This window comes from Schnuerera sp. xch1 (assembly GCF_019931165.1).
GTDB lineage: Bacteria > Bacillota > Clostridia > Tissierellales > Tepidimicrobiaceae > JAIOUP01.
The window spans coordinates 1-452,024 of record NZ_JAIOUP010000001.1 but is presented as its reverse complement, the minus strand read 5'-3'; the positions used below and the strand labels follow the sequence as shown (position 1 = coordinate 452,024).

Below are 452,024 nucleotides of genomic sequence, written 5' to 3'. Positions count from 1 at the left end.
GGCCTTAGGTGTAAGAGTAGTAATACTTTAAGCTGAAAGGTACTAATAGGTCGAGGGCTTGACCAGAGATATAATTTACTGTGAAGTTTACAAAATAAAAGATAAAAAGCAGTTGACAAAAGAGGAAAAATAATGTAAAATGTTTTTTGTCGCTAAAAAATTAAAAAGATTAGAGACAAACTTAAAATTTGCGCAAGCAAGTTCATTTGGTGACAATAGCGAGAGGGATACACCTGTATCCATACCGAACACAGAAGTTAAGCCTCTCAGCGCCGATGGTACTTGGGTGGAGACGCCCTGGGAGAGTAGGACGCTGCCAAGTAAAACATTCCTAGGTAGCTCAACGGTGGAGCACCCGGCTGTTAACCGGTAGGCTGTGGGTTCGAATCCCACCCTGGGAGCCAGCTATAGATTGCCGGAGTGGCGGAACTGGCAGACGCACAGGACTTAAAATCCTGCGGTCTTTGTAAGACTGTACCGGTTCGATTCCGGTCTCCGGCACCATTATGACATATAAATACAAATAACTCATCGCGGGATGGAGCAGTCTGGTAGCTCGTCGGGCTCATAACCCGGAGGTCGCTGGTTCAAATCCGGCTCCCGCAACCACTAACAAATATTATTTTATGGCGGCGTAGCTCAGTTGGCTAGAGCATGCGGTTCATACCCGCAGTGTCAGCGGTTCAAATCCGTTCGCCGCTACCATTAATTATGGCCCTATGGTCAAGCGGTTAAGACATCGCCCTTTCACGGCGGTATCCCGGGTTCGAATCCCGGTAGGGTCACCATAGTAACATTAGTTGGGCGCATAGCTCAGTTGGGAGAGCATCTGCCTTACAAGCAGGGGGTCATAGGTTCGAGCCCTATTGCGCCCACCAATTCAAAATTTTGCGAAGCAATTTGGCCTGGTAGTTCAGTTGGTTAGAATGCTAGCCTGTCACGCTAGAGGTCGAGGGTTCGAGTCCCTTCCAGGTCGCCAAATGCTGGCGTAGCTCAATTGGTAGAGCAACTGACTTGTAATCAGTAGGTTGGGGGTTCAAGTCCTCTCGCCAGCTCCAATCAAAAAATATGGAGGAGTTCCCGAGTTGGCCAAAGGGGACGGACTGTAAATCCGTTGGCTTAGCCTTCACTGGTTCAAATCCAGTCTCCTCCACCAAATAAATGTGCGGAAGTGGCTCAGTGGTAGAGCATCGCCTTGCCAAGGCGAGGGTCGCGGGTTCGAATCCCGTCTTCCGCTCCATTTTGATTTTATTAATGCGGGTGTAGCTCAGTGGTAGAGCCCCAGCCTTCCAAGCTGGTTGCGAGGGTTCGATTCCCTTCACCCGCTCCATTTATATATGGCGGCATAGCCAAGTGGTAAGGCAGAGGTCTGCAAAACCTTTATTCCCCAGTTCGAATCTGGGTGCCGCCTCCATACATGTACCTATAGCTCAACTGGATAGAGTGCTTGACTACGAATCAAGAGGTTGGGGGTTCGAGTCCTCCTAGGTACACCATCCAAATCCACAATGAAGTATATTTCTACTTCATTGTCATGAAGGATTACCTTTTGAACATAAGTCTGGATGATTTTCTTCTGATCATCTAGACTTTTTTCTTTTATATTAGAATTTTTCTTTAGGTATTCCTTAATCATATCAATAGTAGGAGAATTAATTTCTGCTTGAAGTTTAGCTTCATTTAAATAGAATGTTAACTCATTTTTTCTTTTTTCAAGTTCATCCATTTTTTCTTTCATTGATGGATGGAACATTCCATTGGCAATTGCATTTACTATATTATCTATTTGATTTTGTACTACTTTTAATTCTTTTTCAAAAGCTTTAATATCAGATTGTATTTCAGCTTGTTGGGAATTTGCATATTCAAATATTCTTTTAGACAATTTATCAATTGCATCAGAAGAGAACATTTTCTTTTCTAATTCATCTATAACCATAGTTTCAAGATAATCCTTATTGATAGATTTTAAGTCACAATTTTTGCTATTTGAACAACAATAACTTACATAAAGTTTTTTATTTTTTCCTGCAGTACGACGATTACCTACAATTCTGTGCTCACATTTACCACAGTAAATTATTCCGCTTAAAATGATCTGAGGTATTCCTCTAGGAATTCTTATTATTTCATCATCAGATTTCATCTTTCTATGATTCCTTTTTCCATTTATCATTTTGATAGTTTTATTGTAAGTGTAGATTCCTTTATATTTTTCATTGACTAAAATATCATGTAAGCTACTTTTTTTAAACTTTTTACCTTCTTTTGTTGTGTATCCACGTTTATTTAATTCATCGATTATTGTTCCGTATCCATAGCCATCAGCATACATAGAGAAAATTAATCTTACAATTTCAGCTTCTTTTTCATTTATTACATAGTCTTTATCTTTTATAACATCATAACCAAGAGGAACTGTACCACCACAATGTTTACATTGCAAAGCTTTTTCTTTTAGACCTTTCATTACTTCTCTTGCAAGATTTGCACTATAGTATTCTGCCATTCCTTCTAATACGGATTCCAATATAATAGATTCTGGACTGTCATCCAAGTTTTCTAATACAGATATAAGTTTAACTCCATTTAATTTTAATTCTCTCTTATAAAAAGCACTATCATATCTATTTCTAGCAAATCTGTCTAATTTATGAACTATTACAGTATCGAATATTCCAAGTTTACTATCTTTTATCATTTGCAAAAAAGATGGTCTATTAGCAGTAGTAGCAGTATAAGCTTCATCAGTATATATTTTTACAATTTGAATATTATTTCTTTGACAATATTCTCTTATGGCTCTTATTTGTGCATCTATGGATTCTTCGTTTTGATTATCACTAGAATATCTAGCATATACAGCTGCTTTTTTCATAGGTAACACCTCTCTTCGAATACATTATTTAAAATGGAATGTCATCAATAGAGAATTCAAAACTTGGAGCTGCTTCAGTCTCATATTCTTTTGTTTCAAGCTCTTGCTTTTCTACTTGCCAAGGTTTAAGTAATTTATTTACAAAAAAAGTAGACATGTACCCACAATATGTACAATATCTTGCATTTCCAGGGGGATGAGCTCCCAAATTATCATATTCATATTCATTTCTTCCAGGGCAATTTGGGTTAATACATCTATTAACTAAATGTGTTCCACATTTTGTGAGAAGAAAATACTCTGCTTGTAAAAAAATGAAGCAAAAGTACTCTGTTTATAAGCAATAAATAAAAATTTTTTGGGGAGCTTTTGAAGTTCCTGATTTAACATTTCAAAGCTTAATAGTAATAACTAAGCTTATATTTGAGGTATAGGGTAATTTATCTTAGTTGCGATATTTTAAATTGTAGTTTGCTAAATAAAATGTTAAAAGCTAATCCCAAAATATATATATTAATTGAGTTTTGCGAAAAATTTGTGAAGCAAAAATACTACGTTTGAGGAATAAATTTGTAAATTCAATCAAAGAGAGTATTGATATGTAACCAAACAGAGCATTTGTTTCTTTATTAATATGATTTTTGATATAAATATTAATTTTTCATGTGTATTTTTGCTTAGAAATTGGATATTAATAGATGGCTAAATTAAGCCATCATATTATGGTTTTTCAAAACGATATTAATAAAATTATTAATATTTTTATAAGCATTAGAAGTAATTGATTTAGTGTCGTTATAGTTTTAATGAATTAATGTGTTTATTATTTTGTTTTCAATATAAATAACTTACTAATAATTTTATTTTTACAATCAATATTACAGTGCATCTATGCTCCAATCTCAATGTTATGCATTGTTTAAAATGCCATACAATTTAAATGAAATTATTAGAAGGGTTGAAAAAATAGCTAGTAGATCTTACAATAGGCAATTAAAAAAGAAAGAATCCTGATCTTAATTTGATTATATTTTAGGGTGGCAAAATATAAATTGCTACCCATTTGCCATATATTATTTTATTATTGTGGTTTTGAATTGGTACGCTCTAGGTACACCAATACAAACCCTGTAATCATAACGGTTCCAGGGTTTGTTATTTTTTGGAATAATATTAAAATATGTGATATGACTACTACAGGTATAATGGCTTTAAATCACCTTTGAAATTCATTGTAAAATAATTGTAGAAAGAATTGTAGTTCTTATTGATTTATGTCAAATAATATGTTAAATTAAATTAGTCGATTACCGAACGAATAAAAGGATGTGATTAAAATAAACTTGATAAAGGATAGTAAGTTTTTCATCCCAACTCCACAGCTTAAGGAATTAGTTATATTAGAATATATAGAAAATAATTCAGACGTAACACAGAAAGAACTAGCTAAAGTAGCAAATGCAGCACCATCTATGATAAATGCATATATAGAAGAGTTTGAACAAAAAGGATACATGAAAAGACAATATTTATCAGCGAAAACTGTAAATTATTTAATTACATCAAAAGGAATTCAGAGGAAGAATTATTTAAGTATCTGTTATATACAAGAATTGATGAAACTCTATAAACTAGCAAAAGAAAATGTAGAGAGATTTATTGAAAGTATAATAAATAAAGGTTATAAAAACATACTGCTATATGGAGCAGGAGAAGTAGCAGAAACTATATTAAGTGTAATAAGAGATAAAAAATCTTCATTAAGTGTACAAGCTATAATAGATGATGATAAAGATAAGCAAGGAAAAAAAATGTTAGGATATAAGATAATATCTAGAAAAGAAATAGAATCATATAATCATGATGCTATAGTCATTACAAGTTATACTTTTGAATATGATATTATGAATAGATTGAAAGAGATCGAGTATCCAGTGGAAAGGGTTGGAAGGTTTTTTGGAATGTAAAATTATATTAATCTGTTGGATTGATAAACAAAGTGATATTTAAATATATTATATGAGATTAGAAAAAGGCTGTGTAATTGTATGAGAAATTTAAATTTACTTATAAAAAGAATAATTGATTTCTTCGGAAGTCTAATAGGCATTATTGTTATTTCACCAATATTAATAATAATTTGTATTGCGATAAAACTGAATTCAAAAGGACCAGTAATTTTCAAACAAGAACGTTTAGGAAAGAATGGCAAGGTTTTTAAAATACTTAAATTTAGAACTATGGTAGTTAATGCCGAAAAAATCGGGGATGGACTTAAAGTAAAAAATGAAAATGATAATAGAATTACTAAAGTTGGTAAATTTCTTAGAGCCACTAGTTTAGATGAATTACCACAGCTATGGAATGTTATAGTAGGGGATATGAGCTTGGTAGGACCAAGACCACCTGTTTCATATCATCCATATAAGTACGAAGAATATGATGCTATTCAACGAAGAAGATTTGATATGAAGCCAGGCATTACTGGTTTAACACAGGTTACTGTAAGGAACTCTGTATCCTGGGACGATAGAATTATAATTGACATCAAATATATAGAGAAATTTAATGTATTGTTAGACATTAAAATTTTATTTAAAACTTTCAAAAAGATATTTAAAAAAGAAAGTATATATACAAAATCAGATAAAGAACCAGCAGCTAGTTCAAATACGAAATAAATAGAATAATAGAAGGTAAGAATAGGGTGATATAGTTGGATATTAAGCTTCGCAAATTTGAAGAAAAAGATATACCTTATAAAGTAAAGTGGATTAATGATGAAAAAAACAATAAATATCTTCATTATGATTTGCCTCTTGAAGAAGATAAAACATTAAGATGGTTTAGGAATATAAAGGATAGGGGAGACAGGGTAGATTATACTATAACTTATAATGAAGAACCTATTGGATTAATAGGATTACTGAATATTGATCAAAAAAATAAAAAAGCAGAGTATTATATTTGCCTTGGCGAAGACAAATACAAAGGGAAAGGTATAGCTTATATTTCATCAAGATTATTAATAGATATTGCTTATAGAGAATTAAAACTAAATAAGATCTATCTCTATACTGAAACAAATAATATAGCAGCACAAAAATTATTTCAAAAGGTTGGATTTAAAAAAGAAGGATTATTGAAAGAAGATTTAATTTATAATGGTCGTAAGGTTGATAGATATACTTATGGGCTCATACTAAAGGATTATTTTAAATCAAATTAATATGAGAGGTTATATATGAAAAAGAGGTTATATATGAAAAAAATGAATGCTACACCAATTCAAAAATTAAATCAAAAGTTAAATAATAATAATTTTTATATAAAAAGAGATGATCTTATACCAATTTCTTTTGGAGGTAATAAAGCAAGAAAGGCAATATTATTTTTTGATGATATAAAGCTAAAAGGTTCTGATTGCGTTGTCACTTATGGTAGTAGTAGTTCCAATCATTGTCGGATCATAGCAAACATAGCAGCGTCCAAAGGAATGGCATGTTATATTATATCTCCAACTGAATCAAGTAAGGATACTGCAAATAGTAAAATGATTAATCTATTTGGTGCAAAAATAATAAAATGTCCTGTATCTGAAGTGAGTGATACGATTAATAAAAAGATTAAAGAATTAATAGATAAAGGATATAATCCTTACTTTATACAAGGTGGTGGGCATGGGAATCTTGGAACTCAGGCCTATGTAGATGTTTATAAGGAAATTAGAGATTACGAAAGTAATGAAGGAATACATTTTGATTATATATTTCATACTTCAGGTACTGGTACTACTCAAGCAGGACTTATTTGTGGGCACCTATTACATGGCGATGATAAAAAGATTATTGGTATAAGTAATGCTAGGAAAAATCCATATGGAGGACAAGTTGTTTTAAATAGTGTTAATAGTTACTTATCTAGTATAGAAAAAGAACAAGTAACTAATAAAGAAGTTGTTTTTATAGATGATTATGTGCTTGATGGGTATGGTTCTTATAATGATGATATATTGAATACTATCAAGGAAATCTTGATAATCGATGGAATACCTTTAGATACTACTTATACTGGAAAAGCATTTTGGGGAATGAAAGAATATATTAAGAAACATAAAATTACAAATAAAAATATTTTATTTATACATACTGGTGGAACACCACTGTTTTTTGACGATTTGGAGGAGGTTTACGAATGAAATTTAAATATCATAAACTTTCAATATTACCTAAATTATCCTGGTGTGCTGTAACTACACATAAATCATCAGAGATTCATATATATCATGGAAATGGAGTAGAAACCTTTGAAGATTTTTTTGTTGAAGGAGCTTGGGATGGAGATTTTTGCTCTGGAGACTTTGATGAATCAGAATTTTTTATGGGCTCAGGTGGAAAAATGTCAGAAAATGGATCGGGGGGGGTAATACTTGCTACTTCTAATCACACACTTGAGAGATTATATAGTATTTCAGAAGAGAGTGTAATTTATATATCAAATTCATTACCTTTTATTTTATATATGTCAGATTCGGAATTAGAATCTAAGTATTTAAGTTATGAAACAGTTTTTAATTCCATATTAAAAGGAATTAATAAATATACAAAGATGATTCCTTTAAATGAAGGGAAAAAGATCAACCTACATTATTATTGTAATATTTTATTGAATGATAAATACGAATTATTAGAGCTTCAAAAGAATGAAATAAAATCTTTTAAGGATTACGAAGATTATGAGAATCGGTTAGTTAAAGCACTCAAAACCTTTGTTAACAACGCACAAGATCCTGAAAGGAAAATTAAATATGAATTAACAACAACTATCTCTAAAGGTTATGATGCAGCAGCATGTGCAGCCATGGCTTATGAAGTTGGTTGTGAAAAGGTAGTATCATTTGATAAGCCACAAAAATATGCGGATGATTGTGGAGATGATATAGCAAAAAAATTAGGTTATAAAAGTATTATTACAAAAAATGCTAATGAATATCTAAATAATAAATCACTTGTAGAAGCAGAATTTGTATCTTCTGGAGAATTAGGAACTGGAATTGTTTTTACAGCTTTTGAAAAAGAGTTTAAGAACAGCGTAGTTTTTATAGGAGAGAGAGGAGACAAAATTTGGGATAAAAACAGGACTGATTATAATAATTATTTTCGATTTGAGAATGAAGTGTTTACAAGTACTTCTATGGTAGAAAATAGACTTAGGATTGGATATATAATAATTCCTATGCCTTTATTTGGAGCATCACAATGGCCATCTATTCATAAAATAAGCAATTCAGATGAAATGAAATCTTATTCCATTGGAGGCAATTATGATCGTCCAATTCCTAGAAGAATATTGGAGACTAGAGGAATTGACAGAAATATGTTTGGAGTAGAGAAAAAAGGTGCTGGTTTTAATTATAGATTTGATAACTTAGGTAGAATTAAAAAGAGAATGTCAAAGAAATCATATGATTCATTTTATAATTTTTATATAAATAATAAAAGAAACAAATTAAAGGCTATAAAGGCTTGGATTAGATTTTTACGGAATACTAAATCACTATATATAAGTTACTTTTTAAGAAAAGTGGGTTTTCATGTAAAAAACAGTAAGCTTACAGCAGATGCTACTTCAAATCCAGGAGCACCATCATATTTATTTAATTGGGGTGTATATGAAATGATTAATAAATATAAAAAATCTAAGATTGATAGATGGTGGATTTAAACTACTTAATATTTATAAGTTAAAGGTGGGCTAACCGTTGAATAATGAACTAAACATTTTAATATTAAGCTGTGGTACAAGGAATAAAATAATACAATACTTTAAAAAAGAATTAAATGGTCGAGGACTGGTCATGGCGACAGATTGTAGTGAACTTGCTCCAGCTCTTTATGATGCAGATAAACATTTTATTGTTCCAAGAGTGAATGAGGAAGGCTACATAGATATAATTTTAAATATATGCAAAGAAAATAATGTTAAAGCAGTTCTATCTCTTATTGATCCAGAACTAAACTTGCTTGCTAAACATAAACAAGATTTTTTAGATATAGGAACAATTCCAATTGTTTCTGAATTCGGAACAGTTGAAATGTGCTTTGATAAATACAATATGTATGAATTCCTTATACAGAATGAGTTCAAAACTGTTAAAAGTTATATAGACAAAGAAGTATTTTTTGGAGATGTAGATAAAGGAAATATAAACTATCCTGTATTCATAAAACCAGTTAGAGGTAGTGCCAGTATCAATATCAATAAAGTAACCTCTAAAGAAGAAGTAGAATTATTATTTAGTCGCTTTGACAACTTGATGATTCAAGAATTTATGAATGGAATAGAATATGGAGCAGATGTCTATATAGATATGATTTCAGGTGAACCAGTATCGATTTTTATAAAAGAAAAAATAAAAATGAGAGCTGGTGAGACAGATAAATCTGTATCGATAAAAGATGATAATCTATTTGAACTGATTAAGCAATTTGTTAAAAAAGCAGGTTTAAAAGGAATTATCGATATTGATATATTTAAAATTAATGGAGAGTATTATATTTCTGAAGTAAATCCACGTTTTGGAGGTGGATATCCACATGCATATGAATGTGGAGTAGATATTCCAAAGATGATTATAAATAACATAAAAGGCTATTCAAACGATGAAATATTAGGTAAGTATGAAGAAGGAATTTATATGATGAAATATAATGAAATAAAGATTATGAGAAGTAATACTATACATAAGTGATTTAATGAATATTTTAAATAAAGCAGGTGATTTCATGACCAACAACAAACAAATACCTCTATCAGTCCCAAACCTTTCACTAGACATCCTAGAAAACATAAAGGAGTGTATAGAAACAGGCTGGGTATCTACAGGAGGAAGATTTATAACTGAATTTGAAGAAAAAATAGCAAAATATGTAGGAGTAGAAAGAGCAGTATCTTGTCAATCAGGTACATCAGGTCTGCATCTTGCATTAAGAGTATTAGGCATAGAATCTGGAGATGAAGTAATAGTTCCTACAGTTACCTTCATAGCAGCAGTAAATCCAGTTAAATACATGAGTGCAGAACCTATATTCATGGACTGTGATGATACATTAAATATTGATATGGATAGGTTAGAGGATTTTTTAGAAAATGAATGTAACTATATAGATGGGAAAGTGATCAATAAAAAGACCAGTAAACAAATAAAAGCCATAGTAGTAGTTCATGTATTCGGTAATCCAGTTGATATGGAAAGACTTATGAAAATTAGAGAAAAATATAATTTAAAAGTAATAGAGGACTCCACAGAAGCATTAGGATCCTATTATTTAGAAGGAGAATACAAAGGCAAATATTGTGGTACCATTGGAGACATAGGAGTATACTCATTTAATGCCAATAAGATAATAACCACAGGTGGTGGAGGAATGGTCGTATCCAATGATCAAGAATTGTTAGATGAAGTAGCATTCCTAGGTGTACAAGCTAAAACTAATTCTCTATACTTTGTTCATGATGAAATAGGATATAACTATCGCATGACAAACATACAAGCAGCCTTTGGAATCGATCAAATAGATAGATTAGAAGAATTTATAGAAACAAAGATTAAAAATTATAACATATACAAAAAAGCTTTACAAAATATAGATGGATTAACTCTATTACCATTTAGACAGGATACAAGATCTAATCATTGGTTTTATTCGATATTGGTAGATAAGAATAAGTATGGTATAGATAGAGATGAATTATTGAGAAAATTAAATGAAGAAAATATTCAAGCAAGACCATTGTGGAGATTGATACATAAACAGAAACCTTATGTAGGTAGTCAAAGTTATAGGATTGAAAAGGCAGAGTTTTATGAAAAAAATTTAATAAATGTGTCTTGTAGTAGTAATTTGAGTGAGGATGAGGTTGAAGTGGTGGTAGGGAAGTTGATGGAATATAAATTACCTTCAGTATAAAGGAGTATGTAATACAAAGAAGACTAGATTTAAAGGGATTATTGATATCTTTTGGTGGTGGCATTCTCATGGATATGAAAGTGGAGGAATAGAATGTTAAATCATTTAGGAGAAGTCAAAAGAGCTGATTTAGATTTGCGAACTGAATATTTGGGCTTACAGACAATGATATATCGCATTGAAGGAGAAAGATATTTGATATTATGCGAGAATTATAAGGGCGACTTTGAAAAGTTAAAAAAACATTTTGATTATAGTATTCGTCCAATATGTTGTCCCATAGAATTAGTTAATGAAGAACCTAAAGAATTCAAAGAAATTGTAGAAAATATCCCTTTAGATAATATAATAAATGATTTTCAAGGCGTTTGTTTAACACAGCCCGAAATAGATAATATGATTAGTAGCAAGTTTCATCACATTGATTTTATTGATATATCTAGTATACCTGGGGCACATGCTCAATTGATAATTACTATTTCAGATGATACAGGAGTAGAGGATATATCAATGCTAAAAGATTTTCTATATAAAATGGAATTAAGTTTTGAGAAAGTTATTGTAAGAAAGGAATCAGACAAATGTATTGAACTTGAGAATTCTGAAGGAAAATGGCAAAAAGGAGAAAGCTTATATCATAATGATTCTATGTATTGTTTCACAGACAAAAATTTACCTTTTTCAGTAAATGATGCTGATTATTGGTTTTCCAATGTTGAAGATATATATCAGGGGAAGATAGATAGAGCTGAGCTTCCATTTTTCAGCTCGGGAGAGACTAAATGTTATTTAGACTTTTCATGTTTTAAAAATATCAACCTTAGAAATAACATTTTGCTTTACGACAAAGTTTATCTTGCATTACCTATTGAAAATAATCTTGATATATTTCTTGAACATCAAAATATTACCAAAGACGAATTGATAGAACTGGTGGAGAGAGAAAAGTTAATATTTTTACTACCTAATACTGAATCTCGTTATGATAAGGAACTTATTATGGAAGCATATAAATATAAGAATAGTTCAGTAATCAGCAAAAGAGGGATAAATGCCCTTATGGCATGCTATATGTCAGAAGTAGAGAAATCTTATTTTACAAACTATCCAGAATATAGAGAAATGATATTAGATATATATCCCTACTTAATAAATTCTGAAGATAAAAATGTGCTCCAGATGGCTAAAATTATAGCTTGGCCCCTTATAGCCAAATTAGAAAGTTTTAGAGTATTGAATCAATACAGTCCAATGGCAATAAGCAATTTTGGAGTCAATAGGATAATAGAAGATAAAATTCAATCTTTAGAAAAGACCAATGAACTTTCTTTTGAATTTACGGTTAATTCTAGCAATATACACATAGCTACTGCTCTGCAAGCAACATATTTTCCATTCAGAGAAGAAAAAGATGGAAGCAAATATTCTGATAGTGGGGTATCCTTGATTCTCGCAGGTTTGCTCAATAGCTATTACTATTCTTCACTAAAGGAAATAGATCAGATAAAAAAGGTAACGGAAATAAATAAAAGGGAAAACAACTATATTAATTTTCTTAACATCGACAATACAATAAGCATTATCAAATTTGCAGAAAAAGCAGAGAAATACAATACAGAAACTGGACTTGTAAACATACTAAACAGACTTGAATATATGGATGAAAAGGAACGTAGGGAGAAAATTTCTGATTACAATACATTTATATGTGACATTGCAGAAATACCAGACAAAGAAAGGTGGAAATGTTTAAAATATTTTTTAGGTGCCGCAGGTCTTATACCCATATTACCACCACCAATTTCAATAGGAGTTGCTTTAGTTGACTTTGGAGTCTCTAAAATAGATAAGATTTTATCGAAGAAAAGAGAAGCTGAATTAAAACAAATTGAATATAAGATAAATAAAATTATGAAACAAAAGCCAGAAGATGAAATTATAGAAGATGTTTATATACTCGATAAAATTTCGAGGATTGCCAAACTACAGTAGATTGTATCTTTAAATTGCTTTATAAACAAGAAACAGAAAACATCAGAAATAAAAAGAGAATTAGGTAGAAGATTAATAATGTTATAAATAAAGCAAGTAGGTGATATATTGAAAAATATTTGGATATTAAATCATTATGCAAAGTTAGGGTCAGGTAGACATTATAAGTTTGCACACAATTTATATAAGAGAGGATATAATGTAAAATTATTTGCTGCAAGTACTGCACATAATGGCAATAAAAATAGAATCAATGATTCAAGTAAATATATTGAAGAAGTAGAAGATGGTATTTCTTGTATATATATTAAAGCTAGAAATTATACAGGAAATGGAAAGCAAAGAATATTAAATATGTTAGATTATGCATATGGATTGTTATCAGTATCAAAAAAATTTGATGAAGAAAAACCTGATGTTATATATGCATCATCTGTGCATCCCCTCACATGGCTAGCAGGATACAGACTTGCAAAACGTTATAATACAAAATTTATAGCAGAAACAAGAGATCTTTGGCCTGAAACATTAGTAGCTATGGATAGAATAGATAAAAATAGTATATCTGGAAAGATATTATATAAGTTGGAGAAATTTATATATAAAAAAGCAGATAAGTTAATCTTTACTTTCCCTGGTGGAAAAGATTATGTTGAAAGCTTAGGAATTGATATATCAAAGGTTAGATATATAAATAATGGAGTGGATTTAGAAGAGTTTGATAAGAATAAATCAGCATGTATTTTAAAAGATTCTGATTTAGATGATGATAATACATTTAAAGTAGTATATACAGGTTCAATCGGAAAATATAATGGTGTAAATTATTTAGTAGAAGCTGCAAATATTATAAAGAAAAGCGGGTATACAAACATCAAAATATTAATTTGGGGTAATGGAACAGAAAAAAATAAATTGGAAGCATATATTAAAAAAAATAAGATTGATAACGTAACTTTTAAGAACAGTGTAAATAAGAAATATATACCATATATTTTATCTAAGTCAGATTTAAACCTTTTATTAGGATTAAAATTAGATATAAATAAATATGGTTTAAGTCCTAATAAATTATTTGATTATTTTGCATCAGGAAAACCTGTAATTTCAAATAGAAAGTTAAAAGTTAAATATGACTTAATAAAAAAATATGATTGTGGAATTACTGTAGAAGATGAGTCGCCAGATGCGTTAGCTAATGGAATAATAGAATTGTATAGTATGACAAAAGAAAAGAAGCATGAACTTGGTAAAAATTCATTAATAGCTGCAGAAGATTTTGATTTTAAGATACTGACTGATAAATTAGAAAATATTATTTTAGAAAATTAATTTGGATTCAAATTTTAATAAACTATAATAGTTTTAATAAGGAGGATTAATAGAATATGTATAATATTGCTATAATAGGTACTGGGTATGTTGGTCTTGTTACAGGGACCTCTTTGGCAGATTTTGGTATGAATGTTACTTGTGTAGATAATAATGCAGAAAAAATAGATATGTTAAATAGTGGGAAAATACCTATATATGAACCAGCATTAGATGATTTAGTAGAAAGAAATGTGTATTATAAAAGATTAACGTTTACTACAAATATTAAAAAGGCTGTAGAAGAAAGTGAAGTAATTTTTATAGCAGTAGGTACACCACCTCAAGAAGACGGGAGTGCAGATTTACATTATGTTATGGATGTGGCAAAAGACATAGCTACTTATATGAATGGATATAAGGTTATAGTGGACAAGTCCACTGTACCTGTAGGAACAGGACAAAAAGTAAAAAAAACAGTGCAAAATATATTAGTAGGTAGGGGAGTAGATTATGAATTTGATGTAGTATCAAACCCTGAATTTTTAAGGGAAGGTTCAGCAATTTATGATTTTACGCATCCTGATAGAATAGTTTTAGGAGTGGAATCAGAAAAAGCGGAAGACATTATGAAAGATGTATATAGAGTATTGAATTTAAACGAAGTTCCGTTTGTTGTGACTAATATAGAAACAGCAGAAATGATAAAATATGCTTCAAATGCATTTTTGGCTATGAAAATTTCATATATAAATGAATTAGCAAATTTATGTGAGAAGGTAGGAGCAGATGTTCATCATGTTGCTAAAGCGATGGGGATGGATGGACGAATAAGTCCAAAGTTTCTACATCCTGGACCAGGATACGGTGGAAGTTGCTTTCCAAAAGATACTGAAGCTTTGGTAAAAATAGGTCAACAGTTTAAATCACCAGTGACATTAATAGAACAGACAATTAAGACTAATGAAAATCAAAAACAATTAATGGTAGAAAAAGTTCGAGAAGCTATGGGAGAGCTAAAAGATAAAACATTAGGAATATTAGGCATAACATTTAAGCCTAATACTGATGATATGAGAGAAGCACCATCATTAATCATATTAAATGAATTGGTAAAAGATGGAGCAAAGTTACAGATATATGACCCACAAGGACAAAAAGAAGGTCAATGGAGATTTAAAGATATTAGTAATCATATGACTTTTTGTGAAGATGAATATGAAGCAATAGGTAACACCGATGCGTTAATCATATTAACTGAATGGAATCAATTCAGAAATTTAAATTTAGATAGAATAAAAGATAGTATGAATGGAAATTATTTTTTTGATCTAAGAAATATATATCAAAGAGAAATGATTGAGAAGAAAGGTTTTAAATATTATTGTGTAGGAAGATAATAATAGGAGGATGAGTTAATGGCGATATCAGAAACATCTATTATATATCCAAATGTAGATATAGGTGAGAATGTTATAATTGAAGATTATGTTATCATTGGTAAACCTGTTAAAGATGGGACTAAAAACAAAAAGGTCACTATAGGAGATAATTGTATTATTAGGTCACATACAGTAATATATGAAGGAAATAATATTGGAGATAATTTTCAAACTGGACATCATGTAAATATTAGAGAGGATAATTGTATTGGAGATGATGTAAGTATTGGTACAAGCTCTTGTATTGAGCATCATACAGTAATAAAAGATAATGTAAGAATACATTCACAAGTATTTATACCAGAATATACAACTTTAGAAGAAAGTTGCTGGATTGGACCTAATGTTGTTATAACTAATGCAAAATATCCTTTATCTAACGATGTTAAAAAAAATTTAAAAGGTGCATTTGTTTGTACTAATGCTATAATAGGAGCTAACAGCACAATCTTGCCTGGAATTGTCATTGAAAAGAATGCATTAGTTGGTGCGGGAAGTGTTGTAACACATGACATAAAATCTGGACAAGTAGTTGTAGGGAATCCAGCGAGGGAAATTAATACGATTGATAATATTGAAAATTATAAATAGGAGGAAAGTTTAGTATGAATATACCGTTTATGGATTTGTCAGGTTGTTATAATGAAATTTATCAAGAAGTTAGTAATAAAATTAAATATTTAATTGACAATACTAGATTTATTGGAGGAAATGAAGTTGAGCAGTTTGAGCTTGAATTTGCTAAGTATTGTAATACTGAATACGCTATTGCTTGTGGCAATGGAACTGATGCTTTGACGTTGGCTTTAAAAGCCTTAGACATTAAAACCGGTGATACTGTTGTTACTGTTTCAAACACATTTATTGCAACATCTGAAGCAATATCATCTGTTGGAGCTTCTGTAGATTTCGTTGATATAGATGAAAAAACATATACAATGGATCCAATTAAACTTAAAGAATATCTAAGAAAATATAAAGTTATTAAAAATGTTAAAGCAGTTATTCCTGTTCACCTTTATGGCCAGATGGCTGATATGGAATCAATTATGGCAATTGCAAAAGAGTTCGATTTAAAAGTAATAGAGGATTCTGCCCAAGCACATGGAGCTAAATTTAATGGCAAAGGTCCTGGTGAATATGGTGATATAGCTACTTTTTCTTTTTATCCAGGTAAAAATTTAGGAGCGTTTGGTGATGGGGGAGCACTTGTAACCAATAATGAATATTTAGCTAATAAGATAAAAATGTTATCAAATCATGGTAGGATAAAGAAGTATGAGCATGAAATGGAAGGATATAATAGTAGACTTGATTCAATACAGGCCGCTATTTTAAGGGTGAAATTAAGACATCTAAACAAATGGAATTCCATGAGAATAAATAATGCAAACATATATAAACAATTATTAAATAAAAATAACAATATTATTACTCCTTTTATTAGGAATGAAAGTAGACATGTATTTCATTTATTTACTGTGAGATTAACAAATAGAGATAATGTGAGAGAATCACTTAAAAAAGATGGTATAGCAACAGGAATACATTATCCTATTCCTTTACATTTACAACCAGCATATAGGTATTTAGGATATAAAAAAGGTGATTTTCCGATATCTGAAAAAATAAGTAATGAAATACTAAGTCTTCCAATGTGGCCTGAGTTAAAAGAGGAAGATATTAATTATGTATGTAAGAAGTTGAATGATTTAGTATAGTTGTAGTTTAGTATTATATAAATATCAAATATAAAAACCAGGAGTGAGATATTAATGAAAGAACTAAAATTCGCAATTATAGGCTGCGGAAGAATATCGCATAAGCATATTGAAGCTTTAGCAGATAATGTTGAAAAATCTAGGCTTGTTGCAGTTTGTGATATAGTGCCTGAAAAGATGGATAAGGTTGTAGAGGAATATCATGAATTAATTGATAAACAAGCAAATAATATGAACGAAGATGTAAAAGAAGTTAAAAAATATACAGAATATAATGAAATGCTAAAGAAAGAGGATATAGATGTAGTAGCCATAGCAACAGAAAGTGGATATCATGCTAAACATACCATTGATTGCTTAAATTGCGGTAAACATGTATTAGTAGAAAAACCTATGGCATTATCAATAGAAGATGTAGATGAAATGATAAAAATAGCTAAAGAAAAAGGATTAAAACTAGGAGTATGTCATCAAAATAGATTTAATCCACCAATACAAAAATTAAGACGAGCTATAGATGAAGGAAGATTTGGTAAAATTGTAAATGGAACAGCCAGAATACTTTGGAACAGAAATGATGATTATTATAAACAAGCATCATGGAGAGGTACAAAAGCATTAGATGGTGGAACTTTAATGAACCAATGTATACACAATATAGATCTTCTCCAATGGATGATGGGATCAGAAGTGGAAAGAATTCATGCAGAAAGAGATACTTTCTTAAGAAATATTGAAATGGAAGACTTTGGAGCTATATTAATTAGATTTAAGAATGGATCAATTGGAATTGTAGAAGGTAGTGCATGTGTATATCCAAAAAACTTAGAAGAAACATTAAGCATTTTTGGAGAAAAAGGAACAGTAGTAATAGGTGGACTAGCAGTAAATGAAATAGAAACTTGGAAGTTCGCAGATGAAAAAGAATACGATAAAGAGGATGTAAGCTCACAGGTTGATAGTGTATATGGGAAAGGGCATAAGCCACTATATAAGGATTTTATTGATGCTATAAATAATGATAGGGATCCGTATATTAGTGGTGAAGAAGGTAAGAAACCTGTTGAGATAATACTTAGGGCTTACGAATTTTAAATTTTAATATAAATGGTGGTATAATAATGAAAAAAGTAAAGATGATTCTTACAAATAGATTTGATCCAGATGTTAGAGTCTATAAAGAGGCTAAATATTTAGTTAATGAAGGCTTTGATGTTGAAATATTGTGCTGGGATCGAGAAAATGAATATAAAGATAAAGAAATTGAAGTAATAGACGGCATAAAAATAAAAAGATTTTTCCCATATGCTAAATATGGAACAGGATTTAAACAACTAAAATCATTTAAAAGATTTATTAGTGAATGTAAAGAATATTTAAAAGATAAAGATTATCAATTTTTACATTGCCATGATTTAGATGGCATTATTACTGGTTATCTTGCAAAAAAAAACAATTCTAAACTTATATTTGACATGCATGAGTTTTATGAAGTTAATGGGAAAAAGCAAAAAATCAGATACATAGTGAGAGGAATAGTCAATTTCTTTCAAAATAAATCTGATTATATAATTCATGTAAATGAGATGCAAAAGAACCCAATAAGTGAAAAAAACAAAAAGAAGCTGGTATATTTACCAAATTATCCAGAAAATGGAAATTATATTAGTTCTGAAAGAACTAAATCAGATAAGTTAAGAATTTCTTATATAGGTGCAGTTAGACAATATAATGAATTAAAAAACTTGATGGATGTATGTAATGAAATGAACGATGTAGAAGTATTTATTCATGGTGCAGGAGTAGCATATAAAAAATTAAAAGATATTGAAGATAATTATAACAATGTTTATGTTACTGGAAGATATGATTTTACCCAAAGTGCGAAACTTTATAGTGAGACTGATGTTCTATATGCATTATATCCTACATCTTCCATACAATACCGTACATCTTACCCTGTAAAGTTTTTTGAAGCAATAATTACTAAAACTCCAATTATAGTAAACAAGGAAACTGTGTTGGAAGATTTTATTAATAAACATAATATTGGATTTGCAGTAGATGGAAGTAATATTGAGGAGATTAAAAAAACAATTGATTATATTAACAATAATAGACATATATTAGATGAGAAAATGAATAATTTAGAAAATATACAATATGATTATAGTTGGGAAGAAGTAGTTAAGAATTTAGATGAGGTATATGATAGATAACGATTTTATTAGTGAGTGTCCATTTATTAAATATATATCATATTGTCAAAAAGAATTAGTAAATCACTATAGAGATCCAGATATATTTGTAATGTCATCAAAATACGGAACCTTTGGACTTGTATATGCAGAGGCAATGTCTCAAGGGTTACCAGTAATCTATATAAGAGGACAAGGTTTTGATGGACAGGTTAATGAAGGAGAAGTTGGATATTCTGTACAATATGATTCAGCTGAAGAAATTGCAAAAAGAATTGAAGATATTTTAGATAATTATGAAAATATTTCTAACTAATTGTGTAGAAAAAGTTGACAGGTTCGATTGGGATAAGATAGCTGAATATTATTTAGAGATATATGGAAAAGCAACATATTTAAGGGCGAACAATTAAGTAAGATTTATTTTATAATATTTTATATTATAATGTTATTTTAGGTTTAATAAATATACTATAGTTGTTAGCTGAAAAGTAATTATATGATAAATATTTTTAAGATTAGTATTGGCTTTTTATTGATAAATTTAATATAGGATAATTAAGAAACTATAATTTTCTAAATAAAAATTAACTGTTATAATGACAATTAAAATACTATTATCATAGAGGTGAAGAAATGTATATATTAGTTGTAGCGAGGGGTTATCCAACTGAAAAGTATAAAATGAATGGTATATTTGAATTTGATCAAGCTAAAGCATTGGTTGAAGCTGGGCATAAAGTAATATATGCAGCTATAGATGTTAGATCAATTCGCAGGTGGAGAAAATGGGGAATTGAAAAAAAGAAGATTGAAGGTGTGGAAATATATGCAATAAATATTCCACTTGGGAGAATACCTAAATCAATAAGACAAAAGATTAGTATATTAGGATTAAAAATTTTGTATAGAAAAATTTTAAAGGAACAAGGAAAACCAGATATTATGCATGCCCATTTTGCTGGAGTAGGTTATACAGCTTCAAAATTAAAGCAAAAGACCAATATTCCTTTTGTAATGACGGAACATCTCTCATCTATGATGAAGCCAACAATAGATAACAGACTTTTTCATATTGCAAGTCGAGCTTATGAAAATACAGATGCTTTAATAACGGTGAGTCATGGATTGAAAGATATAATTAAGAAAAGGTTTAATAAAGATGCAATATATATACCGAATATTGTAGACACTAAATTATTTACTTACTCACCGAATAAAGAAAATGAATGTTTTAATTTTATCTCTATTGGAGGACTAATAGAAAGGAAAAGAATGGATTTAACAATCGAAGCTTTTGCAAGTGCTTTTAAAAATAATGAAAAAGTTACACTTACAATATTTGGTGATGGTCCAGAAAGAAAAAAATTAGAAGAGTTAATTCGAAGACATAATATTGATAATAAAGTAAAATTAATGGGTTTACAATCTAGAAAGATTATCTCTGAGTATTTAAAGAAAAGTAATTATTTTGTGTTAGCATCACAAGCTGAGACTTTTGGTGTAGTTTATATTGAAGCCTTAGCTTCAGGTATTCCAGTGATAGCTACTAAATGTGGTGGTCCTGAAAGTTTTGTTAATGAAAATAACGGTTTAATGATTGATGTTAATGATAAGAAACAGCTAACAGAAGCTATGAAACATATGTACAACAATATGGATAAATATGACAGAAAGAGTATCGCAATAGAAACAAAAGAAAAATTTTCAACAGAAACTATAGCAGATAAAATAATTGATGTATATGAAAAGATATTAAATACTAGAGATTAATATAGTTAATTAAATCTTATAGATAGAGGGATAGAATGAAGATAATTTTATATTTAATGATAGCATCATCTTTTTTAGCAGCAGATTTATTTTCTATAAATATAAGAATAATGGAATTATCAGTATTTAGAATAAGTTTGTTTATTACTACATTCTTGATGATACTTGAATATTTAAAAACAAATAAAAAGATTAGTCTTAAATTTAAGAGCAACCAAGATGTAATAATAAAATTTTATTTTTTCTGGTTCATTTATGCACTTTTTTCTATCAGTTGGGTAAAAGATTATCATTCATGGCTGAGAGCTATTTTTTTCATAGGTAGTGGATTTCTTTGTATCTGGATATTATCTACATATTTAAAGAAAGAGAAAAATTTTAGAGTACTCTTTATTATAATTTGTGCTATGATTTTTATACATAATATAATCGGATGGAGCGAATTATTAACAGGTAATTATATATTTGCAGATTTAGATAAGATAGATAAATATAATCAATTTAGTTATAATCCTATAGCAAGAGTACCTGTTTCAATGTTTGGAAATGTCAATGATTATGCTACTTTACTAGTATTTGGAGTTTTTATATCTTATATTATATTTTCAACATCAAAATTTAAAGTTGCTAGAATACTAGGTATAATTAACATTGTGTCTTCAATATATCTTATATCAAGGACAGGTTCAAGAGCAAATATGCTTGGATTAATAATTGGAATAATTGTATTCTTATTTCTAAAGTATTTCAAAAGGATAAATATAAAAGCATTGTTAATAACAATTGCTATACCTATATTATTGTTAATTATGCCAGGATTTATAGATAATATTATTGCAATTATATCAAATCAATTACATTTTGATTTTAGTACTGGATCAGATTTTACTAGATTAAATTTAATAAAAAATGGATTACATTTTTTAAAAGAAACAATAGGATTTGGAACTGGTGCTGGGAACATAGAATATTGGATGGAAACTGAACGTATATATTATGTTGGCAGTATACGTAATATGCATAACTGGTGGGTCGAAATACTTGTAGGATATGGTATAGTTGTTTTTACTGGATACATTTGGGTTTACTTTAAGATGGCAAAGGCATTGTACTATTCTCATATAAATACAAAAGATAGATTTATTAAAAATACATCACTTGTATTATTATCAATAATGACAGCATTTATAATAACTTCAGTATCATCAAGTTCTAATATAAGTACAGAATGGTTATGGTTATTTTGGGGTGTAGTTATAGCATATATAGGTTATGTTGAGAAAATTTAATTATATTGTTGAAAGATGTTCGTTATCACAAAAAAGTTATACCTAAAATTGTAGTATAATTATTTGTATTTTATGCAGTAAGTATGAATTAGTTTTAGCTTAAAATAATTTTAGGTTATATAATAATAGTTTTCATAAAAGGCTTATTAATAAAAGCAGTTTATTTGATGATTTATTATTAAAGATTATATCAGTGATTATATTGCTTATAGAAGATTTTTTAATTTTAATGAAATTCCAAAGGAAATAGCAAAAATATACAATATGAAGTTAATAAATATTTAGAATACTAATTATATAAATATTTCTATGGCAATAAAAAGTCTATTTAAGAAAAATAACTTTGCAAAAAAATTCACAAATCTGGATATTAATATGTTGTGATAAAGTATACTGTATATGAAATGAAAGAAAGAAAATTAAATTTTATTTTTCATGTATATAATATTATCTAATATTATATACATGAAAAACCGTGGATATTATTTAAAATGTATAATAGTATCAGAAACAATAATTGAATGGAGCAGGATTTATAAATGAAAAAAACAGCTATATTACTAATGTTAATAACAATAATTTCAAAAATACTTGGATTTGGTAGAGAAATTACTTTATCATACTTTTATGGAGCATCAAATATATCTGATGCTTATTTAATATCCTTAACAATCCCTACTGTTATATTTGCTTTTATTGGAACTGGTATATCAACAGGCTATATTCCTATGTATAGCAATATACAACAAAAAATTGGAGAAAATGAAGGTAATAGATTTACTAATAATCTTTCAAATGTAACAATAATCATATGTACTATTATAATTATATTTGGACTTGCATTTACAGAACCAATAGTTAAGTTATTTGCATCAGGATTTGAAGGAAAAACATTGGCTTTAGCAGTTAGATTTACAAAGATAAGTTTATTTGGAATATATTTTACAGGACTTATGCATATATTTAAAGGATTCCTACAGATAAAAGGAAACTATATTATACCAGCATTAGTAGGATTTCCATTAAATTTTATAACTATAGCTGCTATTTTCTTAAGTTCTAAAACAAATATACTAGTGCTTGCTATAGGAAGTGTTATAGCTACAGCATCTCAGTTATTGTTATTAACACCTTTTATATATAAAAAAGGCTATAGACATAGATTAGGAATAGATATAAAAGATGAACATATTAAAGAAATGTTATATTTAGCATTACCAGTTATTATTGGGGTATCTGTAAATGAAATAAATGTTCTTGTTGACAGAACTTTAGCTTCGAGCATTGCTGTTGGTGGTATATCAGCTCTTAATTATGCTAATAAGCTTAATGGATTTGTACAAGGACTGTGTGTTACTCCAATATTAACAGTCATGTATCCTACCATATCTAAAATGGCAGCAGAGGATAATATTAAAGGATTAAAAAAGACACTATCAGAATCTATAAGTTCTGTTAGCTTATTAGTAATACCAGCCATTATAGGTGCTATGATTTTTGCAGAACCTGTAGTTAAACTCCTATTTGGAAGAGGAGCATTTGATAATCAGGCTATATCCATGACTTCTAATGCATTGTTTTTCTATTCTATTGGTATGTTAGGATTTGGACTAAAAAATATATTGTCAAGAGCATTTTATTCTCAACAAGATACTAAGACTCCGATGATAAATTCAGCCATAGCAGTGTTGTTGAATATCATATTAAACATTATCTTATCTAAGTATTTAGGTATAGGCGGACTAGCCTTAGCTACTAGTATATCAGCTTTGTTTTCTACAGTATTATTATTTATAAGCTTTAGAAAGAAAGTAGGATCCTTTGGTATGAAAAACATTACTATTTCCATTATAAAAGTTTTATTTGCATCATTGATAATGGGATTAGTAGCCAAAATAGCCTATAATATTTTATTTAGATATATGGGAGCTAATTTAACCTTAATAGCAGCAATTATTATTGGTGCAGCGGTATATTTTGTTATAATCTACTTCATGAAGATTGATGAAGTAGATAGTATGGTGAAAGCAGTAAAGAGGAAATTGGGAAGAGGTTAGATTAGGATACAAATGCAAGTAAGAAAAGCAGTCATACCAGCAGCAAGATTAGGTACTAGATTTTTACCAGCTATAAAGGTACAACCAAAGGAAATGTTGCCTATAATAGACAAGCCTACACTTCAATATAAGCTATGGGAGTATTAATATTATTAAAACTTGATTTTATCAAAACATATGGTATATTATAAATATTAGATGTTAACTATAATAATTTTATTCTTGTTATTACTCTTGTATATTTATAGACTTTATTTTAAATTTTTTATGCTTAAGATAGTTTCCAAAATACAAAAAGCACATAATTAGTAATCATTATTTACTGGGGGAATGATTATGTTTATTGAAGGAACTAGAAAAGGTTTAGATTTAGAAAAAAGAGAGAATAAGAATATTTATGATTGGGGTATAAAGCATAAAGAGGATTCACAATATAAATCTAATTATGAAGAAACTAATAGAACAGATTTTAGAAGACAAAGGGATAGAATTCTTTATACTGGAGGATTTCGAAGATTAGCAAATAAAACACAAGTTATTGCATCTACAAAAAATGGAGATCATAGAACTCGATTAACACATACTTTAGAGGTTGAACAGATTGCTGTTAGTATAGCAGATGCATTAGGACTAAACAGAGACTTAGTATCAGCAATTTCATTAGGGCATGATATAGGACATACTCCTTTTGGACATGCAGTTGAAAAAATTCTTAATAATAAATTAAAAGATATAGGAGGATTTTCACATGCAGTTCAAAGCATAAGATATTTAGAGACTCAAGCTTATGAAAGAAAAGGGGCAAATCTCTCAGATGAAATACTTGAAGGTATACTAAAACATGATTCTGATGTCTATGCTGGCGGGTATAATGAAGAACAATTTAATTGTGAGAAATTTTCGCCATTAAAACCAGGTAGTTTGGAGTCTCAAACGGTTTTTTGGGCGGATAAATTAGCATATATAACTCATGACTTTGAGGATTTTTTTAAAAATGACATCTATAAGCATGCTATTGATTATGATGAAACATTAGAAAATAGATTGAAAGATATTTTATGTAGTATTATTAATGTTGAAGATAAATGTAATGCTATCAAGAAAGATATTAGTAATTTTGAAAACAGAGATTTGATAAGAAACTTGCTAACCAATTTAATAAATAAGAGTTGGAATAATCTCAAAAATTTAAAGAATACTAAATCAAAGATTAATCCTATTATCATTAGAAACGAGACTGAAAAAAGAATTAAAGATAATGAAAGAGATTTAGTATTGGATAGGTGGAAAACTGAAAAAGAAACTAAAGATAAAGACATAAAAAAGGAAGCTTATCAACGAGGTTTGTTGATAAATTTCAGTGATGATTATTATGAATATTATAAAAATCTGAGAGATGTACTTGATGAATATTACATTAGAAGTCCTGAAGTAGCTAGATCTGATGATAAAGCTAAAAAAATAGTCGAATCGTTGTTTAAGGATTTCAACAGGGAGACAAAATTACTTCCATTGAATATCCAAAAAGAAATTGATAAAAATAAATTACCTAAAGAAAGAATAATAGCAGATTATATATCTAGTATGACTGATAAATATGCTGAAGAGATATGTTCTAATTTAAACTCAATAGGTAGCTATTATGAATATTAAAAAAGAAAAAAGTAAAAGTAAGGAGTAATGGTGAATATATGGAATATAAAATAGATATGAAAGATGAAAAGCTTAATTCAATTATAGAGTTTGGTTTAGGGAATATTGCTCAGTTTATTAGCTATGCTCCTGGAAATGAACGCGAACCAAGATTTATACATATTAATGAATATAATGATAAAGAATACCTCTCAGAAAGAGAATTAATTATTAAACTTATAAATTCTGCACCTTCTAAAGCAATTAATATAAGAAGCTATAGCTTAGAAACAATGAAAGGAAATAAGCTTATTTATAATAAAAATATAAATGATATAAATGAAATTTTAACGATAATAGAAAATAATAGAAAGAATAATAAGTATTCAATAATTAATGAGAATATTGATGTTAATGATGGTGGAGTTTCTGGAGTAGCATTAGGTGAAATAATTGAGTTTTCTCCAGGAGATACGCCAAAATGTGTAGATAAGGATGGAGTTTGTTTATTACCTAGATATATTGGTATAGATATTTTAGAAAAGATATATGGATTTAGACCAGAAATAAATTTTGAACCAGATTATAGAGTAGAATTTAGTATTCATCCTAAAAGACAAGGATTAAGAAAAGAACATACGATTATATGGGAATATGAAAAATATGAAAATATTAATTATGAACCTATGATTTCTTGGCCAAATAATTTTTCTAAATTTATAGGAGATAAAGCCTTTGGTTTACTGGTTGCTGATTCTTTAGGCTTGAGGGTTCCAAAAACAACTGTAATTTCAAGAAATGTATCTCCATTTGTATTTGGAAAGAAAACAGGACTATTCGAAAAATGGATAAGAACATGCCCTGTATCAAAAACCCCAGGTAAGTATTATACTGGGGATAGCTGGATAGATCCTTTTGAACTTATGAATGTTGAGGAATCTAAGAGTAATAAAAAAATAAATATAGCATCTATATTATCTCAGAATGCTGTAGAAGCCAAGTTCTCAGGTGCGTCAATTATAGAGGAAGATATCGATAATGATATTATAGAAGGTGTAACTGGTAAAGGTGATGCCTTTATGATTGGAGAAGAAGACTATAACAACTTGCCTAAAGAAGTAATAGAAGAAATAAAAAGGACTCATAATAAAATTAGAAGCTACTATAAATATCTTGGTAAAGTTTCAATAGAATGGGTTTATGATGGAAAATATGTATGGATAGTCCAGTTGAATCAGTTAAAGAGTAGTGGAAGAAAGAATGTAATTGTTAAAGGTAATCCTGAAAAATATATTAAATTTGATGTAAAAAATGGTCTAGATGCTTTACGTAAGATTATATGGGATATAAAAGGTAAAAATATTGGGATTGAATTAATAGGTAATATAGGGATTACAAGCCACTTTGGTGATTTATTAAGATTAGCGAATATACCTTCTAAGTTAAAACGAAATAATAAATAAAATATTTAAATATACCTATTGAATATTCTAAAACTACATGCGAATAGTCAAAGATATAGTAATAAAAATATTTTTTAAATGCTATATCTTTTTTAATTATAGCGACTCAAAATTACTATTTTGTGATAGAAATTGTAAAAATGAAATATATTATTTTATTTATTAAATTTATTAAGAACACTCAACATTGACAATCCAAGCTACTTAACTTAACAATTTATTAAATTTTTTGATGAGTATATTAAATTCAGTATAGATGATGTTAAGTTTGCTCTTATTTAGTATGAGATAAATCAATTTAAATATAAAAAGAAGGAAATTAATATGTTTTGTCGAAGTATTGAAGTATTATAGAAAGTGCCTGTATATATAAATACATTTTCGCAAGGTGCTAATATGGCATTACCAATAATAGAACTTAGAGGAGTTATTCCTGTAGGCATGACCATGAGAATGGTGTCTATACATGCTACTATAATTAGTTTCATAGATAGCATGTTACTTGTACCAATTCTTTTATTTGGTATTAGACCAGTGTTTAATTATTTAAGGAGGACAAAATTATTTAGAAATATAGTAGACAAGCTAACCAACAGATCTATGGAAAAAGGTCATAATGTAAAGAAATATGGTTTTTAGGGACTTATACTGATAGTTGCTATTCCTTTGCCTGGTATAGGAATATGGAGTGGGACATTAATAGCGGCAATTGCTATTATGACTTTAAGTGATGGAGTAGTTAAGGTGTTTTCATAGTATATAAAAGTAATATAGATTTATTTAGAAAATGAAGTCATAGTTACATATCTACATATTATCTTTGCCTACTATTTGACTACTAAAGCAATAAATAGTAGTCAAAAATTATTAAACCATAACAAAGGTATATTCCCCATAATCAAGCAAAATCAATACCTCTATAAGATTATATAAATACACAAAAAGTAAAAAACAAGACTACGAATCAAGAGGTTGGGGGTTCGAGTCCTCCCATTTATGGATTGTTAAATACTTTAATTTGTAAAAGGTTATATAATACAAAATTATATATAAACAAATATATACTAACCACAAAACTTTTAAAATTGTAAAATAACTTATTTCACTAAAAAGTAATCTGTATTTTTTGATAATATTTTCTAAACTGTAAAGGTGTGAGTTTTTCTTTCTTTGAAAAGCTTCTGATAAAATTACTTTGACTGTTAAATCCGCATTCCATGGCTATGTCAGTAATACTTCTATCCGTATGATAAAGTAGACTTTTTGCATAAGAAATTCTTTTAAGTAATATGTATTGTTTTATTGTAAATCCTGTAATTTCCTTATAGGAATGAGAAAGATAATATTTACTTATGTAAAAATTAGATGCCAAGTTATCTAACGTAATATCTTTTCTAAAATTCTCATCTATATATGATTGGACTTCCAGTATCTTTTGCTTTCTCTTGCTAATATGACTAAGTGGAAATAAATCTTTATATTCTCTGTATAAAAAAACAACTAAAGTGATTAATTTTGAAGTAAATTCAATTTCCCAAAATTCATTTTTTTTATCAAATATTGAGTTTAATTCTTGAAATGTTCTAACTATAAAGTCAACATGTTCATTATTAATTGTAAGCTTATCTTTAATTTTATCACTACTACTTTTAAAAATAGAAAGTAATATGGGGTCTTTAATTATACTGTCTAAATAAATTGAATCAATTATTAACATATGTCTAGAATAAGGGGTTTCAATTAAATCCATTTTATGTCTTTCTAAATTATTTAAGAATACTAAACTATTTTTGTCAAATATATGTTTTTTATCATTTATTGTAAAACTTGACTTCCCTTTAGTAATAAAGATTATTTCATAGCCATTATGATAATGCTCTTTCAAACTACCTGTCTTGTGTTCTAATGTTTCGAAATCAATATCTATTTTTTTGTTTATCAATTTACTACCTCCAATAAAGCAATATTTATCAATTTTTAGACAATTTGTTAATATTATTGAAAGTTTATCTATATTATAATGATAACGTATTCACAATTCAATAGATTCGCTTAATTTTAAATTTAATATAGATGTAGGAGGAAAAAGATGTCTAATACATATAAAAGTACAGGAAGTTTTAATTATGGAGATCTTAGTGAAATAGAAAAAGATATTGAAGATTCAGGTTTAGATATTAAATTATCACATAATTTAGATTTATTTAAGACAAAGAGAAAAATTGATGATTTCATAATTCCTAATTCTATTGCTAGTTTGCCTATGGAAGGTGGAGATGCATCTGAAGATGGAAAACCTACAGAGCTTACCTTTAGAAAGTATGAAAGAATTGCTAGAGGTGGAGTAGGGTTGATTTGGTTAGAGGCTGTAAGTGTTTCAAAAGAAGGCAAGTCTAATGACAAACAACTATGGATAACAGAAGAAAATTGGACTGATTTTAAAAAATTAAATGATTTAATTAAATCATCAGCTAAACAAGAATTTGGCGAAGATCATAATCCATTGACCATACTTCAATTAAACCATTCTGGTAGATATTGTAAAGTTAAAGGTAAGAGAAAACCTATAATTGCCACTCACAAGAAACTATTAGATGATAAATTAGGAATTTCTAAAGATTATCACTTAGTCACTGATGAATATTTAAGAGAAGTTGAAGAGGACTTTTTACAAGCAGCGAGGTTGGCTAAAAAGGCAGGATTTAATAGTGTAGATATAAAATCTTGTCATGGATATTTACTGGCAGAACTACTATCTGCCTATGAAAGAGGAGGAAAGTATGGTGGCAAGTTTGAAAATAGAATAAAGCTTCTTGTAGATATAATTGATAGAATTAGAGAAGATGAATATTGTAAGGGCTTAATATTAAGTTCAAGACTTAATATATATGATGCTGTACCATATCCACAGGGGTGGGGTGTAAATAAATCATCTTTAAATCCAGACTTAAATGAGCCTAAGGAATTGATAAAAATATTGGAGGATAAAGGTGTAAAGTTAATTAGTTTAACTATGGGAAATCCATATTTTATTCCTCATATTAATAAGCCATATGATATAGGAACTTATACACCAGATGAAAGTGCCCTAGAAAGTTGTAATAGGCTCATTAAAGGTATTGGAGAGATACAGAAAAGTTTTCCAAAGATTCATATAGTAGGAGTAGGGTATAGCTGGTTTAGGCATATGGCACCTTATGTAGGGGCTGGAAGCTTAGAAAACGGTTTATGCAATATTATAGGATTTGGAAGGGAAGGATTAGCATATCCAGATTTTGCAAAGGATATATTGAATGACGGAAAAATGAAGAAAAACAGGGTTTGTATATCCTGCAGTAAATGTAGTGAAATGAAATCTAAAATAGGAACATGTGGATGTGTTATTAGAGATAGTGAAGTATATTTACCTATTTATAATGATATGAAGAAAGGGGAAATAGTAAAAGATGCATAGAGTAGCTGTTGTAACAGGTGGAGCAAAGGGCATTGGTTTTGGAGTAGTTCAACAACTTTACGAAGATAGATTTTCGATAGCCTGCCTCGGAAGAACTAAGACTTCCGGTATAAAAAATTTAATTGAACAATCCAATGGAAAAGTTCAATTTATTCCAACTGATATCAGTAATGTTGAAAAAATTAAAGAAAGTATAGATAATGTTATATCAAAATTTGGAAGAATAGATATCTTAGTTAACAATGCAGGTGTAGCACCAAAGGAAAGAAATGATATTTTAAGCACTACACCAGAAAGCTTTGATTTCGTTGTAAATACAAATCTAAAGGGCACATATTTCATGACACAGACGGTGGCAAATGTAATGCTAAAACAAGATAAGACTGATTTCCCATCTAAAATCATCAATGTATCATCCATGTCAGCCTATACATCATCTATAAATAGAGGTGAATATTGTATATCTAAAGCAGGGATAAGCATGGTGACAACTCTCTTTGCTGATAGATTAGCAGAATATGGAATATTCGTTTATGAAATAAGACCAGGTATAATAAAGACGGATATGACATCAACAGTTGAAGAAAAATATAATCAATTGATCGAAGAAGAAGGGATATTACCAATTAAGAGATGGGGGACACCGAAGGATATAGCAGGAGTTGTATCTGTATTATCTTCACCAAAGATGTGTTATTCAACAGGAGATATTATAAATGTTGATGGTGGATTCCACATAAGGAGGCTATAATCTATGTTAAAAGGCCAGATAATAATTGAAAATATACCTATAAATGTATATGAGTACAATACAGTAGTGGTAGGCTCAGGGGCGGCAAGCCTTAATGCTGCTGATTCTCTATATAAATTAGGACAAAAAAATATAGCCTTAATAACTGAAGGAATGAATAGAGGAACTTCAAGGAATACTGGTTCTGATAAACAAACTTATTATAAACAATCTACTTCTATCAAAGATTTAGATAGCCCTTTGAAGATGTCTCAAACATTATTCAATGGTGGCGCAATGCACGGAGATATAGCTTTAGTGGAAGCAGCACTTTCGCTGAAGAGTTTTTACAAGTTAATCGATATAGGGGTGCCATTTCCTCATGATTCCTTCGGCCAATACGTAGGATACATGACAGACCATGATGAAAACAGTAGAGCAAGTTCTGTAGGCCCTTTAACATCTAAATGCATGACCCAAAGATTAGAGGAACAAGTTAGAAAAAACGGCACAGATATATATGATAGATTTTTAGTTATTTCCATTTTAAAGGATGAAGATAAGGAAGAAGCTTTAGGGGTTTTAGCATTAGATATTAGAAATATTAATGAAGAAAATTATGGATTAAGTCTATTTAATTGTAGAAATATAGTTTATGGTACAGGTGGACCAGCATCTATATATTACAGATCGGTTTTTCCTAAGAGTCAATCAGGTGCTACAGGGATTGCTTTGGAAGCAGGAGCTAAAGCTAACAATTTGACAGAATGGCAATACGGTATAGCATCTACAAAATTTAGATGGAATCTATCTGGAACATATCAGCAAGTTATCCCTAGATATATATCCACTGATGAAAATATGGAAGATGAAAGGGAATTCTTAGAAGATTATTTTGATAATCCGACGGATTTGTTAAATGCTATTTTCCTAAAGGGATATCAGTGGCCTTTCGATGCTAGAAAATTAAGCAACAATGGTTCATCGATAATTGATTTACTTATATATATGGAAACACAGATTAAGGAAAGAAGGGTATTTTTAGACTTCACAAAGAATCCGAACTGTGCAACTGTTGATGGTGGATTAGATTTTTCACTTTTACGTAAGGAAGCATATGATTATCTAAATAATTCCAATGCACTTTTAAAAACTCCTATAGAAAGACTAGAAAAGATGAATCCTTTATCTATAGAATTATATTTAAATAACAATATAGATATAAGAACGGAATATTTAGAAATAGATGTATGTGCTCAACATCAAAATGGAGGCTTGGATGGAAACATTTGGTGGGAAAGCAATCTAAAGCATTTCTTTCCAGTAGGTGAAGTAAATGGAACATTAGGTATCTATAGACCAGGTGGAAGTGCCCTAAACTCTACTCAAGTAGGAAGCTATAGAGCTGCAGAATATATAGCTAATAAATATGATGATAATCCTATAGACTTAGATAGTTTCACTAAGCTAGTAGATAGACAAGTCATAGATAGGATACATTTGATAAATAATATAAAGATAGAAAAAGATAAAAAATCAAATATATTTGATGTACAAAAGGACTTACAGAAAGATATGTCCAAAGTAGGTGCCTTTATTAGGGACAAGGATAGTATAGAAAGAATATTAGCTAAATTCAAGAAAATATTTGATGAGTTTACAGATATTATCTATATACATGATTTAAAAGAGTTACCTTCTGTATTTAGAGCATACGATATGCTGATAACTCAAATAGCACTTTTGAGTGAAATTTTAGAATATATTTATAAAGGTGGAGACAGTAGAGGCTCATATTTAATAAACGATGAAAATGGTAGCCATGCAGTAAAAATTGGGGATAAGGTATTTAAGTTTTCATTAGAAAATGATATAAAGGATAAGATCTGTGAAACTATAGTCAGTAAAGACGACGAGATTAGCGTTTTCCATAATTGGGTAGATGTACGACCTATTCCTGAATATGATTCTTGGTTTGAAAATGTTTGGGAAGGGTATCGCCAGAAGGAAATCTATAATGTATTAGATTTTACTTATCCACCAGATGAAAAGATTGTAGAGTATTTGAATAGTACAAAGTAATTTAATGTATAGTTTTGTAGTAAATGAAGGATTATAGGTTGCCTTTATTAACCTAAATATATTCTGGAAGGTGAGTAAATATGGATAAACCAAATATTAAAATGGTAAGGATCGATGAAAGGCTGATTCATGGTCAAGGTCAATTATGGCTTAAATCTTTAGGTGTAAATCTTGTAATAGTTGCTAACGATGAATGTTCAACAAATAAAATTCAACAGACATTAATGAAGACAGTTGTTCCGCCTAAGGTAGGGGTTAGATTTTTTACCATAGATAAGACTAATGAAGTAATATACAAAGCAAGTAAATCTCAAGTTATCTTTGTAATAGTTAAATCGCCAAAGGATGCTTTAAGACTTGTAGAAGGCGGCTTCCCAGTAACAGAAATAAATATAGGGAATATACATTCTGCTGAAGGAAAGGACAAGGTTTCTCAATTTATTTACTTAGGTGATGAGGACAAGGAGTCATTAAGAAAATTGAGAGATGAACATAATATTAAATTTAATACTAAAATATCCCCAGTTTCTAATGATGGGGAATCAACTATAAATGTATTAAATGAGTTTCTTTAATATGAAAAATTTAAAGGGGGAAAGATAATGGATATATCAATGTTTCAAGCGTTATTAATTGGCGTAATAACTGCTATTTGTTTTTCAGGAATGCTACTAGGAATATATACTAATAGGGTTATTGTTTTATCATTTTTTGTAGGTTTAGTATTGGGAGATGTTAAAACAGGTTTGGCAATGGGAGCAATAGGTGAGCTTGCATTTATGGGCTTTGGAGTTGGAGCAGGTGGAACCGTACCTCCTAATCCAATGGGACCAGGAGTTGTAGGTACTATAATGGCCATTACATTAAAATCAAGTGGAATGACAGTGGAAACTGCTTTAGCTTTATCTTATCCATTTGCTGTTTTATTCCAATTAGCTACAACAGCAATATACACTGTGTTTTCAGGTACTCCTGCCAGTGCTAAAAAAGCATTGGAACAAGGAAAATATGTAAAATTTAAGTTATTGACAAATTCAACTTTTATAGGATTCTTAGTAGTAGGATTTGCTGTAGGATTTATATCATCAGTAAGTATGGGAGCTCTTGAGGCATTTGTAGAAGCGTTCCCAGTTTGGTTATTAGATGGATTAACTGTTGCTGGTAAATTATTACCTGCTATAGGATTTGCTATGATAATGACAGTTATGGCGAAAAAGGAACATATTCCTTATGTATTATTGGGATATGCTTTAGTAGCATACCTAGAATTACCAGTTATGGGAGTTGCTATTATAGCTGCTGTATTTGCACTAATAGTTTATTTCAGAGCAGATCAAGAGTCAGCTACATTCAGAAATGATGATGAAAGTGAGGTAACTACTGATGGAATCTAGATTGAAATTAAAAAAGAGTGATTATATAAAAACTTCTTTAAGATCATATTTCTTACAGAATGGCTTTAATTATAATAGTTATCAGGGAACTGGTTATGCCTATTCAATTTATCCAGCACTAAAGAAAATATACAAAGGTAAGCCAAAGGAATTAAAGGAAGCATTACTAGGTAATATAGAATTTTACAATACCAGTCCACACATGGTACCCTTTATTTCAAGTTTACAACTTGCGATGTTAGATAATGGCGAAGATGTAAAGGATGCACGAGGTATGAAACTTGCCCTTATGGGTCCAATGGCAGGTATTGGTGATTCAATTTCTCAATTTGGTTTGGCTCCACTATTCTCAACAATAGCAGCCAGTCTCGCTATTGATGGTTTGATTGCAGGACCTATATTATTTTTAGTAGCTATGATAGGTATAATATTAGCTATAAAGTTAACAATGGGACTTTTAGGATATAAACTTGGTACAAAAGTAATAGATGTTTTAAGTCAAAAAATATCTATTATTTCAGAAGCTGCGAATATAATAGGGGTTACAGTAATATCTGGTCTTGCAGTTAGTTTTGTTAAAGCAGATATAGCATTGAAATATACTACAACCCTTGATTCTGGTGAAGAGCAGGTAGTAGCTCTTCAAACTATATTTGATCAAATACTACCTAGATTATTACCGGCTTTAGTTACTATAGGAGTATATTATTTAATTAAAAAACATAATTGGTCAACATATAAATTAATAGGACTATTATTATCTTTAGGTATAATTTTATCTGCTTTAGGTGTTTTAAGTTAGGAGGAAATCAAAGTGTATAAAGTAGTTGTAGTAGGTCATGGAGACTTTCCCTCAGGTGTAGTTTCGGCATTAGAATTGTTGGTAGGGAAAAATGAAAATATATTATCGTTGAATTTAAATGAACAAAGAACCCATGAGGATTTAGAAAATGAAATGAATGAAATTTTCAAAAATAATTCTAGAGTTATAGTATTTGCAGATTTAACTGGTGGTGCTCCCCACCAAATTTCATCTAGAATTATGTTAGAAAATCAATATTCAGATAATCATTATGTGGTTTCAGGAATATCGGTGGGTCTAGCCTTAGAGATAGTAATGGGAACTGTATTATCTGAGCCTAAAGATGAAGATGTGGAAAACATCATAAAAGATGCTATAGGTCAGAATAGTGATATGGTTAACTATATGTCTACGGGGATGTTATAAAAATGGAAAAACTAATGTGGGTTTTATCAATATCAATAGCAGTTATTGCCTTTATAATAATCCCATATCTACAGTATAGAAGAAATAAAAAAGAAAGTGAATCCTTCCTTCAGTTCTCTTTGGAACTGAAGGAAGGAGATTATATAATACTTTCCTCTGGGATTTTTGGGAAAATAGTTTCAATTAATGAGGATAGATATTTAGTAGAAATAGCTAAAGGGGTAGAAATAAATGTCTTACCTCAAGCAATAGTTGGAAGGGATTTGAAGGCAACTAAGGATAAGGTGAAATAGGATGGATAGTTTAAGGGTTTTTAAAGATTGTTATAAAAAAATGAATGACATTGATTGGATTAATAATATAAACAGACAATTAAATACAAAACATATAATTTATAAAGCAGATTTATTATTAAATAATATTTTCTTGTTTGATGATCCATTAGATATGGAAGCATGTTATATTCCTTATCATTTAAAGGAGGTAAATTGGAATGAAAAGCCAAATGGAGATGGTGAATGGACATACATGCTCAATAGACATGGATTTTTATTAGAGCTTTCATGGGCATATCAGATAACACATGAAAATAAATATTTAGAAAAAATAAAGGAATTTATCCTTGGATGGATAAATAAAAATAGTATTTCAACTAAAGAAAATAAAGGTGCTTGGAGGACTATAGATACAGGCATACGTTTAACAAATTGGATGAGAGCATTAGCTTTGGTATCCGAAGATATAAAATTGTCTTCAAATGAAATAAAAGATATAAAAGAGTCTTTAAAAACACAGACTAATTATTTAAAAAATAATTATATAGATAAGCACACCTTAAGCAATTGGGGAGTTTTACAATTAACAGGTTATCTTATGGTCAATATATTTTTTGAAGATACATTATCAAAGGATGATGAGATATGGGCATATGAGACTTTAGAAAAACAATTAAATTTACAATTCTATAATGACGGTTATCACTGGGAACAAAGTCCTTTATATCATTTTGAAGTAATCATGTCGTGTTCATACCTATTGATGTATATTGAACTTTCAAATAAAAAATGTCCAATAAATATGAGGGAACTGTTGAAAAAACCCTCTCATGTAACTCACTATATGCAATCATTAAATGAAAAATTAGTTCCATTACATGATAGTGATAATGTAAATGTTACAAATGCAATATTTATATTAAAATTGCTTGACTTGATTGATGATAATATTTATCCTAAATTTTTTGAGGGCAAGTCAAGTGGCAATTATATATATAAAGATCTGTCTGCTAAAACATACTTTAGTATATTTAATGGTAGACATGGAAGTGGCCATGGACATTCCAGTTTAGGTCATTTTAACTATAGTGCATATGAGCATGATTATATAGTTGATTCAGGTAGATTTACTTACATGGATAATTCTCCTATAAGATCATTTTTAAAATCTAGTTATGCACATAATAATATAATTATAGATGATAATCCCGAAATGATTGTTGATAAGTCGTGGAAGTATTCAAGGGTTGGAGAACCAATAGCTACAAAAGTTTATGATGATGAAAAATATAATGTAGTAAAGGTTATATACGGTGGTAAGGATAAAGATAATTTAAATTATACAATAAAAAGATTATTTTTATATTCAAAGGAACAAGATATTTTATCTATAATTGATGTGGTTGATAATATGGGAAATCATGAAATTCAAATAAGGTTCCAATTACATCCACAGGTAGAAACTACTGAGGTTAATAATGGATTCTTACTTGAAGTTGATAACAAACCTGTATATTTTACGAGCTTTACAAATAAAAATGTAAATATTAGATCAACCTTTATTTCACAAGTATATAATCAACTGTCAAATGCAGATAAAATAATATATAAAGATAATTTTACCGATTTTGAAATATATGTTAATGTGATATCTAAAGAAAAGTTATATCTTAAAAAGAGAAAAATAATTCAAGATAATAGCAGAACTGAGATTTTAGACAGGTATTATTTTGGATTTGATATATATGATAATAATGATAAAAAAATAATGGATGTATTTTATTCAGATAAAGATACTTATGAAGGAAGTAAATTGTATATATCTGAAAATACATTTTTATATGGAGAATTAACTGTAAATGGAGATAAAATCTTTTAAATAATTTTTTCTATACATATATAGTGATATACTCTGAAGTTGCAGTTTAATTTGGTTTAAGGTTAGTATTAATTGATTTTGAAATGAAAGTGGGGTTTTAAATATTGGTTAAAGGACTATTTATAATGGATGAAGATGTTATGGACAAGGTATATCCTGATAATATAAAAAAGGAGATAGAGAGTTTAGTAGATATAAAACAAAAACCCATGACGAGTAAAGAAGTGGAAGAAAATCTTGATGTTTTAAAAGATATAGATGTTATATTTTCTAGCTGGGGTGGACCTAATCTAAATGAAAATTTTCTAAATTATGCTCCAAATTTAAAGATTATGTTTTATGGAGCTGGAACTATAAAAAAAATAGTAACAGATGAATCGTGGAAAAGGGGAATAAGGGTTACAACGGCCAATGCTGCAAATGCTATTCCTGTAGCTGAATTTACAATTGCAAGTATAATATTTGGCCTTAAAAATGTGGTACAAATGAAGAATTTAATAAAGAATACTAGGGAATATCCATCGATACCCCATCAGAATATAAAGGGGGTATTTGATAGCACTGTAGGTATAATATCCTTGGGAGCTATAGGAAGTGAAGTATTAAAAAGGCTTAAAAACTTCGATGTAAATATCACGGTTTATCACCCTTCACTCACAAAAGAAGAAGCGAAGGAACTAGGGGTTGAATTTGTATCATTAGATGAAATGTTTAAAACCTGTGATGTTGTAACTCTTCATGCTCCTCTATTAGATTCTACCCGTGGTATGATCACAGGAGATCACATTAAACTTATGAAGGAAAATGGAGTATTTATAAATACAGCTCGTGGAGCAATTGTTAAAGAAAATGAACTCATAGAGGTTCTAAAGGAAAGGAAAGATATAACTGCATTTTTAGATGTAGTCTATCCTGAACCTCCAGCTGAAGATTCTCCACTGTATGATATGGATAATGTATTTTTAACTCCTCATATTGCTGGTAGTGAGGGCAAAGAGATAGGTAGAATGGGCAAGTTCATGTTAGAGGAACTTAAAAGATATCTAAATGGTGAAAGCTTAAAATGGGAAGTTACAAAGGAAAAATATGAAAAGATGGCTTAGGAGGGTTAACTTTGAATAAATCAGGACTATGTTCCATTACTTTTAGAGATTTAACTCCAACACAGGTTATAGAAATTGTAAAAAAAGCAGGTTTAGATGCAATTGAATGGGGTTCAGATGTACATGTAAAGCCAGGGGATAATGAAAATGCTAAAAAGGTGAGGAATTTAACCATAGAGAATGGATTAGAGGTTTCTTCCTATGGTTCATATTATAGAGTTGGTATTGAAAATGAATATTCATTTGAAGATGTATTAGAAACGGCAGTAAATTTAGGAGCTGAAGATATAAGGGTATGGGCAGGTAGAAAGGGCTCCTCAGATGCAGATGAGGACTATCGTAAAGGGGTAGTAGAAGATGCTATTAGAATAGCAAAATTAGCCTCTAATAGGGGAATAAATATTAATTTTGAATACCATAAAAAGACATTAACTGATACTGCAGAAAGTGCTAAGAGGTTTATGGAAGAAATAGATCAAGAAAATGTGTATCTTTATTGGCAACCTGCTATAGACATTAGTGTACAAAATAGATTAAACAACATAGATACTATAAAAGAATGGATAAGTAATATTCATGTATTTCAATGGAAGGTAATAGAACGACTGGATCTATATAGTGGATTAGATGAGTGGAAAGAATATGTATCAAAATTAAATAAGTCCACCAACAATCTTGAAAATAGATTTTTCTTACTTGAATTTGTAAAAGATGACAGTATTGAACAGTTCTATAAAGATGCTAAAGCACTAAAAGAGATAATAAAAGGTAAGGACGTATCATAATCCTTTATTTCTATAAACCAGCTACTAATAACTCCTGCATTTATAATATATTTAGCAGTTAAATCTGATTGTGAATATTTCCCTGAAGTATATTCTTCTATAACTGACAGCTTAAACTCTTTACTATACTTTGGTTTTTTGCTCATAAAAAATACCTCCAAATAGATAGTCTATTTTTAATTAATTAGACTGTCTACTTTGGAAGTATCATGTCAATCTGTCTCTTTTAAAATGGAAAATAAAATGAAATTAACATTACTTATCTTTGAACTCTACCTGAAGCATCTCCTTTTAATAGATTTTCTACTTCAGGTATTGTTACCATATTAAAATCACCATGGATAGTGTGTTTTAATGCAGATGCAGCTACTCCAAACTCTAAGGCATCTTTAAAGTTTTTATCTTCTAATAATCCATAAATAACACCAGATGCAAAAGAATCTCCACCGCCAACTCTATCCACAATTCTTATATCATATTTTCTTGAATGATAGAATTCATTACCATCCCAAGCACATGCAGACCAACCATTATCTGATGCTGAATATGATTCTCTTAATGAGCTCATCACATATTTAAATCCAAATCTATCTATCATTTGTTTAAATATACTTTCATAGCCAGCTAGCTCTAATTCTCCAGATGTTACATTGGTTTCACCTGGTTTAAATCCAAGAGTTAAGTGAGCATCTTCTTCATTACCAATACATACATCAACATATTGCATTAAATTTGTCATTATTTTTTGTGCTTCATCAGGAGTCCATAGTTTTTTTCTATAATTCAAATCTACAGAAGTAGTTACACCATGTTTCTTAGCAGCTCTTAAAACTTCTTCAGTAAGTATAGCGGCTTTATCACTTAAAGCAGGTGTAATTCCGGAGAAATGGAACCAGTCAGCATCTTTAAATATTTCGTCAAAATCAAAATCAGAAACATCAGCTTCGGCTATTGCAGAATGAGCTCTATCGTAAATAACTTTAGATGGTCTCATTGAAGCACCTGATTCTAAATAATAAATACCAACTCTATCCCCACCTCTTGCTATATAATCATCATTAACACCATATCTTCTAAGATGATTAATTGCAGCTTGACCTATTTCATTTTTAGGTAGTTTAGTAATGAAATATGCATCATAACCATAATTAGCAAGGGACACAGCTACATTAGCTTCTCCTCCACCATAAACTACATCAAAGGAATCAGCTTGTACAAATCTTTCATATCTTGGAGTTGAAAGCCTAAGCATTATTTCTCCTAAAGTTACAACTTTTTTCATTAAAATGCCTCCTCTATAATTTTAGTTTCTATTTCTAGCTTCTTTTATTTTTTTTACAAATTCTTTTGCAGCACTAGTCATATTTTCGCTGCTACCTTTTGTAAGATTACCACCTACACCAACAGCTATACAGCCATTCTCAATCCATTGTCCCACATTGTCAATACTAACCCCACCTGTAGGCATCAATACAGCTTGAGGTAAAGGACCTTTAACAGCTTTAACAAATGAAGGACCTAATGCACTTCCCGGGAACACCTTAATAACATCAGCTCCTGCTTCCATAGCAGTAATCATTTCAGTAATTGTCATACATCCAGGCATATAAGGGACTTGATATCTATTGCATAATTTTGCAGTTTCTAAATCGAATGCTGGGCTTACAATATATTTAGCGCCAGCTATTATAGCTATTCTAGCTGTTTCGCTGTCAAGCACTGTTCCAGCTCCGACTAGCAATCTATCACCAAATTCTTTTGTAAGATTCTTTATTACATCATCAGCACCTGGTACTGTAAAAGTAATTTCAATGGAATCAATGCCACCTTCCATACATGCTAAAGCAATTGTTTTAGCTTTTTTACTATTTTCTGCTCTTACTACTGCTACTACACCAATCTCTTCGATACGTTGTAGTACTTCATATTTTCTCATTAAGAAATCCCCCTTAAAATTTTTTTCATAATATGAAACGATATATTGTATTGCAAAACTTATTATGTTATATTATAATAAATAATGAAAATATTTACAATAATAATTCTTGATATTTTAAATATATAAATAATTTGTGACTATAAAAAGACGTTAATATTTATTACTTAAGGAGAGATAAACAAATGGGAGAAGTAGTACAATCTGTTGATAGGACATTATCTATTTTGGAATTGATGTCATATTTTGAAGATGGATTAGGAATTACGGAAATAAGTGAAAGGATAGGACTTCATAAGAGTACAGTTCATAGATTGTTAAGGACTTTGATTTATAAAGGATATGTAATACAAGATAAACGAACAAATAAATATAGACTTACCATAAAACTCTTTGAATTAGGAAATAGGGTAATCGCTGATATGGATATCTTAAAGGCTTCTAAAATCTATACAGAAGACTTAATGAAAACATTTAATGAAGTTGTCCATCTAGTAGTACGTGATGATAATGATATCGTATATATCGACAAAGTTGAGGCTAAAAATACTATACAAATGGTATCACATATTGGTAGAAGATCACCTCTATATTGCACTTCTGTTGGGAAGGCTATACTAGCATATTTAGATGAGGAGGAAGTCAACGAGATATGGAATAATAGTGATATCAAAAAATATACAGAAAATACTATTACAGATTATGATGTATTTCGCAATGAATTAGATAAGATTAGATTACAAGGTTATGCAGTTGACAATGAAGAGAATGAGCAAGGGGTTAGGTGTGTAGGTGTTCCAGTTTTTAACTTTCATGGTGAAGTAGAAGGAGCAATCAGTGTATCTGGACCTACAATAAGAGTGACTGAAGAAAAGGTTGAAGAAATTGCCAATGAGGTTAAAAAATGCGCTAATCTAATCTCAAAAGAGCTCGGTTATAGGGGGTGATAAGATGCAATTAAATAAATCTGTGTATAGGGATTATAAAAGGTATCCTGAAAGAATATTGCAATTTGGAGAGGGGAATTTTTTAAGGGCTTTCGTTGATTGGATAGTAGACAAGATGAATAAAAAATTAGACTTTAATACAGGAGTATTTGTAGTAGGTCCTAGAAAGAATGATAAAGTATACGAATTAAATGAACAGGATGGACTATATACTCTACTAATGAAGGGTATTGACAAGGGAAAGCTTGTCGATAAAAAAGTTGTTATCAATTCTATCACTCACGGTATCAATACCTACAGAGATTATGATGAATATTTAAAGTCTGCAGAGAACCCAGATATAAGATTTATAATATCAAATACTACAGAGGCGGGTATTGTATATGATGAAAATGATAGATTAGAGGATAGACCTCAAAGTTCTTTCCCAGGTAAAGTGACTTCGTTTTTATACCACAGGTACAAATTTTTCAATGGTGACATGGATAAAGGATTGTTATTTTTGCCATGTGAATTAATTGATAAAAATGGCCAAAAACTTAAAGAGATCATATTAAAACTTTCTAAAGATTGGGACCTGGAAGATGGGTTTACCCATTGGATTGATGAAGCCAATATATTTTACAATACCTTAGTAGATCGAATAGTACCTGGATATCCAAAGGAAAGCGCAGATATGATACAGAAAGAACTTGGATATGAAGACGAATTTTTAGTAGAGGGTGAGTACTTTCATCTATGGGTTATAGAAGGACCAAAGGGAATTAGAGATGAATTTCCTGCAGATGAGATAGGATTAAATGTACTTTTTGTTGATGATTTAACTCCATATAGGACCAGAAAGGTTAGGATACTCAATGGTGCTCATACTACTATGGTTCCAGTTGCATATCTATATGGTCTTGATACTGTGAAGGATTCTGTGGATGATAAAGTAGTAGGAGAGTTCATCAGATCAACTATTTTTGATGAGATTGTCCCTGCCATGAATTATCCAAAGGAAGAGTCTGAAGGTTTTGCATTTGATGTATTGGATAGATTTAGAAACCCATTTATAAAACATTATTTGATGAGTATTTCTTTAAACTCTATGAGTAAATTTGAGACGAGAGTTCTACCATCCATCTTGGACTATATAGAAGGAAAGGATAAGTTACCTGAAAAGCTATTATTCTCACTTGCTGCATTGATTAAGTTTTATAAGGGAGAAAGAAATGGTGAAAAAATCAATTTATCTGACAATCCGGAATATCTTGAATTGTTTTCAAGACTATGGAGTGAATATGATGGCTCTGATAAGTATTTAGAATATATTGCAGAGACTGTTTTACATCTAGAAGCACTATGGAAGATGAATTTAAATGAAGTTGAAGGGTTAAAAGATTTAGTAACTAAATATCTAATCAGTATTGAGAGAAAGGGTATACAAAAGGCATTGAAGGAGATATTATAATGAAAAAATTTTTAAAGATAAATGAAATTGACAACACCATAGTATCATTGAAGGATTTAAAAAAAGGCATGGTTCTTCAAGATGGAGATCAATCCATACAATTACTAGAAGATATTAAGCCTGGTCATAAAATAGCAATACAAGATATTAAAGCTGGTGAAGATATAATAAAATATGGCTTTCCAATAGGACAAGCAAAAGAGAACATTTTGAAGGGACAGTGGGTACATACTCACAATACTAGGACAAATTTGGGAGGAACAATTGACTATAAATATAATCCTAAATTTGTTGACATACCTAAAAGAAATGGACCTACTACGTTTATGGGATATAGAAGAAAAAATGGAGATGTAGGTATAAGAAATGAATTATTGATTGTTCCTACAGTTGGATGTATCAATGGTATAGCTGAGATGATTGCTGATACATTTATAAAAGAGTTAAATCCTAAGGATATAAATGATATTCGTGTTTACAAGCACAATTATGGTTGTTCTCAGCTTGGAGATGATTTTGAAAATACTAGAAGGATTCTCATTGATATAGTGAAGCATCCTAATGTAGGAGGGGTATTGGTTATAGGGCTGGGATGTGAGAACAATATAATTGAAGAATTTATAGAACGAATGGGAGAATATGATAAAGAAAGGATCAAGTTTTTAAAAACTCAAACTGTAAAAGATGAAGTTGAAGATGGTGTTATACTTCTAAAGGAAATTTATGAAACTATGAAAGATGATAAGAGAGAAGAGGTCCCAATATCTGAATTAAAGGTTGGATTAAAATGTGGAGGGTCAGATGGTTTCTCTGGTATAACTGCCAATCCCTTATTAGGTGAATTTTCAGATTATCTTATAAATCATGGTGGGACTACAATATTGACAGAAGTTCCAGAGATGTTTGGTGCAGAGACAATTCTCATGGATAGAGCAGAGTCGAAGGAAGTATTTAAAAAAATAGTAAGTTTGATAAATAATTTTAAAGAATACTTCATAAGTCACAATCAACCAATATATGAGAACCCATCTCCAGGTAATAAAGAAGGTGGAATAACAACATTAGAAGATAAATCCCTTGGATGTACTCAAAAAGGTGGAAAATCAATTGTAGTGGACGTCTTAGAATATGGTGATTTTGTTACAAAGAATGGTCTGAATCTTCTAAATTCACCTGGTAATGACTTAGTTTCTACTACAGCACTAGCTGCATCAGGATGTCAGATGGTACTTTTTACAACAGGTAGAGGGACTCCATATGGTAGCTTTGTACCTACAGTTAAGGTATCCACAAACACTGTTCTTTATAAACTTAAGCCACATTGGATAGATTTTAATGCAGGGGTGCTTTTAGAAGATATGTCAATGGATGATTTATTGGATGATTTTATTAAGTATATTATTGATGTTGCTAATGGTAAATATACTAATAATGAAAAGAAGGGGTTCAAAGAAATTGCTATTTTAAAAACAGGTGTTACGCTTTAATTACATGAAAACGTTTGGAGGGAATTGTTTTGAGAAAATTTATGGACGAAAACTTTTTATTAAAAAATAAAACTGCAGAGAAACTATACCATGACTATGCAAAGGATATGACAATATTTGATTATCACTGCCATTTGAGTTCGAAAGAAATAGCGGAGAACAAGAGTTTTAAAAATATTACCGAGATATGGCTACGTGGAGATCATTATAAATGGAGAGCAATGCGTAGCAATGGAATTAGCGAAGAATATATAACTGGAGATGCTTCAGATTATGAAAAATTCAAAGCTTGGGCAAAGACAGTACCTTATTGTATAGGCAATCCATTGTATCATTGGTCTCACTTGGAGCTCAAAAGATACTTTGATATAGACATTATAATCAATGAAAATACTGCTGATGAAATATGGGAAAAAACAAATGCACTGCTAAACCGAAAAAATTTTACAGCAAAGGGAATAATTAAAAAATTCAATGTAAAAGTTATTTGTACTACAGATGATGCAATAGATAGCTTAGAATATCATAAAAAAATTAAAGAAGATAAGGATTTTTATACTACAGTTGTGCCAACATTGAGACCTGATAAAGGAATAAATATTCAAAATGATGGATTTGTCCAATGGGTAAATAAATTATCAGAAGTGAGTAATATTGACATTAAGTCCTATGATGATTTAATAAAGGCATTATATAATCGTATCAACTTCTTCCATGAAGAGGGATGTAGATCATCTGACCATGGATTAGATAAGATGTTTTTCAGAAAAGGAACAGATGAAGAAATAAATGAAATTTTCCAAAAAGCTATGAATGGTCAAAAACTAAATGACTTAGAAATAGATAAATATAAGACTATGACTATGGTCAGGTTAGCAGAGAAATTTAATGAGCTAGATTGGACTATGCAGTTTCACATTGGTGCTTTAAGAAATAACAATACTAAAATGTTTGAAAAACTAGGACCAGATACAGGATTTGACTCTATAGGAGATGAAAATATAGCAGCGTCATTATCCAAATTGCTTGATACAATATCGATTCAATCAGGGTTACCAAAGACTATATTATATTCTTTAAATGCAAAGGATAATGACGTACTGGCAGCCATGATAGGGAATTTCCAAGATGGGAGGATACCAGGGAAAATACAATTTGGTACTGCATGGTGGTTTAATGACCAGAAAGATGGAATGGAGAAACAGATGATATCCTTAGCTAATCTTGGATTATTAAGTAGATTTGTAGGTATGGTTACTGATTCGCGTAGTTTCTTGTCTTATACAAGGCATGAGTACTTTAGAAGAGTGCTATGTAATTTAGTAGGTACTTGGGTTGAGGAAGGCGAAGTGCCTTATGATATGGAATTACTAGGCAATATGGTACAGGATATTTGCTATAATAATGCATTTAATTATTTTGGTATTGAATAAATATCCATTATTTTCGGTTGACAATACATAATTGCCTGGAATTTTCTATAACGTAAATATTATGTAAAAAATAGGAGGAGATAAAATGAAAAAACGTTTTAGAGTATTATCATTAAGTCTAGTTTTAGTTTTGTTAGTTGCAGTATTAACAGCGTGTGGATTGCAAGAACCAGACCAATTAGCACATCAATCTAGTGGACAACCTCTAGATGATGAGCAAGATGATACTACAGATGCAATGCCAGAGGTCACTCTTGTATATGCGGAAGTTAATCCATTAGACAGTATCGTTGGACAAATGGCTACTTTTTATAAGGAAAAAGTTGAAGAGCTTTCAGATGGGAAGATTAAGATTGATATTCAGGCAAGTGGAGTTTTAGGATCGGAAAATGACGTACTTGATACAATGCTTGGAGGTGGTGGAACAATTGATATGTCTCGTATTTCAGCGTTTGCACTTACAAGTTATGGTGGAGAAAAATCAAAATTGCTTTCCATTCCATTTACATTTGTAGACCGTGATCATTATTGGAATTTTGCAACATCTGATTTAGCTTCTGAATTCCTATTAGAACCACATGAAAATGGTAGTGGTGTTAGAGGCTTGTTCTATGGTGAAGAAGGTTTCCGACATTTCTTCACAGTTGATCCAATTAGTGGAATAGAAGATTTAGCTGGTATGAAACTTAGGGTATCAAATGATCCTATTATGAATGGTATGGTAGAAGGATTTGGTGCTAATCCTACAGTTGTATCTTTCGGGGAACTTTATTCTGCACTTCAAACAGGTGTAGTTGATGGTGCTGAACAACCTATAGTTAACTATAAATCTAATGCATTTCATGAAGTTGCACCATATCTGATTCTTGATGGTCATACACTTGGAGCTATTCAAGTGATAATTACAGATGAAGCTTGGGATAGCCTTACAGAAGAGCAACAAAATGTTCTTGTTGAGGCTGGTGAGCTTGCATCAGAGTTTAATAGACAGGTTTCTGAAGAAATTGAAAATGAAGTGTTAGAAGAGTTAAAAGCAGAAGGTGTAACTGTGATAGAAGTTGATGATGTTACACCTTGGCAGGAAGCTGTAAAGAATGTTATTGAATCCGAAACAGAAGATAATGGTGAACTTTATCAAAGAATTATTGATATGCAATAGAATTAAATAGTTTCACAATATTATTTTAGGGCGCAGAAGCCAATGTAGCGATGTAGCCTTTGTGCCCAATTTAATAAGGGGGAGTAGAACATGGCTAGATTCTTTGACACTATTAATAGGGTTAAACCTGTATATGATATCGTATATAAGATTACTCTTTTCATATGCAAGATATTATTAATAATGGATATTCTTATAACATCAATGGCAGTAGCTGGTCGATTCATTTCTTTTATACCAGATCCAGCATGGAGTGAAGAAATAGTTCTGACTTTGATGGCATATATGGCGGTACTTTCTGCAGCTCTAGCTATCAGAAGAAGAGCACATATTCGTATGCAAGCTTTTGATAAATATTTGCCTAAAAAAGTAATACTATTTTTGGATATTATTGCAGACATTGCTGTTTTTGCACTAGGCATTGTAATGATAGTGGTAGGTTGGAAATACGCTGTACTAATTGGATCAAAAGGTAAATATGTAAGTATGTCAAATCTCTCTAGGTTTTGGATGTACTTTCCTATTCCACTAGCAGGTGTAGCCATGGTTATTTTTGAAATAGAAATATTATTTAATCACCTAGAGACTATATTTTTAAAGGAGGAAAGTAGATGAGTGCTGAAAGTATTGCAATTTTGATTTTAATTGGTAGTTTTCTTTTTATGATACTTTTAAGATTTCCTATAGCATATGCAGTAGGGCTTTCATCCTTGTTCACGCTCTTGTACCAAGGATTGCCACTTAATATAATTGCTCAACAGATGGTTAAGGGTATTAGTTCCTTTAGTCTTATGGCAGTTCCATTCTTTATCACGATGGGTGTACTTATGGGCTCTGGAGGTATTTCAGAAAAGCTAATTAAACTAGCAAATACTCTTGTTGGTTGGATGAGAGGTGGTTTGGCAATGGTTAATATCGTAGCATCATACTTCTTTGGAGGTATTTCTGGTTCTGCAGCTGCAGATACTGCATCTATTGGTAGCATAATGATTCCAATGATGGTAGAACAAGGATATGATGATGATTTTTCTACAGCAGTTACTATTTCTTCTTCATGTGAAGGCCTATTAGTTCCGCCAAGTCACAATATGGTTATTTATGCTACTACTGCAGGTGGCATTTCAGTAGGAAGTTTGTTTCTTGCTGGTTATTTACCAGGTGCATTACTTGCAATATCATTGATGATAGGTTCGTATATTTTTTCTGTTAAACGTAACTATCCAAAAGGTGAAAAATTCAGCATAAAGAATATGATTAAAGCATTAGTTACTTCCTTTTGGGCTTTAGCAGCAGTTTTGATAGTCGTAATAGGTGTTGTTGGTGGTGTCTTTACTGCGACAGAGTCTGCAGCTATTGCAGTTATTTATAGTTTGATTGTTAGTGTATTTATGTATAAAGGTCTTGATTGGAAAGGTGTTTGGAAAGTTCTAGGGAAATGTGTGGATACATTATCTATTGTGCTAATTTTGATATCAACTTCTAGTATCTTTGGATACTTGTTGACACGATTACATGTGCCGACATTAGCAGCAAATGCTATTATCAATGTTACAGATAATCCAATTATGATAGCATTACTTTTGAATCTTATACTTTTGTTACTTGGAATGATTATGGATATGGCTCCAATTATTTTGATTGCTGCCCCAATATTACTCCCTGTTGCGACTTCAATTGGAATTACTCCAATTCAGTTTGGTGTTATGATGATTTTAAACACTGGGATAGGATTATTGACGCCTCCCGTTGGTTCCGTTTTATTTATTGGTTCTGCAGTTGGCAAATTATCTATTGAGCGTCTTGTAAAAGCAATGATTCCATTTTACTTACTAATGATTGTTGCTCTTTTATTTGTTACATTTGTTCCTTCGGTAAGCTTATGGCTTCCATCCTTATTTATGTAAAATCAGTTATGAAATATGGATTTAATTATAAACCATTAGTTATTGAACTTTTATCTGTATTTGAGATTGAAGTCGTATTTATAGAATATGTATTTACGACTTTATTTCATAATTTTTCTATAAAAACATAGGGGGTGATTTTACGAATGAAAATGACGTTAAGATGGTACGGGAGCGAATATGATACTGTAACCTTAAGACAAATAAGACAGATACCAGGTTGTGTAGGAGTTATTACAACTCTTTATAGTACTAAACCTGGAGAAGTATGGAGTAGAGAATCAATTAGAACAATGAAGGAAGAAGTTGAATCAGAAGGGCTTGAAATAAGTGGCATAGAGAGTGTAAATGTACATGATGATATAAAAATTGGTCTTTCTACAAGAGAGCTATATATTTCAAATTATATAAAAACTCTAGAAAATTTGGGAAAGGAAGGAATTGATTTAGTTTGTTATAATTTTATGCCAGTATTTGATTGGACTAGAACTGACCTTGCAAAGGAAAGGTCAGATGGTTCTACAGTCCTTTCTTATGATCAGGATATTATCGATAAAATTAATCCTACTAAGATGTTTGAGGAGATGGACGCCGATTCTAGTGGATTTATTTTGCCTGGTTGGGAACCAGATAGACTTACTAGGATAAAAGAGCTATTTGAAATGTATAAAAATGTAGATGAAGAAAGATTATTTCAAAACCTTGTATATTTCTTAAAATCTATTATGCCAACTTGTGAAAAATATGGAATAAAGATGGCAATTCATATGGATGATCCTGCATGGTCTATATTTAATTTACCGAGAATTATAAATAGTAAGGAAAATATTCAAAGATTATTAGATGCAGTACCAGTAATAAATAATGGTCTTACAATTTGTTCAGGTTCTTTAGGTTCGAACCCTGATAATGATATCCCAGATATGATAAGAAGTTTCAAGGGAAGAATTCACTTTGCCCATGTTAGAAACGTTAAACATGTTGCGCCAGGTAAATTTGAGGAGACTGCTCATCTATCTTCAGATGGGTCTCTAGATATGTATGAAATTATGAAAGCACTTTATGATATTAATATGACTGGACCTATTAGGCCTGATCATGGAAGGATGATCTGGGGAGAAAAGGCGATGCCTGGTTATGGTTTATATGATAGAGCTTTAGGTGTAGCCTACTTGAATGGATTATGGGAGGCAATTGAAAAGTCCAATAAGTAGCACGGGAGGTGTTTGCATTGAAATTAAACTTAGATGCTTTAAAGGATAATCATGATTGGGAAAGAGCTGGATTTAAGCTTCCCAAATATAATATTGAACAGATAAGAGAAGATACTAAAAAAAGCCCTAATTGGATTCATTTTGGTGCTGGTAATATTTTTAGGGCATTCATGGCAAATGTTCAACAAAGAATTTTAAACGAAGGTAAAAGTGACAAAGGTATTGTTGTGGTAGGAGGAGATAGTATAGAAACAATATATCAATCCCATGACAATCTCACAGTACTTATTACATTAAAGGTAGATGGTAGCATAGAAAAAACTGTTATTGCAAGCATTGCTGAATCCTTAGAATTAGATGTACAAAATGAAACAAATTGGAGACGATTAAAAGAGATTTTTGTAAACCCTAGTCTGCAAATGGTTAGTTTTACTATAACTGAAAAGGGATATAAATTGAAGGATAGTAAGGGAGAATATTTATCTGTAGTGGTTGAGGATTTTGAGAATGGTCCTCAAAGTCCAATTAGTTATATTGGACAAGTAACATCTCTTGTATATGAAAGATATCTATATGGTAAACAGTCAATAGCTCTTGTTAGTATGGATAATATGTCTCATAATGGAACAAAGCTTTATGAGTCTGTAAATACTTATGTTGAAAAATGGGTGGAAAAGGGTTTAGTGAAAGAAGGTTTTAAAAATTATATTGATGATCCGAGGTTTGTATCTTTTCCTTGGTCTATGATTGATAAGATTACACCTCGACCTGATTCAAGTGTGAGAAATATGCTGAAGGATAGTGGTTTTAAAGATGTAGAGGATTTAATCACATCAAAAAAAAGTCATGTAGCTCCCTTCGTAAATGCAGAGGAATCAGAGTACTTGATAATAGAGGACGTTTTTCCTAATGATAGACCGAATCTTGAAGAAGGTGGCGTTATCTTTACAGATAGGGAGACTGTTGAGAAGGTAGAGAGAATGAAGGTTTGTACTTGTCTTAATCCTCTTCACACAACCCTTGCAATATTTGGTTGTTTGTTAGGATATGATTTGATTTCAAAGGAGATGGAAGATCCTGAGTTAAAAACTTTAGTCGAGAAGATTGGGTATGAGGAAGGTTTTCCTGTAGTTGTGAATCCTGGAATAATTGATCCAAAGGAGTTTATTGATGAAGTTCTTCAAGTAAGATTTCCAAATCCATTTATGCCAGATACACCTCAGCGAATAGCCACTGATACTTCTCAGAAGCTAGGAATTCGTTTTGGAGAGACCATAAGAGCATATCAAGCAAGAGAGGATTTAAATGTTACAGATTTAAAGCTTATTCCTCTTGTATTAGCTGGATGGTGCAGGTACTTAATGGGTATTAATGATAATGGTGATAAGATGGAATTAAGCCCAGATCCACTCCTTAAAGAGGTAGTACCCCATGTGGCAAATATTAATCTTGGAGATAAGGGACCATTCCATGATCAACTTAAACCTATTTTATCAAATGCAAATATTTTCGGAGTAAATCTTTATGATGTAGACTTAGGACAAAAAGTTGAAGACTATTTTGAAGAATTGGTATTAGGAAAGGGTGTGATCAGAAAAACTTTGAAAAAATATGTTTACTAATAATGGATGTAAATGTACTAAAAAGGGATTCTTTTAGATATATTTATTCCATAGCTCTAGTGTAAATAATGACATTAGAGTATCTAAAGAATATAATGAGGAGGAATATAAATGGAAGTTAGATATGCTGTTAGTCCAGATGAAGCAAAGGGTCTTGATACAAAGGAACTAAGAGATAATTTTTTAATCGATGATTTGTTTAAAAAAGGAGAATTAAAGCTAGTTTATAGTCATATCGATAGAATAATTGTTGGAAGTGCAATACCAGTTGCTCCACTAGAATTACCTGTTGGGAAAGAATTGGGAACGAATTACTTCTTAGAAAGAAGAGAGCTTGGAATTATAAACATTGGTCCCAAAGGATATGTAGCATTAGATGGAATAAAATATGAAATGAATAATAAGGATGGGCTATATGTAGGTAAAGGAGTTAAGGAAGTAGTTTTTGAGAGTGCTGATAGCAATAATCCTGCAAGATTTTATTTAAATAGTGCTCCAGCTCATAAGGAGTATCCTACAGTAAAAATTGATATGAAGGATATTAAGCCTCAACATTTAGGTAGTTTGTCTACGTCAAATGAAAGAAAGTTATATCAATATATTCATCCAAACATTTGTGAAAGCTGTCAATTAGTGATGGGACTTACAATGTTAGCTCCAAACAATGTATGGAATACTTTCCCTGTCCATACTCATGATAGAAGGATGGAAGTATATTTGTATTTTGATATGGATGAAGATGGAGTAGTTTTTCATTTAATGGGAGAAGCAGGTGAAACAAGACATATTGTTATGAGAAATGAACAAGCGGTTATCTCACCAAGCTGGTCTATACATTCAGGCGTTGGTAATCAAAACTACACATTTATTTGGGGTATGGTAGGAGAAAATATAGAGTTTACAGATATGGACCATATAGATAATTCTAAAATAAGATAAAGGAGAATCTAAATTATGGATGAGATATTCAGTGGATTAGATAAGTTTAATATGGAGATATTTTCTTTAAAAGACAATGTTGCAATTATTACAGGAGGTAATAAAGGATTAGGCTTAGCCTATGCAGTTGCTCTAGCAAAGGCAGGTGCAGACATTTTTTTACCATGTCATTCCAAAAAAAATTGGGAAGAAATAAAGGCTTTAATTAAGAAAGAAAATAGAAGAGTAGAATTCATGCAAGTGGATTTATGTAATAAGGATATGGCAAAAGGTGTTATTAATAAATGCATTGAAGTATATGGAAGAGTTGATATACTTGTAAATAATGCAGGTACCATACGGAGATCTCCTATTACAGAATTTAAAGATAAGGATTGGGAGGATGTTATAGATATTAATCTTAATTCAATATATTATTTATCTCAGGCAGCAGTTAAATATATGATTAAGCAGGGTAGAGGAAAAATAATTAACATAGCATCCATGCTATCATTTCAAGGTGGAAAATTTATACCATCATATACGGCTAGTAAACATGGAGTAGCCGGGCTAACCAAGGCATTTGCAAATGAATTAGCTGATAAGAATATTCAAATAAATGCAATAGCACCAGGATATATAAAAACTGATAATACAGCTCCAATAAGACAAGACGAAAATAGAAATGCTGAAATATTGTCAAGAATCCCTGCTGGTAGGTGGGGAGAAACCTCTGATTTAATGGGAACTATTGTATTTTTAGCTAGTCCAGCTTCTGATTATTTAAATGGGCATGTATTGGCTGTTGATGGTGGATGGCTTGTTAGATAGATAACTACTTGTAGGAATTAATGAATAAAAAATTGTAGTTACTTCTACAAACTCAAAGATACATGAATTTGCAAGAAAAAATATTCGAGTTCTCGTAGGTAGACCATAATGAAAAACTGTAATCATCACGATTACAGTTTTTTGATTTTTGATAAATTTTTAGAAATTCATAAATCAAGAAATATCATTGGTTGAAAATGCATTATACTTTCAAATATATCCATAAAATATATCTATAAAACAATGAAAACCTATTAAAAAATACTATTTGTAAAAGCAATCATCCTACTATAATATTAGTAGTGAATAAAAATAGATAAATTATAGCAGATATGAAAGGAGAATATATATGACAAAGGAACAGTTAATAGAAGAAGTAAGAAAAGAAGCAGAAGGATATTTTGAAAGAGGCGAATTTTTTTGTTCAGAATCAGTAGTTCAAACTATAAATAACTTGTTAGGGAAACCCTATGATGAGAATATTGTAAAAATGGCTTCTGGATTTCCTATTGGTATGGGGAAAAGTGGATGTCTATGTGGAGCAGTAAGTGGTGGTCAAATGGCTCTCGGAATGATTTATGGAAGAGTACATGGAGAATCAATGAATGATAAGATGTTTCCAGCTGCATCATCCTTACATGATTATATTAAAGATGAATATGGTTCAACTTGTTGTAGAGTAATTACTAAACAATGGGCTGGAGATAATTTTCAAAGTCCTGGAAGAAAAAAACATTGTATCAAAATAACAGGAGAAGTAGCTGCGTGGATTGCAGATAAGCTTATTTCAGAAGGAAAGGTAGTAGTAGAATAAAAGGAATGGAGTGATTTAATGGGAAAGACAATAAAAAGATTACCAATTCCTATTACAGGGTTAATGCTGGCTTTAGCATCTTTAGGAAATCTTGTTTTATCTTATGGAAATATTTATAGAAATATTTTTGGTATATTATCAGCAACTCTTTTAGTTTTAATAATACTGAAAATTACAAAGCATCCAGAGGTAGTAGCTGAAGAACTAGAAAATCCAGTTGTAGCTAGTACTTTCCCAACCTTATCCATGGGAATCATGCTAATATCCACATATATTGTTCAATTTAGTTCCAGTATAGCCTGTGGAGTATGGGTTATTGGGCTAGTATTACATGTTATATTAGCAATTATTTTTACAATAAAATATGTATTTAATTTTAATATAAAAAAAGTATTCCCTAGTTGGTTTATTGTTTATGTTGGGATAGTTGTAGGAAGTGTAACAGCACCTACATTTCAGTTAGAGAATATTGGGAAGGGTTTATTTTGGTTCGGACTAATAACATATACTATATTGATACCAATTGTTATCAAAAGAGTTTTAATAGTTAAAGAAATACCAGAACCAGCTTTGCCTACCCTTATAATCTTCGCTGCACCTGCTAGTCTCTGTTTAGCTGGATATTTGAGTTCATTCCAAGAGAAAAATATGATATTATTTACAATACTATTAGTTGTCTCGCAGTTCACATACTTATTGACATTGGTACAATTAACAAAGTTATTGAAACTAAAGTTTTATCCTAGCTATGCAGCCTTTACATTTCCTTTGGTTATTAGTGCAATATCTATTAAATTAGCTAATGGATTTTTGACTAGTTCAGGAATTTCTATTCTATTTTTAAATTATGTTGTAAAGTTTGAAGAAATATTAGCGATAGTGATTGTATTATATGTATTGGTAAGATACGTGCAGGGAAATGGACGAAAAGTACTTTTACACATCTGAGCCATTATTAAACTAAATATAATATAGTGCAATTTTCATTTTAGAAAACCTAAGTTAAAAAATGATTTTACTTGGGTTTTTTTATTTATCAAAATTTACCTGTTTACTATCAATAGGTATTATTAACTAAATTACCACAAATGTAATAATGTAACAGAATTGTAATTGAAATATAGATTTATAAATGTTAAAATCAAGTAAATAAGTAAAGAAAATTGAAAATAAGGTGATCGGAATAAGCAGGGTGTGGTTGCACCTCGTTTCATTAAAGAAAGGAGGTGGTTGCGATATGAATACATACGAATCTTTATCTTTAATGATAATGTTTTCTATGTTCGTAGTATCGCTAATCTCCTTTATTGTCTATCTAATTGATGATAGCAAAAAAGGAAAAAAATAGTCACCCTGTGAGCCAGCAGGGTGATTATTTAGATTAATTGCCTTGGTGGAATCGCATTTTTGCGATTCCGATTGCCTTATATATTATATCATTTAAAGAATACAAGTAAAACTAAATTTCGTATTTTCATTATAACGTTTTTTTAACATTTCCTTTATTATTATATGAGTATTCTATTCTTTTGTTCATCTCTATAACATATCCATTCTTTTGTAGAAAATCAAAATCATAAATTTATGAAATATCCAATTAATGGATAAGTACTTGCAAAGACCAAAATAAGTGGTATAATATTTTTGTTGTTTTGATTTATAAAAACAAGGGAGATGAACAATGGAAGATAAAAGTGTAAATAAGGAAGAACAAAAGAATCAAAATCAGATAGAAACAGATGATTTAAGCGACTTAAGAAAAAGCATAGAAAAAGTTAGACGTCGATTACACCAAAACATTTCAGATAATAGTAAAGAAAAAATGTTGAAAACAAGCCAAGAGTTAGATGAAGTTATAACAAAATATTTAAAAATGCAATCAAAATATACTAATAACCCAATAGAGATTAAATAGATTATATTATTACCTATGTCAAGATAAATAATAAACTAGTTGTATCAAGAGATACAGCTAGTTTATTATTTATTAGCGTATCTTTCTAGTAATCTGGCTGTCTTTGTTAGCCCTTAACTTTTTCCTCTTTTAATTCTTTACCTATTGTAAGTATCATGGTAGTAAAACAGGCAACACCACCTATAAATTCAGATAGCGGTTCAGATAAAAATACTCCTATATACCCAAAAGATAAAATTCTAGGAAGTATCAAAGCTAAGGGAATTACAAGAATTACTTTTCTTAATATAGAAAAGAATATGGCAAACTTTGATTTTCCTAGTGCTACAAAGATAGCTTGGCCTGAGTGTTGTAAACTCATTATAAAAAACCCTGAATAGAATATTCTTATCATAGGTATTCCTGCTTTTATTACCTCTGGGTCATTATTAAAGATGCTTATGAAGAATCCAGGGAAGCTTTGAATCACTAACCACATTAAAGTGTTTATTGTAAGGGAACATAAAGTGATAAATTTGATGCTTTTCTTTACTCTACTGTATTCACCTGCTCCATAGTTAAAACCCATAACTGGTTGTGAACCACGGGTTAATCCTGAAATTGGCATCATAACAAATTCTCTAATTGAACTAATAACAGTCATAATTCCCACATATAGATCTCCTCCAAATTGTTGGAGGGTAGTATTTAATATAATCTGAACTAGAGAGTTTGTAAACTGCATTACAAATCCTGAAGTACCCAATTCCAATATGTTTTTAACTCTATTCCATTTTAATATAAAGCTTTCTTTATTTAATCGGAATATAGCATTTTCTCCTGTTAAAAATTTAAGTACCCATGTTGCTGATAAAAATTGGGATATAATTGTTGCTATGGCTGCACCTCTAATTCCCATGTCAAATAGGAATATAAATATAGGATCAAGAATTATGTTGGCTATAGCACCTAATATTACTGTTATCATTCCAACACGTCCGAAACCTTGGGAATTTATAAAATGGTTCATACCCAAACTAAGCATTACGAATATATTTCCAATTAAGTATATGGTTATATACTGGCTAGCGTATTTGTAAGTTATATCACTGGCGCCAAATAAATATAGCATAGGTTTTTTAAATATTAATCCTAAAATAGTTAGTATAATTCCAGTAGATATGAGCATTATAAAAGAATTTCCCATTATTTTCTCTGCTTCATCGTAATTTCCTCGACCTCTCTCTATGGAACATAAAGGGGCACCACCCATTCCGTATAGATTGGCAAAAGCCATAACTATAGAGATAACTGGTAGACAAATTCCTACTCCAGTTAATGCGGAGAATGAATCTCCAGGCATTTGTGAAATATATAATCGATCTACAATATTGTAAAGAACATTAACTATTTGAGCTGAAATCATTGGTATAGCCATACTCATTATGTTGTTTATGACACTTCCCTTAGAAAAATCATTTTTGTCCCTCAAAATCTCATCTCCAATCCATAACTACATATTGTATTTTAATGATTATCACATTTAAAGTCAACAAATATCTATACCAGATACTTACCTATTAGTTCACTATACAATGTCTTAAATAGAGATGTATAATATGATGGAATATAGTTGATATATGATTTAAGCACTTATCTAGATGATAGGTGCTTTTACAATAATATATAGATTGAGTTTGGATATAATAATGATGAAAATATAATAAATTTAATATCAATATAGGATTGGAGGGATAGGATGGCAGTCGTTAAAGTTATAGAACTTCTTTCAGAATCAGTCAATGGTTGGGAAGCTGCAGCTCAAGAAGCAGTTACAGAAGCATCAAAGACAATAGACAATATTCAAAGTGTCTATGTAAGCAATATGCAGGCTGTTGTTGAGAACAATAAAATAGTTAATTATAGGTTAAATGTCAAGATTTCATTTGTCGTTAAGTAGCAAAGCATATTATTAATAATATGCTTTTTCAAAGCTTAGAATAGGCATTAGTACAGGAAAGTAACAATAATAGTATAATGTGATAAAAGGCATTGCCAAAATAATGTCAGTTGGAAAGGATTTTATTTGATGAAGGTTGATCCCTCACTTTAAAAAGCGACGGATCAACTTTAATTTCTTTTTTGTAAAAGGTGGGAAGAGCATGGGTATATTTATTTTAGTGGTGGTTTTAAGAAGGCTTTTTTTATGTGAAAAAGTAGCAAAGCTATAATATCCATGATAGGCACCTATTCCAGAGGTACCTACTCCACCAAAGGGTAGTTCAGGATTTGCTAGATGCATTATAGTATTATTGATACTTACACCACCCGAAGGTATTTGGCTGAGTATCTTTTCTTCAATTTCCTTTTCAGATGTAAATATATATAAGGCCAATGGCATAGGAAGTTTTTTAATGGATTTAATGACTTGATCTAAATTCCCATAGGTCAAAATAGGAAGCAAAGGTCCAAATAGTTCATCTCTCATTGATGCTGAGTCCCAGTTAGCTTCTATTAAGGTAGGTTCAACAAAAAGGGTATCAGCATTGGTTTTTCCTCCATATATAATTTGATTTTTATCCTTTTCCAGTATATTCTTTAAATGATTAAACTGTTTAATATTTACTATACGGCCAAAATCCTTATTTTTTTCAATGTCTGTTCCATAAAAGGCTATAAGGGATTTTTTCATTTCAACGATGAGTTTTTCTTTAATATCTTTATGTACTATTACATAATCAGGAGCAACACAGGTTTGTCCTGCATTTACGGTTTTGCCCCATATAATCCTTCTAGCAGCTATTTTTATATTGGTGTTTTTGTCCACAATAACAGGGCTTTTACCTCCAAGTTCAAGAGTAATAGGTACAAGGTTTTTAGAAGCTGCTTCCATTACAATTTTTCCTACTGAAACACTCCCAGTGAAGAATATATAATCAAAGGCTGAGTTAATTAAAGAGGTACTTGTCTCCACTCCCCCATGTAAAGCTCTTACATAGGATTTATGAAAAGTATTTTCAATCATTTCTACAGTTATATTTGATATATTTGGAACCATTTCTGAGGTTTTGAGAACAACACAGTTTCCTGCTGCAATAGCGCCTATAAGAGGTTCTATTACCAGCTGAAAGGGATAATTAAATGGAGCAATTACTAATGCTGTACCATAAGGTTCATGTACAATACGACTTTTTGATGGAAATAAAGTTAATGGTGTTTTTACTTTTTTAGGTTTTGCCCATTTTTTTAAATTTTTCATAGTGTAAGAGATACTGTTTAATGTGAATCCGATTTCTGTAGTGTAGGATTCAAAAGGATGTTTTCCTAAGTCTTCCTGAAGCGCTTTTATTATTTTTGATTCATATTTTATAATATTTTCTTTCAATTTACTTAATTGTTCCAATCGAAAATCTATGCTTTTTGTTTGGTTAGTATTGAAGAAATTGTTATGTTCTTCAAGAATATTTTTCACATCTTCTGGTTTTAATTCCACATTAATCATTGAAATTCATATCCTCCTTGTACCAATATAGGTACTGTTTTATATATTATATAAAATTGAAGGCCATACAGTAAAGATTATTTATAATGAAGAAATGTAAAAGTAATGCGGTAAAAGGCTCTTCTATTTTCATATACTTATTTTGACATAATCAAAAGATAATAACAAGGACCTTTTGTTAAGTTATTGATAAAGACTTTATTCGGGACTATAATAATAACTGAAGGTTTGATTTTATAGTGCTGTTTCCGTACTCATGAGCGTGGGAAAATTTAATGAGAAAAGGAGTGGAATTATCACAATGAAAATTGTTGTTTTAAATCAGAATGATATGAAAAGAGTATTTTCTATGGAGGAAGCTATTCAAGCAGATAAGGATGCATTAGAACTGTACTCATTGGGGAAAAGTGTAATACCATTACGTGTAAATATTGATGTACCAAAGCATGAAGGGCAGAGTCTCTATATGCCTGGTTATGTTGCTAATGCTAATGCATTAGGTGTAAAAATTATCTCTGTTTATCCTAAAAATATTGAAAAGGGCTTGGTTGGTGTACCGGCAACCATGGTTTTGAAGAATAGTGAGACAGGCGAAGTTTGCAGTTTAATGGATGGTACTTGCTTGACACAAATTCGTACTGGGGCAGTATCCGGAGCTGCTATGGATCTTCTTGCTCGTAAAGATAGTAAGGTGTTTGCATTGTTTGGTACAGGAGGACAAGCTAAGACTCAGCTTGAAGCAATCCTTACTGTCCGTCCAATAGAGATAGTAAAAGTTTTCGATATAAACATGGAACGAGCTGAAAACTTTGCATCACGTATGACAGAAGCATTTGGAGAGAAGTTTGATGTAAAGATTATTACCGCTAAATCGTCTGCTGAAGCTATTGAGGATGCAGATATTATTACCAGCGTTACAACTACTAAAACTCCTGCTTTCGATGGTAGACTAGTAAAAAGAGGATGTCATATAAACGGCGTCGGATCGTATACTCCGGAAATGCATGAACTTGATGAATATATCATAACGCATGCAGATAAAGTTTATGTAGACACCCGCGATGGTGTTTTAAATGAATCTGGGGACTTAATTATACCTATAAATAAAGGAATTTACAGTGGAGACAAGATAACTGGAGAGCTAGGAGAGGTTATTGCAGGCAAGGCACCTGGACGTGCTAATGACGATGAAATTACTATATTTAAAACTACCGGAAGCGCTGTTTTAGATTTAGTAACTGCGCAACGTATATATGAGAGTGCAATAGAAAAAGGGATAGGAAGCATTATTGAGTTTTAGATAAGAGGAGTTTTTACTTTATAAAATTATTTAAATTAATCAATTTAAAATTATTTTTTTGTTGTTAATTGGGTATAATATTAATGATAAAATTTTATGTATAGTATTAATAATGGACTTAAAATAGTGCTTTACAAATTTCTTTTGTATGGTATAATAAAAGTACAAAAGAAAATACCAGTAAGCGAATCAAGTTATCGAATTAAAAACCCTCAGAAGGCAAGTTCTGAGGGTTTTGCCATTATTGTTTCTTAAAAATGTTTAAAATCAAGTTTATTATTAACAAGATTTTATGCAAAATGTCAATAATGGACTTAATAGTTGTTTCTTTAATTTTTTGTTTTACTTTTCCCAGCAAGCTCCTCAAATTATCACCTCCTTCGCTTTAACGAGAAGGCTTATTAAAGAAACAACTTTAGATTATTATACCATATAGAAATAGATAGAGAATAGTAATCAAATATAATATATTCTTTTTATTTGGGTACATAGAATATATAATGGGGGAGGTGAAAGTATGGACAATTATTTAGTTTCATTAGATAAGCTTAAAAAGAAATGTGATTGTGAGGTATTTGAATCTAAGACTACAGAAGATCTATCAACATCTAGAGAGCTAATAGGACAGGATAGAGCAATGGAAGCATTAAAATATGGATTGTCCATTAGTAGAAAGGGATACAATATTTATGTCTCAGGATTCACAGGAACAGGAAGAAATAGCTATTCTCATTTAGTAACCAAGAAATTTGCAGATAAGAAAGATGCACCTAAAGATTGGTGCTATGTGTACAATTTTAAGAAACCAAGTTCTCCTAAAGCTATAAGTTTAAAAACTGGGCAGGGGAAATTATTTAAAAAAGATGTGGATACTGTTATAAAAAAGCTGGTATTAGAAATTCCAAAGGCATTAGATTCAAAGGAGTATGAAAACAGTAGGAATTTAACCTATACAGTTTATCAAAAGAAAGCCAAAAATATACTAGCTGAATTAAATGATTTAGCCAATGAATATAATTTTGTATTTAGACAGACTGAAAATGGTATATTAAGCATTCCTTTAAAAGATGGCAAACCTATTACTGATGAAGAATTAAACAATATGTCAAAAGAAGAGATAGAAGCTTTAACCAATACATCAAATGAATTAAATCATAAAGCTTATGATTATGTTAGAAGAATAAAGAAAGTTGAAAATGATTTTAATACAGAAATGAAAAAGTTAAAGGAAAGTAAGGTAATAGAAGTACTAGATCAATATGTAACTCCACTAATAGAGAAATATGATGAAAACCAAAAGATACGTGAATATTTAAATGATATGAAAGATGATATAGTTAAAAACTATGAAGGATTTTTAGGAAAAGATAATGAAAGACAAGTACAAGGGTTTCCTTTTATGATAAATTCAGAAGAAGATACTATGAAAAGATATGAGATCAATTTATTCATGGATAATAGCTATAAGAAAAAGGCTCCTGTTGTTAAAGAGATGAATCCAACTTATTATAATCTATTTGGAAAGATTGACTATATAAATCAATTTGGCGGATATAAAACAGATCATACACAGATAAAACCAGGTTCATTACATGAGGCAAATGGAGGATATATTATATTACAGGTTAAAGATATATTACAGAGCGGCAAAACATGGGAAAGTTTAAAGAGAGCCTTAATCACTGAACAATTAAAGGTAGAAAATATTACTGGTTTAAACATTATATCAGAAACACTAAGCCCAGAGCCTATCCCATTAGATATAAAGGTAATATTAATAGGTGATTTTAAAATATATCAATTACTATATAATTATGATGATGATTTTAAGAAATTATTTAAAATTAGAACAGATTTTGATATTGAAATGGATAGAAACTTAGAAAATATTAGAAAGATTGGTTCTTTTGTTGCATATCAGTGTAAAGAACAAAACCTAAAACCTTTTGATAATACTGGCTTAGCTACAATTATTGAATATAGCAGTCGTTTAGCTGCTCATCAGGATAAACTTACGGCAAGATTTAATGATCTTGTAGAAATAATATATGAGGCTGATCAATGGGCAAACATAAGAGACAAATCCATAGTGACTAAGGATGAAGTAAATATAGCAATAGAGAAGAGGGACTTTAGAAATAATATTCATGAAGAGAAGATGACTGAAGCAATTGAATCCGGTATTATAATAATAGATACAAAAGGAGAAAAAATTGGTGAAATCAATGGTTTATCAGTAGTGAATATAGGCCAATATATGTTTGGAAGACCTAATAAGATAACAGTAAATACATTTGCAGGAAAAGAAGGAATTATAAATATAGAAAGAGAAGTTAAACAGTCTGGTAGTATTCATGATAAAGGGGTTTTAATACTAGGTGGTTATTTAGGAGAAAAATATGCTAAAGATTTTCCATTAACATTAACTGCAAGTATAACTTTTGAACAGTCCTATGGCGGAATAGATGGAGATAGTGCTTCAAGTACTGAATTATATGCACTATTATCCAGTTTATCAGGTAAGCCTATAAAACAATCCATTGCAGTAACTGGTTCAGTGAATCAAAAAGGATTTATACAGCCAATAGGTGGAGTAAATGAGAAAATAGAAGGTTACTATAAGATTTGCAAGTTAAAAGGATTAACAGGAGAAAAGGGAATAATTATTCCACACCAAAATATTCAAAACTTAATGCTTAAAGATGAAGTAATAGAAGCAGTGAGGAATAATAAGTTCAGGATATATGCTGTAAGAACTATAGATGAAGGTATTGAAATATTAACACGAATTAAAGCGGGCAAATTAAATAACAATAACCAATATGAAAAAGGAACTATAAACTATCTTGTACAAGAAAAATTAAGAAATTATGCTGAATTAAGCAAATCATATAAATAATAGAGGGAGGAACTTAAGAGACTACTGAAATGTGAAGGAAGCATTAAAATTAGCAATAAGACTTGCTTAAGTATTTGCCCTTTAAAGGAGTGATCCTTTAAAGGGTTTTTTAGATGAATTTAATTTATAGAGTAAATGATATAAATGGATTAATAAAAAAATTAAGATTTGAGTGGCCAAATATATCTATATGTATGATATTATGTTTATCAACTAGGGAGTGAAAACATGATTGTGAAGGATTTATTTAAATTAAATAATGATTTTAAACAATTTAAATTGTTGGCTGGTGAAGGTGGGCTAGAGAATGAAATAAAATGTATAGATGTTATGGAAGTTCCTGATGGGATGTATTGGATTAATCCTGGACATTTTATTATTACAACTAGATATTCCATTAAGAAGGCGGATACTACATTAGAATATATTATAGAAAATATGATAAAGAAGAATACAGGAATTATAAAATTTTTGTCGAAGTGATACATAGTCTTATGATTTTTTTACTCATATGGGTTTAACTATAAAGGAAATTTGCATAGTAATAGTATTTATTGCATTTAGGTACATTGTTTTGACAATATTAGTAGCTTCAATTAAGTAATATTTAAAATGTTTATTATCAGTTCTAGTCAGGTCATAAGGAGGGTGGTTATGGAAATATCAAAATTAAGTCTTAAAACTAAGATAATGCTTTTCACCAGTTTTATCATTATAGCATCAGTAGTTTTCATTTCTATATTTTTTTCAATTTGGACTGTAAACAATTTAAAAGAAAAGATTAGAGTAAATAACATGAATACAGCTCTAAGTATATCTAACTATCCTTATTTTGGGGATATATTAGGACAAGGAGATCCTAGCGGATTTATACAAAATTATACATATGAACAATTGAAGGCTTTAAAGGATATAGATATGATTGTAGTAGCTAATATGGAGGGAAGGAGATTTGCTCATCCTAAAGCCGATAGATTGGGCCGTTGTTTTGTGGGGGGAGATGAAGAAAAAGTTACAAAAACGGGAGCATCTTATATTTCAGAGGCAGTAGGTACATTAGGCCCATCTCTTAGAGCCTTTGCACCAATATGTAATTCAAAAGGAAAACAAGTAGGCTTTATTATGGTGGGTACATTAGTTGAAGAGATAATTGCATTACAAAAAGATGCCTTAAAAACCATTATTTTATATTCAACAGGAGGGCTTATATTAGGTTTAATAGGTGCGATATTTTTTAGCAGTAACATTAAAAAAACTCTCTTGGGACTGGAACCTCATCAAATAAGTAGACTATATATTGAAAAAAATGGTATGCTACAGGCTATTCAAGAGGGGATTATATCCATTGATCAACATAAAAGAATTACAATGATAAATGATTCAGCCAAATCTATACTTGGGATAGAAGGAAAAAACCCTATAGGAGAAAAAATTTTTGATATGTTTCCCAATAGTGGATTAGAAGAAGTCCTTGAAACAGGAATTCCACTTAAAGAAAAGGAAAAAGATCTATATGGAATTAATATAGTTATGAATATAGTACCCATTATTAATAAAGGTGAAACTATTGGTGTTATTGCATCCTTTAGAGACAAGACAGAGTTAACAAGATTAGCTGAGGAAATTACCGGATTTAATGAAGTGGTTCAGACCTTAAGGGCTAATTCCCATGAGTTTTTAAATAAGCTCCATGTTATTTTAGGTTTGGTCAGAATTGGGGATATAGAGGAGATAAAAAGATATATATTAAATATTAAAGATACTCGTGAACAGCTTTTGGTTTCAGTAATGAAAAAAATAAATGATCCAGTATTAGCAGGCATTGTACTAGGAAAAATTAGTCGAGCTAAGGAGTTAGGAATAAACTTTCATATAAATAGCACTTCTCCAATCCAGGCTATTGATGACAAGGACAAGGCTACAGCATTAGTAATAATAATAGGGAATTTAATAGAAAATGCTTTTGAAGCTACCGTAAAGGAAAACAAAGATAATAAAAGAGTATCTCTGTCTATTGATGAATTAGAAGATAAAATTGAAATAACTATAAATGATAATGGTTTAGGTATTGAGAAAGAATACATAGAAAAGATATTTGAAAGAGGATATAGTACTAAATCTGAGAACAGAGGAATTGGACTAGCTTTAGTCAAGGAAAAGGTAGAAAAGCTCTATGGTGTAATAAAAGTTAGCTCATCGATTGGGGAAGGTACTACTTTTAAGGTGATAATACCTAAGGAGGAGAGAAGGAATGTCCAGAGTGCTAATAGTTGAAGATGATCCCATGGTTGCCAAGATAAATAAAGGCTATGTGGAAAGTGTTGAAGGGTTTCAGGTTGTAGGAATAGTAAAAGATTATAAGGAAGCAATATCTTTTTTAAAAAAGAAGAAAATTGATTTAGTTATTTTAGATATTTATTTACCAGATGAGGATGGAATATATATTCTGGAACAGATAAGAAAAAATCAGGTAGATTGTGATGTCATAATGGTTACTGCTTCTGCAGAGGTTGATAAAATAGATAAGGCTCTAAAATTAGGCGTTGTTGATTATCTGATTAAACCCTTTGAATACGAAAGGCTAAAAATGGCATTAGAAAATTATCAATCAAGATATAATACACTTAGCATGAAAAATACCATTAGACAAGAGGAACTGGATAAAATATTGATTAGTAAAATGCTTTCAACAGACAATGTAATTCCTAAGGGATTAAACAGGCTGACATTAAATAGAGTTATGACATTTGTAGATACTAATGGGGACAATCCCTTAAGTGCAGATGAGATTGCGGAAGGATTAAAGGTTACAACTGTTACAGTAAGAAGATATATGAAGTATCTTGAAAAAATTGGATTTATTGTTCGTATCCTTGAATATGGTTCTGTTGGACGACCAAATTACCTTTATAAAAAAGTCAATTGATTATTTTGTTGTTATATAATTTTTTTATTAATTAAATTATTAGAATATTTTTTAAAGTTAAAATAATAAAATAATATTATATAATTTTAAATATAAACAACTTAATTAACAATACCACTTAATCAGATTAATTTACGACTACGGAAAATAAATAGGCTGTGGTAAGTGATGAATATGATTTAATATTTGCCTTAGGTGACTTTTATCACTTAAGGTTTTTTATTTATTAACGGTTATGAAAGGAGGGGTTGAATGGTAATAAATAAGCCTGCTAGGGCAGGAACATTAGAATCAAGTGATATATATATTATGGTACAGCCTAACCAGGGTCAGGGTATAGAAATTCAACTGGATAGTATTGTGTTAAAGCAGTTTGGCAAGCAAATCCAAAATGTTATGAGACAGACTTTAAAAGATTTGGAAATAGAAGATATAAAAATTATTGCAAACGATCGTGGGGCACTTGATTATACAATCAGGGCACGATTAGAAACGGCAATCAATAGAGCTAATTAGGAAAGGAGGATAGTGATGAATAGATTGAGAAGAACTATACTTTTCATGCCTGGGAACAATCCAAATATGATACAGAATGCTGGAGTCCTAGGAGCAGATAGTATTATATTGGATTTAGAAGATTCCGTCAGCATAGAAGAAAAAGACGCAGCTAGAGATTTAGTACATAACGCTTTAAAACATGTGGATTTTTATGGCTGTGAAATAGTAGTAAGAATTAACTCCCCTTCAAGTCCATTTGGAATCAAAGATATTCAGGTGATTACAAAAGCAAAACCAGATGCATTTATGATTCCCATGGCAACCGAAGAAGATATGGAGGAGATTTGTAAATTAGTTGGAAAAATAGAAAGGAAGGAAGGTATTTTAGAAAATACTATAAAGCTTATTCCTATTGCTGAGACTGCCTATTCTATTGAAAACATTGCGGATATTATCAGTGCTTCAAACAGGACAATAGCTGTACTATTAGGAGCAGAAGATTTGACTGCTGACCTTGAAGTAACTAGAACAAAAGAAGGACAAGAGATACTTTATGCTAGATCTAGAATAGCCCATATATGTAAAACATATAAAATTGATGCAATAGATACACCTTTTGCAGATGTAGATGATTTTGAAGGATTAAGAAAAGATACTATTCGTGGAAAGGGTTTGGGTATGACAGGTAAAGCAGCTATAAATCCTAGGCAAATAGAGATTATAAATCAGGTATTTACACCAACAATTGATGAGATAGAATATGCTCAAAATGTGATTAAGGCAATGGAAGAAGCAAAGGGAAAAGGGAAAGGAGTATTTTCATATCAAGGTAAAATGGTCGATGCACCTATAATTGATAGGGCTGAAACAATACTTGAGAAAGCAAAAACTGCAGGAGTTATTTAGAGGGGGGTGAATTTGATGAAGAATTCTTTAGGAAGAGAAATACCAGAGACTATTAAAGGCTATTACAAGGAAGTGAAGCCCTTTACTGGGGCTTATGACAATATGGCAGATATAATTAAAACTCAGGTAAGAGCTAAGAGTATAATGCCTGATGAAAAGAAGGTATTAGATAATTTAGAGGAAGTTATTAAAAAATCTGGCCTAAAAGATGGAATGACAATTTCTTTTCACCATCATTTACGTAATGGAGATTATGTAGTTAATATGGTAATGAATCAGATAGCTAGTATGGGCATAAAGGATATTAAAATAGCAGCTAGCTCAATATTTCCTATCCATTCACCATTAATAGACCATATGAAATCAGGCGTAGTAACTGGACTATATACATCCTATATGTCTGGTCCGGTGGCAGATGCTATTTCAGAAGGGATACTTGAAAATCCAATAATAATGCACACCCATGGGGGAAGGTCAAGGGCCATAGAAAGTGGAGATATAAAAATAGATGTGGCATTTATAGCATCTTCTACCTGTGATAGTTATGGGAATATAAATGGAGTCTATGGAAAATCTGCTTGCGGTGTATTAGGATATGCCATATCCGATGCCTATTATGCAGAAAAGGTTGTTGCAATAACTGATAATCTTGTATCCTACCCAGTATGTCCCATTGAAATTAGCCAAGACTATGTAGATTATATTGTAGTTGTAGATAAGATAGGGGATCCAGAGGGTATAGTGTCAGGTACCACAAGAATAACAAAGGATCCTATAGGCTTAAAAATTGCCACGCTTGCAGCCAAGGTAATAGAAGCCTCTGGACTATTAAAGGATGGCTTTTCATTCCAAACAGGGGCAGGAGGAATATCTTTAGCAGTAGCTGCCAGCATTAGAGAAATAATGAAAGATAAAAATATAAAAGGTAGTTTTATGTCTGGTGGAATTACAGGATATATGGTTGATATGCTTGAGGAAGGTTTGTTTGATTCGATTTTAGATGTTCAATGCTTCGATTTGCGTGCCATTGAATCCCTTAAAAATAATAAAAGTCATCAACCAATGACAGCAACTATGTATGGAAATCCCCACAATAAAGGAGCAGTTGTAAACAATCTAGATCTTATGATACTAGGTGCAACTGAAATTGATACAGACTTTAATGTAAATGTAACTACTGGTTCAAATGGAATTATAATGGGAGGTTCAGGAGGACATAGTGATACTGCTGCAGGATCTAAATTGGCTATAGTTGTTTCCCAACTGTTTAAGGGTAGACTTCCAGTTATAGTTGATAAGGTTACTACAGTTAGTACTCCAGGTGAAACTGTAGATGTTTTAGTAACAGAAAGAGGAATTGCTGTAAATCCAAAAAGACAGGATTTAATTGCAAAGTTAGAAAAATCCAAAATAAAGGTTATGAGTATAGAGAAATTAAAGAAAATAGCAGAGGGGATTACAGGAAAGCCTATGGAGATAGAAACAGATGAAAGAATAGTTGCAGCTGTAGAATATAGGGATGGAACTATCATAGATATAGTAAAAAAGATAAAAAGGTGAGAATATGTCTTTGATAATAGAGACAATAGATTTAGAAAGTACAGAAAGACTCCAAGTTGAGAAATTTTTATCAGAATTTAATCTTTCTCTAGACAAGGATGTGGAGCAAACAATAGTAGCTAAAATAGATGGAAATATTATAGGTACATGTTCCTGTGGGGGTAAAGTAGTAAAGAGTTTTGCAGTAAAAAAGGAGTTGCAAGGAGAAGGAATTGCAGCAAAACTAATTAGTCGAATAACTAATATTATGTTTGATAAGGGTATATTTCACACATTTATATTTACAAAACCTGTAAATAAGCATATATTTAGTGAATTAGGCTATCATGAGATATTTTCAACAAAGGATGTTACATTACTTGAATCTAGCTCAGACAATATAAGAAGGTATATAAAAACTATAAAAAGCCAAACTTCATTTGGACGTGAAGATAAAGCGGCTATAGTAATGAATTGCAACCCTTTTACATTAGGCCATAGATATCTCATAGAAAGAGCAGCTTGTGAAAATGAAACAGTAATAGTTTTTATAGTCCAAGAAGACAAATCTTCTTTTCCTTTTGATGTGAGGTACAAATTGGTTAAGGAGGGCATCAAGGATTTAAATAATGTTCATGTTGTTTCTGGAGGAGACTACATCATAAGCTCTAATACTTTTCCTTCCTATTTTATAAAAGAAGAAGAGCATAAGGATAGGGCATACAAACAGTTAGATGCAGGTATTTTTGGTGAATATATTGCAACAGCTTTTAATATAAAAAGGAGATATTTAGGAACAGAGCCATATTGTAGTGTAACCTATGGATATAACAAGGTTCTTGCTGAAATACTTCCTGGGTATGGGGTGGAGGTAAAGATTATAGATAGGGTTACTGTTGATAGTAAGGAAGTAAGTGCATCCTCAGTACGAAAATATATTAAAGAAGATAATTGGAAAGAAATCAAAAAGCTAGTTCCAGAAACCACCTACTCATTTTTGCTATCATCTGAAGCAAGAAAGATAATAGACAAAATAAAGGGAAGTGAATTGAGACATTGATTGATAACATATTTAAAGCCAGAGAAGAAAGATATAAATATATATTAAAATTAATTGAAAGGTATAGATTACCAATAATTTGTGGCAAGATCAATTATCCAGGAGCAAATAAAAACACATCTGCAGCCGATAAGATTTTCAACATGCTTTTAGATAAATTATATGGGGAATTTAGGGAATCCATTATATTTTCAAGATTATTAGAAGGATATGACGGCAAAAGCTTAATCATAATAGTAAATGTAGACCAATTAACTGCTAAAAAAAGAGTAGTAAAAATAGAAGAGGAGAATAGAATAGGCAGATTATATGATATTGATGTGTATTCATTACGAGGTATTTCTCTGAGCAGAAAAGAATTAGGACTACAGCCGAGAAAATGTATCATCTGTAATGAAAATCCCTGGATATGTAGAAAATTAAATAAGCATAAATTATCTGAACTCCTTACAGAGATTGATAATATACTAAAGGATAAATAAAGGAGGCAAAATGGACAAGAATAATCTTTCTAATATTAGTTTAAAAGCTCTAAAAATTAGTCAAGCTGCAAATTTAGGAATGTTATACGATATATGTACAAGTCCATCTCCAGGATTAGTTTCACCCTTTTCAACTGGAGCCCATAAGGATATGGATATATTTACATTTTTAAAAAGTATTGCAGCTATCCTACCTACAATGACTATCTGTGCCGAATTAGGGCTTCAGGAAAAATATGATCTATTACCTAAACTTCGTAGAGTAGGAGTTAAAGCTGAAAAGGAAATGTTTGCAGCAACAAAAGGAGTTAATACCCAAAAAGGCTTTCTGTTCTTAGGAGGTGTGGTTTCAGCAGCAGGAAGTTGCATAAGGCTTGGAAAACCTGTGAACAGATACAATATTTCCAATCAGTGTAAATATATCTGTAAGGATATAGTTGAAAAAGAATTATTAAACATATCAAAGGACAAAGTAAGAACTAATGGAGAAAGAATATTCTTAGAATATGGAATAACTGGAATTAGGGGAGAAATAGAAAATGGATTACCAAGTGTATTAAAAGTAGGCCTTCTTTTATATGAAGAGGCCTTAACATCGGGACTATCTATAAATGAAGCCTTAAGTCATACTTTAGTAGGATTGATGACGGTAGTGGAAGATTCCACAGTAATTAATAGATACGGAATGGAAGGACTTATAATAGTAAAGAAACATGCTAATAAATTTTTGAATTATGGAGGCATGTATACAGAGAAAGGAAGAGAATATATAAAATATATGGAATTAGAATTCATTGACAAGAATATCAGTCCTGGTGGTTGTGCGGACATTTTAGCTATTACTGTTATGATAAAAAAACTAGAGGAAGATTTTAAATAGATATTAGTTAAGTTATTGACAATGTATTTTTAATTATTTTAATTATTTGAATATTAACACAATATTTATTTCCTAAAAATATCCATATATAATTAGTATAACAGAAAATATATTATGAAATGGGGGTTAATATGAATTATTCAGAGCTTAGTTTAAAGTTACATGAAGAGAACAAGGGCAAAATAGAAATAAGATCTAAAGTCAGAGTTGAAACTAAAAATGATTTAAGCTTGGCTTATACACCTGGTGTTGCAGAACCTTGCCGTAAAATTTGCAAGGACAAGGATGAGGTTTATAAGTATACGGCTAAGGGTAATTTAGTTGCGGTTGTTACAGATGGGTCAGCAGTACTAGGTTTGGGAGACATTGGAGCTGAAGCAGCAATGCCTGTTATGGAAGGAAAATCAATACTTTTTAAAGAATTTGCCAATATTGATGCTTTTCCTATCTGCCTTAACACCAATGATGTAAATGGAATAGTTGAAACAGTTAAGAGAATTTCACCTACTTTTGGAGGCATAAATTTAGAAGATATATCAGCTCCAAAATGCGTTGAAATTGAAAGGAGACTAAAGGAAGAATTAGACATACCAGTATTTCATGATGATCAGCATGGTACTGCTGTTGTTGTAGCTGCAGGATTAATTAATGCATTGAAGATTGTAGACAAGAAGTTTGAAGATATTCGAGTAGTAATAAATGGTGCAGGTGCAGCAGGAACTGCTGTAGTAAAAATGCTAACCACTTTGGGGGTGAAGGACATGCTCCTATGTGATAGCAAAGGAATAATACATAGGGGAAATCCTGCAAACAATTGGTTAAAAGAAGAAATAGCACAGTCAATCAATAAAGACAATATGAAAGGAACATTAAAGGATGCTATAGATGGCGCAGATGTTTTTATAGGGGTTTCAGTAAGAGATGTTGTAGATGCTGACATGATTAAATCTATGAAGGAAGATGCTATTGTATTTGCTATGGCAAATCCAATACCAGAAATATTTCCAGACGAAGCTAAAAAAGCAGGAGCAAGAGTAGTAGGTTCAGGTAGATCTGATTTTCCTAATCAAATAAACAATGTAGTTGCTTTTCCAGGGATTTTCAGAGGGGCTTTAGATGCAAGAGCAAAAGACATAAACGATGAAATGAATATTGCTGCAGCATATGCGATTGCCAATATGGTTAAAGATGAGGAATTAAATGAAGACTATATAATACCAAGTGCATTAGATAAAAGTATTACGTCTGAAGTTGCAAAGGCAGTAGAAAAAGCAGCAAGGGAATCAGGTGTTGCAAGGGTTTAATTGGCTTTAATTAAATTAAAATAAAGGAGGTTTTAAAATGGGGGAAAATACTGTTAACTTACAGGACAAGGACGGATATAAGATTATGGGTATATCCATCCAAATGTTTCTTCTCATTACAGCTATTGTTCTAGTAGCTACCTATATGGAAGTGCTACCTGCAGGTATGATAGGAGCTTTTCCATTGATGATGGTAATTGGAGCAATATTTAATGAGCTAGGCGACAGGTTACCAATAGTAAAGGACTATTTAGGTGGAGGACCTATCATTATTATTTTCGGGTCAGCTGCACTAATGACTTTCAATCTTATACCAGAATCCGCAGGGACTATTATGACTAATTTTATGAAGGGTGAAGGCTTCTTAGACTTTTATATTGCAGCATTAATAACAGGTAGTATTTTAGGGATGGATAGAAAATTATTAATCAAGGCAGCAGTTCGATATTTGCCAGTAATCTTAGGTGGAGTTATTGTATCCTTTGGACTAGTGAGCTCAGTAGGAGCCATAATGGGATATGGAGCTAAAGATGCATTATTCTATGTTGGGCTTCCAATTATGGGAGGCGGAATGGGAGCAGGTGCTGTTCCACTATCTCAAATATTTGGAGATGGCCTCAATGTTGATCCGACAGCAGTACTATCAAAGATGGTACCAGCTCTTGCACTAGGCAATGCTTTGTCAATAGTTGCTGCAGGTTTACTCGATAGAATAGGAAAAGGTAAGCCTAATCTATCAGGGGAAGGTAAACTTCTAGTTGGGCAAGAGGAGCCAGATAGAGAAAAAGAGAATAAGATAGCAGTAGAGTATAAATTTTTAGGAATGGGATTATTGTTATCTACAACATTCTTTGCTTGGGGAAGAATATTAGCTAAATTTATACCAATTCATTCTTATGCCCTTATGATAATAACAGTAGCAGTAGTGAAAGCATTTGGTATAATGCCTAAAAAATATGAAATTGGAGCTTTCCAATGGTTTAGGTTTATTATGGCTAACCTTACCCCGACTTTACTAGTTGGTATCGGAGTTGCTTACACAGATTTGGCTGAGGTAGCAAGTGCATTCTCATTAACATACTTAATACTAGTAACTGTTACAGTACTAGGAGCAATACTTGGTGCGGGATTTGTAGGGAAAATATTAGGGTTCTATCCAGTAGAAGCAGCAATAACTGGAGGGTTATGTATGGCTAACATGGGAGGTACTGGTGACGTTGCAGTATTATCAGCATCAAACAGAATGTTATTAATGCCGTTTGCCCAAATCTCATCCAGATTAGGTGGTGCATTCATGCTCATTGTAGCGACTGCCCTATTAAGTATTTTTGGTGGATAATGTTTAAATATAACAATTGCAAATCCTTTGATACATTGTATCAAAGGATTTGCAATTACTTATTAATTATGAAAGGCTGTGATCTATGTGCATGCGATTGAAAAAATACTAGCCAATAATGCTGGCTTAGATAAGGTAGAAATAGGTCAAATAGTTACATGTAATATTGACTTTGCTGAAATAAACGATTTATATCTGCAAACCATATATTCATTTTGGGAAATGGGAGGCAAAAAGGTTTTTGATAAGAATAAAGTTGCTTTTGTATTTGACCATTATTCCCCTGCTCCTACTATAAAAACAGCACAAATTCATAAAGAAATGAGGGAATTTGTAAAAGATCAAGGTTTAACTCACCATTTTGATATAAACAAAGGTATATGCCATCAAGTAATGCCAGAATCGGGACTAATATACCCAGGGATGATAATAGTTGCTACAGATTCTCATACTACAACTCATGGTGCTTTTGGTGCCTTTGGAACAGGGGTAGGAGCCACAGATATGGCTACTATATTAATAAGCGGAAAGCTTTGGTTTAGAGTTCCAGAAATTATAAATATAGAGATAAATGGAATACCTTCAAAGAATACTTATGCTAAGGATGTTATTTTATATATTGTAGGAAAAGTAAAGGCTAATGGAGCAGTATATAAAGCAATAGAATTTAGTGGAGATTATGTAGAAAAGATAGACGTTTCTGAAAGGATGACTATATGCAATATGGCTGTTGAAATGGGAGCTAAAACAGCTTATATGGCACCCAACAAAGCAGTAATTGATTATGTGAATTCTAGGGCAACAAAGGATTATACCATATATGAAATAGATGAGGGCTATGAGTATTCTGAGCATTTGGTTTTCAATATAGATGGACTTGAACCACAATTAGCTGTACCTCATAGTGTAGATAATAATGTAAGTGTAAAAGATGGAGTAGGAACTAAGATTCATCAAGCATTTATTGGTTCTTGCACAGGTGGTAGGTTTGAGGATATTGAGACAGCATGGAAGATTTTAAAAGGGAAAAAGATTCATCCTGATGTAAGATTGGTTATTATTCCAGCTTCAGATGAAATACAGTTATCTATTATTGAAAAGAGATACATGAGGGATTTAATAAAAGCTGGGGTTACATTTAGTGCACCAGGATGTGGACCATGTCTAGGAACCCATGCAGGGATTATTGCAGATGATGAAGTGTGTATTACATCCACTAATAGAAATTTTCCGGGAAGAATGGGAAGCAATAAGGCATCTATATACTTGGCATCTCCAGCTACAGTAGCAGCATCAGCTTTAAATGGTTATATTACGGAGCCAATAGTTTAGGGAGGGAATAAAGGATGAAAAATATAATTACAGGTCGAGCTTTTGTCTATGGGAACAACATAGATACAGATCAGATTTATCCAGGTAGGTATTTAGAGTCAGTAGATCCTCAAGATATTAAAAACCATTGTTTGGAAGGAGTAGATGAAAAATTTGCGGAGGAAGTAAGAGAAGGAGATATAGTAGTGGCAGGTACAAACTTTGGATGTGGATCTAGTAGGGAACATGCGGCTATTAGTCTTAAAGCTAGCGGTGTAAGTGTTATTTTAGCAGAATCCTTTGCGAGGATTTTTTATAGAAATGCTACTAATCTAGCATTACCTCTAATGATATGTAAGGATATTAGTAAAAAGGTCAAAACTAGAGATATACTTGAGGTGCATGTGAGAGAAGGATATGTTATTAATAAAACATCAGATGTGAAAATCAATGGAGGGAAGATACCTGATTATATTTTTAATATTATTGAAAATGGAGGAATAAAGAAACTATTTCAGGACATGAGATAACTCAGTATACATTAAAAGTATAGGTGTGGTAATATATAGTATGTAGGGAAATAGACTCTAGGAGGTACAGAATTGTTTCTAAAATCAGTAGAAAGTATCTTTATTTTAATAATACTTATTTGTGTAGGCTGGGTCATGTCAAAAATTGGATGGATTAATGACGATGTTAAGAGTTTCTTAAACAAAGTAACTGTAAAAGTAGGAGTGCCTGCTTTAACTGTAACTAATTTTTTTAAAAACTTTTCTAATCAAATGTTAATTTCATCATTTAAGTTTGTAGGTATTGCCCTATTATCTATAATAATTCTTATTATAATATCTAAAGTCATATCAAAGATCATGAAGATAGAGTTGATGAAGTCAGGTAGTTTTGTTTCTATGTCATCTGTGTCAAATAGCATGTTTTTTGGATTACCAATATGTTTAAGTTTATTTGGAGAAATAAGTATACCTTATGTTTTATTTTATTATATAGCGAATACTATTATATTTTGGGGTATATTAAGTCCTATGATAGCCAGAGATGGTAATAAAAAGGTTAATAATATTTCACAAAATCTGCAAAATATATTTAACATTCCCTTGATTACTGTTATTGTATCTGGAATATTACTTTACTTTAACTTTGAACCACCTTCCATAGTATTAAAGACAACAAAATATTTTAGTAGTTTAGTAACACCATTAGCTTCAATAATTGTAGGTAAAATTATATATGATATCGATTTCAGTAAATATAAACTAGACAAATCTATTTTTACAGTAGTATTTATGAGGCTCATTGTTTCACCATCTATTATGTATATCATCACAAGATTTTTTAATTTGCCGGTATTAGCTATACAGGTGTTTATTATACAATCAGCAATGCCAGTTATGATGCAAACTACAATAGTATCTGAATTATATAAAACAGATTCTAAATATGTTGCCACATCCTTATCAATTACAACTCTGCTAAGCTTATTTACTATACCATTTTATATTTTAATAATGGACAAAGTATTTATATAGCTTATAATAATGCCTTATTATTTTCTAAGGGCTTTTAAATACATTAAATATTGTGGAGGTGGTAAATAATCTAATAAAACAATCGAAAAAGTACATCCAGACCAAAAAGAGTATTCGCCAATTAAAAAATTAGACAACGTTAAAAGCTTTAAGTCTCAAGAGGATGCATTCAAGATAGTAATACAATTGTTTGAAATAAAACTATTATTTATACTGTTGTAAATGTTGGAATAAAGTAGTAATATCTAAATATACAGATAAAAATCAAAAACTATATAATTAGAAATAAGGGGGTTAAAGTGTGGATAAACAATTTTTTATAAAAAACAGAAAGAAACTAGAGGAAAGGTTAGAAGATAATAGTATTTTATTATTATTTGCAGGTAGAGCACCATATAAATCTGCTGATGAAGTATATCCATTTACACCGAACAGAAATTTCTATTATATGACTGGTATTGATGAAGATGAAATTATACTTTTAATTACCAATATTAAAGGAAAAGTTTCACAAAAATTATTTATACAAAGACCAGATCCAATTATGGCAAAATGGGTGGGAGCTACAATTTCTGATGAGGCAGCAAAGGAAAACTCAGGAATAGAGGATATTGAATACCTAGATAAATTTGAAGATGTTATTGGATCTGTATTGAATAAAAATAGAATAGAAAAAGTATATTTGGATTTAGAAAGACAAGAGATTAAAACTTCAATGACTGATTCTCAGCTTTTTTCTAAAATGATAGCTGAAAAATATCCATATATTCAAATAAAAAATATTTATCATGACATAGCAGATTTAAGAGTTATTAAATCTAAGGAAGAAATTGATTTGATTAAAAAAGCAATAGAGATAACTAATGAAGGTATATTGGCTTTGATGAAAAATGCTAAACCGGGAATGATGGAATATGAGATAGAAGCATATTTTGATTATGTATTGACTAAACATGGAGTAACTGATAAAGCTTTTGCAACAATAGCTGGTAGTGGTATAAATGGCACTATACTTCATTACTCAGAAAACAACTGTCAAACTAAAGATGGAGATTTAATACTATTTGATTTAGGTGCTCAATATAAATATTACAATGCAGATATAACTCGTACTTTCCCTGTAAATGGTAAGTTTACTGAAAGACAAAAAGAAGTATACAATGTAGTATTAGAAGCAATGAATGCTGTTGAAGAAGCAGCAAAACCAGGAGTTCCTTATGGAGAATTAAATGAAATTACTAAAAAGATATTAGCTGAAGGATGTAAAAAATTAGGCTTAATAAAAGAAGATAGTGAACTTTCCAAGTATTATTTCCATTCAGTATCTCATTATTTAGGTACAGATACTCATGATGTAGGAGATCGTACTGCTATTCTTAAGCCAGGAATGGTTATAACTAACGAGCCAGGTCTTTATATTGAAGAAGAGAAAATAGGTATAAGAATAGAAGATGATTTGTTAATAACAGAGGATGGATGTAAAAATCTATCTAAAGATGTTATTAAGACTATTGAAGAAATAGAGGATTTCATGAATAAATAAGGCATAGTGGACATCCCGCAGGTAGAAATACCTGTGGGATGTTTTTTTATTTTCACAACGCAATATGAGATAAAAATATAAAATATGTTTACAAAAATTAAAGTTGGTTTAGGTCTCATTTTTGTATCGTTGTAAAAAAATTTCTACAGTACCTTGCAATGAACAATACTTTGTGTTATATTATTTATAGAACGGTACTTTAAATAAATCAGTACTGTATTATAAACGGTAGTAAAGGTGGAGGTGTACCTCAATAATGAATATTCAATTTAAAAAAGGAGCATTGGAGCTATGTATTCTTGCATTATTAAACAAACAAGATCGGTATGGGTATGAATTGGTACAACAAGTATCGAAACATATTGAAATTTCAGAGGGTTCCGTATACCCGTTGTTAAGAAGGTTGACAAAAGAAGAATATTTTACAACTTATTTGCAGGAATCAACTGAAGGGCCACCACGAAAATATTATAGGTTGACAGATAAAGGTAGAGAAAATTTGCACCAGTTGATTAAGGAGTGGGAAGAATTTACGGAAGGTGTCAATCAAATTATCAAAGGAGGTGTTTCGGATGAATAAAGAACAATTTTTAAAAACATTGAATTCAGATTTAAAGAGATTACCTTCTAATGAACGAGAAGATATAATCAGGGATTTTGAAGAACATTTCCTGATTGGTTTTAAAGAAGGAAATTCGGAGGAAGAAATTTCAGAAGCTTTAGGTTCACCTAAGCAAGTTGCTAAAGAATTGCTGGCAACATATCATTTAGAAAAGGCAAATGAATCAGGGAAAACAAGGGAAGTTTTGCATGCAACTTGGGCAATCCTAGGGTTAGGTCTATTAAATTTAATTTTGGTTCTTGGACCATTCATATTGTTAACGGGAATAATGGTTGCAAGTTGGACATTAGGAATCGCATTCATTATTTCTCCATTATTAGTTGTGATCAACGAGATGGTAAACCCAGGAACATTACAATCGTTTTTCTTGTTTTTTTCTATTATGCTTTCTGGAGTGGGTTTCTTTATAGTTGTTGGAATGAAATTAACAACAAGTATAGTAATAAGAGGTTTTATAAAATATTTGAAATTTAATATGAATATTGTGAAAGGTGGATATAAAAATGAGTAATATGAAAAAAATAATTATGTTAGCGCTTGGACTTTTAATAGTAGGTGCAATAGGAAGTATTTTTACTTTTTCTTCATTGAATAGGGAAACAACTGTATCTGAAGAAAAATATATTGATGAAAATATTACAAGTATCGAAATAAGTACTAGAAATGTAGAAGTAGAAGTTTTGTCGACTAATGAAAACAATGTAAAAGTAGAGCTGACTGGGAATGTATTACCAAATATAGATTACAGTCTTTCAACAAGTGTAGAAGATTCAACATTATTGATTGAACCAGAGATGAGTGAGCATTCATGGTTTAATTTGATGCCTATTGCTTTAAGGTTGAAAGTATATTTACCAAGTGAACAATATGATTCTCTGTATGTGGAAAATGATAATGGTTTAGTTCATGTTAAAGATTCAACTATAAATAACGTTATAATCAATACAACCAATGGAATGGTCGATGTACAGTCGATTACAAGTACTAATATAGATGTACAAACTGCAAGTGGAAAAATTACAATGAAACATGTTAATGGAGAAATTACAGGAAAATCAGGAAGTGGTCCAATCAAGGTTCAAACTAAAAGTTTAGACCATCCGGTTCAATTAGAAACGAAATCCGGTGGAATTCTACTTCAAACGGAACAACCTCCAACTAATGTAACATTTGAAGCTGAAACAGGTACAGGTAGAATAGATATTCTCGATCAGTATACAGGAAAGAATATTGTTATAGGCAATGGAGAGAACTTGATCAAACTCAAAACGGGTACTGGTAGTATTACTGTAGAGTAGTATACTAATTAAATTCTTAATTTGGCATTGAGTGAAAAAAGTTGGAGGAGGTTTATAATGATTAATTTTGCAAATGTATATAAAAAATATAAAGATCAAGTAGTAATTGATGACATTACAATAGATATTAATAAAAATGGAATCTACTGTCTATTAGGCAGAAATGGTGCTGGGAAAACAACATTTATGAAGCTATTGGCTGGACATATTGGGGTAAGTGAAGGTGAGATTAAAGTAGATAAACAAAAAGTTTCACCTGCCAATATGCCTTCAAATGTAAGCTTTATTGAAAGTCGAGCATCTCAGTTTAATATGAGTATTGCTGATTTATTAGATACAACTAGACATTTGCAAGATGAATTTGACATTGAGTTTGCATACAAAATGCTTCAAAAATTTAAGCTTAATAAAAAACAAAAATTTAAACAGCTTTCATTTGGAATGCAAACGATGGTTGCAACGATTGCAGGTCTAGCAAGCAACTCCAAAGTTGTCATGTTAGATGAGCCAGTACTTGGATTTGATGCAATTATGCGTAATCAATTTAATAAATTGCTTCTTGAAAGCTATGAGAGACATCCTCGGATCATTATTGTATCTACACACCTAATAGATGAAATTGCCAAAGTAGCGCAATATTTGATAATGATTGACAATGGAAAGATAATCTTAAACTCAACAATGAATGAAATCAATGATCTTTTTTATGCTTTAACTGGTCAGGATGACGCACTAAAAGAAGCTATTAAAAACCTCAATGTTATTGGTAAAGAAACAGTACATGGTAGAACAGTAGCTTACATTTATGACAAGAAAATAAATTTAACTAACAATATTATCAATCAGCCTGCTTCGCTGAATGATTTCTTTATAAATATGGTAGGAGGTAATGAGAATGAATAACAGAGTATGGATAGTATCAAAAGTTAATATTAGAAATCAAAAAGTTGCTTATATGATTACTTTAGTTGCATTTTTGCTAATGACAATTCCTAGCATTATTCAAGTCCTACAAGCAGGTCCTAATGAGTATTTCGAAAAAAGTTATTTACTAAGTAGTGGTAATATGTTGTACGTATTACTTTTGGTAAGTCCTATATTTATTTGTAAAACCAATTTTACTAGGTTTATGCATTTAAATGGAAGAAAAGTAGATTATATTAGAGGGACTTTTCTAACTTATGTAATTCTTGCAGTTGTGGTTTCAATTGCCAATCATATATTCTACTTTACACTAGATCAGTCTTGGAAAGAAACATTTCAAGTTATTAATTTGATAGAAGTATTTGGGTGGATAAATAATGGTGTTTTTTTCTCGTTTTTACAGGAATCTGCATTTTTACTTTTATTAGCGATATTTATACACACACTTACTACAATGCACGATTCTTGGATAGGGTGGATTATCGATCTATTATTAATTGTTTTATTCGGTCTATCTTTAACAATATCGCCATTTATAGAAATACGGACATGGTTTTTTAACCTAATAATCTTTGCATCAAATGCGTGGATTCAAATAATTGTATGCCTTATGTTGATTTTACCAATTTATAAGATAAATAAGTATTATTTAGGCAAAAAAAATATTTAATCATTATATAAAGGAGCGTTCGTTCATGAATCACATGCCAAAAGAATTACATTTTTGGATGGGTTAAGAGGTATAGCTATTTTACTAGTGTAGTTTCGAATTTTTAGGGGATTTAACACTGCAACTTGGTTTTCCTTTTTTAGCGTGGTTTAGTATTGGCGCTTTGGCGTATCTATATTATACGGAGAAAAAGTCGAAATACTTGGTGTTTATTATTAGCCTATTAGTCATAGGCCAGTTAGTAATGGGCAGCACTGATATTATGGAAATAGTTTGTTTAATTGTTATCATGATGCTTTTTATGTTACCGATTTGTTTTGAAAAGATTAGGTTTTTATTTAGCAATAAGTTTTTATTGCTTATTGGGTTTGTTAGTTATCCACTATATCTAATCCATTCAAACGCTATAATTGCTTTAACTGTGAAACTGAATAATAATTCCAGTGTAATACCCCCAAAATATTATTACCTATTATTCCTATGGGCATTATGATTCTGATAGCGTATATAATAGCTAAATTTATTGAATCTAATTTGCGAAAGTTCATACGAGGAATAATAATATTTAGAAGCTTAAAAACGGAAAAGGTAGAGTAGCAAGGATGATTACACAGAAAATTGTAGAGAGCGAATTAACCTATTCATTCTAGAAATAAAGTTGTTTAATAAGTACACGCCTTTGAGTACGATAAAGGTATAAATATAATTTTTCAAAAGGGTAATCGAACTTATATATCAGAATCACTAGTCAGTAAAGAATTTATTTTTCAATTTTTATTGGATCTACATGTTCAAATGTATGCAATATATTTCCCGGACTAGAACCATCCATAATTACAATATCAATATCTCTAAGCTCTTCTGGATTAGTACTACCTGTTCAACACAATTATCCGTCCATTATTTAGAATTCTTGATCATTTTAATTATCGTAAGTTAACTTATCATATTGCATAGGACTTTGTGAGCGTTTAATGAAGAGATATAATTAAGTTATTAATTATATCTTTTTATTTTTTAATAAATAAATACAAAATGATTATTTATGATTGACTTTGCGTTTATATTTTAGTATATTTTAAGTAAAGGAACATAAACAAACAAATACATTCAATAAAATACACGTAAAGGTGTGTGAAAAATGTTATCTTCAGTAAGAGTGGATAAGATATTAGAGTATATAGATGAAAAAGGATATGTAGAGGTAAAGGCTTTATCGGAACATTTTGGCGTAAGTGAAATTACAATAAGGAGAGATTTGACTAAGCTAGAAGAAAACGGTTACATTTCTAGGACTTATGGTGGTGCTAGAAAGAGAAAGCCTTTAGCTCAAGAAACCATATATGACGAAAAAAAATTAAAGAATCACGACATAAAGGTGAAGATTGCAGAGAAAGCAATCAAGCTAATTGATGATAAAATGACCATTTTTTTGGATGCTGGAACTACAACTTTTGAATTGGCAAATCAAATTTTTCATTCTAACCTAAAGGACTTAACTGTTTTAACTAATGATATCAATATTGCTTATTATCTCTATAATTTAAACGATATACAGGTATTGATGATAGGAGGAACCATTAAAAAACGTATTGGAAATACACAAGGATTTTTAACTAAACAATCTCTAAGTGCACTCTATTATGATATGGCTTTTGTTGGCACATCAGCAATTAGTAAGAATTTGATGTTATTTACTCCATCAGAGGAAAAGGTTGAATTGAAGAGATTGATGGTTAAAAACTGTGATGCATCTGTATTGTTGGTTGATAAATCTAAATTAGGACAAGCTGGATTATATTATGTTAATCATGTAAAGGATTTTGACTATGTAGTTACGGATATCCAGTTAGATGATGATCAATCCAATTTAATAGAGAAATATAATACTGAAATTATTAGCATATGATAAGAAAGTGGTGATACAATGAATAGATTTGTAATTGTTGCAGACGATTTAACTGGAGCTAATGCTACATGTTCCATGATTAAAAAAACTGGATTACAAACTGCTAGTTTAATGGTTTTAGATAAGAAAAAAATTCCAAAGGACATTGATGTGTTGGCGGCAAGTACAGGAAGTCGTGCCATGGAGCCAGAGGAAACTTATGATAGAGTGAGACAGACCATAAGAACATTAAAATCTAAAGATGTTCTTGTATACAATAAGAGAACAGATTCTACCTTAAGAGGGAACCTTGGACCTGAAATAAACGCAGTTCTTGATGAATTGGGAGATGATAGGATGGCAATAGCAGTACCTGCATATCCTGATACTGGTAGGATTGTATTCAATGGTGAAATGTTGGTAAATGGTGTTTTGCTTGAAAATTCGGATGCTGGAAGAGATGCAAAGGCTCCTGTGGATTCATCAAATGTAGAATATTTATTTAGCAAAAACTTTAAGGGAAAAATGAGGTCTGTTTTTTTAAAGGATATCTCCAAAGGACCAAAGCATATTGAGAAGATTATAAAGGAAGAAAAGAAAAAGGGGACAAGACTTTTAATCTTTGATAGTGTTACCAATAATGATATTTCCATAATTACGAAGGCAGTTTTTTCTAGTAAAGTGGATTGTATTTTAGTGGATCCAGGCCCATTTACTTTAAGCATGATTAGAGAAAGCCTAGATAAAGGGAATCAAATGAACAAGGTGCTTATGACAGTAGGTTCAGTTACAGATGCTACCATTGAACAATTAGAGGAATTCATAAGGAGTTATGATCCATATATTGTAAATGTCAGTCCTATGAAACTGATTGAATCCAATACCAGAAAAGAAGAAATAGAAAGAGCAGTTCAAGATGCAAAATGGGGAATAGCTGACGCACATAATGGAATTATTCTTCTTACTACTACTCCTCTTCATAATGAAGGGAAACTAGATTTAAAGACAGTTGCACAAAGGAATGATATGGATATAGATGATGCATCTCTATTTATATCAACTGGTTTAGCTGAGATTTCTAAAGAGGTATTATTGAATGGAGAATCTTTTGCTGGTATTTTTGTTAGTGGAGGAGATATTACTGTTGCTCTTTGTGAACAATTAGAGGCTATTGGAGTGGAAATTAAGGAAGAAATCATACCATTAGCTGCTTATGGAAGATTAATAGGTGGAGAAATGGATAACCTTAGAATCATTAGCAAAGGCGGCATGGTAGGAGATAAGGATGCTATGGAAATTTGTGTGGAAAGACTAAGAGGAGAAATGACAGATTAAAACTTTGAGGAGGAAAATATAATGACAAAACCTATTATTGGAATTTCTTTAGGAGACCCATCTGGTATTGGTCCAGAAATAGTTGCAAAAGCTTTATCTGAAAAGGAGATTTATGATATTTGCAATCCATTTTTAGTAGGAGATAAAAATGTAATTGAAAAAGCCATTGGAATTACTGAATCGAACTTAAAGGTGAATGTGGTAGAAAAAGTTCAGGATTCTAACTTTACATTTGGGACTATTGATATGATTAATTTAAACAATGTAGATATGAGTAAATTTCATTTTGGTCAAGTTAGTGCGATGTGTGGTAGAGCAGCATTTGAATATATCAAAAGAGTAGTGGAATTAGCCATGGATGGGGAAGTGGATGCTATTGCTACTACGCCAATAAACAAGGAATCTTTAAGGGTTGCTAAAGTACCGTACATTGGGCATACGGAGATTCTAGCTGATCTATCAGGTGTAGAGGATCCTTTGACTATGTTTGAAGTGAGAAATCTAAGAGTTTTTTTCTTAACTAGACATATGCCTTTAAGGGAAGCTTGTGAAGCAGTTACCTATGATAGGGTACTGGATTATATTATAAGATCTATTGGAGCTATGAAACAACTAAATGTAGAGGGAACATTGGCTGTAGCAGGATTAAATCCACATTCTGGAGAGCATGGTTTATTTGGAAATGAAGAGGTAGAACATGTAGCTCCAGCAATAGAAGAAGCAAAAAGACGAGGGTATGATGTAGCAGGTCCTATTGGAGCAGATTCTGTATTTCATCAAGCACTAAATGGAAAATATGCAGCAGTTTTATCTTTATATCATGATCAAGGGCATATCGCTACTAAGACATTAGATTTTGAAAGAACTATCTCTATTACTAATTCCATGCCATTTTTGAGAACTTCTGTGGATCATGGAACAGCTTTTGATATTGCAGGTAAAAATATAGCTAATGCTATTAGTATGATAGAGGCGATAAAACTAGCAGCAAAATATGCACCTTTTTTTACTAAAAATACATCATTATAATTAGGAGGGGATTTTTTTGGCAGGACAAACTCAAATACTTATCGGATTGATTGTAGGCTTGATTGTTCTGATATTTATGATTATGAGGACAAAAATTCACACCTTTCTAGCTTTAATTGTTGCAACTGTTATAATTGGTATTGTTGGAGGTGTGCCTTATAATGAGATTATTACAAGTATTACCAATGGATTTGGAGGTACTTTAGGAAGTATAGGAATAATTATTGGTCTTGGTGTAATGATGGGAGCTATATTTGAAGCTTCTGGAGCTGCTAAGACTATGGCTAGAACTTTTTTGAGGATTTTAGGAAAGGATAAAGAGGAAATTGCTCTTTCAGTGACAGGATATTTGGTGTCTATTCCTATATTTTGTGATTCAGGTTTTATTATTTTATTTCCACTAGCAAAGGAGTTATCTAGACAAACAAAAAAATCAGTGATTTCTTTAGGAGTAGCGTTAGCAGCCGGTTTGGTTATTACTCACTCTTTAGTACCACCTACACCGGGACCAGTAGGAGTGGCAGGAATTTTTGGTATTAGTGTAGGAGCACTTTTGTTATGGGGAATTGTTGTGGCGATTCCTATGGTAATAGCAGCAATTATTTATGCAAAATACGTAGGGAAAAGGGTTTATCAATTACCAGATGAATCAGGAGAAGGTTGGATAAGACCTGAAAGGCAAATGGATAGCATTGAATCTGAAGATGTACTTGCAGATGAGAAACTTCCAGGATTAGCAATTTCTTTTGCTCCTATAATTGTACCTATTATATTGATACTGTTAAATAATATTGTTGCAGTGATGAAAATTCAAGGTGGATTTGCTGGTTTTATTTCATTTATTGGAGAACCAATTATAGCGGTAGCTATTGGCACTATTATTGCAATCATTGGATTAACAAGAGGATTTACTAGAAAAGAAACTTTAAATGAAATGGAAAAAGGAATTCGCTCTGCAGGAATAATTATATTGGTAACTGGTGGAGGCGGTGCTTTAGGACAGATTATCAAGGATAGTGGAGTAGGCGATTATATAGCTCAAGTTATTGTACAGACAGGATTGCCTGCAATCTTACTTCCATTTTTGATTGCTACACTATTGAGATTCATTCAAGGTAGTGGTACTGTTGCAATGTTAACTTCTGCATCAATTACCGCACCTATTCTTACAGGTATAAATGCAAACCTCGTATTTGGTGCATTAGCAGCTTGTATTGGTTCTTTGTTCTTCTCATATTTCAATGATAGCTTTTTCCACGTAGTTACTAGAAGCATGGGATTAACTGAGGCAAAGGAACAAATGAAAGTATGGTCTGTTACTACAACCCTTACATGGGCAGTCGGGTTTATAATTTTATTGATTTTAAATGTTTTCTTTGGCTAATTTGAATTAATTTTTAGAAATAAAGGAAAAAAGCTTGACAAATTAGCAAATTGCAATTATCATAAGATACAATGAAGTGAATAACTAGAATGTTTAAGAGGCAGAAGAGTAATTTTGATGAGTACATCATACAGAGAACTGGAAAAGGTGAGAACCAGGAGATGGAAAGCTTAATGAAAAGAGCTGCTGAAATGGATAGGACAAAACAAAATGCGAGTATCTTATCCCGCATTCAAAGCGTTATTTGAGTTGAGTTGGGTTTTACTAGTTAAAATACAATTAGAGTGGTACCGCGGGCATATACTCGTCTCTTAAATTAGAGACGAGTTTTTTTATTATAGTGAATCAATTTACAATTAAATATGAACAGTCTATGATACAGAGAGTAATTATATTAGTAGATTCTTACAGAGAACTGGGGAAGGTGAGAGCCAGATGATTGAAAATATAATGAAAAGAGCTGTGGAGATAAATAGGGCAAAGCCAAAAGGTGAGTATCTTATTTCGCATTCAAAGCGTTATTTGAGTTGAGCTGGGTTTTTTAAATAAAATCAATTAGAGTGGCAACGCGGGCATATACTCGTCTCTTATATTATAAATATTATAATATAGAGATGAGCTTTTTTATTATAAAATATTAATAGTGAGGTGTATAAAATGAAAAAGAAAGTTAGTTTATTAATGGTAATCATACTTGTATTATCAAGCTTACTTGTAGCTTGTGTAGAGAGTAAAGAAACAGATTCAGGAAGTGAGAATTCAGAATTTGAAAGTTATTCATTGGAAGGTATTAAGAACAAAGGTAAATTAGTAATGGGAACAAGTGCAGATTATCCACCTTTTGAAACTCATATAATGGCAGAAGGAAAGGATCAAATTGTTGGATTTGATATTGAAATTGCAAAGCATATAGCGGATGAGTTAGGTGTAGAGCTAGAGATAAAAGATATGGATTTTGATAAACTTCTAGGTGGACTATCAACTGGAATGTTGGATATAGTAATTGCTGGTATGAATCCAAATTCTGAAAGGGAAAAGGAGGCAAACTTTACTGATATTTATTATGAAGCTAATCATTCTGTTTTAATTAATAAAGAAGATGCATCTAAAATTACTACACTAGAAGACTTAAATGGTAAAAGTATAGGAGTACAAATTGGAACGACTCAGGAAAAATTTGCTCAAGAAAAAATAGAAGATGCAGATGTAAAAAGTCTAGATGCAAATACAAATATAGTGATGAATTTAAAGACTAAAAAAATAGATTGTGCAATTATGGAATTAGCTGTTGCTGAATCCTTTGCAAATGAAAATGATGAGTTAATGGTTGTGGAAGATATAACTATTGATATAGGTTCTGAAGGTGTAGCAATAGCTGTGAAGAAAGGAAATGATGAATTAACAGAGAAATTAAATGAAATATTAGCTGATGCACAGTCCAAAGGACTGTTAGATGAATGGTTTGTTGAAGCAAATGAGCTTACTGATTAGGAGGAAAGGATTTGAACGTTGTAGAGTTATTTGTAGAATATAAGGATTATTATTTAATAGGGATTAAAACAACTTTATCAATATCTTTTTTAGCACTTATTATAGGAACTACATTAGGAGCTTTATTTAGTATTTTAAAACTATCAAAATTTAAGCTTTTAAAGCTTATTTCAACTGTATATATTGAAATAGTTCGTGGAACACCGATGATGGTACAGATTGCTCTAGTTTATTTTGGAAGTTATGTGGCTATGGGGATAAATATAGATGGATTTCTAGCTGCATTAATAGCTGTTTCATTAAATAGTGCTGCATATGTGGCAGAGATTATACGTTCTGGTATACAGTCCATAGATAAAGGACAGACAGAAGCTAGTAAAAGTTTAGGGTTATCTGATAGACAAACTATGAGATATATAATATTGCCACAGGCCGTAAAAAACATATTACCGGCTCTAGGAAATGAATTTGTTACCTTAATAAAGGAGACAGCTGTAGCTTCAACAATAGGAGTAGCGGATTTGATGTATACATCACAGATAGTGCAAAGTAGTAGCTTTCAGCCTTTCAATCCATTGATAATAGTAGCAGTAATATATTTTATATTTACATTTACATTATCTCAGTTAATAGGAGTATTTGAAAGGAGATTAGCACATAATGATTAAAATAGAAAATCTAAATAAATATTTTGGAGATAAACATGTATTAAAAGATATAAACTTAGAGATAGAAGATGGTGAGGTTGTTAGCCTTATAGGACCGTCTGGTTCTGGTAAGAGTACACTTATAAGGTGTATAGATTATTTAGAGGAGCCAACGTCTGGAGATATATATATTAACGGTAAAAATATAGCTAAATTAGGAAATGGAATAGATGAAATAAGACAACATATAGGGATGGTGTTTCAACATTTTCATCTGTTTCCCCACAAAACAGTTCTTGAAAATATAACTTTAGCTCCAATTTTAACAGGAAGATTAGCAAAGAAGAAGGCGAAGGAAAAAGCTATTGAACTTCTTAAAACCATGGATTTATTGGATAAGAAGGATGTATATCCAGACTCCCTATCAGGAGGGCAGAAACAAAGGATAGCAATTGCTAGGTCTCTTGCTATGGATCCAGAAGTGATGCTTTTTGATGAAGTTACATCAGCTCTTGATCCAGAAATGGTTGGAGAAGTTTTAAATGTAATGAAGGGGTTGGCTAAAACAGGTATGACAATGGTAGTAGTAACTCATGAGATGGCTTTTGCAAAACAGGTGGCAGATAGAGTAATATTTATGGCTGATGGTAAAATTGTAGAAGAGAATAATGCAGTAGATCTATTTGAGAACCCACAAAATTCTAGAACAAAAGAATTTTTATCAAAAGTACTAGAATATTAGATAGGGAACAATCTTTGTATTATTCAAGCTGTCCCTATTGACTTATATTATTTGATGTGATATATTAATTAAAATTAATGACCTTTAAATTGAACCAGAGAGTTCAGAAAGGGAAGCGTAAAAAATACGGACTATTTATGTCTTCCTTTATGTTGAGTTGAGGAAGACTTTTTTTACGCAAACCTTTAACTAGGTCTAAATAGACTAGGAGGAGGTAACATAATGAAACATCTGATTGATCCAATGGATTTTTCCTTGAAAGAGCTAGAAGATCTATTTGAACTAGCAGAAGATATTATTGAAAATGAAGATGATTTTAGGCATGCATGTGATCACAAAATATTGTCAACTCTATTTTATGAACCAAGCACTAGAACAAGGTTTAGTTTTGAGGCTGCAATGTTAAGGCTGGGTGGTCAGGTAATTGGATTTTCTGAGGCAAGCTCTAGCTCTGTAATGAAAGGAGAAAGTATACTTGATACTATTCGTACTGTAGGTTCATATGTAGATATTATTGCTTTAAGACATTCTAAAGAAGGAGGACCCAAATTCGCTTCTCAATATTCACCAGTTCCTCTAATCAATGCAGGAGATGGAGGACATCAGCATCCTACTCAAACTTTAACAGATCTGTTAACGATAAGGCAAGCAAAAGGCCAAATCTCTGATCTTACCGTTGGACTTTGTGGAGATTTAAAATTTGGTCGTACAGTTCATTCACTTATAAAAGCAATGTCAAGATATGAAAACATAAACTTCGTTTTAATTTCACCTCAAGAATTACAAATTCCCGAATATATAAAGATGGAAATATTTAATAAGAAAAGCATTCCTTTTGCAGAAGTAGAAAGATTAGAAGATGCAGTAGAAAGACTTGATATCCTCTACATGACAAGAGTACAAAAAGAGAGGTTCTTTAATGAAGAGGATTATATAAGGCTAAAGGATAGCTATATCTTAAATAAAGATAAATTAAAATTAGCAAAGAAGGACCTATCAATCCTTCATCCATTACCAAGAGTCAGTGAAATAAGCTATGAAGTAGACGATGACTCAAGAGCATGGTATTTTAGACAAGTTAAATATGGAATGTATATTAGAATGGCACTTATTATGAAGTTATTGGGGGTGATGTAATTGCTAAATATAGATAGTATTAGCAAAGGTATAGTAATTGATCACATAAATGCTGGATATGGTTATAGCATATTTAAATATTTAGGACTGGATAAGGCAGATTTTGCAGTTGCATTGATTATGAATGTTCCAAGCAAGAAGTTTGGTAAAAAGGATTTAATAAAGATTGAGAATGTTATAGATGTTGACTTGACCATGCTAGGATTTATAGACCCAAATATAACAATAAATATTATTGAAGATGAGAAGATCGTTAAAAAGATAAATTTATCATTACCAGAAAGAGTAGAAGGCATAATTGAATGTAAAAATCCTAGATGTATTACATCTGAAGAGAGGAATATAGTCCACAAATTTATTCTAATAGATAAGGAAAATGGGATATATAAATGTGAATACTGCGATCAAATCTATGCATGGGAGTGTTAAAATGGATATATTGATTAAAAATTGTAGGATTGTAGATGAAACAAAAGATCTAAACGGAGATATATATGTAAAGGATGGTAGAATAGAGGATTATGGGAGTAATATTAGCCTTGATTGTAAGACTATAGATGGCACAAATTTAGTAGTCATGCCTTCTTTTATAGATCTACATGCTCATTTTAGAGAGCCAGGTTACATCTATAAGGAGGATATAAGTAGTGGAAGCAAAGCTGCATTAAAGGGTGGGTATACTTGTGTAAATTTAATGGCAAATACTAATCCTATATGTAGCAGTATGGAAATTGTAGAATATGTGCTTAAGAAGGCTCGTGAACTGGATTTGATAGATATCCACCAGACTGTTTCTATAACAGAGGATTTTGATGGTAAGACTATTGAGCATTTAGAAAGTATAGATGATGGAGTCAAATTCATATCTGATGATGGTAGAGGAATTAAATCTAATCTGACCATGTATAGGGCATTGCTCTTGGCAAAAGAGAGAAATCTGACTGTAATAGTTCATGAAGAGGACGAAGAATTGATTGAATTAAATAATAGGTTATCTGAAAATATTATGACATTTAGAGATATATATTTATCAAAATTAACAGGTGGAAAATTGCACCTAGCTCATGTAAGTACCAAAGAAGCTATAGAAGTTGTAAGAAAAGCAAAGGATAAAGGGGTAAATATTACATGCGAGGTAACCCCACATCATATAGCACTATCTAACAGTGAGTATAGAGTAAATCCACCAATAAGAGAACAAGAGGATACCGAAACTATTGTTAAAGGGATTAGAGATGGAACGGTTGATGTGATAGCTACAGATCATGCACCTCATTCAAAAGTAGACAAAGAAAATGGTGCTCCTGGAATTTCAGGTTTAGAAACCTCATTTTCTGTATGTTATACAAGTTTAGTAAAATCAAATTTTATTTCACTAAACAGATTATCCCAGCTGATGTCAGCAATGCCAGGAAGGCTAATGGCAGTAAATAAGGGTAAAATAAAGCATGGATATGATGGGGATATAGTATTAGTTGATTTAAATGATAACTTTACAGTCAAAGCAGATGAGTTCAAATCAAAGGGGAAGAACACTCCCTTTGATGGGAGGGAGCTTTATGGAAAGGTAATAGCTACCATTAGAAAAGGCAAGGTTAAATACAATGGAGGTGTAGCTGTTGATAATAGATAGATTATATGATGAGGTTCAAAGGAAGGGCAATGTTTGTGTTGGATTGGATATAAGTATGGATTATATACCTGCTAATATAAGGGTAAAGTATCAAGATGTTGATGAAACAATATTTCAATTCAACAAGAGAATTATAGATAGCACTGTGGACATAGTTCCTATATATAAGCTACAAATAGCTTATTATGAGGCTCAAGGTATTAAGGGGTTAATAGCTTATAAAAAAACATTGGAATATATAAAGCATATAGGTTCTCTGTCCATAGGAGATATCAAGAGAGGCGATATATCATCTACCGCTAAAATGTATGGAAAGGCTCACTTTAAAGGTGATTTTGAGGCTGATTTTATAACCTTAAATCCTTACATGGGTTTTGACAGTATAACCCCATATTTAAGCTATATAGAAAAAGGAAACAAAGGAATATTTGTGTTGTTAAGGACTTCGAATCCTGGAGCAAGGGATATCCAATATTTAGATGTAGGAGATTCTTCTCTATATTACCATATAGGAGATAGATTAAGCCAGTTATCCTACAAACATATAGGTACTAGCGGGTATAGTCCTATAGGAGCTGTAGTTGGAGGCACTCATATAGATGAAGCTAAATCTATTAGAGATAGATATAAAAACATGTTTTTCTTAATTCCTGGTTATGGGCATCAAGGGGCAAAAGGCGAGGATGTAGCTCTTTATTTAAGAAAAGGAAATGGAGGGGTTGTGAATTCCTCAAGAGGTATTCTGTTAGCTTACAGGAAATATGAAGATGGTGAAGAATCCTTTGACAGATATGCAAGAGCTCAGGTGCTAGCCATGAAGGAGGATATTGAAAGTGAAAGAAGGTTATAGAGAAGTCATTGTTTATTCCAACAAACAAATAGCCTCTAATATATATGAAATGAAGGTTGTTTCAGATAAAGATGAGTTAAGGTTTGAAGGAAAGTCTGGACAATTCTATATGGTTAGAGGATGGGAGAGTTTGGATCCTTATCTTTCAAGACCTATTAGTATATGTAATATTGAAGAAGATAGATTAACTTTTTTATATGAAGTAAGGGGCAAGGGAACTCACCTTATCTCCACATTAGAATCTGGACATAGTCTAGAGATACTGGGTCCTTTGGGAAACGGATTTAATATTAATATAAAAGGAAACATTGCCCTAGTATCTGGAGGTATTGGTATAGCACCTATGATTTATTTGGCCAAATCTCTACATGCTAATGTAGATTTCTACTGTGGGTTTAGAAACGAAATCTACTATATAGATGAAATAGAGGAAAATGTAGAGAATATCTTTATATCTACAGAGGATGACTCAAAGGGTTACAATGGTTTTATAACAGAGATATTAAAACCAGAACAATATGATGTAATATTTACGTGTGGTCCTTTGCCAATGATGAAAAGAGTAGTAGAAATGTGCAAGGGGAAAGTACGAGTATATGCTTCTATGGAGAGTAGGATAGCCTGTGGGATAGGTGCTTGTTTAGGTTGCACCATAGAAACAAAATCCGGAATAAAAAGAATATGTAAGGAAGGGCCAGTTTTCTATGGAGAGGAGGTTTTGTTCAATGACTGATCTAACAGTAAATATATGTGGAACAGACCTAAAAAATCCTGTGATTGCGGCATCGGGAACCTTTGGATTTGGAAGGGAGTTTTCTGAATATTTTTCTCTATCAAGGTTAGGAGGTATTAGTTCAAAAGGATTGACATTGAATAGGAGAGAAGGAAATACTGGCATAAGAATATATGAAACTACAGGAGGACTTTTAAACAGTATTGGATTACAAAATCCCGGCATAGATGAGTTTATTGAAAATGAGCTTCCATTTATGGAACAGCAGGGAACTGTTATTATGGCCAACGTAGGAGGTAATACCATTGATGAATATATTAAAGCAGTTGACAAATTGAATGAGACCAATATAGACATTATAGAGTTAAACATATCCTGCCCTAATGTAAAGAAAGGTGGGATGGCATTTGGGATAAAAGCAGAAACTGCGTATAAGGTAGTATCAGAAGTAAGACAGATTTGTAAGAAGCCTTTAATAGTAAAGTTATCCCCCAATGCAGAAGATATAGTCCATATGGCTGAAAGCTGTGTAAAGGCTGGTGCAGATGGTCTTTCTCTTGTAAACACCTTTAGTGGTATGGCAATTGACATAAAGAGCAGGAAACCAATATTTGATAATATAATTGCAGGGTTATCAGGACCAGGTATAAAGCCTATCGCTCTTAGGATGGTATATCAGGTCTCAAAGGCTGTTGATGTTCCTATATTAGGTATTGGAGGCATAATGGATTATAAGGATGTGGTAGAATTTATTATGGTGGGGGCTTGGGCTATCCAAGTTGGCAGTGGAAATTTTAAAAATCCTAAAGTGACTTTGGACATAATAGAAGGTTTAAAAGAGTTCATGATTGAAGAAGGAATAAAATCATTGGAGGAGATAAGGGGGATTATTTAAATGTTGATTGATTTGTTGAAGGAAACGGAAGCATTATTAGAAGGACATTTTTTACTTTCATCAGGGAAACACAGTAACCGATATATTCAATGTGCTAAGCTTTTGATGCATCCAAATAAGGCTGAAAGTGCAATAAAACCAATAGTGGAAAAGCTAAAGGATCTTGATTTTGATATAGTAGTTGGTCCTGCAATGGGAGGAATAATAGTTAGCTATGAACTAGGCAAACAAACTGGAAAGCCTTCCATATTTGTAGAAAGAGAAGATGGAGAGATGAGATTAAGGCGAGGTTTTACTATAGAAAAAGGGCAGAAGGTTTTAGTAACTGATGATGTGATAACTACCGGCAAATCCTCTTTTGAAGCAATACAGGTAGTAGAGAAATTGGGAGGAAAAGTGGTTGGCATAGCCTGTATTGTAGATAGAAGTAGTGTAGATATGGGTTTCCCCATATATAGTGGGATAAAGCTTGATATAAAAACCTATGAAAAAGAAGAATGTCCTTTGTGTAAGGACAATATATCAGTGACAAAGCCGGGTAGCAGAAAAATAACTCAATAATAGCCTAAAAAGTAGTACTTAAATCCTGTAATCTAATGATTACAGGATTATTTGTTTCAATAGGTATTACTAACCAATTTATGGGTATAGATAACATTGTAATATTATTGTAATTGAAATAAAGTGTCATACATGGTAAAATCAAGAAAAGATAGTAGTATAAAGGTATCGGAATTAGCTAGAGTGGGATTACACCTCGTTTCAATAAAGGAAAGGGGGTGGTGCGATATGAATACATACGAATCCTTGTCTTTAATGATAAAATTTTCTATGTTTATAATATCGCTAATCTCCTTTATTGTCTATCTAATTGGAGATAGCAAAAAAGGAAATAAATGATCACCCTCTGAGCCAGTAAGGGTGATCATTTAGATTAATTGCCTTGGTGGAATCACACTTGTGCGATTCCGCTTACCTTATATATTATATCATTTAAAAAATATAAGTAAACCTAAATTTCATATTTTTTCTAAAATTTTTCTTACTAATTTCTTTTAGCTTAGAGCCAATATCTATATTTATATATTTCACTCCTTACATAATATGCTTAAATTATATTTATTGTTCATTAATAATAAATATTTTAGTGTTATAATATTTTATCTAAATATATATTATAATTTGATAGGTGTTCCTGCATTTATACCTCTTATAATAAATCAAGCATCGTTATTATGACTTGAAGAGAAGCAAAGATATAAAAGATGTAATAAAGAATATATATTTGGATAGGTTTAAAGAATGAAGGATTTTTCAAAAATATGTCGAATAGTTAATAGATAGTTGTTTTTATAAAAATAAAGAATAGTAAGGAGTAATTTTATGTCAATAAGATTATATTATCTTGCTTCACCTGTACATGACGAAAATAGAGTTAAACACAATAAGATGGAATTTTTAAGTGATGTTGAAAATTTAGTAGGAGAAAATTTTGAAGACTGTTCATTTGATGAAATTCAAAACAATAACCTTAATTTAATATTTGTTGCTACAGGTGGAGTAGAAGGACAATTTAAAGAAATTTATAGAGAGTTTAAGGAACCATATTTTCTACTTACCAATGGAGAGGATAATTCATTTGCAGCTTCATTGGAGATACTTACATTTCTAAAGCAACAAGGATTAAGAGGAGAGATACTACATGGCAGCATAGAATATGTTTCAAAAAGGATAAAAAGAATAAATAAGATAAATGAAGTAAAAGAAAAAATAAGGGGAATCAATATAGGAGTAATAGGTAAACCTTCTGATTGGCTTATAGCATCTAATGTTAATTATAAAGATTTAAATGAAAAGTTTGGAATAAATTCCATAGAGATAGGTACTGATGAATTATTAGAAGAAATAAGTAAAATAGATGAGAAGGACTTGGATTCCTTAAATGAAGATGAAAAAATAATGGTATTAAGGGAAAAAGCCTTTAATTCAGAGAGTTTTAAAGAAGCATTAAAAATATATGTTGCATTAGAACATATAGTCGATAAGTATGATTTAAAAGGTCTAACAATTAGATGTTTCGATCTATTATCTACAGTACACAATACAGCTTGTATAGGACTGTCACTATTAAATGATGAAGGGATAATTTTTTCTTGTGAAGGCGATGTGCCATCGTTGATTTCAATGTTGATATTAAATGCTTTAGCAGAAAAACCAGTATTCATGGCAAATCCATCTAGTATAGATATAGAAAGAAATGAATTAATTCTTGCTCATTGTACCATTCCACTGAATATGGTTGAAGATTATGTACTTGATACACATTTTGAATCTGGCATAGGGGTAGGTATTCATGGAGAAATCAAAGATGGACAGGCTACTCTATTTAAATTGAATAGTAATCTACAAGATTATTTTGTTAGCAGTATAGATATTAAGGAAAATCTATATCATAAAAATCTTTGCAGAACCCAGATTAGAGTATACATGGATAAGAACGTAGATTATTTTCTAACAAATCCAATGGGAAATCACCATCTGATATGTAAAGGCGATTATAGTGATATTTTAGATGAGTTTATGAAATATAGCCGTACAGGAGTGATACTATGATATTAATTAAGAATATAGAAGTATATTCTCCAAAGAATATTGGAATAAAAGATGTACTGATAACTAATGGAAGGATAACTTTAATTGATAAAGAAATTGAACAATTCAACAGAAATATAAAGATAATCGATGGGACAGGCAAAAAACTTATACCTGGTTTGATTGATAATCATGTTCATATAACAGGAGGCGGAGGAGAAGGGAGTTTTAAAACCCGTGTTCCAGAAATTACGTTATCTAAACTTATACAAGGTGGAATAACAACAGTAGTTGGGCTTTTAGGTACTGATTCAACTACTAGAAGTATTGAAAATTTAGTGGCTAAAGCAAAAGCGTTAAAAGAGGAAGGTATATCAGTATACGTTCATACTGGAGCATATGGATATCCAACCACTACGTTAACAGATTCTGTTAAAAAAGACATAGTATTTATTGAAGAAGTCATAGGGGTAAAAATTGCACTATCAGATCACAGATCTCCAAGTTTATCTCATGATGAATTAGCTAGATTAGCTTCAGATGCACGAGTAGCTGGTATGTTATCAGGAAAAGCTGGAATTGTAGTAGTTCATATGGGTGATGGCAGGAAAGGATTAAGTTTAATAAATGAAGTGCTAGAAGAGACAGAAATTCCTATTAGAACCTTTAGGCCAACGCATGTTAATAGAAAACAGGAATTATTGGTCGAAGCTTTTGACTATGCGAAAAATGGTGGAATAATAGATTTAACGTGTGGAATTTCTACAGATATGACACCAGCAAAGGTAATTCTTAAAGCACAAACAGAGGGAGTACCTTTAGAAAATATAACTATTAGTTCAGATGGATATGGAAGCTGGTCTAAATATGATGAATATGGAAACATAATAAAAATAGGGGCTTCATCTGTAAGCAGTTTATATAATGAACTTAAATACATGGTATTGGATCTAAATTTTGATATTGAAAATGCGTTAAAATTCTATACAACCAATGTATCCAAATCTCTTGGAATATATCCTAAGAAGGGAACCATTCAAGAAAGTTCAGACGCAGATTTAATAATTATAGATGAAAACATAGAAATTAATACAGTCATATCAAACGGAAAGATTATGTTCAATGATGGTCAAATAATAGTAAAAGGAACCTACGAATAGTAGACGAATGAACAGGTAATTTGTCCACTACATCAAATAAATATAAAAGAATATTCATACAGAAAAGTTACCATAAGCTAACACCTCGCAAATATTTGTGAGGTGTTTTTATATTAGGAAAAATTGATGATGATTATGTTGTTTATTGATCTGATATCCATATATTTAGGTATTATTTCCTATTTATGCTAATATAAATATGGTATAAGGGAACAAAATGATTTACCGGTGTTGTTGGGAGGTGATGTGAAGGGATTTGCGGATTACTAAATAAATGGATTGGGGGAATTAGGATGAAATTTTTAGCAATATGCGGGTTTGGTGTTGGTTCGTCAATGATATTAAAAATGACGTTGTTGAAGGTTACTAAAAGTTTAGATTTAGATGTTGAGGTTGAGACAGCAGATTTGAGCTCAGCAAAAGGAATGAAATGTGATGCTGTTTTTACCAGCAAGGAATTAGCTAAGGATTTAAAGGATTCTTTTACTTGTCCAATTTATGAAATTGATAAATATATGAATAAGGAAGAAGTAAAAACAGCGGTAGAAGATTTTTTAAATAGATAGGAAATAAGTTGATAATGAAAGGTTGTGATTTTATGGTAGTTCTTCAATTCATTACGGATAATATACTTAGAAATCCACCTCTATTACTTGCTTTAGTGGCAGCAATAGGATTGATTTTACAAAGAAAATCAGTTGCTGAAATAATTAAAGGTGCATTATTGACCGCCATAGGAATGATTATTCTCAATACAGGTGTTAACTTGTTAACAGGATCAATAAGTCCAATTAATGCGGCTTTTCAAGCTACAATATCAGGAGATGTAGTAGCATCAGAAGGGTTAAATGATGTGACATTTACGGGTTCATATGGTGGAGATATCGGTTTAGCTATGTTTTTTGGATTGATCTTTCATCTACTACTTGCAAGATTTACACGTGCTAAAATAATTTTTTTAACTGGACATATGATTTGGTGGTTTCCATTTATATTCGTAGCAGCTGGAGTAGAAGGAGGGTTATCGGGAGCTCCTCTTATAATATTTGGGGCAATTTGTTCAGCTTTATATTGGTCATTCATGCCTTGGGTATTAAGAAAATATGTGTGGGCTGTTACAGATGATGAATCTTTTACAATAGGACATCCTACTGGGATATTGTCGCTAATTTCTGGATTTGTAGCTAAAAAAGTAGGTAACAAAGAAAAATCTACGGAAGACTTTGAAGTATCAAAGAACCTATCCTTCTTCAGAGAAACATCAATAACGGGTGGAATTACAATCTTTGTCATGTTTATTATAGTAGGTCTGATAATACCTTCTTTAGTTCCGGAGGGGAGCAATTTAATGATTACATCCATAAATCAGGGATTACAATTTGGAGCAGGGTTGGTTATTTTGCTACAAGGAGTTAGGATGTTGATAAATCAGATAATACCAGCATTCCAGGGTATTTCAGAAAAGCTTATACCAAATGCTATTCCTGCATTTGACTGTCCTATATTATTTAATTATAAACCAAATGCAGCATTGATTGGATTCGTTGTTGCAATGATAACATCTACAATTTGTATTATAATTGCTAATGTTACAAATATGTTTGGATTGATATTAATTCCTTTAGTAATAACATCATTCTTTGAATGTGGAGCTGCTGCAGTAATAGGAGAAGGACAAGGAGGGCTGAGGGGTTCAGTAATAGGAACTGTTATTGCAGCTATAGTTATGGTAATTGTAATGGGAATTTCAGTAAACATATATTCAGGGACTATTCAAAATTGGATGTTGATTTTTGGAGGAAATGATTTCTCCATATTTGGGACAATAGCCGCTTGGATAGCAGGTTTATTTACTTAAAATAGTAGGTGATAATCTAAAAATGAGGGTACATAAGGGAAGAGGTAGTTAAAGACTACCTCTTCCCTATATTTATTGTTATAAGGCTAAAACTCATATTTGAATACCTGAACTCATATGGTATAATTATTGAAAATCAGATAACCATAAAATGAGGATAAATAACATACACTAGGGAATAGTAAGTGTTCCCATTTTTAGTAATATATTAAGAAAATGGAGGTATTAATATTGGAAACAATGGCTTTAATTATATCAATAGTATTATTCATCTTAGGCATCATTGGTACTATTTTTCCTGTTCTGCCAGGATCTATTCTTGTTTACGGCGGAATGTTAGTATACGGCTTTATGACTAATTTTGAATCTTTAACCCTATATTTTTTTATGGTAGAAGCATTGATCTTGCTATCTACTTTTCTCGCTGATTTTGTAGCAACTGCTGCAAGCACCAGACGGTTTGGTGGGGGCAAACGGGCTGCATGGGGAGCGGCAATAGGTACGATACTTGGTATGATTATTCTTGGCCCTATAGGATTTGTATTAGGACCATTTATTGGTGCTACTGCAGCTGAGCTATCACGTGGAATAGGAATGAAACAAGCAATACGTTCTGGATTTGGTTCTGTTGTTGGAGCTCTTGGAGGAACTGTGTTTAAATTGTTTGCTGAAGTAATAATGATAGTGTATTTTTTTATGAGTATATAATGTCATAGATACTTTTGCTATTTTAACAAAAAATATATTTGTCTCATTTTGTTTTTCTAGTTGACAAAATTATACAATGAATGTATGATGTAAGTAGTCGCAAACATATGAAAATGCGAGGTGGATTTATGAAAGAAGATAAAACAAAGGAAAAAATACTTAGTGCAGCAAAGGATGTTTTTTCAAGTAAAGGATATACAAGAGCAACTACGAAAGAAATTTCAAATGTTGCAGGTGTAGCAGAAATAACTATTTTTAGACGTTTTGAAAGCAAAAGCAATCTGTTTCGTGAAACCATAATCAATTATCTTGTTGATCCTATGTTAGATTACTCAATATCGTATGAGCAAAGTAGTGTAAAGGAAAAAATTTTAAACATCATTGAGGAAAGAATAAATACTCTAAGAAATAATAAGGATTTATTTATGTCTGCCATATGTGAAGCTCGTCACAATAATGAAGTTAAAAATATGATTCAGGAAATTTATTTAAAAGTATTTGAAATATTGAGTTTATCTATAAAATATGAACAAAAGAAACCCAATGATAAGGAAACGAATAATATAGCGCAAACACTTTTATTAACTATAGTAGGGGGTATAATATTTGAATCTTTAGGTGCAAATAAAGAGTTTAGGGATTCAAATGAATTACTAGAAACGATTAAATTTTTAATTTACAAGAATGATTCAATTTAAAATAGCTCAACTAGTTGTGCAAAGACATAAAGACTACGAATTTTGTGAGGGGGTAAATATATGAGAAAAATTAAGTGGATATTAGTGTTAGCTATCATATTAATAGCGGTACCAACTTATGCTCATCAGGTAAAGAGTGGAAAAAAGATACATAAATTGCAATTTGAAGATATTGAAACACTGATAATGGAACGAAATCCTACAATTCAGATCAATAAGAATATGAGGAAAAATCTTAATGATAATAAAAATGACATTGAAGACGCCATTGAAGATGCTGAAGATGATAAAGAGGATTTGGAGGATGCTATTGATCAAATGGATGAGACTATCGGTGAATTGAATCAAAAGATTAAGGAATTGGAGGTGTTGAAGAATTCCTTAGATTATGAAAATGATAAACCTGAGGGAAATTCAACAAATGGAGATGTGAATAGTATGGATGACGGTTCGGATACAGATCTAGGATCTAAATATAATAATCTTTATAAAGCACTAGAGGGTACTATTATAAAGGTACAGGAACTTTATCAATCCAATATTATGACATTAACACAGAATAAAAGAGCTATGAGAGATCAACTTGAGGATTTTGATAAAGAAATAGATAAGTTACCCAATCAAAAGATAGAGTTAGATAAGACAATTTTACAGCTAGAGATGGTAAATGAAAGTACTGTATGGGGAGCTCAGAATCTATATTTAGGTTATACCAATTTGCAAAGACAGAGGGATGAACTCGCTCAAAATTTAGAACTATTAGATGACCAAATTGACATCATGAATATACAACAGGAATTAGGAATGGTTACTCCTTTGGAAGTCAGTGGTATAGAGAATCAAAGGGAACAGATGGTGATAAGTTTGGAAACCTTAGAGACACAGATGGATAATATCAAGGGAGAGCTTAATTTGATGTTAGGTCAGGATTTTGATACGCCTTTAAAATTGGAAGATGAGTTGGATATAGATGAAGAAATTGTATCTGATATGGATTATGAAGATGATTTGGAGTTAGCTAAGAAGAATAGTTATTCCCTTGAACTTAAGACCTATGATTATAGGATACAAGATAACAACGAGGAATGGGCAGATGATTATGGAAATTATGGTGATTATAGAGTGGCAGAAAGGAATTCGGAGAATGCTACTATTGAATTAGATCAGGAGCGTAAAAATGTGGAATTAGCATTCCATAAAGCATATGAGGAAGTTCATAATAAGATTACAGCTCTTGAGAATGAAAAAAGGAATCTTGAATATCAACAGCAAAAATACGATGCTTTAAAGCTCCGATATGAATTGGAGATGATTTCTAAAATTGAATGGAAACAGGGCAAAGCAGAATATGATAGTCAAAAGAATAAAGTTGAAACAGCACAGCAGGATTTGCTTCAAGCATGGCTTCAATACGAAGCGTTCGTAGAAGGGATGAACTTTCAACAGCAACAATAAACTAAAATCCTCCTTAATGTAGAAAGGAGGATTTTCTATGTTCAAAAAAAAGTAGTTATTTTAACATCAATTGAATAGAATTTATTTTAGTAGCTTCTAGTTCTACATTAATCTTGATTTTTTTGATGGGGAGTCTTATAATAGTTTTATGCTTTGACTGACTGGTAGGTCGGCGAGAAATTTAGTTATGAAATGAGGGGGAATTGAGTTTGAAAAAGCGAATTGTTGGTATTATGCTTATATTATCTATTGTTACTACGCTTTTTACTGGATGCAAAGGTGACGATGGTGTGGAAGCGAAATCTAGTGAACATGAAAAACAAGAAGCATATACACCTGTAGAGGTAAGTAAGGTGGCTCGTAAAACCTTGGCTAATATCACTACCATAAATGGCAAGGTTTCTGGGGATAAGAATGTGATGGTGGTACCTACTGTTCCTGGCACAGTTGAAACCATCGCTGTTAAAGACGGAGATAGAGTCAAAAAGGGGGATGTGCTTTTTACTTTAGATGAGAAAGATATCCGTAAACAAGTAGATCAGGCTAAGGCTGCATATGATATGGCTAAGGCAAACTACGATATGAGTCAAGAACAGTCAGATATTGCTCAGGAGTCTCTAGAGAGAACTGAGGCATTGACAGAATCTGTATTACAAAATGCTCGAGAAAATCTGGAAAACACCAAAAAACTCTATGAAGCTGGGGCAGTTTCCAAATCTGAGCTAGATCAGGCGGAGCTTGCTTTGGAGCAACAGGAATCTCAGATGCAAGCTCAATTAGATCAAGCCAAGATGGGTGCTTCTGATCAAGTCATGGAGGTAGCTAAATCTCAGTTAGAGCAAGCAGAGGTAGCCTATCAACAGGCTCAGGATGCTCTCAATAATGCTACGATTACTTCTCCTATTGATGGAGTTGTTACAGGAATTAGTATTGAAGTAGGAAGTATGGCGTCTAATGCTCAGCCTGCTATGAATGTAGTGGATATGGATAGAGTTTATGTGAAGATAGATGTGGTCGAAGGACTAATAAATCAGTTAACCGAAGGACAGGAAGTGAATGTTGCTATTCCTGCTGTTTCTTCTGAACCTTTTAATGTAGTTATAGATAATATTATTCCTTCAACTGATGCAAGAACTCAGCTGTATCCGGTGAAAATATATTTGGATAACAGCGACGGTACTATCAAGCCTGGAATGTTTGCTGATGTGGAAATTGCATTAAATGTCAAAGATGATGTACTTTCAGTGGCTAGTGAAGCTGTTATTGTAAAGGATCAGAAAAACATAGTATACATAATAGAAGATGACAAAGCAATAGAGAAAGAAGTTAAGATTGGATTGGATACTGGTACAGAAGTGGAAATTTTGGAAGGGCTTAAGGAGAACGATACTATTATCATAAGTGGTCATAATTATGTAGAAGATGGTGGAGCTGTAAAAGTAGTAGGAGGGACTGAATAATGAACTTATCAGGATTGTCTGTAAAACGACCCGTAACTACGCTGATGATCATATTGATTGTCGTTATTTTTGGTATTGTATCTTTGTTTAGATTACCAATTGACCTTCTACCAAGCATTGAAATTCCAGTAGCCATTATATCTACTAGTTATCAAGGGGTAGGACCTCAGGAGATGGAAAATCTGGTAACGAGACCTTTGGAGGAATCTATTGCAACGGTAGGAAATATTGAAAATATAAGTTCTACTACATCAGAAGGGCAATCCGTTATTATAGCCCAGTTTGTGTTTGGAACCGATATGGACTTTGCGGCTTTAGAGATGCGTGAAAAGATAGATTTAATCAAAGGATTGTTACCAGATGGGGCTAGTAATCCAATGGTTCTTAAGATTGATCCTAATGCACAACCTATAGTTCAGATATCATTGTCTAATTCAGGAGATCTGGCAGATAGTCAGAGTATTGCAGAAGATATGATTAAACCTCGACTTGAACGATTGGAAGGAGTAGCTTCTGTAGAAATCACAGGTGGATATGAAAATCAGATAGAAGTCAATGTAAAAAATGAACAGATGCATGGATATGGATTGACGACGGATTATCTAGCTGGAATTGTCGGAGGGGAAAATCTAAACCTTCCCGGAGGTGAAGTCCAAAGAGGGAATCAGAAATTAACCATTCGTACAGTAGGGGAATTTCAATCTGTGGATGAAATTGAAAATCTACTCATTCCTTTACCAACTGGAGGAGTAATACATCTTAATGATATTGCCGATGTAGAGATGAAAAACAAAGAACTGACTACTTTGGCTAAGACCAACGGACAGAATGCTATTAACATATCCGTCCAAAAGCAGTCAGGAACCAATACCGTACGGGTAGCCAATGTTGTGAGCCAGGAAATAGAGAAAATTCAAGACGAAAATAAAGATCTGGATATACAGATTTTATTTGACCAATCAGACTATATTCAAACGGCAATTAATTCAGTGGCTAGTAGTGCTGTGCTAGGAGCTGTGTTGGCAGTAATAGTGCTTCTAATATTTTTGAAAAACTTCAGATCCACTTTTATTATTGCTACTGCTATTCCAGTATCAGTTATAGCGGCTTTTACTCTATTATATTTTAGCGATGTTACATTAAATCTTATGACGTTAGGTGGACTAGCTTTAGGAGTAGGAATGTTGGTAGACAATTCTATTGTGGTTTTGGAAAATATATATCGTTTCCGTCAGCAAGGTTATTCTCAAATGGAAGCTGCGTATCTTGGAGCTAAAGAGGTAGGAATGGCAGTAACGGCTTCTACGCTAACAACTGTAGCCGTATTCCTTCCAATTGTATTCATGGAGGGTATTACATCTACCATATTTAAGGAAATGGCTCTAACTGTTACTGTTGCTCTATTTGCATCCTTGTTGATAGCGCTCACTTTGGTGCCTATGCTTTCTTCTAAACTCCTTAAGTTAGAAAGTGCTAAGCAGAGAAAGTATAAGGTAATAGATAAAATTATCAAAGTGCTGGATAATGGCTATGAAAAGATAGAATCTAGATATAGAAAGATACTTCATACTGCTCTCAATCATAGGGGCTGGACAGTATTGATTGCTGTTATAATATTTGTGGGAACATTGGCATCTATTCCTTTAGTAGGAACAGAGTTCCTTCCTGAGACCGATGAAGGACAGTTTTCAATTAATGTATCTGTTCCTGTTGGGGCAGAGCTAGAAGAGATAGAAGCTGTTATGACAGAAGTTGAAGGAAAGTTGGAAGACATTCCAGAGATCAAAACAGTATTTTCTACAGTAGGAAGTGAAGGCAACAGTGGAAATATTAACTGTGTTTTAAAGGATCTAGACGAACGACAGCGTAGTACTCAGGAGGTTGCAGATGAGGCACGTAATATGATTCATGATATTCCAGGAGCTGAGAAGACAGTATCTGCATTTAGTAGTGTCTCCATGGGATCGCTAGGAGGAGGAGCTGTCAGCATAAAGATTAAAGGAGATGATATCGACACCCTTAAAACAATAGGGGATGATATTAGCAAGATTATAGGTTCGGTAGATGGAGTTGAGGAAGTTGAATCCAGTATGGAAGAAGGAATTCCTGAAGTCCAAATTCGAGTTGACCGAAAAAGGGCATCTCAATATGGATTGACAGCAGCTCAGATTGCTAGTTCTGTTAGAGATACTGTATCTGGAATTACGGCTACTCAATTCAAACATGAGGACGATGAAATTGATGTAGTGATCAGTGGCGATGACACCCTTACTCAGAGTATTTCAAATTTAGAGCAGATGATGATTTCCACTACTGCTGGGTTCAATGTGCCTTTAGGTCAGGTAGCAGAAGTAGTTGTTGATCGTGGACCGATTACAATCAATAGAGAAGGACAGGTTCGTGTGGCAACTGTATCAGCTCAGATATTGGATAGAGATTTAGGTAGTATTTCCAGTGATATTGAAAAGAAGCTTCAAGATTATAATATGCCCGCAGGATATACCTATGAGATGGGCGGAGAAAACCAGGAAATGATAGAGGCTTTCCAAGAATTAGCACTGGTTTTGATACTAGCTATTATATTGGTATATATGATCCTTGCAGCTCAATTTGAATCATTGATTAATCCCTTTATAATTATGATATCGGTTCCGCTAGGACTCTCGGGAGGAATTCTGGCGTTGGTTATTACCGGAACCACGTTGAGTGTTCCTGCATATATTGGTCTTATCATGTTGGCAGGGATAGTAGTAAACAATGCAATTGTTCTAATTGATTATATTTTGACTCTTCGTAAAGATGAGGAGGAACGAGATAAGGCCATTTTAAAAGCTGGACCGGTTAGGCTCAGACCTATACTTATGACTGCCTTAACAACTATATTAGGCTTGATTCCTCTAGCATTTGGAGGAGGAGAAGGTTCTGAAATGGAAGCTCCTCTTGCTATAGCAGTAATTGGAGGACTTGCAGTATCAACTGTTCTTACATTGGTATTTATTCCGGTTATATATTCTCTAATAGATGATGCTAAGAATCGTTTCCGTAAAAGAGTTTTTAAAAAGACAGATTAGATTTGTATATAAGGAGGCATAATACATGGATTTAAAAGAAAAACGCCGAGAAGAGATTATTCAGGCTGCTATGAATGTATTTTCAAAAAATGGATTTGAGCGTTCGAAGATGGAAGCTATTGCTACTGAAGCTGGTATCGGCAAAGGCACTATATATGGATATTTTTCTAGTAAAAAAGAGCTCTTTGAGGAAATGATTTACTATAATCTTGATAAATATAAGAAGGAGTTGTCCAAAATTATAGTAGGACAGCAGAATTTTTCTGAAAAACTAGAAGGTTTATTTCGATATCATGCGAGTTTTTTAAATCAGAACCTGGATATCTTTCAGGTTATAAATAATGGAGAATTGTTGTCCCACAATATGAAAAAGAGACTCATAGATGAACAAAATAGTTTTTTTGAATTATTGGAGAAGATGATTGAAAAAGGGATATCTAGTGGAGAAATAAGTAAAAATATAGATCGTGAAGTAGCAGTTTTATGTATTATAGGATCAATAAATCAGTTTGCTGGTAAAAAGGTTTTTATTGATAGGGTTAGCGCAGATAATATAAATTCTGCGCCCTTAATTGATATACTTATGAGAGGATTAAGTGGACTCGGGGACAGGTGATTTGTCCATAAAAGTCATAATGAAATTAAAATTGATCATTAGTTGATAGAAATAGATGGTATAATTAGCTTATAAGGGAATTTTTTCAAAAGGTGTGATAGTTTGAAATTACAAAGCAAAAAGAAAGTAATAGTAAAGAATAAAGTATTTGGTGGAAGCAAAATGTTGATTTGCTTACCATTGATATCAAAGAACAAAGAGATGTTAATAAAAGATGCTAAAGAAATCTGCCTACTGGCCCCAGATATTATCGAATGGCGGGTAGACTTTTTTGAAACAATCCATGATATAAATAATATTAAAGATGCTTTAATAGAATTATCAAAATCAATTGATAATATTCCTCTGATATTTACATTAAGACATTCTGATGAAGGTGGATGCATATATTTAACACAGGATAAGAGAATTGAAATAATTGAAAAGTCTATAAATACGGGATGTGTGGATTTATTAGATATTGAAATAGCTAATGATATGGAATTTTTAAATAAAATAAAAAATATAATAAAGAGAAACGATATAAAGTTGATATTGTCCTATCATAATTTTAAGCAAACCCCTAGTGAAGAATTCATGTTGAATAAGATTATTGAAGGTGAGAAGATTGGTGCAGATATATCTAAGATAGCTGTAATGCCAAAAGATTATGGAGATGTATTAAAATTATTGAATGCAACATATAAGGCGAGAAATATTGTGGATATTCCTTTAATAACAATTGCTATGGGTAAAACTGGTGCAATAACGAGAATGATTGGTGGTCTATTTGGTTCAGATATGACATTTGCAGTGGGAAAGGAATCATCTGCAGCAGGACAAATGCCAATAAGTGACATTAAAATGGTCTTAAATATACTTTCGAATTCACGAACAGCAAGTAATAATAGGCAGAGAAAGGAAGATTTAGATGAATAATAGAATTCAGGGAACCACATCTCTAGTCGCATTATTAGGTTATCCTATTGAGCATAGTAAATCTCCAGCTATGCATAATACTGCATTTGAAGCTTTAGGATTAGATTATGTATATTTGGCTTTCGGAATAAAAAAGGATTTGCTTAAACAAGGATTAGATGCAATGAGAGCTCTTAATGCTATAGGTTTTAATATAACCATGCCTCATAAGGAGGAAGTTGTAGGGTTATTAGATGAAATAACTGAAGAAGCAAGAATCATTGGCTCAGTTAATTCAGTAAAGAATAAAGACGGCAAATTAATTGGGTATAATACAGATGGAAAAGGATTTGTTAAAGCTTTACAAGAAGCTGAAATAGATTTTCAAGGTAAAAAGATTGTAATACTTGGTGCAGGAGGAGCTGCGCGGGCAGTTGCTATTCAATTGGCTTATGACGGAGCCAGTGAAATTGTGATATTTAATAGAACATTGAGCAAAGCTCAAGAGATAACAAATACTATAAATAATAATATATCTACTACCAAAGCTATAGCTATTGGTTTAGATGAACAAATGCTGAAAGAGGAACTAAAGGATTCAGCAGTACTTGTTAACTGTACATCATTAGGTATGAAGAGCAATATAGACCAAAGTATAGTTACAACTTCTGATACATTACATGAAGATTTGTTCGTAGCAGATATAGTATATGATCCACCTAAAACCAGATTGCTATCAATTGCTGAAGGAGTTGGATGTAAAACTATGAATGGTTTAAGAATGCTAATATGGCAAGGAGCCATAGCATTTAAAATTTGGACTGGAAAAGATATGCCTATAGATTTAATATTTTAATCAAATTTTAATGTTTCTTAAACTGTATTTAAAGCTTCCGTTGTTATAATGTTTGTAATAAATAACAGGAGGTTATGTTTATGGTTACTTTAGAACAAGTAGAAGAATTACGTAAGAAAGCAAATATTTCTTATGATGAAGCAAAGAAGGCTCTTGAAGAAACCAATGGAGATATTTTAGAGGCTATTATTAATCTTGAAAAACAGAATCGAATTGAACCGCCTAAAGGAGGGGGATATTACAGTACAAAGAATATACAAAAAAACAATGATGATTGTGATGAAGGAAATTCTAAAGGAGAATCCAAACAAAATGATGGTGCATCTTTTGGTGAGCTATTGGGCAGATTCTTAAAATGGTGCAGAAAAATTATAGCTAAAGGGAATATAAACAATCTTGAAGTAAGAAAAGATGACAACAAGGTAATGGCAATTCCAGTGACCATATTAGCATTACTTTTAATATTCATGTTTTGGATTACTATTCCAATTATGATTGTAGGACTATTCTTCGGATATAAATACATGTTTAGTGGTCCTGATTTAGGAAAAGAGAATGTGAATCGAGCCATGGATTCGGTTGCAGATATGGCTGAGAACTTAAAAAAAGAAGTTAAAGGTGAGAAATCAAATGGAAAGAATTCTGATAATTGAGGATGAGGAGAAAATAGCACGTTTTATAGAACTAGAGCTTAAACATGAAGGTTATGAAGTAAAAAAGGCTTATAATGGAAGGGATGGGTTAGAGGCTTTTGAAACCCACCCCTTTGACCTCGTTTTACTTGATATTATGTTACCAGGTTTAAATGGGATAGAGGTTCTTAGAAGAATTCGACAGTTTTCCAATTTACCTATTATACTTCTTACTGCCAGAGATACTGTTGTGGATAAGGTTACAGGACTTGATGGTGGCGCAGATGATTATATTACAAAGCCCTTTGCAATTGAGGAGTTGCTTGCTCGAATTAGGGCAGCACTTAGAAAAAAGGATATCAGCAATCAAACAGAAATATCGTCTGAACTTGTTGTAGGGGGTCTTCGTCTTGATCCTCAAAGAAGAGAGGTTCATGTAAATGATAATTTAGTACACTTAACAAAACGTGAATTCGATCTGTTATACTATCTTTTAGAAAACAAAAATATAGTAATAAATCGTGAGACCATGCTTGAACATATTTGGGGATATGATTTTTCAGGTGATACTAATGCAGTAGATGTGTATGTCAGATATCTTCGTTCAAAGATTGAGGAACCTTTTGGAATAAAGCTAATATATACTGTTCGTGGAGTGGGGTATGTAATAAAAGATGAACAATAAAAAGAATACACCTTCAAATAATATAACTAAAAAGATTGGCTCATCTCTTGTAATAAAACTTAATGTACGAATGATGGGGAGATTATTTTCAGGATTTTTGTCAATTAATATCCTTATTATTCTAATGAGTTTTTTTATTATATTCTGGCAAGCAGAAGAAGACGCTCAAAATATAATTGAAATAATGAAACAATCTCCTAAAAATTTTCAGACAATATATTATCCAGATAGGAACTACCAAATACTGACGTTGGAAGAACCTTCTAAAGGAATTATACTTCCAAACAATATACAGAAAAGATTACCTATAGAAATCGATGACGTTAAAAGAAATGTTGTTGTATCTCAGCCCGATGAGGGAATAGGATTACTTGAGAAGATAGATTTGATCAGGTATACCATTGAATTCTCTTTAGATGATTCAACTTATCAAATAATATATGATGTAGGCCATGATTTAAAATTATTTTTATACCTATTTTTTATCATACTAATGTTTGAGTTATTGATTTTGATTGGAAATATCAAAAAAGGTTTAAAATTGATTAGGAAAACTTTAAAACCATTATCTGATTTAACGGAAACAGCTAAGAATCTTAATGCTGAAGTATCTTCTATAGGTTCAAAATCAGATGATGCGTATATTAAGGATTTAGCTGGTGCTATTAGTAGTATTGATGCTAAAAAACTTGATAAACGCATATCTGTTGACAGTTCACAAAATGAGCTTAAGGAGTTAGCATTAGCTATTAATAATATGCTAAATCGTATCAATGATTCCTATCAAGCCCAGGTTAGATTTGTTTCGGATGCATCCCATGAATTGAGAACTCCTATATCTGTTATACAGGGATATGTAAATCTATTGGATCGTTGGGGAAAAGAGGATCAAGAGATTATGCAAGAATCTATAGATGCAATTAAAAGTGAGTCAGAAAACATGAAGGAGTTGATTGAACAGCTTTTATTTCTTGCTCGTGGTGATAATGAAACCATTCAACTTCACAAAGAAGATTTTGATGCCTGTGAAATAGTTGATGAAATAATCTATGAAACACAAATGATTGATTCAGATCATAATTTTGAAATTGATTTAAATAGTCCAGCCTATATTAATGCTGATAAACAGCTTTTTAAGCAAGCTATTCGAATATTAGTAGACAACAGTATAAAATATACACCTATCGGAAAGAAAATTATTTTAAAAGTTATTAATGAAGAAGATTGTGTTAATATTATAGTACAGGATAGTGGTATAGGAATAGAGCCTGAAGAATTGTCTCATATCTTTGATCGCTTTTATCGTTCAGATGAATCTAGAGCAAAAGAAACAGGGGGTTCTGGTTTAGGTCTCTCAATTGCAAAATGGATAATTGAACGTCATGGAGCTTATTTTGAAATATTGAGTAGAGTAGATATAGGTACCCGTATAACCATTGTTTTTCCGATCGATGAAACGTCGAAAATGGATAAAAAAAATATCACTTTTAGTTCTTAATATCTTTTTTATTCATGCATAGAATACCCATCTAGTCTAATACAATATAATAAGAGCTAAATTTTAGAACGATATATTGTTGAGAGGTGGTATAGATGTTTGATGATTTTATGACTTCTGAGACCCTGACTACTTTTATCGGTTTAGTAGCAGCTACATCTCTTATTGTTCAATTTACTAAACCATTGATAAAAAAACGGTTTCCTGATGTATTCATTCGGTTCTATACATTTATCATTGCATTGATTTTAACTTTTATATTTAGTAAAAATGGTATAGGCTTGCAGGGTATAATTGTTAAGGTTATAAATGCAATGATAATTACTATGTCTTCTATGGGTGGCTATGAAGCACTTTCAGATCCATTATCACAAAAAGTTAGGAATTAGTAGATGTTTAAAAGGCTGAGTTTTTCTCAGCCTTTTATTTTATAATAATAATCATAAATGATTTACTCATAAATGATAATAAAATAATAAAATTAAAACAAAATCCTATTTAGGAGTGAACTTTAATATGTTATAATTGAGATAACAAGCAATTTGCAAGATAAATTAAATAATTTTATACTATAGTTATGGACAAGCTTGATATTAGTACAAAGCCACTTATGTTTGAAGAAAAGGTTTTGAAACTGAGGATATATGGTTATATAATATATTTTCTTAGGAGAGGTGTATGATGTATAAATACAATGATGTTAGAATTAATATTGTTGAGGGAGATATTACAGAAATGGATGTAGACGTCATAGTTAACGCTGCTAATAACACTCTGCTAGGTGGAGGAGGAGTAGATGGTGCTATTCACAGAGCAGGGGGTCCTATTATATTAGAACAATGTAAAAAGATCGGAGGTTGTCCAACAGGAGAAGCAAGAATTACTACTGCTGGTAATATGCCTAGTAAATATGTAATACACACTGTTGGGCCTATATACAGTAGCGAAAATAAGAACAAAGAGAAATTATTGTATAATGCTTATTATAATTCACTTGAATTAGCTAAGGAGTACAATCTAAGAACAATAGCTTTTCCATCTATTTCTACTGGTGTATATGGTTATCCTAAGGAAGAAGCGTGCGAAATAGCTACTAATGCTGTGTTAGATTTTTTAGACAAAGAAGATGGATTAGATGAAGTCTATTTTGTGTTATTTAGCAAGAAGGATTATTTGATATATGAAGATGAGTTAAATAGTAAGCTTGGTTAGAATTAACGAAAGGGAATATAATATCTAATAGTAATAATAGATATAGCTTACATAATTTGACATTGACTTTTCCTATTAAGTGTTGTAATATTCGGGGTGTATTGTAAAAAAATAAAGGATGTGTTGGATATTTTTAAAGATACTCATAAGATAATCGCAAATAATATTTATCAAAATATCTATGATATCTATAATATAGAATTGGATAAAAACAAACTTTTATGGGGTTCTGTATCTCCTGATATTTTACCTCAATATAGAATTCATAGGCATTATAAAGAGAAAAGTTTAAACTATGTGGTAAATGAAATAGTGAAATTGATATTTATAAGTAGGTTTGTAGAATTTAATTCGAGAATTGATCCGTTGTCTAAAAAAATTTTAAGTAATAAAATAGGAGTTATTTCTCACTATTTAAGTGATTTTGTTTGTCTTCCTCATGCTGAAAGATGGACTTTTGGGAAACATATAGTAAAACATGTGAATTATGAATCTAAATTAAATGATTATTCAATTTATCATGATTTTAAGAAAAATATAATAACTGTGGACGATGTAGATATATTTCAACAAAAAGTAATCAAACTTAGGACAATTGTTAAAAGATATATTGAGGATGTTATAAATGAATATTCATTTACGACTGGATTTGAAAATGATTTAAACTTTGCTTTATCTTTAAGTTTAAAGGTAAGTTGTTTTATAATTGATACCGCTGAGGCTTATAGCCAAGAAGCTTATAGAGATTTTGCTTTCGAATTTTAATTCTTTTTATCTCTTTTATAGAATATTAAAGGCATGGTTTCCCATGCCTTTAATATTATCTTTCTAGTTCTTCTGTCAATGCAATTATTTCATCAATCATATTACCTATATATTCGATTGTGTTTACCAAGGGTTTATCAGTAGTTATATCTACTCCAGCCATTTTAGCTAATTCAATAGGAGGTTTTGTCCCTCCTGATGTCAATACATTTTTCCAATCTTCTAAGGCAGTCTGTCCTTCATTTAATATCCTTTTGCCTACTTCTGTGGCAATAGTTAGACCTGCACTATAAGTATAAGGATACAATCCCATATAATAGTGAGGTTGTCTCATCCAAGTGAGTTCTGCACCTTCATTTATTTCCACTGCATCTCCCCAAAACTCTTGTAATACATTTCTTTTTATTGTGTTTAGTTTTTCAGCATGAACACTTCCACCATTGTCTATTATTTTATATACTTCTCGCTGATAAGCAGCTTCTAGCAAGTGAGTTACAAAATTATGATAGTAGGTTCTAGATATAATTGAGGAAAGAACCCATCTTTTCATTCTAGGTTCGTTGCTGTTTTTCATCAGATAATTGGCCATGAGAATTTCATTCATTGTAGATGGTGCTTCTATAAAATATGCTGATGGTCTGGAGTTATATATATTTTGGTTTTGATGAGCAAGATAAAAATGTCCTGCATGACCTAGTTCATGAGCTAATACAAACACCTCTCTCATCTTTTCGGTCCAAGAAATCAATATATAAGGATGATTTCCATAAGGACTTGAAGTAAATGCTCCAGTTGATTTCCCCTTATTTTCTATGAAATCTATCCATCTTTCATCATACGCTTTTTCAATCATTTCTACATATTCTGATCCAAGAACAGATAATGCTTCTACCATATATTTTTTAGATTCTTTAATGGTTATGGTTGGTTCAAATTCAGGATCCACTGTTAGCTTTAGATCTGCAAAGGTCATATCATCTAGACGATGGATTTTTTGTAGCAATTTTGCATATTTTCTCATATGTGGTGCTAAGTGTTTCATTATCAAATCGATCTGTCTGTTATATAACTCTCTATCCACTTTTTGGTGAAATAACAAATTATCAAATATAGAATCAAATCCTCGTAAATTAGCAATGCTTTTTTCAGTTTGTACTTGAGTTTGATATGTTGCACCTATAGTATGTTGATACTCTCTTAATTTTTTAGAAAAAGCTTTAAATGCAGCTCTACGAATTTTTGTATTAGTTTCATATTCCCATTTACCTTCAAATAATATGAAACTTAATGGGTATTCCTTTCCATCTACTGTAAAAGAATCAAAATTCATATCTGCTAGTTTGGCCTTGTTATAGATATTATAGGGAGAGTTTAACAATCCAGATAATGAAGCTATTACTTTTTCAGCATCTTGTGATAGTGAATGCGGTTTTTTTCTTAGTATTTCCTTTAGAAAGTGTCTATTTTCAATGGATTCATCAATTGCTTTTTTAATTATTTCTTCGTCTTTTTCAATTATTTCACTTTCGATAAATTGTAATTTACTTTGAACATCTGATGAAATAATTCTTACTTGCATTTCCCTTTCTTGATTTTTTGTGTTTGTTTGATCTACTGATAATGATAGATAAGCATATGTACTTACTAATACCAGCTTTTCTTTTATCGTTCTTAACTTATCCAGGCAGTTATTGATATTATTAGAAGTGTTGAGCTTTTTTTTAAACTCTTGCTCTAATTCTTCTGTAAGCCTTTGTACTTTATTTAAAGCGTTTTTAAATTCAACTTCTGTTTTAAATAAGGCTGTTAAATCCCATGTCAATTCCTTATTTACATCTTTTCTTTCCATTAATTTTTCACCCATAAAGATCACTCCCAATACTAGATTTTGAACCACTAAGAAAATTATAGCTAAAATCATAAAACATTACAAATGTTTTAATATTTCATTGACAATTTGGGAAAAATAGAATATAATTTTAAACTAATAATATAGAACAAAAAGCAAAGATGGGAAGAGTAGCTATCACGAAGGTTACAGAGAATCGGCGGTTGGTGAAAGTTCGATACTGAACTGATGGTGAAGAACATCCCTGAGCAGCTAACTGAAATTTGATGTAAATCAAGGAGTAGGCTTAGCCGGATATAGTCCGTTATTTTACTATACAGTATCGATATTTTCTGTACTGATTAGAGCTGAGCACTTTGCTTATTAAGGTGGCACCGCGGAAGATAACCTTTCGTCCTTTGGATGAAAGGATTTTTTAATTTTTTGAGGAGGTAATAAAATGGAAAGATTGAGTATTAAAGAAACTCAAATTGCAATAAAAACTATAAAAGACTATTTTGAAAGGGAGTTAGCAAATAAATTAAATTTAATAAGGGTGTCTGCACCCCTGTTTGTAAGACCAGAAACAGGCTTAAATGATAATTTAAGTGGAGTGGAGAAGGCAGTATCATTTAATATGAGAAAATATAATGAAAAAATAGAAATAGTTCAATCATTAGCTAAGTGGAAGAGGATGGCATTAAAAACTTATAACTTTGAAATAGGCGAGGGAATATATGCAGACATGGATGCAATAAGACCGGATGAAGTATTAGATCAGACTCATTCAATTTATGTTGATCAATGGGATTGGGAAAAAATAATATCTAAAGAGGATAGAAATGAAGAGTACTTAAAGCAAACTGTTAAAATCATATTTAAGGTATTCAAAGAGACGGAGAAAATGATAAACGATATCTATCCCATTTTTCAAGATAAATTACCTGAAAATATAACCTTTATTACTGCTCAGGAGCTGGAAGACATGTATTCAAATAAGAGTCCAGAGGAAAGAGAGAATTTAGTTTGTAAGAAATTAGGAGCAGTTTTCTTGATGAAAATTGGAAAAAGATTAAAATCCGGTAAACCTCATGATAATAGATCCCCTGATTATGATGATTGGGAATTGAACGGCGACATATTATTCTGGAATCCTGTATTACAAGAAGCTTTTGAACTGTCGAGCATGGGCATTAGAGTGGATTCAGAATCATTAATGAGACAATTAAAAATTGCGGATGCAGAAGATAGGACGAAATTACCATATCATAGGATGCTTTTAGATGAAAAACTGCCTTTTACCATAGGTGGAGGGATAGGTCAATCCAGGATATGCATGTATTTTCTAGAAAAAAGCCATATAGGGGAGGTTCAAGCTTCTATATGGACTGATTCCATAATTAATGAATGTAAATCCAAGAATATATTTTTACTTTAGTCGAAAAATGTTGTAAAATATAATAAAAAGGGTAAGGGGCATATTGATGTTCAATAAACATAGATTTCCATTTATATTGTTAGGTGTAGGAATAGGTATTGTGTTAACAAATATAATTTATGCTTTACATCCTAATGTAAAGCATATAGAATATACAGAGGAAGAGATAATAGCAGAGGCTACAAATTTGGGTATGGTTTTTGTAAAAGATGTTATTGATATTGATAAAGAAAAGGAAGTTGAAGAAGTAGAAGGCCCCATTATTGATGAGGTTAAAGAAATAGAATTTACTGTCGAAAATGGAGATTCATTGTATAATATATCCAAAAGGCTTTATGAGTTTGGAATAATTGAAGACCCTGAAGAATTCCAGAACTATGGATGGAAAAAGGGTGTTGATAAGAGAATTAGAGTTGGAACATATACACTTTCTACTGATTTAGATTATGATGCGATCATTGATATATTGACTAAGAAGCAACAGTGATTAAAAATAGTATAATAGGACTATTGCTTAGGAAAAGCATTGAAGTTACTTTAATGCTTTTCTTTTTCGCTTGTATTATTAAAGGCTTATAAGACTATATTGTACATTATCAATAGTGGGGACGATTAATATAGTATAATAAATACATTAACAGATAAAAAAGAAAATTAATGGTTTAATTCTCCAAAATTATGGAAACAATTGCTAAGGGGAGGGATTAGTTTTGGTTTTAGCAAAAGTTGATCTTTGGAAATTGCATGATGGGTTATTATATAATTTTTTGTATAATAACGATATTGATTCAATACATATCCTCCTAAATCTTTATGATATTGAAACAAACATGACAAATATATATCCTAAATATAGATGTACTACTAAAATAAGAAAGAGATTAAAAAGGTTATTAATCCCCAGAAAAGATAGGCAATTGGTTTCCTATAATGTTGGAATGTTGATTCATGAAGATATTGATAGACTCGAATTAGCTTTATATTTGCAAGGGTATAAAAATGGCTATTATAATAACAGATGGGTGAATATATTAGAGGATGAGACTATAAAACATTTTAAGTTTGAAGAGATCTATGACAAAAACTTTTTATTCCATTATGATACATCGTTAGTGGGGATTAAGAGAATAAAAAAAGATTTATGGAATGAAATAGACGTAGAAGAAAAGGAATCAAAATATGTACATGATTTTATAATTTCATATTGTGATAAGGTTATAAAAAAGAAAATATATAATTTGAATTCATTTATAGATAAGCAGTTGACTATAGATTATAGCTTAAAGGAGCCTAATATACAAGAAGAAGAATCATTATTATCTACTAAAGAATTGAACAAAATATATACAGCTGTTAAAAAAACTATTATAAAGAATGTAATTAATATGTACAAGGATGCTAGTTGGTTTGGAATAAATGATAGGGTTCTAAATAGATATTTGTAGAAAAAGTGTATAAAATTCTTTAATATGGAAAAAATATTCCTTTAGATAGTACTGGAGGGATATTTTTTGAAAAGATATAATGGAATTGCAATATTTCTATTTTGTGTGGCATTGTTCTTAGGTAGCTTTATATTAGGATATAAAATGATGGGTAATGATGTTGATAAAGATCCTATGATAAGCGATGAAGATGCTGGAGATTTAGAAATATTACAAGAAGAAGAGAGAATATCACCAAATACTTTTATTGAGATAAGAGTACATTATAAGGAATGTAATCATAATATAACAAAATTGAATGAACAAGATGAAAATATTATAAATATGACAGAGGAAGAATATAAAGAATACATGAAAGAGAATTATCCTAATGTGAAGATTGTTTCTTTTTCAGCTGAGGAGATAGTTTTAAGTGAAGAAAGGGATCATCTATGCCCTAATCACTTTATAATTGGAGAATCTGATGGAAAGATTGCCATATATAGAATTGATGAGAATGGAGAAAGGTATTTGGATAAAATTTTTAATGATTATTCTATATCTCTTTTAAAAGAAATAGATCAGGAGAAATTAATAGAAGGTATAGTTGTCGATGATGAAGAAGAATTATCGAATGTACTGGAGAATTTTATATCTTAGAGACTAAGTTAGATATCTAGCTTAGTCTTTTGTATTAAAATATGATAGAATAATATATATTACATTTTGAAAGGTGGACTTTATGATTATACTTGGTATTGATCCAGGATTGGCAATAATGGGATATGGAATTGTTGAAGTTAAGGGAAATAAATATAAAGCTATAGATTATGGATGTATAACGACAGATGCAAATACTGATTTTCCTGAAAGATTAAAGATAATATATGATGAGATGATTATGCTAATTGATAAATATAATCCTGAAGATGTTGCAATAGAAGAATTGTTTTTTAATAAAAATGTTAAAACAGCTATAAGAGTAGGACAAGCTAGAGGAGTGGAAGTTCTTGCTGCTAAAAATAAAGGATTAGAAATATATGAATATACACCATTACAGATAAAACAAGCAGTTGTCGGCTATGGACGAGCTGAGAAGAAACAGGTACAGGAAATGGTTAAATTATTATTGAATTTAAAGAAGATACCGAAGCCAGATGATGCTGCAGATGCTTTAGCTGTGGCTGTTTGTCATAGCAGTTGTTTGAATTACAAAGATATGTTTAAAATGAAATGATAAAGGGTGATAGTTTTGTATGAATACATAATTGGCAAATTAGTGAGTATTGACGAAGACCATATCGTTTTAGATAATAATGGTATAGGCTATAAAATATTTACTTCTCAAAATACACTTATGGATTTAAAAGTTAATGAAACAATAACCATGCATATTTATTTCAATTTAAGAGAAGATGGTATATTCTTGTATGGCTTTAAGACAAAAGATGAACTGAATATGTTTAATTTGCTCAGGTTGGTATCAAAAATAGGGCCTAAGGTAGCCTTGAGCGTATTATCAACCCTTACTCCAAATCAAGTAAAAAAAGCTATACTTAATAATGATTCTAATATTCTTTGTAATGTACCAGGAATAGGTAAGAAAACCTCAGAAAGATTAATTTTAGAATTAAAGGATAGGATAAAAGCTGAAGATATTGTGGATGGCACAGATTTTATAGAGAAAGATAATAATGTTGAGATTGCAATGCAAGGGATTATGTCTTTAGGGTATACTAAAGGGGAAGTAGCAAAGGTAATTAAAAAAATGGATACCAGTGACATGGATACTGAGGATATAATAAGGGAAGCTTTAAAAAGATTTTCAAAACGATAAGAAAGGTATTGATTTGAATGGATAAAATAAACGAGAGGATAGTTACTGGCTCAATTCAAGAAGAAGATATTAGCAATGAAGTCACATTAAGACCAAAGTGGATTGATGAATATATTGGGCAGGATAAGGTTAAGGAAAAGCTGAGGATATTTATTACGGCAGCTAAAGAGCGAAAGGAACCTTTGGATCATGTATTGCTTTTTGGACCACCTGGATTAGGAAAGACTACTTTAGCCCATATTATTGCTAATGAAATGGGCGTTAATGCTAGAATAACCTCTGGACCTGCTATTGAAAAACCAGGGGACTTAGCTAGCATATTGACGAATTTGGGTGAAGAGGATGTATTATTTATTGATGAGATACACAGATTAAATAGAAGTGTAGAAGAGATACTTTATCCTGCAATGGAGGACTATGCCTTAGATATTATAATAGGCAAAGGACCTAGTGCTAGGTCAGTTAGATTGGATTTGTCTAAATTCACATTAATAGGGGCAACTACAAGAGCAGGTTTACTTACCTCACCTTTGAGGGATAGATTTGGAGTCATGTTGAATTTGGAATTATACGATAATGATAATCTACAAAAAATAATTAAGAGGTCTGCTAGTATATTGAATATAAAAATAGATGATGAAGGAGCCATGGAAATTGCTAAAAGATCTAGAGGTACTCCAAGAATAGCAAACAGACTTCTAAAGAGAGTTAGAGATTATGCGCAGGTTAAAGAAGATGGAATAATTACTTATGATGTAGCAAAAAAAGGACTTAGAATATTGGATATTGATAATTTAGGTTTAGATGATGTAGATAGGAAGCTTATTTTAACAATGATAGAAAATTTCAATGGAGGTCCTGTAGGGATTGATACGCTTTCTGCAGCTACTGGAGAGGAAAGAAATACAATTGAAGATGTATATGAACCCTATCTATTGCAGATTAGTTTCTTAAATAGGACTCCAAGAGGAAGAGTAGTTACAAAAAAAGCATATGATCATTTTAAAATACCTTATAATGAAGGATAGAGGTGAGAGAGTTGAACTCTTTAGGTAAGGTTATATTAACTATAGGTGGAGTATTAGTTGTATTAGGATTGATTGTAATGGTTGGTGAAAGGTTCGGATTGGGTAAATTGCCTGGAGATATCTTTATAAAAAAGGGTAATTTTACTTTTTTCTTTCCTATCGTATCTAGTGTTATACTTAGTTTGATACTTACTTTACTTTTAAATCTTTTCAAAAGATAAGGGGGACAATAATATGAAGAGAGTTTTTTCTGTAGCAATTTCTTTAGCGATAATTGTTGGAATGTTGTTTATTAACCAAGATGTATTAGCAGATTCATATGAAGAAGATTTTGTAAGTATAAGGTTGACAAGCCCTATAAAGGATAAGGACACTATAAGGCTATATAGTGAAGATGGATTTAAAATCTATGAAAAGGATGATATCTCAGATGAAATAGAGATTTTAAAGATTGAACAAATTGAAGTAACGATTGGAGAAGAAGATGATGAAATAGATATACTGGATATGGAAGGTGAAATATTATTGACCTTCAACAATGATGAAGATTTACTTATTTCATCTAATGATAAAGATGATAATGATAAGAAGGTAAGAGTTGAAGATAAGTATTATAGAGATTATGTTACTTTCAAAATGGTAGAAGATGAGCTTATGACTATTAATTATGTTAAACTAGAACACTACTTATATGGAGTAGTTCCTAAGGAAATGGGATATTCTTTTGAATTGGAGGCATTGAAATCACAATCTATAGCCGCAAGGACTTATACCGTCAAGAATATAAACAAACATGATAACCATGGGTATGATCTTTGCGATACCACCTGCTGCCAGGTTTATGGAGGGATGGATGTAGAGAATATTAAAACCAACAGAGCTGTAGATGAGACAAGTGGTATGATTATAACATATAATGGGAATCCTATAGATGCAGTATATCATTCTAGTAGTGGAGGATATACAGATAATGTGGGTGAAGTTTGGGGAAGTAATCTTCCGTATCTGGTTGCGGTTAGAGATGAATTTTCTGATGGATATCCTAATGCAAATTGGAATTTAACAATGACTAATGATGAAATTAGTGCTAGACTACATAGTCGTGGCATGGATATAGGAGAAGTTGTTAATATAGAGATACTGGATACAACAACAAATGGACGAGTATCTCAACTTAAAATCGAAGGAACTGAAGGAGAAGAGATCTTAAGTGGCAATGAATTTAGAGAAATACTTGGCACTACTGAGCTTAAAAGTACTCTATTCACTATAAAGAAAGATAATGTTTATGAAGATGAAGAAAAGGTATATGCAATAGATGGTAGTAGTTCTACTGCTAAGTCTGTCGATTTAAATGATGTTCATATAATAGATGGTAATTTAAACAGAGGATCTTCTAGAGGATTTACTAGTAGATTCATAAATCGCAATGGAATTGTTGAATTCAATTCCGATATTAAACCTATTGAAAGTAATTTTGTAATAGAAGGGAAGGGCTATGGTCATGGACTTGGAATGAGCCAATGGGGAGCTCAAGGTATGGCTGTAGAAGGATATTCGTATAAAGACATATTGAATCATTATTATAAAAATGTAAAAATTGACACTATAAATTAATAGAGGATGATCAAATGAAGACCAAAGATTTTTATTATGATTTGCCAGAAGGACTTATAGCACAACATCCAGTTTTAAATAGAGAAGAATCTAGATTACTTATATTAGATAATGAAACAGGTAATATAGAGCACAAGAAATTTAAAAATATAATTGATTATCTTGATGAAGGGGATTGCTTAGTATTAAATGACACTAGGGTAATTCCTGCTAGATTGTTTGGTAATAGAGAAGGTAAGGATGAAAAAATTGAATTTTTACTGTTGAACAATATAGAAGGAGATAGATGGGAAACCCTTGTTAAGCCAGGGAAAAAGGTGAAACCTCCCAGAAAAATATATTTTGGTGATGGACTATTAATTGCTGAAGTATTAAGTATTGAAGAAGGTGGAACTAGAATAGTGGAGTTCCATTATGATGGAATATTTCAGGAAATATTGGATAAGTTGGGAGAAATGCCTTTACCACCATATATAAAAGAAAAATTGAAAGACAAGGAAAGATATCAGACAGTTTATTCAAGATGTGAAGGCTCTGCTGCAGCACCAACTGCAGGGCTTCACTTCACGAAGGATTTACTGAATAGAATTAGAGACAAAGGAATAAAGACAGCCTTTTTGACTCTTCATGTAGGATTAGGAACATTTAGACCTGTTAAAGTTGACAACATAGAAGAACACCATATGCATTCAGAATACTATGAAGTTTCTAAAGAGGCAGCAGATATTATAAATAAAGCTAAAATGGAAAGTGGAAGAATTATTTCAGTAGGAACTACTTCTACTAGAACATTGGAGACAATAGCTACTTCAGATGGTAAGGTACTTCCGCAGAAAGGATGGACTGATATTTTTATTTATCCTGGATATGATTTTAAAATTGTAGATGGATTGATAACCAATTTTCATCTGCCAGAATCTACACTTTTAATGTTGGTGAGTGCATTGGCAGGGAAGGATAATATAATGAATGCATATAAGATTGCTGTAGAGAAAAAGTATAGATTTTTTAGTTTTGGAGATGCGATGTTTATTAAGTAAGAGGAGGATAATATGGCAATAGAATATAGACTATTAAAGGAATCAACAGATTGTTCAGCTAGATTAGGGGAAATAAAAACTCCTCATGGAATTATTGAAACTCCCATATTTATGCCCGTTGGAACTAAGGCAACTGTGAAAACCATGACACCAGAAGAGGTCAAACGTTTAGGAGCACAGATAATTTTAAGTAATACCTATCATCTATATTTAAAGCCTGGACACAGGCTTATAAAAGATGCTGGAGGGTTGCATAAGTTTATGAATTGGGATAAGCCAATATTGACCGATAGTGGAGGATTTCAGGTATTTAGTTTAGGAGATTTGAGAAAGATTACTGAAGAAGGGGTAGAATTTAGATCACATATTGATGGTTCTTCTCATTTTATAAGTCCAGAAAAGTCAATAGAAATACAGAATTTTCTAGGATCTGATATTATGATGGCTTTTGATGAATGTACCCCTTATCCATCAAGCTATGAATATGCAAAGAAATCAATGGAAAGAACTACTAGATGGGCAAAAAGATGTAAGGATTACCATCAAGACTGGAAAAGACAAGGTTTATTTGGTATAATACAAGGTGGTATGTACAAAGACTTAAGAGAAAAAAGCGCTCAAGGCATTATAGATATTGGATTTCCAGGTTATGCTATAGGTGGACTAAGTGTAGGAGAATCAAAAGAATTGATGTGTGAAATGCTAGATTTTACTACTCCATTATTACCAAAGGATAAACCCAGATATTTAATGGGAGTAGGAACTCCTGATTACCTATTTGAATCGGTCATTAGAGGAATTGATATGGCGGACTGTGTATATCCAACTAGGATTGCCAGAAATGGTGCAGTAATGACAAGCAGAGGTAGATTGACTATTAGAAATGCTAAATATTCAAGGGATTTTTCACAATTGGATCCTGAATGTGATTGTTATACTTGCAGAAATTATTCAAGAGCTTACATAAGACATTTACTTAATGTAAATGAAGTACTAGGTGCAAGGTTGACTACTATTCACAATCTATATTTTCTTATAAAGTTGATGGAGAATATAAGAAAAGCTATTAAAGAGGATAGATTGATGGAATATAGAGAGGAATTTTATAAAAAATATGGGTATATTAATTAAATAAAAGAAGGATTTTTAAATTTTTTATTGAATATAAATAAAGATAAAAAGAAAGGGAGGATTTACTTATGGCAAGTGCAAATGCTGGAGGAGGAGTTGCTGGTTTGGGTAGTCTTATAATACCTATAGCGTTTTTAGCTATCTTTTATTTCCTAGCTATTAGGCCTCAAAGAAAAAGAGAAAAGCAAATTAGAGAGATGAGGGGAAATCTTAAAGTTGGTGATGAAGTAATTACAATTGGAGGTATTCATGGTAAGATAACCAAGATTAAAGATGAGATACTGACAATAGAAGTTGGTTCCGATAAGACCAAAATGGATATAACAAAATGGGCTGTTGGTTCATTAGCAACTAATGGAAAACCAGCAGACCAAGATAAATAAACTTCCTATAGTAGGAAGTTTATTATTGTTTAAAAAAGAAAAATTTCTATAAACTCACGTAATTTGTAATAAACTCCACTAAATATTAATAAGTTTAAAGTAGGAATAGGAGGTGGAGTTTATGAAAACTAATATTTTGAACAGAGGCATTAATATCTTGAAGAGCTTAGCCTTAGCCTTTATATTAACTTTTATTTTTGTATTAATAGTGTCCATTTTACTCACATTTACATCTTTAAAGGAAACAACAATACCCTTATTGAATACAACAATCATGATTGTCAGTATAACTTTTGGTGGTATACATATGGCAATAAAATCGCGCGAAAGAGGATGGCTAAATGGGGGAATTATTGGAGCTCTATATTTTTTGATATTATTGTTAATTAACTTTTTATTTATCAAACCTTTTATTTTTGATATATATACGATAAGTAAATTTTTCATATCCTTAGCAGCTGGCATCATAGGAGGTATAATTGGAATAAATGTGAGATAAAAAACTTTAACTAATAATATATTTATGATATAATCATAAGGTATTATAGAGGATTAAGGAGGGTTTCATTTGAAATTCATAAAAACTATATCAGGAAGAAATTTAAAAAACACTGTAATAAATGGTGGATGTGGAGAATGTCAAACTTCATGTCAATCTGCTTGTAAAACTTCTTGTACAGTAGGTAACCAAAAGTGTGAAAATAAGTAAGTATTAAAGGCAGTGGTTAAAACCACTCCTTTTTAATTTAATAAAAATTATACTTGGGAGGATAATGATGGCAGTAGGTGAGAGAATTCATAAATATCTTTTAAATGATAAATATATTGTATTGGATGTAAATAGTGGAGCAGTCCATATAGTAGATGAAATTGTATATGACATTTTAGATTACTATAAGAAGAATAGTTTGGATGAAATTGTTGAATTGTTCAATGCTAAATATGATAAAAATAATATTGTACAAGCATATAAAGAGATAAGTAAATTAGAAGAAGAGGAATTACTCTATTCAAAAGAAACAAATGTCGAAAACATAAGGTATAATAAAGACAATGTAGTAAAGGCTCTATGCCTCCATGTGGCTCATGACTGTAACTTAAGATGTAAATATTGCTTTGCATCACAAGGTGATTTTAAAGGGGACAGGTCATTGATGCGATTGAATGTAGGCAAAAGAGCATTGGAATTTTTAATAGAGAATTCTGGCAATAGGAAAAATTTAGAAGTGGATTTCTTTGGTGGAGAACCCTTAATGAATTTTGATGTTGTTAAGGAATTGGTTTATTATGGTAGGGAATTGGAGAAAAAAAATAATAACAAAAAACATTTCAGATTTACAATAACTACGAATGGCGTTCTTTTAGATGATGAAAAGATAGATTTCATCAATGAGCATATGGATAATGTAGTATTGAGTTTGGATGGCAGAAAAGATATAAATGATAATATGAGAAAGACTGTAAGTGGAAAAGGAAGTTATGATACAATAATCAATAACTTCAAGAATTTTGTTAATAAAAGAGGAGATAAGGATTATTATATTAGAGGAACATTTACAAGCTATAATTTAGATTTTTCTAAAGATATACTACACTTCTATGATGAAGGGTTTAAAAAGATATCTATAGAACCGGTTGTTGCTTCTTTGGATATGGATTATGTTTTAAAAGAAGAACATATAGATACTATACTTGATGAATATGAGAAATTTTCTAAGGATTATATTGAAATAAAGAAAAAAGATAAGGACTTTCTATTCTTTCACTTTATGATTGATTTAAAACAAGGTCCTTGCCTAGCAAAGAGGTCAATAGGTTGTGGAGCAGGTTCTGAGTATATGGCAGTAACACCACAAGGTGAATTATATCCATGTCATCAGTTTGTTGGTAATAAGAAATTTAAAATGGGTGATGTATTTACTGGGGTTAATAATTCACAAATAAGGGAACAATTTAAAAAAGCAAATGTTTTTACAAAAGAAGAATGCAGCACTTGTTGGGCGAAATTTTATTGTAGTGGCGGGTGTCATGCTAATGCATATAATGTCAATGGTGATTTTATGAAACCTTATAAGACAGGCTGCGAAATGGAAAAGAAAAGGTTAGAATGTGCGATTTCCATACTGGCAAATTTAGAGGAATAATATAAATTTTTATCTAATAGGCGGAATTTATGGGAGTGAGTAATTTTTGGAGAAATGGTTGATTAGAAATGTAAAGGCTAATTTAGACATAATGTCCAAAAAACTAAGAATTAGTAAGTTGCTATGTAGAATCCTTATAAATAGAGACATTAAAGAATTCAATCTTTTGGATAGTTTTATCAATCCTAATTTAGATAAACTTCATGATCCTAGACTTATGAAAGATATGGAAATTGGAGTAAATATAATGAAGGAAAGTATAATAAATAAAGAAAAGATAAGAATTTCTGGTGATTATGATCAAGATGGTAATTCAGCTATATTGACTTTATATAATGCTATAAAGAGATGTGGGGGCAATGTAGATTATGTGATTCCTCATAGAATTAAAGATGGTTATGGAATCAATGAAAGAATAGTTAAAGAAGCTAAAGAAGATGGGGTTTCTCTTATTATAACTTGTGACAATGGTATATCTGCATTTGATGCTATAGATCTAGCTAAAGAACTGGATATAAAAGTTATTGTAACAGATCATCATGATGTGAGTTTTATTAAAGATAATAATGATGAAAAAAAATATGTTCTACCAAAAGCTGATGCAGTCATAAATCCAAAGAGACCTGATTGTGATTATCCATTTAAACAACTATGTGGAGCAGGAGTTGCTTTTAAATTTATTCAAGTTTTATATGATGAGATGGATATAGATGTACAGGAGTCGTACGAACTATTAGAATTTGTTGCTATGGGTACAGTTTGTGATGTGGTAGATTTAGTAGATGAGAATAGAATAATAGTGAAAGAGGGGATAAAGAGGATTAATAGTACAAAGAATCTAGGACTAAAAGCCCTTATAAAGGCAACTGGATTAGAAGGCAAGAAGATTACTCCTTATTCTTTAGGTTTTGTATTAGGCCCTTGTATAAACGCTTCTGGGAGATTAGATAGGGCAGATATAGCAGCAGAAATGTTTTTAACAGATAGACCAGATTTGGCGGAAGAATATGCTGATAGGTTATATTCATTAAACGAGGAAAGAAAATCAATGACTGAAGAAGGAATAGAAAAAGTTATTGATCAAATAGAAACAGGAAAATTCAAGAATCAAAATATATTCGTAATATATGAACCAAATATTCATGAAAGTGTAGCAGGAATAATTGCTGGTAGGATAAAGGATAGATACTATAGGCCAACTATTATTTTGACACAATCAAAACAAAAAAACAAAATCAAGGGATCAGGAAGGTCCATCAAGGAATATAATATGTTTGAAGAAGTTTCTAAGTGCAAGGACTTGCTATCATCATTTGGTGGGCATCCTATGGCTGCTGGATTAGCTTTAGACATATCCAACCTAGAAAAATTTAGGGAGAGACTAAATGGACAAGCAACCTTAACAGGACAAGACCTTTTACCTAAAGTATATATTGATATGCGTCTTCCGTTAGAATATATCAGTTTTAAGTTAGTTAAGGAATTAAAACTTTTGGAACCATTCGGGAAAGGCAATCCAAAGCCTTTATTTGGAGAAAAAGATGTTCGTATCAAAAGAGCTTTTGTTTTAGGGAAAAACAAAAATGTTCTTAAGCTATTGTTATTGATGAAGAATGGAAAGACTATAGATGGACTTTATTTTGGAAATATTAACGAATTTGAATTGAAATTGATTGATAAATTTGGGCAATTTGAAGTAAATAAGATGTACAAGGGTATAAACAATAAAATAAATATGGATATTGTATATACTCCTACAATAAATGAATATATGGGTAATAAAAATTTGCAAGTTATAATAGAAAATTATAGATAAAATAAATTATTTATAAAGTTTTTGCTGAAAAATATTTTAAATTAAGTTATAATTGCAATAAAATACTGATTATAAAAATAATCGAATTTAAACAGAATTAACTGAAAATTTTTATGCTTTAGTCAGATAGAAAGTGAAACAGGTGAATCTCATGATAGAAAATTTATTGTTAAAAATTCAAGAATATAATCGTAATGCGAATATAGAACAAATAATTAAGGCTTATAATTTCGCTAATGATTCTCATGAAGGTCAACACAGAAATTCGGGAGAAGATTTCTTTACTCATCCTTATAATGTTGCCATAATATTGGCGGAACTTAATATGGATGATGATACGATTATTGCTGCGTTACTTCATGATGTATTAGAGGATACTGATGTAACTTATGAGACTATAATAGAGGAATTTGGTGAGGAAGTAGCTAATTTAGTTGATGGTGTTACAAAATTGAAGAAGTTAAAATATAAAACTAAGCAAGAAAGTCAAGCTGAAAATTTGAGAAAAATGGTACTGGCGATGGCTAAGGATATAAGAGTTATTATCATTAAATTAGCTGATAGATTGCATAATATGAGGACTTTAGAATATATGAGTGAAGCGAAAAAAAAGGAAAAGGCTTTAGAAACTTTAGAAATATATGCCCCATTAGCTCACAGGTTGGGGATGTCAAAAATCAAATGGGAACTAGAAGATCTATCTTTAAGGTATATAGATCCAGCTGGTTATTATGATCTTGTCGATAGAGTATCAAAGAGAAGAAGAGAAAGAGAAGAATATATACAAAGAATTATAGACGAATTAGACGAAGATTTAGAAGAAATGGACATTCCAAGGGATATCAGTGGTCGACCAAAAAATTTTTATAGCATATATAAGAAAATGGTTTATCAAAACAAGAGTTTTGAGCAGATATTCGATTTAACAGCTATTAGAGTAATTGTTAATACTATAAAGGATTGTTATGCTGTTTTAGGCTTAGTTCATACAATGTGGAAACCTATCCCTGGAAGATTTAAAGATTATATTGCAATGCCTAAACCCAACATGTATCAATCGTTGCACACTACTGTTATTGGGTCTGAAGGAGAAATATTCGAAGTTCAAATAAGAACTTGGGATATGCATAGAACAGCAGAATATGGAATCGCGGCTCATTGGAAATACAAAGAGGGAACAGTAAAAAGCGATAATTTTGATGAGAAGTTAACTTGGCTTAGACAATTGTTGGAATGGCAAAAGGACTTAAATGATCCTAAGGAATTTATGGAAACATTAAAGATTGATTTCTTTACAGACGAGGTATTTGTATTTACACCAAAGGGAGATGTTATAAATCTTCCTGATGGTTCTACTCCTATAGATTTTGCATATAGGGTTCATACAGCAGTGGGTAATAATTGTGTTGGAGCAAAGGTAGATGGTAGAATTGTACCTTTGGATTATAAACTTAAAAATGGTAATATAGTTCAGGTATTGACTTCGTCAAACAGTAATGGCCCAAGTAGAGATTGGTTAAAAATAGTAAAGAGCAGTCAAGCTAAAAATAAGATTCGTCAGTGGTTTAAACGAGAAGAAAGAGACCAGAATATCATAAAAGGAAAAGATATACTTGATAAAGAGGTAAAAAGACAAGGCTATAAATTCAATGAATTATCTAAAGATGAATGGTTAAAAAGTATTGCCAGCAAATTAAGTTTAAATAGCGTTGATGATCTATATGCAGGTTTAGGATATGGAAGTATATCTATATCACAAGTAATGTCAAGGTTGAGAGAATACTTTAAGGAACATATCAAAGTTGATGAAAAGACACTTGCTGAAAGTAAAGTAAAGGAAAAATCTTCTAACAAGAAGAGAAAAAAATTCAACCAGGGAATAAGCGTAAAAGGTGTAGACAATATCAAAGTAAGGTTTGCTAAATGTTGTAACCCAGTACCTGGAGATGAAGTGGTTGGATATATTACAAGAGGTAGAGGTGTATCTGTTCATAGACAGGATTGTCCTAATATAGGTTCTATAGAAAGTAAAGAAAGGTTTTTAGAGGTTAGTTGGGATACAGATGAAAGAGCTGAATATCAGGCTGAAATGCAAGTGAAGGCTACGGACAAAAAAGGATTGCTTACTGAAATTACTCAAAGCATTACCGATTCTGGACTTTCTCTGGCATCTTTGAGTGCTAGGATTAATAAGGAGAAACTAGCTATAATAAACATGACTTTAGAAATAAAGGATATTGATCAATTGACGACTTTGATGAAAAAGATCAAAAAGTTCAAAGGTGTAATAGATGTGTATAGAGTAACGAATTAAAGAAAGGAAGATATTGATGAGAGCAGTGGTGCAAAGAGTATCGAGGGCAAATGTTGAGGTAAAAGAAGATACAGTTGGAAAAATCAATAGAGGCTTATTGGTTTTTCTTGGTGTGGGTGAAGGAGATGATGATAAAGATCTAGAATATATGGTCAATAAGATTCTAGGTTTAAGAATATTTGAAGATGATAAAGATAAGATGAATTTGTCTGTAATGGATATAAAAGGGGAGATGTTAGTAATATCTCAATTTACATTATATGGTGATGTTAGGAAGGGTAAGAGACCAAGTTTTATTAAATCTGCAGATCCTAAGATTGCTGATAATATTTATAATAGGTTTATTGAAAAATGTAAAGAAAGAGGTATTAAGACCGAAAAAGGTGTATTTGGAGCTCATATGTATGTGGATTTAATAAATGATGGACCTGTAACTATACTAATAGATAGTAAGAAAACTTTTTAGGAGGGATACATTTGAACGTTGTAAGGATACCAGCAGGAGTCTACGCTGCTAACTGTTACTTAATCTATCCAGAGAATAGTACAGAAGGAATTGTAGTTGATCCAGGTGGAGATGCAGATGACATTATTGCTAAAATCAAAGAATTAAAGTTAAATATAAAATATATAATACTTACCCATGGGCATGGAGATCATATTGCTGGTGTTAAAGAGATAAAAGAATACACTAATGCGCCTTTGGCTATTCATAAAGATGATGAGTATTTATTGAAGGATGGAGATGCAAACCTTTCTAGTACAATGGTAATGGGATCTATAGAAATATCTCCAGACATCCTATTGGAAGATGGTGACAATATAACTCTTGGAGATTTAAATGCTGAAGTAATTCATACCCCTGGGCATACACCGGGCGGAATTAGTTTAAAAATTGATGATTGCTTATTAACAGGAGACACTTTATTTGCTGGTTCTATTGGAAGAACAGATTTTCCAAAGAGTTCTTACGATGCTATAATTAATTCAGTAAAAAATAGATTAATGGTCTTTCCTGATGATACTAAAGTATATCCAGGGCATGGACCAGCATCAACTATAAAGAAAGAAAAAGAGACTAATCCATTTGTTAGATAGAAGTATGAATAGCCACCTTCTTGGGGAGTATATGTCCTAGGAGGTGGCTTTGATGAGTAAAAAATCCTATTTTAAATATGACAAAGATAAAAAGGATGTTGATTTGCATGAAGTGCATGAGTTGATAGAAATGGGATTAAATAAAGAGGAGATTGCTAAAGAGTTTGGTATATCTACAAGATATGTAAAAAAGGTAATGCAAGATTATTATGATGATTATTGAGGGGAGTAGTTATGATTTATGTCCATTTGATAGGTCACAATTTTAGATATGAAATTCGTGAATTAATTAAAGCTTATTATTTTAGTAAAAAAATAGTATTTATTGATGATCTAGATGAATATGATAATGGAATTTTAATTGAAAATGTACTATATAATAATATTGGACAGATAAGATCTATTACAAAAGTATATATAGATCATAGTTTGATATTTAATAGTTCTATACAGAAAATAGAACAAATGAACATAGGAAAACATGAGACCTATAAAAAGATAAAGATTGGTGTTAAACAAAGCTTATATGAAGCTTTAAATAATATATCCAATACTATATTACCTTGGGGAATTTTAACTGGAGTTAGACCAGTAAAAATTGTTCATGATTTAATAGATAATGGTTTTAAAGATAATGAAATATTGAATATATTAACAGAACAATATAAAATATTTTCTGAGAAAGCTAATCTAATATTAAATATAGCTCATAAACAGAGAAATCATATACATCCTTTAGATAAAAATAGATTTAGTCTATATGTGAGTATCCCATTTTGTCCTACTAGATGTTTATATTGTTCTTTTCCATCATGTAATATAGGGAAATATGGTTATCTTGTAGACAAGTATACTGATAACCTTATATATGAAATAAATAGGATAGCTGAGTTGATGAGTGGAAAATCTATTTCTACTGTTTATATTGGAGGGGGAACTCCTTCGGCTATACCTAATAAAAATTTGGAAAAGATAATCAAAACAATATATAAAAACTTTGGTCGTAATAATATAGATGAAATTACTGTAGAAGCAGGAAGACCAGATACCATTGATGTTGGATTGCTAAAGATGCTCAAAGAAAATGAAGTGGATAGGATTAGTATAAATCCACAAACTATGAACGATAGTACATTGAAAGTGATCGGAAGACAACACAATAGTGATGAGATAATAAATGCTTATAATTTGGCAAAGAATGTAGGGATAGGTGTTGTAAATATGGACTTAATAGTTGGACTTCCTTCTGAAGGTATAGATGAGATTGAAAATACTTTGGAAAAATTGAAGTATTTGGATCCAGAAAACTTGACTGTTCATACATTAGCAATAAAAAGGGGATCAAAGTTTAGGCATGTAATAGATCAATACGATTTAAAGGATCAAAATGAGCTAGAGGCAATGTTAAAAGAGACCAAATTATTTGCAGAAGAAATGAATTTGAAACCCTACTATCTATATAGACAAAAACAGATTATGGGAAACTTTGAGAATGTAGGTTATGCAAAAGAAGGTAAGGAATGTATTTATAATATTAAGATGATGGAAGAAAAGGAGACTATAATAGCAGTAGGTATGGGAGCAGTATCAAAAATATTTTATCCAAAAGAAAATAGAATAGAAAGAGTGCCTAATGTTAAGAGCTTAAAAGAATATTTGGAGAGAATTGATGAAATGGTGGCAAGAAAAGTAAATTTCATGTCTTGACACCGATTAGAATATATTTTATAATGTATAAAAATATAATATTAAAACGATGAGAAGGAAGAGTAATTAAATCACTTATCTATAGAGAGTCGGTGTAGGTGGAAATCCGATGTTAATATTTAATAAAGACACCTTTGAGTTAACAAGTACGTTTTGTTCGCAGAGATTGCGTTATAAATATTTGAGCGAGGTCAAAGCCTAATTAGGGTGGCACCGCGGGAATTCATCCTCTCGTCCCTGTACTTTGGAGATGAGAGGATTATTATTTTTTGAGGAGGGTAAATAATATGATGAGAGAGACTATGGGGAATTTAAGAAGGACTCATATGTGCGGAGATTTAAGAATATCAAATATAAATGAAGAGACTGTTTTAATGGGCTGGGTACAAAGAGAAAGAAACCTAGGATCATTAATATTTGTTGACCTAAGAGATACTACGGGGATTTGCCAGATAGTATTTGACAATACAGTTTCAGAAGAGATATTTAAAAAAGCAGAAGATATAAGATCTGAGTTTGTAGTAGCTGTTCGAGGAAAGGTAAGAGAAAGACAATCAAAAAATAAAGATATTGAAACAGGAGATATAGAGGTGTTAGCACAGGAGCTAAAAATACTCAACGAATCTGAAACTCCACCTATATATATTAAAGATGATGATAACGTAGCTGAAACTATGAGATTAAAATATAGATATTTGGATTTAAGAAAACCATCTATGCAAAATATTTTGAAGATTAGGCACAAGACTGCAAAGATGGTAAGAGACTTTCTAGATGAAAATAATTTTGTTGAGATAGAAACTCCAATGTTGAATAAACCAACTCCTGAAGGAGCTAGGGATTATTTAGTGCCAAGCAGAGTAAATCCAGGGCATTTTTATGCTCTTCCTCAGTCTCCACAGCTTATGAAGCAGCTCTTAATGGTGTCTGGTATGGATAGGTATTATCAAATAGTAAAATGCTTTAGAGATGAGGATCTGAGGGCAAATAGACAGCCTGAATTTACACAGATAGATATAGAGATGTCCTTTGTAGATGTAGAAGATGTGATAGAAATAAATGAAAAGATGTTATATAGGTTGTTTAAAGAATTAAAAGGAATAGAGATAGAATTACCAATACAAAGAATGACATATAAAGAGGCTATGGAGAGATTTGGGGTTGACAAACCTGACTTAAGATTTGGATTCGAATTGGTCAATATCTCTGATATAGTTGAAAATTCGGAGTTCAAAGTGTTTAGTGGTACTATTAAAGACAATGGTTGTGTAAGGGGCATTAATGTAAAAGGATATGGAGATCAGTTTACAAGAAAGAATATAAATAGCCTAGAGGAATATGTGAAGACCTTTAAAGCAAAAGGTTTGGCATGGATTAAGATAACAGAAGAAGGTATTACCTCACCAATTGCAAAATTCTTATCGGAAGAGGAATTGAATAATATGATCAATAGAATGGATGGAGAAAAGGGAGATCTTCTATTGTTTGTAGCAGATAAGGAAGGAGTTGTGTTTGATAGCCTAGGAAATTTAAGAAATGAAGTAGCTAGAAGACTTGATATACTGAATGATGACGAGTTGAAATTGGTGTGGATTACCGAATTTCCATTGTTTGAATATGATGAAGAAGAGGAAAGGTATGTAGCGAAGCATCATCCATTTACTCATCCTATGGAAGAGGATATACTTCTACTGGAAACTGAGCCTGAAAAAGTGAGAGCGAAGGCTTATGATATAGTGATTAATGGAGATGAAATGGGTGGTGGAAGTATTAGAATAAATGATAGGGAATTACAAAACAAGATGTTTGCTGCACTTGGTCTTTCAGAGGAAGAGGCTTGGAATAAGTTTGGGTTCTTATTGGAAGCATTTAAGTATGGTACTCCACCTCATGGTGGTATTGCTTATGGATTTGATAGGTTGATGATGCTATTAACGCAAAGCTCTAATATTAGAGATGTAATAGCTTTTCCAAAGACTCAATCTGCTACTTGCTTATTAACAGGTGCACCTTCTGAAGTTGCTGAAGAACAATTAAAGGAGACACATATAAAAGTAGATATGAAATAATTTGAATAGGGAGATTGAAATGGATAATAGATTTTCAAGAACTGAATTGTTATTAGGTAAAGAAGGTATGCAAAAATTAAAAAGATCGAAGATTGCAGTATTTGGAATAGGCGGTGTTGGCTCTTTTGTTTGTGAGGCTTTAGTTAGATCAGGACTAGGCAAGATTATTCTTATAGATTATGATATAATAGATATAAGCAATATAAATAGGCAAATACATGCTACCTCAAAAACCATAGGTTTATCGAAAGTTCAGGTAATGAAAGATAGATTAATGGAAATCAATCCTGATTTAGATATAAAGGTTTATGAAGAGACCTATAATGATAAAAATAGAGAATCATTATTATCATCCGATTATAATTATGTAGTTGATGCAATAGACATGGTTTCGTCTAAAATAGATTTGATTGAAAGTTGTAAGAGGTTGGGTATCCCGATAATATCCAGTATGGGAGCAGGTAACAAATTAAATCCAACAATGTTTCAAGTTGGAGATATATATGAGACAAATACGTGTCCGCTTGCAAAGGTCATGAGATATGAACTAAGAAAAAGAAAGATAAAGAATTTAAAAGTGGTGTGGTCTAAGGAAAAACCTATAAAGGTTAACTTAGAAAAAGAAAATACCAGAAAAGCAGTACCTGGTAGCGTTTCTTTTGTTCCCTCTGTTGCTGGTTTGATTATTGCTTCTGAAGTGATTAAAGATTTAGTATTTGGAGGTGTTTATTCATGGAGCAATTAGGACTTGTACGTAAAGTTGTAGATAATAATGCTGAGGTTGAAATAAGACGGGTTTCAGGTTGTGGAGGTAATTGCAGCAGCTGTAGTGGTAGTTGTGATGCACCAAATATAACTGTTTCTTTAAAAAATGACATCAATGCAAAAGAAGGAGATCTTGTTGAGATTAAGGCTATATCAAGGAAAATATTAAAATATACTTTAATTGTATATATGATACCTTTTATTATGTTGACATTAGGAATAATATTAGGAGTAAATTTGTTTCAATCCATGGGATTACAAAACTATGAAATGTTGGGTTTTGGAGTAGGAATAGTATTTTTAGCAGTTTCTTTTATTATAGTCAAGCTAATAGATAATTTTATTAATAAGAAAAATGAAGTTGCTATGGAAATGACGAGAATTTTAAGTAGATAATTATAATAAGGGGGTAGTAAAGTTTGGCTATTAAGGTGGAGGATAATGAGGCTATATTGCGTAGACTACGAAGAATAGAAGGACAGGTAAAGGGAATACAGAAAATGGTAGAAGAAGGTAAACACTGTTCAGATGTGTTGGTACAGGTATCTGCTGTTAGATCAGCAATGAATTCTGTAGGTGGATTGATATTGGAAAATTATATGAAGAATTGTTTGAAGAATTATTTAGATGGAGTGGCTCAAGATGAAACATTAGATGATTTAGTAGATATAATGGTAAAATATACAAAGCAAAGTTAACGTTTGTATTTAACACGTTTAATAGATCTTGATAAAGTGGTTGAAACTATCAAACCTATAGATATAGCAGCTGCTATAAAGAGGGTCTCAGTACCTTTGTCTGCAGCAGCAAGGAAGTCTTTTTCAACCAAAGCTAACATTGTATAATACATGCCAGCACCAGGTACTAATGGAATTATTCCAGGTATAATAAATACGGTTGCTGGTTTTTTATAATGTCTTGAAAACAATTCACCTAATATACCGACTGTTAAAGCTGCAAAAAAAGTACTAATGATACTACTATTGAAATAAATAGATGTTGAATAAAGAACAATCCATCCTATACCACCAACAAAACCAGATTTTAAAACAAGGCCTTTTGGAGCACTAAATATTATGTTAAAACCAACTGTAGATAAAAAGGAAAAAAGAAAGTTTTTGATTATTTCCATTATATCATCCCCTTAAAATAAATATTCAATATTAATCCTACTCCAAATGCAATAGCTAGTGCTGAAAATATGGCTTCCATTCCTCTTGAAAGTCCAGATACAAAATCTCCAGAAATAGTGTCCCGCATGGCATTAGTTATGGCAACGCCAGGAACTAAGGGCATGATTGAAGCTATAATTATCGTATCCATGTTTTGACCTAGACCTATTTTTGTTAATAATATTGCTAATATTGAAGCTAAGGCTGAACCTACAGAGTTATTTATAAAAAAAGTCATCTTGTATTTATTGATCTTATTAACGGATAAAACTACAAAAAATCCTACTATAAAACTTGAAATAAAGTCTAAAATACTACCACCAAATAAAAGTGATAGAAAAGCACAAGCTACACCACCGAAGAAGGTCTTTAATGGTGCATTATAAGTTGTTGTTTTATTTAATTCTTTAAGTTTTTTTATACCTTTACTGATAGGCATATTTGAATTAACAAAATTCCTTGAGAATTCATTTACTAGGTTTATCTTATTTAGATCGATTCTAGTTGATTTAATTCTCATCAGATATGTTAAAATTTCTCCTTTATATTCTAGTGAAGCAAAAATCCCAGTAGGAGTTACAAATGCATCTGCGTATTTTATATTTTTCCTCGATTTACATATCCTTTCTACGGTGTCTTCTGCTCTATAAGTCTCTGCTCCATTTTTCAACATTGTTCTACCTGCTAATATGGCTAACAATAGAAGTTTTTTAGCTTCTTGTCTATCATAATTGTCATAATAATTCATAAACTTCACCTCATAAAGATTAATAGTATTGTAAATACTAGCAATTAACTGTATAATAAATCTTAAAGGAAAAAGAAAATGTTAAATACCAGTTTAATATATATTATATTATTTTATTATGTTTAGCAATGAAATAAATTATATATAACAAATAAGGGAGGAGATAAAAGCTATGGATTTTACAAATCTAAAGAAAACTGACCCAGAGGTAATGAAGACAATTGAATTGGAGATAAATAGACAACAAGAACATATTGAGTTAATTGCTTCTGAGAATTTTGTATCACGTCAGGTAATGGAAGCTATGGGAAGTCAAATGACTAATAAGTATGCTGAAGGTTATCCAGGCAAAAGATACTATGGTGGTTGTGAATTTGTTGATATGGCGGAAGATTTGGCAAGAGACAGGCTAAAGAAATTGTTTGGTGCAGATCATGCAAATGTTCAACCTCACTCAGGTTCTAATGCAAATTTGGGAGTGTATTTTGCAGTGTTAAAACCAGGAGATAAGGTATTAGGAATGGACTTATCTCAAGGTGGACATCTTACTCATGGTAGCCCAGTGAATATCTCAGGGACTTACTTTGATTTTATAGCATATGGAGTAGATAAAGAAAACGAAACGATTGATTATGATCAAGTTAGAGAAATAGCTCTAAAGGAAAAACCAAAATTAATTGTAGCTGGTGCTAGTGCATATCCAAGAATAATTGATTTTGCTAAGTTTAAGGAGATAGCAGATGAAGTAGGAGCATATTTAATGGTAGATATGGCTCATATAGCTGGATTAGTAGCAGCAGGACTTCATCCAAATCCAGTACCATATGCTGATTTTGTAACGACAACAACTCATAAGACATTAAGAGGTCCTAGAGGTGGAGCAATACTTTGTAAAAAGGAACATGCAAAGAAAATTGATAAGGCTATATTCCCAGGACTTCAAGGTGGACCATTAATGCATATTATTGCTGCCAAAGCAGTAAGCTTTGGAGAAGCCTTGAAGAATGATTTCAAAGATTATCAAAAACAAATTATTGAAAATGCTAAAATGCTAGCTGATAGCTTAACTGATAGAGGATTTAGATTAGTGTCTGGAGGAACTGATAATCATCTAATTTTAATTGATGTAAGAACTAAAGGTTTAACAGGTAAAAAAGCAGAATCATTATTAGAGAAAGTCAATATTACAACAAACAAGAACACAATACCATTTGATCCCGAAAAACCATTTGTAACTAGTGGAATAAGAATTGGTACTCCTGCAGTTACTACAAGAGGGATGAAAGAGCAGGAGATGAAAAAAATTGCTGAATTAATTGATTTAGCATTAGACGAGAGCAATGACAGAGAAGAAGTAAAGAAGAAAGTTATAGAATTATGTAAGCAATTCCCATTATATGAATAAGAAATTGCATAAGCCTACAGTTTTCTGTAGGCTTATATAACCTTATCTATTATTCTATGTATTAACTATTAATTCTGTTATAATAGGGTATGGTGTATTATTTAAATAATTAGAATGGAAGGTCAAATTATGGAACTTAGGAAAATCTATGATTATAAGAATGTTATTGAGAAAATCAAAAAAAATAGTATAGCTGAAGAATTAGGGATTCAACCTGATGATATATTATTATCCATAAATGGAAATAAGGTTAAGGATATAATAGATTATAAATATTTGATATCTGATGATTATGTAGAAGTGGAAATAGAAAAGAGGAATGGAGATGTATGGATTTTAGAAGTGGAGAAGGATTTTGATGAGGATTTAGGTATAGAGTTTACAAATCCTTTAATCGATAAGGCTAGATCCTGTAGAAATAAATGTATATTCTGCTTTATTGATCAATTGCCAAAAAATATGAGAGATACATTATATTTTAAAGATGATGATTCTCGTCTATCTTTTTTGCAAGGAAATTTTATTACCTTAACAAATATGAGTGATGATGAGATTAATCGCATAATAAAATATAGATTGAGTCCTATTAATGTTTCAGTTCATACTACAAACCCAGAATTAAGAGTTAAGATGTTGAATAATAAGAATGCTGGTAGAATTTTTTCTATACTCAAAAGATTTAAAGAAGCAGGACTTAGGATAAATTGTCAAATAGTTTTAGTACCAGATGTTAATGATGGAAAAGAGTTAGAAAGAACATTGACTGATCTATCCAGTTTATATCCAAGTGTTAGGAGTGTAGCTGTAGTTCCTGTAGGATTAACAAAATACAGAGAAAACCTATATGAGATTGATAAGTTTGATAAAGAAAGTGCTGAAGAAGTACTAGATTTAATAAAAAATAGGCAAAGTGATTTCAAGAAGGAATTAGGTACTAGATTTGTATTTGCATCAGATGAGTTCTATGCAGTGACAGGTCATTCTTTGCCAGCCTATGATGCATATGAAGGATTTCCACAATTGGAAAATGGTGTAGGATTAATGAAATCATTTGAGCATGAAGTAGATGAAGAATTGAATAAGATAAATAAAAAAGTCACATTAAACAGAAGATATATTTTAGCTACAGGTACTTTAGCAGAAAATTTCATGAATAAGATCAAGGATAAAATTTATAATAAGTTTGTTGGTTTATGCTTAGAAATAGTTCCTATCGAAAATGAGTTCTTTGGCAAATCTATTACAGTATCTGGCCTTGTCACAGGACAAGATATCATAAAGCAATTAAATGCTGATAAAAATATAGATGGAATAATAATACCTAAATCGATGTTAAGACAGGATAGTAATGTTTTCTTAGATGATTTGACTGTGGAAGAAATTGAAAAGAAATTAAAGTTTGAAATATTCCCCGTAGAGGTTTCTGGACAGCATTTCGTTAATTTATTTTTGAATGATAGAGGTGGTAATAATGAATAGACCTATAGTATGCATAGTGGGAAGACCTAATGTAGGGAAATCCACATTATTTAATAGGATTGTAGGTAGAAGGATTGCTATTACTGAAGATAATCCTGGTGTTACTAGAGATAGAATATATTCCGAAGCAGAATGGTTAAATAGATATTTTAATTTGATAGATACAGGTGGATTGGAACCTGAAAACGAAGAGATAATTCCAAAAAACATTAGACAACAGGTTGAAGCCGCTATTGATACAGCTGATGTTATACTTTTTGTAGTGGATGGAGTACAAGGGGTTACCTCTACGGATAGAGAGATTGCCAATATACTTAGAAAATCTGGTAAGGAAGTAATATTGGTATGCAATAAAATTGATAGCAAAAAAACTTTAGATAATGTGTTTGAATTTTATGAGCTAGGGATAGGAACACTTTTATCGGTATCAGCCGAACAAGGATTGGGTATAGGTGACCTATTGGATGAAGTGATCGCACATTTTCCAGAAGATAAGGATACAAAATATGATGAAGATGTAATAAAGGTAGCTGTTATTGGGAAACCCAATGCCGGGAAGTCTTCCTTAATTAATAGGATATTAGGAGAAGAAAGGGTTATAGTAACAGATATTCCGGGAACTACTAGAGATGCAATAGATACGTATTTTACCTATAATGAAGATAAATATGTCTTTGTAGATACAGCAGGATTAAGAAGAAAGAGAAGCATATATGAGAGTGTAGAGAGATATAGCGTAATCCGAACATTAAGTGCTGTAGATAGATCAGATATATGTATATTGGTGATAGATGGTAAAGAAGGTGTTTCTGAACAGGATGCAAAGATAGCAGGATATGCACATGATAATGGAAAAGGAATGATTATAGCAGTCAATAAATGGGATGTCGTAGAAAAAGAACATAATACCTATAGAAATTTTGAGAAAAATATTAGAAATATACTTTCTTTTGTACCATATGCTCCTATAGTATTTATTTCTGCTAAAACTGGAAAACGCGTAGATAAATTATTTAAGCTTTTAAAGGTAGTAGACAATAACAACAATTTAAGGATAAGTACGGGTACATTAAACGATATAATTAATGAAGCAGTTCTTTTAAACCAACCTCCTTCTGATAAAGGGGTTAGATTAAGGATATACTATGGCACACAGGTAAGTGTTAGGCCACCAAGGTTCTTAATATTTATAAATAAGAAAAAACTGATGCATTTTTCTTACCAAAGATATTTGGAAAATCAGATTAGACAATATTTTGGTTTTGAAGGAGTACCTATTCGATTTGACTTTAAAGAGAAGGGGGAATAGGTTTGAAAGTTTTATTAGTAATTATGCTAGCATATTTAATTGGAAATTTTTCATCGGCATATGTTTTAGGAAAAATAATTAAGAATACAGATATAAGGAATTGTGGAAGTGGTAATGCAGGTGCTACTAATGCTTTAAGAGTTTTTGGGAAAAAGATTGGAATATTAGCATTTGTTTTTGATGTTTTAAAAGGTGTACTAGCTATATATATTGGCGGTAAGATATTGGGTTACGATGGCAAATTAATAGCGGGTCTTTTTTCTGTTATTGGACACAATTGGCCTATATTTCTTAATTTTAAAGGAGGTAAGGGAATAGCTACTTCTTTTGGAATATTATTGTCCTTGCATTGGCCTACTGCAATGATTTCTCTTGTGTTTTTCATTGTGGTATTAGTTATGAAACGATATGTATCGTTATCTTCAATTACTGCAGCTGTTGTAGCCCCAATAGTTGTAATTTTAATTAAAAGGCCTTTTGATAAAGGTTTTGTTATCGTAACTTTGATATTAGCAATTATAGCCATTTTTAAACATAAAGCCAATATTAAAAGATTGCTAGAAGGCAAAGAATATAAAATAGGAGAAAAAAGCAAATAGGGAGTGACTTTAATTGAAGAATATAGGTGTTATAGGAGGAGGTAGTTGGGGAACTGCTTTATCTATACTTCTTTCAAATAATAAACACAATGTGGATGTTTGGATAAGGGATAAAGTACAGGCGAAACAGGTTGAAAAAACAAGAAAAAATGATAAATATCTTTCAGATGTATTAATTCCAGAACAAATAGGTGTTACGGATGATTTAGAGAAAGTTATTTATAATAAGGATTTGTTGGTGTTGGCTGTGCCTTCTCATGCAGTTAGACAAACATTGAATAATTGTAAAAATTTAATAATGAAGGATCAAGTATTAGTAAATGTAGCAAAAGGGATTGAAAATGATACATTACTTAGGGTTTCCCAAATAATAGATGAAATACTACCTCAAAATCAATTTGCTGTATTGTCAGGTCCGTCCCATGCTGAAGAAGTAGCTAAAAATATGCCTACAACAGTGGTGTCAGCATCTGAGGACAAAAAGACAGCTAAATATATTCAAGATATATTTATGTCAACTTATTTTAGAGTGTATACAAATCCAGATGTTATTGGAGTAGAGTTAGGTGGAGCATTAAAGAATGTTATTGCTTTAGGAGCAGGCATTTCAGATGGATTAGGATATGGAGATAATACTAAAGCAGCTCTTATGACAAGAGGAATCATTGAAATATCGAGGCTAGGAGCGAAAATGGGAGCTGATATGTCAACATTTGCTGGATTAGCAGGTATAGGTGATTTAATAGTTACCTGTACGAGTATGCATAGCAGAAATAGAAGGGCAGGTATATTGATAGGTCAAGGGAAAACATTAGATGAAGCAGTAGAATTAGTAGGAATGGTGGTAGAGGGAATCAAGACCACAATGTCTACGTATAATTTAGCAAAGAAATATAATGTTAAGATGCCAATTACAAAGGAAATATATCAAGTATTATATGAAGGAAAAGATGTCAATAATTCAGTTGTTAATCTAATGCTAAGGGATAAGAAACATGAATTAGAAGATATAGCAAAGAATAGATAGTAAACTTGTAAAAAACCCACTATGTTTAGTGGGTTTTTTTTTAGTCCAATCATATTATAAGACTTATTACATATATATATAATGTTAAGTAATATTGTTTTATCTATTATGAAGGTGAAGGAGGGGAAATTGTGGAAAAGTTTGACATATACAAAGATATAGCTGAGAGAACTGAAGGGGATATATATGCCGGGGTTGTAGGTCCTGTTAGAACAGGAAAATCAACATTCATTAAGAGATTTATGGAACTATTGGTATTACCTAATATTGAAAATAAGTATAAAAAAGAAAGAGCAAAAGACGAATTACCTTTAAGCGGTGCGGGTAAAACAATTATGACTACTGAACCAAAATTTGTGCCTAATGAAGCTGCTGAGTTAACCTTAAAAGATAATGTTACTTTTAAAGTAAGGATGGTTGATTGTGTAGGATATTTAGTAAAGGGAGCATTAGGGCATATTGAAGAGAATATACCAAGAATGGTATCTACGCCTTGGCATGAAAAAGATATACCTTTTGAAGAAGCGGCTGAAATTGGCACTAGAAAGGTAATAACTGATCATTCTACAATAGGCATAGTTGTAACAACAGATGGTTCTATAACTGACATTGATAGATCTAATTATATTAAAGCTGAGGAAAGAGTTATATCTGAACTAAAAGAATTAGAAAAGCCTTTTGTAATAGTACTAAACACAAAGCATCCTAATTTAGATAGTACTATTGCCTTAAGAGAAAGTTTAGAAGAAAAATATGGAGTTTCTGTACTTACAGTTGATTGCTTAAATATGCAAATTGAAGATGTCGAAAGAATTTTTGAAAAGATCTTATTTGAATTTCCCGTTAAAGAGATTACTATTAATCTACCTGGCTGGATAGAAGGATTGCCAAAGGATCATAAGATAAGAACTAATATTTTAGATTCATTAAAGGAATCTATACAAACCTTACAAAAATTAAATGAAGTAGACAATTCACTAAATACATTAAGTGAATTGGATATAATTAACGAAGTGGATATAAAAGAAATTAAACTGGGAGAAGGAGTAATAAATGTTGACTTAGTTATTGATGATGAATTATTCTATGAAGTATTGAATGAAATGACTGGATATAGTATAGAAGGAGAATATCAGGTATTAGGATTAATAAATAAGCTTGCTCAAACCAAGAGAGAATATGATAAGATAGAAACTGCTTTAATTCAAGCACGTGAAATTGGATATGGGCTAGTAAGTCCTAGTCTTGAAGAAATGGAGTTAGCTGAGCCTGAAATATATAAACAGGGTAATAGGTTTGGAGTTAAGTTAAAAGCAAAGGCTCCTTCATTACATGTATTACGTTGTGATATATCAACGGAAGTTTCTCCTTTAATTGGAACTGAAAAACAGAGTGAAGAAATGATGAAATATTTTTTAGAAGAATTTGAAGAGGAACCTTCAAAGATTTGGCAGTCCAATCTATTTGGAAAGTCTTTATATGATCTAGTAAATGAACAATTACAAGGCAAATTAAATACAATGCCAGATGAGGCTAGAAGTAAAATGAGAAGAGCTTTGGAGAGAATAATTAACAATGGTAATAGTGGTTTAATCTGTATAATTATTTAAGATATAAATTTAAATTATGATAAGATGTAAAAAAAGTAGAAAATTGATTTTCTACTTTTTTACATTTTGGTCGGGATGACTGGATTCGAACCAGCGACCCCAAGTCCCCCAGACTTGTGCGCTACCGGACTGCGCCACATCCCGATATTTAATTTAAAACCTATGTAATTATTATATTACCAAATTTCCTCGAAAATGTCGAGGAGTTAATTCAATCTTTTTCAGGATTAGCAAAATTAAATTATTATCATTATAGTATTTGCCTAATTTTAACTTTTCTTAATTTTGTTTTATCCAATATCAAAATAACCACTTCAGGAATAGAATGTAATAACAATAATGACTGGAGTGATTTTTATGTTTGAATTTATACAAAATAATATTTATTTGATATTTTTAATAGTAGTATTAATATCTATAGTTTATATTATAATCCTTAAAAGATCAAAATTTAAGGTAAAAGAAGGGAACACGAAGATTAAGGATGTTGAATCTCTTAATGAATTTCTAAGGCCCTATGGTTATGCATATGATTCTCATCAGGATATATTTTATTCAAGAATTGATGCATGGCAACGAGAAAAGGGTTATACAAAACTCTATGATGAAGCAGCAGCACCATCATCTATGATAATAGACTGTGAACCTATTTATTTTGAATATGGTAATAAAAGATGGATGATAGAATTTTGGAAGGGTCAATATGGTATGACAACTGGTTTTGAAATAGGTGTATTTCACACAGATAAACCTGATTTGATAAATGAATACTTTAACTGGACTTTTTATGATTGTGCTGATGATGATAATATGCTTAAAATGAAATTTACACTTACTAAAAATGGTAAAACTATGATGAAAAGAAAAGGCATACATTGGTGGCTAACAGGATTTAAACTAGGAGAATTCTCACAACCATGGGAGCTAGTAGCAAATATAAGTATTGCACTTAAGGATTTAAAAATGCGGGATGCATTTTTACAAGGCTTACAAAGAGCTGGATATAAAAGGGAAGAACTTCTTGTTAAGGATAAAACAGTTAGGCTTACTTTTGATAAACCGAAAACTCCGCAGCCTTTTACAAGAATTGATGAGTTTGATAAAATAACACAGAAGAAGAATAAGCTATTATGTGATAATTTCAATGAACTTACAAAGGATTATGATAATGCACTAGACAAGATAATAGCATTACAAGAGATTGCTCCTGATATGCTTAAAAGCGTACTGTTAATGGGTAAGACAAAAGATATTTTTAGCTAGTAATCATTTTTATATCTATGAATAGTCTAATATTATAAATATAAATTTGTAAAGTAGTAGGTTTATCCTATTGAAAAGATATGATATACTTATTATAATAAAAAAGATGGAGGTAGTGTAAAATTTGTTAGTATATATTCAGAGTGCTTTAATCGTTTTGTTAGTTATTAATGTTGCTGGATACGTATTTGTTGTGTTGAAACAAAAACTTTATTTAAAAAACAATATGATAGTTATTGAAAACAAATCTGTAACTGAAAAACATTTAAAAAAGGCAGATATGAAGGAATTTATGTTAAATGGGACAAAGGTTAAATCTGGTGATGAAATTAAGGTTATAACAAGAGCCAAAGATAAATTCAAAGGCACTCTGATTGGGGCAATTAAGAAGGAAAAATCAATATTAATGGTAACTCATGGTGATGAGATTAAAAAATTAAATATAGAAAATATACTAAAGTTTAAGGTAGTAAGTAAATATGGAAAATTTTTTTAAAATAAAAGAAGGAAAATTGAAATGCATGTTGAAGTTCTTAAAGTATAGAAATAAATTGAGGGTGGTAACATGAGCCAAGAACAAAGAATGAAGAAGCGAAAGAAAAAGAGAAGAATTAGGTTGTATATTATTGCGTTTGTATTTGTTTATCTAATCTTTAGAAGTGTTCCATCCCTCTTTGCAGCTGGTTCTAAGACTAAAACACCGGAAAGGTCTGCTGTAGAAGACAAGATAAGTACTGAAGCTATAATAGTAAGAAAGGAATATGTTTATGAGGCAGATGGGCAAGGAAAAGTAAAATTACTTCAAAAAGAAGGAGAACGGATACCTGTAGGAACCAAAATAGCTGAACTAACTTTGCTTGATAATACTTCTACTTTAAAGCAAAAGCTAACAGAACTGGACGATAAAATTGCAACATTAACTAAAACAGAAGCAGAAAATAAACCAATAAAGAATGACAAAAAAAAGGTAGAAGAAAATATTGATAATATAATAAATGATATTCAATTAAACATCTCTCAAGGAGATTATGAACAAGCTGAAATTTTAAAGGACAAGCTGTCAATTTATAGCGATAAAAAAGGCGATATCTCAAATGATAATAATTTAATCAATCAAAGCTTGGACAGTTTAAGGAAACAAAGAGAGCAGATTGTGAATCAGATAAATAATCATTTTGTTAATTATTTTGCTAAAGAATCAGGTATTGTATCCTATAAAATTGATGGTTACGAAGATGTATATTCTTTTAATAATATTGAAGAATGTAGGTATTCCGATTTTAAAGAGCAAACAAATAAACAAAAGATAATATCCAATAATGATAAGGTTAAATCCAGTGAACCTATTTTTAAAGTTATTAACAATTTTGAATGGTATATGATAATTAAAATAGAAGATGTGAAGGATATCGATACATATGAAGAAGCAGATTCTATTTTTTTAACAGGAAAGGATATAGATGGAGAACTAAAGGGACGTATAAAGAAGATAAATGTGGATAATGGAAAAGGATTGATTGTTTGTAAGTTTGATAGAGATTTTGAATATTACTATGACAAACGACATATCGATGTTGATATAGTAAAATATAGATATGATGGATATAAGATTTCAAGTGAAAGCGTTGTTGAATTAAATGGTGTAAAGGGGGTTTATATAAAAGATATTAGTGGAATAATAAAATTTAGACCCATAAAAATTTTAAAGGAAGACGATGAATTTACTTATATAAGCATTGGAGATAAGAATAACAATATAAATATCGAAGGAAAAGATAAGCCAGTTAGAACAGTTGCACAATTTGATGAGATTCTTTTAAATACTAAGAAAGCCGAAGAGGGAATGCTAGTAGATTGACATCAAGGAGGTAATAGAAATTAGTATCAAACATAATTTGACTATAATAGAAGAAAACATTAAAAAATCTTTAAAAAAGGCTAATAGAACAGATGATAAAGTAGATATAATCGCAGTTACTAAAACTGTTGGAGTGGAAAGTATAAAAGAGGCTATAAAGTTAGGCTTAAAAGATATAGGAGAAAATAGACCTCAAGAATTAATAAAAAAATATGATGTTATTAGTAATAATGCAAATTATCATATGATTGGTCATTTACAGAGTAATAAAGTCAAATATATTATTGATAAAGTGTCTTTAATACATTCATTAGACCGCATATCTTTAGCAAAAGAGTTGAATAAAAGAGCTAAAATAAATGATATCATAGTGGATGCTTTGATTCAGGTAAATATAGCTGAAGAGAAAAGTAAATTTGGTTTAAAAGTAGATGATGTAATTCGCTTTATAGAGAAGGTTTTAGAATTTGATAATATTAGAATAAAGGGATTAATGACTATAGCACCTTTTGCTAAAGATCCAGAAGAAATTAGATGGGTGTTTAGAGACTTACGTAAATTGAGTGAAACAATCGATAATAGAGGATATAATAATATAGAGATGAATATCTTGTCTATGGGAATGACCAATGATTACAAAGTTGCTATTGAAGAAGGTTCTAATATGATAAGAATTGGAACAGGATTATTCGGAGAAAGAAAATAAATTAAAGGAGGATTTTTTATGTCTAGTATAGTTGATAAGTTAAAGTATTTTGTTGGAATTGATGATTTAGAATATGATGATGATTATGATGAGGATGAACTTGAAGAGTTGTCACTAAATACTCAAACAAAGAAGATGCGAAATAAAGTTGTAAACATACACACATCTGGAAATATGAAATTAGTAGTACATGAACCATTAAATTATGAAGATGCACCAAAAATAGTTGATGATTTAAAGATGAAAAAGACTGTGGTGGTGAATTTGGAACAATTAGAACCAGGTATAAAGAGACAGATATTTGATTTTATTAATGGGGGATTATATTCATTAGAGGGAAGTATACAAAAGGTAACTACCGACATATTTGTTATGGCACCAGCAAATGTTGAAATTGATGGAAATTTAAAGAATGAGTTAAAAAATAAAGGCGTTTTCAAGTGGTAAAATAATAGGATAAGAGGTAATTTGATGATAACTTTTTATAGAGCTGTAGGTATATTATTTAATATAATAGAGGTTTTAATCCTTGTTAGAATAATATTTTCATGGTTAAGGATTGGACCATATAATCCAATAGGAAGAATTGTGTATGAATTAACTGAGCCCGTATTAGCACCCGCAAAAGGATTAATTGATAAAATTGGTATTAATACTGGAATGTTTGACTTTTCTCCTATTGTAGCAATTCTTATATTGAGAGCGATTTTGGCAGTTTTAAGAACAATAATTTTTTAATGAATGGTGATTTTTTGAAGTTGGATAGAAAAAAATATATAAAGCATATAAATGACAAAGATCAAATCATGAATATGCGAAAGGTATTAGACAAAATTGAAATAGTTTTGGACAAACATAGTGTACAATCAACAGATTTTATGAATCCTTATGAGAGAAGGCTAGCAAGAACTATTCTAAACCAATTTACAGATATAGAATATGAAGAACTAGGGGGACTAGATGAAGCTGAAAGAAAGGTTATTCTAATCTATCCGGACTATTTTCAATATGATAATAAGGAAGTTCCTATTGATTTTTTAACGATAGAAGTTAGTTTATCTAATCCCTCTCATAGAGATTTTTTAGGAGGGATTTTAAGTTTAGGAATAAATAGAGACAAAATAGGGGATATATTAATACATGAGGGATATGCTCAAGTTGTTGTGAAAAAAGAAATTTCTAGTTTTATCTTTATGAATCTAGATAGAATTGGAAAAGAAAAGGTAAAAGTAGATCAAATACCATTGGAAAAATTAAAGCTTGGCCATATAGAATACAAGAGTATATGGACTACTATAGCATCGCTTAGATTAGATGTCGTAATTAGTAGTGCATTGAATTTATCAAGAAAGGATAGTCAGGCGTTAATACAATCAAAGAAAGTTAAGGTTAACTGGGAGCCAATTGATAAAGTCTCAAGAGATATTGAAGAAGGAGATATTGTTTCTGTAAAGGGTTATGGTAGGTTTATTTTAAATTCAATTATAGGTATTAGTAAAAAAGGGAGAACTAGAGTACAAATTAAATTACTAAAATAAATGGAGTGATTTATATGATTACACCCCTTGATATTCAAAATAAGGAATTTAAACGAGCTTTTAGAGGATTTAAAGAATCTGAAGTTGATGAATTTTTGGATGAAATTATTAATGATTATGAAAAGGTTTATAAAGAGAACATTGAATTAAAGGATAAAATTTTATTATTAAATGAACAAATTGAAAAATATAATAATTTAGAAGATACTCTAAAGGAAACCCTTATTGTTGCTCAAAGTACGGCAGATGAAGTAATAGGATCTGCTAAGGAAAAGGCAGACCTTATTGTTGAAGATGCTAATTTACAATATAAAAAGTTAATAGAAGAAGCAAATAATGAGGTCAGAGAGGTTCAAAAGGAGTATGAAAGGTTAGTAAAGGAAATGTTTATTTTTAAGACTCGATATAGATCGTTTATTGAAGCACAATTGGAAACATTAGATGAATTTTATTCAAAAATAGAGGATAGTGATGTCAGCATTGATACTGAAAGTAACAATGAATTGGAATTACAAGATAATGAAATAGAAGAGGATATTGATGATTTGGGGGCATAGCCCCCAAATTTTATTCACAAGATTAACAAGTTAACATGGAGGAATAGCTATGACCAAGGAGATAAAAATAGATGATAATTTAATTATTGGGGGAGAAAAATTTTCTATTATTGCAGGTCCTTGTGCTGTTGAAAGTGAAGAGCAAATGCAGTATATTGCACAATTTTTAAATCAACTTGGAATAAAGATAATTAGGGGAGGGGCGTTTAAACCTAGAACCAATCCTAATTCTTTTCAAGGTCTAGGATTTGATGGATTAAAAATTTTAAAAGATATAAAGGATTCCTATGGATTTAAAGTAATTTCGGAAATAATGGACCCTAGAGATATAGAGGATGCATATAGATATGTAGACATTTACCAAATTGGATCCAGAAATATGCAAAATTATTCTCTTTTAAGGGAAATTGGAAAAACTGATAAGCCTGTATTATTAAAACGAGGCATGAGTGCTACCATAAATGAGTGGATTAAAGCTTCAGAATATATTAGCATAGAAGGTAATGATAAAATAATATTATGTGAAAGAGGTATTAGAACATTTGAAAATTATACTAGAAATACATTAGATTTAATGAGCGTACCGATTATGAAATCTGAGACCAAATATCCTGTACTAATTGATCCAAGTCACGGGACAGGGAGAAGGGAATTGGTACTTCCTGCGTCAAAGGCAGCATTGGCAATAGGAGCAGATGGATTAATCATAGAGATTCATCCAGAACCAGATAAAGCGTTATCAGATGGACATCAATCTTTAAATTTTAATGAATTTAAGATTTTAGTAAATAAAATTAAATCTATGAAGAAATCTTTAAACATATATTAGTAAATTAATTCCTTTATTCTCATAGTATGTAATATATAGATGAGAGTGGAGGGTTTTTTATGTCTAATTGCTATGCAAATGAATATGATGATAAGTTACTTTTCTTCTTTATTTTGCTTTCTGATATTTGGGATGCTAAGTATAATAAAAATAATCTTCTATTTTTCTTTTTGATATTATTGATGTATTCTTAAAGAATATAATACCAATTTGTAACTTGGAATTATAAATAGAGATATGGGTATATTATTCTATAAATATTAATCTATAACATATCGAGGAGGCAGTTTATGGATGAGAACAAAATAAATTACTTTAAGAAAAGATTGTTTGAAGAAAAGGAGAAGATATTGAATATAATAAATAGGATGAATAATAATGAAGAATTTGGTTCTATGGATGAATATCATACCGATTTATCCTTTTATGATAATCACCCTGCAGATTTAGGTACTGAAGTATTTATGATGGAACAGGAGAATGGATTTATAAATAAATTAAATGATACTTTATATGAGATTGAGACTTCACTTGATCATGTAGATAGCGAAGATTATGGATTGTGTATATCATGTGGCAAAAAAATTGACGAGGAAAGACTTGAGCTAATGCCATATCTAAAGTTGTGCATTGATTGTGCAAAGAAAAAAATCCCTCTTGAGAAGAAGATGAACTTTAGGCCTGAAGAAGAGGAAAGTATTAGCCCATTTAGTAACAATAAAAACAAAGAAGTAAATGGATTCGATACAGAGGATAGCTACCAAGAGGTAGCCAGATATAATAAAATAGTCAAAGCTCCTTCTCAAAATACAGGAGATAATTTAGGTGTATTTGACGATGAAAACAGTGGAACTGTGGAGGATGTTGAAAAATTTTCTCAAGAATATTATGATCAAACTAAAGAATGATAAAATAGATTGTAGAATTGCTTTTTTGAGGACTTTCATGGAGTGTATTTCATGAGGAGTCTTTTCTTTTTTTATATAAACAAAAAACCTATGTTGTAATAAATGATATAATGATTTAAAATATTATTATGATTGAAATGGATAAGGAGGAAAAATTTTGATGTATTTAATTATTGTATTTATTGTACTACTAGATCAAGTAACTAAGTCTGCAGCTATTAAGTATTTAAAAGGAAACAGTCCTCGTGCTATCATTGATAACTTTTTTCAACTATATTATGTAGAGAATTATGGAGCAGCTTTTGGAATATTGCAGAATAAAAAACTTTTTTTTGTTATAGCTACATTTATAGTTGTAATTAGTATTATTTTGTTTCTTATTAAATATCCTAACAATATAAATAGAGCTATGAAAATTTCTATGGTTATGTTATTAGGTGGCGCAGTTGGTAATTTAATTGATAGAATCAGAGTAGGATATGTTGTGGATTTTTTAAGTGTTAAATTACCTTTTGGATATAATTTTCCAGTATTCAATGTTGCGGATATATTTATAGTAACTGGGACATTATTGATAATGATTATGGTATTATTTAATAAATATGAGTATTGAGGGGATATAGATGGATTTACAGAAATTATATGTAGAAAATGAAGATAATCAAAGGTTGGATTCTTATGTTGCTACAAAAATAGAAAAAATATCTAGAACATATACACATAAATTGATAAAAGAAGGATTAATTCTTGTAAATGGAAGCAAGAAGAAACCAAAATATATAGTAAAAAAAGGTGATTCAATACAGGTAAAAATACCAGAACAAAAATCATTGGAACCAATCCCCCAAAATATAGATTTAGACATTGTATATGAAAATGAAGATATGATAGTAATAAATAAACCTAAAGATATGATAGTACATCCTGCGCCTGGAAATCATTCGAATACTTTAGTAAATGCACTATTGAATTATACAGATAATCTATCATCTATTAATGGTAATACAAGACCAGGTATAGTGCACAGGTTAGATAAAGATACATCTGGGTTATTGGTTATAGCAAAGAATAATCAAACTCATAAAGAATTAGTTAAACAATTGAAAGCAAGGAGTTTGAAAAGAATATATGTGGCTTTAGTTTATGGAGGATTAAATAAGGAAGAGGGGATTATAAATGCCCCCATAGGCAGGAACCCTAAAGATAGAAAGAAGATGGCTGTAACGATTAAAAATAGTAAAGAAGCAATAACCCATTATAAGGTTTTGGAGAGATTTCAAAATTATACTCTGATTGAGGCTTCGTTGAAGACAGGACGAACTCATCAGATTAGGGTTCATATGTCTTATATTAAACATCCTATTGTTGGAGATCCTAAATACACAAATAGAAAGAATAAATTTGGAGTCAAAACTCAACTACTCCATGCAAGAAAATTGGGATTAGTTAATCCGAGAACTGGAAAATATATGGAATTTACTGCAGAACCACCTGATGAATTTAAACGGATTATAGAATTATTAAGAAAAAAGAATAGGTAGGTGTTTAGATTGAAAACAAAAGCGATTATTCTAGATGAAAAGGCTATTCAAAGAGCAACAACAAGAATTGCAAATGAGATAATTGAACGAAATAAGGGAATAAAGGATGTAATACTAGTAGGAATAAGGACAAGAGGGGTTCCTTTTGCTCAAAGATTAGCTAAAAAGATAGAATCAATTGAAGATGAAAAAATTGAAGTTTTAACTTTGGATATCACTTTTTATAGGGATGATCTAACTGAAGAGTATAAGGAGCCTATAGTGAAAGACAGCAATATTGAATATAATATAGAGGATAAAATAGTTGTTTTAGTTGATGATGTAATATATACTGGAAGAACTGCTAGAGCTGCTCTTGATGCTTTAGTACATATGGGAAGAGCTAGAAAGGTACAATTAGCTGTTTTAATTGATAGAGGGCACAGAGAACTTCCAATACGCCCAGACTATGTTGGGAAAAATGTACCTACTTCAAGAAACGAAATTATAGATGTTAATTTTGAAGAAATTGATGGGAAAGATCAAGTGAAAATAAAAGCAATAGAGTAGAAGATTAATCTTCTACTCTATTAATTTTATCAATTTCATTTTTATCTGGAGTGACAAAAATAGTATTGAAATCTTCATAAGTAACCATTCCAGATTTAGCGTTTTTAGGCTTCTTAACATTTTTCTTTTCAGTATAATCTACAGCGACATTATTTGAATTTTTACCTTTACTAAAATAAGCTGCTAAAAGAGCTGCTTCTTTCAGAGTTTTCTTTGGAACTTCTTCGTTTTCAACTCTGATTATAACATGACTTCCAGGCATCTTTTGAACGTGAAACCATAAATCATCTTTTCGAGCAGTTTTTAAAGTTAAAAAATCATTTTGTTTGTTGTTTTTGCCCACATAAATATGCAAACCATCAGATGATATATAGTGGTGTGGCTTAGATATTGCATTTCTTTTTTTCTTCTTTTTCTTAATTTTCCCTTTCAAATACCCTTCTTCAATCAATTCTTCTTTTATTTCATCTAATTCAATTACTTCAGTACAGTTATCAATAGCATTTAAAACATTTTCAAGGTATTCTATTTCGTTTTTAGTCTCAGGTATTTGTTTTAATAATAATTTATTAGCATTTTTAAGTTTTGAATATTTTTTATAATATCTCTGAGCATTTTGTGCAGGAGAATATCTTTTATTAAGTGGAATTCTAATTTTCTTCATATTTTCATCATAGAAATTTTCTAATTCCACTACCTCGAGTCCCTTCTCTATACGATAGAGATTTGCTGATATTAAATCAGCATAAATCTTGTATTTCTCTCTATCTTCACTTTCTAACAATTCCTGTTTTTGTTTAGATAGTTTATTTTGAGAACGTTCCAATTTTATTTGAATAGATTTTTTCATTGATTGAGATTTTTGATGTATTCTATCCATCTTATCATTCTTTATATAGTATTCATCTAATACTTCATTCATAGAATCCAAGTGGATTTTATTTTGCTCTCCAAATTGTTTAATATCAAGAGCATGAAACGCCATGAAACTATTTTTGTAATTATTCTTTATCATTACAGGTGAGTACTCATCATTTTTAATCTTGTTCATTATCGATATAAAACAATCAAATAAATTCTTTTTTTCTTCATCTTTCAAGGTGCTCAATGGTCTGTCAATATCTACATTTGCTAGGAAACATATTTCTTTACTAATTAGAGGGCTAAGCCCTATATAATTGGTATAGAAAAACTTAAAAATCTTTTTATTGATACTATTATCTTTTAACAACTCATAAAATTGAGATTTATTTAAAGTTAAAGGATCTTTTTTATTGTTTTGTAGTGGAAATTTGTATTCCATACCTGGTAGAATTTGTCTTATTCTACTCATATCAGCAGTTACTCTTTTAATCGAATCTATAACTTTAGAAGAATCTATATCCATTAATATTATATTACTATACTTTCCCATAATCTCTACTATTAGTCTTTTAGTAGAGGGCTGACCTAGTTCATCTAGTGATGAAATGTCAATAAAAATAACTCTATCCATTTGAAGCTGCTGTATCTTTAAAATAGTTCCACCTGATAAATGTTTTCTCAGCAACATGCAAAACATAGGTGGAGAAGATGGATTTGATTTTTTATATTTTGTAAAATGAATTCTTGGATTGTTGCTACTTGCTGAAATTAATAACTTATTGTTTTTGCCGTTATTGTATATATGAATTGATATTTCATCTTTTTCATGTTGATAGACTTTATTGATTCTACCTCCTAATATTGTGTTATTTAATTCATAAATAATATTTCTTGTAACAATTCCATCTAAAGACATATTTATTCCTCCATAATAAGTAATACTTGAATTATAACATTAAATTAATTATAAATAAACTAATGACTTATAATAACAAACAAGTTGTTAAGAAATTGTAATACTTTATAGATTATTTATGTAAAAATCAATATAATTGTTTTATGAACAATAATTTTAAGCTTATATTCCTGTTGACAATATTATATAAGTTGATATCATTATTTATTAGGAGATGATACATAAATGATTAAGAGTATGACTGGTTTCGGTAGAGGAGAGAACTCCGATGGGATTCATAATTTTAATGTAGAAATAAAGACTGTTAACCATAGATATAATGATATAATAATAAAAATGCCTAAACATCTTAATTATTTGGAAGAAAAAATTAAAAAAACAATTAAGAAAAAAATAAATAGAGGCAGAGTAGAAGTATATGTAAATCTGGAATATATAAGTGAATCTGCTGTTGATGTGAATGTAGATATTGAGTTAGCAAAAGCATATAAAGATGCGTTGGATGAAATTACCAATGAATTACAGATAGAAGATGATGTAAAATTATCACATATACTAACTTTTTCTGAAATAGTAAAAACTGAAAGAAAAGAGTATAATGAAGATGTGATTTGGAATTGTCTTTCCGAATCAACAGAAGCAGCATTACAAAATGTTGTAAACATGAGGGTGGAAGAAGGAATTGCTTTAAAAAATGACATGGAAATTCAGCTTGACAAGTTGAAAAGTATGATAGTGGAAATTGAAAAAAGAGCACCACTAGTTGTAGAGGATTATAGGAATAAGTTAAAAAGTAGAATTGATGAATTGATTGATAAGGATTATGACCTAGATGAGGATAGATTGAATTATGAAGTTGCAATTTTTGCAGATAAAAGTGATATAAATGAAGAGGTTATTAGATTTAAAAGCCATATTAATCAATTTTTAATGAGCTTAGAATCAAAAGACCCAATTGGTAGAAAATTGGATTTCATTATCCAAGAAATGAATAGAGAAATCAATACTATAGGTTCTAAAGCTAATGATTTAACTATAACCAACTACGTGGTGGACATTAAAAGTGAAGTAGAAAAGATAAGAGAACAAGTTCAAAATGTTGAGTAGTATCGAAGGAGGGTAAAATATGGATATAAAATTAATTAATATTGGTTTTGGGAATATAGTATCTGCAAATAGGATTATTTCTATAGTAAGTCCTGAATCAGCACCTATTAAGAGAATGATACAGGAAGCTAGAGATAATGGGGTATTAGTTGATGCAACTTATGGAAGAAGAACAAGAGCAGTGATTGTAACAGATAGTGACCATATTATTTTATCAGCAGTTCAGCCAGAGACGGTTGCTCAAAGGTTAAATAATAAATCAAATAACAAAACGGATAATGATTAGAAAGCAGGGATTTACATGTCGAAAGGTTTTTTGCTAGTAATATCAGGGCCTTCTGGGATTGGCAAAGGTACAATATGCAAAAGATTATTTGAAAGAAATAAAGATCTCGTTTTTTCGATATCAGCTACTACTAGGGAACCTAGAAGAGGAGAAATAGATGGAGTTAACTATTTTTTTATAGATGAAGAAAAATTTAGTGAGATGATTAAGAATAATGAATTCTTAGAATATGCTCACGTGCATAGCAATAGATATGGTACTCCAAAGAGATTTGTGGATGAGCAAGTGGAAAGAGGAGAAATAGTAATATTAGAAATAGATGTTCAAGGTGCACTTCAGGTAAGAGATCTTTATCCAGAGGCGGTGTTAATATTTTTGATTCCGCCTTCCTTGGATGAGCTAAAAAGGCGGATTATTAAGAGAGGAACTGAAACTGAAGATGATATGAAGATTAGGCTTAACAATGCTTTAAAAGAATTAAAGTATGTGAATAAGTATGACTATGCCATTATAAATGATGAGTTAGATGATGCAATAAAAAGAATTGAAACAGTAATTGAGGCTGAGAAATTGAAATCTAAAAGATTTGAATATAATTTAGATAATATTAAAGGACTATAATATCAAGAATTGAGGAGGATTTTTATGTTTATTCCATCTATTAATGAATTAACTAAAATTGCAGATAGCAGATATACTTTATGTATGTTGACCTCTAAAAGGTCAAGGCAGTTGATAGAAGGAGCTAAACCTTTAGTTAAAACTTCATCTACAAAACCTGTTAGTATTGCTATAGAGGAAATAGTTCAAGGAGAGGTTAAATACAAAAGGTTAGAAATAGAAGACAACAAGTAGGTGAAAATATGCTTAAAGATAAAAATATTATAGTAGGTGTAACTGGAGGGATTGCTGCTTATAAAGCAGTAGAGGTAGTTAGCAGACTTAAGAAACAAAAAGCTAATGTAGAAGTCATTATGACTAAAAATGCAACTAAATTTGTTACTCCTTTAACTTTCCAAACATTAGCATCGAACCCAGTTTACTTAGAAATGTTTGATGAACCGAAGAATTATGATGTTGAACATATTTCTTTAGCTGAAAAAGCAGATGTGTTTTTAATTGCACCTACTACTGCAAATATTATTGGTAAGATTGCTAATGGAATTGCAGATGACCTGTTGACTACAACAATTATGGCAACAAAATCCAAGGTTATATTTGCTCCTGCTATGAATACTAATATGTACTTAAATCCAATTGTTCAGAAGAACATGGATTACTTAATGGAATTAGGATATGAGTTTATAGACCCCTGTACAGGTCTATTAGCGTGTCAAACCCATGGACCAGGAAGAATGGCAGAACCAGTAGATATAGTAGATTATGTGGCTAACAGTTTTTATGATAAGGACTTAGTAGGGAATAAGATAATTGTTACTGCTGGTCCAACAATAGAACCATTAGATCCTGTAAGATATATTACAAATCATTCGAGCGGGAAAATGGGCTATAAAATAGCTGAATTGGCTAAAAACAGAGGTGCGCAAGTGGTGTTAATAACTGGACCTACATCAATAGAACCACCTAAGGGTGTTAGAGTAGTAAGAATTAATACTACTATGGAAATGTTTAGAGCTGTAGAAGATGAGTTTAATGATTGTCAAGTATTGATTAAGGCAGCAGCTCCTTCGGATTACAGACCTAAAGTAGTTAGCAATGAAAAGATAAAGAAAAAAGATGGAGAAAATGATGAATTAAATATAGAATATGTTAAAAATCCAGATATTGCAGCCCATTTTGGAAGAATTAAAACCAATCAGCTAGTTGTAGGCTTTGCAGCAGAAACAAATAATTTAGTTGAATATGCAAAGGAAAAGTTAGAGAAAAAGAATTTGGATTTTATTATAGCTAACAACGTTTCTGCGGATGGATCAGGGTTTAAATCAGATACTAATATTGTAACGATTATCGATAGAAATGGAGAAATTAATGATTATCCTATTTTGAACAAATCTAAAGTTGCAGAAATTATACTAGATAAAGTTATGACTTTAATAAATGATAAAAGCTAGATGAATTATCTTTATCTAGCTTTTAATATTTATTTAAATAGATTAAGGGACTGATATGATGAATAAAAAATATGCACAAGTTATTATTGATAATAAGGCTTCAAATACTGACAAGCCATATACTTATATAGTTAAACCCGATATGGTTGATACCATAGAAGTAGGTATGAGAGTTTTAGTTTCTTTTGGAAAAGGTAATAGAATAATTAAAGGAATTGTTATTAAAATTGATAATAAGTATAATAAAAAATATAAATTAAAAAGTATAATTGATGTAATCGATGATAGACCTCTTATATCAAGAGAGATGATTCAATTGAGTTTGTGGATATCTAAACAATATTTATGCTCTTACATAGATGCACTTCAATCAGTGCTCCCACCTGGGGATTTCAAGAAGGTTAAAACATATATTAAACTAAAGGATAATAAGTTTTTAATATCTAACAATAAGTTAAATCAATTGGAGAAGGATATTGTCAATTTAATTAATAGACATAAAGGTAAGGTTGAATTAGAAGTTATAAAGGATGCATTAAAAGATAAAAACGTAAATAAGACTATTAATAATTTAAAGGATAAAAAAATAGTAGAAACCTCATTAGCAATACAAACGTCTATTGAAAAAAAATATAAAAAAATTGTTTGTTTAGTAGATAGATCTATGTCCTATGATGATATGGTAGAAGTTATTGGTAGTAGAAGCTATAAACAGTTAGAAATTGCAAGGTTCTTATTAGATAATTATGATGAAATGTCAATGAAGGACTTGATGATTGAAACCAATAGTTCTTTATCTACAATTAAAGCTTTAGAAAGAAAGAATGTTATTAATATTTTCAAAAAGGAGGTCTATAGGACTCCAATTAAAGAAGACATTAAGTACTACAAAAAACACCAATTAACTGATGAACAAAAAAAATGTTTCGATTCAATAATGACCAGTATAAATAATAAGGATAAAAACAATAAATTTTTAATTCACGGTATAACAGGAAGTGGGAAAACTGAAATTTATCTTCAATTAGTTGAGGAAATGGTTAAAATAGAAAAAGAAACTATAATTTTAGTACCTGAAATTTCTTTAACTCCACAGACAATTGATAGATTTGTTGGTAGATTTGGAGATAATGTGGCAGTTCTTCATAGCAAATTATCTTATGGTGAAAGATTTGATCAGTGGAGAAAGATAAAGGAAGGTAAAGTAAAAATAGTAGTAGGAGCTCGCTCGGCAATATTTGCTCCTTTTACTAATTTGGGGTTAATAATAATTGATGAAGAACATGAAACTACATATAAATCCAGTATGAACCCTAAATATCATGCTATTGAAGTGGCAGAAAAGAGATGTGAGTTATCAGGAGCATATTTAGTTAAAGGAACTGCTACACCTTCTATTGATAGCTATTACAGGAGTAAAAGTGAAAACATAAAATTATTAGAATTAAAAAGTAGAGTTAATAACAGTAAATTGCCGGATGTTAAAATTATTGATATGAGAGAAGAATTAAATGATGGCAACAAATCAATATTCAGTAAAGAACTATATATGGGTATAGAAAAAAACCTTAGACAAGGGAAACAGACTATACTTTTCCTAAATAGAAGAGGCTATTCTACCTTTGTTTCTTGCAGGAACTGTGGTTATGTAGTAAAATGTAATGAATGTAGCATCTCGATGACTTACCATATGAAGGACAATAAACTTAAATGTCATTATTGTGGTTTATCAATAAAACCACCTAAAGTTTGTCCAGTTTGTAAAAGTAAGTATATAAAATATTTTGGTATAGGAACTGAAAAGGTAGAGAAATTTACAAGGAAGCTTTTCCCGCAAGCAAGGGTTATGAGAATGGACATGGATACTACCTCTAAAAAAGGGAGTCATGATCTAATTTTAAAGAAGATGAAAAATAGAGAAATTGATATATTAATTGGAACACAAATGATAGCCAAAGGATTAGACTTTAAGGATGTTACTCTAGTTGGAATAATTGCTGCTGATACCAGTTTGAATCTCCCTGACTTTAGATCTTCTGAAAGAACATTTCAACTTATTACTCAGGTAGCCGGTAGAGCTGGCAGGGGTAATTTTGAAGGCAATGTTATAATTCAAACTTATAATCCAGAACATTATAGTATACAATATGCAAAGAACCATGATTATGTTGATTTTTATAATAAGGAAATTCTTTTGAGAAAGGAATTTGGATATCCTCCTTTTACTAACATTATCTCAGTGATGTTATATGGAGAAAACAATAGAAATGTTGCAATAAAAATAAAGGAAGTTTATAATTTAGTAAAAGAGGAAATGCAAAACAATGGATTAGAAGATTTAGTAAAAAATATTATAGGACCTTCACCGGCACCTTTGGAAAAGATAAAGAAGAATTACAGATATCATATAATTATCAAATGTGAAGACGAGCATATTAACAAGTTAAGAAGTATTATAGAACGGGTATGTATATTGAATAAGAATAAAATTGATTTATCAGAAATTAAGTTTAATATAGATGTTAACCCTAATTCAATCTTATAGGAGGAAAGAGTATGGCAATTAGACAAATTAGATATAATGGAGATCCAATATTGAGAAAAGTATCTAGAGAAGTTACTGAGATAAATGATAGAATAAAAACATTAATGGAAGATATGATAGAAACAATGTATGAAAATGAAGGAGTAGGATTAGCTGCAGTTCAAGTTGGAGTATTGAGAAGAGTAGTAGTTATAGATATAGGTCAAGGGCCTATAAAATTAATAAACCCTGAGATAATTGAAGAAGAGGGTGAAAATATCGATGTGGAAGGTTGTTTAAGTATTCCAAATAGATCAGGAACAGTTAAAAGACCTGAAAGAGTTAAAGTAAAGTATTTGGATGAATTTGGGGAAGAAAAGGTAATCGAAGGAACAGGATTTTTAGCAAAAGCTCTTTGTCATGAAATAGATCACTTAGAGGGGATCCTCTTTATCGATAAGATTATTGAGGAGATAATACCTGAAGAAGATGAAGATTAGAGTTTGAGGTGATAATGTGAATATTGTTTTTATGGGTACACCAGATTTTGCAGTTCCATCTTTAGAAGCTTTATATAAGAGTGGACACAATATTTCTCTTGTAGTAACCCAAAAAGATAGACCAAGAGGAAGGGGCAAAAAAATATTGCCTACTCCTGTGAAGGAAAAAGCAATGGAACTAGGGTTAGAAGTATATCAGCCAGATTCAGTTAATTCCAGTGAATCTATCAGTAAAATAACGGAGATTTCACCAGATTGCATTGTAGTAATTGCCTTTGGGCAAATATTGAAAAAGAATATATTGAATCTTCCTAAATATGGATGCTTAAATATACATGCTTCTATTCTTCCCAAGTATAGAGGAGCTGCACCCATAAATTGGGCTATTATAAATGGAGAACAGGAAACAGGCATTTCAATTATGGAAATGGAAGAAGGGTTGGATACAGGTGATATCCTTAAAGTTGAAAAAATACCAATAGCAAATGATGATAATTCAGAAACTATTCATGATAGACTATCCTTATTGGGAAGTAAACTAATTGTAGAAACATTAAGCGACATTGAAAAAGGAAATGTTGAAAGAAGTCGTCAAAATGACCAAGAATCTACCTATGCACCAAAGATATCAAAAAAAACTGGTAGAATTGATTGGAATAGTAATGGAGATAATATAATAAACTTAGTAAGAGGACTAAAACCTTGGCCATCTGCTTATATGGTTTATAAAGATCAAAATGTAAAGATTCATGAAGTAGAAAAGATCGAAAAGTTTTTGGATACAGATAATGGAGTAGTTGTAAAAGTTGCAAATGAAGGTATATATGTAAACTGTAATGATTCTTGTATTGTCATTAAAGAATTACAGTTTTCAGGAAAGAAGAAACTTAAGGTATCAGATTATTTAAGAGGAAACAAATTTGAGGAGAATATAAGACTTATTTAACATCAGTAAAGCAAGGAGGGAAAGATATGTATGGTGGATATTACAGCGGGTTTTATGGAAGTGGAATAGGTGGGAATTGGTTCTTATTGTTAATGCTTGCTTTGATACTTTCTGCATATGCTCAATATAAAGTATCTTCATCTTTCAATAAATACTTGAAAGTACCTAGCCGATCAGGATATAGTGGAAGAGAAGTTGCAAGAATAATTTTAGATAGAAATGGATTAAATCACGTTAAAATTGAGACTATTGGAGGTAATCTAACAGATCATTATGATCCCAGATCTGAAGTTCTCAGACTATCTAGAAAAGTTTATAATGGTAGCTCGCTGGCAGCAGTTTCTGTGGCTGCTCATGAAGTTGGGCATGCAATACAACATGGAGAAGGATATTTCCCGCTTATTTTAAGAAACAATATAGCTCCAATAGCTAGCATTAGTTCAAGATTTGTTTGGATTCTTATTGTTTTAGGATTTGTTATTAGTCCATTTTTATTGGAAGTAGGGATAATTCTTTATTTAGCAATAGTATTATTCCAAGTAATCACTTTACCTGTTGAATTTAACGCTAGTAAAAGGGCATTATTACAACTTGAAGAAAATGGTGTAGTCTATAGCGATGAGATTGATTCATCTAAGAAAGTACTTAGTGCTGCTGCATTAACATATGTTGCTGCAACTTTAGTATCGTTTATACAGCTTTTAAGATTGCTTTCAATTTCAGGTAGAAGACGCTAAATTCTATATTTTAAATTATTTGCCTGGTTAATTCCAGGCAAAATGTTTTATAAGGAGAGAAAATATGAATTCTAGAGATATTGCATTGAATGTATTAATAGATATAAATTCAAAAGGAGCTTTTTCTAACTATTCTATAAACAAACATATAAATGGAAAAGTAAATTTGAAAGATGAAAATTTAATAAGGGAAATTGTATATGGTGTAATAGAAAACCGTTTGTATCTGGATTATATTATATCTAAATTATCTAAAAGAAAATTAGAGAAAATTCATAACATAACATTGGATATTCTTAGAATAGGAGTATACCAAATGGCCTTTATGGACAGAATTCCAGATAGAGCTGCAGTTAATGAATCGGTTAACTTAGGAAAGAGATATGGCCATAGAGGAATAAGTGGATTTGTTAATGGTATATTGCGTAACTTTTCAAGAAATAAAGAAAAATTGATGAAGGTTGACGAACAAAATGAGTTAGATTATCTATCAATTAAATATTCTCATCCAAAATGGATGGTTAAAAGATGGATCAAAGATTATGGTTCTGACTTTACTGAAAAATTATTAATAGCTAACAATTCAACACCGAAGTTAAATATACGAGTTAATACAATCAAGACTAGTAGACATGATCTAGCAGATATCTTGTCCAATTATGGATACACTGTTTTTAACACTAAATATGCAAAAGATGGACTTATAATTGAAAATCCAACAAAAATTACACAATTAGAAGAATTCAAATTAGGGTATTTTATCATACAGGATGAAAGTAGTATGCTGGTTTCACAGATAACTAATCCAAAGGAAAATAGTATAGTACTGGATTTATGCAGTGCACCTGGTGGAAAGTCTACCCACTTAGCTCAACAAATGAATAATAATGGTAGAATAATAAGCAGAGATATATATGAACATAAATTAAATCTAGTTGAGAATAACGCTAGCAGATTAGGAATAGATATAATAGAAACTCAGAAGTATGATGCATTAGAATTGGATATGGATATGCTTGAAAAGGTTGATTATTGTATTGTAGATGCTCCTTGCTCTGGATTGGGGATTATAAGGCGGAGACCTGAAATAAAATGGAATAGAAGAGAAACAGATATAAAGAATTTAACTAGAATTCAAAGTAATATATTGAATAATACAAAAAAATATGTAAAACCTGGAGGTTTTATAATATATAGTACTTGTACTTTAGGAAAAGAAGAAAATATATGTATAGTTAAAGAGTTTCTAGAGGAAAATAAAGAATTTAATCTAGTTGGTTTTGACGATTTAATCTGTTCAAATAAAAAATTAGAGTCAACTAAGGATGGTTATATTCAACTATTCCCAAATATTCATTATACTGATGGATTTTTTATTGCAAAAATACAGAAGAATAATAGATGATTTTTTTTCAGTTATGATATAATATAGAATTAAGAATAAACATGAGGTGATTTATTGAGTAAAATTGAGCTAAATAGTTTGACTTTTGATGAATTACAGGATTTTATAACTACCATTGATGAGAAGAAGTATAGAGCAGAACAATTGTACTCTTTTATCCATAAGAATTATGGAAAGGAGATTGAAGACATTACTGTATTCTCCAAAGACTTGCGGGACAAGCTAAACAGAATTGGGAAGTTGAATAATATTGAAATATTTAAAAGATTTGATTCTAAAGTTGATGATACAAAGAAATATTTATTTCTGCTGGAAGATGATAATATTATAGAAGGAGTGGCCATGGATTATAAACATGGTTTAACTGCCTGTATATCTACACAAGTTGGATGTAGAATGGGTTGCTCATTTTGTGCTTCAACAAAAGAGGGGCTCATTAGAATGTTAAATCCGTCAGAAATGGCAAATCAAATATATGCTATGGAAGAGGATTTAGATAAACAGATTAGTAATATTGTATTAATGGGAAGTGGTGAACCTTTAGATAACTATGATAATACTATAAAGTTTTTGGATATAATTCATCATAAAAAAGGCCATAACATTAGTTATAGAAATATTACATTATCCACTTGTGGATTGGTACCAAAGATTTATGAGTTAGCAGATGAACAAATACCTATAACACTATCCATATCTCTTCATTCACCTTTTGATGAAATACGAAAAACAATGATACCTATTGCTAAAAAATATTCGATAGAAGAGATTATGAATGCTTGTAAATATTATTATAATAAAACTAACAGAAGGATTACAATGGAATATACTCTTGTTAAAGGAGTTAATGATAGAAAACAGGATTTAAAGCAGTTGAAGACAATTTTAAAGGGATTAAATTGTCATGTTAATTTGATACCTCTAAATCCAATAGAAGAATTCAAAGAACAGAGGCCATCAAAAAAGAGTATTGAAAGATTCAAAACAGCTCTTAGTATTGCAAATATACCAGCAACTGTACGCAAAGAAATGGGTGGAGACATAAATGCTTCATGTGGACAGTTAAGGAGAAGGTTTACTAATAAGAGCAAAAACTTTTTTCAGTGAGGTGATCTATATGGAAGTTGGTATAAAAACTGATATAGGAAGGATTAGAGACATAAATCAAGATTTTTATTATATATCCTCTAGTACAGATTGTCATTTATTTATTATCGCAGATGGTATGGGAGGTCATAAAGCTGGAGAAATTGCTGCTAAGATTGCCATAGAAACAATTAGTTCCAGTTTAGAAAAGAATTTAAAAAACTTGAAATTAGATGATAATTATATTAAAAATAGTATAGAAGATTCCATATGGAAGGCCAATGAAAAAATATATAAAATGTCATTGGAAAATGATAAATGTTTTGGTATGGGAACTACTGTAACTTTAGCTTATGAAAATGATAATAGAATTTTTGTTGGTCATGTAGGAGATAGTAGAGCATATCTTTTAAGAGATAATGTTCTTCATCAAGTGACCACAGATCATTCATTAGTGGAAGAGTTGATTAGAAATGGAAGCATAAGTAAGGAAGAAGCTAAATATCATCCACAGAAGAACATAATAACTAGAGCTGTTGGGACTAGTAAAGAAATAGAAGTGGATTTAATAGTGAAGAAGAAAATTAAAGGTGATATACTGCTTTTATGTACTGACGGTTTGACAAATATGGTAGATGATGTAGAGATAAAAGAGTTATTGTGTAATAACGAGAATATACAGAGAGCCTGCGAACTTCTAGTAGAACTATCAAATAATAGGGGCGGCTATGATAATATTACGGTATTAACCATTAAATTTAAGTAAAGTGGGGTGATGGAAATGATTGGAACAGTACTTGGTGATAGATATGAAATAATACAAAAAATTGGTGGAGGTGGAATGGCTCTAGTATATAAGGCGAAATGTAGACTTCTAAACAGATATGTAGCAATTAAAGTATTAAGAGATGAATTTGTAAATGATGATGAATTTATAAGAAAATTTAGAAGGGAGTCGCAAGCAGCAGCTAGTCTATCTCATCCTAATATTGTAGGCATATATGATGTAGGAGTAGATAAGAAAGATGATCATAATATTTATTATATAGTTATGGAATATATTAGAGGGAAAACCTTAAAAGATGTAATTAGAGAGAAGGGAAAATTAACTGTTGATGAAACTATAGAATATTCAATTCAGATTGCTGAAGCGTTAGAGCATGCTCATAAAAATCACATTGTCCATCGAGATATTAAACCGCATAATATAATGATGAATGAAGATGGAAGGTTGAAAGTAACTGATTTTGGTATTGCAAGAGCCGCATCAGCTACAACAGTTACAAATACATCTAATGTGATAGGTTCAGTACATTATTTTTCACCTGAGCAAGCTCGAGGTGGATATACTGATGAAAAATCTGATATATATTCTCTTGGAATTGTTATGTATGAGATGATAACTGGTAGGGTACCTTTTGAAGGAGATAGTCCTATATCTGTTGCATTAAAACATATTCAAGAAGAAATTGTTCCCCCTAGGGAAATAGATGATTCAGTACCAATAAGATTACAAAATATTATTTTAAAATGTGTAAAAAAGAGTCAATTGGATAGATATATCACTGCTGGTGAATTATTAAGCGATTTGAAGAAAATTAGATCTACTAAAAAAGGCATTATTGCAAATAATGATGATTTTGAAGAAGATGCAACTCAAATAATTCCAATGATAAATAATGGGAATGGAGATAATATGATAAAGCAAAAAAAGAAAAAAAAGAAAAAAAAGAAAAAGAATCAAAAAGATGGAGGATTAAAAGTAGTTTTTCTTGCTATATTGTTAGCTTTTATAGTAGTAAGTTCTTTAGCATTAGGATTTTTTAAGTTTAGAGAGAGCTTTTTCCCTCAAGAGGTAGTAGTTCCTGATATAAGAGGACAGCATAGAGATGAAGCGGAAAAAGAAATAAGAAAGTTAGGCCTAAAATTTAGTATTGCGGAAGAAGTATATGATGATGAGCTAGAAAAGGGATTGGTAGTTTCTCAGAAAACAAAAGCTGGAACAACTGTCAAAGAAGGCTATACTATTGAAGTAAATGTTAGTAAAGGAAAACCATTGGTTACAGTACCAAATTTAAAAAATAGAAATATTAATGAGGTAGAGGCGATTTTAGAAGAAGCCAATTTAGAAGATGGTTTAGTAGATTATGCTTATAGTGATACTGTAGAGGAGAATACGGTTATAAGTCAGAGTCCAGAAGCTTTTTCAGAAGTTGAGGCAGGGACAAACGTCAATATTGTAGTAAGCCAAGGACCTGAAGTAAAATTAATAGATATGCCGCCGCTTGTAGGATTAAGCGAGCAAGAGGCTAAAAATGCTATTGTAGCAAATGAATTGGTGTTAGGGTCAGTTACTCAGGAGCCAAGTGATGAATATCCAGAAGGTACAGTAATTTGGCAAAGTATTGAGCCTGGTAATCAGATTGAAACAAATACTTCTATAGATCTATATGTTAGTAGTGGACCAGAAGAAGAATCAGAAGATAAAGATAAAGACAAAGATAAAGATAAAGATAAAGATAAAGATAAAGAAGTTCCTTTTGTCACCAATGTAACTCCAGTGGGTGAAGATGAAGAAGTAAAAATAAGAGTAGATAGAGTTCAAGATGAAGAAGAGGAAACTGTGTATAATAAAACTCATAAGATAGATGGAAAAACAATTCAAATTCCACTAAAAGGCAAGTTGGATGCAAAATTCAAATTCTATTATGATGGAGAATTTATAGAGGAAATAGAACATCCAGGAAGATAGGAGGTCTATATGATAGAAGGCATTATTATTAAAGGAATTGGTGGATTCTATTATGTAAAAACTAAAACAGATGTTTATGAGTGCAGGGCTAGAGGTATATTTAGAGAAAAAAATATAACCCCACTAGTTGGAGATAATGTCCTGATACGAATAAGCGATGAAGACAATACAGGATATATTGAAAAAATTAAACAAAGGAAATCTAAATTAACAAGGCCTCCTGTTGCAAATATTACTCAAGCTATAATAATTATGAGTGTTAAGGAACCTGCTTTAAGCTACTGGCTTTTAGATAGATTTTTAATAATGGCAGAACATGAAAATTTAGATATAGGTATATGTATAAATAAAATAGATCGAAGTGAACAAAATGAAATAAATAAAATCTATGATATTTACAATAAAATTTCATATTCAATATTGAAAACTAGTGCTAAGACAGGAGAAGGTATAGATGATTTAAAACAGATGCTGAAACACAATATAACTGTTTTTGCAGGGCCTTCTGGCGTTGGGAAATCATCTTTGCTAAATAAAATAGATCCTAGATTTGAGTTAAAAACAGGTGATGTAAGTAAAAAAACTAGCCGAGGAAAACATACTACTCGACATGTTGAATTGTTTAATTTGGATTCAGATAGTTATGTGTTAGATACACCTGGATTTAGTTCATTAAATTTAGATTTTATAGAAGACGAAATAGAGTTAAGTAAGTATTTTAAAGAAATTTATAGATATGGAGACAGATGTAAATTCAGTGGATGTTTACATTATAAGGAACCATGTTGTGAAGTGAAGATGCAGGTAGAAGAAGGAAACATAAGTAGTCAAAGATATGATAATTATATTCAGTTTCTTAAAGAGATTAAAAATAATAGGAGGTATTGATGTAATGGTCCAAATATCACCTTCCATCTTATCAGCAGATTTTGGAAGTTTAAAAGAGGAAATATTGAAACTGGAAAAAGGAGGAGCCGACTATATTCATCTAGATGTGATGGATGGTACATATGTACCAAATATTACTTTTGGTTCTCCTGTGATAAAAAAGTTAAGAAATATTACTGATATCCCTTTTGATGTCCATTTGATGATTGATAGACCTGAAAGATATATAAAAGATTTTGTAGATGCTGGAGCAGATATCATAACGGTACATCAGGAAGCGACAACTCATCTACATAGAACAATAGAAGAAATTAAATCCTATGGAATAAAGGTTGGAGTATCATTAAACCCAGCTACATCTTTAGATACTATCGAATATGTGTTAGATTATATAGATTTAGTACTCATAATGACTGTTAATCCTGGATTTGGAGGACAGAAATTCATAGGTTCGATGAAAAGAAAGATTAAAAAATTGAGAAATATGGTGGATGACAAAAATCTAGATATATTAATAGAAGCAGATGGAGGAATAAAATTAGACAATGCAAAAGAAATTATCGACTATGGGTTAGATATTGTAGTCGTTGGCTCAGGAATATTTGAAGCCAAAAATATAACCGAAAGAACCAAAATTTTCAAGTCCTTATAATTGCAATATGAATTTAATGTGTTATAATGTAAATAACAGTAGAATATTGTGTGTCACTAGGGGAGCACAAAATAGCTGAGAGGGGATACATATCCCGACCCTTTAAACCTGGACTAGATAATTCTAGCGTAGGAAAGTGTATATTGTTTTATCTACCCATTACTAAGTTCAGGTAATGGGTATTATTTTTTAAGGAGGAATAATAAATGAAAAAATGGAGCACTAAGATGATAGTGGAAGCAGGAATTATGATTGCTCTAGCCATCTTGTTGGACAGAGTTAAAATTTACGAAGCACCACAAGGTGGATCAGTAACTGCTGGAAGTATGATACCTATATTTCTATTTGCTTTTAGATGGGGAGTAGGACCTGGAGTTATCGCTGGAGCAGTTTTTGGTATTTTACAATTAATGTTTGGAGCATGGATATTTTCACCAGTACAAGCAATATTAGAATATCCTGTTGCATTTGGATGTCTTGGATTAGCGGGACTTTTTTCAAAGAATATTATTATGGGAAAAGGCAATATTCTATTGGGAATTATAACCGGTGTTTTTTTAGGAATTGGTACTAGATTTATATGTCACCTATTAGCAGGAGTAATATTCTTTAGCGAATATGCAGGAACTCAAAATCCTTGGATTTATTCTTTTATATATCAAGCAACTTATTTAATACCTGAATTTATAATATCTTCAATAGTTTTATATTTAATTTGGAAACCACTAAGTAAAATATCTAGAGAGTAGAGGATGAATTATTGAATGAAAGCATTGATTATATTACATGGAGATGTGACTGATTTAAATTTATTAAAGAAGCTTGGTGAAGAATCAGATTTTATATTATCTGCTGATGGAGGAACTGATTATTGCATACAGGCGTCCTTATATCCTGATTTAGTAATGGGAGATTTGGATTCGATTTCTAAAGACACATTAAATATTATACTCAAGAAGGATATACCTATAAGGAAGTTTCCGGTAAAAAAGGATGAAACCGATTCTGAGTTATCAATTGATTATTTAATAAAAAAAGGGGCCACATATATAACATTAATAGGGGCTACTGGAAATAGATTAGATCATACCTTAGCAAATATTTACTTATTATCAAGGTTAAACGAAAAAGGCGTTGAGGGTAAAATAATTGATGGGAATAATACTATATATTTAGTTGATGATGAATTAATATTGCCTAAGGAAAAAGGTACTTATATATCTGTGGTTCCAATTGTAGAGAAAGGTATAATTGTTTCATTAAAAGGTTTTGAATACGAGTTGGATAAAGCAAAAATTGATTTTGGATCTTCACAAGGTATTAGTAATAGCATAGTAGAGCCCAACGGCTTTATAAAAGTACATGAAGGAAAATGTTTAATTTTTGTTTCAAGGGATTAAGCTATTAAGCAAGTTTTAATATTAAAATTAAAGCTTGCTTTTTATTTTGTAACAGAATCTAAATTAGAAGAATAGTATAGAGTAAGATTGTCATTGAGGTGATTAAATGAAATCCTTTTATTATAGATATAAACACAAGACTAAAAAAATAATAGGTATTGTATTGGCAGTAATAGGTGCGTTAATTGTCATAAACATAATACCTATAGAATTTTTACTCTTGCTAATAGGACTGATATTAATATCATTGGGAATTTTGATCATAAAATAAGGCTTCCATTTTTTCCTAGGTTGGAAGCCTTATTTTTTATAATGCTCTTTCAACTTTTCCAGACCTTAAACATCTCGTACAGACATTAATTCTTTTAGGAGAGCCATTTACTATAGCTTTTACCTTTCTAATGTTTGGAGACCAATTTCTGTTATTTTTTTTATTTGAAAAGCTTACACTATTTCCAAATACTTTTCCTTTCCCACATATATCACATTTTTTAGCCATAAGAACACCTCCTTATCTATTGAAAAAAGAACGATTAGTCATATTCTGTCTCTTTCCATAATAACATATTATATTGTAACACAATAAATAATAAAAAAGCAACTAAAATTATGGATAAAACTAATACTTTTAAGGAATTAGTTGAACTATTTTATAGAATAGGGTAAAATATACCCATAAATATTATTCAGAATAAGGAGGCGATGTTTCGTGCCAGGTAGAAGCAAAAATCAGTATGGATATATTGACATAGATGATAATGTAATTGCTACAATTTCGGGGCTTTCAGCCATGGAGAGTTATGGAATAGTAGGTATGGCAAGCAAAAACGCCACTGATGGTTTTTTTGAGCTATTAAAAAGAGATAACTTATCAAAAGGAGTTAAAATATATACAGAAAAGGATGAAATTATAATTAATTTGCATGTAATATTACAATATGGAATTAAAATATCTGTTGTAGCTGAAAATATAATTGAAAAAGTAAAGTTTAATGTAGAAAACCTCACAGGACTTAAAATAAAAAAAGTAAATGTATATGTACAAGGAATTAGAGTAGAAAAGTAGTTTAAGGAGGTACTATAATTGAGTATGACATATATAGATGGCGATATGCTCAAAAAAGCGTTTATAGGAGCCGCCAATTTATTAGTAAAAAATAAAGAAAAAGTCAATGAGTTAAATGTGTTCCCCGTACCAGATGGAGATACGGGTACTAATATGTCGTTGACTATGATATCAGCAGTGAAACAAATCTCAAATTTAGATAAATATGGTGTTGGTGAAGTTGCTGTTGCTGCTAGCAATGGTTCCTTAATGGGAGCAAGAGGTAATTCTGGGGTAATACTTTCTCAATTGTTTAGAGGATTTTCCAATGGGTTAAAAGGAAAAGATACTGTAGATGTTGTTGGGATAGCACAGGCTTTCAAGATGGCATCTGATACTGCATATAAAGCAGTAATGAAACCTACAGAAGGTACTATATTAACTGTTGCTAGGGAGTGCGCAGACTACGGGTCGACTTTGGCAAAAGAAGAAAAAGATATTCTTGTTTTCTTAGAAAAGGTTATAAAACATGGCAATAAAACACTTAATAAAACTCCAGATATGTTACCGGTTTTAAAAGATGCGGGAGTAGTAGATGCTGGAGGAAAAGGACTAATGGTTGTATTAACTGGAGCTTATAATGCTATCACTTTTAAGGAATCTGTTGATTTAGATAGTTTCAAATCTGAACCTATTGAACCCGAAACTGTTTCACAAGAGATTGATTTTGCAGATATAAAATATGGTTATTGTACAGAATTTATGATAAATACATCTAATGAAGATTATGAAAGATTTAGAGATGATATATCAGATTATGGCGACTCTTTGCTCGTTGTAGGTGGAGAAAATTTAATTAAAGTTCACATACACACTAATAATCCAGGTGAGGTTTTAGAAAAGGCTTTAAAAATTGGTGAATTAAATGATATAAAAATAGATAATATGAGATATCAACATAAACATATAATGGATGAAGAAGAATATGAAGAATTAACTGAATCAGAAGATGAATCAAAAAAGTATAGTTTTATAACTGTCTCCGTAGGAGATGGGCTAGATAATATATTTAATGAGTTGAACGTGGATTATATCATACCAGGTGGTCAAACAATGAACCCAAGTACTGAAGACATATTAAATGCAATAGAGAAAGTTAAAGGAGAAAATATAATAATACTACCTAATAATGGGAATATAATATTAGCTGCAGACCAGGCAAAAGCATTAAGCGATAAGAATGTATATGTATTTCCTACAAAAACAATCCCAGAAGGTATAGCTGGGTTACTATCTTTTGATAAGGAAATAGATGTAAGAGAAAATCTAGAGAATATGCAAGAAGCAGTTAAAGATGTAATAACTGGGCAGGTAACATATTCCGTTAGAGATTCAGAAATAAACGATAAAAAGATAAACAAAGATGATATAATCGGAATTTCACAAGGAGATATAATGTGTAATGGAAACGATATAGAAGAAGTATCATTTGAACTATTGAAAGATATTGTAAATGAAGATTCTTCTCTCATAACAATCTTTTATGGGAATGAAATTGAAGAAAAACAAGCTATGAAGCTATCTGAAAGACTGGAGACAGAATTTGAAGATTTTGATATAGAATTAGTGTATGGTGGCCAACCGCTATATTATTATATTTTTTCAATAGAATAAATGATTCCCTACCAGATGGTAGGGAGTTTTACTTAGATATAAAGAAGAGAAAGCTGAGGAGGTAATCGTGTCTATTCAATACATAAAAGGAGTAGGGCCTAAGAGGGCAGCACGGCTTAAAAAACTGAATATACATACTGTTGAGGATTTGTTATATTTCGCACCTAGAGAATATGATGATAGAACTAAATTCAAATATTTATCTCAATGTATTAAAGGAGAGAAGGTTAGTTTAAGGGTACAGGTGTCTGGATATCCTTCTAAACTTAGATCAAGAAAGAATTTATCAATATTAAAGATTCCTGTAGAGGATCAAACAGGAAATGCTACTTTAGTATGGTTTAATCAGAATTATATAGCTCAAAAATTATCGATTGGAGATAAAATTGCGATAAATGGTAAAGTGGACTATTTTGGTAATGAAATTCAAATAACAAATCCAGTTTTTGAAAAGGGTAATGAAAAAAAGATTGGTAAAATAATACCAATATATCCTCTTACTGATAAGCTAACAAATAATGAGATGATAAAGATAATGGAAAATGCGATCAAATATCATGTGGATGATATACCTGAAAGATTATCAACTAGTTTAAGAGAAGAGTTACAATTGATGCCAGTAAAGGAAGCTATTATCAATATACATTTTCCTAAAGATAGAGCTCATTATATTCAAGCTAGAAGAAGGCTGGTTTTTGAAGAACTTCTTACATTACAACTTGGGTTGTTTTTAATAAAGAGTCGTACTAAAGAGTTAAACAAAGGAATTCAATATCCTCATACAAAAGATATTTATGATTTTATTAATAATTTGCCTTTTAATCTTACTAATGCGCAGAAGAGAGTTTTTAAGGAAATAGAAGCTGATATGGAAAAAGATGAGCAGATGAATAGATTGGTTCAAGGAGATGTAGGTTCAGGAAAAACAATAGTAGGAATTCTTGCTATGTTTAAGGCTTGGAAATCTGGTTATCAATCTGTAATGATGGCACCCACTGAAATATTAGCTACACAACATTATGAGTCCATATCAAATTTTCTTTCAAATTATAATATTAGGTGTGAATTGTTAGTAGGCAGTCTTTCAAATAAGAAAAAAGAAGAGATTTTAGATGAGCTTAAAAGAGGAGATATAGATATATTAGTTGGAACTCATGCCGTAATTCAAGATAAAGTTGAATTTAATAGATTAGGCTTAGCAATAACTGATGAACAGCATAGATTTGGAGTTAAGCAACGAGCAATACTAAGTCAAAAAGGTAAAAACCCAGATATTTTGGTAATGACTGCAACTCCAATTCCTAGAACTTTAGCATTGATATTATATGGAGATTTGGATATCTCAATTATTGATGAATTACCTCCAGGAAGAAAAGAAATAGAAACCTATGCCGTTGGATCGAATATGATTGATAGGATTAATAATTTTGTTAGAAAACAGATATTAGAAGGAAGACAAGCCTATATAGTATGTCCGCTAATAGAGGAAAGTGATACTTTAGACGTTAAATCTGCTGAAGAACTATATATGTCTTTAAAAGATGAAACATTTAAAGAATTTAAGGTAGGATTGCTTCATGGTAGAATGAAATCTAATGAAAAAGATAGTATTATGCAAAAATTTGTAGATAAAGAGTTGGACATTTTAATATCTACTACAGTTATAGAAGTGGGCGTTAATGTTCCCAATGTAAATATTATGGTAATATATAATGCTGAGAGATTTGGTTTAGCTCAACTACATCAATTGAGAGGTAGAGTAGGTAGAGGTGAATATCAGTCTTATTGTATTTTAATAAATGGAAGCAATAGCAAGATTTCAAGACAAAGGATGAGAATACTCCAAAAATCATCTGATGGGTTTTATATATCTGAAAAGGATTTAGAATTAAGAGGTCCTGGAGAATTTTTTGGTACCAGGCAGCATGGATTGCCAGAACTAAAGGTTGCAAACTTATTCTCAGATATGAATCTATTGAAACTTACCCAAAAAAAAGCCAAAGATATATTGAAAGAAGATGCATTACTTTTAGATGAAAAATATTCTTTATTAAGACAAAACATAATAAGTTTATTCAAGGATAGGATTAATGATTTAATTTTAAACTAATACTATTAATGTTGACAAAAAATATGATAAAATATATCTTGTAAGATGAGGTGATTTTTTGAGAGTAATATCTGGGCGAAAAAAAGGATATGGATTAAAGGCACCAAAGGGTAGACAAACTAGACCTACTGAAGATAGAATTAAAGAATCTCTATTCAATATTTTAATGGAGATACATGATGAAAGCATAGTTTTGGATTTATTTGCAGGATCTGGTTCTATTGGAATTGAATTTTTGAGTAGAGGTGCAAGAAAATTATTTTTTGTTGATAGATCTTATGATAGTATAAAATGTATAAAAGAAAATCTACAACATACTGATTTAAGTGATAGTGCTGAGGTTTTAAAAACAGATGCAATTAAGTCTATTATGTTGTTTGCAGATAAAGATATTAAATTTGATTATATTTTTGCAGATCCACCATATGGACAGGATTTAATTATAAAAACTATTGAAAAGATTTCAAAGGAAAATATACTAAAGGAAAATGGTTTATTGATTTTAGAACATGAAAAAAATTTAGTATTAAAAGATAAAATAGATAGTTTAAAAAAGACTGATTGTAGAGAATATGGAAGTAAAAATTTAACATTTTTTACTAAAGATAAATTGATATAGGAGGTTTAAGATGAAAGTAATTTATCCAGGAAGTTTTGATCCAGTAACCTATGGGCATTTAGATATAATTGATAGATGTTCTAAAAGTTTTGATAAAGTAATAGTAGCTGTATTAAACAATAATTATAAAAAAAATATGTTCTCTGTAGAGGAAAGATTGAACCTGTTAAGGGAAACATTGAAAGAATATGACAATGTAGAAGTAGATGCATTCTCTGGTCTTTTAGTTGACTATGCTAATAAGAGAAATTGCTCAACAATAATTAGAGGGTTAAGAGCAATTTCGGATTTAGAATATGAAATGCAGATGTCTCTTGTAAACAAAAAATTAGAAGAGGATTTGGAAACATTATTTATGGTGTCACGAGGAAAATATTCATATTTAAGCTCAAGTATAGTGAAAGAAGTAGCTATGTTTGGTGGCAAAATATCATGTTTTGTACCAAAAGTAGTTGAAAGAGCATTAAAAGAAAAGATGAATGGGGGTCAAGATTAAAATGGATGTATTAAAATTAGTTGACGAAATAGAAGATGTTTTAGAAAATGCTTCTTCTATGCCTTTTTCAAACAAGGTTATGGTAGATGCTGATGAGTTGTTTGAAATTATAAGGGAAATAAGAATAAAACTTCCTGATGAAATAAAACAAGCTAGTTGGATTAAGGGAGAGAGACAGAGAATTTTAGCAGAAGCTCAAAAAGATGCTGATACGATTTTAAATGAAGCAGAATTAAAATTAGAAGAGTTAGTAGATGAAAATGAGATAACTAAAAAGGCAAATGAGATAGCTGAGGAAATAATTGCTAAGGCTAAAAATAATGCTAAAGAGATTAGACTAGGATCTTTGCAATATGCTGATAACATATTACTTGAAGCTCAAGAGAGTTTAAAGAAGACTATTGAGCTTATTAATTCCAATAGACGGGAGCTTAGAGGAGATAATAATTAATTGTCTGATGAAATTTCATATATTATCAACATAATCAAAGAACAGATCAACATATAGATTGTAGTGAATACTACTAATTTCAATGAGTTCATGAACAATAGTGTCCACTCAGTAGAGTATAGATGATATGGTATATGTAGTTCAGGTGCAAGGGAAGGTTTAACTAGGTTTTTATATTTTATAGTGTATAATATAAAACCATATAAACTAGAAAAAATACCATGAATAAATTTAGAAAAAATATATATTTTATTGTTTATATCTGTTTTGCTTATAAAACTTAATGCTTGACTGTGTATGGAAAAACCACTCCAACCAATTAAAAAATTAATTATTAATATTTTATAGATTAAGTTAATATTTACAGTTGATATTCTTTGACAACCAGTTGTTATTTCCAACAAACCGGCTATGAAGCCATGTAATAATTCTTTATTTACATTTATGGGTAACATGTTATTGAGTAAACCTATCAAGGAATTAAAAAAATTGGATACAAATAATAATTCTGTTAGTACAGAATAGAAAACTATAAATCCGCCTATTAATAATATTGTATTTATACTATTCTTCACGCTATTACTGAGAATAGAACCAATTGAAAGGTCTCTACCTAAATTTGTCTTTATTAAATTTAATGTATTGGTTTTATGTGTGTTTCTTTTTGAAATAATATTTTCTTTTTTCTTGTAAAACCTCATTATAATACCTACAGTTATAGCTCCTAGATAGTGAGGATATATTATTAAAGGAGCTATAGAGGAGTTTTTTAATATACCTATTGATACTGCACCTAGCATGAATAAGGGACCCGATGTACTTGAAAAACATATGGCCCTTTCTGCTTCAGTTTTTGATATTAAATTCTTTTCTCTTAAATCCGATACTATTTTTGCTCCCATCGGATAACCAGATATTATACTCATGCAGAATGGAAAAGCTCCTTCACCACGAACATTGAATAAAGGTTTCATTATTCGCTGTAGAGCCTTACCTATAAATTTTACGAACCCTATACTAATTAGAATTTCTGAAACTATAAAAAATGGGAATAGGGAAGGAATAACTACGTTAAACCATGTTGACAAGCCTTTATAGGCGCTATCTAAGGATATCTGTGGGTATTTGATAATGCCAATTAGAAGATATAAAATAAGCATTAAAAAAAGAAAATTTTTGATATATTTCTTCATTTATGAATCAACTCCCTTTATTAAATTATATTTTTATTAAAATTTTATATGAAAAAACAACAGAGAAACTCTGTTATTTTTTCATATAAGGAGTTGCATAGTAGTCCATATTCATAAATGTTTTTTGATTCATTAATCCAAGAAAAAATAAATCGGTAGCCTTTTTATCAAAAGAAATAATTTTATGTATATAAGGATTATTTAATTTATCATAATCCGAAAATTTTACTATTATTGGCAAATCAGATTTCTCCTTGATCTTATTCAATAATATAAAACCTTTTTTGTTTGCACCTAGTACTCTTAAATATGCTGGATAGTGAGTATATAGATCTTCAAATATAGATTGAGTTAAGCCTGTCATTAGATGAGTCAGTATTCTTTGTATTCTGGTCTTTGGATATCTTTTGGTTGATATAGACTGAACGAAATGATAGATATCATTGTGCTGAGTACTTTTCTGAATTATTCTATTATCGAGTCCTGTTTCTATGTCCATGATGTTCGATAACTCATCTATGATTCCAATTCTTAATAAATAGTGAATGATTTGGTTATAATTATGTAGTGAATTAAATCTATTATAATTATTTTTATAATCCAATATATGTTTATATGATTGATCAGGTAAATATTTCTTAACGCCTATGATATCATTATTTAATAAGGATTTTCTTATTGCAGTAGCACTAGCAAGTTTTTGATCCAATAAGGGTTCATGGTATTTGCTACCTATTCTTTTAAAAGTAATAGGCTTGATATTGCTTTTCAAGCTTATTAATGCTTTTAAATATTCAATTGCTAATATATTATTAGGCATATTTAAAATTTCAGCAATATTAATATGTTTTATTTTATCTATTTCATATTTATGAAAATAATCTTCTAGTGCTTTGCTACGGGATACTGAGAATGAATTCCCCATATCTAAATATTTCTTTAAATTGTTTTTGTAATAATGAGGTTCTTTGCATAGTATCTTTGCTATTTTATTTAATAAGTTTAAATTGTCTAATTCACTGCCAAAGCATACATAATCTACAATATTTAGATTATGTAGTAAAGAAATATTTCCATAAGCAAATAGTTCAGCAGATTGAGTTGAAAATATAAAAGGTAATTCTATAACCAAATCCACTCCATTATCGATTGCCATCTTGGCTTTAGTCCATTTATCGACTAGAGATGGTTCACCCCTTTGAACAAAGGAACCACTCATGATAGCTATCGAGTATTCTGAATTTGTCATGTTTTTAGACATGTTTAAATGATATTTATGTCCAAAGTGGAAAGGATTGTATTCAGTTATTAAACCAACAACACTCATATTAGTAACCTCCACTAGTTTTATTGATATTATAACATAAAAACGACATAATATTATATCGTTGATTTTTTCACATAATTATAATAAAATATACTCGATGGAAGAACAAAACAGAGGAGGAATTGGAGATGAATATTTTAGTTATTAATTGTGGTAGTTCTTCATTAAAATATCAATTAATAAATATGAAGAATGAGGAAGTAAGAGCAAAAGGTTTGGTAGAAAGAATAGGGATTGAAGGATCAAGAGTTAAACATACAACTACAGGCAAAGAGGAAGTAATCATTGAAGAACCTATGAAAGACCACAGAAAAGCTTTGGAACTGGTTTTAAATGCTCTTGTGGATTCAAATTATGGAGCAATTAAATCAATGGATGATATAAATGCAGTTGGTCATAGAGTTGTTCATGGAGGAGAAAGATTTGCTAATTCAGTAATTATTGATGATGAAGTTATGAAGGTTATAGAAGAGTGTGTAGAATTAGCGCCATTACATAATCCACCAAACATTATGGGGATAGAAGCATGTAAAGAGCTTATGCCAAATACACCTATGGTAGCAGTCTTTGATACAGCTTTCCATCAAACTATACCTGCAGAAAACTATATTTATCCATTGCCATATGAATATTATGAAAAGTATGGAATTAGAAAATATGGTTTTCACGGAACATCACATAAATATGTATCGTTAAAAGCTGCTGAAATGATGAATAAACCAATTGATGAACTAAATATTATAACCTGTCACTTAGGAAATGGAGCTAGTGTTTGTGCGGTTAATGGTGGGAAATCTATTGATACAAGTATGGGATTTACACCGTTGGAAGGATTGGCTATGGGCACTAGGACTGGAGATATTGATCCGGCCATAATTCCATTCTTAATGGAGAAGGAGGACTTATCTTTTGATGAAGTAAATAAAATGTTAAACAAGAAATCTGGAGTTCTTGGAATTTCTGGTTTGAGTAGTGACTTTAGAGATCTTGAAGATGCTGCAAATGAAGGTAATGAAAGAGCAGAGTTAGCTTTAAATATATTCTGCAATAGAGTAAAAGAGTATATAGGAGCTTATTCAGCTTTAATGTGCAATGTTGATGCATTAGTTTTCACTGCAGGCATAGGAGAAAATTCTATAAGCATTAGAGAAAGAATATGTGATGGATTAGACTGTATTGATATAAGATTAGATAAAAAATTAAATGATGTTAGAGGAAAAGAAGCTATAATATCTAAAGATTCAAGCTCTGTTAAAGTTATTGTAATACCAACTAATGAAGAATTAATGATTGCTAAAGATACAAAAGAGCTAGTTGAAAAATAATATATTTCTTGACAAATACTAGTCTCCTTTATATAATAATGTTTGTTAGTCTAAGAGGTGAAAATATGAAGATTGACTTATCAAAACTTCATGATGAAACTTTATCTAGTATTTCCTTTGAAGGGGAAATAAAAAAGAATGAGTTGGACATCAACGGGAGAGAAATCAAGTTTATAGAACCTATAAAATATGATGGTAAGATATATAAAGTTGATGATAATAAGATAGTACATGTAAACATAACTTATGTATATGAAGAAATCTGTGGAAGATGTCTGGAACCTTTTGTTAACAGAGAGAGTACAGTTTTATCAGGAAAACTAGTTAGAAAATCCAATGATGAAGATGATGATGAAGTTGTATACTACTCTGATGAGAAACTGGATTTAACAGAAGATATTATAAGTATGATAATTCTATCTCTTCCTATGAAACCTCTTTGTGATGAAGAGTGTAAGGGAATTTGCCCGAAGTGCGGTGTGAATCGTAATGAAGAAGATTGTGATTGTGTTATAGAGGACATTGATCCTAGATTTGCAATTCTTAAAGATTTTTCCTTTAAGGAATAAGGAGGTGTTTTAGATGGCAGTACCAAAACGAAAAACGTCTAAAGCTAGAAAGAATAAAAGAAGAGCTTCTGCATATAAATTAAACAAGGCTACAATTACAGAATGCCCACAATGTCATGAGCCTAAATTACCACACAGGGTTTGTAGAGCTTGTGGATATTATAGGGATAGAGAAGTTTTAGATGTAGAATAATTTATAAAATTTATCAGTTTTACTCGTTTAAATTGAGATAGTGATATTATTCACTATCTTTTTTTCTATAAATATTGCTTTTTTGCGTATTCTATAATATATTTAATATCAGTAGTAGGTACAAAGGCTGGATTAGGAGGATAATTATGAAGATTATTGTAGATGGCATGGGAGGAGACAAAGGTTATAAAGAAATTGTAAAGGGATGCATTGATGCTTCTAAAGAACTGGGAGTTAATCTGTTGATTGTTGGAGAACAGGAGAAAATAGAAGAAGAGCTGAACAAATATGTATATTCAAAAGATACAATAGATATAATCAATGCTAGCCAGATTATAAAAAATGAAGATGAACCTGCTTTAGCTATAAGGAGAAAAAAGGATTCATCAATGGTAATAGGATTAAAAGCACTTGCAGAAGATAAAGGCGATGGATTTATTTCAGCCGGAAGTACTGGTGCGTTATTGGCAGGTGGACTATTTATTGTAAAAAGAATAAAAGGAATTGAGAGAGCTGCATTAACAACTGTTTATCCAACTATTAATGGATTGTCATTACTTATTGATGCTGGAGCAAATGTAGATTGTAAACCTGAATATTTAAAACAGTTTGCAATAATGGGTTCTATATATTTTGAGAAGGTTTTAGAGAAAAAAGCACCTAAGGTTGGACTAGTAAATGTTGGTACAGAAGAAGGTAAAGGAAATACATTAGTGAAAGAATCTTACGATCTAATCAAAGAATTAAATTTAAACTTTATTGGAAACATAGAAGCAAGGGATATTCCAAAAGGAATCATAGATGTAATCGTTTGTGATGGATTTATTGGAAATATTTTATTAAAATTAACAGAAGGAATGGCAATATCATTGTTTACGGCTTTAAAAGAAGAATTAACTCAATCGTTTAAGTCGAAGATTGGAGCTACAATGTTAAAATCTCAATTGAGTTCTTTTAAAGGAAGGATGGATTATAGAGAGTATGGTGGGGCACCACTATTAGGACTTGAAAAACCAGTATTTAAAGCTCATGGAAGTTCTGATGCTTTAGCTATTAAGAATGCTATTAGACAGGTTGTAAATTTCAATAAGAAAGACGTAATAAATGTTATTAAGAATGATATAAATATTAATAAATAAATTTTATTTAAATTTTTTGGAGGTGCAATTATGGTTTATGAAAAGATAAAAATAATGATTTCACAACAATTTGATATTGATGAGGATGATATCAGTATGGATACTTTATTTAAGGAAGATTTAAATGCAGATTCATTAGATTTAGTAGAACTTATAATGGCATTGGAGGATGAGTTTGAAATAGAAGTTGATGATTCAGAGGTTGAAAATATAAATACAGTAGGTGATGCTGTTAATTACATTGATAAAATTGTTAATAATTAGTTTATATACTAGATTCTTTGTTGGATCTAGTATAAATTATTTAATAATGTGGGGGTAATATTGTGAAGATATCATCTGGTCGTATGCAATGTTTAAAGGAAATACAATCACAAATAAACTATTTTTTCAAAGACACTAATCTTTTAAATACCTCATTAATTCATAGTTCATATGCCAATGAGAACAAAAAATATAATAATGAAAGCAATGAAAGATTGGAATTTTTAGGAGATGTAGTAATTGACTTAGTTGTTAGTGAATACTTATATAAACGCTTTACTGAGTTTCCTGAAGGGGAACTTACTAAGAGAAGAGCATCAGTAGTCTGTGAATCATCATTGGCCTTTGCTGCACGAAAAATAAATATTGGAAAATATTTATTATTAGGTAAAGGAGAAGAAAATACTGGTGGCAGACATAGAGATTCAATATTAGCTGATGCTTTTGAAGCTTTATTAGGAGCTATTTATATTGATGGAGGATTAAAAAGTGCTGAAGACTTCCTATTAGAACATTTTGAACAGGAGGTCATCTATGCATTGTCGAAAGGGAGTCTATTTATAGATTATAAAACGGAACTTCAAGAAGTATTGCAAAAAAGAACTAAATCGAAGATTAATTACCAAGTTGAAAAAGAAGTAGGACCTGATCATAGGAAAAAGTTTTATATGAATGTGATTGTTGAAAACAAAGTTATAGGGAAAGGAATGGGAAGGAATAAGAAAGAAGCAGAACAGAATGCTGCAAAACAAGTTTTATTAAAGATGGGTGAGCGAAGTGAGTAAAAACCATTATATTATTCCTATTTTTGTACCCCATTTAGGTTGTCCCCATGATTGTGTTTTCTGCAATCAAAGAAGAATAACTGGATTATCTACTGATGTAACGCCAAATTATGTAAGAAAAACTATAGAAGAGCATTTATCTACATTTCCAAATAGAAAAATAACTATAGAAGTAGCTTTTTATGGTGGAAGTTTTACTGGAATACAAAATAGTATTCAAAAGGAACTCTTAGCAGTTCCTTTTGAATATAAGAATAAAGGAAAAATTGATGCAATTAGATTATCAACAAGACCTGACTATATAGATAAAGAAGTATTAAACTTACTCAATGAGTATAAGGTTGATACTATAGAATTAGGAGTACAATCACTAAATGATGAAGTTTTGAATAAAAGCGGGAGAGGACATAATGTTCAACAGGTTTATATTGCTTCTAAGTTAATTAAGGAATATGGTTTCAATTTAGGATTACAGATGATGATAGGGTTAGTAGAAGATAATAGAGAAAGAGCAATTTTTACAGCTAAAGAATTTGTAAAGTTGGAACCTTATTGTGTTAGGATTTATCCTACTTTGGTCATAAAAGATACTTATCTAGAAAAGATGTATAATAATAATGATTATACACCTTTATCCTTGGAGGAAGCTGTAGATACAGCAACTATTTTGCTTATGCTTTTTGAGTATTATAATATTAATGTAATAAGAATTGGTTTACAGCCTACTGATAATATAAGGCTTGGAAAGGATGTAATAGCGGGACCGTTTCATCCATCTATCAGACAATTGGTTGAATCGAATATCTATAGAATTATATTAAAGGATTATTTAGATAGATATTATGAAGATATGTTTAATAAAACTTTGATAATTGAAACAAATGGGAAAAATATATCCAATATAGCTGGACAAAAATCAAGTAATATAGATTTTATGGTTGATAGATATAAACTTAAGAATGTAAAGATATATATAAAAGATATTCCAAGGGATATAATAGAAATAACAATAGTTAATTCTAAAAAAGCCACATTAAGTAGAAAAAAAGCTATAGAAAATTATATAAAAAAGATTTAATTTGATTTTAAAGGGTGATTAGATTGCACTTAAAAAAGATTGATATTCAAGGTTTTAAATCATTTGCTGATAAAATTGAAGTTGAATTCAAAGAAGGCATTACAGCGGTTGTAGGGCCTAATGGCAGTGGAAAAAGTAATATTGCTGATGCAATTAGATGGGTATTAGGAGAACAAAGTGCAAAGACTCTAAGAGGTAGCAGAATGGAAGATATTATTTTTTCTGGTACCAGCAAAAGAAGAGCTCTTGGATATGCTGAAGTGACTATTACTTTTGATAACTTAGATGGAGTTATACCTATTGATTATCAGGAAGTAGCTATTACTAGAAGGATGTTTAGATCTGGAGAAAGTGAATATTATTTGAACAAGAATTCATGCAGATTAAAAGATATTAAAGAATTATTTATGGATACTGGAGTAGGAAAAGATGGATACTCAATTATTGGACAAGGTAGAGTTGATGAAATACTCAGTAATAGACCAGAAGATAGAAGACATATATTTGAAGAAGCAGCAGGAATAGTAAAATATAAGACGAAAAAAAATGAAGCAGAAAACAAATTAGAAAAGACTGATAATAATTTGTTGAGAATAAAAGATATACTCTCTGAATTGGAAAAACAATATGATAACTTAAAAGAACAGTCTAAAAAGGCCTCACAATTCCTAGATCTATCTAATAAGCTAAAGGAAATTGAAGTAAATTTGTTGATTAGGAAAGTAGACAAGCTAAAAAAGGAAATAGAAACAAGTCAAAGTGAAAAAGAAAAAATTCAGGATAAAATTGATTTAATTTTAAAGGATAAAGATCAAGTTGATGAAACTTTAAATTCAATAAAATTAAAAATTGAGGATAAGGATTTATCAATAGAATCGTTCCAAAAAGAGAAGGATGAAATAACTAAATATTTAAACAAAAATGAAAATGATTTGACATTGTTACAAGAGAAAAAGAAATTTTATATAAAGGATATCGAAAGATTAAATAATGAAATGAATGAATTAAATTCTAATATTGAAGAACTGAAAAATGAAAAAACTACTTTAACAGAAACTAATGCAAAAATAGAGGAAGAACTTGATGTGTTGAGAAAAGATTATAATAAAAAAAATATTCGACTTGAAAAATTGAATGAAAATATTCAAAAAAGTGAAAAAGAGATAGAAGATGGGAAAGATAGAATTTATAAATTATATAATTTAATTACAGATAAAAAAAGCAAATTAAATAATATAGTTAGTTTTAAAGAAAATATATCTAAAAGAATTAAGCAGATAGAAAAGGATATTGATTCTCTATCAGAAAGGAAAAGAACAGATAAAGGTTTGCTGGAACAGTTTAAAGAGGATGAATTAAAAAAAGAAAAAGAAATTGTTAAAGAGAATAGGCAGCTTGCAAATTTAAAGTTAGAAGAACAAAAATATAAGGATAAGTTGGATAAACTTTATGCACAAATTAATCAAAACAAAGTTGATCTACAAGGAAAGATTTCTAATTTTAATTTGTTAAAGAATATGGAAGAAGATTATGAAGGATATTATAAAAGTGTGAAGAACTTGATGTTAGCATGTAAGAAGGATAGAGATTTAAGTAATAGGTTAATAGGAATTGTGGCAGATTTAATTAAAGTAGAACCGAAATATGAAAAGGCTATACAAGTTGCATTAGGTGGAAGCTTACAAAATGTAGTGACTAAAGATGAAAATGATGCTAAATATATAATAAATTATCTTAGAAATAAAAGATTAGGAAGAATAACATTCTTACCAATTTCCACAATAAAAAGTAAATCTATTGATATAAATCCTAAGGATAGAGAACAATACAATATAATTGGATTAGGTTCTGAATTAGTTACTTTTGATGATCTATATAAAGACATTATAGAATATTTATTAGGCAGAACTATAGTTGTAGATGATTTAGATGATGCAAACTTAGTTGCAAGAAGATTTAATTATTCTTTTAGGATTGTAACTATTAAAGGGGATATCATAAATCCTGGAGGGTCTATGACTGGAGGAAGTCTATCAAAGGTCAATAACAACTTACTTAATAGGAAATTTAGAATTGAAAAGATTAAAAAGGAAATAAATGAACTTTCAAAAACACAAGAAAAATTGGAACAAGATAAATCTGATATAAAATTGATTTTGAAAGACTATTCTCAAAAGATAAAGGAAAAAGATGAAAAACTTCATAATATTAATATTGAAATTATTAAAATAGAAAATGAAAAGAATAAATATGCTACAGAATTGGATAGAAGTGATGGTTCAATAGTAAAATTTAAAGATGAAATTAAACAGTTAAAATTAGAATTGAATGATATAGATAAAGATAAAAAGATACTTGAAGGAGAAATAGAGCAGTTAAGTGATCAAAACAATATAATCAAGGCAAATATAGAAGAATTAATGGAAAAATTTGAAAAAGAGAAGGATACTCGTGAAGGATCAATGGAGGAAGTAACTGATGTTAAAATAAGAATAAATTCTATAGAGAATAGGTTAACTAACAATAGAGAAAAACTTGAAGTGATAGAAAACAAAACACAAAGTATTATTAATTCAATTGATTTAAAAAAGAATGAGTCTGAGAGTAAAAAGGTAGAAATAGATGAGATATCTAATAATATTTTACTTATGAAAGATGAAATAGAAAAATTGTTAATAGATAAGAAAAGACAGGATGAAGAATTAACAGCATTAAAGAGACAAAAAGAAAAATTGATGAATGATTTTTATTTAAAACAAAATCGATTAAAAGAGATAAATGAAGATATTAGTAAACTTGAAAAAAGTAAAAATAGTTGGGATTTAAAAGAAACTAAGCGTAGTGTAAATTTAGAAAACATATACTCGAAATTATTGGATGAATACGAATTAAATTATGAACAAGCACTAGAACTGTGGATTGAATTAGATGATTTAGATAAAGCAACTAAAGAAGTGAAAAAGTTAAAGAATGAAATCAAAAGATTAGGATCAGTAAATTTAAGTTCAATAAAAGAATTCGAGGCGGTTAAGGAAAGATTAGAATTTATGACAAAACAACACAAAGATCTATTATCAGCTAAAGAAGATCTTAAAAAGGTTATACGAGATATGGAAGAAAAGATGAAAAAGCAATTTTTAATCAATTTTAAAAAGATAAATGAAAAATTCAATGAAGTATTTTCCATACTTTTTGGAGGGGGAAAGGCAAGTATAGCATTAGAAGATGAAGAAGATATTTTAAATTGTGGGATAGAAGTTAAAGTTCAACCACCAGGAAAGAAGTTACAAAATTTAAACTTGCTTTCAGGCGGAGAAAAATCATTAACTGCAGTAACATTATTATTTGCAATTTTAAAGGTTAAGCCAACACCTTTTTGTATATTGGATGAAATAGATGCTGCTCTTGATGATGCAAACATTGGTAGATACACAAATTATTTAAAGAATTTTGCTGCCAATACACAATTTATTATGATAACTCATAGGCAAGGCACTATGGAAATGGCCGATGTGTTATATGGAGTAACTATGGAAGAAGAAGGTATAAGTAAAATAGTTTCTGTTAAACTGACTGATAATCTGGAAGAAGTTGCAAGTTAAGGAGGGTAGATATGTTTAAAAATTTATTCAATAGGAAAAGCGAAGAAGAACAAAGAGAAAAAAATGAACTATCAGAGAATTCAAAATTGAATTTTTTTGATAAATTAAAAGTTGGATTGGGTAAGACTAGAAAAGGAATGACAGATAAGATAGATAACATACTCAAATCATATATCAAGATTGACGACGAGTTATTTGACGATTTAGAAGAGATATTAGTGACTGCTGATGTGGGAATTAATACAACTATGAATATTATTGATAGATTAAAGGATAGAGTAAAGAAGGAAAAGGTAACAGATCCTGATAAGATAAAAGAGCTTTTGAAATCAGAAATAAAAAATATTATGGCTGAATCCAACCTGGACAATAATTTAAACATTAGATCTTCTCCTGTAGTTGTCTTAGTGGTTGGAGTTAATGGTGCTGGCAAGACAACTACAATTGGGAAACTTTCATATAATTTAAGGAGAGAAGGTAAAAAGGTAATTATTGCAGCTGGTGATACTTTTAGAGCTGCTGCAATTGAACAACTAGAGGAATGGAGTAATAGAGCGAAAACTGAATTTATAAGTCATAGTGAGGGAGCAGATCCTGCTGCAGTAATCTTTGACGGTATACATGCTGCTAAATCTAGAAAAGCAGATGTTTTAATATGTGATACTGCTGGAAGACTTCATAGCAAAAAGAATTTAATGAATGAACTTAATAAAATATTTCGTGTAGTAGAACGTGAATATCCAGAGGCAGAAAAAGAGGTTTTACTAGTGTTGGATGCTACTACCGGTCAAAATGCGATTTCCCAAGCAAGGGTATTTAAAGAAGTATGTGATATAACAGGAGTTGCTTTAACTAAGTTGGATGGCACTGCCAAAGGAGGAGTTGTTATAGCAATTCAATCAGAGTTAGGGCTGCCTGTTAAACTTATTGGGGTTGGAGAAAGTATTGATGACCTTCAAAAGTTTGATACAGATGATTTTGTAGAAGCGATTTTTGATTGATAATATAAAAATTTAATTTCATATTGACAAGACTGTTTGATTATACTAAAATAATACTGTCAAGTAAAAAACTTGACAGTATTATTTTGGTTTGGTGATATAATGATTGACAAGTTGGTTGAAGTTGGAATTTTGTTTGATTTTTATGGGAAGTTACTCAGTGAAAAACAGTATACTGCTATTGAATTATACTACATTTATGATCTTTCATTAGCTGAGATAGGAGAAGAATTAGGTATTAGTAGACAGGGAGTATTTGATACATTAAAAAGAGCTGAAGAAAATTTATACGAATTTGAAAATACACTAAAATTGGTTAATAAATTTTATAACAGTAAAAAAGAGATCAACAAAATTTATGAATTAGCAGTAGATATAGAAAAAGAATCAAAACTCATAAATAATGAAAAAATACTTAAAAAAGCTGAAGACCTTAAGGATGTAGTGAAAACAATTATTGATAACAATCAGGAGGTCGTTAATTAATGGTATTTGAAAGCTTATCAGAAAAACTTCAGAATGCACTTGGAAAGCTGAAGGGAAAAGGAAAACTTTCCGAAAAAGATGTAGATAATGCTATGAGAGAAGTAAGACTTGCCCTTTTAGAAGCAGATGTTAATTTTAAAGTTGTAAAGGACTTTACTAAAAGTGTAAAGCAAAGGGCCGTTGGCTCAGAAGTAATGGAAAGCTTAACTCCTGGACAACAAGTAATTAAAATTGTAAATGAAGAATTGACTAACTTGATGGGAGAAAGTGAAACAAAGATAAACTTTGCTTCCAGTCCACCAACGGTTATACTGATGTGTGGATTACAAGGAGCTGGTAAAACTACTACTTCTGCAAAACTAGCTAATAATCTTAAAAAACAAAACAAGAATCCTTTGCTTGTAGCCTGTGATGTTTATAGGCCTGCAGCGATTAAACAATTAAAGGTTGTAGGAGAAAAGGTAGGAGTACCTGTATTTACAATGGGAGACAAAAACAGTCCAGTAGATATTGCAAAAGCAGCTATAGAACATGGTAGAAAGAACAATAATGATTGTATAATAATAGATACTGCAGGAAGACTTCATATAGACGAAGGTTTAATGGAAGAATTACAAGATATAAATGATTCAGTAAATCCACAAGAAATATTGCTAGTTGTTGATTCTATGACAGGACAGGATGCAGTAAATGTTGCAGAAATATTTAATGAGAAACTTGGTATAACAGGAATAGCACTTACTAAGTTGGATGGAGATGCAAGAGGTGGAGCTGCATTATCAATTAGGACTGTTACAGGAAAACCCATTAAATTCATAGGTATGGGTGAAAAGATGGATCAGTTAGAACCATTTCACCCAGATAGAATGGCTTCAAGGATATTGGGCATGGGAGATGTATTGAGTCTGATTGAAAAGGCTCAAGTTTCTATAGATGAAAAGAAGGCTAAAGAATTAGAAAAGAAAATTCGTTCTCAACAATTTACTTTAGATGATTTTTTAGATCAAATAGATCAAGTAAAGAATTTAGGACCTTTAGATGAATTGTTGGGAATGATACCCGGGGTTAATTCTAAAGCTTTAAAGAACTTGGATGTAGATGAGAAAGAAATAGTTAAAATACAGGCTGTTATACAATCAATGACTTTAGAAGAGAGAACTGATCCTTCTATCATAGATAGTAGTAGAAGAAAAAGGATAGCAAAAGGCAGTGGAACAACTGTACAAGATGTTAACAAGCTTTTAAAGCAATTTAAAGAAACCAAAAAGATGATGAGAAGATTTACTGACATGGAGAAAACAATGAAGAAAAAAGGGAAATCTAGATTCCCCTTTTTCTAAATAGATACTTACTAATAGAGGAGGTGTAAAGATGGCAGTAAAAATCAGATTAAAAAGAATGGGAGCTAAGAAAAACCCTTTCTATAGAATTATTGTGGCTGATTCACGTTCTCCAAGAAATGGACGTTTTATTGAGGAAATAGGATATTACAATCCTTTGACTAATCCTAAAACGGTTAAGATAGATGATGAAAAAGCTACTAATTGGTTAAATAATGGTGCTAAGCCTACAGATACTGTAGATAGATTATTTAGAGAAAATGGTATATATGAAAAAGATAGTGAAGTTGATTCAAATACTGGAGAATAGTTTCTAGGAGGTGCCAACATGGGTGAATTAGTTGAAGTAATAGCAAAAGCACTTGTAGACAACCCAGATAAAGTAGATGTTAAGGAAATAGAAGGAACTCAATCAGTTATAATTGAGTTAAAGGTTGCTGAAGAAGACATGGGTAAGATAATTGGAAAACAAGGTAGGATAGCAAAGGCTATTAGAACAGTTGTTAAGGCAGCTGCAATTAAAGAAAACAAAAGAGTAGTAGTGGAAATTATTCAGTAGTAAGTACTGCCGGGGTGCCTTTTGAGGTACCCTTCTACTATAATGGTTGGTGAATATATGGATTATATAAAGATTGGTAGAATAATTAATACTCATGGAATTAAAGGAGAATTAAAAGTATATCCTTTAACGGATGACATAACTAGATTTGATGACTTAGAAATAATCTATTTAGGTTATGATAAAGCCAAATTTGAAATTGAGAGAGTTAAATATTTTAAAGAATTGGTTATATTAAAATTCAAAGAGTTTAATAATATAAATGAAGTATTGAAATTTAAAGATGAGTTTATCTATATAGATGTAAAAGATAAGGTCAAATTACCTGAGGATCATTACTTTATATTTGATATTATAGGTTGTACAGTATTTGATACTGAAGGTAAAAAAATAGGTATAGTAAATGATGTTATTCAATCGACCAGTAATGATGTATATACTGTAAAAAACATGGAAACAGGTAAGGAATATTTAATACCAGCAGTAAAAGAATTTGTTGTTGATGTAGATATTAATAACGAGAAGATTACTATTGATCCAATTGAAGGAATGATAGAATGAAAATTGATATTTTGACTTTGTTTCCAGAGATATTTGATGTTTTTGAGAAATGGAGTATTATAGGGAGAACTATAGAGAAGGGTTTATTCTCTCTAAAGACAGTAAATATTAGAGACTTTTCTAAAGATAAGCATAAAAGGGTTGATGATTATCCCTTTGGTGGTGGTCCAGGAATGGTAATGAAACCTGAACCTATTTATGAAGCTTTATCAAGTGTAAAGTCGGATGACTCTACTGTTATATATTTATCTCCTCAGGGAAGGCTTTATGATCAAAATTTAGGAAAGTTGTTATCCAGAAAAGAACATTTAATACTTTTGTGTGGTCATTATGAGGGAGTAGATAATAGAATAATTGATAATTATGTGGATATGGAAATATCCATAGGTGATTATGTATTGACTGGTGGAGAAATTCCTGCGATGGTATTAATTGATTCTATTATCAGGCTGTTACCAGGCGCTTTGAATAGTGAAGAATCCTATATAGATGAGTCCCACTATAATGGATTATTGGAATATCCTCAATATACAAGACCAAGAACTTTTAATGGAGAAGCTGTACCAGAGATATTGTTATCTGGTAATCATAAAAGAATTGATAAATGGAGAAGATATCAATCTTTGAAGAACACATATATGAAGAGACCAGATTTATTAGAAAAAAAGGATTTAACAGACGATGAAATTGATATGTTAAATAATATAAAAAAAGCCTTTAGTAAAAAAAAAATGATAAGAAAGTGAGAATAAGGAAATTTTCTTATATATTATAAAAAAATTAATATAAAAAGTTGTATTTTATATACGCATATGCTATAATACTCAGCGTACAGAACTATGGATGGTCCTCTGTCGTGAATAGACGGCATGAACATCTAGGGAGAAGGGAGGTTTGAACAGTGGATATAATTAGAACAATAGAAGATGAACAAATGAAGGATAATTTACCTAATTTTAGAGTAGGTGATACTGTTCAAGTTCATTATAAGGTTAAAGAAGGTAGTAGAGAAAGAATTCAAGTATTTGAAGGCACTGTTATAAAAAGGCAAGGTGGAGGAATTGGAGAAACTTTTACTGTAAGAAGATTATCTTATGGGGTAGGTGTTGAAAGAACATTCCCTCTACATTCTCCAAGAATTGAAAAACTTGTTGTAACTAGAAAAGGTAAAGTAAGAAGATCAAAACTCTATTATTTAAGAGAAAGACAAGGAAAATCAGCTAAAGTTAAGGAAAAGAGAAAGTATTAATATGTTGGGACTTTTATAGTCCCTTTTTATTTATAAAAAAAGTAGGTGATTATATGAATATTAATTGGTATCCTGGACATATGAAAAAAGCTAAAGAATCTATTAAGAAAAACCTATCTTTAGTAGACATAGTATATGAAATAGTTGATGCAAGAATACCTTTTAGCAGCCAAAATCCAGATATAGATAATATAATAGGGCAAAAGCCTAGACTAAAAATATTGAATAAATCAGATTTAGCTAATGAAAAGAACAACTTAGAATGGAAGGAATACTTTAAAAGTAATGGAATATCTTCAGTTATTGTTGATTCAAAAAAGAATAAGGGGTTAGATGATGTTATAAATATGACCTATTTATTAACTGAAGAAAAAAGAAAATCATTATCTAAAAAGGGTATTAAGAATAAACCTACAAGAGCTATGATAATTGGAATACCAAATGCTGGGAAATCCACATTGATAAATAGCTTATCAAAAAGAAAAGGAGCTAAGGTAGGAAATAAACCTGGTGTTACGAAAGGAAATCAATGGATAAAGATAAAAGGTGATTTAGAGTTATTGGATACCCCAGGAATATTATGGCCAAAATTTAGTGATAAAGAAGTTGGATTGAATTTAGCATTCACAGGGGCTATAAAGGATGAATTACTGGATCTGGAAAGCTTAGCTATTAAATTGGTAGATAAATTAAATTCCATATCTGTTGAATATTTAGAACAACGATATAGGATTTCAGTAAAGGATAAAAGTTCTTACGAGATCATATTGGAGATTGGCAAAAAGAGGGGTTGTATTATATCAGGAGGAGAAGTGGACTTTAATAAAGCCGGTAATCTAATATTAGATGAATTTAGAAATGGAAAGATAGGAAGAATCACGCTAGAGTTTCCTGATTAACTGTTTTGAATAAGGGGGTCATAAAATTGACTGAAATTGAAAGGACGTTACAGAATAAAGGATATAAATATATAGCATGTATAGATGAAGTAGGGAGAGGCTGTTTAGCAGGCGATGTAGTAGCTTGTGCAATTATAATGCCAATTGATGAAATTATTAAAGGAGTGAAGGATTCAAAAAAATTGTCTCCTAAAAAAAGAGAAAAATTATACGATATTATAATTGATAATGCTATTGCTATAGGGATAGGACAAGTAGGACCAAAGATTATAGATGAAATCAATATTAAAGAGAGTACACGATTAGCCATGAAAAAAGCAGTGTTAAATTTAAAGAATAAAAATGAGCAAATTATAAATCCAGACTATCTTTTAATAGATGCAGAAGATGTTCCTATTGATATTTCACAGATGAGTTTGATAAAGGGAGATGAGAAGGTCTATGGTATTTCCTGTGCTTCCATAGTAGCGAAGGTCTATAGAGATAGATTATGTGAAAAATGGGGTCTTATGTATAAAGGATACAAATTAGAAAAGAACAAGGGATATGGAACCAAAGAACATAGAGATGCAATAAAAGAAATTGGTGCAACTCCTATACACAGGATGACTTTTTTAGGAAAGATATTATAAATATTTTAAGGTTGTGTGAATATAATGAAGATTAACGGCTTTATAAATTTCATGAGATTATACATAGATAATAAAGAAGAATTTTTAAAAGAAGGTAGTTTAATCTTAGGAGAGATATTGGAAACTAATGATGAATTAGCTTTAATTGATATTAAGGGTTTAGGTACAGTAAAAGCTATCACTGAAAACAATTTAAAAAATTACATAGGTAAAGAATTAACATTCATAATAAAATCATTGTCGCATAATAGAATGGAATTAAAGCCTATTTTTAATAATACAGGTAATGATACTTCTGCAGGAGCAATGAAAAAAAAAGAAAAGTATTTAGGGGATATTTTAAAAGAGTTTCACATAAAAGATGACTTTATTACTAAGGAATTTTTGAATAACTTAATAAAGTATAATGTACAAATAAATAAAGAAAATTTATCTAATGGAATTGGAATACTTGACAAATTAGAACATTTACTAGATATTAAAGAAGATGAAGTAGCTATATTAGCGAATAGAACTAATCAAATATTAAATATTGATAAAGAAGATATTAGAAATATTATTATAAAAAAGGATGAAGGAATTTCAAAAAATAATATAACTGATATTTTGAAAGAGCATATCAATATACTACAAAAGAAAGAAATTGATAGAAATTTGATAAAATTGGCTGCTTTTTTTATAAAACATAATATAAAACCAACTTTAAATAATATAAGATTCATAACAGAATTGAATGAAGAACCAATGACATTTTCGAAAGATTATGAAATGTTGAAATCTTTTATAAATAATAAGTTTACAAATGAAAATAAAAATATTATTATAGATATTGAAAGTTTTAATAACTTAATTGAAGAAAATGAAATTAATTATAAAGAGAGTTTAGAAAAAATTTTAAACTATATTAGAGAAAACAAAGTTAATATGGATAGTAGTGTTAACAATAGTGTTGAGGAATTTATGAACAAGATTGAGTTTTTAAAGGAAATGAATAGAGAGCTAGTATTTTTTTATTTACCTTTAAATCTAGAAAATGATCTATATAATGGTGCTATAACATTGCTTAAAAAGAGGAAAAGAAAAAGTGGATTTACTGGTAATACAAATATATTTATCAATTTAACCACTAGAAATTTAGGAAATATTAAGATTTCATGTCAAGCGCTAAATCTTGATATAAAAGTCAAATTTATCAACATGAAAGATGAAGATATAAATCTATTTAAATCAAAGGAAGATGAACTTAAATATTTAGTAAAAAGTACAGGCTATAGAATAGATTCAATCGAATACTCGTTTAAGAATAATGAAGATATTTTAGATTCTTTAATTATAAATCAAAAGCCTTTATATTATTTAGATGTGCAGGTGTAGATTATGACAAAGAAAAAAGATGTTAAGAAGAATAAAGCAGTAGCACTTTCTTATAAAGAGAGTTATAATGCACCGAAAGTGATTGCTAAAGGAAGAGGAGAAATTGCTGATAAAATAGTAAATGTAGGAAAAAAGGAAAAGATTGAGATATATAAGGATGAAGACTTGATAGAAAAATTAATAAGGTTGGATTTGTGTGAAGAAATTCCACCAGAATTATATGAAGCAGTTTCTAAAATTATTTTATTTGTTTATTATTTAGATAAAGAAAAGGGAGAATCTTATGAGTAATAATATACAAAAAGGTGCATATGGAGAAGGTAAAGCAACGAAGTATCTTATATCTAAGGGATATAAGATTATAGACAGAAATTATACAACTAGGATAGGTGAAATAGATATAATTGCAATTAAGTCTAAAACATTGGTCTTCGTTGAAGTGAAAACTAGGTCAAATACAAATTATGGATTTCCATATGAAGCTGTTAATAGAAAAAAACAGAATAAGATATTAAGGAGTTCTTTAATATATATAAAACATAAGAAGTTAGATAATTATCAAGCAAGATACGACATAATTGAAGTTTATTTGCATGATGAACCAAATATTAATCATATTGAAAATGCTTTTTGTATGTAATTATCAAGAAATGTGATATTATAGCTATTACCCAGGGAATAGGAACTGCTTAAGACAAAGGGGGTAAATATGTATTCTAAGATAAATACTTGTGTATTACAAGGACTTAATGGAAATATTATAGAAGTTGAAACCGATCTATCTAGAGGGATGCCAGTGTTTAATATTGTCGGGTTACCGGATGTTTCGATTAAAGAATCAAAGGAAAGAGTAAGAACTGCCATAAAGAATAGCGGCATTCAATTTCCCTTATCAAGAATTACGGTTAATTTAGCACCTGCTAATCTAAAAAAAGAAGGTTCTCAATTGGACTTAGCAATTGCTATTGGGATTTTACAAGCTATGGGTATTGTTAAAGGTTTCAACTATGAGGATACAGCCTTTATTGGCGAATTGTCTTTAGATGGTAGATTAAATTCAGTAGAAGGTGCATTACCAATGCTTATTTCTATGAGAGAATCTAATATTAAAAGGTGTATTGTATCTTATGATAATAAGGATGAATGTGCAGCGGTTGAGGATATAGATATTATTCCAGTTCAAACTTTGAGCCAGGTGATCAATTATTTGAATCAAGAAAAAACAATATCACCATATAAAAATAAAGAAGTGTTCTCATTAGATGAGGAGGAATGTTTTAATGTGGATTTTGGTGATATTAGAGGGCAAGAGGGACTCAAAAGATCTTTGGAAGTAGCTGCAGCTGGTGCTCATAATATATTGATTATCGGACCGCCTGGAGCTGGTAAGACTATGGCTGCTAGAAGATTATCTACTATATTACCTAAATTAACATTTGAAGAGGCTATTGAAGTAACGAAGATTTATAGTGTTGCTGGACTTTTGAAATCCAACTCCTTAATAAAGAGTAGACCTTTTAGATCTCCGCACCATACATCTTCTGCTGTAGCTTTAATTGGTGGAGGTAGAATTCCTAAACCTGGTGAAGTGTCTTTGGCACATAATGGGGTTCTTTTTTTGGATGAAATTCCGGAATTTAAAAAAAGTGTTTTAGAAGTGTTAAGGCAGCCTATGGAAGATGATGTTGTGACTATATCTAGAGCAAATGCTAGCCTTACTTATCCGTCTAAGTTTATGATGGTAGCTAGCATGAATCCATGTCCATGTGGATATTATGGAGACCCTTACCATGAATGTAGTTGTTCACAAAGTAGTATAGATAGATATTTAAATAAGTTAAGTAGCCCACTTCTTGATCGAATTGATATTCATATTGAAGTGCAACCAGTTAACTATAAAGAATTGAAAGGCGGTAAAAAGACAGAGACGTCAAAGGATATAAGAAAAAGAGTGAACAAAGCAAGAAAGCTTCAACTGAAAAGGTATAAAGATGATAATATATACAGCAACTCTCAATTAGGTTCTAAAAATATAAAGAAGTATTGTATACTGAATAATGGAGCAGAAACAATTATGAAAGAAGCATTTAATAAGTATAGATTTAGTGCAAGAACATATAATAAAATATTAAAAGTTAGTAGAACAATAGCTGATCTAGATGGAGAAGAACTAATACTTGAGAAACATATATTAGAAGCTGTGAGGTATAGAAGTTTAGATAATAAGTATTGGGGGTAAAGTGCATTGAGGGATATTTCTAACAGGGATGTTTTGATATGGTTAAACAGTATAAATATTGGGAATAAAAATATTGACAAGATAATGAATCAAGTTTCACAGTTATCAGATCTATGGAATTCTTCCTCTGATAAAATATATAATTTAAAAGGTATAAAGCAAAAAATCAAAGAAGAGATAATATCTAAACGAAAAGATGATTACTTAAAAAGATTATTTGATGCAATAGAAAAGCATAATATAGATGTAACTACTGTATTGGATGAAAATTACCCAATGGGTTTACATTATATATATGATAAACCTAAGGTTATATATATAAATGGAAATATTATTGAAAAAGATAATATTGGTATTGCTATAGTAGGTTCTAGAAAAGCAACATCCTATGGAAAATGGGCTACAGAAAAGTTTGTTAAAGAATTGGTAAAATTAGATGTTACCATAGTCAGTGGTCTGGCTTTAGGAATTGATAGTGTAGCACATAAGGCTGCCTTAAGAGAAGGAGGTAGAACTATTGCGATCCTAGGAAATGGATTGGATGTTATATATCCCATGAAAAATAAGAAAATATATGAAGAGATCCCTAAAAATGGAGCATTGATTTCAGAGTATTTTTTTGGAATGCCGCCTTTAGCTTATAATTTCCCACAAAGAAACAGAATAATTAGTGGTTTGTCTTTAGGGGTTGTTGTGATAGAAGCTAAGAAAAAAAGTGGATCTTTGATAACAGCTCAACATGCTTTAGAACAAGGTAAAGAGGTATTTGCTCTGCCTGGCAATATTAATAGTATATTTAGTGAGGGGACAAATCAACTTATTAAAGATGGGGCAAAGTTAATAATGGAAATTGATGATATAATTGAAGAAATATATCAGCTTCAAGAAAAAACAAAAATTAAAAAAGAAGAAAATATTGATTATTCCCAATTAAGTACATTGGAAAAGCAAGTATTTGAGTTAATAAAAGAAAAACCAATACATTGTGATAGTATAGCAGCAAATACTGGCATAGATATTTCTACTATTAACAGTATTCTAACTATATTAGAATTAAAGGGAATGATTAAAGAGATGACTGGTAGGATATTTACTCTATCATAAGTACGACATTAATCTGGAGGTGTAATCATTGCAGAAAAATTTAGTTATAGTTGAATCACCTGCCAAGGCGAAAACAATAGGTAAATTTCTAGGGAAAAAGTATAAAGTAAAGGCTTCTGTAGGACATATAAGAGATTTACCAAAGAGTAGTCTTGGCATTGATATAGAAAATAATTTTAATCCAAAATATATAACCATTAGAGGTAAAGGCCCAATAGTTCAAGAACTTAAAAGAGAAGCCAAAAAAACTGAAAAAGTATTTTTAGCAACTGACCCTGATAGAGAGGGTGAAGCCATATCATGGCATTTGGCTTATATATTAGGTATTGAAGATAAAGAACCTGTAAGGGTTGAATTCAATGAAATTACTAAAGATGCTATACTAAATGCTATCAAAAAACCAAGAGTTATTGATAAGGATTTGGTCGATGCTCAACAAGCGAGAAGAATACTAGATAGACTGGTAGGCTATAAGATAAGCCCTTTACTTTGGAGAAAAATAAAAAAGGGCTTGAGTGCAGGTAGAGTTCAATCCGTTACGGTAAAAATCATATGTGATAGAGAAAAAGAAATAGAAAATTTTGTACCTGAAGAATATTGGAGTATAAAAGCATTATTAGAAAAGGATAAGATTCCTTTTGAAGCAAATTTTTATGGCGTTTTAGAAAAAGGAAAGGATAAAAAACTAAAACTTTCGAATAAAGATGAAGTAGATAAAATATTAAATTCTTTAGATAAAGATAATTTTGTTGTTAAAGAAGTAAAAAAAGGGAAGAAAAAGAGAAATCCTTATCTTCCTTATACAACTAGTACTTTACAACAAGATGCTTCCAAAAAACTAGGATTTTCTGCAAAGAAAAGCATGAAATTGGCACAACAACTTTATGAAGGGATTGATATTAAAAAAGAAGGTACAGTCGGTTTAATTACTTATATTAGAACTGATTCTACTAGAATTTCAGAAGAAGCATTAAATGCAACTAAGACATTTATAAACGATAATTATGGAGAGGAATATAGTAATGGAGGCAAACCATATAATAAAAACAAGAAAGGAGCTCAAGATGCTCATGAAGCTATAAGACCTACATCTGTTTTGAGGGTACCTAAAGATATAAAGGATTCTTTGACTAAAGATCAATTTAAACTATATGATTTAATTTGGAGGAGATTTGTAGGTTCACAAATGAGCCCTGCAAAGTATGATACTATTTCAGTAAAGATACTTTCAAATGATTGTATATTTAAAGCTTCAGGATCAAAATTGAATTTTAAAGGATTCCTAAAGGTTTATAAGATCAATGAAAAGAATGATAGTAATTCTGAGATACCAATGCTTACAAAAGGCGAAACAGTTAAAGTGAATAGTATTGAACCTAATCAGCATTTTACCCAGCCTCCTTCTAGATATACTGAAGCATCATTGATTAAGACTCTAGAAGAGTTAGGTATTGGTAGACCAAGTACCTATTCACCAACTATTTCAACTATATTAAATAGAGAATATGTAAATTTGGAAAACAAATCTTTTGTACCAACAGAATTGGGGATATTAGTAAATGATTTATTAGAAGAATATTTTAAGGACATAGTGGATGAAAAATTTACTGCAGATTTAGAACAAAAACTTGATAAAATTGAAGAAGGAAAATATACTTGGAAAGCAATAGTTAGTGAATTTTACAAACAGTTTGAAGTGGTATTAAATAAAGCTGAAGAAGAGATTGATAAGATAGAAATTGAGGACGAAGTCACTGATGAAGTTTGTGAAAAATGTGGAAGAAATATGGTAATCAAGAATGGAAGATATGGTAAATTTTTAGCCTGCCCTGGATATCCAGAATGCAAAAATACAAAACCTATTTTGCACACAATAGATGTACCATGTCCAAAATGTGGAGGCAATATAGTTAGAAGAAGATCTAAAAAGGGAAGAATGTTCTATGGGTGTAGTAATTTTCCAGAATGTGATTTTATATCTTGGGATGAACCGATTAGGGAAAAATGTCCTAAATGTGATGGGGCTATGGTAAAAAGAAAGACTAAAAAAGGGATAACAAAGCGATGTATGGATAAAGAGTGTGGTTATAGTGAAATTGAAAACAAATAAATTATACTGTACATTTTGTTAATAATATAGTAATCTATATTATAGATGGCCATAGAAGATTAAATTTTCTGAAAATGATAAAACTAATGGAATCGGATAATAGTTATATTATAATGAGGTGCTTGTTAATGATGAAAGGAACTACTATTGTTGCTATTAAGAAAGATGATAGAACAGCTATCGCAGGAGATGGTCAAATAACTTTTGGCAATCAAACAATTATGAAAAATACTGCAAAAAAAGTTAGGAGAATATACAATAATAATGTTATAATAGGTTTTGCTGGTTCAGTTGCAGATGCATTAACTTTAGCTGAAATATTAGAAGAAAAGCTAGAACAGCATAGTGGAAATTTGAAAAGAGCAGCTGTTGAGCTTGCAAAGGATTGGAGAAGAGATAAGACTTTAAGGAAACTAGAGGCTTTATTGATTGCTGCTGATAAGGATAATTTACTTCTTATCTCTGGTAATGGGGAAGTAATAGAATCAGAAGATGGAATACTTGCAATTGGTTCTGGAGGCAATTATGCATTAGCTTCTGCAAAGTCTCTTTTAAAGCATTCTAGTTTATCAGCTGAAGAAATAGCTAAGGAATCTATCCTAATTGCTTCATCTATTTGTGTATATACTAATGATAATATAATCTGTCAAGTAATTTAAGGAGAGTGATTTTTATGAAGGAATTGACACCAAAGCAAATAGTTGAAGAGTTGGATAAATATATAGTTGGGCAGAACAAGGCAAAAAAAGCAGTTGCTATATCTTTAAGAAATAGATATAGAAGAAATTTATTACCAAATGAATTTAAAGATGAAATAAGACCTAAGAATATATTAATGATTGGTCCTACTGGTGTTGGTAAAACTGAAATAGCTAGACGATTATCGAAGTTAGTTAAGATGCCATTTATAAAAGTTGAAGCAACTAAATTTACTGAAGTTGGCTATGTTGGTAGAGATGTAGAGTCAATGGTTAGAGATTTAGTAGAGGAATCCATAAGGATGGTAAAGGTTGAAAAAATAGACCAAGTATATGATAATAGTAAAGAATTAGCTGATCAAAAAATATTACAGATACTTGTTCCTCATTCTTCTAAGAAAAAGGATAAAAATCCATTAGAAATGTTGTTTAATAATTCGGAAGAAGATAAAACAACAGATGAAGTAGACGATGAAATTATAATCAATAAAAGAAAAGAACTAGAGAAAAAGTTAAAAGATGGAGATCTAGATGATAAAATCATAGAGATTCAAATTGAAGATAATCATAATTCAACAGTGGAATTATTTAGTGGATTAGGAATTGAAGAATATAATATTAACATGAGTGATATGTTTGGAGATTTATTACCTAAGAAAACTAAAAAAAAGAAAGTAACAGTAAAGGAAGCAAGAAAAATTATTAGTAATCAAGAAGCACAAAAGCTGATAGATATGGATGAAGTTATAGATATAGGGATTAAAAAAGCCGAAGAAAATGGAATGATCTTTATTGATGAAATAGATAAGATTGCTGGTAAAGATTATAGTAGTGGTCCAGATGTTTCGAGAGAAGGCGTCCAAAGAGATATATTGCCTATAATCGAAGGAACAACAATCATGACAAAATATGGACCTGTTAAAACGGACTATATATTGTTTATTGCAGCTGGAGCTTTCCATGTTTCGAAGGTTGAAGATCTAATACCAGAAATACAAGGTAGATTTCCTATTAGAGTTGAATTAGACAATCTTACTGAAGATAACTTTAAAGAGATATTAACTAAGCCTAAAAATGCTTTAATAAAGCAGTATAAGTTTTTAATAAAAACAGAAGGTTTTAGCTTAGAATTTTCAAAAGGTGCAATAGATGCAATTGCAAAAGTTGCTTTTTTAATCAATGAACAGTCAGAAAACATTGGAGCTAGACGATTGCATACTGTTTTAGAAAAACTGCTTGAAGATATTTCATTCCAAGTTCCTGATTTGGATACAGATAGAATTACAATAAGTGAAACCTATGTGAATGAGAAATTAAATGCATATATTCAGCAAAAAGACATATCAAAATATATTTTATAAAGAGGAGGATATTGATGGTAGAAAATTTATTACAAAAAACAAGAAGATTAAACAAGACATTACAGAGTTCAGGTTCAAAGCCTGTTTCATTTCAAGAACTTAGTAAAATACTTAGTGAAGTTTTAGAAGCTAATGTATATATTGCTAGTAAAAAAGGTAGAGTATTAGGGTTTTCACTGTCCGATGGATTTGATTGTGATATGATTCAAACTGAAGTTGTTGAAGAAAAGAGATTTCCACAAAAATATAATGATGAACTATTAAAGGTTTCTGAAACAAAGGAGAATTTTAAGGAAATTGATGAATGTGTATTTGATCAGGTTACAGAATGTGCTCATCCAGATAAGATAGCTACAATAATACCAATCAACAGTGGTGGAGAAAGATTAGGTACATTGGTCATAGCACGATATGGTAGAATGTTTACAGAAGATGATTTAATATTAGCTGAATATAGTGCAACAATTGTAGGGATGGAAATCCTTAGATCTAAAGCAGAAGAAGTTGAGGATGAATCAAGGAAAAAAGCAGTAGTTCAAATGGCAATAGGGACACTATCATTTTCAGAATTAGAGGCAATGGAACATATCTTTGAAGAATTAGATGGAGATGAAGGATTGATTGTAGCAAGTAAGGTAGCAGATAGAGTAGGTATTACAAGATCAGTTATAGTAAATGCTCTTCGAAAATTTGAATCAGCTGGTGTAATTGAATCTAGATCCTTAGGAATGAAAGGAACACATATAAAGGTACTAAATGACAAACTACTTGAAGAATTGGAAAAGATAAGAGAATCATAAAATTGAAATATTCATTAAAAGAAATGGTGAGATATCTCACTATTTCTTTTTTTTTGGGACTTATGAAGTATATAACAAATTTAGTCAAATTTTGCTTTTAAAATGGAGAATTTTGTAGTATTATATAATATAATAGAGATATATATATGTAGCATAACTTTTACGACAAATAATTTACCAATTTAAGTAAATATTATTCAAATTGATTATAAGAGGTGATAAAATGTTGAATAATTTTAATGGTAGTATTGACATCTTGAATAAAGCACTTAATGGACTCTGGCTGAGAGATAAAGCCATTAATCAAAATATATCAAATGCTAACACGCCGAATTATAAGAGATTAACTGTAAGTTTTGAAGACAGCTTAAGAGAGGCTATAACCAATAGTGAATCAAAGCTTGTTGTCACTCATGAAGATCACTTTCCAGTATCTAATTCTCAAAGTGAAGTTGTACCTAGTCTTCATGTAGACAAAGGTTATTCTTATAGATTTGATAAAAACAATGTCAATATCGATGTGGAATCAGCAAATCTTGCAAAGAATTCCATTATGTATAATGCTGTGGTAAACCAATTAATAGGTGAATTTGATAAGATTAAGAATGTTATTAATGAAGGGAGTAGATAGGAGTGGGAATATTTGATTCAATTAATATTAGCTCTTCAGCTTTAACCGCAGAAAAAACTAGAATGGATATTATAAGCAAAAATATTGCAAATGCAAATACTACCAGAGCTACTGGGGGATTACCCTATAGAAGGCAAATGGTTGTATATGAAGAGAACAAAAATGATCAATTTTCATCTTATTTAGACAGAAGTACAAATAAATTTAATGGGAACGGAGTAGTGATAAGCGAAGTTATTGAAGATGAGACTCCTTTTAAATTAAAATATGAGCCTGGTCATCCAGATGCTGATGAAAATGGTTATGTGATGTTACCTAATGTCGATGTAGTAAGTGAAATGGTAAATATGATAGATGCTCAAAGAGCTTATGAGGCTAATGTTACAGCTATGAATACCACTAAGTCCATGTTGATGAAAGCATTGGAAATAGGAAGGAGATAGTTAAATGCAGGTAAAAAACATTGATATAAACAATATACTTGGGTCAGATATCGAAAAGGCAAAAGGTATCAAACAGGAAAATGATGGCAAATTTAGCTCCTTTTTAAACACTGCGTTAGATAGGGTAAATGAACTGCAACTGGTAAGCAGTGAATATAAAAAACTATTGGCTACTGGTGATGTAGATAATTTACATAATGTAACTATTGCTGCGGAAAAAGCAAATATTGCTTTACAATTGACATTGGCAATCAGAAATAAGGTTACTGAAGCATATAAAGAAATAATGAGGATACAAATTTAACAAATGTTGTAAGGAATGAGGTGTTAAAGTGGTAGAAACAATACACCAGTTGAGAGATAAATTAAATGAATATTGGCAAGGACTTGAAAAAAACAAAAAAATTAAAATACTCATAATCAGCGTCATCAGTATATTATCAATTATTATACTTTCTATAATATTAACTAGAACTAATTATGAAATTCTTTATCAAAATCTTACCTTAGAAGACATGTCAGATGTAACTGATAAGTTGGACGAGCTAGGTATTGAATGGAAAACTCCAGACGATAATCCTACAACCGTGATGGTGCCAGAAAAAATGAAGAACCAGGCTAAAATTGGATTAGCTGCTGATGGATTACCAAAGGATGGATATAGTTTTATAGATGCATTTAATGATAGTAGTTGGACAATGACCGATTATGATAAAAAAGAAAGAATGAAATTAGCATTACAAAGTGAATTGTCTTCAACTATATCAGAAATTGATGGGGTTGAAAAAGCAACTGCGTACATAGACGAAGAAGATGATAAAGGTTTTGTTTTAGATGAAAATATAAAGGAAACTTCTGCTTCAATTTTTATAGAGAGAAGTACTAATAGACCTTTATCAGGAGAAACAATTACTGCTATTCAAAATCTTGTAGCTTCATCTGTAAATATGGATCCAGAGAGAGTACAAATAGTTGATAATGAAGGGAAATTATTAACAGGTGAAGAAGAGGAATCGGACCTATTGATGACTGACCAATTGAATATAAAAAGCGGTTTGGAATCAAAGATAAATGATAGTATAAAGGACTTTTTAGAGAATGTATTTGGAGAAGGGAATATAGATGTAAGATCTAGCGTTAAAATGAATTTTGATAGTGAAAAAACTAATATAGTAGAGTTTTCACCTCCAGTAGAAGGCAGTGAAGAAGGGTTAATTAGAAGTATGGAAGAAATCGAAGAGCAGACGGTTAGCGGTGCATCTGGAGGAGTACCTGGAACAGATGAAAACCCTCCTGATTATGAGATGGTAGACGATGGACAGGATTCATACGATAAGAAAAGTAGTACTATAAATTTTGAATTGAATGAAATAAACAAAGAGATCAGAAAAGCACAGGGACAAGTAGAAGATATAACGGTAGCAGTTTTAATCAACAAAGATGTATTAATAGATGGGAATTTTACACCAGAAACAGAAACGGAGATTGAAGAGTTAATCTATGCTGCTACAGGATTAGACACTAGTCAAGTTAGAGTAAATGCACAAAGCTTTATCTCTGATGAAGTAGCTGATATTCAAGAGAATGGCATGGGAATGAATTGGTTAGCAATAGCAATAATTTTGGTGGCTATAGCATTAGTTGCAGGTTTAATTATATACAGAAGAAAAAGAAATAAAGAATCTGAAGAATTGGAAGAATTACAAGCTCAAATGGAAGAAGAAGCTATAAGGGATGAAATGGAAGATATAGAATTTGAAACTGAAGAATCAAAAGTTAAATCTCAGATAGAAAGATTTGTTGACAAGAAGCCAGAATCAGTTGCTCAATTATTAAGGACTTGGTTGAATGAATAGGAGAGATTTAATATGACAGTTAGACAATTTAATGGCAAAGAAAAAGCAGCAATACTTTTAATAAGTCTAGGACCTGAAAAATCTGCTGAAATATTTAAACATTTAAATGAGGATGAAATTGAAGAGTTAACTTTGCAAATAGCCAATATGCGTATGATATCTTCTGAAGAAAAGCAGAATGTATTGGAAAACTTCTATCAAATTGCAGTAGCTCAGGAATATATTTCCGAAGGAGGTATTGATTACGCTAAAAAAATTCTTGAAAGAGCAGTAGGCTCCGATAAAGCAGTTGATATCATAAACAGATTAACATCTTCATTGCAGGTTAAACCATTTGAATTCATTAGAAAAGCTGACCCAAATCAGCTATTGAACTATATTCAGGATGAGCACCCTCAAACAATTGCATTAATTCTCTCTTATTTGAACCCTAATCAGTCTGCACAGCTGATTGCTAGTTTACCACCAAACAAACAGGCAGAAGTAGCTATGAGAATTGCAACTATGGATAGAACTTCGCCAGATATAGTTAAGGAAGTAGAAAAGGTACTAGAAACTAAATTCTCTGATGTGTTATCTCAAGACTTTACAGCTACTGGTGGTATACAAACTGCAGTGGATATATTGAATTCTGTAGATAGAGGAACGGAGAAACATATTATAGAAGAATTAGATATGATTGATGCAGAGTTAAGTGAAGAAATAAGAAAAAGGATGTTTGTATTTGAAGATATTGTATCATTGGATAATAGAAGTATCCAGAGAGTTATTAGAGAAATCGATAATTCACAATGGGCTATTGCATTGAAGGGTGCAAGTGAAGAGGTTAAGGAAGTTATATTTACAAATATGAGTAAGAGACTTGTTGAAATGATTAAAGAAGATATTGAGTTTATGGGACCAGTTCGTATTAGAGACATAGAGGAAGCTCAACAGAATATTGTTAATATTATCAGGAAATTAGAGGAAGATGGAGAAATAATTACTCCTAGAGGAGGAGCTGAAGTCATTGTCTAATATTATAAAATCTTTTAGAGTTATTGAAAGTAATGTTGTTTCACAGGATGCTGATATAGAGATTGAGAAAAAAAATGCTATATATGAAGATCTTTTAATAGAAGCCAAACAAAGATATAAAGATATAATTTCACAAGCAAATGAAGAGGCAGAAAGAATTGTGGATAAGGCATATAGTGAATATGATGAAAGGCTGAATGATGCTTATGAAAAGGCAAAGGAAATTTTTGAAGAACATAAGTTAGAAGGACATGATGAAGGATATAAGTTAGGTAAAGAACAAGGATATACTGAAGGATATGATAAAGGATATAAAGAAGGTAAAAAAGAAGCAGAAGAATTAGTAGATGAAGCATTAGATATAAAAAAATTCTATATTGAAAAAAGAAATAATATGCTAAAAGAGGCTGAAAATGATCTAATTGAACTTGTGATATCAATATATGAAAAGGTAATCTATAAAAAAATAGAAGAAGATGGTGAACTGATTGTATCCCTGGTGATGAATGGAATTGATAATTTGGAAATAAAGGATAAACTGACAATAATAGTTTCTCAGGATGATTATGAAATTGCAAATAAGTCCAAAAACATTATACTAGCCAAAGCAAGTTTAATTGATGAGGTTGATATTAGAGTAAATAGTGACATGGTCAAAGGAGATTGTATTTTAGAGACATCTAAGGGTAATGTAGATGTAAGTATAAAAAATCAATTAGATGAAGTTAGAGATTTAATAATATCAATATTAAATAATGAGTGATAGATATGGAAAAAACATTGGATATAAAAAAATATATTAATAGAATTAATGAAAAGCGTTTTGTAAAGTTTACTGGTAATATAACCAAAGTTACTGGTCTTACCATTGAATCTAATGGTCCTATTACATCGATTGGAGAGCTCTGCCATATATTCCCCAATAATAAGAATGAATCTGTTTTAGCAGAAGTAGTTGGGTTCAAAGATGAAAATATACTTTTAATGCCATTAGGTGATATGGAAGGTATTGCGTCAGGTAGTAAAGTATTAGCTAGTGGTAAGACTTTCAGAGTATGTGTAGGAGAAGAATTGATTGGCAGAGTATTAGATGGTTTAGGCAATCCTATTGATGATAAAGGATCAATTAAAACTCAAAAAACATATGAAGCTTCAAATTGTCCGCCAAATCCATTACAAAGACAGGTCATAGCTGAAGTCTTACCATTGGGAATTAAGGCTATAGATGGAATGCTCACTTGTGGTAAAGGACAAAGAATAGGTATATTCGCTGGGAGTGGGGTAGGTAAAAGCACCCTCATGGGAATGATTGCTAGAAGCAGTTCAGCAGATGTCAATGTAATAGGTTTAATAGGGGAAAGAGGCAGAGAAGTTAGAGAATTTCTAGAAAAGGATTTAAGAGAAGAAGGATTAAATAAATCAGTAGTGGTAGTAGTTACTTCAGATCAACCTGCATTAATAAGGGTAAAGGGAGCTTTAGTTACTACTGCAATAGCTGAATATTTTAGAGATTTAGGAAACAATGTAATGCTTTTGATGGATTCAGTTACAAGATTTGCTATGGCTCAACGAGAAATTGGATTAGCTATAGGCGAACCTCCAGTTACTAGAGGATATACTCCTTCGGTTTTTGCAGTATTGCCTAAATTATTGGAAAGAGCAGGTACATCATCTAAAGGGACTATTACAGGGTTATATACAGTATTAGTAGATGGTGATGATATGAATGAACCAATTACTGATGCTGTAAGAGGCATACTTGATGGACACATCGTTTTATCTAGAAAATTGGCAAATCAAAATCATTATCCAGCAATAGATGTACTATCAAGTGTTAGCAGAGTTATGCCTAGTATAGTCGATAAAGAACATATGGAAATGGCTAATTCCATAAAAAATATTATGGCGACCTATAGGGAATCTGAAGATTTAATTAATATTGGTGCTTATAAAAGAGGATCAAATAAAAAAATAGATAAGTCGATTGAATTAAAAGAAGATATTGACAAACTATTGATGCAAAAAACATTAGATATATATCCTTTCAAAGATACTGTTTCAATGATGAGTGACATAATGACTCGAATACATGAATGATAACAGGAGGAAAATTGATGGCAAATTTTGATTTTAAACTAGAAAGGGTCTTGAATTATAAGAAAACTGTTGAAAATTTTAAGAAGAATAAATATGGTATGATGCGGCAAAGGCTAATTAAAGAGGAAGATAAACTTAGCAATTTTAATGATCATAAAAAGACTATTATAGAAGAAAAAAATATGTCTAATATTAAGATAAAAGCAGGGGATTTAGCAATGTATAATAGCTATATAAATGATCTAAATATACAAATAAAAAAACAAGAAGAAATAGTGATAGAGACAAAAGAAAATTTGGAAAGGGCTAAAGATGAGATGATTGTATCTATCAAGGAAAAAAAGATATTTGAAAAGTTAAAGGAAAATAAGTATGAGGAGTATATCTGCGAGTTAAAAAAACAGGAAGAAAAACAAAATGATACGTTGTTAAGCTATAGAATTAGTAATCAGCAGTAGGAGGAAAAGCAATGGAAAATAATGAAGTTTCAAAAAAAAGAAGACCAGGTAAATTAAAGCTTATAATTATCATATTCGTCATTATCATGCTCATTATTACATTGAGTTTACTCTACTTTAATAATGCAACATTCAAATCAAAAGCAGATAACTTGTTTAAAAAATTACCTGGAAATGGTAATAGAAATACCAGTTCCTCTTTTACAGATTCTGAGCTCAATACAATGAAAGAAGATTTAGCAGGATATTATTTATCTTTGGAGCCAGATGTTGCTGCTGATAAACTGTATATAGTTAAAAACGACGATGAAACATTATATAGTGATGTTATTAAGCTAATGAACTCAAGATCTTCATCAAAGACTGCTCAGATAATTACATTGATTAGAAATATAGAGAATAGAGAAGGTTCATTGATTTCAATTTATGAAGAAGTGAAAGAAAAGAATCAAAATTCGCTACTTGAAAAAACAAGTAGACTGGAGAATCAAGATCTTTTAATGACGATAAATGAAATAGAGAGTGGGACAATCTCTGGAGTAGATCTATCAGCTATTTTTACAAATATGAGTGAAGAGAAGGCAGCTGATATACTCTATTACATAGATGAAGAAATAAGGGAGCAAATATTGTATTCGATAAAAGGAGATAAAAGATCGAGTATAAATAGTGAAATATTATCTAAAAGTAACCAAATTATACGATTAACAAATTCGGCTAGCTTATATGAAACAAAGCCAATTGAAATATCCTTGAAAGAGATAGGAAATACTGAGACCTATTCTATAGATGAATTAGGAGTTATATATAATAATTTATCAGTTTTAAAATCGGCAGAAATACTATCTAAAATTGAAGATGATAGTTTTATTCAGGAGTTATTTGTTGCTATTAGAAAAGATGAGCAATTAAATGGTGAACAATCGACAACAGATGATATCAGTAAGGCTATCCAATTTATTTCAGAATACAATAACAAGATTGATAATTTGGTAAATGTATATGAAGACATGGATTCAAATAAAATAGCTGAGATTGTAGAACAGATGATTAATAATGATACTACTGTAACTGCATTTGAAATAAATTCAGAGCCAATATTTGAGATATCAGATGCTTCAATAATCATAGATGTTCTTTCGAGAATAAAAGACAAAACTCTTTCAGAAATTATAAATGATTTATCAACTGAAAATGCCTCTATGCTAACACAGATGTTAGCTAGACCATAAATTTAATAAATATTTTAAAAGGGGGTGAAAAGATGTTTGATTTAGCAGTAATGCAAAAAGATGTTCAACCATTTACTAATAGTTCTTCTAAATCCAATAGCATTAGTAAAAAAGAAAATAACAAAGATTTTGCAACTGTATTAGAAGAAGAAAAGCAAATTCAGGACAAGTCCGAACTGGATAATAAAAAGGATGGTAAGATAATAAAAAAGGATAAAACTGATAAAAAAATTACTGATTCAAAGACAGACGTAAAAAAAGAGCAAAAAACAGATGAAATTAAGACTGTAGCTGATTCACTCTATGGATTGATTTTATTATTAAAATCAGAGCCTGAAGAATTAAATAAGCTAGACCTTGAATCTTTAAAAGTTAAATTAAACGAATTATCTACTACTTTACAGCAAATGGCTGACAAAAAAGATTTATCTCTTGTTGCTAAGGAAGATATTGAGGCCTTTGAAAGACTTGAAACCTTACTATTATCCTTAGAGAACAAAATGAGTAATAATACTCCGGAAAACAAGGAAAGAAAAGTTAAATTGCCAATAGACGAGATGGTAGATGAATTAGAAAACATTAGAGAAAATATTGTATTAGAACATGAGAAAGGTTCCAAGACAGATGAGCAGAATAAACCATTGAACTTAGAAAATGAAGGTCAAATAGAACATCAAAAAAATGCTGATAGTTTAAAGGATAAAAATATAACATCTGACAATACAATTGATTTTGATATAGAAGGAACTAAATCTAATAATAGTAAGATTGATGTTGAAAATGTATCAAAATCGGGAGAGGAATCTAAAACAGTAGATATTAACTCCAATCCTCATACCATAGACATATTTAAAAATTCTAAAGTCAGCCATAAACCAACAATAGATATAGAAAAATTTGATCAAATTGATAGGAAAGAAGTAATTAAACAGATTGTAGATAAAATTAAATTGACATTAAATGAAAACAAACAAGAAGTAAGAATAAAATTAAAACCCGATGTTCTTGGTGAACTTCTTTTAAAGATGGAAGTCAAAGAAGGAGCAATAATGACTAAGATAATGGTAGACAACTATAGAACAAAGGAATTGATTGAAACAAATTTATTACAATTTAAAGAACAAGTTGAAGATAATGGTATGAAGATTAAAACATTTGAAGTATTTGTTGGGACAAATGAAGATTTTGAGCAGAGTGAAAGAGAAAATTTTTATTACAATAAACATAAATCAAAATCAAAGATAAAGATTAAAGATAATAACTCTGAAGGATTAAGAACCTACGATAACAATTTTACTAGAAGAGAGCAAACTAACCATTATGAAGGTCAATTGAACCTATTTGCATAGGAGGTGAAGATATGGAAGTTAACGGTTTTGATAATTTGGAGTATGTCCACAAATTTGAAGACAATAAAAAAGACAATGATGAGGTTGTAGATAAGAACAAAAACGATTTGGACAAGGATTCTTTTTTAAGGTTATTAACTACTCAATTGGCAAATCAAGATCCATTGAATCCAATGGAAGATAGAGAATTCATTGCACAATTAGCTCAGTTTACTTCATTAGAGCAGATGCAAAATTTAAATAAGAATGTTGAAAACATAGGAAAAGAGATACTAGATTCTATGGAATATTTAAATTTAAATGAAATACAAGCTAATGTTACAATTTTGAAGGAAGTTATTAATATTAGAAAAGCAATGGAGAGTTATCTTGGCATAGAGCCTGAACCAATAGATAAATCACAGCTAGAAGCAAAGATTGAAATGATTGAAGAGTTGAAAGAGAGTGATTTTACAGAAGAAACTTGGGAGGTTCTCCAAACTGCTGTCACATTTGCAAGGGAAGTAGTAGAAAATGAAAATTCACCAAAAGAAGAAATTGAAAAAGCATATAATGAGTTAATGATAGCTATTGAAGGATTGGAGAGAATACAATCGGAAGAGGAATAAATTTTTTTCAAATAAGGATGATAATATGAATAATATACAAATAAAAAGGTTAGAAAATCAGCTATTTAATTCACCTCAATCAATTAATAGAAATCAAAAGGGATGTAATAAAAATTTTGAAACAGTATTACAACAAATTAAAAATAGAGACGAAAATATTAAATTTTCAAAACATGCTATTAACAGAATGGAGCATAGGGATATGACTTTAAATAATGAAGAAATGAAAAGACTAAAGTTAGGATTCAATAAAGCATCAAAAAAAGGTGTAAACAATGCTTTAATTCTGCTAGAAAACAAGGCTTTTATCGCTAATATAAGGAATAAGACAGTGATAACTACAGTAAACAAGGAACAACTAAAAGATAATGTTTTTACAAATATTGATGGAGCAGTTATTGTATAACCGGACCTTATTGGGGGTTATGTATATCTGACTGACAGAGGATATATATCTGCTCAAATAATAGGAGGAATGTATTATGATGAGGTCAATGTACTCAGGTGTTTCAGGGCTTAGGGTACACCAAAACAAGATGGATGTTATAGGAAACAATATTGCTAATGTAAATACAGTTGGCTACAAAAGACAATCTGTAACATTTCAAGAAGTATTTAGTCAAGTAATAAGAGGTGCTAGTGCTCCACAAGATGGGAAAGGAGGAACTAATCCTCAACAAATAGGTTTAGGAGTTAATTTGGGAGCTATAAATACTATCCATACTAAAGGCCCAGCTCAAAGGACAGACAACCCAGAGGATTTGATGATAGATGGTGAAGGGTTCTTCGTGGTTTCAGATGATGTCAATAACGAAAACAGATACTATACTAGAGCAGGAAACTTCACATTAGATAGAGATGGAAATTTGGTAACAGCTGATGGATATAAGGTATTAGGATATGAATATGATGGTGAAGAGGTAACAAATACAGTTAAACCGATACAAATTAATAGGTCTGAAACTGTAGGAGCTACTGCTACAACTAAGATCAATATTAGAGGTAATTTGGATTCGAGAATACCTAAATATGACGAAACTAACCCTTCAGAAGAAAGTGAACACTATGCGGATACTGTTATAAAGGATAGTTTGGGAAATTCGTATACTGTTACTTTTAAGTTTGTAAAAGAGAGTGAAGGTACAGATGATGAAGCTTCTTGGAGTGTAACTGTAGCTAAAATAATAGACCATGCAACTAACGACCCGCTTGAAAATACACCCAATTTATCAGAAGAAGTTAAATTACAATTTGATAAGAATGGAGAATTAAAAGATGAATCTGTAACGAGTGCAACTTTAGAAATAACAAAAGAAGAGGTTAATTTTGGGGATGAAGAGGGGAAGATTTTAATAGATTTCTCTGATCTCACCCAATACGCCAACGACATGGATGCTAAACCCTATGCAGAAGATGGTAATTCATCAGGCAAACTAGAGGGCTATGCTATAGATGCTTCTGGAACTGTAGTTGGTATATTTACTAATGGTGAGAGAAAGGCTTTATATCAACTAATGTTGGCTAAGTTTGACAACCCAATGGGGCTTCAAAAGATGGGAGGCAATTTCTTTGTTGATACTAGAAACTCTGGTGAGCCTCAACTTGGTACAGCTGGTTCCAGTGGATATGGACCTATAGCTCCAGGTACTTTAGAGATGTCCAATGTGGACTTATCCATGGAGTTTACAGAAATGATTACTACCCAAAGAGGTTTTCAGGCTAATTCACGAATAATTACTACATCAGATGAAATGTTACAAGAACTTGTGAACATGAAGAGATAAATTTTAGGTTCAAAGAGTAGGGGCATTATGCCCCCACTATAACCTTTGTGTAAGGGTGTGATAATATGATAAAAGTAAAGAGATTAAATGGGAAAGAATTTGTTGTAAATAGTGATTTGATACAATACGTGGAAGAAACACCTGATACGGTAATAACTTTAACAACAGGACAAAAAGTTGTTGTAGTTGATACTGTCGATGAAATAATGGAAAAGGTAATTGCTTATAATGCAAGAATTATTGAATATAAAAGTAGATTAGAAGAGAAAGAGGTGTAGCAATTGGATATATCAACAGTTGCCGGTCTTATTCTAGGATTTGGATTTATAATGTTTGGTATTCTTACAAAAGGAGAAATTAGTACATATTTTGATTTTTCATCTTTACTTATTACATTGGGAGGTACTTTAGCTTCTACTTTAGCTAGTTTTCCTCTAAACAATTTTTCGAATACCATAAAAGTGATTAGAAAAGCTTTTTTTTACAAAGTGATTTCCCCAAGTGGAGTAATATCGGAAGTCATAACATTGGCCAATGTGGCGAGAAAAGAAGGACTTCTTTCTTTGGAAGAATATGCTGAGGATTTAGATGATGATTTTTTAAAGAAGGGAATTATGCTAGTTGTTGATGGAACTGACCCAGAGTTAGTAAGAAACATATTAGAAACTGAATTGGTATTCTTAGAGGAAAGACATACAGATGGACAGCGTATTTTTGAAATAATGGCCACATATGCTCCTGCTTTTGGTATGATTGGTACCTTAATTGGCCTTATAAATATGCTGAAAAATTTAGATGATCCAAGTAAAATAGGACCGAATATGTCTGTTGCTTTAGTTACAACATTTTATGGTTCTTTATTAGCTAATGTTGTATTTTTACCTTTGGCACAGAAATTAAAGGTAAGAAGTAAAAAGGAAATATTAATAAAAGAGTTAATGGTAGAAGGATTGCTATCAATTCAAGCAGGAGAAAATCCTAGAATAATTGAAGAAAAATTAAAAACCTTTATTCCCCCTGAAATGAGGAAAAACTATAAGAACCAGATTGAGAAAGAGGGAGTTTAATGAGAAAGAGAAGGAAGACTGAACAAGGCAGTAGCGATAATTGGCTTACTACATATGGTGATATGATGACATTGTTATTGTGTTTCTTTGTACTGCTATTTACATTTTCAGAAATTGACGCACAAAAATTTAGAAGTATAATGAGCAGTTTTCAAGATGGATCTGGAGTATTGGAAGGCGGTACAGGTTTGGACTTGGAAGAGAATTTGAATTCTTCAGATGTTTCGGATGAAAAATTAGAAGAGGATATGGAATTGCTAAAAAACTTATTAGAAGAATATGCTGAGAGTACTGGGCTTGATACAGAGATTTCAGTATCTATTGAAGAAAGAGGGCTGATTATAAGGTTCATGGATAGGGTATTGTTTGATCCTGGAAAAGCTGATCTAAAACCAGAATCAATAGAAATATTGAACTCCATTGCTGAAATATTAAATATGGATGCATTTAAAGAAAGATTAATTAAAGTGGAGGGACATGCTGATACAACTCCTGTTACATACTCTGAGAAGATTCCTACAAATTGGGAGTTATCAGCTTTTAGAGCTACTAATGTATTGAGATATCTAGTTGAAGAAGAGAGTGTTAACGGTAAAAGAATTTCTTCTTCAGGATATAGTTATTATAGGCCTATTGCACCGAATGACACTAAAGAAAATAAGGCAAAAAATAGGAGAGTAGATATTGTAATTTTAAGATCTTCTTATGAAGAAATAGAACCACAATAAAAGGAAGTGTTAAATTATGAATAAGAAAAATATTATTTTAATTGTTCTTCTTGTACTGGTTATTATATTTGCAATTGTTGGTATAGTACTAGGCATTGCAGTATATAGAAACAACGATAATAATGTTTTTAAAAGTCAATCTGAAACTTATAGTCTAACATTAGAGGATATGTATTGTAATGTAAATGATAGTAAACGAATTTTGAAAGTAAAGGTAACTATTGAGACTGATGATGAAAAAGCTTTAGAAGTGTTAGATAGAAAAAGATTCTTGATTAGAGATGATATAAATAAAATAATTAGGGATAAAACCGAAGAAGATTTAAATGGAACAGATGGACAAGTTAAGCTGCAGGATGAAATTGAGGAAAGCTTAATTGATCTGTTTAACGATGAGATAATTTCAAATATTTATTTTAATGATTTTATTATGCAGTAACGATGGGAGGTAGAGGCAATTGTCCGAAGTATTATCTCAAAGTGAAATTGACGCCCTACTTCAAGCACTCAGTTCTGGAGACGTTGATGTTCAAGAGATGAAGGAAGTAGAAGAATCAAAGAAAGTAAAAAAGTATGATTTTAGGAATCCGCAAAAAATTGCAAAAGATCAGTTAAGAACTCTAGAGATAATTCATGAAAATTTAGGAAGATTATTTCAGACTTTTTTATCAGGATATTTAAGAACTCCAGTAAAAGCTTCAATTTTATCAGTGGATCAGATTGCTTACAGTGAATTTAGTAATGCAATATCAAATCCGGCTTTCTTAAGTATAATTGATTTACAACCTCTAAATGGGCAAATATTGTTTGATATGTCTACTAATGTAATATATGCAATAATTGATAGACTTCTGGGAGGAGATGGCACTAAGGATCAAGAAATAAGATCCTTTACAGAAATAGAATTGTCATTGTTAGAGAGCATTATGCACAAGGTGATGCCTATAATTAAAGAAGCTTGGAATAATGTAGTGGATTTAAATCCAAATTTAGATAAAATAGAGTCAAATCCTCAGTTTGCGCAAGTAGTTCCAGACAACGAAACGATTGCTCTTATCACTATGAGTTTAGAAGTTGGATCAAAAGAAGGAATGTTTAATATATGTATACCATATCTAGTAATTGAACCAATTTTAGATAAATTGAGTACTAGGTACTGGTTTTCGACAACTAAAAATGATCTTTCAGAAAATGAACTCAATGCTATTAAGAATAGGGTGATGAACACTAGAGTTTACATAAAGGCTGAATTAGGATCTACATTTATTAATGTAAAAGATATATTATCTTTGCAAAAAGGTGATGTAATACGACTTGATAGAAGTGATAATGGAAAAGCCAGAATTAGAATAGGTTCAAATATAAAATTTGTAGGTAATATAGGTACAACAAATAATAAAATGGCAGTCAAGATAACAAATGTTGTAAAGGATGGTGATGATAAGGATGAATAATGATATGCTTTCTCAAGAAGAGATAGATTTTCTATTAAGAGGAGTTGAAGATGATGATTCTTCAAATTCTGAAGAAGAGATAATAAACGATGTTCAAAAAGATGCATTAGGAGAAATAGGAAATATAAGTATGGGAACTGCTGCGACAACATTATCAACTTTGTTAAATAAAAAGGTTACCATAACTACTCCTAAGGTTGAGATTACAACAACAGGTGAGTTGTCTCATGAATATACAATTCCATTTGTTGCTGTTGATGTCAAGTATAAGGAAGGGCTTGAAGGCTCTAATATACTGATAATGAATACTAATGATGTTAAGATAATAACCGACATAATGATGGGTAATGACGAATTTAATTTAGATAGAGAATTAACAGAATTGGATTTAAGTGCAATATCTGAAGTGATGAATCAAATGATGGGATCTGCAGCAACTTCAGTTTCAGGTATTTTTTCAAAAAAAGTTGATATCGAGCCACCTAAAGCTTATGAGATAACGTTTAGTGAAGGGAAAGAAACATTTGAAATTTTAAAAACTGATGAACCGATAATTAAGATATCATTTAGTATGATTGTAGAAGATTTAATCAACAGCGAAATTATGCAACTTATTCCATCAGGTTTTGGGAATAAAATGGTAGAGAATCTAATGGGTAATTCTGAAGATATTAAATCAGCTGTTAATACTAATGAATCTGAGGATAAATTTAAGAATAGCGATGATAGTAAACCCAATAGAGGTTTGGATAAAGATGTTACTGTAGAAAAGCCCATAAAACAAAATACTGATATAGATATAAAAGATGATGTAGTTAAGAAGGAGCAGGTGGTAGTCAAGAAGCCTGAATTTGAAATGTTTAATTCTACTGATAATGACAACGATATTGGATCCATTGACTTAGTAGGGGATATACCAGTAGAACTTACAGTAGAATTAGGAAGAACAAAGAAAAGGATAAGTGAAATATTGAAATATGGACAAGGAACAGTAATAGAACTTGATAAGTTAGTAGGAGAAGCACTAAATATCTATGCAAATGGGAAGTTTATTGCAAAAGGTGAGGTTGTAGTGATTGATGATAATTTTGGCATCAGAATAACAGATATTGATAATGTCTATGGTAAGTGATAAATATGGAAACGAAAAAGGAGGAATAAAGATGACAAAGGGAATATTAATTGTTGATGATGCTTCATTTATGCGAATGATGATAAAGGACATATTAACAAAAAATGGATTTGAAATATCAGGCGAAGCTGATAATGGTATAAATGCTGTGGAGCAATATAAAGAATTGAATCCAGATCTAGTTATTATGGATATAACCATGCCAGAAATGGATGGTATCCAAGCAGTTAAAGAGATTAAGGAGATAGATCAAGAGGCCAAAATAATCATGTGCTCTGCAATGGGGCAACAAACAATGGTAATTGAAGCAATACAGGCTGGAGCAAAGGATTTTATAGTTAAGCCATTTCAACATGATAGGGTTATAGAGGCAGTAAAGAAGGCATTGAACTAAAAATGAAAGCTATTAAAAATAAATTTTTACAAATTATATTTTTATTATTTGTTATCAATGATGTTGTTTACGCTTCTCAAGAAAAATATAGCCTTGGATCGGCAATTTTAAAATTAATTTTTTATATTATAGTAATTATTATTGTACTTGTTGTGACAGTATATGGGACAAAGTTTATTGCAAGAAATTCTAAAAGGTTTATTGGTAGCAAGTATATGAAATTAATTGATATTTTAAATTTGGGAGCTAATATTAAAATATTAATAGTGGAGATAAAGGAGTACGTTTATATACTTGCTATTACAAATAATTCAACTGAAATGTTAGAAAAGCTACCTAAGGATGAATTTGAAGAAAAACAAGATTTTGAAGAACATTTTAGTGAATATAAGAAACGTTACGATGTAAATTATCGGAACATAGCAAATATCCCAAAAAGCATAAAAAAGATTTTAAATATTTCTAATAAATCTAATGACAAGGAAGACAAATATGATGAAGAAAATCATTAAAATTTTAATATCATCTTTTATAATAATATTATTAGTGGCAGGAATCTCATATGCTCAACCAGATGTTTCTATAATGGATAGTATAACTGGCAATCAACCGGGTAATTATGTTTTTTCATTACAACTTTTAATAGTTTTGACTATACTTACATTAGCTCCATCCATACTTATTATGATGACAAGCTTTACAAGAATAATAATTGTCTTGTCTTTTATAAGAAACGCACTGGGGATGCAACAAACACCTCCAAATCAAGTAATAATAGGATTAGCCTTATTCCTAACGTTTTTTATAATGGCACCTATTGGAGCAGAAATTAACGAAGAAGCAATACAACCCTTTTTAAGAGAAGAAATAAGTCAGGAACAGGCCTTGGATGAAGCAATGGAACCTATTAGGCAATTTATGTTTAGACAGACCAGGAATAAGGATCTAGCTCTTTTTTTGAATATTAATGATACAGTAGAAGCTAGTGGGTTAGACGGTATACCCAATCATGTTTTGATACCATCTTTTATAATTAGTGAGTTAAAGACTGCATTTCAAATAGGTTTTATTATCTATATTCCATTTTTAGTGGTTGATATGGTAGTTGCTAGCACATTGATGTCAATGGGTATGATGATGTTACCACCAGTTATAATTTCATTACCTTTCAAAATATTATTATTTGTATTAGTTGATGGATGGAATCTAATCGTTGAATCTGTAGTACTAGGTTTTAATTAGGAGTGATTAAATGAATCAGGGAGATATTATAACATTAGCACAGGATGCAATTAAAACTGTTTTAATGATATCTGCACCAATGTTAATATTTAGTTTGGTGGTTGGATTAATAGTAAGCATTATTCAAGCAGTTACTCAAATACAAGAAGCAACATTGGCATTTGTACCTAAAATTATTGCGGTGCTTTTATCTTTAGTTATCTTTGGGCCTTGGATATTACAGGTAATTACAGAATTTACAACCAATTTAATAACTAATGTTTCTTTGTATATAAGATAGATAGGAGTTAATAATGGTGAATATTTTAGATTTAATATTCAATAATTTTGAATTGTTTTTATTAATTTTAATAAGAGGTTCTGGCATTTTTTTAATATCACCTTTTTTTAGTGCTCAAAATATACCCAATATTATAAAGATTGGATTTACATTTTTTATATCTATACTTATTACACTGACATTGGATATTGATCTTGATTTATTGGAAACTTCCTATGTTGTATTGATAATTAAGGAATTAATGATTGGTCTTATAATTGGATTTATTAGCTATGCTTTTTTTTCCGCATTTTATGTAATGGGTCAGATTTTAGACATGAAGATAGGATTTGGGATGGTAAATGTTGTTGATCCTCAGAACAAGGTACAAGTACCTTTAATGGGTAATTTTTATTACATATTAGCATTTTTATTTTTATTAATTTCGAATGCTCATCATGTTATAATAAATGCATTAATAGATAGTTATTCATTTATACCGATTGGAGGATTTGATTTCAATCATGAGAATAAATTTCTCCTGCTTGATATAGTATCTAAATCTTTTGTAATTGGATTTAAACTTAGTATACCAGTTGTTATAATAATTTTTTTAACGGATATATTATTAGGTATTTTAGCAAGAACGATTCCACAGATGAATGTATTTGTAGTTGGTATGCCTTTAAAAATTTTAGTTGGATTGATTATAGTTAGTATATCTATTCCTATCTTTTATACAATAACAACTGGAGTTTTTAATGAATCTGTTAATGAGATATATAATTTTTTAAATTCGTTTATTGAAGGCTGATATTATGGTATTAAACACAAATTTACAATTGTTTGCAGATGCAGAAAAAACAGAGAAACCTACTCCCAAGAAAAGAAAGGATGCAAGGCAAGAAGGCCAAGTTTTACATAGTAAAGAAGTTAGTTCTGCTTTTGTGTTATTGGCTGCTCTTCTAGGTTTTTTAGCTTTTGGAGAATATATATTTAATTATTTTATTAGTTTTATAACAGAGGTATATTCAAATATTGAAAGTGTAGATAAACTTTTTTTGGAAAATGATCTAATGATAAACTTTATAAAGATAATTACTACTTTTTTAGGATTAGTGGCTCCAGTTATGCTTATTGCTTTTTTAGCAGCTTTAATAATTAATTATTTACAGGTTGGATTTCTGTTTACCACTAAACCTTTAAAGATTAAGTTGAATAGGATAAGTCCAATAGAAGGCTTTAAAAGGTTATTTTCTAAAAGAGCATTGGTTGAATTGATTAAATCAATTTTGAAGATAATTTTAATTGGATATATTGGTTATTCGTTTATTATTGACAACATAAACCAAATTATTAGTTTATCAAAATTTGAACTTAATTCTTTATCAAAGAACTTATCGGACCTAGTTTTAAATTTTTCCATAAGGATTGTTGTAGTCCTCATAGGTATAGCTTTTTTGGATTACTTATTTCAGTGGAGACAACATGAGAAGCAATTAATGATGACTAAACAGGAAGTGAAAGAGGAATACAAACAAACGGAAGGTGATCCATTAATAAAATCGAAAATAAAAGAAAAGCAGAAGAAAATCGCAATGTCAAGAATGATGCAAGATGTACCTAAAGCTGATGTAATAATCACGAATCCTACTCATATAGCTGTAGCAATAAAATATGATAAAGATTTATATATGGCGCCTTATGTATTAGCTAAAGGGGTTGATTTAATTGCTGAAAACATAAAGAAAATAGGGGATAAATATTCAATTCCAATAATTGAGAATAAGCCAGTAGCGAGGGCTTTATATGAATTTGCAGATATTGGAGATTTAATACCAGAGGAGTTATACGAAGTTGTAGCAGAAATTCTTGCATATGTGTATAGTTTAAAAGATGACCATTAGGAGGAAATAAAATGAAGTTTGGTGATATTGTTGTTGCATTAGGGGTTATAGCAATTGTTATAATAATTATAATACCTATACCAAATGGACTGTTAAGTGTTCTATTAAGTGTTAATATAGCTTTAACATTGCTTATTCTATTGATTTCAATGTATACAGATGATGTGTTAAAGATATCCATATTCCCATCATTGCTTTTAATTGCAACTCTTTACCGATTGGCATTGAATATATCGACTACTAGAGGCATTTTAAGTAAAGGAGATGCTGGTAAGGTTGTAGAAGCTTTTGGTAATTTTGTCATTGGGGATAATATTGTTGTAGGATTTGTTATATTCCTTATTATAATAATTATTCAATTTATAGTAATAACTAAGGGTGCCGAAAGAGTGGCAGAAGTATCAGCCAGATTTACATTAGATGCAATGCCAGGGAAACAAATGGCTATAGATGCAGATTTGAATTCAGGTCTTATTACTGAAGAAGAAGCTAGAAAAAGAAGAAAAGATGTTCAGAAATATGCAGACTTTTATGGTGCTATGGATGGTGCGACGAAGTTTGTAAAGGGAGATGCCATTGCCGGAATAATAATTACTATTATAAATATTGTAGGAGGATTAATTATTGGTGTAATGACAGGTATGTCATTACAGGAAGCGTTAGAAAGATATGTACGCCTTACTGTTGGTGATGGTTTAGTTAGTCAAATACCAGCATTATTAATTTCAACAGCTACTGGACTTATAGTAACCAGAGCTGCTTCAGAATCTAATTTGGGACAAGACTTAATTGGACAGGTATTTGGTAATAATCCAAAACTTCTTTATATTATCGGATCTGTTATATCTTTGTTGGGAATATCTACTCCATTGCCAACAACAACATTTTTAGCCTTAGGACTTGTATTTTTATTCTTTGGATACACAATGAGTAAAGGTGTTATTCAAGAAGTAGAAGAACCAGTAGAAGAGATATCAGAAGCTGAAGAATTAAGAAAACCAGAAAATGTATTAGGATTGTTAAAAGTTGATGATATTGAATTAGAATTTGGTTATGGACTTATACCATTAGCTGATGTAGAACAAGGTGGAGATTTATTAGATAGGATTGTTATGATTAGGAGACAAATTGCCATGGAACTAGGGTTAGTAGTACCTATTGTAAGGTTAAGGGATAATATACAGTTAAATCCTAATGAATATATAATTAAGATAAAGGGTGTGCAGGTTACAAAAGGCGAAGTATATTTTAATCATTATCTGGCTATGAATCCTGGAACTGGAGAAGGAGAAATTACGGGCATAGAAACAATAGAACCATCTTTTGGGTTGCCTGCTAAGTGGATTACGGAAACTGAGAGAGAAAAAGCTGAGGTGTTTGGATATACAGTGGTTGATCCCCCATCAGTAGTAGCAACTCATCTTACAGAAGTGATAAAGGAAAAAGCATATGAATTGATTGGTAGACAGGATGTTAAGCTATTGATTGATAATGTTAAAGAAGAATATCCAACTGTAGTTGAAGAGGTTGTACCTAAGGTATTATCTATTGGGGAAATTCAAAAAGTACTGTCCAATTTATTGAAGGAACAGATTAGTATTAGAGATATGGTAACAATTTTGGAGACATTAGCCGATTATGGAAATGTAACACATGATACAGATCTATTAACTGAATATGTTAGACAAAGATTGTCAGGTTATATAACTAATAAATATATTGAGGATAATAGCAAACTTAATGTAATAACATTAGACAATACAGTTGAAGAGATTATTATGAATTCAATTAATAAAACTGATACTGGCTCCTATTTATCTTTAGAACCTAGTACAGCTCAGATGATACTTAATAATACCTTAAAAATGATAAAAAAATTAACTAATATTGGTGAGCAACCTATTGTGTTAACTGCACCAATAGTAAGACTGTATTTTAAACGTCTTACAGAACAATTGACTAGAGATCTAATTGTTTTGTCCTATAGTGAAATAGATCCATCAGTAGAAGTTCAATCAGTTGGGGTGGTGAATATGTAATGAAAGTTAAGAAATATACTGGATATTCTACTCATGAAGCTATGAATAAATTAAAAAATGAATTGGGTTCAGATGCTATTATTTTAAATACAAGAACAGTGAGACAAAAAGGTATCTTTGGATTATTCAAAAAACCTTTAATAGAAATTACTGCCGCTTATGAAAATAAGAAAGAAATAAACCATAATGATAGAGATCTTATGAGGGTAAATAGAGAATTGGGAAACTTAAAGAATATGGTAGAAGAAATTTCTTCTAATATTAAAGATAAAAATGAAGATTTTAAAATGCATCCAGAGCTAAATAAGTATCGTATAAAACTAATTGAAAATGGTGTAGAACAGTCTATAGCAACTTCAATTTTAAAGAAACTGGATGAACAGATAAATCTCAATAATAAAGATAGTATTAATATTAAGAAAATAGTGAGACATGTTGTTATGGAGTATATTGGTGAAGTCGAACCTTTAGAATTACACAAAGGTAAACAAAAGACAATTTTCTTTATTGGTCCTACAGGGGTTGGGAAAACTACAACTTTGGCAAAAATTGCAGCACAACTGGTTATGGAAAAAAAGTATGATATAGGATTAATTACTTCTGATACCTATAGAATTGCAGCAGTTGAACAGTTAAAGGTTTATAGCGAAATATTACAGTTACCCTTAGAAATTGTATATGATGAAGAAGATCTTTACAAAACATTGGTAACATTTAAAGAGAAGGATATTATATTTGTTGATACTGCTGGTAGAAATCATCGAGAAATTAAAGAAAAAGATGAAATATTTAACATAATAAATTCTATAAATAATAAAGAAATATATTTAGTGTTAAGTGGAACTACTGATTACAATACACTAAAGTCTATAATAGATCATTATAGTTTTATTGATAAGTATAAAATAATTTTTACAAAACTTGATGAAACTGAAAAACTAGGTAATATATTAAATGTTAAATATCTGACTAACAAGCCTATTTCATATACAACTATTGGTCAAAATGTTCCAGATGATATTGAAATATTTAATAAGAATAAGGTTGTTAGTAATTTATTAGGAGAGAGTTGATATGAAAGATCAAGCTGAAAAACTTAGGAAATTAATGAATACAACAGATAGCCAAAAAAAATTTAATAATAAAATTACAAGTACAGCAAAAGTATTGGCAATAACCAGCGGTAAAGGCGGTGTAGGCAAAACGAATTTTGCAATTAATCTAGCAATTTCTATTAAACGTTTAGGATATAATGTTTTGGTATTGGATGCAGATTTTGGTTTAGCAAATATTGAAATATTGACAGGAACAAATATTAAATATACTATCGCTGATTGTATTAATGAAGGAAAAGATATTGAAGAAATTATAGGTGATGGCCCAGAGGGTATTAAGTTAATATCTGGAGGTTCTGGATTCCATGAACTTTCTATTATGAATGAAGAAAATATAATAAAGTTATTGAAAGATCTAAAAAATCTTGAATCAAACACGGATTTTATTATTATTGATACTGGTGCAGGAGTGTCAAAAGTAGTTCTTGATTTTGTTATGGCTGCAAATGAAGTTTTTCTCGTAACTACGGCAGATCCTACTTCAGTTATGGATGGTTATACTATGTTAAAAACTTTGACAATTAATGGATATAGAGGTAAACTAAATATAGTGATAAATAACGTAAATAATAGAACAGAAGCTTATAATACCTATTATAAATTAAATAGGGCATCTAATAGCTTTTTAAAACAGGATATCACTTTTTTTGGATATCTGGAAAAATCAAATGTTGTTAGCAAAGCTGTTAAAAGTCAAATTCCTTTTTTATTATCTAGTCCTAAATCACAAATATCTAAAAAGATTAATGTTATGGCTTTAAATCTAGTAGATTCAAAAGAACATAATAATATCCAACAACATAGTAGATTTACCGAAAAACTAAAATATTTATTCTTTGGAAAAGATGACAATTAACACTACTATAATACTACTGTACCGCACTAAAATTTTTAGAATTAAGAATAAATATGATAAAAGAACAAAACTATAAAATGTAAAACAAAAGATATCAGTGAAGAAGGATTATATTTATTGACTTAAAGGAAATAGATAAATGTAAAGGGTAAGACACACATTTAAACAACAGAGATTATTAAGAAAAAAGGGATGATTTAAGTGATTAGAGTTTTTATAGTTGATGATTCACCTTTTTTACGTAGAGTTTTAAAAGGTATGTTAGTGGACGATGAAGAAATTGTAATAATTGGAGAAGCTCAAAATGGTAAAGAGGCATTAGAAAAAATCCCTTTATTAAAACCAGATATGATTATTTTAGATATAGAAATGCCTGTAAAGGACGGGATATCTACTTTAAAAAATATAGTTAAAACCTATGATATACCTGTGATTATGATGAGCAACTTTACAACTGAAGGAACTACTTTAACGTTAAAAGCATTAGAAGAAGGAGCTATTGATTTTATTCCAAAGCCTAAAAATATTCTTAACTTAAAAGAAAACAAAACAAAGCAGAATATAATCCAAAAAATAAAAGTAGCATCAAAATCAAAAGCATATGAAAAATATACTAAAATTGATAGAAAAGGACGTCTAATTGAGGAATCGAATTTAAATCATACCAATAATAAAAATTTTGAATATATAGTAGCAATAGGAACTTCAACAGGTGGACCTAGAGCTTTACAAGAAGTGTTACCACTATTTCCTGAGAATATAAATAGTGCTATTGTAGTGGTACAGCATATGCCGTCTAAATTTACTAAATCATTAGCAGATAGATTGAATACTTTATCAAATATTAATGTAAAAGAAGGAGAACATGGAATTAAAATAGAAAAAGGTACATGCTATATTGCACCGGGAGATTTTCATATGAAGATAGTTAAGAAAGATAAAGATTATCTAATAGAGCTAAGCAAAAGCCCTATAGTTAAAGGGTTGAGACCATCAGTTGATGTGCTTATGAAGTCTGTAGCAAAGATTGATGGTATTAAAAAAATTGGTGTCATAATGACAGGGATGGGAACTGATGGATCTGATGGGATACTTGACATAAAAAAAACTAATGGATATACGATAGCTCAAGATGAAAAATCATCAGTGATTTTTGGGATGCCAAAGGCAGCAATTGGGACAGGCTGTATTGATAAAGTAGTTTCTTTAAATAAAATTGCTACTGAAATTATAAGAATAGTGGGGGTGTACTAATGGACTTAGACTTAAATCAGTATATAAGTTTATTTATCGAAGAATCGAGAGAACATTTACAGAATATGAATGAAGCATTGCTAGATTTAGAAAAAGATACTACCAACATATCTTTAATAAACGAAATATTTAGAGTTGCTCATACTCTAAAAGGTATGTCAGGTACAATGGGTTTTACAAATATGGCAAATTTAACTCATGAGATGGAAAATGTACTTCAAGAAGCTAGAAATGACGAAGTGGAGTTAACTGAAGGAATAATTGATATTCTATTTGAATGTTTTGATTTATTGGATGAATCAGTAAATTATATTGCTACAAATGGTGAAGAAAATGATAATGAACATAAAGAATTAGTTCAAAAATTAAAAGTTATACTTAACAAGGATAAAGATATAGCGAATAAAGATGAAACCTGTAATACAAAAAAAAGGATTCTTGATGAATTTGTATTAAATGTTGCACGAGAAGCGCTAGAAAAAGAGTTGAATGCTTTTACTATCGATATTACATTAAGCGAAAATTGTATGTTGAAATCGGCAAGATCATTCATTATTTTTAATACATTAGAATCAATGGGAGATATAATTTATTCTAATCCATCTGCTGAAGATATTGAAGATGAAAAATTTGACTTAGATTTTTCTATTGCTTATATAACTAAAGCTGATGAAAAGACATTAATGGAAAAATTAAATAATATTTCTGAAATAGAAGATATAAAAATAGATAAAATAGATGTTGATAACATTACATCATCCGACAAAGAAGATTCTAATAGGAATCATAATAAATCTAAAGAAAATAGTTATGTTCCCAAAAAATCGTTAGTAAAGAATGATAAGTCAAAAACAAACAAAAAAAATAATAGAATAGGGAAAACGGTTAGGGTAGATATTGAAAGACTCGATAATTTGATGAATTTAGTGAGTGAATTAATAATAATAAGAACTAGGATGAATGATTTAAGTGAAATTTCCAATAACGATAATATGACTGAAGCTATTGAATATTTGGAAAGGATTACTACCAGTTTACATGATTCTGTTATGAAAGTACGTATGGTACCTGTAGAAAGAGTATTTAACAGATTTCCACGTATGGTAAGAGATTTATCTAAGGAATTAAATAAAAAAGTTAATTTGGAAATGCAAGGTAAAGATACTGAAGTTGATAGAACAGTAATTGATGAAATAGGCGATCCGTTGATACATATTATTAGAAATTCTTTAGACCATGGTATAGAAATACCTGAAGTCAGAGAAAAACTTGGTAAGCCAAGAGAAGGGAATCTTACTTTAAAGGCTTATCCTGATGGCAATAATGTTGTTATTGAAGTAATTGATGATGGTGGAGGAATAGAATTTGATAAAATCAGAAATAAATCGATTGAAAAGGGAATAATTACTGAACAGGAATCAAAATTATTATCAGAGGAAGAATTAAAGTCATTAATATTTGAACCAGGATTTAGTACTTCTGAAAAAATCTCTGATATTTCTGGTAGAGGAGTGGGACTAGATGTAGTAAAGAATAAAATTGAATCCATAAATGGATCGATAGAATTAGAAAGTAAAGTCGATAAAGGCACACAATTTATTATCAGAATTCCATTAACTTTAGCAATTATACAAGCCCTATTAGTGAGATTAAGGGATGAAATATATGCAATACCTTTAAGCTCTATAACAGAAATAACAAATGTTAAAGAAGATGATATTAGAAACATTCAAGATCAAGAAATTGTATTATATAGGGACAAAACTATACCTGTTGTGAGGTTAGATGCATTGATGGGATTAGATTCTGATGATCCCACAGATGAATACATAGTTGTTGTTGTAAGGAAGGGTGAAAAACAATCTGCTTTACTAGTTAATGATTTGATTGGGCAGCAGGAAATTGTAATAAAACCTTTAGGAAAATATTTGTCGAATATTAAATACTTATCTGGCGCTACTATATTGGGTAATGGTAATATATCATTAATCTTAGATGTAAATTCATTAGTATAAAGGAGGGATAATATGGTTTCTAGCACTACAACAAAATATGTAACTTTTAAATTAGATAAAGAATTTTACGGTATACCTATAGAAAATGTCTTATCTATTGAGAAAACGAGCAAAACAACACGAATTCCAAATTCACCGGATTATATCCATGGATTGCTAAATTTAAGAGGTAATGTAATTCCAATAATTGACCTAAGAAAAAAGTTAGGGATGAATAAAAATAACATAGATAAAAATTCAAGAATAATCGTAATAAACGAAAATGAAATTATTGCAGGATTGATGGTTGATTCATCTTCAGAGGTTTTAGAAATTGATACTAATAATATAGACAAGCCTCCTAAAGCTGATGGTAATAACTTCATGGAATATATTAAAGGTATTGGCAAGACATCTGACAAATTGCTTATTCTATTGGATCTGATAAAAATATTAGAACATTAAGGAGCAAAAATTATGGATTCTGAAAACTTTAATAGTACCATATTAGATGTACTAAAGGAAATAGGTAATATAGGTTCTGGTAATGCAGCTACAGCTTTGGCAAATATGTTATCTAAAAGGGTAAATATGAATGTTCCAAAGGTTAAAATTATCGAATTTAAAGATGTACCTATGATAGTAGGAGGAGAAGAAAAACTTGTAGTTGGCATATATCTAAATCTTAGAGATGATGTTAAAGGCAATATCTTATTCTTGTTAGATATGGAATCTGCCATTAATTTAGTTAATTTATTACTTAATAAGAAAGTTAAAGAATTAGATGATATTTCAATTTCAGCTCTATCTGAAGTTGGAAATATTGTAGCATCTTCTTACGTCAACTCGTTGAGCGCATTAACTGGATTAAAAGTAAAAATATCAGTTCCATCTCTAGCTATAGATATGGCTGGTGCAATTTTATCCGTTCCAGCAATACAATTTGGTCTTATATCTGATCATGTGCTACTTATTGAGACTATTTTTAAAGAAGGGGAGAATTTTGTTAAAGGAAAATTATTTTTATTACCAGATATTGATTCTTACAAAAAAATATTATCAAATTTAGGGGTATTATAGTATGGATATGATTAAAGTTGGAATGGCAGATTTGAAAGTAGTAAAGGCTCCTAAAATGTTAACAACGCTTGGGTTAGGTTCCTGTGTAGGAATAGCTTTATATGACAAAATTAATAAGATTGCTGGGCTGGTTCATATTATGTTACCTTCTTCAGATGAAATCAAGAAAAATCAAAACAAAGCGAAGTTTGCTGACACTGGAGTAATATTACTTGTTGAAAATATGATAAAAGAGGGAGCCGATAAAACGAATCTTACTGCTAAGGTTGTAGGTGGTTCTCAAATGTTTTCCTTTAAAAAAAATAATAGTATATTAAAAATAGGAGAAAGAAATGTTTTGGCTACAAAGAAAAAATTACAAGAATTAAATATTCAAATTGTCTCTGAAGATACTGGTGGAAACTATGGTAGAACAATACAATTAAATACGAAGGACGGATCATTATTAGTAAAGACAATTGGACATGGAACTAAGATTATTTAGTTTCCATGGGGAGGTAGCACTATGAACACAGATGAACTTTGGAAAAAATATGAACAATCTAAAGATATATCCATAAAACAATTACTTATAGAAGAATATGTTTGGTTAGTTAAAATAGTTGCTGGCAGAATGTATAATTATTATGGAAGCAAAATTGAATATGATGATTTAGTTGGATTTGGGATAATGGGATTAATAGATAGCATTCAACGTTTTGATGTAAATAAAAATATTAAATTTGAGACATACGCACAGATAAGGATTAAGGGAACTATTATCGATAATATAAGAAGATTGGATTGGATACCTAGATCATTAAGAAAAAAATCCAAGGAGATTCAAAATGCAATGATAAAATTAAAAAACGAACTAGGAAGAAACCCATCAAACAAAGAGCTAGCTGAATATTCGCATATGTCATTAAAAGAACTTGAGGAAACCCTTGCCGATATAGTTAATTTTAATGTTGCTTCGCTAGAAGATTTACTTGTAAATAACGGAGAACATTATGTTTACAATGATAGGAATAGAGATACACCTGAGAATATCTTTGAAAAAAAGGAGATTAAAGAAATTTTAGGCAGAACTATTGATGAATTACCTGAAAATCAAAAAAAAGTAATATCTTTATATTATTATGAAGAATTGACTTATAAGGAAATCGGAAATATTATGGAATTATCAGAATCTAGGATTTCTCAAATACATAGTAAAGCAATTTTAAATATAAAAAACAAGCTTTTAAAACTAGGTATTTACTAAATTGATTTAAGGGGGTATAATATGCATAAAATTTTTTCAAATCTATTAGTAGAGACTTCTAAGGATGGATTAAAAGGATATATTACTTTGCTTGACAATGAAGATGAAAATAAAATTACAGAAGAGAAAAATATTGGACAGATTATTGAAGAGGTAAAGAATATATTTAAGGTCGGAGTTGATGAGGGGAAATTAAAAGATCTGCTATTAAACGAATACTATAACGACAAAACTTGTATTGCCAGAGGGGAATTGCCTATAAATGGTAAAGATGGTTATATAAAGTATAATTTTGACTTAGAAAAAAAAATTAAACCAAAGATATTAGAGGATGGAACTGTAGATTATAGAGAATTAGATATTATAAATAATGTTGCTAAAGGCGATGTATTAGCTGAATTAGTACCTCCAAAAGAAGGTAAGCCTGGCTTGAAGGTAACAGGCGATACGATATCATATAGGAAAGGGAAATATCCTAAATTTAAATATGGAAAGAATGTTAAACTTTTAGATAATAAATTAGCTTTAGTAGCTGAAAAGGATGGTCTTGTAACTTTAACAAATGGAAAAATAAAAGTCTTAGATGTCTATGAAGTTAAAAATGTTGATAATAATGTTGGAAATATATATTTTGACGGAACTGTTATAGTTAAAGGTAATGTTTTAAATGGTTTTCAAATCAAAGCTAATGGTGATGTAAATGTAAAAGGTGTCATTGAAGGATCTTATATTGAAAATACTGGAGATATTGTAATTAAAAAAGGAATTCAAGGATATAACAAGTTAGTCATTAGGACAAAAGGAAATATTACAACTAGATTCATTGAAAATGCGATAATAAATTCTCAAAAAAATATTGTGGCTGAGGCGATTATGCATAGTGAAATATCCTGTAGAGGGAGTATAAATGTTATTGGTAAAAGAGGATTAATAGTAGGAGGAGTTTGTAAAGCTAAAAAAGAGATAAAGGCAAAGACTATAGGTTCCACTATGGCTACTTTAACAATATTAGAAGTTGGTATAGATCCACAAATTAAATCAAGAAATGAAGAGTTAATTGATAGAATTGATGAACTTGAAAAAAATATGAATAAAATCATTAAATCTCTAAATTTATTAGGTAGACTAAAAAAAGCAGGTAAATTGGATGAAGATAAGAAAAATGTATATGCAAAACTCGTTAAAACCAGGGATAATATGATGATAAAGTTAAAAGATTTAAAAAGGGAGCAAGAAACTATAAAAGAAAGCATTGAAAATGTTTCTAAAGGTAGGATTAAAGTTTCAGATACTATACATCCTGGAGTAAAAATAATTATAGGAAATAGGAGCATGTCAATTAGAGATGAGATGAAAAGATGTACTTTTTATTTAGATGAAGGTGAAATTAAAGTGGGTCCATACCAGGAGTGATGATATGTCAATTAAACCTATAGACTATACAAATTTAATTTCAAAATCGTTAGAAATTGCAAAGATAAAACAATCAGAAAATAATAAGATTAGCACTCAAATTGAACATGGAATAATTCAGCAGGAAAAACAAATTAATAAGAATTTCAAGAAAGTACGAGATACAAATAAAGGAGAACAAAAAATTATAGATAGAAATAAAAAAGATAAGGAAAAAGATAAAAGGGATAATAAGAAGAATGGAAATAAAAATAAGGAGAATGTTGATGAAGATGTAGATAAAATAGGAAATACTATAGATATAAAGATTTAAGTAGGTGTGTATATGATAAATATTTTATTAAATATTATTGGATTATTATGTATTGTGATTTCTTTATATTATATTAATAGAGTTACTAAAAGGGAAAGCAATCTTTATGATGAAATGGTATCTATATATAAAGATATTAGATACTATTCTAATACAATAGAGGACACAATGAGAAGTTTTAATGATTTAATTGATGTTAGTTTAAATAAAGTTGAAAATTTACAAGATATTTATTTACAGGAAAAGAAACAAATTAAAGTTGATGAAACTATGCAGAGTAATAAAAATAAGATAGATTCTCTAAGTATAAAACTAAAAGATTCAAATAAAATAGAAATGCCAAACAAGGAGATATTTGATAAAGCTGTACAATTGAAAGAAAATGGATTATCAAATAAAGAAATTGCTCAAAAATTAAATAAAGGTATTAGGGAAGTGGAAATAATATTAAAAATGATGAAAAACATTTAATTATATTAAACTAAAAATATTGATTAAAGGTTATGTATATGGTATACTACTAAAGTGATTACACACATATCCTGATATTTAAGGGTGTGCCTTAAAAAAGGTTCTTTGAATAAATGAGGGATATGGAGGAATAAAACATGGAGGTGAATTAATATGTCAGTTGTTACAATGAAATCTTTATTAGAAGCTGGTGTTCATTTTGGACATCAAACAAGAAGATGGGATCCCAAAATGGCAAAATATATATTTACAGAGAGAAATGGGATTTATATCATCGATTTACAAAAAACTGTTAAGTTGGTTGATGAAGCCTATGACTTCGTTAAAGGAATTTCAGCAGAAGGCGGAGAAGTTCTTTTTGTTGGTACTAAAAAGCAGGCCCAAGAAGCAATTGAAACTCAAGCACAAAGATGTGGAATGCATTATGTGAATCAAAGATGGCTTGGGGGTATGTTAACTAACTACAAGACTATTAGAAAAAGAATTGATAGGCTTCACGAGTTAGGTAAAATGGAAGAGGAAGGAATCTTTGATATATTACCTAAGAAAGAAGTAATACAACTTAAACATGAAAGAGAAAGACTTGAAAAGTTTTTAGGTGGAATTAAAAATATGGATAAAATTCCAGATGCTTTATATGTAGTTGATCCAAGAAAAGAAAAGATAGCTGTAAATGAAGCAAAAATATTGGGAATTCCAGTTATAGCTATTGTTGATACTAACTGTGATCCTGATGAAATAGACTATGTTATTCCAGGAAATGATGATGCTATTAGAGCTGTTAAATTGTTGACAGAAACTATGGCTAATGCTATCCTAGAAGGTAAGCAGGGAGAACAGATGGAAGATATAAAGGATACAGAAGATACAATAGATGTAGTTGAAGATTAACAATAGAAGGTAAGAGTTTAAAAGAAGATACTTCTTTACGCTCTTACCATTTTTAACAATTAGAGGAGGGATAGAATGAGTATAAGTGCTGCACAAGTTAAAGAATTAAGAGAAAAAACTGGGGCAGGTATGTTAAATTGTAAAAAGGCGCTAGAAAAAACTGATGGAGATATAGAAAAGGCTATTGTCTTATTAAGAGAAAAAGGATTGTCACAAGCTGCAAAAAAATCTGGTAGAATAGCTTCAGAAGGCCTAGTGGATTCATATATACATGGAGGTAGAATAGGTGTTTTAATTGAAGTAAATTCTGAAACTGATTTTGTAGCAAAAACTGATGATTTTAAGGAATTTGTTAGGGATATGGCTATGCAGGTTGCAGCTGCAAATCCAAAGTATGTAAGTAAAGAAGATGTACCTAAAAAAGAAGTAGAAGATGAAAAGGAAATACTTAAACATCAAGCGATAAATGAAGGAAAGCCAGAACACATTGCTGAAAAAATAGTAGAAGGAAGATTAGGGAAATTCTATGAACAGGTATGTTTATTAGAACAATCTTATATTAAAGATTCTAATGTTAAAGTAAAAGATTTACTAAATGAAAAAATTGCTAAAATAGGTGAAAATATAAAAATTAGAAGATTTATTAGATATGAAGTCGGAGAAGGATTAGAAAAGAAAGATGAGAATTTTGCTGAGGAAGTAGCAAAGCAAATGAATATGGAATAAAATGGGGAACACTGGTTGTTCTCCATTTAAGTAGTAATTAATTTAACATCTTAAATACTAAGGAGGATTCTTATGACGGAACCAATTTATAAAAGAGTGGTTTTAAAGTTAAGTGGTGAAGCTCTAGCAGGAGATAAAGGCCATGGAATAGATATTGGTATGGTCACAAAAATATCGAATGAAGTGAAAAAACTACAACAATTAGGAGTTGAAATTGCTATAGTAGTTGGTGGTGGAAACTTTTGGAGGGGTAGATCTACTGAGGACATGGATAGAGCAACTTCTGATTATATGGGTATGTTAGGTACTGTTATTAATGCTCTTGCGTTACAGGATTCATTAGAGAAAATTGATGTTATTACAAGAGTACAAACTGCAATTGAAATGAGGCAAATTGCAGAACCTTATATCAGAAGAAGAGCAATAAGACATTTAGAAAAGGGAAGAGTAGTTATATTTGCAGCTGGTTCCGGGAATCCATATTTTTCAACTGATACGGCTGCAGCTTTAAGAGCTGCGGAAATAGAGGCAGAGGTCATATTGTTGGCTAAAAAAGGAGTGGATGGAGTTTATGACTCTGACCCATATATCAATTCATCTGCTAAAAAGTTTAATACGTTAAGATACATAGATATATTAAATATGGGGTTGGGAATTATGGACTCTACTGCAACTTCTTTATGTATGGATAATAGGATACCATTAATAATATTTGGTATAGATAAACCAAATAATATTGTTGATGTAGTTTTAGGTAAAAAAATAGGAACTTATGTAAAGGAGGAGTAATTATTATGTATTTGGACGTTCATAAGGATTTGGAAAGTAGAATGAAGAAAACAGTAGAAGTTTATAAGGATGAGTTGAAAAGTATTAGGGCAGGTAGAGCAAACCCATCTTTACTTGATCAGATTACTGTTGACTACTATGGTACAATGACCCCTTTAAAACAATTATCTAGTGTTTCTGCTCCAGAGCCAAGATTATTGGTTATTCAACCATGGGATGTTAATACTATTCCGAATATCGAAAAGGCCATACTTAAATCAGACTTGGGGTTGAATCCATCTAATGACGGAAAAATTATAAGACTACCAATCCCATTACTTACTGAAGAGAGAAGAAAAGAATTAGTAAAATTAGTAAGAAAGGATGCAGAAAATGCTAAAATATCAATTAGGCATATAAGAAGAGAAGCTAACGATGAGATAAAAAAAATGGAAAAAAACAAGGAACTAACAGAAGATGATAGGAAAGCTGCAGAAGATGAAACACAAAAGATTACAGATGAATATATAAAAATTATCGATGAATTAACCAATCAAAAAGAGGAAGAATTATTAGAAATATAAAATTCCCCTTCTATATAGAAGGGGTTTTTAATAGTAGGGGGTATTCCTGTGAATACAGATAAGATTTTACAGTTAAAAAAGAAAATAGACTTAAATAGAATTCCTAAACATGTTGCAATTATTATGGATGGTAATGGAAGATGGGCTAAAGAGAGGTTTCTTCCTAGAACATCAGGGCACCAAGAAGGAGTAAAGCGAGTAGTAGATATCGTAGAAGTTGCTACTAAACTTAATATAAAATATCTATCCCTTTATGCTTTTTCGACTGAAAATTGGAAACGTCCTAAAAACGAAATAGAATCATTAATGAAATTATTGGTACAATATCTAAGGGAAAAGTTAGATAAAATATACAAAAATAATATAAAAATTCAAACTATGGGAGATTTATCTAAACTACCTATAATAGTAAGAAAGGAAGTTGAAAAAGCAATTAAAAAAACTATAAATAATTCTGGAATGGTTTTAAATATTGCATTAAACTATGGTGGTAGAGATGAGATAATTTGTGGAATAAAGAAAATTTTAGAAGATGTAAGATTGGGTAAACTAAAAGAAGAAGATATAGATGGTGAAATGTTTTCCAATTATTTATATACACAAAATATGCCAGATCCAGATCTGCTTATTAGACCAAGTGGAGAACTTAGGCTAAGTAATTTTATGCTATACCAAGTAGCATATACAGAATTTTGGTTTTCTGATGTATATTGGCCTGATTTTAAAGAAGAACATCTATATGAAGCTATTATTGATTATCAAAAAAGAAAGAGAAGATTTGGAGGAATTTAGGTGAGATCACTATTTATAAGAGCTATTAGTGGTTTAATAGTAGTAATTTTAACTTTTTTTGTACTTATAACAGGCGGGAGAAATTTGTCTTTTTTCACCTTTTTATTATCCGTAATTGGTCTTAATGAATTTTATAATGCTATAAGTAATAAGGGTATTAAACCGATTAAAATAGTTGGTTTTATTAGTTGTATTGGGTTTTTATTAAATTCATTAGGGGTTGAATGGGCAACTTTATTGTTAATTTTTATTTTTGGAATAATTGGATTGTTACTATCTTGGATTTTAATAAAAGAAACCCATTTAATTGATATAATTGTAACTTTTTTTAGTATTTTTTACATACCTTTTCTAATACAACATATTATATATTTAGATGATACAATTTTTATATGGTTAATTTTTATCTTTGCATGGGGTACTGATACATTTGCATATTTATCGGGAAGTCTATTTGGAAAGCATAAACTTTGTCCTAAATTAAGTCCTAAAAAGACAATTGAGGGATCTATTGGTGGCATATTAGGTGCTGGTATTATAACATTTTTATATGCAAGATATTTTAATCTGTCTCCTGTTGTAACTTTTATATTAATTTCTGTTTTTGGGTCAATCATATCTCAAATTGGAGATTTAGTTGCTTCTAAAATCAAGCGTATAACTGGAATAAAAGATTTTGGTTTTATTATGCCTGGTCATGGAGGAATATTGGATAGATTTGATAGTATATTATTTACAGCTCCTTATGTTTATTATGTAGTTAAGTATTTATTATAGTACTGAATGGATGGTGGTATAAATGATAACGGCAATAGCCGCGATTTTTGTTTTTTTAATGGTAATTTTATTTCATGAATTTGGCCATTTTATAGTTGCAAAAACTGTTGGAATAAAGGTCAATGAATTCTCAATTGGTATGGGACCTAAATTATTTCAAAAAGAAAAAGGAGAAACTAAATATAGTATTAGAATACTTCCTATAGGTGGCTATGTCAGCATGGAAGGAGAAGATGAAAAGTCCAATGATCCAAGAAGCTTTAACAATGCATCGCCTTGGGGGAGAATTGCAGTAGTTGCAGCTGGAGCCATAATGAATTTTATATTAGCTATAGTTGTTTTAACCATAGTTTCATATAATTTAGGTATGCCAACAACTACTGTTTCAGAAGTATTAGAAGGCTCTCCTGCTGAAAATGTAGGTATTCAAAGTGGCGATATTATTGTAAATATTAATAACATACAGATAGAAGATTGGGATTCCATTGTAGAAGAAATTAATACTTCTAACCCTGGAGACAATATGAATGTTGTAGTTTTACGCAATGGAGAAGCTATTGAATATACATTGAAGCCAACTGTTAGTGAAGATAATAGAGTTATTATTGGTATTACACCAACATTTGAAAAATCTTTATCTATAGCTATAATGGGTGGATTTCATAAAACTGGCATTTTCATCAAAGCATTGTTTGATTTTTTTAAGATGCTATTAAGAGGAAAAGTGGGAACAAGTGATTTATCGGGACCAGTTGGAGTGATATATACAATAGGAGAGGCTGCAAAATATGGGTTTATAAATTTACTCAATTTGATGGGATTCATAAGTGTAAATTTAGGTTTTTTTAATCTATTACCCCTGCCAGCATTAGATGGTAGTAGAATCGTTTTTTTATTTATCGAAATTCTTAGAGGTAAACCAATAGCCCCAGAGAAAGAGGGATTTATACATTTTGTTGGCTTTATTCTGTTAATGTTACTGATGGTTACAGTTACTTATTCTGATATTATAAGATTTAATATATTTGGAAGGTGAGTTTATGGAAAGAAGAAAGACTAAGAAAATACTAATTGGAAATGTCCCAATAGGTGGTAATAGTCCTATAACAGTGCAATCTATGACTAATACTATTACTAAAGATGTCGATTCTACAATAAAACAAATCAAAGAATTAGAAGAAGTAGGTTGTCACATAATTAGATCAGCTATAACTGATCTTGAAGATGCTAAAGCTATTAGAGAAATAAAGAGAAATATCAATATACCTTTTATTGCGGATATTCAATATGATTATAAATTAGCTATAGCAGCAGTTGAAAATGGGGCAGATTGTTTAAGGATTAATCCTGGTAATATAGGTACAGAAATCAAGGTAAAGGAAGTTATCAATAGTTGTAAAGAAAGGAAAGTTCCCATAAGAATAGGAGTTAATTCAGGTTCTATAAAAAAAGAATATCTTGAAAAATATAATGGAGTAAATGCAGATTCTATGGTATATAGTGCACTAGAGCAGGTAAGATTAGTAGAAAATTTAAATTATAATGAGATAAAAATTTCTTTAAAGGCAAGTAACGTTCCCCTTACTATAGAAGCATATGAAAAGATGTCAGAAAAGGTTGATTATCCATTACATTTGGGGATAACGGAAGCAGGTCCTGTTTGGAAAGGAACTATAAAATCAGCTGTAGGAATAGGAACTCTTTTATCAATGGGCATTGGAGATACTATCAGAATATCTTTAACTGGAGATCCTATAGAAGAGGTAAAGGTTGGTAGGGAGATATTAAAGTCTTTAGGTTTACTGAATGAGGGAATTGAAATAATTTCTTGTCCTACGTGCGGAAGAACTAAAATTCAGCTTATCAAATTGGTGGAAGAGGCTGAGCAAAAATTGGAGCATATAAATAAACCGTTAAAAGTAGCTATTATGGGATGCCCAGTAAACGGACCAGGAGAAGCAAAAGAGGCTGATATTGGTATTGCTGGTGGACAAGGCGAAGGACTGATATTTAAGAAAGGCAAGATCATAAAGAAAGTAAAAGAGGAACAATTGATTGATGAATTAATTAAGGAAATCAATAATATTTAGTACAATAAAGTAAGCATAGTTAAAGTATCCCAAGATAAACATGGGAGGTAAAATCTAAAAATGACTCAAAAAAAAATACAATTAGATAAGTTACTCAAAAAAAACAACATTGCATTGGACATTAGTGAAAATTCCATATTTATTGATGAAGTTAAATTTAATGATAAGAATAATACCCTCAAAATATTACTTATTTTAGAGGATTTTATTATGGAAGAAGAAATATTAAAGGTTAGAAATATTTTAATGGAAAAGTTCAATGACTTAAACATACTTTTAAAAATCAGATATGATATATCCGGAAATATTGAAAAAATTATTGATAAATATTGGAGAAACATTTTATACTGTATTGAAAATGATATACCGTCTAGTAAATCATGGCTTAAAGATATAGAATATGTTGTAGATAATAATAATTTAATCATATTTCCCAAAAATGAGGGTATGAATTATGCTCTAAAAAGCAATAAAATTGATGAAAAGATTAAAAAGAAAATAAAGGATGAATTTGATAAAAATGTAGTTGTTAATATAGATGATTCTAAAATAATTGATAACGAAGCTAAATTTATTGAGAAAACTTCGGGAGAAGAAAAGCAGATTTGCCTAGATGTTTTAAATACTAATGGAAAAAACAATAATAATAAAAAGAAAAAAAGCAACGGAACTACAAGAGCTAATAAGAATTATGTTTTTAAAAAACAAATTCATGAAGATCCAATTAAAATTAAAGATATTACTTCTAATACTGGTATGGCTGTTATATCAGGAGAAATTTTTCAACTAGAAATTAGGGAAATAAAAGGCAACAAGAAATTAGCGATTTTTAATGTGACTGATTTAACAGGATCCATAACTGTAAAAGTATTCTTAAATAGTAAACAATTTGATGAATTCGAACAAAATATTAAAGATGGAGTGTATGTAAAAGTTGAAGGGGATATCATTTTTGATAATTATTCAAAATATCTCGTTTTAATGCTTAAGTCATTAAATGTATTAGAAAAAGAAGAAAGAATGGATACATCACAAGAAAAACGAGTAGAATTACATCTACACACTCAAATGAGTGCTATGGATGGCATTACAAGTTTTGAGAAGTTTGCTAAAAGAGCAAAGAAATGGGGGCATAAAGCAATAGCGATAACAGATCATGGTGTAGTACAAGGGTTTCCAGAAGCTATGGAATCTGTAAAAAAGTTAGGAATAAAAGTAATATATGGTGTAGAAGGATATTTAGTAAATGATAAAAAACCAATATTAAAAAATTATAAAAAAAAGGAAAGTTACAATAAATTTGTTGTTTTTGACATAGAAACTACTGGACTTTCTCCTATAAATGATATGATAACTGAAATAGGTGCAATAAAAATTGAGAATGGTAAAATAGTAGACAAATTTAGTGAACTAATAAACCCTCAGAGAAAAATTCCAGAAAAAATAGTAAGTTTAACTGGAATTACTGATGACATGGTGAAAGATAAACCAACTATTGAAGATATTTTACCAAGTTTTGAAGAGTTTATCAGGGGTTCAGTTTTAGTAGCACATAATGCATCTTTTGATGTAGGATTTATTAGAAAACAATTTTCCAACTTGAACAGGGAATTAAGCAATGCAGTGTTAGATACGTTAGAATTATCTAGAGCATTGTTTCCACAATTAAAAAGTCATAAGCTTAATATAGTCGCTAAACATTTAAGTGTAAGCTTAAAAAATCATCATAGAGCCATAGATGATGCAAAAGCAACAGCTGAAATTTTCTTAAAATCAATGGATTTAATTAAGAAAAAGGGATTAAATAATTTAAGTGAAATAAATAAGCTTGGTTCACAAAAAAATATTTCTAAAATGAAAGCATACCATATAATTATATTAGTTAAAAATTTAATAGGACTAAAAAATTTATATAAATTAATATCCGAATCACATCTAAATTATTTTTATAGAAAACCTAGAATCCCAAAGTCATTATTAGAAGAACACAGAGAAGGATTGATCATTGGAAGTGCTTGTGAAGCTGGGGAACTATATAAGGCAATTTTAAACAATAAGGAGTTCAATGAAGTAAAAAATATCGTTAATTTTTATGATTACTTAGAAATCCAACCACTAGGAAACAATATGCATTTAATTAGGAATGGATCAGTAAAAGAAAAAGCTGATTTAAAAGCCATTAATAATCGCATTATAAAATTGGGTGAACAATATAATAAGCCTGTTGTTGCAACAGGTGATGTACACTTTTTGGAACCAGAAGATGAAGTCTATAGAAGAATATTGATGAATGGGCAAGGTTTTTCAGATGCAGATTTCCAGGCTCCACTTTTTTTAAAAACTACAGATGAAATGATAGATGAATTTGAATATTTAGGAAGAAAAAAGGCAAAAGAAGTAGTAATTGACAATACTAACTTAATTGCAGATATGATAGAGGAAATAATCCCTATCCCCGAGGGAACATTTCCACCCGTTATAGAAGGGGCTGAAGAAGAGTTAAGAAAGATAACGAATGATAAAGCAATTGAAATATATGGAGATCCTTTACCTGGTATTGTAAAAGAGAGGTTAAACAAAGAGTTGAATTCAATTATAAAAAATGGTTATGCTGTAATGTATATAATAGCGCAGAAGTTGGTTTCTAAGTCATTGGAAGATGGATACTTAGTTGGTTCTAGGGGATCTGTAGGATCTTCTTTTGTTGCAACTATGAGTGGGATTACAGAAGTAAATCCTCTAGTTCCTCATTATGTATGCCCGAATTGTAAATATAACGAATTTATAGAAGATGGCTCTATAGGGTCTGGAGCAGATTTACCTGATAAAAACTGTCCGGAGTGCGGACAAAAATTAATTAAAGATGGCCATGATATCCCTTTTGAAGTATTTTTAGGTTTTGAAGGTGATAAAGAACCTGATATCGATTTAAATTTTGCTGGTGAATATCAGCCTAATGCTCATAAATATACAGAAGAATTGTTTGGAGAAGGCTATGTATTTAGAGCTGGAACAATAGGAACTATTGCTGATAAAACTGCATATGGTTTTGTAAAAAAATATCATGAGGAAAAAGGAATAAGCGTTCATCCTGCTGAAGTAAATAGACTTGTACAAGGATGTACTGGGATTAAACGAACATCAGGACAACATCCTGGAGGGGTAATGATAGTTCCTAAAAATAAGGATATACATGATTTTTCACCGATACAATTTCCAGCTGATGATAAAAAATCAGGCGTTATAACAACGCATTTTGATTATCATTCTATTAGTGGTAGAATATTAAAGTTGGACATTTTAGGACATGATGTGCCGACAATTATAAAAATGTTGGAGGATATAACTAAAATAGATCCTAGCAAAATTCCTTTAGATGATAAAAAAACTCTAAAGCTATTCACTAGTGTAGAGCCTTTAAATTTAATTGATAAAGAATTAAATTTAGAAATAGGCTCATTAGGCATTCCTGAATTCGGAACTAAATTTGTAAGACAAATGTTATTAGATACAAAACCAACTACTTTTGCAGAACTAGTTAGGATTAGTGGTTTGTCTCATGGTACTGATGTGTGGATAAATAATGCACAAAACTTAGTGAAAACTAAGGTTGCTCCATTGAGTCAAGTTATATCGACTAGAGACGATATTATGCTTTATTTAATTCATGCTGGTCTTGATAAAAAGAAAGCATTTAAAATAATGGAGAATGTTAGAAAGGGCAGAGGACTAACTGAAGAAGATAAAGAGTATATGAGAAGTTTTAATGTACCTGAATGGTATATAGAATCATGTGAAAAGATAAAATATATGTTCCCAAAGGCACATGCTGTTGCTTATGTGATGATGTCCTTTAGAATTGCATATTTTAAGGTTTATTATCCTGAAGCTTTTTATGCAACATATTTTACAACTAAGGCACAAGATTTTGATGCTCATTTAGTATTAAAAGGAAAGAATGCAGTAAATAAAAAAATCAAAGAGTTAGAAAATTTATCTAATAATATGAAGGCTAAAGAGAAAAACCTGTTAACAGTATTAGAAGTGGTTCAGGAAATGTATGGCCGGGGTTTTAATTTTGAGAAGGTAGATTTGTATAAATCTGATAGTGATAAATTTCTTATAGGCGAAAATGGAATTATACCACCTCTTAAGAGCTTAGAAGGGGTTGGCGAAACTGCAGCTAGAAATATAGTAAAAGGACGAGGCGAAGGAAAGTTTCTTTCTGTAGAGGATTTAATTAATAAAACTAAGGTCAGTAAGACAGTAATAGAAGCGTTAAAAGAACACGGGTGTCTTAATAATTTACCTGAAAGAAATCAAATTAGTCTTTTTAATATTTGATTTTTTAAAGTAATGTGATATAATTATATTGGTTAAGTTATATGGACAATAAAAGGTTGATGTGCTTAGGAGAGTGGGCTGACCCCACTCTCATTTATTTAATTTATTGAAAAATATAAAAGTATATTTATTTTAGTATTACAAAAACTAGACATAATCTTTTGGAGGTGATACTATGAGTAAAAATAATATAATCAAAACCATTAAAGAACATTGTGAACCAATAATTGAAGATCTTGGATATGATTTAGTTGATTTAGAGTTTATTAAAGAAAATAATGATGATTTCCTTAGATTTTACATTGGAAAATTAGGAGGAATAACTATTGATGATTGCCAAAGAGTGAGTGAAGTATTAGGAGAAGAATTAGATAAATTAGATCTTATCCAGGAAAGCTATTATTTAGAAGTTTCATCTCCTGGCTTAGATAGACCATTAAAAACATCCAATGATTTAAAAAGAAACATAGGTAAAGAAATAGAGATAAGTCTATATAAGAGCATAGACGATAAAAAGCAATATATTGGAAAGCTATTAGATTATACTGATGATTATATTAAAATAGAAGAAGGTTCAGGAGAAAAAGAAATTGAGAGAAAGTTCATTTCAAATATTAAAAAGGCGGTTAAATTTTAAGGGAGGGTTTTAGTTGATGAATGCAGAGTTTATTGGTGCCCTTGAAGAAATAGAAAAAGGGAAAGGGATTTCTAAAGAAATCATTTTTGAAGCTTTAGAATCTGCACTAATTTCAAGTTATAAGAAAAATTTTGGTTCATCTCAAAATGTTGAAGTCGAAATAGATAGGAACACTGGCAAAGTAAATGTATTTGCTAAAAAAATTGTTGTAAGCGAAGTAAAGGATAATCTGTTAGAAATAGATATAGAAGAAGCTAAAAAAATTGATGAAAAATATCAAATAGGCGATACTGTAATTATCGAAGTTACACCCAAAAATTTTGGTAGAATTGCAGCACAAACAGCTAAGCAAGTTGTAATTCAAAGAATTAAAGATGCGGAAAGAGATGTAATATTTGAAGAATTTATAAGTAGAGAGAATGAAATAATTACAGGGATGGTACAGAGAATCAGCAAAAATAATGCTTATATTGATTTAGGAAAAGCTGAAGGAATTTTACCTCCAGCTGAACAAATTGAAGGAGAAATATATCATCAAGGAGATAGAATAAAATTATATATACTAGAAGTTAAGAAGACTTCAAAAGGGCCACAAATAATTCTTTCTAGATCTCATCCAGGCCTAGTAAAGAGATTGTTTGAATTAGAGGTCCCTGAGATACATGAAGGCATAGTAGACATTTATTCTATATCAAGAGAAGCAGGGTCGAGAACAAAAATTGCCGTATATTCAAAAGATCCAAATGTAGAGCCAGTTGGTGCTTGTGTTGGATTTAAAGGTAGTAGGGTAAAAGCAATAGTAGAAGAATTGAATGGTGAAAAAATAGATATCATAGTTTGGAACAAAAATATTGATGAATTTATAGCAAATAGTTTAAGTCCATCAAATGTAGTAGATGTTTTAATTGATGAAAAAAACAAATCTGCTCTAGTAATAGTACCAGATTATCAACTATCTTTAGCTATTGGAAAAGGAGGTCAAAACGCAAGATTGGCTGCAAAATTGACTAACTGGAAAATAGATATAAAAAGTGAAAGTCAGTATAAAGAGAGTCAAAATGATGAAGATATAATATCTTAGTAAAGATGGGGTGATAATAAATTGAAAAAAAAGAGAATACCAATGAGAAAATGTGTAGAATGTAATGAGAATAGACCAAAGAAAGAACTGATTAGGATGGTGAAAAACAAAGAAGGAATTTTAGATGTTGATTTGACTGGCAAAATGAACGGCAGAGGCGCTTATATTTGCCCAAAGATGGAATGCTTAGATAAAGTTAAAAAGAGCAAAAGATTATCTAAAGCATTGGAGGTTGAAATAACTGATGACATATATGATAAACTATATTCTATAATTGAATCTAAACAGTAATATTGAATGGTATTATCACCTGTAAAAATATTGGGGGTGCATAGTTTGGTTAAGACAAGAGTGTATGAATTGGCTAAAGAGCTAAAAATAACAAGTAAAGAGCTTATTGAAAAAATTAAAGACTTAGATTTTGATGTTAAAAGTCATATGAGTAGTTTAGAAAAAGAAGAAGTGGAAATTATAAAAGAATTAATTAAGGATGAAAGAAAAGCAAAAATCAATAAAAATCCTAATCATGTAAAAAATAAAAAATCAGATGATAACTCAAAAAACTTAAATAATTCAAAACAAGATACAAAAAATACAAAATCAAACAATAAAGAAGAAAGAATAATAGAAATAGGAGATACGGTAGTTGTAAAAGATCTTTCTGATAAAATGAAAATTAATCCAACACAATTGATTACTAAATTAATTGGATTAGGTGTTATGGTTAGTCAAAATGAATCAATTGATTTTGATACTGCTTCAATTATTGGAGATGAATTTGGCTTTACAATTAAAAAAATGGAATTGGAAGATGATAAAGAAATTGATGATGAATTTGATTTAGATTTTGAAGATGATATTAAAGATTTACAACCTAGATCACCTGTGGTTACAGTAATGGGTCATGTTGATCATGGCAAAACTTCTCTATTAGATGCTATTAGAAAAACTACAGTGACAGAGCAAGAAGCTGGGGGAATAACTCAGCATATAGGCGCATCGGTTGTAGATGTTGATGGAGGAAAAATAGTATTTTTGGATACACCTGGTCATGAAGCATTTACATCTATGAGAGCTCGAGGTACTCAGGTTACAGATATAGCTGTTTTAGTAGTAGCAGCTGATGATGGAGTAATGCCTCAAACGATAGAGGCTATTAATCACGCTAAAGCAGCCAAGGTGCCAATTATTGTTGCAATAAATAAAATGGATAAACCAGATGCAAATGTTGATAGAATAAAACAAGAGTTAGTTGAACAAGGTCTTATACCTGAAGGATGGGGCGGAGATACTATAACTGTACCTGTTTCTGCTTTAAAAAAAGAGGGTATAGATGAATTATTAGAAATGATTCTTCTAGTTGCCGAAATGCAAGAATTGAAGGCAAGTCCTAATAGAAATGCTGTAGGGACCGTTATAGAAGCTGAACTTGATAGGGGAAAAGGACCAATTGCTACTATACTAGTGCAAAAAGGTACGTTAAAAATTGGAGATATGGTTGTTTGTGGTAGTACTAGTGGCAGAGTTAGGGCTATGTTTAACGATAGAGGAAAAAACATCAAGAAGGCAGGTCCATCTATTCCAGTTATGATTTTAGGGTTATCTGATGTACCTTTATCAGGAGACAAACTTTATTCAGTTAAAGATGAAAAAACTGCTAGAAATTATGCTGATAAAAAGAAGGAGCAGATTAGAGAAGAGCAATTAAAAACTACTCATAAAGTATCTTTAGATGATTTATTTGATAGAATACAATTAGGTGAAATAAAGGAATTAAATATTATAATAAAAACAGATGTTAGAGGTACAATAGATGCTATTAGACAATCTATTGAAAAGTTAGAAAATGAAGAAGTAAAAGTTAATATTATACATGGCGGTGTAGGCGGAATAACAGACGGCGATGTAATGCTTGCATCTGCTTCAAATGCTATAATCATTGGATTTAATGTAAGACCTACTCTTAATGCACAAGAGATGGCAAAACTTGAAAAAGTAGATATTAGAACTTATAGGGTCATATATGAAGCTATAGATGATATAAAATTAGCGATAAAAGGTATGTTAGAACCTAAATATGTTGAAGAAACTATAGGTAGAGCTGAGATTAGAGCTACATTTAAAGTTCCAAACACTGGAACAGTAGCTGGTATATATGTCCAACAAGGGAAAATCACTAGAAATAGTGGTGTAAGGCTACTACGGGATAATGTGGTAATATTTGAAGGAAAGATATTATCTTTAAAGAGATTTAAAGATGATGTAAAGGAGATAACATCTGGATACGAAGGGGGACTAGGTCTAGAAAATTTTAATGACATTAAAGAAGGGGATATAATTGAAGCATATATTATGAAAGAAGTAGAATAAGAGGTGTAACTTTTATGAAAAAGAAGAGAGTAAATAGAATATCAGAAGAAGTTAAGAGAGTTGTTTCAGAATTATTGCAGAAGGGAATAAAAGACCCAAGGATAAATAGTATGACTAGTGTTACAAGAGTAGAAGTTACAAATGACTTAAGTTATGCAAATATATATGTTAGCGTTTTAGGGAATGAAAAAGCAAAAGAAGATACCTTAGAAGGTTTAAAAAGTGCAAAGGGATTTATTAGGAGAGAAATTGGCAATAGAATAGATTTAAGGCATGCGCCAGAGCCTATATTTAAGTTAGATGAGTCTATAGAGCATAGTTTATACATTTCAAAATTGATTGAAAAGGTTAAAAAGGAAGATCATCAAAAAAGAGGAGATAGAGATGGAAAATCAATTGAAGAAATTGATGAATGATGCAATTCAAATGATAAATAAATACAATAATATATATATTTGTTCTCATGTTCAACCAGATGGAGATAATATTGGCTCAACCTTAGCATTGGCTATGGCTATAAAGAAATTAAAAAAAAATGTAAGCATAATTAAGGTAGATGATATTCCTTCAGATTATATATTTTTACCTCATATAGATATGTTTGAAGAGCAAGAATATAATGATTCAGTAGATTTATTTATTTCATTAGATAGTAGTGATTTAATTCGATTAGGTGCAGGGAAGAAATTTGCTTTAAAGGCCAAGAATATTATTAATATTGATCATCATATAACCAATGAAAACTTTGGAGATATTAATATTGTATCTCCATCATCTGGTTCAACAGGAGAAATTGTTTATAGGTTTATTAAAGATATGAAAGTTGATATAGATAAAGATATGGCTACATGTTTATATACTGCTATTAGCACTGATACCGGTAGATTTATGTATAGTAATACTACTTATGAAACTCATTTAATTGCATCAGAACTATTGAAAATAGGTATTGATATTAATAATATAAATATAAATCTATATCAAAGTAGAACTATTGAACGAACAAGATTATTTCTTGAGGCTTTAAACAACTTAGAATTGATATCAGAAAATAGAATTGCGTTAGTTGCTGTTACTCAAGATATGTTACAAAATTGTAATGCTAAAATGGAAGATACAGAAGGTATAGTTTCGTTTATTAGAAATATTGATTCTATAGAAGTAGCATGTATGTTAAAAGAAATGAGTAAAGAAGAAGTTAAAGTCAGTTTGCGAAGTAAGAAACATGTTGATGTATCAAAAATATCTATTAAATTTGGTGGTGGAGGGCATGCTAAAGCAGCTGGATGTACTTTATATGAAAATATAGAGACTGCAAAGGATATGTTATTAAATGAAATATCATTAAGCTTTAGGTGATCATATGAATGGAATAATAAATTTATTTAAGCCCAAGGGGATTACGTCTCATGAAGCGGTAAAAAAAATGAGAAAGACATTAGGCATAAAGAAAATAGGACATACTGGAACTTTAGATCCAAATGCAACTGGAGTTTTACCTCTATGTATTGGGAAAGGTACTCGTATTAGTGAATATTTGTTAGATGTTGAAAAAGAGTATGTTGGGGAGCTAACTCTTGGAATAGCTACAGATACGCAAGATGCATATGGGAGGATTTTAAAGTATTCATCTAAAAAAGTAGATGAAGAAAGTATTCGTTTAGCTTTTGAGAGTTTTAAAGGTGAAATTGAACAGATTCCACCGATGTATTCTGCTTTAAAACATAAAGGAAAGAAATTATATGAATTAGCTAGAAAAGGACAAACCATTGAACGACCTCCAAGAAAAGTCAATATATACGATTTAAAAATTGATAAAATTTTAAACAATAAGAAGATTATTTTTCATGTTAAATGTTCAAAGGGTACATATATAAGGACATTGTGTGATGATATTGGGCAATTTTTAGGTACATATGGATATCTATCCTATTTGATGAGAATTGGTGTAGGGGATTTTATAATAAATGATAGTGTAAGCATTGATTATATAAAAAGGTTAGATAAAAAAGAATTAAATTCTATTATTTGTCCGATAGATAAAGGCTTAAGTAAAATGGAATCGTTTATAGTAGAAGGAAATTATTATAAACAACTTATAAATGGTGCTTTAATACCAATAAATCATGATGTCTCTAATTGCTATAACTTTAATACTCCTATTAAAGTCTATTGTAAAAATACTTTTATTGGAGTAGGTAAAATTATAAATAAAGATAATATTTCATTTGTTAAAATGGATAAAGTTCTTATATAAGGTGGTAAACATGGAAATTATAGATTTAAATACTCAAAAAGCAGAAACATGTGAAATTTCTATTGCTTTAGGAAATTTTGATGGAATCCATATTGGCCATCAATATTTGATAAAAGATAATATAAGAAAAGCAAAAGATAAAAATTTAAAATCATCAGTATTATTATTTAAAAATCATACTAAAACTATCTTAAAGAAAGATAAGAATTCAAAAATTGGGATTATTACCTCTTATAGTCAGAAATTAAAACTTCTTAAAGAGCTAGGCGTAGAGATTGTATATACAATAGATTTTGATAAAAATGTAATGAAGTTAACACCAGAAGAATTTATAAAAGATATATTACTGGACAAATTAAATACAAAACTTGTTACAGTTGGATTCAATTATAGATTTGGAAACAAAGCATCTGGAGACAGTAAATATCTTAAAACCATAGGTATGAAAGAGGGATTTGAAGTTAATATTATCAAACCCATTTATATTGATAATGAAATTGTAAGCAGTACAAATATAAGGAATTTAATAAGATCCGGTGATATTGATAAGGCAAATAGCTTTCTTAATAGAAGTTATTCTGTTCTGGGAATTGTAGTTGAAGGAACTAGCAGAGGTAGAAAATTAGGGTTTCCTACAGCAAATATTAAACTAAATGATAATTATGTTGTACCACATACAGGTGTGTATAAAACTATTACTATGATAGATGACAAAAAATATTTAAGCCTAACTAATATAGGTTATAATCCTACTTTTGATGGAGATGAACTTAAAATAGAAACTTATATTTTAAATTTTAGGAACAATATTTATGGAAAACTTATAGAAATTAATTTTGATGAATTCATTAGAGATGATATTAAGTTTAGTACAGCTGGGGAATTGATTAAACAGATGAAAAAAGATGTTGAACACATTAAATAATATCATATATATTTACAATTATAAATATATATGATAAGATTAAATTTGGAATTAGATACCTTTAGCTATGTTTATCGTTTCCTCGACGATTTACTTAGCTAATGGTGAAAATATTAATAAAGAGGAGGCAAAGAAATGACAATAACTAAAGAGCAAAAAAATCAAATCATTGAAGAGTATAAATTGCATGAGGGGGATACAGGATCACCAGAAGTGCAGATTGCAATTCTAACTCACAGGATTAATGCTCTAACTGAGCATTTAAAGACTCATAAAAAAGATCATCATTCAAGAAGAGGATTATTTAAAATGATAGGTCAAAGAAGAGGACTATTAAGATATTTAGAAAACAATGATATAGAAAGATATCGTACATTAATTCAAAAATTGGGAATTAGAGGCTGATAAGAGCGGGGATATGTCCCGCTCTATTCATTATATTTTCTCAATAAAAACTTCTAAAATACTTATAGAAGTTTTTATTATTTAGTGTTTTTAGTTGATAAAAGGTAATAATAATAAGTAAAATAAATAAGGAGGGTAGACATGGAAAAACAGTTTCATTATACTTTAGCTGGAAAAGACCTTACTGTAACGATTGGCAAGGTTGCAGAACAAGCTAATGGAGCGTGTTTGTTACAATATGGAGATACTGTTGTTTTAGTTACAGCTACTGCTTCAAAAGAGCCTAGAGAAGGTATAGATTTTTTTCCGCTAAGTGTTGATTTTCAAGAAAAATTATATTCAGTAGGAAAGATACCAGGAGGATTTATTAAGAGAGAAGGGAAACCTAGTGAGAAAGCAATTTTAACAGCAAGATTAATTGACAGACCTATAAGACCTCTATTTCCTGATGGATATAGAAATGATGTGCAAGTGATTGTAACAGTACTTTCAGTTGATCAAGATTATACTCCAGATATATTAGGAATGATTGGATCATCAATTGCACTGTCAATCTCCGATATCCCTTTCAATGGTCCAACTGGATCAGTAATGATTGGTTTGGTTGATGATGAATTTATAATCAATCCAAATGCAGAACAAAGAGAGAAATCCGATTTACATTTAACAGTTTCAGGTACAAAAGATGCAATAATGATGGTTGAAGCAGGAGCTAATGAGTTACCTGAGAATAAAATGTTAGAAGCAATATTACTTGCTCATGAAGAAATTAAAAAACTATGTTGCTTTATAGAGGATATTCAATCAGAAGTGGGAAAAGAAAAACAAGACTACATGGTATTTAAAGCTGATGTTGAAATAGCTAAAGAAGTTAGAGAATTTGCTTCAGAAAAACTAATCAGCGCTATTCAAACTATAGATAAGACAGAAAGGGAGGAAAATATTGATAAAGTAGTAGAAGAGACAATTGATTATTTTTCTGAGAAATATCCTGACAATGAAAAAGATATTAGGGAAGTACTTGATCAAATATTAAAAGAAGAAGTTAGAAGGCTTATAATTGAAGATGGTATAAGACCGGATAATAGACAGACTGATGAGATACGTCCAATATCTTCAGATATAGGATTACTCCCACGAGCTCATGGTTCAGGCTTGTTTACTAGAGGTCAAACGCAGGTCTTAACAGTTGCTACATTAGGAGCATCTAGTGATGTTCAGATAATTGATGGAATTGGTGAAGAAGAATCTAAAAGGTATATGCATCATTATAATTTTCCACCCTATAGTGTTGGAGAAACTGGATTTATGAGAAGCCCTGGAAGAAGAGAAATAGGTCATGGGGCTTTAGCTGAAAGGGCATTAGAACCAGTAATTCCTTCAGAAGATGAATTTCCTTATACTATTCGATTAGTGTCAGAAGTATTAAGTTCAAATGGTTCAACTTCTCAAGCCAGTGTATGTGGTAGCACATTAGCTCTATTAGATGCGGGAGTACCTATCAAAAAGTCTGTTGCAGGTATTGCAATGGGATTGATGAAGTCTGAAGATAAAGTAGCAATTTTAACTGATATTCAGGGATTAGAAGACCATTTAGGAGATATGGATTTTAAAGTAGCTGGAACAAAAGATGGTATTACAGCTATACAAATGGATATAAAAATTTCTGGTATTGATAAAAAAATCTTAGAAGAAGCTCTTGAAAGAGCTAGACAGGGAAGAATGTTTATTTTAGAAAAAATGAGTCATACTATATCAAAACCAAAAGATGATTTATCCCAATATGCACCAAGGATATTTAGAATGCAGGTTGATCCAAATAAAATAAGAGATATTATTGGACCTGGTGGGAAAATGATAAATAGGATAATTGATAAAACAAATGTAAAAATTGATATAGATGATGATGGTAAAGTTTCAATTGCTTCTGAGAATAGGATAGATGGGGAAAAAGCTATTGACTTGATCAATAAAATAATTAAAGATGTAGAAATTGGAGATATTTACACCGGCAAGGTAATAAGAATAGTACCTTTTGGTGCTTTTTTGGAGATTATCAATGGTAAAGAAGGACTACTTCATATTTCAAACATTGCTCATGAGAGAATTGACAAAGTAGAAGATATATTAGCTATAGGAGATGAAGTATTAGTTAAAGTTATAGAAATAGATAAACAGGGCAGAATTAATCTATCAAGAAAAGCTGTTTTGCCAAAGGAAGATAAAAAGAATAGGAAATCCAGAGATAATAATAAATAAAAAAGTACTAATTAATGCATGAACCCAAATTAGGTTCATGTTTTTAATTTAGTTATAAAAAGCAACTTATAAAAAGATAAATATATTTCATACCCTTTGAATATAAATAATGATATAAGGATATTTGGAGGGATTAAAATGAAATTGTTTATTGTTAACAGAAAAACATTATATGTATTATTATTTATCATATTAATAATTGTAGCTGTAGCTATTTACATATCTTTTTATAATAAAGCACAGGAAACTTTTAATATGGATATTTATTATAAAGGAAATGTAGATAAGAATATTGTAGCATTTGCATGCAATGTAGATTGGGGTAATGAATATATTAAACCAATGTTAGAAGTTTTTTCAAAAAATAAAATAAAAATAACTTTTTTTGTAACGGGCAATTGGGCTGAAAAGAATCCTGAATTATTAAAATCTATTGTTAATGAAGAACATGAAATTGGAAATCATGGTTATCAACATATGGATTATGATAAATTAAGTTATGAAAAAAATAAAGAGGAAATCTTAAAAGCTCATAATGTAATTAATAATCTATCAGGTATACAGCCTAAATATTTTGCTCCACCTTCTGGAGCATATAATGATAATACTATAAAAGCAGCAAAGGATTTGAATTATGACATAATTATGTGGAGTATAGATACTATAGATTGGAGAGAAGATAGTAATAAAGAAAAAATTACGAGCAGGGTAATCAATAATATTCATGATTCTGCAATTATATTGATGCATCCTACTGAAGAGACAATAAAGGCCTTACCTAATATAATAGATTATATAGTTGAAAAAGGATATAAAATTGGTAAAATAGGTGATATAATAGAATAAATTTTGTGATTGAAGGAGGAAGTAATGTATTTAAAAGATAAATTAAATAATGGAATAAATGTTGTAATGGAAACAATACCATACATTAATTCGGTTTCAATTGGAGTATTAGTCAACACAGGTTTATATAATGAAGATAAACATAAAAACGGAATTTCTCATTTTATTGAACATTTGCTTTTTAAAGGAACTAATAAGAGAACAGCAAAAGAAATTGCTGAGACCATAGATAATATTGGTGGGCAAATAAATGCATTTACTGAAGCAGAATATACCTGCTTTTACATCAAAGTATTGGACAAGCATTTAAGAATTGCTATTGAAGTTTTATCTGATATGTTTAACAATTCAAAATTTGAAGAGATAGAAAAAGAAAAAGGAGTTATCTATGAAGAAATAAAAATGTATTTAGATTCACCTGAAGATATAGTTTATGATCTTTTAAATGAAACTATGTTCGAAAATACTCCTTTAGCATTACCTATATTAGGAACATATGATACAATAAAAAATTTAAACAGAGAATCCATATTAAAATATTTTAATGAACATTATATTTCTAAGAAAATGGTAATATCAATTGTAGGAAACTTTAATCCTAAGGATACAATAAAAACTCTAAATCAATATTTTGATACAAATAGGGCTATCAATCAAACTTATAATAATTCAATAAATAAAATACCAAACTTTACACAAAGATTAAAACAAAAACAAAAGGATACTGAGCAATTAAACTTCTGCTTAGGTATGAAAGGAGTTAAAAGAGGATCTGACGATTTATATCCTTTATTAATTTTAAATAATATTTTGGGAGGTAGTATGAGTTCTAGACTATTTCAAAAAATTAGAGAAGATAAAGGACTTGTATATTCTATATATTCTCACCCTGTTTCGTTCCAAAATGTAGGTGCTTTCATAATATATGCTGGTTTAGGGACAGCACAGATAATTAATGTAGCAAAATTAATAAATGAAAATATTGAGGATATTAAAGAAAATCTAATAACTGAAAATGAATTAAATAAATCTAAGGAACTGTTAAAAGGAAATTATATTTTGGGAATGGAAGACACTCTTAATAGGATGATTGATTTAGGTAAATCTGAATTATTTTTAAAAAGACTATTGTCTCCTAAAGATATTTTATCAAGAATAGATAAAGTTACAATGGATGATATACAAAGGGTTATATTTGAAATATTTGATAAAGAAAAATATAATATAGTATATGTAAGTAAACTTTCAAATAATGAAAAAATTAATATGAAGTTGAAAGAAATATTTTTTAATTGAGGTGATATTATGAGAATAAAAGTTATAAATAAAAGCAATTACCCACTTCCCAAATATAATACTAAAGGATCTTCAGGGATGGATTTATATGCTAATATTGACAAATCTGTTGTAATGAAACCTTTGGATAGAATATTGGTGCCCACAGGATTATATATATCAATTCCAAATGGATATGAAGCTCAAATTAGAGCAAGAAGTGGATTATCTTTAAAACACGGCATAACTCTAGCTAATGGAATCGGTACTATTGATAGTGATTATAGAGGCGAAATTGGTGTTATATTAATAAATTTAAGCAATGAAGAGTACACAATTAATAAGGGAGATAAGATAGCTCAATTGGTATTGACAAAATATGAGAAGGTAGAATTTGAAGAAGTTAATTCTTTAGATAATACAGAGAGAAACGACGGTGGTTTTGGTCATACAGGATATTAAATATAGTAGCATTGTATCATATAAGATTTTATCATAAATGATAAATCATATATCTATACAAACCACATATAATTATATAAGGAATAAAAAAGGAGATGATACAATGCTACTGTTAAGTGAATTAGGAGGCAAAGAAATAGTAAATTTAAATAATGGAGAAAGATTAGGAATAATTGCTGATTCTGATATTGTTGTAGATGAAAAAACAGGAAAAATATTATCTCTATTAATACCTGAAAGAAAGTTTCAGTTTAAGCTCTTTGGAAATAATGAAGGAATAGAAATTCCATGGCACACGATTAGAAAAATTGGAAATGATATGATTATTGTAGAATTAGATACAATATAATTTAAAGCTTTTTTAGCCTGATTATTTAATCAGGTTTTTTTAATTTATATTTTTATAGTACATGAGCATATTATTATAAGAATAGTAAAAAATAAATGATATATAATCAATACAAAGGAGGTAAAAAAGTGAAAAAGGAACCAGATAATGATCAACAACAAAATAATGATGTAATGGATAATGTAAATAAAATAGGTACACCAAATTTACCAAATGTTGATAATAATATTCAATTTATAACTATTATAGGAGAAATAGAAGGACATAATATGTCTTCATCTAATAAAAAGACAACAAAATATGAACATATTATACCAATGTTAATAGCAGCAATGCAAGATCCTAAAATTGAAGGTTTATTTATTATATTGAATACAGCAGGTGGTGATGTTGAAGCAGGTCTAGCTTTAAGTGAATTAATAAATAGCGTAGATAAACCAAAAGTATCTTTAGTATTAGGAGGTGGCCATAGTATCGGTGTTCCTTTAGCTACTGCGTCAGATTATTCTTTCATTGTACCGACTGCAGCTATGACAATTCATCCTATACGAACTACAGGTTTAGTTATTGGAGTTCCACAAACCTTTAGATATTTTGAAAAGATGCAAAAGAGAATAAGTGGTTTCATCATAAGAACATCGAAAATTGATGAAAAAACTTTAAAAAATTTAATGTATGCAACAGATGAATTAGCTAATGATGTGGGAACTATTCTTATAGGAAAAGAAGCTGTGGATTACGGATTAATTGATGAAGTAGGTGGCTTTAGTATCGCATTAAAAAAATTAAATGATTTAATAGAACAGAAAAACCTATAGCACAATAGTATAATATACTAAATTATGCTATAATAACATGAGAATACCTTAAAGGGGGAATTTAATCAAAACAATTATTTTAAGGGGATACTTACTTTAAGTATCTTTTCATCTATAGTAATTGTTTTTTTAATGGTATAATAAAGATATAACAAATTTTCAACTTTCATCCTTATATATACTTTCTAAGTATTAATATTACAGATAAAAATGAACTTAAATGATACATAATATTTTATAAGAGGTGATCTTCTTGGTCAAGAAGAAAAAGACAAAAAAAACAAAGAACACAAAAAAGAAAGAATATAATCGAGAGATAATAGGAATTATTATAATCTTATTTGGCATCCTATCAGCTATAAGTTTATTTAGCAAAAAAACAGGTATTATGGGTGTGTTTTTAAGAAATATTTATTTTACTCTCATGGGTTTTGGTGGATATATATTTCCATTAATTATTATAGCTATTGGAATTCTTTTTATTATAAATAGAGTTGACACAAAAAATGATTTTAAATCAGTATATTTACTAGTTTTATTTTTATGTTTTTTAACTTTATTAGATATTAACAATGTAAGTGGAAGTAAATTTGGTGTAAAATTATCTGAGTCTTTACAACTAAGCAAGCAAGGATTAGGTGGAGGTATATTAGGAGCTATTTTAGGATATTTACTTTTTAAATTATTTGGATCAATAGGCTCTTATGTAATAATTTCCTTCATAATCTTAATTTCAATAGTACTTTTTACTGAGGTTAAAATTAGTGAAATTTGGAATCAACTTAATTTAAAATTTAAAGCAAAAAAAATCAATAATTTTAATATTACTGATAAAATAAACAAAAATAAGAAAAACAAAAGAGATATTAAAGAAACTATAAAAAATGTGTCATCATTAAATAACATACAAAATGATAAAGAACAAGAAATTTTAATTCATGATTATACTAAAATTCAAAAAGAACCTCATAATAAAACAAGTACAGATAATGAAATTTCAATAAATAACAAAAATGTTATACCTAACTATACATTACCTTCATTGGATTTATTAGATGATTTTGAAAAAAATCCAAATTCTAATGATAGAAAAGGAATTATAAATAATGCCAAAAAAATTGAAGAAACTATGAAGAATTTTGGAATTGACTCAAAAATTACTCAAATCAATAAGGGACCATCTATTACTTGTTATGAAATTCAACCTGCTCCAGGAGTAAAGGTAAGTAAAATTGTTAATTTATCAAATGATTTAGCCTTGAGTTTAGCCGCTTCAGATATTAGAATAGTTGCTCCCATTCCTGGTAAAGCTGCTGTAGGAATAGAAGTCCCAAATAAAATAAAAGATAATGTTGGATTAAAAGAAATTTTACAATCCGATGAATATTTATCTTTAAATAGCCAATTACCTTTAACTTTAGGAAAAGATATTTCCGGCAAAGCAATAGTTTCAAACATAGATAAAATGCCTCACTTATTAATAGCTGGAGCAACTGGATCTGGTAAAAGTGTATGTATAAATACCATTATTATGAGTATATTATTTAAATCTCATCCTAGTGATGTAAAATTATTATTAATTGACCCAAAGGTAGTTGAATTAAGTATTTATAATGGTATACCACACTTGTTAATCCCTGTAGTTACTGAAACTAAGAAAGCTGCTTCTGCATTAAGCTGGGCAGTTGATGAAATGGAAAAAAGATACAAGTTATTTGCTGAAAATAATGTGAGAGATATTAAATCATACAATCATAAACTAAATAATGATAAGAACAATAAGCTACCTAAAATAGTTATTATAATTGATGAATTAGCAGATTTAATGATGGTAGCTGCTCAAGAAATAGAAGATTATATTTGTAGATTAGCACAAATGGCTAGAGCTGCAGGTATTTACTTAATAATAGCTACTCAAAGGCCTTCAGTTGATGTTATAACTGGTATTATTAAAGCAAATATTCCTTCAAGAATATCATTTGCAGTATCTTCACAAGTTGACTCAAGAACAATATTAGATATGCCCGGTGCAGAAAAATTATTAGGTAAAGGGGATATGCTTTTTTATCCTTCCAACCTTTCTAAGCCTATTCGTATTCAAGGGGCTTTTATTAGTGACACAGAAGTAAAAAAGGTTGTAGATTATTTGAAAGAACAAAACATTACAGAATACAATGATGAAGTAATAGAAACAATACAAAATGAAATAGATATAAATAACTTTATCGAAGATGGAGATAAATTGCTTCCAGATGCAATATCTTTGGTTGTTTCAGAAGGACAAGCATCTATATCATTACTTCAAAGAAAATTAAAAGTTGGATATGCAAGAGCTGCAAGAATTGTTGATCAAATGGAAGAAAGAGGAATAGTTGGTGGACATGAAGGTAGTAAACCAAGAAAGGTACTAGTATCAAAAGAAGAAGTAGAATCAATTATCAAGGAGAGATTATAATGGAAGTAAAAAATATTTCAATTGTGACTTTAGGATGTTCAAAAAACGAAATCGATTCAGAATTAATGATGGGAATTTTTAAAAATAATGGTTATTCAATTGTAACCTCATTAAAAGATGCAGATATCATACTCATTAATACTTGTGGTTTTATTGATACTGCTAAAGAGGAATCTATAGAAACTATTTGGGAAATGACTAAGTATAAAACAGAAGGGAAATGTAAATATATTATATTAGCTGGTTGTTTAGCAGAAAGATATTCTAAAGAACTATTAGAAGAAATTGATGAAGTAGATGGTATAATTGGTACAGGCAATATGAAAGATGTTATAATTCTAATAGATAGATTAAACAATGGAGAACATAAAGTTATTTATACAGAAAATATTGATGAAGATTATTTAGAACTAGTTCCTAGACAAAGCTTCAGAACTACTGAATATGTAAAAATATCTGAAGGATGTGATAATTTTTGCACGTATTGTATTATACCAAGGTTAAGAGGAAAGCATAGAAGTAGAAAGATGGAAAATATAATTAAAGAAGTAAAACATCTAGTTAAAAATGGAGTTAAAGAAATAATATTAATTGGTCAGAATACTACTGATTATGGTATAGATTTATATGGAGAATATAAGTTATATGAATTACTTGATAACTTAAATAAGATTAGAGATTTAAAATGGATTAGGTTGCTTTATCTATATCCAGATAACATTAATAGAAAGTTAATTTCTTCTATTAAAAATAATGATAAAGTATTGAAATATTTAGATATACCTTTGCAACATATAGACAATGATATATTGAAAAAAATGAATAGAAAAATCTCTAAAGAAAAAATCATAAGTTTAATATCTAAACTAAGAAAGGAAATACCGGATATTGTTATTAGAACGACTTTTATAGTAGGATTTCCTGGTGAAACACAAAATAACTTTAAAAATTTATATAATTTTATTAAAGCTATGAGGTTAGATAAAGTAGGAACTTTCACTTATTCTAGAGAGAAAGGAACTGCAGCTTATACCTTTGATAATCAAATAGATGATGACACAAAGGAATATAGAAGAAATAAAATCATGGAATTGCAACAGAGTATATCCTATTCTTTAAATAGCAAAAAAATCGGAAAAACCTACGAAGTTTTAATTGAAGACATGGAAAATGAAGATTTGTATATAGGTAGAACATATATGGATAGTCCAGATATTGATGGTATTTTCTTTGTTAAGTCAGATAGAAGGCTTAAGACTGGACAATTTGTTAAAGCGATAACTACTGATTATTTTGAATACGATTTGATTGGAGAGATAATAGAATGAATCTAGCAAATAAAATTACTTTAATACGTGTGCTGATGATCCCCTTATTTATGATAATATTATTTTTTGATTCTAAAGTGCATAACTATTTAGCTACGTTAATTTTCGTTATAGCATCTGCAACGGATGGATTAGATGGATATATTGCAAGAAGTAGAAATCAAGTAACTACATTTGGCAAATTTGTTGATCCATTAGCTGATAAGTTGCTAGTTTCTACAGCATTAATTTCCCTAATTCAATTAGGAAAGGTTCCTGCTTGGATTGTTGTAATTATAATTGCAAGAGAATTTACCATTACAGGTTTTAGAATAATTGCTGCATCAGAAGGAATAACAATTGCAGCTAGTCCATTAGGAAAAATAAAGACGATTACACAATTAATCGCTATAACTGTTTTATTAATAGATAATTTTCCTTTTAGTTTAGTTAATTTTCCATTCGATATCATTATGCTTTATATATCTTTAATATTTACTGTATTATCCGGAATAGACTATATATATAAGAATAGACAAGTATTAAAAATTGATGAAAAATAACGGAGATGAATGAAATGAATGCTGAGATAATTTCTGTAGGCACTGAATTAATATTAGGGAGCACATTGAATACAAATGCACATTACTTATCTAAACGATTGTCTAATATAGGTATAGATGTAATATACCATACAGCAGTAAAAGATGATCCAAAAATGTTGGAAGATATAATTCATATTGGATTAAAAAGAGCCGATGTTTTGATTTTTACAGGAGGATTAGGTCCTACAGATGATGATATGACTAAGGAGATAGTAAGTAAAGTATTAGGCCTAAACTTAAGATTAAATGTAAGCGTTGAAAATAGTATTAAAAACTATTTTAATAAAACTGATAAAATCATGTCCTCTAATAACAAGAAACAAGCATATATCCCAGAGGAAAGTAAATTTTTAACTAATGAAATTGGAACTGCACCTGGAATATATATTAAGTGGAATGAAAAATTATTAATATTATTACCAGGCCCTCCAAACGAAATGAAATTAATGTTTAATAAATATGTAGTCCCTTTGATAAAACAAGACTTTGTTATTAAAATAAGTACAATAAGAACTATAGGTATTAGTGAATCACAATTAGAAAACTCATTGAAGGATATTATAAGAAACAATACAAATCCAACAATAGCAACTTATGCTAAAGAAGGAACTGTAGATATAAAAATAGTGGCAAAAGGTGATAATGATAAAGAAGTTGATTCATTACTAAATGAAATAGTATGTATAATAAAAAATAGAATATCCAAGTATATTTATAGTTATTTAGATGAGACTATTGAAGAAGTTGTATTTAAAAAACTAAAAGATAAAAAAATGAAAATAGCTTTTTGTGAATCATGTACAGGTGGTCTTATATCGGCAAAGTTTACTCGTATTTCAGGGGTATCAGAAGTATTTGAAAGAGGAATTATTGCATATAGCAATAATTCAAAGATCGAAGAATTGAATGTAAATAAAGATACATTAGAAAAATTTGGCCCAGTAAGTGAACAAGTAGCAATAGAAATGGCAAAAGGCCTTATGAATAAGACAAAATCAGACATAGCAGTATCTACGACAGGTTTAGCTGGTCCATCTGGAGGAAATAAAACAAAACCAATAGGTCTTGTTTATATCGGAATCGTAACTAAAAATATGTCAAAAGTGATTAAATGCATGTTAAATGGAGACAGAACTTCTATTCAAAACAAAGCTGCATTAAAGGTTTTTAATGAGATAAGGAAAATCTTATAAAAATCCAAAATTATCTTTGACTTAAATAAATAATTATTATACAATTGTATTAGAACGTAAGTTCTAATAAGTGAAGGGTGGTGAATCCAGTTTAACTGGAGAAAAATGGTGAATAAAGATGAAAAAAAGAAAGCATTAGATATGGCCATGAATCAAATTAAAAAACAATTTGGTAAAGGTTCAATAATGAGATTAGGTGATAACGAAATTGAAAAAATAGAAGTTATACCTACAGGATCTTTAAGTTTAGATATTGCATTAGGAATTGGTGGAATTCCAAGAGGTAGAATTATTGAAATATTTGGGCCAGAATCTTCTGGGAAAACAACTGTTGCGTTGCATGTTATTGCTGAAGCGCAAAAAAAAGATGGAATAGCAGCCTTTATTGATGCAGAACATGCACTTGATCCAAGTTATGCAAAAAAATTAGGTGTTGATGTTGAAAATCTAATAGTTTCACAACCTGACACTGGAGAACAAGGACTTGAAATTGCAGAATCTTTAGTAAGAAGCAATGCAGTTGATATTGTAGTTATAGACTCCGTTGCAGCATTAGTTCCAAAAGCTGAAATAGAAGGCGAAATGGGAGATAGTCATGTTGGATTACAAGCTAGACTAATGTCCCAAGCATTAAGAAAATTAGCAGGGGCAATAAATAAATCTAGAACTACTGTAATTTTTATTAATCAGTTAAGAGAAAAGGTAGGGATTATGTTTGGCAATCCTGAAACAACAACTGGTGGGAGAGCCCTAAAATTCTATTCTAGTATACGATTAGATGTAAGAAGAATTGATTCTATAAAACAATCTGATAGTGTAATAGGAAATCGAACTAGAGTTAAAGTTGTAAAAAATAAAGTTGCTCCTCCATTTAAACGAGCAGAATTTGATATCATGTACGGTTTAGGTATATCCAAAGAAGGTAATATTTTAGATACTGGAGTTGAAGCTGAAATTGTAAATAAATCAGGTTCATGGTATAGTTATGGAGAGCATAAACTTGGACAAGGAAGGGAAAATGCTAAGGATTTTCTAAAAGAAAATACTGAAATCACAATGGAAATAGAATCTAAAATAAGAGAAAAATATGGTTTGAATTCTGATAAAGATAAATCAACTGAGAAAAAAGATAAAATTGCAAAAGAGAAAACAACTGAATAAACCTCCAATTGGAGGTTTATTTATAAGGAGTGTCATTAATTGAAAATACTTTTTTTTACTGATACCCATATAAGGGGAACTACACCTAAAAATAGAAAAGACAATCTCACTGAAACTTTAGAAAAAAAGTTAAGGGAAATTGGTGATATTGTAGAAGATTATAATATTGACTTTATATTACATGGTGGAGACCTATTTGATAGACCTGATGTTTCGGTTTCTATAGTTAGTAAATTTGCTTCAATATTAAATAGCTTTAAAGTGCCTATATATATTATAAGTGGCAATCACGATGTTTATGGTCATAACCCTAACACCATAGGTAGAACTATGCTTGGGTTATTAGATGCATTAAAAGTTGTAAGGATAATAAAGCAAAATGAAGTCATATATTTAAATAAAGCTGGTATCAAAGTTCAGTTATCTGGTCAATCATATACATATGATATTGATCATGAAAGGAATAGGTCTAAATATATTGTAAAAAAAGTTTCAAAAGATGTGGATTATATAATTCACATGGTTCATGGAATGCTATTAAATAAACCTTTTATAAAAGGTATACCTTTTACTCTAATTGATGATATAAAAAGTACTGAAGCAGATATTACATTATCTGGACATTATCATTCTGGTTTTGGAATAATAAATATTGGTGATAAATACTTTGTAAATCCAGGAAGTCTTATTAGAATAACAAACAGCTTAAATGAAATAGAAAGAATACCTAAGATAGTTATTTTAGATATCAAAGATTCAATTGATATTAAAACAATTTGTTTAGAGACAGCATTGAAAGGAGAAGAAGTATTAGATAGACAAGAAATAGAAAATCACATCTTTAAAACTGAAAGATTATTTGATTTCAAGCAATCAATAGATACAGCTATTAACTTCGAAAAATTAGAAATAAATGAAATTCTAATGGAAGTTTCAAATGCTGAAAATGTATCTGAAGAAGTAAAAAAAGAAGCCCTTAAAAGGATTGCCCATATTCAGATGAAACATCTAGGAGATGAATTGTAAATGAAATATATTAAGAAAGTAATTTTAGAAAATTTTCAATCACATAAATATACTGAAATTGAGTTAGATCAATATTTAAATGTTATAGTAGGCCCATCTGATCATGGTAAAACAGCAATTATTAGGGGTATAAAATGGGCATTATTTAATGAACCAGTAGGAGATTTTTTTATCAGAGAAGGAGAAACAGAGTGTAGTGTAACCATTATTTTCAATGATAATATAAAATTAAAAAGATATAGAAGTAAAACTAAAAATGCTTATTATATATATGATAATAACGGAGAAGAAACTGTGTTTGAGGGTTTTGGAACAAAGGTGCCCCAAGAGATTATAGATAAAACTTCTATGAGAAAAATAATATTAGATAGTGGCCAATCTAATTCAATAAATATTGGGGAACAGTTAGAAGGTCCATTTTTATTATCTGAAAAGAATTCTACAAGAGCAAATGCAATTGGACGGTTAGTTGGAGTACATATAGTTGACAATGCTCTAAAAGATACATTAAAAGACATTAGAAACTTAAATACTAAAAGAAAAAATTATAAAGAAACATTAGAAGATCTTCATGAGAATTTATCTGAATATGATTATTTAGATGATTTAACAATAAAAGTTAATAAACTAAAAAATATAAAAGATAAAATTCATAATAAACAATCAAAACTAGACAACTTGACTCAAAGATTAAAGTTATTTCAAAAAACAAGTGAAGAATATAATATATTAAAAAAATATTTAAGAAAACTTAAAAATTTAGAGAAAGTATCAAACAAGGAAAAAATATTATCTAGAAAGATTAAAAAATTTAGCTACATCTATGATAAATATTACATGTTGATTAAAATACAAAACAATATAAAAGAAGATAATAACTTACTAATTTTATTGAAAGATATTCATAAAATAGAAAAAACTATTAATAAATTAAGTATTTTTTTTAATATGACTTCTAAATTAGAAACCATATACAATAAATATAAATATACTGAAGATACACTAAGTATATATAATAATATATTAAAAGCTTTACAAAAAAATGTTTTAATTGAAAAAAGAATTAGTTTAATTGAAGAAAATCTTCAAAGGCTCAAAAAGATACAAAATTTAAAAGAAAAATTAGACGAAATCCATAAAAATATTTCTATAGGTCAAATTTACATTAATAAATTATCGAATGTAAACTTGATTTTTAATAAAAAAGATTTACTTGAATCAAAATATAAAATTTTACAAAACTTAGTTAATTACAAAAAGGAATATGATGCCAATAAAACTAGAATATTTAAAATAGAAAATAATTTATCTAATATAAATAAAGAAATGAATAAATATTTAAATAGATATAAGATAATTTTAAATAAAGTTGAAGTATGTCCTTTGTGTTTTAGTCCTATAGATAAAGCACGAACTAAAAAAATAATAGATAGCTACAAGAAGGAGGAAATTCATCAATGAATTATGAAAAGGAACTTAATACCCTAAGAGAAGACCTTGAAAAAGCTAAAAGTTTGAAATATAGAGCTGAAGCGAGATTAGAACAACTTAATAAACAGCAACAAGAAATAGTCGATGAATTAAAAGATTTAGGAGTAAATCCAGAAGAATTAGAAGGAGAAATTAATAAGTTAAAAGAAGAAATTAATGAATTATTTAAAGAAGCTAATGAATTAATGCCAAAAGATATTTTAGAAAAGAAGTGATATCGTGATTAATAAAATAGATGAGCTAGATAAATATTTATCTAAAGTTAATTCTTATATTTCTAAAGAACAAGGAAAAAGAGAAAAAATTTTAGAACAGATTGACAATTACAATAAATTAATAGAAAGTATAGAATCTAAAATACAATTGATGGAAAAGGTAAGCGTATTGTTACAAAGAACATCTGAATTTGCAAGAAACCAAGCCAAAGTTCAAATTGAATCATTAGTAACAAATTGTTTGCAATTTATATTTGAAAATGATATAGAATTTAAGATTGAAATAGAAGAATTATATGGGAAGCCTAACGCAGAATTTTATGTTATAAGCAAAGACAAAGATACTACAATTAAAACAAAACCGGAACAGTCTAGAGGAGGAGGGGTTGTAGATACTGTTTCTTTAGCTTTACGTATAGCCTTCCTACAAATTCATAAACCCAAAATAGAAGGCCCCTTAATCTTAGATGAACCAGCAAAACATGTAAGCGAAGACTATATTTTTAATGTAGCAGATTTTTTAAAGAAAACATCAGAAATGTTTGAAAGACAAATAATAATGATAACACATAACAATCATTTATCTGCTATTGGAACAAATTCATATAGAGTTACTCTAAACGGGACAATAAGTAATGTTGAAAAGATTACACTGAATTAATACTCTTGACATATCTATTGAAAAGTAATAAAATAATAACGAACATAGCTATACAAAAATTAATGTGTAGACGCTATAAGCCGAAAGCTTATACTGACTCGGTTTATATTTTTAACTGTCATTAAAACAAAAAGAATATGTTGTATGAAACTTGAAAACTAAATAGAATAGGAGGTGCATCGTTATTGATATCATAATTAATATCTTAATTGCTATTATAGGAATTATAGTTGGTTTTTATATAAGAAAAACCATTGCTGAAAGAAAGATAGGAATTGCTGAAGAATTATCTAAAAAAATTATTGAAGATGCAAATAGAGATGCTGAAACTCATAAAAAAGAAATATTGCTAGAAGCTAAAGAAGAATCTCACAAGATAAGACTTGAGAGCGAAAAAGAAAATAGAGAAAGAAGATCTGAAATTCAAAAGCAAGAAAAACGTTTATTACAGAAGGAAGAATCTATTGATAGAAAAGCTGATTCCTTAGAAAAAAGAGAGGATATTTTTAATAAAAAAGTAGAGGAATTAGAAAAAAAAGAAAGTCTTATAGACGAATTATATGATAAACAAGTTAAAGAATTGGAAAGGCTTTCAGGTCTTACTTCTGATGAAGCGAAAGAAATATTATTAAATGATATTAAGAAAGAAATAGCTCATGAATCCGCTGTATTAATTAAAGAGATGGAAAGAAAAGTTAAAGAAGAATCAGAAAAGAAATCAAAAGAAATCATATCTTGTGCAATTCAAAAATGTGCCGCCGAGCATGTTGCCGAATCTACTGTGACTGTTGTTTCTCTACCAAATGATGAAATGAAAGGAAGAATAATAGGTAGAGAAGGTAGAAATATTAGAACCTTAGAAACATTAACTGGTATTGATTTAATAATAGATGATACTCCGGAAGCAGTAGTATTATCTGGTTTTGATCCTATAAGAAGAGAAATTGCAAGGATTGCTCTTGAAAAATTAATAGTGGATGGAAGAATTCATCCAGCTAGAATTGAAGAAATGGTTGAAAAGGCAAAAAAAGAAGTAGACAATGTGATAAGAGAAGAAGGAGAACAAGCAGCGTTTGAGACAGGAATTCATGGTCTTCATTCTGAATTAATAAAACTTTTAGGACGATTAAAATATAGAACAAGTTATGGACAAAATGTCCTTAGACATTCTATCGAAGTTTCTCATCTTGCTGGTATAATGGCTTCTGAATTAGATGTAAATGTAAGAATAGCTAAAAGAGCTGGTTTACTACATGATATTGGTAAAGCTGTAGATCATGAAATTGAAGGGCCTCATGTTGATATAGGTGTTAATTTAGCAAAAAAATATAAAGAATCAAAAGATATTTTACATTGTATTGCAGCTCATCATGGAGATATAGAGCCTAAAACAGTAGAAGCAGTATTAGTACAAGCAGCTGATGCTATCTCGGCAGCTAGACCAGGCGCAAGAAGAGAAACTTTAGAAGCTTACATTAAACGTCTTGAAAAATTAGAAAGTATCGCTAATTCTTCTGATGGTATTGAAAAGTCTTATGCTATACAAGCAGGTCGAGAATTGAGAATCATGGTAAAACCAGATAGCCTCAGTGACGATGAGATAGTTCTTACTGCGAGAGATATAGTTAAGAAAATAGAAGATGAGTTAGATTATCCTGGCCAAATTAAAGTAAATGTAATCAGGGAAACAAGAGCAATAGAATATGCAAAGTAAAAACTAGTATTGATAAAATTTATTTTTTATTTTTTGAAATAAAAGAGGATTTTAATTATATTTGTAGAATAAGTAATATAAATATTAATTAATTATATATTATAAAAATAGTGTAGAGGGGGATATTTAATGGATGTATTAAAAGTATCAGCAAAATCAAGCCCAAATTCTGTAGCAGGAGCACTAGCTGGAGTTTTAAGAGAGAGAGGTAATGCCGAAATCCAAGCTATTGGAGCAGGTGCTTTAAATCAAGCAGTTAAAGCTGTAGCCATAGCACGAGGATTTGTAGCACCTAGTGGAATTGATCTAATTTGTATACCCGCATTCACTGACATTGAAATTGATGGTGAGGAAAGAACAGCAATTAAATTAATTGTAGAACCAAGATAGTATTGTGTAATATGTAAAATGTATATCAAAAAACCTACTAATTAAATTTAGTAGGTTTTTTATTTTATTATTAATAATAAAATGTTGCTTGATACACAATCTAAAGATTGTATATAATATAATTAGATAATAAAGGAGAGTTATATATGATCTTTGATATGCATGTACATACAACTTTCTCCGATGGGTTATTTACTCCTAAACAAATTATTGACATAGCCTTCAATAAAGGAATAAATGGTATAGCAATAACAGACCATGATACTATTTTAGGTATAAAACAATCTATAGAATACAGTAAAAACTTTAAAGATTTTTTCGTTATTCCTGGTATAGAATTTGGATGTATACATGAAGATGAAGAGGTGCATATATTAGGATACTTCATTGATTATGAATCTCCAAATATAATTAATGCAACTCAAAAATTAAAAGAGGAAAGAATTAGAAGAGGAATCAAAATGGTAGATAGAATTAATTCCATTGGTATGAAATTGACATTAGAAGATGTTAAAAGTTTTTCTAAAAGAGATCATTTTGGTCGACCTCACGTTGCACGAGCTTTAATCAAACGTGGTTATGTAAATGATATTAAAGAAGCTTTTGATAAATTTCTCAATAGAGGCAAACCAGGATATGTAGAAAAGAGAACTTTTTCTTTAGTTGAAACTATAAAACTAATTCATAGGGCGAATGGAATTACAATATTAGCACATCCTGGAATATTAAAAAATAAAAATATAATTAATCATTGTATAGAGAAAGGAATTGATGGTTTAGAATTAATAAATCCAAAACACACTAAAGAAGATGTAAAATTTTTATTAGTAATTGGCAAAAAGAATAATTTAATATTAACTGGTGGATCAGATTTTCACGGTCAAAAAATATCAGGAGAATATTTACTAGGGAAATATTATATAAGAATAGATGACATTCCTGTTATGAAAGGAAGGATATAATTGAATAATTTTAAAGCTATGAGGAATAGACAATTTCCTTCTAAAATTAGCACTACTTCTTTTGTAAAGCTATATATTTTACATTTACTTAAAGATAAAAGCTATTATGGTAATGAAATAATTGAAGAAATAAAAGTCAGATTAGAAAACAAATGGGAGCCAAGCCCAGGAATGGTATATCCCCTTTTACGTGAATTAGAAAAAGAGGGGTATGTTAAAGGCTCATGGGAAGAACCAGATAAGAAATCAATTAGAAGATATAAATTGACCGATAGTGGTTATAAACATTATAAAGTCATCTTACTTCAAAATAAGCAAGTCTTTGAAGATTCTTTATCAATAGTTCAAAATGTATTAGAAGATTTATATAGTGTAAAATTCTAATTAATTATATAAAAAATAATAAAATTGGAGGTATTAATATGAACTTTGATGTATCAAAAAAAGGCTTAAAGATTTCATCATCAGTTACATTGGAGATCACTGCTAAAGCTAAAACAATGAAAGCCAATGGAATAGATATAATAAGTTTTGGAGCTGGAGAACCTGACTTCAATACACCTGAAAACATTAGGAAAGAGGGTATTAGAGCTATAGAAGAAGGACTAACTAAATATACTCCAGCTTCAGGAATAGTTCAATTAAAAGAAGCAATATGTAATAAATTTAAAAATGATAATAATTTAGATTATTTAACTGAAAATATCATTATTTCTAACGGGGCAAAACATTCAATATATAATGCTTTACTGGCTATTATTAATCCAGGTGATGAAGTAATAATAGGTATACCTTATTGGGTTAGTTATCCCGAATTAATTAAAATTTCAGATGGTAAGCCAATATTCGTACAAACTAAAGAAGAAAATGATTTTAAATTTACTGTTACAGATTTAAACAAAGTTTTAACTAATAAAACTAAAGCAATTATATTAAATAGTCCAAATAATCCTACAGGATCCATATATACTAAAGAAGAGTTGAAACAAATTGCTGATTGGGCTATAAAAAACAATATTTTTGTCATTTCAGATGAAATATATGAGAAATTAGTATATGATGGAGAGCATATAAGTATTGCATCTTTAAATGAAAATATTAAAAATTTAACAATAGTAATCAATGGAATGTCTAAAGCATATTCAATGACTGGATGGAGAATTGGATATTTAGCAGCTCATAAGAATATAGCTAAAATAATAAGTAATATTCAAAGCCATACTACTTCTAATCCATGTTCTATATCACAATACGCTAGCGTAGTAGGAATTACAGGAGATCAAAATAATACTGTTGAGATGAAAAAACAATTTGAAGCTAGAAGAAACTACATGGTAGAAACAATAAATTCAATAAAAGGATTAAGTTGTAAAAAACCAAAAGGTGCTTTTTACATTATGGTTAATATTACTGAATTAAAAGGTAATACAATAAATGGAATTAGGATTAATGACTCTTTAGATTTTGCTAAAGTTCTTCTTGATGAAGCCAAAGTTGCTGTAATCCCTGGAATAGGATTTGGTAACGATAATTATATTAGGCTATCTTATGCTACATCTATGGAAAATATAAAAAATGGTCTACATAGAATCAAGAATATATTAGAAAAATAATAATTAAGAATATAGATATACAAGCATACCAACAAAGGTTTACATAAGATAATTATGTAAACCTTTGTTGGTTTAAAAATTTATATTGGTGGTGATATAAGTGAAAAAAAGATATATAAAAAATATGAAATCTTTGTCTAAAGACGATATGGCAAAGTTAAATAATAGTAAAATATGTGTTGTAGGTTGTGGAGGTCTAGGTGGATATATAGTTGAAATGTTAGCTAGGATAGGTACTGGTTATATAACTGCAATAGATGGGGATGATTTCGATGAAACTAATCTCAACAGACAGTTAGTCAGCAATACTGAAAACTTAGGATTAAACAAAGCGGAAGAGACAAAGAAAAGAATTCAACTAGTAAATCCAAATATAACGATAACTCCAATAAAAAAAATGATAGATATTAAAAATGCTACAGATTTATTAAAAAATCATGATATAGTTGTAGATGCATTAGACAATATTTCATCAAGAAAAATAGTCAAATCAGGTTGCTCTATATTAAATATTCCTATGGTTCATGGAGCTATTGGAGGTTTTTATGGACAAGTGACAACAATTTTTCCAGAGGACAATAGTTTTGATTATCTATATCCTCAAAACAATGGAGTAGAAAAAGGAATAGAACAAGAATTAGGTAATCTATCTTTTATACCTCCATTAATTGCATCAATTCAAGTATCGGAAGTAATTAAAATTATACTTAATCGCGGAGATTTACTTAGAAATAAAGTTTTGTTTATAGATGCATTAAATAATAATTTTGATACAGTAAAATTTTAAAAAATGTTAAGATATTTATCGATTTTCACAGATTTATTTTATTATATAATAACACGCCGCATACAAGTGTGTTGTAACGCATTTGTATGTAATAAGCTTAGTGTGATATAAAAACATTATTAAAAATGCGTCACAACTCAAAATGAAGACTATTTTAAAATTTCGTTTTGTTTATATAGGTCTGATTAAATAAAATTAATAATATCTAGTATTTTAAGAAGGATTTTAAGAACTTTTATCGAAATATATAAGTAGTCACAAAATATGTATTTTGTGACTACTTATATAAAACTAGAAATGAGGGATAAAATGCACAAAATACCATCAGTACTTGAAGACTATCTAAATTACATGGAAACAATCAAAGGTACTTCTTCCAATACAGTTAAAGAGTATTTTTTTGATTTACGTACATTTCTTAGGTTCATTAAATTGCGTTACAAACTTGTAAATAACGATACTCCTTTTGAAGATATTGATATAAGTGATATTAATATTGAATTAATTAAAAAAATTACTATACTTGACTTGCATGCTTATATTTCTTATATGGATAAAAACAGAAATAATGGAAATTCTACAAAATCACGAAAAATAGCTAGCTTAAGATCGTTTTTTAATTACTTGTATGCTAAAGTCAACTTAATAACTAATAATCCTGCAGATAAATTGGAATCCCCTAAAACTGATACTAGACAACCTATATATTTAACTTTAGAGGAATGCGAGAAGCTATTAAGTACTATCTTACAAAATAAAAATGAGGTTATCAGAAAAAGAGATTATGCCATTGTCTTATTATTTTTAAATTGTGGTCTTAGATTATCTGAACTATCAAGCATAAATATAGGCAAGATCAAACATGATACCTTAACAGTAATTGGTAAAGGTAATAAAGAAAGAACGATCTATTTTAATTCAGCATGTATGGAGGCAATCAATGATTATTTAACAGTAAGACCTAAAGACTCTAAAGATAAAGAAGCGTTATTTTTAAGTATTAGGAAACAGAGAATGAGTAACAGAGCCATTCAGCACATGATAGAAAGATACCTAAAAAAAGCTGGACTTGATACTTCTGTATATTCTACCCATAAACTAAGACATACTGCTGCTACCTTGATGTATAAATATGGCAATGTAGATATAAGAGCTTTGCAGGAAATATTAGGTCATACAAATGTATCTACAACTCAAATATATACTCATATTGATGATGAAAGATTACGTGATGCTGTAAAAAGCAATCCTTTAGCAAATATTAAACCTCCATCTCCTGATAAATCTAATTATTAGTGTTTATTAGTGTAAAAAATGTAGTTTACATAAATATATTTATGTAAACTACATTTTTATTTTGGATTATTCTTTAATAGGTATTTTTATTAAATCACCTGGATAAATACTTGTTGTATCTTTCATACTATTAAATTTTCTTATTTCAAATACCATTTTTCTTACATCATACTCATCAGGCATATTATCTATTGCTATATTCCATAAAGTATCCCCTTCTCTCACTAATATTTCTTTGTAGTTTTCTCTATATGTAGAGCTATATACTTCGTTGTCACTGATAAGTAAAAATGCAATAACCGTTATAACAATAAACATCAGAACTAAAAATGATATAAATTTTCTCTTATTTACAATCCTGTATCTTCTATTACTCATATTTTTTCACCTCGCACATAAGTTCAAAACAAATGTTCTGTTAATTATATTGTAATCAAACACTAGTTCCATGTCAATAGTTTTATTAAAAAAAGAACTAATGTTTGATTAATTTTTTCCTCTGTGGTATAATGTAATAAATTAGCATATTTCTAAATATTTTTCTTTGAACTAATAACCAATGACAGTAACTATATTTTAAATTATATGCGAGGTGTTTTTAATGTATGAAGATTTAAATCAAAATCAAATAGAAATCTTACATTTTATCAAAAATCAAATTCAGAAAAAAGGTTATCCTCCTTCTGTAAGGGAAATATGTAAGGGCGTTAATTTAAAATCTACTTCCACAGTCCATAGACATTTAGAAAAATTAGAAAATAAAGGCTATATTAGAAAAGATCCAACTAAACCAAGAGCTATAGAGATTCTGGATAAAGATAGTGATAATTTATTTGCTCCCAAAAAAACAATTGATATTCCTATAATTGGTAAAGTTACAGCTGGCGAACCTATCTTAGCAATAGAGCATATCGAAGAAACCTTCCCTGTTCCTATTGAAATGGCTGAACGTGGTCCCCTCTTTATGTTAGAAATTCAGGGAGAAAGTATGATAGAAGCGGGTATACTAAATGGTGATTATGTTGTGGTTAAGCAACAAAATAATGCTAAAAATGGAGATGTTGTTGTAGCATTATTAGAAGATGAGGCCACTGTAAAAAGATTTTTCAAAGAAGAGCATCATATACGACTTCAACCAGAAAATGAAGCTATGTCCCCTATTATAGTTAATGATGTTAAAATTTTAGGTAAGGTAATTGGTTTGTATAGAAGGTTTTAATCGATAAAAATAAGCTAACTATTAAGTTAGCTTATTTTTATCGATTAAATCATAATTATACAAGTTATTTAAAGACTTCATAACCCCTAGTTTACAATGTTCATAGGTCAATCCCCCCTGATAATAGGCAAAATAAGGTTCTCTTATAGGTGCATCAGCGCTCAATTCTATAGAAGAACCTTCTATGAACCCGCCAGCTGCCATTATTACTTTATCATCATATCCTGGCATATCCCATGGAGTTGGAATTACATATGAGTCTACTGGAGATGCACTTTGAATTCCTCTACAAAACTGGACTACTCTTTCAGGCAACTCAAATTTAATAGCTTGTATAATATCACTTCGGGTATCTTCTAAATCGGGAATGATTTCAAAATTCAATTCTTTATATACTATACCCATTAATAAAGCACCTTTAAGAGCTTCTGCTACAACATGCGGTGCTAAGAATAACCCTTGTAATACAGTTCTAGTTGTTCCGAATGTTAATCCACAGTCTTTACCTAATCCCGGCGCAGTACTTCTATTTGCAACTTGCTCAATTAAATTTTTCTTACCTACAATATAACCACCTGATAACGCTAATCCTCCGCCTGGATTTTTTATAAGAGAACCAGCCATTATATCTGCACCTACGTCAGTTGGTTCAATTTTTTCTATAAATTCTCCATAACAATTATCAATCATTATAATAATATTTTTATTATTTTCCTTAATTTTTTCTATAACAATTTTCATTTCATCTATAGTTATAGCCTTTCTATCACTATACCCTGTAGATCTTTGAATAAGCAATAATTTAGTAGTATTTGATATATCATTAATTACTCTATTAATATCAATTTTATTATTTTTTAAAGGTATTTCTCTATATTTAATACCGTAGTCCAATAATGTTCCTTTGTTATCTCCTTGTACGCCAATTACTTTTTGTAATGTATCATAAGGACTCCCTGTTATAGATACAAATTCATCATTTGGCCTTAAAAGACCTGATAATGTCAAATTAATAGCATGGGTCCCAGAAGCTATCATAGGTCTAACTAAAGCATCTTCAGTATTAAAAACAGAAGAAAAAATATTTTCAACTTTATCTCTTCCTATATCACCATATCCATAGCCTGTTGTCCAATTGAAGTCAGTAGAATTTAATTTAGATTCTTGCATACCTTTTAAAACTTTATACTGATTATATTCTTTTATTTGGTCAATATGTTGAAATTTATCCAATATTAATTTCTCTTTTTGGTTTACATATTTTATTATCTGTTCATTCAAACAATACTGTTTACATAATATATTTATTGTATCCCTGTCCATTGATTATATCAACCTTTCAAATTAAAATTAAAGTCAAAAGTCTCTGAAATTCTCAGAGACTTTTGACATACTACTTATTCTTTACCAAAGTCCTTGTTCACTAAATAAATTGGTTTATTTGGTATAATCGTAGATACAGCATGTTTATATATAAGTTGCTGTTTTCCCTCGCTTTCTATAATAATGATATAATTATCAAAACCTTTTACTAGTCCTTTAATCTGGTAGCCATTCACTAAATAAACCGTTACTTCCTTATTTTCTTTTCTTGCTTTATTAAGAAAAACATCTTGTAAATTTACTGTTGGTTTCATAAAATCCCCTCCTCAAATATTTAATTTAAACATATCTTTACAATAATCAGTTATATGATCTACTATTTCCCCAGTATAACTAAATTTACTAGTATCAATCCACTTTATTCTGTCATCTCTTCTAAACCATGTTAATTGTCTTTTTGCATATCTTCTTGTATTCCTTTTTAATAACCTAATGGCTTCAGCCAACTCCACTTCGCCTTCTAAATAAGAAATAATTTCCTTGTATCCAATAGCTTTCATCGATTTTAAATCTTTATGATATCCCATATCCATTAATTTTTGTACCTCTTTAATCAAGCCTCCTTCAATCATGCTATCAACTCTCTTGTTTATTCTTGAGTATAATATAGATCTATCAGTAGTAAGTCCAAACATTACTAAATTATATTTATCTGTTTCTTTTCGGAAGTTTTTATTAAATGATGACATGGGTTTTCCTGTTTCATGGTAAATTTCTAAAGCTCTGATTATTCTCTTTTTGTCATTAATGTTTATTTTTTTACAAGAAATAGGATCAATTTTATATAATTTATCATATAAATATTGATTTCCATGTATATTAGCAATTCTATTATATTTTTTTCTAAAGTTTTCATTTGATTCGACTTTTGTGAATTTTAATTCATACACTAATGAATTTATATATAATCCCGTACCACCTACTACAATTGGTATATGCCCAGACTTATCAATTTTATTAATATATTCTTCAGCATAGTGTTTATAGTCTGCAACAGAAAAATCTTCATCTGGATAAACTATATCTATTAAATAATGAGGAACATCATCCATTTCTGATAGGCTTACTTTAGCTGTCCCTATATCCATAAATTTATATATCTGCATGGAATCAGCAGAAACTATTTCTCCATTTATTTTTTTGGCAACATCTATTGATATGGATGTTTTACCTGTAGCAGTAGGTCCAACAATAACTAGCAAATTTTTCTTGTTTCCCAATATTATCATCCTCTTACATAATTCTTTTAAACTCTTTCTCCAATTCTTTTCTTGATATTTCAATGACCGTCGGTCTCCCATGAGGACAAGTGTATGGATTCTTAGTCATTTTTAGTTGTTTTATAAGACTCTCTATTTCTATATTCGTTATTTTATCTCCACTTTTTATCGCTTTGGTACATGCAATTTTCATAATTTTTCCTAATCTTACTTCATAAGTATTTTTAATATTTGATTTTAGAGCATCGACTAAATCTAAAAATAAATGTTTAACTTCGGGTTTTCCAAATAACATAGGTACACCCCTTACAATAACACTATTATATCCAAACTCCTCCACTATAAATCCTAAATCTCTTAATAAATCTATATTTTCTTTTATTGATTCAACCTCTGAATTGCTTAATTCTAATACTTCTGGAGTCAACAATTTTTGGATTGCTATATTCTCAGATTCATATTTATTCTTATATTCTTCATATATTATCCTTTCATGTGCTGCATGCTGATCTATTATGAGCAGTTTATTAGATATTAAATCTTCCAGCAGAATATATGTGGAAAAAATTACTCCTATAATTCTTATGTTTTCTAAAAAATTAGTTGATTGTGTGTTATCGTGTACTCCATTCTCAGACTTTGTATTATCTGATAAAAGATAATCTTTATTACTAAGCTTATCTGTATTCTTATTTTTATTTTCTTTTATTCTATTATGGTAATCAATAGGAGAAACATAAATTTCTGATTTATCTTTATCATTTGACAAATTATTTTCAAACAAAAGAGGTATGCTCTCATATTCATCTTTTTTACTTTTTTGTTTATGTTTAAATGAAATCTTTTGTATATACAGATGTTTATTCAATGTTTGTTCGACTGCATTTCCTAATGTATCATGAATGTCTTCTTGATTTATAAATTTTATTTGTTGCTTAGTAGGATGAATATTTACATCAATAAATGATGGATCTATATCTATAAAAATAATATATATTGGAAATTTATTTATAGGAATTAACGATTTATATTTATCTTCAATTATCTTGGATATAAGGTTGTTTTTAACATATCTGTTATTGACATATAAATACTGATGATTTCTATTACCTCTATAAAGAGTATTATTTGATATATATCCATGTATATTAAAAACATCAGTTTTGTAATTAATTTCGATTAAATTATCACTAAATTCCTTACCTAATAGAGTATAAATGTTTGAAATTAAATTATTACTTTTTAAAGTGTTAAATATAATTTCGTTATCTTTAATATATTTAAATGAAACATCATTATTCCCTAGAGCCAATATATATATAATGTCACTTATATAGCTAGATTCTACCTTATCACTTTTTAAAAAATTTTTTCTTACTGGAATATTATAAAATAAATCTTTAATAATCATAGTTGTACCTTTAGGACATCCAACAGGTCTTTGATCAACTATCTTTCCTTCTTCTACGAAAACTTGAGTCCCTGATAGGTCATTTTCAGTTTTAGTAAGAACCTCTACCTTAGAAACTGTAGAAATACTAGCTAAAGCTTCTCCTCTAAAACCAAATGACATAACTCTATTTAAATCATCTGCATTAGATAATTTACTGGTAGAATGACGTTTAAATGCAATTCTTAAATCATCTTCTAGAAATCCATCACCATCATCTGTTACTCTAATATAATTTTTACCACCATTAGTTATTTCAACAGTAATATTAGATGAATTTGCATCTAAAGAGTTTTCTACAAGTTCTTTTATGATTGAAGCAGGTTTTTCAATAATCTCACCTGCAGCAATCTTTTGTACAGTCAATTCATCTAATATTTTAATTTTACTCATTTTGAGTTCTCTCCTTTAACTTACTAGCTTCTTCTGTTAATTCATATAATATATTTATGGCTTCAATAGGAGTTATTTTTTGTATATTTAATTTATTAATTTTATCTAGAAAATAATTCTTTTTATAATCTATAAAATCAAATTGATGATTAGATTGTGATTTTTTATTACTATTTGTTAACTTTCGATTCTGTTCAATTTGGAACAATATCTCATTAGCTCTATTAGTAATTTTTTCATCTATTCCAGCTAATTTAGCTACTTCTATTCCATAACTCTTGTTAGTACTTCCTTCAATAATTTTTCTTAAAAATATTACTTCATCACCTTTTTCCTCAACTAGAATAGTAAGATTTTTTATTCCTTCTAATTTATCTTCCAATTCGGTTAATTCATGATAATGTGTTGCAAATAAAGTCTTTGCTTTTATATTTGTAGCTATATGTTCAATAATAGCCCATGCTATACTCAGCCCGTCATATGTGCTCGTACCTCTGCCTACTTCATCCAAAATAATTAGGCTATTTTTACTTGCATTTTTCATTATGTTTGCAACTTCATGCATCTCTACCATAAAAGTACTCTCGCCTTGAGATAAATTATCACTTGCTCCTATTCTAGTAAAAATTCTATCAACAATACCTATATTTGCTTCTTTCGCTGGGACAAAAGAGCCTATTTGCGCCATTAAAGTAATAATTGCAACTTGTCTCATATAGGTAGATTTTCCTGCCATATTTGGCCCAGTAATTATCTGTAATAGACTATCTTTATTATCTAATAAAGTGTCATTAGGAACAAATACGCTATCTGATAGAGTTTCTTCAATTACAGGATGTCTTCCTTCGATAATCTCAATTATACCTCTATTATTAAGTTTAGGTTTTACATAATTATTTTTATAGGCAACTTGAGCAAGTGAATTCAAAACATCAATTTTAGCAATTTGCTTACTTAATCTTTGTATTCTATTGGTCTGAGCTTTTACTTTTAATCTAACATCTTGAAAGATATTATACTCCATTTCTATCATTTTTTCTTCTGCCCCTAATATCTGCAATTCAATTTCTTTTAGTTCATTTGTATAATATCTTTCTGAATTTGTTAAAGTTTGTTTTCTAATAAAATAATTTGGTACTAGGTCAAAATTCGATTTAGTGACTTCAAAATAATATCCTGATTTTTTATTAAATCCGATTTTAAGATTTTTAATACCTGTTTTTTGTATTTCTTTTGATTCTAAATTAGCTAACCATTGTTTACCTTCTATATTAGCTTTCTTTAAATCATCCAGTTCTTCATTGTATCCTTCTTTTATTAAATTACCTTCTTTAACTGATATAGGAGGATTATCAACAATAGAGTTTTCTATTAGTTCACAAATATCACTTAAGGAATCTATCTTCATTCCAAGTTCAATGAATATTTCATTTTTAGATTGAATTAACAATTCTTTTAATTCAGGTAGTCTATCAAGGGATATTTTTAAAGAATATAAATCTCTTGCATTGCAATTGCCATATGATATCTTACTAATTAACCTTTCAAGATCATAGATTTTTCTTAAACAATCTTTAACTTTATCCATTGTTATAATATCATTCACAAATAACTCCACTATTTGTTGTCTCTTTACAATTTCCTTAATATTTAATAATGGCTGTTCTAGCCATTTTTTTAAAAGCCTACCGCCCATAGCTGTCGAAGTTTTATCTAAAATCCAAATTAATGAACCCTTTTTTTCTCTATTCATAATTGTTTCGTGTATTTCTAAATTTGTTCTCGTATTAATATCTATTATCATGTATTCAGCGGAATTATAAAATTCAAGATTGCTTATGTGTTTTAAAGAATCCTTTTGAGTATCATATAGATAATCTAGCAATTTACCAGTAGATAAGATAGAATACATTCTTCCTGTTAATCCTAAATTCTTAGTACTATTTACATTGAAATGATTGGTGATTTTTATAGTCCAATCTATATTAGAAGTTAAATCACTATCATAGATAGTTATATAGGGGTTTATTCTATTTTCTATAATATTCATCACTTTTTTGTTCTCTGCAAATTTTTCATTACATATTATTTCTGTAGGAAATATTTTTCCTAATTCATCTAATACATAATCATATAAATCATTTGTAGTTCCTAGATTTTCAGTGGTATACATTTCTCCGGTGGAACTATCAACATAGGATAATCCTACACCTAAATTATCAAAATAAATAGAGACTAGAAAGTTGTTTGATTTTTCATCTAATACATTCATATCAGTTATAGTTCCTGGAGTTACTACCTTTATTACATCTCTTTTGACTATTCCTTTTGCTATGGATGGATCTTCTAATTGTTCACATATAGCTACTTTATACCCCTTTTCAACCAATTTAGAAACATATACTTCAGAGACATGATAAGGAACTCCACACATTGGAGCTTTTTCATTCCCACCAGCATCTCTTTGTGTTAAAGCTATTTCTAGTTCCTTAGATGCTATAATTGCATCATCAAAAAACATCTCATAAAAATCACCTAATCTAAAAAATAGTATAGAATCCTTATATTTTTCTTTTATTTCTTTATATTGTTTCATCATTGGCGTTAAATTACTCAAAATTAAAACCTCCGAATTTAAATTATATACCCTTCTAATGTAAATGATTTAGCTGTTTTTATTTTTACATTAACCATTTTTCCTATTAAGTTTTCATCTCCTTTAAAGTGGATAAGTTTACCTGTTCTAGTCCTTCCGGTTAATACATCTTCATTATTTTTACTTACTTCTTCCACTAATACTTCTACAGTTTTATTCAGATACTTTAGATTTTCCTCATAAAATATTGGATATAAGGTATCTAATAGTCTTTGGAACCTTTCATGCTTAACTGTATCAGGAACTTGATTTTCCATTTTTGCAGCAATAGTTCCTTTTCTTGTAGAATATAGGAAAGTAAAAGCTGAATCATATTTAATCTGTTTTACAAAATCTAAAGTTTCATTAAAATCTTCCTCTGTTTCTCCTGGAAATCCTACAATAATATCAGTAGATATTGATATATTTGGTATAGCTTTCTTTATTTTATTTATTAATTGTAAATAATCTTCCCTAGTGTATTTTCTGTTCATAGATTTGAGAATTCTATTGCTTCCAGATTGAACTGGTAAATGTAACTGTTCACATACTTTATCTAACTCAGCCATAACTTCAATTAGTTCATCAGATAGATCCTTAGGATGAGATGTCATGAATCTTATCCTCTCAATACCCTTAATTTTATTAATATCCTTTAATAATTGAGCAAATGTATAGCTATAATTTAATGTTTTACCATAAGAATTTACATTTTGACCCAATAGAGTTATTTCCTTATATCCAGCCTGTGCTAACTTTTTTATTTCATCGATGATATCTTTAGGGTCTCTACTTTTTTCTCTACCTCTAGTATAGGGAACAATACAATATGTGCAGAAATTATTGCATCCATACATTATATCAACAAAAGCCTTAAAAGAATATTTTCTATTGGATTCAATATTCTCTACTATTTCTTGATTTTCCTCTTCAATATCTACTACTGTTTTTCCAGTTTGTTTATACCTATTAATAAGCTGTGGTAGTTTATGAATATTATTAGTACCAAATATAATATCTACATGTTTATATTTTGATAATATTACATTTCGCGCTTTTTCTGTTTGCATCATACAACCACAAACTGCAATTATTAATTTCGGATTTTTTCTTTTTAAATTTTTTAATGCTCCTAATTGTCCATACACTTTTAGCTCAGCATTTTCTCTAACAAGGCAAGTATTATATATAATCAAATCGCTTTTTTCTTTATTATCTGCTTTTATATATTTCATATTTTCTAATAACCAGGATATCTTTTCTGAGTCATGTTCATTCATCTGACATCCATAAGTTTGTATAAAATAAGTTTTTTTCTTCATTTACATTCATTCACCTCATATAATAGTATAAAAATATAATAACATATTGAATAAGAAAAGACTAGGGGGGTGCCCCTAGTCTTTTCTTATTCAATATTCTATTGATAACAGTAATAGATTACCAATATTATAAAATATTATAAAAATTTTTTAGAACCTTTATTTAATGTTCCTGTATAAGTACTTTTTCATAAAGATCACATTCCTCGACATTACATTGTCCACAAATATTATTAATGCAAGTAATCGCACCACATCTTTTATTATTATGTTTCTCATTGAATTTAATTGGCTTATTATTTTGTTTCATAGGTATCGTCTCCTTACGTTTTATTCAAATTAATAATAACATAAATTCGAATAAATTGCAAGGTAATTTCAGAAAATTAAATGTTCACTTTTTGATTGTTGCATAATGTGCGTAATAATACTATATTTTTATTCATATTACTTCTTGAATTGCAGGTTTTGATTCATATAATTCACGCGTTATTTAAATAAAAACTACTCACTTATTAAACAATTTATGAAAGAAACTTTTATTCTCTTCTAATTTCTTAATTTTTTCTTTTAATGTTGCAACTTCATAAGATTTTTCCTTCACTTTCATCTTCAATTTTGCATTTTCACAGATTAGTACATCTCTCTCTTTGCTACTTAATTCACTTCTTAATGCTGTTATTTCATCTTTTAGCTCTTTTACTACTTGCGCATTATAATCTTTATTACTTTCAAGTATTTCCTCAAGTTGATGGAAGAATTTTTCCTGTAAATTCTGACTGATTTCATTAGCCAATTCAATAGTATCCATACCTTCTGAATTACTAATATTTGTTAAAGCAGTTTCTTCGTTACAAGTTACTAATACCTCTGGTGATTTTAAGATTAATTTTATTTGTTTATTACTAAAACCTTTATCTTGAAGAGATTTTATATACGTAAATAATTCAATTTCAGAGTAAGTATAATACCTATGATTAGATTGATTCCTTGGTATATCTAATTCAAATTCTTTTTCATAATATCTAAGCACATGAGGAAGGTATCCTGTTATTTCAGCTACTTCAGATATAGTATATTGTTTATCAACTTCTACCATTATATTGCCCCCTTAAAAACAGTATTATATAAGTATTCTTTAATATTTTTCAAATTCCTTTACAAAAATTAATATTTTATTTGATAGATACTGATATATTCTCCCTGAATTCTTCTTTTATTTCTTTTTTTTTTACAAAATTAAAAGAACTGAAATATTTCAGTTCTTTTAATTTTGTAATCAATATCTTAAATTAAACCTTCATTCAGATATATTATTTAATTTTCTATAAAAAAAAGTCTTAATGGATTTAAAATTATATTTTTCGGGCCTAAGTATTTGTTCTGTACTACCTACAAAAAAAACACCATTTTTTCTTAAACTATTGTAAAATTTCTCATATAATAAACTTTTAGCTTCGTCTGTAAAATATATCATAACATTTCTACATATTAACAAATCTATATTTTTAGGAAAAGGATCTTTTAATAAGTCTAATTTTTTAAATTTTACATGTTTCTTTATTTTATCTCTTATTCTGTAAGAGTTTTCGACTTTGTCAAAATATTTAAGTTTAAATTCTTTTGACAGATTCACTAGTGCTTTTTCATTATAAAGTCCAACCATAGCTTTTTCTAAAGCTTCATCATCTATATCCGTTGCTAATATTTCTATTTCATCTAGATCATAAAATTTAGTTAAAAGCATTATCAATGAATACGGTTCCTCTCCTGTTGAACAAGCAGAGCTCCATACATTTAAGGTATTTTTTGAACTTTTAATCAAATCAGGCAATATTTCTTTTTCTAAAACTCTCCATTGAGACATATTTCTATAAAATTCAGAAACATTGATTGTAAGATGGTTTATAAATTGATCTAACAAAGTTTTATCTGATTTCAATTTAAGATAATATTGATCAAAACTATCAATCCCATTTCTTTTCATCAAAGAAGTAATTCTTCTTATCATTTGTTTTTCTTTATAATAATTTAAATCAATATTGGTTAGTTTATTAATATTTTTTTTAAAAATTTCATAATTATTCATGGCAATCCCCTTATAATTCTTGTATATTAGCAATTAAAAAAAGAATCATAAATTGCTATAAAAAATTTCTGTGGCATACAACCACAGAAATAATAATGTAAAGGGGGTCTTGATGTAGTTTGAGAGGTCACACCCATTATTTTTAACAATAATGAATTTATTATACATCGAAACCCTTTACATTTTTATTATTTTTCACTTATGATATCTTCAATTTTAACATCTATATCTTCATTTTCAATTTTTTCAGTTAGTTTTTCATCATTTTGTTCTTCCAAAGCTTTTATGCTTAAACTAATTCTCTGTTCTTCTTCATTTATATCAATTATTTTAACAGTAACTGTATTACCAACTTTTAATTTGTCAGATGGTTTTTGTACATGTTCTTTAGAAATTTGTGAAATATGAATTAATCCATCAACACCTTCTGCTAATCTCACAAATGCTCCAAAATCTAAAACGTTAACAACTTTTCCTGATACTACATCTCCAACGTTTCTATTTTTAATAAATACATCCCATGGTTTAGGTAATATTTGTTTCAATCCTAAAGATATTCTATTTTTCTCTTTATTAAAATCTAGTACTTGAACAGTAATCTTATCACCAATATTTACAACATCTGAAGGATGATTTATCCTAGCCCATGATAAATCAGAAATATGCACAAGACCATCTAGTCCACCAATGTCAACAAATGCTCCAAAATCTGTTAGCCTTTCTACTTTTCCTTCTATTATCTTATTAACTTCAAGACTATCCCATAGATCTTTTCTCTTTTTTTGTAAGTTTTCTTTTTCTACTACCTTACTTGATAGTATCACTCTTTTTCTTTTACTATCCAAATCAATAATTTTAGCTATTAACTTCTTGTTTTTATATACACTCAAATCATCAATATAATCTAAAGAAATATGTGATGCTGGCATAAAACCTTTTATACCATTAACTATTACAGTTAGTCCACCTTTTACATTGGTTAGTACTTTACATTCGACTTTTTCACCATTTTTATAACTATTCTCTAATTCATTCCAGCCTTTAATAATTTCTAATCTTTTTAAAGAAAGCACTACATTCCCTTCGCCATCATCCAATCTAACTACATATACATCTAATGTATCTCCTTCTTTGAAAATATCTTTAGGTTTTACATCTGGCTCATCTGTTATCTCTTCCTTAGTTATTATACCATCAGATTTATAATTTATATTTACCATTATTTCGTTGTCAGTTACATAAATAACTTTACCCTTTACAATATCTCCTCTGTTAATTTTGACAAGTGTGTTTTCAATTGCTTCCATTATTTCTTCGTTTTTATCATTAATATTGTTCATTGTATTAACAACCTCCTTAATTATCCAATCAGGTGTGGAAGCACCTGCGGTTACTCCTATTTTATTAAATTTTAATAGGTCTTGTAAAGGTAAATCTTTAGATACTTCAATATGGTATACATTATCACAATATTTTTTGCTAATTTCTACTAATTTATTTGTATTAGAGCTATTATAGCCTCCTATTACAATCATCGCTTCAACATTGCTTGCTAATTCTTTACATGCAGTTTGCCTTTTATTAGTAGCATTACAAATTGTATTAAATATTTTAACTTCATTACCTTTGTTGGATATTATATTTGAAAGTTTTTCAAATTTTTCTAAAGTATTTGTTGTTTGCGAAACCACACAAATTTTGTCATAATTAATAATATTTATTGCATCTTCTTCACTATTAACAACTATAGCTTCATTATTACACCATCCATTTATTCCAATAACCTCGGGATGATTTCTATCACCTACAATAATAACTTGGTATCCTTTTTTATTATATTCTTCAACTTTTTTATGGATAGATTTTACATAAGGACATGTACAATCTATTAGTTCGATATTCGAATCTTCAATTTTCTTTTGTATATTATATGGGATACCATGTGATCTAATAATTATTTTATCACCATCTAAATTATCAATTTTATCGATAACTCTTAACCCTTTTTCACTAAACTTATTTACTACTTGAGGATTATGAGTTAAAGGACCTAATGAACTAACATTTACATCTTTTGATTCTTCTATTGTTTTTTCAGCTATTTCTACAGCTCTTTTAACTCCAAAACAATATCCTGCATTTTTCGCTAAATATATCTTCACGTTTTTTCCTCCTAGGAATTTTTTAATGAATATATAGATTTTAATATATCTTTACTTATTTTTATATAATCTTGTGTCTTTAACTTTTGTCCATAATAATCATTTAGATAAATAGGTTGTCCTATTCTTATTTTTATTTTACTAAACAACCTATAGTTAGACTGAATAGCTACAGGAATAATTGGTGATTTAGCTTTAATACTAATTAAACCTATACCAGGTTTTACAGATTCCAAATCCATTTTTGATTTTCTAGTACCTTCAGGGAAAATACCTAAAACTCTTTCATTTTGTAAAATTTTTAAAGACGTTCTTATAGCTGATAGATCAGATCCTTCTCTATCTACAGGAAAAGCAGTTAATAAACGCAATACATTTGCTAAAAATTTATTTCTAAACAATTCCTTCTTAGCCATAAAAGAAATAGTTCTAGGAATAGCTATAGCTAAAACAATTGGATCTAAAATATTTAAGTGGTTTGAACATAATACCGCTCTTCCATGTTTCGGAATATTATCAAGACCTTTAGTTTCAATTCTATAAAATATCTTAAGTATTAATGATAAAAAGAATTTTATAATTTTATAAAAATACAACTAGTTACCTCCCTTCAATTATACTGATTATTTTATCTACACATTGATCTATCGTCATGTTTGTTGTATCAACTACGTATGCGTCTGCGGTTACTTTTAAGGGGGCAATTTCTCTGGTACTATCAATTTTATCTCTTATCTTGATCTCATCCAAAACTTGTTCATAAGTAATATCTTTGTTATCTTTTTCTAATAATTCCTTATATCTTCTTCGTGCTCGTTCTTCGACTGATGCAGTAATAAAAAATTTATAGTTAGCATTTGGAAGTACTACTGTAGCAATATCTCTACCATCCATAATAACATTATTTGATTCTGATAGTCTTCGTTGCATTTCCACCATTTTTTCCCTTACTTCTTTGATTTTAGCTATACACGAAACATTATTATTAATAATATTCTTTCTAATTTCTGTGTCAACCTTCATCTCATCTAAATATATATGATTTTCTTTAAAACTAATAGAAGTAGATTCCATCAATTTTAAAATCTCTTTTATATCATTTACTTTGATATTAGATTTTAAAATTTTTAATGTTAATGCTCTATACATTGCACCAGTATCAATATATTCTATATTTAATATCTTAGCAATTTTTTTAGCTATTGTACTTTTACCTGCACCTGCAGGACCATCAACTGCTATAACCAACCTATTATTCATATTAACCTCCTAACAAAATAATAACCACCCATTGGTGGCGTTGTTGTTTTTATTTATTTAGATCAGGTCTCAACGTTCTAGCGCCCTTAAGATAAATATGTTTAACATCTTTTTGCTCTATAAAAGAATCTTGATATAAAATCATAATTCTTATGCATTTATTAATACTATCTTTTACATTCATCTCATTCAAGCACATTAAACCACATTGAGTATATCCTAACAACCTAGCAGCCTTAGCAGGGTATTCAGTATTTAAATCTTTAGTTGATGAAAATAAAATACAAATTACGTTTTTCTTTATCAAATTATTTTCTTCTTCTATTGTATTTAGCAACTCTTTTGTAGCTTCAATTATTTCATCTTTATCATTTATTACAACAGTAGTGGCTCCTCTAATTGATACTGTTTTCAATAATATCACTTCCTCTAATAATTATATATTAAAATCAGTAATCAAACAAGTTATTTTAGTTGAACTTTGCCCAAAATTTCTATGCTTTGTAGTGTTGTTGTAATCGTATCAAGTTTTGGACTATCAACATTTTTACTTATTCCCATAACTTTAATTTGCACTTTGTTATTATATTTCGTGCCATCAACTTCTATTATATCATTATGGTATACATAAATATTTATCTCATTATCATTTGTAAAATCACATACATATTCTCCATTGACCAATACATCGACTTCTTTATAATTAGGAGTCATGTTTTTTAATGTAATTACACCTTTATTTATAGATTCTCCATTATAAGAAGATGAGATTTTATACTCATTAAACATAGATGAACTGATTAAATCATCATTGCTATAATTTAAGAACTGAATAATTAACACAACAGAAGAAGAAATAATTAATAGAAGAAATAATACTTTTTCGAACAAATTAAATGCAGATTTCATTTTAACCTCCTAAATCTATTATTTATAATACTCTATGCATATTGTTGACAAATAATGAAGATATTATGAGGTTGTATTAAGCTATATTAAACATTCATTCCTGCTAAATAGCCAGTAGAATATGCGATTTGTAGATTATAGCCACCAGTTAATCCATCAACATCAATAATTTCACCAGCAAAGTATAGTCCAGAAATAATTTTAGATTCCATAGTAGAAGGATCAATTTCATTTATTGATATACCACCAGATGTTACTATTGCTTGCTCAATAGGTCTAAACTTTTTAAAAGTTAAAGGTAAATTTTTAATTGTATGTATTATTCTAATTCTTTCTTCTTTAGTAATTTGATTTATTGGTTTTGTTCCATTTATAGAAGCTAAATGAATAATTATAGGAATAATTCTCTTTGGAAGTAACCTATATAAACCATTTTTGATCTGTTTGTTTTTATTTAATTCAAAGTCTCTTAATATCCTTGCATCTAGCTTTTCTTTAGATAAAGCTGGTTTCAAATCAATGCTAAACTTAACTTTTCTAGTATCATATTTATTTATGACATTACTCATAGATAATACGATAGGACCTGAAATTCCATAATGGCTGAACAACATTTCTCCAAATTCTTCATGGACACTTTTGTTATCTACCCATCCAGTTAAAGCTACATTTTTAAGAGAAAGACCTTGTACATTTTTAATCCAATCTTCTTCTATTTCTATAGGAACTAGAGAAGGATTTAAAGGTTCTATAGTATGACCAAGTTGTTTTGCAAAATTATATCCGTCGCCTGTTGAACCAGTAGCTGGATATGATTTTCCTCCAGTTGCAATAATTAATCTATTAAAAATATCCTTATTATTATTTTGATATGTTACTATAAATTTTTCATTATCATGCTTAACATCTTTAACTGTAGTATTTAATAATATTCTAACTTGATTGCAAAATAAAAATTCTTCAAATGCTTTAATTACATCACTTGATTTATTTGAAACTGGAAAAACTCTATTTCCTCTTTCTACTTTTGTTTTAACTCCATATGACTCAAGTAAATTTATAATATCTTTATTCGTAAAGGAATAAAAACTACTGTATAAAAATGTATTATTAGTTACGATATTTTCAAAAAATTCTTCGATTGGAGAATTATTTGTAATATTACATCTACCTTTACCTGTGATGAATAATTTTTTCCCTAATTTATTGTTTTTTTCAATTAATGTTACTTCTTTACCTCTAGAACTAGCAAATCCTGCAGATATTATTCCAGAAGGGCCACCACCTATTACACCTACCTTTATCATTATAATTTCTCCTTTATATGATTTGTATCATTTAATAAACTAAGTACATTATTATAATCTCTCATCTCTATTATACTTAAACTTACATTTTTTAATGAGAAGTTTTTAAAATTCTTAAGGTCAATATCTAATAATCCTAATATCATAGCTTTTATAGTAGCACTATGTGAAACTATTAAAATATTATTAATATTATCATTATTTATAATTTTATTTATACCTTTTATAGCTCTTGATTGTAATTCAAACAAACTTTCTGCGTCTTTAATTTTAAGTTTTTCTGGTTCTTTTCTCCATAAAGCATAGTCCTTACTGTATCTGGATTTTATTTCATCAATAGATAATCCTTCCCACATACCAAAATTTATTTCTCTAAATTCTTCCATAGGAACTATATCCAGTTTAAGTTTATTCCCAATAATTTCTGCAGTTTTATATGCCCTAATAAGATCACTAGAATATATTTTTTTAATTTTCTCATCAACTAACCTTTTTCCAATCAAGTCAGCTTGATTTAACCCTCTTTGGGTAAGTTCAATATCATATTGTCCTTGAATTTTTTTTAAAATATTCCATTTAGATTCACCATGTCTTACTAGATATATTTTCTTCATATTATAAATCCTCCTCCTTTAAATTGTCATGTTAATTATAACAGAAATTAGTTTGAATTTGTATTATCATTTATGATAATATCTGTTATGATTTATACCGTTACTTTAAATTACAAATATTCTTATTAAAATTTAATAAAATATTAAAAAGCAACGATTGTTCGTTGCTTTTTTGAACTACTTAAAATAATCAATCCTTATTATTATTTGTGCTGTAAACATCGTATTTTCTCCAAATTTTTTCTAAATCTTTAAAATAACTAGTAAGGTATTCTCCCTTTTCTATACCTATTGAAATAATAAAAGCATTTATTAAACTCATTGGAGCAACTAATGAATCAATAAAAGATAGCATATTGCTACTTGCTACTAATACAGAATCAGCATATTGAGTTGTTGGAGACATCAAGCTATCAGTTATACTTATTATGTTACAGCCTTTTTCTTTTCCATAATCTAATGCCTCTAAAGTCCTCTTAGAATATCTAGGATAACTTATGCCAATAATTAAGTCGTCTTCTGATGCTTTAAGTAATTGCTCAAAGACATCATTTGGACCAGCTGAAATAACTTTTACATTTTGCAATAAGAATTTTAAGTAAAAACCCAGATAACCAGCTAAAAAAGAAGAACTTCTTAAACCTAATATATATATATGTTTCGCTTTTAATGTTATATCTACAGCTTCATGAAACGCATTATAATCAATATCGTTTAATATATTCTCTATATTATCTATATCTTTCTTTATAACCTCTCTTAAAGTATTTTTATAATCAGTAAAATCAGTACTTAATGATATTCTTTGTACAGTGGTTAGCTTATTTTTTATTAATTCCTGTAGATCCTTTTGTAATTCTCTATATCCACTATAACCTAAAGCATTTGCAAATCGTACAACGGTTGATTCGCTTACACCTACCGTATTACCTAATGTTGCAGCTGTCATAAAAGCCGCTGTGTCATAATGCTTCATTATAAAATCTGCTATCAATTTATGTCCTTTGCTTAATTTGTTGTATTTCTTTCGTATTACTTTAATTAAATCAACATACTTCATAGTACATTTCCCTCTTTTTATCTTTTACTAATTTAAAACCTTCAATTAAAGCTTTCTTGTTTAATTCTTCTGTACCATGGGGCACTCTATTCATTACTGCCTTTTCAACATATTTTTTATCTACTATATTAGACAACTCACAAATACAACCTAAAGCTACTATATTAGCTACCATCATTTTGTTTAATTTGTCTGCTGCTGTACTTAATATTGGCATAGAATAAACATCCACATCATTTCTATTAGCTTTCCTAGTAATCATATTATCTAAAATTAATAGTCCACCCGGTTTTAAAGAATCAATATATTTATCATAAGCTTTTTGTGTTAATGCCAATAAAACATCACAATTCTCTATTTTTGGATAATATATTAAATCATCGCTTATAATAACTTCGGCTTTGCTGGCTCCACCCCTAGCTTCAGGCCCATATGATTGAGATTGCACCACATTTTTGCCATTTTGCAATGCAGCTTCTGCTAAAATAATCCCTGCTAAAATAAGGCCTTGACCGCCTGAACCACTTAACCTAAATTCACTATATTTCATGACACTATCTCTCCTTTAAAAAGATTGAATTATTTTCTCATATTCTTCAGTGTACTCAGTTCTTTGTGACTTATGCAACTCTCCTACTACTATCTTTCCATTTCTTTTTTCTTTAGAAAGTTTATCATATGCTGTTTTATTAATTGACATTTCTTTTAACTGATTAATCATATCTACAGCATTACCTTTTTTATTTTTTCTTCCATAGTATGTTGGGCAAATACTTATTGTTTCAATAAAAGAAAAACCTTTATTCTTAATTCCTTCCTCTACTTGATTAATAATCATATTTGCACCATAAATAGTTGATCTGCTTACATAAGTTGCTCCTGCAGCTTTAGCCAACTCACATAGATCAAAATTTGCATCTATATTACCATATGGTGCCGTAGTCCCTTTTTCTCCTGTTGGTGTTGTTGGAGAGTATTGACCACCTGTCATACCATAAATATTATTATTAAATACAATAGTTGTTATATCAATATTTCTTCTGGCTGTATGAATTAAATGATTTCCTCCGATAGCTGCACTATCTCCATCCCCAGTAATTACAATGACATGTAAATCTGGATTGGCAAACTTAATACCTGTTGCAAAAGCTAATGCTCTCCCATGGGTTGTATGAACAGTATTAAAATCTAAATAACCAGATGCTCTAGATGAACATCCTATACCAGATACAACACATACATCGTCTTGATTCAAACCAAGATTATCTATAGCTTTTACAATAGCTCTTAGTATTATTCCATTACCGCATCCTGGACACCAAATATGAGGAAGACTTCCTGTTCTGTAATACTTTCCTATTAATTGACTGACCAACGTTAACCCTCCTTAATAAAAGAAACAATTTCCTTAGGCGTTATTAGTTCTCCATTACTTCTTCCGTATTTATCAACCTTCGAATACTTCCCTGCAATCCTTTCAATTTCAAGAAAGTACTGTCCCATATTCATTTCTATTACTGAAATTCTAGACGTTCTTTTAGAAAGATCCTCAATTTGATTTTTTGCTGTCGGCCAAATAGTAATTGGCTTAAATAATCCGATCTTTCTACCTTCTTTTCGTAACACATCAATTGCAGATTTAGCTGATCTAGCAGTAGACCCATAAGAAATAATTACTTCTTCTGCATCTTGTAATTTATATTCTTCATAATCTACAATATCATCTAAATTATTTTCAATCTTATGCACTAATCTATTAATCAATTCCTCAGCAATTTTTCCATTGTTAGTAGGAAATCCTGTTTCATCATGAACTAATCCTGTAGTATGATATCTATACCCTTCACCAAAGTTAGCCATTTTAGGTACCATATCTCCTTCTGAAACCTTATAAGGTAAATATTTTTCTAAACTTGAAGAAGGTTTTTTCCTATTATAAATAGCAATTTTTTCTCTATTTGGCATTTCTACTTTTTCTCTCATATGCCCTATAACTTCATCCATTAGTAAAATAACTGGTGTTCGATATTTTTCTGCTAGATTAAAAGCTTTTATGGTTGTATCAAATATTTCTCTTACAGTCGATGGATATAATACAATGATTGAATGTTCACCATGGGTACCCCATCGCGTCTGCATAATATCTCCCTGGGCTGGTGATGTTGGTAGTCCAGTACTTGGTCCTCCTCTCTGGACATTCACTATAACACATGGAACTTCTGCCATAACAGCATAACCTATTCCTTCTTGCTTAAGTGAAAAACCTGGACCGCTTGTTGCAGTCATAGCCTTTTTTCCAGTTAATGATGCTCCTATTATAGCGCTTATACTTGCAATTTCACCTTCCATTTGAATAAATTTACCGCCTACTCTTGGTAATTTAGCTGCAGAAAGTTCCGCTATTTCAGTAGATGGAGTTATAGGATATCCTGCAAAAAAATTTAATCCAGCTGTAATTGCTCCTTCTACACAAGCTTCGTTACCTTGCATTAATTTAAACGTTTCTTCTCCCATTTTACTTACCTCCTAAATAGATAGCATAATCAGGGCATCTTAGTTCACATAAACCACATTTGATACAAGAATCAATCTCTTTAATATGTACTTTTTCGTTCTTTATCGTTAAGACATTTTTTGGGCAAAAAGATACGCATATACCACATCCCTTACATAATTCTTTTTCTATATTTATTTTTTCTTTTACAAATGTATCCAACGTTATTTCCCCCTTATTTCTTTTTCACATCTATCATAACAGAATCATACGACTGTTGCAAGTTTTATTTCATTATTTTAATAATTTTTGCAAGTTTTATTTCATAGCATAGAAAAGCAAGCCATTAATGGCTTGCTTTTCTATGCTCCTATATTGGATAAACTTTATGTTCTTCGTCTAGTAAATCAGCATCAATTTTATATTTTTCTGACTGTCTATATTTGAAAAATTCAATAGCAACCTGTGGAAATAGAGCATATGTTAATACATCTTCATCCTGCTCAATGTATTCTTTAATTTCATTACGTAATTTATCGAATTCCGGTTTCATTAAATCGGCAGGTCTTCCATCAAATACTTTTTCATCCCCAATAATTTTTTTTCTAATCTTTTCTTTAATAGGTACTGCTGGTTTACCATATAGCCCTTTAACATAGTTTTTTGCCTCTTTTGGGATCATCTTGTACCTTTCTCCAAGTATTACATTAAATACAGCCTGGGTACCTACCATTTGACTCATAGGAGTAACCAAAGGCGGATAACCTAAATCCTCTCTAACATTAGGCACTTCTTCCAATACTTCATCAAACTTATCCAAAGCCCCTTGATTTTTTAACTGTGAAACTAAATTTGATAACATTCCTCCAGGAACCTGATATTTTAATGTTCTTGTATCTACATTCAGCACTTTATTATTTAGCAACCCTTCTTCTAAATACTTGTCCTTCAAATTTTTAAAATAATCAGTTATTTCAAGTAACAAGTCCATATCCATTTCTGGCTGGAAAGGGGAACCCTGTAATGAAGCAATCATTGATTCAGTTGCAGGCTGACTAGTTCCCATTCCTAAAGGTGATATTGCAGTATCAATAATATCTGCTCCTGCTTCTATAGCTTTCATATATGTTTGATTTGCTATACCACTCGTAAAATGAGAATGAATTTGTATAGGAACTGATATATTTTTCTTAAGGTTCTTAACTAATTCTTCAGCTACATAAGGTAATAAAATGCCCGCCATATCCTTTATGCAAATAGAATCTGCTCCTAGTTTTTCTAGTTCCATTGATAAATTCACATAATATTCATTATTATGAACTGGACTAGTAGTATATGAAATAGCTGCTTGTGCATGTCCACCATATTTTTTAGTTGTTTCAATAGATTTTTTAATATTTCTTGGATCGTTTAATGCATCAAATATTCGAATAATATCTATACCATTTTTTATTGACTTTTCAATAAATTTTTCTACAATATCGTCTGGATAATGTTTATAGCCTAATAAGTTTTGTCCTCTTAACAACATTTGCAACTTTGTATTTTTGAATGCTTTTCTTAATAATCTTAATCTATCCCATGGATCCTCTTTTAAAAAACGCAATGATGTATCAAAAGTAGCTCCTCCCCATACTTCTAATGAATGAAAACCAACTTTATCTAACTTTTCAGCAATAGGTAACATATCTTCTGTTTTCATCCTAGTAGCTATTAATGATTGATGTGCATCTCTAAAAATTGTTTCAGTAATTTTTACACCTGTCATAGTTGCCCCTCCCTTATCATATTTTTTCCACACAATAAAGTATTGGTGGATTATTTTTTTGATTTATAAAGTTGAATTCTAAAATATTATACTCTTTTTGATTTAACGATTGAAAAAAATGTTTTACTGTATTCCATTCCTCAAAACCGCCTTCATGTCCAGTATAACAAGTTACTAAAAGTAACCCATTATTTTTTAAAAGCATTAATGATTTTTTTATACTTTCTAAGGTAATATCAGCTCTTGTTTTTATCTTCTTATTCCCTCTCGGTATATATCCTAAATTATAAATCACAAAATTTAATTTTTCGTTGATATAATCATCAACTTTTTCATGTCCATCATTCACAAGTACTACTCTATCATTTAACCCTTTTTTCCTTAACTTTTCCATAGTAATATTAAGGGCTATAGATTGTATATCAAAACCATAAACCTTACCACTTTTTCCAACTAACTTTGCCAAGAGCAAAGTATCATTTCCATTCCCTACGGTACAGTCTAGAACTTTGCTTCCTTTTTGTACATGATAATTCATAATTTTTTTTGCAACTTCCACTGCATTAATAAAATATTTAAAACTCAATTCATCACCACTTTATACATAAATTCTATTTTTATATAATCTCTATTTAGATAACTATATCATTTATTAAATTATTTTCTATACTAATATCATATTTATTATAACAATATATAAATTATATTGCTAAAGTGTTTTTAAATACTTTATTTCTTTTTCAGTCAGATGTCTCCATTCTCCTATTTCTAAATCATTTAATTTTAATTCTCCAATAGAAATCCTTTTAAGTTTTCTAATTGGATGTCCAATACATTTACACATCTTTCTAACTTGTCTATTTCTTCCTTCATGTATAGAAATTTCTAAAACAGAAGAATCATTATAAATCTTTATCATTTTTACTTTAGCTTTGCTAGTTAATCTCCCATCAATTTTAACACCTTTCTTTAACTTCTGTATTTCTTTATGATTTGGGATTCCATCAACCAATGCTAAATATTTTTTCCAAACTTCATGACTAGGATGTGTTAATTTATAAGTTAAATCACCATCATTAGTCATTATAAGTAGCCCAGTAGTATCTTTATCAAGCCTTCCTATTGGAAAAATTCTCTCTTTAATATTATCAATAAGATCTAATACTACTTTTTTATTATGTTCATCTTTTAATGTAGTAACATATCCTTCTGGCTTGTTCAACATTATGTATAATTTCTTACTTGCAAGTTCAATCCGTTTATTATCAACTTCAATTAAATCTTTTTCAGGATCAACCTTCGTCCCAAGTTTTTTGACAATAAAACCATTCACCTTTACTCTAGATTGTAAAATCATTTCTTCCGCTTTTCTTCTCGACGTTACTCCAGAATGTGCTATATATTTTTGTAATCTCATATATTTTCCTCCTATTGCCTTTATACTATATGATAGTCTTTTTAACCCCAATTGTAAATCAATATATATTTATTATTTTTTCATAAAAATAATAAAGCTTTAAAGCTTTATTATTTTAATTTTTCTATAACTCTTTTTAAAATCCCAACTTTATCAATATTCTCTTTTGTAATTATTTCTCCTTCATGAATAATTCTTCCATTCAAATAAACTGTAATACGGCCAACGGTACTGGCTTTTTTAATTGGAGCGTTTATTGTTTTAGGTAACTCTAAATTAATTTTTATCTTTTTTAGCTCATCTTCTTTTAATGGATACCGAAAAGAATTTTTAGCAACTACTGGAACAGATTCTTTTTGTCCATTATTAACATGAATATTTTTAAAAAATTGTCCTTTTTCAAATATTACATAAGCTCGGTAGTTTTTAAATCCATAATCCATGAGTTTATAGCAATCATCAAACCAATCTGCATCATTTAAGACTACTGCAATTAGCTGAGTATCATCTCTAGTAGCACTAGTAACTAAACATCTACCTGATTTTGTTGTATAGCCAGTTTTTACTCCATCCCCTCCTTCGTATTCCCATAAGGTTTTATTTTTATTGTAAAATATATTGTTCTTTTCCCTATTAGCTTTCCATACTTTAGAACTCGTAATTTCTTTAAACTTTTCGTTCTCCATAGCTTTACTCGTAATCAACGCAAGATCGTATGCCGTTGTATAATGACTATCATCATGTAATCCATGGGGATTCATAAAATTCGTATTATTAGCACCAATTTCTTTCGCCATACTATTCATCATATATATAAACTTATCTAGATTACTTCCAATATAATTTGCTATAGCCATAGCAGAATCGTTACCAGACCTTAGCATTAAACCATATAATAAGTCTTCTAGAGTAATAATTTCTCCATCCTGTAAATATATACTTGATCCTTCAATACCTATAATATCTTTTTCGATTTTTATTTTATCCTCTAGATTACCATTATTTAATGCAACTAGAGCAGTCATTATTTTCGTTGTACTTGCCATAGGTAATTTTAAGTGTGGATTATATTCTAATAATATTCTTTTAGATTGAGCATCCATTAATATAGCACTTTCTGCATTAATAATCAATTCCTCAGAATCAGAATAAGAATAATCATTAGTTAATATAAGAATAACAAAAATAATTAAAATAACTTTTTTCATCAATTAAAGACCTCCTTCCATTATAAAACAGTAGAAGCAGAAAATTTCTGCTTCTTAACTCATACTATCATTATTTTTATCTATATTTTCATTATTCTTATTTTTCTTTTCTTTGTTCATAGTTTGTTGGATATTATCGGTTACTTTACACATAAAATCAAATAAATTACTTAATGCTGTATTTCCTTCATCTACTGTTAATAATTTTATCTGATTGTTACCTGCTACTATAAATCCAACAGGTTGAACTGAAACTCCTGCTCCACTTCCACCACCAAAAGGAAGTTTGTTTTCCGACATTTCTTGGTCTTTAGAACCTTTCTTTTCATTAAATTCACTTCCTCCTGATGCAAAGCCGAATGATATCTTCGATACTGGAATAATGACTAATCCATCTGGAGATTGTACTGGATCACCAATAATAGTATTCACATCTACCATCTCTTTTAGACTATTCATTGTAGTTTTCATTAAGCCTTCTATTGGATGATCTGTCAATTTTTTCACCGCCTTTATATATTTTTAAAAACCAAATCCATATAGTTATAATATAAACCATTCTTATTTTTATTATGCAATTAAATCTCATATCAAATTGATTCTTATCATAAATAGGAATTACATTCGTATCTATCTGTTGAATATCTTTATTTGACATCAATATACTAATAATAATACCTTTTAGCCACCAAATACTTCCATAAATTATACTCAAATAAAATGGGTCAGAATATCCTATTGTAGTTTCCCAATTTATATATTCAATAATCATTCTATTACATGTGTATTTAATCAATTCTTCATACCAAAAATATCTAATTATTGGAGATGATTCATTTTCATTTCCTTTTTTTTTAAACGGTTGAAATTCAGGTTTGAACAATCCAAATAAATAAGAAGTAGAAATTTTAAGTTTATCATATCCATTGCTTACTTTATAAAAAATATTAAATTTAACTGGTGAATATATAAGAGTTATAAAGATAGTAGGTATTAATATCAATAACCATTTCATTAGTCCACCTCATTATCTGATTAAATTATATGCTATCAATATCTTTCCATAAGAAAGGGAGAATAATACATTAAAATGTATTATTCTCCCTTTCTTTCGATTTCTGTACTTTCTATATCAAAATTATTAATATCCGGTAAATCATCTAAATCGTCAAGACCAAAATATTTAAGAAATTCATCAGTAGTACCATATATTATTGGACGACCAGTTCTATCTAATCTACCTTTTTCTTTGATCAAATCTTTATTAAGCAAAGTCTCTATAGCTTTATCAGATCTAACGCCCCTAATTGCTCCTATCTCACTCTTTGTTATTGGTTGTTTATATGCAATAATTGATAATGTCTCTAAAGCAGCGGTAGAAAGATTCTTCTTATTTTTTTCTTGAGATAATTTGCTTATCCATTGATAATGTTCAGGTCTTGTAGTTAATTGATAATTATTCTTTGTACGCACTATTTTTAAGCCTCTTCTATTATAATTAAATTCATCCATCATTTGATCTAAAATCTTTTTTACATGATGTTCTTCTATCTCCAAAATTTTAGAAATATCCTTTAAAGACAAGGGATCTCCCCAAATAAATAATAGGGCTTCGACTATAGATCTTATTTCTTTATCATTCATTGATTCCCTCACCTTCTTCGTTTATCTTTTTAATAATTATATCAGAAAAGTTGTTTTCTTGATATATTATGACATATTTATTTCTAATAAGTTCTAATAATGATAAAAATGTAATAACTATCTCTTTCCTATTGGATCTAGATTTAAATAGGTGCCTAAACTTAATTATTTTCTTTTCATTTAATTTTTTTTTCATATTAATAATGCATTCATCTAAAGAATACTCTTTTCTTTCTATTTCATTTACTTTAAACATGTTTTCATTTTCCTTGTTTTCTATCATTAGGTTCCTAAATGCTATTACTAATTCTTTTAAATCAATATCATCTAATACAATAGTATCATCGATAAAATATGAAAGATCTTCTTTTGGTTTGTAATAAACCTTATTCTGAACTTCTTCAAAATTTCTTAATTTTGATGAAGCATATTTATATTTCTTATATTCTACTAATCTTTTTACTAATTCTAACCTAGGATCAGCTTCATCCATTTCCAATTGATCACCACTATCTTTGTTTTTGACTTGAGGTAATAATAATTTAGATTTTATCTCCAATAAGGTTGCAGCCATTACTAGAAATTCACTCGTTATTTCTAAATCTAACTCTTCCATTTTTGTTAAATAATCTAAATATTGTTCAGTTACTTCATTTATAGGTATATCATAAATGTCAATCTGAGCCTTGTCAATCAGATGAAGTAATAAATCCATTGGCCCTTCAAATGTTTCTAATACAATTTTATATTCCATAGCAGAAAACCTCTGTTCAACTAATTATTTTGATCAATATATTTAAACTAAAATTAATAATTGGGTTTAATATCTTGTTTATTGTATCTGTTAATATCAATAAAATTAAAATTAAATATAAGTATTTTTCATTTTTATAAATAAAATATTCAAGTTTAACTGGTAATAAACTAGCCAAAATTTTTGATCCGTCTAATGGAGGAAGAGGTAATAAATTAAAAATTCCAAGCATGACATTATATAATAACATAATCGATAAAACATTATACAGCAAATTATTTAGAATAATACCAGAATATATAATAAACCCAACAATTACAGCTATTACAAAATTAGAAAAAGGACCAGCTAAAGACACAAGTAATGTATCTCTTTTTCTATTTTTAAAGTTAGTAGAATTTATTGGAACAGGCTTGGCCCATCCAAACTTAAATATTAATAAAAAAATAAAACCAACTATATCTATATGTTTTAGAGGATTTAAAGATAATCTACCAGCCTTTTTAGCCGTATTATCGCCAAGTTGATAAGCTACAAACCCATGAGAAAACTCATGAATTACTATAGCTGTTAAAAGACCAGGTAGCTTTAATAAAAAATCAATACCCATATTATTGATACCTCTTTCTGCTTTTAATTATTATAACCTCGACTTAATAGTCGAGGCCTATAATCTATACATTATTTTATAACTTTTTAAAGAGAAATACAAATTAAATTATAATATTGTTAATTAATTAAAAAATTTTTCAATGTCTTTTTAAACATTTCTTTAAGTGTCGCTTTTCCTACCCTTTTTATTGATACTAATTTAACTCTATCCATTTCCTTGCCATCAACCTTTATAATTAATTGCCCTATTTCTTCCCCTTCTTCTATTGGACTTTCTATAAAGTCAGGAAGTACTATTTCTTTTGTAACATTTCCTGTACTCCCTTTAGGTAAAAGTAAGAAACTATCTCTTTCTAAAACTGCTTCTGTATATTGAGCATCTCCTTTATATACTAAAACTCTATCTATAACATCTCCTTTTCTTCCTATAGCTATAGAATCATAATTAGCAAATCCATAGTCCAAAAGTTTCATACTCTCTTCAAATCTGATTTTTGAAGTTTCACTTCCCAACACAACAGAAATCAATTGCAGATTATCTCTCTTAGCCGATGCCGAAAGACAAAATCCGGCTTCATTTGTAGATCCTGTTTTTATTCCAGTGGTTCCATTATATTCTTTAATAAGTCTGTTAGTATTAACTAAACTCTGTACCTTATCCTTTTTCTTCCCTACTAACATTTCATCCATATAAGTAGTAAGCAATTCATGAATATTTTTATGTTTCAATAGTTCTATTGACATTAATGCTACATCATATGCTGATGTATAATGCTTTTCATGTGGTAATCCTGATGCATTCATAAAATTAGTATTAGTCATACCTAATTCCTTAGCTTTTTCATTCATCATTTTAACAAAAACTTCTTCGCTTCCAGCTATATGTTCTGCTAAAGCTACAGAAGCATCATTAGCTGACCTAATGGTAATAGCCTTAAACAGGTTTTCTACTGTTTGCATTTCTCCTTCTTCTAACCATAATTGGCTTCCTCCCATGCTTGCAGCACGAGCACTAATTCTAACTTCATCAGACAATGATATTTTCCCTGATTCTAAAGCTTCCATACCAAGTAAAAGAGTCATAATTTTAGTTATACTAGCAGGTGGTAATGCTTCATCAGAATTTTGTTCATAAATTACCTCTCCTGTATAGTAATCAACTAGTATTGCAGATTTAGCGTCAATATTAAGTTGCCCTTCGGCAAAACTATTCACTGGTATAGAAAAACTAATGATTATAAGTAAGATTATTGAAACTAATTTTTTATTCATTATACTTCCTCCCATTCAAATCATTTACTTTTATATTATCCATTACATCTTTAGTTATACTAATATAATGATTAAAAGTAATAAATTTATAATTATATTATTTATTATTTTAAAAGCACTTTACAATTTAAATTGTAAAGTGCTTTTAAAATAATTTTTATAATTAATATAATTCGGTACGGTCTTTCGTTACTAAACCATATACTATTTTTTTACATTTCTCATTTTTATCTCCTATATCAAAGATATCTTTAAGTTCCTCTTCTACTTCCTTTGCTTTTTTAATATTATTAGCATGAAGAAATGCTAATGTTTCATTAATCATTACTTTATCATTAACTTTTTTGTTTAATATAATTCCTGCTGAATAATCAATCTTTGAATCTAATTTTTTTCTTCCTGCACCTAATTTTAGTGCACATTGCCCAATTCTTTCAGCATCTATTGATTTTACATAGCCTTCTTTTTTACTTTTTACCTCAATAATATAATTTGCTTTAGGAAGTAGTTCAGGATTCTTAATTTGCTCAATGTCTCCTCCTTGATGTTCGACTAATTCAATCAATTTGTTATAAGCTGCATTGGACTTTATGGCTTCCTCTAGTAATATTCTTCCTTCTTTTTCACTGTTTACTTTTTTAGCCAGTAGTAATAATTTTGTTCCTAATCGTAAACTTAATTCATATAAATCATCTGGCCCATTTCCTTTCAATGTTTCTATAGCTTCTTTAACTTCCAAAGTATTACCAATAGCCTTACCTAATGGTTCATTCATATTACTAATTAATGCTATCGTCTCTCTTCCATAACTAGTACCTATACGTACCATTTCTCGTGATAAGTCTAATGCATCTTCTACTTTTTTCATGAAAGCACCACTGCCAACTTTTACATCCAGAATAATAGCATCAGATCCTATAGCAAGTTTTTTACTCATTATGCTACTAGCAATCAAAGACAAATTATCAACTGTTGCTGTAACGTCTCTTAAAGAATATATTTTTTTATCCGCCGGTGTAATATTTGCAGTTTGACTACATATAGCTATATTGATTTTATTAACATTACTTAAAAATTCTTCTGTGGTAAGTTCAACTCTCAAATTATTTATTGATTCTAATTTATCTAAAGTTCCACCTGTATGTCCTAAACCCCTTCCTGACATTTTTACAAAAGGAACACCACAAGCTGCTACCATAGGCCCTAATATCAAAGATATCGTATCCCCTACCCCACCAGTTGAATGTTTATCAACTTTTATACCATCTATCTTTGATAAATCAACAGTATCTCCTGAATTTATCATAGATTTTGTTAAATCAATAGTTTCCCTAGCAGTCATTTTATTAAAATAAATAGCCATTAATAGTGCTGATACTTGATAATCAGGTATTTGGCCATTGACATAATTCTCTACAAAATAATCTATCTCTTCCTTACTCAATTCTCTTCCATCTCTTTTTTTCTTAATAATATTATACATTCTCATAACATTCACTCCTATCATGTATTTAAAATATATAAACTATAATTTAAAATTATTTTCTAGGATGCAGTTTTTTATATATATCCTTAAGTTTTTTAGTATCATCAGTAAGAGAATATATTTGTGTAGTAGAAATATTTGAATGACCAAGAATTTCCTGCACCATTCTTACATCAGCACCAGTTTGTAATAAATGAACAGCAAAAGAGTGTCTTAACGTATGCGGTGTTATTTTTTTATTGATGTTTGCTTTTTTACTATATTTCCTAACTATTTTCCAAAATCCTTGTCTAGTCAATCTATTTCCGCTATAATTCAGAAATAATATATTTTTTTGTTCAGCTTTTAAGACCTTTTTTCTGTAATTATCTATGTAATTTGTTAAATGTTTTAATGCTATATTGCTAATAGGTACTATTCTACTAATTTGATTACCTTCTTCGAGACACAAATATCCTAATTTAGTGTTAAGATTGTCCATATTTAAGGCAATTAATTCTGAAACTCTAATTCCTGTGGCATACAATAATTCTAGCATAGCCTTATCTCTAACGCCTTTAAAATTATCTTCCGAAGGTTGAGATAATAATATATCAACTTCATTTTTAGTTAATATATCGGGTAATTTCCTCTCACATCTTGGTGAACGCAAATTATGAGTCGGATCTTCTTTTATTAAACTATGATTCAACAAATATTGATAAAAACATCTGATAGATGCTAAACGTCTTGCAATAGTAGAAGTAGCCTTCCCACTTTTTTGTAGATACATTAGGTACTTAATTATAATAGTTTTATTTACATCTTTAAGCTTATCTATATTGTTTTCAGTTAAGTAATCTTTAAATTGTTTTAAATCAGTCATATAAGCTTCTAGAGTATTAGATGTTAATTCTTTTTCATTTTTTATATAGCTTATATACTTATCCAAAATTAATTCTGACATATTATTTCTCCTTTTTTAAAGTTCGTTTATCAATTTAAATAATCCGTTAACAACGTTAGGAAAGTTGGTGCCAGATAAGCTTCAATTAAACAACCTATAAATACTAATATTGAAAATATTAGTATTGAAATAGAGTAATCAACAATATTAGAAGTTGTATTTTTATTTCTCATACGTAATTTTCTTATTTTAATACGATTAAATGAAAATGCCATCCCCATAGAAGCAATTGAAATCATTCCAGGAATAATAAGTAAATTTTGAGGGAAAATTCCTAAAATAGAAAATAAAAAACCTTTTATTCCATATTCACAGACGAAAAACCCGACAGAGAACCCTAAAGCAAATCCTCTAAATAATATAATAATAGGCACAATAAATATACCTATATATATAATGCTAGATATCCAAATCATTATAATAGCTTCAAAATTGTCTAGTATTGATTGCTTGAAAATTGACATGTTATTTAAATCATTATTATCTACAGCTTTAAAGAAAGAATTTAAGAATAACATTATCTCATTCTTTTCTTCAGCACCTAACATTTTTATAGTAATAGCACCTACTATTATTCCAATAGCAAAAGTGATCGAAATAATAAAATACATTATGAAGTTATTCTGAAAATGCTTGAACAACCATCTTTTAATTTTTTTGGGCAATGATAAATCCTCCCTTCAGTTCATACAAGCCTTATAAGAAATAATATGCTTTAAAGGAAGATATTATCACTTTCTTATTTATTCTGTTTAAAATACTTTTCAGCATAAAATATAGCAATTATTGTCTTACTGTCATTTATTTCACCTCTATGAACCATATCTACTAAATCTTCAATTTTAAATTTTTCCACCTCTATATATTCATCAACTTCCGGATCTGCTTCCCCTTGTATTAATTCAGTAGCTAAAAATAGATATACCTTTTCATTTGAAAATCCTGGTGAAGTATAAAATTCAAATAAGTATTCCATACCATTTGCATTGTATCCTGTTTCTTCACTTAACTCACGTAATGCAGTTTCTTTAGGTTCTTCATTGATTTCAATTTTCCCTGCTGGTATTTCTAATAGAACTTTTTCTACAGATTTTCTAAATTGTTTTACCAATATTATATAACCATCATCTGTTATAGGAATTATTCCTACTGCACCTGGATGTTCAACTATTTCTCTTTTAGAATATTTTTTATCTGGTATTTCAACAGTATCTATTCTTAAATTAACAATTTTACCCTCATAAATTCTATCTGACTTCATAGTCTTCTCTTTATATTTCATTAATATATTCCTCCCCTATTTAGCTCCTTTATTACATAAGAACCTACTGCCCCTAATGTTAGAAAGAACTCCTTGTCTTTTTCATAATTTCTTCCCATCGTTGTGACTTTTAAGTTGAAGTGATTCATAGCATCAATTATGTTATCCCCTTTTTCATAGATAATTTGATGCTTTTTATGAATCTTCAGCTTCTGTATTTGTTTTTTAATTATGTTTAGCTTATCTTCTTCTAATGTTGGTATTATCACTTTCCCAGCCGTCTGAGCTATTTCTGATAAAACTGTCCTAGTATGATGACTTATTCCAATATGTCTTTCTCTTGGGTCTTTAAAACTAATTCGCGGTACAATAATTGGATTACCTCCTAAAGTATTTACCGCATCAACTATTTGCCCTTGCTCTATTCCACTAAACCCATATTTTGTTCCTGTGCCTACTATACCTGGTCCCATAGTAATTACTGTAACATTCCCTTTTAATATCTCTTTTGCAGCAATTAAACCAGTATAAATATTAGTACACTCTAAGTCACCACCAAAAGCATGACCGATTGAAATTGTATTGTTTAATAATTTTTTTTCTTTTAATGTCCGTACCGTATTACTAAAATGTAAAGGTAAAGATCCACCGTCAGTCATAATATAATTTACATTAATATTTTTATCAAACCATTTTAAACTAGAAACAATGGGAGCTAACATACTATGCAATGTTCCAATAATACAAATATGGTTATCCAAGGATGTAAAGTTTTTAAAAAACTGAAAATATTTACTATCTTCCTCCTCAGCCGCTAAACACTTTATTTGCAAAGGTGTATATCTTAATTTCATAATATGTCCTTTACCTTCAAGTTTCTTATATTCATTGCTATAGTTATGAATAACAAAGTGAAATCCTCCAGTACCTAAAGATAACTCAACTGCAGTAGTGTTTACAATAACTACATCATCTACATTAATTGTACCAGTTATATCATTGTAATTTATAGCTTTAGAAATATTTTTATCAGTCTCCACTTTTACCCAAGAAATATTTTGTTCTTCTTTTTCAATTTCAACTACCCTCGCTTTTCTATAACTTAACAGGTTAACCATCCCCTATCTTCCTAAATTATCTAAAAATTTTAGTATTTTATTATTATTTATAATCTCGGAAAAAGAAAATCTTTCAGCAATTATGTGTATAATAATTAATATTATTAAATAAACTGATTTCATAATAATGTTTTGAGTATATGCACAAAATATTCCTAAGGTAATGCCCATCACATTTGAGCCTACATCTCCCATCATTACCTTTGCTTTTAAATCCAATGGAAAATATACAATTAATATACCATAAAAAGAATATAAAATAAAATCATATGTCTTTACAATACTAGTAAATAACATTATTGTTGAAATTAAAATAAATACCTTAATTGTTCTTCCAGGTCTTAAATCAAATAAATTAGTTAAATTAGTAAACAAGGCCATAAGTAAGGTATTAATAACAATTTCCATTAAGTTTTGAGATAAAATAATTGAAATAAATACCGATATAAAGAAACCAATACCTGCTTTTATTCCACCTGTAGTAAGCTTACCTTTAAAAAATGATTTTATATGTCCTTTTAATCCCTTTATTTCTTTATCACCAACTAAGTCATCTAATAATCCTACCATTCCTATCAAAGTAAATGCAAATAAATAATATAAAATATAGTTATTGCTTGATCCTCTAATAAGAAAAATAACTGATATGTTAATAATCTGGATAAATATGAATAATAACCCCATGCAAATAGGAATTTTTTCATTTTTATAATTATTATTTACTGTATCACTTTTCAATAGCATGTTCAAAATCATTGGTACAGCTATAGATGACAATACGATACCACTAATGAAAACTAAAATATTTAAATAATTCATTATCTCACCTTCTAAACAACATCACAATTAATGTTTTTAATATATCTAAGAATTGATTCCCTCTATGCCTAAATCCTTCTAATGATCTTTCAGAATATCTATGAGTCATATTAACAGGAATTTCTTCAAATGTAAAACCATTCTTTAAAGCTTGTATTGTCATAGCTACTTCTATTCCATAGTGTATAGGAATATATTCAATAGCATCAATAACTTCTTTTTTATATATTCTTTGTCCTGATAACGAAGTATCCATTTTCTTATTTGTATATAAATATACTCCCATTTTAGCTAGCCCTTTTACTAAACCAAATCCACCTTTTGAATTTGTTTTAATTGATCTTTCAGGAAATTTTGCTATAGTAAAATCCACATTATTATAAACTACAGGATAAATTAATTTTTCAATCTCCGAACTAGTCAATCCAAGATCACCATCTACAAATCCAATATAATCATAATCCATTACCTCTATAGCTTTTTTCATAGCATAACCTTTACCATGATTTTCTTCCAATGAAATCACATTGACATCTAGTTCATCTAAAACTCTGGCTGTATTATCAGTAGAACCATCGTTTATTATTACAATTTCATCTATTAAATCTATCTTTTTTAAACCATCTATAGTTTGTGTAATCAAATCTTCCTCGTTATAAACGGGTACAACTATTAAAACCTTTCCATATCTCATTTTATTCGCTCTCCTCAAAATATTCTACTAATGGTAAATTCAATTTTGGTATTAACTGTTCTGCTGTTTGACTTGTACCATAATGACCTGGTCTACCTTCCATGGCTAATATCAAAGAAACTTTTCCAATAGTTGTATCTATATTATCAACTGTACTAATTCCAAGTTCTTTATATGCTTCCATATAAGAATAATTGCTTCTTGATTTTTCAACCCCAATTATTGGCACTGACATATCTTTTGAAATATTAACTATTGTTTTATCTATTAAATTTATTCTTTCCTCTTCTTCGGTTGTGCTTCCACCAGCAATAATTATATAATCAATATCCTCATTAACAAGTCCTACTAAATCTATAAATTCATCATCTATTAACTTAGTTACTAGTGCAGTAGGTTCACCTTTTATAATTGCCTCTGTTAATTTAATTATAGTGTTTTCTGTCAAATTATCCTTCGGTACTTGTATATTTAATTTATTATATAATTCCATTAATAAATCTTTATTTAAAAATTTATCAGAAATAGTTGTTACATTAACTACATCAGCACCAGACATATCTAATACTTGACCAATTCCTGAATACATATAATCACTTTTAGTCTCAATAATCGCAACTTTAGTATCAAGTAATTTGTTTTTAATTGTTTCTTGATAAGTAGAGTCTATAAAGTACTTATAATTATCATTTTCAGCTTCTACCTCATCTAAAGACTGTTTTAATTCATTATTTTCTTTACTTAAAAAATCAAATCTCTTTTCAATTTCATCTACAATACTTTCCTTTTGTTCATCAATTAAATTTTGAGCATCTAAAGTAAATCCAATATATATTCCGATCCCTAGTGCCGCAAATAAAGCAACAATTGATATTACATAAAACTTCATATTTGGTATCAAAGGTACTCCTCCTTTATAATCCTAACATCATTTTAATTCTAATTTTAAATAATATAATTATATCTCTAAATAATGGATGTCTAAAAGTTATTATTAAAATAGGTATTAACGCTGCAATTGCAATTCCAATAACATATTTTAATTTAAAAGAACTATGGTATAGCTTGTTTACACCCTTAGCGTCTACAAGTTTTGGTCCTACTTTTAATCTAACTAAAAAAGTACTTGACATTCCTTTTCTACCTTTTTCTAAAAAGTCTATCATATTTGTATGCGTACCTACAGCTACTATTAAGTCAGCACCATTCGCATAAGCAAGTAGAAATGCAATATCTTCACTAGTACCTGGAGCTGGAAATATTTGAGCTTTTAATCCCAAGTTCTTAACCCTTTTTAACCCAGGTGCTCTTCCATCTGGATATGCATGAACAATAATTTCATTCGTCATTTTTAAACATTTGTCAGATACACTATCCATATCTCCAACAATTATATCAGGTTTATATCCTGAATCTAATAATGCATCAGCACCACCGTCAACTCCTATTAAAATAGGTTTCATTTCACTTATATAGGATTTTATAGCCTCTAAATCAGCTTTATAATCTTTTCCTCTTACTACTACTAATACATGTTTTCCATTCATTTTAGTTTTTGTTTTAGATATCTGTATCTTCCCAGTTACAAGTCCTTTTTCTTTTTTTGCATAGTTAAGTGTATTCTCAATAAAATTTTCTAATTCTTCCTCTAAATTATCATATCCAATATTTAAAAGTTTTTCAATTTTATTTTCATCTAGATGTTTACAATCATCTATTTTTTGACCATTATATATTATAGCATTATCAATTATCTCGATAATTTCTCCATCATTTACTTCATTAAATAAATTCTCATTTGCTTCTAAAATTGGTATATTTGCTTCTACTAATACAGAAGGTCCTTGATTTGGATATCTACCACTTATAGTTTTATTTACATTAATTACACATTTTACTTTTTTACCAACTAATGATAAAGCAGCAATTTCATCTAAATCCTTATGATTAATCAACGCTATTTCTCCTGGTTTAAGTCTTTTAATTAAATCTTTAGTTTTTTTATCTTTTTTTACTATTCCTTTTAAATGCATGTTAAATCCTCCAACTTTATCTACTGTTTTATTTTCCTAAATATAAGTATTCTAGCAAAAGCCTTTGGACCTATTATAACACAATATAAATTATATAAAAACAATATTTTAGCCCTGCAAAGAGGTACCTCTTTGTAGGGCCTTTGTTAAACATTGCTTTCCATCATCTCCATTTCTAATCTTAACTTATCAGATACCATTGCTATAAATTCGCTGTTTGTAGGTTTCCCTTTATTGTTATTAACCGTATAACCAAAAATTTTATCAATAGTGTCTATTTTCCCTCTAGTCCAAGCTACTTCGATAGCATGTCTTATTGCCCTTTCAACTCTACTAGGTGTAGTATTGTATTTATTAGCTATATTTGGATATAATTCTTTAGTAACTGCTCCTAATAATTCTATATCTTGAATTACCATTAATATTGCTTCTCTAAGATAGAGATAACCTTTTATATGGGCAGGAACCCCTATTTCATGAATAATATTTGTAATTTTTGCTTCTAAACTTCTTTTTGAACTAGATGATTTTAATTCGGGTGTCTTTGGTATCTGAACATAATCATTTTTATTAGATGAATTTTTTGTGTTCTCCCTTAATACTATTTGTTTAAGCCTTTTTATGAAAATTTTAAAATCAAAGGGCTTAACAACATAATAATCCGCACCTAATTCGATTGCTCTCTGAGTAATTTGATCTTGTCCTACTGCTGATAAGATAATAATTTTTGGCATTTTGTCTAATTGGAGTTTATTTAATGATTCCAATACGCCTAAACCATCTAAATGAGGCATTATGATATCTAATATTAAAATATCTGGATTTTCCTCTTTTATCCTATCTATAGCTTCTAATCCATCTTTAGCAATACCTATTATTTCAAAATCTCTTTCCATCATTAAAAATTTACTTAATATTTCACAAAATTCCCTATTATCATCAGCAATCAACACTTTCTTTTTCCCCAATTGAACTACCCCCCTAATTTCTATTTATTTATTAGTATATTATTTACTATTCGACAAGCAATTCCAGTTTCCTGCTATTTTTATAAATTTTTTTAATTTTTCTTTAAAAAAAGAAAAAGATAGGCTTAAGCCTATCTTTTAGGATTGTTTACAAAGTTCTTCATTGACTTGGTAGCTAGATTTTATTTGATCTAACATCCATTCAATATAAATTCCATATCCTTTGCTAGGATCATTTATGAATACATGAGTTATTGCTCCTATTAGCTTTCCATCTTGGATTATCGGGCTTCCACTCATACCTTGAACTATTCCTCCGGTTTTTTTTAGCAACCTTTTATCTGTTATTTTTATTGTCATGCTTTTTTGATCTGGATATAATTGGGACTGTAATTTCACTATTTCAATTTCAAATTTATCTATCTTATTGTCATCAATTGTTGTCAAAATATGAGCTTTCCCTTCTTTTACTTCTTCTTTAAAACCAATTGGTATTGGTTTCGTATTATTTGATTCAATAAATTCATCTGTAATTTCTCCAAATATACCATACGGAGAATTTTTAATTATTTGTCCTAACTCATTTTCAGTTTCATAAAAGACTCCTCTTATTTCACCAGGACTTCCTTTTTTCCCTTGTTCGATATTTGAAATTTTTGCATTTAATATTTTTCCATATTTGACATTTAATAGATTGCCAGTATCCATATCTGTTATTCCGTGCCCTAAAGCACCAAAGACTTTATTGTTGGTGTCATAAAAAGTCAATGTTCCTATTCCAGCTGTTTTATCTCTTACCCAAATACCTAATCGATAGCAGTTATCTTGCATGCTTTTTATTGGGGTTACCTCTATTTCATACTTTATATTATTTCTATCTAACAAAATTTTAACTTTTTCATCTTTTATTTTATTTAATAATTTAACTACATGTTGAGCATCTTTAACTTTAATAGTATTTATTTCTAAAATACTATCTCCTGGTTTTATTCCAGCTTCTTTAGCTGGATTATACCTGCTCCCATTTACTCCTAAAACATCTGTTACTGCAACAACTAAGACACCTTTAGTATTCAATCTTACACCTATTGCATTCCCTCCAGGTATTAATTCTTGTCTATTAACTACATTGACATCAAATTTTTTAACTGGTATTAATCCTAATAGCTTTAATTCAAATACTGCTTCTCCTGCGTCTATACCGTCAATTTTATAACTTTTTTTAAAGCTTTTATTAGAATACTGATTATAAGTTGATTGTACTATTGTATCCTCATTGTTAGAAACATTTAAAGAAAAAGGAAGTAAAATATCAATATTTTTATCTTCACCTTTTGCAATTTTTATTTCAGCAGGATAATAAAACATACTTGCAATTTGTATTACATAAAAAAAAGTAAATATTAATAATAATAAAGAAAATAATTTTCTATATTTTTTATATTTGTTCAAAGTACAATCACTCCTCTGATTTTACCTCTAAAATATTCACCTCCAAAATATTTTTTCGTAAATATAATTTAGCCTTTTTTTGCGTTATTTATTCTTTAATAATTTATTTATAATATGTAAAGCTAATTACATATTGGTAAAAAACATAACAAAAAGGCTTTATATACTGAAAGTATATAAAGCCTTTTTGAAACTAAATTAATTACAAAATTCTATAATATTGTATATTTATCTTATTTAATTATAATTTTTTAGACATATCCAACATTTCTTTTGCATGAAGTTTAGTTGTATTTGTAAGATTTACTCCACCTAACAATCTTGATAATTCTTCTATTCTTTGTTTGTAATCTAGTTTTTTTATATTTGTTTTAGTTTTACCTTTATTAGTAAATTTTTCAAGAACAAAATGAGCATCTCCAAGAGCAGCAATTTGTGGCAAATGCGATATGCAAATAACTTGATGATTTTGTGAAATTTTTTTTATCTTCTCTCCTACTATTTGAGCAGTTCTTCCACTTATACCAGAATCAATTTCATCAAAAATTAAACATGGTATATTATCATATTCAGCTAATATTCTCTTAAAAGCCAACATGATTCTTGACATTTCTCCTCCAGATACAATTTTTGATAAAGGTTTCATATCTTCACCCTCATTTGTGGAAATTAAAAATTCCATTTCATCCCAACCTCGTGGTGTAAAATAATCAAGTTTATTAAAATTTATCTTAAAGGATACATTATTCATATTCAATTCTCTTAATTCTTTAGTTACTAATAATTCAATTTTTTTACTTAATTTTTTTCTTAAACCTGTTAGCTTTGAACAGTATTCATATAGTTTTTTTTCAATTAAATCAATATTATCATTTATTTTGTTTATTATCTTTTCATTATCCAATAAAGTTCTAAGTTTATTTTCAATTAAATTTCTATAATTTATTATGTCTTCAATAGTATTACCATATTTTTTCTTTAATTTGTTTATTGAATCAATTCTATCTTTTAAAAACTTAAATCTATTTTCATCTATTTCTAAATTATCTAAATAATCCATTATACTTCTTGATAAATCTTGCAATTCAAAGCCTATAGATTCTAATAAATCATTATATTGTTTTAAATTATCATCATATTCTTTTATCTTATTCATTTTTGTTATACATTTATTTATACAATTAAGAATCACAAACTCATTATAATCCTCACTATTTATAATATTTAATACTTCACTTAGAGTATATCCTATTTCTTTAATATTATCTAATTTATTGTACTCATTAATAACCTCTTCCTCTTTAAATTTTGATAAATTAACAGAATCAATTTCATCTAATTGATACTTTAATAAATCGATTTCACGTTCCTTATCAATAGTATTTAACGATAACTCTTTAAGTTTTTCCTTTTCTATTTGTATTTTTTTATACATCTCTTTAATGTCATCCAATAACATCCTTAATTTAACATCTCCAAAAGCATCTACCAACATTATATGATTATTTACGTTTAGTAAGGACTGATGCTCATACTGACCGTGAATATCTATTAAATTAGAGGTTATATTATTTAATGTAGTTAATGTAATAGATCTTCCATTTACTCTAGATATAGTTCTTCCACTTTTATGTATTTCTCTTGAAATGACTATATTGTTATCTGGATCTATATCAATTCCGTATTCTTTTAGAATCCTATTAACTCTCACTGGATTTTCTAAATAAAAAACTCCTTCTAAAATTGCTTTTTCTTTTCCTGTTCTTATTAAATCTCTACTTGCTCTTTGTCCTAAGAGCATGCCAATTCCTTCAATTATTATGGACTTTCCTGCACCAGTTTCTCCTGTAAGTACGTTAAAACCTTTTTCAAAGTTGATTTTCAAATTATCAATAATAGCAAAGTTACTTATTTTTAACTCAACTATCATATTTATACCCCCAAATTATTTGAGTAATTTCACAATGCTCTCTAAAATAGAATCTATCATATTCACCTCTTTAATAGCAACAAATATCGTATCATTTCCTGAAATAGTGCCAATTACACCTTCAATTTTATACTTTTCAATTGTTGATGCACAAACTTGTGCAGTCTCAGGAATCGTTCTTATCACTATCAAATTTTCTGCTTTCTCTACGGTTATAACCGAAGCTTTGAGAATTTCAATTAATCTCTGATTAATCATTTTATGCTGAGAATCTATAGTTGCATATTTATATTTTCCCTCAGAGACTAATACTTTTACTAATCTTAACTCTTTAATATCTCTGGATATTGTAGCTTGTGTTATATTTATATCTCTTTCTAATAAAAGATTTAATAGTTCCTCTTGTGTTTCAATTTCATAATTTTCCATTAAATCTAATATCATTTTTTGTCTTGTAAATTTTTTCATCTTTTCCTCCCATCAAGAATATAAAGATTCATGAGCACTGTTAATTACTTTACAAATTTTATTGTCATCTATAACTTTATCTTTCTTATTCAAGGACATCAATGATAAATATTCAATATTACCTGTAGTCCCTGTAATAGGTGAAAATCCTAAATCGATTACATTTAAATTAATTGTACTGCAAAACTTAACAATGTTTTTAATAACTTCAATATGAATTTTCTTATCTTTAACTATTCCTTTTTTTCCTACCTTTTCTTTTCCTGCTTCAAACTGAGGTTTAATAAGAGCCATTATATAACCTTTACTATCAATTAGTTCCTTTGCAATAGGTAATACCAATTTTAGCGAAATAAAAGAGACATCTATTGAAATAAAGTCAATTATGTCATCAATATCATCTTTAGTCACATATCTAATATTTGTTCGTTCTTTTACGATAACTCTAGGATCATTCCTAAGCTTCCAATCCAATTGTCCATATCCTACATCAATAGCATACACCTTACTCGCTCCACTTTTTAACATACAATCGGTAAATCCACCTGTTGAAGCTCCTATATCTATAGTAATCTTATCTTCCAAGTCTATATTAAAAACATTAATGGCCTTTTCTAATTTTAATCCACCTCTACCAACATAAGTATTAGGATTTTCTTTTATATTAAATTCACAATTTATATCTATTTTTTCTCCTGGTTTATCAATTCTTTTATCTCCAATAAAAACTATCCCTTCCATAATAACCCTTTTTGCTTTTTCTCTTGATTCCATCAATCCCCTTTCATATAATAAAACATCTGCTCTTTTTCTCTCCATACAATCTCACCTCATACTTATTAAATCAATTTCTATTATTCTTCTTATTAGGCAATAGGTCTAATTTAAATCTCTTTTTCCAAAAATTCAAAACCAATGCAACCTTAAAAATTATATTATTTGAATACAAAATAGCTACTGACTTGCCAAAGGCTTTACCTCCTACCGTAAGCGCAGCCACTAGAGAAGTTATTATTATGCTCAGTATAATTCCATTTTTTATATCATATATTTTTATTATTTTATAAATTACACTAGTAGCTACCGCTCCACTTATTATTCCACTTATATCACCAATTACATCATTACAAAAATTAGATACCTTTTCTGCATTTCTAATTAATCTTATAGCATATTTTGATTCTTCTACTTTGTTAGCTGCCATAGAATGAAATGGCTTTTCTTCAGCAGCAGTAACTGCAATACCAACAATATCAAAAAAAACGCCTATAAATATAATAATAGATAATATTATAAATGAAAATAATACGTCCAGATTATCTACCAAACTTTCACTGACTATATTAAAAACTACAGCCATAATAAATGTCCATATAGTTATTACTATTACCCATCTTAAATTATATTTTTTAGAAAAACTAGGAACTTCTTTTTTATTCAATTTAACTTTACCCTCCATACTTAAATACTACTTCTTATATATAAAAAGCTGATAGCATTATGCTACCAGCTTTTAAGTGGCAATATATTGAGTAAATCTTACGGCTTTAGGTCCAGCAGGATTTCCCTAATAAAAACTGCATGTCACCATAACAGCGGTTTCCCTTTAATTTTATTACTATAATGTCGCCATTAATAGAACTGGATTACCACTTAGCCCGCACTGTAATCCTCAATATACTTCTTTCAAGAACAGTCTAGGAGTTTTCCTCTACAATCAACCTAATCCTTAGCCTCTTTTGCAATTTTGATTTCGATAACAAAACTATTATTATACGGGCCCTAAATAACAATAGTTGAACTTATCATCCGCCAAAACCACTCAAGGCAGGCTACATTATATGCCTATTCACATACAGGTTTATCTTACTATATTTTTTCAGATAGTAAGTCTCCACGAAAGCAGGGTCAACGCCTGCATGCCATTGCAGATCGCCCCATCTTTCTTACTCCCTGCAACAACCCTCGACTGGGCGTCGCGGGCCATTGCAAAGAACTTCATCGATATGCCCTTCGACGGATTTTTAGCCCCGCCCTCAGAATTAGTTGTATTGACTAGAATACTGTACCACTTATGCTATGGTAATTATAGCATAATAATAATCTTTATTCAATATTTTAATAACTTCTATCAATCAAATTCTTAGTTAATAATTTTAAAAATTCCATGTCTTTATCCTCATAATAATCTAAAATTTCTATAGCTCTTTGACTTAAATTTTTCACATCTATCTTTGCTTGATTAACATCTTTAAAGTTTAAATACGTAACTTTTTTAATCTCTTTATCTTTTTTCTCATCTAATATATCATCTCTTATCTGATAAGCTAACCCAAGATATAATCCAAAATTTCTCATTCTCTCTATATCATCGTTAAGTCCATCGCCAAGAATAGCACCAGAAACTACTGAGGCTTGAATTAATGCTGCAGTTTTGCATTTATACATAAATAGTAGTTTGTCCTCATCCATATATATATCATTAGATAGAAGATCTACAACCTGTCCTCCAATCATCCCAAATACACCAGAAAAATTACTTATTTCATTCATTGCCCGTATGTTTTTTTTGTAATCCTCAATTGTTTTTGAGTTTTTTAGTATAAAATCTGTCATCGTTTCAAAAGCTAAATTTAATAGTCCATCTCCTGTTAAAATTGCAATAGATTCTCCATAAACCTTATGATTAGTTAATTTGCCTCTACGAAAATCATCATCATCCATTGAAGGTAGATCGTCATGTATTAATGAATAAGTATGTATCATTTCTATAGCACATGCAAAAGGAAGAAATTTTTTATAGTCATTATTAAATGCCTCACAGGTTTTAAGAAATAATATTGGTCTTAATCGCTTTCCCCCCGTAAATAAACTATAATTTATGGATTCAAATATCTTTTTTTGATATCCTGTTTCATTCTCAAATAGATTACTCAACTCATATTCAATAACTTTAACAGTAGATTGGATTTCCTCTTCTAATCGCATTTAATCATACCTCCATATTAAAATCTTCTTCAAAAATTCCATCTTTATCTTTAAGCAATATTTTTATTTCTCCTTCAGCATTTTTTAATATTTCATTGCAATAATTATAAAGAGCAACTCCTTGTTTGAATTTTTCTAAAGAATTATCTAATGACAAATCTTCATTTTGTAAATCTTCCAGTATTTGTTCTAATTCTTCAATAGCTTCTTCATAGGATAAATCTTTAATCTTCATAATGAAACTCTCCTTTATTAATATTAACTACTTTTACTTTTATAATACCATCTTTAATTAATATGTTCAGCTCTTCATTTACAGACAAATCATCAACTTTAGTAATGATGTTACCATCCAAATCAGATATAATTCCATACCCTCTATTCAAAGAAGAAATAGGATTTAAATAATCAAGTCCATTTAATATATTATCAATTTTAATTTTATTTGATTTTATTTTTGTTTTCATTAAATCAATAAGATTTCTTAATAAAACGTCCTGTTCTTGAGCCTTCTCCTTCAATTGATTAATAGGATTATGAAAGCTTAAGTTGTTATAAATGTAGTTTAACTTTATATTAGAATCATTTATGATATGATTCAAAGACTTAATTAATCTATTAAACTTTTCGTTTAAATCCATCGTTAGCTTTTCAAGTTCTGGTGTAACCATTTCTGCAGCTGCAGAAGGAGTTGGTGCTCTTAAATCTGCAATGAAATCAGCAATAGTAAAATCTGTTTCATGACCTACTGCAGATACTACAGGCTTTTTCATATTATATATTGTTCTTGCTACAGATTCATTGTTAAAGGCAAAAAGTTCTTCTATAGAACCTCCACCTCTGCCAGTAATAATAACATCAATATCTTCTATATCATCTAAATATCTCAATCCTTCACATATTGTCTCAGGAGCTTGTCTTCCTTGTACTAATGCTGGATATATTAATATATCAGATATCGGATATCTTCTTTTTATAACAGTTATTATATCTCTAATAGCTGCTCCTGTAGAAGATGTTACTACACCTATTTTTTTTGGTAGAAACGGTAATTCCTTCTTATTTGAAAAATCAAATAAACCTTCCTCTTCTAATTTTCTTTTTAATTTTTGAAAAGCTGCAAAAAGTTCTCCATCACCACTTTCCTCAATACGTTTTACATATAATTGATAATTTCCTTCTTTTTCATAAATAGATATATATCCTGTAACTAAAACTTTAACTCCATCTTTCAATTCAAATTCTGCTTGTTCATTATAATTTTTGAACATAACACATTTTATTTTTCCTCTATCATCCTTTAATGAAAAATACATGTGCCCACTATAATGATGTTTAAAGTTAGAAATTTCTCCTTCTACCTTGATATTAGAAAGAAGCCAATCTCCAGCCAGTACTCTCCTTATATATTGATTAACTTCGCTTACTTTTAACGGTTTTGACTTCATATTTACCACCTACAAAAAATTTATTTTTCTTTTCCTAAATACGCTATTCCAATTCCATTATCAGTGCATAGCTCTATCTTTGGAAAGAATACAAATTCCTTACTTTTATTAAATTTATCTCTTAAACATTGTCTAATAATTTTATTAGCTGACACTCCTCCAGTTAGTAAAACATTTTCTACCTCATATTTTGCACATCCATTTATAATAGATGTATATAAAAATAAACTAATGGTATAAAATAATGTTGCTAATATATCTTCAATATTATATAAATGATTATTGATAAGATTTTTAAAATAGTTTTCCATTCCAGATAGATTAAACCATGTGTTATCCTTAATACTTATTGGAATATTAAGATCTATTATTTTACCCTTTTGAGATATTTCATCCATTTTTCTACCAGATGGAAATGAAAGGTCTAGTTCAATACCAATTCTATCTATTAGCTGTCCTATACTTATATCTAAAGTTCCTCCTATTATTTCATTTTTTATACCATTTTTTTTATTGTTAACCAATAAAAATTCTGATGTCCCACCTGAAATATGAAAACTTAAAAATTTACCGTACTCTTTTAATTTATTATTCATAATTCCTGATACAATATGTCCTTGTTGGTGGCTATACTCTTTATATCTCACATCCAAAATTTTAGATATAATAAAAGCCTGTTCTCTACCAACTGTAAAAACAGGCATATATGAGCATTTAATATTTCTAGGTTTACTGCTACATGCAATCGTGTCTATTTTAGAAACATCAATCTGAGTCACCATATTTTCAATTAAAATAGGTAAATTCTTCATGTGTTGAAAAATAGCCTCTTGTTGTCTCAGTCCTTTACTACCTTTTTTTACTTTTAATAATTCTCTCAAATCTACTATTATATTGTCTTTTTCATCTATTACACCTATAGAAGTTGTATATGCAGAAGTATCTATCCCAACAAAATATTTATTACTCATCTTTATCTCTGCTCCTAACAAAACCGCCTAAAACACCATTGATAAATTTTGAAGATTCATCAGTACTATACTTTTTTGATATTTCTATAGCTTCATTTATAGAAACCTCAACAGGTATATCATCCCTAAAAATTATTTCATAAATTGCAATTCTAAGAATACACAAATCCACTCTAGCAAGTCTATGCAATTTCCATCCTGAAATATTATCTTTTATATTAGAATCTATATCCTTTAAATTATCAATTATAGTGTATATAGAACCTTCAATATATTCCCTTTCACTTTCATTAAAACTATTATTTTCGAAAAATTGACTAATTGTACCATTTGAAAAGTCTGAATTAATTTCCATTTGATACAATAGCTTCATTGAAGATTCTCTTGCATATTTTCTACCCATCTGTGTCCTCCCTATTTATTTATATATTATATATACTTTTGTTATATTAAAACTATTTGTTTATCATAAATATTTTATTCAATACATCTTTTAAATTTTCATTATTATCAATTTTATCTCCAATATAATATCCCACACATACACATAACATAATAAAAATAGTTTTTAAAAACCCTATTAAAAGTATTAATATTGCAATCAAAAAACCTAGAATTATTCCTATTGATTTTCCTCTATTTGTTTTTATATATTCAGACAATTTATATAATATCTCTTTTATCAATTTAAACACCTCGACAGTTATTTAATATTCCTTACAGGTGTAATTGTATTACTTATTATTACTTCTATGTTTGTTACCTTAACGCCAGTACAATTTTGTACATGTTCTTTAACTTTCGCTTGTAAATCATTGGTCATTTCAGGGATATTTATTTCTGGTGTTACATCTCCCTTTAAATTAATAAATAGTTGTCCTTCTACTATATTAACCTTTGTATTTATATTTCTTATTCCAGTAAATTTATCAGCTATATATTGCACTAATCCGGAGACAGTATTTGATGAAATTTTAATCTCACCGTGGTCTGTCATTTTAATTAGATAAGTTAAATTTTTTTCTTTATTATCAAATTTTATACTTAACAGCAACATTTTTATGCTTAATACTAATATAATTAATCCAATTACAGATAACAAATAATTCCCTTTTATAAGCTCTAAATAATAAGTCAAATTGTTAACCGATAAAAATGATATTTGCTTAAATGGAAAGATCATCATAATAATCGAGATTATTCCTACTAACAGGGAAAAAATAAGCAATATTATCCTATTAAAAATACTCATAACTAGTCCACCTCTCAAAATATTTAAATTTACCCTCTGTCTCCAGAGGGTAAATATACTATTTTACTCTTGGTTCTTCTTCAACTACAGGTTCTTCTTTTGGAATATTAACTCCTTGTACGTTAATATTAACTTCAACCACATTTAAACCAGTCATTGTCTCAACTTTATTTTTAACATTCTCTTGTACATTTATTGCTACTTCAGATATTTTAGTGCCATAGTCTACAACAATAAATATATCTATGGCTGTTTCCTTTTCTCCAACTTCAACTTTTACACCTTTAGATAGGTTTTTCATACCTAACATTTCAGTAATATCACCAGTAAGACCACCACTCATCCCAGTAACACCTTCTACTTCAGTGGCAGCTAGACCAGCAATTATAGATACAACTTCATTTGCAATTTTTACTGTGCCATACTTTCCCTTTTCTCCGCCTGAAATATCAGTCACTTTTGACACCTCCTACTATCTGAAAGTCTATAGAGTTATTATATCAAAGGGCTAAGTTTTTTACAAAACAATTCTAACTTTTTTTCATTATTTTCACATTTGATGCATCTAAGCCAGTTTCACTTACCACAATATTTAAAATTTTAGCTACATCTTGCTCAGTAAGTTCTTCTGTTCCTACAACAACTTTTGCATTATTTTCCGTAATAAATACTATCACTTCTTCAAATCCCTTAGCTTTTATCAGTCCTTCTATTGATAGTTCTTTCTCAGAAACATTTCCAATTTCTACTATCTCCTGCTGAGCTTCAGTTATCATTTCTTGGCTACTATTATCATTATTTACAATTTCATTTAATCTATCAATTAATCCTGCTCTTAATTTATCCCTAGATAATCTCTGTTCAACGAAATAATTTTTCGACATCATACTATCTTCATTGCCAATAGTTTCTTGAATATTTTCTTCTGTACTTGTAATTAGTTCGTCAATGCCTTCAGACGTTTCAGAATCTGATACTTCAGGTTCTTCTGTTTCCTCGCCTTCCGATATTGTTGCCACTAAATCATCGTCTTTAATTTGATTTTCTTTAGCCAATTCCATTTCCTCATATTTTTGATAGTCATTTGAAACTCTTGATGATGCTTGCTTAGTCAAATTGAGGTTTAAATAACCAGTAAAAACCAATAACACTATCAGCATAACTATTATTGCTGGTTTCTTAACAGTAAACATTATATCCCTCCTATTTACTAATATACACTTCAACCTTATTCCCTGATATACCTAAAACTGTTTTAACAGCCTCATATAACATTTCTTTTACTTCTAAATTCTCAGCTCCTTCTGCTATAACTATAATACCTTTAATAGTTGGCTTTATTTCTTTCAGTACTATTGGTGAACCTTCACCCTCTGTTACTATTTGAATAGTCGTATCCTCTCTAACAATTTCTCTAGTCCCTCCTTGAGAATCTAGTTCTTTAGTAGTTTCATTATTTTTAGTAGTATTGAATGCTGGAACTTTTTCTGTCGTATCTTCTAAAGTTATCATAACTTGTACTGTTCCCACCCCTTTCAGCTGACTTAATATACTTTCTAACTTCTTCTCTAAGATATAACTATAATCTGTTTCATATTCACCAGAATTCTTTGTTATATTATCTTCATTCAATTTAGTAACTTGTTCTTCATCTTGGAAAAAAGTATCAGCTAATATAAATAGTATGATTCCAATAATTAATATTATGAATAAATTTCTCATCAATTCCTTATTATCAAGCTTTTGTAAATATTCTTTAATTTTATTTATATATTTATCCATCCACTTCACCTTCCCCCTCTGTATTTAAAAATACTCTTATATTTTCTTTGGATACATTATATTTTTCAGAAATTATATTTTTTACCTCTTCATCTTCTTCAAATTCTTCTAATTCCATTGTATCCAATTGTGTACTTCTCATTTTTATCTCTTCAATCTTTATAACATTTATGGTGTCTTGTTGCTCCTTCTCTTTAATATCATCTTCCAATATCAACTCTATTTCTTTAATGTTTCCATAATTCTCTTCATCTTCGTATATTGATATATATATATTCTTGACTTCATAGTCTGACGATTCGCTTATTTCATTTTTAATATCTTCTTTAACTTTCTCCATGTAAACATCCTTAATCTGCTTTTCTTGCATTGATGTCAAATTTAGGTTGCTGTCATTTTGAACCTCAATTCCATTTACAATTTCTTTGAAAACTTCTTTGTCAAAACTATAATTCTCATTTATTAAATTTACAAAAGGTGATATTATAGCAATTATTATTAAAAATCCAATAACCATATTTACATATTTTTTTAAATTATTATTAGGAACAACAATCTCAATAATTGAAACTAAAACAAATATAATAGCAATATCTTTAACCCAATTTCTTAAAAATTCAACTATTTTCAAATTATTTCACCTACCTAAACATTAATGCTGTATTTCCAGCTTCGACTATAACTGTTATCGTTATAAAAAACATTGTAGCTACTGAAAGTATTCCAACTAGTACTAATAAAAGCGCCTTTGACACTTCACTAAAACACGTAAATATGTTAGTAGATGCTATTGGTTGTAAAAGAGCTGCAGCAATCTTATAAACAAATATGAGTACCATTATTTTAATAGCCGGGGTTAAGCAAATTAAAAACAAAACTATTAGTCCAATCATCCCTATACCATTTTTTAGTATAGCTGAACTGCCCACTACCACTTCTACTGCATCCGATAAGAATTTTCCTATTATAGGTATGAAACTGTCGACTGCAAATTTAGCTGTCCTAATAGTAACACCGTCAATATTAGCACCCATACCATAGATAGTAATTATCCCAATGAATACAGTAAAAGATGCACTAATAATGACAATAACTATTTGCCGCATTAATTCTGATAATTTGGTAAATTGTACTTTTTGTGAAATATTGCTTATTATCCCAATGATAAAAGTAAAAAAGATTAATGGAAACACCAAATTTTTAATTAAAATGCCTATTATATTCACTGCTCCTACTACTATGGGATGAAAGATTAATCTTGTACCAGATGCACCTACTGCTGTTAGCAAAGCCAATAATAAAGGTAATATTATTTGCATGAAGTTAACCATTTGAGTGACTGTGTCTTTTCCTAGATCAAATGCTAATGTGAAACTGTTTATTATTAACATGGACAATATCATATAACATGCATAATGAGCCAGTTGTGCTACAGTATCTTTTTCAAAACTACTTTGTAAATTGGATAAAACAGTGCAAGTTATTGTTATTACTAAAATTTGCGAAATTAATACCAGATTATCTAATATTTCATTAAAAAAAGATTTAATTGCTTCGTTTACTAAAAATTTGATATCAAAGGAAGTTTCCCCTTTGATAATTGATAGAATTACTTCTTTTATATCAATGTTAAAATGATATTTCTTATCTTTAAGCATATCATCTAACACTGATTCCAACTCTTCAACATTTAAACTTTTTAATTGTTTTTCAATAAATTCTTCCGATGTTTCGGTGTCATCTTGGACTGTTCCTTCTGAAAAAGAATAGTATGAAGATAACAGAATAAATAATATTGTTATTAATAGTATACTTTTGTTTCTTATCATTCCTATCCACCTTTTAAGGAAGTATTTTTATTATTAAATTCATCAATGCTAGAAGTATAGGCATTGCTAATACCATTATTATTACTTTACCGCCTAATTCAATCTTTGAAGCTATTGCATTCTCTCCAGCATCTCTTGATATTTGAGCTCCAAATTCAACTATATATGCAATTCCTATAATCTTCAAAATTGTTGAAAAATAGGTAAATTCAATATTTGTATTTCTAGACAGGTTATTTAAAGTCTCAACTACATATTCAATTTTATCTAATATTATAGTAAATATTACTATTCCTGTAATTAAGCTAACTAATAAGGCAAATTCATTTCTGTTAGACTGCCGAAGTAAAACTACTAAAACTGTGGCTACAATTCCTATACTAACAATCTGTATTACTTCCATAAGATCCCTTCCCGTCTAATAAAGTTGAAATAAATTCTTTATATCATCAAATAATCTTGATATAAGTCCTATTACCATTCCAAAAACTATTACTACTCCCACTAGTGTAGTAATATAAGCGAATTCTTCTTTTCCTGCCTTAACTAAAACAGTATGAAGTACCCCTAATAATATACCAATACTCGCTATTCTAAATATCAAATCAATATTCATAAACTTCTCTCCTCTATAACAGTATTATTACAATAGCAAATCCAGTAAGTATCCCTAAGTTTTTATACATTTTCTCATTTTTATCTCGTTCCAATTTTGCTTCATTTTGAAAGACTGCGATCTGTTTTAATATCAGCTTGAAATTCTTTTCTTGATCTTGCCTATCAGAAGAACCCAACATTCTTCCTAAAGATAAAAACATTTCTATATCTTCTTCTTTAAAATTTAATTTACATTTTAATAGATCCGATACATAAGTAAAACTTTGAAAAATATCTTCATCCTTGTTGTTAAGCAAATGTTTCTTCATTTCTTCAAAGATAAAAGATACTTTTTTATTCCCTTTATAATAAACATTAGTTAGTGCATCTGGTAATGGAACTGCGCCATATACAATTTCTGTTTCAAGAATTTTAATGCATTGTTCTATGTATATTAAGTTTTCCAATCTATTAGAAAATCTGTTTCCATAATAAAAACCTATCGAGGTAGTTGAAAGTATTATTAATAATCCCCCTATTATCCTTAATACTTCCATAAAATCACTTCTTTCTATTTTATAATAGTTGTAAATGAATTACCTTCTATAACATCTCTTACTGTACCTATCCCTTTAGAATTATCTAAAAAAATATATCTCTCAAATATTTTTTCATCTATTAACATACTTAAACTTCTTTTAGATATTAAATCCTCAATTGAACTACCATGAACAGTAGCAATTATCTTTACTCCAGCTTTAAGGCTTTCATGTATAGCTTCAACATCATTTATACTTCCTATCTCATCCATAGCAATAATATTCGGCGACATAGCTCTCAACAACATGATTGTTCCATCTTTTTTAGTACATCCATCTAAAATATCAGTCCGCAATCCAACATCATGCTGAGCCATCCCATTATACATACCTGCTAACTCTGATCTTTCATCAATAACTCCTACTTTTAAACCTTTATTATTAAAAATTTCCAAACCATTGCTTAAATTTCTTACTATATCTCTTAATATTGTCGTTTTCCCACATTGTGGAGGAGAAATAATTAATGTGTTATGGATAGTTGTTCTTGGAATATCCACAATATATTTAATTAAATTATCAGAAACTCCTAGCTTTTCTCTTGCAATACGAATATTAAGAGAAGAAATATTTCTAATAGTTTCTATTCCATTAGCACCATACAACACCTTTCCTCCTATACCAACCCTATGACCTCCTTTTAAAGTAATGAAACCATTTCTTATCTCCTCTTCAAATGCATAAACAGAATAGTTACTAATTAATTGAAAAGTCTTTAGCATATCTTGTTTTCTAACTATTTTAGCTTTAACTCTATCACCAGTTAATGAGCCTTCAGGAGTAACAAAATAATCTGAGCCCATACAATATATATTAAGAGGAAGTCCAATTCTAAGTCTTATCTCTTCAACATGTGCTTTATATCTATTAGGTATCTTTTTTAAACTCCGACTTAATTCTAAACTAATATATTCTAATACATTTTCATATATTCCTATTTGATTTTCATCCATAACATGTCCCTCCTTTATATATAAATATGAACAAGCTTAAATAATATGCAAAAAAAAACTTAAAACCGACATCGGTTTTAAGTTTTTAATATTTAAATCCTATTATGCTATCTTAAATTACTCTTCATCAAATTCTTCAAAATCATCTTCTTCTGAATTAGTATTTATATCGTTATCATATAAATCTATATCGTCAAAATCATCGAATTCTTCATCAGTATAGTAGTCACTATAATCTAAATCATATAATTCGTCTTCCACATCTGTTAAATCTTCATCAATATAATTTACATATTGTTCTAAATCCTGATAGTTCTCTGCTAGTTCATCTATAGCATCCGTAAAATCTTCCATAGTGTCTACTATATGTAACAATAGCTTTCCTTCTTTTGATTCTCCATCAATTTTAAGTCCTTCAGCTAAACCTCTTAGATAAGATACTTTTTGATAAAGATAGTCCATTTTTATCCCTCCTATAAGTTTATATGTTTTATTATTTCCTAAACTCTTGATAAATACTCTTCTGTTCTTGTATCTATCTTTATTTTATCTCCTGTATTTATAAACAAAGGAACATCCACAACTGCTCCGGTTTCAAGTGTAGCAGGTTTTGTTGCTCCGGTAGCCGTATCACCTTTAACACCTGGATCTGTATGTTCAACAACAAGTTCCACAAAATTAGGAGCTACAACTTCAAAAGGCTTTCCTTCATAAAAACGAATAATAGCATTATCATTCTCTTTAATATAAACAATTGCTTTTTCTACCTGATCTTTTTCTAAAGGCAATTGTTCATACGTTTCATTATCCATAAAATAATAAAGTTGTCCATCATTGTACAAATATTGCATCTCCTTAGTTTCAATTCTAGCTTTAGGGAATCTATCGCTAGGATTAAAAGTTGTATCTTTTATAGAACCAGTCATTACATTTTTTATCTTAGCCCTAACAAATGCTGATCCTTTCCCAGGCTTCACATGCTGAAAATCTATAATTTGATATACATCTCCATCCATTTCAAAAGTAATTCCTTTTCTGAATTCTCCTGCTGAAATCATATTACTACCTCCTAAAAATTATTACGCGTTACTTTATATGATCATATATCTCTATTTTTCTATTTAATTATATCAATCATTGATACTAACTACAAGAGTAAAGATTATTAAAGATATAAATAATTTCATCCCCTACTTCATTAATTGATTTATTATTTACATCAATAATGTAGTCAGCATTGGAAAAATACAGTTTTTCTCTTTTTTTATATAATTCCTTAATCTTATTTCTTAAATTGGAATCACCTTTTAAAAGTGGTCTGCGATCACTAGATAGCTGATTTGATTTTAAATTATTGAATATAGTATCTATGCTAGCCTTAAGTAAAAATATAATTCCATTGTTCTTTAAAGAATAAATATTTGCTTTATCTAATACAACTCCTCCTCCTGTTGAGATAACTGTCCTCTTGTAAATAGATACATTGTTTATTATTTGATTTTCTAAAACTCTAAAATATTCTTCACCATATTCATTAAATATATCTTCAATAGCTTTTCCAGTATTTAATATTATTTGATTATCTGTATCAATAAATCTCATATTTAACTTTTTTGAAACATAATTTCCAACTGTAGTTTTTCCAACTCCACTCATTCCAATTAAAATAATATTTTTATTACTAATATACTGTTTCATTATGAGGGCAATCTCCTACTACTTTTATCACTTTTGTAACTTTCACTAAGTTTTTTAGTTCCATTATATATTCCTCCTTACTAATTTAAACACTCTTTATTGTTTGAATTCTCAAATCAATAAATTTAGGTAAGTAATTTCCATACTCTCTTATTTTATCAAAATTATAATTAACTTTAAAATTTCCTTTTTGTTGAAACTCTTCTACTAAACCATCAAGAAAAACAATTCCTTCAATATTCACCTCAGCTGCAGAATGTATAATTATTTTTCCATCGATTATTAATATACCATTAAAATTAAAATCATTATATATATTCATATCTCCCTCTACATAAATAACTCCTTCTAATTTTACTTTATCTGAACTATTTTCTGTTGATATTGAAATAGTTGGAATATTACTATCTTTTTTAGCTAATAGAAAAATTCCTTCAGTAGTCAATACTTCTTTTTTAATAGGATTTTCAATATTATTCCTAAAAAATTCAATATTCATTCTACCGTCTTTATTCCTTATTATTTTTAACTCTTCATAATCCAACACAGATATTTCAAAAATATCTTCTTCTAATAAAGGAACTTTTATTTCTTTTTGTAAATAATACATATAATTATTGAATTCGTCTATTCTTTCTTCAGAAAGATTATTTGCAGATACTATTGGAACGCCCATTTCATATAAATTATTTAATATCGAAATATCAGCAGTAGTAGTTTTAGTTATTCCATTATACGGACTATTTGTACTTAGTTCTAAAATTTTTGTTTCTCCCTTTTCGAAAAATCTTATATTTACAATATTATTTGAATCCCCTTCAATTAAGTCCAAATAATCTAAACAAACCTTATAATCATATATAGGTGTTATTCTACCATATTTTACATATCTCTCAACTCTAGGGATAAGCTGATTATTATAATATTCTTCTTTATTTAATGTCAAATATATTTTACTCTCTGCTGAATAGTTGGATTGAATACTGTTTATGCTTGAATTAGCAATTTTATATTCCAAATTGTATGTATACATCAAATATATTGTAGAAATCATTATTACCACTATTATCAATGATGCCATTATAGTTATAAATCCATTATTATTCACACCACAACAAACCTCCATGACAATTAATAAAGAACAGGACATCGTATACCAATTATTAAATTAAAATTTGATTCGCTTCCTATTTCTCCTTTTAATCCAAAGGACAAGTTTATTAGCTTAGTATCAAAGTCAATACTTGTTCCCTCAATTGATTTAATATGTTCAGCTAATTCATTATGTCCTCCAAATAATGTTACTCTTGGCAACTTGTCATTAGTACTATTCGCGGCAATCCTATAGATTTTATTATTCTTAAAGTAATATGAAGAATAATTATATTTATAATAAGTATCAGGGATATATTTCATAATAACAAATCCTAGATTATGTTCATATTTTTCATTGAATTGATCAATTTTATCAGTGGAAATTATCTTATCAGCTAATTTTATCTCTTTCTTAATATACTCTATAGCATATCTTCCATTTAATAAAATTTCATCTTCAGCTTCTCCTAATTTACAACTGTCTATTGCGAAGTTTAATATTATTATAAAACACATAATTAATATAGAACCAATAGCCAAGGATAATAACAATTCTATTAAAGTAAAGCCGCTATTTTGAAAAGTATTCTTTTTAAATCTAATCCTATTAAGGTTTTGGTATAATTGATTGTAGAATAACATCTTTAACATTTTTCTTATCTACCTTTGGTGATATATGTATAGATATCTTCCATAATTTATCATTAATGTCATTCTTGTATATAGTACAAAAATATTCATAAGCTCTATTCTCCTCATCTATAGGTAATTTTACAATAACTGAATCTGAATTATTGAAAATATCAACTAGTTCCTTCAATTCCATATCAAATATACTCTCACCGTCTAGAAAATCATAATCATAAAATTTAATTTTCTCCATAATAGATTCAGCAACGAATACAATATTAACCTTCCTTTTTACTATATTTATATTATCTATCGCAATATTCAACAGAGGAAAACAATTGACAACTATAATCCCCAATAAGAACAATCCCATTATCACTTCAATAAGAAGAAAACCTTTCTTATTCTTATTCTTGTTCATTTTCATCACTATCCAATAATATTTTTTTAGATAATTAATAAAATTATATCTATCATCTATCAAAATGAATATTAACTTTGCCAGTTGCTGGGATAATAGTAATCTCTATTTCTTGTCCTTTTCTATTTTCCAAAAAAATTGCGCCAGCTCCTTTTGGGGCTCCTGTGTAATTAAAAACAATTTCGTCACTTTTGATATTTGTATACCTTATCTTTATTCCTTTAATAAATTCTTTCCTCTTTATGGCTTTTTTGGTCCGACCATGACTATATATAATATATAAGTTTTGATCAGGTCTTATATCAATACTATATAGTTTTGATTCCACTATTGCCTTATTTCTTGTATAACAAATATCATTTTTAAATTCCAATAATTCTTTTCTCTCTTTAAAATTTAATACACTAATACCCCTGAAAGTAGAAATCATTAATATAGTTGAAATTATACTAATTACAATTATAATCTCTATTATAGTAATCCCTTTATTATCTTTACGCACAATATTTTACTAATACCTCCATTCATTCAGTATATATAACATATAAATGGCTTCTGCTCTAGTCATATAGTTGGTTTTGTTATAGTAACTTTTGCTCTTATATTGTCTTTCATATAACATTTTAGAAGCAATATTATCCCAATAAAAATTATCAGAATCAAATACTTTTCTCATTATCATTTCAATTTCATTATAACTAATTGGATCATCAACATTAAAAGCATCGTCAACTTTTATGTAACCTTGATTTAAAGCGTAATTAATAACATTTAAATATGAAAGCTCATTATAATTGATAATTTGCCAATTATATACTTTGCTTAATACTGTAAAGAATTCTCCTTTTGTTATGTATTCATCTGGCCTAAAAATTCCATCAGAATACCCTGAAACTATACCTCTTCGTTGAAAAGCTGTAATTTCATCTTTTGCCCAATGGCTCCTAACATCAAATAGGATTTCATAATTTTTATCAACAAAAACACTATATACATTTTCTTCGTTTTTAAAAGAATTAGGCTTTACTTTTGTCTTTATAATTCCATCTTCTATTCTTGAAGGTAAATATATCCACCTACCATCAACTAGTTTATAGATCCCACCATTATATTTGCCATAATATTCAAAACTCAATTCTATGTATTCTTCATTATTGACTTCATTAGATCTATTCGCAATTTCAATTCTATAAAAGTCAGACGTTTTTATTAGTTCACCAGCTATAGAATAATAATTATTTTGTAATATATTAGTTGTAATTACAACTGGATTGTAATAAGTTCCTTCATTTATGTATAATGAAAATTCATCGTCTGATAATTTTACTTCCCCTCCTGATATTGGAATAATTTGAACTTTAGTTTTATTATTAATTCTTTCATTATGTAATTGTTGAAATCTAATCCTATATCCATTTGATAATCCTTCTAAATATCCACTTATAAAACCTCTTCTATAATCCTTGTCTTCTACTACTAGATTAAATTCTTTAGTAATTGATGCTTGTGTAGGATAATATCTTTTCCAATTATTTTCTAGGTTTAAATAAAAATCTTGAACAGCATTTGAATCGCCTTGAATTAAACCTGATGTTTTCCCACTTTCATACCCATTTGTATAAGGCTTAATATTTTCCTCAGTATTTATACTTCTAAAAGATTCATTGTAACTTTCTTGATAAGCTATCTTAAATTCCGCTAAAAATCCATCTGAATATCTTTCTCCGTTCCTGTTTAAGGAATATTTTCTTTTAATATCTTTATCAGATGGTATGTTTCTCTTAAAACTTCTAGTTCTGTTATTATAATAATCTTGTATTCCATCTATTCTTCCAAGTGTGCTTCCAAAATTCTCTCCATCTCTAATCCCATCTTCATATGAAATATTTATTGAACTAAAATTTGCCCTATTGTACCCCTCTCTATAGCCCGCTTTATATTTTTCTTTAAAACTATTTAAAAACTGAGATTTATCACTATAAGATAACCTATTTAAATTATAATCACTAATTAATGTATTATTGGAAGGTAGAAATCTAGTAGGATTATATTTCTCACCATCATAGAAGTCCTTATTACCATATATTTCTCCTAGAACTAATCCTAATATATCTGCATAATTTAAAAAATTGTTCTCTGTTGGATTATCATCATTTATACTTCCACTGTAGCTTTTATTAAATCCTATATAATAACCCTCTATAAAGTACTCTCTATATATTGTGCTTTGATTATTGTAATAATCCTCATATCTTTTAATTATCTCATCTATTGTTGGAAGCTGTTTGTGCAATATTCCATCATAATAGCCTACTAACTCCCCTACACTTTTAACCTGCTCATAGCTTTGATGCTCATCATTAGCGAAAATTATTGAAGTATTACTTATAATTACCAAAATCATTAGTAAAAATGAGGTTTTTTTCATATTATTCATAGCTATTTATCTCTCCTATTTTGGTATAATTAAAACTCTTCCTGCACTAATATTATTGTTCTTTAATTCATTATATTTCATAATAATATCCTTTTTATTTAAATCATTATAATATTTTTTGCTTATACCTTCTAAAGTTTCCCCTTCTTTTACAATATGAAAGTCAAACGATTTATCGATATTATTTCTACCTTTAGGATAATTGACCTCTAATTTATCAAACAGCAAAACCCCATAGTCATCTCTGTTATAAGCTAACTCTAAATATATTTTATCAATTTGAAGAGGGTATAAATTTAAGTCTGCTGGTAATTTTGTTTCAACATAGTTCCATCCAGTCCATGAAATTCCTTCACTTATAGGAATATCAATTTTTTCATTATCTTGTCCTTTCAATCTAACTCCTAATACTATAGGTGAATATCCATACGAATAAACCCATATTCCCATTGAAATAGGAGGATATTTAATAATAATATCCCTATTTGATAAATCGACATACGCTCTATTTTCATCATCTATAGCTAATATATTGTATTCAAATTTTAATGAATTTTTATTTGATTTACTATTGTTAGATACTAAGATATTCCCTTTTATATATTGATTTGAAGGAATAAAATTATAGCTTCCGTTCTCAAAATCCTCTAGTAGCTCCTTGCTACATAGATTTTCAGAATCTTGCTCTTTTTGTAAATCATCACTGCTACTATCAGCTTTTTCTTCTATGATTATTTCATCGATTATTTCATTTTCAACAGTAGTATCAACATAATTATCATAAGACTTAAAAGGATTATTCTTATGGTTGTCCATTGTTTTATTAGTATAAGTAGATTCTTCCTCTATTTTATTGGTATTATTTAAACCAAATATTTTTAAAGAAATAGTTCCTGTTAATAAATTGCCCTCAGTTCTATCCATAATTAGGTTAGATATAATAATTTTTGTTGAATTTGTAGAAATGCCTTTCATAACTTGAATAATTCCTGCATAATCTCCCCTATAAGGTATATCTATATCCATTCTACTTACAGTCAACTTTCCTATTTTCTCTTCTATTGGCTCATTAAAAACAATATCCTTTACTTCGAATTTCTCATTTTCAAAAATCTCACTTAATAAATTTATTATCTCTTTTTGATCTAGTCTTGCATAATAACTATTAGATAACTTAGCCTCTTCCAATTCTATAGTTTCTAATTCTTTTTTAATAACATCTTTTTGCTTTAACATCGAATTCATTTTGAATATCCTTGTTTCATATTGCGTTTTTTCTTCTCTAATTGTTTGTAGTTCATTTAATTGTGGAATTATTAAAAAATTTATAATTGTCCATAATACAATAATCGTTGCTAATAGAATCATCAAATTTTTTTCTCTATTAGTCAATATTCTTCTATGTTTCCAATTTATCAATGTTTTCAACTTCTCCATCCATGTTCACACCCTTTAGATCGATATTTAATATAAAGGTATAATATTGCTTTTCTTTTGATATGGATGATACAAATACATTTTTAAATGTTTCAATGGATTCGAAATTTTTCACCAATTGTCCTATAGATAATTGATCTATTGAATTTCCAATTATTTGTATGTTATCAGTATACATACTTATTGATGTAAAAAAAATATTATTTGGAGTGTTCGATATTATCATATCGAATAAATAATATTCAATAGTACTATTACTCTCTACATATTCATCTAATAATCTAATTTCATTTAACGAGTTTTTATATAGGTTCAATTCCGCTTCATCTTCTATTATTTTATCTACCTTTTTATTTATTCTTTCATTCGATATAATCGCTTTTAATTTAACTATATCTTTGGAAATTATTCTGATCCTAATTTGATTAAATAATGAATAAATAAGAACCAAACTTATTAAGAGTATTACTGTTGAATAATAAATCATCTGCTTATCTATGTTAAATCTTTTCTTATCAATATAGGAAGCAAAAAAATTCAAATCTTTCATCTTTACACCTTTGATGTCCTAATAATTGAACCTATAGCATTAATATAATCTGAAAACTCATTATTAAACTTTACTTTATCTAGTGACTTAATTGTTATAGAAGGTATATTAAATATATTTGAAAACATATTATCCACTCCTTTTATATTTGAAATTCCTCCAGACAATATAATCATATTTATTTTATTGTCCATTTTCCTCGTCAAATAGTATCTAAATATAATTTCTATTTTTTCAGTAAGAGTTATTATAGACTTTTTAATAATATTTACAACCTTATAATATTCAGATTCTTCATCGTGAAAATGATTTATATCTTCTATTCCTTCTTTTTTTACTTTAAACTCTTCCAGATCGTAATCAAAATAATTTAAAATACTTTGATCAATATATTCTCCACCTATCTCAATAATTCTAGAAACAAATATAATCCCATTTCTTATAATTAAAACTTTAGTATTATCGTATCCAATATCAATACTAGCAAAAGTTATATCTTCTGTTTGGAAAGTGTTATTTATTAAACCATTATATTTTATAAGCTTAGCCGTGGAATTAGGTTGATAATCTAACACTAAAGGGTTTAACTTAAGGTTTTCCAACAATTCATGATAATCCCTTACCATTTCTTTTGGAATGGCAATTATTAATATGTTTATTTTTTCCGAATCATCTTGGTAGAAGAAATCTATTATCTTAAACTGAATTACATAATTATCAATATTTGCGGGAATATAATCCTCTATTTGAAATCTTAATATATTTTCTATTTCTTCTTGCTTTACTTTTGGAATGGTAATTTCCCTTGTTACGATTTTCGAACTATTTATTGTGACATAAGCATTTTTAGTCCTTATCTTTTTCTTTTTTAATTCTTCACTTATTACATAATGTAGTAAATCCTTATCTAAAATTGTCCCATCTTGAAAAATTCCTTCTGGGGTATATACGTTAAAACATTTATCTATTATAATTCCTTTTTTTGTTTCTCTACCCTCAACTGCCTTTATTTTATAAGCTCCTATATCCAGAGAGAGTACTTTACGGTTAGGAATAAGAGAAAACTTCAAAGTCAATCATCTCCTTAACTCACCTCAAAAAACTTTTCAAATACCATTTCATTATCTTATCCCCCCAAAAAAGCGTTATAACAAAAGCTAATATTATAAAAGGGCCAAAAGGAATAGCATCCTTCCTTTCCTTGATTTTAAGCACTAATAATAATACAGAAATTATACCTCCTAATAGAAATGATAAAAAGATGCCTAGAATAATTTTAGGCATTCCAAGTATAAAGCCTAATACCGCTATTAATTTTACATCTCCTCCACCCATACCACCATTTGATACAATAAATATAATTAAAAAGATAATTCCACTTAATACTAAACCGCCCAAATTACCAAGTAGATTTAATTGTCCATTATGTAAGAAATATTTTATGAAACAATAACTAATGCTTTCTAATAATATGATATAAATTAACATATTAGGAATAATATGATAATTTATATCAATGAGGGTTATTAATATAAATATACTAAATAAAATAGAATAAAAAATAAAATCAGTGCTAAAACCAAATTTATAATAGAGTGCGAGAAATATAATTCCATTTAGTATTTCGGCAAAAGGGTATCTAAGAGATATCTTCATGCCACAATATATACATTTTCGTCTTAGAGATAAAAAACTTATTATAGGTACTAAATCATACCAGTTTAAAGGAGTACTACAATTAGAACAATGGAAACCCGGAAAAACTATGCTTTCATTCTTTAGTATTCTATATATGCATACGTTAAGAAAATAGCCTATTATTATGCCTATTAAGAATATTAATATCTCCATATGTAGTCTCCTTTATCTTTCAATTTTTGATAAATCTTGAACTATTTCTTTATTTAACATCTTTCTAATTGAGTCTTAGTTAATTGGCTGTGATAATTTACCAGGTGTTATTATAATATCTCCATCTGTATCAATAGTTACTTCATATTCTGTTTTTTCATCAATCTTTTTGTTAGTTTCAAATTCCATTCCATCCAAACCATCTGGTATCACAGGCCATTCTTCAAGATAATTTTGCCAAGTTATGTCATTTCCTCCTCCTGCCTCATTATCTCCAGTCCAATATGCAGATACTCCGGTTTCAGCATAATACATATTTGCTGCGCTCATCAATATCTTCACATTAGCGTTATGAGCTACTATTGCTGCTTTTTTTCTCGAATTTCCTATTTTTGGTACAGCAATTGTTGCTAATATTCCTAGTATTGCAATTACAACTACTAGCTCAACTAAAGTAAATCCTCTGTTACTCTTTTTCACCTTCTTTAAAACCCATTTAAACATTCTTTCTCCCCCTATTTATTTTTTATTGTTTACTTGCACCATTAATCATCTTATCGACCTTGTCCTAGTCATCGTCACAATTTTCATGTTAGTAAACTCATATTTCTATAGTATTTACCAAATCGAACATTGGCATTGCCATTGATATTACTATAAATCCTATTATTATAGACATAAACACTATAAGAATAGGTTCTAATAGTGTAGTCATCTTTTGTATAGATGCTTCTATCTCTTCATCATAATAATCAGCAGTTTTATAAAGTATATCATCTAGTGCACCTGATTCCTCCCCAATTTTTATCATAGAATCTACCATTGGAGGAAATAAACCTGTATCTTTTATGGTTTTAGACATGGATATCCCTTTTTTAATATCTTCCTTTGCAGTCTCTAATTTATTTGATACTATTCTGTTACCTACTATATTTTTTACCACATCTAATGCCTGTAAAAGAGGCATACCACTTGAGAGCAACGTAGATAAGGTTCTAGTAAATCTTGAAGTTATAATCTTTATGCTTATATTTTTAATACCAGGTATTGTTATTTTTAAATTATCAATTATTAATCCTCCGACTTCAGTTTTCTCAAACTTTATAGCACCAATTAATAAAAAAACAACGCTTAAAATAAATAAATACCAATAATTAGTCAGCCAATTACTTATAGTCAGTAACATTCTAGTAGAAACAGGAAGCACAGAACCATTTGTTTCAAACATTCCAATGAAAGTAGGCATTACAACAATTATTAGAAACACTACAACTGCTATAGCAATTATACTCAATACTACTGGATAAACTAAAGCATTATTTACTTTATTTTTAATTTTGTTTTCCTTCTCAAAATGAACTGCCATTCTCTCCATTAATACATCTAAATTTCCGCTTACTTCTCCAGCTTCAACCATATTTATTAACAGAGAAGGAAACATACTTTTATGTTTTTTCATCCCTTGAGATAGAGTCATACCCTTTTGTACATCTTCGTAGATTGCAAATATTGCTTTTTTCAATGTTTTATGTTCAATTTGTTTTTCTAATATATCTAGACAATTTATTATGTTAATTCCTGCATTAAGCATAGTGTAAAACTGTCTACAAAATACAGATATATCTTTTTTAGTAACCTTTTTTGAAAACAAATCTTTCTTAATATCTATTTTATTATTTTCTTCTACAGACATTGGATAATAATTATTATTTTTTAGCATTATAAGTACATCAGATTCAGATTGAGCCTCATGGTATCCCTCTAATATTTCACCTTTTTCAGAGACAGCTTTATATTTATATAATTCCATTTAAACAACACCATCCTAATGAATATATCTTTTTACATAATCTAAATTAATAGCTTGATTCAATATTGTATCCTTGGAAATTATACCTTTGTTATATAATTCTAGTAAATGACCATCCATAGTTTTCATTCCTGCTTTACTGCCTGTTTGTATAGCAGTTTCTATTTGATGTATTTTATCTTCCCTAATCAAATTCCGTATTGCAGGAGTTACGGTCATTGTTTCAACAGCTGCAACTCTTCCATTTCCATTAGCTTTAGGTAATAGTTGTTGTGAAATGATTGATTGAATTACCGAAGAAAACTGAACTCTAACTTGTTGTTGTTGATAAGAAGGAAAAACATCTATAATCCTATCTATTGTCTTTGCAGCGTCAATAGTATGTAATGTAGATAATACTAGATGTCCAGTTTCAGCAGCAGTAAGTACTGTACTTATGGTATCTAAATCCCTCATCTCACCTACAAATATTACATCAGGATCTTGTCTCAATGCTGCCCTAAGAGCATTATTAAAATCATTAGTGTCAATTCCAATTTCTCTCTGATTTATAACACTCTTATTATGTTTATGTAAATATTCAATTGGATCTTCTAAGGTTAATATATGACATCTTCTTTCCTCATTAATTAAGTTAATCATAGAAGCTAAAGTAGTAGACTTCCCACTACCAGTAGGCCCCGTTACTAATACCAAACCTCTTGGAAGTCTAGATGAGTCTTTGATTATATTAGGTAATCCTAATTCATCTATAGTTGGAACTCTTAAAGGAATTATTCTAATAGCCATTCCATAGCTTCTTTTCTGTTTATATGCATTTACTCGAAAACGACCTATTCCAGAATTAGAGTATAAAGTATCAATTTGACCATTTTTATCTAGCTTATCTAATTGATCTTTATCTAAAATTTGTTTAACTAGTTTTTCAGTATCGTCACAGTTTAAAATCGAGTCTTTACAATTTATTAAAGAGCCATTTATTCTTAAAACTGGTGGTATTCCAACTGTAATATGAATATCAGATGCATTATTTGAAATAGCATATTTGAGTAAATTTATTAAATTCACAACTTTCCTCCTAACCTAATGTAAAACTAGCTTTTAGCACTTCTTCTAAAGAAGATACTCCTTGTAAAGCTAATGTAATTGAATTATCCATAAGTGTTGACATTCCAGAGTCATTGGCACCTTTGCGTATTTCATCAATGTTTTTACCTTCATTTATCAATTTTCTAAGTTTTTCATTGACAATCATTACTTCGTGAATCGCTTTTCTTCCTATGTATCCGTTATTACATTTATTACAACCTTTCGGTTTATAAAGTGTAATTTTTTCTTTAGGATCTATACCTAACAATAATTTTTCTGAGCAGTTAGCTTTATAAGGAATTTTACATTTAGAACACAATTTTTTTATAAGTCTCTGTGAAATTACTCCTATTAAAGCTGATGATACTAAATGAGGTTCTATTCCCATATCTATTAATCTAATAATAGATGAAGGGCTATCATTTGTATGAAGAGTCGATAATACTAAATGTCCAGTAATCGCTGATCTAATAGCTATTTCAGCAGTTTCAAAGTCCCTTATCTCTCCAACCATGATAACATCTGGGTCTTGTCTCAAAATTGACCTTAATCCATTAGCAAATGTTAATCCTGCCTTAGGATTTATTTGGACTTGATTAATCCCTTTTATTTTATATTCAACAGGATCTTCAATAGTAATGATATTTCTTTCGACTTTATTTAGCTCCTTCAAAGCAGCATATAAAGTAGTTGTTTTACCACTACCAGTTGGGCCTGCTACTAATAACATTCCATAGGGTTGTCCTAGTATTTTGTTGAAAAGTCTTAAATTCTTATCAGTAAATCCTAATTCAGATTTTGTATACATGAAATTACTTCTATCCAATAATCTTAGAACCATCTTTTCTCCATATACAGTGGGGATGGTTGATATTCGCATATCAATTTCCTTATTGTCTATTGTTGTTTCAAGCCTGCCATCTTGAGGAATTCTTTTTTCTGCAATGTCCATCTTACCTATTATCTTTATCCTTGTAACTAATGCAGAAAGACTTTTTTTAGATAATCTCATTATTTCCTGTAAATCGCCATCTATTCTAAATCTAATTCGTAAATCATCCGATAACGGCTCAAAATGTATATCACTCGCTCTCATATCAACAGCTTGTTGAATTATAGAATTAATTAACTTTACTACTGGTGCATTGGCTACTTCAAATAATTCCTTATCATCGTATTCTTCACTATTGTTTAAATTATAAGAATTAGTAATTTCCTTGATTACATTTTCTGTAGATTTTTTTCTATAATATCTATCAATACTATCTATAATACTGTCTCTAATCGATATTACTGGTTGAATTTCATAATCTGTATAAAATTTTAAATCATCTATTGCAAATATATTTAAAGGATCTGACATTGCTACTACAAGACAATTTTCTTTTATATCTATGGCAATAAGCTCATGTCGTCTTGCTATATTCTCCGGTATTAATAATACAGCACTTTGATTAATAACAAATTTATTTAGATCCACATGAGGAATTTCTAGTTGAAATTCTAAAACTTCAATAATATCATTATTTGTAACATATCCTTCATTAACTAGAACTTCTCCAATTTTTGAATTGGTATCTTTTTGTTTCTCTAATGCACTATTTAATTGTTGTTTAGTGATTTTACCGTAATAGAGTAAAAGTTCACCTAACTTTAAATTTAAAGTTTTCATTTTTTCACCTGAAAAGAGTTATATGTTATTATAATTACTTATTCTACAAATTTTTCTATTATCCTCTTTATTTCTTCAAAATATTAATAAAATTTTCATTTTTATTTCAATTTTTTTGACTAAATTAAGTTTAATTTATTAATAGTGTTATAACAAGATTGTGTTTATGAATTTATTATCAATTATGAGTATATTTATTATGATTATATAGTTCCTTCTTTATACATATAATTAAAAATTTAGATTAAATAAAAAAATGATTTAATGAAAAAATAGATATAGGAGGTGAAAATTTTGAAAAAAAATAAAGTTTTATTTTTCGTAATTGTTATTGCGCTAGTAATAACAGCAATTGGATGTACAACTCAGCCAGGAGGCACAGAAAATAGGATAGGTTTAGATTCTCCAAACAATAATAATGGTTTAAGAAGAAATAACAACATGATTGGTCAAGATAGAACAAATAATAATAACTTAACAGACATGGATAATAATATGAACAGAAGAGACACAGATTTAGGATCAAACGTAGAAAGAGATAACAATGCTGAGGACGATATGTCTGAAAGAGCAGATGAAATTGCTGAAGAAATTTCGGATTTAAACAATATTAACAACGCTTCAGTATTAATAAACAATGATACTGCAATTGTTGGAGTCGATATGGAAAATGACGCAGAAGGTGAAGTAACTACAGACTTAAAACAACAAATTGAAAGAATAGTAAAAAATGAAGACGATGATATCGATAATGTAAATATAACTGCAGATCCTGATTTATTTACAAGGATTTCTAACATGGCAGAAGATATTGGAAATGGTAGACCAGTATCTGGATTCGCAGATCAGTTCCAAGAAATTCTTAGACGAATTACACCTGTAAGATAAATCCGGATTTCCCGGATTTATCTTACATATTTAACTTTGCATTAATATAGATTGAACAATTAAAGTTAATTTTAGCTAACTTTAATTACTCAGAATTTTATTTAGTTTGTCTATAGCACGCTTTTCTATTCTGGAAACATAAGATCTTGAAATTCCCAACATAAATGCTATCTCTCTTTGAGTTTTACATACTCCATCAATCAAGCCATATCTTAATTCAACTATTTTCTTTTCTCTATCCTTCAATACTACATTAATAGCATCACGTAATTTTTTCTTCTGTAGCTTTAGATGAACTTCGTCAAGGATGTCATCAGTTTCAGTTCCAAGTATATCTAGCAAAGATATTTCATTACCTTCTTTGTCTACTCCTATAGGCTCTTGAAGAGATACTTCTCCTTTTGATTTTTTGCTAGCCCTAATTGTCATTAAAATTTCATTTTCTATACATCTAGCAGCATAAGTGGCTAATCTCGTGCCTTTATTCACATTAAATGTCGATATAGCCTTTATTAAACCAATAGTACCTATAGAAATTAAATCATCAACATCTTTTCCAGTATTATTATATTTTTTTACAATATGTGCTACTAATCTTAAATTTCTCTCTATAAGAATATTACGAGCAATTTCATCTCCCTTCGAAAATCTGTCTAATAAATTTGCTTCTTCTTCTTTGCTTAAAGGTTTGGGAAATGAATTAGTATTAGATACATATCCTGATAATATTAAAAAGGGCTCAATAACTCCCCCAAACAAAAACAACAATCTAGTAAACATAAAGGCACCTCCACTCCTCCCATATTAAAGTATATGTCTGGAAAGCAGTATTGGTGCCAGTCCTATCTACCAATCTTGTAAATTTCTCTTATTATTTGTTCAAAGATGGGTACAGCTGATTGTGAACCAGAAATTCCTTCTTCTACAAAAATCGTTACTACATATTTCGGATCTTCTGCAGGAAAAAATCCTGTAAACCAACCATGTGTTGTTTCCTCTCCATTTAAAATTGCTTGAGCTGAGCCAGTTTTTCCACCCGCTCCTCCTATGTTATCTAAATCTAAATTTTTTGCAGTTCCTTCATTAACTACTCCTACTAAATATTCCTTTAAAATTTGACAACTTTCTTTTGACACTACTCTGGTTTCCTTTTCTCTAATAAATTTTTTAATCATTTGTCCATCTTGAGTCGTTATGCCATCTACTACTGCTAATCCCTTCTTTATACCATCATTAGCTATTATCATCATTAAGTTCGTTAATTGAATTGGAGTAGTTTCAATACTTCCTTGTCCTATAGAAATATTACCTATCACCGGTCCTTGTAATTCTTTTCCTCCAGGAATATTTCCTGCGACCTCTTCCGGTAATCCAATATTTACTTTCTCACCTAATCCCAATTTTCTTGCCATTTCAATTATCTTTTTACTACCTAATTCTTGCCCTAATTGAATAAAAACTGAATTACACGATTTCATAAATGCCTGACTTAAATCAATATAGCCATGTCCTTCTAGATTATTACAATTTATTATTACATTTCCTATTTGTTCAAATCCATTACAATAATAAATTCTATCTAAGAGACTCATATCATTTTCTAAAGCTGTTAATAATACTACTATTTTAAATAATGATCCTGGAGGATAAGCGACTTGTACAGCCTTATTGTATAAAGCCATATCATCCCTATTTAGGTATTTATCAATATCATTTTGATCAATATTAGGTCTACTTGCTAACGCTCTGATATCTCCTGATTGTACATCAGCTACAACTGCTGCTCCATTTACTTCTCTTTGATCTAAAATATCTTCTACTACCTTCTGTATATGGTAATCTATAGTCAACTTAACTCCACCTGGCTCCATTGAATATGATCTTTGATTAGAAACATATTCCCCACCTAAAAATATATTTTTCCCTGTATCTAATTCTAAATATAAAGAATTTACGTTCCCTTGATTCTTTAAGATATCATCGTAAACTTTCTCAATGCCTGCCTCTCCTCTATTTTCACTATCATTAATATATCCTATTACATGAGATAATAAATTTTCATCACTATATCTTAATGTCATCTCTGTTATAAACATATTCTTATTATTACTAATATCCTCTGCAGAAGGTTTCAAGGGAATAAATAATAATTCTTTCCTTGAATATATATACCTTTCCAAATCACTTTTATCTAAAACACTATTATTTACTATATAATTTTTTAAATCTTTATTATTCATAATGCTATTTCTAAATACAAATAAGATATTAATTCTATTTCTATTTGTAATTGGTATCAAATTTACATCATATATAGTTCCTCTATCTGGATATAAATCTACCTTCCTCCCTCTTTGTTTTAATGCTTCTTCCTTCAACGTATCATGACTTTCAATTTGAATCCAATATAATCTACCTATTAGAGCAATAAATACAAAAAAGGATATAAAAACCATTTTCAAGATTCTGTTATGTATTATGTTATTCTTATTTCTTCTCATAAAAAAACCCCCTATCTAGTAATTCTAGTATTACCAATTGATAAGGGGAATATAATCACCTATTCAATATAGAGTTGATTTTAGTTGCGATAATATCAATAGCAACTTTGTTATATCCACCTTCAGGGATAATAATGTCAGCGTATTTCTTACTTGGTTCCACAAACTGTAGATGAGCAGGCCTAACACTTTCCATATATTGTTCAATCACAGAATCTAAAGTTCTACCTCTATATTTAATATCTCTTTGTATTCTTCTTATAACTCTTACATCTGAAGCTGTGTCCACAAATATTTTTATATCACATAAATTCCGAATACCTTCATCATTTAATATTAAAATACCTTCTAATATAATTATCTGTCTTGGATACACAGTTATTGTTTTCCTCTTTCTCGTATGTCGTTCAAAATCATATATGGGCTTTTCGATTGGCTTATTATTCAATAAATCCTTTAAATGTTTTAATAATAAATTATTATCAAAAGCAAGTGGATGATCATAATTAGTTTTAACTCTTTCTTCAAAGGTTAAATGACTTTGATCTTTATAATAAGAATCTTGTTCTATTGTAGTTACATTTACTTTGTGTATAGATTTTAATATTTCTTTAGATACCGTGCTTTTACCTGATCCAGTTCCACCTGTAATACCGATTAGTATTGGCTTTTCCATATGATCAATCCTTTCTGCTCTTCCTAATAATATCCCATGCTTCAACGGGTTGTTTCATTTTAATCTTAACTATCTGTTGAGCATGACGAGCAACTTCAATTTCTTTTCCGTCTTCATCAAATATGTTTTCAATAGTCTGAACAAAGTATTTTTTCTTCGGTCCAAATATTTCGATTTCATCTCCTATAAACATTCTATTTCTTTGCTCTATAGTTGCTAAATTCGTTTTTCTATCATAATCTAATATAAGACCTACATAATCATATTTTCTAATATATGAACTGGAAGTATAAACTTGATCTTGTTCAGTTGGTTTACCAAAATAAAAACCTGTTGTAAAATCTCTATGACTAGCTTTCTTAATTTCATTAATCCATTCTTTATTAAAAGTATAATCATCTGGATTTTTCAAATACTCATCTATGGCCATTCTGTAAGATCGAAGTACTGTTGCAACATAGTAGGAACTTTTAACTCTTCCTTCAATTTTAAAACTCTTTATACCAGAATTAATTAACTCAGGAATATATTCTATCATACATAAGTCTTTTGAATTGAAAATAAAAGTCCCTTTCTCATCTTCAAATACTGGAAAATATTCTCCTGGTCTTTTCTCTTCTACTAAATTATATTTCCATCTACATGATTGAGCACAATCTCCCCTATTAGCATCTCTACCTACCATATAATTACTTAATAAACATCTGCCTGAATAAGATATGCACATCGCTCCATGTACAAAAGCTTCTATTTCTAAATCTTTTGGAATTTTACCTGTAATCTCTTTGATCTCTTTAAAAGATAACTCCCTTGCTAAAACAATTCTTTTAATACCCAAATTATACCAGAACATTATTGTTTCATAATTTGTAACACTTGCTTGAGTACTTAAATGTATAGCTAAATCTGGAACAGTTTTTTTTATAATAGAATAAATACCAGGATCAGACACTATAACCGCATCAATATCTATATTGTAAAGATCAGTTACATAATCCTCCAATCCTATTAAATCTTCATTATGAGGTACTATATTCATAGTTACATAAACTTTTTTTCCCCTGTTATGTGCATAATCTACTCCCTCTTTTATTTCATCTATATTAAAATTCTTTGAAGCTTTTCTTAATCCAAACTTTTCTCCTCCTAAATATATAGCATCAGCTCCATAATTTATTGCCATTTTTAATTTTTCTAAATTCCCTGCTGGTGCCAATAATTCTGGTTTATACAAATTTCTCACTCCTCTCTATATGTTAATGCTATCCCATCACCTATAGGAATTATACATGATTCAAATCCTTCTAGATTATTTATATATTCAAGATATTCTCTTAACCTTTTAACAATAGTTTTCTTACGTCTAACAACTAATTTATCAGATGCTACCATACCCTTAAACAACACATTATCAGACATTATTACTCCTCCACTTTTAAGTATCTTAATACATTTATTAAATAGATCTAAATAATGTCCCTTCGCTGCATCCAAAAATATAAAATCATATCTGCCATTCATATCTATGAGTATTTTCTCTGCCTCTCCATAAAGTATATTTATCTTTTCGTTATACTTTGTATTGCTTAAATTTTCCTTAGCCAAATTTATCATATCTAGTCTTCTTTCAATAGTTGTTATCTCACACTCTTTACTTGTAGATGAAGCCATTATAAGAGAAGAATATCCAATAGCAGTACCAATTTCTAATATTTTTTTTGGTCTGTATATTTTTAATAATATTTTTAATAGTTGAGCTACTTCCCTAGTAATAATTGGTACATGGTTTTTTCTAGCATATTCTTCTAATTCCTTTAAAGTTCCTTCATGTGCTGGTAATATACTCTGTATATAATTTTCTATATAATCTTCATTTATATTGCTCAATCATATTTACCTCCTTGACATAAATTAATACGTGGTTATTGCCACGTATTAATTATCAAAAATTATTATTTATTAGGATCTGCATTTAAATGCTCTTCATAAGTTCTAGTAAAAGTATGGGCACCTGTTCCATCTTCCTTAGTTCTAAAATATAAATAATCTACATCTGCTGGATTAACTGCAGCGACTAAGGATTTTTTCCCTGGAGTAGCAATAGGTGCTGGTGGTAATCCAGTATGAATATAAGTATTATATTCTGACTGAATTTCTGTGTCTTTACTATCTAAAACCTCTTTTCTTTCACCTAGTGCATATTGAACTGTAGCACAAGATTCTAAGGGCTTATCAATTTTTAATCTATTTAAAAAAACCGCAGAAATAAGTTCTCTTTCATCATCTCTTTTTGCTTCTCTTTCAATAATAGATGCTAATGTCACTATTTCATTCAAAGATAAATCCATTTTATTCATGTTTTCTTTAATATCTTTTTTATATATCCGTTCAAATTGTAAGAGCATCTTTTCAATTATCTGCTTTTCATTAGAATTCGTATACACCTCATAAGTAGATGGAAATAAAAATCCTTCTAAACTTTGTCCTTCATTTAACTCCTTTAAAAAAGAAAACTTATCTTCAAAATATTTTTTATCAGAAGTTAATTTTAAGAATTCATCCTTATCTACAAGACCTTCATCAGATAGCTTTTCTGATATATGTCGCAATTCATATCCTTCAGGAATAGTAAATATCTGCACATTTTTATTTTCTCCGCCTTTTGAAATTTCTGCAATTATTTCTTTTAAACTCATTCCTGTGTTTAAAGTAAAATAACCAGCTTTTAATTTATCTTCATCATTATTCTTTTTCAATGCAATTTTAAATATTAACTCATTCCTTATTAAGCCTTTTTCTTTTAAAATGGCAGCAATTTTGTTAGGACTACTCCCAACGGGTATTTCTAAACTAATGTCCTTTGGATTATTAATAGAAACTGGTAATATATTATTTCTATAATATATTATAAACGACAGTATGACTACAATGATAAAAATAATCATTATATATAATCCCAATTTTATCTTATTCTTATTGTTTTTGAGTTTATTAATACTAACCACCTGAACTCCACCCTTGAATAAATATTTACCTTTTTTATTATACAACTTTTAATGTATAAAAACAACAGCTAACATAATTATGAATAAACTAATAATGACATATTATTACTTGTTCTTTAAATATATTTTAGCTTTTTTATATACAGAAAGTATTATTGAACCAAATACAATTACAGATATAGCCTCTCCTATAATAATTCCTAATACAGTAAGCCAATAAGGTATACTTGTAAAATATGATACCCATATAGATACTATAAATCCATTTAATAATATTGGTGGTAAAGCAGCTATAAATTTATTTGATGTCTTACTAGTTAAATATGCTGCTAATAAAGTAATCAAACTTCCTCCCAATATATCAACTAAACCAAATGCCGAATAAGATGCTAGTATCAAATTAGATATTAAACAGCCAACAAACAATCCTGGTATCGCAGCTAATTCCACTACTGGCAATAATGTTAAACCTTCAGCAATCCTAAGTTGTATAGGGCCAAATGCGAGATTTCCCATTGGAATTTGAATTAGTACAAGGACTAAATAAATTCCTGCTATCAAACTTGCTTTAGTTAGATACTTTGTATTCATAACATTCCTCCTGAGCTAAAGATTCTTTAGTGTCCTATACTAATTATGAACATTTCAATTTAGCATTTAAAACATTTTTAATTGTTCTTGATAATTTATGTGTTAAACCATGAATATTGTTTATTTGATTATCTTATGTAAAATTTAAACTTTAAATAATAAAATTAAATTTTTATATATATTATCAAATATTATATCATTATTAGCAATAGTGAACAAATAAATACCTTAAAAAATCCTAGCATGCTTTTAAAAAACATGCTAAGATTTTCTTATAGCCTATAAAAAGTATAAATCTATCCTTATTAAAGACTTTTTTAATAGATTATAAGCTTTTCTTTATTATTAAAATATTTTAACAAAAATCTTACTTATACTTCCATTATAATAGGTAATATCATTGGGTTTCTTTTTATTTTCTCATATAAAAATCCTCTTAAAGCATCCCTAATACTAGATTTTAATGTTGCCCAATCAGTAATATGTTTCTTTTCACATTCAATTAAAGCGGTTCTAACTACTGCTCTAGCCTCTTCCATTAAATCTTCTGATTCTCTTACATAGACGAATCCTCTAGATATTATATCTGGACCTGCAATTACTTTTCCCTCTTGTTTGCTTATAGTTACAACTACAACAATCAAACCATCCTCAGATAAATGTTTTCTATCTCTCAATACAATATTTCCTACATCTCCTATACCTAAACCGTCAACTAATATATTTCCTGATTGTACAAATTTATTAATTGTTCCAGATTTTTTGGTAAATTCAATAACAGACCCATTATTAGCTATAAAAATATTATCTTTTGGCATTCCTAATTCCATAGCCAATTCTGCGTGTCTTTTTAAATGTCTATATTCACCATGAGCTGGTATGAAGAATTTTGGCTTTATTAAAGTATGCATTAATTTTAATTCTTCTTGGCATGCATGTCCTGATACATGAACATCAGCTAAAGACTCATAAATAACTTTTGCACCGATTTCAACCAACTTATTTATAACTTTGAATATGGTTTTCTCATTTCCTGGAATAGGTGATGCAGAAATTATTATTGTATCTTCTGGTACTAATTCTATTTTTCTATGTTCAGAAAAAGCCATTCTGGATAAAGCTGACATCGGTTCTCCTTGACTTCCAGTAGTTAATACCACTATTTCATTACTTGGGTATTTGTTCATATCTTTAATATCAATTAGAGTTCCTTCTTCGACATTTAAATAACCCAATTCACAAGCTACATTAATAGTATTTACCATGCTTCTACCTGAAACAGTTATTTTTCTATTATATAGTTGCGCAGCATTAATAACTTGTTGTATTCTATGAACATTAGAAGCAAACGTTGCTACAATAATTCTCTGAGGAGCCTTTAAGAATATATCATTAAAAGTATCTCCTACAGTTTTTTCAGACATAGTATATCCTGGTCTCTCCACATTAGTACTATCAGCCAACATCACTAGTACTCCTTTGCTTCCTATTTCTGCAAGTTTATGCAAATCTATTAAATTATCATTTATAGGAGTATAATCTATTTTAAAATCACCAGTATGAACCACAGTACCAATAGGAGTATTTATTGCCAATGCAACACTATCAGGAATACTATGACTGGTCTTTATAAATTCTACTGAAAAACAACCTAAAATAATTTTGTCGCTTGCTCTAATTTCGTTCAAATCAACTTTTCCTAAATTATGCTCTTTTAATTTATTTTCTAATAAACCAAGAGTTAATTTAGTACCGAATATTGGTATCTTTATTTTTGCAAGAAGATACGGTAATCCTCCAATATGATCTTCATGACCATGAGTTAATATAATTCCTTTTATCTTCTCTTTATTTTTTATCAAATACGATATATCAGGTATAACTACGTCAATTCCTAACATCTCATCTTCTGGAAAACTTAAACCACAGTCAATAACTATAATATCATTTTTATATTCCAAAACAGTAATATTTTTACCAACTTCTCCAAGTCCACCTAATGGAATAATTTTTAATTTATTCGATTTTCTAGCCACTACATCATCTCCTTTTTATTAATTTCTCCATTTTATAATATTTATATAATCGTAGAGTTACTGTAAAATTTTCCTAAAAAAACGAACCCTATATAGGGTTCATTTTTGGCAGTTAGCACAATACCCAAAGAATTTTACATTATGATCTATAATCTTAAAACCATTTTCTTTCTCAATTTCATTTTCTAAAGTTTCTAAAAGATCTAATTTAACTTCCATTACTTTACCGCACTCTAAACAAATTAAATGATGATGATGATGATTTTCTGAATCATAATTTAATTCATATCTATTATATCCATCATCAAAATTTACCCTATAAATAATATTAAGCTTTTCTAATAATTGTAAAGTCCTATATACTGTAGCTATACCAATTTCAGGATACTTTACCTTTACGATATCATATACTTCTTCCGGACTTAAATGTTTAGAATGATTCTTTACTATAACATCTAAGATTGCACGCCTTTGAGTGGTCAGCTTGAGCCCCTCTTCTTTGAATATTTCTTTTACTTCGTTTATATTTATATCCATTTCTTCACCCGCTTATAATCCTACATAATAGAATACTAGTATAAGCTAAATTTGTCAAGCATAGAATTTATTGTAATTTTTCTTTTTGTATGTCCTCATATGCTTGAATAACATCATTTAACTCTTCATCATTATCTATACCTACCAAAATTGCGTCGCCTTTGTCATCGTATTCGATTTTAAGTAAATATGTCAATGGCTCTAATTCGTTTACTGGAATTAAAGCAGCATATTCCACATCATCTAATCCAAAAGTAGCTAATAACTCAAATTCCACTTTGTTTCCCATCTCATCTAATAAGGTTATCCTTTCATTCATAGTCTCACCTCTTACTTTTGTCTAAATAAGTTTGTAAAATATAAGTCGCAGCAACCTTATCTATAACTTTTTTTCTATTTTGCCTTCTCACATCCCCATCTATTAACATTCTCTCTGCAGCAACAGTAGTCAGTCTCTCATCCTGTAAAATGATTTCAACATTTAACTTTTTCTTAAATTTATCTACAAAATTCATTACTTTTTCACCTTGAGAACCTATAGAATTATTCATATTCTTTGGCAATCCTACTATTATCTTAATTATATTATACTCTCTTGCTATTTTCTCTAACTGTCTAATATCCTTTTTATCATTTTCTCTTTTAATAGTTTTTAGTCCCTGAGCAGTAAGCAATAATGGATCGCTAATAGCAACCCCAATCGTCTTATCGCCCACATCTAATCCCATTATTCTCTTCATATCTTCCACCTTTTAAATTACCTTTATGCAAAATTCTGGACAATTTCTAGCACAATAGCTACATAATACGCAATTCTCGTTAGGAATAGCTCTACCATCAATAATTTCTATTCCCTTGTGTTTGCAAATGTCAACGCAATTACCACAACCGATACAATAATCCGCTATTATTAACTTTCTATTTTTCTTTTTCATTTTTTTACTTAAATGTTCAGGAATTATTCCTTTTTCCATTAAATTAATATTACAATCTATTTCCTCTTTAGATTGCATTCCAATAGCAATAGAGTGAATATAGGGTAAATGCTTTACAAAATTAAACGCCTCTTGTGCTTTATTAATTAAATGACCTCCTCCCAATGGCTTCATACCGTATATGCCTTTACCTTTATTATATGCTTTCTCTATAGCTATTAACATATCTTCAATATTTCCATCTTGAATTCCTATACCCTCTTTATTTACAATTGGATGGATAACTTCTATTTCTCTAACCTGAGTTGCACCTAGAACACCTTCCACCCTATGAGTAGAAATACCTATCGCTCTTATTTTACCCATTTTTTTAGCTTCTAAAAAATATTCTATCGCATCCCAATGACCTCTCAAAGTATGAATACTTTCCTGTTCATGTAGCATAAATATATCTATATAATTAGTCTTTAATTCTTTTAACGCTAATTCTAAACTTGCTTTAGCCATTTCTCTAGTATATGCATAACATTTTGTTGTAATTATATAGTCACGTCTATTTATACCCTTTAATGCTTCTCTAATATATTGATAATTTTCATAAACTTCTGCAGTATCAATAAAATTAATTCCTTTCTTGTATGCATATTTTATTAAATCAGAACCTTCTTTTATAGATAAATTTGCTTGAAAAGGAGTCATCGTTAGAGAACCAAAACACAACCTAGACACTTCAATATCAGTATTTCCTAATTTTACTCTATCCATTTTTGCCCACTTCCTGTTTATTATACATTTCTTTATCATTTACCAGAATAAATAACATGAATATAGTAATTATATTGATAGATATAGCAGATAATATTAATCCCGAATCATTTACAATAAAACCAATAATACTTCCAACTACACATGATAAATAACTTTTCCCTAAACCGTTGTCCATTAATTTTTTAATTTTATCCTTTAATAAATATGAAACTATACCATGAACAATTATATTTACAAGCAATACATTGGTCCAAAATGATGAACCAACTAATCTTATATTCATTAACAGTTTTCTATTAATAATATTCGTAACTACATTGAATCCTTCATCACTAATTTTCAATAGGGCTCTAGCTAAATGTGTTGGATTTGGATTTAATTTAACATCTATATATCCAAATATAGCAATTATGATACCAACAATAATCATAATCTGAATAATATTTTTCAAATTTAATTTTTTCCCTATAGCTTCAATAATAAAATGCAAAGTTGTAGATAAAAAGGCAATTGTCCCACCTACATTTGCTCCAAGCTTTGGATGTCCAACCATTGCTGTCGATAATATTAGAAGAATTGCAGGTATTACCTTATTGTTATACCTATAATATAAAAGTCCTGCACTTAATGTTGACATAGCTAAAAATAATCCTACCATTTCATTGCCTATTCCAAAATATCTAGCTCCAATAATTGGATCATGACTCATTATGGAAAATTTTGTTATTGCTCCGCTAAAAATTATATCCATTGATATTATCACAAAAAATATAATAGTTAAACAATATAACAATTTTTTATTATTGTACTTCTTCACAACAGCAACAAAAATACATATTAAAGAAAATAAACTCACAAAAAATTTAAATAAATTGTCAATCTCAAATAAAGAGCTTAATATAAAAGCAATAGGTAATCCAAACAATAAAATAAGTAAGATTTTTAATATTTCTCCAATTCTATTGTTTATTTTAATCTTAAATACAAATGTAAGCATAACGATTGTCATTATAATAATAGAAACAATTCCATAAACTGTTAAAGTTTTAGACCTTACTATTGACGTTAAATTAATGCGTCTATTCATAGATTCGATATATTTAAATGTATCTTCTTTTTCTTCTTCATATTCTATAATATTTCCAGACATATTTTCCATCGAAACATTTAAAAAATTTGTAATTGTCGGAGCAATATCTAAATTTGATACAATACCCAATCTATTTGTAGTAGATGATGTAACTAAACCTTTGTCTATACCGTCTTGCCATAGTATAATTGGAGATAATTTACTATCATCAATTCTTTCCTCGCTACTATTCGGGCTTAGTATCATTAACAAAGATTCATTTTCCTTAGCAATATCTATCAAATCTCCAATAAATTTATCTATATTATCTAAATTTAATTCTCTCTTTTTATCAAAAATATCATCTGATAAAACATTACTATAACTATTAAGTCTATCTAGATCTCCTGTGTCTATAACAACTAATGAAGCCTTCTCCTTAATATCCGATACTTCATTTATAATTCTATCATAATCAGTTCTAATCCCATAAGGATAGTCTTCATCTTTTATAAGTATATCTTCTACATTTCCATAATCAATAAGACCTCTTGAATCCATAGGAATCAAGGCAGATGATCTAATGATATCTTCATCTGTGTCACTATTACCATAAATAGCAGTTTTAAGATTATTATCGTGTAATCTATCCCCTAATATTCCTAGATAAGGTGAATATCTATTGCCGTCATTTTGGTTATATAACATTCCAATTTTAATGTTTCCTACTGCATAATCTTTATCTAAAATACCCATTCTATTTTCATAAACTTTTTTGCATTCATTAGTCAAATTATGGAATTGAGCACTTTCGTTATTTGCATATGCTTTACTTGAGGCATTTATTGTTATAAAACTTTCTGCACCTCTATACCCGCTTTCTCCACGTACATTCATCAACCCAAAGTTGCCGTCATCAATTAATCTATTTAGTTTTGGCATCTTTTCAATGTCTTTTAATGTGAGCTTGTTTATAACAACAACATATACATTTTTATTTACTTTTTTATTACTTGCACCATAATTAAACTCATTTATACATAGTAATAAACACAAAATTAAAAATATCGTAACAAATATTCTAGTTCTTTTCACGTAAAAATCTCTCCTAAAACTCATTTTCCTTTTCTAAATAGTTACTTAATATTTCTTCTAATAATTCATCTCGTTCTATCTTTCTAACTAAACTTCTAGCATCTTTATAACTAGTAATATATGTTGGATCCCCCGACAAAATATATCCAATTATCTGATTGATTGGATCATACCCTTTTTCTTTTAAAGCATTATATACTGTAAAAATAATTTTTTTAGCTTCATTTATATTCTCTTTTGATGCCTCAAATTTCATTGTCTCATTAAAATTATTGCTCATTATAACACCCCCTATAATATTTATATCATATCTTGTATAGAATATGCAGTATTAAAATAAATATATATATTTATTTTAACTGTCTCTTAACTACGGAAGGTACATTGTTTAAAGCTTCTTGTACCTTAGATAAATCTTTTCCCCCTGCTTGAGCCATATCTGGTCGGCCACCGCCTCTGCCTCCAGTTAATTTTGCTATCTCTTTTATAATATTTCCTGCATGAAGACCTCTTTTTACTAAATCTTTCGTAACCATCGATATAAAATAAAGTTTTCCATTATCTGTACTTGCTAAAACAATGACTCCTGAATTTAAATCATTTCTTATTCTATCTCCTAAATTTCTTAAATTATTTATATCCATATCATTAACTCTATATGCTATTACATTAATGCCATTTACATCTTGCACTTGATTCAATACTTCCTCTGCAATAGTTAAAGACATTTTAGATTTTAGAGATTCTATTTGTTTATCTTTTTCTTTAATTTCGTTTGTTATACTTTTGATTTTTTTAACAATACTTTTTCTGTCAGTTTTTAGAATATTAGATATATCGATAATGTTATATTCTAATTTATTTAAGTAATCATAGGCAGCCCTTCCTGTAATTGCCTCAATTCTTCTAATACCAGAAGCTATACTCGATTCACTTGTTATTTTAAATAAACCAATATTGCCCGTATTATCTATATGAGTGCCTCCACATAATTCTTTTGAATACTCTCCTATTTGTACTACTCTTACTATATCCTTATATTTATCTTCAAATAATCCAACTGCACCCATATATTCCGATTCTTTTAATGAAGTCTCTATAGTTCTTACTTCTATATTATCAAGAATCTTTTCATTTACTATATTTTGTACCATTTTCAATTCTTCATCTTTTAATGCCTCATAATGAGTGAAATCAAACCTTAATTTATCAGGTAATACTATGGACCCTGCCTGTTTAACGTGTTCTCCTAATACGTCCTTTAAAGCTCTATGCAACAAATGAGTAGCTGAATGATTTCTCATAATATCTCTTCTATTTTTTGAATCAACAATTGCATTAACTGTATCACCTACACTTAATTCGCCTGATTCCATCCTTACATAATGAACAATAGTTTCATCTTTTGTATATTGTGTGTCTATAACTTTGCCTTTAAAATCATCTTTTTTAATATAACCTATATCTCCTACTTGACCTCCTCTCTCAGCATAAAACGGAGTCTCTTTAAGAACTAATACACCTTCTTCGCCTTCTTCAATGTTATTAACAGGAGAACCCTCTACAGATATAGCTATTATTTTAGTTTTTAAAGATATAGTTTCATACCCCTTAAACTTAGTTTTAATCCCTTTAAACAAATCTATTGAACCATTATTTTTCCAACCAGAATCACTAAATTCTTCTCTAGCTTTTCTCGCTCTCTTTCTCTGTTTCTCCATATTAATATTAAACTCATTCTCATCAACAGTTAATCCCTTTTCTTCTAAAATTTCTTTAGTTAAATCTAAAGGAAATCCATAAGTATCATATAACTTAAACGCTTTTTCTCCATTTAAACATTTTTTATTATTTTTAACCATTTCTTCTATATATCCTTCTAAAATCTGAATCCCTTGATCAATAGTTTCTTGAAATTTTTCTTCTTCTGCATTGATTACATTCTTTAATTGAACTTCTCTTCTCTTCAACTCTGGATATTGAACTTTCCATGACTGAATAAAGGTTGAAACAACGTTTTGTAGAAAGGGCTTTTCTATACCTAATAATTTCCCATGTCTTGCTGCTCTTCTAATTAATCTCCTCAGAACATAGCCTCTACCTTCATTACTAGGCAATACTCCATCTGAAACTAAAAAAGTCATAGCTCTCACGTGATCGGTTATAACTCTAATAGATATATTAATTCTTGGATCAGTTCCATAGGATTTGCCAGAGATCTTTTCTACTTCTCGGAGTATCTTTCTAATTTCCTTAATTTCAAAAATATTTTTTGCATCTTCCATTATAACTGCAATTCTTTCAAGACCCATACCAGTATCGATGTTGGGATTTTCTAATGGGTGATACTTACCAAATTTATCTTTATCATATTGAGTAAACACCAAATTCCAAATTTCCATAAATCTATCACAATCACAGCCAGGTTTACAATTAAGTTTATTACAACCATATTCTTCTCCTCTGTCAACATAAATTTCTGAGCAAGGTCCACAAGGGCCTACTTCTAACTCCCAAAAGTTATCTTCTTTTCCTAAACGAACTATTTTTTCCGTATTCACACCTACAGACTTATTCCATATCTCAAATGCTTCATCATCATCCATATACACGGATACCCAAAGATTTTCTTCTGGTATCTCTAGAATTTTAGTTAAAAACTCCCATGACCATTGAATAGCTTCCTTCTTAAAATAATCTCCAAACGAAAAGTTCCCTAGCATTTCAAAGAAAGTAGCATGCCTATCAGTTAATCCTACATTTTCTATATCAGCAGTTCGAATACATTTTTGACAAGTAACAACTTTTTTGTTTGGAGGAACTTTTTCTCCAGTAAAATATGGTTTTAAAGGAGCCATCCCAGCATTTATTAATAATAAACTTCTGTCGTTTTTAGGTATCAAAGAAAAACTTGGTAAAATCATATGATTTTTCCCATTAAAAAATTTTAAAAATTCTTCTCTTATCTCGTGTAATCCCATGTTTTTCACTAATTTTCACCTCTTCATGCTATTTTTAAAAAAATTCGTCCCTCATCAAAGGGACGAGAATCCACGTTTATATCTATATTTGGATTATAATTTAATAAGATATTTTTGTCAACAAATGACATAATAAGAATTTTGTTATTTAATTAATTTTCTCTTTCTTATTCTATCCAAAAAATGTCCCAAAATTATTTTTAATACAGCGACTACAGGAATAGAAAGAACCATTCCCATAACCCCAAACATGCCTCCACCTATAATTAATGATAATAAAACCGTTATAGGATGGATACCTGTGCTGTCACCAATAATTTTCGGTGCTAATACATTATTTTCAACCCACTGAATTAATATAAATATTATAGCAACCCAAATTCCCTTCATTGTACTATTTAAAAAACCAAAAATTATTGCTGGCAAGAATCCTAAAAGTGGTCCAAAGTAAGGTATTATGTCAGCTATACCAGTCACTAAACCAATTAGTATAGCAAATTCAATGTCTAATACCAATAAAAATATGGTAGTTACAATTCCAACATAAAAAGCTAAAATTAATCTGCCACGAATAAATTGGCTTAAAGATCTATCTATTTCTAATAGCAATTCTTTAACATCTTGTCTTCTCCTTTTAGGGATTGTCAAATACAATCTTCTTACAAACTCATCTTTATCTCTTAGAAAATAGAAAGTAAGAATAGGTATTAGTATTAAACTTACAACTTTATTTACAACTTCTCCAACTCCGTCGAAAAGTTTGCGTATATTATTTACAACTATATCCTGTAAACTACTAATACCTTCCGGCAATAATTCTTCAATGCCTTGGAATATTGGTGGTATATTTCCCATATTAATAAAAGTCGTATAAATATCATTAAAAGTATTAATTATTTGTTCAAAATAAATTGGCAAATTAGCTAATAATCCTCTCAATTCTATTCCTATCCTCGGGATGAAAGAAATCAAAATAACAAGAATAATCCCTATAATTAAAATATATAAAAATAAAATCCCTAAACCTCTTGGTATATTATATTTTTCAAAATAATTAATCACTGGATTAAATATGTAAGCTAAAATTGCTGATATAACTATAACAAAAAGAGTATCAGATAGAATCTCATATCTTTGAGATAATAAATAAAAAAAATAGACAGAAACTATTATTATTAATATTGGTAGTACTCTTTTTTTAGTAATATGAATTTGTTTACTATTTTCTACATATTTATTACCAATATGTATTAAGTAATAAATAATCAAAATTAGTAGTATCGATATTAAAATTATTAAATTTCTAATTAAAACAGAAGATTCTAAATTCATAATACTTGTCTCCATTTTTATTATTTGATAGGCAGCCAACGCTGCCTACTACCATAATGAATTCATTGCATTCATTAAAGTTGACTTTGCTCTTTTTGCTGTCCTCATGATCTTTCTTTTATTCATAGATCTCATTTTAGTTCCAACAAGTACACCTAAAGAAATACCTAACATGCTTCCCATCAATGCCCCATTCCTAAATCTATTATTATTCAATTATATCCTCTCCTTTATTATTATATTAATTATCTTTTCACTTAATTTATTTTTAATTCTATACATTTTTTTGTAGGGATTGATATTTATGCTAATTTAAAATAAGATTACTATTAGGTACATAAATATAAGCTTTTTTAATGTCAATATTATCTAAGAGAGGAATATAATTTCTACCCTTTAATAAATCTTCAAATAATCCTTCTGTGATTATAAATCCATTTACAGTACCATCTTTCTTATTAAGAACAACATCTTTAACAAAGCCTATACATTCATCATTTTCGGTCCTAATTTCTTTGTCAATAAATTTACATCCTTCATTATCATCTTCAATATCACTTTCTAATCTTTCTTTAAATGCTTTTATACTATTCAAATATAAAGCTTGATTTTTATTTGAAAATCTAATGTCATTATATTGAATTAAAGCTTTGTTTCTAATAAGGTTATTATTCTTAATTATTAAATATTTAATTTTTCTATAATCATCAGATAGAATAATATCTTCTATTTTTCCTATAGTTTCTTTTGTATTTTTATCGATTATTTTTAAAGTTATCAACTGTTTATATCTTATCATAAAATATCCCTCTTTCATTTTCTCTTAATATATTTTTCCTTATCTTTAATATAAATATCCATTTCAATAAATTAAAATAAAAATGTCAGAGAGGAATATATAAATTTATATATATAATTTATTGATGTTCATGAACATCTTCATTAGGATTAAAATCTTCCAACCCTTCAATTTGAATATTATTTTTTCTTGAGTAATCCAATAAAGCAGACTTGATAGCCTGCTCTGCTAGCACAGAACAATGCATTTTTACTGGTGGTAGCCCATCTAATGCTTCTGCAACAGCCTTATTTGTTACTTTCATTGCCTCATCTATTGATTTACCTTTAATAATTTCAGTAGCCATACTAGAAGAAGCTATAGCAGAACCACAACCAAAAGTTTTAAATTTAACATCTATAATAATTCCATCTTCAATCTTTAAATACATCTTCATTATATCCCCACATCGTGGATTCCCTACTTCTCCTATGCCATCGGCATCCTCTATTTCTCCAACATTTCTTGGATTTTTAAAATGATCCATAACTTTTTCTGAATACATCTATTTGCCCTCCTTAATCTTCTCATATAAAGGTGACATAGCTCTTAACCTAGCTACAATCTCTATAAGTTTCTCCACTACAAAATCAACTTCCTCTTCAGTATTAAAATCTCCTAAAGATAATCTTAATGAACCATGAGCTATTTCATGTGGTAAACCTATAGCTAATAGTACATGAGATGGTTCTAATGACCCTGAGGTACACGCTGAACCGCTAGAAGCAGCAATTCCTTCCATATCCAAGCTTAATAGCAAAGATTCACCCTCTATAAATTCAAAACATACATTTACGTTTCCTGGTAATCTATTAATTGGATGCCCATTTAATCTTACATAATCAATGTTCTTTAAGATTTTATCTATTAATTTATCTCTTAATTTAATCAATCTTGCATTATTTTCATTTAAATTCTCATAAGCTAATTCTATAGCTTTAGCCATTCCTACAATACTAGGCAAGTTTTCTGTGCCAGCTCTTCTGTTTCCTTCCTGGGCACCACCTGAAATTAGAGGATCGATTTTAACTCCTTGTCTAATATAAAGAGCTCCTATACCTTTTGGTCCATAAAATTTATGAGCAGACATAGACAACAAATCAATATTTAATTCATTAACATCTATTTCTATATGTCCTACTGCTTGGACAGCATCAGTATGAAAATATACTCCCTTTTCTTTTGCAATTCTACTAACTTCTTCAATTGGTTGTATAGTCCCTATTTCGTTATTTGCAAACATAATGGAAATTAATATCGTCTTGTCAGTAATAGCTTCTTTTAATTGATCTAAATCAATAAGTCCATATTCATCTACATCTAGATATGTTATATCAAATCCTTGTTTTTTTAAATACTCGCATGTATGAAGAATACCATGATGTTCAATTTTACTAGTTATAATATGGTTACCTTTATCTTTATTTGCAAAAGCTACTCCTTTTAATGCCCAGTTATCAGATTCTGAACCGCCTGCTGTAAAGAATATCTCTTTAGTTTTAGCATTTAATACTTTAGCAATTTTCTCTCTTGATATTTCAACTGCATTTTTTGATTGGCTTCCTAAAGAATATATACTCGATGGATTGCCATATTTAATATTAAAATATGGTAACATCTCATCTAAAACTTCTTGTTTTACTGGAGTTGTAGCAGAGTTGTCCATATAAATATATTTTCCCATAACAAATCCTCCTAAACTTTTAACTTTTCTTTATCCATTTTAACTTGTTCATCAAGCATATCTTGTAATGATATAGAGTCAATAACATTATTTATGCTATCTTTTATTTGCATCCAAACTAATTTTGTGACACAAACTTCTTCTTTTTCACAAATAACATTATGATCAACTACACAATCAGCTGGTGCCATATCACCTTCAAGTACTCTAAGTATATCACCAACAGTAATATCCTTTGGTGATTTAGCTAACATATAGCCACCTTGTGCTCCTCGTACACTATTTAAAAAACCTTCTCTTCTTAAAGTAGAAACTAATTGCTCTAAATAGTTCTCAGAGAGACCCTGTTTATCAGCAATAGTATTTAATGGTATTGGGCCTTCTCCATAATGAAGAGCTAATTGATACATGGCTTTCAATCCATATCTTCCTCTAGTAGAAAGCTTCATTATAAACACCTCTTTAATTCCAACTAAATCGCTTGGTATTCTTACATTAGTATATAATACCCTACCATTTTTGTCAACATTCCAATAATAATTTGTTTCTATTCTTTAATAAAATAAAAAAATGCTTCGTACGAAGCATTTTTTTATTTTATTAATTGATTATACTTTTTAATTACCTATTCTTTCTATGTATTTGGTTCTTGAAACTTTGGTGGGAAAAAATCTGGAAATGGTAAATAATCAAAATTATCATAAACATCTTCCGAATTAAATTCATCACAAGATTCTGGTGGAGGACAATATCCAAATGTAGGCACTAATAATTGTACTTTACCAACTACCTTAACTATTATAAATGCGCCTGCTGCAAAAGTTAATGTATCGTCAATTAATATTGTTTGACCTAATATTTGTGAACTTGTTTCTACTACTATTTTAAATTCAAATTCATCTCTTGCATCTGGAATATAAAGTACAATATCATTTAATATATCTGGTAAAAATTTTTTAATAACTTTTCCACTTTCTGCTGTTATCTCATAAGGTATTCTTAGTGTAAATCTTACTCTTCTAAAATTTGGTGTATCGTCAATGTCTGTTATAACTAATGTATTAGGAACGATAAATCCAGGTTTGAATTTTACTTGGCGAAAATTTTTTTCATCTAAATCTACCTCTACATGAGGAAAACATTCTCTCTGTTGGCAACTTGCAAATACTTTATCAACTACTAAACAATCTGCATCTAGGGTTTCCAATATTTCTCCTAAGTTTTCAATCTTAAAATCATTCATTGTTTTACCTCCTTATGTTTTTAATAATAATTCAATTTTCTATTACATATTATGAAATAAGAATATAATTGTGCAATTTTTTTATTATTATAGGAGGTCATTTAATGAATAAATTTGCAAAGTTTAATTACCTAGTTATTAATTCCAAAGAAGAACCAATCCTATTTCAATTGAGTAATCAGGGAAACCTTAAATATATTTTTCTAAACAAATTCTATAAACCTATAAAAACTTCTAAATTATTTAAATATAATGTATTAAAATATTCTGCTTCAATAGATAAAATTGATAAAATTCACTTAATTACATTGATGAAATCTGGAGAACTTAATTACTCAGTTTATGAAAATGATAGTTGGACTAATACAACAATATCACAATTTGATTTCCACTCAAAGATATATAGTAACATAAGTGTTTTAGTAAATGATAATAATATCAATATCATTTACGGCTATGCTAACTTGAATAACTCTAAACTTTGGACCATTTGCCATATAGTAGGTAATAATGAAAATTGGGATCAGCATAATGTAATAAAATTTGCTACAGATAGAACATCCATACCATTTGTAGTTGATATTGATTCTTCAAATTCTATTCAATTACTATATCGTTCTATCAAGGGTAATGTTCCTCAAATCTACCATATATTTTACAATCCTTATACTAAAAAATGGAACTCTACCCCTCAAAAAGTAACTCTTACTTATACAAATAAACTATTACCATATATATTCGTAGATACTAAGGATAATATTCATGCTTTATGGTTAGAAGAAATAAGTAAAAATTACATATTAAAATATAGTAGATTAAGCTCAACGGGAGACAATAAATATATTTGGACCCAAATAAAAATTCCATATATTCCTAATTGTAATGATCTTCCGATAATCTTCGAAGATAATGGTACACTAAAAATAATATATTCTAAAACTAATAGTATTGGTTATATATATTCATCAGATTATGGAGGCACTTGGTTTGAAGGAGAAGCTTTAGAAAATAAATGTTTAGATATTAACTGTATAAAAATCTCAAATTTAATGCTAAAGTCTAAAAACATAAAAATAAATGACATATACTGTTCTTTAAATGAAAGTTTAAATTTCTTTTTCTTAGACAGTATACAAACTGAGAATTTAATATCATCTAATATTATTTTTTCAGATATCCAAAATAACTCTAATTATCCTATCTCAGAAGAAAAAATTGATCTAGATAAAATATTTAAATCCCAAGAAGAAATTAAGGATATACTATATAAAAATCTAGATCTTCAAAATGATATAAATAAAAAAGTACAATATATGTTAAAAATACTAGAAACAAAAAAAAGTTCATTATTAGATAAATTCTTTAAATAGTTAATTTTTGTATAGTTCTTTTTCCATCTTTTCTTTCAATTAAATAAATTTTTTCTACTTTAACTCCTATTTTTTCTGTTTCCTCTTTTAGGATATCTAAATACTTTAAATTATTGAATTTAATAGAATAACTGCATCCAGCTTTTATTTCACAAGGTGTGGATACAAGCTGGAAATTTTTATACCCTGATTTTTCTAAAAAAGATAATGTATAAACTGCTATATTTTTTGATGTAAATACACAAATATAATATTTATAATTCAATCTCACAATATTCACTCCCTTTCATATTATAAACATATTCTCTTATAAAGATAGAAGTTACGCGTTTTTATAAAATATTTAGTATATATTAAATAAATTTTATGTTGTTATGGTGTATAATGTTACAAATTTATCTTTAAGAATAATAAAAATAAATAAACCTCTGTCAAATTTATTTGACAAAGGTTTACACTATGAATTCTGTAAATAAACTCTGCTACCCTTTCCCAAAATTAATCTATTTCTCTTTTTCAATCCATTTTCATTACTAACTGTTGAACATTCTCCTAAAATGGAATAATCAATAGTATTTTGGACTGCTAATATAGTACATCGATCTAAAATAATGGAACTTTCAATATTTGTTTTGTTTATTTTTACTTCATTCCCTATTGATGTATACGGTCCTATATATGAGTTTTTAATAATAGTATTTTCTCCAATAATTACCGGGCCTCTCACTATACTATTATATATGACTGAACCCTTTCTAAGAGTTACTTTCCCAGAAATATGAGAATTTACTATCTCTCCCACTATGGATTCATCAATAAAATTCAGTCTATATATATTTTCTTCAATCACATTCATAGGGCTTCCTACATCTCGCCAATTTCCTTTAAGTATTTCATATCCTATATCATACCCATTAAATAAAAGCCATTTAATAGCATCAGTAATCTCATATTCTCCACCGTTAGATGGTTGAATTTCTCTAGAAGCTCTAAATATACTATTATCAAAAGCATATAATCCTGTTATAGCTAGGTTGCTAAAAGCTATTTTGGGCTTCTCCTCTAAATTTATTATTTTATTATTTCCAATATAAGCTATGCCGTACTTTTCTGGACTGTCTACTTCTTTTAATAGAATTTTACAATTTTGTTCCTTGTTCATAAAGTCTTCTATAAAACTCTTTAAATTTGAATTAAAAGAATTATCTCCTAATACTGCTATAAATTTTTCTTCATTAATAAATTCCTCGCAAAATAAAAGACTATGGGCTATGCCTTTAGGATTATCTTGAATAATGTATTCAAAGTCATTTGTAAAATATTGATTTAAAACTCTTTGAAATTTTACTTTATTGTTATTATTTATCACAATTGCTATTTCATCTATACCTGAATCTAAAAGTAGTTCTATGATGTAAACAATTAATGGTTTATTGGCTATTGGAATCAATTGCTTCGGAATTGTATAAGTAATAGGTTGTAGCCTCGTACCTTTTCCACCACAAAGAATTATACTTTTCAATTAAAAAATACCTCCTCTAAACTACTCCTCATACATTATATTTATCTAAAAAATTTCGATATATGCTAATCATTTTAGGTTTTATTATACAAGATAGTAATCCTATCATCTCTTAACATTAGATTTAGTCATACAAAAATACACCTCAAAAGTTAAACTTATTGTCTAACTTTAAGGTGTATTTCATGAAAGTCTACTTTTCTCAATTTATATACTAAATTCCTAATTTAATTTTTAGTTTTTCTAACATATCCTTTGTCATAGAATCTAAGTCAAATTCTGGTTTCCAACCCCATTCTTCTCTTGCGGCAGTATCATCTAATGAGTTAGGCCATGAATCTGCTATAGACTGTCTTACTGGATCTACATCATAATCCAATTCAAATTCCGGTATCTCTTTCTTGATTGATGCAGCAATCTCTTCTGGATCAAAGCTCATTGCAGTAACATTAAATGCATTTCTATGAATAAGTTTTGATGGATCAGCTTCTAGAAGCTGTGTTATCGCATTCAAAGCATCTGGCATATACATCATATCCATTTTAGTTCCTTTATCAATAAAACTTGTGTATTTCTTATTTTTTAATGCATCATAATATATATGTACTGCATAGTCTGTAGTACCACCACCTGGTAAAGTTTTATAAGATATTAACCCAGGGAAACGAACTCCTCTAGTGTCGACGCCAAATTTATGATAGTAATAATCGCATAGCAATTCTCCAGCTACTTTTGTAACTCCATACATAGTATTTGGCCTTTGAATTGTATCCTGTGGTGTACTATCTTTTGGTGTAGAATCGCCAAAAACAGCTATAGAGCTTGGTGTAAATACAGAACAGCCTTCTTCTCTTGCTACCTCTAATATATTGTAAAGTCCATTCATGTTTACATTCCAAGCCTGTGCAGGTTTTTGCTCTCCTACAGCAGATAATAGTGCAGCAAGGTGAACAATAGTATCTACTTTGTGTTTTTTTACAGCGTCTGCAATTTGTTTGCTATCAGTAACATTAACGATTTCAAAAGCTCCCGACTCCATAAGCTCTTCATGTCCTTCTTTAGCTCTCCTACTACTAGCTATTACATTTTCAGCACCATAAATATCTCTTAAATTCATAGTTAATTCTGAACCAATTTGACCTAATGCACCAGTAACTAAGATTTTTCTCATTTGATACACCTCCACTAATTTTAAATCGGTTGTTCAATATCATTATATCATATTAGTAATAAAAAAATAATTTTCTTTAAAAATATAATCATATTTCTTAAACAATTTATCCCTAAATTCAACCCTGAGATAGGATTGCTTTAGCAAATACTCTATTAATATAACCAGTATTATCTATAATTATTTTAAACTTATTACAAAATTTCTTCTAGCAGCTTTGCTATACGAATTCGTATAGCAAAGCTGTACTTCATATTCATCTATTTTACAACTATATTATATATTTTCCCGATTATAAATATCTCTTTTACTATCTGTTTCCCCTCTATATATTTCATTATATTCTTATTTTCTTTTACCTTATCTCTTGCTATGTCTTGAGTATCATCTATACTTACAACAATAGTACCTCTAACCTTTCCATTAACTTGAACCGGCATATCTATAACTTCATCTTTAGCTTTATCTTCGTCGTATTGAGGCCATTGACTTTCATTCAACATACCTTTTAGTCCAATAATTTCCCATAACTCCTCTGTTATATGAGGTGCCACTGGATTCAACAATATCAAATATGTTTTAAAATCAGCATAAGTTATCTTACCAAAATCATTAAAATCATTTAATAGTGTCATTAATGCTGCAATAGCTGTATTAAACTTTAAGGATTCATAATCTTCGCTTACCTTTTTAATGGTCTTTTGAATATTTGTCTCTAGTTTTTTTGTATACTTATCTCCAGGCACTACAATATTTTGTAGTCTCCACACTCTTTCTAAAAATCTTCTACATCCTTTAACACCATTTTCAGACCAAGGAACACTCTTTTCAAAATCCCCTATAAACATCTCATATGTCCTTAAGGTATCTGCACCATATTCTTCAACAATATCATCAGGATTAACCACATTCCCTCTTGATTTAGACATTTTTTCATTGTTCTCACCTAAAATCATGCCATGGGAAGTTCTTTTACTATATGGTTCCTTTGTAGGTACTACTCCTATGTCATATAAAAATTTATGCCAAAACCTTGAATATAATAAATGCAATGTAGTATGTTCCATTCCTCCATTATACCAATCTACAGGCAACCAATAATCAAGATCTTCTTTAGTAACGATTCCTTTACTATTATGAGGATCTATATATCTTAAGAAATACCAAGAAGAACCTGCCCATTGAGGCATTGTATCTGTTTCTCTTCTAGCTTTTCTCCCACATTTCGGGCATGAAGTTTCTACCCATTCAGTAATATTAGCCAAAGGTGATTCTCCATTTTCAGTTGGCTCATAATTTTCAACTTCAGGCAATTTTACAGGTAATTCATCTTCAGGCACAGGAACCCATCCACATTCTTCACAATAGATCAATGGTATAGGTTCACCCCAATATCTTTGTCTAGAAAATACCCAATCTCTTAATTTGTAATTGGTTGTTCTTTTCCCTAATCCTTTTGTCTCTAGCCACTTGCTTATTTTTTCCTTTGCCACGTCTACTTCTAGTCCATTTATTAATTCAGAATTAACCAATATTCCTGATTCAGTATCAGTAAAAGCTTCTTTTTCAACATTTCCACCCTTAACTACTTCTACTATAGGTAAATTGAACTTTTTAGCAAATTCCCAGTCTCTACTATCATGAGCAGGTACGGCCATTATAGCACCTGTTCCATAACTCATCAATACATAGTCAGAAATCCAAATAGGTATTTCATTTTGTGAAACTGGATTAATTGCTTTTAATCCCTTAATTTCTACACCAGTTTTTTCTTTTGAAAGTTCAGTTCTTTCAAAATCAGATTTCTTGCTAACGTATTTTTGATATTTTCTTATTTCATCCATATTTATAATCAACTCTTTATACTTTTCAATCAAAGGATGTTCTGCAGCAACAACCATATATGTGGCTCCATATAATGTGTCCGGTCGAGTAGTAAACACTTTCAATTCCTCATCTTTTCCAGCTATTCTAAAATCTACTTCCATTCCTTTAGAGCGCCCTATCCAATTTTTCTGTTGTATTTTTATTTTATCTAGATAATCTACCGAATCCAAATCATCAATCAATCTATCAGCATACTCAGTAATTTTTAACATCCACTGATTTTTAACCTTTCTTACAACTTCTCCCCCACAACGTTCACAAGTACCTCCTACTACTTCTTCATTTGCAAGGCCAATTTTACAAGAGGTACACCAGTTAATAGGAATTTCTTGTTTATAAGCTAATCCATTTTCAAACAATTTCAAAAATATCCACTGTGTCCATTTATAATAATCAGGGTCTGTAGTATTTATTTCTTTAGACCAATCAAAAGAAAAACCGATAGACTTTAATTGGCTTTTAAATCTTGCAACATTCTTTTTAGTAACTTCTTTTGGATGGATTTTATGCTTAATTGCATAGTTTTCAGTAGGCAATCCAAAAGCATCCCAACCAATTGGGAATAACACATTATATCCCTCAAGTCTTCTTTTTCTCGAAACAATATCTAATGCTGTATAAGGTCTTGGATGTCCAACATGTAACCCTTGCCCTGATGGATAAGGAAATTCAATTAAAGCATAAAACTTATCTTTTAATTTATCGTTACTAGTTTCAAAAACTTTTTTCTGTTCCCAAATATTTTGCCACTTTTCTTCAATTTCATTTGGTCTATATTCTTTCACTTTTTCTCCTCCTTAATTTTCTATAAAATAAAACCTTTCGTCAAAATAGAGACGAAAGGTAATTTCCGCGGTACCACCCTAATTGATAGAATAATCTATCCTCTTAAAATAATAACGGCATTTAACCGGTTAAAGCTACTAGACTTCACTTTGACAACTTAAGAACGAGTTCAGCTTTGATTATACTGTTTTCCACCATCCAACAGCTCTCTAAAATTAATCTTCAAGCTTACTACTTTCTATCATAGTTTTTATCTAATTTTATCATGTATTATAGCAGATATAACAAATTAAATCAAGGAATTAATGGATTAACTACTAAATTTTATCCTAACTTTCATTAAAATTCTGCAGATTTTACTGTTCTTGGGAAAGGGATTATGTCTCTAATATTATTCATACCTGTTAAATACATTATTGCTCTTTCAAAGCCTAATCCGAAACCTGCATGTTTCGTTCCACCATATTTTCTTAATTCCAAGTACCACCAGTAATCTTTTTTATCCATTCCCATTTCTTCAATCCTTCTTTCCAAAATATCCAATCTTTCTTCCCTCTGACTCCCTCCTATTATCTCACCAACCCCTGGAACAAGTAGATCCATAGCCGCTACAGTTTTCTCATCATTATTTAAACGCATATAAAATGCTTTAATATCTTTAGGGTAATCTACTACAAATACAGGCTTTTTAAATACCTTTTCGGAGATATATCTTTCATGTTCAGTTTGTAAATCTATACCCCATTCTACAGGATATTCAAACTTTTCTTTTGACTTCTTGAGAATATCAACTGCTTCTGTATACGTGATACAACCAAAATCTGAATTCACGATGTTTTCTAATCTCTTTATTAGACTTTTATCTATAAAAGAATTGAAAAATTTCATCTCCTCTTCTGCATTTTCCATTACATATTTAATAATATATTTCATCATATCCTCCGCGAGGTTTCTATCATCAGTTAAATCAGCAAAAGCTATCTCTGGTTCTATCATCCAAAATTCTGCTGCATGTCTTGGGGTATTGGAGTTTTCTGCCCTAAATGTAGGACCAAAAGTATAGACATTTTTAAAAGCTAAAGCAAACGCTTCTGCTTCTAGTTGTCCACTTACTGTTAAATTAGTTTCCTTTCCAAAAAAATCTTTAGAATAATCTATTTTATTTTCATCAGTCAAAGGTACATTTGTAAAATCAAGAGTTGTAACATTAAACATCTCTCCTGCACCTTCAGCATCACTGCCAGTTATAATTGGAGTATGAACATAAATAAAATCCCTTTCTTGAAAGAATTTATGGATAGCATAAGCAATTAAAGATCTAACTCTAAACACTGCATTAAAAGTATTGCTCCTTGGCCTTAAATGTGCAATACTCCTTAAATATTCAAAGGTGTGTCTTTTTTTCTGTAAAGGATAATCCTTATTAGAATTAGCTTCCAATTTAATTTCTTCTGCATGAATCTCAAAAGGTTGCTTTGCTCCATTAGTTTCCACTAATTTTCCTCTTACTTCAATTGCACTGCTGATAGAAAATTTCTCGACTTCTTTAAAGTTTTCTAACCTCTCATCAAAAACTATTTGTAAATTGGTAAAGAAAGTACCATCATTAACCTCTATAAAACCTAACTTTTTTGATGATCTTAATGTTCTAATCCATCCTTGAACTATAATTTCTTTATTTAAAAATTGGTCTGGGTTTTTAAAAATCTCTTTTATTATTACTTTCATATATAACACTCCTCTCTTATTGATTACAAAAATAAAAAATCCTTCATCCCCAAGGGACGAAAGATCGCGGTACCACCCTAATTGCTAAAATAGCCACTTAATTACACATTTTATGTATTTCATATATAACGGTATGATTCCGTCTAAGCCTACTTTTTAAAAATTTCGGTTAGAAACTCAAGGATGTTCTTCAATATAAGTTTCGTATCAGGTTCCCACTGTTCCCGACTCCCTTAGACTACATCTTATATCTACTCTTCCTATCACTGTTCATATGAGCTTTATAATATTATAATTAGTTCAATCCCTTTTGTCAAATAATTTATATAGATGTTCTTTTATTCTTTTTTCATATCCATTTTCTGTTGGTTCATAATACTTAACATCTTTAAATTCGTAAGGTAAATATAGTTGTTTTATATATGCATTTTCATAATCATGAGGATACCTATATCCTTTTCCATATCCTAAATTTGCCGCTCCTTTATATGAAGCATCTTTTAAATGAGTAGGTACTTTGCCAATAGCTTTATTTTTAATATCATCCAAGGCCTTATTTATGCCAACATAAGCTGCATTACTCTTTGGTGCACAGGCAATATAAGTAGCTGCTTGTGCTAATATTATTCTACCTTCGGGCATACCTATTACATTGACAGCATTGAAAGCTGATACAGCAATATTTAAAGCCTGAGGATCAGCATTACCCACATCCTCTGAAGCACAAATTATTATTCTTCTAGCAATAAACTTAGGATCTTCACCTGCATTTATCATCTTCGCTAACCAATATAGTGTAGCATTTGGGTCTGAACCTCTCATACTTTTTATAAAAGCGGAAATAGTATCGTAATGTTCATCTCCACCTTTATCATATTTTGCAGCTTTCACCAGTATGGATTCTTTTATTGTGTCCAAATCTATGTTAATTATACTTTCATCGTCCTTAGGCGTCGATAACACAGCTATCTCTAATGAGTTTAACGCCACTCTTCCGTCTCCATTGGATATTGTTATCAAATAATCAATAGCTTCCTTACTTATATTGACTTTATATTTTCCTAAACCTCTACTTTTATCTTCTAAAGCCTTTTTAATCAATTTTAATATACCATCTCTTGAAAGAGAATATAAAGGTATTACCATCATTCTGGATAATAAAGCTTTATTTACTTCAAAGTATGGATTTTCTGTGGTCGCTCCAATTAATATAATAATCCCTCTTTCCACAAAAGGAAGCAATGCATCCTGTTGGGACTTGTTAAATCTATGAATTTCGTCTATAAAAAGAATAGTTCTTTTATTATAAAGTTTTAAATTTTCTTCAGCCTTATTGATTACTTCTCTTATATCCTTTACTCCTGAAGTTACTGCTGATAGCTTTTCAAAATTTCTATTAGTCGAGTTAGCTATTATCATAGCTAAAGTTGTCTTTCCAGTTCCTGGTGGCCCGTATAATATCATAGAATTAATTCTATCTGCTTTTATAGCTCTATTTAAGAATTTTCCATCAGCTAATATATGAGACTGCCCAACAAATTCACTTATTGTTCTTGGTCTCATCCTATCTGCCAAAGGAGCTTCTTCTTTTAATTGATTTTCCATGTTTAAAGTAAATAAATCCATTATTTTCACCTATTCGTTAATTGAATTGCCATTATACATTATAATATAATAAATAATATATGTAGTCAATTAGCATAGTAAAATAGGAGACCAAAAGTCTCCTCTACGTAATATCTTTTTTAACATATTCAGATGTCATAACTCTTAGAATTCCTGAATAGGTTAGTTTAAATTTCAACTTATCACCAATTTTGTAGTTAATTTTACTATCAGTGCCATCTAGTATTATATGGTCACTGCTACCACCTAATATTGTAATACCCTCATCTACTGGAATTATACCATCAAGTTCAATATCTTGTTTTCCTATAGCACAAATTATTCTCTTTCTAATACCTTTGTCAATAAAATTAGGTACTTTTCCAAAAGCATCTTTCCCAATTTCACCTACTGGTAGAGAAGGCTTCTCTTTTATCTCAATTACCTCGACTGATAATTGAAAAGCATCATCATAAGTATTTTGTATTCTATTACCATAAGCTGTTTCAAAACCTAGTACTAAAGATTCTCCTAATCTTAACATATTAATATCTTCTATTTTTTTATCATTTAACAAGAGATGTAGGCTGCTAGAATTTCCTCCAGATATAATCTGTAAATCTATATTATATCTTTCTTCTATGGTCCTAGTTATATTAACTAGTCTCCCTAGGTTATCTTCACTTGGAATTACTCCACCATAACATGTTAAATTGGTTCCTATCCCAATTAGTTCTATTGTTTTTAATTCCAAAATCTCTTCTACTGCTTTATAAATATCTTTTTCATTAAAATATCCTTCTCTTAAATCACCTAAGTCAATCATCAATATAACCTTATGAAGTTTACCTCTTTTATTAGCTTCTTTAGCCAATGCAATCATAGTATCTAATTCAGAATTAAGTGATATATCTGCATATTTTACTACATTTTCTACTTCACTTATCATAGGTAATCTCAATAATATTTTCGGTAATTTAAAATCTTTTAATTTAATCAAGTTCTCTATTCTTGAATCGGCTAGGTAACTTATTCCCCCTCTTATATAAGCTTTCGCAATCTCAGGGTTTCCACAAAAAACTTTTGTAACTCCTGCAACTTTTATTCCATTTTTCCCGCATAAGTCAACTAGTTCTTTCACATTATGTTCTAATTTCTTTAAGTCAACTCTAACTTTAGGATATTTCATGGCTAACCTTCTTTCTTTGACATATACTTAATAATATTGTTATGGACGTCCAACAGACGTCCATATTTATTCTTATTTTAATTGTTATTCAAGACTATTCTTCAATAATCTTAAAGCTTCATCTGGATACTGTTTTGACATCACTCCAAGAGAAGCCATTATATAGTCATTATCTACAAGAATTTTAGCTTCTTTACTCGGAATTAGTTCATTCTCTTTACCACTTAAGACAATTTCTTTCATAATATCTATTCTATTTGGTAATCTAGTTAGTGCTCCTCCAGTTCCAACTATATATTTAGCTTTAGTCAAATCTTTACCTTCTGCTAAAGTTTTTTTACCCCCTGGTCCATACAGATGTCTTAAATGTCCTGCATGTCTTTTCACTGCAGCAATAACTGCATGGACTGTCAACTTTTCCGTAAATGCAATATCTAGTTGTGTTTTGGGTATTGGTTTATGATTCTTCATTATATCATCTAATTCTTCTAAAGAAATATCTAATTTTTTTGCTAGCTCATCTTGTCCTATTAAATTAACAATATTTTTCATATTTACATATACGCCTAAATCACCTTCTACCGTTCTCTTGGCTAAAGGTTCAGGATTTATTAAAATTCTAGATATTTCTTCACTACCCTCAGTTACAGAATGAACATCTGTAGTTGCTCCCCCAACGTCTAATGTAACTAAATCGCCCATATCCTCATATAACAGCTTTGTTGCTTCCATAACAGCGCCTGGAGTTGGCATTATAGGACCAGTTACCATATGTCGAACTTTTTTCATACCTGGAGCATGAATTATATGTTTCTCAAATACATGTTGTATTATTTTCCTAGTTGGTTCAATATTTAACTCATCTATTTTAGGATATACATTTTCAACTATATATAGTTCTGACTTTTTATCTTTGAACAATTCTTTAACTTCATTGTGATTTTCCACGTTTCCAGCATATATAACTGGTATACTTAAATCTAACTGGGCAATTAATTCCGCATTATATAAAGCAGTATCTCTCTCTCCATAATCCACTCCACCAGCGATAAGTATAATATTAGGGTTAATTTCTTTAATCCTTTTTACATCAGAATCTCTTAATTTACCTGATGTTATATTTTTTATATTAGCACCTGCTCCCAATGCTGCTTCTTTAGCAGCTTTGACAGTCATATCATATACAAGTCCATGCACAGTCATTCTTAGGCCACCTGCAGCACTGCTAGTAGCTATAAGCTCATCATACTCAATTTCATCTGTATTTAAATTATTAGTAAGATCATCAATAGCATCTTTAAGACCAATATTTACATCCCCTTGATATACAGAAGTAGGAGCTTGCCCTTGTCCTAAAAACCTTGTACAGGGATTTAAATCAAAGGCATTTACTACAGTAGTTGTACTACCAATTTCAGCAACTAATATATTAATTTTCATTTTTTATCTCTCTTCTTCTCTTTACTAAGAATGTGGCTACTTGATCACCATTAGAGCCTCTTCCAAATCCTACATCCATACCATTTTTAACTGCTAATTCATTAGAAACTTGAGTTCCACCAGCTATAAGAATTATGTTATCTCTAATCCCTTTCTCAATGCATAGATCATTTAATTTTTTCATGTTTTTATAATGAATATCATCGTGACTGATTATAGTTGAAGCAAGAATAGCATCTGCATTGATTTCAATAGCAGCATCTACCAACTTCTCTAGCGGAACTGATGTTCCTAGATAATTAGGCTCTATTCCATATTTCTCAATACCTCCATGCTTTATGTCAATAATTTCTCTTAATCCAACTGAATGTTCATCTTCTCCAACTGTACCTGCTACAATTTTCATTGGATTTTTATCAATATCAGCTCTAATTTCATCTTCAGTCAATATTTCAGGTTTTGGTGGGATAGTTAGTTCATCAATGTCTATTGCGAAGTTTACTCTACCCTTTAATTCTATCCTAGTTCCTTCAGCTTCTTGCATTATCTCTTTATGAATTACTTCACAATCCTCTAATCCTAACTTCTTGCCAATTTCTAATGCAGCAAATTCAGCAGTTCTCTCCTCAACAGGCAAGAAAAAAGTTGTTAATATAATGCCATCTCCTAGCCATTCCATCTCTGGCTTGATCTTTGATGTATTTCTTAATTCTTTTGTTTCTTCTAATCTTAAATAAACATTATCGTTTTCGTCTAATTCATCAATATATATAATTCTATCTGGATCTTCAAATGTAGAACCACCAATCAATTTAGAAGGATTATGCACAGCAGATTTATCATATTGAGCCACATTATTGTATCCAAAATGAGCAGTTACTGGAGCCATATAACTTTCTTCTCTCTCATAAACTGTTCCTTCTCCTACACCACCTTCTATTTTCCTTACTATTCCATCACCATTTCTCTCTGGATAGTATCCAGAATCAACAAAAAATCCTTGCTCTACTGCATTAAAATATCCACCAACTTCTAGTATCTCTTCCATGAAAAGAACAGCTCTCTCCTTTAATTCTCTAACCTTATCAGCTAATTCTCCTTCATTTCTCTTGATTTCTACCATTTCATTCAATCCATCCATACCTGCAAAAGCTTGTTTCGCTGTATCTACAGCTTCAACATTATAAATATGCCATGGTACATTTCTTCCTTCATCAGGTGTAATAGTAGATTGGATCTCTGCGCGTGTTAATTGGGAAATAAGTAAATTTAATACATGAGTAACAGTAGCTTCCCTTGTTGATGATTCCATGTATTTAGTATTCATCTGAGCTCTCATCTTATATTCAGTAAATAGCTCTCTTAGCGCAACAGCATAAGGCAAATCCAGTCTCATACTTGGTGCTGGTGGTGCGGTCGGTGGCACTGTAGAAAGACATATATTTTCTTTTTTCATGCCAACTTTTACAGAAAATATAGCATTAAGAGCATGTTGTACCATCAATTCAGGCATTACTTTCCATGCTTCCCTGGCAGTAGCATTAGCATTATGTGCTCCATCTATCTGAGCAATATTTGCCCAGCTCATCACTCTTTTAGCACAAGCTGCGTCTACAAAAGATCTTACCATATTTATATTTCTATATAATACATTATATTGAGGATCTTGGTGAGCACCATTCACACCCTCTTCTGCAAACATAACTGCTATTTCCGGTCCAGCTACCCCTGATACATAAGAGTGATAATTAATTGGCCTTCCTACTTCATCTTCAATTATATCTAACGCTTTCCTTTGTGCTCTTACCTGTTTTCTAGTAATAGGTATTCCACCTATACCTTGAGGAGTACCTTCTATTAATCCATCATAATGGCTTTGGCCAGCGGTTCTAATTACCATTAAATGATCTGCACCATGCCAAGCGGCCATTCTCATACGTCTAATATCATCTTCAAATCTACCTGATGCAATTTCTGTAGTTATAACTGACTTTGACTGAGGATCAATGCTACCAAAATATTTTGCTGCTGGTAAAGGTTGGCTATTTTCTAATGACTCTGAGGTATCGTAATATTCAAATTGTCCAATCTGTCTGTTCTCGTTTGTACCTTTTCTCCAAGTCCAACCTCTTCTTCTGGGTCTATATTTATCCAAATCCTTCAATATATTTTCAATATCTAGTTTTTCATTTGGTTTTAAATCCATTATCTCTCACCTCCTTGAAATATGGATAACACTTCATCCCACAATTCTCCATCTACTAACTTTAATCCTGTTTCTCTTATATCCATATTTTTATCTTTAGCTAATCTATATACTATATGACCCGCTCCTTTTCCAAGTAATCCTCTATCTATGGCTCCATTGACAATTGCTGCTGCTTCTAAACTTGAAAATCCCATTCTAAGCAAGACCGATCTTTCTATAGAAGGAGAAGTGTTTTTTTCTGCTAATTCAACTAAAGGATCAACAATTTTTTCAGCCAATTCCCAGAATCTTCGCTCTAATTCCTCTTCACTTAGATTGGCCAGATGCTTTCTTCTTTCATTGAAATCATCTTTTCTCTTCATCTTCCTTCCTCCTAATAATCTATTTTTAATTCATTTAATACTTCTTTAACAAACTTCCTATTTGATTTAGTATCTTCTACTAAGAATTTCAAATCTTCTTCAGATATTTTATCTACTCTATTATTCTTAATACAATTTCTTATATATGATTTTTTTGTCTTATTTAAGTCTATATCCTGTATCGATATATAGCTTGGGTCTTTTGGTAATATAATATTTTCTCCTGGAACCTCTTTTTTCGGATCTCCTATCAAAATTTTAATACCGTTTTCCTTAGCAAAAGTCAATTGTGGCATTATATGTTTTCCTGCACCAGTGTATTCTGTCTCCTGTACAACTACTATTTGATCTTGGTCTAATTCTTGAGCAATTTTAAATGCTGCCGCTAAAGATGTACTACCTGCAGGTCCTCTTTCAAGGCCTTCTAATTGTGCCAATGCTTCTGTCATATAGAATACGGAGCCCTGATTAACGGTAACGTATCTATCCATATATCTTAATGGTCTACCTGCTGATCTAGGTACATCTGATCTATCTGGCCAAGTTGCAAAAGGAATTCCAAATCCAGTATGTCCCGTTGTGAATGACTTTCTATTGAATTGAGTGTCACTAGCCATATGCAATCCCGAAAGATCTACGCTGGCACCAATAACTTCAGTCTCTGTAGCACCAGCTTTAATAAGTCCTCTAGCAGTTCCTGTTAGATTCCCACCACCTGCATTAGTAACTACAACTACATCTGGATCTCTATCTTCCATTTCTCTAAATTGCATTGAAAGTTCATAACCTAATGTTTCTATTCCTGCAATTGCAAACGGAGTATATAAAGAAGCATTAAAATATCCAGTGTCCTCTAATAAAACTAAAAAAGTATAAAACAACTCTGGTCCGACAGTAAGTTGAACAACTTCTGATCCATAAGCTTCACATTTTCTTGCTTTCTCAATTATTTCTGGTTGTCCTTTGCCTTGAGAATCATAGCACTCTTGTACTACTATACATTTTAAACCTCTCATAGCAGCCTGTGATGCAACAGCAGCACCATAATTTCCACTTGTTGCAGCTATTACTCCTTTATATCCTAATTTTTTTGCATGATAACAAGAAGTAGCTGCTCTCCTAGCTTTAAAACTACCTGAAGGATTTGCAGCTTCATCTTTTACAAATATTCTTGCTCCTTTACCTTCTGGCGCAAATTTTCTTGCAAGCTTAGTTAAATTACGTAGTTCATATATTGGAGTATGTCCAACGCCTGTTTCATTTTGAATTTTTTCTATTTCTTGAAGACTATATCCAGTCTCTCTCATCATTCTTTCATAGTCAAAAGCAATGCCATCTGTTTCAAACTCATTATAATCCATTCCAATAGCTTTTTTCATTATTTCAGAATTTCGTCCCATTACAGCTTCATAGCTCATATCTTTACCCATATTACTCACCATCCTCTTCAATTAAACTTCTAATCTGTCTTCCTATATATAATAATTCAGGAATACATTTACCAAAATCGTGATCATAGTATGGATTTACCTCTATCAAAGTACCTTTTACTTTTCTTCCAATATAAGTTTCAATTTCTACTTCCTCACCAATATTAGCTGATTCATTTAACAAAAATCCTTTATTCCATAACTCTAGTGGTGCTTTTTGAGTATCTTCAGGCACACTAGGAGCTCTTTTCCCAGCTTCTAAAACGATGCTGTGTATTCTTACCCAATTGCCTTTTTTTGCATCCATATATATCTTCCTTTCTATTTGTTAGTTTTATTATTGATATCAATTTAATTATTCTTCAATTAACTCTCTCATATCACCCATTATTGCTCTTGGTACTGGCAGGTCTATCATTGTTTTTAATCCTGGTCTAGCATTTATAACATGAGGGATCATGTTCACACACATAGCTATTGTTCCAATTCCACCTGGTACTTCTGGATTTATTGACATATTTACATCTGGAGTTCCTTTAATAGTAATATAATCTCCTGTTTTTCCTCCTTCTAATTGTGGTTCTACTTGTTGTGGGTGAATCATTTCAATTTTTAATTCGCCATCTACTTTTCCATAACCTTTCATACTACAACCCGCAACATCCCCAGCTTTAACTTCTGCAAAAGGCGCTTTTCTATATACATTAGATACTATTGGTTCCCTACTCAATTCTATTTCGTCACTTAGTTTCCATCCTAAAGCGTCTGTTATCATATTAATAGATTCAGGAAAACCAACATGACCTGCTAAATCATTTTCTTTCACTCTTCTATTAAATTCTTCTACTGTTATTCCTACTCCTTGCTCATGCATAACTGCTGGTCCAAATGGAGAAAGATTATTTACTCTTTTTGCAACAATGCTATCTACATCAATACATGCTCCCGTTAGTGTAATTACTAACAAGTCCATAATCAACCCTGGATTTATTCCAGTTCCTAAAACCGATACTCCATTTTCTTTTGCAATTTCATCCATTTTTTTTGAAAGTTCCGGTTCTTGTGCTTGAGGATAAGCCATCTCTTCAGCTGTTGATACCACATTTATTTTCTTTTCTAAACAGTATTTAATCTTATCGAATGTTCCCTTTATGAAAGAATCAGTTGCAATCAGGACAACATCTGCTGCTTTTTCTGTAATTATTTCATCATAAGATCCTATTATAACGTCTTTTCTATCTACTCTTTCTACATCTAAGAACTCATACATGCTTTTACCTAGTTTTGCTCCTCTTCCTACAACTCCTACTATTTCTACACCTTTTTTATTAAGAAGCATTTCTGCCATTCCTTTACCCATCGCTCCTATTCCCCATAAAATAACCTTTACATTTTCATTTCTCATATGAGCACCTCCATATTCTTTAACTTTATTAGTTTAAACTTATATATAAATACATGCAAATTCTTTACCAACTTGTTTGAGTTAATAGCAATCTATTTTCTCACGTTTTTCTAATATTCTCTTAAAATAATTTAAAAATAACAAGATAACAGCAAAATAATTTGCGTTATAACGCAAATTATTTTGCTGTTAGTGAATACTTTTTTACTTTATGTTGTAACGTCTGACGTTTAATTCCTAACTTTTTTGCAGCCTTCGTAATATTAAATTTATTCTCTTCTAGAGAACGCATAATGATTTTCTTCTCTATATTTTGTAAGTAAAGTGGCAAAGACTTATTTCTACTTTTAAAATCTAAATCTCCTTCATTATCTTGTATAATTGGATTTTCAAATATATTTGAATTTGTAAATATGTTTGAACTTGAAATAAAATCTTCCTTCTGTAAAAATCTTCTGTTGCCTGGTGCATAATTCATAGCAGCTTCAATGCAATTTTCAAGTTCTCTAACATTTCCGTACCACGAATAATTATAAAATGCTTCCAAAACATCATCATCTATTCCAGCAATATCCCTACCTAATATTCTATTATACTTATTGATTAAGTATTTTGATAAAACAAGTATATCTTTCTTTCTTTCTCTTAAAGGTGGTATTTTTATATATATAACATTTAATCTAAAAAATAAATCTTTTCTTAATGTTCCATTTTCAATACTCTTCGTAGGTTCCTCATTTGTAGTTGCAATTATCTTTACATCTATTGGTATATCTTTGATTCCGCCTATACGACGTATATAACCTTCTTGAAGCACTCTTAGAAGCTTAGCTTGTAATCCATAAGACATTGAATTAATCTCATCCAACAACAATGTACCACCATTAGCTTGCTCAAAAATTCCTTCTCTTGCTATAGCACCAGTAAATCCACCTTTCTCAGTTCCAAAAAGTATACCTTCTAATAATGATTCAGGTATTGAAGCACAATTTTGTGCAATAAAATGTTTATTACTTCTTTTACCGCTGTAATGAATACTTTGAGCAAATAATTCCTTCCCGGTACCTGTCTCACCATATATTAATACAGATGACGGAGAATTAGCTGCCCTACGAGCAATTTGAATGGCATTAATTATTTTCTCATCTTTTCCTATTATATCTTTAAAAGTATATTTATTAATTCTGTTATTACTAATCTTGTCATTATTATTAAGTATTTTTATGTTTTTTTGTAAATCTACCAATTTATCTGATAAATTTTTAAGATTAGTAATATCTTTAGCTATTTCTAAAGCTCCAACTACTTCACCATTTAAAAAAAGCGGTATTGTTGAGTTTATAGAAATAATCTTTTTCCCTTTAGAATTAATATAACTTTGAGTTTCATCTATTATTTGCTGTTTGGTCATCAACACCTTTATCAAAGTTGAGGTATCTTCATTTAAACTAGGAAACACTTCTAATAAATCCCTATTTAAAACATGTTCTATATCTAAACCTTCTAGTCTAGCCATAGCTTCGTTATAAACTATGGTCTTCTTATCTTTATTGATAACATGAATTCCTATATCTGTATAGTGCAAAATATTTTGCAGTATTACCTCATTTAAATTGACTTTTGCCACAAAATCATCCTTTTCTTAATACAAAATTATGATTCTATTTTAAACAAATAGCAGCAATCATTCTATTGTCTGTGCCATTTTCCTTTCTATATGAATAAAACTTATTGACTTTACAACTAGTACAGGTATTCGACAATATAATATTATCTTTAGGTATTCCTTTATCTACAACTTGTAAATAATTTATCTTCCATAAATCCAGATAAACTTTACCATTTCTTCTAACTAATATATCTCTAAAATTATCATATCTGTTGGTAAACTGTTTCATTACATCTTCACCTACCTCATAACAACATGGTCCAATAGATGGCCCAATCGCAACTAGAATATTGTTATTATTTGAGCTATATCTCCTTTTAAATGTATCAATCATTTTTCCACTTATATTATCAAAAGTTCCTCTCCATCCCCCATGTGCTATACCAACTATATTATCTACTTTGTCAAAGAAATAAATAGGTACACAATCTGCATGGTATGTAGCTAACACTATATCCGTTAAATTTGTTATCAATCCATCTGTCTCTAACTTTGAAAACTCTATAAAATTATTTACTTTCGAATCAATTATTTTAATGTCTGTGCCATGAACTTGTTTTACACTTACAATATTAGATTTGGGAACATTAAAAATATCTGATATTCTATATTTTATATTTTCATTGGTCCAGCCTACTCGAGAAGTAAATAGATGCTTAATATGATTATAATTATTAAATTCTTTAAATTGATAAAACAAAGCATTGTCTTTATATTGTTCTATTAATTCCATAAATACACACCACCAAAGTATTTAGTCTTCATTTAACAACTTATTTAACTCTTTCATAAATGTATTTATATCTTTAAACTGCCTATAAACTGAAGCAAATCTAACATATGATACCTCATCTATCTCTTTAAGCTTATTCATTACCGCTTCACCTATATACTGACTAGTTATTTCCTTTTCCATGGAATTGTATAATTCTTTTTCAATTTCATCAACTGTTTCTTCAATTACATTTAAAGAAACAGGTCTCTTTTCACAAGCTTTTAGTATTCCATTAAGTATCTTATTTCTATCATATGACTGTCTATTTCCATCTTTCTTAACAATAATTAAGGGTATATCCTCTATTTTTTCATATGTTGTAAATCTTTTGAAACATTTTAAACATTCACGTCTACGTCTTATAGCTTGTCCCTCATCAGTTGGTCGTGAATCTACTACTTTTGTCTCATTATGATTGCAAAATGGGCAATTCATTTTTGCACCTCCATTACAAGTATCCAATTCAATTATATTATATCTAATTATAATTGTCTAATGGTTTGTTTTGTCCCATATCTATATCAACCAATACTGCATCATATCCTATTCGAATTATATTTTTCCACTCTATAACTAAGTCCTTATTTTTACCAAATATGCCTAAAACTTTACCTGGTCCTGGAATTATTATAGCTAATACTTTTCCCTTTTCCAAATCAATCTCAAAATCGTAAATAAATCCTATTTTTGAACCATCCTTAACATTTATTACTTCCTTTTCTTTAATTTCAGATAAATTAATCATTACCCCACCTCTTTCTTTTATCTTCATTATTATATATATATTTAGATTTATATCTAAAATATTCCTACTTTCTGTGAGGTAATGATTAACATCATATTAGCTTTCTCATTTGTTTCAATGCATTTTTTTCAAGTCTCGAAACTTGTGCCTGAGAAATGCCTATTTCTTCAGCTACTTCCATCTGTGTTTTTCCTTCATAAAATCTTAAATTTAGTATATGTCTTTCTCTTTTGTTAAGTTTATTTATAGCTTCTCTTATTGCAATTCCTTTAAGCCATATTTCATCTTCTGATTTATCATCTTTAACTTGATCCATTATATATATCGCATCTCCACTATCATGAAAAATAGGCTCAAATAAAGATATTGGTTCTTGTATTGCATCCAATGCAAAGACAATATCTTCTTTGGCCATATCTAATTCTCTAGCTATTTCAGATATAGTTGGTTCTTTTAAATTCTTGTTCACCAATTGATCTCTTGCTTGTAAAGCTTTATAAGCTATATCCCTTAAAGATCTACTAACTCTTATAGAATTATTATCTCGAAGATATCTGCGAATTTCCCCTATGATCATAGGTACAGCATAAGTAGAAAATCTTACATTTTGACTCAAATCAAAATTATCTATAGCTTTAATTAATCCTATACATCCTACCTGAAATAAATCGTCTGCATTTTCTCCTCTTCTATTAAACCTTTGAATAATACTCAATACTAATCTTAAATTTCCTTGAATAAATTTCTCTCTTGCTTTTAAATCTCCTGCTTTAATTTTTACAAATAATTTTTGCATCTCTTCGTTTGTAAGTACTGGTAATTTTGATGTGTTAACTCCACAAATTTCAACTTTATTTGTGTTCACCCTCTTTCATTCCTTTCGCCATTTATTACCCCTTTTTATACATTTTAAATTATTTCCTTCACACAAATTTTTATTCAATATTTGTTTGTTAAAAATACCCATTTTCTGTAAATATTCATAAGTTAAATCAAATCATAATCTATAAAAAAATTACTGTGATAGATACCATCATCACAGTAATTTAACCATTTCCTTTTTTAACCTTTTAATTATTCTTTTTTCTAATCTAGAGATATATGACTGAGATATTCCTAGAATATCAGCTACTTCTTTTTGAGTTTTCTCCTTTCCATTCTTTAGTCCAAATCGTAATTCTACTATTGTCTTTTCTCTACCTGAAAGTTTATCTATCGCTTGATTAAGTAATTCCCTATCTACTTCTTCTTCCAATAATTTAAATATTATATCCCCATCAGTTCCTAAAATATCTGACAACAATAATTCGTTTCCATCCCAGTCCACATTTAAAGGTTCGTCTAACGATACTTCAGATTTTAATTTATTATTACGTCTTAGATACATTAGAATTTCATTTTCTATACACTTAGAAGCATAAGTAGCAAGTTTTATATTTTTATCTGGATTAAATGTATTTACTGCTTTAATTAAACCTATAGTGCCAATTGAAATTAAGTCTTCTATACATATACCAGTGTTTTCAAACTTTCTTGCTATATAAACTACCAATCTCAGATTTCTTTCAATTAATATACCTTTAATACTATCGTCATACTTTAATCTTTTTAAGCAATAATTTTCCTCTTCTGGTTTTAACGGAGGTGGAAGAACTTCTCCACTACCAATATAATAAACACCATCTAAAATTCTTAATTTCCTTAAAATTTTATAGAAAAATATTTTAGTTCTCAAAAGTATTTCTTTCAATTTCTCTCCCCCTATCCTAATATTTCAGGATGTAATAGTCCATTATAGTGCTCGTCTTGAGCTAATTTATCGTTGTATATAGCAACTATTATATCTTCTGTTAATTTTCTAGTTTCATCTTTTAAATTAACCTTAATACTATCCGGTTTAAAGCCTATTAAAATTCCATTATCATTACCCAAAGATTTAAATGGAATTAACCTAAGTTTTATCTCATCACTTATATCATCCATTACTTTAGCAATTAAATCTAAATCAAACTCTTTTTTATTCGAATATATTTTTTGCAATGATTTAGGAAGTATTGACTTTAATGCATTGTATTCTGCGATAATAACTGGCAACTGAGATATTGGTTCCTTCAAAGAGTTACCTGTATCTATTAATGCAACCAAGTTAACTTTTTTATTATTTAAACTGATAATTATATTAGTTAAAAAGTTATCCTTACTCATCTTAACTTGATGGTACTTGAGAATATATCTTATTAATATAATAGCTAATCCTATACCAATAACCAAAAACTTAACTAATTCTTGGAAATCATTAAATGAAAATCTTGCCGTAATATAATTTTCACCTAAATAAAAAATTCCTATTGTTGTTCCAGCGAAAACAAAAGATACCATATAAAAGGTTGAAACCTGCTTTAAGAATTTATTCAATTTTTCTGGATTGAAAGCTACTATTATCATAAAAACTGATATGGATATTTTTATAATAAGTTTCCCCATAAACTGTAACGATGGAAAAAATATTACCAATGTATATATCGATCCAATTAACGAGGCAATAAAAAACCTTAATTTACTAGTTTTAGTTCTTGTAATTGTTTTAGTAACATATAATATAATAAAATTAATTATAATATTCTCCATCAATATATATTCAGCATATACATACAATCACATACCTCCCTTTATAAGTTCTTATACTAAAACTTTATTCATTAAATAAAATGTTTATGTCTATTATATAAAATATATTCTTAAAATTTTGTCATTATGAGTAGATAAAAAAAAACGTATCTCATTTTCGAGAAACGTTTTTTGACATTAATATTAATAATTTTTATTTCTTTTTCTTCCTCAAAAAAGGAGGAATATCTAAATCATCTAAATCAAATTGACTAGTAGCTGCGCTTTCCTCTAAATCAAATTCTAAAGATTCATCTAATTTACTCCTTTTTTCTTTATCAAACCCTGTCGCAATAACTGTTATGCTTATTTCATCTTTCATTGATTCATCTATACCAGCACCGAAGATAATATTTGCATCTTCATCTACTGCTTGTCTGATTAAATCTGCAGCTTCATTAACTTCAAATAACCCTAAATCTTCTCCTCCTGTAATATTTAACAATACAGCTTTTGCTCCATCTATAGAGGTTTCTAATAATGGACTCTTAATTGCTTGTTTTGCAGCTTCTACTGCTCGATTTTCACCACTGCCCATTCCAATTCCCATATGAGCTATCCCTTGACTATACATAATAGTTTTTACATCAGCAAAATCCAAATTGATTAAATTAGGAACAGCAATCAAATCTGAAATTCCTTGTATCCCTTGTTTGAGCACTTCATCTGCCATTGAAAAAGCTTGTACCATGGTAGTTTTCTTTTCAGCAACTTGGAGTAACCTATCATTTGGTATAGTTACTAAAGTATCTACCTTATTTTTTAATTCTTCAATACCTTGTTCTGCATGAATCTGCCTTTTCCTGCCTTCAAATGTAAAAGGCTTAGTTACAACTCCTACGGTGAGTATGTTTAATTCCTTTGCTACTTCAGCAATTATTGGAGCTGCTCCAGTTCCTGTGCCTCCTCCCATTCCAGCAGTAATAAAAACCATATCTGCTCCTTTTAAAGTTTCTGTAATTTCATTTCTATTTTCTTCAGCTGCTTTCATTCCTATTTCCGGATTAGCACCAGCCCCTAATCCTTTTGTAAGTTTTTCACCAATCTGTAGCTTTTGTTCAGCTTTTGATGAATATAAAGCCTGTCTGTCAGTATTAACAGCGACGAAATCAATTCCTCTAACTTCACATTCAATCATTCTATTTACAGCATTGTTTCCTCCACCACCTACACCAACAACTTTTATCTTTGCAAATTCTTCAACTTCAACATCAAAATCAAACATAACTTGACCCCCTTAACAATTAATATAAATAATTTATCCATCTTAAATACTTTAACTCTAAAATCAATTAAATAATAAATTTAATCATATAAACTATTTTAACAAATAAATCATTCCTTACTTTTAAATTTTCTATTTATTAAAATACGTCTAATCCTTGCAAAATTTTCAAATAACCTTCCACCGAATGTAAAAATTGCTGCATAATATAATGGAACTCCAAGTCTATCACCAATATATGCTAAAATAGCAGCAAGTATAGCATTGCCAAAAAATCCAGATATAAAAATATTTAAATTAAATTTATCTTCTAAGTTAGCTCTTACCCCTCCAAATACGGAGTCTAAACAAGCTAATATAGCCACAGAAATATATAAAGAATAAGTAACATCATAAGTATATGGTAATATGAGGCCTATTACTATACCTGTTAATATTCCTATTGCAGCATAAAACATATCAATCACCTTCTTTTATTGGTTTGGCATATTGAAAGTCAAATCTTTCAATATAAGCCGGAACAACAACTTTGTCTTTCATACTAGTTTCTATATTTATCTGATCTATTGTCTTCAAGGCATAGCCGTACGTATTGGGTGCACATATAGCTGCATTTAATAACTTTGGATCACCAATTGCTGTAATATGAATTGGCGTAGCTACACTATTATTATTTATTCTAATTATTGGTCCACCACATTTTATTTCAGATATTGCTAATACTCTTTGTCCATTAATACTTATCGCCTCAGCTCCGGCCCCTCTTAGATCATTTATTATCCTCAAAACATCTGCATCATGTATTAAGTCTAAATCAAGTTCTTGTCCAAAAGCATTTTCATCCATATTATCTTCCATTTTTACTATTATACCAGGTCCCTGTACTTCTTCAAATCCTGCAGTAATCCTATTTTTCTCTAATTCATTATTCAAAATATCTATTATATTTTTATCTCCACTAGATATGCTTTTGTACATTTCAATTTGCTTTTCCTTATCTTTTATCATCACCTTTAGTTCTGCAACTTCCTTATTTATAGCCTCTATTTCATATTTAGTCATTTCAATTGCATTTAACGTAACTGGTGTTAAATCTGGTACATTTTGTTTTAACTGAACAGCAATAACAATTCCAAGTAACACAGATAAACATAAAATTACTAAATTAGTTTTTTTTACACTCTTCATTATATCACCATATTCTAATTGACCTGTTCTTCTGCTGGTTGTGAATATATAAATTCAATTAACCTTCTGTATTTAGGTATCGTAACCTTATTATCCTTAGCTAGATTTACATTATAATCATAATATCTTAATGTCCATACAATACCTCTTTTAATAGATAAAGCCGATTCCAATGTTTTTGGATCTCCGATAGCTTTAATAACAATTGGAGAATTTATAGAAACACCATTTACCTCAATATGATCTCCTGCTCTTACAATTTCAGTAAAAGCAGTATATCTTTGATCATTAATTGAAATTGCTTCAGCTTGTGCAGCATTCAAAACACTTACTGTCTGTAGGATTAAGTCTATATCATCTACAATACTGTAATATTCTGTTCCATATTGAACATCAACAGGAGGATCTTGAATTTCTAAAATTATACCAGGTCCCTCTAGATCAACATACCCTGCTAAAACTCTATATTTTTCTAAATCTTTGTATAAATTTTCAACATATACACTATTATCTGCTTCTCCTTGTTCATACTGATTTATTTTACTTTCTGCTTCATTCAATGCTTTGATAGCTGCATCTCTTTCATCTTGTGCTTTTTTTAAATCTATAGCTAATTGTTGAGATCTTTGAGTAGGCAAAATTCCTTCACCTATTGTCTCACTTACAGTTTTAAATTGTATAGCTAAAATAATACCTAAGAATAAAGATACTATTGTAATTGCTAATCTTCCTTTTTTCTTTTTCATATAATTACACCTACCTATTATCCCTAATTATCCTGAACAATTATTGGGCTATTGCCTTTATTAAATAAAATCTGTTTTACATGCATATCATTTTTATTAATGTCCTCTAAAATTCTATACAGAAATCTCAATTTATATTTTACATTATCTAAGGGTCCAAAGGCAACCTTAATACCATCATTTAATTCAAGCATTATATTTTTATAATTAGAAAGATTTATATATTTGATAGATGATAAAATATTTAATTGATCACTGTATACTATGAATTCCTTAATATTACTCATTTCTAATGTATCAAAAATATTATTTCCAACTCTTATATTTATTTCTTTCAATCCAAATATTTGTGGTAACGACACTTTTCCTTTTTTTCCCTCTATTGAGAGTATATAACCCTTTTCATCTATATATGCGAAAGATCCTAAATAAGATATTATTGCTATATCTTTTCTCTCCTCAATTTCAATAATTATTTCATTTGGTAATTTTCTCTTTACTTTACAATTCTTAATATATGGTAACATTTTTAAACTTTCTTCACTGTGTGTCACATTTATTTTAAATATATTTTCTCCTTTAATACAAGTAGAAGCTTTTACAATTTGTTCATAACTCATTTTTTTATTACCTACAACTTTGATATCAGTTATATTAAAATAATCGGTCTTAAAAGCAAATAAGTAAATAGATATTATAATCATTACAAATAGAAGAAATTTTAGAATTTTCCTTCTCTTTTTCAATTTTCTTTTAGATATCTTACTTTTTTCCATAGAATACCCCACCTATCTGCTTGTCCTATCTGATGAAAGCAGCAAAAGCTGCTATCAACCAATCTTTTTAATATTTGCACCTAATCTTTTTAATTCAATATGAAAATCTTCATATCCTCTTTCTATGTGATATACATTTTCTACTTCAGTGGTCCCTTTAGCAGATAGCCCTGCTAAAATAAGACTTGCTCCACCTCTCAAATCCTTAGCGGTTGTTTTTGCTCCTGTTAATTCCTTTACTCCTTTTATTATTGCTACTTTGCCAAAAATTTTAATGTTTGCACCCATCCTAATAAGCTCCTCAGCATGCTTAAACCTATTTTCAAATACAGTTTCAGAAATAATACTAGTGCCATTTGCTATGCTCAATAATGCCATCATTGGGGCCTGCATATCTGTAGGGAAGCCAGGATAAGGCAATGTTTGAATCATGTCGATAGAATTTATGTTTTTAGGACCTATTATCTTTAAAGAATTATTATCAGTATATATTAAGCTACCTGCTTCTCTTAGCTTTACAATAATCGCTTGTAAATGATCAATAATAACATTTTTTAAAATTATCTCTCCCTCAGTTATTGCAGAAGCTATCATATATGTTCCTGCCACAATCCTATCTGACATTGTATTAAAGGTTACATCATTAAATTTACTCACACCTTCAATGATAATAACACTAGTTCCAGCACCACTTATTCTTGCTCCAGCTTTATTTAAATAATTCTGCAAATCAACAATTTCGGGTTCCCTTGCTGCATTACGAATAACAGTAGTACCTTTAGCTTTAGTAGCAGCTAACATGATATTTTCTGTTGCCCCTACACTTGGATAATCAAGCTGGATTTCACATCCTATTAAACCTTTAGTTTTAGCATGTATATACCCATGAGACTCTTCAATTTCCGCACCCAATTCTCTTAGTGCTTTAAGATGCATATCAATTGGTCTAGGTCCTATTTCACATCCGCCTGGATAACTCACTATGACTTCTCCAATTCTAGATAACATCGCTCCCATTAATATTATTGAAGATCTCATTTCTCTAACCAATTCTTCTGGAATTCTAATGCTATCTAAAGGCTTTGAATCAATCCACATCATCTTGTCAATTCTCTTTATATTACATCCAATAGATATTAATATTTTCTCCATAACATCAACATCTTTTAGATTAGGAACATTAAAAATTGTACTCTGCTTACCTCCTATAACTGTAGCAGCTAAAATTGGTAAAACTGCATTTTTGGCACCAGATATATTGATTTCACCAACTAATTTATTTCCACCCTCAACAATTATTTTGCCCATTATCGCACCTCCAAATATGCCTATACAAACATATATCACTATATTATGCATATTCTTTGGAAGTGTGACAATTTAATTGCTTATTGTCTCATCAATGATATCTACAATTTTTTCTACTGAATTAGTATTACCTAACATTTTAGCCTTCTCAGCCATTTCAATTAATTTATTTTTATCAACTATAGTTCTATTTATTATTTCATATAGAACTTTACCGCTTAAATCCTTCTCTAATACCAAATAGCTTGCGCCTTTCTCTTCAAATGCTCTGGCATTATATTCCTGATGGTTTTCAGCAGTATATCCTTTAGGAATTAATATGCTTGGTACTCCAATAGCAGAAATCTCTGCTAATGTAATTGCTCCTGCACTGGTTATAACTAAGTCTGCAATGTTTAACACTTTAGGCATATCGTATAAGTATGGAACAACTCTAATATTTTGACTAACAGAAATTTTCTTTACTTCTAGTCTTTTCATAAATTCGTCATAAAATCTTTTACCAGTAACATGAATAATTTGTATATTGTTGTTCGTAATATTCTTTTCAATTACATAGGACATTGCATCATTTAATTTTTTTTGACCACCACTCCCTCCAAAAGAAACTATAAATGGTATACTAGAACTTATACTTAAATCAGAATATGCTTTCTTTTTGTCAACATCTAATATACTTTTACGTACAGGATTACCTGTAGCTATTACTTTATCCTTATGCTTAAAATATTTTTTTGATTTATTAAACGTAATAAGAACCTTATCGACATATCGAGAAAGAATTTTATTAGTTATACCAGGGAAAGCATTTTGCTCATGAATTAATGTGGGGATGTTCTTCTTACTTGCTACATATACAACTGGGCCACAAACATATCCTCCAGTTCCTATCACCACATCCGGTTTAAAATTATTTATAATCTTATTTGAATCTATAAGTCCCAAGACTAACTCCTTAACTGCTATAAGAGACTCCTTATTAATCTTTCTAGGCATTCCTTTAACTCTTATGGTTTTAAAATCAAATCCTTCCTTTGGAACTAGTTCACTTTCTAGCCCTTTTTTAGTCCCTACATATAAGATAGTAGCATCACTATGTCTATTTTTTATTTCCCATGCTATAGCTAAAGCAGGATAGATATGTCCGCCTGTTCCTCCTCCTGTTATTAAATATTTCATATTTTCAACTCCTATCAGTTTTAACGTGTCTTGATATATTCAATAAAATTCCTATAGATGACATATAAATGACCAATGATGTTCCACCATAACTAACTAGAGGAAGAGGAATTCCTGTTGTTGGTATTGATGAAGTTACTACTGCAATATGGATTAACGTTTGTACCGTAATCAATGCTACTATACCTGTAGCAAGTAAACATCCAAATAAATCATCCACATTTAGTGCTATTCTAATGCCTCTCCATATAAGTACAAGAAATAATAAAATTATACTCACTGCCCCTAAAAAACCTAGCTCCTCACCAATAATTGAAAATATGAAGTCATTATATGGTTCAGGAATATAAAAAAATTTTTGTCTACTTTTCCCTAGTCCAGTTCCAAATAATCCTCCGGATCCTAAAGCATATAATGATTGAACTGCTTGCCATCCAGCATCTGACTTGTCAGCAAAGGGATCTAAAAAAGCAGTAAATCTTCTCATTCTATATGCATTATCTTTATCAATAATAGCCAATACTAGTCCGATAATTCCACCAGCTATCATTACAGCAAAATGTGTAAGCTTCATTCCTGCTACAAAAAATATACTCATCAAGGTCATTGCTAAAGTAATTGTTGTACCTAGATCCTTCTGTAAATATATCATACCACAAGAAACACCAATAATTATTAAAGTTGGTATAGTTCCATTTTTTAAGCTCTTTATAGCATTTTTTCTTTTAGATAGAAACGCTGCCATAAAAATTATTGATCCTATCTTTATTACATCTGAAGGCATAAAAGTTATAACACCTAAATTGATCCATCTTCTTGCTCCTTTTAATTCAATTCCTAATGGCGTAAATATTAGAAGTCCAACAATTAAAGATATTATAAATATAACACTAGAAAATTTTTTTATTAATCTATAATCAAAATTCATAAAAAAAATCATTGCAACAAATCCTATTCCGACTGCAACTATTTGCTTTTTTAAAAAATAATACCCATCATTCATCCTTATGGCTTCAGGCCAAGAGGAACTAAAGACCATTATTACACCAATAAATACAAGGAGCAAAGTCGCTAAAAGCAAAGTGAAATCACAAGCTCTTTTTTTCACATTTTTGGCCATTCTATTCCTCCTTTAAACTATTTACAGCTTTCTTAAAATCGTATCCTCTTTTTTCAAAACTACTATACATATCCCAAGAAGCACAAGCAGGAGAGAGTAATATATTATCCCCTTTTTCTGCTATCTCAAAACTTTTATTAACTGCTTCTTTCATACTATCTACTATATATATATTAGTAAATCCACATTTTATAGCAGTTTCTTTTATTTTTTCCTTAGTTTCTCCTAATAACATCATATATTTCACTTTACCATTGAAAGCTTTAATAAAATCATTAAATTCTATTCCTTTATCCAAACCCCCTGCTATTAAAATAATAGGATCGTTTACAGCTTCTACAGCTTTTATGCTTGCATCAGGGTTAGTTCCTTTTGAATCATTATAAAAACCAATTCCATCGATAGTAGTTACATATTCTATTCTATGTTCAACTCCTCTGAAGCTTTCGAGTACATTTTTCACTATATCTAAATTCAATCCCATTATCCAACCTATAGATACGCTAGCAAGAACATTTTCCAAATTATGTTTGCCTAATATTTTCAAATCTTCTATTTTAACAACTTTATTAACATTATTCCCATCGTTTATTACAATATATTGGTCGTCTATATATGCACCTCTACTAAGTTTGTTTTCCACACTAAACCAGAATATGTTGGCCTTAACTTCTTCTTTTAAACCTCTTATTAATAAATCATCGTAATTTAATATAGCATAATCGCTCTTAGTTTGATTTTTGAAAATTTTCTTTTTTGCTTCTACATAATTTTCAAAACTACCATGCCAATTTAAATGATCTGGTGTTATATTCAATATAACACTAACATTAGGAGTAAACTTCTTAGTACTTTCTAACTGGAAACTGCTTGCTTCTATAACAAATATGTCATCTTTCTTTGAATTTAAAATATCCCAGAGAATACCAACTCCAATATTACCAGATACATGAGTTGAAAATCCTGCTTGTTTAAATAATTCTCCAGTTAATGTAGTCGTAGTAGTTTTACCATTTGTTCCAGTAATAGCTATATAATTTTTATCTGGACTGGTTCTATAAGCTAATTCCAGATCTGTAATAACCTCTATATCTTTATCTCTAGCCTTTCTAATAATATCTAAAGTTAATGGTACCCCTGGACTCTTGACTACTAAATCAATATCATCTAAAGGTACATCATTAGTTCCTAAATACAATTGTGCATTTAAATCTTTAATTTGTGAAACATAATCATTTAAATCATCTGCATTCTTTTGATCAGTTATATATATTTCCGCACCCAATTTGCTTAATGCTTTCGCAGTAGACACTCCACTAACACCTAAACCCAATATTAGTACATTTTTTTTATCTAATTTCATATTATCACCATCTCTCCCATTAACTTAAGCTGACTACGCCTATTAGGCTTAGTACCACAGTAATACTCCAAAAAACTACTACTACTTTTGTCTCTTTCCACCCTTTTTGTTCATAATGATGATGAAGAGGACTCATTAAAAAAACTCTCTTTCCTGTAAGTCTAAATGATATTACCTGGATAATAACAGATAATGCCTCAATGAAATAAATCCCTCCAACTATAGGCACCATTAATGGAAGATTAAGTAATATAGCAATAGCTGCAACAGCACCTCCTAAAGCCATAGAACCAGTATCCCCCATAAAAATTTTAGCCGGATAAGCATTGTGTATTAAAAATCCAAGGCAAGCTCCAGTTAATGCGGCTGAGAATATCGATATACTATCCATCCCCCAATTGAGAGCTACAAGGCCAAAAAAAGATGAAACAATTAATGTAACTCCTGAAGCCAATCCATCTAGTCCATCAGTTAAATTCACACTATTTACAGTACCTACAACTACGAATGCTATAAATGGTATGTATATCATTCCCAAATCCAAATATTTGTTATCTAAAAACGGTACGATAATTTTAGTTCCTAATACTGATGTATTAGATTGATAAATAGCTAATAATATAGCTAAAACAATTTGTCCTATTAACTTTTGATAAGCTCTTAATCCTAGAGATCTCCTATTAATAACAATTTTAAAATAGTCATCCACAAACCCTATAAATCCAAATCCAATAGTAGATATTAACAATATATACATATCACTATTTAATAATCCTGAAGTTAAGGTAGTTATAAGTAATGCAATTACTATTATAATTCCTCCCATAGTAGGAGTCCCACTTTTAGTCAAATGAGTTTTAGGACCATCATCCCTTACATTTTGACCAATATTAAGTCTTCTTAATAAAGGGATAACAATTGGCCCTAAAACTATTGTTATAATAAATGCAATAACGATAACTCTAATAATATCAACATATTCAATCATTTATTTTCTCCTCTCTTGTACTCTTTCTCCATATTAATCCATATCTTTTAATATATCTAATACTATTTGCTTCTCATCAAAAGGAACTACTTTATCTTTAATTATTGTATAGGTTTCATGTCCTTTTCCAGCCAACAGTATTGTATCTTTTGACTGCGCATTTTCTAAAACATATTTAATCGCTTCTCTTCTATCAGTTATAGCAATGTAATTACCCTGCACTTTTTTTACACCTACCAACACATCTTTTATAATCTGTTTTGGATCTTCAAATCTAGGATTATCTGATGTAACTATGCAAAGGTCCGCATGCTTTGCCACTGTTTCCCCCATAATAGGCCTTTTTTTCTCATCTCTATTACCTCCTGCACCGAAAACTACAATTTTCCTTCCTTCAGCAAATTGATCAATAGTACTCAATACCTTTTCAAGCCCATCAGGAGTATGAGCATAATCTATTATAACATTATAATCTCTATCTCCGATTGGAACTGTTTCAAACCTCCCTTTAATTCCAGTTATAGACTCAATCCCTTTCTTTATAATAGGTAAACTTATATCAAATATAATACCACAACAAATTGCTGCCAATGCATTATATACATTAAATTTTCCAAGTAATTTTAAATTAATAGGAATTATTCCTTTTGGTGTATTTAATGTAAAATTCACCCCTTTTGTATGATAAACTATATCAGTAGCATACACTTCACAATTCTCATCTATTCCATAACTTAATATTGGAACATCATTGTCTAACTCTTTTATCATTCTTTTTCCATACTTGTCATCAATATTTATAATATTATATTTTTTAGTCATATTAAATAATTTCAATTTACTGTTATAATAATTTTCCATAGTATTATGATAATCTAAATGGTCTTCCGTTAAATTAGTGAATATACCAGCTTGAAAATTTACATTATCTACTCTTTTTAAGCTTAATGCATGTGAAGATACCTCCATAATACAATACTGTATTTTAGATTGTATCATATTTTTTAAATGTTTTTGTATAATTAAAGACTCAGGAGTTGTATTTTTATTTTCTATTTGTTCATCATTTACTATAGAGCCCATAGTTCCAATCAATCCAGTCCTTTTTCCATCCGTTTCAAATATACTTTTAACCAAATATGTAATAGAAGTCTTCCCATTAGTTCCTGTAACTCCTATTATATTCATCTTCTTCGAAGGTTCTTCATAAAACAATGAAGAAATTTTTGCTAAAGCTTCAAAAGTATTATCAACTTTGATTATTGTAATATCATCTCTTTCAATTGGAATATCTTTTTCAACTACTATGCAATTAGCTCCTTTTTCTATTGCTTGTTGAATGTAATTATGACCATCTACATTAAATCCTCTTAAAGCAATAAACATACTCCCATCATTAATTTTTCTAGAATCATGTTCAATGTTTGAAATATCTATGTCAGGACTTCCATTAAGTAACACATAGTTACAATCCCCTAATACCTCTTTCAATTTCAACATAATCCCTACTTTCATTCTTAATAATTAATTAAAAGGCAACTTTAAAAAGTCGCCTTTAATAATATTAATCTTCTGTATCTGAAAATTCAACTTCTATTTTTGAATTTATATCGACTTCTATACCAGCTTTAGGCTTTTGATTAGTTACAGTACCTTCTCCTTTAAATTCATATGTTAATCCTAACCCATCCAATATCATAGTTACATCATCTTTAGACTTTCCTTTAAGTTCTGGTACTATTATTTTATTTTCATCTTTATAATCTCCATCAAGATATAGATCTATAATTGATCCCTTTGTGACTTCAGTTCCAGGCAATGGGAACTGCTCTATTATCATTGATTTTTCATTAATATTATAGGATTCAGTAGTATACTTAAATCCTGAATCAGTTAATATTTTTCCCGCTTTTTGTATATTCATATTTCGTACATCTGGTACTACTACAGTATTTTCATACTCCTCTTTTTCTTCCTCAGTAAATTTAGGCTCTACTTCAAGATAAGTTAATGTTTCTTGTATTAAATCTCTAGCAGCAGGAGCCGCAACACTTCCTCCATAATATATACCTTCAGGTTCATCAACTATAACTAATAATGCTATTTTGGGGTCATCTGCTGGAGCTATAGCTACAAAAGAACCAATATACTTACCAGGTGCATACCTTCCATCTATAATTTTTTGAGCTGTACCTGTCTTCCCAGCAACTCTAAATCCTGGTACATAAGCGTTTGAACCAGTACCGTCTGATACTACTCCTTCCATTAATTTTAACATAGTATCTGAAGTACTTTTCGATATAGCACGGCGCTTTACTTCTGGTTCATTTGAAATAACTACATTTCCTTCATTATCAACTAATTTAGATACAATCCTTGGTGTCATCAATTCTCCACCATTTGCAATAGCAGAAATTGCATTTACTAGTTGTATAGGTGTAACAGCTATTCCATGCCCAAAAGACATAGTGGCTAAATTGATTTCCTTTATTACATCAGTATTAACTGGTATTATTCCCCCTTGTTCACCTGTCAATTCAATTCCAGTTTGTTGCCCAAACCCAAAGGCTTTTATGTATTCATATAATTTTTCCTTACCTAATTTTCTTCCAACATTTACAAATACAACATTACATGAATTTTCTAATCCTTCCTTTAAGGTCTGTGCTCCATGGGGATTATACCATCTTGAACATTTTATCACTCCACCAGGAATGTCCCTAACAAATCCATTACAGTAGAAATTAGTATCAACATCCACAACTCCTTCTTCAAGAGCCGCAGCAGTAACTACTGATTTAAATGTTGAACCTGGTTCATAAGAATCATTAATAGCGAAATTGCGCCACATATTATACCATTCTTTTTGTAATTTCTCCTGAAGTAAATTTTCCCATTCTGCCTTTTTGGCCTCATCTAAGGGCTCCCTAGGATTATTTGGATCATATTGAGGTAAAGATGACATAGCTAATATGTCTCCAGTATTTGGTTCCATCATTACGATTGAAACATTTTTCGCTTTTGTTTTTGTTAATGTTTCCATAGCTATTTTTTCAGTAAAATGTTGAATAGTCTCATCAATAGTTAAAACTACATTTAATCCTTCTTCAGCCTCATAAACCTTTTCTCCATCATAAGGCATTTGTACCCCTCTAGCATCTTCAGTCTTCACCCATCTTCCTGGAGAACCTGATAGATATTTATCATAAGTTTTTTCTATCCCGTATAATCCATTATTATCAATATCAGTAAATCCTAAAATATAACTTGCAAAATCTTCATAAGGATAAAATCTTTTATTATCCTCTACAATTTCAATTCCCGGTATATTTAATCTTCTTAGCTCTTTAGTTTCTTCCATAGATATCCATTGTTTTATCTTTTCTACATTAGTTTTTTTAGTTATCTTCTCATACACTACAGATTCATCCATATTTAATACTTCTGCCACTTTTTTAGCTGTACTATCCGGATCATCTATATTAGCAGGGCTCGCCCACACAGTATGGGAACTAACTGAAATTGCAAGCTCTTTCCCATTTCTATCGTAAATTGTCCCTCGCTTTGCCTTTATATCTATTCCCTTTGTCCACTGTTCTAATGCTCCTTTTTTCAATTCTTCTCCTGTTACTATTTGTATATATCCAAGCCTCATAATAAGTCCTAAAACTATAACTAAAATTATTGTAAAAGCAAATAACAATCTTTTCTTTGAAGCATTACTAGGCGCTGCCAAAATCAACCCTCCTTAAAACAAACGTAATACCGAAGTAACAATATTCTTAAATTGTCCTATAATACTAAGTTCTCTTGTGGATTCTGTATCGTCCGACAAAATCGGTTGCTTTACATCAACATACACTATTTGTTCTTCCGTAGGATAATCCATACCAAGTTTTATTTCAGCATCTTCTTGAATTTTAGAAGAGCTTTTTATGGATTCTAATTGTGCTGTTAAATCATCTTTTTCCTTTTCCAATTCAGCCTTTTGTTTCTCCAATTCTGTAATTTCTACTCCTATTTTAGTTATATTAACATATCTATAGAGAATAAACAGAGATAAAATTAATCCAATAATTGTAATTCCCATAATACCAAGTTTGTATGAAGACTTGTTATATTTTTTCTTTTTTCTACTTCTTTTTTTAGGCTTACTCTGTTCAGTTTCAGTTTGATTTGGATAATAACTTAAATCCTTTTTAGCTACTAACAATTTATTCTAACCTCCTTTAATTTAGAACCTAAACTCGTTCAGCAATTCTTAATTTTGAACTTCTCGATCTAGGGTTTCTTTCTACTTCTGATTTTGTCGGTATAATTGGTTTTTTAGTTATTATATTGATTTCCTTTTCCTTATCACATACACATATAGGAAATTCTGGTGGACATATGCAATCCTTATTTAATTCAACAAACATCTTTTTTACAATTCTATCTTCTAAAGAATGAAATGTGATTATACATAATCGTCCTTTTTTATTTAAAAGTCTTATCATATTAGGTATACTATTTTCTAATAAATGAAGCTCATCATTTACTTCTATTCTAATTGCTTGAAAGGTTTTCTTAGCAGGATGATGTCCCTTTCTTCTTGCATTTTTGGGTATTGCTTTCTTTATAATATCTACTAAGCGAAAAGTAGTATCTATTGGTGCTTTCCTTCTTTCACTTACAATAAACTCTGAAATTCTTTTTGCCCATCTTTCTTCTCCGTAATCCCAAATTATTTTTTCTAACTCTTCTTTAGAATATCCATTCACTACATTCCATGCTGAAAACTTCTTAGTATTATCCATCCTCATGTCCAAAGGAGCTTCTTTACTATAAGAAAATCCTCTTTTTTCTTCATCTAACTGATGGGATGATACTCCTATATCCAATAAAATACCATCCACTTTTCTAATATTTAATTTATGTAATATATTTTCAATATTTACATAGTTTTCATGGACCAGTATAACCTTATCCATATTATCCTTTAAAACTTCTTTTGCTTTTTTAAGGGCATTTAAATCTTGATCTATTCCTATCAACTTTCCTGTTGTCAATCTTTTTGCTATCTCTAGGGAATGTCCTGCTCCTCCTAAAGTGCCATCTACATAGATTCCATTTTCCTTTACATTTAATCCATCTATTACTTCCTTTAATAATACAGGCGTATGCTCAAATTTCAACTCTTCCACTCCTTACTTAAATCCCTAGTTCAGCCATTTTTTCAGCAATATTATCATAACTTAAGCTATCATCATCATTATAGCTATTCCATTCTTCCATGCTCCATATTTCAATTCTAGAAGCTACACCTATTATAACAGCATCTTTTAGCAATTTTGCATGTTCTCTTAAAGTGCTAGGTATAAGAACTCGACCTTGTTTATCCAATACACATTCTGTAGCTCCAGAAAAGAAAAATCTAACAAAAGCTCTTGCATCTCTATTGGTAAGTGGTAACGATCTTAATTTTTTTTCAAGAACATCCCATTCTTCTCTAGGATATACAAAAAGGCAGTTATCAAGTCCTTTAGTCATAATAAAATTACCACCTAAATTATCTCTAAATTTTGAAGGCATTATTATTCTACCTTTGCTATCAATTGTATGTTGGTATTCTCCAATAAACATACCACTCACCCTTTACTTTTACACCTAATATAAAGTGTCCCACTTCTTACCACTTTACTCCACTTATTATTAATTCTATACCATTTCATTAATTCCTTCAATAATTTTTAATTTTTTTGATTATTTTATAGGCCTCCAGTACTATGTTTCGCCATATTTCTTTATATTATGTTACTATTTAATAAAATTATAAAGATAAACATAAAAAAATAGAGGTTCCCCTCTATTTCTTACATTTGCTTATATATTCTTTTCTTTTCTTCTTCTATTCAAATAATATAAGCTTAACACTATTAATATCACGCTAACTAATTGGGCTACTCTTATAGAACCTAACATTAAACTATCTGTCCTAAGTCCCTCTACAAAAAATCTAACAGAAGAATATAGTGCTAGATACAATAAAAATACCTCTCCTGAAACCCTAGCCTTATTTCTCCTATACCAAATAAGAAATAAAAATATTATAAAATTTCCTATGGATTCATACAAAAAAGTAGGATGAACTTTTACTCCATCTATCACTATCCCCCAAGGCAAACCTGTAGGAGTTCCATATGCTTCTTGATTTATATAATTACCCCAACGTCCTATTGCTTGACCTAAAATAATACTTGGAGCAGTAATGTCAGCAATTGTCCAAAAGTCTAATTTCCTTTTACGAGTAAATATTATTGCAACTATAACCGCAGCTATTATTGCACCGTGTATAGCAAGACCTCCACCTCTAAAATTTAATATCTGTAATAAATTATCTTTATAATAGTCCCAGCTAAATATTACATAGTAAGTTCTAGCTCCAATTAATGCTGCAGGTATAGCAAATAATAAAAGATCAATGAGAGTATTTTGATCAATGCCTGTCTGCTCTGCTTCTCTCAAAGCAAGTATAGTCCCTATTATAACAGCAATGGATATTAACACACCATACCACATAATCGAAATGCCAAATATTTCGAACGCTACAGGATCCATATTAACCCTCCTTCCATATTATGTATCAATAATATTAGTATAGCACAAATCCTACAATATTACATATACCCATGGACTAATAATAAAAACCCAGTCATATGACGGGTTTTTTATTCATTCTTTATTTTTTCGATTATTCTATTTATTTTTTTTACTTGGTCATCATATGACCTTCCATTCAAAAGTGCTTCTAAAACTACTTCAATCTCATTAAATATTTCTTTATCATCTGTTATCAATACTTGCCTAATCATTGTATCCTTTTTTAAAGCTGTATTCATAATCATTTCTTTGATACCATCTGTCAAAGTATATCCATCAGCTAGTTTAACCGAAATTGCTACTATATCATTAAATATTATAGATGTAGCGTTTTCTATACCATATAAATTTACTACTACATCAGATATACCTTCTGAACGCAACAGCAAGTCATGATCTTTTCCCCCTACATCTAGTCCTATTTCATTTTCATAATCTTCCTGTATCATATCTTCTTCAGATCTATTTTCTTCTACTGCATCTTCCCTTAAACCACAACTGCTTGTAATTATCCCAATTATTAATATAAATAATACAACTCTTATTGTATACAAATTCCTTCTTCTCATATTTTCAGCCTCCTTACATTATAGTTTTTCAATAATATTAAATTTTATTACACAAAAGACAATTCTTGATTAATTTTGTTTAGTTTTCCATTAATAATAACTACTTTATATTGAAACTACTTCATTTATAATATATAATTATCCTTGTGTGAAACTATAGAATACTGAAAGGACGATTGAAATGAAACTAGGAATAGTAGGTCTACCAAACGTTGGCAAAAGTACTTTGTTTAATGCTTTAACAGCTGCTAAAGCGGAGGCACAAAATTACCCATTTTGTACTATTGAACCAAATATAGGTGTAGTCCCAGTCCCAGATAAAAGATTAAATTTATTATCTGAATTAGTAAATCCAGAAAAAATTACTCATGCTACTATAGAATTCGTTGATATAGCTGGACTAGTAAAAGGTGCTAGCAAAGGAGAAGGTTTAGGAAATAAATTTCTTTCACATATTAGAGAAGTTGATGCAATAGTACATGTAGTTAGATGTTTTAAAGATAAAAATGTAACCCATGTAGAAGGTAAAATTGATCCTATAGCAGATATCGAAACTATAAATTTAGAGCTAATGCTTGCAGATTTAGAAATGATAGAAAACAGATTAAAAAAGGTTGAAAAAGCTGTTAAAGGAGACAAATCATATAAAAAGGAATACGGATTATTAAATACTCTAGAAGATTGTATAGAAAACGAACAACCTTTAAGAAGCTTAAATTTTTCCGATGAGGAATTGAACTTAATAAAGAGTTTTTCATTACTTTCCTTAAAGCCTATATTATATGTTTGTAATATATCAGAAGATGATCTACTAGATGAAAAAAACAATCAATATGTAGATCAAGTTAAAGAATATGCAAAAAAGGAAAATTCAGAAGTAATTATAATATCAGCTAAAATCGAATCTGAAATATCACAATTAAACGAAGATGAAAAGAAAGAATTTTTAGCTGAATTAGGATTAAAAGAATCTGGCTTGGATAAACTGATCAGAACTAGTTATGATCTTTTAGGACTTATGAGTTTCTTAACTGCTGGTCCAAAAGAAGTTAGAGCTTGGACAATAAATAAAAATACAAAAGCTCCTCAAGCAGCAGGAAAAATACACACAGATATAGAACGAGGTTTTATACGAGCAGAAGTGATTAATTATAAAGAACTATTAAAATCTGGTGGTACTAATAAAGCTAAAGAAAAAGGCTTAGTAAGATTAGAAGGAAAAGATTATATAATACAAGATGGAGATGTTGTGCTATTTAGATTTAATGTATAAAATAGAAATACACTACTCCATATTTATAAATATGGAGTAGTGTATTTCTATTAATTATATATTGTAGTTTATTATAATGCTTGGATCTAGTACCCTAAATGCAAATGATTCTGTTATAAAAAACTTAACTTTATCGCTGTCATGATTTTGATATCCAATGGATAAATCTTGACCTATAGTCAGTTCTAAATCTTCATGATCATAAGGCACTAAAACTGCCCCATCTAAAACATGACTATATATAATCTTATGTCCTATAAGCTTTTCTATTTTTTCTTCTAAAGGATATCCAGTTCCCTTTGATGTAATTCTTCTATAAGCTTCTTCTCCTACTATTAAAGTAAAAGGTCCTTCTTGATATACTTCTCTTAATTTTATTACACCTTTAGTTATTGCATTCATTATCGATTCTGCATCATTACCAAAATCTAACGGTTGTACTTCTGCAGATTTTATCAACCCTTTTACATTTAATTTTTCAGAGCCATTATATATTGTATTTTCTTCAAAAAGGGCAATCTTTTTAGCTGCTTCTTCTAGTGGTTCGTAGTTTATATCTTTTGCTCCTCTTAAAATATTGTCTAACTCCCACCTGTCCATTTCAAATTCTACTCTGGCTTCTGTTAGTGGAATTACATTATAGTTCGCATAACACAGATTTCCATCTTCTTTAATATCTCCTAATCTACCTTCTGTAATTACAGTAAAATCCCAACCTTTAGGTCCTTCTACTTTAACTACCATTCTTGCTGAAAGATAGTTTTTAAATACATCCATTAGCTTTTCTTCTATTTCTTCCCAAGCTTCTTTACTTACTGGTGCAAGTTCTTTATATAGCATAAATATATCACTCCTTTATTTTAAATTTCCAACATTTAGTCCTACACCTTGATTTGTTGATTCTTCTGATGATTCATCTCCCACTGAAATTTCTTCAAGCTCAGTAACTGGTCCTTCAGTAAATAAGTACGTTCTTAATTCTTTATCCCATACTGACATGTTTCTTCTAAGCCATTCCAATGTCATACATACATGTTCAATTTCTTCATCTCTATTATGTGCCATAATCGCTTTTAATTCCTCATCCTTAGAAGCAACCACTCTTTGATTATACCAATCTATAGCTTCTACTTCTTCTTTTAAACTATTTAAAGCTCTTACTATGTCCTTAGCTTTTTCATCTAAAGATTCTACCGGTTCATGATACTGAGTCACAAAAATCTCCTCCTTATTATTTTTTATATTCTTTCTGTATATTTCAATTTTACCCATTTGATTATGAAATAACCAGATACTCAAATTATTCAGAGCTTTTTTAAAATGATTTAATAGAATATGTTTAGTTAATGAAATTTGCATTGTCATTTATGTTATATAAAAAAGCCAAGTAGTGAACGTTCACTACTTAGCTTTTTCATATAATATTATTTTATTCCTTTTATTATTTTTACAGATGAACTTGCACCGATTCTTGATGCTCCAGCATCTATCATGTCTTTAGCTCTTTCATAATCTCTAATTCCACCAGAAGCCTTTATTTTCATATCATCTTTTATAGTATTTTTCATCAATTTAATATCCTCTATAGTTGCTCCACCTGTACTAAATCCAGTTGAAGTCTTAACAAAATCAGCACCAGCTTCACTAGACAATTCACAGGCTTTTATCTTTTCTTCATCTGTTAATAGACATGTTTCTATTATTACCTTTACAATTGCTTTATCTTTTGCAGCTTCAACTACAGCACTTATATCATCCCTTACGATATCATAATCTTTATTCTTTAATGCACCAATATTTATTACCATATCAACTTCATCGGCTCCATCTTCTATAGCTTTAGTAGTTTCAAAAGCTTTAACTTCTTTGATATTAGCGCCTAAAGGAAAACCTATAACTGTAGCAATCTTTACATCTGAATCCCTTAAAAATTCTTTTGCTCTCTTTATGTAAAATGGATTGACGCAAACTGCTGCAAAATCATATTTTTTAGCTTCATTACATAAGTTTTTAATCATTTCTTCTGTAGCTCCAGATTTTAACAATGTATGATCAATCATAGAAGCTATATTCATAAAATCACCTCTTATTTTATTAACTTAACCAAGTCCCCATTTTTAACTGCTGCAGCATTTCCTTCTTCCATATCTACATGCATTTCTAGAGCATGTGTATCTCCTGATCTTATTAATACATTTTCAAAAATTAAAGATCTTATACCTTCAGTTTTTACTTTTACAATATCTCCATCTTTTACTCCAAATTTTTCTATGTCTGTGGTATGCATGTGTATATGTCTTGCTGCAACTATTACGCCATCTTTTAATTCAATCTCACCTTTAGGTCCTATAACCTTTGCCCCTGGAGTTTCCGCCACATCTCCTGAATTTCTAACAATTGGTTTAACTCCTAATTTAAATGCATCATTAATAGATACTTCTATTTGAGTTCTACTTCTAACTGGTCCTAAAATTCTAACTCCTTTAAGAGTTCCCTTAGGTCCTGCAATGTCAACCTTCTCTTCGCAAGCATATTGCCCTGGTTGAGACAAATTCTTCCTTGCAGTTAATTTATATCCTTCCCCAAAAAGAGTATCTAAATCTTCTTGGCTTAAATGGATATGTCTATTAGATAATGCTATCGGTAATTTTAATGTCATTATAACTCCTCCTCTTAATAAAGTTCCTGTCCTATTTATAGATTATATTAGTTTAGAAATAAAAAATCAAACCTATAAATATAGTTTATATAACGTATTATAAAAATTAGGATAAGAAACATCAATACATTCAAAATCTCTTATCCTAGTCTGTCCTTCTGCTCTTAAAGCTGCAATGGATAAAGCCATAGCTATTCTATGATCGTTGTATGAATTAAGAGTGGCAGCTACAAGATTTCTTTTTCCTTCAATAATCATACCATCATGTAATTCTACTATATTTGCCCCCATCTTATTTAACTCTTTTGATATACTAGATATCCTATTGCTCTCCTTATACTTTAACTCTTCAGCATTTTTTATAACAGTTGTACCCTCTGCTAGAGATGCCGCTACTGCTATAATAGGTATCTCATCGATTAAAGTTCCAATTATTTCACCTTCTATATTTGCTCCAACTAAAGGAGAATATTTGACTTGGATGTCTCCAATGGGCTCATTGTTTAAAATTCTTTTATTTAATATCTTAATATCAGCTTTCATTTTCTTTAACACATGGATTATTCCTATTCTTGTTGGATTTATACTTACATTCCTTATTATCAAGTTAGAATCTTTGATCAAAGAAGCAGCTACTATAAAATACGCAGCAGATGATATATCTCCAGGCACGTATACATTTCTACCTTCTAAATTACAATTCGAACCCATATATATTATTCCATTTTCATTTATTACTGGACAGCCAAAATAATTTAGCATTCTTTCGGTATGATCCCGCGTTATTTTATTTTCAATTATTGTTGTTGTACCTCGCGCATATAATGTAGCTAAAAGTATTGAAGATTTTACTTGAGCACTTGCAACTGGCAACTTGTATTTAATAGTTTTCAAATTTGTCCTAACTGGTTTGATATTAATAGGAGAATATTTATCTTCTCTGCCACTAATATTAGCATTCATTTTTCTTAATGGAATAATAATTCTATCCATGGGTCTTTTTGATAAAGACTTATCACCTGTTAAAGTTGTTGAAAACTTTTGTCCAACTAAAATACCACTTATAATCCTCATAGTAGTTCCAGAATTACCACAATCTAAAATTCCTTCAGGTTGTTTTAATCCATTTATTCCTTTTCCTTTAATATAGACATCATTTCTATCGTACTCAATATCAACTCCCATTCTTCTAAAAGCATCTATAGTCATTGAAACATCTTCTGATTTTAATATATTCCTAACAACAGTATTGCCATTAGCTAATGAACCGATCATTATACTCCTATGAGATATTGACTTGTCTCCTGGAACCATTATTTCTCCAATAAGTTTATTTGCATTCCCCTTTATAAGCAAAATAAGTCACCCTTTAAACTACTAATAATTAATTTTTCATCAACAGATTCAAATATATCAACTTTTCCTCGACTTACAGGTAATATAAATACTATATTCCTATTAACATTCTTTTTATCATTTTTCATAATATCAATTAAATTTTCTATCTCATCATTATCAAACTCTATCGGATTAACAATGTCTTTTAAAACCATAATAATTTCTTTAAAATATTCTTTATCAATTAACCCTAGCTTTCTTGCTATTGAAGTCTCATACATCATACCTAGGATTACAGCTTCTCCATGATTAAATCTAGAAAAATGATAATATGATTCAATACTATGTCCAATAGTATGTCCAAAATTTAAAATCTTTCTTAAATCCTTGTCATATTTATCTTTTGATACAATTTCTTCTTTTATAGGAACAGACTGTTTGATTAAAGTTTGAAATATATTTAAATCTTTCCCATATATCCTATCTAAGTTAGAGCTTGTAAATTTAAAAAAATTATAATCATATATTAATCCATATTTTAATATTTCACCAAGGCCACAAATTATTTGTCTTATTTGTAATGTTTTTAAGTATTTAGCATCTATAATTATTTCTTTTGGGAAATAAAAAGAGCCTATGATGTTTTTATACCCAGCATAATTTATCCCCACTTTGCCCCCAACACTGCTATCAACCTGAGCTAAAAGAGTTGTAGGAATTTGAATATATTCTAATCCTCTTTTATATGTAGATGCTACAAATCCCGCAATGTCACCAACTACTCCACCACCGAAACTTATAATCATTGTATCTCTATTTGCATTATTTTCTATAAGATTATCATAAATCGATAAAATAATTTTTATTCTTTTACTCTCTTCACCTGGACATATTACATAAGTTGTAAAAGTACAATCCTTAATGTACTTTTTTAGATCATCTATGTAGAGTCTATATACATTATCATCTGTTATGATATATAAATTATTAACATTATGATTTCTTAAATAAGTCCTCAAATTTTTTATTATATTCTCTCCTATTTTAATTTGCATATAATCACCCTGTTATCTATTCTTTAAATCACTCATATAATTGCTAAAACTTGATTTAATCTCTTCTATACTATCACCACCAAATTTTGAAACCATTTCATTGGCTAGTACATATGCAAGCATGCTTTCAGCTACTATGCATACAGATGGTACCGCACAAACATCAGACCTTTCAAACTGAGCTATAACGTCTTCTTTAGTATCAATATCTACAGTTTTTAAAGATTTCCTCAAAGTAGGAATAGGTTTCATTACAGCTCTAAAAACTATATCTTCACCATTAGAAACTCCTGCTTCTATGCCTCCTGCATTATTTGTTTTTCTATAAAATCCATTTAAGTCATAAAATATCTCATCATGCATTTGTGAACCTAATCTATTAGATGCCTCAAATCCTAATCCAAATTCAATACCTTTTATACCTGGTATGCTCATGATACTATGAGCAATTTTAGCGTCTAATTTTCTATCCCAATTGGTATAGCTTCCTAAGCCCACTGGAATATTCTTACCAATCACTTCTACAACCCCGCCTAAAGTATCTTCTTCTTTTTTTGCCTGCTTGATCTTCTTTATAATCAACTCTTCTGTATCCTTATCTATAACTCTTACGGAAGAATTATTAGCAGTCTCCAATTCTTTTTCATCTTTGTATTTCATCGAAACCTCAATATCTCCAATTTTGATAACATGACTATATACTTTAATCTCAAATTTTTTAAGTAGTAGTTTACATACACTACCTACTGCAACTCTCATAGCTGTTTCCCTTGCACTAGCTCTTTCAACTACATTTCTAGCACCTTTATGATTATATTTCAATGTGCCAGCTAAATCACCATGACCTGGTCTTGGCTTTGTTATCTCAACTAAGTCAATATTAGTTCCTCTGTTCTTTATAATAAGAGATATTGGATTTCCAGTAGTATAACCTTTATTTATTCCCGATAAGACTTTTATTTCATCTTGTTCCATGTCCATCCTATTACTTCTACCATACCCAACTTGTCTTCTATTGAGCTCTTTATTTATGTATTCTATATCAAAATACACATTTGATGGAAATCCTTCGATTATTCCTATCAATCCTTCACCATGTGACTCTCCTCCAGTTAAAAATCTAATCATCAAAACCACCTCTTAATTCATTTAAAACTAATTTACTTTTTGCTTTTGTTCTACATATTTAACAGAATTATAGATCCCCATAACAATTCCTGCTGATATAGATATAAATGCCATTATTCTATAATATAATTGATATGTTACAAAAAAAGAAATTAAGTATAAAGCAATTCCTAGTAATATAAACTTTATTATCTTTTTTTTGCCTTTAATCTTTAGCTTATTTTTTAAACCTAGTCTTTTATTATTATATTTAGTAATTATCAATTCCTCTATTTCCTTATTTGACGGATAATTTCCTGTTTCCTTTAGCATTATTTTTATTTGATCAAAATCTATTTTTACATAATTAACTTTTTCCTTTACCTCTTCTGAAAAATAAGAACTGGTAACAATTATACCATCCTTAATATTTTTATTTTTCATTTCTCTAGTAAAATGTTCTAGATCCTTAATATTAACTCCATTATCCAATGAATTTTTAAAACACTTAATTCCATATATTTCTCCCTCTATCTCTCCAATAAAATCAATATATTTATCGTATTCGAAAAATGTAGTGTTATAATAATTTTCAAGCAATTCTTTTACATATAATAAAAAGTCTCTGTTACCATATTTAGATATTTCTTTAATAACTTGCTTATTCGCAAGATCCTCATTAATTTCATTAATTTTTTTATATCTAGTTCCTCTACGCCATAGTAAAGATATAAAAAAATAAAAACCTCCCAGAACAATAGTTAGCATAACCGTTAAATCAAAATCATTAGTTAAATTAAATATAATTATTAGTAAAAACGTTGCTACAACTATGACTAAAAAAATATTATCAAGTAATGTCGCTTGTACACTTTTTCCACCTTTTATCTTTCTAGTGTAATAATTGTTTACAATCAATCTCTTTCTAATCTTACTAACACAATTTTTAAAATTTAATAACTCTTCCACTTATTATCCTTTCCCTTCTTCATAAATATATATCCTATTACTTGTAGTATTACCAACAACCCTAAGAATAATAATACTATGTTTTGAAATATATCTATAAAGAATTTTTGAGGAAGCATTTGGATCAATAGATCTGTATTTGGATTTAATACCCATAAATCATTATCAAAAAAAATGAGATGAAAATAGGTAAAACATTTATTAAAATTGATAGTTATTAATACAAATATCAACGTTATCAATCCCCACCATACAAATGTACCATAAAATATTCTCTTTCCCATACTTTTACTATCCTTATTTGCAATAAGTATTATTATTGCAAATAAGGATAGTATGAATAAAGTATTTTTTAGAATAAATCCATACTTAAAAAGTTTCTTTACATCCTTCATATGTAAAATTTCTCTCTCATTAAAATTAGATTTTAATATTGTTTCATCTGATTCGTCTTTTAAATAACTAAACAGATTATCTGTAATATTACTTAAATCTTGTAAATCCATATCTGTTGTCTCAATGACATCATATTTTTGAAAGGATTCTAAATAGAAGCCTTTGTTAAATGTATTGATTTCTACAGACTTTAATAAAAAAAATACAGGAAGAAAAATCAAGATTATTATTGTTAACAATTTATTCATAAATATTACTACCTCCCGTATTATTATCTCTAACTTACCAAAAATTGTCCACTCTAAAATAACAAAAGTTGAAAGAGAATTTTCTTTCAACTTTTATATGTTAGCAAATTTAAAATCAATAATACTTTAACCCATTGCCTTTTCTAATCTGTCTAAATGTTTAATTGGGAACATTCTCAATAACTCTTTATATTGTTCTACAGTTAGTCCTCGTACAGAAGTATATATCTTTATTTTTTCTTCTACATCTGCTTTTCTGAATCTTTCTTTTATTGACTCAAAGGTTTCATTGACTGCCATATACTTCCTCCTTCAAATACTTATTTTAATCTATAAAGGTATTATGTTTAAAGAAAGATTCTTTTATGCAAAACATAATAGCCTGTAATTTGCAAAATAGTTAAAATAAAACAACATATTTTTAATTTTGTAATTCCAAATCTTCTGGTATATCCCAATTATGATATACATCTTGAACGTCATCATTGTCTTCTAGAGCATCTATAAATTGAAGCGTAGTTTAACTACAATTTTAAATTTTCATAAAAAGCCGTAGTTCAAATATATTTTACTTATATGTATACCATATCTTGATTATATTATTTAAAGACTTTAATAACAATTATTAGGTATAATGATCAATCTAATATCAGAATGAACCTGTTTACCATTAAGGATCTTGTAAGAGCTTCTTCTATATCTTCCACTTGTACAGGACTCAATAAATGCTTGGTTAACTTTTAAGTTATCTACATTTTCTATTAAGTAACATTGTCACCACTGTAAAGTACTGCAAGAACTTAAAGGATAGATATAAATATATCTACCCTTTCCTAATTAAATATTTTAGTATTTCTCCATACTTCTAGATGCTACTATATCTACGCCAGTGCCCATTATATTTTCTACTACCACATCTCCTAACTTTATCGGTGCTGACACTTCTAAACTATTTATAATTTCCATACATTTAAATAATTTATCCTTAGGTAAACCATCATTACTTATAACTGGTATTCTATTAAGATGAGCACCTACTATCTTTGCTGTTGTAGTCAATACTCTAGTGGGATTTGTCACTTCCTTTTTGCCATATATTTCTCCCCTAGGACAGTTATTTCCTTCTACTATATATCCATCATCACTTTTTGGATCTTCTTTTATAGTAAGCTTACATCCTATTGGACAAACTATACATATCTTTTCATATCCCTTCATATTGCTTCCCCTTTCCTTGAACTTCTACCGTAATATTAGATATATTCTTATTCTTTATGTCTTTAATTGATATTTTAACTCTTTCCATTTTCCCAGGAACTAAATGCTTTCTATTAATTTCCCTTACTATTTCTCCATCAGCTTTAATTACTAATTTTACATCCTTATATACATCTACTACTCTCATAAATAAATCCAGATTCTTATCCAAATTCTCTTCTCTAATTTCATGTGGAATTATATATCTTATACCATCCTTTGCTTCAGTATTAATTACATGATCATTCTTTGATAATTGATTTTTTATAAACTTAGCTGCATTTTTCCCAGCCCTTCTACTTTCCTCTGTAACAAAGTCAACAAGATCGTGAACATGTACAACATTACCACAAGCAAATATACCTTCTATATTTGTCTCCATAGATTCGTTTATCTTTGGCCCATTAGTTCCCCTATCTATTTCAATTCCTGCACTCTTTGATAATTCATTTTCTGGTATTAATCCAACGGAAAGTAGTAATGTATCACATTCATAAAATTTTTCAGTTCCCGGTATAGGCTTCTTATTATCATCTACCTTTGCAATTATTACTCCTTCTACCCTATCCCTTCCTTTTATATCTACTACTGTATGACTTAAAAGTAGTGGTATATCAAAATCATCCAAACATTGAACTATATTTCGAGTCAAGCCTCCTGGATAAGGCATCAGTTCTGCAACAGCCTTCACTTCGGCTCCCTCTAGAGTAAGTCTTCTAGCTATGATAAGTCCTATGTCTCCCGAACCCAATATTACTACCTTTTTACCTACCATATAGCCCTCAATATTTATAAATCTCTGAGCTGTTCCTGCCGTGAATACCCCTGCAGGTCTAGTTCCTGGTATTGATAATGCTCCCCTTGGTTTCTCCCTACATCCCATTGCTAGTACTACTGCTCCTGACTTCATCTCCATAAATCCATCTTTTGTATTTATAGCACTTATCAATTTATCTTCTGTTATATCCAATACCATAGTATCTAATTTATATTCTATATTTAATCCCTTTAATTCATTTATAAACTTCTCTGCATATCCTGGTCCAGTCAGCTCTTCCTTAAATACATGAAGACCAAATCCATTATGGATACACTGTTGAAGGATTCCTCCTAATTCCTTATCCCTCTCTATAATTAAAATATCATCTATACCATATTTTTTTGCTTCTATCGCAGCAGCTAACCCTGCTGGGCCTCCTCCTATGACTACAATATCGCAATTCAACACATTATCACTCCTATTATTTCTATTTTATAAATACTAATAACATCTTAGGATTTTGTTTTTCCTGTCAATATATTTGATTTATTTCCATCCTTTACTATCTCTTCCATATCCTTATTTAATTCCCTTGCTAGTATTTTCATTACCCTAGGACCACAAAAACTACCCTGACATCTTCCTGCTCCAGGCCTTACCCTCTTCTTTACTCCATCAACTGTGGTTGCCCCAGCATTTCTCCTTATACTATCTATTATCTCACCTTCTGTTATATTCTCACATCTACAAATAATCCTTCCATACCTTGGATTCTTTTTTATCAATTCAGCCTTTTCTTCTTTACTCAGTTTACTAAATATAATCATTTTCCTTCTAGGATTAAATGCTAAATTTTCCTCTAATCCACCGGATATTTCTTGAACTAACCTCACTACATGCTGAGCTATTGCTGGAGCTGATGATAATCCTGGTGATTTAATTCCTGCCACATTTATAAATCCCTTTGCTTTCTCTAACTCTTCTATTATAAAATCTCCTGTGCTTGGTTCTGCCCTAATACCTGAGAAGTTTGTTATAGTATTGTTAAATGGTATTTTTTCTATGCTCTTTAAAGCTGTCTTTTTAATATATTCAAGACTATCTCTAGAAGTCTGTGTTTGATTCCTTTCATCATCATTTAATTCCTGACTGTTTGGTCCAACTATTATATTTCCATGAACTGTAGGAGCAATTAAAACTCCCTTTCCAAATTCATTAGGACATTGAAATATTACATGATTAGTTATATATGAGGCACTCTTATCTAAGACATAATACTCTCCTCTTCTTGGGAGAATTTTGAAACTCTCCTCTGCTACCATATTATTTATTTTATCCGCATATACGCCGGCGCAATTGATTATATATTTTGATTTTATCTCTCCATCATTTGTAAATATTTTATATCCCTCATCTGTCTTTTCAATATCTTTCACTTCAGTATTAAGTTTAAGATCTACACCATTGTCTATTGCATTTTCAGCTAATGCTATAGCCAATTCATATACTCCGATTATACCTGCTGTTGGAGAATATAATGCCCCTTTAACATCACCATTTATATTAGGTTCCATATCTACTACCCTATCTCCATCTATTATCTCAACATCAGGTATATTGTTTTCTATACTTCTGTTGTAAAGTTCCTCTAGGGATTTCATATCCTTATCATCAAAAGCTAGTACTAGGGAACCTATTCTCTTAAAAGGTACATCTAATTCTTCACATACCTTATCAAACATAGGATTTCCCTTTGAGTTGAATTCTGCCATATTCGTACCTGGTTTTGCATCATAACCACCATGAATTATGGCACTATTTGCCTTAGTGGTACCATTGGATACGTCATTATCCTTTTCTACAATGGTTAAATTTAATTTATATTTTGATAATTCCCTTGCTATAAAGTTTCCTATTACCCCAGCCCCTATTATTGTTATATCATACATCAAGATTGCCTCCTTTTTTATTAATAAAGAAAGACCACACTAAATTAAACCTATCATTCCATAGGAAAATTAGTGTGGTTCTCATCATCTCAACCTAATATTTTCTTTTCATTATATATATTTTACGAGTCTTATTCCCATCTGAGAGATCTTTCAATTGCTCGTTTCCAATCTTTATATATTTTATCTACCTTTTCCTTTTCCATTTCAGGTTTGAATACTCTATCTATTGAACATCTCTTTGATATATCCTCTTTGCTTTTCCAAAATCCTACTGCTAACCCTGCTAGATATGCAGCTCCCATAGCTGTTGTCTCTGTTATCTCTGGCCTGTTTACTGGAACTCCAAGAATATCAGATTGAAATTGCATTAGGAAGTTGTTCGCTACCGCTCCTCCATCTACCTTTAATTCCTTTAAATCTATTCCTGAATCCTGTTGCATAGCTTCAAGAATGTCTTTACTTTGATATGCTATAGATTCTAATGCTGCCCTTATAATATGATTTTTATTAGTTCCCCTAGTAAGACCAACTATTGTACCCCTAGCATACATATCCCAATGAGGTGCCCCTAATCCAACAAAGGCTGGTACAATATATACTCCATTGGAATCATCAACTTTGGTTGCAAAGTATTCACTATCTGCCGCATCATTTATCAATCTCAATTCATCCCTTAACCATTGAATTATAGCTCCGCCAACAAATATACTCCCTTCCAAGGCATAGTTTACTTTTCCATCCATCCCCCAAGCTATTGTAGTAATAAGTCCATTTTTAGATTCTACCATTTTTTCTCCAGTATTCATAAGCATAAAGCAACCTGTTCCATAGGTGTTTTTAGCCATACCATCATCATAACATGCTTGCCCAAACAGAGCTGCCTGTTGATCTCCCGCTATACCAGCAATTGGTATCTCTGCTCCTCCATAGGTTTGAGGATCAGTATATCCATATACTTCACTGGAAGCTTTAACTTCAGGTAACATTGAAGCCGGAATATCTAATTCCTTTAAAAGTTTTTCATCCCATTTAAGTTCTTTGATATTGTATATCATAGTTCTTGAGGCATTTGTATAATCAGTCACATGGACTTTACCCCTTGTCAAATTCCAAATAAGCCATGTATCCACATTTCCAAATAGTAGTTCTCCTCTTTTTGCCTTTTCTCTAGCCCCTTCAACATTATCAAGGATCCATTTAATCTTTGTTCCTGAAAAATAAGCATCTACTACCAGGCCAGTGTTTTCCTTAATATACCCTTCTAAGTTTCTTCTCTTTAAATCATCACATATATTAGCAGTTCTTCTACACTGCCAAACTATTGCATTGTATACGGGCTTTCCTGTGTTCTTATCCCAAATAATAGTAGTTTCCCTTTGATTTGTTATACCCATAGCCATAACTTCTTGGGGTCTTACACCAGCAGTTTCCAGTACCTCCCTAGCAACTCCACTTTGAGTTCCCCAAATCTCCATAGGATCATGTTCTACCCAACCTCCATTAGGATAGATCTGTTTAAATTCCTTTTGAGCTACATTTATTATTTTACTATTATGGTCAAAAAGTATAGCCCTTGAACTGGTAGTACCTTGGTCTAATGCCATTATATATTTCTTTTCCATTATTCACCCTCCATAATATATTTCAATATTTTTCAATTATTAGATTATCGTATGATTCCAGTAAACCTTTTCTTTATGTCCATAGATTAAGAAAAAATTGATATAGAAGTGCTCCAATTATACCGCCTACAATAGGCCCAACAACTGGTACCCATGCATATTCCCAGTCTGAATCTCTCTTTCCTGGAATAGGAAGTATAGCGTGGGCTATCCTTGGTCCTAAATCCCTAGCTGGATTTATAGCATAACCCGTTGGTCCTCCTAAACTCAATCCAATACTCCACACCAAGAAACCTGCTAATAATGCACTCAATGGCCCTACTCCATTTTCTCCATAATTTATACCTAAGATCCCTATAACTAATATAGCTGTACCTATAACTTCTGTTATAAAGTTCCACTTTAGATGTCTTATTGCCGGTCCTGTAGAAAATATTCCTAATTTAACATCTGCATCATCAGTAGCTGCAAAGTGATCCCTAAAGGATACATATACTAAAAATCCTCCAACTATTCCTCCTAATGTCTGAGCAACTATATAACCTGGCACTAATGACCAAGAAATATTTCCAACTGTTGCCATAGCAATAGTTAATGCTGGATTTATATGAGCCCCACTCACCCATCCAGTAATATACGCTGCCATAGCTACTGCAAGTCCCCATGCAGTAGCAACAACAATCCAACCGCCATCATGAGCTTTAGATTTTTTAAGCGAAACGTTTGCCACAACCCCATCACCTAATAGAATAAGTATCATTGTACCAAAAAACTCCGCTGTGTACATTGCCATATTTGACATATTAATTCTCCCCTTTTTAATTATTTTAAACATCCAAATATGAATTGTACTACTTAGCAATTATTTTGCAATACCATGTCCCCTTCAAATTAATTACATATACCATACTTCACTGTTACTAGTAGATATCCCCAGTGTGCCTGCATTCAAGCATTCAATTACATCCTCTTTATTCCTTATCAATCCACCAGCAATTATAGGTATTCTAGTTTCCTCATGAATATATTTTATAACTTTAGGTATTATACCTGGAAGAATTTCCACCGCATCAGGTTTGGCTGATTTTATCAACTTTATTCCTCTTTCAAGGGATAAAGAATCTAATATAAAAAGTCTTTGTATAGTAAATAAACCAAATTTTTTAGCTAATTTTATTAAATTACTTTTAGTTGTAATTATTCCATCGGGTTTCACATTTTTAGCTATATATTCTAAGCTCCATTTATCTTTAGCAATACCATCAATCAAATCAATATGGATAAAAACACCTTTATTATGTCTTTTGCATTTATTTACAATTCCCCCTATATTTAATATGTTTCCAGAAAGTAAAAATACATTTTCAACTGGAGATTTCAGCATTTCCTCAAATTTTAATGAGTCGTTTACTGCTGCTATTATGGGATTTTCATGAATGTTTATAAAAAATTTAGTTGCCATAGCACCGTCCTTGTCTTAACTTTTTTTATATTTCAATACTCTTCAATATATTTATTATAGGTTATAATAAAATATACATGTTAATTATTTAAACTACTTAATGAAGTTTTATACTTACTTTTTTTATTATCTTTTCATTAGTTAGTGATAAGGGACATATCTGAGTGATGTTTATTTTAGAGTGTTCGAACAATTAAATTCTAAATACAAAAAACACCTCCATAATTATTGTTTTGTTTTTACCCAATAAAAATAGAGATGTTTATCTTATCACACTTGGAATATTAAACTTTTATATATTCCATCATGGCTATAACCATTGAACTTGCTTAGATAAAAATGCTATTCTTCAATATCAAACGGTATATCCCAATTATGATATACATCTTGAACGTCATCATTGTCTTCTAATGTTTCAATCAATTTTACCATATTTTTAATATCTTTATCATCATTTAGCTTAGTAGTATTTTGTGGTATGAATAAAGTCTCTGCTATTGAAAACTCGTACCCACTTTCGTTTAATGAATCTCTAATTCTATCGAAATCTTCAGTATCAGTCACGATTTCGAATCCATTCTTTTCATTAACAATATCCTCAGCTCCTAAATCTATGGCCTCAAGCATTAATTCATCTTCATCAATAGAATCATTTTTCTCTATAAATAATAGTCCTTTTCTATCAAACATGAATGAAACACATCCTGATTGTCCTAAGTTACCACCAAATTTATCAAAAGCATGTCGTATGTCTGAAGCAGTTCTGTTTCTATTATCAGTTAAACAAGTTACATATACTGCTATTCCTCCTGGTCCATATCCCTCATATTTTATTTCTTCAAAAGAGTCTCCTTCTAGTTCTCCACTACCTTTTTTAATTGCTCTCTCTATATTGTCATTAGGCATATTAGATGCTTTAGCTTTTTCAATAGCAGCTTTTAGTGATGGGTTATATTCTGGATCTGCTCCGCCTTCTCTAGCAGCTACCATTATATATCTTCCTAATTTTGTAAACTCCTTAGCTCTTCTTGTATCTTCTTTGCCTTTTTTATTTTTAATATTATTCCATTTTGAGTGACCTGCCATTACTATTCAACCTCCTTAATTGTTACTAATACATTTTAATATAGTTTGGAAAAGTATAAAATATCATATGTTATAATCCTTAGGTACATATATTGGTGGAAAATTTCTTTTGTGTTCACTTTTTCTATACATTGTGTCTATTTTTTCCACTATATCTTTAGGCCCAGTTTTTTTCTTAATATAATTATCTAAAACATCGTATCCAAATCCCATTTCTTTTTCATCCGTTTGGTTTTTCCAAAGCCCTGCTGTAGGTGATTTATTTATTATTATCTTAGGTATATTTAAACATCTAGCCATTTCGCGAATTTCTGTCTTTGTGAAAGAAGCTAAAGGTAACAAATCCACACCACTATCGCCATGTTTCGTGAAATATCCAACCATAATTTCACTCTTATTACTAGCACCAGTAACTAAATAATTATGAGTTTGGGCATAATAATATAATGTTATCATTCTAAGCCTTGGTTTAATATTTGCAGTAGCTAGATTGTTTGTACCCTCTAAGTTTAAAGATTGTAATAACTGATCATATGTCTCGGTTAAATCAACTTTTTCAACTTTTAAATCTAGGCTATCTGCTACTAACAATGCATGTTCTTCATCTACAGGATTGCTATGACATGGCATTATTAAACCTAAAGAATCTTCTGGAAAGGCTATTTTGGATAATCCTGCTAATACTGCAGAGTCTATACCACCACTTAATCCAAATATTATTCCTTTTGCATTTGCTTCAAACACTTTGCCATTAAGCCATTTTGCTATATTATTACATGTTTTATCCATTATGCTACCTCCATAATTTTACACCTTTAAGTATAAGTTATATCATTGTGGAAAAATTAATAACTAATAACAACCCATAATATCATTATCAATTATACCATAGGGGAGAAAAATATGCATTCTAAATCTATTAAGTTAATTATAATTGGGCTAATAGCAGGTCTAATTAATGGATTATTTGGATCTGGTGGAGGAACTTTAGTAGTTCCTGCTCTTGTTTTTTTACTTGGATTAAAAGACTATAAGGCTCATGCAACTGCAATATCTATAATACTACCTCTAACTATTATAAGTACCTTTATATATCTATATAATAAGATAATAAGATTTGATATAGCAATAATAGTTGGCTTAGGTGGTATTGTTGGTAGCATTATTGGAGCAAAATTTTTAAAAAAAATTCCTACCCCAACACTTAGAAAAATTTTTGGTAGTATTATCATACTTACTGCTATAAGGATGATAATAAGATGAAATTATTTATAATTGGACTTCTATCAGGGATAATAAGTGGAATGGGAATTGGTGGAGGTGCAATACTAATACCTTCTTTGGTGATTTTTGCCAACCTAGAGCAGCAACAAGCACAAGGGATAAATCTTATTGTATTTATTCCTGTATCCATTGTAGCACTAGTAATTCATATCAGAGAAAAAAATATAGAATTTAAATATACTAAATGGATCATTCTAGGAGGTATAGTTAGTACTATCGCAGGTGCACTTATTGCAATTAAATTAAATCCAAATTCTCTTAGAAAGTATTTTGCTATTTTCCTGCTTTTTATAGGAATATATGAATTTTTTAAAAAAGAATAGGACATAATTATGTCCTATTCTTTTTTAATTTGATCAATATAGTATATACATAATCATCATACAGAATATTGAATTCCAAACTTTTCGCCTTTTCGATTATAAACTTAACTTATCTGATTATCTTCCCATCTTTCATTGCAATATATTCCTCATCTATATATTCTATAGTTACATTTCCACTAGTTAAATCCGTAATAGTCTTCTGAAAATATTCCACATCTAAAAATTTAATATAAACAAATATATTAACTGCCTCATCATATGTAATATTATCTATTATATATCCTTCTGTATTTAAATAATTCTCAATCATCCCATATAGAGTATAATCAATTCTAATCTTTAATCGAGTATGAAGAATTTTATCTATTATAGTTCCTGATTCTAACCCAACTTTAGCTCCTTTTGTATAAGCTCTTATAAGCCCTCCAGCTCCCAGTTTTATACCACCAAAATATCTTGTAACCACAATTACCACATTTCTAAGATTTTCTTTTTTTATAACTTCTAATACTGGAATACCCCCTGTGCCAGAAGGTTCCCCATCATCACTAAATCTTTGTATATTGCTATTTTTACCGACAACGTATGCATATACATTATGCGTAGCATCTCTATGTTCACTTTTTATCTTATCAATAAATTCTAAAGCATCATCTTCCTTTTCAACAGGCATAGAATGGCCAATAAATCTAGACTTATTTATTATTATTTCTTCTTCTCCATATCTGTGTACAGTTCTATATATTTTGTCCATTTTAGTCCCTCTTTCTATTAATTAAGTAAATATTTCTAAATATAATATACAATTCGATTATAACATGATTTAAAATTATAATTAATATAATATTATCAAATTAATAATATAAAAAAAGAGGCAGACATTTTTTAAGCCTACCTTAGATTATTTGTTCGATTTTATTTTAAGCAAAGATCTCATTAATTTCACGTTTTTTAAATTGAAGGTATTTTTTATAGGATAAACTCACTAAGGATCTATCTTGACTGTAAGTAATCATTTCAATTGCCTTATCAACTGGATAAAATCCACCATCTCTAAAGCTTTCTTTTTTATTTATATTACAATGTTCATTTAGCGATTCCATTACATACCAAATAATTATGTTACATACTGATTGTTTTCTTGATAAAGAAAAAAATTCGTAACTAGTCTCTCCAGCAGTAGAAACAATATTGGCATCAACACCAGTTTCATATTTTATACGATCAATAGCTGTTTCTATTGGGAGAGAACCATTACGAATTTTCCCTTTAGGTAATATCCATTCATTTTTATCATTTTTTAATATTAATACCTTATCTTTGTTAAAAACCACACCGCCAGCACAATTTCTTACAATCATAGAACTCAGCCTCCTTTATTGTATTACTATTATCATACCCAAAATCCATTAATAATTCAATCAATTTTAAATCTTAAAAATATTATTTTGATGTTTGATTTATACCAAATACATTGAGCACCTTTTATAATCTGCAATATTTATATTAAGTTTTAATTCTACTCCATTTTCCTTATATTTAATATATTCAAAATTATAATTATCCAATAAATAACTAACTAATGATTGATTATCATAAGGAACTATTAGTGTAACATTTCTATACTGAGTCGAAAGATTATCCTGAATCATTTTTAACAATTTATCTATATTAGTAGAATATTTGCTTGAGATAAAAATTTTCTTTTCTACATATCGATTATCCAATATTAAATCACCAATATTGGCTTTATCCATTTTGTTAAAAACTGTGATTATAGGTTTATTTAAAACTTGTAAGTCCTTTAGAATATTATATGTAGTTTCTATTTGTATATCTAAATTTTTATTAGAAGCATCTACTACATGAAGTAATAAATCTGCATATCTTATTTCTTCTAAGCTCCCCTTAAAAGCTTCTATTAAATGAATAGGAAGCTTGCTAACAAATCCTACTGTATCTGTGAGTAAAAACAACTGCCCATTTGGAAGTTTTGCCTTTCTTAAAGAGGTATCTAAAGTTGCAAAAAGCATATCATTTGCAAATACTTTTTTAGATGCGTCACCGTCACTGTACATTTTCATTATTTTATTCAATAAAGTAGATTTTCCTGCATTTGTATACCCTACCAATGCAACAATAGGTAATGAAGAATTTTTTCTTTTCTTTCTCTTTATATCTCTTGTTTTTTCTACTTCTCCTAAAGCTCTTTCAATATTATTTATCTCTTTAAGCAAATGTCGTCTGTCCGTTTCTAACTTTTGTTCCCCAGGACCTCTAGTTCCTATTCCACCACCTTCACTTGACAAATATTGTCTAAACCCAACTAATCTAGGCAATCTATATCTCAATTGAGCCAGTTTTACCTGTAATTTACCTTCTTTAGAATTTGCTCTATTAGCAAATATGTCCAAGATTAAATTTGTTCTATCTACAACTTTTTTATCAATTATTTCCTCTAAGTTTCTAAGCTGTGCACCAGATAATTCATCATTAAATACTACTGTATTGATATTCAATTCATCACAATAATTCTTTATTTCTATTGCTTTTCCTCTTCCTATAAAATATGCAGGATCAATTGAATCCTTTCTCTGCATAACTCTGGTTACAACAATACCTCCAGCTGCACTTACTAATTGTTCTAGTTCATTCATAGAGTCATCTATATCCATAACATCATCCTTCAATTGAACTCCTACAATCAATGTTTTTTCTTTTCTAATATCTTCTATTTTCAATTTATCTTCCTTTCTATTTAGAATCTTATGATTTTATTATATCACTTATACTTATTTTATTTAACTATATTTAACATTTCATCTTCAGGTACATTGATATATTGGTCTGGAACTTCACCTACTATAATTGTTTCTGCTATAGGTACATTAGTTGTAACTCTTATATCTTCTGATACTAAAGGTAAGATCATCTTGATATCAGTGTTCACAATAATATATATTCTGTGCCTTGTTTGGTTTATACCAGTTGACTCAAATTCAGTAGCGAAATCTACCGATACAGACCCTTGACGGGCTATTTTTATACTTATGCTAGGTAAATTTATAAGTTGTGTATCAAAAGCATTTGTTAAAGGTACTTTAATAATAGATTCTGATATCTTTTTTAATTGATCTTGAACTGCTAAAGCCACCTTGGAAGCTATATCATTCATTAAAATAGTATTAGCCTGCATGAGAGTAACCCTTCCCTCATTATCATATCTTACAAAGATTAAATCATTATAATTTATGTCCCTTTTTATTTTAGTACTTATAATATGATTTATTGCTTGTGTAGTCACTGATTTGGCTCTAATCTCAGAAATAGCAACAATAGTGGGCCTAATGTTTTTATCAACATATTTATATATGTATAATCCCAATATTAATATGGCAATAATCCATAATATTAATCCCTTTCTTTTCATTATATATAAATAATGTTTCATATAATACCCCTCCTAATATATAATATATGCATATTCTAAAAGATAAGGATATATTTTAATCAAATATAAGATTTATTTATAGTAATTCAATTTATTAACAATAATTAGTTTGTATGTTATAATTAATTTAATTATCACCTGTTCGTATATAAGGAGGTATTTTAATGTCAGAGGAAAATAAGAAAAAAACAAAATTAAAGAGGGAAAAAGGTTTCAAAAATTTATTTATAGCATTATTCGTAATAGGTGTCATTGCAGCAGGTGTAGTAAGTGGCATTGTTATTGCCATTGCTAAAGATGCTCCAGAAATAAATCCTACAAATATTAACTCTTTGTTGGATCAAACTTCTATTATTTTGGATCAAAATGACAATGTATTGGAGAAGATTCAAACAGAAGAATATAGAACTATAGTAAGTATAGATGAAATGCCTGATCACTTAAAGGATGCATTTATAGCTATAGAAGATGAACGTTTCGAAGATCATATTGGTGTAGATCCAATAGGAATCATAAAATCAGCTATTGAAAACATGAGAGCAGGTGAAATAGTAAGAGGAGGAAGCACTATTACTCAACAGTTAGCAAAAAATTTGTATCTTTCCACTGAAAAAAAATTTAGTAGAAAAATACAAGAAGCTTACTTATCGTTACAAATTGAACAAGAATTGACGAAAGATCAAATATTGGAAGCGTATTTCAATAGAATATTTTTAGGCCAAGGAGCATATGGTGTTCAGGAAGCTGCACAGACCTATTTTTCAAAAGATGTACAAGATTTAACCATTGCAGAATCTGCTACTTTAGCTGGTATTGCACAAAGTCCTACTAGGTATGCATTATATAAATCCATAAAACCTGAAAATTTCGATGATAAGAATCATATAGAAGTAGGCCAAGTAGATATACTAGGTGAAAAATATATTGCAATCTATAATGAAAGAGCAATTGAACGTCAAAAAACTGTACTAAATAAAATGTTAGAGCTTGGAAAAATTTCTAAAGAAGAATATGATACTGCTTTAAATGAAGATATCAAATCTAAAATTAAACCAGGTCAAAAGAAAATACAAGGTATTTCTTCTTATTTTAATGACTATATTAAAGCTCAAGCAATAGATGCAATGATAAACGAACTAGGTTATACTAAAGAACAGGCAGAAAACAAACTGTATACTGGTGGATTAAAAATATATTCAACAATGGATTTGAAGTTGCAAAAAACAATAGAAGATATCTATGATAATTTTACTGAACATTTATTAGGTAATACAGAAAACATCAATTCTCCTGCTTTAATAAGTTGGAAACGAGATAATGCTAGTAATATAGTAAATAATAATAATAATATTATTTTTTATAATAAACAGAATTTATTAGATGAAAACTTCAATTTAATAGTGGAAAAAAATACTTTCGAATTAATAAATGATAATTTAATTATAAAAAATAAAAAGCTAATTCCATACAACAACACTATAGATATAGGAGACTATTATACTATAAATGACGAAAAGAATTTGGTAACCCATAGAGTTGGTAACCTATCTCTGTCTGAAGATGGGTTTACAGTAGGAGAAGATGGATCTATTACTATTTCTAATAAGTTTATAAATGAAAATCCCGATTTCTACTCAATTAATGAACAAGGTGATTTGATCATCAATACAAAATATTTCTATAGACAAGAAAAAGGAATTGTTCAACCACAATCATCTACTATAATAATTGACTATAGGACTGGTCAAATAAAAGCTTTAGTTGGTGGTAGAGATGTAGAAGGTACTAGAATTCTTAATCGTGCTACTTCATCTCCAAGACAGCCTGGATCAACAATTAAACCTATAGCCGTTTATTTGCCAGCGTTAGATAATGGATATACAGCAGCAACTCCAATAGATGATTTGCCCTTCTATGTTAGTGGCAAGCTTTGGCCAAATAACTGGTATACAGGCTATAGAGGAACTTATACATTAAGACAATCTGTTGAGCAGTCAGTAAATGTTAACTCAGTTAAAACAGTTCAAAATATAGGAGTGCAAACTTCTATGGAATATCTAAGTAAAATGGGAATAATAGATGCAACCAACCCTTCAAATGATAATTTTATTACTAGAGCTGAAAATAACTCTAATAATGATGAAAACCTATCTGCATTGGGTTTAGGAGGTATGACTAGAGGGTTAACACCTTTGGAAATGACTGCAGCGTATGGTTCTATAGCCAATGGCGGAACTTATACCGAACCTATAGCTTTTACTAAGATATTAGATAATGATGGTGAAATATTAATAGATCATACACCTAAACAAAACACAGTGGTTTCTCCTCAAACTGCATTTATTATGTCAGATATTTTAAGAACGACAGTTAGCAATGGCATAGCTGGAAAAGCTCAGATTCCTAATATGCCAACAGCCGGTAAAACAGGTACAACTCAAGATAAAGCTGATGCCTGGTTTGTGGGGTATACGCCTTATTATGTAACAGGATTATGGATTGGTAATGATTCTCCTCAAATCAAGTTAAATCAAGGTAGTACAATGGCTGCACAATTATGGAAAATAGTTATGACAAAAGTTCACGAAGGATTAGAACCAAAGAATTTTGAACAACCAAAAGATATTATTACAGTAAATATATGTACTGAATCCGGCAAATTGCCTACAGAGCTATGTAAGGATGACCCAAGAGGCAGCACAATTAGAAGTGAAAAATTTGTTAGAGGAACTCAGCCAAAAGAATTCTGTGATGTACATGTTAAAGAAAAAATCGATACTACTACAAATAAGATTGCAAGTGAGTATTGCCCTAAAAACAAAGTAGAAGAAAGAGTATTTATACAAAGGAATCCAGCTTATAAACCTGGTGATAATAATGGAATAGTGCCAAGTGATTATAAATATACTGTACCAACAGAAATATGTAATGAACATGATCAAGATAATTGGATTGAAGATTGGCTGGACGATCTAATAAATAATGGTCCTGATGATAAGAAAAATAATAAGAATAAGAAAAATAAGGACAATAATGGTCATGGTGACAACAAACATGATGATAGAAATAATCGAAATGAAGACGATGATTAGTCAAATAAAGGAGCCAACAATGAATATGGCTCCTTTATTTTTTTGTCTTTGGATATGAAAGAATAGCCATAATATATCCAAATAATATAGCCGCAGCTACAGCACCAGCAGATGCCTCCAAACCTCCTAGGAAAGCACCAAGGAGTCCTTTTGACTTTGCTCCTTCAATCGCTCCCTTACTCAATGTATGCCCGAAACCAAGTATTGGTACAGTGGCACCAGCCTCTGCGAACTTAGCTAAGGGTTCGTATATTCCTATTGCTCCAAGTGCTACCCCTATCACTAAGAATATCACTAGAATATGACCAGGGGTTAATTTGGTAGTATCGAGTAATATCTGCCCAATAACGCATATCAATCCACCTACGACAAAAGCAATCAAGTATTCCATATATTTATCCTCCCTAATCCTTTAAATTATCTATAGTCACTGCATGAGCTATGCCTGGGATCGATTCTCCTTGTAATGTAGAAATAGGAGAATGTAGTGCACCAGTTGAAATCAATAATACTCTATTTAAATTCCCTTTTAACATTTCTTTATAAATATATCCATTAAAAACTACAGCAGAACAAGCACACCCACTACCGCCTGCGTGAGTATCCTGCTCTACACCATCAAATATTTTGATTCCACAATCTGTGTAATTTTGAGAAAGATCATATCCTTCTTTACGCATTAAGTCTAACACTATTCTTTTTCCAACTAATCCTAAATCTCCAGTTATGATTAGATCATAATCATCTGGATTATAACCAGTATCTTTAAAATGTTGAGATATAGTGTCAATTGCTGCTGGAGCCATAGCACCTCCCATATTATTTGTATCTGTTATACCAAAATCCTTTATCTTACCAGGAGTAATATAAGTTATATAAGGTCCTTCTCCTGTAGCTGATAATATAGTTGCTCCAGCACCAGTTACAGTCCATTGAGATGCAAAAGACCTTTGCGACCCATATTCTAAAGGAAATCTAAATTGTCTTTCTGCAGAACTAAAATGGCTAGAAGTAGCACAAACTACTTTATCAGCAAAACCACCTTCAACTATCATAGAACCAATGCTTAAAGATTCTGTCATAGTTGAACAAGCTCCATATAACCCAAAATATGGTAAAGTTATTTGTCTTGCCGTATAAGAAGAAGATATAATCTGATTTAATAGATCTCCTGATACTAAATATTGCAAATCATTCATAGAAATATTCGCATTTGAAATTGCTAATTTAATAGCTTCCTCTTGTATTTTAGCTTCAGCTTTTTCAAAAGATTCCTGTGCCCATGTATCATCCTCCAATATAATATCAAAATAATCTTTTAAAGGACCATCTCCTTCCTTAGGACCTACAATTGACGAAGTCCCAATTATTGAAGGAGGATTAGGGAATTTTATCGTCTGTGAGCCAATACGTTTTTTTATCATAATATCACCTTCCTGCTGTAAACATTAAATATAAAATTCCTACTACAACTGAACTCCCAATTCCATATACCAATACAGGTCCTGCTATTGTAAACATTTTAGCTGCAACACCAAAAATAAGTCCTTCTCTTTTATATTCCATTGCTGGAGCAACAATAGAATTGGCGAATCCAGTAATAGGTATAGCTGCTCCTGCACCGCCAATTTTCCCTATTGTATCATATACTCCAATGCCAGTTAAAAATGATCCAATAAAGACTAATATTATGGCAGTTGCAGAAGCTACTGATTCTTCTCCCAGTTCGAATCTAAACAATATATTTCTTATAATCTGTCCTATTAAACATATAGTTCCTCCAACCAAAAATGCATTTATAATATTCTTAAAATATGTAGGCTTAGGTATTTTTTGTTCTGCATATTTTTGGTATTCTTTGTTGTTCATTTTATCCATTATCCCACTCCTATCTTTTTATATATATTAACCAATAAAATAAAGAACCTAATGTTTTACCAATTAATAGTGAAAATATAATAAATCCCAATTTATGTTTGATTTTAAACTTTTTTGCAAATACTGGAATTACATTTAGAACTTCTGCTAAAGCCGAAGAAAACAAACCTATAAACATTCCTATAATTAACGATGCAAGTACGCCAAAAATTCTATTTAACCTGACGCTGAAATTAGAGAAATATAAAAAGCTAAAAATTACAGCTCCTAATGTAAAACTATGTTGATATATTTTTATAAATTTTTTTGTTTTAGTAATTTGTACCACTCTCGGTATAAAGTCTAATAGCGTTAAAAACGCTGCAACTGCACTACCTATAGTTATTCCTGCTGATAACCCAATAAGAGCCAAAACGATAAGTTTCATTTCTTAATTCACCACCAAGTATCAATGCTTATCTTTTAGTTCATGGACAATGTTATCTTCAACGTCTTTATCATACATATATAATTCAACTTCCAAAGGTCCTGGCTCCTGACGTCTTCGTCTGCTAAAGCTGAACACTCTATAAAAAAAAGCGAAAATACCCAAACCTATACCTATTGAAAAAGGGATAGTCACTATCTTAGGATTTTCTTCTCTACTTCCTGTTATAATATAAAATATTTTTTCTATAGCATTTTTCATTTCTACATCTTCAAAAAAATTTATAATCGCAATTGCTGCACCAAAGAATAATAATAAGCAAACAAAGAAAACCTTTAAAAAATTCAAGAGTACTTTTGGCTCTTCTTGTTCTTTTATCTCCAGTAGAACATCTGGACCACCTACTATATTAACATCAATATTTTCGATGCTATCCAATACCTTTGTAATAATTTCATTTCCAGAAATATAATCATACATTTCTTTTTCCTTACCATTGTAAATTCTTGTTTTCTCAACTTTTTTCTTAATTAGATTATTTTTACAATATACTTCACCAACATCTTCTACATATACATGTGTATTCACGTCTACAGAATACTTGGTTTTAAGATTTATATATACTTGTTCGTTATTTATATTGTTCACCCCTTATTAAAAAATTATTAACATAAGTTGCTTTTTTAGGAATCTCATTGTTTGTTCCTAATTCCTTATACCATATAACACAACCAACTATAGTTAATATTACAATTAGGGTAATTATTATACTTTTCCTATTCTTATATGTTTTAGCGCTATCATACATTTGATTAATCACTCCAATCTATACTTATTATTCTCTTTTATCATTTTTTTAATTCAAAATAAATAAAGCATAATACAAAATTGTATTATGCCTTAGCTAACTTTTTTTTCATCTCTTCTACTATTCTTTTCTCTATTCTAGATACTTGCACCTGTGATATCCCTAGCAATTTTGCTACTTCTACTTGTGTCTTATCTTTAAAATATCTTAATACTATAATCTGTCTATCTCTTTCTTTTAATTCTCCCAACAGTTCCTTTAACATTATTTTATCTAATAAATCCTTTTCAGTATCTTCCTCTAAACTTACTTTATCAATTAAGTAGAGAGGATTTCCTTCATTTTGATGAATTATATCATATAGATAATCTGGATGATAAGATGATTCTAAAGCCATAACTATTTCTTCTTTATCAATATTAAGTTCATCCGAAATTTCTTGAATAGTTGGTTCTCTACCAATTTCTTTTAAGAGTGCTTCTTGAGTATACTTTACTTTGTTTGCAGTTTGTTTCAATGATCTACTAACTTTTATAATACCATCATCTCTTAAAAAACGCTTAATTTCTCCAGCAATCATAGGTACAGCATAAGTTGAAAATTTTACATCATAAGAGTCATCGAATTTATCTATTGCCTTTAAAAGTCCTATACTTCCTATTTGAAATAGATCATCAGCCTCATATCCTCTATTAGTAAACCCTCTCAAAACACTTCTTATGAGACCTATATTATGCTTTACTAGCTCATCTTTTGCTTCCATATTCCCTTTCTGGGATTCCTGAATTAATTCCATAGTTCTTTCGTGACTCAATAAATCATTATCTCTATTCCCTTTTTCCATAATATCTACTCCCTATTAGAGAGGCTTTTAAACATCTTTGTCATCTTTATTTTAGTGCCTTTATTTACATGACTTTCTACTGTTAAATCGTCCATAAATGTTTCCATAACAGTAAATCCCATGCCAGATCTCTCTAAGTCTGGTTTAGATGTATAAAAAGGTTCCATAGCTTTGTTAATATCTGCAATTCCTTTACCATGATCTTCAATGGTTATTTCTATTATATTGTTTTCAATAGTTGTTTCTACTATTACTATACCTTCTCCATATTCATACCCATGGATTATTGCATTAGTAACTCCTTCGGATACTGCCGTCTTTATATCCGATAATTCCTCTATAGTCGGGTCAAGTTGTGAAGCAAATGCAGCTACTACAACTCTAGCAAAAGATTCATTACTGGATTTGCTCAAAAACTCTAGTTTCATACAATTTTTTTCTACCATTTTATCATCCTCCCTAGCCCTTAATAGCCTCATCAATAGTTGAATACACTTTTATTATCTTCATCAATCCAGACATCTTTAAAATCTTATTTACATAAGGACTTGTACTGACAATTAATAGATTACCATTCCTTTCTTTACAATTCTTATATCTTCCCATTACAAGACCTATGCCTGAACTATCCATAAACTTTAATTGACTTAAATCCAGTATTATATTCAATAAATTATTATTGTAATAATACTGTTCAATCTTTTTTCTTGCATCTTCAGATGTATGATGATCTAACTCCCCTTTTAATTCTACTACTAGATAATCGTTTACAATATCTGTTGATAATTGCAATCTATATCCCCTCCTATTAGATATTCCCTATGTAATTCTATTAAGACATCCCTTTCTCCTTCAAAGAAAAAGTACTATTTTTGTTGCAAAAAGTAAAAAAGAGTCTAAAAAGACCCTTTTTATTAAATAAATCTAATTATCTTTACTTGCTAAAACTACTTGACTTAATAATATTGTAGTAGTAACACTACCTACACCACCTGGAACCGGGGTTATTTTACTTACCTTTTGAAATACATTATCATAATCTACATCTCCACTAAGTTTACCGTTTTGATCTAAACTTACTCCTACATCAATTACTATGGATTTATCGTTAAAATATTTTTCATCAAAAAACTTTGCTTTTCCCAAAGCTACAATTACTATATCTGCGTTATTTGTAACTTTATCTAAATCTTTAGTTCTAGAATGACAAATAGTTACAGTAGCATTCTCCTTTAATAACATCATAGTTAAAGGTTTACCTACAACCATGCTCCTATTTACAACTACTACGTTTTTCCCTTCTAAAGGTATATCATAATATTCAAGTATTTTCATAGCTGCCTTAGGTGTACAGGGTGCAAAACCATCCATCTGACCTTCAAATATTTTTTCTAAATTTAATGGATTCATACAATCCACATCTTTTAAAGGACTGATGGTGTTTCTAATAATCTCCTCATTAATATGTTTTGGTAATGGTCTAAATATCAGTATACCTGAAATATCGTCATCTTTATTTAACTTTTCTATTAATTCAACTAAATCTTCTGTTGTAATATTAACATCTCTTTCAATGACTTTTGATTGGATACCTATGTTATTACAATTCTTAACAATACTTTTTTCATAAGAGATATCTCCAGGATTATCACCTAATCTTATAATAGCTAAACTTGGCACTTTGTTTGCTTTTGCTAGTTCCTCAATATCCCTTCTCATATTCTCCTTAAGTTGATTGGCCACAACTTTTCCCTTTAATATTTCCGCCATTATAATACCTCCTTAATATTATATTAAGTAAACTCTATTTTTTATATACTATAAGAAAGACAACAGTATAATAATGTTTCATATTTATACTATTGCCTTTTAGTTTAAAAAAATGCTTATAATCTATTTGGATAATAACTAATATTAATTGAACCGTTGAATGTTTTAAATTTTTCTTTTATTTACATCATTATAATATATATTTATTTTACTATCAATGAAAAGTTAAAAAATAGTAAAAAAAGGGGCTGTTTCAAAATAGAAAAGCCTTAAAAGAAAAACAGGTCGAAGAGCGCTAGCTCTAAGACCTGTTTTTTAGTATAATTTAACTACCATACAAAATCATACTAGATTTAATCATAAAGCAAAGATCAAA

General features: G+C 29.8%; 464 protein-coding genes, 14 tRNA genes, 1 rRNA gene, 4 pseudogenes, 1 riboswitch and 6 other annotated features. Of the genes and pseudogenes, 298 read left to right on the top strand and 185 right to left on the bottom strand.

All coding sequences use genetic code 11. The features are described from left to right. The first annotated feature begins 205 nt into the window (after positions 1–205). The 14 genes from rrf to K8M07_RS02340 all read left to right on the top strand — a co-directional run bounded on the left by rrf (position 206) and on the right by K8M07_RS02340 (position 1,496). A 5S ribosomal RNA gene (rrf, locus tag K8M07_RS02405) occupies positions 206–322 on the top strand. Between the two features lie 7 nt (positions 323–329). Beyond that, a tRNA-Asn gene (locus K8M07_RS02400) sits at positions 330–404 on the top strand. 10 nt (positions 405–414) lie between these two features. Continuing rightward, positions 415–504, top strand: a tRNA-Leu gene (locus K8M07_RS02395). 28 nt (positions 505–532) lie between these two features. Next, positions 533–609, top strand: a tRNA-Met gene (locus K8M07_RS02390). Positions 610–628: 19 nt separating this feature from the next. Continuing rightward, positions 629–705: transfer RNA gene (locus tag K8M07_RS02385), tRNA-Met, on the top strand. 8 nt (positions 706–713) lie between these two features. Further along, a tRNA-Glu gene (locus K8M07_RS02380) sits at positions 714–788 on the top strand. Positions 789–802: 14 nt separating this feature from the next. Further along, a tRNA-Val gene (locus tag K8M07_RS02375) sits at positions 803–878 on the top strand. Between the two features lie 24 nt (positions 879–902). Continuing rightward, a tRNA-Asp gene (locus tag K8M07_RS02370) sits at positions 903–979 on the top strand. Positions 980–982: 3 nt separating this feature from the next. Then, positions 983–1,058 (top strand) — tRNA-Thr (locus K8M07_RS02365). A gap of 12 nt (positions 1,059–1,070) precedes the next feature. Continuing rightward, positions 1,071–1,156: transfer RNA gene (locus K8M07_RS02360), tRNA-Tyr, on the top strand. Between the two features lie 9 nt (positions 1,157–1,165). Beyond that, positions 1,166–1,240, top strand: a tRNA-Gly gene (locus tag K8M07_RS02355). A 16-nt stretch (positions 1,241–1,256) separates the two neighbouring features. Continuing rightward, positions 1,257–1,330: transfer RNA gene (locus K8M07_RS02350), tRNA-Gly, on the top strand. Positions 1,331–1,339: 9 nt separating this feature from the next. Continuing rightward, a tRNA-Cys gene (locus tag K8M07_RS02345) sits at positions 1,340–1,414 on the top strand. A gap of 5 nt (positions 1,415–1,419) precedes the next feature. After that, positions 1,420–1,496 (top strand) — tRNA-Arg (locus tag K8M07_RS02340). Positions 1,497–1,933: 437 nt separating this feature from the next. On the opposite strand, the pseudogene K8M07_RS12815 reads toward K8M07_RS02340, so the two are convergent. Together K8M07_RS12815 and K8M07_RS12580 are read right to left on the bottom strand one after the other, a co-directional pair. Further along, a pseudogene (locus tag K8M07_RS12815) lies at positions 1,934–2,878 on the bottom strand (recombinase family protein); the annotation flags it as partial. Between the two features lie 28 nt (positions 2,879–2,906). Then, complete coding sequence (locus tag K8M07_RS12580; RefSeq protein WP_263282407.1) at positions 2,907–3,035, bottom strand: hypothetical protein; 129 nt, start codon at positions 3,033–3,035, stop codon at positions 2,907–2,909. A 1,171-nt stretch (positions 3,036–4,206) separates the two neighbouring features. Here K8M07_RS12580 and K8M07_RS02330 point away from each other — a divergent pair. From K8M07_RS02330 to K8M07_RS02225, 22 genes and pseudogenes are all read left to right on the top strand, one after another. After that, on the top strand, positions 4,207–4,845 hold the full coding sequence (locus K8M07_RS02330) for a winged helix-turn-helix transcriptional regulator (protein ID WP_223376278.1): 639 nt from the start codon (positions 4,207–4,209) through the stop codon (positions 4,843–4,845). An 81-nt stretch (positions 4,846–4,926) separates the two neighbouring features. Further along, positions 4,927–5,559: a sugar transferase gene (locus K8M07_RS02325; protein WP_223376276.1), complete on the top strand. Its 633-nt coding sequence runs from the start codon at positions 4,927–4,929 to the stop codon at positions 5,557–5,559. Between the two features lie 35 nt (positions 5,560–5,594). Continuing rightward, positions 5,595–6,107, top strand: a complete 513-nt coding sequence (locus K8M07_RS02320) for a GNAT family N-acetyltransferase (RefSeq protein WP_223376274.1) — start codon at positions 5,595–5,597, stop codon at positions 6,105–6,107. Between the two features lie 33 nt (positions 6,108–6,140). Continuing rightward, complete coding sequence (locus tag K8M07_RS02315) at positions 6,141–7,076, top strand: 1-aminocyclopropane-1-carboxylate deaminase/D-cysteine desulfhydrase (RefSeq protein ID WP_223376273.1); 936 nt, start codon at positions 6,141–6,143, stop codon at positions 7,074–7,076. Continuing rightward, positions 7,073–8,602 (top strand): hypothetical protein, encoded by a 1,530-nt coding sequence (locus K8M07_RS02310; RefSeq protein ID WP_223376271.1) that lies wholly within the window; start codon positions 7,073–7,075, stop codon positions 8,600–8,602. Before K8M07_RS02315 ends, K8M07_RS02310 begins: the two co-directional genes overlap by 4 nt. Before the next feature lie 37 nt (positions 8,603–8,639). Next, a complete protein-coding gene (locus K8M07_RS02305) occupies positions 8,640–9,629 on the top strand; it encodes an ATP-grasp domain-containing protein (protein ID WP_223376269.1) in 990 nt (329 codons plus the stop codon). 34 nt (positions 9,630–9,663) lie between these two features. Continuing rightward, a complete protein-coding gene (locus K8M07_RS02300; protein ID WP_223376267.1) occupies positions 9,664–10,848 on the top strand; it encodes a LegC family aminotransferase in 1,185 nt (394 codons plus the stop codon). 93 nt (positions 10,849–10,941) lie between these two features. Further along, positions 10,942–12,840, top strand: a complete 1,899-nt coding sequence (locus K8M07_RS02295; RefSeq protein WP_223376265.1) for a hypothetical protein — start codon at positions 10,942–10,944, stop codon at positions 12,838–12,840. Positions 12,841–12,948: 108 nt separating this feature from the next. Continuing rightward, on the top strand, positions 12,949–14,172 hold the full coding sequence (locus tag K8M07_RS02290) for a glycosyltransferase family 4 protein (RefSeq protein ID WP_223376264.1): 1,224 nt from the start codon (positions 12,949–12,951) through the stop codon (positions 14,170–14,172). Positions 14,173–14,228: 56 nt separating this feature from the next. Beyond that, positions 14,229–15,551, top strand: coding sequence for a UDP-glucose dehydrogenase family protein (locus K8M07_RS02285; protein WP_223376262.1), 1,323 nt, complete (start codon positions 14,229–14,231; stop codon positions 15,549–15,551). 18 nt (positions 15,552–15,569) lie between these two features. Continuing rightward, complete coding sequence (locus K8M07_RS02280; protein ID WP_223376260.1) at positions 15,570–16,184, top strand: acyltransferase; 615 nt, start codon at positions 15,570–15,572, stop codon at positions 16,182–16,184. 14 nt (positions 16,185–16,198) lie between these two features. Next, positions 16,199–17,314 carry a DegT/DnrJ/EryC1/StrS family aminotransferase gene (locus K8M07_RS02275; RefSeq protein ID WP_223376258.1) on the top strand — a complete coding sequence of 372 codons (1,116 nt, stop codon included), beginning with the start codon at positions 16,199–16,201 and terminating at the stop codon, positions 17,312–17,314. A gap of 54 nt (positions 17,315–17,368) precedes the next feature. Continuing rightward, a complete protein-coding gene (locus tag K8M07_RS02270) occupies positions 17,369–18,409 on the top strand; it encodes a Gfo/Idh/MocA family protein (protein ID WP_223376257.1) in 1,041 nt (346 codons plus the stop codon). A 26-nt stretch (positions 18,410–18,435) separates the two neighbouring features. Further along, positions 18,436–19,533 carry a glycosyltransferase gene (locus tag K8M07_RS02265; RefSeq protein ID WP_223376255.1) on the top strand — a complete coding sequence of 366 codons (1,098 nt, stop codon included), beginning with the start codon at positions 18,436–18,438 and terminating at the stop codon, positions 19,531–19,533. Further along, positions 19,523–19,828 carry a glycosyltransferase gene (locus K8M07_RS02260; protein WP_223376253.1) on the top strand — a complete coding sequence of 102 codons (306 nt, stop codon included), beginning with the start codon at positions 19,523–19,525 and terminating at the stop codon, positions 19,826–19,828. Before K8M07_RS02265 ends, K8M07_RS02260 begins: the two co-directional genes overlap by 11 nt. A 320-nt stretch (positions 19,829–20,148) precedes the next feature. Next, complete coding sequence (locus K8M07_RS02255; RefSeq protein WP_223376252.1) at positions 20,149–21,285, top strand: glycosyltransferase; 1,137 nt, start codon at positions 20,149–20,151, stop codon at positions 21,283–21,285. A 35-nt stretch (positions 21,286–21,320) separates the two neighbouring features. After that, a complete protein-coding gene (locus tag K8M07_RS02250) occupies positions 21,321–22,574 on the top strand; it encodes an O-antigen ligase family protein (RefSeq protein WP_223376250.1) in 1,254 nt (417 codons plus the stop codon). A gap of 539 nt (positions 22,575–23,113) precedes the next feature. After that, the gene (gene murJ / locus K8M07_RS02245) at positions 23,114–24,631 is read left to right on the top strand and encodes a murein biosynthesis integral membrane protein MurJ (protein WP_223376249.1); all 1,518 of its coding nucleotides are present in this window, start codon (positions 23,114–23,116) and stop codon (positions 24,629–24,631) included. 12 nt (positions 24,632–24,643) lie between these two features. Continuing rightward, positions 24,644–24,760 (top strand): annotated as a pseudogene (locus K8M07_RS02240) (UTP--glucose-1-phosphate uridylyltransferase); the annotation flags it as partial. Between the two features lie 207 nt (positions 24,761–24,967). Further along, a complete protein-coding gene (gene dgt / locus K8M07_RS02235; RefSeq protein ID WP_223376247.1) occupies positions 24,968–26,284 on the top strand; it encodes a dGTP triphosphohydrolase in 1,317 nt (438 codons plus the stop codon). Between the two features lie 38 nt (positions 26,285–26,322). Next, positions 26,323–27,726, top strand: a complete 1,404-nt coding sequence (locus tag K8M07_RS02230) for a hypothetical protein (RefSeq protein ID WP_223376246.1) — start codon at positions 26,323–26,325, stop codon at positions 27,724–27,726. A 396-nt stretch (positions 27,727–28,122) separates the two neighbouring features. Further along, positions 28,123–28,482: pseudogene (locus tag K8M07_RS02225) on the top strand (COG2426 family protein). Between the two features lie 349 nt (positions 28,483–28,831). Here the strand turns inward: K8M07_RS02225 and K8M07_RS02220 are convergent. Continuing rightward, complete coding sequence (locus K8M07_RS02220; protein ID WP_223376243.1) at positions 28,832–29,668, bottom strand: AraC family transcriptional regulator; 837 nt, start codon at positions 29,666–29,668, stop codon at positions 28,832–28,834. A gap of 147 nt (positions 29,669–29,815) precedes the next feature. Here K8M07_RS02220 and K8M07_RS02215 point away from each other — a divergent pair, with 147 nt between their 5' ends. The 11 genes from K8M07_RS02215 (at position 29,816) to K8M07_RS02165 (ending at position 40,656) form a co-directional block, all read left to right on the top strand. Further along, entirely contained in the window at positions 29,816–31,180 is a 1,365-nt protein-coding gene (locus K8M07_RS02215; RefSeq protein ID WP_223376241.1) for a hypothetical protein, read from the top strand. After that, positions 31,173–31,931, top strand: a complete 759-nt coding sequence (locus tag K8M07_RS02210; RefSeq protein WP_223376239.1) for a 3-ketoacyl-ACP reductase — start codon at positions 31,173–31,175, stop codon at positions 31,929–31,931. Before K8M07_RS02215 ends, K8M07_RS02210 begins: the two co-directional genes overlap by 8 nt. A 3-nt stretch (positions 31,932–31,934) precedes the next feature. After that, on the top strand, positions 31,935–33,992 hold the full coding sequence (locus tag K8M07_RS02205; RefSeq protein WP_223376237.1) for an FAD-binding protein: 2,058 nt from the start codon (positions 31,935–31,937) through the stop codon (positions 33,990–33,992). An 80-nt stretch (positions 33,993–34,072) separates the two neighbouring features. Next, positions 34,073–34,567: a PTS sugar transporter subunit IIB gene (locus tag K8M07_RS02200; protein WP_223376236.1), complete on the top strand. Its 495-nt coding sequence runs from the start codon at positions 34,073–34,075 to the stop codon at positions 34,565–34,567. A 27-nt stretch (positions 34,568–34,594) separates the two neighbouring features. Further along, positions 34,595–35,386, top strand: a complete 792-nt coding sequence (locus K8M07_RS02195; protein WP_223376235.1) for a PTS mannose/fructose/sorbose/N-acetylgalactosamine transporter subunit IIC — start codon at positions 34,595–34,597, stop codon at positions 35,384–35,386. Further along, positions 35,376–36,188 carry a PTS system mannose/fructose/sorbose family transporter subunit IID gene (locus tag K8M07_RS02190; protein ID WP_223376234.1) on the top strand — a complete coding sequence of 271 codons (813 nt, stop codon included), beginning with the start codon at positions 35,376–35,378 and terminating at the stop codon, positions 36,186–36,188. The genes K8M07_RS02195 and K8M07_RS02190 overlap by 11 nt, the downstream gene beginning before the upstream one ends. Before the next feature lie 12 nt (positions 36,189–36,200). After that, positions 36,201–36,614: a PTS sugar transporter subunit IIA gene (locus K8M07_RS02185; protein ID WP_223376232.1), complete on the top strand. Its 414-nt coding sequence runs from the start codon at positions 36,201–36,203 to the stop codon at positions 36,612–36,614. A gap of 2 nt (positions 36,615–36,616) precedes the next feature. Then, a complete protein-coding gene (yajC, locus tag K8M07_RS02180; protein WP_223376230.1) occupies positions 36,617–36,907 on the top strand; it encodes a preprotein translocase subunit YajC in 291 nt (96 codons plus the stop codon). Between the two features lies 1 nt (position 36,908). Then, entirely contained in the window at positions 36,909–38,768 is a 1,860-nt protein-coding gene (locus K8M07_RS02175) for a heparinase II/III family protein (protein ID WP_223376229.1), read from the top strand. A gap of 104 nt (positions 38,769–38,872) precedes the next feature. Continuing rightward, positions 38,873–39,871: a hydroxyacid dehydrogenase gene (locus K8M07_RS02170; RefSeq protein WP_223376227.1), complete on the top strand. Its 999-nt coding sequence runs from the start codon at positions 38,873–38,875 to the stop codon at positions 39,869–39,871. 11 nt (positions 39,872–39,882) lie between these two features. Continuing rightward, positions 39,883–40,656 carry a sugar phosphate isomerase/epimerase family protein gene (locus tag K8M07_RS02165; RefSeq protein WP_223376225.1) on the top strand — a complete coding sequence of 258 codons (774 nt, stop codon included), beginning with the start codon at positions 39,883–39,885 and terminating at the stop codon, positions 40,654–40,656. Here K8M07_RS02165 and K8M07_RS02160 read toward each other — a convergent pair. From K8M07_RS02160 to K8M07_RS02150, 3 genes are all read right to left on the bottom strand, one after another. Further along, a complete protein-coding gene (locus K8M07_RS02160) occupies positions 40,602–40,802 on the bottom strand; it encodes a transposase (protein WP_223376223.1) in 201 nt (66 codons plus the stop codon). The two genes, K8M07_RS02165 and K8M07_RS02160, sit on opposite strands and share 55 nt — an antisense overlap. A gap of 113 nt (positions 40,803–40,915) precedes the next feature. After that, positions 40,916–41,938 (bottom strand): sugar kinase, encoded by a 1,023-nt coding sequence (locus K8M07_RS02155; RefSeq protein ID WP_223376222.1) that lies wholly within the window; start codon positions 41,936–41,938, stop codon positions 40,916–40,918. Positions 41,939–41,959: 21 nt separating this feature from the next. Further along, entirely contained in the window at positions 41,960–42,592 is a 633-nt protein-coding gene (locus K8M07_RS02150) for a bifunctional 2-keto-4-hydroxyglutarate aldolase/2-keto-3-deoxy-6-phosphogluconate aldolase (protein ID WP_223376220.1), read from the bottom strand. A 185-nt stretch (positions 42,593–42,777) separates the two neighbouring features. Between K8M07_RS02150 and K8M07_RS02145 the strand changes: the two genes are divergently transcribed. The 15 genes from K8M07_RS02145 to K8M07_RS02075 all read left to right on the top strand — a co-directional run bounded on the left by K8M07_RS02145 (position 42,778) and on the right by K8M07_RS02075 (position 58,289). Continuing rightward, complete coding sequence (locus K8M07_RS02145) at positions 42,778–43,539, top strand: IclR family transcriptional regulator (protein WP_223376219.1); 762 nt, start codon at positions 42,778–42,780, stop codon at positions 43,537–43,539. Between the two features lie 4 nt (positions 43,540–43,543). Then, positions 43,544–44,992, top strand: coding sequence for a tagaturonate reductase (locus tag K8M07_RS02140; protein ID WP_223376217.1), 1,449 nt, complete (start codon positions 43,544–43,546; stop codon positions 44,990–44,992). Continuing rightward, the gene (locus K8M07_RS02135) at positions 44,992–46,479 is read left to right on the top strand and encodes a UxaA family hydrolase (RefSeq protein ID WP_223376216.1); all 1,488 of its coding nucleotides are present in this window, start codon (positions 44,992–44,994) and stop codon (positions 46,477–46,479) included. The genes K8M07_RS02140 and K8M07_RS02135 overlap by 1 nt, the downstream gene beginning before the upstream one ends. A 29-nt stretch (positions 46,480–46,508) precedes the next feature. Further along, positions 46,509–47,912 carry a glucuronate isomerase gene (gene uxaC / locus K8M07_RS02130; protein WP_223376215.1) on the top strand — a complete coding sequence of 468 codons (1,404 nt, stop codon included), beginning with the start codon at positions 46,509–46,511 and terminating at the stop codon, positions 47,910–47,912. Between the two features lie 85 nt (positions 47,913–47,997). Then, positions 47,998–49,071 carry a TRAP transporter substrate-binding protein gene (locus tag K8M07_RS02125; protein WP_223376214.1) on the top strand — a complete coding sequence of 358 codons (1,074 nt, stop codon included), beginning with the start codon at positions 47,998–48,000 and terminating at the stop codon, positions 49,069–49,071. Positions 49,072–49,161: 90 nt separating this feature from the next. Beyond that, positions 49,162–49,686: a TRAP transporter small permease gene (locus K8M07_RS02120; protein ID WP_223376213.1), complete on the top strand. Its 525-nt coding sequence runs from the start codon at positions 49,162–49,164 to the stop codon at positions 49,684–49,686. After that, positions 49,683–50,975, top strand: a complete 1,293-nt coding sequence (locus K8M07_RS02115; RefSeq protein ID WP_223376212.1) for a TRAP transporter large permease — start codon at positions 49,683–49,685, stop codon at positions 50,973–50,975. Before K8M07_RS02120 ends, K8M07_RS02115 begins: the two co-directional genes overlap by 4 nt. 146 nt (positions 50,976–51,121) lie before the next feature. Continuing rightward, positions 51,122–52,189: a mannonate dehydratase gene (gene uxuA / locus K8M07_RS02110; RefSeq protein ID WP_223376211.1), complete on the top strand. Its 1,068-nt coding sequence runs from the start codon at positions 51,122–51,124 to the stop codon at positions 52,187–52,189. A gap of 17 nt (positions 52,190–52,206) precedes the next feature. Beyond that, positions 52,207–53,811 (top strand): mannitol dehydrogenase family protein, encoded by a 1,605-nt coding sequence (locus tag K8M07_RS02105; RefSeq protein ID WP_223376210.1) that lies wholly within the window; start codon positions 52,207–52,209, stop codon positions 53,809–53,811. A 111-nt stretch (positions 53,812–53,922) separates the two neighbouring features. Next, positions 53,923–54,750, top strand: a complete 828-nt coding sequence (kduI, locus tag K8M07_RS02100) for a 5-dehydro-4-deoxy-D-glucuronate isomerase (RefSeq protein WP_223376209.1) — start codon at positions 53,923–53,925, stop codon at positions 54,748–54,750. Positions 54,751–54,765: 15 nt separating this feature from the next. After that, a complete protein-coding gene (kduD, locus tag K8M07_RS02095) occupies positions 54,766–55,560 on the top strand; it encodes a 2-dehydro-3-deoxy-D-gluconate 5-dehydrogenase KduD (RefSeq protein ID WP_263282406.1) in 795 nt (264 codons plus the stop codon). Positions 55,561–55,909: 349 nt separating this feature from the next. Beyond that, complete coding sequence (locus tag K8M07_RS02090) at positions 55,910–56,374, top strand: C-GCAxxG-C-C family protein (RefSeq protein ID WP_223376208.1); 465 nt, start codon at positions 55,910–55,912, stop codon at positions 56,372–56,374. A gap of 18 nt (positions 56,375–56,392) precedes the next feature. Beyond that, positions 56,393–57,322, top strand: coding sequence for a TDT family transporter (locus tag K8M07_RS02085; RefSeq protein WP_223376207.1), 930 nt, complete (start codon positions 56,393–56,395; stop codon positions 57,320–57,322). A gap of 289 nt (positions 57,323–57,611) precedes the next feature. Further along, positions 57,612–57,722, top strand: coding sequence for a putative holin-like toxin (locus K8M07_RS02080; RefSeq protein WP_223376205.1), 111 nt, complete (start codon positions 57,612–57,614; stop codon positions 57,720–57,722). Between the two features lie 333 nt (positions 57,723–58,055). Further along, on the top strand, positions 58,056–58,289 hold the full coding sequence (locus tag K8M07_RS02075; protein ID WP_223376203.1) for an aspartyl-phosphate phosphatase Spo0E family protein: 234 nt from the start codon (positions 58,056–58,058) through the stop codon (positions 58,287–58,289). Positions 58,290–58,395: 106 nt separating this feature from the next. Here the strand turns inward: K8M07_RS02075 and K8M07_RS02070 are convergent, their stop codons facing one another. Next, entirely contained in the window at positions 58,396–59,760 is a 1,365-nt protein-coding gene (locus tag K8M07_RS02070; protein WP_223376202.1) for an MATE family efflux transporter, read from the bottom strand. A gap of 267 nt (positions 59,761–60,027) precedes the next feature. Here K8M07_RS02070 and K8M07_RS02065 point away from each other — a divergent pair, with 267 nt between their 5' ends. Then, entirely contained in the window at positions 60,028–60,228 is a 201-nt protein-coding gene (locus K8M07_RS02065) for a dodecin family protein (RefSeq protein WP_223376200.1), read from the top strand. A 144-nt stretch (positions 60,229–60,372) separates the two neighbouring features. On the opposite strand, the gene K8M07_RS02060 is transcribed toward K8M07_RS02065, so the two are convergent. Further along, positions 60,373–61,770, bottom strand: a complete 1,398-nt coding sequence (locus K8M07_RS02060; RefSeq protein WP_223376198.1) for an aldehyde dehydrogenase — start codon at positions 61,768–61,770, stop codon at positions 60,373–60,375. A gap of 301 nt (positions 61,771–62,071) precedes the next feature. On the opposite strand from K8M07_RS02060, the gene K8M07_RS02055 reads away from it, so the two are divergent. The 55 genes from K8M07_RS02055 to K8M07_RS01785 all read left to right on the top strand — a co-directional run bounded on the left by K8M07_RS02055 (position 62,072) and on the right by K8M07_RS01785 (position 118,742). Continuing rightward, positions 62,072–63,070, top strand: a complete 999-nt coding sequence (locus K8M07_RS02055; RefSeq protein ID WP_223376196.1) for an ornithine cyclodeaminase family protein — start codon at positions 62,072–62,074, stop codon at positions 63,068–63,070. 517 nt (positions 63,071–63,587) lie between these two features. Further along, positions 63,588–65,969: a Lon protease family protein gene (locus tag K8M07_RS02050; protein WP_223376195.1), complete on the top strand. Its 2,382-nt coding sequence runs from the start codon at positions 63,588–63,590 to the stop codon at positions 65,967–65,969. Between the two features lie 228 nt (positions 65,970–66,197). Then, a complete protein-coding gene (locus K8M07_RS02045; protein WP_223376194.1) occupies positions 66,198–66,452 on the top strand; it encodes a PucR family transcriptional regulator ligand-binding domain-containing protein in 255 nt (84 codons plus the stop codon). 171 nt (positions 66,453–66,623) lie between these two features. Beyond that, positions 66,624–68,243: an ATP-binding protein gene (locus tag K8M07_RS02040; protein ID WP_223376192.1), complete on the top strand. Its 1,620-nt coding sequence runs from the start codon at positions 66,624–66,626 to the stop codon at positions 68,241–68,243. Beyond that, a complete protein-coding gene (locus K8M07_RS02035) occupies positions 68,221–68,895 on the top strand; it encodes a response regulator (protein ID WP_223376191.1) in 675 nt (224 codons plus the stop codon). Before K8M07_RS02040 ends, K8M07_RS02035 begins: the two co-directional genes overlap by 23 nt. 252 nt (positions 68,896–69,147) lie before the next feature. Continuing rightward, positions 69,148–69,411, top strand: coding sequence for a citrate lyase acyl carrier protein (gene citD / locus K8M07_RS02030; protein WP_223376190.1), 264 nt, complete (start codon positions 69,148–69,150; stop codon positions 69,409–69,411). A gap of 15 nt (positions 69,412–69,426) precedes the next feature. After that, positions 69,427–70,299: an HpcH/HpaI aldolase/citrate lyase family protein gene (locus K8M07_RS02025; protein ID WP_223376189.1), complete on the top strand. Its 873-nt coding sequence runs from the start codon at positions 69,427–69,429 to the stop codon at positions 70,297–70,299. Positions 70,300–70,314: 15 nt separating this feature from the next. Beyond that, positions 70,315–71,859, top strand: a complete 1,545-nt coding sequence (gene citF, locus K8M07_RS02020; RefSeq protein ID WP_223376188.1) for a citrate lyase subunit alpha — start codon at positions 70,315–70,317, stop codon at positions 71,857–71,859. 4 nt (positions 71,860–71,863) lie between these two features. Next, positions 71,864–72,898 (top strand): [citrate (pro-3S)-lyase] ligase, encoded by a 1,035-nt coding sequence (citC, locus tag K8M07_RS02015; protein ID WP_223376186.1) that lies wholly within the window; start codon positions 71,864–71,866, stop codon positions 72,896–72,898. Next, positions 72,895–73,380, top strand: coding sequence for a citrate lyase holo-[acyl-carrier protein] synthase (gene citX / locus K8M07_RS02010; protein ID WP_223376185.1), 486 nt, complete (start codon positions 72,895–72,897; stop codon positions 73,378–73,380). Before citC ends, citX begins: the two co-directional genes overlap by 4 nt. A 10-nt stretch (positions 73,381–73,390) precedes the next feature. Then, the gene (locus K8M07_RS02005) at positions 73,391–74,260 is read left to right on the top strand and encodes a triphosphoribosyl-dephospho-CoA synthase (protein ID WP_223376184.1); all 870 of its coding nucleotides are present in this window, start codon (positions 73,391–73,393) and stop codon (positions 74,258–74,260) included. Positions 74,261–74,391: 131 nt separating this feature from the next. After that, positions 74,392–75,564 carry an NADP-dependent malic enzyme gene (locus K8M07_RS02000; protein ID WP_223376182.1) on the top strand — a complete coding sequence of 391 codons (1,173 nt, stop codon included), beginning with the start codon at positions 74,392–74,394 and terminating at the stop codon, positions 75,562–75,564. A gap of 37 nt (positions 75,565–75,601) precedes the next feature. Further along, entirely contained in the window at positions 75,602–76,903 is a 1,302-nt protein-coding gene (locus K8M07_RS01995) for a 2-hydroxycarboxylate transporter family protein (RefSeq protein ID WP_223376181.1), read from the top strand. An 87-nt stretch (positions 76,904–76,990) separates the two neighbouring features. Next, positions 76,991–78,235 carry a 3-isopropylmalate dehydratase large subunit gene (locus K8M07_RS01990; protein WP_223376180.1) on the top strand — a complete coding sequence of 415 codons (1,245 nt, stop codon included), beginning with the start codon at positions 76,991–76,993 and terminating at the stop codon, positions 78,233–78,235. 14 nt (positions 78,236–78,249) lie between these two features. Next, a complete protein-coding gene (locus K8M07_RS01985) occupies positions 78,250–78,744 on the top strand; it encodes a 3-isopropylmalate dehydratase small subunit (protein ID WP_223376179.1) in 495 nt (164 codons plus the stop codon). A gap of 72 nt (positions 78,745–78,816) precedes the next feature. Beyond that, positions 78,817–79,758: an AEC family transporter gene (locus K8M07_RS01980; RefSeq protein WP_223376178.1), complete on the top strand. Its 942-nt coding sequence runs from the start codon at positions 78,817–78,819 to the stop codon at positions 79,756–79,758. A gap of 301 nt (positions 79,759–80,059) precedes the next feature. Beyond that, complete coding sequence (locus K8M07_RS12740; RefSeq protein WP_223376176.1) at positions 80,060–81,301, top strand: aminopeptidase P family protein; 1,242 nt, start codon at positions 80,060–80,062, stop codon at positions 81,299–81,301. 256 nt (positions 81,302–81,557) lie between these two features. Beyond that, positions 81,558–81,881, top strand: a complete 324-nt coding sequence (locus K8M07_RS01970; RefSeq protein WP_223376174.1) for a PadR family transcriptional regulator — start codon at positions 81,558–81,560, stop codon at positions 81,879–81,881. Then, positions 81,874–82,434: a DUF1700 domain-containing protein gene (locus K8M07_RS01965; RefSeq protein WP_223376173.1), complete on the top strand. Its 561-nt coding sequence runs from the start codon at positions 81,874–81,876 to the stop codon at positions 82,432–82,434. The genes K8M07_RS01970 and K8M07_RS01965 overlap by 8 nt, the downstream gene beginning before the upstream one ends. Next, the gene (locus tag K8M07_RS01960; protein WP_223376172.1) at positions 82,427–83,221 is read left to right on the top strand and encodes a DUF4097 family beta strand repeat-containing protein; all 795 of its coding nucleotides are present in this window, start codon (positions 82,427–82,429) and stop codon (positions 83,219–83,221) included. Before K8M07_RS01965 ends, K8M07_RS01960 begins: the two co-directional genes overlap by 8 nt. A 57-nt stretch (positions 83,222–83,278) precedes the next feature. Continuing rightward, on the top strand, positions 83,279–84,124 hold the full coding sequence (locus tag K8M07_RS01955; protein WP_223376170.1) for an ATP-binding cassette domain-containing protein: 846 nt from the start codon (positions 83,279–83,281) through the stop codon (positions 84,122–84,124). After that, positions 84,117–84,815 (top strand): hypothetical protein, encoded by a 699-nt coding sequence (locus tag K8M07_RS01950; protein WP_223376169.1) that lies wholly within the window; start codon positions 84,117–84,119, stop codon positions 84,813–84,815. The genes K8M07_RS01955 and K8M07_RS01950 overlap by 8 nt, the downstream gene beginning before the upstream one ends. 1,141 nt (positions 84,816–85,956) lie before the next feature. Beyond that, positions 85,957–86,724, top strand: a complete 768-nt coding sequence (locus K8M07_RS01945) for a DeoR/GlpR family DNA-binding transcription regulator (protein ID WP_223376167.1) — start codon at positions 85,957–85,959, stop codon at positions 86,722–86,724. Between the two features lie 18 nt (positions 86,725–86,742). Next, the gene (locus K8M07_RS01940; protein ID WP_223376166.1) at positions 86,743–88,038 is read left to right on the top strand and encodes a four-carbon acid sugar kinase family protein; all 1,296 of its coding nucleotides are present in this window, start codon (positions 86,743–86,745) and stop codon (positions 88,036–88,038) included. Positions 88,039–88,059: 21 nt separating this feature from the next. Next, the gene (gene pdxA, locus K8M07_RS01935; protein ID WP_223376164.1) at positions 88,060–89,067 is read left to right on the top strand and encodes a 4-hydroxythreonine-4-phosphate dehydrogenase PdxA; all 1,008 of its coding nucleotides are present in this window, start codon (positions 88,060–88,062) and stop codon (positions 89,065–89,067) included. Between the two features lie 16 nt (positions 89,068–89,083). Then, positions 89,084–90,451: a GntP family permease gene (locus K8M07_RS01930; protein WP_223376162.1), complete on the top strand. Its 1,368-nt coding sequence runs from the start codon at positions 89,084–89,086 to the stop codon at positions 90,449–90,451. 86 nt (positions 90,452–90,537) lie between these two features. Beyond that, positions 90,538–90,766, top strand: a binding site (T-box leader). A gap of 49 nt (positions 90,767–90,815) precedes the next feature. Further along, positions 90,816–91,042, top strand: a binding site (T-box leader). Between the two features lie 66 nt (positions 91,043–91,108). Further along, complete coding sequence (locus tag K8M07_RS01925) at positions 91,109–91,942, top strand: transporter substrate-binding domain-containing protein (protein WP_223376161.1); 834 nt, start codon at positions 91,109–91,111, stop codon at positions 91,940–91,942. Between the two features lie 11 nt (positions 91,943–91,953). Beyond that, entirely contained in the window at positions 91,954–92,610 is a 657-nt protein-coding gene (locus tag K8M07_RS01920) for an amino acid ABC transporter permease (RefSeq protein WP_223376160.1), read from the top strand. After that, positions 92,603–93,331, top strand: coding sequence for an amino acid ABC transporter ATP-binding protein (locus tag K8M07_RS01915; protein WP_223376159.1), 729 nt, complete (start codon positions 92,603–92,605; stop codon positions 93,329–93,331). Before K8M07_RS01920 ends, K8M07_RS01915 begins: the two co-directional genes overlap by 8 nt. A gap of 222 nt (positions 93,332–93,553) precedes the next feature. Further along, a complete protein-coding gene (gene pyrB / locus K8M07_RS01910; RefSeq protein ID WP_223376157.1) occupies positions 93,554–94,468 on the top strand; it encodes an aspartate carbamoyltransferase in 915 nt (304 codons plus the stop codon). Further along, positions 94,469–94,897, top strand: a complete 429-nt coding sequence (locus tag K8M07_RS01905; RefSeq protein WP_223376156.1) for an aspartate carbamoyltransferase regulatory subunit — start codon at positions 94,469–94,471, stop codon at positions 94,895–94,897. Between the two features lies 1 nt (position 94,898). Further along, complete coding sequence (locus K8M07_RS01900) at positions 94,899–96,101, top strand: dihydroorotase (RefSeq protein WP_223376155.1); 1,203 nt, start codon at positions 94,899–94,901, stop codon at positions 96,099–96,101. After that, positions 96,088–96,951, top strand: coding sequence for an orotidine-5'-phosphate decarboxylase (gene pyrF / locus K8M07_RS01895; RefSeq protein WP_223376153.1), 864 nt, complete (start codon positions 96,088–96,090; stop codon positions 96,949–96,951). The genes K8M07_RS01900 and pyrF overlap by 14 nt, the downstream gene beginning before the upstream one ends. After that, a complete protein-coding gene (locus tag K8M07_RS01890) occupies positions 96,935–97,684 on the top strand; it encodes a dihydroorotate dehydrogenase electron transfer subunit (RefSeq protein WP_223376152.1) in 750 nt (249 codons plus the stop codon). The genes pyrF and K8M07_RS01890 overlap by 17 nt, the downstream gene beginning before the upstream one ends. Next, positions 97,677–98,579 (top strand): dihydroorotate dehydrogenase, encoded by a 903-nt coding sequence (locus tag K8M07_RS01885; RefSeq protein WP_223376150.1) that lies wholly within the window; start codon positions 97,677–97,679, stop codon positions 98,577–98,579. Before K8M07_RS01890 ends, K8M07_RS01885 begins: the two co-directional genes overlap by 8 nt. Continuing rightward, complete coding sequence (gene pyrE, locus K8M07_RS01880) at positions 98,580–99,140, top strand: orotate phosphoribosyltransferase (RefSeq protein ID WP_223376149.1); 561 nt, start codon at positions 98,580–98,582, stop codon at positions 99,138–99,140. A 132-nt stretch (positions 99,141–99,272) separates the two neighbouring features. Further along, the gene (locus K8M07_RS12810; RefSeq protein WP_411741946.1) at positions 99,273–99,479 is read left to right on the top strand and encodes a putative holin-like toxin; all 207 of its coding nucleotides are present in this window, start codon (positions 99,273–99,275) and stop codon (positions 99,477–99,479) included. Positions 99,480–99,962: 483 nt separating this feature from the next. After that, entirely contained in the window at positions 99,963–101,192 is a 1,230-nt protein-coding gene (locus K8M07_RS01870; RefSeq protein WP_223376147.1) for a hypothetical protein, read from the top strand. Next, positions 101,189–102,331 carry a beta-aspartyl-peptidase gene (iadA, locus tag K8M07_RS01865; RefSeq protein ID WP_223376145.1) on the top strand — a complete coding sequence of 381 codons (1,143 nt, stop codon included), beginning with the start codon at positions 101,189–101,191 and terminating at the stop codon, positions 102,329–102,331. The genes K8M07_RS01870 and iadA overlap by 4 nt, the downstream gene beginning before the upstream one ends. A 293-nt stretch (positions 102,332–102,624) precedes the next feature. After that, positions 102,625–102,897 (top strand): PTS sugar transporter subunit IIB, encoded by a 273-nt coding sequence (locus K8M07_RS01860; protein WP_223376144.1) that lies wholly within the window; start codon positions 102,625–102,627, stop codon positions 102,895–102,897. 32 nt (positions 102,898–102,929) lie between these two features. Continuing rightward, entirely contained in the window at positions 102,930–104,189 is a 1,260-nt protein-coding gene (locus tag K8M07_RS01855; RefSeq protein WP_223376143.1) for a PTS ascorbate transporter subunit IIC, read from the top strand. 240 nt (positions 104,190–104,429) lie between these two features. Continuing rightward, on the top strand, positions 104,430–104,897 hold the full coding sequence (locus K8M07_RS01850) for a DUF456 domain-containing protein (protein ID WP_223376293.1): 468 nt from the start codon (positions 104,430–104,432) through the stop codon (positions 104,895–104,897). 128 nt (positions 104,898–105,025) lie between these two features. Next, positions 105,026–105,595, top strand: a complete 570-nt coding sequence (locus K8M07_RS01845; RefSeq protein ID WP_223376142.1) for a TetR/AcrR family transcriptional regulator — start codon at positions 105,026–105,028, stop codon at positions 105,593–105,595. 60 nt (positions 105,596–105,655) lie between these two features. Beyond that, positions 105,656–107,050, top strand: a complete 1,395-nt coding sequence (locus K8M07_RS01840) for a TolC family protein (protein WP_223376140.1) — start codon at positions 105,656–105,658, stop codon at positions 107,048–107,050. A gap of 209 nt (positions 107,051–107,259) precedes the next feature. Further along, positions 107,260–108,510, top strand: coding sequence for an efflux RND transporter periplasmic adaptor subunit (locus K8M07_RS01835; RefSeq protein WP_223376139.1), 1,251 nt, complete (start codon positions 107,260–107,262; stop codon positions 108,508–108,510). After that, entirely contained in the window at positions 108,510–111,581 is a 3,072-nt protein-coding gene (locus K8M07_RS01830; RefSeq protein ID WP_223376138.1) for an efflux RND transporter permease subunit, read from the top strand. The genes K8M07_RS01835 and K8M07_RS01830 overlap by 1 nt, the downstream gene beginning before the upstream one ends. 25 nt (positions 111,582–111,606) lie before the next feature. Further along, positions 111,607–112,197 carry a TetR/AcrR family transcriptional regulator gene (locus K8M07_RS01825; protein WP_223376137.1) on the top strand — a complete coding sequence of 197 codons (591 nt, stop codon included), beginning with the start codon at positions 111,607–111,609 and terminating at the stop codon, positions 112,195–112,197. Between the two features lie 102 nt (positions 112,198–112,299). Then, positions 112,300–113,115 (top strand): type I 3-dehydroquinate dehydratase, encoded by an 816-nt coding sequence (gene aroD, locus K8M07_RS01820; RefSeq protein WP_223376136.1) that lies wholly within the window; start codon positions 112,300–112,302, stop codon positions 113,113–113,115. Beyond that, positions 113,108–113,950 (top strand): shikimate dehydrogenase, encoded by an 843-nt coding sequence (locus K8M07_RS01815; protein ID WP_223376134.1) that lies wholly within the window; start codon positions 113,108–113,110, stop codon positions 113,948–113,950. The genes aroD and K8M07_RS01815 overlap by 8 nt, the downstream gene beginning before the upstream one ends. 80 nt (positions 113,951–114,030) lie before the next feature. Further along, positions 114,031–114,603 carry a DUF4342 domain-containing protein gene (locus K8M07_RS01810; RefSeq protein WP_223376133.1) on the top strand — a complete coding sequence of 191 codons (573 nt, stop codon included), beginning with the start codon at positions 114,031–114,033 and terminating at the stop codon, positions 114,601–114,603. Next, entirely contained in the window at positions 114,581–115,267 is a 687-nt protein-coding gene (locus tag K8M07_RS01805) for a response regulator transcription factor (RefSeq protein ID WP_223376132.1), read from the top strand. The genes K8M07_RS01810 and K8M07_RS01805 overlap by 23 nt, the downstream gene beginning before the upstream one ends. After that, positions 115,257–116,765: a sensor histidine kinase gene (locus tag K8M07_RS01800; RefSeq protein ID WP_223376131.1), complete on the top strand. Its 1,509-nt coding sequence runs from the start codon at positions 115,257–115,259 to the stop codon at positions 116,763–116,765. Before K8M07_RS01805 ends, K8M07_RS01800 begins: the two co-directional genes overlap by 11 nt. 95 nt (positions 116,766–116,860) lie before the next feature. Next, on the top strand, positions 116,861–117,154 hold the full coding sequence (locus K8M07_RS01795) for a hypothetical protein (RefSeq protein ID WP_223376130.1): 294 nt from the start codon (positions 116,861–116,863) through the stop codon (positions 117,152–117,154). A gap of 292 nt (positions 117,155–117,446) precedes the next feature. Continuing rightward, positions 117,447–117,977, top strand: a complete 531-nt coding sequence (locus tag K8M07_RS01790; RefSeq protein WP_223376129.1) for an O-acetyl-ADP-ribose deacetylase — start codon at positions 117,447–117,449, stop codon at positions 117,975–117,977. Between the two features lie 123 nt (positions 117,978–118,100). Continuing rightward, positions 118,101–118,742, top strand: coding sequence for a zinc dependent phospholipase C family protein (locus K8M07_RS01785; protein WP_223376127.1), 642 nt, complete (start codon positions 118,101–118,103; stop codon positions 118,740–118,742). 55 nt (positions 118,743–118,797) lie between these two features. Here K8M07_RS01785 and pepF read toward each other — a convergent pair whose 3' ends face one another. Beyond that, on the bottom strand, positions 118,798–120,606 hold the full coding sequence (pepF, locus tag K8M07_RS01780) for an oligoendopeptidase F (RefSeq protein WP_223376125.1): 1,809 nt from the start codon (positions 120,604–120,606) through the stop codon (positions 118,798–118,800). Positions 120,607–120,740: 134 nt separating this feature from the next. Then, positions 120,741–120,993 (top strand) — a binding site (T-box leader). Between the two features lie 37 nt (positions 120,994–121,030). On the opposite strand from pepF, the gene asnA reads away from it, so the two are divergent. The 25 genes from asnA to K8M07_RS01655 all read left to right on the top strand — a co-directional run bounded on the left by asnA (position 121,031) and on the right by K8M07_RS01655 (position 143,079). After that, positions 121,031–122,008 carry an aspartate--ammonia ligase gene (gene asnA / locus K8M07_RS01775; RefSeq protein ID WP_223376124.1) on the top strand — a complete coding sequence of 326 codons (978 nt, stop codon included), beginning with the start codon at positions 121,031–121,033 and terminating at the stop codon, positions 122,006–122,008. A gap of 46 nt (positions 122,009–122,054) precedes the next feature. Further along, a complete protein-coding gene (locus K8M07_RS01770; RefSeq protein ID WP_223376122.1) occupies positions 122,055–122,495 on the top strand; it encodes an endolytic transglycosylase MltG in 441 nt (146 codons plus the stop codon). A gap of 223 nt (positions 122,496–122,718) precedes the next feature. Beyond that, positions 122,719–123,453 carry a hypothetical protein gene (locus K8M07_RS01765; RefSeq protein WP_223376121.1) on the top strand — a complete coding sequence of 245 codons (735 nt, stop codon included), beginning with the start codon at positions 122,719–122,721 and terminating at the stop codon, positions 123,451–123,453. Between the two features lie 66 nt (positions 123,454–123,519). After that, positions 123,520–124,092: a BofC C-terminal domain-containing protein gene (locus K8M07_RS01760; RefSeq protein ID WP_223376119.1), complete on the top strand. Its 573-nt coding sequence runs from the start codon at positions 123,520–123,522 to the stop codon at positions 124,090–124,092. 82 nt (positions 124,093–124,174) lie between these two features. Then, entirely contained in the window at positions 124,175–124,669 is a 495-nt protein-coding gene (ruvC, locus tag K8M07_RS01755; protein ID WP_223376118.1) for a crossover junction endodeoxyribonuclease RuvC, read from the top strand. 15 nt (positions 124,670–124,684) lie between these two features. Next, the gene (gene ruvA / locus K8M07_RS01750) at positions 124,685–125,269 is read left to right on the top strand and encodes a Holliday junction branch migration protein RuvA (RefSeq protein WP_263282405.1); all 585 of its coding nucleotides are present in this window, start codon (positions 124,685–124,687) and stop codon (positions 125,267–125,269) included. Positions 125,270–125,286: 17 nt separating this feature from the next. Beyond that, complete coding sequence (gene ruvB / locus K8M07_RS01745; protein ID WP_223376115.1) at positions 125,287–126,297, top strand: Holliday junction branch migration DNA helicase RuvB; 1,011 nt, start codon at positions 125,287–125,289, stop codon at positions 126,295–126,297. Between the two features lie 2 nt (positions 126,298–126,299). Next, the gene (locus K8M07_RS01740) at positions 126,300–126,518 is read left to right on the top strand and encodes a DUF2905 domain-containing protein (protein ID WP_223376113.1); all 219 of its coding nucleotides are present in this window, start codon (positions 126,300–126,302) and stop codon (positions 126,516–126,518) included. A 13-nt stretch (positions 126,519–126,531) separates the two neighbouring features. Further along, complete coding sequence (locus K8M07_RS01735; protein WP_223376112.1) at positions 126,532–127,914, top strand: SpoIID/LytB domain-containing protein; 1,383 nt, start codon at positions 126,532–126,534, stop codon at positions 127,912–127,914. A gap of 14 nt (positions 127,915–127,928) precedes the next feature. Then, positions 127,929–128,954 (top strand): tRNA preQ1(34) S-adenosylmethionine ribosyltransferase-isomerase QueA, encoded by a 1,026-nt coding sequence (queA, locus tag K8M07_RS01730; RefSeq protein ID WP_223376110.1) that lies wholly within the window; start codon positions 127,929–127,931, stop codon positions 128,952–128,954. 12 nt (positions 128,955–128,966) lie between these two features. Further along, entirely contained in the window at positions 128,967–130,085 is a 1,119-nt protein-coding gene (gene tgt / locus K8M07_RS01725; RefSeq protein WP_223376109.1) for a tRNA guanosine(34) transglycosylase Tgt, read from the top strand. Between the two features lie 68 nt (positions 130,086–130,153). Further along, positions 130,154–130,468: a preprotein translocase subunit YajC gene (yajC, locus tag K8M07_RS01720; protein ID WP_223376108.1), complete on the top strand. Its 315-nt coding sequence runs from the start codon at positions 130,154–130,156 to the stop codon at positions 130,466–130,468. Positions 130,469–130,589: 121 nt separating this feature from the next. Next, the gene (locus tag K8M07_RS01715) at positions 130,590–130,967 is read left to right on the top strand and encodes a TIGR04086 family membrane protein (protein WP_223376107.1); all 378 of its coding nucleotides are present in this window, start codon (positions 130,590–130,592) and stop codon (positions 130,965–130,967) included. Between the two features lie 69 nt (positions 130,968–131,036). Then, a complete protein-coding gene (scfA, locus tag K8M07_RS01710; protein WP_223376106.1) occupies positions 131,037–131,177 on the top strand; it encodes a six-cysteine ranthipeptide SCIFF in 141 nt (46 codons plus the stop codon). 67 nt (positions 131,178–131,244) lie between these two features. Then, positions 131,245–132,612, top strand: coding sequence for a thioether cross-link-forming SCIFF peptide maturase (gene scfB, locus K8M07_RS01705; protein ID WP_223376105.1), 1,368 nt, complete (start codon positions 131,245–131,247; stop codon positions 132,610–132,612). A gap of 46 nt (positions 132,613–132,658) precedes the next feature. Continuing rightward, positions 132,659–134,428: a single-stranded-DNA-specific exonuclease RecJ gene (gene recJ / locus K8M07_RS01700; RefSeq protein WP_223376104.1), complete on the top strand. Its 1,770-nt coding sequence runs from the start codon at positions 132,659–132,661 to the stop codon at positions 134,426–134,428. Positions 134,429–134,579: 151 nt separating this feature from the next. Next, entirely contained in the window at positions 134,580–136,742 is a 2,163-nt protein-coding gene (locus K8M07_RS01695; protein ID WP_223376102.1) for a RelA/SpoT family protein, read from the top strand. Between the two features lie 16 nt (positions 136,743–136,758). Further along, positions 136,759–137,208 (top strand): D-aminoacyl-tRNA deacylase, encoded by a 450-nt coding sequence (dtd, locus tag K8M07_RS01690; RefSeq protein ID WP_223376100.1) that lies wholly within the window; start codon positions 136,759–136,761, stop codon positions 137,206–137,208. Positions 137,209–137,219: 11 nt separating this feature from the next. Beyond that, positions 137,220–137,840 carry an MBL fold metallo-hydrolase gene (locus tag K8M07_RS01685; RefSeq protein ID WP_223376099.1) on the top strand — a complete coding sequence of 207 codons (621 nt, stop codon included), beginning with the start codon at positions 137,220–137,222 and terminating at the stop codon, positions 137,838–137,840. A 52-nt stretch (positions 137,841–137,892) separates the two neighbouring features. Continuing rightward, complete coding sequence (locus tag K8M07_RS01680; protein ID WP_223376098.1) at positions 137,893–138,063, top strand: hypothetical protein; 171 nt, start codon at positions 137,893–137,895, stop codon at positions 138,061–138,063. Between the two features lie 11 nt (positions 138,064–138,074). Continuing rightward, on the top strand, positions 138,075–139,547 hold the full coding sequence (hemZ, locus tag K8M07_RS01675) for a coproporphyrinogen dehydrogenase HemZ (RefSeq protein WP_223376097.1): 1,473 nt from the start codon (positions 138,075–138,077) through the stop codon (positions 139,545–139,547). 40 nt (positions 139,548–139,587) lie between these two features. Then, positions 139,588–139,789: a binding site (T-box leader), on the top strand. A 48-nt stretch (positions 139,790–139,837) separates the two neighbouring features. Beyond that, on the top strand, positions 139,838–141,616 hold the full coding sequence (gene aspS, locus K8M07_RS01670) for an aspartate--tRNA ligase (protein WP_223376292.1): 1,779 nt from the start codon (positions 139,838–139,840) through the stop codon (positions 141,614–141,616). Between the two features lie 19 nt (positions 141,617–141,635). Further along, the gene (locus tag K8M07_RS01665; RefSeq protein ID WP_223376095.1) at positions 141,636–142,361 is read left to right on the top strand and encodes a ThiF family adenylyltransferase; all 726 of its coding nucleotides are present in this window, start codon (positions 141,636–141,638) and stop codon (positions 142,359–142,361) included. Next, complete coding sequence (locus K8M07_RS01660) at positions 142,349–142,777, top strand: SoxR reducing system RseC family protein (protein WP_223376094.1); 429 nt, start codon at positions 142,349–142,351, stop codon at positions 142,775–142,777. Before K8M07_RS01665 ends, K8M07_RS01660 begins: the two co-directional genes overlap by 13 nt. Positions 142,778–142,800: 23 nt before the next feature. Continuing rightward, positions 142,801–143,079, top strand: coding sequence for a metal-sensitive transcriptional regulator (locus K8M07_RS01655; protein ID WP_223376093.1), 279 nt, complete (start codon positions 142,801–142,803; stop codon positions 143,077–143,079). On the opposite strand, the gene K8M07_RS01650 is transcribed toward K8M07_RS01655, so the two are convergent. Then, complete coding sequence (locus tag K8M07_RS01650; protein ID WP_223376092.1) at positions 143,076–143,513, bottom strand: threonine/serine exporter family protein; 438 nt, start codon at positions 143,511–143,513, stop codon at positions 143,076–143,078. The two genes, K8M07_RS01655 and K8M07_RS01650, sit on opposite strands and share 4 nt — an antisense overlap. Then, positions 143,513–144,301: a threonine/serine exporter family protein gene (locus tag K8M07_RS01645; RefSeq protein ID WP_223376090.1), complete on the bottom strand. Its 789-nt coding sequence runs from the start codon at positions 144,299–144,301 to the stop codon at positions 143,513–143,515. Before K8M07_RS01645 ends, K8M07_RS01650 begins: the two co-directional genes overlap by 1 nt. A gap of 172 nt (positions 144,302–144,473) precedes the next feature. Here K8M07_RS01645 and glyA point away from each other — a divergent pair, with 172 nt between their 5' ends. The 6 genes from glyA (at position 144,474) to spoIVA (ending at position 151,730) form a co-directional block, all read left to right on the top strand. Next, on the top strand, positions 144,474–145,706 hold the full coding sequence (gene glyA / locus K8M07_RS01640; RefSeq protein WP_223376088.1) for a serine hydroxymethyltransferase: 1,233 nt from the start codon (positions 144,474–144,476) through the stop codon (positions 145,704–145,706). Positions 145,707–145,835: 129 nt separating this feature from the next. Then, complete coding sequence (locus K8M07_RS01635; protein WP_223376087.1) at positions 145,836–147,185, top strand: DUF512 domain-containing protein; 1,350 nt, start codon at positions 145,836–145,838, stop codon at positions 147,183–147,185. Continuing rightward, positions 147,178–148,494 carry a ribosome biogenesis GTPase Der gene (gene der, locus K8M07_RS01630; protein WP_223376085.1) on the top strand — a complete coding sequence of 439 codons (1,317 nt, stop codon included), beginning with the start codon at positions 147,178–147,180 and terminating at the stop codon, positions 148,492–148,494. The genes K8M07_RS01635 and der overlap by 8 nt, the downstream gene beginning before the upstream one ends. Before the next feature lie 2 nt (positions 148,495–148,496). Continuing rightward, positions 148,497–149,093: a glycerol-3-phosphate 1-O-acyltransferase PlsY gene (plsY, locus tag K8M07_RS01625; RefSeq protein ID WP_223376084.1), complete on the top strand. Its 597-nt coding sequence runs from the start codon at positions 148,497–148,499 to the stop codon at positions 149,091–149,093. A 13-nt stretch (positions 149,094–149,106) separates the two neighbouring features. Beyond that, a complete protein-coding gene (locus tag K8M07_RS01620) occupies positions 149,107–150,120 on the top strand; it encodes an NAD(P)H-dependent glycerol-3-phosphate dehydrogenase (protein ID WP_223376083.1) in 1,014 nt (337 codons plus the stop codon). 131 nt (positions 150,121–150,251) lie between these two features. Beyond that, the gene (gene spoIVA / locus K8M07_RS01615) at positions 150,252–151,730 is read left to right on the top strand and encodes a stage IV sporulation protein A (RefSeq protein ID WP_223376081.1); all 1,479 of its coding nucleotides are present in this window, start codon (positions 150,252–150,254) and stop codon (positions 151,728–151,730) included. Positions 151,731–151,797: 67 nt separating this feature from the next. Here spoIVA and K8M07_RS01610 read toward each other — a convergent pair. After that, positions 151,798–151,874, bottom strand: a tRNA-Pro gene (locus K8M07_RS01610). A gap of 213 nt (positions 151,875–152,087) precedes the next feature. On the opposite strand from K8M07_RS01610, the gene K8M07_RS01605 reads away from it, so the two are divergent. The 14 genes from K8M07_RS01605 (at position 152,088) to pyrR (ending at position 161,479) form a co-directional block, all read left to right on the top strand. Continuing rightward, positions 152,088–152,993: a DUF4474 domain-containing protein gene (locus K8M07_RS01605; RefSeq protein WP_223376079.1), complete on the top strand. Its 906-nt coding sequence runs from the start codon at positions 152,088–152,090 to the stop codon at positions 152,991–152,993. Positions 152,994–153,117: 124 nt separating this feature from the next. After that, positions 153,118–153,489, top strand: a complete 372-nt coding sequence (locus tag K8M07_RS01600) for a hypothetical protein (protein WP_223376077.1) — start codon at positions 153,118–153,120, stop codon at positions 153,487–153,489. 69 nt (positions 153,490–153,558) lie between these two features. After that, positions 153,559–154,851 (top strand): HlyD family efflux transporter periplasmic adaptor subunit, encoded by a 1,293-nt coding sequence (locus K8M07_RS01595; RefSeq protein WP_223376076.1) that lies wholly within the window; start codon positions 153,559–153,561, stop codon positions 154,849–154,851. Positions 154,852–154,870: 19 nt separating this feature from the next. After that, positions 154,871–155,557 (top strand): YggS family pyridoxal phosphate-dependent enzyme, encoded by a 687-nt coding sequence (locus K8M07_RS01590; RefSeq protein WP_223376291.1) that lies wholly within the window; start codon positions 154,871–154,873, stop codon positions 155,555–155,557. Between the two features lie 18 nt (positions 155,558–155,575). Then, complete coding sequence (locus K8M07_RS01585; RefSeq protein WP_223376074.1) at positions 155,576–156,004, top strand: cell division protein SepF; 429 nt, start codon at positions 155,576–155,578, stop codon at positions 156,002–156,004. Positions 156,005–156,028: 24 nt separating this feature from the next. Further along, positions 156,029–156,295 (top strand): YggT family protein, encoded by a 267-nt coding sequence (locus K8M07_RS01580; protein WP_223376072.1) that lies wholly within the window; start codon positions 156,029–156,031, stop codon positions 156,293–156,295. 20 nt (positions 156,296–156,315) lie between these two features. Then, positions 156,316–157,095, top strand: coding sequence for an RNA-binding protein (locus K8M07_RS01575; RefSeq protein WP_223376071.1), 780 nt, complete (start codon positions 156,316–156,318; stop codon positions 157,093–157,095). Positions 157,096–157,109: 14 nt separating this feature from the next. Next, a complete protein-coding gene (locus K8M07_RS01570; protein ID WP_223376070.1) occupies positions 157,110–157,652 on the top strand; it encodes a DivIVA domain-containing protein in 543 nt (180 codons plus the stop codon). Between the two features lie 49 nt (positions 157,653–157,701). Beyond that, on the top strand, positions 157,702–158,481 hold the full coding sequence (locus K8M07_RS01565) for a bifunctional 3-deoxy-7-phosphoheptulonate synthase/chorismate mutase (RefSeq protein ID WP_223376068.1): 780 nt from the start codon (positions 157,702–157,704) through the stop codon (positions 158,479–158,481). A 59-nt stretch (positions 158,482–158,540) separates the two neighbouring features. Continuing rightward, the gene (locus tag K8M07_RS12565; protein WP_263282404.1) at positions 158,541–158,675 is read left to right on the top strand and encodes a hypothetical protein; all 135 of its coding nucleotides are present in this window, start codon (positions 158,541–158,543) and stop codon (positions 158,673–158,675) included. A gap of 96 nt (positions 158,676–158,771) precedes the next feature. Beyond that, the gene (locus K8M07_RS01560; protein ID WP_223376066.1) at positions 158,772–159,389 is read left to right on the top strand and encodes a TraR/DksA C4-type zinc finger protein; all 618 of its coding nucleotides are present in this window, start codon (positions 158,772–158,774) and stop codon (positions 159,387–159,389) included. Between the two features lie 160 nt (positions 159,390–159,549). Continuing rightward, positions 159,550–160,002: a signal peptidase II gene (gene lspA, locus K8M07_RS01555; protein WP_223376290.1), complete on the top strand. Its 453-nt coding sequence runs from the start codon at positions 159,550–159,552 to the stop codon at positions 160,000–160,002. 10 nt (positions 160,003–160,012) lie between these two features. Beyond that, positions 160,013–160,930, top strand: a complete 918-nt coding sequence (locus K8M07_RS01550) for an RluA family pseudouridine synthase (protein WP_223376065.1) — start codon at positions 160,013–160,015, stop codon at positions 160,928–160,930. 9 nt (positions 160,931–160,939) lie between these two features. Then, the gene (gene pyrR, locus K8M07_RS01545) at positions 160,940–161,479 is read left to right on the top strand and encodes a bifunctional pyr operon transcriptional regulator/uracil phosphoribosyltransferase PyrR (protein ID WP_223376064.1); all 540 of its coding nucleotides are present in this window, start codon (positions 160,940–160,942) and stop codon (positions 161,477–161,479) included. A 4-nt stretch (positions 161,480–161,483) separates the two neighbouring features. Here pyrR and K8M07_RS01540 read toward each other — a convergent pair whose 3' ends face one another. After that, a complete protein-coding gene (locus K8M07_RS01540) occupies positions 161,484–163,259 on the bottom strand; it encodes an NFACT family protein (RefSeq protein WP_223376063.1) in 1,776 nt (591 codons plus the stop codon). Positions 163,260–163,484: 225 nt separating this feature from the next. Here K8M07_RS01540 and K8M07_RS01535 point away from each other — a divergent pair, with 225 nt between their 5' ends. The 18 genes from K8M07_RS01535 (at position 163,485) to K8M07_RS01450 (ending at position 179,885) form a co-directional block, all read left to right on the top strand. After that, positions 163,485–164,366 (top strand): YicC/YloC family endoribonuclease, encoded by an 882-nt coding sequence (locus K8M07_RS01535; protein WP_223376062.1) that lies wholly within the window; start codon positions 163,485–163,487, stop codon positions 164,364–164,366. A gap of 19 nt (positions 164,367–164,385) precedes the next feature. Further along, entirely contained in the window at positions 164,386–164,652 is a 267-nt protein-coding gene (remA, locus tag K8M07_RS01530; RefSeq protein WP_223376061.1) for an extracellular matrix/biofilm regulator RemA, read from the top strand. 15 nt (positions 164,653–164,667) lie between these two features. Then, entirely contained in the window at positions 164,668–165,273 is a 606-nt protein-coding gene (gmk, locus tag K8M07_RS01525) for a guanylate kinase (RefSeq protein ID WP_223376059.1), read from the top strand. Positions 165,274–165,297: 24 nt separating this feature from the next. After that, a complete protein-coding gene (gene rpoZ, locus K8M07_RS01520; RefSeq protein WP_223376057.1) occupies positions 165,298–165,507 on the top strand; it encodes a DNA-directed RNA polymerase subunit omega in 210 nt (69 codons plus the stop codon). Positions 165,508–165,515: 8 nt separating this feature from the next. Further along, a complete protein-coding gene (gene coaBC, locus K8M07_RS01515; protein ID WP_223376056.1) occupies positions 165,516–166,724 on the top strand; it encodes a bifunctional phosphopantothenoylcysteine decarboxylase/phosphopantothenate--cysteine ligase CoaBC in 1,209 nt (402 codons plus the stop codon). A 55-nt stretch (positions 166,725–166,779) separates the two neighbouring features. Next, complete coding sequence (gene priA / locus K8M07_RS01510; protein WP_223376054.1) at positions 166,780–169,269, top strand: primosomal protein N'; 2,490 nt, start codon at positions 166,780–166,782, stop codon at positions 169,267–169,269. 11 nt (positions 169,270–169,280) lie between these two features. Next, positions 169,281–169,748, top strand: coding sequence for a peptide deformylase (gene def / locus K8M07_RS01505; RefSeq protein WP_223376052.1), 468 nt, complete (start codon positions 169,281–169,283; stop codon positions 169,746–169,748). A 16-nt stretch (positions 169,749–169,764) separates the two neighbouring features. Next, complete coding sequence (fmt, locus tag K8M07_RS01500) at positions 169,765–170,694, top strand: methionyl-tRNA formyltransferase (RefSeq protein WP_223376051.1); 930 nt, start codon at positions 169,765–169,767, stop codon at positions 170,692–170,694. A 26-nt stretch (positions 170,695–170,720) separates the two neighbouring features. After that, positions 170,721–171,431, top strand: coding sequence for a zinc metallopeptidase (locus K8M07_RS01495; RefSeq protein ID WP_223376049.1), 711 nt, complete (start codon positions 170,721–170,723; stop codon positions 171,429–171,431). Positions 171,432–171,495: 64 nt separating this feature from the next. Beyond that, positions 171,496–172,836 (top strand): 16S rRNA (cytosine(967)-C(5))-methyltransferase RsmB, encoded by a 1,341-nt coding sequence (gene rsmB / locus K8M07_RS01490; protein WP_223376047.1) that lies wholly within the window; start codon positions 171,496–171,498, stop codon positions 172,834–172,836. Positions 172,837–172,890: 54 nt separating this feature from the next. Continuing rightward, entirely contained in the window at positions 172,891–173,943 is a 1,053-nt protein-coding gene (gene rlmN, locus K8M07_RS01485) for a 23S rRNA (adenine(2503)-C(2))-methyltransferase RlmN (protein WP_223376046.1), read from the top strand. A 10-nt stretch (positions 173,944–173,953) separates the two neighbouring features. Continuing rightward, entirely contained in the window at positions 173,954–174,688 is a 735-nt protein-coding gene (locus K8M07_RS01480) for a Stp1/IreP family PP2C-type Ser/Thr phosphatase (protein WP_223376045.1), read from the top strand. Between the two features lie 15 nt (positions 174,689–174,703). Continuing rightward, complete coding sequence (pknB, locus tag K8M07_RS01475; protein ID WP_223376043.1) at positions 174,704–176,674, top strand: Stk1 family PASTA domain-containing Ser/Thr kinase; 1,971 nt, start codon at positions 174,704–174,706, stop codon at positions 176,672–176,674. Positions 176,675–176,683: 9 nt separating this feature from the next. Continuing rightward, positions 176,684–177,562, top strand: a complete 879-nt coding sequence (gene rsgA, locus K8M07_RS01470; RefSeq protein ID WP_223376042.1) for a ribosome small subunit-dependent GTPase A — start codon at positions 176,684–176,686, stop codon at positions 177,560–177,562. A gap of 4 nt (positions 177,563–177,566) precedes the next feature. Continuing rightward, on the top strand, positions 177,567–178,214 hold the full coding sequence (gene rpe, locus K8M07_RS01465; RefSeq protein WP_223376041.1) for a ribulose-phosphate 3-epimerase: 648 nt from the start codon (positions 177,567–177,569) through the stop codon (positions 178,212–178,214). 48 nt (positions 178,215–178,262) lie between these two features. Further along, positions 178,263–178,366, top strand: a riboswitch (TPP riboswitch). Positions 178,367–178,420: 54 nt separating this feature from the next. Continuing rightward, positions 178,421–178,963 (top strand): energy-coupled thiamine transporter ThiT, encoded by a 543-nt coding sequence (gene thiT / locus K8M07_RS01460; RefSeq protein ID WP_223376040.1) that lies wholly within the window; start codon positions 178,421–178,423, stop codon positions 178,961–178,963. Positions 178,964–178,978: 15 nt separating this feature from the next. Then, positions 178,979–179,614 (top strand): thiamine diphosphokinase, encoded by a 636-nt coding sequence (locus K8M07_RS01455; RefSeq protein WP_223376039.1) that lies wholly within the window; start codon positions 178,979–178,981, stop codon positions 179,612–179,614. 106 nt (positions 179,615–179,720) lie between these two features. Further along, positions 179,721–179,885, top strand: coding sequence for a hypothetical protein (locus K8M07_RS01450; protein WP_223376037.1), 165 nt, complete (start codon positions 179,721–179,723; stop codon positions 179,883–179,885). 36 nt (positions 179,886–179,921) lie between these two features. On the opposite strand, the gene rpmB is transcribed toward K8M07_RS01450, so the two are convergent. Then, positions 179,922–180,113 carry a 50S ribosomal protein L28 gene (rpmB, locus tag K8M07_RS01445; RefSeq protein ID WP_223376036.1) on the bottom strand — a complete coding sequence of 64 codons (192 nt, stop codon included), beginning with the start codon at positions 180,111–180,113 and terminating at the stop codon, positions 179,922–179,924. A 210-nt stretch (positions 180,114–180,323) separates the two neighbouring features. Between rpmB and K8M07_RS01440 the strand changes: the two genes are divergently transcribed. The 6 genes and pseudogenes from K8M07_RS01440 to K8M07_RS01415 all read left to right on the top strand — a co-directional run bounded on the left by K8M07_RS01440 (position 180,324) and on the right by K8M07_RS01415 (position 186,009). Continuing rightward, positions 180,324–180,680 carry an Asp23/Gls24 family envelope stress response protein gene (locus K8M07_RS01440; RefSeq protein WP_223376035.1) on the top strand — a complete coding sequence of 119 codons (357 nt, stop codon included), beginning with the start codon at positions 180,324–180,326 and terminating at the stop codon, positions 180,678–180,680. Positions 180,681–180,698: 18 nt separating this feature from the next. Beyond that, on the top strand, positions 180,699–182,333 hold the full coding sequence (locus tag K8M07_RS01435) for a DAK2 domain-containing protein (protein ID WP_263282403.1): 1,635 nt from the start codon (positions 180,699–180,701) through the stop codon (positions 182,331–182,333). A 58-nt stretch (positions 182,334–182,391) separates the two neighbouring features. Next, positions 182,392–184,443: pseudogene (gene recG / locus K8M07_RS01430) on the top strand (ATP-dependent DNA helicase RecG); the annotation flags it as partial. Between the two features lie 58 nt (positions 184,444–184,501). Continuing rightward, positions 184,502–185,062, top strand: a complete 561-nt coding sequence (rsmD, locus tag K8M07_RS01425) for a 16S rRNA (guanine(966)-N(2))-methyltransferase RsmD (protein ID WP_223376034.1) — start codon at positions 184,502–184,504, stop codon at positions 185,060–185,062. A gap of 10 nt (positions 185,063–185,072) precedes the next feature. Continuing rightward, positions 185,073–185,558, top strand: coding sequence for a pantetheine-phosphate adenylyltransferase (gene coaD, locus K8M07_RS01420; RefSeq protein ID WP_223376033.1), 486 nt, complete (start codon positions 185,073–185,075; stop codon positions 185,556–185,558). Position 185,559: 1 nt separating this feature from the next. Beyond that, positions 185,560–186,009 carry an ATPase gene (locus K8M07_RS01415; protein ID WP_223376032.1) on the top strand — a complete coding sequence of 150 codons (450 nt, stop codon included), beginning with the start codon at positions 185,560–185,562 and terminating at the stop codon, positions 186,007–186,009. Here the strand turns inward: K8M07_RS01415 and ylbJ are convergent. Both ylbJ and K8M07_RS01405 read right to left on the bottom strand, forming a co-directional pair. Next, a complete protein-coding gene (gene ylbJ, locus K8M07_RS01410) occupies positions 186,006–187,202 on the bottom strand; it encodes a sporulation integral membrane protein YlbJ (protein ID WP_223376031.1) in 1,197 nt (398 codons plus the stop codon). The two genes, K8M07_RS01415 and ylbJ, sit on opposite strands and share 4 nt — an antisense overlap. 73 nt (positions 187,203–187,275) lie before the next feature. Further along, positions 187,276–188,529: a nucleotidyltransferase gene (locus K8M07_RS01405; RefSeq protein ID WP_223376030.1), complete on the bottom strand. Its 1,254-nt coding sequence runs from the start codon at positions 188,527–188,529 to the stop codon at positions 187,276–187,278. Between the two features lie 128 nt (positions 188,530–188,657). On the opposite strand from K8M07_RS01405, the gene K8M07_RS01400 reads away from it, so the two are divergent. The 104 genes from K8M07_RS01400 (at position 188,658) to K8M07_RS00885 (ending at position 286,868) form a co-directional block, all read left to right on the top strand. Then, the gene (locus K8M07_RS01400) at positions 188,658–189,854 is read left to right on the top strand and encodes an acetate/propionate family kinase (RefSeq protein ID WP_223376029.1); all 1,197 of its coding nucleotides are present in this window, start codon (positions 188,658–188,660) and stop codon (positions 189,852–189,854) included. Positions 189,855–189,919: 65 nt separating this feature from the next. Beyond that, positions 189,920–190,423, top strand: coding sequence for a YceD family protein (locus tag K8M07_RS01395; RefSeq protein ID WP_223376028.1), 504 nt, complete (start codon positions 189,920–189,922; stop codon positions 190,421–190,423). Between the two features lie 13 nt (positions 190,424–190,436). Further along, positions 190,437–190,616 (top strand): 50S ribosomal protein L32, encoded by a 180-nt coding sequence (gene rpmF / locus K8M07_RS01390; protein WP_223376026.1) that lies wholly within the window; start codon positions 190,437–190,439, stop codon positions 190,614–190,616. A 146-nt stretch (positions 190,617–190,762) separates the two neighbouring features. Next, positions 190,763–191,755, top strand: a complete 993-nt coding sequence (plsX, locus tag K8M07_RS01385; protein WP_223376025.1) for a phosphate acyltransferase PlsX — start codon at positions 190,763–190,765, stop codon at positions 191,753–191,755. A 30-nt stretch (positions 191,756–191,785) separates the two neighbouring features. Next, entirely contained in the window at positions 191,786–192,019 is a 234-nt protein-coding gene (gene acpP / locus K8M07_RS01380) for an acyl carrier protein (RefSeq protein WP_223376024.1), read from the top strand. Positions 192,020–192,081: 62 nt separating this feature from the next. Further along, complete coding sequence (gene rnc / locus K8M07_RS01375) at positions 192,082–192,804, top strand: ribonuclease III (protein ID WP_223376023.1); 723 nt, start codon at positions 192,082–192,084, stop codon at positions 192,802–192,804. Then, positions 192,797–193,882 (top strand): elongator complex protein 3, encoded by a 1,086-nt coding sequence (locus K8M07_RS12735; protein WP_223376022.1) that lies wholly within the window; start codon positions 192,797–192,799, stop codon positions 193,880–193,882. Before rnc ends, K8M07_RS12735 begins: the two co-directional genes overlap by 8 nt. A gap of 23 nt (positions 193,883–193,905) precedes the next feature. Beyond that, the gene (gene smc / locus K8M07_RS01365; protein ID WP_223376021.1) at positions 193,906–197,484 is read left to right on the top strand and encodes a chromosome segregation protein SMC; all 3,579 of its coding nucleotides are present in this window, start codon (positions 193,906–193,908) and stop codon (positions 197,482–197,484) included. A gap of 11 nt (positions 197,485–197,495) precedes the next feature. Continuing rightward, positions 197,496–198,485 carry a signal recognition particle-docking protein FtsY gene (gene ftsY, locus K8M07_RS01360; RefSeq protein WP_223376019.1) on the top strand — a complete coding sequence of 330 codons (990 nt, stop codon included), beginning with the start codon at positions 197,496–197,498 and terminating at the stop codon, positions 198,483–198,485. A 102-nt stretch (positions 198,486–198,587) separates the two neighbouring features. Continuing rightward, positions 198,588–198,971, top strand: coding sequence for a YlxM family DNA-binding protein (gene ylxM, locus K8M07_RS01355; RefSeq protein ID WP_223376017.1), 384 nt, complete (start codon positions 198,588–198,590; stop codon positions 198,969–198,971). Further along, complete coding sequence (gene ffh / locus K8M07_RS01350) at positions 198,971–200,311, top strand: signal recognition particle protein (protein WP_223376015.1); 1,341 nt, start codon at positions 198,971–198,973, stop codon at positions 200,309–200,311. Before ylxM ends, ffh begins: the two co-directional genes overlap by 1 nt. Positions 200,312–200,342: 31 nt before the next feature. After that, complete coding sequence (rpsP, locus tag K8M07_RS01345; RefSeq protein ID WP_223376014.1) at positions 200,343–200,621, top strand: 30S ribosomal protein S16; 279 nt, start codon at positions 200,343–200,345, stop codon at positions 200,619–200,621. Between the two features lie 18 nt (positions 200,622–200,639). Continuing rightward, positions 200,640–200,870: a KH domain-containing protein gene (locus tag K8M07_RS01340; RefSeq protein WP_223376012.1), complete on the top strand. Its 231-nt coding sequence runs from the start codon at positions 200,640–200,642 to the stop codon at positions 200,868–200,870. A 57-nt stretch (positions 200,871–200,927) separates the two neighbouring features. Beyond that, positions 200,928–201,431 carry a ribosome maturation factor RimM gene (gene rimM / locus K8M07_RS01335; protein WP_223376011.1) on the top strand — a complete coding sequence of 168 codons (504 nt, stop codon included), beginning with the start codon at positions 200,928–200,930 and terminating at the stop codon, positions 201,429–201,431. Beyond that, positions 201,428–202,177, top strand: coding sequence for a tRNA (guanosine(37)-N1)-methyltransferase TrmD (gene trmD / locus K8M07_RS01330; RefSeq protein WP_223376009.1), 750 nt, complete (start codon positions 201,428–201,430; stop codon positions 202,175–202,177). The genes rimM and trmD overlap by 4 nt, the downstream gene beginning before the upstream one ends. Before the next feature lie 155 nt (positions 202,178–202,332). After that, a complete protein-coding gene (gene rplS, locus K8M07_RS01325; RefSeq protein ID WP_223376008.1) occupies positions 202,333–202,680 on the top strand; it encodes a 50S ribosomal protein L19 in 348 nt (115 codons plus the stop codon). Positions 202,681–202,733: 53 nt separating this feature from the next. Further along, complete coding sequence (ylqF, locus tag K8M07_RS01320) at positions 202,734–203,579, top strand: ribosome biogenesis GTPase YlqF (RefSeq protein WP_223376006.1); 846 nt, start codon at positions 202,734–202,736, stop codon at positions 203,577–203,579. A gap of 20 nt (positions 203,580–203,599) precedes the next feature. Beyond that, on the top strand, positions 203,600–204,211 hold the full coding sequence (locus K8M07_RS01315) for a ribonuclease HII (RefSeq protein WP_411741948.1): 612 nt from the start codon (positions 203,600–203,602) through the stop codon (positions 204,209–204,211). 24 nt (positions 204,212–204,235) lie between these two features. Next, entirely contained in the window at positions 204,236–205,585 is a 1,350-nt protein-coding gene (locus K8M07_RS01310; protein ID WP_223376002.1) for a hypothetical protein, read from the top strand. A gap of 3 nt (positions 205,586–205,588) precedes the next feature. After that, positions 205,589–205,876, top strand: a complete 288-nt coding sequence (locus K8M07_RS01305) for an EscU/YscU/HrcU family type III secretion system export apparatus switch protein (RefSeq protein ID WP_223376000.1) — start codon at positions 205,589–205,591, stop codon at positions 205,874–205,876. Beyond that, on the top strand, positions 205,869–206,225 hold the full coding sequence (locus K8M07_RS01300; protein WP_223375999.1) for a YraN family protein: 357 nt from the start codon (positions 205,869–205,871) through the stop codon (positions 206,223–206,225). The genes K8M07_RS01305 and K8M07_RS01300 overlap by 8 nt, the downstream gene beginning before the upstream one ends. A 69-nt stretch (positions 206,226–206,294) precedes the next feature. Next, positions 206,295–207,824 (top strand): YifB family Mg chelatase-like AAA ATPase, encoded by a 1,530-nt coding sequence (locus tag K8M07_RS01295; protein WP_223375997.1) that lies wholly within the window; start codon positions 206,295–206,297, stop codon positions 207,822–207,824. Between the two features lie 6 nt (positions 207,825–207,830). Further along, positions 207,831–208,928 carry a DNA-processing protein DprA gene (gene dprA / locus K8M07_RS01290; RefSeq protein WP_223375994.1) on the top strand — a complete coding sequence of 366 codons (1,098 nt, stop codon included), beginning with the start codon at positions 207,831–207,833 and terminating at the stop codon, positions 208,926–208,928. 28 nt (positions 208,929–208,956) lie between these two features. Continuing rightward, on the top strand, positions 208,957–211,038 hold the full coding sequence (gene topA / locus K8M07_RS01285; protein WP_223375993.1) for a type I DNA topoisomerase: 2,082 nt from the start codon (positions 208,957–208,959) through the stop codon (positions 211,036–211,038). A 128-nt stretch (positions 211,039–211,166) separates the two neighbouring features. After that, a complete protein-coding gene (gene hslV, locus K8M07_RS01280; protein ID WP_223375991.1) occupies positions 211,167–211,697 on the top strand; it encodes an ATP-dependent protease subunit HslV in 531 nt (176 codons plus the stop codon). A 14-nt stretch (positions 211,698–211,711) separates the two neighbouring features. Beyond that, positions 211,712–213,097, top strand: a complete 1,386-nt coding sequence (gene hslU / locus K8M07_RS01275; protein WP_223375990.1) for an ATP-dependent protease ATPase subunit HslU — start codon at positions 211,712–211,714, stop codon at positions 213,095–213,097. Positions 213,098–213,111: 14 nt separating this feature from the next. Next, on the top strand, positions 213,112–213,897 hold the full coding sequence (gene codY, locus K8M07_RS01270; RefSeq protein WP_223375988.1) for a GTP-sensing pleiotropic transcriptional regulator CodY: 786 nt from the start codon (positions 213,112–213,114) through the stop codon (positions 213,895–213,897). 223 nt (positions 213,898–214,120) lie between these two features. Then, positions 214,121–214,528 carry a flagellar basal body rod protein FlgB gene (flgB, locus tag K8M07_RS01265; protein ID WP_223375986.1) on the top strand — a complete coding sequence of 136 codons (408 nt, stop codon included), beginning with the start codon at positions 214,121–214,123 and terminating at the stop codon, positions 214,526–214,528. 2 nt (positions 214,529–214,530) lie between these two features. Beyond that, positions 214,531–214,971, top strand: a complete 441-nt coding sequence (gene flgC / locus K8M07_RS01260; protein WP_223375983.1) for a flagellar basal body rod protein FlgC — start codon at positions 214,531–214,533, stop codon at positions 214,969–214,971. Positions 214,972–214,975: 4 nt separating this feature from the next. Next, a complete protein-coding gene (fliE, locus tag K8M07_RS01255; RefSeq protein ID WP_223375981.1) occupies positions 214,976–215,275 on the top strand; it encodes a flagellar hook-basal body complex protein FliE in 300 nt (99 codons plus the stop codon). Positions 215,276–215,303: 28 nt separating this feature from the next. Beyond that, positions 215,304–216,827 (top strand): flagellar basal-body MS-ring/collar protein FliF, encoded by a 1,524-nt coding sequence (gene fliF / locus K8M07_RS01250; RefSeq protein ID WP_223375980.1) that lies wholly within the window; start codon positions 215,304–215,306, stop codon positions 216,825–216,827. 12 nt (positions 216,828–216,839) lie between these two features. Continuing rightward, a complete protein-coding gene (gene fliG, locus K8M07_RS01245) occupies positions 216,840–217,844 on the top strand; it encodes a flagellar motor switch protein FliG (protein ID WP_223375978.1) in 1,005 nt (334 codons plus the stop codon). Beyond that, complete coding sequence (locus tag K8M07_RS01240) at positions 217,837–218,607, top strand: FliH/SctL family protein (protein WP_223375976.1); 771 nt, start codon at positions 217,837–217,839, stop codon at positions 218,605–218,607. The genes fliG and K8M07_RS01240 overlap by 8 nt, the downstream gene beginning before the upstream one ends. Before the next feature lie 5 nt (positions 218,608–218,612). Next, positions 218,613–219,941 (top strand): flagellar protein export ATPase FliI, encoded by a 1,329-nt coding sequence (gene fliI / locus K8M07_RS01235; protein WP_223375975.1) that lies wholly within the window; start codon positions 218,613–218,615, stop codon positions 219,939–219,941. 17 nt (positions 219,942–219,958) lie between these two features. After that, a complete protein-coding gene (fliJ, locus tag K8M07_RS01230) occupies positions 219,959–220,399 on the top strand; it encodes a flagellar export protein FliJ (protein WP_223375974.1) in 441 nt (146 codons plus the stop codon). Between the two features lie 11 nt (positions 220,400–220,410). Continuing rightward, on the top strand, positions 220,411–221,631 hold the full coding sequence (locus tag K8M07_RS01225; protein ID WP_223375973.1) for a hypothetical protein: 1,221 nt from the start codon (positions 220,411–220,413) through the stop codon (positions 221,629–221,631). 32 nt (positions 221,632–221,663) lie between these two features. Then, on the top strand, positions 221,664–222,980 hold the full coding sequence (locus tag K8M07_RS01220; protein WP_223375971.1) for a flagellar hook-length control protein FliK: 1,317 nt from the start codon (positions 221,664–221,666) through the stop codon (positions 222,978–222,980). 11 nt (positions 222,981–222,991) lie between these two features. Beyond that, entirely contained in the window at positions 222,992–223,588 is a 597-nt protein-coding gene (locus K8M07_RS01215; RefSeq protein WP_223375970.1) for a flagellar hook capping FlgD N-terminal domain-containing protein, read from the top strand. Positions 223,589–223,613: 25 nt separating this feature from the next. Next, complete coding sequence (locus K8M07_RS01210; RefSeq protein WP_223375969.1) at positions 223,614–223,994, top strand: TIGR02530 family flagellar biosynthesis protein; 381 nt, start codon at positions 223,614–223,616, stop codon at positions 223,992–223,994. 76 nt (positions 223,995–224,070) lie between these two features. After that, positions 224,071–225,372, top strand: coding sequence for a flagellar hook protein FlgE (locus K8M07_RS01205; RefSeq protein ID WP_223375968.1), 1,302 nt, complete (start codon positions 224,071–224,073; stop codon positions 225,370–225,372). 65 nt (positions 225,373–225,437) lie between these two features. Next, positions 225,438–225,650, top strand: a complete 213-nt coding sequence (locus K8M07_RS01200; RefSeq protein WP_223375967.1) for a flagellar FlbD family protein — start codon at positions 225,438–225,440, stop codon at positions 225,648–225,650. A gap of 3 nt (positions 225,651–225,653) precedes the next feature. Then, positions 225,654–226,439: a flagellar motor protein gene (locus K8M07_RS01195; protein WP_223375966.1), complete on the top strand. Its 786-nt coding sequence runs from the start codon at positions 225,654–225,656 to the stop codon at positions 226,437–226,439. Continuing rightward, positions 226,439–227,167, top strand: coding sequence for an OmpA family protein (locus K8M07_RS01190; RefSeq protein WP_223375965.1), 729 nt, complete (start codon positions 226,439–226,441; stop codon positions 227,165–227,167). The genes K8M07_RS01195 and K8M07_RS01190 overlap by 1 nt, the downstream gene beginning before the upstream one ends. Before the next feature lie 16 nt (positions 227,168–227,183). Further along, a complete protein-coding gene (fliL, locus tag K8M07_RS01185) occupies positions 227,184–227,606 on the top strand; it encodes a flagellar basal body-associated protein FliL (RefSeq protein ID WP_223375964.1) in 423 nt (140 codons plus the stop codon). Between the two features lie 19 nt (positions 227,607–227,625). Then, complete coding sequence (fliM, locus tag K8M07_RS01180; RefSeq protein WP_223375963.1) at positions 227,626–228,621, top strand: flagellar motor switch protein FliM; 996 nt, start codon at positions 227,626–227,628, stop codon at positions 228,619–228,621. Continuing rightward, positions 228,614–229,753 carry a flagellar motor switch phosphatase FliY gene (fliY, locus tag K8M07_RS01175; RefSeq protein WP_223375962.1) on the top strand — a complete coding sequence of 380 codons (1,140 nt, stop codon included), beginning with the start codon at positions 228,614–228,616 and terminating at the stop codon, positions 229,751–229,753. The genes fliM and fliY overlap by 8 nt, the downstream gene beginning before the upstream one ends. Positions 229,754–229,784: 31 nt before the next feature. Further along, positions 229,785–230,147: a response regulator gene (locus K8M07_RS01170; protein ID WP_223375961.1), complete on the top strand. Its 363-nt coding sequence runs from the start codon at positions 229,785–229,787 to the stop codon at positions 230,145–230,147. 2 nt (positions 230,148–230,149) lie between these two features. Then, positions 230,150–230,659, top strand: a complete 510-nt coding sequence (locus K8M07_RS01165; RefSeq protein WP_223375960.1) for a flagellar biosynthetic protein FliO — start codon at positions 230,150–230,152, stop codon at positions 230,657–230,659. After that, positions 230,640–231,389 (top strand): flagellar type III secretion system pore protein FliP, encoded by a 750-nt coding sequence (gene fliP / locus K8M07_RS01160; protein WP_223375959.1) that lies wholly within the window; start codon positions 230,640–230,642, stop codon positions 231,387–231,389. Before K8M07_RS01165 ends, fliP begins: the two co-directional genes overlap by 20 nt. A 10-nt stretch (positions 231,390–231,399) precedes the next feature. Next, positions 231,400–231,669, top strand: a complete 270-nt coding sequence (gene fliQ / locus K8M07_RS01155) for a flagellar biosynthesis protein FliQ (protein ID WP_223375958.1) — start codon at positions 231,400–231,402, stop codon at positions 231,667–231,669. Between the two features lie 13 nt (positions 231,670–231,682). Continuing rightward, positions 231,683–232,462, top strand: a complete 780-nt coding sequence (gene fliR, locus K8M07_RS01150) for a flagellar biosynthetic protein FliR (protein WP_223375957.1) — start codon at positions 231,683–231,685, stop codon at positions 232,460–232,462. Positions 232,463–232,466: 4 nt separating this feature from the next. Beyond that, entirely contained in the window at positions 232,467–233,555 is a 1,089-nt protein-coding gene (flhB, locus tag K8M07_RS01145; RefSeq protein ID WP_223375956.1) for a flagellar biosynthesis protein FlhB, read from the top strand. An 11-nt stretch (positions 233,556–233,566) separates the two neighbouring features. Beyond that, positions 233,567–235,594: a flagellar biosynthesis protein FlhA gene (flhA, locus tag K8M07_RS01140; protein WP_223375955.1), complete on the top strand. Its 2,028-nt coding sequence runs from the start codon at positions 233,567–233,569 to the stop codon at positions 235,592–235,594. Further along, positions 235,594–236,667: a flagellar biosynthesis protein FlhF gene (locus K8M07_RS01135; RefSeq protein ID WP_223375954.1), complete on the top strand. Its 1,074-nt coding sequence runs from the start codon at positions 235,594–235,596 to the stop codon at positions 236,665–236,667. Before flhA ends, K8M07_RS01135 begins: the two co-directional genes overlap by 1 nt. A 1-nt stretch (position 236,668) precedes the next feature. Continuing rightward, entirely contained in the window at positions 236,669–237,565 is an 897-nt protein-coding gene (locus K8M07_RS01130; RefSeq protein ID WP_223375953.1) for an AAA family ATPase, read from the top strand. 201 nt (positions 237,566–237,766) lie between these two features. Further along, positions 237,767–238,819, top strand: coding sequence for a chemotaxis response regulator protein-glutamate methylesterase (locus tag K8M07_RS01125; protein WP_223375952.1), 1,053 nt, complete (start codon positions 237,767–237,769; stop codon positions 238,817–238,819). After that, a complete protein-coding gene (locus tag K8M07_RS01120; RefSeq protein WP_223375951.1) occupies positions 238,819–240,834 on the top strand; it encodes a chemotaxis protein CheA in 2,016 nt (671 codons plus the stop codon). The genes K8M07_RS01125 and K8M07_RS01120 overlap by 1 nt, the downstream gene beginning before the upstream one ends. A gap of 12 nt (positions 240,835–240,846) precedes the next feature. Continuing rightward, entirely contained in the window at positions 240,847–241,278 is a 432-nt protein-coding gene (locus K8M07_RS01115) for a chemotaxis protein CheW (RefSeq protein ID WP_223375950.1), read from the top strand. A 12-nt stretch (positions 241,279–241,290) separates the two neighbouring features. Beyond that, entirely contained in the window at positions 241,291–241,893 is a 603-nt protein-coding gene (locus K8M07_RS01110; protein WP_223375949.1) for a chemotaxis protein CheC, read from the top strand. A 1-nt stretch (position 241,894) separates the two neighbouring features. Beyond that, positions 241,895–242,377 (top strand): chemotaxis protein CheD, encoded by a 483-nt coding sequence (locus tag K8M07_RS01105; RefSeq protein ID WP_223375948.1) that lies wholly within the window; start codon positions 241,895–241,897, stop codon positions 242,375–242,377. Between the two features lie 21 nt (positions 242,378–242,398). Continuing rightward, complete coding sequence (locus K8M07_RS01100) at positions 242,399–243,139, top strand: FliA/WhiG family RNA polymerase sigma factor (RefSeq protein WP_223375947.1); 741 nt, start codon at positions 242,399–242,401, stop codon at positions 243,137–243,139. Positions 243,140–243,160: 21 nt separating this feature from the next. Next, positions 243,161–244,552: a DUF342 domain-containing protein gene (locus tag K8M07_RS01095; RefSeq protein ID WP_223375946.1), complete on the top strand. Its 1,392-nt coding sequence runs from the start codon at positions 243,161–243,163 to the stop codon at positions 244,550–244,552. Positions 244,553–244,556: 4 nt separating this feature from the next. After that, complete coding sequence (locus K8M07_RS01090) at positions 244,557–244,865, top strand: hypothetical protein (protein ID WP_223375945.1); 309 nt, start codon at positions 244,557–244,559, stop codon at positions 244,863–244,865. 12 nt (positions 244,866–244,877) lie between these two features. Continuing rightward, positions 244,878–245,336: a hypothetical protein gene (locus tag K8M07_RS01085; protein WP_223375944.1), complete on the top strand. Its 459-nt coding sequence runs from the start codon at positions 244,878–244,880 to the stop codon at positions 245,334–245,336. A gap of 153 nt (positions 245,337–245,489) precedes the next feature. Next, the gene (gene rpsB / locus K8M07_RS01080; protein WP_223375943.1) at positions 245,490–246,227 is read left to right on the top strand and encodes a 30S ribosomal protein S2; all 738 of its coding nucleotides are present in this window, start codon (positions 245,490–245,492) and stop codon (positions 246,225–246,227) included. Between the two features lie 75 nt (positions 246,228–246,302). Continuing rightward, positions 246,303–246,953 carry a translation elongation factor Ts gene (gene tsf, locus K8M07_RS01075; protein ID WP_223375942.1) on the top strand — a complete coding sequence of 217 codons (651 nt, stop codon included), beginning with the start codon at positions 246,303–246,305 and terminating at the stop codon, positions 246,951–246,953. A gap of 72 nt (positions 246,954–247,025) precedes the next feature. Continuing rightward, on the top strand, positions 247,026–247,742 hold the full coding sequence (pyrH, locus tag K8M07_RS01070) for a UMP kinase (RefSeq protein ID WP_223375941.1): 717 nt from the start codon (positions 247,026–247,028) through the stop codon (positions 247,740–247,742). A 5-nt stretch (positions 247,743–247,747) separates the two neighbouring features. After that, a complete protein-coding gene (gene frr / locus K8M07_RS01065) occupies positions 247,748–248,305 on the top strand; it encodes a ribosome recycling factor (protein ID WP_223375940.1) in 558 nt (185 codons plus the stop codon). Between the two features lie 48 nt (positions 248,306–248,353). Then, positions 248,354–249,097: an isoprenyl transferase gene (locus tag K8M07_RS01060; RefSeq protein WP_223375939.1), complete on the top strand. Its 744-nt coding sequence runs from the start codon at positions 248,354–248,356 to the stop codon at positions 249,095–249,097. Continuing rightward, positions 249,098–249,874: a phosphatidate cytidylyltransferase gene (locus tag K8M07_RS01055; RefSeq protein ID WP_223375938.1), complete on the top strand. Its 777-nt coding sequence runs from the start codon at positions 249,098–249,100 to the stop codon at positions 249,872–249,874. 22 nt (positions 249,875–249,896) lie between these two features. Then, entirely contained in the window at positions 249,897–250,910 is a 1,014-nt protein-coding gene (gene rseP, locus K8M07_RS01050; protein WP_223375937.1) for an RIP metalloprotease RseP, read from the top strand. A gap of 4 nt (positions 250,911–250,914) precedes the next feature. Next, positions 250,915–251,964 carry a flavodoxin-dependent (E)-4-hydroxy-3-methylbut-2-enyl-diphosphate synthase gene (gene ispG / locus K8M07_RS01045; protein ID WP_223375936.1) on the top strand — a complete coding sequence of 350 codons (1,050 nt, stop codon included), beginning with the start codon at positions 250,915–250,917 and terminating at the stop codon, positions 251,962–251,964. 60 nt (positions 251,965–252,024) lie between these two features. Further along, positions 252,025–256,308, top strand: a complete 4,284-nt coding sequence (locus K8M07_RS01040) for a PolC-type DNA polymerase III (RefSeq protein ID WP_223375935.1) — start codon at positions 252,025–252,027, stop codon at positions 256,306–256,308. 175 nt (positions 256,309–256,483) lie between these two features. Continuing rightward, a complete protein-coding gene (rimP, locus tag K8M07_RS01035) occupies positions 256,484–256,945 on the top strand; it encodes a ribosome maturation factor RimP (protein WP_223375934.1) in 462 nt (153 codons plus the stop codon). Between the two features lie 16 nt (positions 256,946–256,961). Next, on the top strand, positions 256,962–258,026 hold the full coding sequence (gene nusA, locus K8M07_RS01030) for a transcription termination factor NusA (RefSeq protein WP_223376287.1): 1,065 nt from the start codon (positions 256,962–256,964) through the stop codon (positions 258,024–258,026). Positions 258,027–258,047: 21 nt separating this feature from the next. Next, the gene (gene rnpM, locus K8M07_RS01025; RefSeq protein ID WP_317845462.1) at positions 258,048–258,317 is read left to right on the top strand and encodes an RNase P modulator RnpM; all 270 of its coding nucleotides are present in this window, start codon (positions 258,048–258,050) and stop codon (positions 258,315–258,317) included. Positions 258,318–258,362: 45 nt separating this feature from the next. Further along, positions 258,363–260,396, top strand: a complete 2,034-nt coding sequence (infB, locus tag K8M07_RS01020; RefSeq protein WP_223375933.1) for a translation initiation factor IF-2 — start codon at positions 258,363–258,365, stop codon at positions 260,394–260,396. 14 nt (positions 260,397–260,410) lie between these two features. After that, positions 260,411–260,812 (top strand): 30S ribosome-binding factor RbfA, encoded by a 402-nt coding sequence (gene rbfA, locus K8M07_RS01015; protein WP_223375932.1) that lies wholly within the window; start codon positions 260,411–260,413, stop codon positions 260,810–260,812. Then, on the top strand, positions 260,781–261,755 hold the full coding sequence (locus K8M07_RS01010; protein ID WP_223375931.1) for a DHH family phosphoesterase: 975 nt from the start codon (positions 260,781–260,783) through the stop codon (positions 261,753–261,755). Before rbfA ends, K8M07_RS01010 begins: the two co-directional genes overlap by 32 nt. Positions 261,756–261,759: 4 nt before the next feature. Then, positions 261,760–262,653: a tRNA pseudouridine(55) synthase TruB gene (gene truB, locus K8M07_RS01005; RefSeq protein WP_223375930.1), complete on the top strand. Its 894-nt coding sequence runs from the start codon at positions 261,760–261,762 to the stop codon at positions 262,651–262,653. Between the two features lie 10 nt (positions 262,654–262,663). Then, complete coding sequence (locus K8M07_RS01000) at positions 262,664–263,578, top strand: bifunctional riboflavin kinase/FAD synthetase (RefSeq protein ID WP_223375929.1); 915 nt, start codon at positions 262,664–262,666, stop codon at positions 263,576–263,578. 135 nt (positions 263,579–263,713) lie between these two features. Then, complete coding sequence (gene rpsO / locus K8M07_RS00995; protein WP_223375928.1) at positions 263,714–263,983, top strand: 30S ribosomal protein S15; 270 nt, start codon at positions 263,714–263,716, stop codon at positions 263,981–263,983. 141 nt (positions 263,984–264,124) lie between these two features. Continuing rightward, positions 264,125–266,242: a polyribonucleotide nucleotidyltransferase gene (locus tag K8M07_RS00990; protein ID WP_223375927.1), complete on the top strand. Its 2,118-nt coding sequence runs from the start codon at positions 264,125–264,127 to the stop codon at positions 266,240–266,242. Between the two features lie 138 nt (positions 266,243–266,380). Next, a complete protein-coding gene (locus tag K8M07_RS00985; protein ID WP_223375926.1) occupies positions 266,381–267,088 on the top strand; it encodes a polysaccharide deacetylase family protein in 708 nt (235 codons plus the stop codon). 24 nt (positions 267,089–267,112) lie between these two features. After that, positions 267,113–268,384 (top strand): M16 family metallopeptidase, encoded by a 1,272-nt coding sequence (locus tag K8M07_RS00980; RefSeq protein ID WP_223375925.1) that lies wholly within the window; start codon positions 267,113–267,115, stop codon positions 268,382–268,384. Between the two features lie 9 nt (positions 268,385–268,393). Next, positions 268,394–268,825: a dUTP diphosphatase gene (dut, locus tag K8M07_RS00975; RefSeq protein ID WP_223375924.1), complete on the top strand. Its 432-nt coding sequence runs from the start codon at positions 268,394–268,396 to the stop codon at positions 268,823–268,825. A gap of 103 nt (positions 268,826–268,928) precedes the next feature. Beyond that, positions 268,929–269,174, top strand: coding sequence for a YlmC/YmxH family sporulation protein (locus tag K8M07_RS00970; protein ID WP_263282402.1), 246 nt, complete (start codon positions 268,929–268,931; stop codon positions 269,172–269,174). 128 nt (positions 269,175–269,302) lie between these two features. Continuing rightward, the gene (locus tag K8M07_RS00965) at positions 269,303–269,992 is read left to right on the top strand and encodes a ClpP family protease (protein WP_223375922.1); all 690 of its coding nucleotides are present in this window, start codon (positions 269,303–269,305) and stop codon (positions 269,990–269,992) included. A 253-nt stretch (positions 269,993–270,245) separates the two neighbouring features. Continuing rightward, complete coding sequence (locus K8M07_RS00960; protein WP_223375921.1) at positions 270,246–272,447, top strand: DNA translocase FtsK; 2,202 nt, start codon at positions 270,246–270,248, stop codon at positions 272,445–272,447. Then, positions 272,447–273,775: a 30S ribosomal protein S12 methylthiotransferase RimO gene (gene rimO, locus K8M07_RS00955; protein WP_223375920.1), complete on the top strand. Its 1,329-nt coding sequence runs from the start codon at positions 272,447–272,449 to the stop codon at positions 273,773–273,775. Before K8M07_RS00960 ends, rimO begins: the two co-directional genes overlap by 1 nt. Beyond that, on the top strand, positions 273,772–274,317 hold the full coding sequence (gene pgsA / locus K8M07_RS00950; protein WP_223375919.1) for a CDP-diacylglycerol--glycerol-3-phosphate 3-phosphatidyltransferase: 546 nt from the start codon (positions 273,772–273,774) through the stop codon (positions 274,315–274,317). Before rimO ends, pgsA begins: the two co-directional genes overlap by 4 nt. Positions 274,318–274,331: 14 nt before the next feature. Further along, positions 274,332–275,552 carry a competence/damage-inducible protein A gene (locus K8M07_RS00945; RefSeq protein ID WP_223375918.1) on the top strand — a complete coding sequence of 407 codons (1,221 nt, stop codon included), beginning with the start codon at positions 274,332–274,334 and terminating at the stop codon, positions 275,550–275,552. Between the two features lie 105 nt (positions 275,553–275,657). After that, positions 275,658–276,713 (top strand): recombinase RecA, encoded by a 1,056-nt coding sequence (gene recA / locus K8M07_RS00940; RefSeq protein ID WP_223375917.1) that lies wholly within the window; start codon positions 275,658–275,660, stop codon positions 276,711–276,713. A gap of 39 nt (positions 276,714–276,752) precedes the next feature. Next, positions 276,753–277,739, top strand: a complete 987-nt coding sequence (locus K8M07_RS00935) for an exonuclease SbcCD subunit D (RefSeq protein WP_223375916.1) — start codon at positions 276,753–276,755, stop codon at positions 277,737–277,739. After that, positions 277,740–279,200: an AAA family ATPase gene (locus K8M07_RS00930; protein ID WP_223375915.1), complete on the top strand. Its 1,461-nt coding sequence runs from the start codon at positions 277,740–277,742 to the stop codon at positions 279,198–279,200. Then, entirely contained in the window at positions 279,197–279,445 is a 249-nt protein-coding gene (locus K8M07_RS00925; RefSeq protein WP_223375914.1) for a hypothetical protein, read from the top strand. Before K8M07_RS00930 ends, K8M07_RS00925 begins: the two co-directional genes overlap by 4 nt. 4 nt (positions 279,446–279,449) lie before the next feature. After that, a complete protein-coding gene (locus K8M07_RS00920; RefSeq protein WP_223375913.1) occupies positions 279,450–280,106 on the top strand; it encodes an ATPase in 657 nt (218 codons plus the stop codon). A 178-nt stretch (positions 280,107–280,284) separates the two neighbouring features. Next, positions 280,285–281,820 carry a ribonuclease Y gene (gene rny / locus K8M07_RS00915; RefSeq protein ID WP_223376285.1) on the top strand — a complete coding sequence of 512 codons (1,536 nt, stop codon included), beginning with the start codon at positions 280,285–280,287 and terminating at the stop codon, positions 281,818–281,820. A 129-nt stretch (positions 281,821–281,949) separates the two neighbouring features. Further along, positions 281,950–282,210, top strand: coding sequence for a stage V sporulation protein SpoVS (gene spoVS, locus K8M07_RS00910; protein ID WP_223375912.1), 261 nt, complete (start codon positions 281,950–281,952; stop codon positions 282,208–282,210). Between the two features lie 146 nt (positions 282,211–282,356). Further along, positions 282,357–283,172, top strand: a complete 816-nt coding sequence (locus K8M07_RS00905) for a PHP domain-containing protein (protein ID WP_223375911.1) — start codon at positions 282,357–282,359, stop codon at positions 283,170–283,172. After that, a complete protein-coding gene (locus K8M07_RS00900; RefSeq protein WP_223375910.1) occupies positions 283,173–283,556 on the top strand; it encodes a PadR family transcriptional regulator in 384 nt (127 codons plus the stop codon). A gap of 38 nt (positions 283,557–283,594) precedes the next feature. Next, positions 283,595–284,785: a pyridoxal phosphate-dependent aminotransferase gene (locus K8M07_RS00895; RefSeq protein WP_223375909.1), complete on the top strand. Its 1,191-nt coding sequence runs from the start codon at positions 283,595–283,597 to the stop codon at positions 284,783–284,785. Positions 284,786–284,885: 100 nt separating this feature from the next. Next, positions 284,886–285,572: a HesA/MoeB/ThiF family protein gene (locus K8M07_RS00890; protein WP_223375908.1), complete on the top strand. Its 687-nt coding sequence runs from the start codon at positions 284,886–284,888 to the stop codon at positions 285,570–285,572. 309 nt (positions 285,573–285,881) lie between these two features. Further along, positions 285,882–286,868, top strand: a complete 987-nt coding sequence (locus K8M07_RS00885; protein WP_223375907.1) for a tyrosine recombinase XerC — start codon at positions 285,882–285,884, stop codon at positions 286,866–286,868. Between the two features lie 66 nt (positions 286,869–286,934). Here K8M07_RS00885 and K8M07_RS00880 read toward each other — a convergent pair whose 3' ends face one another. Next, positions 286,935–287,246 carry a LysM peptidoglycan-binding domain-containing protein gene (locus K8M07_RS00880; RefSeq protein WP_223375906.1) on the bottom strand — a complete coding sequence of 104 codons (312 nt, stop codon included), beginning with the start codon at positions 287,244–287,246 and terminating at the stop codon, positions 286,935–286,937. 223 nt (positions 287,247–287,469) lie between these two features. Here K8M07_RS00880 and lexA point away from each other — a divergent pair, with 223 nt between their 5' ends. Beyond that, positions 287,470–288,087 carry a transcriptional repressor LexA gene (lexA, locus tag K8M07_RS00875; RefSeq protein ID WP_223375905.1) on the top strand — a complete coding sequence of 206 codons (618 nt, stop codon included), beginning with the start codon at positions 287,470–287,472 and terminating at the stop codon, positions 288,085–288,087. A 21-nt stretch (positions 288,088–288,108) separates the two neighbouring features. Here the strand turns inward: lexA and K8M07_RS00870 are convergent, their stop codons facing one another. The 78 genes from K8M07_RS00870 to K8M07_RS00485 form a co-directional block, all read right to left on the bottom strand. Continuing rightward, positions 288,109–289,410, bottom strand: coding sequence for an aminotransferase class I/II-fold pyridoxal phosphate-dependent enzyme (locus K8M07_RS00870; protein ID WP_223375904.1), 1,302 nt, complete (start codon positions 289,408–289,410; stop codon positions 288,109–288,111). A 74-nt stretch (positions 289,411–289,484) separates the two neighbouring features. Next, on the bottom strand, positions 289,485–289,724 hold the full coding sequence (gene hfq, locus K8M07_RS00865) for an RNA chaperone Hfq (RefSeq protein ID WP_223375903.1): 240 nt from the start codon (positions 289,722–289,724) through the stop codon (positions 289,485–289,487). A gap of 12 nt (positions 289,725–289,736) precedes the next feature. After that, positions 289,737–290,699, bottom strand: coding sequence for a tRNA (adenosine(37)-N6)-dimethylallyltransferase MiaA (gene miaA / locus K8M07_RS00860; RefSeq protein ID WP_411741947.1), 963 nt, complete (start codon positions 290,697–290,699; stop codon positions 289,737–289,739). A gap of 4 nt (positions 290,700–290,703) precedes the next feature. Then, positions 290,704–292,533, bottom strand: coding sequence for a DNA mismatch repair endonuclease MutL (mutL, locus tag K8M07_RS00855; RefSeq protein WP_223375901.1), 1,830 nt, complete (start codon positions 292,531–292,533; stop codon positions 290,704–290,706). Continuing rightward, positions 292,526–295,150, bottom strand: a complete 2,625-nt coding sequence (gene mutS / locus K8M07_RS00850) for a DNA mismatch repair protein MutS (protein ID WP_411741945.1) — start codon at positions 295,148–295,150, stop codon at positions 292,526–292,528. Before mutS ends, mutL begins: the two co-directional genes overlap by 8 nt. A 17-nt stretch (positions 295,151–295,167) precedes the next feature. Continuing rightward, positions 295,168–296,490, bottom strand: coding sequence for a tRNA (N6-isopentenyl adenosine(37)-C2)-methylthiotransferase MiaB (miaB, locus tag K8M07_RS00845; RefSeq protein ID WP_223375900.1), 1,323 nt, complete (start codon positions 296,488–296,490; stop codon positions 295,168–295,170). 163 nt (positions 296,491–296,653) lie between these two features. Continuing rightward, positions 296,654–296,800 (bottom strand): hypothetical protein, encoded by a 147-nt coding sequence (locus K8M07_RS00840; protein ID WP_223375899.1) that lies wholly within the window; start codon positions 296,798–296,800, stop codon positions 296,654–296,656. 198 nt (positions 296,801–296,998) lie between these two features. Next, positions 296,999–297,589, bottom strand: coding sequence for a MerR family transcriptional regulator (locus K8M07_RS00835; protein WP_223375898.1), 591 nt, complete (start codon positions 297,587–297,589; stop codon positions 296,999–297,001). A 201-nt stretch (positions 297,590–297,790) separates the two neighbouring features. Beyond that, complete coding sequence (locus K8M07_RS00830) at positions 297,791–298,579, bottom strand: CheR family methyltransferase (RefSeq protein WP_223375897.1); 789 nt, start codon at positions 298,577–298,579, stop codon at positions 297,791–297,793. 188 nt (positions 298,580–298,767) lie between these two features. After that, positions 298,768–300,741, bottom strand: a complete 1,974-nt coding sequence (locus K8M07_RS00825; RefSeq protein ID WP_223375896.1) for a bifunctional 4-hydroxy-3-methylbut-2-enyl diphosphate reductase/30S ribosomal protein S1 — start codon at positions 300,739–300,741, stop codon at positions 298,768–298,770. Between the two features lie 11 nt (positions 300,742–300,752). Continuing rightward, on the bottom strand, positions 300,753–301,337 hold the full coding sequence (locus K8M07_RS00820; protein ID WP_223375895.1) for a lysophospholipid acyltransferase family protein: 585 nt from the start codon (positions 301,335–301,337) through the stop codon (positions 300,753–300,755). A 4-nt stretch (positions 301,338–301,341) separates the two neighbouring features. Next, on the bottom strand, positions 301,342–302,001 hold the full coding sequence (gene cmk / locus K8M07_RS00815) for a (d)CMP kinase (protein ID WP_223375894.1): 660 nt from the start codon (positions 301,999–302,001) through the stop codon (positions 301,342–301,344). Positions 302,002–302,050: 49 nt separating this feature from the next. Next, a complete protein-coding gene (gene aroH / locus K8M07_RS00810; RefSeq protein WP_223375893.1) occupies positions 302,051–302,425 on the bottom strand; it encodes a chorismate mutase in 375 nt (124 codons plus the stop codon). 41 nt (positions 302,426–302,466) lie between these two features. After that, positions 302,467–302,910: a hypothetical protein gene (locus K8M07_RS00805; protein WP_223375892.1), complete on the bottom strand. Its 444-nt coding sequence runs from the start codon at positions 302,908–302,910 to the stop codon at positions 302,467–302,469. 86 nt (positions 302,911–302,996) lie between these two features. After that, the gene (locus K8M07_RS00800) at positions 302,997–304,217 is read right to left on the bottom strand and encodes an NAD(P)/FAD-dependent oxidoreductase (RefSeq protein WP_263282400.1); all 1,221 of its coding nucleotides are present in this window, start codon (positions 304,215–304,217) and stop codon (positions 302,997–302,999) included. Continuing rightward, positions 304,217–304,831: a histidine phosphatase family protein gene (locus K8M07_RS00795; protein ID WP_223375891.1), complete on the bottom strand. Its 615-nt coding sequence runs from the start codon at positions 304,829–304,831 to the stop codon at positions 304,217–304,219. The genes K8M07_RS00800 and K8M07_RS00795 overlap by 1 nt, the downstream gene beginning before the upstream one ends. Positions 304,832–305,021: 190 nt before the next feature. Then, positions 305,022–305,891 carry a MurR/RpiR family transcriptional regulator gene (locus tag K8M07_RS00790; protein ID WP_223375890.1) on the bottom strand — a complete coding sequence of 290 codons (870 nt, stop codon included), beginning with the start codon at positions 305,889–305,891 and terminating at the stop codon, positions 305,022–305,024. Further along, positions 305,878–306,441: a 2-oxoacid:acceptor oxidoreductase family protein gene (locus K8M07_RS00785; RefSeq protein WP_223375889.1), complete on the bottom strand. Its 564-nt coding sequence runs from the start codon at positions 306,439–306,441 to the stop codon at positions 305,878–305,880. Before K8M07_RS00785 ends, K8M07_RS00790 begins: the two co-directional genes overlap by 14 nt. 15 nt (positions 306,442–306,456) lie before the next feature. Then, the gene (locus K8M07_RS00780; protein WP_223375888.1) at positions 306,457–307,266 is read right to left on the bottom strand and encodes a 2-oxoacid:ferredoxin oxidoreductase subunit beta; all 810 of its coding nucleotides are present in this window, start codon (positions 307,264–307,266) and stop codon (positions 306,457–306,459) included. Positions 307,267–307,268: 2 nt separating this feature from the next. Next, entirely contained in the window at positions 307,269–308,405 is a 1,137-nt protein-coding gene (locus tag K8M07_RS00775; protein WP_223375887.1) for a 2-oxoacid:acceptor oxidoreductase subunit alpha, read from the bottom strand. A 1-nt stretch (position 308,406) separates the two neighbouring features. Then, on the bottom strand, positions 308,407–308,607 hold the full coding sequence (locus K8M07_RS00770) for a ferredoxin family protein (protein WP_223375886.1): 201 nt from the start codon (positions 308,605–308,607) through the stop codon (positions 308,407–308,409). A gap of 148 nt (positions 308,608–308,755) precedes the next feature. Then, positions 308,756–310,153: an oxaloacetate decarboxylase subunit alpha gene (locus K8M07_RS00765; protein ID WP_223375885.1), complete on the bottom strand. Its 1,398-nt coding sequence runs from the start codon at positions 310,151–310,153 to the stop codon at positions 308,756–308,758. A gap of 16 nt (positions 310,154–310,169) precedes the next feature. After that, positions 310,170–310,739 carry a class I SAM-dependent methyltransferase gene (locus K8M07_RS00760; protein ID WP_223375884.1) on the bottom strand — a complete coding sequence of 190 codons (570 nt, stop codon included), beginning with the start codon at positions 310,737–310,739 and terminating at the stop codon, positions 310,170–310,172. 123 nt (positions 310,740–310,862) lie between these two features. Further along, positions 310,863–311,570, bottom strand: coding sequence for a pseudouridine synthase (locus tag K8M07_RS00755; protein ID WP_223375883.1), 708 nt, complete (start codon positions 311,568–311,570; stop codon positions 310,863–310,865). 110 nt (positions 311,571–311,680) lie between these two features. After that, complete coding sequence (locus K8M07_RS00750; protein WP_223375882.1) at positions 311,681–312,778, bottom strand: D-alanyl-D-alanine carboxypeptidase family protein; 1,098 nt, start codon at positions 312,776–312,778, stop codon at positions 311,681–311,683. 54 nt (positions 312,779–312,832) lie between these two features. Next, positions 312,833–313,276 (bottom strand): GerW family sporulation protein, encoded by a 444-nt coding sequence (gene ytfJ / locus K8M07_RS00745; protein WP_223375881.1) that lies wholly within the window; start codon positions 313,274–313,276, stop codon positions 312,833–312,835. Then, the gene (locus tag K8M07_RS00740; RefSeq protein WP_223375880.1) at positions 313,230–313,793 is read right to left on the bottom strand and encodes a DUF2953 domain-containing protein; all 564 of its coding nucleotides are present in this window, start codon (positions 313,791–313,793) and stop codon (positions 313,230–313,232) included. The genes ytfJ and K8M07_RS00740 overlap by 47 nt, the downstream gene beginning before the upstream one ends. A gap of 80 nt (positions 313,794–313,873) precedes the next feature. Further along, positions 313,874–314,422 carry an SMC-Scp complex subunit ScpB gene (gene scpB / locus K8M07_RS00735; protein ID WP_223375879.1) on the bottom strand — a complete coding sequence of 183 codons (549 nt, stop codon included), beginning with the start codon at positions 314,420–314,422 and terminating at the stop codon, positions 313,874–313,876. Next, the gene (locus tag K8M07_RS00730; protein ID WP_223375878.1) at positions 314,415–315,176 is read right to left on the bottom strand and encodes a segregation and condensation protein A; all 762 of its coding nucleotides are present in this window, start codon (positions 315,174–315,176) and stop codon (positions 314,415–314,417) included. Before K8M07_RS00730 ends, scpB begins: the two co-directional genes overlap by 8 nt. 16 nt (positions 315,177–315,192) lie before the next feature. Next, positions 315,193–315,786 carry a site-2 protease family protein gene (locus K8M07_RS00725; protein WP_223375877.1) on the bottom strand — a complete coding sequence of 198 codons (594 nt, stop codon included), beginning with the start codon at positions 315,784–315,786 and terminating at the stop codon, positions 315,193–315,195. Between the two features lie 119 nt (positions 315,787–315,905). Further along, on the bottom strand, positions 315,906–317,060 hold the full coding sequence (locus K8M07_RS00720) for a D-alanyl-D-alanine carboxypeptidase family protein (protein ID WP_223375876.1): 1,155 nt from the start codon (positions 317,058–317,060) through the stop codon (positions 315,906–315,908). A gap of 163 nt (positions 317,061–317,223) precedes the next feature. After that, a complete protein-coding gene (locus tag K8M07_RS00715; protein ID WP_223375875.1) occupies positions 317,224–318,549 on the bottom strand; it encodes a pyrimidine-nucleoside phosphorylase in 1,326 nt (441 codons plus the stop codon). 49 nt (positions 318,550–318,598) lie between these two features. Then, positions 318,599–319,492, bottom strand: coding sequence for a site-specific tyrosine recombinase XerD (gene xerD / locus K8M07_RS00710; protein ID WP_223375874.1), 894 nt, complete (start codon positions 319,490–319,492; stop codon positions 318,599–318,601). 29 nt (positions 319,493–319,521) lie between these two features. Then, positions 319,522–320,157: a stage II sporulation protein M gene (spoIIM, locus tag K8M07_RS00705; RefSeq protein ID WP_223375873.1), complete on the bottom strand. Its 636-nt coding sequence runs from the start codon at positions 320,155–320,157 to the stop codon at positions 319,522–319,524. A gap of 74 nt (positions 320,158–320,231) precedes the next feature. Beyond that, a complete protein-coding gene (locus tag K8M07_RS00700; RefSeq protein WP_223375872.1) occupies positions 320,232–320,774 on the bottom strand; it encodes an NUDIX hydrolase in 543 nt (180 codons plus the stop codon). Then, on the bottom strand, positions 320,774–321,871 hold the full coding sequence (locus K8M07_RS00695) for a DUF3866 family protein (protein WP_223375871.1): 1,098 nt from the start codon (positions 321,869–321,871) through the stop codon (positions 320,774–320,776). The genes K8M07_RS00700 and K8M07_RS00695 overlap by 1 nt, the downstream gene beginning before the upstream one ends. 3 nt (positions 321,872–321,874) lie before the next feature. Next, on the bottom strand, positions 321,875–322,690 hold the full coding sequence (locus K8M07_RS00690) for a phospho-N-acetylmuramoyl-pentapeptide-transferase (RefSeq protein ID WP_223375870.1): 816 nt from the start codon (positions 322,688–322,690) through the stop codon (positions 321,875–321,877). A 4-nt stretch (positions 322,691–322,694) separates the two neighbouring features. Beyond that, the gene (locus K8M07_RS00685; protein ID WP_223375869.1) at positions 322,695–323,384 is read right to left on the bottom strand and encodes a glycosyltransferase family 2 protein; all 690 of its coding nucleotides are present in this window, start codon (positions 323,382–323,384) and stop codon (positions 322,695–322,697) included. Between the two features lies 1 nt (position 323,385). Next, positions 323,386–324,285, bottom strand: a complete 900-nt coding sequence (locus tag K8M07_RS00680) for a copper transporter (protein WP_223375868.1) — start codon at positions 324,283–324,285, stop codon at positions 323,386–323,388. Between the two features lie 13 nt (positions 324,286–324,298). Beyond that, on the bottom strand, positions 324,299–325,417 hold the full coding sequence (gene steA / locus K8M07_RS00675) for a putative cytokinetic ring protein SteA (protein ID WP_223375867.1): 1,119 nt from the start codon (positions 325,415–325,417) through the stop codon (positions 324,299–324,301). A 146-nt stretch (positions 325,418–325,563) separates the two neighbouring features. Then, positions 325,564–326,385, bottom strand: coding sequence for a sporulation transcription factor Spo0A (gene spo0A / locus K8M07_RS00670; RefSeq protein ID WP_223375866.1), 822 nt, complete (start codon positions 326,383–326,385; stop codon positions 325,564–325,566). A gap of 138 nt (positions 326,386–326,523) precedes the next feature. After that, positions 326,524–327,837 carry a SpoIVB peptidase gene (gene spoIVB / locus K8M07_RS00665; protein WP_223375865.1) on the bottom strand — a complete coding sequence of 438 codons (1,314 nt, stop codon included), beginning with the start codon at positions 327,835–327,837 and terminating at the stop codon, positions 326,524–326,526. A gap of 241 nt (positions 327,838–328,078) precedes the next feature. Beyond that, entirely contained in the window at positions 328,079–329,767 is a 1,689-nt protein-coding gene (gene recN, locus K8M07_RS00660) for a DNA repair protein RecN (RefSeq protein WP_223375864.1), read from the bottom strand. Between the two features lie 15 nt (positions 329,768–329,782). Next, entirely contained in the window at positions 329,783–330,235 is a 453-nt protein-coding gene (locus K8M07_RS00655; protein ID WP_223375863.1) for an arginine repressor, read from the bottom strand. Positions 330,236–330,247: 12 nt separating this feature from the next. Beyond that, entirely contained in the window at positions 330,248–331,054 is an 807-nt protein-coding gene (locus K8M07_RS00650) for a TlyA family RNA methyltransferase (protein WP_223375862.1), read from the bottom strand. A 25-nt stretch (positions 331,055–331,079) separates the two neighbouring features. Next, the gene (locus K8M07_RS00645; protein WP_223375861.1) at positions 331,080–331,676 is read right to left on the bottom strand and encodes a hypothetical protein; all 597 of its coding nucleotides are present in this window, start codon (positions 331,674–331,676) and stop codon (positions 331,080–331,082) included. A 677-nt stretch (positions 331,677–332,353) separates the two neighbouring features. After that, the gene (locus K8M07_RS00640; protein ID WP_223375860.1) at positions 332,354–333,223 is read right to left on the bottom strand and encodes a polyprenyl synthetase family protein; all 870 of its coding nucleotides are present in this window, start codon (positions 333,221–333,223) and stop codon (positions 332,354–332,356) included. Positions 333,224–333,227: 4 nt separating this feature from the next. Continuing rightward, positions 333,228–333,458, bottom strand: a complete 231-nt coding sequence (gene xseB, locus K8M07_RS00635) for an exodeoxyribonuclease VII small subunit (RefSeq protein ID WP_223375859.1) — start codon at positions 333,456–333,458, stop codon at positions 333,228–333,230. Beyond that, positions 333,448–334,671: an exodeoxyribonuclease VII large subunit gene (gene xseA, locus K8M07_RS00630; protein WP_223375858.1), complete on the bottom strand. Its 1,224-nt coding sequence runs from the start codon at positions 334,669–334,671 to the stop codon at positions 333,448–333,450. The genes xseB and xseA overlap by 11 nt, the downstream gene beginning before the upstream one ends. Before the next feature lie 20 nt (positions 334,672–334,691). Further along, complete coding sequence (locus K8M07_RS00625) at positions 334,692–335,642, bottom strand: hypothetical protein (protein WP_223375857.1); 951 nt, start codon at positions 335,640–335,642, stop codon at positions 334,692–334,694. Further along, positions 335,635–336,045, bottom strand: coding sequence for a transcription antitermination factor NusB (gene nusB, locus K8M07_RS00620; protein ID WP_223375856.1), 411 nt, complete (start codon positions 336,043–336,045; stop codon positions 335,635–335,637). The genes K8M07_RS00625 and nusB overlap by 8 nt, the downstream gene beginning before the upstream one ends. Positions 336,046–336,097: 52 nt before the next feature. Beyond that, complete coding sequence (locus K8M07_RS00615; RefSeq protein ID WP_223375855.1) at positions 336,098–336,328, bottom strand: DUF2273 domain-containing protein; 231 nt, start codon at positions 336,326–336,328, stop codon at positions 336,098–336,100. Positions 336,329–336,345: 17 nt separating this feature from the next. Next, entirely contained in the window at positions 336,346–336,894 is a 549-nt protein-coding gene (amaP, locus tag K8M07_RS00610) for an alkaline shock response membrane anchor protein AmaP (RefSeq protein WP_223375854.1), read from the bottom strand. 58 nt (positions 336,895–336,952) lie between these two features. Next, on the bottom strand, positions 336,953–337,351 hold the full coding sequence (locus tag K8M07_RS00605; RefSeq protein WP_223375853.1) for an Asp23/Gls24 family envelope stress response protein: 399 nt from the start codon (positions 337,349–337,351) through the stop codon (positions 336,953–336,955). A 73-nt stretch (positions 337,352–337,424) separates the two neighbouring features. Continuing rightward, entirely contained in the window at positions 337,425–338,087 is a 663-nt protein-coding gene (locus K8M07_RS00600; RefSeq protein ID WP_223375852.1) for a SpoIIIAH-like family protein, read from the bottom strand. Between the two features lie 10 nt (positions 338,088–338,097). After that, the gene (locus tag K8M07_RS00595) at positions 338,098–338,676 is read right to left on the bottom strand and encodes a sporulation stage III protein AG (protein ID WP_223375851.1); all 579 of its coding nucleotides are present in this window, start codon (positions 338,674–338,676) and stop codon (positions 338,098–338,100) included. Then, positions 338,669–339,307 carry a stage III sporulation protein AF gene (gene spoIIIAF / locus K8M07_RS00590; RefSeq protein WP_223375850.1) on the bottom strand — a complete coding sequence of 213 codons (639 nt, stop codon included), beginning with the start codon at positions 339,305–339,307 and terminating at the stop codon, positions 338,669–338,671. The genes K8M07_RS00595 and spoIIIAF overlap by 8 nt, the downstream gene beginning before the upstream one ends. Positions 339,308–339,317: 10 nt before the next feature. Next, entirely contained in the window at positions 339,318–340,505 is a 1,188-nt protein-coding gene (gene spoIIIAE / locus K8M07_RS00585) for a stage III sporulation protein AE (RefSeq protein WP_223375849.1), read from the bottom strand. Positions 340,506–340,518: 13 nt separating this feature from the next. Next, positions 340,519–340,908 carry a stage III sporulation protein AD gene (gene spoIIIAD, locus K8M07_RS00580; protein ID WP_223375848.1) on the bottom strand — a complete coding sequence of 130 codons (390 nt, stop codon included), beginning with the start codon at positions 340,906–340,908 and terminating at the stop codon, positions 340,519–340,521. 15 nt (positions 340,909–340,923) lie between these two features. Then, a complete protein-coding gene (spoIIIAC, locus tag K8M07_RS00575) occupies positions 340,924–341,121 on the bottom strand; it encodes a stage III sporulation protein AC (protein ID WP_223375847.1) in 198 nt (65 codons plus the stop codon). A gap of 13 nt (positions 341,122–341,134) precedes the next feature. After that, a complete protein-coding gene (gene spoIIIAB, locus K8M07_RS00570; RefSeq protein ID WP_223375846.1) occupies positions 341,135–341,659 on the bottom strand; it encodes a stage III sporulation protein SpoIIIAB in 525 nt (174 codons plus the stop codon). Positions 341,660–341,673: 14 nt separating this feature from the next. Further along, complete coding sequence (gene spoIIIAA, locus K8M07_RS00565; RefSeq protein WP_223375845.1) at positions 341,674–342,654, bottom strand: stage III sporulation protein AA; 981 nt, start codon at positions 342,652–342,654, stop codon at positions 341,674–341,676. Between the two features lie 117 nt (positions 342,655–342,771). Beyond that, positions 342,772–343,116 (bottom strand): CD1247 N-terminal domain-containing protein, encoded by a 345-nt coding sequence (locus tag K8M07_RS00560; protein ID WP_223375844.1) that lies wholly within the window; start codon positions 343,114–343,116, stop codon positions 342,772–342,774. Positions 343,117–343,154: 38 nt separating this feature from the next. Continuing rightward, positions 343,155–343,712: an elongation factor P gene (gene efp / locus K8M07_RS00555; RefSeq protein WP_223375843.1), complete on the bottom strand. Its 558-nt coding sequence runs from the start codon at positions 343,710–343,712 to the stop codon at positions 343,155–343,157. An 85-nt stretch (positions 343,713–343,797) separates the two neighbouring features. After that, on the bottom strand, positions 343,798–344,352 hold the full coding sequence (locus K8M07_RS00550) for a shikimate kinase (RefSeq protein WP_223375842.1): 555 nt from the start codon (positions 344,350–344,352) through the stop codon (positions 343,798–343,800). Positions 344,353–344,437: 85 nt separating this feature from the next. Further along, positions 344,438–345,460 carry a hypothetical protein gene (locus K8M07_RS00545; protein ID WP_223375841.1) on the bottom strand — a complete coding sequence of 341 codons (1,023 nt, stop codon included), beginning with the start codon at positions 345,458–345,460 and terminating at the stop codon, positions 344,438–344,440. Between the two features lie 23 nt (positions 345,461–345,483). Next, on the bottom strand, positions 345,484–346,098 hold the full coding sequence (locus K8M07_RS00540) for a PilW family protein (RefSeq protein WP_223375840.1): 615 nt from the start codon (positions 346,096–346,098) through the stop codon (positions 345,484–345,486). Continuing rightward, positions 346,055–346,498 (bottom strand): type II secretion system protein, encoded by a 444-nt coding sequence (locus K8M07_RS00535; protein WP_223375839.1) that lies wholly within the window; start codon positions 346,496–346,498, stop codon positions 346,055–346,057. Before K8M07_RS00535 ends, K8M07_RS00540 begins: the two co-directional genes overlap by 44 nt. Before the next feature lie 52 nt (positions 346,499–346,550). After that, positions 346,551–347,000: a prepilin-type N-terminal cleavage/methylation domain-containing protein gene (locus tag K8M07_RS00530; protein WP_223375838.1), complete on the bottom strand. Its 450-nt coding sequence runs from the start codon at positions 346,998–347,000 to the stop codon at positions 346,551–346,553. 9 nt (positions 347,001–347,009) lie between these two features. Next, the gene (locus tag K8M07_RS00525; protein WP_223375837.1) at positions 347,010–348,935 is read right to left on the bottom strand and encodes an S-layer homology domain-containing protein; all 1,926 of its coding nucleotides are present in this window, start codon (positions 348,933–348,935) and stop codon (positions 347,010–347,012) included. 15 nt (positions 348,936–348,950) lie between these two features. Further along, positions 348,951–350,372, bottom strand: a complete 1,422-nt coding sequence (locus K8M07_RS00520; protein ID WP_223375836.1) for a LysM peptidoglycan-binding domain-containing protein — start codon at positions 350,370–350,372, stop codon at positions 348,951–348,953. After that, a complete protein-coding gene (locus K8M07_RS00515; RefSeq protein WP_223375835.1) occupies positions 350,335–350,922 on the bottom strand; it encodes a PilN domain-containing protein in 588 nt (195 codons plus the stop codon). Before K8M07_RS00515 ends, K8M07_RS00520 begins: the two co-directional genes overlap by 38 nt. A gap of 2 nt (positions 350,923–350,924) precedes the next feature. Beyond that, positions 350,925–351,992 carry a type IV pilus assembly protein PilM gene (gene pilM, locus K8M07_RS00510; protein WP_223375834.1) on the bottom strand — a complete coding sequence of 356 codons (1,068 nt, stop codon included), beginning with the start codon at positions 351,990–351,992 and terminating at the stop codon, positions 350,925–350,927. Positions 351,993–352,011: 19 nt separating this feature from the next. Continuing rightward, a complete protein-coding gene (locus tag K8M07_RS00505) occupies positions 352,012–352,773 on the bottom strand; it encodes a prepilin peptidase (protein ID WP_223375833.1) in 762 nt (253 codons plus the stop codon). 75 nt (positions 352,774–352,848) lie between these two features. Continuing rightward, positions 352,849–353,277 (bottom strand): type II secretion system protein, encoded by a 429-nt coding sequence (locus tag K8M07_RS12550; RefSeq protein WP_263282399.1) that lies wholly within the window; start codon positions 353,275–353,277, stop codon positions 352,849–352,851. Between the two features lie 97 nt (positions 353,278–353,374). Beyond that, positions 353,375–354,583 (bottom strand): type II secretion system F family protein, encoded by a 1,209-nt coding sequence (locus tag K8M07_RS00495; protein WP_223375832.1) that lies wholly within the window; start codon positions 354,581–354,583, stop codon positions 353,375–353,377. Between the two features lie 15 nt (positions 354,584–354,598). After that, the gene (locus K8M07_RS00490) at positions 354,599–355,651 is read right to left on the bottom strand and encodes a type IV pilus twitching motility protein PilT (protein ID WP_223375831.1); all 1,053 of its coding nucleotides are present in this window, start codon (positions 355,649–355,651) and stop codon (positions 354,599–354,601) included. 10 nt (positions 355,652–355,661) lie between these two features. After that, the gene (locus K8M07_RS00485; protein ID WP_223375830.1) at positions 355,662–357,344 is read right to left on the bottom strand and encodes a GspE/PulE family protein; all 1,683 of its coding nucleotides are present in this window, start codon (positions 357,342–357,344) and stop codon (positions 355,662–355,664) included. A 294-nt stretch (positions 357,345–357,638) separates the two neighbouring features. Between K8M07_RS00485 and K8M07_RS00480 the strand changes: the two genes are divergently transcribed. Further along, complete coding sequence (locus K8M07_RS00480) at positions 357,639–358,232, top strand: YhcN/YlaJ family sporulation lipoprotein (RefSeq protein WP_223375829.1); 594 nt, start codon at positions 357,639–357,641, stop codon at positions 358,230–358,232. Between the two features lie 81 nt (positions 358,233–358,313). On the opposite strand, the gene sigK is transcribed toward K8M07_RS00480, so the two are convergent. From sigK to K8M07_RS00370, 22 genes are all read right to left on the bottom strand, one after another. Beyond that, positions 358,314–359,012: an RNA polymerase sporulation sigma factor SigK gene (gene sigK / locus K8M07_RS00475; protein WP_223375828.1), complete on the bottom strand. Its 699-nt coding sequence runs from the start codon at positions 359,010–359,012 to the stop codon at positions 358,314–358,316. Positions 359,013–359,074: 62 nt separating this feature from the next. Beyond that, complete coding sequence (locus tag K8M07_RS00470; protein ID WP_223375827.1) at positions 359,075–360,733, bottom strand: peptidoglycan D,D-transpeptidase FtsI family protein; 1,659 nt, start codon at positions 360,731–360,733, stop codon at positions 359,075–359,077. Positions 360,734–360,788: 55 nt separating this feature from the next. After that, a complete protein-coding gene (udk, locus tag K8M07_RS00465; RefSeq protein WP_223375826.1) occupies positions 360,789–361,409 on the bottom strand; it encodes a uridine kinase in 621 nt (206 codons plus the stop codon). A gap of 4 nt (positions 361,410–361,413) precedes the next feature. After that, a complete protein-coding gene (locus K8M07_RS00460) occupies positions 361,414–362,643 on the bottom strand; it encodes a peptidase U32 family protein (protein WP_223375825.1) in 1,230 nt (409 codons plus the stop codon). Between the two features lie 5 nt (positions 362,644–362,648). After that, positions 362,649–363,296 (bottom strand): O-methyltransferase, encoded by a 648-nt coding sequence (locus tag K8M07_RS00455; protein WP_223375824.1) that lies wholly within the window; start codon positions 363,294–363,296, stop codon positions 362,649–362,651. A 65-nt stretch (positions 363,297–363,361) separates the two neighbouring features. Then, a complete protein-coding gene (mltG, locus tag K8M07_RS00450) occupies positions 363,362–364,414 on the bottom strand; it encodes an endolytic transglycosylase MltG (protein WP_223375823.1) in 1,053 nt (350 codons plus the stop codon). A 105-nt stretch (positions 364,415–364,519) separates the two neighbouring features. Beyond that, positions 364,520–365,005: a QueT transporter family protein gene (locus K8M07_RS00445; RefSeq protein ID WP_223375822.1), complete on the bottom strand. Its 486-nt coding sequence runs from the start codon at positions 365,003–365,005 to the stop codon at positions 364,520–364,522. Between the two features lie 371 nt (positions 365,006–365,376). Beyond that, positions 365,377–367,041, bottom strand: coding sequence for a ribonuclease J (locus K8M07_RS00440; RefSeq protein WP_223375821.1), 1,665 nt, complete (start codon positions 367,039–367,041; stop codon positions 365,377–365,379). Between the two features lie 99 nt (positions 367,042–367,140). Continuing rightward, a complete protein-coding gene (locus tag K8M07_RS00435) occupies positions 367,141–367,578 on the bottom strand; it encodes a Fur family transcriptional regulator (protein WP_223375820.1) in 438 nt (145 codons plus the stop codon). Between the two features lie 67 nt (positions 367,579–367,645). Next, the gene (locus K8M07_RS00430) at positions 367,646–367,897 is read right to left on the bottom strand and encodes a DUF1292 domain-containing protein (RefSeq protein WP_223375819.1); all 252 of its coding nucleotides are present in this window, start codon (positions 367,895–367,897) and stop codon (positions 367,646–367,648) included. A 4-nt stretch (positions 367,898–367,901) separates the two neighbouring features. Next, complete coding sequence (gene ruvX, locus K8M07_RS00425; protein ID WP_223375818.1) at positions 367,902–368,318, bottom strand: Holliday junction resolvase RuvX; 417 nt, start codon at positions 368,316–368,318, stop codon at positions 367,902–367,904. A gap of 12 nt (positions 368,319–368,330) precedes the next feature. Continuing rightward, the gene (locus K8M07_RS00420; RefSeq protein WP_223375817.1) at positions 368,331–369,278 is read right to left on the bottom strand and encodes an aldo/keto reductase; all 948 of its coding nucleotides are present in this window, start codon (positions 369,276–369,278) and stop codon (positions 368,331–368,333) included. After that, the gene (locus tag K8M07_RS00415) at positions 369,271–371,445 is read right to left on the bottom strand and encodes a hypothetical protein (protein ID WP_223375816.1); all 2,175 of its coding nucleotides are present in this window, start codon (positions 371,443–371,445) and stop codon (positions 369,271–369,273) included. Before K8M07_RS00415 ends, K8M07_RS00420 begins: the two co-directional genes overlap by 8 nt. A 13-nt stretch (positions 371,446–371,458) precedes the next feature. Further along, positions 371,459–371,725, bottom strand: coding sequence for an IreB family regulatory phosphoprotein (locus tag K8M07_RS00410; RefSeq protein WP_317845461.1), 267 nt, complete (start codon positions 371,723–371,725; stop codon positions 371,459–371,461). 70 nt (positions 371,726–371,795) lie between these two features. Next, the gene (gene alaS, locus K8M07_RS00405; RefSeq protein WP_223375815.1) at positions 371,796–374,435 is read right to left on the bottom strand and encodes an alanine--tRNA ligase; all 2,640 of its coding nucleotides are present in this window, start codon (positions 374,433–374,435) and stop codon (positions 371,796–371,798) included. Positions 374,436–374,570: 135 nt separating this feature from the next. Next, positions 374,571–375,758 (bottom strand): AI-2E family transporter, encoded by a 1,188-nt coding sequence (locus tag K8M07_RS00400; RefSeq protein WP_223375814.1) that lies wholly within the window; start codon positions 375,756–375,758, stop codon positions 374,571–374,573. Between the two features lie 48 nt (positions 375,759–375,806). Then, entirely contained in the window at positions 375,807–375,974 is a 168-nt protein-coding gene (locus K8M07_RS00395; protein WP_223375813.1) for a hypothetical protein, read from the bottom strand. Between the two features lie 91 nt (positions 375,975–376,065). Continuing rightward, positions 376,066–376,557 carry a PRC-barrel domain-containing protein gene (locus K8M07_RS00390; RefSeq protein ID WP_223375812.1) on the bottom strand — a complete coding sequence of 164 codons (492 nt, stop codon included), beginning with the start codon at positions 376,555–376,557 and terminating at the stop codon, positions 376,066–376,068. Positions 376,558–376,675: 118 nt separating this feature from the next. Then, a complete protein-coding gene (gene nifU / locus K8M07_RS00385) occupies positions 376,676–377,101 on the bottom strand; it encodes a Fe-S cluster assembly scaffold protein NifU (protein WP_223375811.1) in 426 nt (141 codons plus the stop codon). Continuing rightward, positions 377,102–378,280 (bottom strand): cysteine desulfurase NifS, encoded by a 1,179-nt coding sequence (gene nifS, locus K8M07_RS00380; protein WP_223375810.1) that lies wholly within the window; start codon positions 378,278–378,280, stop codon positions 377,102–377,104. A gap of 11 nt (positions 378,281–378,291) precedes the next feature. Beyond that, positions 378,292–378,729 carry an RrF2 family transcriptional regulator gene (locus tag K8M07_RS00375; protein WP_223375809.1) on the bottom strand — a complete coding sequence of 146 codons (438 nt, stop codon included), beginning with the start codon at positions 378,727–378,729 and terminating at the stop codon, positions 378,292–378,294. A gap of 185 nt (positions 378,730–378,914) precedes the next feature. Next, positions 378,915–379,523, bottom strand: coding sequence for a hypothetical protein (locus K8M07_RS00370; RefSeq protein ID WP_223375808.1), 609 nt, complete (start codon positions 379,521–379,523; stop codon positions 378,915–378,917). A 104-nt stretch (positions 379,524–379,627) separates the two neighbouring features. On the opposite strand from K8M07_RS00370, the gene K8M07_RS00365 reads away from it, so the two are divergent. Then, positions 379,628–380,893, top strand: coding sequence for a hypothetical protein (locus tag K8M07_RS00365; RefSeq protein WP_223375807.1), 1,266 nt, complete (start codon positions 379,628–379,630; stop codon positions 380,891–380,893). Here K8M07_RS00365 and K8M07_RS00360 read toward each other — a convergent pair. From K8M07_RS00360 to K8M07_RS00180, 37 genes are all read right to left on the bottom strand, one after another. After that, entirely contained in the window at positions 380,886–381,164 is a 279-nt protein-coding gene (locus K8M07_RS00360) for a DUF3343 domain-containing protein (RefSeq protein WP_223375806.1), read from the bottom strand. The genes K8M07_RS00365 and K8M07_RS00360 overlap by 8 nt on opposite strands. A 186-nt stretch (positions 381,165–381,350) precedes the next feature. After that, positions 381,351–382,415, bottom strand: coding sequence for a glucose-1-phosphate thymidylyltransferase (locus K8M07_RS00355; RefSeq protein WP_223375805.1), 1,065 nt, complete (start codon positions 382,413–382,415; stop codon positions 381,351–381,353). A 214-nt stretch (positions 382,416–382,629) separates the two neighbouring features. Then, positions 382,630–383,586, bottom strand: coding sequence for an L-threonine 3-dehydrogenase (locus K8M07_RS00350; RefSeq protein ID WP_223375804.1), 957 nt, complete (start codon positions 383,584–383,586; stop codon positions 382,630–382,632). 260 nt (positions 383,587–383,846) lie between these two features. Further along, positions 383,847–386,258, bottom strand: coding sequence for a leucine--tRNA ligase (gene leuS / locus K8M07_RS00345; protein ID WP_223375803.1), 2,412 nt, complete (start codon positions 386,256–386,258; stop codon positions 383,847–383,849). Between the two features lie 44 nt (positions 386,259–386,302). Beyond that, positions 386,303–386,513, bottom strand: a binding site (T-box leader). Positions 386,514–386,598: 85 nt separating this feature from the next. Then, positions 386,599–387,987 (bottom strand): asparagine--tRNA ligase, encoded by a 1,389-nt coding sequence (gene asnS / locus K8M07_RS00340; RefSeq protein WP_223375802.1) that lies wholly within the window; start codon positions 387,985–387,987, stop codon positions 386,599–386,601. 49 nt (positions 387,988–388,036) lie between these two features. Further along, positions 388,037–388,263 (bottom strand) — a binding site (T-box leader). Positions 388,264–388,287: 24 nt separating this feature from the next. Then, entirely contained in the window at positions 388,288–389,613 is a 1,326-nt protein-coding gene (locus tag K8M07_RS00335; protein WP_223375801.1) for a replication-associated recombination protein A, read from the bottom strand. A 103-nt stretch (positions 389,614–389,716) separates the two neighbouring features. Next, positions 389,717–390,781, bottom strand: a complete 1,065-nt coding sequence (orr, locus tag K8M07_RS00330; RefSeq protein WP_223375800.1) for an ornithine racemase Orr — start codon at positions 390,779–390,781, stop codon at positions 389,717–389,719. 84 nt (positions 390,782–390,865) lie between these two features. Then, entirely contained in the window at positions 390,866–392,221 is a 1,356-nt protein-coding gene (locus K8M07_RS00325; RefSeq protein WP_223375799.1) for a GlmL-related ornithine degradation protein, read from the bottom strand. Then, positions 392,211–394,427 (bottom strand): D-ornithine 4,5-aminomutase subunit OraE, encoded by a 2,217-nt coding sequence (oraE, locus tag K8M07_RS00320; protein ID WP_223375798.1) that lies wholly within the window; start codon positions 394,425–394,427, stop codon positions 392,211–392,213. The genes K8M07_RS00325 and oraE overlap by 11 nt, the downstream gene beginning before the upstream one ends. Next, entirely contained in the window at positions 394,427–394,792 is a 366-nt protein-coding gene (locus K8M07_RS00315) for an ornithine aminomutase subunit alpha (RefSeq protein ID WP_223375797.1), read from the bottom strand. Before K8M07_RS00315 ends, oraE begins: the two co-directional genes overlap by 1 nt. A gap of 11 nt (positions 394,793–394,803) precedes the next feature. Then, on the bottom strand, positions 394,804–396,222 hold the full coding sequence (ortB, locus tag K8M07_RS00310; RefSeq protein ID WP_223375796.1) for a 2-amino-4-oxopentanoate thiolase subunit OrtB: 1,419 nt from the start codon (positions 396,220–396,222) through the stop codon (positions 394,804–394,806). A gap of 1 nt (position 396,223) precedes the next feature. Continuing rightward, complete coding sequence (ortA, locus tag K8M07_RS00305; protein ID WP_223375795.1) at positions 396,224–396,529, bottom strand: 2-amino-4-oxopentanoate thiolase subunit OrtA; 306 nt, start codon at positions 396,527–396,529, stop codon at positions 396,224–396,226. 48 nt (positions 396,530–396,577) lie between these two features. Continuing rightward, positions 396,578–397,627, bottom strand: a complete 1,050-nt coding sequence (gene ord, locus K8M07_RS00300) for a 2,4-diaminopentanoate dehydrogenase (RefSeq protein WP_223375794.1) — start codon at positions 397,625–397,627, stop codon at positions 396,578–396,580. 178 nt (positions 397,628–397,805) lie between these two features. Then, a complete protein-coding gene (locus K8M07_RS00295; RefSeq protein WP_223375793.1) occupies positions 397,806–399,254 on the bottom strand; it encodes a sigma-54 interaction domain-containing protein in 1,449 nt (482 codons plus the stop codon). A gap of 34 nt (positions 399,255–399,288) precedes the next feature. Then, the gene (pgeF, locus tag K8M07_RS00290; RefSeq protein WP_223375792.1) at positions 399,289–400,029 is read right to left on the bottom strand and encodes a peptidoglycan editing factor PgeF; all 741 of its coding nucleotides are present in this window, start codon (positions 400,027–400,029) and stop codon (positions 399,289–399,291) included. A gap of 21 nt (positions 400,030–400,050) precedes the next feature. Continuing rightward, positions 400,051–400,506 carry a transcriptional regulator NrdR gene (gene nrdR / locus K8M07_RS00285; RefSeq protein ID WP_223375791.1) on the bottom strand — a complete coding sequence of 152 codons (456 nt, stop codon included), beginning with the start codon at positions 400,504–400,506 and terminating at the stop codon, positions 400,051–400,053. A gap of 43 nt (positions 400,507–400,549) precedes the next feature. Further along, a complete protein-coding gene (locus tag K8M07_RS00280) occupies positions 400,550–400,816 on the bottom strand; it encodes a YlmC/YmxH family sporulation protein (RefSeq protein ID WP_223375790.1) in 267 nt (88 codons plus the stop codon). Positions 400,817–400,907: 91 nt separating this feature from the next. Then, the gene (gene sigG, locus K8M07_RS00275; protein ID WP_223375789.1) at positions 400,908–401,681 is read right to left on the bottom strand and encodes an RNA polymerase sporulation sigma factor SigG; all 774 of its coding nucleotides are present in this window, start codon (positions 401,679–401,681) and stop codon (positions 400,908–400,910) included. Between the two features lie 171 nt (positions 401,682–401,852). Continuing rightward, complete coding sequence (sigE, locus tag K8M07_RS00270; protein WP_223375788.1) at positions 401,853–402,566, bottom strand: RNA polymerase sporulation sigma factor SigE; 714 nt, start codon at positions 402,564–402,566, stop codon at positions 401,853–401,855. An 11-nt stretch (positions 402,567–402,577) separates the two neighbouring features. Continuing rightward, positions 402,578–403,471, bottom strand: a complete 894-nt coding sequence (gene spoIIGA, locus K8M07_RS00265; RefSeq protein WP_223375787.1) for a sigma-E processing peptidase SpoIIGA — start codon at positions 403,469–403,471, stop codon at positions 402,578–402,580. Between the two features lie 166 nt (positions 403,472–403,637). Then, entirely contained in the window at positions 403,638–404,708 is a 1,071-nt protein-coding gene (gene ftsZ, locus K8M07_RS00260; protein WP_223375786.1) for a cell division protein FtsZ, read from the bottom strand. Between the two features lie 110 nt (positions 404,709–404,818). Beyond that, a complete protein-coding gene (locus K8M07_RS00255) occupies positions 404,819–405,166 on the bottom strand; it encodes a small basic family protein (protein WP_223375785.1) in 348 nt (115 codons plus the stop codon). Between the two features lies 1 nt (position 405,167). After that, positions 405,168–405,896 carry a DUF881 domain-containing protein gene (locus tag K8M07_RS00250; protein ID WP_223375784.1) on the bottom strand — a complete coding sequence of 243 codons (729 nt, stop codon included), beginning with the start codon at positions 405,894–405,896 and terminating at the stop codon, positions 405,168–405,170. Between the two features lie 14 nt (positions 405,897–405,910). After that, positions 405,911–406,642 carry a DUF881 domain-containing protein gene (locus K8M07_RS00245; protein ID WP_223375783.1) on the bottom strand — a complete coding sequence of 244 codons (732 nt, stop codon included), beginning with the start codon at positions 406,640–406,642 and terminating at the stop codon, positions 405,911–405,913. A gap of 23 nt (positions 406,643–406,665) precedes the next feature. Further along, a complete protein-coding gene (locus K8M07_RS00240; RefSeq protein WP_223375782.1) occupies positions 406,666–407,418 on the bottom strand; it encodes a cell division protein FtsQ/DivIB in 753 nt (250 codons plus the stop codon). A 54-nt stretch (positions 407,419–407,472) separates the two neighbouring features. Beyond that, positions 407,473–408,726 carry a UDP-N-acetylglucosamine 1-carboxyvinyltransferase gene (gene murA / locus K8M07_RS00235; protein WP_223375781.1) on the bottom strand — a complete coding sequence of 418 codons (1,254 nt, stop codon included), beginning with the start codon at positions 408,724–408,726 and terminating at the stop codon, positions 407,473–407,475. A gap of 72 nt (positions 408,727–408,798) precedes the next feature. Further along, a complete protein-coding gene (murG, locus tag K8M07_RS00230; RefSeq protein ID WP_223375780.1) occupies positions 408,799–409,905 on the bottom strand; it encodes an undecaprenyldiphospho-muramoylpentapeptide beta-N-acetylglucosaminyltransferase in 1,107 nt (368 codons plus the stop codon). A gap of 4 nt (positions 409,906–409,909) precedes the next feature. Further along, positions 409,910–411,025: a putative lipid II flippase FtsW gene (ftsW, locus tag K8M07_RS00225; protein ID WP_223375779.1), complete on the bottom strand. Its 1,116-nt coding sequence runs from the start codon at positions 411,023–411,025 to the stop codon at positions 409,910–409,912. A gap of 1 nt (position 411,026) precedes the next feature. Further along, positions 411,027–412,388, bottom strand: coding sequence for a UDP-N-acetylmuramoyl-L-alanine--D-glutamate ligase (gene murD / locus K8M07_RS00220; RefSeq protein WP_223375778.1), 1,362 nt, complete (start codon positions 412,386–412,388; stop codon positions 411,027–411,029). Between the two features lie 19 nt (positions 412,389–412,407). Continuing rightward, on the bottom strand, positions 412,408–413,376 hold the full coding sequence (mraY, locus tag K8M07_RS00215) for a phospho-N-acetylmuramoyl-pentapeptide-transferase (protein ID WP_223375777.1): 969 nt from the start codon (positions 413,374–413,376) through the stop codon (positions 412,408–412,410). Positions 413,377–413,409: 33 nt separating this feature from the next. Continuing rightward, positions 413,410–414,876 carry a UDP-N-acetylmuramoyl-L-alanyl-D-glutamate--2,6-diaminopimelate ligase gene (locus K8M07_RS00210; RefSeq protein ID WP_411741944.1) on the bottom strand — a complete coding sequence of 489 codons (1,467 nt, stop codon included), beginning with the start codon at positions 414,874–414,876 and terminating at the stop codon, positions 413,410–413,412. A gap of 64 nt (positions 414,877–414,940) precedes the next feature. Continuing rightward, on the bottom strand, positions 414,941–417,112 hold the full coding sequence (locus K8M07_RS00205; RefSeq protein WP_223375775.1) for a penicillin-binding transpeptidase domain-containing protein: 2,172 nt from the start codon (positions 417,110–417,112) through the stop codon (positions 414,941–414,943). Positions 417,113–417,124: 12 nt separating this feature from the next. After that, entirely contained in the window at positions 417,125–417,589 is a 465-nt protein-coding gene (locus K8M07_RS00200) for a hypothetical protein (RefSeq protein WP_223375774.1), read from the bottom strand. A gap of 28 nt (positions 417,590–417,617) precedes the next feature. Continuing rightward, positions 417,618–418,550, bottom strand: a complete 933-nt coding sequence (gene rsmH, locus K8M07_RS00195) for a 16S rRNA (cytosine(1402)-N(4))-methyltransferase RsmH (protein ID WP_223375773.1) — start codon at positions 418,548–418,550, stop codon at positions 417,618–417,620. Positions 418,551–418,566: 16 nt separating this feature from the next. After that, a complete protein-coding gene (gene mraZ, locus K8M07_RS00190; RefSeq protein WP_223375772.1) occupies positions 418,567–418,998 on the bottom strand; it encodes a division/cell wall cluster transcriptional repressor MraZ in 432 nt (143 codons plus the stop codon). Positions 418,999–419,238: 240 nt separating this feature from the next. Next, entirely contained in the window at positions 419,239–419,973 is a 735-nt protein-coding gene (lgt, locus tag K8M07_RS00185) for a prolipoprotein diacylglyceryl transferase (protein ID WP_223375771.1), read from the bottom strand. Positions 419,974–420,083: 110 nt separating this feature from the next. Continuing rightward, the gene (locus K8M07_RS00180; RefSeq protein ID WP_223375770.1) at positions 420,084–420,584 is read right to left on the bottom strand and encodes a YhcN/YlaJ family sporulation lipoprotein; all 501 of its coding nucleotides are present in this window, start codon (positions 420,582–420,584) and stop codon (positions 420,084–420,086) included. 181 nt (positions 420,585–420,765) lie between these two features. On the opposite strand from K8M07_RS00180, the gene ychF reads away from it, so the two are divergent. Beyond that, positions 420,766–421,857: a redox-regulated ATPase YchF gene (ychF, locus tag K8M07_RS00175; RefSeq protein ID WP_223375769.1), complete on the top strand. Its 1,092-nt coding sequence runs from the start codon at positions 420,766–420,768 to the stop codon at positions 421,855–421,857. A gap of 54 nt (positions 421,858–421,911) precedes the next feature. Here ychF and K8M07_RS00170 read toward each other — a convergent pair whose 3' ends face one another. The 18 genes from K8M07_RS00170 to nadE form a co-directional block, all read right to left on the bottom strand. Beyond that, on the bottom strand, positions 421,912–422,697 hold the full coding sequence (locus tag K8M07_RS00170; RefSeq protein WP_223375768.1) for a family 1 encapsulin nanocompartment shell protein: 786 nt from the start codon (positions 422,695–422,697) through the stop codon (positions 421,912–421,914). A 15-nt stretch (positions 422,698–422,712) separates the two neighbouring features. Next, positions 422,713–423,072 (bottom strand): encapsulin-associated ferritin-like protein, encoded by a 360-nt coding sequence (locus K8M07_RS00165; RefSeq protein ID WP_223375767.1) that lies wholly within the window; start codon positions 423,070–423,072, stop codon positions 422,713–422,715. A 209-nt stretch (positions 423,073–423,281) separates the two neighbouring features. After that, positions 423,282–423,932, bottom strand: a complete 651-nt coding sequence (deoC, locus tag K8M07_RS00160) for a deoxyribose-phosphate aldolase (protein WP_223375766.1) — start codon at positions 423,930–423,932, stop codon at positions 423,282–423,284. 11 nt (positions 423,933–423,943) lie between these two features. Further along, positions 423,944–424,516, bottom strand: coding sequence for a phosphate propanoyltransferase (pduL, locus tag K8M07_RS00155; protein ID WP_223375765.1), 573 nt, complete (start codon positions 424,514–424,516; stop codon positions 423,944–423,946). 72 nt (positions 424,517–424,588) lie between these two features. After that, positions 424,589–425,872, bottom strand: coding sequence for a 3-phosphoshikimate 1-carboxyvinyltransferase (aroA, locus tag K8M07_RS00150; RefSeq protein ID WP_223375764.1), 1,284 nt, complete (start codon positions 425,870–425,872; stop codon positions 424,589–424,591). After that, positions 425,863–426,909, bottom strand: coding sequence for a 3-dehydroquinate synthase (gene aroB, locus K8M07_RS00145; protein WP_223375763.1), 1,047 nt, complete (start codon positions 426,907–426,909; stop codon positions 425,863–425,865). The genes aroA and aroB overlap by 10 nt, the downstream gene beginning before the upstream one ends. Positions 426,910–426,921: 12 nt before the next feature. Further along, positions 426,922–428,037, bottom strand: a complete 1,116-nt coding sequence (gene aroC / locus K8M07_RS00140) for a chorismate synthase (protein WP_223375762.1) — start codon at positions 428,035–428,037, stop codon at positions 426,922–426,924. 27 nt (positions 428,038–428,064) lie between these two features. Then, on the bottom strand, positions 428,065–428,985 hold the full coding sequence (locus K8M07_RS00135) for a restriction endonuclease (protein WP_223375761.1): 921 nt from the start codon (positions 428,983–428,985) through the stop codon (positions 428,065–428,067). Next, positions 428,970–429,629: a TIGR01906 family membrane protein gene (locus tag K8M07_RS00130; protein ID WP_223375760.1), complete on the bottom strand. Its 660-nt coding sequence runs from the start codon at positions 429,627–429,629 to the stop codon at positions 428,970–428,972. Before K8M07_RS00130 ends, K8M07_RS00135 begins: the two co-directional genes overlap by 16 nt. 126 nt (positions 429,630–429,755) lie before the next feature. After that, positions 429,756–429,929, bottom strand: coding sequence for a hypothetical protein (locus K8M07_RS00125; RefSeq protein ID WP_223375759.1), 174 nt, complete (start codon positions 429,927–429,929; stop codon positions 429,756–429,758). Positions 429,930–430,475: 546 nt separating this feature from the next. Further along, on the bottom strand, positions 430,476–430,847 hold the full coding sequence (locus K8M07_RS00120) for a DUF1667 domain-containing protein (RefSeq protein ID WP_223375758.1): 372 nt from the start codon (positions 430,845–430,847) through the stop codon (positions 430,476–430,478). After that, entirely contained in the window at positions 430,834–432,114 is a 1,281-nt protein-coding gene (locus K8M07_RS00115) for an FAD-dependent oxidoreductase (RefSeq protein WP_223375757.1), read from the bottom strand. Before K8M07_RS00115 ends, K8M07_RS00120 begins: the two co-directional genes overlap by 14 nt. A 44-nt stretch (positions 432,115–432,158) precedes the next feature. Further along, complete coding sequence (locus tag K8M07_RS00110; RefSeq protein WP_223375756.1) at positions 432,159–433,595, bottom strand: NAD(P)/FAD-dependent oxidoreductase; 1,437 nt, start codon at positions 433,593–433,595, stop codon at positions 432,159–432,161. Positions 433,596–433,726: 131 nt separating this feature from the next. Then, on the bottom strand, positions 433,727–435,220 hold the full coding sequence (gene glpK / locus K8M07_RS00105; protein WP_223375755.1) for a glycerol kinase GlpK: 1,494 nt from the start codon (positions 435,218–435,220) through the stop codon (positions 433,727–433,729). Between the two features lie 73 nt (positions 435,221–435,293). Continuing rightward, positions 435,294–436,013 (bottom strand): MIP/aquaporin family protein, encoded by a 720-nt coding sequence (locus K8M07_RS00100; protein ID WP_223376280.1) that lies wholly within the window; start codon positions 436,011–436,013, stop codon positions 435,294–435,296. A gap of 102 nt (positions 436,014–436,115) precedes the next feature. Then, on the bottom strand, positions 436,116–436,682 hold the full coding sequence (locus K8M07_RS00095) for a glycerol-3-phosphate responsive antiterminator (protein WP_223375754.1): 567 nt from the start codon (positions 436,680–436,682) through the stop codon (positions 436,116–436,118). A gap of 342 nt (positions 436,683–437,024) precedes the next feature. Then, entirely contained in the window at positions 437,025–437,768 is a 744-nt protein-coding gene (locus K8M07_RS00090; protein WP_223375753.1) for a YebC/PmpR family DNA-binding transcriptional regulator, read from the bottom strand. Positions 437,769–437,831: 63 nt separating this feature from the next. Continuing rightward, positions 437,832–438,557: an NAD(+) synthase gene (nadE, locus tag K8M07_RS00085; RefSeq protein ID WP_223375752.1), complete on the bottom strand. Its 726-nt coding sequence runs from the start codon at positions 438,555–438,557 to the stop codon at positions 437,832–437,834. Positions 438,558–438,671: 114 nt separating this feature from the next. On the opposite strand from nadE, the gene K8M07_RS00080 reads away from it, so the two are divergent. Then, on the top strand, positions 438,672–439,031 hold the full coding sequence (locus tag K8M07_RS00080) for a sulfite exporter TauE/SafE family protein (protein WP_223375751.1): 360 nt from the start codon (positions 438,672–438,674) through the stop codon (positions 439,029–439,031). Next, positions 439,028–439,375: a sulfite exporter TauE/SafE family protein gene (locus K8M07_RS00075; protein ID WP_223375750.1), complete on the top strand. Its 348-nt coding sequence runs from the start codon at positions 439,028–439,030 to the stop codon at positions 439,373–439,375. The genes K8M07_RS00080 and K8M07_RS00075 overlap by 4 nt, the downstream gene beginning before the upstream one ends. 109 nt (positions 439,376–439,484) lie before the next feature. On the opposite strand, the gene K8M07_RS00070 is transcribed toward K8M07_RS00075, so the two are convergent. The 4 genes from K8M07_RS00070 to yunB all read right to left on the bottom strand — a co-directional run bounded on the left by K8M07_RS00070 (position 439,485) and on the right by yunB (position 442,829). Then, complete coding sequence (locus tag K8M07_RS00070; RefSeq protein WP_223375749.1) at positions 439,485–440,132, bottom strand: YigZ family protein; 648 nt, start codon at positions 440,130–440,132, stop codon at positions 439,485–439,487. Positions 440,133–440,298: 166 nt separating this feature from the next. After that, complete coding sequence (locus K8M07_RS00065) at positions 440,299–440,739, bottom strand: NUDIX hydrolase (RefSeq protein ID WP_223375748.1); 441 nt, start codon at positions 440,737–440,739, stop codon at positions 440,299–440,301. A 99-nt stretch (positions 440,740–440,838) separates the two neighbouring features. Beyond that, positions 440,839–442,119, bottom strand: coding sequence for a GTPase HflX (gene hflX / locus K8M07_RS00060; RefSeq protein WP_223375747.1), 1,281 nt, complete (start codon positions 442,117–442,119; stop codon positions 440,839–440,841). A gap of 56 nt (positions 442,120–442,175) precedes the next feature. Next, on the bottom strand, positions 442,176–442,829 hold the full coding sequence (yunB, locus tag K8M07_RS00055; protein ID WP_223375746.1) for a sporulation protein YunB: 654 nt from the start codon (positions 442,827–442,829) through the stop codon (positions 442,176–442,178). 164 nt (positions 442,830–442,993) lie between these two features. Between yunB and K8M07_RS00050 the strand changes: the two genes are divergently transcribed. Further along, on the top strand, positions 442,994–445,921 hold the full coding sequence (locus K8M07_RS00050; RefSeq protein ID WP_223375745.1) for a penicillin-binding protein 1A: 2,928 nt from the start codon (positions 442,994–442,996) through the stop codon (positions 445,919–445,921). A 34-nt stretch (positions 445,922–445,955) separates the two neighbouring features. Here K8M07_RS00050 and spoVAE read toward each other — a convergent pair whose 3' ends face one another. From spoVAE to K8M07_RS00005, 9 genes are all read right to left on the bottom strand, one after another. Continuing rightward, the gene (spoVAE, locus tag K8M07_RS00045) at positions 445,956–446,312 is read right to left on the bottom strand and encodes a stage V sporulation protein AE (RefSeq protein ID WP_223375744.1); all 357 of its coding nucleotides are present in this window, start codon (positions 446,310–446,312) and stop codon (positions 445,956–445,958) included. A 13-nt stretch (positions 446,313–446,325) separates the two neighbouring features. Next, positions 446,326–447,345, bottom strand: coding sequence for a stage V sporulation protein AD (spoVAD, locus tag K8M07_RS00040; RefSeq protein ID WP_223375743.1), 1,020 nt, complete (start codon positions 447,343–447,345; stop codon positions 446,326–446,328). A 4-nt stretch (positions 447,346–447,349) separates the two neighbouring features. Next, entirely contained in the window at positions 447,350–447,799 is a 450-nt protein-coding gene (spoVAC, locus tag K8M07_RS00035) for a stage V sporulation protein AC (protein WP_223375742.1), read from the bottom strand. A gap of 10 nt (positions 447,800–447,809) precedes the next feature. Further along, a complete protein-coding gene (locus K8M07_RS00030; RefSeq protein ID WP_223375741.1) occupies positions 447,810–448,226 on the bottom strand; it encodes a stage V sporulation protein AB in 417 nt (138 codons plus the stop codon). A 21-nt stretch (positions 448,227–448,247) separates the two neighbouring features. Beyond that, positions 448,248–448,874 (bottom strand): stage V sporulation protein AA, encoded by a 627-nt coding sequence (locus K8M07_RS00025; RefSeq protein WP_223375740.1) that lies wholly within the window; start codon positions 448,872–448,874, stop codon positions 448,248–448,250. 245 nt (positions 448,875–449,119) lie between these two features. Beyond that, positions 449,120–449,878 carry an RNA polymerase sporulation sigma factor SigF gene (gene sigF / locus K8M07_RS00020; RefSeq protein ID WP_223375739.1) on the bottom strand — a complete coding sequence of 253 codons (759 nt, stop codon included), beginning with the start codon at positions 449,876–449,878 and terminating at the stop codon, positions 449,120–449,122. A gap of 5 nt (positions 449,879–449,883) precedes the next feature. Continuing rightward, complete coding sequence (spoIIAB, locus tag K8M07_RS00015) at positions 449,884–450,324, bottom strand: anti-sigma F factor (RefSeq protein WP_223375738.1); 441 nt, start codon at positions 450,322–450,324, stop codon at positions 449,884–449,886. Between the two features lie 13 nt (positions 450,325–450,337). Further along, positions 450,338–450,670, bottom strand: coding sequence for an anti-sigma F factor antagonist (gene spoIIAA / locus K8M07_RS00010; protein WP_223375737.1), 333 nt, complete (start codon positions 450,668–450,670; stop codon positions 450,338–450,340). Positions 450,671–450,802: 132 nt separating this feature from the next. After that, complete coding sequence (locus tag K8M07_RS00005; RefSeq protein ID WP_223375736.1) at positions 450,803–451,648, bottom strand: bifunctional 5,10-methylenetetrahydrofolate dehydrogenase/5,10-methenyltetrahydrofolate cyclohydrolase; 846 nt, start codon at positions 451,646–451,648, stop codon at positions 450,803–450,805. Positions 451,649–452,024 lie beyond the last annotated feature (376 nt).

Bases quoted from the DNA above. Each gene is read 5' to 3' on its own strand.
- K8M07_RS12580 (WP_263282407.1), bottom strand. From the start codon at position 3,035: ATGTCTACTTTTTTTGTAAATAAATTACTTAAACCTTGGCAAGTAGAA.
- K8M07_RS02325 (WP_223376276.1), top strand. From the start codon at position 4,927: ATGAGAAATTTAAATTTACTTATAAAAAGAATAATTGATTTCTTCGGA.
- K8M07_RS02315 (WP_223376273.1), top strand. From the start codon at position 6,141: ATGAAAAAAATGAATGCTACACCAATTCAAAAATTAAATCAAAAGTTA.
- K8M07_RS02310 (WP_223376271.1), top strand. From the start codon at position 7,073: ATGAAATTTAAATATCATAAACTTTCAATATTACCTAAATTATCCTGG.
- K8M07_RS02300 (WP_223376267.1), top strand. From the start codon at position 9,664: ATGACCAACAACAAACAAATACCTCTATCAGTCCCAAACCTTTCACTA.
- K8M07_RS02295 (WP_223376265.1), top strand. From the start codon at position 10,942: ATGTTAAATCATTTAGGAGAAGTCAAAAGAGCTGATTTAGATTTGCGA.
- K8M07_RS02285 (WP_223376262.1), top strand. From the start codon at position 14,229: ATGTATAATATTGCTATAATAGGTACTGGGTATGTTGGTCTTGTTACA.
- K8M07_RS02280 (WP_223376260.1), top strand. From the start codon at position 15,570: ATGGCGATATCAGAAACATCTATTATATATCCAAATGTAGATATAGGT.
- K8M07_RS02275 (WP_223376258.1), top strand. From the start codon at position 16,199: ATGAATATACCGTTTATGGATTTGTCAGGTTGTTATAATGAAATTTAT.
- K8M07_RS02270 (WP_223376257.1), top strand. From the start codon at position 17,369: ATGAAAGAACTAAAATTCGCAATTATAGGCTGCGGAAGAATATCGCAT.
- K8M07_RS02265 (WP_223376255.1), top strand. From the start codon at position 18,436: ATGAAAAAAGTAAAGATGATTCTTACAAATAGATTTGATCCAGATGTT.
- K8M07_RS02260 (WP_223376253.1), top strand. From the start codon at position 19,523: ATGATAGATAACGATTTTATTAGTGAGTGTCCATTTATTAAATATATA.
- K8M07_RS02255 (WP_223376252.1), top strand. From the start codon at position 20,149: ATGTATATATTAGTTGTAGCGAGGGGTTATCCAACTGAAAAGTATAAA.
- K8M07_RS02250 (WP_223376250.1), top strand. From the start codon at position 21,321: ATGAAGATAATTTTATATTTAATGATAGCATCATCTTTTTTAGCAGCA.
- murJ (WP_223376249.1), top strand. From the start codon at position 23,114: ATGAAAAAAACAGCTATATTACTAATGTTAATAACAATAATTTCAAAA.
- dgt (WP_223376247.1), top strand. From the start codon at position 24,968: ATGTTTATTGAAGGAACTAGAAAAGGTTTAGATTTAGAAAAAAGAGAG.
- K8M07_RS02230 (WP_223376246.1), top strand. From the start codon at position 26,323: ATGGAATATAAAATAGATATGAAAGATGAAAAGCTTAATTCAATTATA.
- K8M07_RS02215 (WP_223376241.1), top strand. From the start codon at position 29,816: ATGTCTAATACATATAAAAGTACAGGAAGTTTTAATTATGGAGATCTT.
- K8M07_RS02210 (WP_223376239.1), top strand. From the start codon at position 31,173: ATGCATAGAGTAGCTGTTGTAACAGGTGGAGCAAAGGGCATTGGTTTT.
- K8M07_RS02205 (WP_223376237.1), top strand. From the start codon at position 31,935: ATGTTAAAAGGCCAGATAATAATTGAAAATATACCTATAAATGTATAT.
- K8M07_RS02200 (WP_223376236.1), top strand. From the start codon at position 34,073: ATGGATAAACCAAATATTAAAATGGTAAGGATCGATGAAAGGCTGATT.
- K8M07_RS02195 (WP_223376235.1), top strand. From the start codon at position 34,595: ATGGATATATCAATGTTTCAAGCGTTATTAATTGGCGTAATAACTGCT.
- K8M07_RS02190 (WP_223376234.1), top strand. From the start codon at position 35,376: ATGGAATCTAGATTGAAATTAAAAAAGAGTGATTATATAAAAACTTCT.
- yajC (WP_223376230.1), top strand. From the start codon at position 36,617: ATGGAAAAACTAATGTGGGTTTTATCAATATCAATAGCAGTTATTGCC.
- K8M07_RS02175 (WP_223376229.1), top strand. From the start codon at position 36,909: ATGGATAGTTTAAGGGTTTTTAAAGATTGTTATAAAAAAATGAATGAC.
- K8M07_RS02160 (WP_223376223.1), bottom strand. From the start codon at position 40,802: ATGAGCAAAAAACCAAAGTATAGTAAAGAGTTTAAGCTGTCAGTTATA.
- K8M07_RS02155 (WP_223376222.1), bottom strand. From the start codon at position 41,938: ATGAAAAAAGTTGTAACTTTAGGAGAAATAATGCTTAGGCTTTCAACT.
- K8M07_RS02150 (WP_223376220.1), bottom strand. From the start codon at position 42,592: ATGAGAAAATATGAAGTACTACAACGTATCGAAGAGATTGGTGTAGTA.
- K8M07_RS02145 (WP_223376219.1), top strand. From the start codon at position 42,778: ATGGGAGAAGTAGTACAATCTGTTGATAGGACATTATCTATTTTGGAA.
- K8M07_RS02140 (WP_223376217.1), top strand. From the start codon at position 43,544: ATGCAATTAAATAAATCTGTGTATAGGGATTATAAAAGGTATCCTGAA.
- K8M07_RS02135 (WP_223376216.1), top strand. From the start codon at position 44,992: ATGAAAAAATTTTTAAAGATAAATGAAATTGACAACACCATAGTATCA.
- K8M07_RS02125 (WP_223376214.1), top strand. From the start codon at position 47,998: ATGAAAAAACGTTTTAGAGTATTATCATTAAGTCTAGTTTTAGTTTTG.
- K8M07_RS02120 (WP_223376213.1), top strand. From the start codon at position 49,162: ATGGCTAGATTCTTTGACACTATTAATAGGGTTAAACCTGTATATGAT.
- K8M07_RS02115 (WP_223376212.1), top strand. From the start codon at position 49,683: ATGAGTGCTGAAAGTATTGCAATTTTGATTTTAATTGGTAGTTTTCTT.
- uxuA (WP_223376211.1), top strand. From the start codon at position 51,122: ATGAAAATGACGTTAAGATGGTACGGGAGCGAATATGATACTGTAACC.
- kduI (WP_223376209.1), top strand. From the start codon at position 53,923: ATGGAAGTTAGATATGCTGTTAGTCCAGATGAAGCAAAGGGTCTTGAT.
- kduD (WP_263282406.1), top strand. From the start codon at position 54,766: ATGGATGAGATATTCAGTGGATTAGATAAGTTTAATATGGAGATATTT.
- K8M07_RS02090 (WP_223376208.1), top strand. From the start codon at position 55,910: ATGACAAAGGAACAGTTAATAGAAGAAGTAAGAAAAGAAGCAGAAGGA.
- K8M07_RS02085 (WP_223376207.1), top strand. From the start codon at position 56,393: ATGGGAAAGACAATAAAAAGATTACCAATTCCTATTACAGGGTTAATG.
- K8M07_RS02080 (WP_223376205.1), top strand. From the start codon at position 57,612: ATGAATACATACGAATCTTTATCTTTAATGATAATGTTTTCTATGTTC.
- K8M07_RS02075 (WP_223376203.1), top strand. From the start codon at position 58,056: ATGGAAGATAAAAGTGTAAATAAGGAAGAACAAAAGAATCAAAATCAG.
- K8M07_RS02065 (WP_223376200.1), top strand. From the start codon at position 60,028: ATGGCAGTCGTTAAAGTTATAGAACTTCTTTCAGAATCAGTCAATGGT.
- K8M07_RS02060 (WP_223376198.1), bottom strand. From the start codon at position 61,770: ATGATTAATGTGGAATTAAAACCAGAAGATGTGAAAAATATTCTTGAA.
- K8M07_RS02055 (WP_223376196.1), top strand. From the start codon at position 62,072: ATGAAAATTGTTGTTTTAAATCAGAATGATATGAAAAGAGTATTTTCT.
- K8M07_RS02050 (WP_223376195.1), top strand. From the start codon at position 63,588: ATGGACAATTATTTAGTTTCATTAGATAAGCTTAAAAAGAAATGTGAT.
- K8M07_RS02045 (WP_223376194.1), top strand. From the start codon at position 66,198: ATGATTGTGAAGGATTTATTTAAATTAAATAATGATTTTAAACAATTT.
- K8M07_RS02040 (WP_223376192.1), top strand. From the start codon at position 66,624: ATGGAAATATCAAAATTAAGTCTTAAAACTAAGATAATGCTTTTCACC.
- K8M07_RS02035 (WP_223376191.1), top strand. From the start codon at position 68,221: ATGTCCAGAGTGCTAATAGTTGAAGATGATCCCATGGTTGCCAAGATA.
- citD (WP_223376190.1), top strand. From the start codon at position 69,148: ATGGTAATAAATAAGCCTGCTAGGGCAGGAACATTAGAATCAAGTGAT.
- K8M07_RS02025 (WP_223376189.1), top strand. From the start codon at position 69,427: ATGAATAGATTGAGAAGAACTATACTTTTCATGCCTGGGAACAATCCA.
- citF (WP_223376188.1), top strand. From the start codon at position 70,315: ATGAAGAATTCTTTAGGAAGAGAAATACCAGAGACTATTAAAGGCTAT.
- citC (WP_223376186.1), top strand. From the start codon at position 71,864: ATGTCTTTGATAATAGAGACAATAGATTTAGAAAGTACAGAAAGACTC.
- K8M07_RS02005 (WP_223376184.1), top strand. From the start codon at position 73,391: ATGGACAAGAATAATCTTTCTAATATTAGTTTAAAAGCTCTAAAAATT.
- K8M07_RS02000 (WP_223376182.1), top strand. From the start codon at position 74,392: ATGAATTATTCAGAGCTTAGTTTAAAGTTACATGAAGAGAACAAGGGC.
- K8M07_RS01995 (WP_223376181.1), top strand. From the start codon at position 75,602: ATGGGGGAAAATACTGTTAACTTACAGGACAAGGACGGATATAAGATT.
- K8M07_RS01985 (WP_223376179.1), top strand. From the start codon at position 78,250: ATGAAAAATATAATTACAGGTCGAGCTTTTGTCTATGGGAACAACATA.
- K8M07_RS01970 (WP_223376174.1), top strand. From the start codon at position 81,558: ATGAATATTCAATTTAAAAAAGGAGCATTGGAGCTATGTATTCTTGCA.
- K8M07_RS01965 (WP_223376173.1), top strand. From the start codon at position 81,874: ATGAATAAAGAACAATTTTTAAAAACATTGAATTCAGATTTAAAGAGA.
- K8M07_RS01960 (WP_223376172.1), top strand. From the start codon at position 82,427: ATGAGTAATATGAAAAAAATAATTATGTTAGCGCTTGGACTTTTAATA.
- K8M07_RS01955 (WP_223376170.1), top strand. From the start codon at position 83,279: ATGATTAATTTTGCAAATGTATATAAAAAATATAAAGATCAAGTAGTA.
- K8M07_RS01950 (WP_223376169.1), top strand. From the start codon at position 84,117: ATGAATAACAGAGTATGGATAGTATCAAAAGTTAATATTAGAAATCAA.
- K8M07_RS01945 (WP_223376167.1), top strand. From the start codon at position 85,957: ATGTTATCTTCAGTAAGAGTGGATAAGATATTAGAGTATATAGATGAA.
- K8M07_RS01940 (WP_223376166.1), top strand. From the start codon at position 86,743: ATGAATAGATTTGTAATTGTTGCAGACGATTTAACTGGAGCTAATGCT.
- pdxA (WP_223376164.1), top strand. From the start codon at position 88,060: ATGACAAAACCTATTATTGGAATTTCTTTAGGAGACCCATCTGGTATT.
- K8M07_RS01925 (WP_223376161.1), top strand. From the start codon at position 91,109: ATGAAAAAGAAAGTTAGTTTATTAATGGTAATCATACTTGTATTATCA.
- K8M07_RS01915 (WP_223376159.1), top strand. From the start codon at position 92,603: ATGATTAAAATAGAAAATCTAAATAAATATTTTGGAGATAAACATGTA.
- pyrB (WP_223376157.1), top strand. From the start codon at position 93,554: ATGAAACATCTGATTGATCCAATGGATTTTTCCTTGAAAGAGCTAGAA.
- K8M07_RS01900 (WP_223376155.1), top strand. From the start codon at position 94,899: ATGGATATATTGATTAAAAATTGTAGGATTGTAGATGAAACAAAAGAT.
- K8M07_RS01885 (WP_223376150.1), top strand. From the start codon at position 97,677: ATGACTGATCTAACAGTAAATATATGTGGAACAGACCTAAAAAATCCT.
- pyrE (WP_223376149.1), top strand. From the start codon at position 98,580: ATGTTGATTGATTTGTTGAAGGAAACGGAAGCATTATTAGAAGGACAT.
- K8M07_RS12810 (WP_411741946.1), top strand. From the start codon at position 99,273: ATGGTAAAATCAAGAAAAGATAGTAGTATAAAGGTATCGGAATTAGCT.
- K8M07_RS01870 (WP_223376147.1), top strand. From the start codon at position 99,963: ATGTCAATAAGATTATATTATCTTGCTTCACCTGTACATGACGAAAAT.
- iadA (WP_223376145.1), top strand. From the start codon at position 101,189: ATGATATTAATTAAGAATATAGAAGTATATTCTCCAAAGAATATTGGA.
- K8M07_RS01860 (WP_223376144.1), top strand. From the start codon at position 102,625: ATGAAATTTTTAGCAATATGCGGGTTTGGTGTTGGTTCGTCAATGATA.
- K8M07_RS01855 (WP_223376143.1), top strand. From the start codon at position 102,930: ATGGTAGTTCTTCAATTCATTACGGATAATATACTTAGAAATCCACCT.
- K8M07_RS01850 (WP_223376293.1), top strand. From the start codon at position 104,430: ATGGCTTTAATTATATCAATAGTATTATTCATCTTAGGCATCATTGGT.
- K8M07_RS01845 (WP_223376142.1), top strand. From the start codon at position 105,026: ATGAAAGAAGATAAAACAAAGGAAAAAATACTTAGTGCAGCAAAGGAT.
- K8M07_RS01840 (WP_223376140.1), top strand. From the start codon at position 105,656: ATGAGAAAAATTAAGTGGATATTAGTGTTAGCTATCATATTAATAGCG.
- K8M07_RS01830 (WP_223376138.1), top strand. From the start codon at position 108,510: ATGAACTTATCAGGATTGTCTGTAAAACGACCCGTAACTACGCTGATG.
- K8M07_RS01825 (WP_223376137.1), top strand. From the start codon at position 111,607: ATGGATTTAAAAGAAAAACGCCGAGAAGAGATTATTCAGGCTGCTATG.
- K8M07_RS01815 (WP_223376134.1), top strand. From the start codon at position 113,108: ATGAATAATAGAATTCAGGGAACCACATCTCTAGTCGCATTATTAGGT.
- K8M07_RS01810 (WP_223376133.1), top strand. From the start codon at position 114,031: ATGGTTACTTTAGAACAAGTAGAAGAATTACGTAAGAAAGCAAATATT.
- K8M07_RS01805 (WP_223376132.1), top strand. From the start codon at position 114,581: ATGGAAAGAATTCTGATAATTGAGGATGAGGAGAAAATAGCACGTTTT.
- K8M07_RS01800 (WP_223376131.1), top strand. From the start codon at position 115,257: ATGAACAATAAAAAGAATACACCTTCAAATAATATAACTAAAAAGATT.
- K8M07_RS01795 (WP_223376130.1), top strand. From the start codon at position 116,861: ATGTTTGATGATTTTATGACTTCTGAGACCCTGACTACTTTTATCGGT.
- K8M07_RS01790 (WP_223376129.1), top strand. From the start codon at position 117,447: ATGTATAAATACAATGATGTTAGAATTAATATTGTTGAGGGAGATATT.
- pepF (WP_223376125.1), bottom strand. From the start codon at position 120,606: ATGGGTGAAAAATTAATGGAAAGAAAAGATGTAAATAAGGAATTGACA.
- asnA (WP_223376124.1), top strand. From the start codon at position 121,031: ATGGAAAGATTGAGTATTAAAGAAACTCAAATTGCAATAAAAACTATA.
- K8M07_RS01770 (WP_223376122.1), top strand. From the start codon at position 122,055: ATGTTCAATAAACATAGATTTCCATTTATATTGTTAGGTGTAGGAATA.
- ruvC (WP_223376118.1), top strand. From the start codon at position 124,175: ATGATTATACTTGGTATTGATCCAGGATTGGCAATAATGGGATATGGA.
- ruvB (WP_223376115.1), top strand. From the start codon at position 125,287: ATGGATAAAATAAACGAGAGGATAGTTACTGGCTCAATTCAAGAAGAA.
- K8M07_RS01735 (WP_223376112.1), top strand. From the start codon at position 126,532: ATGAAGAGAGTTTTTTCTGTAGCAATTTCTTTAGCGATAATTGTTGGA.
- queA (WP_223376110.1), top strand. From the start codon at position 127,929: ATGAAGACCAAAGATTTTTATTATGATTTGCCAGAAGGACTTATAGCA.
- tgt (WP_223376109.1), top strand. From the start codon at position 128,967: ATGGCAATAGAATATAGACTATTAAAGGAATCAACAGATTGTTCAGCT.
- yajC (WP_223376108.1), top strand. From the start codon at position 130,154: ATGGCAAGTGCAAATGCTGGAGGAGGAGTTGCTGGTTTGGGTAGTCTT.
- K8M07_RS01715 (WP_223376107.1), top strand. From the start codon at position 130,590: ATGAAAACTAATATTTTGAACAGAGGCATTAATATCTTGAAGAGCTTA.
- scfB (WP_223376105.1), top strand. From the start codon at position 131,245: ATGGCAGTAGGTGAGAGAATTCATAAATATCTTTTAAATGATAAATAT.
- K8M07_RS01695 (WP_223376102.1), top strand. From the start codon at position 134,580: ATGATAGAAAATTTATTGTTAAAAATTCAAGAATATAATCGTAATGCG.
- dtd (WP_223376100.1), top strand. From the start codon at position 136,759: ATGAGAGCAGTGGTGCAAAGAGTATCGAGGGCAAATGTTGAGGTAAAA.
- K8M07_RS01680 (WP_223376098.1), top strand. From the start codon at position 137,893: ATGAGTAAAAAATCCTATTTTAAATATGACAAAGATAAAAAGGATGTT.
- hemZ (WP_223376097.1), top strand. From the start codon at position 138,075: ATGATTTATGTCCATTTGATAGGTCACAATTTTAGATATGAAATTCGT.
- aspS (WP_223376292.1), top strand. From the start codon at position 139,838: ATGAGAGAGACTATGGGGAATTTAAGAAGGACTCATATGTGCGGAGAT.
- K8M07_RS01665 (WP_223376095.1), top strand. From the start codon at position 141,636: ATGGATAATAGATTTTCAAGAACTGAATTGTTATTAGGTAAAGAAGGT.
- K8M07_RS01660 (WP_223376094.1), top strand. From the start codon at position 142,349: ATGGAGCAATTAGGACTTGTACGTAAAGTTGTAGATAATAATGCTGAG.
- K8M07_RS01650 (WP_223376092.1), bottom strand. From the start codon at position 143,513: ATGGAAATAATCAAAAACTTTCTTTTTTCCTTTTTATCTACAGTTGGT.
- K8M07_RS01645 (WP_223376090.1), bottom strand. From the start codon at position 144,301: ATGAATTATTATGACAATTATGATAGACAAGAAGCTAAAAAACTTCTA.
- glyA (WP_223376088.1), top strand. From the start codon at position 144,474: ATGGATTTTACAAATCTAAAGAAAACTGACCCAGAGGTAATGAAGACA.
- K8M07_RS01635 (WP_223376087.1), top strand. From the start codon at position 145,836: ATGGAACTTAGGAAAATCTATGATTATAAGAATGTTATTGAGAAAATC.
- der (WP_223376085.1), top strand. From the start codon at position 147,178: ATGAATAGACCTATAGTATGCATAGTGGGAAGACCTAATGTAGGGAAA.
- K8M07_RS01605 (WP_223376079.1), top strand. From the start codon at position 152,088: ATGTTTGAATTTATACAAAATAATATTTATTTGATATTTTTAATAGTA.
- K8M07_RS01595 (WP_223376076.1), top strand. From the start codon at position 153,559: ATGAGCCAAGAACAAAGAATGAAGAAGCGAAAGAAAAAGAGAAGAATT.
- K8M07_RS01585 (WP_223376074.1), top strand. From the start codon at position 155,576: ATGTCTAGTATAGTTGATAAGTTAAAGTATTTTGTTGGAATTGATGAT.
- K8M07_RS01580 (WP_223376072.1), top strand. From the start codon at position 156,029: ATGATAACTTTTTATAGAGCTGTAGGTATATTATTTAATATAATAGAG.
- K8M07_RS01570 (WP_223376070.1), top strand. From the start codon at position 157,110: ATGATTACACCCCTTGATATTCAAAATAAGGAATTTAAACGAGCTTTT.
- K8M07_RS01565 (WP_223376068.1), top strand. From the start codon at position 157,702: ATGACCAAGGAGATAAAAATAGATGATAATTTAATTATTGGGGGAGAA.
- K8M07_RS12565 (WP_263282404.1), top strand. From the start codon at position 158,541: ATGTCTAATTGCTATGCAAATGAATATGATGATAAGTTACTTTTCTTC.
- K8M07_RS01560 (WP_223376066.1), top strand. From the start codon at position 158,772: ATGGATGAGAACAAAATAAATTACTTTAAGAAAAGATTGTTTGAAGAA.
- lspA (WP_223376290.1), top strand. From the start codon at position 159,550: ATGTATTTAATTATTGTATTTATTGTACTACTAGATCAAGTAACTAAG.
- K8M07_RS01550 (WP_223376065.1), top strand. From the start codon at position 160,013: ATGGATTTACAGAAATTATATGTAGAAAATGAAGATAATCAAAGGTTG.
- K8M07_RS01540 (WP_223376063.1), bottom strand. From the start codon at position 163,259: ATGTCTTTAGATGGAATTGTTACAAGAAATATTATTTATGAATTAAAT.
- K8M07_RS01535 (WP_223376062.1), top strand. From the start codon at position 163,485: ATGATTAAGAGTATGACTGGTTTCGGTAGAGGAGAGAACTCCGATGGG.
- remA (WP_223376061.1), top strand. From the start codon at position 164,386: ATGGATATAAAATTAATTAATATTGGTTTTGGGAATATAGTATCTGCA.
- gmk (WP_223376059.1), top strand. From the start codon at position 164,668: ATGTCGAAAGGTTTTTTGCTAGTAATATCAGGGCCTTCTGGGATTGGC.
- rpoZ (WP_223376057.1), top strand. From the start codon at position 165,298: ATGTTTATTCCATCTATTAATGAATTAACTAAAATTGCAGATAGCAGA.
- coaBC (WP_223376056.1), top strand. From the start codon at position 165,516: ATGCTTAAAGATAAAAATATTATAGTAGGTGTAACTGGAGGGATTGCT.
- priA (WP_223376054.1), top strand. From the start codon at position 166,780: ATGATGAATAAAAAATATGCACAAGTTATTATTGATAATAAGGCTTCA.
- def (WP_223376052.1), top strand. From the start codon at position 169,281: ATGGCAATTAGACAAATTAGATATAATGGAGATCCAATATTGAGAAAA.
- K8M07_RS01495 (WP_223376049.1), top strand. From the start codon at position 170,721: ATGTATGGTGGATATTACAGCGGGTTTTATGGAAGTGGAATAGGTGGG.
- rsmB (WP_223376047.1), top strand. From the start codon at position 171,496: ATGAATTCTAGAGATATTGCATTGAATGTATTAATAGATATAAATTCA.
- K8M07_RS01480 (WP_223376045.1), top strand. From the start codon at position 173,954: ATGGAAGTTGGTATAAAAACTGATATAGGAAGGATTAGAGACATAAAT.
- pknB (WP_223376043.1), top strand. From the start codon at position 174,704: ATGATTGGAACAGTACTTGGTGATAGATATGAAATAATACAAAAAATT.
- rsgA (WP_223376042.1), top strand. From the start codon at position 176,684: ATGATAGAAGGCATTATTATTAAAGGAATTGGTGGATTCTATTATGTA.
- rpe (WP_223376041.1), top strand. From the start codon at position 177,567: ATGGTCCAAATATCACCTTCCATCTTATCAGCAGATTTTGGAAGTTTA.
- thiT (WP_223376040.1), top strand. From the start codon at position 178,421: ATGAAAAAATGGAGCACTAAGATGATAGTGGAAGCAGGAATTATGATT.
- K8M07_RS01455 (WP_223376039.1), top strand. From the start codon at position 178,979: ATGAAAGCATTGATTATATTACATGGAGATGTGACTGATTTAAATTTA.
- K8M07_RS01450 (WP_223376037.1), top strand. From the start codon at position 179,721: ATGAAATCCTTTTATTATAGATATAAACACAAGACTAAAAAAATAATA.
- rpmB (WP_223376036.1), bottom strand. From the start codon at position 180,113: ATGGCTAAAAAATGTGATATATGTGGGAAAGGAAAAGTATTTGGAAAT.
- coaD (WP_223376033.1), top strand. From the start codon at position 185,073: ATGAAAGTAATTTATCCAGGAAGTTTTGATCCAGTAACCTATGGGCAT.
- K8M07_RS01415 (WP_223376032.1), top strand. From the start codon at position 185,560: ATGGATGTATTAAAATTAGTTGACGAAATAGAAGATGTTTTAGAAAAT.
- ylbJ (WP_223376031.1), bottom strand. From the start codon at position 187,202: ATGAAGAAATATATCAAAAATTTTCTTTTTTTAATGCTTATTTTATAT.
- K8M07_RS01405 (WP_223376030.1), bottom strand. From the start codon at position 188,529: ATGAGTGTTGTTGGTTTAATAACTGAATACAATCCTTTCCACTTTGGA.
- K8M07_RS01400 (WP_223376029.1), top strand. From the start codon at position 188,658: ATGAATATTTTAGTTATTAATTGTGGTAGTTCTTCATTAAAATATCAA.
- K8M07_RS01395 (WP_223376028.1), top strand. From the start codon at position 189,920: ATGAAGATTGACTTATCAAAACTTCATGATGAAACTTTATCTAGTATT.
- rpmF (WP_223376026.1), top strand. From the start codon at position 190,437: ATGGCAGTACCAAAACGAAAAACGTCTAAAGCTAGAAAGAATAAAAGA.
- plsX (WP_223376025.1), top strand. From the start codon at position 190,763: ATGAAGATTATTGTAGATGGCATGGGAGGAGACAAAGGTTATAAAGAA.
- acpP (WP_223376024.1), top strand. From the start codon at position 191,786: ATGGTTTATGAAAAGATAAAAATAATGATTTCACAACAATTTGATATT.
- ftsY (WP_223376019.1), top strand. From the start codon at position 197,496: ATGTTTAAAAATTTATTCAATAGGAAAAGCGAAGAAGAACAAAGAGAA.
- ylxM (WP_223376017.1), top strand. From the start codon at position 198,588: ATGATTGACAAGTTGGTTGAAGTTGGAATTTTGTTTGATTTTTATGGG.
- ffh (WP_223376015.1), top strand. From the start codon at position 198,971: ATGGTATTTGAAAGCTTATCAGAAAAACTTCAGAATGCACTTGGAAAG.
- rpsP (WP_223376014.1), top strand. From the start codon at position 200,343: ATGGCAGTAAAAATCAGATTAAAAAGAATGGGAGCTAAGAAAAACCCT.
- K8M07_RS01340 (WP_223376012.1), top strand. From the start codon at position 200,640: ATGGGTGAATTAGTTGAAGTAATAGCAAAAGCACTTGTAGACAACCCA.
- rimM (WP_223376011.1), top strand. From the start codon at position 200,928: ATGGATTATATAAAGATTGGTAGAATAATTAATACTCATGGAATTAAA.
- trmD (WP_223376009.1), top strand. From the start codon at position 201,428: ATGAAAATTGATATTTTGACTTTGTTTCCAGAGATATTTGATGTTTTT.
- ylqF (WP_223376006.1), top strand. From the start codon at position 202,734: ATGAATATTAATTGGTATCCTGGACATATGAAAAAAGCTAAAGAATCT.
- K8M07_RS01310 (WP_223376002.1), top strand. From the start codon at position 204,236: ATGAAGATTAACGGCTTTATAAATTTCATGAGATTATACATAGATAAT.
- K8M07_RS01305 (WP_223376000.1), top strand. From the start codon at position 205,589: ATGACAAAGAAAAAAGATGTTAAGAAGAATAAAGCAGTAGCACTTTCT.
- K8M07_RS01300 (WP_223375999.1), top strand. From the start codon at position 205,869: ATGAGTAATAATATACAAAAAGGTGCATATGGAGAAGGTAAAGCAACG.
- K8M07_RS01295 (WP_223375997.1), top strand. From the start codon at position 206,295: ATGTATTCTAAGATAAATACTTGTGTATTACAAGGACTTAATGGAAAT.
- hslV (WP_223375991.1), top strand. From the start codon at position 211,167: ATGATGAAAGGAACTACTATTGTTGCTATTAAGAAAGATGATAGAACA.
- hslU (WP_223375990.1), top strand. From the start codon at position 211,712: ATGAAGGAATTGACACCAAAGCAAATAGTTGAAGAGTTGGATAAATAT.
- codY (WP_223375988.1), top strand. From the start codon at position 213,112: ATGGTAGAAAATTTATTACAAAAAACAAGAAGATTAAACAAGACATTA.
- flgB (WP_223375986.1), top strand. From the start codon at position 214,121: ATGTTGAATAATTTTAATGGTAGTATTGACATCTTGAATAAAGCACTT.
- fliE (WP_223375981.1), top strand. From the start codon at position 214,976: ATGCAGGTAAAAAACATTGATATAAACAATATACTTGGGTCAGATATC.
- fliG (WP_223375978.1), top strand. From the start codon at position 216,840: ATGACAGTTAGACAATTTAATGGCAAAGAAAAAGCAGCAATACTTTTA.
- fliI (WP_223375975.1), top strand. From the start codon at position 218,613: ATGGAAAAAACATTGGATATAAAAAAATATATTAATAGAATTAATGAA.
- fliJ (WP_223375974.1), top strand. From the start codon at position 219,959: ATGGCAAATTTTGATTTTAAACTAGAAAGGGTCTTGAATTATAAGAAA.
- K8M07_RS01225 (WP_223375973.1), top strand. From the start codon at position 220,411: ATGGAAAATAATGAAGTTTCAAAAAAAAGAAGACCAGGTAAATTAAAG.
- K8M07_RS01220 (WP_223375971.1), top strand. From the start codon at position 221,664: ATGTTTGATTTAGCAGTAATGCAAAAAGATGTTCAACCATTTACTAAT.
- K8M07_RS01215 (WP_223375970.1), top strand. From the start codon at position 222,992: ATGGAAGTTAACGGTTTTGATAATTTGGAGTATGTCCACAAATTTGAA.
- K8M07_RS01210 (WP_223375969.1), top strand. From the start codon at position 223,614: ATGAATAATATACAAATAAAAAGGTTAGAAAATCAGCTATTTAATTCA.
- K8M07_RS01205 (WP_223375968.1), top strand. From the start codon at position 224,071: ATGATGAGGTCAATGTACTCAGGTGTTTCAGGGCTTAGGGTACACCAA.
- K8M07_RS01200 (WP_223375967.1), top strand. From the start codon at position 225,438: ATGATAAAAGTAAAGAGATTAAATGGGAAAGAATTTGTTGTAAATAGT.
- K8M07_RS01190 (WP_223375965.1), top strand. From the start codon at position 226,439: ATGAGAAAGAGAAGGAAGACTGAACAAGGCAGTAGCGATAATTGGCTT.
- fliL (WP_223375964.1), top strand. From the start codon at position 227,184: ATGAATAAGAAAAATATTATTTTAATTGTTCTTCTTGTACTGGTTATT.
- fliY (WP_223375962.1), top strand. From the start codon at position 228,614: ATGAATAATGATATGCTTTCTCAAGAAGAGATAGATTTTCTATTAAGA.
- K8M07_RS01170 (WP_223375961.1), top strand. From the start codon at position 229,785: ATGACAAAGGGAATATTAATTGTTGATGATGCTTCATTTATGCGAATG.
- K8M07_RS01165 (WP_223375960.1), top strand. From the start codon at position 230,150: ATGAAAGCTATTAAAAATAAATTTTTACAAATTATATTTTTATTATTT.
- fliP (WP_223375959.1), top strand. From the start codon at position 230,640: ATGATGAAGAAAATCATTAAAATTTTAATATCATCTTTTATAATAATA.
- fliQ (WP_223375958.1), top strand. From the start codon at position 231,400: ATGAATCAGGGAGATATTATAACATTAGCACAGGATGCAATTAAAACT.
- fliR (WP_223375957.1), top strand. From the start codon at position 231,683: ATGGTGAATATTTTAGATTTAATATTCAATAATTTTGAATTGTTTTTA.
- flhB (WP_223375956.1), top strand. From the start codon at position 232,467: ATGGTATTAAACACAAATTTACAATTGTTTGCAGATGCAGAAAAAACA.
- flhA (WP_223375955.1), top strand. From the start codon at position 233,567: ATGAAGTTTGGTGATATTGTTGTTGCATTAGGGGTTATAGCAATTGTT.
- K8M07_RS01135 (WP_223375954.1), top strand. From the start codon at position 235,594: ATGAAAGTTAAGAAATATACTGGATATTCTACTCATGAAGCTATGAAT.
- K8M07_RS01130 (WP_223375953.1), top strand. From the start codon at position 236,669: ATGAAAGATCAAGCTGAAAAACTTAGGAAATTAATGAATACAACAGAT.
- K8M07_RS01120 (WP_223375951.1), top strand. From the start codon at position 238,819: ATGGACTTAGACTTAAATCAGTATATAAGTTTATTTATCGAAGAATCG.
- K8M07_RS01115 (WP_223375950.1), top strand. From the start codon at position 240,847: ATGGTTTCTAGCACTACAACAAAATATGTAACTTTTAAATTAGATAAA.
- K8M07_RS01110 (WP_223375949.1), top strand. From the start codon at position 241,291: ATGGATTCTGAAAACTTTAATAGTACCATATTAGATGTACTAAAGGAA.
- K8M07_RS01105 (WP_223375948.1), top strand. From the start codon at position 241,895: ATGGATATGATTAAAGTTGGAATGGCAGATTTGAAAGTAGTAAAGGCT.
- K8M07_RS01100 (WP_223375947.1), top strand. From the start codon at position 242,399: ATGAACACAGATGAACTTTGGAAAAAATATGAACAATCTAAAGATATA.
- K8M07_RS01095 (WP_223375946.1), top strand. From the start codon at position 243,161: ATGCATAAAATTTTTTCAAATCTATTAGTAGAGACTTCTAAGGATGGA.
- K8M07_RS01090 (WP_223375945.1), top strand. From the start codon at position 244,557: ATGTCAATTAAACCTATAGACTATACAAATTTAATTTCAAAATCGTTA.
- K8M07_RS01085 (WP_223375944.1), top strand. From the start codon at position 244,878: ATGATAAATATTTTATTAAATATTATTGGATTATTATGTATTGTGATT.
- rpsB (WP_223375943.1), top strand. From the start codon at position 245,490: ATGTCAGTTGTTACAATGAAATCTTTATTAGAAGCTGGTGTTCATTTT.
- tsf (WP_223375942.1), top strand. From the start codon at position 246,303: ATGAGTATAAGTGCTGCACAAGTTAAAGAATTAAGAGAAAAAACTGGG.
- pyrH (WP_223375941.1), top strand. From the start codon at position 247,026: ATGACGGAACCAATTTATAAAAGAGTGGTTTTAAAGTTAAGTGGTGAA.
- frr (WP_223375940.1), top strand. From the start codon at position 247,748: ATGTATTTGGACGTTCATAAGGATTTGGAAAGTAGAATGAAGAAAACA.
- rseP (WP_223375937.1), top strand. From the start codon at position 249,897: ATGATAACGGCAATAGCCGCGATTTTTGTTTTTTTAATGGTAATTTTA.
- ispG (WP_223375936.1), top strand. From the start codon at position 250,915: ATGGAAAGAAGAAAGACTAAGAAAATACTAATTGGAAATGTCCCAATA.
- K8M07_RS01040 (WP_223375935.1), top strand. From the start codon at position 252,025: ATGACTCAAAAAAAAATACAATTAGATAAGTTACTCAAAAAAAACAAC.
- rimP (WP_223375934.1), top strand. From the start codon at position 256,484: ATGAGTAAAAATAATATAATCAAAACCATTAAAGAACATTGTGAACCA.
- nusA (WP_223376287.1), top strand. From the start codon at position 256,962: ATGAATGCAGAGTTTATTGGTGCCCTTGAAGAAATAGAAAAAGGGAAA.
- rbfA (WP_223375932.1), top strand. From the start codon at position 260,411: ATGAAAAAGAAGAGAGTAAATAGAATATCAGAAGAAGTTAAGAGAGTT.
- K8M07_RS01010 (WP_223375931.1), top strand. From the start codon at position 260,781: ATGGAAAATCAATTGAAGAAATTGATGAATGATGCAATTCAAATGATA.
- truB (WP_223375930.1), top strand. From the start codon at position 261,760: ATGAATGGAATAATAAATTTATTTAAGCCCAAGGGGATTACGTCTCAT.
- K8M07_RS01000 (WP_223375929.1), top strand. From the start codon at position 262,664: ATGGAAATTATAGATTTAAATACTCAAAAAGCAGAAACATGTGAAATT.
- rpsO (WP_223375928.1), top strand. From the start codon at position 263,714: ATGACAATAACTAAAGAGCAAAAAAATCAAATCATTGAAGAGTATAAA.
- K8M07_RS00990 (WP_223375927.1), top strand. From the start codon at position 264,125: ATGGAAAAACAGTTTCATTATACTTTAGCTGGAAAAGACCTTACTGTA.
- K8M07_RS00985 (WP_223375926.1), top strand. From the start codon at position 266,381: ATGAAATTGTTTATTGTTAACAGAAAAACATTATATGTATTATTATTT.
- K8M07_RS00980 (WP_223375925.1), top strand. From the start codon at position 267,113: ATGTATTTAAAAGATAAATTAAATAATGGAATAAATGTTGTAATGGAA.
- dut (WP_223375924.1), top strand. From the start codon at position 268,394: ATGAGAATAAAAGTTATAAATAAAAGCAATTACCCACTTCCCAAATAT.
- K8M07_RS00970 (WP_263282402.1), top strand. From the start codon at position 268,929: ATGCTACTGTTAAGTGAATTAGGAGGCAAAGAAATAGTAAATTTAAAT.
- rimO (WP_223375920.1), top strand. From the start codon at position 272,447: ATGGAAGTAAAAAATATTTCAATTGTGACTTTAGGATGTTCAAAAAAC.
- pgsA (WP_223375919.1), top strand. From the start codon at position 273,772: ATGAATCTAGCAAATAAAATTACTTTAATACGTGTGCTGATGATCCCC.
- K8M07_RS00945 (WP_223375918.1), top strand. From the start codon at position 274,332: ATGAATGCTGAGATAATTTCTGTAGGCACTGAATTAATATTAGGGAGC.
- recA (WP_223375917.1), top strand. From the start codon at position 275,658: ATGGTGAATAAAGATGAAAAAAAGAAAGCATTAGATATGGCCATGAAT.
- K8M07_RS00930 (WP_223375915.1), top strand. From the start codon at position 277,740: ATGAAATATATTAAGAAAGTAATTTTAGAAAATTTTCAATCACATAAA.
- K8M07_RS00925 (WP_223375914.1), top strand. From the start codon at position 279,197: ATGAATTATGAAAAGGAACTTAATACCCTAAGAGAAGACCTTGAAAAA.
- spoVS (WP_223375912.1), top strand. From the start codon at position 281,950: ATGGATGTATTAAAAGTATCAGCAAAATCAAGCCCAAATTCTGTAGCA.
- K8M07_RS00905 (WP_223375911.1), top strand. From the start codon at position 282,357: ATGATCTTTGATATGCATGTACATACAACTTTCTCCGATGGGTTATTT.
- K8M07_RS00895 (WP_223375909.1), top strand. From the start codon at position 283,595: ATGAACTTTGATGTATCAAAAAAAGGCTTAAAGATTTCATCATCAGTT.
- K8M07_RS00885 (WP_223375907.1), top strand. From the start codon at position 285,882: ATGCACAAAATACCATCAGTACTTGAAGACTATCTAAATTACATGGAA.
- K8M07_RS00880 (WP_223375906.1), bottom strand. From the start codon at position 287,246: ATGAGTAATAGAAGATACAGGATTGTAAATAAGAGAAAATTTATATCA.
- lexA (WP_223375905.1), top strand. From the start codon at position 287,470: ATGTATGAAGATTTAAATCAAAATCAAATAGAAATCTTACATTTTATC.
- K8M07_RS00870 (WP_223375904.1), bottom strand. From the start codon at position 289,410: ATGGACAGGGATACAATAAATATATTATGTAAACAGTATTGTTTGAAT.
- hfq (WP_223375903.1), bottom strand. From the start codon at position 289,724: ATGAAACCAACAGTAAATTTACAAGATGTTTTTCTTAATAAAGCAAGA.
- miaA (WP_411741947.1), bottom strand. From the start codon at position 290,699: ATGATAATATTGGGAAACAAGAAAAATTTGCTAGTTATTGTTGGACCT.
- mutL (WP_223375901.1), bottom strand. From the start codon at position 292,533: ATGAGTAAAATTAAAATATTAGATGAATTGACTGTACAAAAGATTGCT.
- miaB (WP_223375900.1), bottom strand. From the start codon at position 296,490: ATGAAGAAAAAAACTTATTTTATACAAACTTATGGATGTCAGATGAAT.
- K8M07_RS00840 (WP_223375899.1), bottom strand. From the start codon at position 296,800: ATGAAACAAAATAATAAGCCAATTAAATTCAATGAGAAACATAATAAT.
- K8M07_RS00835 (WP_223375898.1), bottom strand. From the start codon at position 297,589: ATGGTAGAAGTTGATAAACAATATACTATATCTGAAGTAGCTGAAATA.
- K8M07_RS00830 (WP_223375897.1), bottom strand. From the start codon at position 298,579: ATGAATAATTATGAAATTTTTAAAAAAAATATTAATAAACTAACCAAT.
- cmk (WP_223375894.1), bottom strand. From the start codon at position 302,001: ATGAATAATAGGTTGGTTATAGCAGTTGATGGTCCTGCAGGTGCAGGT.
- K8M07_RS00805 (WP_223375892.1), bottom strand. From the start codon at position 302,910: ATGAAATCTGCATTTAATTTGTTCGAAAAAGTATTATTTCTTCTATTA.
- K8M07_RS00800 (WP_263282400.1), bottom strand. From the start codon at position 304,217: ATGATAAAGGTAGGTGTAATAGGTGGTGGCCCTTCTGGAATAATATCT.
- K8M07_RS00795 (WP_223375891.1), bottom strand. From the start codon at position 304,831: ATGAAGAAAATATATCTAGTAAGACATGGTGAATCTAAATGGAATATT.
- K8M07_RS00790 (WP_223375890.1), bottom strand. From the start codon at position 305,891: ATGAAGTATGTTGATTTAATTAAAGTAATACGAAAGAAATACAACAAA.
- K8M07_RS00785 (WP_223375889.1), bottom strand. From the start codon at position 306,441: ATGAAATATAGTGAATTTAGGTTAAGTGGTTCAGGCGGTCAAGGCCTT.
- K8M07_RS00775 (WP_223375887.1), bottom strand. From the start codon at position 308,405: ATGGGAGAAGAAACGTTTAAATTAATGCAAGGTAACGAAGCTTGTGTA.
- K8M07_RS00765 (WP_223375885.1), bottom strand. From the start codon at position 310,153: ATGACAGGTGTAAAAATTACTGAAACAATTTTTAGAGATGCACATCAA.
- K8M07_RS00755 (WP_223375883.1), bottom strand. From the start codon at position 311,570: ATGAGATTACAAAAATATATAGCACATTCTGGAGTAACGTCGAGAAGA.
- K8M07_RS00750 (WP_223375882.1), bottom strand. From the start codon at position 312,778: ATGAAAAAAGTTATTTTAATTATTTTTGTTATTCTTATATTAACTAAT.
- K8M07_RS00740 (WP_223375880.1), bottom strand. From the start codon at position 313,793: ATGAAATGGTTATTGATATTAATACCTACTATCTTTATAACTCTTATA.
- scpB (WP_223375879.1), bottom strand. From the start codon at position 314,422: ATGAATGATAAAGAAATAAGATCTATAGTCGAAGCCCTATTATTTATT.
- K8M07_RS00730 (WP_223375878.1), bottom strand. From the start codon at position 315,176: ATGGAATATAAAATTGTATTAGAAACATTTGAAGGGCCAATGGATTTA.
- K8M07_RS00725 (WP_223375877.1), bottom strand. From the start codon at position 315,786: ATGGGTATTGATTTTTTATTAAAGCTACCTGGTCTTTTAACAGCTATA.
- K8M07_RS00720 (WP_223375876.1), bottom strand. From the start codon at position 317,060: ATGAATAAAAAATTAGTTTCAATAATCTTACTTATAATCATTAGTTTT.
- K8M07_RS00715 (WP_223375875.1), bottom strand. From the start codon at position 318,549: ATGAGAATGTATAATATTATTAAGAAAAAAAGAGATGGAAGAGAATTG.
- xerD (WP_223375874.1), bottom strand. From the start codon at position 319,492: ATGTCAGAATTAATTTTGGATAAGTATATAAGCTATATAAAAAATGAA.
- K8M07_RS00700 (WP_223375872.1), bottom strand. From the start codon at position 320,774: ATGAAATATAAAGAGAAGACTATGAAGTCAGATAGAATTTATGAGGGT.
- K8M07_RS00695 (WP_223375871.1), bottom strand. From the start codon at position 321,871: ATGGTTAACCTGTTAAGTTATAGAAAAGCGAGGGTAGTTGAAATTGAA.
- K8M07_RS00690 (WP_223375870.1), bottom strand. From the start codon at position 322,690: ATGAATTATTTAAATATTTTAGTTTTCATTAGTGGTATCGTATTGTCA.
- K8M07_RS00685 (WP_223375869.1), bottom strand. From the start codon at position 323,384: ATGAGATATGGAAAGGTTTTAATAGTTGTACCCGTTTATAACGAGGAA.
- steA (WP_223375867.1), bottom strand. From the start codon at position 325,417: ATGCATTTAAAAGGAATAGTAAAAAAAGATAAAAAAACTAAAGATTTA.
- recN (WP_223375864.1), bottom strand. From the start codon at position 329,767: ATGATAGTTGAGTTAAAAATAAGTAACTTTGCTATTATTGATAATTTG.
- K8M07_RS00655 (WP_223375863.1), bottom strand. From the start codon at position 330,235: ATGAAAAAATTTACAAGACAAAAAATGATATTAGATTTAATGGAAAAT.
- K8M07_RS00650 (WP_223375862.1), bottom strand. From the start codon at position 331,054: ATGGAGAGAAAAAGAGCAGATGTTTTATTATATGAAAGGGGATTGATG.
- K8M07_RS00640 (WP_223375860.1), bottom strand. From the start codon at position 333,223: ATGCGATTAGAAGAGGAAATCCAATCTACTGTTAAAGTTATTGAATAT.
- xseB (WP_223375859.1), bottom strand. From the start codon at position 333,458: ATGAAGATTAAAGATTTATCCTATGAAGAAGCTATTGAAGAATTAGAA.
- xseA (WP_223375858.1), bottom strand. From the start codon at position 334,671: ATGAAGTCAAAACCGTTAAAAGTAAGCGAAGTTAATCAATATATAAGG.
- K8M07_RS00625 (WP_223375857.1), bottom strand. From the start codon at position 335,642: ATGAGTAATAAATATTTTGTTGGGATAGATACTTCTGCATATACAACT.
- nusB (WP_223375856.1), bottom strand. From the start codon at position 336,045: ATGGGTAGAAAATATGCAAGAGAATCTTCAATGAAGCTATTGTATCAA.
- amaP (WP_223375854.1), bottom strand. From the start codon at position 336,894: ATGAGTATTTTTAATAGGATAATATTGCTTATTTTTTCCCTGTTAGTA.
- K8M07_RS00600 (WP_223375852.1), bottom strand. From the start codon at position 338,087: ATGTTTACTGTTAAGAAACCAGCAATAATAGTTATGCTGATAGTGTTA.
- K8M07_RS00595 (WP_223375851.1), bottom strand. From the start codon at position 338,676: ATGGATAAATATATAAATAAAATTAAAGAATATTTACAAAAGCTTGAT.
- spoIIIAE (WP_223375849.1), bottom strand. From the start codon at position 340,505: ATGATAAGAAACAAAAGTATACTATTAATAACAATATTATTTATTCTG.
- spoIIIAD (WP_223375848.1), bottom strand. From the start codon at position 340,908: ATGGAAGTAATACAGATTGTTAGTATAGGAATTGTAGCCACAGTTTTA.
- spoIIIAC (WP_223375847.1), bottom strand. From the start codon at position 341,121: ATGAATATTGATTTGATATTTAGAATAGCGAGTATTGGTATATTATTA.
- spoIIIAB (WP_223375846.1), bottom strand. From the start codon at position 341,659: ATGGAAGTATTAAGGATAATAGGGGGATTATTAATAATACTTTCAACT.
- spoIIIAA (WP_223375845.1), bottom strand. From the start codon at position 342,654: ATGGATGAAAATCAAATAGGAATATATGAAAATGTATTAGAATATATT.
- K8M07_RS00560 (WP_223375844.1), bottom strand. From the start codon at position 343,116: ATGGACTATCTTTATCAAAAAGTATCTTATCTAAGAGGTTTAGCTGAA.
- efp (WP_223375843.1), bottom strand. From the start codon at position 343,712: ATGATTTCAGCAGGAGAATTCAGAAAAGGAATTACTTTTGAAATGGAT.
- K8M07_RS00550 (WP_223375842.1), bottom strand. From the start codon at position 344,352: ATGAAACAGTATATTAGTAATAAAAATATTATTTTAATTGGAATGAGT.
- K8M07_RS00540 (WP_223375840.1), bottom strand. From the start codon at position 346,098: ATGTTAAAGATGTTATTCTACAATCAATTATACCAAAACCTTAATAGG.
- K8M07_RS00535 (WP_223375839.1), bottom strand. From the start codon at position 346,498: ATGAACAAGAATAAGAATAAGAAAGGTTTTCTTCTTATTGAAGTGATA.
- K8M07_RS00525 (WP_223375837.1), bottom strand. From the start codon at position 348,935: ATGAATAATATGAAAAAAACCTCATTTTTACTAATGATTTTGGTAATT.
- K8M07_RS00520 (WP_223375836.1), bottom strand. From the start codon at position 350,372: ATGGAGAAGTTGAAAACATTGATAAATTGGAAACATAGAAGAATATTG.
- K8M07_RS00515 (WP_223375835.1), bottom strand. From the start codon at position 350,922: ATGAAAGATTTGAATTTTTTTGCTTCCTATATTGATAAGAAAAGATTT.
- K8M07_RS00505 (WP_223375833.1), bottom strand. From the start codon at position 352,773: ATGGAGATATTAATATTCTTAATAGGCATAATAATAGGCTATTTTCTT.
- K8M07_RS12550 (WP_263282399.1), bottom strand. From the start codon at position 353,277: ATGTTTAAATGGGTTTTAAAGAAGGTGAAAAAGAGTAACAGAGGATTT.
- K8M07_RS00495 (WP_223375832.1), bottom strand. From the start codon at position 354,583: ATGGAATTATATAAATATAAAGCTGTCTCTGAAAAAGGTGAAATATTA.
- K8M07_RS00485 (WP_223375830.1), bottom strand. From the start codon at position 357,344: ATGAAAACTTTAAATTTAAAGTTAGGTGAACTTTTACTCTATTACGGT.
- sigK (WP_223375828.1), bottom strand. From the start codon at position 359,012: ATGTTTACTAGATTGTTGTTTTTGTTTGGGGGAGTTATTGAGCCCTTT.
- K8M07_RS00470 (WP_223375827.1), bottom strand. From the start codon at position 360,733: ATGAGAAGAAATAAGAATAACATAATACATAACAGAATCTTGAAAATG.
- udk (WP_223375826.1), bottom strand. From the start codon at position 361,409: ATGGAAAAGCCAATACTAATCGGTATTACAGGTGGAACTGGATCAGGT.
- K8M07_RS00445 (WP_223375822.1), bottom strand. From the start codon at position 365,005: ATGAATACAAAGTATCTAACTAAAGCAAGTTTGATAGCAGGAATTTAT.
- K8M07_RS00435 (WP_223375820.1), bottom strand. From the start codon at position 367,578: ATGGATATAAATATAAACGAAGTAAAAGAAATATTCAAAGAAGAGGGG.
- K8M07_RS00430 (WP_223375819.1), bottom strand. From the start codon at position 367,897: ATGAATGAAAGGATAACCTTATTAGATGAGATGGGAAACAAAGTGGAA.
- ruvX (WP_223375818.1), bottom strand. From the start codon at position 368,318: ATGAAGAGAATAATGGGATTAGATGTGGGCGATAAGACGATTGGGGTT.
- K8M07_RS00420 (WP_223375817.1), bottom strand. From the start codon at position 369,278: ATGGATAGAGTAAAATTAGGAAATACTGATATTGAAGTGTCTAGGTTG.
- K8M07_RS00410 (WP_317845461.1), bottom strand. From the start codon at position 371,725: ATGAGCAATAATTTTAATGAGACAATGAAATTTGAGGCATCAAAAGAG.
- K8M07_RS00400 (WP_223375814.1), bottom strand. From the start codon at position 375,758: ATGAATTTAGAATCTTCTGTTTTAATTAGAAATTTAATAATTTTAATA.
- K8M07_RS00390 (WP_223375812.1), bottom strand. From the start codon at position 376,557: ATGATAAGATATAAACAGTTGATAACTTTAAAAATAATCGATAAAAAT.
- nifU (WP_223375811.1), bottom strand. From the start codon at position 377,101: ATGTATTCAGAAAAAGTTATGGATCATTTTAAAAATCCAAGAAATGTT.
- nifS (WP_223375810.1), bottom strand. From the start codon at position 378,280: ATGGGAAAATATATTTATATGGACAACTCTGCTACAACTCCAGTAAAA.
- K8M07_RS00375 (WP_223375809.1), bottom strand. From the start codon at position 378,729: ATGAAGCTTTCTACTAGAGGAAGATATGGATTGAAAGCCATGTATCAA.
- K8M07_RS00370 (WP_223375808.1), bottom strand. From the start codon at position 379,523: ATGAATGATTTTAAGATTGAAAACTTAGGAGAAATATTGGAAACCCTA.
- K8M07_RS00365 (WP_223375807.1), top strand. From the start codon at position 379,628: ATGAATAAATTTGCAAAGTTTAATTACCTAGTTATTAATTCCAAAGAA.
- K8M07_RS00350 (WP_223375804.1), bottom strand. From the start codon at position 383,586: ATGAGAAAAATCTTAGTTACTGGTGCATTAGGTCAAATTGGTTCAGAA.
- asnS (WP_223375802.1), bottom strand. From the start codon at position 387,987: ATGAAAGTAATAATAAAAGAGATTTTTAAAAACCCAGACCAATTTTTA.
- K8M07_RS00335 (WP_223375801.1), bottom strand. From the start codon at position 389,613: ATGGATTTATTTACTTTAAACATGGAAAATCAATTAAAAGAAGAAGCT.
- orr (WP_223375800.1), bottom strand. From the start codon at position 390,781: ATGAAATATCCTAAAGTTAGAGTTGACTTAAAGAAATTAGAACATAAT.
- K8M07_RS00325 (WP_223375799.1), bottom strand. From the start codon at position 392,221: ATGAAAATTAATATATTAGTTGCTGAAATTGGTAGTACAACTACTGTA.
- oraE (WP_223375798.1), bottom strand. From the start codon at position 394,427: ATGGATTTAAAACCAAATGAAAAACTAGATATTGAAAATATATTGAAG.
- K8M07_RS00315 (WP_223375797.1), bottom strand. From the start codon at position 394,792: ATGAAGAGAAAAGATGATTTCAATGAAAGAAGAAAGCATCTGGCCAAT.
- ortB (WP_223375796.1), bottom strand. From the start codon at position 396,222: ATGGGTAAAGATATGAGCTATGAAGCTGTAATGGGACGAAATTCTGAA.
- ortA (WP_223375795.1), bottom strand. From the start codon at position 396,529: ATGGATGCAAAAAAAGGCAATTGGGTAAGAATACACAGCATCGTTTTA.
- ord (WP_223375794.1), bottom strand. From the start codon at position 397,627: ATGAGAAATGAAAATGTAAAGGTTATTTTATGGGGAATAGGAGCGATG.
- pgeF (WP_223375792.1), bottom strand. From the start codon at position 400,029: ATGGAATTAATAGAACAATATAAAGACAATGCTTTGTTTTATCAATTT.
- nrdR (WP_223375791.1), bottom strand. From the start codon at position 400,506: ATGAATTGCCCATTTTGCAATCATAATGAGACAAAAGTAGTAGATTCA.
- K8M07_RS00280 (WP_223375790.1), bottom strand. From the start codon at position 400,816: ATGATTAATTTATCTGAAATTAAAGAAAAGGAAGTAATAAATGTTAAG.
- ftsZ (WP_223375786.1), bottom strand. From the start codon at position 404,708: ATGTTTGATTTTGATGTTGAAGTTGAAGAATTTGCAAAGATAAAAGTT.
- K8M07_RS00255 (WP_223375785.1), bottom strand. From the start codon at position 405,166: ATGTTTTATGCTGCAATAGGAATATTAACAGGTATAGTAATAGGCCTC.
- K8M07_RS00250 (WP_223375784.1), bottom strand. From the start codon at position 405,896: ATGAAGAGTGTAAAAAAAACTAATTTAGTAATTTTATGTTTATCTGTG.
- K8M07_RS00245 (WP_223375783.1), bottom strand. From the start codon at position 406,642: ATGAAAAAGAAAAAAGGAAGATTAGCAATTACAATAGTATCTTTATTC.
- K8M07_RS00240 (WP_223375782.1), bottom strand. From the start codon at position 407,418: ATGGAAAAAAGTAAGATATCTAAAAGAAAATTGAAAAAGAGAAGGAAA.
- murA (WP_223375781.1), bottom strand. From the start codon at position 408,726: ATGGGCAAAATAATTGTTGAGGGTGGAAATAAATTAGTTGGTGAAATC.
- murG (WP_223375780.1), bottom strand. From the start codon at position 409,905: ATGAAATATTTAATAACAGGAGGAGGAACAGGCGGACATATCTATCCT.
- ftsW (WP_223375779.1), bottom strand. From the start codon at position 411,025: ATGGCCAAAAATGTGAAAAAAAGAGCTTGTGATTTCACTTTGCTTTTA.
- murD (WP_223375778.1), bottom strand. From the start codon at position 412,388: ATGAAATTAGATAAAAAAAATGTACTAATATTGGGTTTAGGTGTTAGT.
- mraY (WP_223375777.1), bottom strand. From the start codon at position 413,376: ATGATTGAATATGTTGATATTATTAGAGTTATCGTTATTGCATTTATT.
- K8M07_RS00210 (WP_411741944.1), bottom strand. From the start codon at position 414,876: ATGTTGAAATTGAAAGAGGTATTAGGGGATTGTAACTATGTGTTACTT.
- mraZ (WP_223375772.1), bottom strand. From the start codon at position 418,998: ATGTTTATTGGAGAATACCAACATACAATTGATAGCAAAGGTAGAATA.
- lgt (WP_223375771.1), bottom strand. From the start codon at position 419,973: ATGGATCCTGTAGCGTTCGAAATATTTGGCATTTCGATTATGTGGTAT.
- K8M07_RS00180 (WP_223375770.1), bottom strand. From the start codon at position 420,584: ATGAGAAGAAGGAATTTGTATACAATAAGAGTTGTATTATTTATATTA.
- ychF (WP_223375769.1), top strand. From the start codon at position 420,766: ATGAAACTAGGAATAGTAGGTCTACCAAACGTTGGCAAAAGTACTTTG.
- K8M07_RS00170 (WP_223375768.1), bottom strand. From the start codon at position 422,697: ATGCTATATAAAGAACTTGCACCAGTAAGTAAAGAAGCTTGGGAAGAA.
- deoC (WP_223375766.1), bottom strand. From the start codon at position 423,932: ATGAATATAGCTTCTATGATTGATCATACATTGTTAAAATCTGGAGCT.
- pduL (WP_223375765.1), bottom strand. From the start codon at position 424,516: ATGACATTAAAATTACCGATAGCATTATCTAATAGACATATCCATTTA.
- aroB (WP_223375763.1), bottom strand. From the start codon at position 426,909: ATGCAAATTAAAATAGGAGAGAATATAATAAAAAATTTGAGGACTTAT.
- aroC (WP_223375762.1), bottom strand. From the start codon at position 428,037: ATGATTAGATTTTTAACTGGAGGAGAGTCACATGGTGAAGGATTGATA.
- K8M07_RS00130 (WP_223375760.1), bottom strand. From the start codon at position 429,629: ATGAATAAATTGTTAACAATAATAATCTTGATTTTTCTTCCTGTATTT.
- K8M07_RS00125 (WP_223375759.1), bottom strand. From the start codon at position 429,929: ATGGCAGTCAATGAAACCTTTGAGTCAATAAAAGAAAGATTCAGAAAA.
- K8M07_RS00120 (WP_223375758.1), bottom strand. From the start codon at position 430,847: ATGAAGGGATATGAAAAGATATGTATAGTTTGTCCAATAGGATGTAAG.
- K8M07_RS00110 (WP_223375756.1), bottom strand. From the start codon at position 433,595: ATGTATGATATAACAATAATAGGGGCTGGGGTAATAGGAAACTTTATA.
- glpK (WP_223375755.1), bottom strand. From the start codon at position 435,220: ATGGAAAAGAAATATATAATGGCATTAGACCAAGGTACTACCAGTTCA.
- K8M07_RS00100 (WP_223376280.1), bottom strand. From the start codon at position 436,013: ATGGCAATGTACACAGCGGAGTTTTTTGGTACAATGATACTTATTCTA.
- K8M07_RS00095 (WP_223375754.1), bottom strand. From the start codon at position 436,682: ATGGCAACTAAATTTTTTATAAACATTCATGAAAATCCCATAATAGCA.
- K8M07_RS00090 (WP_223375753.1), bottom strand. From the start codon at position 437,768: ATGGCAGGTCACTCAAAATGGAATAATATTAAAAATAAAAAAGGCAAA.
- nadE (WP_223375752.1), bottom strand. From the start codon at position 438,557: ATGGATAAAACATGTAATAATATAGCAAAATGGCTTAATGGCAAAGTG.
- K8M07_RS00080 (WP_223375751.1), top strand. From the start codon at position 438,672: ATGCATTCTAAATCTATTAAGTTAATTATAATTGGGCTAATAGCAGGT.
- K8M07_RS00075 (WP_223375750.1), top strand. From the start codon at position 439,028: ATGAAATTATTTATAATTGGACTTCTATCAGGGATAATAAGTGGAATG.
- K8M07_RS00070 (WP_223375749.1), bottom strand. From the start codon at position 440,132: ATGGACAAAATATATAGAACTGTACACAGATATGGAGAAGAAGAAATA.
- K8M07_RS00065 (WP_223375748.1), bottom strand. From the start codon at position 440,739: ATGATTGTAAGAAATTGTGCTGGCGGTGTGGTTTTTAACAAAGATAAG.
- yunB (WP_223375746.1), bottom strand. From the start codon at position 442,829: ATGAAACATTATTTATATATAATGAAAAGAAAGGGATTAATATTATGG.
- K8M07_RS00050 (WP_223375745.1), top strand. From the start codon at position 442,994: ATGTCAGAGGAAAATAAGAAAAAAACAAAATTAAAGAGGGAAAAAGGT.
- spoVAE (WP_223375744.1), bottom strand. From the start codon at position 446,312: ATGGAATACTTGATTGCTTTTGTCGTAGGTGGATTGATATGCGTTATT.
- spoVAD (WP_223375743.1), bottom strand. From the start codon at position 447,345: ATGATAAAAAAACGTATTGGCTCACAGACGATAAAATTCCCTAATCCT.
- spoVAC (WP_223375742.1), bottom strand. From the start codon at position 447,799: ATGGATAAAATGAACAACAAAGAATACCAAAAATATGCAGAACAAAAA.
- K8M07_RS00030 (WP_223375741.1), bottom strand. From the start codon at position 448,226: ATGAAACTTATCGTTTTGGCTCTTATTGGGTTATCAGCAGGAATAACT.
- sigF (WP_223375739.1), bottom strand. From the start codon at position 449,878: ATGGAAAAAGGGAATAGAGATAATGATTTATTGAGTCACGAAAGAACT.
- spoIIAB (WP_223375738.1), bottom strand. From the start codon at position 450,324: ATGGTAGAAAAAAATTGTATGAAACTAGAGTTTTTGAGCAAATCCAGT.
- K8M07_RS00005 (WP_223375736.1), bottom strand. From the start codon at position 451,648: ATGGCGGAAATATTAAAGGGAAAAGTTGTGGCCAATCAACTTAAGGAG.